Origin of the sequence: Roseateles subflavus (assembly GCF_030285365.1) — a bacterium.
Taxonomy (GTDB): domain Bacteria; phylum Pseudomonadota; class Gammaproteobacteria; order Burkholderiales; family Burkholderiaceae_C; genus Roseateles_B; species Roseateles_B subflavus.
In genome coordinates, this window is the sequence record NZ_JASVDS010000003.1 from 108,030 (window position 1) to 559,515 (window position 451,486).

Annotated in this window: 402 protein-coding genes and 2 tRNA genes (2 of these 404 only partly in view); 242 read left to right on the forward strand and 162 right to left on the reverse strand. The window is 69.4% G+C overall.

The window, feature by feature from the left end; genetic code table 11:
* The 6 genes from QRD43_RS11495 to QRD43_RS11520 all read right to left on the reverse strand — a co-directional run.
* Positions 1–1,322: the 5' portion of a glutamine synthetase family protein gene (locus QRD43_RS11495; protein ID WP_285982625.1), read on the reverse strand. The gene continues 43 nt to the left of window position 1, outside the view; the window shows 1,322 of its 1,365 coding nt (coding positions 1–1,322); the start codon lies at positions 1,320–1,322; the stop codon falls past the left edge of the window.
* Positions 1,323–1,437: 115 nt separating this feature from the next.
* On the reverse strand, positions 1,438–1,644 hold the full coding sequence (locus QRD43_RS11500) for a hypothetical protein (protein ID WP_285982626.1): 207 nt from the start codon (positions 1,642–1,644) through the stop codon (positions 1,438–1,440).
* 64 nt (positions 1,645–1,708) lie between these two features.
* Complete coding sequence (locus QRD43_RS11505; protein ID WP_285982627.1) at positions 1,709–3,190, reverse strand: aldehyde dehydrogenase family protein; 1,482 nt, start codon at positions 3,188–3,190, stop codon at positions 1,709–1,711.
* Between the two features lie 12 nt (positions 3,191–3,202).
* The gene (locus tag QRD43_RS11510) at positions 3,203–3,556 is read right to left on the reverse strand and encodes a cupin domain-containing protein (protein WP_285982628.1); all 354 of its coding nucleotides are present in this window, start codon (positions 3,554–3,556) and stop codon (positions 3,203–3,205) included.
* Between the two features lie 43 nt (positions 3,557–3,599).
* Positions 3,600–5,000 (reverse strand): NAD(P)/FAD-dependent oxidoreductase, encoded by a 1,401-nt coding sequence (locus QRD43_RS11515; protein WP_285982629.1) that lies wholly within the window; start codon positions 4,998–5,000, stop codon positions 3,600–3,602.
* Between the two features lie 403 nt (positions 5,001–5,403).
* Positions 5,404–6,330, reverse strand: a complete 927-nt coding sequence (locus QRD43_RS11520; RefSeq protein ID WP_269631907.1) for a LysR family transcriptional regulator — start codon at positions 6,328–6,330, stop codon at positions 5,404–5,406.
* A gap of 112 nt (positions 6,331–6,442) precedes the next feature.
* Here QRD43_RS11520 and aptA point away from each other — a divergent pair, with 112 nt between their 5' ends.
* The 5 genes from aptA (at position 6,443) to QRD43_RS11545 (ending at position 13,512) form a co-directional block, all read left to right on the forward strand.
* Complete coding sequence (aptA, locus tag QRD43_RS11525; protein WP_285982630.1) at positions 6,443–7,792, forward strand: omega-aminotransferase AptA; 1,350 nt, start codon at positions 6,443–6,445, stop codon at positions 7,790–7,792.
* Between the two features lie 19 nt (positions 7,793–7,811).
* A complete protein-coding gene (locus QRD43_RS11530) occupies positions 7,812–9,317 on the forward strand; it encodes a CoA-acylating methylmalonate-semialdehyde dehydrogenase (protein ID WP_285982631.1) in 1,506 nt (501 codons plus the stop codon).
* Positions 9,318–9,333: 16 nt separating this feature from the next.
* Positions 9,334–10,635 (forward strand): D-amino acid dehydrogenase, encoded by a 1,302-nt coding sequence (locus QRD43_RS11535; protein WP_434063867.1) that lies wholly within the window; start codon positions 9,334–9,336, stop codon positions 10,633–10,635.
* Complete coding sequence (gene alr, locus QRD43_RS11540) at positions 10,632–11,699, forward strand: alanine racemase (RefSeq protein ID WP_285982633.1); 1,068 nt, start codon at positions 10,632–10,634, stop codon at positions 11,697–11,699. Before QRD43_RS11535 ends, alr begins: the two co-directional genes overlap by 4 nt.
* A gap of 451 nt (positions 11,700–12,150) precedes the next feature.
* A complete protein-coding gene (locus QRD43_RS11545; RefSeq protein WP_285983170.1) occupies positions 12,151–13,512 on the forward strand; it encodes a flavin monoamine oxidase family protein in 1,362 nt (453 codons plus the stop codon).
* A 56-nt stretch (positions 13,513–13,568) separates the two neighbouring features.
* Here the strand turns inward: QRD43_RS11545 and QRD43_RS11550 are convergent, their stop codons facing one another.
* Complete coding sequence (locus QRD43_RS11550) at positions 13,569–14,270, reverse strand: helix-turn-helix transcriptional regulator (protein WP_285982634.1); 702 nt, start codon at positions 14,268–14,270, stop codon at positions 13,569–13,571.
* A 671-nt stretch (positions 14,271–14,941) separates the two neighbouring features.
* Here QRD43_RS11550 and QRD43_RS11555 point away from each other — a divergent pair.
* Positions 14,942–16,399: a flavin monoamine oxidase family protein gene (locus tag QRD43_RS11555; protein ID WP_285982635.1), complete on the forward strand. Its 1,458-nt coding sequence runs from the start codon at positions 14,942–14,944 to the stop codon at positions 16,397–16,399.
* A 21-nt stretch (positions 16,400–16,420) separates the two neighbouring features.
* On the opposite strand, the gene QRD43_RS11560 is transcribed toward QRD43_RS11555, so the two are convergent.
* Positions 16,421–17,758, reverse strand: a complete 1,338-nt coding sequence (locus QRD43_RS11560; protein WP_285982636.1) for a DUF3422 family protein — start codon at positions 17,756–17,758, stop codon at positions 16,421–16,423.
* 399 nt (positions 17,759–18,157) lie between these two features.
* On the opposite strand from QRD43_RS11560, the gene QRD43_RS11565 reads away from it, so the two are divergent.
* Positions 18,158–19,045 carry a restriction endonuclease gene (locus tag QRD43_RS11565; protein ID WP_285982637.1) on the forward strand — a complete coding sequence of 296 codons (888 nt, stop codon included), beginning with the start codon at positions 18,158–18,160 and terminating at the stop codon, positions 19,043–19,045.
* A 776-nt stretch (positions 19,046–19,821) separates the two neighbouring features.
* Positions 19,822–20,052 (forward strand): hypothetical protein, encoded by a 231-nt coding sequence (locus QRD43_RS11570; RefSeq protein ID WP_285983205.1) that lies wholly within the window; start codon positions 19,822–19,824, stop codon positions 20,050–20,052.
* Positions 20,053–20,346: 294 nt separating this feature from the next.
* On the opposite strand, the gene arsA is transcribed toward QRD43_RS11570, so the two are convergent.
* Together arsA and arsD are read right to left on the reverse strand one after the other, a co-directional pair.
* Positions 20,347–22,110: an arsenical pump-driving ATPase gene (gene arsA, locus QRD43_RS11575; protein ID WP_285982638.1), complete on the reverse strand. Its 1,764-nt coding sequence runs from the start codon at positions 22,108–22,110 to the stop codon at positions 20,347–20,349.
* Between the two features lie 13 nt (positions 22,111–22,123).
* Entirely contained in the window at positions 22,124–22,483 is a 360-nt protein-coding gene (gene arsD, locus QRD43_RS11580; protein WP_285982639.1) for an arsenite efflux transporter metallochaperone ArsD, read from the reverse strand.
* Between the two features lie 108 nt (positions 22,484–22,591).
* Here arsD and QRD43_RS11585 point away from each other — a divergent pair, with 108 nt between their 5' ends.
* From QRD43_RS11585 to udk, 7 genes are all read left to right on the forward strand, one after another.
* Entirely contained in the window at positions 22,592–22,915 is a 324-nt protein-coding gene (locus tag QRD43_RS11585; protein WP_285982640.1) for an ArsR/SmtB family transcription factor, read from the forward strand.
* Between the two features lie 47 nt (positions 22,916–22,962).
* On the forward strand, positions 22,963–23,466 hold the full coding sequence (locus tag QRD43_RS11590; protein ID WP_285982641.1) for an arsenate reductase ArsC: 504 nt from the start codon (positions 22,963–22,965) through the stop codon (positions 23,464–23,466).
* A gap of 8 nt (positions 23,467–23,474) precedes the next feature.
* The gene (locus QRD43_RS11595; RefSeq protein WP_285982642.1) at positions 23,475–24,176 is read left to right on the forward strand and encodes an aquaporin; all 702 of its coding nucleotides are present in this window, start codon (positions 23,475–23,477) and stop codon (positions 24,174–24,176) included.
* A 118-nt stretch (positions 24,177–24,294) separates the two neighbouring features.
* Positions 24,295–24,810 (forward strand): MarR family winged helix-turn-helix transcriptional regulator, encoded by a 516-nt coding sequence (locus tag QRD43_RS11600; protein ID WP_285982643.1) that lies wholly within the window; start codon positions 24,295–24,297, stop codon positions 24,808–24,810.
* The gene (gene arsN2, locus QRD43_RS11610; protein WP_342399035.1) at positions 24,801–26,693 is read left to right on the forward strand and encodes an arsenic resistance N-acetyltransferase ArsN2; all 1,893 of its coding nucleotides are present in this window, start codon (positions 24,801–24,803) and stop codon (positions 26,691–26,693) included. Before QRD43_RS11600 ends, arsN2 begins: the two co-directional genes overlap by 10 nt.
* A gap of 2 nt (positions 26,694–26,695) precedes the next feature.
* Positions 26,696–27,910: an MFS transporter gene (locus QRD43_RS11615; protein ID WP_285982644.1), complete on the forward strand. Its 1,215-nt coding sequence runs from the start codon at positions 26,696–26,698 to the stop codon at positions 27,908–27,910.
* 246 nt (positions 27,911–28,156) lie between these two features.
* On the forward strand, positions 28,157–28,798 hold the full coding sequence (gene udk / locus QRD43_RS11620; RefSeq protein ID WP_285982645.1) for a uridine kinase: 642 nt from the start codon (positions 28,157–28,159) through the stop codon (positions 28,796–28,798).
* 62 nt (positions 28,799–28,860) lie between these two features.
* Here udk and truD read toward each other — a convergent pair whose 3' ends face one another.
* Positions 28,861–29,874 (reverse strand): tRNA pseudouridine(13) synthase TruD, encoded by a 1,014-nt coding sequence (truD, locus tag QRD43_RS11625; RefSeq protein WP_285982646.1) that lies wholly within the window; start codon positions 29,872–29,874, stop codon positions 28,861–28,863.
* A 783-nt stretch (positions 29,875–30,657) separates the two neighbouring features.
* Here truD and QRD43_RS11630 point away from each other — a divergent pair.
* The 5 genes from QRD43_RS11630 (at position 30,658) to katG (ending at position 39,377) form a co-directional block, all read left to right on the forward strand.
* The gene (locus QRD43_RS11630) at positions 30,658–31,002 is read left to right on the forward strand and encodes a cobalt-zinc-cadmium resistance protein (protein WP_285982647.1); all 345 of its coding nucleotides are present in this window, start codon (positions 30,658–30,660) and stop codon (positions 31,000–31,002) included.
* 69 nt (positions 31,003–31,071) lie between these two features.
* On the forward strand, positions 31,072–32,370 hold the full coding sequence (locus QRD43_RS11635; protein ID WP_285982648.1) for a TolC family protein: 1,299 nt from the start codon (positions 31,072–31,074) through the stop codon (positions 32,368–32,370).
* Positions 32,371–32,381: 11 nt separating this feature from the next.
* The gene (locus QRD43_RS11640; RefSeq protein ID WP_285982649.1) at positions 32,382–33,617 is read left to right on the forward strand and encodes an efflux RND transporter periplasmic adaptor subunit; all 1,236 of its coding nucleotides are present in this window, start codon (positions 32,382–32,384) and stop codon (positions 33,615–33,617) included.
* Positions 33,618–33,629: 12 nt separating this feature from the next.
* Positions 33,630–36,848: a CusA/CzcA family heavy metal efflux RND transporter gene (locus QRD43_RS11645; protein WP_285982650.1), complete on the forward strand. Its 3,219-nt coding sequence runs from the start codon at positions 33,630–33,632 to the stop codon at positions 36,846–36,848.
* A 327-nt stretch (positions 36,849–37,175) separates the two neighbouring features.
* Complete coding sequence (gene katG / locus QRD43_RS11650) at positions 37,176–39,377, forward strand: catalase/peroxidase HPI (protein ID WP_285982651.1); 2,202 nt, start codon at positions 37,176–37,178, stop codon at positions 39,375–39,377.
* Between the two features lie 27 nt (positions 39,378–39,404).
* Here katG and QRD43_RS11655 read toward each other — a convergent pair whose 3' ends face one another.
* Positions 39,405–40,106, reverse strand: coding sequence for a hypothetical protein (locus QRD43_RS11655; protein WP_285982652.1), 702 nt, complete (start codon positions 40,104–40,106; stop codon positions 39,405–39,407).
* Positions 40,107–40,300: 194 nt separating this feature from the next.
* Here QRD43_RS11655 and QRD43_RS11660 point away from each other — a divergent pair, with 194 nt between their 5' ends.
* A complete protein-coding gene (locus QRD43_RS11660; protein ID WP_285982653.1) occupies positions 40,301–40,576 on the forward strand; it encodes an HU family DNA-binding protein in 276 nt (91 codons plus the stop codon).
* 69 nt (positions 40,577–40,645) lie between these two features.
* On the opposite strand, the gene QRD43_RS11665 is transcribed toward QRD43_RS11660, so the two are convergent.
* Together QRD43_RS11665 and QRD43_RS11670 are read right to left on the reverse strand one after the other, a co-directional pair.
* Complete coding sequence (locus tag QRD43_RS11665; RefSeq protein WP_285982654.1) at positions 40,646–42,697, reverse strand: DEAD/DEAH box helicase; 2,052 nt, start codon at positions 42,695–42,697, stop codon at positions 40,646–40,648.
* Positions 42,694–43,356: a TetR/AcrR family transcriptional regulator gene (locus tag QRD43_RS11670; RefSeq protein ID WP_285982655.1), complete on the reverse strand. Its 663-nt coding sequence runs from the start codon at positions 43,354–43,356 to the stop codon at positions 42,694–42,696. Before QRD43_RS11670 ends, QRD43_RS11665 begins: the two co-directional genes overlap by 4 nt.
* A 139-nt stretch (positions 43,357–43,495) precedes the next feature.
* Here QRD43_RS11670 and QRD43_RS11675 point away from each other — a divergent pair, with 139 nt between their 5' ends.
* The 8 genes from QRD43_RS11675 (at position 43,496) to QRD43_RS11710 (ending at position 50,776) form a co-directional block, all read left to right on the forward strand.
* Positions 43,496–44,815, forward strand: coding sequence for an NAD(P)/FAD-dependent oxidoreductase (locus tag QRD43_RS11675; protein WP_285982656.1), 1,320 nt, complete (start codon positions 43,496–43,498; stop codon positions 44,813–44,815).
* The gene (locus tag QRD43_RS11680; RefSeq protein ID WP_285982657.1) at positions 44,812–45,606 is read left to right on the forward strand and encodes a DUF1365 domain-containing protein; all 795 of its coding nucleotides are present in this window, start codon (positions 44,812–44,814) and stop codon (positions 45,604–45,606) included. The genes QRD43_RS11675 and QRD43_RS11680 overlap by 4 nt, the downstream gene beginning before the upstream one ends.
* A gap of 2 nt (positions 45,607–45,608) precedes the next feature.
* Positions 45,609–46,883 carry an SAM-dependent methyltransferase gene (locus tag QRD43_RS11685; protein WP_285982658.1) on the forward strand — a complete coding sequence of 425 codons (1,275 nt, stop codon included), beginning with the start codon at positions 45,609–45,611 and terminating at the stop codon, positions 46,881–46,883.
* Between the two features lie 65 nt (positions 46,884–46,948).
* Positions 46,949–47,464 (forward strand): chalcone isomerase family protein, encoded by a 516-nt coding sequence (locus QRD43_RS11690; protein WP_285983172.1) that lies wholly within the window; start codon positions 46,949–46,951, stop codon positions 47,462–47,464.
* 19 nt (positions 47,465–47,483) lie between these two features.
* Entirely contained in the window at positions 47,484–48,839 is a 1,356-nt protein-coding gene (locus QRD43_RS11695) for an MFS transporter (RefSeq protein ID WP_285982659.1), read from the forward strand.
* A complete protein-coding gene (locus tag QRD43_RS11700; RefSeq protein WP_285982660.1) occupies positions 48,836–49,441 on the forward strand; it encodes a DUF3833 domain-containing protein in 606 nt (201 codons plus the stop codon). Before QRD43_RS11695 ends, QRD43_RS11700 begins: the two co-directional genes overlap by 4 nt.
* Positions 49,432–50,220 (forward strand): SDR family NAD(P)-dependent oxidoreductase, encoded by a 789-nt coding sequence (locus tag QRD43_RS11705; RefSeq protein WP_285982661.1) that lies wholly within the window; start codon positions 49,432–49,434, stop codon positions 50,218–50,220. Before QRD43_RS11700 ends, QRD43_RS11705 begins: the two co-directional genes overlap by 10 nt.
* Before the next feature lie 100 nt (positions 50,221–50,320).
* Entirely contained in the window at positions 50,321–50,776 is a 456-nt protein-coding gene (locus QRD43_RS11710) for a nuclear transport factor 2 family protein (RefSeq protein ID WP_285982662.1), read from the forward strand.
* 6 nt (positions 50,777–50,782) lie between these two features.
* On the opposite strand, the gene QRD43_RS11715 is transcribed toward QRD43_RS11710, so the two are convergent.
* Together QRD43_RS11715 and QRD43_RS11720 are read right to left on the reverse strand one after the other, a co-directional pair.
* Positions 50,783–51,286 (reverse strand): c-type cytochrome, encoded by a 504-nt coding sequence (locus tag QRD43_RS11715; RefSeq protein ID WP_285982663.1) that lies wholly within the window; start codon positions 51,284–51,286, stop codon positions 50,783–50,785.
* Positions 51,287–51,382: 96 nt separating this feature from the next.
* The gene (locus tag QRD43_RS11720; RefSeq protein ID WP_285982664.1) at positions 51,383–51,967 is read right to left on the reverse strand and encodes a lysozyme; all 585 of its coding nucleotides are present in this window, start codon (positions 51,965–51,967) and stop codon (positions 51,383–51,385) included.
* A gap of 167 nt (positions 51,968–52,134) precedes the next feature.
* Between QRD43_RS11720 and QRD43_RS11725 the strand changes: the two genes are divergently transcribed.
* Both QRD43_RS11725 and QRD43_RS11730 read left to right on the forward strand, forming a co-directional pair.
* On the forward strand, positions 52,135–52,383 hold the full coding sequence (locus QRD43_RS11725) for a DUF3297 family protein (RefSeq protein ID WP_285982665.1): 249 nt from the start codon (positions 52,135–52,137) through the stop codon (positions 52,381–52,383).
* A gap of 212 nt (positions 52,384–52,595) precedes the next feature.
* Positions 52,596–54,284, forward strand: a complete 1,689-nt coding sequence (locus tag QRD43_RS11730) for a hypothetical protein (protein ID WP_285982666.1) — start codon at positions 52,596–52,598, stop codon at positions 54,282–54,284.
* Between the two features lie 19 nt (positions 54,285–54,303).
* Here the strand turns inward: QRD43_RS11730 and QRD43_RS11735 are convergent, their stop codons facing one another.
* Positions 54,304–54,738: a PaaI family thioesterase gene (locus QRD43_RS11735; protein WP_285982667.1), complete on the reverse strand. Its 435-nt coding sequence runs from the start codon at positions 54,736–54,738 to the stop codon at positions 54,304–54,306.
* 209 nt (positions 54,739–54,947) lie between these two features.
* Complete coding sequence (locus QRD43_RS11740) at positions 54,948–55,148, reverse strand: DUF3079 domain-containing protein (protein WP_285982668.1); 201 nt, start codon at positions 55,146–55,148, stop codon at positions 54,948–54,950.
* Between the two features lie 181 nt (positions 55,149–55,329).
* Here QRD43_RS11740 and QRD43_RS11745 point away from each other — a divergent pair, with 181 nt between their 5' ends.
* The 8 genes from QRD43_RS11745 (at position 55,330) to QRD43_RS11780 (ending at position 61,583) form a co-directional block, all read left to right on the forward strand.
* A complete protein-coding gene (locus QRD43_RS11745; RefSeq protein ID WP_285982669.1) occupies positions 55,330–56,484 on the forward strand; it encodes a tetratricopeptide repeat protein in 1,155 nt (384 codons plus the stop codon).
* 30 nt (positions 56,485–56,514) lie between these two features.
* Entirely contained in the window at positions 56,515–56,826 is a 312-nt protein-coding gene (locus QRD43_RS11750; RefSeq protein ID WP_285982670.1) for a hypothetical protein, read from the forward strand.
* Positions 56,827–56,974: 148 nt separating this feature from the next.
* Positions 56,975–57,550, forward strand: a complete 576-nt coding sequence (locus QRD43_RS11755; protein WP_285982671.1) for a hypothetical protein — start codon at positions 56,975–56,977, stop codon at positions 57,548–57,550.
* A 39-nt stretch (positions 57,551–57,589) separates the two neighbouring features.
* Positions 57,590–58,651 (forward strand): serine hydrolase domain-containing protein, encoded by a 1,062-nt coding sequence (locus tag QRD43_RS11760; RefSeq protein ID WP_285982672.1) that lies wholly within the window; start codon positions 57,590–57,592, stop codon positions 58,649–58,651.
* A gap of 239 nt (positions 58,652–58,890) precedes the next feature.
* Positions 58,891–59,406: a hypothetical protein gene (locus QRD43_RS11765; protein ID WP_285982673.1), complete on the forward strand. Its 516-nt coding sequence runs from the start codon at positions 58,891–58,893 to the stop codon at positions 59,404–59,406.
* 214 nt (positions 59,407–59,620) lie between these two features.
* Positions 59,621–60,442, forward strand: coding sequence for a hypothetical protein (locus QRD43_RS11770; RefSeq protein WP_285982674.1), 822 nt, complete (start codon positions 59,621–59,623; stop codon positions 60,440–60,442).
* Positions 60,443–60,627: 185 nt separating this feature from the next.
* Complete coding sequence (locus QRD43_RS11775) at positions 60,628–61,062, forward strand: hypothetical protein (RefSeq protein WP_285982675.1); 435 nt, start codon at positions 60,628–60,630, stop codon at positions 61,060–61,062.
* Positions 61,063–61,163: 101 nt separating this feature from the next.
* Positions 61,164–61,583, forward strand: coding sequence for a hypothetical protein (locus tag QRD43_RS11780; RefSeq protein WP_285982676.1), 420 nt, complete (start codon positions 61,164–61,166; stop codon positions 61,581–61,583).
* 99 nt (positions 61,584–61,682) lie between these two features.
* Here QRD43_RS11780 and cphA read toward each other — a convergent pair whose 3' ends face one another.
* Both cphA and QRD43_RS11790 read right to left on the reverse strand, forming a co-directional pair.
* Entirely contained in the window at positions 61,683–64,244 is a 2,562-nt protein-coding gene (gene cphA, locus QRD43_RS11785) for a cyanophycin synthetase (RefSeq protein ID WP_285982677.1), read from the reverse strand.
* 50 nt (positions 64,245–64,294) lie between these two features.
* The gene (locus QRD43_RS11790; protein ID WP_285982678.1) at positions 64,295–66,472 is read right to left on the reverse strand and encodes a cyanophycin synthetase; all 2,178 of its coding nucleotides are present in this window, start codon (positions 66,470–66,472) and stop codon (positions 64,295–64,297) included.
* A 221-nt stretch (positions 66,473–66,693) separates the two neighbouring features.
* Between QRD43_RS11790 and QRD43_RS11795 the strand changes: the two genes are divergently transcribed.
* The 3 genes from QRD43_RS11795 (at position 66,694) to QRD43_RS11805 (ending at position 70,181) form a co-directional block, all read left to right on the forward strand.
* Positions 66,694–68,973, forward strand: a complete 2,280-nt coding sequence (locus QRD43_RS11795; protein ID WP_285982679.1) for a cyanophycin metabolism-associated ABC transporter — start codon at positions 66,694–66,696, stop codon at positions 68,971–68,973.
* A 16-nt stretch (positions 68,974–68,989) separates the two neighbouring features.
* Positions 68,990–69,460: a cyanophycin metabolism-associated DUF1854 family protein gene (locus QRD43_RS11800; protein WP_285982680.1), complete on the forward strand. Its 471-nt coding sequence runs from the start codon at positions 68,990–68,992 to the stop codon at positions 69,458–69,460.
* 61 nt (positions 69,461–69,521) lie between these two features.
* Positions 69,522–70,181, forward strand: coding sequence for a DUF6438 domain-containing protein (locus tag QRD43_RS11805; RefSeq protein ID WP_285982681.1), 660 nt, complete (start codon positions 69,522–69,524; stop codon positions 70,179–70,181).
* Between the two features lie 49 nt (positions 70,182–70,230).
* Here QRD43_RS11805 and QRD43_RS11810 read toward each other — a convergent pair whose 3' ends face one another.
* Both QRD43_RS11810 and QRD43_RS11815 read right to left on the reverse strand, forming a co-directional pair.
* A complete protein-coding gene (locus QRD43_RS11810) occupies positions 70,231–71,775 on the reverse strand; it encodes a methyl-accepting chemotaxis protein (protein WP_285982682.1) in 1,545 nt (514 codons plus the stop codon).
* 184 nt (positions 71,776–71,959) lie between these two features.
* Complete coding sequence (locus QRD43_RS11815; protein WP_285982683.1) at positions 71,960–73,525, reverse strand: methyl-accepting chemotaxis protein; 1,566 nt, start codon at positions 73,523–73,525, stop codon at positions 71,960–71,962.
* Positions 73,526–73,788: 263 nt separating this feature from the next.
* Between QRD43_RS11815 and QRD43_RS11820 the strand changes: the two genes are divergently transcribed.
* From QRD43_RS11820 to QRD43_RS11855, 8 genes are all read left to right on the forward strand, one after another.
* On the forward strand, positions 73,789–74,967 hold the full coding sequence (locus QRD43_RS11820; protein WP_285982684.1) for an isovaleryl-CoA dehydrogenase: 1,179 nt from the start codon (positions 73,789–73,791) through the stop codon (positions 74,965–74,967).
* Between the two features lie 90 nt (positions 74,968–75,057).
* On the forward strand, positions 75,058–75,729 hold the full coding sequence (gene can, locus QRD43_RS11825; protein WP_285982685.1) for a carbonate dehydratase: 672 nt from the start codon (positions 75,058–75,060) through the stop codon (positions 75,727–75,729).
* Positions 75,730–75,760: 31 nt separating this feature from the next.
* Positions 75,761–77,572, forward strand: coding sequence for a bifunctional isocitrate dehydrogenase kinase/phosphatase (gene aceK, locus QRD43_RS11830; protein ID WP_285982686.1), 1,812 nt, complete (start codon positions 75,761–75,763; stop codon positions 77,570–77,572).
* A 29-nt stretch (positions 77,573–77,601) separates the two neighbouring features.
* Positions 77,602–78,780, forward strand: coding sequence for an acetyl-CoA C-acyltransferase (locus tag QRD43_RS11835; RefSeq protein ID WP_285982687.1), 1,179 nt, complete (start codon positions 77,602–77,604; stop codon positions 78,778–78,780).
* A 96-nt stretch (positions 78,781–78,876) separates the two neighbouring features.
* On the forward strand, positions 78,877–79,545 hold the full coding sequence (locus QRD43_RS11840) for an SDR family oxidoreductase (protein WP_285982688.1): 669 nt from the start codon (positions 78,877–78,879) through the stop codon (positions 79,543–79,545).
* 81 nt (positions 79,546–79,626) lie between these two features.
* The gene (locus QRD43_RS11845) at positions 79,627–80,757 is read left to right on the forward strand and encodes an acyl-CoA dehydrogenase family protein (RefSeq protein WP_285982689.1); all 1,131 of its coding nucleotides are present in this window, start codon (positions 79,627–79,629) and stop codon (positions 80,755–80,757) included.
* Between the two features lie 164 nt (positions 80,758–80,921).
* Positions 80,922–81,986, forward strand: coding sequence for a methyl-accepting chemotaxis protein (locus QRD43_RS11850; RefSeq protein ID WP_285982690.1), 1,065 nt, complete (start codon positions 80,922–80,924; stop codon positions 81,984–81,986).
* 98 nt (positions 81,987–82,084) lie between these two features.
* Positions 82,085–82,738, forward strand: coding sequence for a 2-hydroxychromene-2-carboxylate isomerase (locus QRD43_RS11855; protein ID WP_285982691.1), 654 nt, complete (start codon positions 82,085–82,087; stop codon positions 82,736–82,738).
* Positions 82,739–82,822: 84 nt separating this feature from the next.
* Here QRD43_RS11855 and QRD43_RS11860 read toward each other — a convergent pair whose 3' ends face one another.
* From QRD43_RS11860 to QRD43_RS11875, 4 genes are all read right to left on the reverse strand, one after another.
* Positions 82,823–83,608, reverse strand: coding sequence for a hypothetical protein (locus QRD43_RS11860; RefSeq protein WP_285982692.1), 786 nt, complete (start codon positions 83,606–83,608; stop codon positions 82,823–82,825).
* 11 nt (positions 83,609–83,619) lie between these two features.
* Positions 83,620–84,186 (reverse strand): neutral zinc metallopeptidase, encoded by a 567-nt coding sequence (locus QRD43_RS11865; protein ID WP_285982693.1) that lies wholly within the window; start codon positions 84,184–84,186, stop codon positions 83,620–83,622.
* Between the two features lie 240 nt (positions 84,187–84,426).
* A complete protein-coding gene (locus tag QRD43_RS11870) occupies positions 84,427–85,398 on the reverse strand; it encodes a hypothetical protein (RefSeq protein WP_285982694.1) in 972 nt (323 codons plus the stop codon).
* Between the two features lie 108 nt (positions 85,399–85,506).
* A complete protein-coding gene (locus QRD43_RS11875) occupies positions 85,507–89,106 on the reverse strand; it encodes an indolepyruvate ferredoxin oxidoreductase family protein (RefSeq protein WP_285982695.1) in 3,600 nt (1,199 codons plus the stop codon).
* Positions 89,107–89,236: 130 nt separating this feature from the next.
* Here QRD43_RS11875 and QRD43_RS11880 point away from each other — a divergent pair, with 130 nt between their 5' ends.
* Complete coding sequence (locus QRD43_RS11880) at positions 89,237–89,707, forward strand: Lrp/AsnC family transcriptional regulator (protein WP_285982696.1); 471 nt, start codon at positions 89,237–89,239, stop codon at positions 89,705–89,707.
* Between the two features lie 7 nt (positions 89,708–89,714).
* Here the strand turns inward: QRD43_RS11880 and QRD43_RS11885 are convergent, their stop codons facing one another.
* Positions 89,715–90,518 carry a DUF4399 domain-containing protein gene (locus tag QRD43_RS11885; protein ID WP_434063868.1) on the reverse strand — a complete coding sequence of 268 codons (804 nt, stop codon included), beginning with the start codon at positions 90,516–90,518 and terminating at the stop codon, positions 89,715–89,717.
* Between the two features lie 194 nt (positions 90,519–90,712).
* Between QRD43_RS11885 and QRD43_RS11890 the strand changes: the two genes are divergently transcribed.
* A complete protein-coding gene (locus tag QRD43_RS11890; RefSeq protein WP_285982697.1) occupies positions 90,713–91,390 on the forward strand; it encodes a CBS domain-containing protein in 678 nt (225 codons plus the stop codon).
* 21 nt (positions 91,391–91,411) lie between these two features.
* Here QRD43_RS11890 and QRD43_RS11895 read toward each other — a convergent pair whose 3' ends face one another.
* Positions 91,412–93,124 carry a putative bifunctional diguanylate cyclase/phosphodiesterase gene (locus QRD43_RS11895; RefSeq protein ID WP_285982698.1) on the reverse strand — a complete coding sequence of 571 codons (1,713 nt, stop codon included), beginning with the start codon at positions 93,122–93,124 and terminating at the stop codon, positions 91,412–91,414.
* A 187-nt stretch (positions 93,125–93,311) separates the two neighbouring features.
* Here QRD43_RS11895 and QRD43_RS11900 point away from each other — a divergent pair, with 187 nt between their 5' ends.
* Positions 93,312–93,914 (forward strand): protein phosphatase CheZ, encoded by a 603-nt coding sequence (locus QRD43_RS11900; protein ID WP_285982699.1) that lies wholly within the window; start codon positions 93,312–93,314, stop codon positions 93,912–93,914.
* Between the two features lie 9 nt (positions 93,915–93,923).
* On the opposite strand, the gene QRD43_RS11905 is transcribed toward QRD43_RS11900, so the two are convergent.
* Complete coding sequence (locus QRD43_RS11905; RefSeq protein WP_285982700.1) at positions 93,924–94,760, reverse strand: M90 family metallopeptidase; 837 nt, start codon at positions 94,758–94,760, stop codon at positions 93,924–93,926.
* A gap of 673 nt (positions 94,761–95,433) precedes the next feature.
* Between QRD43_RS11905 and QRD43_RS11910 the strand changes: the two genes are divergently transcribed.
* The gene (locus QRD43_RS11910) at positions 95,434–98,769 is read left to right on the forward strand and encodes a TonB-dependent receptor (protein WP_285982701.1); all 3,336 of its coding nucleotides are present in this window, start codon (positions 95,434–95,436) and stop codon (positions 98,767–98,769) included.
* Between the two features lie 318 nt (positions 98,770–99,087).
* On the opposite strand, the gene QRD43_RS11915 is transcribed toward QRD43_RS11910, so the two are convergent.
* The 3 genes from QRD43_RS11915 to QRD43_RS11925 are packed head-to-tail and all read right to left on the reverse strand — an operon-like array spanning position 99,088 to position 103,655.
* Entirely contained in the window at positions 99,088–99,858 is a 771-nt protein-coding gene (locus QRD43_RS11915; RefSeq protein ID WP_285982702.1) for a substrate-binding periplasmic protein, read from the reverse strand.
* Entirely contained in the window at positions 99,855–100,874 is a 1,020-nt protein-coding gene (ylqF, locus tag QRD43_RS11920) for a ribosome biogenesis GTPase YlqF (RefSeq protein ID WP_285982703.1), read from the reverse strand. Before ylqF ends, QRD43_RS11915 begins: the two co-directional genes overlap by 4 nt.
* A gap of 36 nt (positions 100,875–100,910) precedes the next feature.
* On the reverse strand, positions 100,911–103,655 hold the full coding sequence (locus QRD43_RS11925; RefSeq protein ID WP_285982704.1) for an ATP-binding protein: 2,745 nt from the start codon (positions 103,653–103,655) through the stop codon (positions 100,911–100,913).
* Between the two features lie 596 nt (positions 103,656–104,251).
* On the opposite strand from QRD43_RS11925, the gene QRD43_RS11930 reads away from it, so the two are divergent.
* Positions 104,252–106,081, forward strand: a complete 1,830-nt coding sequence (locus QRD43_RS11930) for a M4 family metallopeptidase (RefSeq protein WP_285982705.1) — start codon at positions 104,252–104,254, stop codon at positions 106,079–106,081.
* A 153-nt stretch (positions 106,082–106,234) separates the two neighbouring features.
* Here the strand turns inward: QRD43_RS11930 and QRD43_RS11935 are convergent, their stop codons facing one another.
* The 5 genes from QRD43_RS11935 to QRD43_RS11955 all read right to left on the reverse strand — a co-directional run bounded on the left by QRD43_RS11935 (position 106,235) and on the right by QRD43_RS11955 (position 111,277).
* Positions 106,235–106,567 (reverse strand): energy transducer TonB, encoded by a 333-nt coding sequence (locus tag QRD43_RS11935; protein ID WP_285982706.1) that lies wholly within the window; start codon positions 106,565–106,567, stop codon positions 106,235–106,237.
* Positions 106,568–106,631: 64 nt separating this feature from the next.
* Positions 106,632–108,176, reverse strand: coding sequence for a methyl-accepting chemotaxis protein (locus tag QRD43_RS11940; protein ID WP_285982707.1), 1,545 nt, complete (start codon positions 108,174–108,176; stop codon positions 106,632–106,634).
* Between the two features lie 327 nt (positions 108,177–108,503).
* A complete protein-coding gene (locus QRD43_RS11945; protein WP_285982708.1) occupies positions 108,504–109,853 on the reverse strand; it encodes a c-type cytochrome in 1,350 nt (449 codons plus the stop codon).
* The gene (locus QRD43_RS11950) at positions 109,850–110,578 is read right to left on the reverse strand and encodes a c-type cytochrome (protein ID WP_285982709.1); all 729 of its coding nucleotides are present in this window, start codon (positions 110,576–110,578) and stop codon (positions 109,850–109,852) included. Before QRD43_RS11950 ends, QRD43_RS11945 begins: the two co-directional genes overlap by 4 nt.
* Complete coding sequence (locus QRD43_RS11955; protein ID WP_285982710.1) at positions 110,579–111,277, reverse strand: YggS family pyridoxal phosphate-dependent enzyme; 699 nt, start codon at positions 111,275–111,277, stop codon at positions 110,579–110,581. It lies immediately after the preceding gene.
* A 26-nt stretch (positions 111,278–111,303) separates the two neighbouring features.
* Between QRD43_RS11955 and QRD43_RS11960 the strand changes: the two genes are divergently transcribed.
* The 3 genes from QRD43_RS11960 to QRD43_RS11970 all read left to right on the forward strand — a co-directional run bounded on the left by QRD43_RS11960 (position 111,304) and on the right by QRD43_RS11970 (position 114,554).
* Positions 111,304–112,347 (forward strand): type IV pilus twitching motility protein PilT, encoded by a 1,044-nt coding sequence (locus QRD43_RS11960; protein WP_285982711.1) that lies wholly within the window; start codon positions 111,304–111,306, stop codon positions 112,345–112,347.
* 124 nt (positions 112,348–112,471) lie between these two features.
* The gene (locus QRD43_RS11965) at positions 112,472–113,608 is read left to right on the forward strand and encodes a PilT/PilU family type 4a pilus ATPase (RefSeq protein WP_285982712.1); all 1,137 of its coding nucleotides are present in this window, start codon (positions 112,472–112,474) and stop codon (positions 113,606–113,608) included.
* A 37-nt stretch (positions 113,609–113,645) separates the two neighbouring features.
* Positions 113,646–114,554, forward strand: a complete 909-nt coding sequence (locus QRD43_RS11970; RefSeq protein ID WP_285982713.1) for an NAD(P)-dependent oxidoreductase — start codon at positions 113,646–113,648, stop codon at positions 114,552–114,554.
* Positions 114,555–114,828: 274 nt separating this feature from the next.
* Here QRD43_RS11970 and QRD43_RS11975 read toward each other — a convergent pair whose 3' ends face one another.
* The 3 genes from QRD43_RS11975 to QRD43_RS11985 all read right to left on the reverse strand — a co-directional run bounded on the left by QRD43_RS11975 (position 114,829) and on the right by QRD43_RS11985 (position 116,691).
* The gene (locus tag QRD43_RS11975) at positions 114,829–115,479 is read right to left on the reverse strand and encodes a BON domain-containing protein (RefSeq protein WP_285982714.1); all 651 of its coding nucleotides are present in this window, start codon (positions 115,477–115,479) and stop codon (positions 114,829–114,831) included.
* Between the two features lie 108 nt (positions 115,480–115,587).
* Positions 115,588–116,172, reverse strand: coding sequence for an SIS domain-containing protein (locus tag QRD43_RS11980; RefSeq protein WP_285982715.1), 585 nt, complete (start codon positions 116,170–116,172; stop codon positions 115,588–115,590).
* A gap of 87 nt (positions 116,173–116,259) precedes the next feature.
* Positions 116,260–116,691, reverse strand: coding sequence for a YraN family protein (locus QRD43_RS11985; RefSeq protein ID WP_285982716.1), 432 nt, complete (start codon positions 116,689–116,691; stop codon positions 116,260–116,262).
* On the opposite strand from QRD43_RS11985, the gene rsmI reads away from it, so the two are divergent.
* Positions 116,684–117,598 carry a 16S rRNA (cytidine(1402)-2'-O)-methyltransferase gene (gene rsmI / locus QRD43_RS11990; RefSeq protein ID WP_434063869.1) on the forward strand — a complete coding sequence of 305 codons (915 nt, stop codon included), beginning with the start codon at positions 116,684–116,686 and terminating at the stop codon, positions 117,596–117,598. The two genes, QRD43_RS11985 and rsmI, sit on opposite strands and share 8 nt — an antisense overlap.
* Before the next feature lie 67 nt (positions 117,599–117,665).
* Here rsmI and QRD43_RS11995 read toward each other — a convergent pair whose 3' ends face one another.
* Positions 117,666–118,025 carry a hypothetical protein gene (locus tag QRD43_RS11995; protein ID WP_285982717.1) on the reverse strand — a complete coding sequence of 120 codons (360 nt, stop codon included), beginning with the start codon at positions 118,023–118,025 and terminating at the stop codon, positions 117,666–117,668.
* Between the two features lie 341 nt (positions 118,026–118,366).
* Between QRD43_RS11995 and tldD the strand changes: the two genes are divergently transcribed.
* The 3 genes from tldD (at position 118,367) to QRD43_RS12010 (ending at position 121,616) form a co-directional block, all read left to right on the forward strand.
* Positions 118,367–119,830, forward strand: a complete 1,464-nt coding sequence (gene tldD / locus QRD43_RS12000) for a metalloprotease TldD (protein WP_285982718.1) — start codon at positions 118,367–118,369, stop codon at positions 119,828–119,830.
* A gap of 294 nt (positions 119,831–120,124) precedes the next feature.
* The gene (locus QRD43_RS12005; RefSeq protein WP_285982719.1) at positions 120,125–121,264 is read left to right on the forward strand and encodes a 3-deoxy-7-phosphoheptulonate synthase; all 1,140 of its coding nucleotides are present in this window, start codon (positions 120,125–120,127) and stop codon (positions 121,262–121,264) included.
* A 40-nt stretch (positions 121,265–121,304) separates the two neighbouring features.
* The gene (locus tag QRD43_RS12010) at positions 121,305–121,616 is read left to right on the forward strand and encodes a hypothetical protein (protein WP_285982720.1); all 312 of its coding nucleotides are present in this window, start codon (positions 121,305–121,307) and stop codon (positions 121,614–121,616) included.
* 15 nt (positions 121,617–121,631) lie between these two features.
* Here QRD43_RS12010 and QRD43_RS12015 read toward each other — a convergent pair whose 3' ends face one another.
* A complete protein-coding gene (locus QRD43_RS12015) occupies positions 121,632–122,237 on the reverse strand; it encodes a trimeric intracellular cation channel family protein (RefSeq protein ID WP_285982721.1) in 606 nt (201 codons plus the stop codon).
* A 152-nt stretch (positions 122,238–122,389) separates the two neighbouring features.
* Between QRD43_RS12015 and htpG the strand changes: the two genes are divergently transcribed.
* A complete protein-coding gene (gene htpG / locus QRD43_RS12020; RefSeq protein WP_285982722.1) occupies positions 122,390–124,270 on the forward strand; it encodes a molecular chaperone HtpG in 1,881 nt (626 codons plus the stop codon).
* A gap of 38 nt (positions 124,271–124,308) precedes the next feature.
* On the opposite strand, the gene QRD43_RS12025 is transcribed toward htpG, so the two are convergent.
* From QRD43_RS12025 to QRD43_RS12035, 3 genes are all read right to left on the reverse strand, one after another.
* Entirely contained in the window at positions 124,309–125,409 is a 1,101-nt protein-coding gene (locus QRD43_RS12025; RefSeq protein WP_285982723.1) for a serine/threonine protein kinase, read from the reverse strand.
* Positions 125,410–125,468: 59 nt separating this feature from the next.
* Positions 125,469–126,293, reverse strand: coding sequence for a DUF2726 domain-containing protein (locus tag QRD43_RS12030; RefSeq protein ID WP_285982724.1), 825 nt, complete (start codon positions 126,291–126,293; stop codon positions 125,469–125,471).
* A 113-nt stretch (positions 126,294–126,406) separates the two neighbouring features.
* Positions 126,407–127,144 carry a GNAT family N-acetyltransferase gene (locus QRD43_RS12035; RefSeq protein ID WP_285982725.1) on the reverse strand — a complete coding sequence of 246 codons (738 nt, stop codon included), beginning with the start codon at positions 127,142–127,144 and terminating at the stop codon, positions 126,407–126,409.
* 335 nt (positions 127,145–127,479) lie between these two features.
* Here QRD43_RS12035 and rplM point away from each other — a divergent pair, with 335 nt between their 5' ends.
* The 3 genes from rplM (at position 127,480) to erpA (ending at position 128,917) form a co-directional block, all read left to right on the forward strand.
* Entirely contained in the window at positions 127,480–127,908 is a 429-nt protein-coding gene (gene rplM, locus QRD43_RS12040) for a 50S ribosomal protein L13 (RefSeq protein ID WP_183103683.1), read from the forward strand.
* Between the two features lie 9 nt (positions 127,909–127,917).
* Positions 127,918–128,310: a 30S ribosomal protein S9 gene (gene rpsI, locus QRD43_RS12045; RefSeq protein WP_269631806.1), complete on the forward strand. Its 393-nt coding sequence runs from the start codon at positions 127,918–127,920 to the stop codon at positions 128,308–128,310.
* Positions 128,311–128,542: 232 nt separating this feature from the next.
* The gene (gene erpA, locus QRD43_RS12050; protein ID WP_269631805.1) at positions 128,543–128,917 is read left to right on the forward strand and encodes an iron-sulfur cluster insertion protein ErpA; all 375 of its coding nucleotides are present in this window, start codon (positions 128,543–128,545) and stop codon (positions 128,915–128,917) included.
* 117 nt (positions 128,918–129,034) lie between these two features.
* On the opposite strand, the gene QRD43_RS12055 is transcribed toward erpA, so the two are convergent.
* Positions 129,035–130,195 carry an anhydro-N-acetylmuramic acid kinase gene (locus QRD43_RS12055; protein ID WP_285982726.1) on the reverse strand — a complete coding sequence of 387 codons (1,161 nt, stop codon included), beginning with the start codon at positions 130,193–130,195 and terminating at the stop codon, positions 129,035–129,037.
* A gap of 22 nt (positions 130,196–130,217) precedes the next feature.
* The gene (locus QRD43_RS12060) at positions 130,218–131,600 is read right to left on the reverse strand and encodes a M23 family metallopeptidase (protein WP_285982727.1); all 1,383 of its coding nucleotides are present in this window, start codon (positions 131,598–131,600) and stop codon (positions 130,218–130,220) included.
* Between the two features lie 237 nt (positions 131,601–131,837).
* On the opposite strand from QRD43_RS12060, the gene tyrS reads away from it, so the two are divergent.
* The gene (tyrS, locus tag QRD43_RS12065) at positions 131,838–133,085 is read left to right on the forward strand and encodes a tyrosine--tRNA ligase (RefSeq protein WP_285982728.1); all 1,248 of its coding nucleotides are present in this window, start codon (positions 131,838–131,840) and stop codon (positions 133,083–133,085) included.
* Between the two features lie 191 nt (positions 133,086–133,276).
* On the opposite strand, the gene QRD43_RS12070 is transcribed toward tyrS, so the two are convergent.
* From QRD43_RS12070 to gspG (QRD43_RS12135), 14 genes are all read right to left on the reverse strand, one after another.
* Entirely contained in the window at positions 133,277–136,642 is a 3,366-nt protein-coding gene (locus tag QRD43_RS12070; RefSeq protein ID WP_285982729.1) for a S41 family peptidase, read from the reverse strand.
* A 128-nt stretch (positions 136,643–136,770) separates the two neighbouring features.
* Complete coding sequence (locus QRD43_RS12075) at positions 136,771–137,667, reverse strand: 5'-nucleotidase (protein WP_285982730.1); 897 nt, start codon at positions 137,665–137,667, stop codon at positions 136,771–136,773.
* A gap of 60 nt (positions 137,668–137,727) precedes the next feature.
* The gene (locus QRD43_RS12080) at positions 137,728–138,717 is read right to left on the reverse strand and encodes an AAA family ATPase (RefSeq protein WP_285982731.1); all 990 of its coding nucleotides are present in this window, start codon (positions 138,715–138,717) and stop codon (positions 137,728–137,730) included.
* A gap of 135 nt (positions 138,718–138,852) precedes the next feature.
* Positions 138,853–140,067 carry a type II secretion system inner membrane protein GspF gene (gene gspF, locus QRD43_RS12085; protein WP_285982732.1) on the reverse strand — a complete coding sequence of 405 codons (1,215 nt, stop codon included), beginning with the start codon at positions 140,065–140,067 and terminating at the stop codon, positions 138,853–138,855.
* 6 nt (positions 140,068–140,073) lie between these two features.
* Positions 140,074–141,513 carry a type II secretion system ATPase GspE gene (gspE, locus tag QRD43_RS12090; protein ID WP_285982733.1) on the reverse strand — a complete coding sequence of 480 codons (1,440 nt, stop codon included), beginning with the start codon at positions 141,511–141,513 and terminating at the stop codon, positions 140,074–140,076.
* A 4-nt stretch (positions 141,514–141,517) separates the two neighbouring features.
* Positions 141,518–143,728, reverse strand: coding sequence for a type II secretion system secretin GspD (gene gspD, locus QRD43_RS12095; RefSeq protein ID WP_285982734.1), 2,211 nt, complete (start codon positions 143,726–143,728; stop codon positions 141,518–141,520).
* 2 nt (positions 143,729–143,730) lie between these two features.
* Entirely contained in the window at positions 143,731–144,567 is an 837-nt protein-coding gene (gene gspN / locus QRD43_RS12100; protein WP_285982735.1) for a type II secretion system protein N, read from the reverse strand.
* Positions 144,564–145,073: a type II secretion system protein GspM gene (gspM, locus tag QRD43_RS12105; protein WP_285982736.1), complete on the reverse strand. Its 510-nt coding sequence runs from the start codon at positions 145,071–145,073 to the stop codon at positions 144,564–144,566. Before gspM ends, gspN begins: the two co-directional genes overlap by 4 nt.
* Before the next feature lie 15 nt (positions 145,074–145,088).
* Positions 145,089–146,357, reverse strand: a complete 1,269-nt coding sequence (gspL, locus tag QRD43_RS12110) for a type II secretion system protein GspL (RefSeq protein WP_285982737.1) — start codon at positions 146,355–146,357, stop codon at positions 145,089–145,091.
* A 135-nt stretch (positions 146,358–146,492) separates the two neighbouring features.
* Positions 146,493–147,461, reverse strand: coding sequence for a type II secretion system minor pseudopilin GspK (gspK, locus tag QRD43_RS12115; RefSeq protein ID WP_285982738.1), 969 nt, complete (start codon positions 147,459–147,461; stop codon positions 146,493–146,495).
* Entirely contained in the window at positions 147,458–148,249 is a 792-nt protein-coding gene (locus tag QRD43_RS12120) for a prepilin-type N-terminal cleavage/methylation domain-containing protein (RefSeq protein WP_285982739.1), read from the reverse strand. Before QRD43_RS12120 ends, gspK begins: the two co-directional genes overlap by 4 nt.
* On the reverse strand, positions 148,249–148,638 hold the full coding sequence (gene gspI / locus QRD43_RS12125) for a type II secretion system minor pseudopilin GspI (protein ID WP_285982740.1): 390 nt from the start codon (positions 148,636–148,638) through the stop codon (positions 148,249–148,251). The genes QRD43_RS12120 and gspI overlap by 1 nt, the downstream gene beginning before the upstream one ends.
* Positions 148,635–149,087, reverse strand: coding sequence for a GspH/FimT family pseudopilin (locus QRD43_RS12130; RefSeq protein ID WP_285982741.1), 453 nt, complete (start codon positions 149,085–149,087; stop codon positions 148,635–148,637). The genes gspI and QRD43_RS12130 overlap by 4 nt, the downstream gene beginning before the upstream one ends.
* Positions 149,088–149,105: 18 nt before the next feature.
* The gene (gene gspG / locus QRD43_RS12135; protein WP_285982742.1) at positions 149,106–149,549 is read right to left on the reverse strand and encodes a type II secretion system major pseudopilin GspG; all 444 of its coding nucleotides are present in this window, start codon (positions 149,547–149,549) and stop codon (positions 149,106–149,108) included.
* Positions 149,550–149,642: 93 nt separating this feature from the next.
* On the opposite strand from gspG (QRD43_RS12135), the gene QRD43_RS12140 reads away from it, so the two are divergent.
* Positions 149,643–150,314, forward strand: coding sequence for a hypothetical protein (locus QRD43_RS12140; RefSeq protein WP_285982743.1), 672 nt, complete (start codon positions 149,643–149,645; stop codon positions 150,312–150,314).
* A gap of 105 nt (positions 150,315–150,419) precedes the next feature.
* On the opposite strand, the gene QRD43_RS12145 is transcribed toward QRD43_RS12140, so the two are convergent.
* A complete protein-coding gene (locus QRD43_RS12145) occupies positions 150,420–151,547 on the reverse strand; it encodes a nicotinate-nucleotide--dimethylbenzimidazole phosphoribosyltransferase (protein ID WP_285982744.1) in 1,128 nt (375 codons plus the stop codon).
* Between the two features lie 131 nt (positions 151,548–151,678).
* A complete protein-coding gene (gene ilvA / locus QRD43_RS12150; protein WP_285982745.1) occupies positions 151,679–153,256 on the reverse strand; it encodes a threonine ammonia-lyase, biosynthetic in 1,578 nt (525 codons plus the stop codon).
* A gap of 477 nt (positions 153,257–153,733) precedes the next feature.
* Between ilvA and QRD43_RS12155 the strand changes: the two genes are divergently transcribed.
* The gene (locus tag QRD43_RS12155; RefSeq protein ID WP_285982746.1) at positions 153,734–154,156 is read left to right on the forward strand and encodes an OsmC family protein; all 423 of its coding nucleotides are present in this window, start codon (positions 153,734–153,736) and stop codon (positions 154,154–154,156) included.
* A 64-nt stretch (positions 154,157–154,220) separates the two neighbouring features.
* Here the strand turns inward: QRD43_RS12155 and coq7 are convergent, their stop codons facing one another.
* The gene (gene coq7, locus QRD43_RS12160) at positions 154,221–154,856 is read right to left on the reverse strand and encodes a 2-polyprenyl-3-methyl-6-methoxy-1,4-benzoquinone monooxygenase (RefSeq protein ID WP_285982747.1); all 636 of its coding nucleotides are present in this window, start codon (positions 154,854–154,856) and stop codon (positions 154,221–154,223) included.
* Between the two features lie 323 nt (positions 154,857–155,179).
* On the opposite strand from coq7, the gene QRD43_RS12165 reads away from it, so the two are divergent.
* The 3 genes from QRD43_RS12165 (at position 155,180) to QRD43_RS12175 (ending at position 158,494) form a co-directional block, all read left to right on the forward strand.
* Positions 155,180–156,196 (forward strand): porin, encoded by a 1,017-nt coding sequence (locus tag QRD43_RS12165; RefSeq protein ID WP_285982748.1) that lies wholly within the window; start codon positions 155,180–155,182, stop codon positions 156,194–156,196.
* Positions 156,197–156,458: 262 nt separating this feature from the next.
* The gene (locus QRD43_RS12170; protein WP_285982749.1) at positions 156,459–157,592 is read left to right on the forward strand and encodes a porin; all 1,134 of its coding nucleotides are present in this window, start codon (positions 156,459–156,461) and stop codon (positions 157,590–157,592) included.
* A gap of 134 nt (positions 157,593–157,726) precedes the next feature.
* Positions 157,727–158,494, forward strand: a complete 768-nt coding sequence (locus QRD43_RS12175) for a DUF3047 domain-containing protein (protein WP_285982750.1) — start codon at positions 157,727–157,729, stop codon at positions 158,492–158,494.
* 52 nt (positions 158,495–158,546) lie between these two features.
* Here QRD43_RS12175 and lptM read toward each other — a convergent pair whose 3' ends face one another.
* Entirely contained in the window at positions 158,547–158,834 is a 288-nt protein-coding gene (lptM, locus tag QRD43_RS12180) for an LPS translocon maturation chaperone LptM (RefSeq protein ID WP_342399036.1), read from the reverse strand.
* Between lptM and cyaY the strand changes: the two genes are divergently transcribed.
* The gene (gene cyaY, locus QRD43_RS12185) at positions 158,833–159,192 is read left to right on the forward strand and encodes an iron donor protein CyaY (RefSeq protein WP_285982751.1); all 360 of its coding nucleotides are present in this window, start codon (positions 158,833–158,835) and stop codon (positions 159,190–159,192) included. The two genes, lptM and cyaY, sit on opposite strands and share 2 nt — an antisense overlap.
* Positions 159,193–159,414: 222 nt before the next feature.
* Here cyaY and QRD43_RS12190 read toward each other — a convergent pair whose 3' ends face one another.
* Entirely contained in the window at positions 159,415–161,691 is a 2,277-nt protein-coding gene (locus QRD43_RS12190; protein WP_285982752.1) for a penicillin-binding protein 1A, read from the reverse strand.
* 377 nt (positions 161,692–162,068) lie between these two features.
* Here QRD43_RS12190 and QRD43_RS12195 point away from each other — a divergent pair, with 377 nt between their 5' ends.
* The 25 genes from QRD43_RS12195 (at position 162,069) to QRD43_RS12315 (ending at position 193,345) form a co-directional block, all read left to right on the forward strand.
* Entirely contained in the window at positions 162,069–163,148 is a 1,080-nt protein-coding gene (locus QRD43_RS12195; RefSeq protein ID WP_285982753.1) for a pilus assembly protein PilM, read from the forward strand.
* Entirely contained in the window at positions 163,145–163,744 is a 600-nt protein-coding gene (locus tag QRD43_RS12200; RefSeq protein WP_285982754.1) for a PilN domain-containing protein, read from the forward strand. Before QRD43_RS12195 ends, QRD43_RS12200 begins: the two co-directional genes overlap by 4 nt.
* A gap of 4 nt (positions 163,745–163,748) precedes the next feature.
* Entirely contained in the window at positions 163,749–164,447 is a 699-nt protein-coding gene (locus tag QRD43_RS12205) for a type IV pilus inner membrane component PilO (RefSeq protein ID WP_285982755.1), read from the forward strand.
* The gene (locus tag QRD43_RS12210; RefSeq protein WP_285982756.1) at positions 164,444–164,974 is read left to right on the forward strand and encodes a pilus assembly protein PilP; all 531 of its coding nucleotides are present in this window, start codon (positions 164,444–164,446) and stop codon (positions 164,972–164,974) included. Before QRD43_RS12205 ends, QRD43_RS12210 begins: the two co-directional genes overlap by 4 nt.
* A gap of 14 nt (positions 164,975–164,988) precedes the next feature.
* Positions 164,989–167,130 carry a type IV pilus secretin PilQ gene (locus tag QRD43_RS12215; protein WP_434063870.1) on the forward strand — a complete coding sequence of 714 codons (2,142 nt, stop codon included), beginning with the start codon at positions 164,989–164,991 and terminating at the stop codon, positions 167,128–167,130.
* Positions 167,131–167,224: 94 nt separating this feature from the next.
* Positions 167,225–170,353 carry a beta strand repeat-containing protein gene (locus QRD43_RS12220; RefSeq protein WP_285982757.1) on the forward strand — a complete coding sequence of 1,043 codons (3,129 nt, stop codon included), beginning with the start codon at positions 167,225–167,227 and terminating at the stop codon, positions 170,351–170,353.
* Positions 170,354–170,384: 31 nt separating this feature from the next.
* Positions 170,385–170,939, forward strand: a complete 555-nt coding sequence (locus QRD43_RS12225) for a shikimate kinase (protein ID WP_434063883.1) — start codon at positions 170,385–170,387, stop codon at positions 170,937–170,939.
* Positions 170,940–170,991: 52 nt separating this feature from the next.
* A complete protein-coding gene (gene aroB, locus QRD43_RS12230; RefSeq protein WP_285982759.1) occupies positions 170,992–172,134 on the forward strand; it encodes a 3-dehydroquinate synthase in 1,143 nt (380 codons plus the stop codon).
* Between the two features lie 28 nt (positions 172,135–172,162).
* Complete coding sequence (locus QRD43_RS12235) at positions 172,163–173,293, forward strand: deoxyguanosinetriphosphate triphosphohydrolase (protein ID WP_285982760.1); 1,131 nt, start codon at positions 172,163–172,165, stop codon at positions 173,291–173,293.
* A 63-nt stretch (positions 173,294–173,356) separates the two neighbouring features.
* Positions 173,357–174,052 (forward strand): REP-associated tyrosine transposase, encoded by a 696-nt coding sequence (locus QRD43_RS12240; RefSeq protein WP_285982761.1) that lies wholly within the window; start codon positions 173,357–173,359, stop codon positions 174,050–174,052.
* Between the two features lie 170 nt (positions 174,053–174,222).
* Positions 174,223–179,001, forward strand: coding sequence for a glutamate synthase-related protein (locus QRD43_RS12245; RefSeq protein ID WP_285982762.1), 4,779 nt, complete (start codon positions 174,223–174,225; stop codon positions 178,999–179,001).
* A gap of 17 nt (positions 179,002–179,018) precedes the next feature.
* Positions 179,019–180,494: a glutamate synthase subunit beta gene (locus QRD43_RS12250; protein ID WP_285982763.1), complete on the forward strand. Its 1,476-nt coding sequence runs from the start codon at positions 179,019–179,021 to the stop codon at positions 180,492–180,494.
* A gap of 276 nt (positions 180,495–180,770) precedes the next feature.
* A complete protein-coding gene (locus QRD43_RS12255) occupies positions 180,771–181,238 on the forward strand; it encodes a type IV pilin protein (protein WP_285982764.1) in 468 nt (155 codons plus the stop codon).
* The gene (locus QRD43_RS12260) at positions 181,232–181,849 is read left to right on the forward strand and encodes a GspH/FimT family pseudopilin (protein ID WP_285982765.1); all 618 of its coding nucleotides are present in this window, start codon (positions 181,232–181,234) and stop codon (positions 181,847–181,849) included. The genes QRD43_RS12255 and QRD43_RS12260 overlap by 7 nt, the downstream gene beginning before the upstream one ends.
* Positions 181,850–181,867: 18 nt before the next feature.
* Entirely contained in the window at positions 181,868–182,302 is a 435-nt protein-coding gene (locus QRD43_RS12265) for a type IV pilus modification PilV family protein (protein WP_285982766.1), read from the forward strand.
* The gene (locus QRD43_RS12270; protein WP_285982767.1) at positions 182,299–183,501 is read left to right on the forward strand and encodes a PilW family protein; all 1,203 of its coding nucleotides are present in this window, start codon (positions 182,299–182,301) and stop codon (positions 183,499–183,501) included. The genes QRD43_RS12265 and QRD43_RS12270 overlap by 4 nt, the downstream gene beginning before the upstream one ends.
* 14 nt (positions 183,502–183,515) lie before the next feature.
* On the forward strand, positions 183,516–184,184 hold the full coding sequence (locus tag QRD43_RS12275) for a pilus assembly PilX family protein (protein WP_285982768.1): 669 nt from the start codon (positions 183,516–183,518) through the stop codon (positions 184,182–184,184).
* A gap of 37 nt (positions 184,185–184,221) precedes the next feature.
* Entirely contained in the window at positions 184,222–188,628 is a 4,407-nt protein-coding gene (locus tag QRD43_RS12280; protein ID WP_285982769.1) for a PilC/PilY family type IV pilus protein, read from the forward strand.
* A gap of 22 nt (positions 188,629–188,650) precedes the next feature.
* A complete protein-coding gene (locus QRD43_RS12285; protein WP_285982770.1) occupies positions 188,651–189,343 on the forward strand; it encodes a hypothetical protein in 693 nt (230 codons plus the stop codon).
* Positions 189,344–189,449: 106 nt separating this feature from the next.
* The gene (locus tag QRD43_RS12290; RefSeq protein ID WP_285982771.1) at positions 189,450–190,289 is read left to right on the forward strand and encodes an ABC transporter ATP-binding protein; all 840 of its coding nucleotides are present in this window, start codon (positions 189,450–189,452) and stop codon (positions 190,287–190,289) included.
* Positions 190,286–191,065, forward strand: coding sequence for a lipid asymmetry maintenance ABC transporter permease subunit MlaE (gene mlaE / locus QRD43_RS12295; RefSeq protein ID WP_285982772.1), 780 nt, complete (start codon positions 190,286–190,288; stop codon positions 191,063–191,065). Before QRD43_RS12290 ends, mlaE begins: the two co-directional genes overlap by 4 nt.
* 12 nt (positions 191,066–191,077) lie before the next feature.
* A complete protein-coding gene (mlaD, locus tag QRD43_RS12300; protein ID WP_285982773.1) occupies positions 191,078–191,554 on the forward strand; it encodes an outer membrane lipid asymmetry maintenance protein MlaD in 477 nt (158 codons plus the stop codon).
* The gene (locus QRD43_RS12305) at positions 191,551–192,288 is read left to right on the forward strand and encodes an MlaA family lipoprotein (RefSeq protein ID WP_285982774.1); all 738 of its coding nucleotides are present in this window, start codon (positions 191,551–191,553) and stop codon (positions 192,286–192,288) included. The genes mlaD and QRD43_RS12305 overlap by 4 nt, the downstream gene beginning before the upstream one ends.
* An 84-nt stretch (positions 192,289–192,372) precedes the next feature.
* Positions 192,373–193,023 (forward strand): MlaC/ttg2D family ABC transporter substrate-binding protein, encoded by a 651-nt coding sequence (locus QRD43_RS12310; RefSeq protein WP_285982775.1) that lies wholly within the window; start codon positions 192,373–192,375, stop codon positions 193,021–193,023.
* Positions 193,024–193,039: 16 nt separating this feature from the next.
* Positions 193,040–193,345 carry an STAS domain-containing protein gene (locus tag QRD43_RS12315; protein WP_285982776.1) on the forward strand — a complete coding sequence of 102 codons (306 nt, stop codon included), beginning with the start codon at positions 193,040–193,042 and terminating at the stop codon, positions 193,343–193,345.
* Positions 193,346–193,414: 69 nt separating this feature from the next.
* On the opposite strand, the gene QRD43_RS12320 is transcribed toward QRD43_RS12315, so the two are convergent.
* Complete coding sequence (locus QRD43_RS12320; protein ID WP_285983177.1) at positions 193,415–194,275, reverse strand: MurR/RpiR family transcriptional regulator; 861 nt, start codon at positions 194,273–194,275, stop codon at positions 193,415–193,417.
* Between the two features lie 8 nt (positions 194,276–194,283).
* Positions 194,284–195,729, reverse strand: a complete 1,446-nt coding sequence (gene zwf / locus QRD43_RS12325) for a glucose-6-phosphate dehydrogenase (RefSeq protein WP_285982777.1) — start codon at positions 195,727–195,729, stop codon at positions 194,284–194,286.
* Between the two features lie 235 nt (positions 195,730–195,964).
* Between zwf and tal the strand changes: the two genes are divergently transcribed.
* The 3 genes from tal to QRD43_RS12340 are packed head-to-tail and all read left to right on the forward strand — an operon-like array spanning position 195,965 to position 199,154.
* Positions 195,965–196,915 (forward strand): transaldolase, encoded by a 951-nt coding sequence (gene tal / locus QRD43_RS12330; RefSeq protein ID WP_285982778.1) that lies wholly within the window; start codon positions 195,965–195,967, stop codon positions 196,913–196,915.
* Positions 196,915–198,537: a glucose-6-phosphate isomerase gene (pgi, locus tag QRD43_RS12335; protein ID WP_285982779.1), complete on the forward strand. Its 1,623-nt coding sequence runs from the start codon at positions 196,915–196,917 to the stop codon at positions 198,535–198,537. Before tal ends, pgi begins: the two co-directional genes overlap by 1 nt.
* Positions 198,537–199,154 (forward strand): HAD family hydrolase, encoded by a 618-nt coding sequence (locus tag QRD43_RS12340; protein ID WP_285982780.1) that lies wholly within the window; start codon positions 198,537–198,539, stop codon positions 199,152–199,154. Before pgi ends, QRD43_RS12340 begins: the two co-directional genes overlap by 1 nt.
* 21 nt (positions 199,155–199,175) lie before the next feature.
* Here the strand turns inward: QRD43_RS12340 and QRD43_RS12345 are convergent, their stop codons facing one another.
* The 8 genes from QRD43_RS12345 to QRD43_RS12380 form a co-directional block, all read right to left on the reverse strand.
* Positions 199,176–199,382, reverse strand: a complete 207-nt coding sequence (locus tag QRD43_RS12345) for a DNA gyrase inhibitor YacG (protein WP_285982781.1) — start codon at positions 199,380–199,382, stop codon at positions 199,176–199,178.
* A gap of 4 nt (positions 199,383–199,386) precedes the next feature.
* Positions 199,387–200,142, reverse strand: coding sequence for a cell division protein ZapD (gene zapD / locus QRD43_RS12350; protein WP_285983178.1), 756 nt, complete (start codon positions 200,140–200,142; stop codon positions 199,387–199,389).
* Between the two features lie 202 nt (positions 200,143–200,344).
* Positions 200,345–200,944 (reverse strand): dephospho-CoA kinase, encoded by a 600-nt coding sequence (coaE, locus tag QRD43_RS12355; RefSeq protein WP_285982782.1) that lies wholly within the window; start codon positions 200,942–200,944, stop codon positions 200,345–200,347.
* Positions 200,945–200,966: 22 nt separating this feature from the next.
* The gene (locus tag QRD43_RS12360; RefSeq protein WP_285982783.1) at positions 200,967–201,911 is read right to left on the reverse strand and encodes a prepilin peptidase; all 945 of its coding nucleotides are present in this window, start codon (positions 201,909–201,911) and stop codon (positions 200,967–200,969) included.
* 3 nt (positions 201,912–201,914) lie between these two features.
* Positions 201,915–203,141, reverse strand: coding sequence for a type II secretion system F family protein (locus QRD43_RS12365; RefSeq protein ID WP_285982784.1), 1,227 nt, complete (start codon positions 203,139–203,141; stop codon positions 201,915–201,917).
* Between the two features lie 83 nt (positions 203,142–203,224).
* A complete protein-coding gene (gene pilB, locus QRD43_RS12370; protein WP_285982785.1) occupies positions 203,225–204,949 on the reverse strand; it encodes a type IV-A pilus assembly ATPase PilB in 1,725 nt (574 codons plus the stop codon).
* 568 nt (positions 204,950–205,517) lie between these two features.
* On the reverse strand, positions 205,518–205,895 hold the full coding sequence (locus tag QRD43_RS12375) for a hypothetical protein (protein WP_285982786.1): 378 nt from the start codon (positions 205,893–205,895) through the stop codon (positions 205,518–205,520).
* Entirely contained in the window at positions 205,892–207,079 is a 1,188-nt protein-coding gene (locus tag QRD43_RS12380; RefSeq protein WP_285982787.1) for a hypothetical protein, read from the reverse strand. Before QRD43_RS12380 ends, QRD43_RS12375 begins: the two co-directional genes overlap by 4 nt.
* 151 nt (positions 207,080–207,230) lie before the next feature.
* Here QRD43_RS12380 and QRD43_RS12385 point away from each other — a divergent pair, with 151 nt between their 5' ends.
* Positions 207,231–207,569 (forward strand): helix-turn-helix transcriptional regulator, encoded by a 339-nt coding sequence (locus QRD43_RS12385; RefSeq protein WP_285982788.1) that lies wholly within the window; start codon positions 207,231–207,233, stop codon positions 207,567–207,569.
* Positions 207,570–207,667: 98 nt separating this feature from the next.
* Here the strand turns inward: QRD43_RS12385 and QRD43_RS12390 are convergent, their stop codons facing one another.
* Positions 207,668–208,213 (reverse strand): hypothetical protein, encoded by a 546-nt coding sequence (locus QRD43_RS12390; protein WP_285982789.1) that lies wholly within the window; start codon positions 208,211–208,213, stop codon positions 207,668–207,670.
* Positions 208,214–208,376: 163 nt separating this feature from the next.
* Positions 208,377–210,200: a nucleoside triphosphate hydrolase gene (locus QRD43_RS12395; RefSeq protein ID WP_285982790.1), complete on the reverse strand. Its 1,824-nt coding sequence runs from the start codon at positions 210,198–210,200 to the stop codon at positions 208,377–208,379.
* Between the two features lie 871 nt (positions 210,201–211,071).
* Here QRD43_RS12395 and QRD43_RS12400 point away from each other — a divergent pair.
* Together QRD43_RS12400 and QRD43_RS12405 are read left to right on the forward strand one after the other, a co-directional pair.
* Positions 211,072–214,665, forward strand: a complete 3,594-nt coding sequence (locus QRD43_RS12400; protein ID WP_285982791.1) for a class I SAM-dependent DNA methyltransferase — start codon at positions 211,072–211,074, stop codon at positions 214,663–214,665.
* Between the two features lie 380 nt (positions 214,666–215,045).
* Entirely contained in the window at positions 215,046–215,495 is a 450-nt protein-coding gene (locus QRD43_RS12405; RefSeq protein WP_285982792.1) for a hypothetical protein, read from the forward strand.
* On the opposite strand, the gene QRD43_RS12410 is transcribed toward QRD43_RS12405, so the two are convergent.
* Together QRD43_RS12410 and QRD43_RS12415 are read right to left on the reverse strand one after the other, a co-directional pair.
* Positions 215,429–215,926: a helix-turn-helix domain-containing protein gene (locus QRD43_RS12410; protein ID WP_285982793.1), complete on the reverse strand. Its 498-nt coding sequence runs from the start codon at positions 215,924–215,926 to the stop codon at positions 215,429–215,431. The genes QRD43_RS12405 and QRD43_RS12410 overlap by 67 nt on opposite strands.
* Complete coding sequence (locus QRD43_RS12415) at positions 215,923–216,114, reverse strand: helix-turn-helix transcriptional regulator (protein WP_285982794.1); 192 nt, start codon at positions 216,112–216,114, stop codon at positions 215,923–215,925. Before QRD43_RS12415 ends, QRD43_RS12410 begins: the two co-directional genes overlap by 4 nt.
* Before the next feature lie 171 nt (positions 216,115–216,285).
* Here QRD43_RS12415 and QRD43_RS12420 point away from each other — a divergent pair, with 171 nt between their 5' ends.
* Positions 216,286–217,179: a hypothetical protein gene (locus QRD43_RS12420; protein ID WP_285982795.1), complete on the forward strand. Its 894-nt coding sequence runs from the start codon at positions 216,286–216,288 to the stop codon at positions 217,177–217,179.
* 183 nt (positions 217,180–217,362) lie between these two features.
* Here the strand turns inward: QRD43_RS12420 and QRD43_RS12425 are convergent, their stop codons facing one another.
* From QRD43_RS12425 to QRD43_RS12435, 3 genes are read right to left on the reverse strand one after another with little or no spacing between them, the layout of a single operon-like run.
* Positions 217,363–218,244 (reverse strand): reverse transcriptase family protein, encoded by an 882-nt coding sequence (locus tag QRD43_RS12425; RefSeq protein ID WP_285982796.1) that lies wholly within the window; start codon positions 218,242–218,244, stop codon positions 217,363–217,365.
* Positions 218,222–218,530 carry a helix-turn-helix transcriptional regulator gene (locus tag QRD43_RS12430; RefSeq protein WP_014427843.1) on the reverse strand — a complete coding sequence of 103 codons (309 nt, stop codon included), beginning with the start codon at positions 218,528–218,530 and terminating at the stop codon, positions 218,222–218,224. The genes QRD43_RS12425 and QRD43_RS12430 overlap by 23 nt, the downstream gene beginning before the upstream one ends.
* A gap of 37 nt (positions 218,531–218,567) precedes the next feature.
* Positions 218,568–218,720, reverse strand: a complete 153-nt coding sequence (locus QRD43_RS12435) for a hypothetical protein (protein ID WP_285982797.1) — start codon at positions 218,718–218,720, stop codon at positions 218,568–218,570.
* A 537-nt stretch (positions 218,721–219,257) separates the two neighbouring features.
* On the opposite strand from QRD43_RS12435, the gene QRD43_RS12440 reads away from it, so the two are divergent.
* Positions 219,258–220,163: an ArdC family protein gene (locus QRD43_RS12440; RefSeq protein ID WP_285982798.1), complete on the forward strand. Its 906-nt coding sequence runs from the start codon at positions 219,258–219,260 to the stop codon at positions 220,161–220,163.
* A gap of 44 nt (positions 220,164–220,207) precedes the next feature.
* On the opposite strand, the gene QRD43_RS12445 is transcribed toward QRD43_RS12440, so the two are convergent.
* From QRD43_RS12445 to ispB, 5 genes are all read right to left on the reverse strand, one after another.
* Positions 220,208–220,969 (reverse strand): reverse transcriptase domain-containing protein, encoded by a 762-nt coding sequence (locus QRD43_RS12445; RefSeq protein WP_285982799.1) that lies wholly within the window; start codon positions 220,967–220,969, stop codon positions 220,208–220,210.
* Complete coding sequence (locus QRD43_RS12450; RefSeq protein WP_285982800.1) at positions 220,941–221,084, reverse strand: hypothetical protein; 144 nt, start codon at positions 221,082–221,084, stop codon at positions 220,941–220,943. The genes QRD43_RS12445 and QRD43_RS12450 overlap by 29 nt, the downstream gene beginning before the upstream one ends.
* A gap of 263 nt (positions 221,085–221,347) precedes the next feature.
* Complete coding sequence (locus QRD43_RS12455) at positions 221,348–222,943, reverse strand: site-specific integrase (RefSeq protein WP_285982801.1); 1,596 nt, start codon at positions 222,941–222,943, stop codon at positions 221,348–221,350.
* 173 nt (positions 222,944–223,116) lie between these two features.
* A tRNA-Pro gene (locus QRD43_RS12460) sits at positions 223,117–223,193 on the reverse strand.
* Between the two features lie 51 nt (positions 223,194–223,244).
* Positions 223,245–224,174 (reverse strand): octaprenyl diphosphate synthase, encoded by a 930-nt coding sequence (gene ispB, locus QRD43_RS12465; protein ID WP_285983179.1) that lies wholly within the window; start codon positions 224,172–224,174, stop codon positions 223,245–223,247.
* 334 nt (positions 224,175–224,508) lie between these two features.
* Between ispB and rplU the strand changes: the two genes are divergently transcribed.
* The 4 genes from rplU (at position 224,509) to proB (ending at position 227,470) form a co-directional block, all read left to right on the forward strand.
* Complete coding sequence (rplU, locus tag QRD43_RS12470; RefSeq protein WP_183103740.1) at positions 224,509–224,820, forward strand: 50S ribosomal protein L21; 312 nt, start codon at positions 224,509–224,511, stop codon at positions 224,818–224,820.
* Between the two features lie 33 nt (positions 224,821–224,853).
* Positions 224,854–225,111, forward strand: coding sequence for a 50S ribosomal protein L27 (gene rpmA, locus QRD43_RS12475; protein WP_269631747.1), 258 nt, complete (start codon positions 224,854–224,856; stop codon positions 225,109–225,111).
* A gap of 164 nt (positions 225,112–225,275) precedes the next feature.
* On the forward strand, positions 225,276–226,355 hold the full coding sequence (gene cgtA, locus QRD43_RS12480) for an Obg family GTPase CgtA (RefSeq protein ID WP_285982802.1): 1,080 nt from the start codon (positions 225,276–225,278) through the stop codon (positions 226,353–226,355).
* Complete coding sequence (gene proB, locus QRD43_RS12485; RefSeq protein ID WP_285982803.1) at positions 226,352–227,470, forward strand: glutamate 5-kinase; 1,119 nt, start codon at positions 226,352–226,354, stop codon at positions 227,468–227,470. The genes cgtA and proB overlap by 4 nt, the downstream gene beginning before the upstream one ends.
* Positions 227,471–227,553: 83 nt before the next feature.
* Here proB and QRD43_RS12490 read toward each other — a convergent pair whose 3' ends face one another.
* Entirely contained in the window at positions 227,554–228,171 is a 618-nt protein-coding gene (locus QRD43_RS12490) for an RNA pyrophosphohydrolase (protein ID WP_285982804.1), read from the reverse strand.
* A gap of 157 nt (positions 228,172–228,328) precedes the next feature.
* On the opposite strand from QRD43_RS12490, the gene QRD43_RS12495 reads away from it, so the two are divergent.
* Together QRD43_RS12495 and QRD43_RS12500 are read left to right on the forward strand one after the other, a co-directional pair.
* Positions 228,329–230,074, forward strand: coding sequence for a proline--tRNA ligase (locus QRD43_RS12495; protein ID WP_285982805.1), 1,746 nt, complete (start codon positions 228,329–228,331; stop codon positions 230,072–230,074).
* A gap of 55 nt (positions 230,075–230,129) precedes the next feature.
* Positions 230,130–230,708, forward strand: coding sequence for a lytic transglycosylase domain-containing protein (locus tag QRD43_RS12500; RefSeq protein WP_342399037.1), 579 nt, complete (start codon positions 230,130–230,132; stop codon positions 230,706–230,708).
* A 9-nt stretch (positions 230,709–230,717) separates the two neighbouring features.
* On the opposite strand, the gene QRD43_RS12505 is transcribed toward QRD43_RS12500, so the two are convergent.
* The 6 genes from QRD43_RS12505 to hemA all read right to left on the reverse strand — a co-directional run bounded on the left by QRD43_RS12505 (position 230,718) and on the right by hemA (position 235,921).
* On the reverse strand, positions 230,718–231,317 hold the full coding sequence (locus QRD43_RS12505; RefSeq protein ID WP_285982806.1) for a UbiX family flavin prenyltransferase: 600 nt from the start codon (positions 231,315–231,317) through the stop codon (positions 230,718–230,720).
* On the reverse strand, positions 231,314–231,628 hold the full coding sequence (grxD, locus tag QRD43_RS12510; RefSeq protein WP_285982807.1) for a Grx4 family monothiol glutaredoxin: 315 nt from the start codon (positions 231,626–231,628) through the stop codon (positions 231,314–231,316). The genes QRD43_RS12505 and grxD overlap by 4 nt, the downstream gene beginning before the upstream one ends.
* A gap of 241 nt (positions 231,629–231,869) precedes the next feature.
* A complete protein-coding gene (locus QRD43_RS12515) occupies positions 231,870–232,508 on the reverse strand; it encodes a hypothetical protein (RefSeq protein ID WP_285982808.1) in 639 nt (212 codons plus the stop codon).
* Between the two features lie 115 nt (positions 232,509–232,623).
* Positions 232,624–233,460, reverse strand: a complete 837-nt coding sequence (gene prmC, locus QRD43_RS12520; RefSeq protein ID WP_285982809.1) for a peptide chain release factor N(5)-glutamine methyltransferase — start codon at positions 233,458–233,460, stop codon at positions 232,624–232,626.
* The gene (prfA, locus tag QRD43_RS12525; protein ID WP_285982810.1) at positions 233,457–234,539 is read right to left on the reverse strand and encodes a peptide chain release factor 1; all 1,083 of its coding nucleotides are present in this window, start codon (positions 234,537–234,539) and stop codon (positions 233,457–233,459) included. Before prfA ends, prmC begins: the two co-directional genes overlap by 4 nt.
* A 92-nt stretch (positions 234,540–234,631) precedes the next feature.
* Positions 234,632–235,921, reverse strand: a complete 1,290-nt coding sequence (hemA, locus tag QRD43_RS12530) for a glutamyl-tRNA reductase (RefSeq protein ID WP_285982811.1) — start codon at positions 235,919–235,921, stop codon at positions 234,632–234,634.
* A gap of 145 nt (positions 235,922–236,066) precedes the next feature.
* On the opposite strand from hemA, the gene QRD43_RS12535 reads away from it, so the two are divergent.
* Entirely contained in the window at positions 236,067–236,339 is a 273-nt protein-coding gene (locus QRD43_RS12535; RefSeq protein WP_285982812.1) for a hypothetical protein, read from the forward strand.
* A gap of 7 nt (positions 236,340–236,346) precedes the next feature.
* On the opposite strand, the gene miaB is transcribed toward QRD43_RS12535, so the two are convergent.
* The 3 genes from miaB to QRD43_RS12550 form a co-directional block, all read right to left on the reverse strand.
* Positions 236,347–237,687 (reverse strand): tRNA (N6-isopentenyl adenosine(37)-C2)-methylthiotransferase MiaB, encoded by a 1,341-nt coding sequence (miaB, locus tag QRD43_RS12540; protein ID WP_285982813.1) that lies wholly within the window; start codon positions 237,685–237,687, stop codon positions 236,347–236,349.
* Positions 237,688–237,774: 87 nt separating this feature from the next.
* The gene (locus tag QRD43_RS12545) at positions 237,775–238,185 is read right to left on the reverse strand and encodes a hypothetical protein (protein WP_285982814.1); all 411 of its coding nucleotides are present in this window, start codon (positions 238,183–238,185) and stop codon (positions 237,775–237,777) included.
* A gap of 459 nt (positions 238,186–238,644) precedes the next feature.
* Positions 238,645–238,721: transfer RNA gene (locus QRD43_RS12550), tRNA-Met, on the reverse strand.
* Positions 238,722–238,995: 274 nt separating this feature from the next.
* Between QRD43_RS12550 and QRD43_RS12555 the strand changes: the two genes are divergently transcribed.
* On the forward strand, positions 238,996–239,187 hold the full coding sequence (locus QRD43_RS12555) for a hypothetical protein (protein WP_285983206.1): 192 nt from the start codon (positions 238,996–238,998) through the stop codon (positions 239,185–239,187).
* Positions 239,130–240,149, forward strand: a complete 1,020-nt coding sequence (gene ftsY, locus QRD43_RS12560; protein WP_285983181.1) for a signal recognition particle-docking protein FtsY — start codon at positions 239,130–239,132, stop codon at positions 240,147–240,149. Before QRD43_RS12555 ends, ftsY begins: the two co-directional genes overlap by 58 nt.
* A 78-nt stretch (positions 240,150–240,227) precedes the next feature.
* Here ftsY and ffh read toward each other — a convergent pair whose 3' ends face one another.
* Positions 240,228–241,607: a signal recognition particle protein gene (gene ffh / locus QRD43_RS12565; RefSeq protein WP_285982815.1), complete on the reverse strand. Its 1,380-nt coding sequence runs from the start codon at positions 241,605–241,607 to the stop codon at positions 240,228–240,230.
* Positions 241,608–241,669: 62 nt separating this feature from the next.
* Between ffh and QRD43_RS12570 the strand changes: the two genes are divergently transcribed.
* The 8 genes from QRD43_RS12570 to QRD43_RS12605 all read left to right on the forward strand — a co-directional run bounded on the left by QRD43_RS12570 (position 241,670) and on the right by QRD43_RS12605 (position 252,730).
* On the forward strand, positions 241,670–242,485 hold the full coding sequence (locus QRD43_RS12570; RefSeq protein WP_342399038.1) for a cytochrome C assembly family protein: 816 nt from the start codon (positions 241,670–241,672) through the stop codon (positions 242,483–242,485).
* Positions 242,486–242,761 (forward strand): PP0621 family protein, encoded by a 276-nt coding sequence (locus QRD43_RS12575; protein WP_285982817.1) that lies wholly within the window; start codon positions 242,486–242,488, stop codon positions 242,759–242,761.
* Entirely contained in the window at positions 242,754–244,571 is a 1,818-nt protein-coding gene (locus QRD43_RS12580) for a sensor histidine kinase (RefSeq protein ID WP_285982818.1), read from the forward strand. Before QRD43_RS12575 ends, QRD43_RS12580 begins: the two co-directional genes overlap by 8 nt.
* Positions 244,568–246,112 (forward strand): sigma-54-dependent transcriptional regulator, encoded by a 1,545-nt coding sequence (locus QRD43_RS12585; protein WP_285982819.1) that lies wholly within the window; start codon positions 244,568–244,570, stop codon positions 246,110–246,112. Before QRD43_RS12580 ends, QRD43_RS12585 begins: the two co-directional genes overlap by 4 nt.
* Positions 246,099–246,689: a 1,6-anhydro-N-acetylmuramyl-L-alanine amidase AmpD gene (gene ampD, locus QRD43_RS12590; RefSeq protein WP_285982820.1), complete on the forward strand. Its 591-nt coding sequence runs from the start codon at positions 246,099–246,101 to the stop codon at positions 246,687–246,689. Before QRD43_RS12585 ends, ampD begins: the two co-directional genes overlap by 14 nt.
* A gap of 695 nt (positions 246,690–247,384) precedes the next feature.
* Entirely contained in the window at positions 247,385–250,312 is a 2,928-nt protein-coding gene (locus QRD43_RS12595; protein ID WP_285982821.1) for a ribonucleoside-diphosphate reductase subunit alpha, read from the forward strand.
* A gap of 319 nt (positions 250,313–250,631) precedes the next feature.
* Complete coding sequence (locus QRD43_RS12600; protein WP_285982822.1) at positions 250,632–251,792, forward strand: ribonucleotide-diphosphate reductase subunit beta; 1,161 nt, start codon at positions 250,632–250,634, stop codon at positions 251,790–251,792.
* Positions 251,793–252,019: 227 nt separating this feature from the next.
* Positions 252,020–252,730: a histone H1 gene (locus QRD43_RS12605; RefSeq protein ID WP_285982823.1), complete on the forward strand. Its 711-nt coding sequence runs from the start codon at positions 252,020–252,022 to the stop codon at positions 252,728–252,730.
* A 173-nt stretch (positions 252,731–252,903) separates the two neighbouring features.
* On the opposite strand, the gene QRD43_RS12610 is transcribed toward QRD43_RS12605, so the two are convergent.
* The 15 genes from QRD43_RS12610 to QRD43_RS12680 all read right to left on the reverse strand — a co-directional run bounded on the left by QRD43_RS12610 (position 252,904) and on the right by QRD43_RS12680 (position 266,594).
* Complete coding sequence (locus QRD43_RS12610; protein WP_285982824.1) at positions 252,904–254,169, reverse strand: zinc-ribbon and DUF3426 domain-containing protein; 1,266 nt, start codon at positions 254,167–254,169, stop codon at positions 252,904–252,906.
* A 136-nt stretch (positions 254,170–254,305) separates the two neighbouring features.
* Positions 254,306–255,202: a 50S ribosomal protein L11 methyltransferase gene (prmA, locus tag QRD43_RS12615; protein ID WP_285983182.1), complete on the reverse strand. Its 897-nt coding sequence runs from the start codon at positions 255,200–255,202 to the stop codon at positions 254,306–254,308.
* A gap of 166 nt (positions 255,203–255,368) precedes the next feature.
* Entirely contained in the window at positions 255,369–256,718 is a 1,350-nt protein-coding gene (gene accC / locus QRD43_RS12620) for an acetyl-CoA carboxylase biotin carboxylase subunit (protein ID WP_285982825.1), read from the reverse strand.
* A gap of 132 nt (positions 256,719–256,850) precedes the next feature.
* Positions 256,851–257,315 carry an acetyl-CoA carboxylase biotin carboxyl carrier protein gene (gene accB / locus QRD43_RS12625; RefSeq protein WP_285982826.1) on the reverse strand — a complete coding sequence of 155 codons (465 nt, stop codon included), beginning with the start codon at positions 257,313–257,315 and terminating at the stop codon, positions 256,851–256,853.
* Positions 257,316–257,387: 72 nt separating this feature from the next.
* Positions 257,388–257,834, reverse strand: coding sequence for a type II 3-dehydroquinate dehydratase (aroQ, locus tag QRD43_RS12630; RefSeq protein WP_434063872.1), 447 nt, complete (start codon positions 257,832–257,834; stop codon positions 257,388–257,390).
* A gap of 210 nt (positions 257,835–258,044) precedes the next feature.
* Positions 258,045–258,623: a TlpA family protein disulfide reductase gene (locus QRD43_RS12635; protein WP_285982827.1), complete on the reverse strand. Its 579-nt coding sequence runs from the start codon at positions 258,621–258,623 to the stop codon at positions 258,045–258,047.
* The gene (locus QRD43_RS12640; RefSeq protein ID WP_285982828.1) at positions 258,620–259,243 is read right to left on the reverse strand and encodes a hypothetical protein; all 624 of its coding nucleotides are present in this window, start codon (positions 259,241–259,243) and stop codon (positions 258,620–258,622) included. The genes QRD43_RS12635 and QRD43_RS12640 overlap by 4 nt, the downstream gene beginning before the upstream one ends.
* Before the next feature lie 32 nt (positions 259,244–259,275).
* Entirely contained in the window at positions 259,276–260,043 is a 768-nt protein-coding gene (locus QRD43_RS12645) for a transglycosylase domain-containing protein (protein WP_434063884.1), read from the reverse strand.
* A gap of 6 nt (positions 260,044–260,049) precedes the next feature.
* Positions 260,050–260,892: a shikimate dehydrogenase gene (gene aroE / locus QRD43_RS12650; RefSeq protein WP_285982830.1), complete on the reverse strand. Its 843-nt coding sequence runs from the start codon at positions 260,890–260,892 to the stop codon at positions 260,050–260,052.
* The gene (locus tag QRD43_RS12655) at positions 260,892–261,752 is read right to left on the reverse strand and encodes an energy transducer TonB (RefSeq protein ID WP_285982831.1); all 861 of its coding nucleotides are present in this window, start codon (positions 261,750–261,752) and stop codon (positions 260,892–260,894) included. Before QRD43_RS12655 ends, aroE begins: the two co-directional genes overlap by 1 nt.
* 22 nt (positions 261,753–261,774) lie before the next feature.
* On the reverse strand, positions 261,775–263,817 hold the full coding sequence (locus tag QRD43_RS12660; RefSeq protein WP_285982832.1) for a ribonuclease catalytic domain-containing protein: 2,043 nt from the start codon (positions 263,815–263,817) through the stop codon (positions 261,775–261,777).
* A 211-nt stretch (positions 263,818–264,028) separates the two neighbouring features.
* Positions 264,029–264,586 (reverse strand): cytochrome b, encoded by a 558-nt coding sequence (locus QRD43_RS12665; RefSeq protein WP_285982833.1) that lies wholly within the window; start codon positions 264,584–264,586, stop codon positions 264,029–264,031.
* Positions 264,587–264,702: 116 nt separating this feature from the next.
* Positions 264,703–265,218: a 2-thiouracil desulfurase family protein gene (locus QRD43_RS12670; RefSeq protein WP_285982834.1), complete on the reverse strand. Its 516-nt coding sequence runs from the start codon at positions 265,216–265,218 to the stop codon at positions 264,703–264,705.
* A gap of 6 nt (positions 265,219–265,224) precedes the next feature.
* Entirely contained in the window at positions 265,225–265,977 is a 753-nt protein-coding gene (fabG, locus tag QRD43_RS12675) for a 3-oxoacyl-ACP reductase FabG (RefSeq protein WP_285982835.1), read from the reverse strand.
* Entirely contained in the window at positions 265,974–266,594 is a 621-nt protein-coding gene (locus QRD43_RS12680; protein ID WP_285982836.1) for a YqiA/YcfP family alpha/beta fold hydrolase, read from the reverse strand. Before QRD43_RS12680 ends, fabG (QRD43_RS12675) begins: the two co-directional genes overlap by 4 nt.
* Positions 266,595–266,819: 225 nt before the next feature.
* On the opposite strand from QRD43_RS12680, the gene QRD43_RS12685 reads away from it, so the two are divergent.
* Both QRD43_RS12685 and nadB read left to right on the forward strand, forming a co-directional pair.
* Complete coding sequence (locus QRD43_RS12685) at positions 266,820–269,492, forward strand: zinc-dependent metalloprotease (RefSeq protein WP_285982837.1); 2,673 nt, start codon at positions 266,820–266,822, stop codon at positions 269,490–269,492.
* 234 nt (positions 269,493–269,726) lie between these two features.
* Positions 269,727–271,328, forward strand: coding sequence for an L-aspartate oxidase (gene nadB / locus QRD43_RS12690; protein WP_285982838.1), 1,602 nt, complete (start codon positions 269,727–269,729; stop codon positions 271,326–271,328).
* Positions 271,329–271,349: 21 nt separating this feature from the next.
* On the opposite strand, the gene QRD43_RS12695 is transcribed toward nadB, so the two are convergent.
* The 4 genes from QRD43_RS12695 to QRD43_RS12710 all read right to left on the reverse strand — a co-directional run bounded on the left by QRD43_RS12695 (position 271,350) and on the right by QRD43_RS12710 (position 275,413).
* Positions 271,350–271,652, reverse strand: a complete 303-nt coding sequence (locus tag QRD43_RS12695) for a late competence development ComFB family protein (protein WP_285982839.1) — start codon at positions 271,650–271,652, stop codon at positions 271,350–271,352.
* 179 nt (positions 271,653–271,831) lie between these two features.
* The gene (locus QRD43_RS12700; protein ID WP_285982840.1) at positions 271,832–272,824 is read right to left on the reverse strand and encodes a hypothetical protein; all 993 of its coding nucleotides are present in this window, start codon (positions 272,822–272,824) and stop codon (positions 271,832–271,834) included.
* Positions 272,825–272,923: 99 nt separating this feature from the next.
* Positions 272,924–274,027 (reverse strand): quinolinate synthase NadA, encoded by a 1,104-nt coding sequence (nadA, locus tag QRD43_RS12705; protein WP_285982841.1) that lies wholly within the window; start codon positions 274,025–274,027, stop codon positions 272,924–272,926.
* 516 nt (positions 274,028–274,543) lie between these two features.
* On the reverse strand, positions 274,544–275,413 hold the full coding sequence (locus QRD43_RS12710; RefSeq protein WP_285982842.1) for an AraC family transcriptional regulator: 870 nt from the start codon (positions 275,411–275,413) through the stop codon (positions 274,544–274,546).
* Between the two features lie 69 nt (positions 275,414–275,482).
* Here QRD43_RS12710 and QRD43_RS12715 point away from each other — a divergent pair, with 69 nt between their 5' ends.
* The 4 genes from QRD43_RS12715 to rraA all read left to right on the forward strand — a co-directional run bounded on the left by QRD43_RS12715 (position 275,483) and on the right by rraA (position 279,315).
* Positions 275,483–276,739 carry an MFS transporter gene (locus QRD43_RS12715; protein WP_285982843.1) on the forward strand — a complete coding sequence of 419 codons (1,257 nt, stop codon included), beginning with the start codon at positions 275,483–275,485 and terminating at the stop codon, positions 276,737–276,739.
* Positions 276,740–276,821: 82 nt separating this feature from the next.
* On the forward strand, positions 276,822–278,546 hold the full coding sequence (locus tag QRD43_RS12720; RefSeq protein ID WP_285982844.1) for a thiamine pyrophosphate-binding protein: 1,725 nt from the start codon (positions 276,822–276,824) through the stop codon (positions 278,544–278,546).
* A gap of 34 nt (positions 278,547–278,580) precedes the next feature.
* Complete coding sequence (locus QRD43_RS12725; protein ID WP_285982845.1) at positions 278,581–278,796, forward strand: RNA-binding S4 domain-containing protein; 216 nt, start codon at positions 278,581–278,583, stop codon at positions 278,794–278,796.
* Between the two features lie 24 nt (positions 278,797–278,820).
* Entirely contained in the window at positions 278,821–279,315 is a 495-nt protein-coding gene (rraA, locus tag QRD43_RS12730) for a ribonuclease E activity regulator RraA (protein ID WP_285982846.1), read from the forward strand.
* Positions 279,316–279,382: 67 nt separating this feature from the next.
* Here the strand turns inward: rraA and QRD43_RS12735 are convergent, their stop codons facing one another.
* The 5 genes from QRD43_RS12735 to mfd form a co-directional block, all read right to left on the reverse strand.
* Entirely contained in the window at positions 279,383–281,560 is a 2,178-nt protein-coding gene (locus QRD43_RS12735) for a putative bifunctional diguanylate cyclase/phosphodiesterase (RefSeq protein ID WP_285982847.1), read from the reverse strand.
* A 276-nt stretch (positions 281,561–281,836) separates the two neighbouring features.
* Positions 281,837–282,400, reverse strand: coding sequence for a flavin reductase family protein (locus tag QRD43_RS12740; protein ID WP_285982848.1), 564 nt, complete (start codon positions 282,398–282,400; stop codon positions 281,837–281,839).
* A gap of 236 nt (positions 282,401–282,636) precedes the next feature.
* On the reverse strand, positions 282,637–283,932 hold the full coding sequence (locus QRD43_RS12745) for a hypothetical protein (RefSeq protein WP_285982849.1): 1,296 nt from the start codon (positions 283,930–283,932) through the stop codon (positions 282,637–282,639).
* Between the two features lie 112 nt (positions 283,933–284,044).
* Entirely contained in the window at positions 284,045–284,737 is a 693-nt protein-coding gene (serB, locus tag QRD43_RS12750; protein ID WP_285982850.1) for a phosphoserine phosphatase SerB, read from the reverse strand.
* Between the two features lie 27 nt (positions 284,738–284,764).
* Positions 284,765–288,250: a transcription-repair coupling factor gene (gene mfd / locus QRD43_RS12755; protein ID WP_285982851.1), complete on the reverse strand. Its 3,486-nt coding sequence runs from the start codon at positions 288,248–288,250 to the stop codon at positions 284,765–284,767.
* Between the two features lie 277 nt (positions 288,251–288,527).
* Here mfd and QRD43_RS12760 point away from each other — a divergent pair, with 277 nt between their 5' ends.
* The 3 genes from QRD43_RS12760 (at position 288,528) to QRD43_RS12770 (ending at position 291,599) form a co-directional block, all read left to right on the forward strand.
* Positions 288,528–288,695: a hypothetical protein gene (locus tag QRD43_RS12760; RefSeq protein WP_285982852.1), complete on the forward strand. Its 168-nt coding sequence runs from the start codon at positions 288,528–288,530 to the stop codon at positions 288,693–288,695.
* Positions 288,696–288,867: 172 nt separating this feature from the next.
* A complete protein-coding gene (locus tag QRD43_RS12765; protein ID WP_285982853.1) occupies positions 288,868–290,535 on the forward strand; it encodes an NAD(P)/FAD-dependent oxidoreductase in 1,668 nt (555 codons plus the stop codon).
* A gap of 110 nt (positions 290,536–290,645) precedes the next feature.
* On the forward strand, positions 290,646–291,599 hold the full coding sequence (locus QRD43_RS12770) for a polysaccharide deacetylase family protein (RefSeq protein ID WP_285982854.1): 954 nt from the start codon (positions 290,646–290,648) through the stop codon (positions 291,597–291,599).
* Positions 291,600–291,626: 27 nt separating this feature from the next.
* Here the strand turns inward: QRD43_RS12770 and mpl are convergent, their stop codons facing one another.
* The 4 genes from mpl to thiD are packed head-to-tail and all read right to left on the reverse strand — an operon-like array spanning position 291,627 to position 295,982.
* Positions 291,627–293,003 (reverse strand): UDP-N-acetylmuramate:L-alanyl-gamma-D-glutamyl-meso-diaminopimelate ligase, encoded by a 1,377-nt coding sequence (gene mpl, locus QRD43_RS12775; protein ID WP_285982855.1) that lies wholly within the window; start codon positions 293,001–293,003, stop codon positions 291,627–291,629.
* A 15-nt stretch (positions 293,004–293,018) separates the two neighbouring features.
* Positions 293,019–293,693, reverse strand: coding sequence for an HAD family hydrolase (locus tag QRD43_RS12780; protein WP_285982856.1), 675 nt, complete (start codon positions 293,691–293,693; stop codon positions 293,019–293,021).
* 31 nt (positions 293,694–293,724) lie between these two features.
* Positions 293,725–295,011, reverse strand: coding sequence for a glutamate-1-semialdehyde 2,1-aminomutase (hemL, locus tag QRD43_RS12785; protein ID WP_285982857.1), 1,287 nt, complete (start codon positions 295,009–295,011; stop codon positions 293,725–293,727).
* Between the two features lie 20 nt (positions 295,012–295,031).
* Positions 295,032–295,982: a bifunctional hydroxymethylpyrimidine kinase/phosphomethylpyrimidine kinase gene (thiD, locus tag QRD43_RS12790; protein WP_285982858.1), complete on the reverse strand. Its 951-nt coding sequence runs from the start codon at positions 295,980–295,982 to the stop codon at positions 295,032–295,034.
* Between the two features lie 237 nt (positions 295,983–296,219).
* On the opposite strand from thiD, the gene QRD43_RS12795 reads away from it, so the two are divergent.
* The 12 genes from QRD43_RS12795 to QRD43_RS12850 all read left to right on the forward strand — a co-directional run bounded on the left by QRD43_RS12795 (position 296,220) and on the right by QRD43_RS12850 (position 316,077).
* Positions 296,220–296,372, forward strand: a complete 153-nt coding sequence (locus tag QRD43_RS12795) for a rubredoxin (protein ID WP_183105391.1) — start codon at positions 296,220–296,222, stop codon at positions 296,370–296,372.
* A 75-nt stretch (positions 296,373–296,447) separates the two neighbouring features.
* Positions 296,448–296,849, forward strand: a complete 402-nt coding sequence (locus tag QRD43_RS12800) for a response regulator (RefSeq protein ID WP_285982859.1) — start codon at positions 296,448–296,450, stop codon at positions 296,847–296,849.
* 74 nt (positions 296,850–296,923) lie between these two features.
* Positions 296,924–297,301 carry a response regulator gene (locus QRD43_RS12805; protein ID WP_285982860.1) on the forward strand — a complete coding sequence of 126 codons (378 nt, stop codon included), beginning with the start codon at positions 296,924–296,926 and terminating at the stop codon, positions 297,299–297,301.
* A gap of 6 nt (positions 297,302–297,307) precedes the next feature.
* Positions 297,308–297,838, forward strand: coding sequence for a chemotaxis protein CheW (locus tag QRD43_RS12810; RefSeq protein ID WP_285982861.1), 531 nt, complete (start codon positions 297,308–297,310; stop codon positions 297,836–297,838).
* 72 nt (positions 297,839–297,910) lie between these two features.
* Entirely contained in the window at positions 297,911–300,250 is a 2,340-nt protein-coding gene (locus QRD43_RS12815; RefSeq protein ID WP_285982862.1) for a methyl-accepting chemotaxis protein, read from the forward strand.
* A 50-nt stretch (positions 300,251–300,300) separates the two neighbouring features.
* Entirely contained in the window at positions 300,301–307,275 is a 6,975-nt protein-coding gene (locus QRD43_RS12820) for an Hpt domain-containing protein (protein ID WP_285982863.1), read from the forward strand.
* A 131-nt stretch (positions 307,276–307,406) separates the two neighbouring features.
* Positions 307,407–308,387, forward strand: a complete 981-nt coding sequence (locus QRD43_RS12825; protein WP_285982864.1) for a GGDEF domain-containing protein — start codon at positions 307,407–307,409, stop codon at positions 308,385–308,387.
* Positions 308,388–308,558: 171 nt separating this feature from the next.
* The gene (locus QRD43_RS12830) at positions 308,559–309,257 is read left to right on the forward strand and encodes a TetR/AcrR family transcriptional regulator (RefSeq protein ID WP_285982865.1); all 699 of its coding nucleotides are present in this window, start codon (positions 308,559–308,561) and stop codon (positions 309,255–309,257) included.
* Positions 309,258–309,322: 65 nt separating this feature from the next.
* Positions 309,323–310,759: a TolC family protein gene (locus QRD43_RS12835; protein WP_285982866.1), complete on the forward strand. Its 1,437-nt coding sequence runs from the start codon at positions 309,323–309,325 to the stop codon at positions 310,757–310,759.
* A gap of 20 nt (positions 310,760–310,779) precedes the next feature.
* The gene (locus QRD43_RS12840) at positions 310,780–311,910 is read left to right on the forward strand and encodes an efflux RND transporter periplasmic adaptor subunit (RefSeq protein WP_285982867.1); all 1,131 of its coding nucleotides are present in this window, start codon (positions 310,780–310,782) and stop codon (positions 311,908–311,910) included.
* A gap of 10 nt (positions 311,911–311,920) precedes the next feature.
* Positions 311,921–315,010 (forward strand): efflux RND transporter permease subunit, encoded by a 3,090-nt coding sequence (locus QRD43_RS12845; RefSeq protein WP_285982868.1) that lies wholly within the window; start codon positions 311,921–311,923, stop codon positions 315,008–315,010.
* Positions 315,007–316,077, forward strand: coding sequence for an alpha/beta hydrolase family protein (locus QRD43_RS12850; protein WP_285982869.1), 1,071 nt, complete (start codon positions 315,007–315,009; stop codon positions 316,075–316,077). Before QRD43_RS12845 ends, QRD43_RS12850 begins: the two co-directional genes overlap by 4 nt.
* A 21-nt stretch (positions 316,078–316,098) precedes the next feature.
* On the opposite strand, the gene QRD43_RS12855 is transcribed toward QRD43_RS12850, so the two are convergent.
* Positions 316,099–317,556 (reverse strand): cryptochrome/photolyase family protein, encoded by a 1,458-nt coding sequence (locus tag QRD43_RS12855; protein ID WP_285982870.1) that lies wholly within the window; start codon positions 317,554–317,556, stop codon positions 316,099–316,101.
* Positions 317,557–317,614: 58 nt separating this feature from the next.
* Between QRD43_RS12855 and QRD43_RS12860 the strand changes: the two genes are divergently transcribed.
* Genes QRD43_RS12860 through QRD43_RS12895 form a run of 8 tightly spaced genes read left to right on the forward strand, consistent with a single transcriptional unit; the run spans position 317,615 to position 324,693 of the window.
* Complete coding sequence (locus tag QRD43_RS12860) at positions 317,615–318,193, forward strand: YqgE/AlgH family protein (RefSeq protein ID WP_285982871.1); 579 nt, start codon at positions 317,615–317,617, stop codon at positions 318,191–318,193.
* Entirely contained in the window at positions 318,190–318,651 is a 462-nt protein-coding gene (ruvX, locus tag QRD43_RS12865) for a Holliday junction resolvase RuvX (protein ID WP_285982872.1), read from the forward strand. Before QRD43_RS12860 ends, ruvX begins: the two co-directional genes overlap by 4 nt.
* A complete protein-coding gene (gene pyrR, locus QRD43_RS12870) occupies positions 318,648–319,157 on the forward strand; it encodes a bifunctional pyr operon transcriptional regulator/uracil phosphoribosyltransferase PyrR (protein WP_285982873.1) in 510 nt (169 codons plus the stop codon). Before ruvX ends, pyrR begins: the two co-directional genes overlap by 4 nt.
* A gap of 5 nt (positions 319,158–319,162) precedes the next feature.
* Entirely contained in the window at positions 319,163–320,119 is a 957-nt protein-coding gene (locus tag QRD43_RS12875; RefSeq protein ID WP_285982874.1) for an aspartate carbamoyltransferase catalytic subunit, read from the forward strand.
* Between the two features lie 14 nt (positions 320,120–320,133).
* Positions 320,134–321,441: a dihydroorotase gene (locus QRD43_RS12880; RefSeq protein WP_285982875.1), complete on the forward strand. Its 1,308-nt coding sequence runs from the start codon at positions 320,134–320,136 to the stop codon at positions 321,439–321,441.
* A 4-nt stretch (positions 321,442–321,445) separates the two neighbouring features.
* Positions 321,446–322,177, forward strand: coding sequence for a lysophospholipid acyltransferase family protein (locus tag QRD43_RS12885; protein ID WP_285982876.1), 732 nt, complete (start codon positions 321,446–321,448; stop codon positions 322,175–322,177).
* Between the two features lie 25 nt (positions 322,178–322,202).
* Positions 322,203–323,771: a thymidine phosphorylase family protein gene (locus QRD43_RS12890; RefSeq protein WP_285982877.1), complete on the forward strand. Its 1,569-nt coding sequence runs from the start codon at positions 322,203–322,205 to the stop codon at positions 323,769–323,771.
* Positions 323,772–323,802: 31 nt separating this feature from the next.
* Positions 323,803–324,693: a ribose-phosphate diphosphokinase gene (locus QRD43_RS12895; protein ID WP_285982878.1), complete on the forward strand. Its 891-nt coding sequence runs from the start codon at positions 323,803–323,805 to the stop codon at positions 324,691–324,693.
* Positions 324,694–324,718: 25 nt separating this feature from the next.
* Here the strand turns inward: QRD43_RS12895 and QRD43_RS12900 are convergent, their stop codons facing one another.
* Positions 324,719–325,507 (reverse strand): hydroxypyruvate isomerase family protein, encoded by a 789-nt coding sequence (locus tag QRD43_RS12900; protein WP_285982879.1) that lies wholly within the window; start codon positions 325,505–325,507, stop codon positions 324,719–324,721.
* A gap of 126 nt (positions 325,508–325,633) precedes the next feature.
* Complete coding sequence (gpmA, locus tag QRD43_RS12905; RefSeq protein WP_285982880.1) at positions 325,634–326,377, reverse strand: 2,3-diphosphoglycerate-dependent phosphoglycerate mutase; 744 nt, start codon at positions 326,375–326,377, stop codon at positions 325,634–325,636.
* Between the two features lie 217 nt (positions 326,378–326,594).
* On the opposite strand from gpmA, the gene QRD43_RS12910 reads away from it, so the two are divergent.
* The 8 genes from QRD43_RS12910 (at position 326,595) to QRD43_RS12945 (ending at position 333,596) form a co-directional block, all read left to right on the forward strand.
* Complete coding sequence (locus QRD43_RS12910) at positions 326,595–327,824, forward strand: porin (protein WP_285982881.1); 1,230 nt, start codon at positions 326,595–326,597, stop codon at positions 327,822–327,824.
* A 10-nt stretch (positions 327,825–327,834) separates the two neighbouring features.
* Entirely contained in the window at positions 327,835–328,269 is a 435-nt protein-coding gene (locus QRD43_RS12915; RefSeq protein ID WP_342399039.1) for a type 2 periplasmic-binding domain-containing protein, read from the forward strand.
* Between the two features lie 63 nt (positions 328,270–328,332).
* On the forward strand, positions 328,333–329,847 hold the full coding sequence (locus QRD43_RS12920) for a methyl-accepting chemotaxis protein (RefSeq protein ID WP_285982882.1): 1,515 nt from the start codon (positions 328,333–328,335) through the stop codon (positions 329,845–329,847).
* A 147-nt stretch (positions 329,848–329,994) separates the two neighbouring features.
* Positions 329,995–330,399, forward strand: a complete 405-nt coding sequence (locus QRD43_RS12925) for a rhodanese-like domain-containing protein (protein ID WP_285982883.1) — start codon at positions 329,995–329,997, stop codon at positions 330,397–330,399.
* A 46-nt stretch (positions 330,400–330,445) separates the two neighbouring features.
* The gene (gene grxC, locus QRD43_RS12930; RefSeq protein WP_285982884.1) at positions 330,446–330,709 is read left to right on the forward strand and encodes a glutaredoxin 3; all 264 of its coding nucleotides are present in this window, start codon (positions 330,446–330,448) and stop codon (positions 330,707–330,709) included.
* Between the two features lie 201 nt (positions 330,710–330,910).
* Positions 330,911–331,375, forward strand: coding sequence for a protein-export chaperone SecB (gene secB / locus QRD43_RS12935; RefSeq protein ID WP_285982885.1), 465 nt, complete (start codon positions 330,911–330,913; stop codon positions 331,373–331,375).
* A gap of 191 nt (positions 331,376–331,566) precedes the next feature.
* Positions 331,567–332,583, forward strand: a complete 1,017-nt coding sequence (locus QRD43_RS12940; protein WP_285982886.1) for an NAD(P)H-dependent glycerol-3-phosphate dehydrogenase — start codon at positions 331,567–331,569, stop codon at positions 332,581–332,583.
* 23 nt (positions 332,584–332,606) lie between these two features.
* Positions 332,607–333,596 (forward strand): Bug family tripartite tricarboxylate transporter substrate binding protein, encoded by a 990-nt coding sequence (locus QRD43_RS12945; RefSeq protein WP_285982887.1) that lies wholly within the window; start codon positions 332,607–332,609, stop codon positions 333,594–333,596.
* Between the two features lie 48 nt (positions 333,597–333,644).
* On the opposite strand, the gene trmL is transcribed toward QRD43_RS12945, so the two are convergent.
* Positions 333,645–334,115 (reverse strand): tRNA (uridine(34)/cytosine(34)/5-carboxymethylaminomethyluridine(34)-2'-O)-methyltransferase TrmL, encoded by a 471-nt coding sequence (trmL, locus tag QRD43_RS12950; RefSeq protein WP_285982888.1) that lies wholly within the window; start codon positions 334,113–334,115, stop codon positions 333,645–333,647.
* Positions 334,116–334,153: 38 nt separating this feature from the next.
* On the reverse strand, positions 334,154–334,894 hold the full coding sequence (locus tag QRD43_RS12955; RefSeq protein WP_285982889.1) for a ComF family protein: 741 nt from the start codon (positions 334,892–334,894) through the stop codon (positions 334,154–334,156).
* A 20-nt stretch (positions 334,895–334,914) separates the two neighbouring features.
* Between QRD43_RS12955 and QRD43_RS12960 the strand changes: the two genes are divergently transcribed.
* The 7 genes from QRD43_RS12960 (at position 334,915) to QRD43_RS12990 (ending at position 341,071) form a co-directional block, all read left to right on the forward strand.
* Entirely contained in the window at positions 334,915–335,808 is an 894-nt protein-coding gene (locus QRD43_RS12960; protein WP_285982890.1) for a class I SAM-dependent methyltransferase, read from the forward strand.
* Between the two features lie 473 nt (positions 335,809–336,281).
* The gene (gene coxB / locus QRD43_RS12965) at positions 336,282–337,475 is read left to right on the forward strand and encodes a cytochrome c oxidase subunit II (RefSeq protein ID WP_434063873.1); all 1,194 of its coding nucleotides are present in this window, start codon (positions 336,282–336,284) and stop codon (positions 337,473–337,475) included.
* A gap of 32 nt (positions 337,476–337,507) precedes the next feature.
* The gene (gene ctaD, locus QRD43_RS12970; RefSeq protein WP_285982891.1) at positions 337,508–339,145 is read left to right on the forward strand and encodes a cytochrome c oxidase subunit I; all 1,638 of its coding nucleotides are present in this window, start codon (positions 337,508–337,510) and stop codon (positions 339,143–339,145) included.
* Between the two features lie 11 nt (positions 339,146–339,156).
* The gene (locus tag QRD43_RS12975) at positions 339,157–339,273 is read left to right on the forward strand and encodes a cytochrome oxidase small assembly protein (RefSeq protein ID WP_285982892.1); all 117 of its coding nucleotides are present in this window, start codon (positions 339,157–339,159) and stop codon (positions 339,271–339,273) included.
* Between the two features lie 7 nt (positions 339,274–339,280).
* Positions 339,281–339,904, forward strand: coding sequence for a cytochrome c oxidase assembly protein (locus QRD43_RS12980; RefSeq protein ID WP_285982893.1), 624 nt, complete (start codon positions 339,281–339,283; stop codon positions 339,902–339,904).
* Between the two features lie 59 nt (positions 339,905–339,963).
* Entirely contained in the window at positions 339,964–340,143 is a 180-nt protein-coding gene (locus tag QRD43_RS12985; RefSeq protein ID WP_285983186.1) for a DUF2970 domain-containing protein, read from the forward strand.
* Between the two features lie 43 nt (positions 340,144–340,186).
* On the forward strand, positions 340,187–341,071 hold the full coding sequence (locus tag QRD43_RS12990) for a cytochrome c oxidase subunit 3 (protein ID WP_285982894.1): 885 nt from the start codon (positions 340,187–340,189) through the stop codon (positions 341,069–341,071).
* Positions 341,072–341,180: 109 nt separating this feature from the next.
* Here QRD43_RS12990 and QRD43_RS12995 read toward each other — a convergent pair whose 3' ends face one another.
* Entirely contained in the window at positions 341,181–341,402 is a 222-nt protein-coding gene (locus QRD43_RS12995) for a DUF2909 domain-containing protein (RefSeq protein ID WP_285982895.1), read from the reverse strand.
* Between the two features lie 53 nt (positions 341,403–341,455).
* Here QRD43_RS12995 and QRD43_RS13000 point away from each other — a divergent pair, with 53 nt between their 5' ends.
* From QRD43_RS13000 to QRD43_RS13025, 6 genes are all read left to right on the forward strand, one after another.
* Positions 341,456–342,184 carry an SURF1 family protein gene (locus tag QRD43_RS13000; RefSeq protein ID WP_285982896.1) on the forward strand — a complete coding sequence of 243 codons (729 nt, stop codon included), beginning with the start codon at positions 341,456–341,458 and terminating at the stop codon, positions 342,182–342,184.
* Complete coding sequence (locus QRD43_RS13005) at positions 342,144–342,875, forward strand: SCO family protein (RefSeq protein ID WP_285982897.1); 732 nt, start codon at positions 342,144–342,146, stop codon at positions 342,873–342,875. Before QRD43_RS13000 ends, QRD43_RS13005 begins: the two co-directional genes overlap by 41 nt.
* A gap of 45 nt (positions 342,876–342,920) precedes the next feature.
* Positions 342,921–343,979, forward strand: a complete 1,059-nt coding sequence (locus QRD43_RS13010) for a COX15/CtaA family protein (RefSeq protein ID WP_285983187.1) — start codon at positions 342,921–342,923, stop codon at positions 343,977–343,979.
* A 1-nt stretch (position 343,980) separates the two neighbouring features.
* Positions 343,981–344,892: a heme o synthase gene (gene cyoE, locus QRD43_RS13015; RefSeq protein ID WP_285982898.1), complete on the forward strand. Its 912-nt coding sequence runs from the start codon at positions 343,981–343,983 to the stop codon at positions 344,890–344,892.
* Between the two features lie 4 nt (positions 344,893–344,896).
* Positions 344,897–345,511 (forward strand): SCO family protein, encoded by a 615-nt coding sequence (locus QRD43_RS13020; RefSeq protein ID WP_285982899.1) that lies wholly within the window; start codon positions 344,897–344,899, stop codon positions 345,509–345,511.
* Between the two features lie 275 nt (positions 345,512–345,786).
* Entirely contained in the window at positions 345,787–346,371 is a 585-nt protein-coding gene (locus QRD43_RS13025; RefSeq protein WP_285982900.1) for a DUF1877 family protein, read from the forward strand.
* Between the two features lie 314 nt (positions 346,372–346,685).
* Here the strand turns inward: QRD43_RS13025 and rpoH are convergent, their stop codons facing one another.
* From rpoH to ychF, 4 genes are all read right to left on the reverse strand, one after another.
* A complete protein-coding gene (gene rpoH / locus QRD43_RS13030; protein ID WP_285982901.1) occupies positions 346,686–347,600 on the reverse strand; it encodes an RNA polymerase sigma factor RpoH in 915 nt (304 codons plus the stop codon).
* Between the two features lie 121 nt (positions 347,601–347,721).
* On the reverse strand, positions 347,722–348,222 hold the full coding sequence (locus QRD43_RS13035; RefSeq protein WP_285982902.1) for a chemotaxis protein CheW: 501 nt from the start codon (positions 348,220–348,222) through the stop codon (positions 347,722–347,724).
* A gap of 115 nt (positions 348,223–348,337) precedes the next feature.
* The gene (locus QRD43_RS13040) at positions 348,338–351,523 is read right to left on the reverse strand and encodes an ATP-binding protein (protein WP_285982903.1); all 3,186 of its coding nucleotides are present in this window, start codon (positions 351,521–351,523) and stop codon (positions 348,338–348,340) included.
* Positions 351,524–351,761: 238 nt separating this feature from the next.
* Positions 351,762–352,853 carry a redox-regulated ATPase YchF gene (ychF, locus tag QRD43_RS13045; protein WP_285982904.1) on the reverse strand — a complete coding sequence of 364 codons (1,092 nt, stop codon included), beginning with the start codon at positions 352,851–352,853 and terminating at the stop codon, positions 351,762–351,764.
* 109 nt (positions 352,854–352,962) lie between these two features.
* Between ychF and QRD43_RS13050 the strand changes: the two genes are divergently transcribed.
* The 7 genes from QRD43_RS13050 to QRD43_RS13080 all read left to right on the forward strand — a co-directional run bounded on the left by QRD43_RS13050 (position 352,963) and on the right by QRD43_RS13080 (position 359,768).
* Complete coding sequence (locus tag QRD43_RS13050) at positions 352,963–354,075, forward strand: FAD-dependent monooxygenase (protein WP_285982905.1); 1,113 nt, start codon at positions 352,963–352,965, stop codon at positions 354,073–354,075.
* A gap of 53 nt (positions 354,076–354,128) precedes the next feature.
* Positions 354,129–354,848, forward strand: coding sequence for a DsbC family protein (locus QRD43_RS13055; RefSeq protein WP_285982906.1), 720 nt, complete (start codon positions 354,129–354,131; stop codon positions 354,846–354,848).
* Between the two features lie 81 nt (positions 354,849–354,929).
* Positions 354,930–355,376 carry a DUF3429 domain-containing protein gene (locus QRD43_RS13060; RefSeq protein ID WP_285982907.1) on the forward strand — a complete coding sequence of 149 codons (447 nt, stop codon included), beginning with the start codon at positions 354,930–354,932 and terminating at the stop codon, positions 355,374–355,376.
* Positions 355,377–355,408: 32 nt separating this feature from the next.
* Positions 355,409–357,199, forward strand: a complete 1,791-nt coding sequence (locus tag QRD43_RS13065) for a M61 family metallopeptidase (protein WP_285982908.1) — start codon at positions 355,409–355,411, stop codon at positions 357,197–357,199.
* Entirely contained in the window at positions 357,181–358,308 is a 1,128-nt protein-coding gene (locus QRD43_RS13070; protein ID WP_285982909.1) for a DUF3108 domain-containing protein, read from the forward strand. Before QRD43_RS13065 ends, QRD43_RS13070 begins: the two co-directional genes overlap by 19 nt.
* Before the next feature lie 54 nt (positions 358,309–358,362).
* Positions 358,363–359,154, forward strand: coding sequence for an enoyl-CoA hydratase (locus QRD43_RS13075; protein ID WP_285982910.1), 792 nt, complete (start codon positions 358,363–358,365; stop codon positions 359,152–359,154).
* A gap of 176 nt (positions 359,155–359,330) precedes the next feature.
* Positions 359,331–359,768, forward strand: coding sequence for a DUF4148 domain-containing protein (locus QRD43_RS13080; RefSeq protein ID WP_285982911.1), 438 nt, complete (start codon positions 359,331–359,333; stop codon positions 359,766–359,768).
* 102 nt (positions 359,769–359,870) lie between these two features.
* Here the strand turns inward: QRD43_RS13080 and lysS are convergent, their stop codons facing one another.
* Positions 359,871–361,394, reverse strand: coding sequence for a lysine--tRNA ligase (gene lysS / locus QRD43_RS13085; RefSeq protein ID WP_285982912.1), 1,524 nt, complete (start codon positions 361,392–361,394; stop codon positions 359,871–359,873).
* An 87-nt stretch (positions 361,395–361,481) separates the two neighbouring features.
* Here lysS and QRD43_RS13090 point away from each other — a divergent pair, with 87 nt between their 5' ends.
* Genes QRD43_RS13090 through QRD43_RS13135 form a run of 10 tightly spaced genes read left to right on the forward strand, consistent with a single transcriptional unit; the run spans position 361,482 to position 371,557 of the window.
* Positions 361,482–362,552 (forward strand): Gfo/Idh/MocA family protein, encoded by a 1,071-nt coding sequence (locus QRD43_RS13090; protein ID WP_285982913.1) that lies wholly within the window; start codon positions 361,482–361,484, stop codon positions 362,550–362,552.
* 10 nt (positions 362,553–362,562) lie between these two features.
* On the forward strand, positions 362,563–363,150 hold the full coding sequence (locus QRD43_RS13095; protein WP_285982914.1) for an acyltransferase: 588 nt from the start codon (positions 362,563–362,565) through the stop codon (positions 363,148–363,150).
* Between the two features lie 17 nt (positions 363,151–363,167).
* Positions 363,168–364,265: a DegT/DnrJ/EryC1/StrS family aminotransferase gene (locus QRD43_RS13100; protein ID WP_285983188.1), complete on the forward strand. Its 1,098-nt coding sequence runs from the start codon at positions 363,168–363,170 to the stop codon at positions 364,263–364,265.
* A gap of 9 nt (positions 364,266–364,274) precedes the next feature.
* On the forward strand, positions 364,275–364,820 hold the full coding sequence (locus QRD43_RS13105; protein ID WP_285982915.1) for an acyltransferase: 546 nt from the start codon (positions 364,275–364,277) through the stop codon (positions 364,818–364,820).
* Positions 364,817–366,058: a DegT/DnrJ/EryC1/StrS family aminotransferase gene (locus QRD43_RS13110; protein ID WP_285982916.1), complete on the forward strand. Its 1,242-nt coding sequence runs from the start codon at positions 364,817–364,819 to the stop codon at positions 366,056–366,058. The genes QRD43_RS13105 and QRD43_RS13110 overlap by 4 nt, the downstream gene beginning before the upstream one ends.
* Complete coding sequence (locus QRD43_RS13115) at positions 366,055–367,362, forward strand: lipopolysaccharide biosynthesis protein (RefSeq protein WP_285982917.1); 1,308 nt, start codon at positions 366,055–366,057, stop codon at positions 367,360–367,362. Before QRD43_RS13110 ends, QRD43_RS13115 begins: the two co-directional genes overlap by 4 nt.
* A gap of 4 nt (positions 367,363–367,366) precedes the next feature.
* Positions 367,367–368,458: a glycosyltransferase gene (locus QRD43_RS13120; RefSeq protein WP_285982918.1), complete on the forward strand. Its 1,092-nt coding sequence runs from the start codon at positions 367,367–367,369 to the stop codon at positions 368,456–368,458.
* A gap of 20 nt (positions 368,459–368,478) precedes the next feature.
* Complete coding sequence (locus QRD43_RS13125) at positions 368,479–369,711, forward strand: glycosyltransferase family 4 protein (protein WP_285982919.1); 1,233 nt, start codon at positions 368,479–368,481, stop codon at positions 369,709–369,711.
* 54 nt (positions 369,712–369,765) lie between these two features.
* Positions 369,766–370,944, forward strand: a complete 1,179-nt coding sequence (locus QRD43_RS13130; RefSeq protein ID WP_285982920.1) for a DegT/DnrJ/EryC1/StrS family aminotransferase — start codon at positions 369,766–369,768, stop codon at positions 370,942–370,944.
* Between the two features lie 16 nt (positions 370,945–370,960).
* Complete coding sequence (locus QRD43_RS13135) at positions 370,961–371,557, forward strand: sugar transferase (RefSeq protein ID WP_285982921.1); 597 nt, start codon at positions 370,961–370,963, stop codon at positions 371,555–371,557.
* A 13-nt stretch (positions 371,558–371,570) separates the two neighbouring features.
* On the opposite strand, the gene QRD43_RS13140 is transcribed toward QRD43_RS13135, so the two are convergent.
* Complete coding sequence (locus tag QRD43_RS13140; RefSeq protein WP_285982922.1) at positions 371,571–372,158, reverse strand: GNAT family N-acetyltransferase; 588 nt, start codon at positions 372,156–372,158, stop codon at positions 371,571–371,573.
* A 186-nt stretch (positions 372,159–372,344) separates the two neighbouring features.
* Here QRD43_RS13140 and cysD point away from each other — a divergent pair, with 186 nt between their 5' ends.
* The 3 genes from cysD to cysC all read left to right on the forward strand — a co-directional run bounded on the left by cysD (position 372,345) and on the right by cysC (position 375,486).
* Complete coding sequence (gene cysD, locus QRD43_RS13145; RefSeq protein ID WP_285982923.1) at positions 372,345–373,268, forward strand: sulfate adenylyltransferase subunit CysD; 924 nt, start codon at positions 372,345–372,347, stop codon at positions 373,266–373,268.
* A gap of 112 nt (positions 373,269–373,380) precedes the next feature.
* Entirely contained in the window at positions 373,381–374,688 is a 1,308-nt protein-coding gene (locus QRD43_RS13150; RefSeq protein WP_285982924.1) for a sulfate adenylyltransferase subunit 1, read from the forward strand.
* 228 nt (positions 374,689–374,916) lie between these two features.
* A complete protein-coding gene (gene cysC, locus QRD43_RS13155; RefSeq protein ID WP_285982925.1) occupies positions 374,917–375,486 on the forward strand; it encodes an adenylyl-sulfate kinase in 570 nt (189 codons plus the stop codon).
* Between the two features lie 27 nt (positions 375,487–375,513).
* Here cysC and QRD43_RS13160 read toward each other — a convergent pair whose 3' ends face one another.
* Genes QRD43_RS13160 through QRD43_RS13205 form a run of 10 tightly spaced genes read right to left on the reverse strand, consistent with a single transcriptional unit; the run spans position 375,514 to position 385,554 of the window.
* A complete protein-coding gene (locus tag QRD43_RS13160) occupies positions 375,514–376,311 on the reverse strand; it encodes a class I SAM-dependent methyltransferase (protein ID WP_285982926.1) in 798 nt (265 codons plus the stop codon).
* A gap of 24 nt (positions 376,312–376,335) precedes the next feature.
* Complete coding sequence (locus tag QRD43_RS13165) at positions 376,336–377,709, reverse strand: FAD/NAD(P)-binding protein (RefSeq protein ID WP_285982927.1); 1,374 nt, start codon at positions 377,707–377,709, stop codon at positions 376,336–376,338.
* 13 nt (positions 377,710–377,722) lie between these two features.
* Complete coding sequence (locus tag QRD43_RS13170) at positions 377,723–378,484, reverse strand: class I SAM-dependent methyltransferase (RefSeq protein WP_285982928.1); 762 nt, start codon at positions 378,482–378,484, stop codon at positions 377,723–377,725.
* A gap of 5 nt (positions 378,485–378,489) precedes the next feature.
* The gene (locus tag QRD43_RS13175; protein ID WP_285982929.1) at positions 378,490–379,053 is read right to left on the reverse strand and encodes a GNAT family N-acetyltransferase; all 564 of its coding nucleotides are present in this window, start codon (positions 379,051–379,053) and stop codon (positions 378,490–378,492) included.
* Positions 379,054–380,016 carry a glycoside hydrolase family protein gene (locus QRD43_RS13180; RefSeq protein ID WP_285982930.1) on the reverse strand — a complete coding sequence of 321 codons (963 nt, stop codon included), beginning with the start codon at positions 380,014–380,016 and terminating at the stop codon, positions 379,054–379,056.
* A gap of 31 nt (positions 380,017–380,047) precedes the next feature.
* Positions 380,048–381,010: a glycoside hydrolase family protein gene (locus QRD43_RS13185; protein ID WP_285982931.1), complete on the reverse strand. Its 963-nt coding sequence runs from the start codon at positions 381,008–381,010 to the stop codon at positions 380,048–380,050.
* Positions 381,011–381,016: 6 nt separating this feature from the next.
* Positions 381,017–381,736, reverse strand: a complete 720-nt coding sequence (locus tag QRD43_RS13190; RefSeq protein WP_285982932.1) for a class I SAM-dependent methyltransferase — start codon at positions 381,734–381,736, stop codon at positions 381,017–381,019.
* Between the two features lie 50 nt (positions 381,737–381,786).
* Positions 381,787–382,485, reverse strand: a complete 699-nt coding sequence (locus tag QRD43_RS13195; RefSeq protein ID WP_285982933.1) for a WbqC family protein — start codon at positions 382,483–382,485, stop codon at positions 381,787–381,789.
* A gap of 16 nt (positions 382,486–382,501) precedes the next feature.
* Entirely contained in the window at positions 382,502–383,611 is a 1,110-nt protein-coding gene (locus QRD43_RS13200) for a DegT/DnrJ/EryC1/StrS family aminotransferase (RefSeq protein ID WP_285982934.1), read from the reverse strand.
* A gap of 50 nt (positions 383,612–383,661) precedes the next feature.
* On the reverse strand, positions 383,662–385,554 hold the full coding sequence (locus QRD43_RS13205) for a hypothetical protein (protein WP_285982935.1): 1,893 nt from the start codon (positions 385,552–385,554) through the stop codon (positions 383,662–383,664).
* 513 nt (positions 385,555–386,067) lie between these two features.
* On the opposite strand from QRD43_RS13205, the gene QRD43_RS13210 reads away from it, so the two are divergent.
* From QRD43_RS13210 to QRD43_RS13265, 12 genes are all read left to right on the forward strand, one after another.
* On the forward strand, positions 386,068–387,465 hold the full coding sequence (locus QRD43_RS13210) for a hypothetical protein (protein WP_285982936.1): 1,398 nt from the start codon (positions 386,068–386,070) through the stop codon (positions 387,463–387,465).
* A 537-nt stretch (positions 387,466–388,002) separates the two neighbouring features.
* On the forward strand, positions 388,003–388,464 hold the full coding sequence (gene gspG, locus QRD43_RS13215; RefSeq protein ID WP_285982937.1) for a type II secretion system major pseudopilin GspG: 462 nt from the start codon (positions 388,003–388,005) through the stop codon (positions 388,462–388,464).
* A 12-nt stretch (positions 388,465–388,476) separates the two neighbouring features.
* On the forward strand, positions 388,477–388,866 hold the full coding sequence (locus tag QRD43_RS13220) for a prepilin-type N-terminal cleavage/methylation domain-containing protein (RefSeq protein WP_285982938.1): 390 nt from the start codon (positions 388,477–388,479) through the stop codon (positions 388,864–388,866).
* A 10-nt stretch (positions 388,867–388,876) separates the two neighbouring features.
* Entirely contained in the window at positions 388,877–389,326 is a 450-nt protein-coding gene (locus QRD43_RS13225; RefSeq protein ID WP_285982939.1) for a type II secretion system protein, read from the forward strand.
* Positions 389,326–389,982 carry a type II secretion system protein gene (locus tag QRD43_RS13230; protein WP_285982940.1) on the forward strand — a complete coding sequence of 219 codons (657 nt, stop codon included), beginning with the start codon at positions 389,326–389,328 and terminating at the stop codon, positions 389,980–389,982. The genes QRD43_RS13225 and QRD43_RS13230 overlap by 1 nt, the downstream gene beginning before the upstream one ends.
* Positions 389,979–390,953, forward strand: a complete 975-nt coding sequence (locus QRD43_RS13235) for a type II secretion system minor pseudopilin (protein ID WP_285982941.1) — start codon at positions 389,979–389,981, stop codon at positions 390,951–390,953. Before QRD43_RS13230 ends, QRD43_RS13235 begins: the two co-directional genes overlap by 4 nt.
* Positions 390,910–392,310: a hypothetical protein gene (locus tag QRD43_RS13240; protein ID WP_285982942.1), complete on the forward strand. Its 1,401-nt coding sequence runs from the start codon at positions 390,910–390,912 to the stop codon at positions 392,308–392,310. Before QRD43_RS13235 ends, QRD43_RS13240 begins: the two co-directional genes overlap by 44 nt.
* Positions 392,307–392,921 (forward strand): hypothetical protein, encoded by a 615-nt coding sequence (locus QRD43_RS13245; protein ID WP_285982943.1) that lies wholly within the window; start codon positions 392,307–392,309, stop codon positions 392,919–392,921. The genes QRD43_RS13240 and QRD43_RS13245 overlap by 4 nt, the downstream gene beginning before the upstream one ends.
* Entirely contained in the window at positions 392,918–393,361 is a 444-nt protein-coding gene (locus QRD43_RS13250) for a hypothetical protein (protein WP_285982944.1), read from the forward strand. Before QRD43_RS13245 ends, QRD43_RS13250 begins: the two co-directional genes overlap by 4 nt.
* Entirely contained in the window at positions 393,354–395,525 is a 2,172-nt protein-coding gene (locus QRD43_RS13255; RefSeq protein WP_285982945.1) for a secretin GspD/PilQ domain-containing protein, read from the forward strand. The genes QRD43_RS13250 and QRD43_RS13255 overlap by 8 nt, the downstream gene beginning before the upstream one ends.
* Before the next feature lie 2 nt (positions 395,526–395,527).
* On the forward strand, positions 395,528–397,255 hold the full coding sequence (locus QRD43_RS13260) for a GspE/PulE family protein (RefSeq protein ID WP_285982946.1): 1,728 nt from the start codon (positions 395,528–395,530) through the stop codon (positions 397,253–397,255).
* Entirely contained in the window at positions 397,255–398,451 is a 1,197-nt protein-coding gene (locus tag QRD43_RS13265; RefSeq protein WP_285982947.1) for a type II secretion system F family protein, read from the forward strand. The genes QRD43_RS13260 and QRD43_RS13265 overlap by 1 nt, the downstream gene beginning before the upstream one ends.
* Before the next feature lie 29 nt (positions 398,452–398,480).
* Here the strand turns inward: QRD43_RS13265 and QRD43_RS13270 are convergent, their stop codons facing one another.
* The 3 genes from QRD43_RS13270 to QRD43_RS13280 are packed head-to-tail and all read right to left on the reverse strand — an operon-like array spanning position 398,481 to position 401,825.
* Positions 398,481–399,554 (reverse strand): sulfotransferase family protein, encoded by a 1,074-nt coding sequence (locus tag QRD43_RS13270; protein ID WP_285982948.1) that lies wholly within the window; start codon positions 399,552–399,554, stop codon positions 398,481–398,483.
* A gap of 37 nt (positions 399,555–399,591) precedes the next feature.
* On the reverse strand, positions 399,592–401,568 hold the full coding sequence (locus QRD43_RS13275) for a sulfatase (protein WP_285982949.1): 1,977 nt from the start codon (positions 401,566–401,568) through the stop codon (positions 399,592–399,594).
* Positions 401,565–401,825 (reverse strand): hypothetical protein, encoded by a 261-nt coding sequence (locus QRD43_RS13280; RefSeq protein ID WP_285982950.1) that lies wholly within the window; start codon positions 401,823–401,825, stop codon positions 401,565–401,567. Before QRD43_RS13280 ends, QRD43_RS13275 begins: the two co-directional genes overlap by 4 nt.
* Before the next feature lie 90 nt (positions 401,826–401,915).
* Between QRD43_RS13280 and QRD43_RS13285 the strand changes: the two genes are divergently transcribed.
* Entirely contained in the window at positions 401,916–403,202 is a 1,287-nt protein-coding gene (locus tag QRD43_RS13285) for a flippase (RefSeq protein WP_285982951.1), read from the forward strand.
* Between the two features lie 48 nt (positions 403,203–403,250).
* On the opposite strand, the gene QRD43_RS13290 is transcribed toward QRD43_RS13285, so the two are convergent.
* Positions 403,251–404,198: a class I SAM-dependent methyltransferase gene (locus tag QRD43_RS13290; RefSeq protein ID WP_285982952.1), complete on the reverse strand. Its 948-nt coding sequence runs from the start codon at positions 404,196–404,198 to the stop codon at positions 403,251–403,253.
* A 77-nt stretch (positions 404,199–404,275) separates the two neighbouring features.
* Between QRD43_RS13290 and QRD43_RS13295 the strand changes: the two genes are divergently transcribed.
* The 12 genes from QRD43_RS13295 to QRD43_RS13350 all read left to right on the forward strand — a co-directional run bounded on the left by QRD43_RS13295 (position 404,276) and on the right by QRD43_RS13350 (position 418,742).
* The gene (locus QRD43_RS13295; RefSeq protein ID WP_491572014.1) at positions 404,276–405,235 is read left to right on the forward strand and encodes a glycosyltransferase family 2 protein; all 960 of its coding nucleotides are present in this window, start codon (positions 404,276–404,278) and stop codon (positions 405,233–405,235) included.
* A gap of 3 nt (positions 405,236–405,238) precedes the next feature.
* Complete coding sequence (locus QRD43_RS13300; protein WP_285982954.1) at positions 405,239–406,618, forward strand: hypothetical protein; 1,380 nt, start codon at positions 405,239–405,241, stop codon at positions 406,616–406,618.
* A 44-nt stretch (positions 406,619–406,662) separates the two neighbouring features.
* Positions 406,663–407,508 carry a 2OG-Fe(II) oxygenase gene (locus tag QRD43_RS13305; protein WP_285982955.1) on the forward strand — a complete coding sequence of 282 codons (846 nt, stop codon included), beginning with the start codon at positions 406,663–406,665 and terminating at the stop codon, positions 407,506–407,508.
* Positions 407,505–408,569 (forward strand): glycosyltransferase, encoded by a 1,065-nt coding sequence (locus QRD43_RS13310; protein WP_285982956.1) that lies wholly within the window; start codon positions 407,505–407,507, stop codon positions 408,567–408,569. The genes QRD43_RS13305 and QRD43_RS13310 overlap by 4 nt, the downstream gene beginning before the upstream one ends.
* Positions 408,566–409,798 carry a glycosyltransferase family 4 protein gene (locus tag QRD43_RS13315; RefSeq protein WP_285982957.1) on the forward strand — a complete coding sequence of 411 codons (1,233 nt, stop codon included), beginning with the start codon at positions 408,566–408,568 and terminating at the stop codon, positions 409,796–409,798. The genes QRD43_RS13310 and QRD43_RS13315 overlap by 4 nt, the downstream gene beginning before the upstream one ends.
* 5 nt (positions 409,799–409,803) lie before the next feature.
* Positions 409,804–410,688, forward strand: coding sequence for a dTDP-4-dehydrorhamnose reductase family protein (locus QRD43_RS13320; protein WP_285982958.1), 885 nt, complete (start codon positions 409,804–409,806; stop codon positions 410,686–410,688).
* A gap of 25 nt (positions 410,689–410,713) precedes the next feature.
* A complete protein-coding gene (locus QRD43_RS13325) occupies positions 410,714–411,724 on the forward strand; it encodes a polysaccharide biosynthesis protein (RefSeq protein ID WP_285982959.1) in 1,011 nt (336 codons plus the stop codon).
* Positions 411,725–411,728: 4 nt separating this feature from the next.
* Entirely contained in the window at positions 411,729–412,850 is a 1,122-nt protein-coding gene (gene wecB / locus QRD43_RS13330) for a non-hydrolyzing UDP-N-acetylglucosamine 2-epimerase (protein ID WP_285983189.1), read from the forward strand.
* A 79-nt stretch (positions 412,851–412,929) separates the two neighbouring features.
* On the forward strand, positions 412,930–414,870 hold the full coding sequence (locus QRD43_RS13335; protein ID WP_285982960.1) for an SLBB domain-containing protein: 1,941 nt from the start codon (positions 412,930–412,932) through the stop codon (positions 414,868–414,870).
* Positions 414,871–414,878: 8 nt separating this feature from the next.
* Positions 414,879–416,054, forward strand: a complete 1,176-nt coding sequence (locus QRD43_RS13340) for a Wzz/FepE/Etk N-terminal domain-containing protein (protein ID WP_285982961.1) — start codon at positions 414,879–414,881, stop codon at positions 416,052–416,054.
* Between the two features lie 7 nt (positions 416,055–416,061).
* Entirely contained in the window at positions 416,062–417,156 is a 1,095-nt protein-coding gene (locus QRD43_RS13345; protein WP_285982962.1) for an MraY family glycosyltransferase, read from the forward strand.
* Positions 417,157–417,281: 125 nt separating this feature from the next.
* Positions 417,282–418,742, forward strand: coding sequence for a DEAD/DEAH box helicase (locus QRD43_RS13350; protein WP_285982963.1), 1,461 nt, complete (start codon positions 417,282–417,284; stop codon positions 418,740–418,742).
* Between the two features lie 85 nt (positions 418,743–418,827).
* Here QRD43_RS13350 and QRD43_RS13355 read toward each other — a convergent pair whose 3' ends face one another.
* Both QRD43_RS13355 and QRD43_RS13360 read right to left on the reverse strand, forming a co-directional pair.
* A complete protein-coding gene (locus tag QRD43_RS13355; protein WP_285982964.1) occupies positions 418,828–419,607 on the reverse strand; it encodes an SAM-dependent methyltransferase in 780 nt (259 codons plus the stop codon).
* Positions 419,604–420,242: a Maf family nucleotide pyrophosphatase gene (locus QRD43_RS13360; protein WP_285982965.1), complete on the reverse strand. Its 639-nt coding sequence runs from the start codon at positions 420,240–420,242 to the stop codon at positions 419,604–419,606. The genes QRD43_RS13355 and QRD43_RS13360 overlap by 4 nt, the downstream gene beginning before the upstream one ends.
* Before the next feature lie 69 nt (positions 420,243–420,311).
* Here QRD43_RS13360 and QRD43_RS13365 point away from each other — a divergent pair, with 69 nt between their 5' ends.
* The 20 genes from QRD43_RS13365 to nagZ all read left to right on the forward strand — a co-directional run bounded on the left by QRD43_RS13365 (position 420,312) and on the right by nagZ (position 438,598).
* Positions 420,312–420,872 (forward strand): YceD family protein, encoded by a 561-nt coding sequence (locus QRD43_RS13365; protein WP_285982966.1) that lies wholly within the window; start codon positions 420,312–420,314, stop codon positions 420,870–420,872.
* A 322-nt stretch (positions 420,873–421,194) separates the two neighbouring features.
* Positions 421,195–421,377, forward strand: coding sequence for a 50S ribosomal protein L32 (rpmF, locus tag QRD43_RS13370; protein ID WP_183103007.1), 183 nt, complete (start codon positions 421,195–421,197; stop codon positions 421,375–421,377).
* 228 nt (positions 421,378–421,605) lie between these two features.
* A complete protein-coding gene (plsX, locus tag QRD43_RS13375) occupies positions 421,606–422,751 on the forward strand; it encodes a phosphate acyltransferase PlsX (protein WP_285982967.1) in 1,146 nt (381 codons plus the stop codon).
* Positions 422,748–423,749: a beta-ketoacyl-ACP synthase III gene (locus QRD43_RS13380; RefSeq protein ID WP_285982968.1), complete on the forward strand. Its 1,002-nt coding sequence runs from the start codon at positions 422,748–422,750 to the stop codon at positions 423,747–423,749. The genes plsX and QRD43_RS13380 overlap by 4 nt, the downstream gene beginning before the upstream one ends.
* A gap of 35 nt (positions 423,750–423,784) precedes the next feature.
* Positions 423,785–424,726, forward strand: a complete 942-nt coding sequence (gene fabD, locus QRD43_RS13385; RefSeq protein ID WP_285982969.1) for an ACP S-malonyltransferase — start codon at positions 423,785–423,787, stop codon at positions 424,724–424,726.
* 29 nt (positions 424,727–424,755) lie between these two features.
* On the forward strand, positions 424,756–425,499 hold the full coding sequence (gene fabG, locus QRD43_RS13390; protein WP_285982970.1) for a 3-oxoacyl-ACP reductase FabG: 744 nt from the start codon (positions 424,756–424,758) through the stop codon (positions 425,497–425,499).
* 196 nt (positions 425,500–425,695) lie between these two features.
* On the forward strand, positions 425,696–425,935 hold the full coding sequence (gene acpP / locus QRD43_RS13395; protein WP_183103012.1) for an acyl carrier protein: 240 nt from the start codon (positions 425,696–425,698) through the stop codon (positions 425,933–425,935).
* A gap of 95 nt (positions 425,936–426,030) precedes the next feature.
* On the forward strand, positions 426,031–427,275 hold the full coding sequence (gene fabF / locus QRD43_RS13400) for a beta-ketoacyl-ACP synthase II (RefSeq protein WP_285982971.1): 1,245 nt from the start codon (positions 426,031–426,033) through the stop codon (positions 427,273–427,275).
* A gap of 26 nt (positions 427,276–427,301) precedes the next feature.
* The gene (locus QRD43_RS13405; protein ID WP_285982972.1) at positions 427,302–427,823 is read left to right on the forward strand and encodes a hypothetical protein; all 522 of its coding nucleotides are present in this window, start codon (positions 427,302–427,304) and stop codon (positions 427,821–427,823) included.
* A gap of 184 nt (positions 427,824–428,007) precedes the next feature.
* On the forward strand, positions 428,008–429,465 hold the full coding sequence (locus QRD43_RS13410) for a DegQ family serine endoprotease (RefSeq protein ID WP_285982973.1): 1,458 nt from the start codon (positions 428,008–428,010) through the stop codon (positions 429,463–429,465).
* A 597-nt stretch (positions 429,466–430,062) separates the two neighbouring features.
* Complete coding sequence (lepA, locus tag QRD43_RS13415) at positions 430,063–431,871, forward strand: translation elongation factor 4 (protein ID WP_285982974.1); 1,809 nt, start codon at positions 430,063–430,065, stop codon at positions 431,869–431,871.
* A gap of 11 nt (positions 431,872–431,882) precedes the next feature.
* Positions 431,883–432,857, forward strand: a complete 975-nt coding sequence (gene lepB, locus QRD43_RS13420) for a signal peptidase I (protein ID WP_285982975.1) — start codon at positions 431,883–431,885, stop codon at positions 432,855–432,857.
* Positions 432,858–432,903: 46 nt separating this feature from the next.
* Positions 432,904–433,263 carry a DUF4845 domain-containing protein gene (locus QRD43_RS13425; RefSeq protein WP_285982976.1) on the forward strand — a complete coding sequence of 120 codons (360 nt, stop codon included), beginning with the start codon at positions 432,904–432,906 and terminating at the stop codon, positions 433,261–433,263.
* A 28-nt stretch (positions 433,264–433,291) separates the two neighbouring features.
* Entirely contained in the window at positions 433,292–433,996 is a 705-nt protein-coding gene (rnc, locus tag QRD43_RS13430) for a ribonuclease III (RefSeq protein ID WP_285982977.1), read from the forward strand.
* A gap of 64 nt (positions 433,997–434,060) precedes the next feature.
* Entirely contained in the window at positions 434,061–434,969 is a 909-nt protein-coding gene (era, locus tag QRD43_RS13435; RefSeq protein WP_285982978.1) for a GTPase Era, read from the forward strand.
* Between the two features lie 19 nt (positions 434,970–434,988).
* Positions 434,989–435,768, forward strand: coding sequence for a DNA repair protein RecO (gene recO, locus QRD43_RS13440; RefSeq protein WP_285982979.1), 780 nt, complete (start codon positions 434,989–434,991; stop codon positions 435,766–435,768).
* Positions 435,769–435,772: 4 nt separating this feature from the next.
* Positions 435,773–436,555: a pyridoxine 5'-phosphate synthase gene (locus QRD43_RS13445; protein WP_285982980.1), complete on the forward strand. Its 783-nt coding sequence runs from the start codon at positions 435,773–435,775 to the stop codon at positions 436,553–436,555.
* Positions 436,556–436,588: 33 nt separating this feature from the next.
* Complete coding sequence (gene acpS / locus QRD43_RS13450) at positions 436,589–436,996, forward strand: holo-ACP synthase (RefSeq protein WP_285982981.1); 408 nt, start codon at positions 436,589–436,591, stop codon at positions 436,994–436,996.
* Entirely contained in the window at positions 436,993–437,517 is a 525-nt protein-coding gene (locus QRD43_RS13455) for a GrpB family protein (protein WP_285982982.1), read from the forward strand. The genes acpS and QRD43_RS13455 overlap by 4 nt, the downstream gene beginning before the upstream one ends.
* A 16-nt stretch (positions 437,518–437,533) precedes the next feature.
* Complete coding sequence (gene nagZ / locus QRD43_RS13460; RefSeq protein WP_285983190.1) at positions 437,534–438,598, forward strand: beta-N-acetylhexosaminidase; 1,065 nt, start codon at positions 437,534–437,536, stop codon at positions 438,596–438,598.
* A gap of 84 nt (positions 438,599–438,682) precedes the next feature.
* Here the strand turns inward: nagZ and QRD43_RS13465 are convergent, their stop codons facing one another.
* From QRD43_RS13465 to QRD43_RS13480, 4 genes are all read right to left on the reverse strand, one after another.
* Positions 438,683–439,756 carry a hypothetical protein gene (locus tag QRD43_RS13465; RefSeq protein WP_285982983.1) on the reverse strand — a complete coding sequence of 358 codons (1,074 nt, stop codon included), beginning with the start codon at positions 439,754–439,756 and terminating at the stop codon, positions 438,683–438,685.
* Between the two features lie 36 nt (positions 439,757–439,792).
* On the reverse strand, positions 439,793–440,086 hold the full coding sequence (locus tag QRD43_RS13470) for a hypothetical protein (RefSeq protein WP_285982984.1): 294 nt from the start codon (positions 440,084–440,086) through the stop codon (positions 439,793–439,795).
* A gap of 253 nt (positions 440,087–440,339) precedes the next feature.
* A complete protein-coding gene (locus QRD43_RS13475; RefSeq protein WP_285983191.1) occupies positions 440,340–441,842 on the reverse strand; it encodes a POT-type proton-dependent oligopeptide transporter in 1,503 nt (500 codons plus the stop codon).
* Between the two features lie 238 nt (positions 441,843–442,080).
* Positions 442,081–445,113: an Rne/Rng family ribonuclease gene (locus QRD43_RS13480; protein ID WP_285982985.1), complete on the reverse strand. Its 3,033-nt coding sequence runs from the start codon at positions 445,111–445,113 to the stop codon at positions 442,081–442,083.
* Between the two features lie 917 nt (positions 445,114–446,030).
* Between QRD43_RS13480 and QRD43_RS13485 the strand changes: the two genes are divergently transcribed.
* Genes QRD43_RS13485 through QRD43_RS13500 form a run of 4 tightly spaced genes read left to right on the forward strand, consistent with a single transcriptional unit; the run spans position 446,031 to position 449,191 of the window.
* Positions 446,031–446,999: an RluA family pseudouridine synthase gene (locus tag QRD43_RS13485; RefSeq protein ID WP_342399041.1), complete on the forward strand. Its 969-nt coding sequence runs from the start codon at positions 446,031–446,033 to the stop codon at positions 446,997–446,999.
* The gene (locus tag QRD43_RS13490; RefSeq protein ID WP_285982987.1) at positions 446,996–447,664 is read left to right on the forward strand and encodes an HAD family hydrolase; all 669 of its coding nucleotides are present in this window, start codon (positions 446,996–446,998) and stop codon (positions 447,662–447,664) included. Before QRD43_RS13485 ends, QRD43_RS13490 begins: the two co-directional genes overlap by 4 nt.
* A 19-nt stretch (positions 447,665–447,683) precedes the next feature.
* Positions 447,684–448,079 carry a Rieske (2Fe-2S) protein gene (locus tag QRD43_RS13495; protein ID WP_285982988.1) on the forward strand — a complete coding sequence of 132 codons (396 nt, stop codon included), beginning with the start codon at positions 447,684–447,686 and terminating at the stop codon, positions 448,077–448,079.
* Between the two features lie 59 nt (positions 448,080–448,138).
* On the forward strand, positions 448,139–449,191 hold the full coding sequence (locus tag QRD43_RS13500) for a S49 family peptidase (RefSeq protein WP_434063874.1): 1,053 nt from the start codon (positions 448,139–448,141) through the stop codon (positions 449,189–449,191).
* A gap of 96 nt (positions 449,192–449,287) precedes the next feature.
* On the opposite strand, the gene QRD43_RS13505 is transcribed toward QRD43_RS13500, so the two are convergent.
* From QRD43_RS13505 to QRD43_RS13515, 3 genes are all read right to left on the reverse strand, one after another.
* The gene (locus tag QRD43_RS13505) at positions 449,288–450,343 is read right to left on the reverse strand and encodes a choice-of-anchor A family protein (protein ID WP_285982989.1); all 1,056 of its coding nucleotides are present in this window, start codon (positions 450,341–450,343) and stop codon (positions 449,288–449,290) included.
* A 126-nt stretch (positions 450,344–450,469) separates the two neighbouring features.
* Positions 450,470–451,255 carry a hypothetical protein gene (locus QRD43_RS13510; protein WP_285982990.1) on the reverse strand — a complete coding sequence of 262 codons (786 nt, stop codon included), beginning with the start codon at positions 451,253–451,255 and terminating at the stop codon, positions 450,470–450,472.
* Between the two features lie 64 nt (positions 451,256–451,319).
* Positions 451,320–451,486: the 3' portion of an aldehyde dehydrogenase family protein gene (locus tag QRD43_RS13515; protein WP_434063875.1), read on the reverse strand. Its footprint extends 1,276 nt past the window's final position; the window shows 167 of its 1,443 coding nt (coding positions 1,277–1,443); its start codon lies beyond the right edge, outside the window — the gene reads right to left on this strand; the stop codon is at positions 451,320–451,322.

Sequence of the window (451,486 nt, forward strand, 5' to 3'; positions counted from 1 at the left end):
TCGCTCATGTACTGGCGGTACTCTTCCCGCTTGATGGCCAGGTAGACGCGCATGAAGTCCTCGCCGAAGCGCTCGCGGGCCCACGCGGAGTCGTCCAGCGCATCGAGTGCGCTCAGCCAGTCGGTCGGCAACAAGCGATGAGTCTGTGCATAGCCATTGCCTTCTACGGCGGGGCCCGGGTCCATGCGCTGCAGAATGCCGTCGTGGGCAGCGGCAATGATCGCCGCTGCCGCCAGGTAGGGGTTGGCATCAGCGCCACAGACGCGATGCTCGACGTGACGGCTCTCCTGCGGGCCTCCGGGAACCCGCAGACTCACCGTCCGGTTGTCCACACCCCAAGAGGGCGTGAGCGGCGCATAGCTGTGGGCCTGAAAGCGGCGGAAAGAGTTGGCGTTCGGGCAGAACATCAGGAGCGAGTCGAGCAGGAAGTGCTTCATGCCGCCGACCGCCTGGCGCAGCAAGGGCGAGCCCGCCTTGTCCTCGGCTGCAAAGAGGTTGCGACCGCTGCGGTCCGCCACGCTGATGTGCATGTGCATGCCCGATCCCGCCAGGTCGGCAAAGGGCTTGGCCATGAAGCAGGCTCGCATGCCGTGGGCATGGGCGACACCCTTGACGAGGCGCTTGTACCGCACGGCCTGGTCCATCGCCTCCAGCGCCGGTCCGTGTTCGAGCGTGATCTCAACCTGCCCGGGCGCGTACTCCGAGATGGCGGTGCGAGCGGGCAGTCCCTGCGCCCGGCAAGCCCCATACAGCGACGCCAGGAAGGGCTCGATCTGCTCCAGCTCTCGCAGCCCGTAGACCTGGGTTTGGCGAGGGCGACCTCCATCTGAATCGAGGGCAGGACGAGGGCGACCTTGGGCGTCGTCGCACGCATCGAGCAGGTAGAACTCAAGCTCGCAGGCCATCACCGGGTAGAAGCCATCCGCGTGTGCCGCCGTGACCACCCGCTGCAGCGCATGCCGAGGGTCCGCCGCGACGGCGGGCAGGCCCTCGGTGGGATGCATCTGTACCTGCACGGCGCCGGTCGGCATTTGCCGCCAGGGCAGGCGCACCAGGCTGCCGGGGAGGGGGTAGGCACGGCAGTCGATATCGCCGACGTCCCACACGAGTCCGCTGCCCTCGGTGTCCTCGCCCTTGAGCGAGAGGTTCATGATGGCGCTGGGCAGCGGGCGCCCGGTGCGGTAGACGGCGAGCAGCTCGTCTCGGTGGAGCAGCTTGCCGCGCGGTACGCCGGCGGCGTCCAGGATGAAGAGCTCGAAGAGGTGGATGTCGGGATTCTGGTCCAGGAAGTCGAGCGCTTCCTGCTCGATGGCGAAGGTCATGGGGATCTCTCCAATGCGGCGGAGCGCGCACCAGCGCACTGCACGCCCGCGGACGGGATGGCAGTCCGGGCTCGGGTACGAGACCGGGCAGAGAGCCGGCGGCTTGGGTGCCGGCCTACACGCCGAGCGCGGCATGCGGAGGGCGCGCATGCCGGCAGTGGTAGAGGGACCAGAAGTCCAGGTCGACGCCGACCCGCAGCCCGGGGCGAGCCGCCTGCCGTGTGGGTGATGCCATCGACACGCGGGCTCGCACGCGCTGTGGCACTGGCGGCGTCGCACGCGAGCGCAGGCCGCGGCGGTTGTCCGAGAGGGCGAGCGTCATGTCGATGGCGTCAATGGCAGCTGCGGCAGGTGCCGGTGCGGGTACAGGGGATGGGACAGGAGCTTCAGCGCGCGTACCAGCCGACGACGCCCGGGCGCAGATTGATGTTCACCTGCTTGACCTGCTGATACTCCTGAAGGCCGTAGATGCCGAGGTCACGGCCGTAGCCGCTCATCTTGTAGCCGCCCCAAGGGGCCTCGTTGAAGGTCGGGTTGTAGCAGTTGATCCAGGTGATGCCGGCCCGCAGCTCCTTCATCACGCGCAAGGCACGTGCGCCGTCCGCGGTGAACACGCCGCCGGCCAGGCCGTAGATCGTGTCGTTGGCCATGGCAATGGCCGCGGCTTCGGAGTCGAAGGTCTGCACGGTCACGACAGGGCCGAACACTTCCTCTCGGACGATGTCCATGTCGGGTCGGCACTGGTCGAAGATCGTCGGGCGCACAAAGAAGCCCTTCGCGCAGTCGCCGTCCGTGTAGCGGCTGCCCCCGCAGACCAACCGTGCCCCTTGGGCCTTGGCGGTCTCGATGTAGCCCAGCACCTTGTCAAGCTGGGCCTGAGACACGAGGGCACCCAGGTCCGGGTTCTCCAGCCCTGGCCCGATGGTCATGGCGTTGGCCCGCTCTGCCAGTCGTGCGACAAAGCGATCGGCGATGCGGCGCTCCACCAGCAGCCGTGAGCCGGCCGAGCAGACCTGCCCCTGGTTGAAGAAGACGCCGATCATGGCCCATTCGACGGCACCTTCGAGGTCCGCGTCGGCGAAGACGATGTTGGGGGACTTGCCGCCCAGCTCCAGCCCCACCTTCTTCAGATTGCCAACCGCTGCCGTGGCGATGGTCTGGCCCGTGCGGGTGCTGCCCGTGAAGGTGATCATGTCGACATCGTGGCTTTGCGCCAGCTCCTGGCCGGCCGCCGGCCCGGTGCCCAGCACGAGATTGGCCGTGCCGGGCGGCAGGCCCACCTGCTCGAAGATCTCGAACAGGGCGATGGCGGACAGCGGTGTCAGCTCGCTGGGCTTGAAGACCACGCTGTTGCCGGCTGCCAGCGCGGGAGCGAGCTTGCCGGCCGCCATCAGCAGCGGGTAGTTCCACGGCGTGATGAGGCCGCACACGCCGATGGGCTCGTGCAACGAATAGGCATGCATGGGGCCGAAGCCGTCCCCCACTTCGTAGATGCCGCCCTGGGGCTTGCCGATCAGGCCGGCGTAGTAGCGGAAGCAGGCGGCCGCATCGTCGACGTCCGAGCGGGCCTCTCGCAGCGGCTTGCCGTTGTCGAGGCAGTCGATCCGGGCGAGTTCGTCCGCCCTTGCCTTGATGGCGTCCGCCACGGCGAACAGCAGCTCGGCTCGCCGCGGCCCGCTCATGCGCCGCCAGGTGCCGTGGCCGTAGAAGGCCTCGCGCGCTGCGGCAATGGCCAGCTTCGTGTCCTCGACCTGGCTGTCCGCGACTCGCGCGAGGACCTGGCTGTTGGCGGGATTGATCACCTCCCGCGTGCCCCCCGCCAAGGCTGGTTGCCAGGCGCCGTTGATGTAGTTCTGGTGAGTCTGCATGAAGCGCTCCGTTCAGGCGATGTAGACCTTGCGCAGGGTCTCGGTCACGATCCAGCGCGTTGCGGTGCCGGCTTCGAGCCGGCCCAGTACACCGGGCTTGAGTTCCAGCGGCGGACGGCCGTCCGCAAACGCCACCGTGGCGCGACCGGACAGCACGATGAAGAACTCGTCCACCTCGATGTCCGTGCTGATGCTCGGTGTGAGCTCCCACACGCCGATCGTGCGGCTGCCCATTTGCCCGAGCCGGGCGGACCCCACGCGGGGTGTGCCGGCCAGCGTCTGCTCGGGCGGCAGGGTGCGGTAGCTCAGGGGCAGCTCCGCTGCTTCGATGCAACAGTTGGCCAGCAGTTCAAGTTCGCTGCGCATGCTCAGTGACTCCTGTGTTTGGGATGAGGGGGATGGGGCTGAATCAGGAATCGAAGCCGAGCCCCAAGGCGTCCAGCGTGCGCAGCAACAGGTTGCGTTTGCCATCGCGGTGGTCCGCTCGGTTGAGAGACCAGCGAACAGCCTGAATCGTCGGGTAGGCGATAGGCTCTGGCGGGAAGGGCAGCGGGACTTCACGGACCATGCGAAGTCGGGTGCGCTCCGTGTCGCGGCCCTCTACCTTGTCCAGCAGCACATTGGCAGCGAAGCGCGTGGCGCCAACGCCCAGCCCCGTGAAGCCGGCGGCATAGGCCACCTTGCCGCCGAATGCCAGCGTGTAGAACGCGCAGAAGCGCGTCGAGGTGTCGATTGCGCCGCCCCAGCGGTGCGTGAAGCGCAGTCCCTGCAACTGGGGGAAGGTGGTGAAGAAGTGACTCGCCAGCTTCTCGAAGGAGGCTGGACGGTTGTCGTATTTGGGGTCCACCGTGCCGCAGAAGTAGTAGACCGCGTCATAGCCCCCGAACAGGATCCGGTTGCTGCGGGTGATCCGGTAGTAGTGGAACTGGTTGGCCATGTCGCCGATACCCTGGCGGTTCTTCCAGCCGATCGACGCCAGCTGCGCCGGGCTCAGCGGCTCGGACATCAGCACATAGTCATACACCGGGATGGTGTGCAGCCGGTAGCGCATCAGCAGCGAGGGGAAGGCGTTGGTTGCCAGGACCACGCGTCCTGCTGTGACGCTGCCTTCGGCGGTGCTCACGCGCATGCCCTTGCCGACTTCCTGCAGGCCCTTGGCCGGCGAACTCTCAAACAGTCGCACACCCAGCTGGCCCGCCACGCGGGCCAGCCCGACCACCAGCTTGCCGGGATGCACCATGGCGGTGGTGTTGCGGCGCCAGTGGCCGGACAGGAAAGTCGGCGAATCGACCTCTGCGCGGATGCGCGCGGCGCTCAGGTAGTCAGGGCCCCGCAGCGCCTCGTCCTGGTAGGGCTCTACGGCGACGGTCAGCACGCCCGTGCGCTCGAAGTCGCAGTCGATGCCATAGCGCTTGAGCGTCGCCTCGAACTCGTCGAGGTTCTGGTGACCCAAGGCTTCCAGCTGGTCGAACTCCTCGGGCCAGCGGGTGCGCCCGTTTTCCTCGCCGTGCGTGATGCTGTGATCGCAGAAGCCGCCGTTGCGGCCGGAGGCCGACCATCCGAGGGAATGCCCCTCGAGCAGGATCACGCTGCGCTGGGGCTCCCGCTCCTTGGCGAGGATGGCCGTCCACAGCCCGAGGAAGCCGCCGCCCACGATGACCAGATCAGCCTGCTCATCGCCTTGCAGGGTGGGGTAGCTCGGCCGCTCGCCGACGTCGTCGAGCCAGAAGGGGCGGTTGACGCTGCCCTCTAGCGAGGCCTTGATGACGGAGTCAGGCGGAGCAAGTCGTTCGAAGACGGTGGGTTTCATGAATGTGCAAAGGTTCAAAAGGGGGCGCCGGATGGCTGCGTCAGGATCGACCGCGAGACTGGTGTCAGGCCGCGAAGCCCGAGTTGAGGGCTGTCCTCGACCCAGGCCTGCCGCTCAGCGCCACGGCAGCTGCCAGACGTGTGCAACCACCGCGCGGCGGCGAGGCAGGAGAGGATGGGCGCGGGAGTCCATAGGCAGGGAGAGTCGGTGCCGGTTCACAGGCGTCGCGGGAGGTCGGCCCAGCGCAAGGGGGCGCGGGAGGCGGTGCCGATACGGTAGATGCGGGGCTTGCGCGTGTCTGTCCGCTGGCGGGATGACAGACAGGCCCGCTGTGCGGGTCGAAGTGACCGATCTGCTGCGCCGAGCGGGGCAGTCGGGGAGTCACTGAGCGCTGGACTGGGCCTTAGCGCTGGTGCGCCTCGATGAGGACGTCGCGGAAGATCTGTGCGGCCCGGGAGAGGGCGGGGGCGCGGCGGTGCACACACGAGAATCGGCAGCTGTAGTTCAGCGTTCGCGGGGCCACGGCCCTCATCTGGCCTCTTTGCACGAAGGTGTCGGCATAGTGGTCCGGCAGGAAGCCGACGAAGCCTCCCGACAGCACCAGGGTGGCGACGCCCTCCTGGTCTGAGGCTGTTGCCTCGCGAGTGAGGCGGTGCTCATGCGCCAGCATCATGTTCGGCGAGTGATAGCCCAGGCCGGCCAGCGCCTGGGTGCCCAGGTCCTTCCAGCCAGGCGTTTGACGCCCCGGCGCAAACCAGGGGTGACCGGGAGCGGCGTATAGCTTCATGACCTCGTCGAAGAGCTCGTCGTAGGCCAGGCTCTCGGAGCGCCGGTGCTCGGGAATGATGCCCAGCAGGAACTGCCCCCCCATGACGCCTTGCTCGATCATGGTGATGGAGCCGACATGCAGGTGCAGCTCGACCTCCGGCGCCACGTCCCGGAAGCGTGCGATGGCCTGCGGGATGCGAGCCGCCGGATTGGTGGCCGTCTTCTCGAACAGTGCCACGTGCAGCTCGCCCCCCAACCCCCGATGAATGTCGTGCAGGCTGCTGCGGAAGGACTCGGTGGCCGACAGCAGGTGCTCCGCGGCGGCATAGACGCGCTCGCCCTCGGGGCTCAGGGCGAACCCTGCACGGCCCCGGCGGCATAGCACGAGGCCGAGGCGTTCTTCCAGGTCCTTGATGTGCCGGCTGATGGTCGACATCGCGATGTTCAGCTCCAGCTCGGCCGCGGCCATGCCGCCGCAGTCCGCCACCGCCTTGAAGACGCGCAGCAGCCGCAGATCGATGTCGCTGACGCGCCCCAGCAGGGCTTTGGACTTCGGTTGCATAAAGCGTCAAGTGAAGTGGTGTATCGAGTCATTCTATTGAATAACAAGTTCCATGAGGATCACGCCCATCGTTGCCTGTCAACCCTTTGACCGACCCCCTGGAGATCCCGCCATGAGCACCGACGTCCTATGGACCCCACCCCGCCCTCAGCGGGACCCCGCCCACCTCGCCACGCATTGGATGGCCTTCACCGGCAATCGCGAGTTCAAGGCGAACGCCCGACTCATCACGTCCGCGCAGGGCAACTACTACAAGTCGGATGATGGCCGGGACATCTTTGACGGCCTGTCGGGGCTCTGGTGCACGGGCCTGGGGCATGCCCGCCGGGAGATCGTCGAGGCCGTCGCCCAGCAGGTGGGCACCCTGGACTACTCGCCCGCGTTTCAGTTCGCGCATCCCCTGTCGTTTGAGCTGGCCAATCGCATCGTTGAGCGAATGCCCGCCGGGCTCAATCGCGTGTTCTTCACCGGATCGGGCTCCGAGTCGGCGGATACCTCGCTGAAGATGGCCCGCGCCTACTGGCGACTCAAGGGGCAGCCGGGCAAGACGCGGCTCATCGGACGCAGTAAGGGCTATCACGGTGTCAACTTCGGTGGCATCTCGGTCGGGGGCATCGCCGCCAACCGCAAGCTCTACGGGCAAGGTGTTGAGGCCGACCACCTCCCCCACACCCAGCCGCCCGCAGGCAGCTTCTTCCGGGGCATGCCGACCGAAGGCGCGCATCTGGCTGACGACCTCCTGAACCTGATCCAGCTGCACGATGCCTCCAACATCGCTGCCGTCATCGTCGAACCCTTCTCTGGATCGGCCGGTGTGGTGGTGCCACCGGTGGGCTACCTGCAGCGCCTGCGGGAGCTCTGCACGGCACACAACATCCTGCTGATCTTTGACGAGGTCATCACCGGCTTCGGTCGCACCGGACATTGGACGGGGGCCGAGGCCTTCGGGGTGACGCCGGACATCATCAACGTCGCCAAGCAAATCACCAACGGCGTGCAGCCGCTGGGAGCCGTCATCGCCCGGCAGGAGATCTACGACACCTTCATGGCTGCAGGCGGGCCGGACTACCTCCTCGAGTTCCCGCATGGCTACACCTACTCGGCGCACCCGGTGGCGTGCGCCGCAGCACTGGCGACGCTCGACCTGCTCGAGAAGGACGACGCCCTGGCCCGCGTTCGCGAACTGTCCCCCCGCCTCGAATCGGCCGTGCATGGGCTGAAGGGTGTCCGGCATGTGGCGGACGTCCGCAATTTCGGTCTGGCGGCCGGCATCACCGTCGAGAGCGCGCCCGGCGAGCCGGCGCGCCGGCCCTACGAGGTGGCGATGGCGATGTACGAGAAGGGCTTCTACGTGCGCTATGGCGGCGACACCCTGCAGCTTGCCCCCCCCTTCACCAGTACCCCCGAGGAAATCGACCGCCTGGTGGACGCCCTCGGCCAGACCCTGCACGAAACCCGCTGATCCCCCACGAGTCCCCACCATGACTGAAGCACGAACTGTCCAGCACCTCATCGATGGCCGCCTGCAGGCGGGCGGCCAGCGCCACGCCGATGTATTCGATCCCTCCACGGGGCATCCTGTCGCCAGGGTGGCGCTCGCGGATGCGCCGACCGTGGAGGCCGCCATCGCCGCTGCGCAGCGGGCGCTGCCTGCCTGGAAGGCCACGCCTCCGCTCAAGCGCGCCCGTGTCATGTCCCGCCTGAAGCAGCTGCTGGAGGACAACGCCGCCCGCATTTGCGAGCTGATCACGCTGGAGCACGGCAAGGTCCTGGCCGACAGCATGGGCGAACTGCAGCGCGGTATCGAGAACGTGGAGTACGCGAGCTATGCGCCCGAGCTGCTGAAGGGTGAGCACAGCCGGCAGGTCGGCCCCGGCATCGACGCCTGGAGCGAGCATCAGGCGATTGGTGTGGCTGCTGGCATCACGCCATTCAACTTCCCTGTCATGGTGCCGCTGTGGATGTGGCCCATGGCCGTCGCCTGCGGCAACACCTTTGTGCTCAAGCCCTCCGAACGCGCGCCCTCTAGCGCCTTGCTCGTCGCTGAACTGGCCCTTGAAGCGGGACTGCCGCCCGGCGTGCTGAATGTCGTCCAGGGCGACAAGGAGGCGGTGGACATCCTGTTGACGGACCCCCGCGTCAAGGCGGTCAGCTTTGTGGGGTCGACGCCGGTCGCCGAAGCCATCTATGCAACCGGGACGGCCCACGGCAAGCGCGTGCAGGCGCTGGGTGGCGCGAAGAACCATGCGGTGGTGATGCCGGATGCCGATCTGCCCAACACCATCAGCGCGTTGATGGGGGCGGCGTATGGCTCTTGCGGCGAGCGCTGCATGGCGGTGCCGCTGATTGTTGCTGTCGGTCCGGTGACGGGGGATGCCATCGTCCGGGGGCTGGTCGCGGAGATTGCAAAGATGAAGGTTGGCCCCGGTCGCCACCCGGAGAACGACATGGGCCCCCTCGTGACGCAGACCCATCTGGCCAAGGTGCGAAGCTATGTCGACCAAGGCGTGGCCGAAGGTGCCACGCTGGTTGTCGACGGCCGTGGCATTGAGGTGCCCGGCCATGCGGAGGGCTACTTCCTCGGCCCCTGCCTCTTCGACCACGTCAAGCCGGGCATGCGCATCTACCAGGAGGAGATTTTCGGGCCAGTGCTCGGCGTGGTGCGCGTGGACTCCCTGGAGCAGGCCATGGCACTGATCGATGCTCATGAGTACGGCAATGGCACCTGCATCTTCACGCGAGACGGCGAGGCCGCGCGCCACTTCACGGACCACATCGAGGTGGGCATGGTGGGTGTCAACGTGCCGCTGCCGGTGCCCGTGGCGTACCACTCCTTCGGCGGCTGGAAGCGCTCACTCTTCGGCGACCTGCATGCCTACGGTCCCGACGCCGTGCGCTTCTACACGCGGCGCAAGGCCATCACGCAGCGCTGGCCGAGCGCCGGTGTGCGCGAAGGCGCGGTCTTCAGCTTCCCGTCCAGTCGCTGAGCCGGGGATCGACGCCATGAAAGTTCTAGTGCTCGGAGCCGGCGTCGTCGGCACCACCACGGCGTACTACCTGGCACGAGGCGGGGCCGAGGTCACGCTGGTGGATCGGCAGCCGACCCCGGGAATGGAAACCAGCTTCGCCAACGCGGGGCAGGTGTCGCCGGGGTACTCCACCCCCTGGGCAGCGCCGGGCATCCCCATGAAGGCGATGAAATGGCTGTTCTCACGGCATGCCCCCCTGGCGATCCGCCCGGACGGCACGCTTTTCCAACTGCAGTGGATGGCCGCCATGCTGCGCAACTGCACGTCCGAGCGCTATGCCGTCAACAAGGAACGCATGATGCGGGTGGCGGAGTACAGCCGGGACTGCCTGCGTGCCTTGCGCCAGGAGATGAACCTTGGCTACGAGCACCGCACCGGCGGGACGCTCCAGCTGTTCCGTTCGCAGGCACAGCTTGACGCCGCGCAGCGCGACATCGCCGTATTGCGCGAATGCGGCGTGCCGTTCGAGCTGCTGGACCGCGGCGGCCTGTCGAGGGTCGAGCCGGCGCTGGCTCATGTCCAGAGCCCGCTTGCGGGTGGCTTGCGGCTGCCCAACGACGAGACCGGCGACTGCCATCTGTTCACACGGGCGCTGGCCCGCACCTTGCCTGGCTTGGGGGTGGAGGGGCGCTTTGACAGTCGTGTCGTGGCGATCGAGGTGGAGGGCGGCCGCGTACGCGGCGTCAGCCTGGCAAGCGGCGAGCTGTTGCGCGCCGACCGTTACGTCCTGGCCTTCGGCAGCTACACGCGTGATCTGCTGCTGCCGCTGGGCCTGAATATCCCGGTCTATCCGCTCAAAGGCTATTCGCTCACGGTGCCTCTGACCGATGAACAGCGCGCGCCGGTGTCCACCGTCCTCGACGAGACCTACAAGATCGCACTGACTCGATTTGACCAGCGCATCCGGGTCGGCGGGATGGCGGAGATCGCCGGCTTTGACCTGCGGCTGAACCCACGCCGACGCGAGACGCTGGAGATGGTGGTCCAAGACCTCTTCCCCGGCGGTGATGTGCCGCGTGCCACCTTCTGGACGGGACTGCGCCCGATGACCCCCGACGGGACGCCTATCGTCGGGGCGACGCGCTATCCCGAGCTGTTCCTGAATACCGGTCATGGCACCCTCGGCTGGACCATGGCCTGCGGCTCGGGTCAGTTGCTGGCCGACCAGATCAATGGCCGGCGCCCGGCGATCAGCACGGAGGGCTTGTCAATGGCCCGCTACCTCGACCAGCCGCGCGGCCGCAGCGCCGAGGTCTCCGTCGGGGCCACGTCATGACGCGGCCCAGTGCTGCGCTCATTGATCTGCGTGCCTTGCGCCATAACGCACGGGTGATGCGCTCCATGCATGGCGGAAGGCAGATTGCGGTGCTCAAGTCCAATGCCTACGGGCATGGCGCGGTGGCTTGTGCCCGGGCACTGGGCGGCACCAGCGACGGCTTCGGCGTGGCCTTTCTGGAGGAGGCGCGCCAACTGCGTGCCGCGGGCATCGAAGGCCCGCTGTTGGTGCTGGAAGGCGCTTTCGATGCGCGGGAGCTCGTGGAAGCCGTGGCCGGCGGCATTGCCTTGGTGGTCCACCATGAGGACCAACTGCGCATGATCGAGCGAACGCCACTGCCTCGCGTGCCCGCCTCCTTCTGGCTGAAGATCGACAGTGGCATGCACCGCGCGGGCTTTGCGCCGGACGCCGCCGCCGCGGCGTATCGCCGATTGCAGGCAACAGGGCAGGCGCATTCGATCACCTTGATGACTCACTTTGCTCGTGCGGACGAGCCCGACTGCCCCGCCACACGCGAGCAGCTGGCAGTCTTCGAGGCGGCCACACAAGGCCTGACGGGGCCCCGCAGCCTGTGCAACTCCGCCGGCATCCTCGCCTGGCCAGCGGCCCGGCGGGACTGGGGTCGGCCCGGCATCGCCTTGTATGGTGCCGACCCGCTCGGCAGCAGTGCCTCGCCGCTGGCGCCGGTCATGACGCTTCGCAGCCACGTGTTTTCTCAGCGCTTGCTGCAGCCCGGGGAGGCGCTCGGCTACGGCGGTGCCTTCCGCGCGACAGAGCCCACGCGCGTGGGCCTGGTGGCGCTGGGCTACGCGGACGGCTACCCCCGCGCGGCGGCCACGGGCACGCCGGTGGCGGTCGACGGGCAACGGACGCGGCTGATCGGACGCGTGTCCATGGACATGTTGACCGTCGACCTCACGCCCCTGCCGCACGCGGGCATCGGCAGCCCCGTGGAGCTGTGGGGTCCCACGATTCCCGTGAACGAGGTGGCCTCCCGTGCGGGCACGATTGCGTACGAGTTGCTGTGCAACGTCAAGCGTGTGCCCTTGCAGTACCTGGACTGACAGGCGGCGCTGCACGCGCGGCGCCGGCCTCGCATCCATCGCCGACGCGGGAGCGTCGGTGCCATCCCCAAGCTGATCGGCGCCGGCCTAGCAGCGTTTGAAGAATCGCCTGTCCTCCAATCGGCCGGCATACAGCGCCGGTCTCCCTTCGCTACCGTGTGCCTGTCGTTCTCCTGTCGTATCGCGGGAGAGCGCCCGGGGTTCCGGTCCGCCGGGTGACGCTACTCGTCACGCCGCCACCTGGCCATCGCAGGGGCTCGGGCGCACAGATCCAAGACAAGAAGAAGCAAGGCTGGCCTGGCGCTCTGACGCCTGGTTCGCGGTGATTGCGACAGGTACTGAGGGAATCCGCAGTTTCGGTTGATGAGCTTGTCCCCGTTCGGGCGCCTCCACGGAGGGCCCTCCACTCTTCCAGGAGATTGTCGAGATGAAGCGTCGTGAACTCTTGCAGATGGCCGGCACAGGTGCCTTGGCCGCTGCCTCCGCTACGGTCCCTCAGGTCGCCCACGCGATCGGCCGGCAAAACGTGTTGATCATCGGGGCTGGGCTCGCCGGGCTTCGTGCGGGTCAGATCCTCAAGGCGAAGGGCCATCTGGTGACGATCCTGGAAGGCCGCAACCGCTTCGGCGGGCGCTGCTACACCAGCCACAAGTGGGCCGATCTGCCGATGGACCTGGGGGCGACCTGGATCCATGAGTCCGGCAAGGGCAATCCCATGACACCGATCGCCAAGGCGCTGGGCCTGCGCCTCGCGGCCGACTCCTATGACAAGACCACCGCGTATGAGGCGGGTGACGGGCCGCTGACTGGCGCGGACCTGACCTACTTCAACACCATGGGCGACAAGGTCCGCAAGGCCATGGAAAGCAGTGGCGACTCCGACACCGAGATGTCGCTGATGCAATACACCAAGAACAAGATCGGCTATGCGTCGATGGACGCCTATGACAAGCGCCTGGCGGACTATTGGATGCGGGAGATCGGTGGCTACGAGTATGCGGGCGACACCGCGGAACTGTCCGCCTGGTACTGGGACAACGCCAAGGAATTCCCCGGCCCCGAGGTCTATCTGCCCGACACTGGCTACGAGCCCATCGTGAATGCGCTCGCCCAGGGGCAGGACATCCGCCTGAACCAGATCGTGAGCAAGATCGCCTACACCGGCACGGGCGTGACCGTCACCACCAACGTGGGCACCTACACGGCCGACCGGGTCATCGTCACGGTGCCGCTGGGCGTATTGAAGAAGAACAAGATCAGCTTCAGCCCGGCGCTGCCCAGCGCCTACTCGACGGCCATCTCGAAGCTGGGTATGGGCACCGGGGTGCTGAACAAGGTGGTGCTGCGCTTCCCGTCGGTGTTCTGGCCGGCGAAGGACTGGCTCGCCTATGTGCCGACGTCTGCCGAGCTGGGCAAGTTCCACGATTGGTTCAATCCCTCTCCGGCGCTCAACGGCAAGGCCGTGCTCATTGGTTTCACAGCCGGCTTCTACGGTCAGCAGCAAGAAGCACTGGCCGACTGGCAGATCGTCGACAAGGCCATGGATGTGCTGCGTGACATGTTCGGTGATGGCATTCCTAACCCGACCGACTACCAGGTCACCCGCTGGGACCAGGACCCCTTCAGCTATGGGTCCTACTCCTTCTTTGCCACGGGTTCCACGCCGGCCATGGTCAAGACGCTCACGACCGCGGTATCGAACCGCGTGTTCTTCGCCGGTGAGCACACGCACCCGGACTATCCGCAAACCACGCACGGCGCCTACCTGAGCGGCGAGCGGGCTGCCAACCAGATCCTGGCACTGAAGGCCTGATCGAGAGAGCGGGCCCTCCGGGCCTGCTCTCGACCCGCAAGTGGTTCTCGAAGAACTCAGGGCGTGGGTGACGAGAAGCACCAACTGAACAGATCGCTCTTGCTGCGAACGCCCAGCTTGTCGAGTGCCCGCGTGGTGTAGGTCTTGACTGACGACGGTTGCAGGCCCATGTCATCGGCCATCTGCGCCAGCGGCTTGCCAGACAGCACCGCCAGGCAGACCTCGAACTCACGGTGCGACAGCTCGAGTCCTTGCAGTTCGAGCTGCCGGGCGAGGTGCTTTCGCAGGGTCGGGTTGTGATCGAGGATGCTCAGCTTGGCAGGGAGGATCTCCGCGTGGTTGCGCAGCAGCGGCAGCGCAAAGCCGGCCATGCGATGCAGCTCGGCCCGTTCGCCGTCGCTGAAGGGGGCCTGCTCCGAAGTCCGCATGCAGTACAACACGTAGATGAAGTCACCGAAGGCCTCACAGATGGCGTAGTGCTCCGGCACCAACCCGCCATCAAACCACTCCTCGCGGGCATCGGCGGTGCTGATCTGGTCTGGCGTGATCTGGAAGCCGCCCGATCCTTCGAGCTGAAGGATGCGTGGCATCAGCGGGTCGAGGTGCCAATGGCGCTTGAGGTAGGTCTTGGCTTCCTGTTCGAGGTCGTTGTCGGGATAGCCCGCTCCCGAGGCGGCACCCAGCCATTCGATGTTCACCATGCGTGAACGGGCGGGGTCACGCGTGTGGCAGCACAGCTCCAGGCAGGCGATGGGCACGCGCGCGTTCACGAAGGCCCACAGCATCCGAGGAAAGGAAGGGTGCCCCAGGGATCGGGCCAGAGAGCCGATTTCTTCGAACGCGGGGCCCAGGCTTCTGGCGGCATGCGGCGGTGATCCGTCCCAGTCAAGGTGACGGACCACTGAGCCAGGAAGCACGGCAGCCGGCGACGCGGCCTGGCCCATCAGTTGAAACGGTGGCATGCGAGGGACTCTAGGTGTGATTGGACAGATCAATGTCAGGCATCCGGTGCGCGCGGGCGACGGCCTGTGAACGGCGCCCGCCCGTCGCCGGGGTGGTGGCAGGACCGGTAGGGTCGCCGCGGTGGCGAAGGCGCGATGCGGATCGATCGCTGCGGGCGCCTAGGCCACCGTTCAGAGTTCGGTGGGGTGCTGAAAAATGTACTGGAGCTGGTCGCCGCAAGGGCTCCATGATTCCCCGTACTCGGACAGCAAACCACACTTTATGGGCGACTTTCGAATGCGGCAGGACGGCCGGAAGGGCCGATGGATTCTGGGTGTATCGTTGATCAGGGTCAATTGAGTCGCAAGCGGGCGGGATCTCCACGCAACATCCATCCAGGCTCCATGCAATCTCCATCTGGCGACGCAACACTGACCTGCGAAGGGCACGTGTGCAGGCCCTCTTCCCGCAGTCAGGAGCGTCAGAGATGAACAGGAGAGAACTACTCGCGGTGGCCGCCAAGGCGCTGGCAGTGGCCAGCTGCGGTGCGGCTGGCCGGGCCATGGCGGCAGTGGGCGAGCAGCCGAAGTCTGTCGTGGTGATTGGTGCGGGCATCGCCGGACTGACCTGCGCCTACGCTTTGCGAGATCAGGACCTGCTCGTCCTGGAGCCTGGCGGCTCAGCCGGTGGCCGCACGCTGTCCGGTCATCACGCCGGCTATACCTATGCCAAGGGCACCGAGTACCTGGGCAAGCTGGACGGAGCGCTGGAGACCCTGGCTGATGATCTCGGGCTGGAGCCCTGTGAGATTCCATCACCGATGGACGCGCAGTTCGATGGCCAGCGTTTTCACTACGGCCAGAGCGGGCTGCGACGCTACCTGGTCCAGAACAGCGACGCCGCGACGTACCGGCGATTCAAGCAGCTGGTGCGGCAGGCCTTCCAGCATTACGACGAAATTCCTTCGCTCGAGTACAACGCCATGAACCGCCGGCTGGACGGCATCACCGCCCTGCAGTGGTTGCGGGAGAACGGCATTCCCGAGGTGTTCCTTCGCAAGTACAACGTGAGCGCCAAGGGCCTGTTCGGCGCAACGCTGAACGAGATCTCGGCCCTGAGCTTTCTGCCGGAGGCGGCCTTCGACTACGGCGACGCCGAAGGAGATGCCGATGACACCGAAGATGCGGATGAGCCCGAACGCTCGGGTGCCTATTCCTTCAAGACGGGCATCACCGAGCTCACGGACGCGCTCGCGCGCGCCCTGGGCGAGCGGCTGCGTCTTGGGTGCACCGTCACCCGCGTCCGACCGGTCGGCGAGTTGTTCGAGGTGACGTACCAGGATGCACGAGCGGGTGAGGTCACGGTGATGACGCGCAAGGTCGTGCTGGCGACGCCCGCGCCCGTCACGCTGGCGATTGCCGAGCAGGCGCTGACTGAGGAGCGACGACGGCTGCTTCAGTCGGTGCGCTATGCCGCCTACGCTACGGTAGCGCTCTTCACGGACGAACCGATCTTTGACAGAGCCTTCGACCTGGCGGTGCCGGACGGCTACGTCTTCACCGATGTCTACGATGCCACCTGGGTCGAGCGGCTTCACGATCGCGCTCGTCGTTTGCCGCGCACGGGCATCGCCTCGGTGTACGTGGCGCCGGCCAGTGGACAGGATCGATCGCTGCTTGAATGGAGCGACGAAGTGTTGCTCCGCAAGCTCTATGTCGATCTGGAGAAGGTCTTGCCGGGCGCCGCTCAGCGGGTGGTCGGCCACGACATCCAGCGCTTCTCCCACGCCTACCCGATCATGTCGCTCGGTGCTTACGGCCGGCTTCTCCAGCTGGATCGTTTGAACGAAGGGCCGCTCGTCCTGGCGGGGGACTACACGATCTACCCGACCTTCGAGGCGGCTGCGCAGAGCGGGTTCATCGCGGCCGAGCGCATCCGCGCCTAGTTTGAAATGACGGGCAATGGCTTACAAGCCCTGTTCGCGATGCAGGCGGTCGTGCACGCGGCGTGTCGCCCGCCACACGCCCCACAGGACGAGTGGGATCAGCGCACCCGCAGTCATTTCTGGCTGAATGGCCAGGCCCGCCCCTTTGAGCGCCTTGGCGCCATACAGCAGCAGGCTCACCACGTAATAGGAGATGGCGGCGATTGACAGCCCCTCCACGGTGGTCTGCAGGTTCAGTTGCAGCTGCTGCCCTCGCGTGAGGCGGGCGAGCAGCTCCTGGTTCTGGGCCTCCGTGGCGATGTCGACACGGGTGCGCAGCAGGGCGCTTGTGCGCTCGATTCGCTGGGACAGCGAGGCCAGGCGCTGAGCCGTCGAAGCCACGGTCGCCATGGCTGGTGAGAGCCGTCGCTGGATGAAGTCCCCCGGCGTCTGCGTACCCGGGATGGCTTGCTCTCGCAGGTCGTTGATGCGTTGGCGCACGAGCTCGGCGTAGGCCTGCGATGCAGAGAACCGGTACATGTGCTCCGCGGTGGCGCGCTCGACGCGCGCGGCCAGGTGAATCAGCGTGTCCAGCAGCGCCTGCTCGGTGTCAGCGCGCGTTTCCAACTGGCCGATGATCTCCGCCAGGCCAGACTCCGCACGCAGCAACATCGGCGATAGGGATTTGGTGACGGGGAGTCCCCGCAGCGCCATCAGGCGATAGACCTCGAGTTCCAGCAGCCGTTGCGATACCCGACCTACACGCGCCGGCGTGATGCCCTCGGGGGCGAGTACCAGCATGCGTTCGAAGCCGTCCTTGCGAAGGCGGAAATCGCTCATCACCATCGTCCGAGCCTGACCCAAGAGCGCCGCCAGCGCATCCTGCCCTCCCAGCCAGCGCTGACCCAGGGCCAGTGCCGCCGGCGGGTCATCGAGCGGGTGCTCCAGCATCGCAAGCTGAATGGCCGACACCGTGCTGCCAGGGATGGCCGCGAGCCAGGCGGGGTCGATGCCCATGGCTGATCCAAGGTCCGGGTTGCTGGCCGTGAGGCCGAGACTCTCCGGCAAGGGAGACACCACGGAGTAGCGGGTGAACTCGGTGTGCCGCTCCCACTTCAAGGTGTAGCCGCCCAGATGCAGTCGAAGAAAGTTGGCCTGAACATCGGAGGCGCTGAGAGCCTGCTGGCCTGGAAGCATCCGAAGATGGGCGAGTTCGAGCTCGCGTGGCACATCGCGGTTCAGCACCGCGACGAAAGTCACCAGTGCCGGTGTGCGGATCCGCGCAGGTGGACGAGCATGCACCTCGTTATGCAGCTCGGTCCGCAATGCATCGTCGGGCGGAAGCAGGCGCTGCAGGGGCGTGATCGGATCGGCGGACATGGCGATGAAGCGGGCTGACCGGGGGCTTCGAGTATGCGGCGCGCTGCGTCGCAATGCCTCGCTGAATCGGAGAACACTGCTTCCGCGTTTGGCGAACCCGTAGCAGTCGCCTGTGCTCGCCAATCAGGACTGCCTCCGCCTGCGACGAGGCATGGGCAGACAGCTTCTGATCTCTGCCGGGGCGGGGCTGCCTGGGGCCGCCTGTTGCCCGCGTCTGCAATCGGTGGATTCAGCTCAGGCATAGATCGTTGCGCCCGAGCGCATTGGCACCGATGGCTCGCATTTCATTGATTGCTATGGACTCTGAAACCGCCATGGCACTGCTAGTAATGATCCCCACCCGAAGGGGAGGCCCCAGTGGCAAAACGATCAAAGTCAGCAGCGTGCCAGACGCGCAAATTGGAAGCGGCCGGCGTCAATGTCCTCGGCATGGGTTTGTTGGTGACGGTGTTGCCGTTTGCCTTGAAGGCGACGCCGATGGCGGCAGTGTCTTGGATGCTATGGCCCCTGGGACTGCTCTTGTTGGTTGGCGGTGCCGGCCTCCTTTTTGTTGCCCGCAAGAAGCGAGCCCTTAGCGTGCCGATTTCGGCGCTCGATGGTGAATCGGACGTGATCCGCCAGGATCAAACACCGGCGAAGCGTTCGCCAAAGGGAACTTCTTCAGCAGTAGCGGCATCGACGCCTGCGCGACCCGCCGAAGTCCCGGCTGCAGCCGAGCCCGAGGGGCGGCCGGATCGGTGGAGCCCGGCCGTGTTCGACATGATCGAATGGCGACGCTTTGAGGCAGTCGTCGAAGCGCTCTTCAAACAAGCAGGATTTGAGACCAAGTCCCAGTCGCACGGTGCTGATGGCGGCGTCGACATCTGGCTGTACTCCCGGAACCAGCCCGGGGCCCCGGTTAGCCTGGTGCAGTGCAAGCACTGGCAAGGCAAGAAGGTCGGCGTTGACAAGATTCGCGAGTTGCGCGGTGTGATGGCGGCGCAGAACGTGAAGCGAGGCCAGTTCGCGACGACGTCGACATTCACGGCCGACGCCATGGCCTTCGCCTCGGAAAACGGCGTGAACTTGCTGAGCGTCGACAAGCTGCTTCAGCTCATCGCGTCACGGACTCCAGAGCAGCAGGCCGAGCTGCTCACCGTCGCGCTGGAGGGCGAGTACTGGCGGCCTACCTGCGTCAATTGCGGTGTCAAGATGGTGGATCGAGTGCCCCGCAATGGCGGCGCTCCCTTCTGGGGATGCCCGTCCTTCCCGAAGTGCAAGACGACCCTGCCGATGCGCTCTGCTTAGGCTTCGCTGTTGGCTTGGGCACGTGTTTACGACTTTGGCTCGATGAGGAGCAAGTTCTGCATCCGGCCGACTGGCAAGGAACCTAGGCCTGTGTTTACGACTTTAATTGCCAAGAACAACTGACCGGCAGGAATGAAGTCCGTCGCTGAGGAGCAAGGTCCGTCGGACGTGACGGAAGAAGGGGCCGGGAGGCCCCTTCTCCTTTTGAGCTCACGTGTGCCGGTGGTGATTGGGATGAGGAAGGGCAGCCATGCAGCGATGTCGGTCGATGTCAGGCAGGGTTCTTCCGGTGATGTGCTGCTGACGTCAGGCGCAAGACTGGCGCAGCCCAGCGTGATCGGTCTCCGGGCGGGGCCTGCCATCGGGAGCGCCCGGCGTCGACCCGTCGTCACCGGCTGACATGCCCGATGGCGCGACGCGCGGGGCCGATGGGGGCGCCGCGTCGACGTTGATGCGTTGCCCTCCCGGTGGCGCCGTGCTGTTCCTCCGGGAAGGCCGGGATCGCGCCTAGGCGTGACGGCAGCGCCCGGTGACCCGCCTCGTCGGGAAAGCCGCGGCGGCGGGTCGTACTCGGCGGCGACCAGATCACCCCGGGCCAGGTCTGGGTGATGCTGCTTCCCGCCGGCCCGCATGAAGTTGCCAGTGCAGGCATGCCGGGTGCCGCCGCGCAGGGGGTGTCCTGTTGGCGTGCAGGCGGTGAGTCAAAACGCCCAATGTCCGCCGCGCGGGCTTGCTGTCAAGATGGACGATGTCGTGCAACAACCAGGAATGCTCGGGTGGATTGGGTTCTCGTCGTCTTCGTGCTGTTCAAGGGTCTGGTCTTCGTCACAGGCATGGTCTTCGCCATCAAGTGGCATTACGACCGCGAGAAGATGACGGTGGACCGGCGCGCGCTGCTCGGCATGGGCGCCAAGTACCTGGCCGTGTTCATGCTGTTGCTCCTCGTCGTGCTGTTCCTGACCTTCGGACTGGCCAGGACGCTCGGCATGGACCTGAGCCTTCCTTGAGGGCCGAGGAACTCGCGCGCTTGCGGCGGGTGATGTCGGACGGGGAGCCCGCCGGCCGGGCCGCCAGCGCTCAAGGACGGCGCCCGGCCAGGCGGCTCTTCAGGCCTGATGACGCGGGCGGCCACGCTTCGTCTGAAGCTCCGGCCCGCTGTTGAAGGGACGCTCTGCCGCGCGTGTCGTCAGTCGCCCTGCGGAGCTGCATGCCCGCTGCCCGGTACGACGCAGGCGTCGACCCTGCGGGCCACCGCTGTCGTTCATGACCGGCTGCCCGGGCTTTCACCTCGCGTCCCGCACTCAGGCGGAACGACTCACCAACGCCCGGAGCCTGTCGACCCCCACCGGTTCCTCCGCCATGAGGGGAACCACGGCGTAGCGCCTCGCGTGCTGCTGCGCCACGGCCTCGATGAAGGGCCGCTCCCGGGCCGCCCGAGCACGCAGCAAGGGTGACTGCGTCCGCGTGACCGCCACGCTGTTGTTGACCACCCAGGCCCAGGGCTCGACGCCGGCCCGGCGCAGATCGTCCTGCAGCGCGGCGGCCTCCTGCACGGGCGTGTTCTCGGCGAGCGTCGTGATCAGCACCCGGGTGCGGGCCTCGTCCTGCAACTGCATCATGGGTGTCGTGAAGTGCACGCCCGAACCCGACATCTGCCGCGCAATCTCGCGGTGATAGGCCCCGGTGGCATCCAGCAGCAGCAGGGTATGCCCGGTCGGGGCGGTGTCCATCACGACGAACTTGCGGCCGGCCTCGCGGATGATGCGCGAGAAGGCCTGGAAGACGGCGATCTCCTCGGTGCAGGGCGAGCGCAGGTCTTCCTCCAGCAAGGCGCGGCCCTGGGCGTCCAGGTTCTTGCCCTTGGTCGCCAAGACCTGCTCGCGGTAGCGCTGGGTCTCCACGTGCGGGTCGATGCGGCTGACGGTCAGGTGCTCCATCTGGCTCGCCAGCGTCTCCGCCAGGTGTGCGGCTGGATCGGACGTCGTGAGATGCACCGGCATGCCTCGTCGCGCCAGGTCGACGGCGACGGCCGCTGCCAGCGTCGTCTTGCCCACGCCGCCCTTGCCCATCACCATGATGAGCCCGTGCCCCGGCGCCGCCAGGTCATCCACCAGCTGGGCCAGCGTGGGTGCCGAAAGAGGCGCGTCGGGAGCGGCGCTGGCGGCCTCCCCCAGCGGGGCCGCAGCATCCAGGAACTGACGCAGCGCCGCGAGACCGACCAGGTCGAAGGCCTTCAGCGGAACCTGGTCCATCGGCAACTCGCCAAGAACCTCGGGCATGGCGGCGAGGGCGGCTTGCTCGCGCTGCACCACGGCGGCGGCCAGGGGATCGTCCGCGCCTTCGGCGGCAGGCATGACACCGTTGATGACCAGGTGCTGCCGTGTCAGGCCGATGCGGGCCAACTCCTCATGGGTGCGTGCCACCTCGCGCAAGGTCGAGGCCTGGGCGCGGGCCACGAGGATCAGGCGTGTGCGAGCCGGATCGGCCAGGGCCTCCACGGCCGCCTTGTACTGCGCGCGCTGCTTCTCCAGGCCGGCCAGGGGGCCGAGGCAGGAGGCATCGCCCTTGCCGGCCTCCAGGAAGCTGTTCCAGGCGCCAGGCAGCTGGAGCAGGCGGATGGTGTGCCCCGTCGGCGCCGTGTCGAAGATGACATGGTCGAAGCGCTGGACCAGCGACGCGTCGGTGAGCAGGCCCGTGAACTCGTCGAAGGCGGCAATCTCCGTGGTGCAGGCCCCGGAGAGTTGCTCCTCGATGCCCTGGACGACATCGGCCGGCAGCACGCCTCGCACCGGCCCGACGATGCGGTCCCGGTAGCCCTGGGCGGCGGCCTGCGGGTCGATCTCCATGGCCCAGAGCTTGGGCACCTCAGGCACCGCGGTGATCTGGTTGCCGATGCGGATGCCAAAGACCTGGCCCACGTTGGAGGCCGGGTCGGTGCTGACCAGCAACACACGCCGGCCGGCCTCCGCCAGCTTGACGGCCGTCGCGCAGGCGAGGGACGTCTTGCCGACGCCCCCTTTGCCGGTGAAGAACGCGAAGCGGGGCAAGTCGTCAATGAACTTCATGGAGCCTCCCGGTTCAGCAGCACTTGCTGCCGCTGCAGCAGCTGCCGGCATTCACGCTGTCGCCGGCGGCCGTCAGGCCCGTCCATTGCGCCAGCTGCTGACGGCTCGGATTGCGCCCCGCGAGCACGACTTGACCGTCCAGCAAGGTGATCGGCAAGGCGTCCTGCCCGGACCGCTCCAGGAAGCCGCGCACGGCCTCGTGCTGGGCAAATGCCAGGGGCTGCTGGGCCAGGTTGAAGCGCTCAATGGACGCCCCCTGACTCTTGGCCCAGTCGACATCGGCCGCCGCCTGGACCAGTTGGGCGTCGACATCCTGGCCGCAGACACCGCTGCTGCAGCACAGGGCGGGATCGAAGATCTGGAGGGTGGGCATGGTGAGCTCCTGAGGTTGTGGCCGTCGAACCGACACAAGGTTCGCGCAAAGTCCGGGATTGCGACTTGCCTTGCATCAATATTTCCAATTCTATAGAATTATCAACCTATGGAAGAACAACAAGTCGTCCGTTCCCTCGCGGCCCTGGCGCAAGCCCATCGGCTCAAGGTGTTCCGTCTGCTGGTCGTCGCGGGCCCACAAGGTCTCACGCCAGGTGCCATCGCAGAAGCGCTGGAGGTGCCGGCTGCAACCCTGTCCTTCCATCTGAAGGAACTGAGCCACGCGGGTCTGGTGACGCAGGAGCGAATCAGCCGCAATGTGGTGTACCGCGCCGCCTTCGAGCAGATGAACGAACTGCTGGCCTTCCTGACCGAGAACTGTTGCCTGGGCGAGAGCTGCCTGCAGACCCAGACATCCCCCTGCCGCTGCTGACCCCTCATTCGAGCCACCGCTGAGCCCAACGCCGCCTCCGACCGACCATGACCACCAACGTCCTCATTCTCTGCACTCACAACTCCGCGCGTAGCGTGCTCTCTGAAGGCATGCTCAGCCACTTGGCTGCCAAGCTGGGCAAGGACGTCAAGGCCTTCAGCGCCGGCAGTGCACCCAGCGGCCGCCTCAACCCCTTCGCGCTCGAAGCGCTGACCCAGGCGGGTGTCGATGTCAGCGGCTACCGCAGCAAGAGCTGGGACGAGTTCACCACGCCCGAGGCTCCGCCCCTGTCCATCGTGATCACCGTCTGCGACAGCGCGGCCGCGGAGCAGTGTCCGGTCTTCTTCGGCGGACACGGCCAGCCGGTGAAGGTGCACTGGGGCTACCCCGACCCCTCCAATGCCGAAGGTGGCGACGAGGGCAAGCGCCGCGCCTTCGAGCTGACGCGCCAGGCCATCGGCTACCGCATGCTGCAGCTGCTGGCACTGCCGCTGGAGACCCTGAGCAAGGCCGAGCTGCTGGCGGCGCTCCAGGCCATCGCCAAAAGCTGAGGCAGACCATGACTGCACGCACCTCCCAGAAGCTGCTGGCCGAAGGTCTGGGCACTGCGCTGCTGCTGGCCGTGGTGATCGGCTCCGGGATCATGGCTGAGCACCTGTCGGGCGGCAACGTGGCCCTCGCGCTGCTGGCCAATGCGGCGGCCACCGTGGGCGGCCTCTATGTGCTGATCGAGGTGTTCGGCCCGCTCAGCGGCGCGCACTTCAATCCGGCGGTCTCGCTGGTGATGGCCGCCCGTGGCGAGCTGCCCATGGGCCTTCTCGCGCCTTACGTGCTGGTCCAGCTGCTCGGCGCCATGATGGGCGCCTGGCTGGCGCATGCCATGTTCGACCTGAGCATCCTGCAGTGGTCGGGCAAGCTGAGGGGCGGCGCGGGGCAGTGGATCGCCGAAGCCGTGGCCACCTTCGGGCTGTTGCTGGTGATCCTGCGCGCGCCGGCCGGCCGGGCCTCGTCCCTCGTCGCCGCCTACATCGGGGCGGCCTACTGGTTCACGGCCTCCACGTCATTTGCCAATCCCGCCGCGGTGTTCGGCCGCATGTTCAGCGACAGCTTCGCCGGCATCGCTCCCGCCAGCGCACCCGGCTTTGTGCTGGCGCAACTGGTGGGCGCGGGGCTTGCCGTCGGCGTGGCGCGCCTGCTCTCGCCCAGGGGCGCATCGGCTCGGGACTCGGATGAAGAACCGAGGCAGGCGCACAAGACCTGACCCCCTGATCCCCTGACGCACGGGGCCGCGGCCCCGTTCTCTTGACCCAGATAGTTGCTATTGACAACCTATGGGGAGCTTCCTATCGTGCGCTCAAGTCGTTGCTATACACACCCACATGCCTCAAGCATCCGCTCCCTCTCCGTCCAGCCCTGGCAGCCTGCTGCGCGAGGTGGCTCGCCTCTACACGCGGGCCCAGCGCGTGGTCGCGGACTGCTGCAGCACCACCAGCACCCAGTGCCACCTGTTGACCGAGCTGGCGCGCTCCGGGCCCTTGTCGCTGTCGGAGCTGGGCACGCGGGTCAGCCTGGAGAAGAGCTGGGTGTCGCGCGCGGTGGAGGCCATGGCAGCGCGTGGCTGGGTGACCAAGGAGCCGAACCCGTCCGACGCAAGGAGCTGGCTCGTCACGCTCACCGCCGACGGCGTGCGCACCGTCCATGCGCTGAACCACACGCTCGACGCCCACGCGGACCAGTTGCTGGACCGCCTGGGTGAGCGCCAGCGCGCTGCCGTCGAGCAATCCCTGTTGCTGCTGCTTCAGGCCCTGCGGGAGGACCAGGCCGCCATGTGCTGCCTCCCGCCGCCCGAGGCCCAGGACGTCACGAACGTCAAGGACACACCCTCATGTTGTTGAACCCACTCTCCCTGCGCCAGGCTGGCGCCTCCGACTGGCCCGCCATCGAAGCCCTGCTGCTGGCCAACAAGCTCCCCGTCGAAGGGGCACGCGAGCACCTCGCGACCTATGTGCTGGCCATTTCAAACGGCGACGTCGTCGGCTGTGCCGGCGCCGAGGTCTATGGCGCCGTGGCGCTGCTGCGCTCGGTGGCCGTGGCCCCGGGGCTGCACAAGAAGGGCATCGGCCGGCTGATGCTGCAGACGCTGCTGCAGCAGGCGCGCGCCCGGGACATCGCCTCGCTGCACCTGCTGACCGTCACCGCGCCGGAGTACTTCGCGCAGTTCGGCTTCAAGCGCGGCAGCCGGGAAGACGCGCCGGCGGCCCTCAAGGCCTCGGCCGAGTTCCAGGGCGCCTGCCCGGCCTGCGCCGCCTTCATGAGCCTGACCCTGCGTGAGCTGCCGAAGCGGGACGGCGATCTGCCGGTCGCGGTGCTCGGTGCGGGCCCGGTGGGACTGGCCGCGGCCGCCCAGCTGATCGAGCGCGGCCTGCCCTTCGTGGTGCTGGAAGCCGGTCGTGAGGTGGGCACCCATCTCCTGGACTACGGCCATGTGCGCCTGTTCTCCCCCTGGCGGTACAACGTCGACGCCAGCATGGCCCGGCTGCTGGCGCCGACCGGCTGGATGGCTCCGCCTGACGCCGAACTGCCGTTTGCGGCCGAGGTCGTCGAGCGCGTCCTGAAACCCTTCGCCGCACTGCCGGCGGTGGCCGGCGCCTTGCAGCTCGGGGCGCGTGTGACCGCCCTCAGCCGCGAGGGCTACGACAAGGTCAAGAGCACCGGGCGGGAGCAGGCCGCGTTTGTCGTGCGCTATGTGCAGGACGGGCGCGAGCGCAGCGTGCGTGCTCGTGCCGTCATCGATGCCACCGGCACCTGGCGCACGCCCAATCCCCTGGGCGCCCATGGCCTGCCAGCGCTCGGTGAAGCGGCGGCGGCGTCTCAGATCTTCTACGGCATCCCCGATGTGCTCGGCGCGCAGCGCCTGCGCTACACGGGCAGGCGGACCCTGGTGGTGGGCGCCGGGCACTCGGCCGCCAACGCCCTGCTATCCCTGGCCGAGCTGGCCCGGGAGGCCCCGGGCACCCGGCTGGCGTGGGCGGTGCGCTCGCCCTCGCTGCAACGCGTCTTCGGCGGTGGCAGTGCGGATGCGCTGCCTGCGCGCGGCGAGCTCGGCAGCGCGCTGCAGCGCCTGCGCGAGAACGCGGAGCTGGAGTTCTTCAGCGGCCTGCACATCACCGAGATCCGCCGGGAGGCGTCGGGCCAGCTGACCGTCCTGGGCACGGATGCGCAGCAGCGGCCCATCGAAGTGCCCGGCATCGACGAGATCATCTGCGCCACCGGCCAGCGCCCCGACCTGCGCATCGGCAGCGAGCTGCGCCTCAAGCTCGATCCCTGGCTGGAGTCCACCGAGGCCCTGGGCCCGCTGATCGACCCGAACCTGCACAGCTGCGGCACCGTACGGCCCCATGGCCATCGGGAGCTGTCGCATCCGGAGCCGGGCTTTTACACCGTGGGCGTGAAGAGCTATGGCCGTGCGCCGACCTTCCTGATGGCCACGGGCTTCGAGCAGGCGCGCTCCGTCGTCGCTGCGCTGGCGGGTGACCTGGAGGCCGCCGACCGGGTCGAGCTGGACCTGCCGGAGACGGGCGTGTGCTCCCTCGGCGCCGACCATGCGGATGCCGGCAGCAGCGCCTGCTGCGGCGCCCCAGGCGAGACGAGGCCTGCCGCGGAGGCGCCTGCCGAGGTGGCCTCACCGCTCGCGATCACGGCCCCGGCCAGCGCGTCCTGCTGCGGCCCCCAGCCCGCACGGGACGCGGCAGCCCCTGCCTCCCGGTGCTGCGGCTGAGCATGCGCCAGCGTCGCGCCACGACCGTCATGGCCCTGGGCCTGGCCCAGACCCTGGCCTGGGCCTCGTCCTACTACCTCCCGGCGATGCTGGCCCAGCCCATGGCCCGCTCGCTGGGGCTGGATGCGCCGGACGTCTTCGCGGCCTTCTCGGTGGCCCTGGTGGTGTCCGCGCTGGTCGGTCCGCGTGCCGGACGCATGATCGACCAGCAAGGCGGCCGGCGCGTGCTCGCGGGCACGAGCCTCCTCTTCGCGAGCGGCCTGGCCCTGATGGCGACGAGCACGGGCTTCACCAGCCTGCTGCTGGCCTGGGGGGTCATGGGCCTCGCGATGGGCAGCGGGCTGTACGAGGCCGCCTTCGCGACGCTGGTCCGGCTGCATCGGCTGGAGTCCCGCCAGATGATCACCGGCATCACCCTCATCGCCGGCTTCGCCAGCACGGTGGGCTGGCCGCTGAGTGCCTGGCTGAGCGCGCAGTGGGGCTGGCGGGAGGCCTGCTGGACCTGGGCGGCGCTGCATGTGCTGGTGGGGCTGCCGCTGAACCTGAGCCTGCCGCGGGCCGAACCGGCACACGATGCGGCCGGACCAGGCCCAGGCTCGCGTCCGGGCGATTCGGGCGATTCGGGCGAGCCGGCGACCGCCACCGAGCCGGGCCTGGGCGCCGTGCTCGCGCTGTCCTTCGTGTTCGCCTCGACCTGGTTCACCAGCACCGCCATGGCCGCGCACTTCCCGCGCTTGCTCCAGGGCTTCGGGATCGGCGTGGCGGGTGCCGTGGGCATTGCTGCACTGATCGGCCCCTCGCAGGTGGCCGCGCGCCTGTTCGAGTTCGGCTTCCTGCGCCGCGTGCATCCGCTGCTGTCGGCCCGCCTGGCCACGTTGGCGCATCCGCTCGGCGCCCTCGGGCTTCTGATCCTCGGCGGCCCGGCGGGGGCGGCCTTCGGCCTCCTGCATGGGGCAGGCAATGGCGTGCTGACCATCGCCAAGGGCACCCTGCCGCTGGTGATCTTTGGCGCGCAGGGCTACGGCCATCGGCAGGGTCTGTTGATGCTGCCGGCGCGCGTCGCCCAGGCCTTTGCGCCGTGGCTGTTCGGTCTCGCGCTGGACCGCTGGCAGGGGCAGGCCCTCTGGCTCACCGCCGCGCTGGGCCTGCTTGCCTTCGGGACGCTGATGCGGCTGGGGCGCCTGCAGACGACGCCGCCCGCGACCTCGGGTCCTTGAGGCCCAGGGACGCCGCCCTGCCGTCCCCGCGGGGTGAGAGGCCCGTGCTGATGGCGGCCCCGCCGGCTCGCTGCATCGCGAAGGCCCCCGCTCCGGCGGAGGGCCCCTCTGCGGGGCGTGGGCCCACAAGGCGGGCCCCACGGCGAGATCGCGCGGCGTGCCGCCAGGCCCAGGGGCCCCGCCGCCGCATAAAATCCCCGCGCTCCTCGTCTATTTGCGGGCCTCTCCCACGCCCGCCCCCACGTCATGCCCAAAACTCCACACAAGCCTTTCGTCATCGGTGTCGCGGGGGGCAGCGGCAGCGGCAAGTCGACGGTGACACGCCAGGTGCTGGCCGCCATCGGGTCGGAGAACGTGGCGGTGGTGATGCAGGATGACTACTACCGGGACCAGTCCCACATGCCGCCGGAGGACCGGCGCAAGCAGAACTACGATCATCCCGATGCCTTCGACTGGCCGCTGATGGCGCAGCATCTGGCCGCGCTGCGCAAGGGCGAGGCGATCGAGATGCCGGTGTATGACTTCGCGGCCGACAACCGCTCCAGCGAAACCATCACCGTGAAGCCCGCACCGGTGATCGTGGTCGAGGGCCTCTTCGCGCTGTACGACACCAAGCTGCGCAACATGATGTCGCTGAAGATCTATGTGGACACGGCCTCGGACGTGCGCTTCATCCGGCGCCTGCAGCGCGACATCTCGGAGCGTGGCCGCAGCACCGAGTCGGTGGTGAACCAGTATCTGGACACCGTGCGCCCCATGCACAAGCAGTTCATCGAGCCGACCAAGCGCAACGCCGACGTGATCCTGCCGCATGGCGCCAACGGCCCGGCGGTGGACATCATCACCACCAAGGTGAAGAGCCTGCTGCTCGACGATGCGCGCGGCTGAGCGCGGGGCATCCCGATTCGCTGAACGGCTCCCCGCTCACGCCTGACCGTTCGCGACCCGCCTCACTCGGCCGCCGGCGGCTCGCCTTCCGTGTGCCGGTCCGGCTCCGTGGTGCGGAGGATCTCGTTCAGCACGGAGGTGGCGTAGTTGCCGGCGGGCAGCGAGAAGGTCAGCACCAGCTGCTGGGCTTGCGGCCATTCCCACGTCATGTCCGCCGGGCTTGCCACGAGGGCGCGGCGCTCCTGGTCCAGGCCGGCGTGCTCCATGCCGTCGCACAAGGTGGCGTGTCGCGCCGCCACGCCCATTTCCAGCGCCTGGGCCTCCTCGGTGGTGCTCACGCGGCCCCGGCCCCAGAGTGGACCGGTCGGCCGGCCGGCCTCGTCCATCACGTCGCCGGGCAAGGTCTGACCCCAGCGCCCCTGCTGGATGCGCAGCGCCAGCACCTCATTGAAGACGAAGGAGCGCACCGCGGACAGGTAGATGCCCTTCTTCTTCGGATTGCGCACGCGGATCTCGCGCGCCAGCATGGCCCGGCCCTGTTCGACATTGCCGCCGTCGTGGCCGAAGCGCTGGGCGCCGAAGTAGTTGGGCACGCCTTGCGCCGCGATGGCCTGGAGATTGGCCTCGATGGCCTCGCGGTCCCCGGCCACGTCACGCAGCACGATGCGGAAGCGGTTGCCCTGCAGGTCACCGGGGCGCAGCTTCTTCACGTGGCGGCTCTGGCTCAGCACCTTGAACTCCGGGTGCTGCAGCTGGGTCAGGTCGGGCGTCTCGCCCTTGGGCAGATAGAGGCTGAACCACTGGCGGGTGATGGCGTAGCGGTCCTTGAGGCCGGCATAGCCGACATCCCACGGCTGCACGCCCGCGGCCGCGGCCAGCTGCTCGGCCACGAAGGCGGTATTGGCGCCGTTCTTCTCGACGTCCAGCCAGACGTGCTCGCCCGCGCCGGAGGGAAGCTGCAGCGGCAGCTCTGTGACGATGAAGTCCTCGTTGAGGAGCTTCAGGGTGGCGCTGGCGCCGCTGGCCGGGTAGGCATTGGGCCAGTGCGGCAAGGTCGTGTAGTGAGAATCGGTCATGAGTGGGCTGACGGCGCCAGCTGGAGATGGGGACAGGCTGTCCATCCGACCAGGGGCCGGCCAGGCGGTGATTCTCGCCGACCCGCATCGCCACACGCAGAGCGCGACGGCCCTCCGACGCGGGGCGACGGCTTTGGCATGCCGACGCGGCTCAGGCGCGGGTCGCCATGCCCCGCCACGAGGCGGGCACGACCGTACCTCGTGGGCCCCCGGTGCGTCCTTGGCGGACGAGGGGCCCCTGGCGGTGAGTCGGTGCCTCGACGGCCCCCCCGGTACAGGGCCGTGCCGATCGCCCATGCGGCCAGCAACACGAAGAGGAGGGCCCGGTGGAGGAGGCGCTTCGATCGGCGGCGACCGTCGTGGCCGAGGCCCGTGCGGGGCTGCAGTGTCTGGAAGAGCCATTCACCGGCCATGGCAACGCCGCCGAGGGTCAGCGGCGCCAGGAGCCCTTGCCACCAGGCCAGACCAGGCGGCGCCTTGCGCGACAGCCGCTGGACGGCCCTCGACAGGCCGCCAATGAGCAGCCCGTCGACGTAGGCAAGGCCTGCCAGGCAGATCGCAGCTTTCAGGGGAGGGCGCCGTGACAGGGGGGCGGCCCGTCTGAATGCGGGATGTTGGGGGCGAGTGTCGATCGGTGATTCGCCCTGCCGAGCCGAGGCGCGCGGGGGCGGGCGTTCACACGCGATGTTCAGGTGCCCGGGCTGGGTTCGCCAAGCCGGGGTCCTGAGGGGCGGCATGTTGCCATCCGGCGGCCACCGCGGCTCCGGTGATAATCTCGCCGACATGAAGCGCCTGCTCGCCCTCCTCATTGCCGTGCTGCTGCCACTCCAGCTCTCCTGGGCCGTGGCCGCGACGTACTGCGAGCATGAGACGACGGCGCAGGGCGCGCAGCACTTCGGACATCACGCGCATGTCCATGCGGATGCCAAGCCGGCCGGGCTCGGCAAGCTGGCCGCGGACCTGGACTGCAGCTTCTGCCATGCAGGCTCGGTGGCTTCCTTGCCCGGGCTGGAGGCGCCGCCGCTGGCAGCGCTTCGTGCCGACGTGCCCCGATCCCTCGGGGACGCCAAACGTCCCTCAGCGCCACAGCGCACGCCCGATCGCCCTCAGTGGCCGCGTCTCGCCTAGCCGGCGAGACGTCTGAAACTCCCGTCATGCCGTCTCGCCGAATCCCGAGGTTTCAACCGATGAGATTCGATGAGCAGACTCCTATGGCCGCTCGGGCTGGCGGCCGCCATGCACAGCCCTGTCCCGGCGTGGGCACAAACGCCCGCGCCCCTTTCCACTTCCACTTCCACTTCCACTTCCACTTCAACCACCACGCCGGCTGACGCTGCCCCCGCGGCGCCTGCGACCTCACCCCTGACGCTCGAGCAGGCGCTCTCGCAGGCCCTCGCGCGAAGTCCGGCCCTGGCCGCGGCCTCGCGCCAGGTCGAGGCGGCCCGGGCCGCGGCGCAGCAGGCCGGCGCGTGGCGCAATCCGGAGCTCAGCGTCACCGTCGAGGACGCCCGCAGCGAGGCGCGGACGACCACGGTGATGGTCGGCGTGCCGCTGGAGCTCGGCGGCAAACGTCAAGCGCGGCTCACGGCGGCAGCGCGGGCCGTCGGCTTGGCCGAGGCCGAGCTGCGGCGCGCGCGTGCCGAGCTGCGCGCCGGCGTCGCCCAGGCCTTCTTCGCGGCGCTGGTGGCGCAGGAGCGCCTGACGCTGGCCGACGGCGCGGTCGGCATCGCGGCGCGGGCGGCCGAAGCGGCAGGCCGGCGCGTGGCCGCCGGCAAGGTGTCGCCCGTCGAGGCCACGCGGGCCCGGGTGGATCTTGCGCAGGCCCGGCTGGAGCGGGCCGAGGCCCAGGGCGAGCTGCGAATGGCGCACCACGCGCTGGCCGCGCTCCTGGGCGATGTGGCGCCCGCCTTTGGGCGCGTCCAGGGCGAGGCCCGGGCGTGGCCCGAGCGGCCGGGATTCGAGGCGCTGTCCGCGCAGATCGACGAGGCGCCCGCCCTGATGGCGGCCCAGGCCGAGGTCGATCGGCGCGTGGCGCTCGTGGCGGTCGAGCGCAGCAAGGCAAGCCCGGACGTGATGCTCAGCCTCGGCAGCAAGCGTGACGCCTCCACGGGGCGCTCGCAGGCCGTGCTCGGCCTGGCCTTGCCGCTGCCACTGTTCGATCGCAACCAGGGCAGCGTCGTCGAGGCCTCCCGCCTGGCCGATCAGGCCCGGGACGAGCAGCAGCTCGCGCGGCTGAAGCTGCTGGCCGAGCTGCAGGAGGCCTCGACCCGGCTGACCGGCGCCCAGGCCGCGCTGCAGGCGCTGCAGGACACGGTGCTGCCCGCCGCGCAGGAAGCCCATGACGCCGCCAGCCGAGGCTTCGAGGCGGGCAAGTTCGGCTTCCTCGAGGTCCTCGACGCCCAGCGCACGCTGCTCCAGGCACGTGCGCGCTACCTGAACACCCTGGCCGCCGCGCATCAGGCCGCGGCCACCCTGGACCGGATCACCGGCCGTTGAAGGGAACACCCATGAACATCACGAAGAAGCAACAGACCTGGATGGCCGCCGTGGTCGCGGCTGGGCTGCTCGGCAGCGGGGCCGTCCTGTGGACCGGCCGCACCGCGGCGCCGACGCCGGGCGAGCATGCCCACCGGGAGGGCGACTCCCACGCTGACAAGGAGGCCGACAAGAGCGCCGACAAGACCGCAGACTCGGCCGCGGCGCACACCGACGAGGCGGCGCTGATCCGCCTCACCGCCGCGCAGCAGCAGGCGGCCGGTCTCACGGTGCAGGCGGCGGGGCCGGGCACCTTGCGGGCCGTCAGCGATTTCTCCGGCGAGATCCGCTTCAACGAGGACCGCACGGCCCACGTCGTGCCGCGCCTGGCCGGCGTGGCGGACTCGGTGAGCGCCCAGCTGGGCCAGCAGGTCCGCAGCGGGCAGGTGCTGGCGGTCATCGCCAGCCCCGCGCTGTCGGAGCTGCGCAGCGAGCTGCTGACGGCGCAGCGCCGGCAGGAGGCGGCCCTCGCGACGCACGCGCGCGAGAAGCAGCTCTGGCAGGACCGCATCTCCGCCGAGCAGGACTACCTCCAGGCCCAGACCGCCCTGCGCGAGGCGGGCATCGCCGTGGACAACGCCCGGCAGAAGCTCGCCGCCCTGGGGGCCACCGGCGCCGCGGGCAGCCTGAACCGCTTCGAGCTTCGCGCGCCCTTCGCCGGCACCGTGGTCGAGAAGCACCTCTCGCGGGGCGAATCGGTCCGCGAGGACGCCAGCGTCTTCACGCTCTCCGACCTTGGCACGGTCTGGGCGGAGTTCGCCGTGGCGCCGCAGGACCTGGCCGTCGTGCGCGTGGGGCAGCAGGTCGTCGTCACGTCGTCGGCCTTCGAGGAGCAGGTGGCGGGCACGGTGTCCTATGTGGGCGCGCTCCTGGGCGAGCAGACGCGCACGGCACGCGCCCGCGTCACGCTGGCCAATCCACGCGGGGCGTGGCGCCCGGGGCTCTTCGTCACGGTGCGTGTGCTGGGGGCCGAGCAGTCCGTGCCCGTCGCCGTGGCCGCCGACGCGCTTCAGACCCTGGGGCAGCAGACCGTGGCGTTCAAGGTCGTGCCGGGCGGCTTCCAGGCCGTGCCGGTGCGGACCGGCCGCAGCGACGGCCGGACGGTGGAGGTGCTGGAGGGCCTGGTGGCGGGCGACCGCATCGCCGTGGCGAACGCCTTCGTCCTGAAGTCGGAGCTGGGCAAGGCCGGCGCCGCCCACGAGCACTGAAGGGAGACGGACATGTTTGAACGCATCATCCGCTTCTGCGTCGAGCAGCGCTGGCTCGTCATGCTCGCCGTGCTCGGCATGGCGGGCCTGGGCGCCTTCAGCTACACGCGGCTGCCCGTCGACGCCGTGGCCGACATCTCCAACGTGCAGGTCGTCGTCAACACCCAGGCGCCCGGCTACTCGCCCCTGGAGACCGAGCAGCGCGTGACCTTCCCGATCGAGGCGGTCATGGCCGGCCTCCCCGGGCTGGAGCAGACGCGCTCGCTGTCGCGCTACGGCCTCTCGCAGGTGACGGCCATCTTCAAGGACGGCACCGACCTCCACTTCGCGCGGCAACTGGTCAACCAGCGCATGCAGGAGGCGCGCGATCGCCTGCCGGCCGGCGTCACGCCGACCCTGGGGCCCATCTCCACGGGCCTGGGGGAGATCTACCTCTGGACCGTGGAGGCCGAGCCCGGGGCGCGCAAGCCGGACGGCACGCCCTACACCCCGACGGACCTGCGCGAGATCCAGGACTGGGTCATCAAGCCGCAGCTGCGCAACGTCCCGGGCGTCACGGAGATCAACACCATCGGCGGCTTCGAGAAGCAGTACGTGGTCGCGCCCAGCCTGGAGCGACTCGCGGCCTTCGGCCTGGGCCTGGCCGATGTGGTGAACGCGCTGGAGAAGAACAACGCCAGCCAGGGCGCCGGCTACATCGAACGCCAGGGCGAGCAGTACCTGGTGCGCGCGCCGGGGCAGGTCGCCTCGATGGACGACATCCGCGACATCATCGTCGGCACGGCGCAGACACAGGCCATCCGGATCCGCGACATCGGCGACGTCGGCCTCGGCCGCGAGCTGCGCACCGGCGCCGCCACGGAGAACGGGCAGGAGGTCGTGCTCGGCACCGTGTTCATGCTGATGGGCGAGAACAGCCGCCAGGTGTCGCGGGCCGTGGACCGGCAGATGGCGGCCATCAACCGGACGCTGCCGTCCGGCGTGAAGGCCGTGACGGTGTACGACCGCACCACGCTGGTCGACAAGGCCGTGCGCACCGTGCAGAAGAACCTCGTCGAGGGCGCCGCGCTGGTGGTGGCGGTGCTGTGTCTGTTCCTGGGCCATCTGCGGGCCGCGCTCATCACGGCGATGGTGATTCCGCTGTCCATGCTGTTCACGTTCACTGGCATGGTCCAGGCGGGCATCAGCGCCAACCTGATGAGCCTCGGGGCGCTGGACTTCGGGATCATCGTCGACGGGGCCGTGGTGATCGTGGAGCGCTGTGTGCGGCGTCTCGCCCATGCGCAGGCGCAGGCGGGGCGCGAGCTCACGCGCGACGAGCGCTTCCACGAGGTCTTCGCCGCGGCCCGCGAAGCCCGGCGCCCGCTGCTGTTCGGCCAGCTGATCATCATGGTCGTCTACCTCCCCATCCTCGCGCTGACGGGTGTCGAGGGCCGGATGTTCCATCCCATGGCCTACACCGTGCTGCTGGCGCTGCTGGGGGCGATGCTGCTCTCGGTGACCTTCGTGCCCGCCGCCGTGGCGCTGTTCATGGGCCGGCGCGTGGCGGAGCACGACAACCGCCTGATGCAGTGGGCGGCGTCGCGCTACCAGCCGCTGCTGTCGCGCTCGCTCGCGAATGCGCCGGTGGTCCTGACGATCGCCGCCGTGCTGGTGACCTTCTGCGCCGCCGTGGCCACCCGGCTCGGGTCCGAGTTCGTGCCGCATCTGAACGAGGGGGACTTCGCGATCCAGGCGCTGCGCACGCCGGGCACGAGCCTGAGCCAGTCGGTCGCGATGCAGCGGCAGCTGGAGTCGCACCTCCTGGCCCGCTTCCCGGAGATCGAGCGCGTCTTTGCGCGCACCGGCACGGCGGAAATCGCGGCCGACCCGATGCCGCCGAACATCTCCGACGGCTACGTCATGCTCAAGCCCATGGACCAGTGGCCCGAGCCCCGCCGCACGCGGGACGCCCTGCTGGCAGCCATCCGCGAGGCGGCCGACGAGGTGCCGGGGAGCAGCTACGAGTTCTCCCAGCCCATCCAGCTGCGCTTCAACGAGCTCATCTCGGGCGTGCGCTCCGATGTGGCCGTCAAGGTCTTCGGCGACGACAGCGAGGTCCTTGCGGCCACCGCCGGGCGCATCGCGCGCGTCCTGCAGGCCGTGCCGGGCGCAACGGAGGTCAAGGTCGAGCAGTCCACCGGCCTGCCCATGCTGACGGTCCACATCGACCGGGCCCGCGCGGCGCGCTACGGGCTGAACCTGACCGACGTCCAGGACACCGTGGCCACGGCGATCGGCGGGCGCGAGGCGGGCACGGTCTTCCAGGGCGATCGGCGCTTCAGCCTGCTGGTGCGCCTGCCCGACGCGCAGCGGGAGGATCTCGCGGCCCTGCGCCGGCTGCCGGTGCCCCTGCCCCGCGGGCGGGGAGACGGCGCCGGCGGCACCGGCGAGGGGCGAGGGGAGGGCCGCGTGAGCCAGGTGCCGCTGTCGGAGCTGGCGACGCTGGAGCTGGCGCCGGGGCCGAACCAGGTCTCGCGCGAGAACGGCAAACGCCGGCTCGTCGTCAGCGCGAACGTGACGGGGCGCGACCTCGGCTCCTTCGTGGCCGAGGCCCAGGCGGCGATCGAGCGGCAGGTCCAGGTGCCCACCGGCTACTGGACGGCCTGGGGCGGCACCTTCGAGCAGCTGCAGTCGGCCACGCGACGCCTGCAGATCGTGGTGCCGCTGTCGCTGTCGCTCGTGTTCGTGCTGCTCTTCGCCATGTTCGGCAATGTGCGGGACGGCCTGCTCGTCTTCACGGGCATTCCCTTCGCGCTGACGGGCGGCGTGCTGGCGCTGTGGATGCGGGGGATCCCGCTGTCCATCTCGGCCGCCGTGGGCTTCATCGCACTGTCCGGCGTCGCCGTGCTCAACGGCCTGGTGATGCTCTCGTGCATCCGCGGCCTGCGTGAAGAGGGGCGCGACGTGGACGAGGCCGTGCGCGAGGGCGCCCTGACGCGGCTGCGGCCCGTGCTGATGACCGCGCTGGTGGCCTCGCTCGGCTTCGTGCCGATGGCCCTGGCCAGCGGCACGGGCGCGGAGGTGCAGCGGCCCCTGGCCACGGTGGTCATCGGCGGCATCCTGTCGTCGACGGCCCTGACGCTGTTCGTCCTGCCCATTCTTTACCGATGGGCCCATCGCAGGGACGATCCGCGGCAGGACGCCGCCGGCCACCCGGCCGTCGATGGGGAACGCCTGGCCATGCCCTGAGGGCGACGCGGGGCGCGTCGGTGACGGCCCGCCGGTCGTGGTGCGCCTGGCGCGCGTCGCGGTGGCGTCCGAGGCCGGCCCGAACCGGTTGCCGGCGCGCCTGCGGACCTTCGGCGATGAGCCCCGGGAGGCCGGGCGGGACGGCGGGGTCGAGTTGCCGGCAGAGGCCTGCCGGGCGTACGCTTTCTGAATGTCGGCGGCCCGGCGGCCCCACGGGCGCCATCCGATGAGATTGTGTCAATCGAGCGGATAGTCATCCGCAATTGGACCGTCGTTGGCGATTGCAAAAACAATATCACTCATCGCAGCCCCAAGGAGACCGAGACCATGACACAAGACGCCAAGTGCCCCTTCCACCAGGCCGCTGCCCGCAGCACGACGGGCACGCAGTCCAACGCCCAGTGGTGGCCCAATGCCCTGAACCTGGCGATCCTGCACCAGCACCAGCCCGTCTCCAGCCCCATGGATCCGGGCTTCGACTACGCCGAGGCCTTCAAGTCCCTGGACTACCCGGCGCTCAAGGCCGACCTGGCCGCGCTGATGACGGACTCCCAGGACTGGTGGCCCGCCGACTGGGGCCACTACGGCGGCCTCTTCATCCGCATGGCCTGGCATGCCGCCGGCACCTACCGCACCGCGGACGGCCGTGGGGGCGCCAACACCGGCAACCAGCGCTTCGCACCGCTGAACAGCTGGCCGGACAACGGCAACCTCGACAAGGCCCGCCGCCTGCTGTGGCCGATCAAGCAGAAGTACGGCAACGCCATCTCGTGGGCGGACCTCTACATCCTGGCCGGCAACGTGGCCATGGAGACCATGGGCTTCAAGACCTTCGGCTTCGGCGGGGGGCGTGCGGACGTCTACGCCCCGGAGGAAGACGTCTACTGGGGCGCCGAGACCGAGTGGCTCGCCACCAGCGACAAGCCCCACAGCCGTTACCGCGGCGACCGCGAACTGCAGCGCCCGCTGGCTGCCGTGCAGATGGGCCTCATCTACGTCAATCCGCAGGGCCCGGACGGCCGGCCCGACCCGGTGGCTTCCGGCCGCGACGTGCGCGAGACCTTCGCCCGCATGGCCATGAACGACGAGGAGACCGTCGCCCTGGTGGCCGGCGGCCACACCTTCGGCAAGATGCACGGCGCCGGCGACCCGGCCCTGGTCGGTCCCGAACCCGAGGCCGCACCCATCGAGGAGATGGGCTTCGGCTGGGCCAACCGCCTGGGCAGCGGCAAGGGCGTGCACACCACCACCAGCGGCTTCGAGGGCGCCTGGAAGCCCAACCCCACGACCTGGGACATGGGCTACCTCACGACGCTGTTCAAGTACGAGTGGGAGCAGGTGCAGAGCCCGGCCGGCGCGATCCAGTGGCAGGCCAAGAACGTGGCGCCCGAGGACATGATTCCCGACGCCCACGACCCGAGCCGCCGGCACGCACCGCAGATGACCACGGCGGACCTGTCGCTGCGCTTCGATCCGGCCTACGAGAAGATCGCCCGCCGCTTCCTGGCGAACCCGGACGAGTTCGCGGACGCCTACGCCCGCGCCTGGTTCAAGCTCACCCACCGCGACATGGGCCCGAAGGTGCGCTACCTCGGCCCCGAGGTGCCGGCCGAGACGCTGATCTGGCAGGACCCCGTGCCCGCCGTGGACCACCCGCTGGTCGCAGCGCAGGACGTGGTGTTGCTGAAGGATCGCGTGCGGGCCAGCGGCCTGACGGTGGCCGAGCTCGTGGGCACGGCCTGGGCCTCGGCCTCGACGTTCCGTGGCAGTGACATGCGAGGCGGCGCCAATGGGGCCCGCTTGCGCCTGGCGCCGCAGAAGGACTGGGACGTCAACCAGCCGGCGCAGCTCGCCAAGGTGCTGGCGGTGCTGGAAGGCATCCAGGGCCGCTTCAACGCCGAAGCCCCGGGCGGCAAGCGGATCTCGCTGGCCGACCTGATCGTGCTGGCTGGCGCGGCGGGCGTGGAGGCGGCCGCGCAGGCGGCGGGGCAGTCGATCACGGTGCCCTTCACGCCGGGCCGCACGGATGCCGGCCAGGACCAGACCGACGTCGAGTCCTTCGCCGTGCTGGAACCGCAGGCCGACGGCTTCCGCAACTGGCGCCAGGCCTCCTTCGACGTGGCACCGGAGGAGATGCTGCTGGACCGCGCGCAGCTGCTGACGCTCTCGGCGCCGGAGATGACGGTGCTGGTGGGGGGCCTGCGCGTGCTGGGCGCCAACGCCGGCGGCAGCCATGCCGGCGTGCTCACCCAGCGGGTCGGGCAGCTCAGCAACGACTTCTTCGTGAACCTGCTGGACATGTCCACGCAATGGCGCCCGGTGCGCGACAACCTCTACGAGGGCCGCGACCGCAAGACGGGCCAGCCGCGCTGGACGGCCACCCGCGTGGACCTCGCCTTCGGGTCGAACTCGCAGCTGCGCGCGCTGTGCGAGGTCTATGCCCAGCAGGACGGGCAGGCGAAGTTCGTGCGGGACTTCGTCCGCGCGTGGACCAAGGTGATGAACCTCGATCGCTTCGACCTGAAGTGACGGCGGTTGCCGCCGCGCGGGAAGGCTTCAGTTCGGCAGCGCGTGGCAGTTCTCGTCCGCGGTGGCAGCGGTCACCCGGAAGCCCTGGCCCTGCTCGTACAGGGCCAGGCGCCTGCTGAACTGGACGATGGCCTGCGGATCGGCGTCCTCGCCCTTGTAGAGCTCCGGCATCTTCGCCATGGCCCGGCGCTGCAGCCTCGCGGCCTGCGCGAAGTCCCCGGTGCGGGCGACGACGGCGGCCAGGGTGTCCGTGGCGAAGGGATGGCCCTGGCTGATGCGGTAGGCCTCCATCGCGTAGTGCTTGGCCATGTCCAGGTCCGGCTGGAAGCCCGGCTGCTCGCAGGTGGCATGGATCCAGGCCACCTCGTTGGCGGCGGCCTGCGCCACCTCCTCGTTGACGGGCAGGCCGTTCTTCGATGCCAGCGACTCGGCGAACAGGGCGGCCGCCCTCGCGCAGCTGAACTCCACGATGCGGCCACAGAGGTGGTACGTCGCGAGCACATAGGTCGCGTGCTGGTTCTTGCGGGCGGACAGCCGCTGGATCTCCGGCAGCGCCGCGGCGTACTGCCGCTGCTCGATCAGCTGGAAGAGCGGCAGGGGCAGCTCATTGCTCGGCGCCTCGTCCGTGGCGGGGGCCGGGACCTGCGCCGGCGGCTGGGGGGGCGTTTGGGCGACGGTGGCGGCAGGCCCGGCCAGCAGCCAGAGCAGCAGGGCGGACTTCTGGATCATGGGCATCTCCCGGGGCTGAGAAGCGGCCGGGCCGCGAGGGGCGCCGGGCGCTGGGGGCGCGTGGCGGCGGTGCTGTCCCGGGCATCGTACGGGATGGCGCCGCGCCGTGCATCCGCCGGCGTCGGAGCAGACAAGGCCTTTGCCCTGATAATGCGGCCCCTGCGCCCCCGTCGGGCGTCTATGGAAGCATCTGAATGAACAAGAGTGAACTGATCGAAAGCATCGCCAGCAAGGCTGGCATCAGCCGCGCTGCGGCCGGTACCGCCCTGGAAGCGACCCTGGCCAGCATCAGCGAGGCCCTGGTGGCCGGCGACGCCATCGCCCTCGTGGGCTTCGGCACCTTCAAGGTGAGCGAGCGCGCTGCCCGCACCGGCAAGAACCCCGCCACCGGCGCCACCCTGGAAATCGCCGCCTCCAAGTCGGCCAAGTTCACGCCGGGCAAGTCCCTCAAGGACGCGCTGAACGCCTGAGCGCTGCGTCGCTGACGGCTCAAGGGCCGGCCCGCCTCGTGCGGTGCCGGCTCTTTTCATGTCCGGGGTTCACGCCGGCCTCGCGGCGCGGGCCTGCCAGAACGCGACATCCAGCGGCAGGGCCGCGCCGCTGCGCTCGTTGACGAGCCACAGCTGCCGGCCGTCCGCGCTCAGGCGCTGGACTTCGCCCGTGACGCGGCCGGCGCTCACCCGCAAGCCGAGCGCATTGCGCGGGAACTCCGGCGCCGCCGCCAGCGTCTGCAGGGGCACGACGGGGCGGGTGTCCCCCGCGAGGCGCAGGCGCTGCACCAGCGGGGCCATCAGCGGGCTGGCGGCGTCGGCCTCCGAGAGATACAGCAGCACCTTGGCCTGGGCCCGGCTGAGGGCGACGTTGAGCAGGCGGCGGGCGTCCTCCGTCTGCAGGAAGGGCAGGGTGGCGTCGACGGGATCGAAGCACACGGCCGGCGCCTCGCTGCCCTGGGCCCGGTGCACGGTACTCACGCGCACGCCCTGCGCCTCATCGACCCCCCGGGCCTGCAGGGCGCGGCGGATCAGGGCGCGCTGGGCGCGGAACGGCGTCAGCACGACGAGCTCCCGGCCCTGCCACTCGCCGCTGGCCAGGGCCTCGGCCACGGCCTCCGCGATGGCCTCGGCGGACGCCGGGCGCTGCGGGCCTCGGTCATGGGGTGACCAGCGCGGCGGGCCGCTCACCGGCAGGATCTCCACGTGCCGGGCCGCCTCGACGCCGGCCAGCGCGCGCTGCCGCGAGGCAAGCCAGTCCGGACGCTCCCGGGCATCGGCCGCCACCTTCAGGGCGCCGTCGTAGAACACCTCGCTCACCAGCAGGCCGATCGGCGGCGCCATGCGGGACTGCTCGTCCAGCAGCACCACGGACGGCCCCTGTCGCGGCATGTCGGCGAAGGCGGATCGGCCCAGCCAGCGCTGCGCGGCGGGCTCGCGGCTGCGCAGCACGGGCGCGAGCTGCTGCGGGTCGCCCGCGAAGAGGCGCGCCTCGCTCAGCGGCATCAGCAGCAGGGTCTGGGCGCGGCTCAGCTGGCTGGCCTCGTCGAAGACCAGCAGGTCAAAGGGCGGCTCGCCGGCCGGCCCTCCCGCTGGCTCGCCGGCCGCCTGGCCGAGGGACCGCAGCAGGGCGAGGCTGCTGGTGGCGCGGCTGGCCGTCATGGCCGCCAGCCGGCATTCGCGCAGCGCGCGGCGGGTGTCGCCCCGCAGCTGCTCGCGCAGCGCCGCCACGCGATCGCTCCAGGCCTTCAGCGCCTGCGCGTCCTGGCCGGCGGGGCGGGCGGCCTCGGCGCGGCTCAGCGCGGCCAGCAGGCCGGGCTCCGTGGCCGGCAGGAGGTGCTCCCGGCCCTCGAAGGCCGCCGGGTCGAACCGCGTGCCCAGGCGCTGCAGCGTGCCGCGCAGCGTGCCGCGCCGCCCTTTCTCCAGCGCCTTGTCCACGGCGAGCAGGGCCTGGTCCACCGCCTGGTTGGTGCTGGAGATGAGCAGCACGCGCGCCGCCGGCCGGCTCTCCAGGTACTCGGCCAGCAGCACGCCCAGCGTCGTCGTCTTGCCAGTGCCGGGCGGACCCCAGAGGTAGGCGCTGCGCTGCTGCACCAGGGTCTGCAGCGCCCGGTGCTGGGCCTCGCGCAGCCAGCGGAAGGGCGCGCCCGTGAGCGCCGGCCCGGCCGGGGCCGGCAGCGCCTGCGACAGCTCGGATCGCAGCGCGAGCGCCGCCTCGGCCCAGGGCGTGTCCCAGGCCGCATCGACCAGGGACTTCAGGAAGCGCGGCGGATACAGCCGGATCAGCTGCTCCGGCCCGGGCGGCGCGCTGCTGGCGTTCTGCAGCAGCAGCTGGTCTTCCTCCACGCGCAGGGACAGCACGCTGGCGCTGCCCTTGGCGGGCGAGCCCCACCACGCGGAGGCCCCGTCGAGGCTGTCGTCGAGCAGGCTCAGCGCGGCGGCCTGCCCGGGGCGCTGGCCCTCGGCATAGACGTAGCCGGGCTCGAGCGTCACGCGCCACAGCGCGCCTTCGCGCTCGCTGCGCAGGACCTTGAAGTCGTAGTACTCGGGCGTGGCGGCCAGCTCGGCGTCCAGCGCCGCGCGCAGGTCGGCCAGACTCATCGGGCGGTGGCGGCTCCCAGGCCCTGGAAGGTGCTGGCCATGACCCAGTCGATGATCTGGGCGTGCGTGTACTGCCCGGAATCCTTCAGCAGCGCCACGACGGGGTCGCAGGCGCGGGCGAAGAGGGTGTAGAGCACCATCTCCGGCGGGAACGCGGCCTGGAGCTGCCCGCGCGTCTGGGCCTCGGTGATCCAGATGCTGAGGCGGTTGCTCAGCGACAGCAGGCGGTCCATGTAGTCGTCATTGGACTGCAGCGAGGCGCTGAGACTGGAGTTGTGCGCCGGCAGCGAGGGCATCTCGCCCTCCAGCTGCGTCTGCATCGCCCAGCGGGTGACCGCCTCCAGCTGCGCGCGGGCGCTCACCGGGGTGCCCGCCGCCGCGGCCGTCTCGGCGCGCGCCCTCAGCGCGTCCACGAAGGCCAGCGCGCGGTCCAGCACCGCCACCATCGCGGCCCCCGCCAGCTCTTCCTTCGAGGCGAAGAGCTTGTACAGGCTCGCCTTGGCCATGCCGGACTCGGCGGCGACCTCGTCCACCGTCATGGCGTCGTAGCCCTTGGTCGCCAGCAGCCGGTTGACGGCCGTGACGATGGCCTCCTCCCGCATGCGCTGCACCTGCTCGCGGATGGAGGGTCTCGTCGGTCGTGAAGGTCGGGCTCCCATGCCCGCATTCTAGACCGAAGAGACTGTGGCAAATACCCCATAGTGCAAAACGGAGACTATGCGGTTATATTTGTGAACTGATGAGTTCAATTTCTGGTCGCCAAGGTTCAATGGCGACCTGGCACAAGGGGGAAGGCTCATGCGACGCATCGCGGTCATCGGTTCTGGAGTCTCGGGTCTCGCAGCGGCGTGGCGGCTCAGTGCGCCCGGCTCGCCCCATCGCGTCACGCTGTTCGAGGCCGGCAGCCACTTCGGCGGCCATGCCCACACGGTGGACCTGTGCCTCGACGGCGTCAGCCATGGCGTGGACACCGGCTTCCTGGTCTTCAACCACCGCACCTATCCGCTGCTGACGGAGCTGTTCCGCACGCTCGGCGTCGAGACGGCGCCCTCGGACATGTCCTTCTCGGTGCAGGTGCCGCGGGCCGACGGGCGCGAGGGCCTGGAGTGGAGCGGCAGCTCGCTCGACACCGTCTTCGCCCAGCGCCGCAACCTGCTCAGGCCGAGCTTCTGGCGCCTGCTGTCGGAGATCCTGCGCTTCAACCGCCTGTGCACGGGGCTGGCCGTCCGCGGCGAGGATGCGGCCCTCGATGCCACCATCGAGGCTTTCCTGGCCGAGCACGGCTTCGGCCGCGAGTTCCAGGACCACTACCTGCTGCCGATGGTCGGCTGCATCTGGAGCTGCCCGACGGACCAGATGCTGCGCTTTCCCATCCGCACGCTGATCCGCTTCTGCCACAACCACGGCCTGATCCAGGTGAACGACCGTCCCCAGTGGCACACCGTGCGCGGGGGCTCGCGACAGTATGTGCGCCAGATGCTGCAGCGCCTGCCTGACGCCCGGCTTCACACGCCGGTGCTGGGCGTGCAGCGCCAGGCGCAGGGGGCGCGGGTGTTGACCGGGCAGGGCGCGGAGCACTTCGATGCCGTCGTCCTGGCCTGCCACAGCGATCAGGCCCTGGCGCTGCTCGGGGACGATGCCACGCCCGACGAGCGCGCCGTGCTCGGCGCCATCCGCTACCAGCCCAACGAAGCCGTGCTGCACACCGACGCCTCGGTGCTGCCGCGCCGCCAGCGGGCCTGGGCGGCCTGGAACTACGAGCGGGCCCTGGGCAGCGAACGCGAGGGGGCGCAGGTCTGTCTGCACTACCTGATCAACCGCCTGCAGCCGCTGCCGTGGCAGCGGCCGGTGGTGGTGTCGCTCAATCCGGTGCGGCCCTTCGACGAGCGCCTCGTGCACCGCCGCATCAGCTATGCCCACCCGGTGTTCGACCGCGCCGCCATGCAGGCGCAGGCCCGGCTGCCGCAGCTGCAGGGGCAGCGTCACACCTGGTTCTGCGGCGCCTGGGGCGGCTATGGCTTCCACGAGGACGGCCTGCGCTCGGGCTTCGAGGCGGCCGATGGCGTCGATGCGGCCCTGCTGGCGCAGGACGCCCACCTGGCGCAGGGGGCGGCGTGAGCCCCGGGAACCTGCACAACTCTCAGGCCCGGGCCCAGCTCGGCCTGGGCTCGGTGTGGCACCGGCGCCAGCGGCCGGCGGCTAATGCCTTCCACTACGCGGGCTACTTCCTGCACCTGCCGCTGCGCCAGCTGCGCTCGCAGCCCTGCGAGGCGTTGCGCCGCAACCGCTGGGGCGCGCTGAGCTTCCATGACCGCGACCATGGGGATGGCGGCGACGACGCCCTGGCCTGGTTCGACCGCCTCCTGGCCCGCGAGGGCCTCACCGACGCCACCGGCGAGGTCTGGCTGCAGACCTACCCGCGCGTGCTGGGCTATGCCTTCAAGCCGGTGAGCTTCTGGTACGCCCACCGGCCGGACGGCAGCCTGGCGGCCGTCGTTGCGGAGGTCAACAACACATTCGGTGAGCGTCATGTCTACCTGCTGGCGGGCCCGGACCTGGCCTTCGGGCGCCGGCAGACGGCGCGCAAGGTCTTCCATGTGTCGCCCTTCTGCCGCGTCGAGGGTGAGTACGCCTTCCGCTTCGAGCGTCGCGACGACGCGCAGGGCCAGCCGGCCTATCTGCGGGCTGCCGTCGACCTGAGCGACGCCCAGGGCCTGCTGCTGCAGACCGCGCAGGCGGGGCTGCTGCAGCCGCTCACGCCGGCCGCCGCGCGCCGCGCCTTCTGGGGCCACCCGCTGATGACGCTGGCGGTGGTGGTCCGCATCCACTGGCAGGCGCTGCGACTGTGGCGCAAGCGCGTGCCCTTCTTCTCCAAGCCCACCGCCCCGTCTGAACTGGTGAGTCGATGACCATGAATCAAGACACCCTTCTTCATCCCACGTCCTCGTCCGAGGCGGCCATTCCCGCGGCGGCCCCGGCCGCCGCACGCCGCGTCCTGCGCCTGCTGCAGCGCCTGCCGCAGGGCCAGCTGACGCTGTACCTGCCCGGTGGCGACACCCAGGTGGTCGGCCGCGCCACCGAAGGCGCCGAGCGGGCGCAGCTGTGGGTGCACGACTGGCGCGTCTTCGAGCGCACGCTCAAGGCCGGCGACATCGGCCTCGCCGAGGCCTACATCGACGGCCAGTGGGACACGCCGGACCTCGCCGCGCTGCTGCGCCTGTGCATCGTCAACCGCGAGCACATCGAGCAGCTCGTCTACGGACGCTGGTGGGGTCGGCTGCTGTACCGGCTCCGGCATCTGCGCCAGCGCAACTCGCGCGCTGGCAGCGAGAAGAACATCCACGCCCACTACGATCTGGGCAACGCGTTCTACCGGCTCTGGCTGGACCCCGGCATGAGCTACAGCGCGGCCTGGTTCGAGGGCCGCGAAGGCCAGGCGGCGCGCGACGTGCCGCTGATCGAGGCGCAGGAGGCCAAGCTGCGGCGCACCCTGCGCGAGGCCCGCGTGGCGCCGGGGCAGCGCGTGCTCGAGGTGGGCTGCGGCTGGGGCGGCCTGGCCGAGCTGGCCGCGCGCGAGTTCGGCGCCGAGGTCACGGGGGTGACGCTGTCCCGCGAGCAGCTGCAATGGGGCCGCGACCGCATCCGCGCCGCCGGCCTGGAGCACCGCGTCGACCTGCGCTACCAGGACTACCGCGACCTGCCCGCCGCCCATGCCGCCGCGCCCTTCGACGCCATCGTCTCGATCGAGATGTTCGAGGCCGTCGGCCACGAGTACTGGCGGGGCTACTTCCAGATGCTGTGGGATTGCCTGAAGCCGGGCGGCCACGCCTGCATCCAGAGCATCACGATCCGGGACGATCTCTTCCCGCGCTACCTGCGCTCGACGGACTTCATCCAGCAGTACATCTTCCCGGGCGGCCTGCTGCCGAGCCCGTCCGCGTTCGAGGCCGAGGCGCGCCGCGCCGGCTTCGTCGTGGAAAACCGCCTGGCCTTCGGGCGGGACTACGCCGAGACGCTGCGCCGCTGGCATGCCGACTTCCTGCGCACGCTGCCCGAGGCCCGGGCGCTGGGCTTCGACCGCCGCTTCGAGAAGATCTGGACCTTCTACCTCGCCTACTGCGAAGCCGCCTTCGACACCGGCAACACCGATGTGATGCAGTTCACCCTGCGCAAGCCGGCCCCATGAAACGCCCGCCCGCACCCCGCCGCCGCGCGCTGTGCGCGGCCCTGATCTCCCTGCCCTGGACCCTCATGGCCCCCACCACCGCTCCTTCCGCCCCCGCTGCCGTGCCGACCGTGCCCGACGAGCTGCGCGAGCTGCTCCCCGACGCCCGCCTGCAGGGCAGCGGCGTGCTGCGCTTCTTCGGCCTGCGCGTCTACGAGGCGCGGCTCTGGACGGCCCCCGCCTTCGTGCCGGACGACTACGCGAGCCATCGTCTCGGCCTCGTCCTGAGCTATGACCGCCGGCTGGAGGGCGCGGCCATCGCCGAGCGCTCGATCGCCGAGATGCGCCGCGTGGGCAGCTTCAGCGAGGCGCAGGCACAGCAATGGCTCACGCTGATGAAGCAGGCCTTCCCCGACGTGAAGCCGGGAGATCGTCTGCTGGGCTGGCACGACGGCCAGGGCCTGGTGCGCTTCTTCCACAACGGCCGCCAGACGGTCGAGACCCGCGACGCGCTGTACGCCCGTCTGTTCTTCGGCATCTGGCTCGCGCCCCAGAGCTCGGCGCCGGCGCTGCGCCAGTCGCTGCTGAGCCTGCCGGGCTGATCGATCCTGCGGAGCGCGCATGCCCGGCACCGTCCCGATCACGCTGAAGCCGCCGCTCACGTGCGGCGCCGCACCGGCGTGCGTGCTGCCCTGGCAGCAGGGCCTCGCGTATGGGGCGCTGGCGCTGCCGCTGGCCTTCGTCTCCCTGCCGCTGTACGTCAGCCTCCCGCATCACTACGCCACGCAGACGGGCATGCCGCTGGCGGTGCTGGGCGCCACGCTGCTCGGCCTGCGGGGCCTGGATGCGCTCATCGACCCCTGGCTGGGCCGCCGTGCCGATCGGCTGCTGAGCGAGGGCGCGCCGGCGGCCTGGCGGGCGGCGCTGGGCTTGGCGGTGTCGCTGGCCTTGACCTTCGCGGCGCTCTGGCAGCCCCCGCTGCCCGACGCCCCCGGCCAGTGGCAGGGCGCCTGGGCCTGGCTGGTGCTGAGCCTGGCCGCCTGCACGCTGGCCTTCAGCGCACTGAGCCTGCTGCACCAGGGCTGGGGCACGCGCTGGGGCGGCCCGGCCGCCTGGCGCACGCGGGTGTCGGCCTGGCGGGAAGGGGCCACGCTGCTGGGCGTGCTGATGGCGAGCGCCCTGCCGGTGTGGCTCGGTACGGGGGGGACGAGCGCGGCACTCGCGCTGGCGCTGGGCCTCGGCCTGTGGGGGCTGCATCGCCTCGTGCGCCGGGCGCCGCCGGTGCCGGTCGAGCCCGTGCCCACGACGGCGCCGCCCACCCGGCTCCCCGCCGCCGCCTCGCCCTGGCGCGCGCCGGCCTTCCGCGACCTGTTGCTCGTGTTCCTGCTCAACGGCACGGCCAGCGCCATCCCGGCGACGCTGCTGCCCTTCTTCGTCAGTGACCGGCTGATGGCGGCACCCTGGCAACCGGCGCTGCTGCTGGCCTATTTCGGCGCCGGTGCGCTGGGCCTGCCCGCCTGGGCGGCACTCGCGGCGCGCCGTGGTCTGGCCCCGGCCTGGCGCTGGGGCATGGGGCTGAGCGTGCTGAGCTTCGCGTGCGTGCCCTGGCTGGGCGCGGGGGAGGCGCCCGCCTTCCTGCTCGTGTGCCTGGCCAGCGGCCTGGCCCTCGGGGCGGACCTCGCGCTGCCCGCGGCGCTGCTCACCGGCGTCATCCACCGCCTCGACGGCGGGCCGGGCCGCGAGGGTCTGTTCCTGGGCTGGTGGACCTGCGCCAGCAAGCTCAATCTCGCGCTGGCCGCCGGCCTCGCGCTGCCATTGCTGGCCGTGCTGGGCTACGCGCCAGGCAGCCGCGACGCCCTCGCGCTCGACACCCTCGCCTGGGCCTATGCCGGCCTGCCCTGTCTGCTCAAGCTCGCTGCCGCGGGCCTGCTGCGGCGCTGCGAGCGCCGCCATCCGTCCTGGAGTTCCGCCTCATGAATCCGCGCCTTTTCTCCTCGCTCCGTCCACCGCGCCGCGCCGGGCACTCGCTGTCACGCCTCGGCCTGGTCGGGCTCCTCGGACTGGCCGGCCTGAGCGGCTGCGCCGGCCCGCAGGTGCAGGACTACGCGGCGGAGCAGCCCACGCTCGACCTGCGTCGCTACCTCGACGGCTGCCTGCAGGCCCAGGGGCTCTTCACGGACCGTGCGGGCCGCGTGGTCAAGCGTTTCCACGTTCGCATGGAAGGCCGCTGGCAAGGCGAGGAGGGCACGCTCGACGAGCACTTCACCTACAGCGACGGCAGCACCCAGCGCCGGCTCTGGCGCCTGCGCCACCTGGGCGAGGGGCGCTACCGCGGGCAGGCGGACGACGTCGTCGGCGAGGCCTCGGGGGCGCAGGCCGGCAATGCCTTCCGCTGGGCCTACACGCTCGCGCTGCCGGTGGATGGCCGCGTCTGGCACGTGTCGCTCGACGACTGGATGTTCCTGATGGACGAGCGCACCGTGCTCAACCGCTCCGCCATGAGCAAGTGGGGCATGCACCTGGGCGATGTGACGCTGGTGTTCACCAAGGACGCCCCCGGGAGCACGGCATGCCGCTGATGGCGCCCCTGAACCCGCCGCTGCGCGAGTGGGCCGGGCGCTGGGTCTGGCTCGTCGGGGCGTCCTCGGGCATTGGCCGCGCGCTCGCGGAGGCCCTGCATCGCGAAGGCGCGCGGGTGGTGGTGTCCGCGCGCAGCGAGAAGGCGCTGCGGGACTTCGAGGCCACGCACCCCGGCAGCCGTGCGCTGCCACTGAACGTCACCGATGCCGCGTCCATCCGCCACGCGGCGACGCAGGTCCTGGCGTGGGCGGGCGGCCCGCCCGCGCTTGTCGTGTACTGCGCCGGGCACTACCGGCCGCAGCGCGCCACCGAGCTCGACGCGGAGGAGCTGCAGCGCCACCTCGATGTCAACTACCGCGGCGCCCTGCATGTGCTGGCCGCCGTGCTGCCGCCGATGCTGGCCGCCGGCGCCGGGCATCTGAGCCTCGTCGGCAGCGTGGCCGGCTATCGCGGCCTGCCCAAGGCCCTGGCCTACGGGCCGACCAAGGCGGCGCTGCACAACCTGGCCGAGGTGCTGCACCTGGACCTGCGTCCGCAGGGCATCGGGGTGTCCATCGTCAACCCGGGTTTCGTGGCCACGCCCTTGACGCGGCAGAATGACTTCGAGATGCCGGCACTCATCAGCGCGGACGAGGCGGCGCAGGAGATGCTGCGCGGCTGGGCCCGCGGGCACTTCGAGATCCACTTCCCGCGCCGCTTCACGCGCTGGATGCGCGGCCTGCGTCTGCTGCCCGACCGCTGGTACTTCGCCGCCGTGCGGCGCGCCACCGGCGCCTGACGCGCCCTCGACCCGACGCCCGTCCCGCCTGCGCGCCCCCTCGTCAGCCCAACGCCTGCCCGACGCCTGCACATAGCCTGCACATAGCCTGCCCATCGATATGTCCGCACTGTCCCTCGACCCGCGCACGGCGCGCCTCGTCCAGGCCTTCGAAGGCCTGCGGCCCGAGTCGCTGCCGGCCTTGATGGCGCTGTACGCCGCCGACGCCCGCTTCAAGGATCCGTTCAACGACGTCCGGGGCGCGGCCGCCATCGAGCGCATCTTCAGCCACATGTTCGAGGTGCTCATTGCGCCTCGCTTCACGGTGACGGAGACCGTGACCGAGGGCGCCCAGGCCGTGATCGTCTGGGACTTCGAGTTCCTGCGCGAAGCCGGTGGCACGCCCCGGCGCATCCATGGCAGCAGCCTCCTTCGCTTCGACACCGAGGGCCGCGTGAGCCTGCACCGGGACTATTGGGACGCAGCGGAGGAGCTGTACGAGAAGCTGCCGGTGATCGGTGCGCTGATGCGCTGGCTGCGGCGCCGGCTCCAGACGCCGCCTCTCGGAAGCGCCTGAGTCCGTTCAGGGCTGCGGTCGTCCGGCGCCCTGCGAGCCGTCGGCCCGGGCGGCGAGGTAGGCGTAGAGGTCGCTGATGTGGGCCGTCACGACGGGCTCACCCTGCCAGGCGGGCATGCGCAGGGCGCCCTGCTGGCGCTGCAGCACGGCCTCGACCTGCGCGTCCCGGCTGCCGGCGTCCGCGCCCGCGGGCAGGGCCCAGTCGTAGCGGCTCAGCACCAGGGTCATGAAGCGGCGCTCACCCATGTCCCGCACCCGAAGCGTGAGGTCGGGCGCCTGCGCGCTGCCCGTGGCGTCGGTGCCGTGGCAGCGGGCGCACTTGTCCTGGAAGACGCGCCAGCCGGTGTAGACCGTCCCCGCCGGCTGGCTCTGCCGCGCCAGGGCTTCGGCCGGCAGCCGGTTCTGGACGGTGACGCCGCAGCCGGCCAGCAGGAGGGCCGCCGCGAGGGCAGGGCCGCCGAAGCGGGTGAGGCGTGCAGCGGGCGTGCGCGTGAGGGTCAGGTCTGGCATGCGAGGCTCCGGGTGGTGGCGGGCAGTCGGTGCGATCCAGCATGCCACGCGAGGCGGCGGCGGTCTTGATCTGCGTCAGGCCGGGCCGCGGGCCGCTCAGAAGGCCGGCCAGTCCTGGAGGTCGTCGATCTCCCGCCAGGCCCGCACGCAGGCCTGCGTCGGATCCATGCCGAGGAAGATGGCGGCCTCGGCCCAGCGCCGCCGCAGCAGGCCCAGCACCGGGCGGCCCTCGTGCATGACCCACTTGCGCATCTCGGCGGGCACCTCCGCCTTGCGGCCGGCGTTGAGCCGCAGCAGCAGCGTGGACTTGGCCAGATTGCCCACCCCGAGGTTGTAGACCCAGGAGATGAGCGCCGCCGCCTCGCAGGTCCGCAGCGGCACGTGCACGCGCTGCTGCACGTCGCGGGCGGCGCCGCCCATGTCCCGGCGCAGCAGCAGCTCGGCCTGCGCCTCGGTGATGGCCGGCGTCTGCGGCGTGACGCGGTGGCCCGCGGCATCCACGATGCTGCCGTAGCCGATCGTCCAGGTACCGCCGGGCTGTTCGCCGTTGTCGTCGTAGGGTTGCGCGAAGAAGCCCTCGAGCCGCTTGACCACGGCCGTGGCCGCGGGCGGCACGCCGCCGTCCCAGGAGTCGGCACCGACGGTGTCGGGCGAAGCAGGCGAGGGCGTCACGGTGGCCATGGGCGGCTCCTGGCAGGCGATGGCGCAACGGTAGCGGCAAGCGGCCGGGCGCGCCACCCTGGCCTAGGGATCGACAGCGGGGGCGGGTGAGTCCAGGGCGCCCGGCGCCGGCCGGGGGCTCAAAGGTTGGACAATAGCCCCTTTGACCACTCCGAGACCTTCGCACCATGAGCGCAGCCGAGAACGCCCCCGCCCTGCCCGACCACCTGTCCGTCGACCCCGCCAGCCCGCACTTCGTGGCCGCCGTGTTCGAGCACGACATCGGCATCAAGTTCAACGGCAAGGAGCGCTTCGACGTCGAGGAATACTGCATCAGCGAAGGCTGGGTGAAGGTGCCCGCCGGCAAGACGGTGGACCGCCGCGGCCGCCCGCTGCTGATCAAGCTGAAGGGCCAGGTCGAGGCCTTCTACCGCTGAGCCGACGCCGCCCGCCACTGGCGCCGGGTGCCCGTGACACGCCGATGAAACGGCCGTGACGAGCGCCATCCGCCCATCGCCCTGGGGTTTGCTCGGGGCCTGATGGACGCGGCGGACGCCGGGCGGCACACTGCGCAGCAGGCCGGACCCGCCGGCCTGCCAGGTCCTCTTCCACGCCCGTGTCCGTCTCCCTTTCCGTTCCCGTTCCGCAGATGCCGACCCGGGCCGCGCGCCAGCGCCCGCGGCTCAAGGACGAGCCGCTCAAGCGCAGCCTCTTCCTGGCGGGGCTGCTGCACGTGTGGCTGGCGGTGCTGGTCGGCACGGCGCCGGGCGACGCTCCCCAGGGCGAGGCCGCCGGAGGCGGCAAGCTGACCGTGCGCCTGCAGGGCACCCCGTCCGCCACCTCCGGCGGCGAGCCGGGCACCCAGGCGGACCGCGGCCCGGTGGGGGACGCCCCCAGCCGGCGCTTCGGCGGTACCGTCCGCCGCGAGGACGAGCCGCCCCCGCCCGAGCAGCCCGGTGCGGCCCGCGAGGGCGAATGGGCGCCCCAGCCCAGCACCGTCCGGCAGCTGGAGGACAGCCGCAGCGCCCAGGGCAGCCGCGCCGAACCGATCACCCCGCTGACGCAGACGCAGACCGAGACGCTGCGCAGCGAGCTCCCCGCCCCACCGGCCGAGGTGGATCCGCGCGTCACCCGCCAGCTGGAGACACCGCCGGCCGTGCAGGCCCCGGTCCAGACCTCGCGCCTGGACCCGCTGGCGCGCCCGGCACCGAGCGTGCAGCCCGTGCCCAAGCTGGAGCTGCCCGCCCAGTCGGCGGAGCGGCTCAATACCGAGGTCAGCGCCACGCGAATTGAAGCGCCGAAGGCCCTGGAGCGCCTGGCCGTGCCGCGCCCGGCCGAGCTGAGCACGCTGCCGCCCCTGGAAGCGCCCGCGCCGCGCGTGGCGACGCTGCCGTCGCCCAGCCAGGCCAGCCCGCTCAGCCAGGCCATCCGGCCCCAGGCCCTGAGCGGGCTCAATGCGCCGTCGCCCGCGTTGAGTCCGGCGCCCACGCTGAGCCTGCCGGAACGTGCCACCTCGCGCCTGAACGCCGACAGCATCCGCCCGGCCGAGCGCGTGCAGGTGCCGTCGCTGGCACCGCTCGCCGCCGCCCAGGGGGAGCGCGCCCGGGACCTGGCGGCCAATCCGACGCTGAGCCCCTCGGAGCACGCCGTGGCGCAGCTGCCGGCCGAGGCGGCCAGCAGCGCCGCACGCATCAGCGCGCCGAGCCCCCTGAGCCGCCTGGCGCCCAGTGCCACGGCCCAGGCCACGCTGCAGGGCCTGCAACCAATGACGGCGCCGGCGGAGGGCCGCTCGGTCAGTGAGCCGGGGGCGTCGTCCTCGTCTTCGTCTTCGTCCTCGTCCTCGTCCTCTTCCTCATCGCCGGCAGCCCCTGCCGCCTCGCCGGGCTCCTCGATGTCCACGCAGCCAGCGCCCGCCGGCACGGCGTCCGCCAGCGGCAGCCCGGCGACGCCGCTCGCCGCCCGGCCGGCGCCGGTGCAGGGCAAGGTCAGCCTCAGCGGGGCCGATGCAGGCCAGGGGCCGTCGCCCCTGCCGCAACCTGGCTCGCCGGATGCCGGGGCGCAGCGCGGCCGTGACGTCGCCACGGCGCCCTCGGCGCCGGCCAGTGCGCCGCGCCTGAACCTGGACCTGCCCACGTCCCAGCGCGGCCCCGTGGCCAGCAGCCGCTCGCGTGCACTGCTGGAGATCGCGCCCAACCCGCCGGAGCTCAAGACCAAGCTCCAGAAGGAAATGGAAAAGGCGCTGCGCGAGGACTGCCGCAAGGCCTATGCCGAGAACGGCCTGCTCGCCCTGGGCGCCATCGCACTCGACGCGCTGCGGGCCAAGGGCTGCAAGTTCTGATCGCGCGGGGTGCGCGGGCTCAGCCGCGCGGGTACAGCACCATCTGCGTGCAGCGGAACAGCGCCAGCGTCTTGCCGGTCTCGGCATGCATCACCTTCGCGTCCCACAGCTGCGTGCTGCGACCGCCGTGCACCATGGTCGCCACGCAGCGCAGCCGGCCCTCGCGGGCGGTGGCGAGGTGGTTGGACTTGATCTCCAGCGTCGTGAAGCTCTGCGCGCCCTCGGGCAGGTTGGCCATGCACCCGTAGCCCGCGGCGGTGTCGGCCAGGGTCAGGATGCTGCCGGCGTGCAGGAAGCCATTGGGTGCCATCAGGTGGGGGGCGATGGGCAGCTCCGCCTCGATCTCGCCCGGGCGCTGGGCGGTGATGACGATGCCCAGGTGGCCGGGCAGGGTGCCCTCGCTGCGGGCGTTGATCACGTCGAGGGAGCGGGTGTCGGGGGAAGCGTCGGACATGGCGGCGAGAGGCACTCGGGCCTCGAGGGTGTGGCGGCGGGTGGGGCAGGCCGGCCGAGAGGTCGGTCAGCCTGCCGCGGGGCGGCCCAGCATAAGCGGCTTTGCGCCGGCGTGCCGGCGGCGCGCGGCAATCCCGAGTTCAAGCGACCTGGCTCCCGTGCCCGGATTCCAGTGCCCGGCCGCCAGGGCCCAAGTTCCCGTGTCCGGGATCAAGTGCCGGCGGTGGGCGGGTCTGTCGACCCGGGCGTCGTCGGCAACTCCCGCTCCCAGTCCTCGCCGAAGAGCTCGCTGGGATGCGGCGTGCGCACTGAGCCGTTGCCGCAGCGCATGCTGTCGCTCGGGCAGTAGAGGTCGCAGCCCCAGCAGACGCGTTGCGGCTGGGCGGGCAGGAGGGGGAACTTCTTCGCCATGCCCGCACTGTGGCGCCCTGCGCACGGCAGGGTTTTGCGGCAGCGCAAGGCCCAGGGGGCGGGGCGCGGATGCGGCCGGTGCGGGTGGCCTCCGGCAGGGGTCGGGACTCACGCTAGGATCGGGGCCGCCACCCCCCGTGCAGCATCCGCTGCGCCGGGTGGCCTTGCTGGAGGAAAGACCATGAAGACTGCATCCCGACGCCACGCCTGGGTGCTGGCCGCCGCCCTGCTGCTGTCCGCCGGATCGGTGCTGGCCGGGGCCAAGGAAGACATCGCCGCCGACATGCGCGCCGGTCGCTGGACGCAGGCCGAGCAGAAGCTGGACGGCGTGCTGCGCAAGCATCCCGAGAACGCGCTGGCCCATTTCTGGCTGGCCGAGGTGAAGTTCGAGCAGGGCCAGATCGACGCCGCGAAGGCGGAGCTGGCCAAGGCGCGCGCGCTCGATCCGAGCGAGGGCTTCGCCAGCAAGAAGGCGATGATCCAGCGCATCGACCAGGCGCCGGCCGGTCCGATCCGCCTGGAGGCACCGGCAGCGCCGCAGGCCCTGCCGCAGCCCGCCCCCGTGCCGTCGACGCAGGCCCTCGAGACGCTGCGGCGCGAGCACCGCGAGGAACGCCGCGCGTCCTCCGGCGGCATCTCCTGGTTCTGGCTGCTGGCCCTGGGCGGTCTCGGCTTCTTCCTGTGGCGCAAGCTGAAGCAGAGCGTGGCGGGCGGCTCGCCGGCCGATGTCGAGCGCTGGCGCGGTGCGCTGATGGAGGCGCACAAGGACCTGGGCGACGCCGTGGCCGCGGCCGACGCCAATCCGGCCTTCAGCCCGGAGCAGAAGCTCGCCACCTATGACCGGGTGCGCAAGGCGCAGGCGGACATTTCCGCGCACATCAGCACCCTGGCCAAGCGCCGCGACTTCGCCGAGACGGAGAGCCTGATCCTGCGCTCCCGCGACATCGCCGCCGAGATCCGCGGCGAGGAAAAGCCCAGCGACAAGGCGATGCGCATGCAGGAGGCCCGCATGCAGGCCGAGGCGCAGGCCCGTGCGCAGGGCCCGGCCTACGGCTACGGTCAGCCCGGCTACGGCCAGGGCGGCGGCCTGGGCGGTGCCCTGGGCACCGCGGCGGCCGTGGGCGTCGGCGTGGCGATCGGCTCGATGATGAGCGGCAGCGCCGAGGCCTCCGAGCGCCATCGCCGCCATTCGGACGATGGCAGCGGCGGGGGCGGCTACATCCCCTTCGACAACAGCCCCTCGAACGACCTCGACCTCGGCGGCAGCGACGGTGGCTCGAGCTGGGACAGCGGCGGCGGCGACATCGATGTCGGCGGCGGCGGCAGCTTCGACTGATCGCCCTTTTCACTTCTCGACAGGACACCCATGGGACAAGCCAGACTCCGCGGCACGCCCGAGCAGCGCAAGCAGGCCGCCATCGAGCGCCAGCTGGCGCTGCGGCCGAAATACATCAAGTGCAACAACTGCCAGGCCGAGCTGTCGGACATGACGCCCCTGGACATCGCCGACATCAAGGGCATCGAGGCCGCGTTCGCCGCGCACTGCCCGCATTGCGGCCATGACACCTATGCCATCAAGGGCGAGCGCGAGGCCGTCGCCCAGATGCACATGGCCATCGAGGACGCCGCCGGTGCCCAGGCCCAGCCGGGCGTGGTGCCCGCGGCCAACCGACGCTGAGCGGCGTCCGGCCCCCGGATGGGCCGGGTAGGGTGGGGGGCTGGCGCGAACCTGCCATGGGGCTGTCGGCCATCCCGGGCACAATCCGCCACTGTGCTTGACGTGTTAGCGGCCTCGATACCCGGGGCGCCCCGACCCCCGAGGCCTCATGAACATCACCGTCCGCCGGTTCTCCCCGCTCCTGGCTGCCTGGCTGGCCCTGGCGGCCGCCGGCGCCGAGGCGCAGTCCGCGCCCGACCGCGATTGCGTGCTCAAGGGCCTGGTGGCCTACGGCACGGCGCGCGAGGCCATCGTCCGCAATGTGTCGATGCAGCATTGGCGCGTCCAGGCCGACACCTCCGAATACCAATACAGCTTCCTCGACGAGCTCTACCGTCGCAAGGCCGAAGGGCAGCGCGACTTCCACCTGTTCGGCGCGGAAAAGCTGCTGGCCTGCATGAGCGCCGGGGCTGCCGCCAGCCCGGCGCTGCCGCCGCCCGAGAAGCTGGTGGGCTGCTTCGCCGAGATGGATGTGGTCCTGCATGCCCGCCAGTACAAGGCCGGGGGCGGCGGCCTGGCGGGAACCCGGCGCTTTGCCCGCAACTACGTGAAGGACCCGGTCCGCTACCCGCAGGAGATGCTGGATCGCATCCTGCCGCGGGCTTTCGCGCTGGATGACCCGGAGCGGCTGGCGGACTACCGCGAGCAGCTGATGGGCCGCTGCCTGGACGCCCGGCTGCGCTGAGGCGCCGATCTTGTCCGGCCCTTGCCCCATGGTCTGAGTATGCCGGCGGCCCTTCATCCCCTGAGCCTGGGTCTCCCCGGGCGCCGACACGCCCTGCTGCGCTCGCTGGCAGTGCTGGCTGCGGGACCGAGCCTCGGCGTCCTGGCACGGGCGGGCCCGGACGAATGCGGCCTGGCGCTGGCCCGGCTCCAGGGCGGGCGGCTGGTGGAGGGCGCCTCGCCCGCCTGCCGCGCGCCGGACGGGGGAGATGCGGTGTTCCAGGCGGCCTCGCTGGCCAAGCCCGTGGTGGCCACCCTGGCCTTGAAACGCGTCCAGCGCGGCGAGCTCGATCTGGATCGTCCGCTCAGCGAGATGCTGCCCCAGGGCTACCCGCATCGGCAGAACCTCTTCGCCCTGCGTCAGGCGCCGGTGGTGGACCACGTGCCGGTCGAGGTGCTCCGGACGATGAGCGTCCGCCACCTGCTGTCCCATACCGCCGGCCTGCCCCACTGGGCCGACCGCGGCCCCCTGCGGCTGGAAGGCCGGCCGGGCGAGCGCTGGCGCTACTCCGGCGAGGGCTATGTGCTGCTCCAGCACCTGCTGCAGACGCTGAGCGGCCTGCCCTTGCAGGCGCTGGCCGCCCGGGAGCTGTTCGAGCCGCTGGGTCTGCGGCGCGCCGCCTTCAGGCTCACCGACGCCCTGGCGCCCGCCCTGGTGAGCGGGCATGCGGCCCAGGGCCAGGTCCGGCAGCTGCGCTTTCCCTATGAGATCGCCGCGAGCTCGCTGTACGTCTCGGCGCCGGACTACGCGCGCTTCATGGCGTCCCTCCTGGCGGACCGAGCGCTGCTGGCGCTCATCACCAGCGCCTCCGTGCCGGTGCCTCAGGTGCCCGACCTCCGCTGGGGGCTGGGCTGGGCCCTCGAACGGACGGCGGGGCGGGAGGCGATCTGGCATTGGGGCAGCAATCCCGGCTTCCGCGCCCTGGCCATGGCGGACCTGGGCTCGAGGGACGCCGCCGTCGTCCTCACGGCCTCGGAGGATGGGATGCCGCAGGCCAAGGCGCTGGTCCGCGAGCACGTGCCGGGCCGGCACCCCGCGCTGGATTTCAGTCTGGTGCAGTGATGGTATGGCGGGGCCGCTGCCCCTCCCATCCGGCCGTCGGGGCACGGCGGACCTGTGCCGCTCCGCGGCAGCTCTTTGAGTCCGGAACCCCGCCCATGCCTGCGCGGGGCAGGCCCCGATGACGCCGGCGCTGCGCGTCGCTTCGGCACGAGGACGGGAATCCCCGGCCCCGCGGGGCGCGGAGTTGCTCCGCTAATCTCTCGCGTGGCCACTCCGGTCAGCCTGATGCCCGCTCCACCATGCCCTGGGTCCCTGACGACTTCCCCGTGCCCCGCAGCCTGCGCACCGAGGCCTTCCAGCTGGCGGTCCTGTCTGCTAGTCATGCCGATCCTGACTTCGAGGCCGTGCGCGCCAGCGCCGATCGCATCCGCCATGTGTTCGGCCCGCACAACGGCTGGCCGGCGCCCGATCTCACGCCCGAGGAGAACCTCGCGGACCTGACCCGCCATGCGGCGGAGTTCGAGCGTCGCGAGGCCTTCGCCTACGCCATGCTGGATCCCGCCGGCCTGCAGTACCTGGGCTGCCTGTACCTCAAGCCGGTCAAGTCCAGGCTTGCCGTGGACCTGCGCCGCGAGCGCTTCCAGGCGCAGGCCTTCTTCTGGCTGTCCGAGGCCGGGCTGGCCCTCGATGCGGACGCCGTGCTGGCCCGGCTCGCCCGTTGGCTGAACGAGGCCTGGCCCTTTGCCGCCGTGGCATTTCCCGGACGTGTGCCGGGCTGGGCCGACTGGGAGGCCATGGCCGTCCCGGCGGCCTGAGCCCTGGAACCGGCCCGCGGGCGAAGGGGCGCCGCAGGACGGGGCGATGCCTCGATCCAGGTCGCACGCGGTGAGCAAGGGCGCGGGCAAGGTGCGGCACAATCCGGCGCCCGATTCAGGGAGCATGTGTCAGCGCTCTCGGTGAGGGGGCGCATGAACGCCGGCTCCACTGGCTGTTCAGCGGAAGAAACAAGCCACCAGGAGGACCTGATCCATGCATTCCCTTCGTTTGACCTTTTCGGCGCTTGCGCTGGCGGCACTGGTCGGCTGCGGCACGATGCCGTCGCTGCAGGCGGCACGGCCGGCATCGGCGCAAGCACTGCACTATGGGCTTGCCCGCTCCGAGGTCGTCGCGAAGACTGACCACATGACCCAGCACCTCGATGAAGGCAAGTCGGTCGTCTATTTCCAGAATCAGGGCGGCGGCGGTGTGGCGCTGGGCCTGCTGGGGCCGCTGGGCGTGGCGGCCAACGTCAAGATGATCGAGGGCGTCACCGCCGGGGACGTCGAGAAGCTCAAGGGCCGGATCCAGCTGGACCCGCAGATGGCCCTGCAGCAGGCCGCGATGGATCAGAACTTTGTCGTCCAGGCGGCGGCCGTCGCCGGTGACGTCCAGGTCTCTCCTTTCGTGCTGGTCTCGAAGACCAATGAGACGACGGTGCATGTGTCCTCCGTGCTGCTCTTTGAGGGCATGGACGGGCAGAGCAAGTGGACGCGCCGATACCAGTACCAGCTGCCTGGCGCCTACACGCTGGACGAGCTGTCGACCCTGTCGCAAGCCCAGTTGTCGGGCCTGCAGACGGCCAGCGTGAATGCCTATGCGTCCCTGCTGAGGCACGTTGCCGGGGAGCGGGACGAGGCCATCGCCCAGGAGCGGAAGATCACGTTCAAGTCGGCCTACATGACACCGCGCTTCGAGTTCGAGATGGCGGGCTCCCTGGTCGGCGTGAAGGAGGGGCGGGTCTGGGTCCGCACGGTCGGCGGTGTGACGGCCGTGGATCCGGCCAGCGTCCAGTACCAGACGAGCACGAACTGAGCTTGATGGGCAGGCCGGGGCCGGAGGCGACGCAGGATCCTGCCGCTCTGCTGCCGGGTGATCGTTCGGCCCTTCTCATGGCGGCGGTGTGGTTGGCGCTGCCGCCCGCACCGACGCTCCGCGGCGTCTGATGACATCGGCGAAGATGCGTCTTGTCGCATGCCCAACACGCCAGTTCCCCGCACATGCCCGCCACCCTCGTTGCCACCGTGCTCGCCGGCTTGACGGCGGCCGCGGCCGCCCTGCTGCTCGTCGTGCTGTGCTGGCAAGCCCGGGCCCGCGCGGGCTCCTGGCATGCAGGGATGCTGGATCTGGTCAGGCGTACCCGGCGGCCGCTGCGCGGGCTGATGACGGTGGCACTGCTGCTGGCCGGGGCCGAGCTGCTGCTGCCGGCGGAGCGCATCGACACGCAGGTCTACTTCCTGCAGCGCCTGGAGAGCGGCCGGGTCGAGCTGACCTATGAACTGTGCTGCAGCGGCGGCGGGATGGACGCCTGCGTGCTGCCGGAGGATACGGGCCTGAAGCCCGGCCAGGCTGTCACGCTGCACAGGACACGGCTTCTGGGGCGGTGCCGCGCGCACGCTCGTGAAGAACCGCCTGCACCCTGCAGATGCGCCTGAACGCCGGCCTCGTCGGCCGCCATCGAGCGCGGGCTGCTATCGTTCGCCCCATGACACGTTGCCTACCCGCCATCGCATGGGGCGCTCCGCTCTGCAGCGCTTTGCTCTGGATCCTGCCCGCCGCCCGGGTTGGCGCCACGGAGCCCTTGCTGGTAACGATCGACGCCCGCATCGGCACCGAGGCCCGCGGCCGCGAGCGCGGAGCGCAGGCGGCCCGGGCGGATATCGCGGCAGGTCGGCTGAAGCTCTATGAGTCGGCGGGCCCCGGGACCGTGAGGGACGCGCCGCGTCAGGCCCTCAGGGAGCGCTTGTTGCGGGCGAAGGGCATCCGGCTGGAGCTCGGCGCCGGCTGCACGGACCCTGGCGAGCCGCGTGGCTTCCACGAGGCCTACAACAAGGCCATGGCCGCCGAGGCGCAACGCCGGTTCGGCCCGGATTTCTGGTCGCGCCTGGACCAGGCCGTGGACCGGCAGCTGCCGGCGACCCAGCCCCGGGGCGTTGCTGCCAGCACGACACCGTGAGCGGACACCCCACCGAGCACTGAACCGCCCCCGGTGCGATGTGAAAAAGCCCCGGCCGCTTCCGCGCGCCAGGGCTTGCAGCAAAGGGGCAGGTCTTGCTCAGCCCTGGCTGATCCGCTGCGCCAGATGCGCCAGCGCCTCTTCCACCTGGTCCACCAGCACCAGGCACAGGTCGCCCGGCTGCAGGCGTTCCAGGGCGCGGTCGATGGCGACGAACTCGCCGCGGATCTCCTCGATGTGCGAGGTGCGCGTGGCACCTTCGAGGCCCTGACGCAGGAGCTTCAGCACCTCGCCGTCCTCGCGGCCGCGCTGGCAGGCGTCCTGGAAGAGCAGGGCGTCGTCGAAGGCGGCGCCGAGGATCTGCGTCTGGATGCGGATGTCCTCGTCGCGGCGGTCGCCGGCACCGGAGATGACCACCGAGCGGCGCTTGGCCGGCAGGGCTTCCACAGCCGCCACGAGGGCGCGCATGGCATCGCCGTTGTGGCCGTAGTCGGCGATCACGGTGGCGCCGCGGTAGTCCATCACATTGAAGCGGCCGGGGACGTTGTCGCTGTCGCTGTTGAAGCTGGCGAGGCCGCGACGGATGGTGTCCCAGTCGAGGCCGACACCCCAGGCGGCGGCCACGGAGGCCATGGCGTTCTCGACCTGGAAGGGAATCATGCCGCCGCGCGTGAAGGGGATGTCCCGCAGAGGAATGCTCTCGCGCCAGGCGCCTTGCGCGGCCACGAGCTGGTCGCCGTCGATGAAGACGCAGCGCTTGCCCTGGGCACGGTGCGCCGCCATCAGCGCATGGTGGCGGTCGGCGGTGAAGAAGATCACCTGGCCGGGGCACACGCCGGCCATGTTGGCCACGACGGGGTCGGAGGCGTTCAGCACGGCGTAGCCGCTCGGGGCCACGTTCTGCACGATCACGCGCTTGACCAGGGCCAGCTCCTCGACAGTGTTGAGGAAGTTCATGCCCAGGTGGTCGCCCTCGCCGAGGTTGGTCACCACGGCAACCTGGCAGCGGTCGAAGCCCAGGCCCTCGCGCAGCACCCCGCCGCGGGCGGTCTCGAACACGGCGGCCTCGACGTCCGGGTGCATCAGCACATTGCGGGCGCTCTTGGGACCGGAGCAGTCGCCGCTGTCGATCTGGCGGCCGTCGACGTAGACGCCGTCGGTGTTGGTCATGCCCACGCGCAGCCCGCAGGTCGCGAACATGTGCGCGATCAGGCGGGTCGTGGTGGTCTTGCCATTGGTGCCGGTCACGGCGACCACGGGGATGCGGCCATCCTCGCTCTTGTGGCCGTGGCCGTAGAGGTGGTTGACGATGGCCTCGCCCACATTGCGGCCCTTGCCGAAGCTCGGGGAGAGGTGCATGCGCAGGCCCGGCGCGGCATTGACCTCGACGATGCCGCCGCTGATCTCCTCCAGCGGGCGCAGCACGCTTTCGGCCACCACGTCCACGCCGCAGACGTGCAGGCCCACGACCTGCGCGGCCGCGATGGCGCGGGCGGCGACGTCGGGGTGGACGTCATCCGTCACGTCGGTGGCGGTGCCGCCGGTGCTGAGGTTGGCGTTGTTGCGCAGGATCACGCGCTGGCCCTTGGCCGGCACGGACTCGGGGGTCAGGTCTTGCTGCGTGAGGCGCGCGACGGCGATGTCGTCGAAGCGGATCTTGGTGAGCGAGGTGGCATGGCCGTCGCCGCGGCGCGGGTCGGCGTTGACCTTGTCCACGAGCTGCTTGACGGTCAGGACGCCGTCGCCGATCACGTGGGGCGGGTCGCGGCGGGCGGCAGCCACGAGCTTGTCGCCCACCACCAGCAGGCGGTAGTCGGAGCCGGGCAGGAACTTCTCGACCATCACGTGGCCGATCTCGTCCGCGGCCTTGTAGGCGGCCTCCAGCTGCTCGCGGGTGGTGACGTTGACGGTCACGCCCTTGCCCTGGTTGCCGTCCTGCGGCTTGACCACGACGGGCAGCCCGATCTCCAGGGCGACTTCCCAGGCGTCATCGACGGACTCGACCGGGCGGCCGATGGGCACGGGCACGCCGGCGGACTGCAGCAGCTGCTTGCACAGGTCCTTGTCCTGGGCGATGGACTCGCTCACGGCGCTGGTGGCGTCGACCTCGGCGGCCCAGATGCGGCGCTGCTTGGCGCCCCAGCCGAACTGCACGAGGCTGCCCTGCGTGAGGCGGCGGAAGGGAATGCCGCGCTTCACGGCGGCGTCCACGATGGAGCCGGTGGAGGGGCCGAGGCGCACGTCCTCGTCCGTCTCGCGCAGGCGCTTCTGGCATTCGTCGATGTCGAAGCTGCCTTCGCCCATGGCGGCGAGGATCAGGCGGGTGGCGTCATCCATGGCCATGCGGCCGACGTCTTCCTCGCTGTACTCGACGACCACCTGGCAGGTGCCGGGCTCGTTCGTGACGTGGGTGTGGCTGAAGGTGACCGGGCAGCCGGCCTGGGCCTGAAGCGCCAGCGCGGCCTGCTCCAGGACCTGGGCCAGGCTCATCTCGGCACGCAGCGCGCCGATGCCGGGGAAGAGGGCGCGCAGGCGGGCTTCGAAGCCGGCCAGGCTGCTGATCGAGCGTTCGGCGTCCGTGCAGTGCACCACCGCTTCCATGGCGGTGTGGCGGCTCCACATGTTGGGACCTCGGAGGGCGCGGATGCGAGAGACTTCCATGTTCGCGTCGTCTTTCGGGAAATACGGTTGAGCGTGCGGGGCTGGCGGGCTTACTGCGCCAGTTCGGGCACGAAGGTGTCGAGGCCGGCGGAGATCAGTTCCGGCGAGATGTTCATGGCCCACGCGGTGGCGACGGCGGCCAGCAGCGTGGCCTCGTCGCTGGCCTGGCCGGCCTTGGCGAAGCGCTGCGCGAGCTGGGCGATGTTGGCCCCCACGGTCTCGCTCGCGCCCTGCGCCAGCACGGCCGTGCCGCCCTGCAGGAAGACCGCGCGGCCGCCCTTGGCGCGATGCGCCTGCAGCGCCTCGCTGGCCTCGGCGCGGGCATACAGCACCACCTCACCATCGCTCAGCTCCGCCATCTCCACGAGGCGCGGCTCGTCGGCGTTCAGCACCGCGGCGCCTTCGCCCAGCACCACGTCGATCTGCGTGCGCAGCACCTTGAAGCGCTGGTCCTCGGTGAGGGTGTCGAAGTGGCTGAGATCCACGCCGGCGGCCATGTCGGTCACGACGCCCACCTGGCAGCGGTCATAGGCCAGGCCGTCCTTGAGGATGGAGGTGGCGTCGTTCTGCACGACGACGGCATCCACCACGCGGTTCATCAGCAGGCGGTGGGCAGCGTCCCAGCGGGTGCTGGACCGCTTCTCCACGCGGCGCGTGCCGAGGAAGAGACCGTCGCTGCAGGCCAGGCCGACGTGGCGGCCGTTCAGGTGCAGCAGCCAGGCCACGAGGCGGGTGATGTGGTTGCCGCCCTGCGAGGCCAGCACGCCCACCACGGGGATGCGGCCGGTCTCGCCTTCGTCGAAGAGGTGGTCGATGATGGCCTGGCCCACGGGCTGGGGCATGCCCTCGGCGGGCTTCAGGTGCATCAGCAGGCCGGGGCCGGCATTGACCTCGACGATGGCGCCACCGGTCTCGGACAGCGGCTTGCTGATGTCGGTGCAGACCAGGTCGACGCCGGCGATGTCCAGCCCGATGGTGCGGGCCGCCAGCGAGACGGCGTGCGCCACGTCGGGGTGCACCTGGGCCGTGCAGTCGATGGCGACGTTGCCGTTGCGCTGGATCAGCACGCGCTGGCCGGCCGCGGGCACGGCCTCGGGCGTCACGCCCTGGCGCTGCAGGTCCAGCAGCACGACGGCGTCCTCGCCGAGGGTGATGCGGTTGAGCGGGAAGTCTTCGGTGAGGCCGCGGCGCGGGTCGGTATTGATCTGCAGGTCGACCAGCTGCACCACGGTGTGCTGGCCGTCGCCGGTGATCCAGGCCTCGTCGCCGCGGGCGGCGGCGACCACCTGACCGCCCACCACCAGCAGGCGGTGCTCGTTGCCGGGGATGTAGCTCTCGACCAGGACCTCGGAGCCTTCCTTGTCGGCCAGCTCGAAGGCGGCGGCGACGTCGGCCTCCTGGCGCAGGTCCAGGGTCACGCCCCGGCCGTGGTTGCCGTCGGAGGGCTTGACCACCACCGGCAGGCCGATGTCCTGCGCAGCTTCCCAGGCCTCGGCGGCCGTCTTGACGGCGGAGCCATAGGGCACGGGCACGCCCACGCTCTTGAGCAGGCTCTTGGTGAGGTCCTTGTCCCGGGCGATGCCTTCGGCGATCGCGCTGGTCATGTCGGTTTCGGCAGTCCAGATGCGGCGCTGGCGGGCGCCGTGGCCCAGCTGCACCAGGTTGCCATCGTTCAGGCGGATATGGGGGATGCGGCGGTCCGTCGCGGCGGCCACGATGGCGGCGGTGGACGGGCCGAGGTAGCAGTCGTCGACCTTGTCGCGGATGCGGTCCACGGCGGCCTTCACGTCGAAGGCGTCGGCGTTGATCATGGCCATGAGCAGGGCATGGCCCTCGGCCAGGGCGGCGCGGGCGACCTGCTCGTCACGGGCCCGGAAGACCATGCGGTACACGCCGGTCTTGGACGTGGAGCGGGTCTGGCCGAAGCCGGTGGGCATGCCGGAGAGGTTGAGCAGCTCGATGACCACATGCTCCAGCACGTGCCCCATCCAGGTGCCTTCGGTCAGGCGCTGCAGGAAGCCGCCGCGCTCGCCGACGCCGCAGTGGTGCTCGACCAGGGCGGGGAGGGCGGCCGTCAGCCGGTCATTGAAGCCCTCGATCTTGTTCGAGGGGAACTCCTCCAGCCGGCCCAGGTCCAGCCAGACCTCCAGGACGGGGCGGTAGGTCCACATATTGGGACCACGCAGGTAGTTGACGCGCAAAAGCTGGATGTCGTCGTGTCGGCTCATGGGACGGGGCGTGGACGGGTCGGGGGAGGAAGGCCGGCCGGATGCCGGGGGGCGTCTGGCGGCCAAGGCGCCATTTTGCTCTCAGTTTGGGGCGTGTTTGTCCGTCAGGTGAGTGAGGACGTGCTCGCTTGTCATCGATAGAGCGCCGGGAACGTTGCAGGATGCGCGAAAATCGCGCGGTTGCCGGCGTCAGCGCCCGGGCCGTTCAGAACGAAAGAACAATGCAGCATCACCATCCTGTGGACGACGCGTCCGCCAAGCATCCCGAATGGGCGACTCTGACTTCGCGTCTCTTGAAGGACGAGAACGTGCTGGCCAGCCTGGAGGTTGACCTCGACGGCCAACTGCACTTCGGACAAGGCCTGCTGGCCCTCACCCGTCAGCGCCTGCTCGCCTTTGACGCCGGCACCCGCCAGTGGTCCGAATGGCCCCTGCGCCCGGGCCTGGAGCTGCGCCTGAGCGACCACGCCGGCGTCGGCTGCCTGGAGCTGGTGGAGGGCAGCACCCGGCTGGCCCTCTGGCGCTTCACCCTGGCGATCAACCTGCAGGCCCAGCGTTTCCAGGAGGCCTTCGAGCGCCGGGACGACGGCCCCCGCGCCGAGGCCGAGGACGTGGGCTTCTGCCCCAGCTGCAAGGCCCCGCTGCCCCCGGAAAGCGAGGAGTGCCCCACCTGCGAGCGCGAGCTGCACACGCCGCCGTCCACCTGGGTGCTGCTGCGCCTGGCCCGCTTCGCCCGGCCCTACCAGGGCCAGCTGCTGCTCGGCTTCCTCCTGATGCTGGGCGCCACCGCCGCCACGCTGGTGGGCCCCTATCTCTACCGCCCGCTGATGGACGAGGTGCTGATCCCCTTCCAGCAGGGCCAGAAGATCGACCCCTGGCTGGTGGCCTACTACCTGGGCGGCCTGCTCGGCGCCGGCGTCGTGTCCTGGCTGCTGGGCTGGGCCAAGACCTACATCCTGGCCCTCGTGTCCGAGCGCATCGCCGCCGACATGCGCACCGCCACCTTCGAGCATCTGCTGTCGCTGTCGCTCGAGTACTTCGGCAACAAGCGCACGGGTGACCTGATGTCCCGCATCGGCTCCGAGACCGACCGCATCAGCGTCTTCCTCTCCCTGCACGCGCTGGACTTCATCACCGACGTCCTGATGCTCACCATGATCACCGTGATGATGGTGTCCATCAGCCCCTGGCTGGCCCTCGCCACGCTGCTGCCGCTGCCCTTCATCGCCTGGATGATCCACCTGGTGCGGGACCGCCTGCGCACGGGCTTCGAGAAGATCGACCGCGTCTGGGGCGAAGTCACCAGCGTGCTGGCGGACACCATCCCCGGCATCCGCGTGGTGAAGGCCTTCGCCCAGGAGCGCCGCGAGGCCCGACGCTTCAAGGAGGCCAATGACAACAACCTCAAGGTCAACGACCGCCTGAACAAGACCTGGAGCCTGTTCACGCCCACGGTCTCGCTGCTGACGGAAATCGGCCTGCTGGTCGTCTGGGCCTTCGGCATCTACCTCGTCTCGGATGGCGACATCACCGTCGGGGTGCTCACGTCCTTCCTGGCCTACATCGGCCGCTTCTACGGCCGCATGGACTCCATGAGCCGCATCGTCTCCGTCACCCAGAAGGCGGCGGCCGGCGCCAAGCGCATCTTCGACATCCTCGACCACCAGTCCAACGTCCCGGACCCCGCCAACCCCGTGAAGCTGGATGGCGTGACCGGCGGCCTGCAGATCCAGGACATCGGCTTCCGCTACGGCAACCGCGCCGTGATCCGCGGCCTCTCGCTGGACATCCAGCCCGGCGAGATGATCGGCCTCGTGGGCCACTCGGGCTCGGGCAAGAGCACGCTGGTCAACCTGATCTGCCGCTTCTACGACGTCACGGAGGGCTCGATCCGCGTCGACGGCACCGACCTGCGCCGCGTCACCGTGGCCGACTACCGCCGCCACATCGGCCTGGTGCTGCAGGAGCCCTTCCTCTTCTTCGGCACCATTGCCGAGAACATCGCCTACGGCAAGCCGGACGCCACGCGCGAGGAGATCGTCGCCGCGGCCCGAGCCGCCCACGCGCACGAGTTCATCCTGCGCCTGCCCCACGGCTACGACAGCCTCGTGGGCGAGCGCGGCCAGGGCCTGTCCGGTGGCGAGCGCCAGCGCATTTCCATCGCCCGCGCCCTGCTGATCAACCCGCGCCTGCTGATCCTCGACGAAGCCACCTCGGCCGTCGACACCGAGACCGAGAAGGAAATCCAGAAGGCGCTGGACAACCTCGTGAAGGGCCGCACCACCATCGCCATCGCCCACCGCCTGTCCACGCTGCGCAAGGCCGACCGCCTCGTGGTGATGGACCGCGGCCAGATCGTCGAGGTCGGCCCGCACGACGAGCTGATGGAGAAGAAGGGCGCCTATTGGCGGCTCTACGAGGCGCAGGCGCGCCGGGTCGATGCCGAGGAGGCCGAGCCCATGACCCTGCCCAACCCGAACGCCCACACGGTGAACGCCTGACCCGCCGGAGAGCCCCATGACGACCCCTTACCAGCGCCTCTCCCGCAACGCCCTCGGCCGCCTCGACCTCATCGATGCCGACGGCCAGTTCCACGGCGCCGTGACGCCCGTGCGCGCCCACCCCATCTCCGCGCCCGACGAAGGCGTGTCCCTCGTGGGCCAGGACGGCCACGAGCTGGCCTGGATCCCGCGCCTGTCGGCGCTGCCGGCCGCCGACCGCGAGCTGCTCGATGCGGAGTTCGCCGTGCGCGAGTTCATGCCGACCGTGCAGGCGCTGCTCGCCGTGAGCACCTTTTCCACGCCCAGCCAGTGGACGGTCCGCACCGAGCGGGGGGACGCGCAGTTCATCCTCAAGACCGAGGAAGACATCCGCCGTCTGGGTGAAGGCAAGCTGATGATCACCAGCAGCCACGGCCTGCAGTTCCTCATCCCGGATCGCTTCGCACTGGACCGCCATTCGCGCAAGCTGCTCGAGCGATTCCTGTAAGCGAGCCTGCGAGGCCATGCCCCCGGCACCCCACGCGGACGGTCTGGGCCCTGAGGGCGCGATGGACTCGCGGGGAGATGACCGGGGCTTCCTCCTGCGTCCGCCGCTGACGGGCTCGCTCATTGCGACGCTGGGGCTGATGCTCTGTGTGGCGCTGGTGTCCGCGGAGGGCTTGTGGCCCACCCGGGACGAGGCCCGGTTCCAGCAGCATCTGCGGGGCGAGGGGCCTGGGGCCGAGCCGGTGGCCGACACGGATTTCGTCGAGATGGACCGGGTGGGCTGCTTTGGCGCCTGTCCCACCTACACCGTGCGGGTGCACGCCACGGGCGAGGTGCGCTTCCTCGGGCATGCCTTTGTCTGCCGCAAGGGCGAAGCTGTGCAGCAGATCGGCGCTCTGCAGGCCCGTCGTCTGCTGGCCGCGCTGCGGTCGATCGACTGGTCGGCTGCCTCGCCTGTCGACCTGATACCGGATGCGGAGGTGGTGGCGCTGCGCCTGCGGCTCGGCACGCGGTCGGTGGCACTCGACCTTCAGCCGGCGATGCACGGCCACCTGCGTGGGATCCCTGCGGCCATCGAGCGCGTGGCGGAGGTGGGCCGCTGGTTGCCGACCTGGTCGCTCGTCCCGCCGGGCGGTCCGCTCTGTGCGGGCGCACCGGGCGAGGCGCCTCGCGCACCGTCGTGGTGGCGCGAGGGGCAGGTGCTCTTCGGCGAGGAGCGATAGGGCGCCGCGCCCGGACCGCCGCTGCCCGGTCAGCGCCCGCCCATGGGCTTCAGCAGAACACCCGGGCCGCCGCACTCAGCCGCTCGGTACGCTCCTTCAGCTGACCGGACGCGCTCACCGACTGCGCCACGAGCGCGGCGTTCTGCCCCGTCATCTGGTCCAGCTGGGCCACGGCCTGGCTGATCTGACCCAGCCCCTGCGCCTGCTCCTGGGTGGACAGGCTGATCCCGGCGATGAGCCCGGCCAGGTCCCGCACCTCCTCGACGATGCCCTGCATGGTGCGGCCGGTGGCATCGGCCACCTCGGTGCCGGAGGCCACCTGCTCGGCGCTGCGCGCGATCATGCCGCGGATCTCCCGCGCTGCCTCGCCGGCCCGTTGGGCCAGCACGCGCACCTCGCCTGCCACGACCGCGAAGCCACGGCCCTGCTCGCCGGCCCGCGCGGCCTCGACCGCGGCATTGAGGGCGAGGATGTTGGTCTGGAACGCGATGCTGTCGATGAGCCCGATGATGGGCGCGATGCGGCGGCTGGACTCGCTGATGCCGGCCATCGTCGCGACCATGGCCTCGACCTGCTCGCCGCCGCGGCGCGCGTTTTCACGGGCCTCGGCGATGAGCTGGGCGGCGCGCGCGGCCGACGCGGCATTGGCGCTCACCGCGGCGCTGAGCTGGTCCATCGAGGCGGCCGTCTGCTGGAGATGGGAGGCGGCCTGCTCGGTCCGGGCATGCAGGTCCTCGTGTCCCAGGCGCATGTCCTGGCTGGCGGCATCCATGCCGCGCGTCTGGTGCTGGACGTCACCGCTCAGGGCCCGCAGGTTCAGCCCGACCTGGTTGAGCGCGCGCAGGGCCTGGCCCATGGCGTCGCTGCGGGCGGGCTGCCGGGCCTCGTCGGTGCGTCCGGCGGCCAGGGCCTGGACGCGGTACTGCAGCGTGTGCATCGGCCGCACCAGCTGCCAGTCCTGCCAGGCGAGCGCCGCGAGGAGCAGCGCGCCCGTGCCGAGGGCCGTCAGCAGAAGGGCCGAACCGGCCACCCCGCCCAGCGCCGTGCCGGCCAGTCCGCCCAGCCAGAGCAGCAGCGGCGGCAGCGCGCAGCGGGCGCGCCAGGGCAGGGTGTGCGCCAGTGCCACCGGGCTCCAGCGCCAGCGGGGCAGTACCCAGCCGCGATGCAGGCGCGGCGCGGTGCTGCCGCCCTCGCGGAAGATGGCGTACAGCTGCTCGGCGGCCTGCACTTCGCCGGCCTCGGGCCGGGTGCGGACCGAGACATAGCCCAGCAGGCGGCCGTCCCGGTGGAGCGGCGTGACGTTGGCCTTGACCCAGTAGTGGTCGCCGTTCTTGCGTCGGTTCTTCACGAGCCCGGTCCAGGCGTGGCCCGCCTTCAGACTGGTCCAGAGATCGCTGAAGGCCGCCGCCGGCATGTCCGGGTGCCGGACCAGGTTGTGGGGCTGCCCCAGCAGCTCCTCGATGGAGAAGCCGCTGGCCTCGCTGAAGGCGGCATTGGCGTAGGTGATGCGCCCCTGCGGGTCCGTCACGGACATCAGGGTGGCCTCGGCGGGCACTTCGTAGGCGCGCTGGGTGACGGGGAGGTTCTGGCGCATGGGCATGGGTCCTTCAGGAAGGCGCCATGCTAGGCAGCGGTTTGCCGCCGATCCATGATCTGGGGCAAGTTTGAGGAGCCTCGCGGCGTCCCCCGGGCCGCGCGTGACGCACCGCACGCGGCGGTGCTGGCGCGTCGAGGAAGGGCGCCGGCGCGCCCGGCCGGGTGGGGCCGGGCGGGGCGCCTCAGCCCAGGCGGAAGGCGGCGATGGCCTCCGAGAGCTGATGCGCCTGATCGCGCATGGACTGCGCGGCGGCGGCGGACTCCTCGACCAGGGCCGCGTTCTGCTGCGTCATCTGGTCCAGCTGGGCGACCGCCTGGTTGACCTGCTGGATGCCGTCACGCTGCTCGGCGGAGGCGGCGGCGATCTCGCCGATCAGGTCCGCGACCCGGCTGACGCTGCTGGTGATGTCCTGCATGGCCTGGCCCGTGCTCTGCACCAGGCTGGCCCCCTGTTCCACGTTGGCGACCGACGTGCCGATCAGCGTCTTGATCTCGCGCGCCGCCTCGGCGCTGCGCTGGGCCAGCGAGCGCACCTCGCCCGCCACCACAGCGAAGCCGCGGCCCTGCTCGCCCGCGCGGGCGGCTTCCACGGCGGCGTTCAGCGCCAGGATGTTGGTCTGGAAGGCGATGCCGTCGATCACGCCGATGATGTCGCCGATCTTGCGCGAGCTCTCGGTGATGCTGGCCATGCTCTGCGTGACTTGCCCCACCACCTGGCCGCCGCGCTGGGCCGCCTCGGCGGCCGACACGGCGAGCTGGTTGGCCTGGCGCGCGGTGTCCGCCGACTGGCTCACCGCCCCGTTCATCTCCTCCATGGAGCTGGCGGTCTCTTCAAGATTGGACGCGGTCTGCTCGGTGCGGGCCGACAGGTCGTGGTTGCCCTGGGCGATCTCGCCGGCCGCGGTGCTGATGGAGTCTCCGGCGGCCCGCAGCTGGCTCATCGTGCCGTTCAAGGCCTGCACCATGTGCTGCAGCTGCCCCAGCAGGCTGTGCTCGTCGGCCTTGCGGCCGCTGCTGCGCAGGTCTCCGGCCGCCACCGCGCGCATGGCGTCCATGGCCTCGGCCGGCTCGCCGCCCAGCTGCTGCAGGACGCTGCGGGTGATGACCCAGCCGATGAAGCCTACGCCCGCGAACACCGCGAGCCCGAGGCCCAGGCGGGTGAGGGCGGCAGACCAGACGAGCGCCTTGACGTCATCCATGTAGAGGCCGGAACCCACCATCCAGTTCCATTCGGGCACTGCCATCACGAACTGCAGCTTGGGGACGGGCTCGGTCTTGCCGGGCCGGGGGAACTGGGTGTCGACGAAGGCCCGGCCGTCGCGGCTGGCCCGCAGGCCGTCGATCATGTCGCGGATGGTGAAGCGGCCGTCGGCATCCTTGAGCTTGTCCACCATGTTCTGACCGGCCCATTCCGGCTTGATGGGGTGCATCACGCTGACGCCGTCCTGGGTCCAGGCGTAGAGGTACTCCGTCTTGCCGTCGGCGCCGCCGTAGCGCGCCTGGCGGATGGCCTCCTTGGCGGCGGCCTGGGCGGCCTCCGGGCTGAGCTTGCCGCTGGCGGCCTGCTGGCGGTAGCCGTCCACCACATGGAAGACCGACTGCACGGCGGTCTGCAGCATCTCCCGTCGGCTGCCCATGATCTCGACATAGGTCTGGTAGGTGGTCAGCAGCAGCAAGACCATCACCCCCAACATGGCGCTGATTGTCAGCAGCGCGATGCGACGCTTGAAGGACCATTGGTTCAGCATGTCTATCTCCTCTGCGGTCGGCACCGCGAGGGGGCCGCCGTCATTGTTCGTGGTGCGTCCAGCCAGTGTCCGGCACTTTCGTATTTGCTTGAAATGTTGAGAACGGTTGCATCGAATGTCCTGCGACCTTTGGCACACCTGGCTAGAATTGACGTTTACGTAAACGTAAAGTTGCGCCCGGCACGGAAGATGCGGGGCGCCGGCCTGGATGCGCCCCGAAAGCCGGGTGCGCCGGCCCTGGACAACCTGCCTCGGAGACTGAGATGAACCTGCCCGGCCTGAATTTCCAACTTGGTGAAGACATCGACGCGCTGCGCGACGCCGTGCGCGACTTTGCGCAGGCCGAGATCGCCCCGCGTGCCGCCGAGATCGACCGCAACGACCAGTTCCCGATGGACCTGTGGCGCAAGATGGGCGAGCTGGGCGTGCTGGGCATCACCGTGCCGGAGCAGTACGGCGGCGCCAACATGGGCTACCTCGCCCACATGGTGGCGATGGAGGAGATCAGCCGCGCCAGCGCCTCGGTGGGCCTGTCCTACGGCGCGCACAGCAATCTGTGCGTGAACCAGATCAACCGCAACGGCAACGAGGCGCAAAAGGCCAAGTACCTGCCCAAGCTGATCAGCGGTGAGCACGTGGGGGCGCTGGCCATGAGCGAGCCGGGCGCCGGCTCGGACGTCATCAGCATGAAGCTCAAGGCCGAGGACAAGGGCGGCTACTACGTCCTGAACGGCAACAAGATGTGGATCACCAACGGCCCCGACGCCGACACCCTGGTGGTCTACGCCAAGACCGAGCCCGAGCTGGGCGCGCGCGGCGTCACGGCCTTCCTGATCGAGAAGGGCATGAAGGGCTTCTCGATCGCGCAGAAGCTGGACAAGCTGGGCATGCGCGGCAGCCACACCGGCGAGCTGGTGTTCGAGAACGTGGAAGTGCCGGCCGAGAACGTGCTGGGGGCCGTCAACAGCGGCGCCAAGGTGCTGATGTCGGGCCTGGACTACGAGCGCGCCGTGCTGACCGGCGGCCCGCTGGGCATCATGCAGTCGGTGATGGACAACGTGATCCCCTACATCCACGACCGCAAGCAGTTCGGCCAGAGCATCGGCGAGTTCCAGCTGATCCAGGGCAAGGTCGCCGACATGTACACCGTGCTGCAGGCCGCCCGCTCCTTCGCCTACACCGTGGCCAAGAACCTCGACATGCTGGGCACCGACCATGTGCGCCAGGTGCGCAAGGACTGCGCCTCCGTCATCCTGTGGACCGCCGAGAAGGCGACCTGGATGGCCGGCGAGGGCGTGCAGATCTTCGGCGGCAACGGCTACATCAACGAATACCCGCTGGGCCGCCTGTGGCGCGATGCCAAGCTGTACGAGATCGGTGCCGGCACCTCGGAGATCCGCCGCATGCTGATCGGCCGCGAACTCTTCGCCGAGACGATGTGATGCCTCGCCGGGGGCCGGCAAGCCCCCGGAACGAAGTCAGCCTTGCCCAATGGGCAGGGCTGGACCGCCCCACGATTCGACAATGCGGCCATGAGCACCGAACTGCAAGAACTGCTGGAAAGCAACAAGCGCTGGGCGTCCGAGACCGAGACGCGCGAGCCCGGCTTCTTCTCGCGCCTGCTGAAGCAGCAGACGCCGGAGTACCTCTGGATCGGTTGCGCCGACAGCCGCGTGCCGGCCAACGAGCTGGTCAACCTGCTGCCGGGCGAGCTCTTCGTGCACCGCAATGTCGCGAACGTGGTGGTGCACTCGGACCTCAACTGCCTCTCGGTGATGCAGTTCGCCGTGGACTCGCTGAAGGTCAAGCACATCATCGTGGTCGGCCACTCCAACTGCGGCGGCGTGAAGGCCGCGCTGCTGGACCAGCGCGTGGGCCTCGTCGACAACTGGCTGCGCCACGTGCAGGACGTGCGCAACCACCACCTCGAGTGGCTGGACACCCTGGACGAGCGCCAGCGCGTCAACGCCCTGTGCGAGCTCAACGTGCTGGAGCAGGCCCGCAACGCCTGCCAGACCACGGTCGTGCAGGACGCCTGGGCCCGCGGGCAGGAAGTCGTGGTGCACGGCTGGGTCTACGGCCTGCACAACGGCCTGCTGGAGGACCTGCGGATCACCGTCGGCGCGCCCGAGCAACTGGCCTCGGCGTTCCAGAAGGCCTTGACCGCCGTCAAGCAGCGCTACGAAGCGGCCCGCGTAAGCTGAGCGCCTCGCCGCAGCCCGAAGGCCGACCGTCATGTTTCCGCAGCAGCTCACCGACTCTCGCGCCCACCTGATCGCGCAAGCCCTGCTGGGCGGCTTCAACAAGCACTACCGGCTCTTTCGCGCGACCACGGCCGAGGCCAAGAAGCGCTTCGAGCGGGCGGACTGGCACGGGCAGCAGAAGGCGCAGGCGCAGCGGATCGAGTTCTATGACAAGCGGGTGGACGAGGCCGTCGAGATGCTCGAGGCCGAGTTCCAGGTCAGCCGGCTGCCCATGACCGTGTGGCAGCAGGTGAAGCTGCACTACATCGGCCTGCTGACCAACCACCTGCAGCCCGAGCTGGCCGAGACCTTCTTCAACTCGGCCTGCACGCGCATCCTGCACCACGGCTACTTCCACAACGACTTCATCTTCGTGCGGCCGGCCGTCTCGACGGAATACATCGAGAACGAGGAGCCCGCCGCCACGCCGACGTTCCGCTGCTACTACCCCACGCGGGAGACGCTGCGGGACACGATGATCCGCATCGTCCACAACTTCCAGCTGGCCCGCGACTTCGAGGACCTCGGCCGTGACGTCGACAGCGTGCTCGGCGCCGTGCAGCGCGAACTCGGGCTGTTCCGCTGGCGCACCAACTTCCAGATCCAGGTGCTCTCCAGCCTGTTCTACCGGAACAAGGGCGCCTACCTCGTCGGCAAGATCATCAACGGCTTCACCGAGACGCCCTTCGCGCTGCCCATCCTGCACAACGACAAGGGCTTCCTCTACATCGACGCCGCCCTCTTCGGCGAGGACGACCTGCTGATGCTCTTCAGCTTCGCGCGGGCCTACTTCATGGTCGATGCCGAGGTGCCGAGCGCCTACGTGCAGTTCCTGCGCTCGCTGATGCCGCGCAAGCCGCGCGCCGAGCTCTACAGCGCCATCGGCCTGCAGAAGCACGGCAAGAACCTGTTCTACCGCGACTTCCTCAACCACCTGCGCCACTCCTCGGACAAGTTCCGCATCGCCCCCGGCATCAAGGGCATGGTGATGCTGGTGTTCGACCTGCCGAGCTATCCCTTCGTCTTCAAGCTCATCAAGGACTACTTCCCGCCGCAGAAGGAGACGACGCGCGAGCTCATCCAGAGCAAGTACCTGCTCGTGAAGCAGCACGACCGGGTGGGCCGCATGGCGGACACGCTGGAGTACAGCAACGTCGCCTTCCCGCGCTACCGCTTCGAGGAGGAGCTCATCAAGGAGCTCAAGACCTTCTGCCCGAGCCTGGTCGAGGAGAAGGGCGAGGACCTGATCCTGAAGCACGTGTACATCGAGCGCCGCATGGTGCCGCTCAACATCTACATCCAGGAAGCCACGCCGCAGCAGCTGGAGCATGCCGTCGTCGAGTACGGCAACGCCATCAAGGACCTGGTGGCCGCCAACATCTTCCCCGGCGACATGCTCTGGAAGAACTTCGGCGTGACCCGCCACGGCAAGGTCGTGTTCTACGACTACGACGAGATCGAATACCTCACCGACTGCAACTTCCGCAAGGTGCCGACGCCGCGCACCGAAGAGGAGGAGCTCTCGGGCGAGGTCTGGTACGCCGTCGGCCCGCGCGACGTGTTCCCCGAGACCTTCGGCCCCTTCCTGCTGGGCCATCCGGGCGTGCGCGAGCTCTTCATGCGCCACCACGCCGACCTGCTCGACGCCGGCTTCTGGCAGGGGCACAAGGAGCGCATCCTGGCCGGCCACGTGCACGACGTCTTTCCCTACGATGCGCACAAGCGCTTCCAAGCCCAGCACGCGGGCGCAGCGATCCCGGCGCGGCCGGCCGAGCCGCTGGACCGCGAGCTGCCCATCCAATAACCCCTTGAGTCCATTCCAGGAGAGCCTCCATGTCCGACTCCATCGTCATCGTCTCCGCTGCCCGCACGCCCATCGGTGGCCTGCTGGGTGACTTCTCCAACCTTGCCGCCTGGGAGCTGGGCGCCGTGGCCATCAAGGCCGCCGTCGAGCGCGCCGGCGTGCCCGCCGATGCCATCCAGGAAGCCTTCATCGGCAACTGCCTGATGGCCGGCCAGGGCCAGGCCCCCGCCCGCCAGGCCGTGCTCAAGGCCGGCCTGCCGCAGTCCGTCGGTGCCGTGACCCTGTCCAAGATGTGCGGCGCCGGCATGCGCGCCGTCATGTTCGCGCATGACACCCTGAAGGCCGAGAGCGCCGACATCCTCATCGCCGGCGGCATGGAATCCATGACCAATGCCCCGCACCTGATGTTCGCGCGCAAGGGCGTGAAGTACGGGGCCGCGCAGATGTACGACCACATGGCCCTGGACGGCCTGGAAGACGCCTACGAGCGCGGCAAGGCCATGGGCGTGTTCGCCGAGCAGTGCGTCAGCAAGTACGCCTTCACCCGAGAGGCTCAGGACCAGTTCGCCATCGCCTCGACCGAGCGTTCCAAGAAGGCCAACGAGGACGGCAGCTTCGCCTGGGAGATGGCGCCCGTCACGCTGGCGGGCAAGGCCGGTGACGTCGTGATCGGCCGTGACGAGCAGCCCTTCAAGGCCAAGCTGGACAAGATCCCCGGCCTGAAGCCCGCCTTCAAGAAGGACGGCACCATCACCGCCGCCACCTCGTCCAGCATCTCCGACGGCGCCGCCGCCCTGGTGCTGATGCGCGAGAGCACCGCCGCCAAGATGGGTCTGACGCCCGTGGCCCGCATCGTGGGCACGGCCGTGCACGCCAACGCGCCCGAGTGGTTCACCACCGCCCCGGTCGGCGCCATCCAGAAGCTGCTGGCCAAGAACGGCTGGGAGGCCAAGAGCGTGGACCTGTGGGAAGTCAACGAGGCCTTCGCCGCCGTGACCATGGCCGCCATGGCCGAGTTCAAGCTGCCGCACGAGATCGTCAACGTCAACGGCGGCGCCGTGGCGCTGGGCCACCCGATCGGCGCCTCCGGTGCCCGCATCCTGGTGACCCTGCTGGGCGCGCTGAAGCATCGTGGCCTGAAGCGCGGCGTGGCCTCGCTGTGCATCGGTGGTGGCGAAGCCACGGCCGTGGGCGTCGAACTCATCTGAAGCTGAGGGTCGGGTCTTGCCCCGGCCCCACGAGGCGCGGCCACCGGCTGAGGTCCGGACCGCGCCTTCCTTTTTGACGCCCCCGAGGCGACACCCATGAAGCATGTCCTGATCATCGGCGCCTCCCGCGGCCTGGGCCTGGAGTTCGTGCGCCAGTACCGCGAGGCGGGCGACCGCGTCGTGGCCACGGCCCGCAGTGACGAGGGCCTGGCCGCGCTCCAGGCCCTGGGCGCCAAGGCGCTGCGGCTGGACGTGGCCAGCGTGGCCAGCTGCGCCGGCCTGGCCTGGCAGATCGACGGCGAGGCCTTTGACGAGGTGGTGCTCAATGCCGGCGTCTTCGGTGCGCGCACCGACGGCCTGGTCACCCCGTCGGAGGCTGTCTTCGACGAGGTCATGCACACCAATGTGCTGGGCCCCATGCGCCTGCTGCCGCAGCTGATGGACAGCCTGGCGCCGCAGGCGCGCGTGGCGATGATCTCGTCCATCATGGGCTCACTGGCATTGAGGGAGAACAGCCATGGCTGGCTCTACCGTGCCTCCAAGGCCGCGCTGAACTCGGTGATGCGGGACGCCGCCCTGGAGCTCGCCGGCCGCGCCATCTGCGTGAGCCTGCATCCCGGCTGGGTGCGCACCGACATGGGCGGCGCCGGCGCCGACATCGACCCTGCCACCAGCATCGGCGGCATGCGCGCCTTGCTGGCCCGGCTGCAGCCGTCCGACAATGGCGGCTTCTTCAATTTCGACGGCCAGCCCCTGGCCTGGTGAGGCGCTCACGAGGCGCCTCGTCCTCGTTTCCCGACGATCCACGGATCCCCCGATTTCCCCGTCCCCCGGAGTACCCCTCTCATGCTGCTCAGTGAAGACCATCGTGCCGTGCAGGACGCCGTGCGCGCCTTTGTGCAAGACCAGATCGCGCCCAAGGCGGCCGAGTGGGACAAGAGCCACCACTTCCCCGCCGAGGAGCTGAAGGGCCTGGCCTCGCTGGGCTGCTACGGCGTGGCCGTGCCCACCGAGTACGACGGTGCGGGCCTCGACTACCTTGCCCTGGCCATCATCCTCGAGGAGATCGGGGCTGGCGACGGCGCCACCTCGACCGTGGTGAGCGTCAACAACTGCCCGGTGTGCTCGATCCTGATGGCCTTTGCCAACGAGGAGCAGAAGCAGGAGTTCCTCAAGCCCCTGGCCCGCGGCGACATGCTCGGCGCCTTCTGTCTCACCGAGCCGCATGTGGGCTCCGAGGCCGGCGGGCTCAAGACCACCGCGGTCCGCGAGGGCGATGAGTACGTGCTCAATGGCGTCAAGCAGTTCATCACCAGCGGCAAGAACGGCGACGTCGCCATCGTGATGGCCGTGACCGACAAGGCCGCCGGCAAGAAGGGCATCAGCGCCTTCCTCGTGCCCACCCGGACGCCCGGCTACACCGTCGCGCGCATTGAGGACAAGATGGGCCAGCACGCCAGCGACACCGCCCAGATCCTGTTCGAGAACTGCCGCATCCCCGCGCGTTACCGACTGGGCGAGGAAGGCCAGGGCCTGAAGATCGCGCTGTCCGGCCTGGAGGGGGGGCGCATCGGCATCGCCAGCCAGAGCGTGGGCATGGCGCGCGCGGCCTTCGAGGCGGCACTGAAGTACAGCAAGGAGCGCGTTGCCTTCGGCGTGCCCATCTTCGAGCACCAGGCCATGCAGCACAAGCTGGCCGACATGGCCACGCAGATCGAGGCCGCGCGCCAGCTGATCTGGCATGCCGCCAGCCTGAAGGACGCCGGCCAGCCCTGCCTGAAGGAAGCGGCCATGGCGAAGCTCTTTGCCTCCGAGATGGCCGAGAAGGTCTGCTCGGCGGCCATCCAGATCCACGGCGGCTATGGCTATGTGAGCGACTTCCCCGTCGAGCGCATCTACCGCGATGTGCGCGTGACCCAGATCTACGAGGGCACGTCCGAAGTGCAGAAGATCCTGATCGGCCGCGCGCTGGTCTGAGGCACGCCCCGCCCCTCCCCTCGAAGGCGGGCTCAGTCCCGCCTTTTTTCACGCTTGCGCCGGATCAGCGCCTCGCCCGGGCCGCGTGTCGCCCGTCGGCTGGATAGGCTCCAGGCCTTGAGTCGAATTCTTTGGAGGTGGCGATGCTGTGGGCTGGATTGACGATGAAGCAGCGGGTGCTGCTGAACGTGGCCCTGAACGTGGGGCTTCAGGCGTGGGTGGTGGGCGGCCTGCTGGGCGGCCTCGGACGCGGCACGCTGATCACCGGCAGCCTGCTGCTCGGTGCTCTGGTGGTGTGGCTGTACCTGGACAGCGCCAGCGGCACTGCGGACTTCATGAAGCACCTGATGTCCGGCGTGCAGCGCGTGAGCGCGGGCGACCTGAGCGAGGACATCCGCATCGAGGGTGCCGCCTCGGCCAAGGAGGGCCTGCGCGTGATGCAGGGGCTGCAGGAGAACCTGCGCCAGGTCATGGGCACGCTGCACGATGGCGCCGAGCAGGTGAACACCGCCGCCAGCGAGATCGCGGCCGGCAACCAGGACCTCAGCCAGCGCACCGAGCAGGGCAGCGCCGACCTCCAGGCCGCGGCCAGCTCCATGCGCAACATGACGGAGGCGGCCCGCCACAGCAGCGAGGCCATGGACGAGGCCAGCCAGCTGGCTCAGCAGACGAGCCAGCAGGCGCGGCAGAGCGGCGATGTCGTCGGCCGGGCCGTGTCCGCGATGAGCGGCGTGAGCCACTCCAGCCGCAAGATCGCCGACATCATCGGGGTCATTGACGGCATCGCGTTCCAGACCAACATCCTGGCGCTGAACGCCGCGGTGGAGGCCGCCCGAGCGGGCGAGCAGGGCCGTGGCTTCGCCGTGGTCGCGGGTGAGGTGCGCTCGCTGGCCCAGCGCAGTGCCGAGGCCGCCAAGGAGATCAAGAGCCTGATCACCAGCTCCGTGGAGCAGGTCGATGCGGGCTCCGGCCTGGTCAACGATGCCGGGCAACGCATGCAGGAGGTCGTGGGCAGCATCGAGCGCGTGGCCGCGCTGATCGCGGACGCCACGCAGCTGGCGCGCACCCAGAGCAGCGGCCTGCGCGAGGTCGCCGACTCCGTCGACCGGCTTGACCAGTCCATGCAGCAGAACGCGGCGCTGGTCGAGGAGGGCGCCGCGGCGGCCGAGAGCCTCAAGAGCCAGGCCCACCGACTGAACGAGCTGGTGCGCGGCTTCCGGCTGCGCTGAGCGCGCCCGTCGGCGCGCGTGCAGCCTCGGTGCGGCACGCGCGCCAAACCGGTGAAAGCCCGGCTGCGGGCGTCACGCAGATCGCCTAAGGTCGCGAGATGCATGAATCTCCCTTTGCCGCCCGCTCGGGCAGTCCCGCGCGGCCCCCGATCCAGTTCTACTTCGACTTCTCGTCGCCCTATGCCTACATCGCGTCGGAGTGGATCGACGCCGTCGCGGCTCGCCACGGGCGCACGGTGCAATGGCAGGCCATCCTGCTGGGCGTGACCTTCCAGGCCGCCGAGTTGAAGCCGCCGGTGGCGCACCCGATCAAGCGGGATTACGCGCTGCGCGACTTCGAGCGCTCCGCTCACTTCGCCGGCTTGCCGTACCGCCAGCCCGAGACCTTCCCCATCCCCACGCAGAACGCCGCCCGGGTGTTCTGGTGGCTGCATGACACCCAGGGCGCGTCGCAGGCCGTGGGCTTTGCGCGGGCCGGTCTGCGGGCCTACTTCACGCGTGGCGTGGTGCTCAGCGACCCCGCGCAGCTGCGGGCGCTCCTGGCCGAGCTGGGCCTGGACGCCGATGCGGCCGAGCAGGCCTGGCAGGACCAGACCTGGAAGCAGCGCCTGCGGGGTGTCAACGAGGCGGCCGTGGCGGCCGGTGTGTTCGGGGCGCCCTTCTTCATGATCGACGGCGAACCCTTCTGGGGCAACGACCGCCAGCCACAGATCGAGCGCTGGCTGGCGCGCGGGCCCTTCACGCGGCTCTGAACGCCCCCGTCTGAACGCGCACCGTCGGGCCGCCATGAAAAACGGCAGCCGCGGGGGCTGCCGTCGAGGGGGGAAGGTCGCGACTCAACCCTTGTTCTGGCGTCGCGCTTCCAGTTCCGCCCACAGGCTGTCGGCCATGCGCGTGGCCTCGCTGCGCTGGGCGTCGTTCAGCTGCTGGTAGTCCTTGGTCTTCAGCAGCCAGTCGGCGCTGAGCGTGTCCCCCGACCGACGGGCGACCAGGTTCCAGGCGGCGGCATCCAGCGGCCGCTTCTCCAGCAGATAGGACTCCGAGATGATGGACGCCGCATGCAGGTTGCCGCGCACATAGGCCTGGCGCAGGGCCTCGCGGGCCGCTTCGCGGTAGGGGTAGCCCGCCTCGAAGTCGGGGTCCTGCGGCTTGCCGTCCAGGGCGAAGAGATAGCGCTCGGCCAGATGCGTCAGCGCCTGGCGGTCACCGGCCTCGGCGGCCTGCCGCAGCGTCGCCAGCGTCATCTGGTAGTAGCGCTGGTCGATGTGGTAGCCCAGCTGGCGCAGGGCCTCGGCCTCGGCCCGCTGCTGCGGGGTCTCCGGCTGGATGTCGGGGGGCGGCATGCCCGGCACGCTGCCGGTCGTGCCGCCCTGGCCCGCGGCCATCCAGACCTGCTGACCGGAGGCGTCAGCCCCCGGCGCCTGCGCGGCACTGGCCGGCAGCGGGCGGAACAGGTCCGCCAGACCGGTGTTGAGCCCCGCGTTGCGCTGGGCCGCCTCGGCTTTGGCGCGGGCCTGGGCCTCCTCGGCACGCGCGGCCTCACGTTCATCCAGCCAGTGCCAGCTGACGAACGTGAGCCCCGTGACGACCAGGGCGGCCAGCCCGAGATGCTTGGGGCTCATGGTCCCGCCCCTTACAGGCTCAGGCAGCGGCCGAGGCCGTTGGCGTAGCCGTAGCGCGCGTAGTAGTCGCGCTGCGCCGGAGAGCCGTGCGTGGAGTAGTCCGCGGCGGCGCGGGCCGAACGGACGGCGGACTCGATGAAGGCCGGGTAGCCCAGCGAGGTCTGCGCGTACTTGGCGAAGGTGCCGGCCACGCAGTCGGCCTGCAGCTCCTGCATCGGCGCCTGCTTGTAGATGCCGCGCGTGAACTGGATGCTGTGGCCCCACTCATGGGCGATGATGAACTTGGCCACGTAGTTGCCGTAGCTGTTCTCCTGGCCCTGCAGGAAGCGCACGCCCACGCTGATGGTGTAGGGGCCGCAGGCCACGGCATTGCCGGGGACGCCCTCGCCGCAGGCGTTGCGGTCCACGTACACCGTCGGGCGTGCGTAGCCGCCCAGCTGGCCGCGGATCTCGGTGGCCGAGTTCTGGATGTAGGTGTTGTTGACGGTGGCCGCCTGGGCGCCCAGGGCGCTCAGGGCCAGCGCGGTCACGACGCCCAGGGTGCGGGCGATGGGGGACTTCAGAAGTTTCGTGTGCATATCTGCCTCGTACAGATGGATGGATGATTCGGGCCTTGCGACCCGGCTGTTATGGAGCGCATGCCGCACAACTTCTGCATGCGCAAGCGGGAGTGTGGTGGCCGAGCGGGCCCAAGGGCTCGGGGTTTGCCAGCAGAGATCGGGCGCAACCCTATTGGCAGTTCTTCCAGGGTGGGCGGCCGGATGCCGCGGGCCTTCACGGGCCTCCACGGGGTCGAGCGGCGCGGGACGGCGGGGGCGTCAGCCGCGGGCGGGCAGGGGCTGCCGGGCCTTCGGCGGTGCCAGCGGCGCCAGCAGTTTCTGCCAGACCAGCGGGTGCCACAGGCCACGCTCGTGCAGCGGCATGCCATCCGGCAGGTCGGGATTGGGCAGGCGGAACCAGAGCCGCTTCTCCAGCTGCGCGCGCTGGACCTGCCGCCCGAGATGCGTCTCGAACAGCGCCGCGAAGCTGCCGTCGGCCAGGCACTGCGTCCAGCCGGCCCGCAGGCGATCGGCCAGCGCCGGCAGGCGGGTGTTGACGAAGAAGCCGTAGATCGAGGGATAGGCGATGCACCAGCCGTCGAGCACGGCGAGCTCCGGGTGGGCATCGACGATGGCATGGGCCTCGTCGGCGGCCAGCAGGAAGATGTCGAAGCGGCGCAGCTTCAGCATCGCGGGGAAGGCTTCGAGCGTCTGGACGGCTTCCAGCTTGAAGCCGTTGCCGGCGAGCACGCGGGCATCCGGCCAGTGGCTCACCTGGCCGAAGCGGTAGGTGCGCAGCGCCAGCGCGTGGCGCAGACCCTCGAACTCCTGGCGACGCTCCGCCAGCACCACCGGCAGCCGCACGCCATTCACACCGCGCCGCAGGCAGATCGGCAGGCTGATGCCGGCGTCCTGGCGGCTGCGCGAGCACATGCTGGCCCAGACGTCGATATCCCCGGCCCGCAGCTGCGCGAGGGCGCGGCTCTGGGTGGTGGAGCTCAGGTCCGTGCGGAGCTCGTAGCCACCGTGGCTGCTGCGGGTGCGGTCGAGCAGCAGGCGAAGCACCTGCAGGCGGTAGGGGTCCGGCTCATCGGTATCCGACATGTTGTGCCGGATCACCGACGTCGTCGCGGCGGGCGGCTGGGCCCGCGGCCGTGGCGGCGCCAAGGCCAGTCCCGTCGCGAGCCCTGCACGGCAGGCCGTCGCCAGCAACTGGCGGCGCAGGGGGCAGGCGAGGTCGTGCAGTGGCATGGCGGAAGGGGCGCTGCCGGCAGGATAGCGCCGGAGCCGGCCGAAGTGACCGCGGGGCGGTCCTTCGGTGCGGACTTGTACCGCTGGCCGGACGGCGCGAACCCGGCCTTACAGCTCGGCCACGCCCTTGATCCGGATCGGTGCCGCGCTGGCCACCGGGCTGGCGTCCTGCACCTTGCCCTGCAGTCGATCCAGCAAGTCCTTCCATTGCGCGCGGGCCGTCACCACATTGGCCAGCTTGACGTGGCCGTAGCCACGGATCTTCTCGGGCAGGCGGGCCAGGGCCAGCATCAGCTCGTAGCGCGGCTTCTCGAGGCCGGGCTGCAGCAGCGGCAGGATCTCGCGGCGCAGCAGCTGCTCGTAGTCGGCCAGCAGCTGGCGCTCCATGCGGCGTTCCTCGGTCTTGCCGAAGACGTCCAGCCAGCTGCCGCGCAGGCCCTTGAGACCGGCCAGCACCTTCAAGGCCGAGAAGGTCCAGCTGCCCAGCTCGATCTTCTTCGCGCGACCATCGGCGCCGGGCTTGGAGACCAGGGGCGGGGCCATGTGGAAGGACAGGCGGTCGAAGGACTGGAACTGCTCCTTCAGCGCCTGCTCGAAGCGGCCGTCGGTGTAGAGGCGGGCGACCTCGTACTCGTCCTTGATGGCCATGAGCTTGGCGAGGTAGCGCGCCACGGCCTTGGACAGGCGCTCGCCCTGGCCCAGCTCGCCCAGGCGGCCCTCGGCCAGGCGGATCTCCTGCACGAGGGCGAGGTAGCGCTGGGCGTAGGCGGCGTCCTGGTAGTCGGTCAGGAAGCGCAGGCGGCGGCTGATGAGGCCGTCTTCGCCATCGAGCTTGTCCTGGCCCAGCAGCAGCTGCACCGGCGTTGCCTCGGGCTGGCCGGCCAGGCGGCGCAGGGCCTCGGGCGCGGCAATGGCCAGGCGGCCCAGCGCGAAGGCCGTCTTGTTGCCGTCCACGGCCACGCCGTTGAGCTCGATGGCACGCATGAGCGCCGCAAAGCTCACCGGGATCAGGCCGCGCTGCCAGCAGGCTCCCAGCATGATGATGTTGCTGGGCATGGTGTCGCCCATCAGCGTCTGGGCGATGGACTGGGCGTCGATCGTGTCGAGCAGCTCGTCCGAACCGCCGACGGCATGCTGCATCTTCGCGAGCAGGCCCAGGCCCTGCAGGCTGGCGTCCGGGTTGCGCACGAAGGCGGCGGTGGGCAGCTCGTGGGTGTTGGCCAGGATCACGGTGCGGCCGGGCTTGACGGTGCCCAGGGCATCGGGCGAGGCGCCCACCACCATGTCGCAGGCCAGCAGCACGTCGGCCTGCTGGGTGTCGATGCGGACCTGGTTGAGCAGGTCCTGCGTCGGCGCCACGCGCACGAAGGACAGCACCGAGCCGCCCTTTTGCGCAAAGCCCATGAAGTCGAGCACGGAGGCCTGCTTGCCTTCCAGATGGGCCGCCATCGAAACGAGCGCGCCCACGGTCACCACGCCGGTGCCGCCCACGCCGGTCACCAGCATGTCGAAGGGGCCCGTCCACTGCCAGGCGGCGGGCGGCTGGATGGCGTCGATCTCGCGCGCCAGATCGGCGGCGGTGAAGCCCGAGCCGACCTTCTTCTTCAGCTGGGCGCCGTGCACCGAGACGAAGCTCGGGCAGAAGCCGTTGACGCAGCTGAAGTCCTTGTTGCAGCTGCTCTGCTCGATCGCACGCTTGCGGCCCCAGTCGGTCTCGACCGGCACGACCGACAGGCAGTTGCTGGCCTGTCCGCAGTCCCCGCAGCCCTCGCAGACGGCCTCGTTGATGAAGACGCGCTTGGGCGGGTCGTAGAACTCGCCCTTCTTGCGGCGGCGGCGCTTCTCGGCGGCGCAGGTCTGGTCGTAGATCAGCACCGTCACGCCCTCGATCTCGCGCAGCTCGCGCTGCACGGCGTCGAGGTCGGCCCGCGGATGGAAGGTGGTCTTGGGCGGGAAGAGGCCCTCGTGGCCCACGTACTTCTCGGGCTCGTCGGACACCACGGCGAGGCGCTTCACGCCCTCGGCTTCCACCTGGCGCGCGATCTGGGGCACGCTGGTCGTGCCGTCCACCGGCTGGCCGCCGGTCATGGCCACGGCGTCGTTGTAGAGGATCTTGTAGGTGATGTTCGCCCGCGCCGCGATGGCCTGGCGGATGGCCAGGTAGCCGGAGTGGTAGTAGGTGCCGTCACCCAGGTTCTGGAAGACGTGCTTCTCCGTGGTGAAGCGGCTGTGCGCCGCCCAGTCCACGCCCTCGGCGCCCATCTGGATCAGGCCGGAGGTGCCGCGCTCCATCCAGCTGGCCATGAAGTGGCAGCCGATGCCGGCCAGCGCACGCGAGCCCTCGGGCAGCTTGGTCGAGGTGTTGTGCGGGCAGCCCGAGCAGAAGTAGGGCTGACGGCGCACGCCATCGGCCTCGTTGGAGAGCAGGCAGGGCGTGAGGAAGTCCACCACCAGATGGCGGCGGTCCAGGGCCGGGTTGAGGCGGGCCAGCCAGTCCGCCACCGTGGCCATGATGCGTGAGGGGCGCAGCTCGCCGAGCGCGGAAAGCACCGCGGCCCCGTGCTCATCGGTCTTGCCGACCACGCGCGGGCGCTGGGCATCGGGCAGGTGGTACAGCAGCTCCTTGATCTGGCGCTCGACCACCGGAGCCTTCTCCTCGATCACCAGCATGTCGGTGAGGCCCTGCGCGAACTCGCGCATCCGCGTGGGCTCCAGCGGGAAGACGAGGCCGACCTTGTAGACGCGCACGCCGGCCGCGGCCAGGGCGTTGGGGTCCAGATCGAGGCGGCGCAGCACCTCCATGAAGTCGTAGTGCGCCTTGCCCACGGTCACGATGCCCAGCGTGGCGCGCGGGCTGGTGACGATGTGCTTGTCGATGGAATTCAGCTTGGCGAAGGCCAGCACGGCGTCCAGCTTGTGGGCCAGGCGCGACTCGAGGTCCAGCGAAGGCAGGTCGACCTGGCGGATGTGCAGATTCGTCGGTGCGACGTAGTCGACGGGCAGCTCGAAGTCCAGCGGTACGCGGTCCAGGTCCACCGTCATGCCGGACTCCACCACCTCGGAGATGGCCTTGAAGCCGACCCAGGCGCCCGAGAAGCGCGACAGCGCCCAGCCGTACAGACCGAACTCGAGGTACTCCGCCACATTGCCCGGATGGACGATGGGCATGCTCCAGGCCTGCAGCGCGAGGTCGCTCTGGTGCGGGGTGGAGGAGGAGACGCAGCCGTGGTCGTCCCCGCACACCACCAGCACGCCGCCCTGCGTGGACGTGCCGTAGACGTTGCCGTGCTTGAGCGCGTCACCGGAGCGGTCCACGCCGGGGCCCTTGCCGTACCACATGGCGAAGACGCCATCGACCGTGCGCTTGGGGTCGAGCGCCACGCGCTGCACGCCCAGGCAGGCGGTGGCGGCCAGGTCTTCGTTGATGGCGGGCAGGAAGTTCACCTGGGCCGCGTCGAGGAATTTCTTGGCCTTCCACAGCTGCTGATCGACCATGCCCAGCGGCGAGCCGCGGTAGCCGGAGACGAAGCCCGCGGTCTTCAGGCCGTTGCGCTCGTCGAGCGCCTTCTGGGCCAGCAGCAGGCGCACCAGGGCCTGCGTGCCGGTGAGGAAGACCTGGCCAGTGGCGGCGCTGAGGTTGTCCGACAGCTTGTAGGGGCGCAGCGCCGGCACATCGGGGCGCGGGGCGGGCGTGAGGGCATCGGACATGGGGGTCTCCTGGCGCGGGTTCTTGTAGGGAAAACTGCGCGAGATTTTTGGCGAGCCCTGGCAGTGTTTGTTTCTTCAATTCCCCCTGTCAAGCGGGTGAATGAGAGAATTCATCTCAAGGAGGCTTGATATGGAGTCGGAACGTTTCGATCGGGCGACGCGCCAGATCCTGGAGGCGCTGCAGGCGGACGCCCGCCTGTCCACGCAGGCGCTGGCCGAGCGGGTGGGGCTGTCGGCCACGCCGGTATGGCGTCGCGTGAAGGAGCTGGAGGACAGCGGGGTGATCCGCCGCCACGTGGCCCTGGTGGACCGCGAGAAGCTGGGGCTGTCGATCTGCGTGCTGGCCAACGTCAGCCTCGTGAGGCACAGCGAGGGGGCGGTCGAGCAGTTCGAGCAGCTCGTGCTGACGAGCCGCGAGATCATCGAGTGCCACGGCATCACGGGCGAGGCGGACTACGTGATCAAGGTCGTCGTGCCGGACATGAAGGCCTACGACCAGTTCCTGCAGAGCAAGGTCTTCAAGGTGCCGGGCGTGGCCAGCGTGCGCAGCAACGTGGTGCTGCGCGAGGTGAAGTACGAGACGGCGCTGCCGGTCGGCTGAGGCCCGTTCAGAGCGCGCCGACGCGCAGCGCGGCCGGCTCGCTGGTGTGCAGCACCTTGCCGGGCTCCAGGTTGTCGACGAACTCCAGCTTCAGCGTGTAGCGGCCCTTGGGCGGACGCAGCCAGGCCTCCGTCTCGCCCCCCGCGAAGTCCATCAGCTCGGCGGCGCGGCCCTCGGGCTGGACCTGCAGTCGGAAGTGCCCCGTGCCCTTTTCCTTGAGCGCCTGGTGCGACACGTTCAGCGCCGAGGCATGGAAGAGCACCTGCACGGGCGTGTTCTCGCCCACCTCCGCCTGCACCGGCCGCACGGAGATGCCCGGCTTCTGCAGGGACGCCGGGTCGATGTCCTTGCGCTGCGCCGTCACCGTCACCTTGATGGGCTTGCTGTAGACGAAGTTCGGCACGTGCCGGTGGTCGGCCAGCACGAGGCGCAGCGTGTAGACCCCCGGCTGCAGGTTCAGCGCCGTTTCCATCTGGCCCTTGCCGAAGTGGATGTACTGCTCGGTGAAGGGCAGGGGCTTGGAGAAGTCCAGCGGCAGGTCGCGGTTGATCAGCAGGTGGTGGTGGCCGGTGTGGGCCTGCGCCTTGGTGATCGGGGCGATGCCGAAGCCCGTGAGACCGAAGCGCACGAGGTAGGGCGTCTCGATGCGGGCGCCGTCCTCGAGGTTCGTGAAGTGGGCCGACTTCTCCATGCGCGGCGCCTGCGTGAGCCAGGGGTGGCTCGTGGCGGCCCCGGCGGGCAGGGCCGATGCCAGCAGTAAGGCGGTCAGGGCGGCGGAACAGAAGGCGGCAAGGGCGGGGCGGCGCGGCATGGAGGCTCCAGGGCGCGCATGCGCCGGAAAATGACCGCGAAGTGTAGTGGGCCGCCGTGACGCCCGCGTGGGCGCACCTCCAATCATGGGGTCAGGTTTTGCCTCTTGCGATCCCAGCCTTTTCCTGGGGGCAAGGCTGGCATGGACAATGCGGTCTGACCCTGCCGTTCCTGCGGCAGGCTGCGGAGGTGTCCATGTTCACGGTCTATGGTCTTGCGGGGCGCGTCGTCAGTGGTGACATCGAGCAGCTGGCACGGTCCGATGCCGTGCAGGCGCTGGCCCGGGTGCGTGCGGCGGCGGCGGTCGGGCGCGGCGCGGAGGTGGCCGGCGCGGCGCTGCAGCCGGTGCAGGCCGGCCTGACGTCCCAGTCCGAGGCGCGGCCGGTGGTGGTGCGTCAGGCCCTGGCGCAGTACGAGGGCGCGCCGGACCGCGAGCATCCGCTGTCCCGGGTCCGCGCGGTGATGAGCAGCCCCGCCTTCTGCCTGTCCGGCGGCATGAGCATCGACGAGGCCTGGCAGGCGCTGCAGCGCCGGGGCCTGGGCCAGGCGCCCGTGCTGTCGGCGGATGGCCGCCTCATCGGCCTGCTGCTGCGCGGCGAGCTGCTGCCGCCGTCGTTGATGGGGTCGGCCGACCTGCCCAATCCCTGGCACTGGCAGCACCTGCTCACCGAGACGGTCGAGCAGCACATGCTCTCGCCCGTGCCGGGCGCCAGCCCGCAGACCTCGCTGCGGCAGCTCGCGCGGCTGTTGCTGGACCTGCGCCTGCCGGGGCTGCCCGTGGTGGACGAGGCCGGCGGCGTGACGGGCTTTGTCTCGCGCAGCGACCTGCTCAAGGCGCTGGCCCACGAGCCGCCGCTCGATCTCTGGGGCTGAGGCGCCTCGGCCGCGGGTGGCTCAGCGCCGCTGGCGCGACTGCAGCCAGGCGGGGTACTCCGCCGAAGGCATGGCGGCCGCGTAGAGCCAGCCCTGGGCGGACTGCACGCCGATGTCCCGCAGGAAGGCCTCCTGCGAGATGGTCTCCACGCCCTCGGCCACGATGCTCAGGTTGAGCTCCTTGGCCACGCTCACCACCGACTTCATCAGCGCCTCGCTGCGCTCCTGCTCGGGGCCGGACTTGAGGAAGGAACGGTCCAGCTTGATGACGTCGATGGGCAGCCGGGCCAGCATGGCCAGCGAGGAGAAGCCCGTCCCGAAGTCATCGAGATAGACCTTGTAGCCGAGGCCCCGGCACTCCTGCATGAAGGCGGCCGTGCGTGCCTGGTCGCCAATGACGCTGCTCTCGGTGAGCTCCACGTCCAGCAGGCCGTGCGCCGCGCGCTGGCATTCGGACAGCCAGCGCAGCAGGTCGGCGTCCTGGAACTGCCGTGCGCTGATGTTGACGGCGATGCGGGTGGGCAGACCCAGGGCGCGCCACTGCGCGGCCTGGGAGGCCGCACTGACGATGACCCAGCGGCCGATGGCGGAGATCTGGCCGTTGTCCTCGGCGCGGGCGATGAAGAGGTCCGGGCGGATGAGGCCGCGTTTCGGGTGCCGCCAGCGCAGCAGGGCCTCGACGCCGAGGCAGTGCCCGGTGCGCAGGTCGAGCTTGGGCTGGTAGTGCAGTTCCAGCTGCTGGAGCTCCAGCGCCTTGCGCAGGTGATGGTCCAGCCACAGCCGCTCGCGGGCGCGCTGCTGCATGCGGGGGTCGTAGACGCGCTGCGTGCGGCCGCCGTCCTCCTGGGCGCTGTGCAGCGCGGTGTCGGCATTGCGCAGCAGTTCTTCCAGCTCGGCGCCGTGCAGCGGGTGGCAGGCGATGCCGATGCTCACGGGCACCACGAGCTCGGTCCGCTTGAGGCTCAGGGGCTGCGTGAAGCGCTGCAGCACCATGCGGCCCAGACGCTGCATTTCCTCGATGCCGCCCGGGCCGGGCATCAGGACGGTGAACTCGACGCCCAGCGAGCGCGCCACGACAGCGGGCGCGGGCAGCAGGGTCTTGAGCGCGCTGGCCACGGCCACGAGCACCTCGTCGGCGCCGTCCGGGCCGAAGTTGTCACGCAGCAGGCTGAAGTCGCGCGGCTTGATGGCGAGCAGGCCGAACTCCTCGCGCCGCTCGATCAGGCTCAGCAGGCGCTCGCGCAAGGCGTAGCGGCTGATGAGGCCGGTGAGCTCGTCCTCGTAGACCAGCGTGTGCAGGACTTCGTTCTGCAGCTCCTGGCTCTCGCTGCCCGTGCCAACACCGGCATCCGGGCCGAGGTCCGTGCCGCACAGCACGAGCTGGCGCCGCGCCGGCCCGGCGCTGTGCAGACGCTGGATCTGCCAAAGATAGAGGTGGTCCCCCTCGGGGGTCGGACAGCGCAGCTCGTCCTGCCACAGCGGGTCGGGCTGCCCGGCAGCCTTGGCGAGCTGGGACAGCAGGGGCGCCGGCAGGGAATGCAGGGTGCTCACGGCGCAGCCTCGCAGCTGGCTCGGGCGCAGCCCGGTCAGCGCACCGAAGCCGGCATTGGCCTGGCTGATGCGGCCCTGCTCGTCCACGAGGGCGAGGGCCAGCCCCTGCAGCTCGCTCAGGGCGTGATCCAGTGGCCCGGCGTCGCGCGGGAGGCGCTCGGAGGCGATCGGGGAGGGACTCATGACAGCTAGGTGCCCGTGCTGGCCAGTTTGGGCGCAGTATCGCCCGCGATCCAAAAGCGAAGTGTGTGATTTGTCGTGCAAATGGCGGCTTTCGTGGGCGCGGGGCTGGCGTGCCGGGGGACTACGATGCCGGGGTGCGGCAGGCGATGGGCCTGATCGCCACCCAGGGAACAGCACGATCACCGCCATGTCAGACGACCCGATTCGCCCGGAGCCGGCCCGTGACCAGGCCCTGCACAGCGAGCTGAGCGCGGAGGCGCTGCGGGTGCTGCACAAGGTCGTCGAGGAACTGCCGGACGCCTGCGAGCGCCTGCGCTATGTGCAGGAGATGACCGAGCAGGCGGCGAACAAGGTGCTGAACCTGGTCGAGAAGGCCCAGAGCGATGCCGGCGAGGTGGCCAGGAAGGGCCAGGATCTGGCCGAGGCCCTGGAGCGCCTGGCATCCTCCGACGACATGAGCGTGGATCGCGCCCGGGCGATGATGCGGCTGTGCGCGGCCTACGCCCGCCAGGCGAGCGGCTTCGGCGAGCGCGAGCAGGGCCTGCACACCGAGCTGATGCTGGCCCAGGGATTCCAGGATCTGTCGGGGCAGGTGATCAACAAGGTCATCGGCATGCTGGATCGGGTGGAGAGCCCGCTGCAGCAGCTGCTGGCAAGCTCCGAGCCGCCCGCGGCGGCAGAGGAAGCCAGCGTTGCCGGTTCCAGCGCGGCGCTGGAAGGCGTGCAGACGCCCGACAAGGCGCTCAAGCAGGACGACGTGGACGACCTCCTGGCCTCGCTGGGCTTCTGAACGCCCGCGCTAGCTGAGCAGCCCGCTCTGCCAGTGGCGGGTCTGCAGCCCGTAGTAGCTGGCCAGCAGCGCATACAGACGCGGGTGCACGCGGGCCAGGTCCTCGCCCTGCTCGAAGAAGCTCTCGCTGGCCACGGCGAAGAACTCGGCCTCGTCCGTCGCGGCGTAGGGGTCGAGCAGCGTCGGCGCCCCCATGGCCAGCGCCTGTCTCAGCGCCTGGAACTCCCGCTGCATCACGTCGGCCCAGTGCGCATGCGCCTCGCGGCTGCCCAGCGGGGGCGCGCCGTTGGCCCGGCCATTGGCCTGGTCGAGCTGGTGGGCGAATTCGTGGATCACCACATTGCGCCCGTCGTGCGGCGCCCGCGCGCCGGCCAGCACGTCCTGCCAGGACAGGATCACCTGCCCCTGCTGCCAGGACTCGCCGCTGAGCCAGTCACGCCGCTCCATCTGCACGCCCGCCCCGAGGTCATGCACGCGCTGCACCGCGAAGGCCGCCGGGTAGACCACCACCTGGCTGAGCTGCGGATAGACGCCGCGGGCATGGCCCAGCAGCGGCAGGCAGGCCTGGGCGGCGATCAGCACCTTCATGGCCGTGCTGACGTTGAACCCGGCGCTGCCGATGACCGGCTTCTCGGCCACGAAGACCTGGATCAGCTGCTGGAGCCGGCGTTGCTGGGGCGGACTCAGGCGGCGGTACAGCGGCCACTCACGCCGCAGCAGGCTGCGCCAGGCGGCCGGGAACGGGGCCGCCATCCAGCGCTGGCGCCGGCGCCGGCGCTGCCAGGGGGGCAGCAGGAGCAGGGCCAGGGCGAGCAGACCCAGGAGGCTGAGGAGCAAGAGCGGCATGGCGGCGTCGAATTTCGCGTGAAGCGACGCAGGTGGGGCCGGCGATGTCCACTGCAAGGGGCGGCGCGCCGCTTCGGCGGAGGGGCGGGCGACGGCGGGGGGGGGGGCGCTGCCCCGTTCCGGTGCGTCGCGGTGCAGGGATGCCCCCGTCTGGCCCGGATCGCACCCCGGGCGGTCGCCTGCACGCAGACCACTTGAATCCAGCCCGGCGCGGGTGAGGCGTCGTCGCCACACTTTGCAACACTCGCGACCTTTTGGGGGCTTCCACTAGCTGGCCGGCGGGGCCCTGCTGCCAGAATTCGGCCCAGGCTCATCCGTGCATTGGCTGGCCGCCCGTCGTCCGCACTGTCATCTGTCTTGCACATGGCCGCGGCACACTGGGCGCCGGCCCGTCGATGACGCCAGGCGGCGTCGTGGCCGACAGGCTCCGGTGGTGCCGCTTCTGTCCATGCGGTCCGGCGGGCGTCTGCCCGGCACGGGCCGGTACCGGAGTGACTCCCGCATGCGTTTTTTTGTGCTGAGTCCGGTGAGCGAAAACGTTTGGCTTTTTGAGAAACCGAGAAGTAAAACGTTTGCGCTTGATCTGGTTTCTGTTGTGTGCACTTGACCCGCCGGGCTGGATGAGCTTGGGCGGGTTGTCGGTTTTTTCATTCTTCCTAGAGGAGTTGTCGGCATGAACGACTTGCATTGGTCTCGTTTTTCCCGCACGGCGCTGAGCGTCGCGGTGGCCATCGTGGCCGCCGCCCCGGCCCTGGCCCAGAACACCACCGCCGCCGTGGGTGGCCGCGTGACCTCGCCTGAGGGCAAGCCCGTGGCCGGCGCGACCGTCGTGCTCGTGCACACCGAGTCCGGCTCGACCAACACCCTCGTGACCGACGCCGAAGGCCGCTACTCGGCCCGCGGCCTGCGCGTGGGGGGCCCCTACGTCATCACCGTGACCAAGGGTGGCGACAGCAACCAGCGTCAGGGCGTCTTCCTGGCCCTGGCCGAGACCACGGCCATCGACCTGGTCGTCGGCCAGGCCCAGAACCAGCTGGCGCAGGTGACGATCTCCGGCTCGAGCAGCAAGATCAACTCCGCCACCATGGGCTCGGGCACGAACCTGACCGGTGCCGACCTGGCCCAGCAGTTCTCCATGCAGCGCAATCTGCAGGACTACGCCCGTCTGGACCCCCGCATCGCCCAGACCAACAAGGAGAACGGTGAGATCTCGGCCGCCGGCCAGAACAACCGCTTCAACTCCATCACGGTGGACGGCGTGTCGATCAGCGACACCTTCGGCCTGGAAGCCAACAACCTGCCGACGATGAAGCAGCCGGTCTCGATGGACGCCATCGATTCCGTGCAGATCAATCTGTCCAACTACGACGTGACCCAGAAGGGCTACACCGGCGCCAACGTGAACGCCGTGACCAAGTCGGGCACGAACACGTTCAAGGGCACCGCCACCTACGCGTACCGCGACCAGGACATGGCCGGCCGCCGCTGGAACCGTCCGCCGACCGACACCTTCACCCGCCTGACCCCCTTCAAGGAAAAGCTGTACGGCTTCACCCTGGGCGGCCCGATCATCAAGGACAAGCTGTTCTTCTTCACCGCGTACGAAGAGCAGCACAACACGATCTCTTCGCCCGCCTTCGGCCCGGCCGGCTCGACGAACGCCACCGCGGTGAACATCACCCAGGCCCAGATCGCCGAAGCCCAGAAGATCATGCAGGACGTCTACAAGGTGGACGCCGGCAGCCTGGACAACGTCAGCGGTATCGAGCTGAGCGTCAAGGACGTGCTGGTGAAGCTGGACTGGAACATCAGCGAGAAGCACCGCGCCAACGTCCGTTACACCAAGACCGAGCAGAACGAGCCGACGCTGCCGGGCTTCAGCAGCAACCAGCTGTCCCTGAGCTCCTACTGGTACCGTGAGCGCAAGACCATCGAGACGGTCATGGCGCAGCTGTTCAGCGACTGGACGGAAGACTTCTCGACCGAGCTGAAGATCTCGAACCGCGACTACGAGAAGGCCACGCTGAGCGACACCAACCTGCCGGCGATGTCCCTGGTCTGGACCAATGGCGGCAGCCGCACCCTGAACCTGGGTACCGAGCGCAGCCGTCACCTGAACAACCTGAAGACCAAGACGCTGGACGGCTACTTCGCCGGCAACCTGTTCGTGGGCGACCACGAGATCAAGGGCGGCGCCGACCTCTCCCGCAACGAGATCTACAACGTCTTCCTGCAGGACACCCGCGGCAACTACACCTTCTCCGGCAACGGCGCTCCGGGCACGGCCAACGACCCGCTGACGATGCTGCGCAACGGCATCCCGTCGTCCTACTCGGTGCAGCTGCCCTTCCCGGGCAAGTCGCTCGATGACTCGATCGCCAACTGGACGCTGACCAACGTCGGCTTCTTCCTCCAGGACACCTGGAAGATCAACAAGAAGCTGAACATCACCGCCGGCATCCGCGTCGACGAAGTCAAGACGGATGACCGCCCGGTGGCCAACGCCGCCGCTGCGCTGCCCGTCATCCCGGGCAACCCGACCACCAACGTGCGCCAGACCGGCGGCTTCGGCCTGGACAACACGGCCAACGTCGACGGCCAGCGGCTGGTGCAGCCCCGCCTGGGCTTCAACTACCAGCTGGACACCGTGGATCAGCGCAAGTCGCAGATCCGGGGTGGTGTGGGCCTGTTCCAGGGCGCTGCCGCCAACGTGTGGCTGACCAACCCGTACCAGAACGTGGGCGCCACCGCCGTCTACAACTGCGGTACCGGCACCACGCCCTGCCCGACGGGCCTGCGCTTCAGCGCCGACGGCTCGAACCAGCCGTCGCTGACCGGCACGCCCCAGGCCAACGTCGACTTCGTCGAGAAGGGCCTGTCGCAGCCGTCCGTGTGGAAGCTCAACCTGGCCTGGGACGGCCAGCTGCCCTGGTACGGCCTCGAGGCCGGCGTGGAATGGCTGCACACCAAGGTCAAGCAGGGCCTGTACTACCAGCACCTGAACCTGGGCACGGTGACCGCCTACGCTCCGGACGGTCGCGAGATGTACTGGAACGCCGCGGGCCGCAGCGAAGCCTGCTGGACCGCCGGCACGGAAGCCGTGAACTCGGCTTGCGGTTCGCGCTTCAAGGCTCTGGCCAACTCCGCGTACAACAACGTGCTGCTGGCGTCGTCGACCAACAAGGGTGACGGCGACACGCTGACGCTGCAACTCTCGCAGCGCGTGAACGCCAACCTGCGCTGGCAGCTGGCCTACACCCGCACGGCCGCCACCGAAGTCAGCCCGCTGGCCTCGTCGGTGTCGAGCTCGAGCTGGAACAACCGCGCCAACTTCAATCCCAACGAAGACGTCGCCGCCAACTCGCAGTACCTGATCCGCGACCGCATCAGCGCCGCCGTGAACTTCAGCAAGGCCTTTGTCGACAACTACAAGACCACGCTGGGCGTGTTCTATGAAGGTCGTGCCGGCAAGCCCTACAGCTGGGTCTACCGCAATGACATGAACGGTGACGGCCGCTCGCGCAACGACCTGATGTACATCCCGACCGCCCCGGGCTCCGGCGAAGTGCTGTTCCGCCTGCCGGGTCAGACCGTGGCCGCCTCGGGCGCCGCAGCCGAAGCCGCGTTCTGGGACATCGTCAACGGCGACAAGGCCCTGCGCAACGCCAAGGGCGGTGTCGTGGGTCGCAACTCCGCCTTCGCTCCCTGGGTCAACAACTTCGATCTGCGCCTGTCGCAGGAAGTGCGCGGCTTCACCCGCGGTGGCAAGGGCGTGATCACGCTGGACATCATGAACGTCGGCAACCTGCTGAACCGTCGCTGGGGCCAGATCTCCGAAGCTGGGTTCCCCTCGACCCGCAGCTTCGTGAACTTCGCCGGCATCACGCCGGACGGCAAGATGGTCTACGCCGTCTCGACGCCGGATCCGCTGGTCACCCCGACCGACGCCGCCGGCCGCACCCGCCTGGCACAGTGGGGCATGAACCTCACCGCCAAGTACGAGTTCTGATCCTGCAGGGGCCGGCGCCCGCCGGCCTCGCCCGCATCAGCAGGGCCGCACCTCGCGAGGGGGCGGCCCTTTTTCATGGGTGCTCGTCTCAGGGCGCGGGGAACTTGGGCATGCCGAGCGAACGGATGGCGGCGTCCAGGGCCTGCGTCGTCGCGTCGGGCGTCTTCCTGCTGCACAGCAGTGGCGCTGACCCTGGGGCATGAGCCTCGGCGCCAAGGACGAGTTCTGATCCTGCAGGGACCGGCGCCAGCCGGCCTCGCCTGCATCAGCAGGGCCGCACCTCGCGAGGGAGGCGGCCCTTTCTCATGGGCGCTCGTCTCAGGGCGCGGGGGACTTGGGCATGCCGAGCGAACGGATGGCGGCGTCCAGGGCCTGCATCGTCGCGTCGGACGTCTTCTTGCTGCACATCATGTGGCGCTGCAGCCCGGCGGGCATGTCGGGGAAGCTCAGCGAGCTGAGCTGCCGGCTGACCTCGCCATGCCGCGCGAGCCAGAGGTAGTCCTCGCGGTCCATGAACATGTAGTCCGCGCGGCCGGCCCCCAGCATGCGCGTGAGCTGCACCGGCGTGACCGTCGCGCGCAGCGGGGCGGGCGTCTGCCGGCGGATGAGCCCGTCGAGCTCCCCGCCGTAGGAAATGCCGTCCACGACGGCCATGCGCAGGCTCGCGTCGGCCAGGAGGCTGGCGAGGCTGCGATGGGCACGCACGGCGGCGGCCGACCGCGGCCCGACCAGCACGACATGCGGCACGTCCTGGGACATCGGCAGACTGAAGCGTGCATACAGCTCGCGTTCGGGCAGACGGTACCAGCCCGGGGAGCACAGCGGCCGCTCATTGGCCTGCAGCTCCAGCTGGATGCGCTTGAGCGGGGCCTCCTCCATCTGCACGGCGAGACCCGCGGCGGTCAGCACGGCCCGGGACTGCTCGATCAGCAGGCCCTTGGGCTGTCGATCCTCGGTGTAGGAGTAGGGCGGCTTGTCACGGTAGAGCAGCAGCAGCGGGCGATCCTCCTGCGCCTGGGCGCCGCCGGGCAAGCCGCCAGCCAGGGCCAGGCACAGGCTGGCTGCAGCGAGGCGACGTGAGGCGTTCATGCGTCCTCCGCGTCCTCGTCGACATCGTCGACGTCAGCGTCCCCGTCGGCCGCCTCGGCATGGCGGTCCGCATCCCAGCTGTCGCGGCTGGACCGGCCCTTGCGCTGCGCCTTCTTCTCCTTGAGCAGGCGCTCGCGCTCGGCGTCCGCCACGGCGGCCGCGGCGGACCAGGCCTGGAACTCGTCCGGCGTCTCCAGGCTGATGCGGCCCAGCACGCCCTGGCGGAAGTCGTACATCAGGATCTCGGCGGCCTTCTGCATGTTCACGCGCCCGCCGCTCAGCACGGCCCCGCGCTTGCGGCCGATGGCCTCGAGCAGCCGATCGTCCTTGAGCGTCTCGAAGGCGCCCTCGAGCTTGTAGCGGGCCTGCAGCAGGGGCGCGTAGTTCACCCGCAGGTAGTCCAGCAGCTCGAGCGCGACCTCCTCCTCATCCAGGGCGTTGCGGCCCACGGCGCCACTGGCGGCGAGGTTGTAGCCACTCTCGGGGATGTGGATGCGCGGCCAGAGCATGCCCGGGGTGTCGAAGAGGTAGGCGTCCTGCGCCAGCACGATCTTCTGCTCGACCTTCGTGATGCCCGGCTCGTCACCCGTCTTGGCGGACTTCTTGCCCACCAGCGTGTTGATCAGCGTGGACTTGCCCACATTGGGGATGCCGCAGATGAGGATGCGCAGCGGCTTGCTCATCCCGCCGCGCAGCGGCGCGAGCTCGCGACAGGCGGTCACGAGGGCCTTGGCGGGCGCCTTGTTGCCGGCGTCCAGCGGCAGGGCGCGAGTGCCGGGCAGGGCGTTGTAGTGGTCCAGCCATCGCTGCGTGCGGTCGGGATCGGCCAGGTCCTGCTTGTTGAGCAGCTTGAGGCTGGGCTTGCCGTCGGTCAGCGAGGCCAGCAGCGGGTTGGCGCTGGAGCCCGGCAGACGGGCATCGAGGAGCTCGATGACCACATCGATGCCCTGCTTCATGCGCTCCTTGATTGCCTTGCGGGTCGCATGCATGTGACCCGGGAACCATTGGATGGCCATGCTCTGGATTCTTTCGTGTGTCGCGGTACTGGGCCGCTATTGTCCCGTAGCCGGACCCTCGGCGGCGCGGTGCAGGGGCGCCTCGCCTTCCTGCTCGCGCTGCGGGGCCCGCCGGGGCAGGTCCAGGGTGAAGCAGGTGCCGCGGCCCGGGCTGCTGTGCACGCGCAGGCGACCACCGAAGAGCTGCTCGACGATGTTGTAGCTGATGGACAGCCCCAGGCCCGTGCCCCCGCGCCCGAGCTTGGTCGTGAAGAAGGGCTCGAAGACGCGGTGCAGCAGCTCCGGGGGGATGCCCGCGCCGTCGTCGGCGAACTCCAGCTCGAGCCAGCCGGGATCCGTGGCGCGCGCGCGGACGGTCATCAGCCCCTCGCGCGAGCTGCCCTCGAAGGCATGGAGCAGCGCGTTGTTGATGAAGTTGCTGAGCACCTGGCCCAGCGGCCCGGGGTAGCCGTCGATCTCGAGGCCGGACGGGATGTCGATCTCCACGCGGTGGCCGGCCTTGCGCACCACGCCCATCATCGTGGCCACGATGTCGGTGACGGTCTGGGCCAGGTCGAACACGCGGCGCTGCTCGCTGGTGCGGTCCACCGCCACCTGCTTGAAGCTCGCGACGAGGCCGGCGGCCGTCTGCAGGCCGCGATGGATCAGCTGCGCCGCCTGGCGGGCTTCGTCGAGGTAGCGGACGAGGCTGCTGCGGCGCAATGCATTGGCCGCCATGGACGACTCGATCTCGTCGGTCTTGTTCAGCAGCGTGCCGGCCATCAACAGCGAGTTGCCGATGGGCGTGTTGAGCTCGTGCGCGACGCCGGCCACGAGCGCGCCCAGCGCGGCGAGCTTTTCCTGGGCGGCGAGCTGCTTCTGCGCGTCGCCCAGGTCGCTGTAGGCGCGGGCGTTGTCCAGCGCGATGGCGGTGTAGGCGCTCAGGGTGCGAAAGACCAGGCGCTCCATCTCGCCATAGGCATTCTGCTGAGGCGACTGGATGGTCATCACGCCGAGCACGCGCTCGCCGACGGTCAGCGGGGCGAAGAGGGCGCTGAGGGTGCGCATCGTGCCGGGCACCTGGCTCGGGTCGGAGCCGTCCGGGGCCAGCGACACCAGCAGCTCCCGCCGCTCCCGCAGCGCGCGGGCGGCGTTGCTCTCCTCGGCGTCGAGGCGGATGCGGTGCGGCGGCAGGTGCTCGCCATGCTCGACGTCGAACACCGAGCTCATCGTGAGGCCGTCCGCGTCGATCAGGTAGACGGCGAAGCTGCGCGCGTCCAGCAGCGCGTGCACATGGCGCTCCAGCACGGCGAACACCGAGGGCGCGTCGAGCTTGGTCGTGATCTCCTGGCCGATGGCCCCCAGGCGGGCGAGCGTGCTGCTCGTCTGCTGTGCCAGCTCCGCCCGACGCGCCTCGGCGCCCGCCAGCGCGCGGTGGTGCGCGGACTCGGCCCGCTCGCTCTCGGTCATGTGGCGCAGCTGCATGGCCAGCATGCGGCCGGTGACGTCCTGGCCATGCATGCGCTGGCGCAGCGTGCTGGCCTCCACGGCGGCCTGGTAGGCGAGCTCGAAGCGACCGAGGTCGGCGTTGGTCCGCGCCTGCAGCTGCAGCAGCTCGATGGGCGGAGCGTAGTGCTGGATGGCCGAGGCGGCCGACAGGGCCCGCTCCAGGTGCCGGGCGGCCAGCGCGAGGTGCTCCTCGCCGGGCTGCTGGCGATGGCGCTTGCGGGCGATCCGGGCCAGCAGGAGGTGAGCCAGGACTTGCTGGTCGCCCACCTGCTGCTGGCAGGCGTCGTCCAGGCAGGACTGCGCGACCTGCTGGGCCTCGTCGAGCCGGTCCAGCCGCATGAGGGCCAGCGCGCGGCTGCGGCGCAGGTCCATGGCGAGGTCCCGGGCCTGCGCGGCTTCCGCGCGCGCCTGAAGGGCATCGAGCCGTTCGAGGGCCTCGGCATACTGCTGCTGGTCCACGGCCAGCTCGGCCCGGTAGCGCAGGGCGATGGCGTAGTAGCGCGAGGCCTGCAGCGGGCGCAGCGTCTGTTCGGCCTCCTCCAGGCGCTGCTGCGCGAGGTCCAGGCGCCCGAGGTGGCGCAGGGCCTCGCCGACCTGGCTCTGGCAGCTGCCGACGGCGCTGGGCCAGCCCGTGGGCAGCGCAAGGTCCAGCGCGCGCTGCACCCACTCGAGCGCGGCGTCGTGGTCGTTGAGGCTGGTGAAGGCGTTGCCGATGTTGCCGGCCGCGATGATGGCCAGGTGCAGCTGCCCGCTGGCCAGCGCCAGCTGGTGGCAACGTACATAGGCTTCGATTGCCTGGGCATAGTCGCCCTGGCGGAAGGCCCGCGTGGCCCGCAGCTGCTGCAGCGCGGACTGGACGTAGAGCGGCCAGTGGGCCCCCTCGGGGCCCTCGCCGCCGACATCGTCCTCGGGCGCCTGACCGCGCAGCACCTGCAGGCGGGCCAGGACGGCGCGGTAGAAGGTCTCGCGCGCCGGCTCGGCCGCCAGGGCCGCACACTGGGCGGCCTGGCGCAGGCACTCGTCACGTTCCGCGAAGTTGCCGGCGCCGGTGGCGATGGCGGCCCGCACGCCGTGAAGATCCGCGGCCAGCACCGGGCTCGGCGCGGCCTCGGGCGCCAGCCCGGCGATGAGCGCAGACGCCTCCGCCAGGTGGGCCTGCAGGCGCATCAGGTCAGCCTGGGTCAGCAGGGACAGCCAGCGCGCCTGGGGGCTCAGGGCTTTCCCGCTCCTCTCGCTTTCCCGCGTGGCGATGGCAAGACATTCGGCGGCATGGCGGCTGTCTCGCTCCCGCAACTGCCATGCAAGCTGGACGCAAGTGGACGTTTCTGTCGGCAACAGATGCAAGACGCCGTGCGCGTACCAGGCCTGCAAGGCGTCGTCTGTGTCGTACAGCGGTTGGACGTCACCGGACATTGCAAGCGAAACCGGGGAGCTGCGAAGACCCGCATCTTGCCTCACTCTGCCCTCGCAAGAGCGCGTCAGCGCCGGGCTTTTGCAACGCCTCGCCCCGGGGCGGTGATCTTTGGCGAATCGAGGTTGCCGTGGCCGCCACTCGCCCGTTTGTGCGATTCGCGTTTCGAAGCCTCTGCGGCAAGCGGGGGAAATATGGATGTCAGAACTGACAGGTAGGCGACCAAATAGCGGTGGCTAGCATCCGTTCCCACCTGCTAGGCACGGCTGTTGGAGGTATTGCGGTCGCGTGGAGCCAGGGCGCCGACAGGCGCATGGATGCGAGCCTTTCCGATGGAGGGCACGTGGTCCGGGACTTGTCGGCAGGGCTGGGCGTCGCCACCCGGACGCTCACGTCGACGAGGACCGGTCGCCGGCCCCACCGGGCCAGACCGGACGAAATGGGGAAAACCCCAAACAACAAGCAAAGAGAGAGCAAGATGAGCAAGCAAATGAAGACCGCGCTGAAGAGCGCCTTTGCCCTGGCTGCCGTCACGATGGCCGTGCAGGCCCTGGCCGCCAACCGCGAAGAGCTGGACCTGCAGGTCAGCAACGGCGCCCAGAATGCGCTGAAGGCCTCCAGCAATGGCCAATCCAACGCCGCCGCCGCCCTCGGCCTGGCTTCCGACGAGCTGAAGACCGTCACCAGCAAGACCTACGCCAGCGGCCGCGTGGTGACCCGTCACCAGCAGATGTTCCAGGGCGTGCCCGTCTGGGGCGAGGCGATCGTCGAGCACAACGACGGCCCCACCAGCAGCTTCTCCGGTGCCCGCATCCGCGGCATCACCGATGACCTGGCCCACAGCCGCCCGAACCTGAGCCAGAGCTCGGCCCTGACCCTGGTCAAGGCCAAGGAAGGCGCCTTCCGCACCGAGAACGACAGCGCCAAGCTGTACGTCAAGCTCGACGACAGCGGCAAGGCCCGTCTGGTCTACCACGTCAGCTTCCTGACCGGCCACTCGATCGGCAAGCCCGAGCGTCCCAACTACCTGGTCGACGCCAACACCGGTGAAGTGCTGCAGCAGTGGGAAGGCATCCACCACGCCAACGGCACGGGCCCTGGCGGCAATGCCAAGACCGGCCAGTACGAGTACGGCACCACCGCCGGCAAGGGCTACCTGAACGTGACCCAGAGCGGCTCCACCTGCGCGCTGGACAGCACCAACGTGGCCACCATCAACCTGAACGGCGGCACCTCGGGCTCCACCCCGCACAGCTTCACCTGCCCCCGCAACACGGTGAAGGCCATCAACGGCGCCTACTCGCCGATGAACGACGCCCACTACTTCGGCAACGTCATCTTCAACATGTACCAGGACTGGCTGGGCGTTCGCCCCATCAGCCAGAAGCTGCTGATGAAGGTGCACTACAGCAGCAGCTACGAGAACGCCTTCTGGGACGGCTCCGCCATGCACTTCGGTGACGGCGCCTCGACCTTCTACCCGCTGGTCTCCCTGGACGTCGCCTCGCACGAAATCAGCCACGGCTTCACCGAGCAGAACTCGGGCCTGGTGTACTCCGGCATGTCCGGTGGCATGAACGAAGCCTTCTCCGACATGGCCGGTGAAGCGGCCGAGTACTACATGAAGGGCTCGAACGACTGGCTGGTCGGCTACGAAATCTTCAAGGGATCCGGCGCCCTGCGTTACATGGACAACCCGACCAAGGACGGCCGTTCCATCGACAACGCCAGCAAGTACACCAGCAGCCTGGACGTGCATTACAGCTCGGGCGTGTACAACAAGGCCTTCTACAACCTGGCCACCAAGGCTGGCTGGAACACCCGCAAGGCCTTCGAAGTCTTCGCTGACGCCAACCGCCTGTACTGGACGGCCAACAGCACCTTCAACGCCGGCGCCTGCGGTGTCGAGAAGGCTGCCACCAGCCGCGGCTACACCACGGCCGACGTCACCGCCGCCTTCTCGGCTGTGGGCGTGAGCTGCTCCGGCACCGGCACCACCGCCACCCCGCTGACCAACGGCGTGACCGTGAGCGGCATCAGCCTGGCCACCGGCGCCTCGAAGCTGTACAGCATCGTGGTGCCGTCGGGCAAGGCCAGCCTGACGATCAAGCTGTCGGGCGGCACGGGTGATGGCGACATCTACGCCCGCATGACCACCGCTCCCACGACGACCTCGTACACCAAGAAGTCGGACGGCAGCACCAACACCGAGACGATCACCTTCACGTCGCCGGCCGCGGGCACCTACTACATCCTGGTCAACGCCTACTCCACCGTGAGCAGCACCAGCCTGAAGGCCACGTACTGATCGACCCTCGATCCCTACGCGGAATGAAGACGCCGGGCGAAAGCCCGGCGTTTTTTCTTGTGGGCGCCGCCCATGGGCCCATGGAAAAGGCCCTCGATCACTCGAGGGCCTGTGGCCGTTCAGGGGTGCCGGAGGGCGACCCGCGGCACAAACTCAGTCGTCGTTCTTGAACACCAGCTTGACTTCGTGGGTCTGCTTCTCGGTGCCGGCTTCGAAGCGCCAGTCCATCAGGGCGGTCGTCACGGCGCGGTCGAACACGCGGCGCGGCTCGGACTCGACGATGTCCACGCCGGACACCTTGCCATCGGCCTCGATGCTCAGCTTGGCCTTCACGGTGCCGGCGCTGATGCCCTTCTGTGCGGCCTCGCGCGGGAACTCCGGCGCCACCTTCTTGATGAGCTTGGGCGTGGCTTGGGCGCCGAAGGCCAGCAGCAGGGCGGCGGCGGCGGGCAGGAACTTGGCGGCAAGGAGGGAAGTCTTCTTCATGGGAGTCTCTGGAGGGCTACTGCTGGGAAAGAGGGAGGGGATGCGTGGATCGGGCGCCGGGACGTCAGGCCCGGAAGAAGCCCACCGCGTCGAGCAGACGGCTCGAGCTGTCGCGCAGGGCTTCGGTCGAGCGGCTGAGCTCGTCGACCAGCGTGGTGTTCTGCTGGGTGGCACGGTCCAGCTCGTTCATGGCCCCGTTGACCACGCCGACGCCGGCCGCCTGCTCCTGGGCCGAATGCGAGATTTCCTCGATCAGCTGGCCCATGTTGTTGACCTCGTCCACGACGCTGCGGATGGTGGCGCCCGCGTTGTTGACCAGGGCGGTGCCGTTCTCGACCTTCACGGACGATTCCTGGATCAGCACCTTGATCTCCTTGGCCGCCTGCGCGCTGCGCGAGGCCAGGGCGCGGACCTCCGAGGCCACGACGGCGAAGCCCTTGCCGTGGTCCCCGGCGCGGGCCGCTTCCACGGCGGCGTTCAGGGCGAGGATGTTGGTCTGGAAGGCGATGCCGTCGATCACGCCGATGATGTCGCCGATCTTGCGCGAGCTCGTGCTGATCTCTTCCATCGTCGAGACCACCTGGGCCACGACCTGGCCGCCGGCCGAGGCCGACTGGCGGGCCTTGCCGGCGATGCCGGCCGCCTTGCGGGTCAGCTCGCTGGCGCCGGTGAGGTTGGCGGCGATCTGCTCGACCGAGGCCGCCGTGTTCTGCAGGCTGGCCGCCGAGCGCGCCGTGCGGTCCGACAGATTGCTGTTGCTGTTGGCGATGGCGCCGGAGTTGTGCGCCACTTCGCCCGCCGCCTGCGACACGCTGTTCACCACGCCCGACAGCGCATCCTGCATGTCCTTCATCGCGTGAAGCATCTGGCCCAGCTCATCCTGGCCGCTGGCCTGGATGCGATGCGACAGGTCGCCCGAGCTGATGGCCAGCGCGGCGTCCTTGGCCTGGCGGGCCGGCACGATGATGGAGCGTGAGATGGCCACGCCACCGCCGCCGCCGATCAGCACGGCCACGACCACCAGACCCATCGTGATGGCGACCGAGCGGCTGGCCAGCGTCGAGCCGGACTCGGCCAGCTCGCGGGCGCTCTCGAACTTCGACTCGACCAGGCGCTTGAGGCTTTCCTGGTAGGCCTGCTGCGCCGGGCGCACATCGGTGATCAGGCTTTCGCGGGCTTCGTCCGGGCTGCCGTCAGCCTGGATCTTGAGGAACTTGCTCACCGAGGCCATGAACTTGCCCTGGCGCTCCTGCACCTGGCCCACGATGTCCTTTTCCTTGTCGTCATCGACCAGGCCCTGCAGCTCGCCCAGGTGCTTGTCCAGCTCCTGCATGGCGCCATCGATGGCGGCCTTCTGCTTCTTGATCTGCCGCGCCTCGTCCAGCAGCAGCAGGTCGCGCGAGGCGCGGGCGATGACGTTGACGTCGCCTTCCAGCGCGTTGGCGGTGGCGATCTTGACCAGGCTGGAATTCGCGGTGCGGTCCAGATCCTTGGCCAGGTGGTTGGCATTGGCGGCGCCGTAGGCACCGATGGCCATCAGCAGCAGGATCAGCAGGGCATAGCTCACGGCCAGACGCTGACCGATGCGCATGTGAGACAGGAATTGCATCAGGGAACCTCAGGAAACTTCGATCCGGACCCAGCTCTGCACGTGCGCTCTCGGGCGGCGCGACGCGCGGCTCCGAACGAATTCGGAGCGTGGCGCGGCCGCCGTGTCGGGATTGCCCCGCTGGAGTCAACCGCGCGGTGTGACAGAAGTCTCGGTCGCCGCGCCCCGGCCCCTCAGGTGCAGGGTGGACGGGAAACGGCAGCGCGAAGTGTCTTCGCTGAGCCGCGCTTTGGCACACGTCAAGCGGGCGGCGGCGTGAACGAATCCGCGGCAAACCAGTGCAATGCCAGCTTGGCGTCAGGGAGCCCGGGCCGGCGAGTCAGCCTGCTAGGGGTTTATGCCCGTGTCGTTCGTCAGGGACTGGACCTGGCGGGCGCTCAGGGCGCCGCCTGGCTGCCCCCAGCTGGTGCGCACATGGCTCAGCAGGGCGGCGAGTTGCTCGGCATTGAAGGTCCCGGCGAAGGGCGGCATGCCGAAGGGGCGGGGGTGCTGCGGCGTGGCCGGCGCGAAGCCGCCCTGCTGCACGATGCGCACGAGGTTGATCGCCGAGGGCTGCAACACCACGCGGCTGCCCTTGAGCGGCGGGTACACGCCCGGCCGCCCTTCGCCGCCGGCACCGTGGCAGGCTTGGCAGTGCGTCTCGTACAGCCGGGCACCGAGGAGCGCCTGCCCGGGCGCGGTGTCCGGGGGGCGTGCCGGCGACAGGGGCGATGCCTTGGCCGGTGTCTCGTGGGGCGCGCCCTCGGTCGGCAGCGCGCGGAGGTAGCGGGCCATGGCCTCGGCGTCGGCCTCGCTCAGGTGCCGCGTGCTGCCGACGATCACCTCGGCCATCGGCCCCTGGGCCACGCCCCGCTCTGACACCCCCTGGCGCAGCCAGGCCGCGGCCTCGGCCATCGTCCAGTCCTGCATGCCGGCCTCGGCGGGCCGGTGCAGCGAAGGCGCTTCCCAGCCCAGCCCGCGCAGCAGGCTGCCGTCGAAGCGGTCGCGGGCCTGCGGGCCGCCCAGCGCGTTGCGGCTGCTGTGACAGGCATTGCAGTGCGCCACACCCTGGGTGAGGTAGGCGCCACGGTTCCAGGCGGCGTCCTGCCGGGGATCCGGCTCGAAGCTGGCGGGTCGGAAGAAGAGCGCGCGCCAGGCGGCCAGGGCCCAGGCGCTGCCGTAGGGCCAGGGCAGCGTCTGGGGGCGCGGGGGCTGATGGACGGCCGGCTGCGACTGCAGATGGCTGAAGAGCGCATCGCTGTCCGCGCGGCTCAGCAGCGTGTAGCTGGTGTATGGGAAGGCCGGGCTCAGCAGGCGACCATCGCGGCTGCGGCCTTCGTGCAGCGCGCGCCAGAAGTCGTCCGCCGTCCAGCGGCCCAGGCCGGTGGCTGCATCGGGCGTCAGGTTGCCGCTGTAGACCGCGCCGAACGGGGTCGGGATCGCGCGTCCGCCGGCGAGAGGCGCACCGCCGGGCGCGGTGTGGCAGCCGGCGCAGTTGCCCACACGGGCCAGGTAGGCGCCCCGCGCCTGCAGCTCGGCCGTCGGGCGCGCCGGCGGTGCGGGCGGCAGGGGCCCCGGGCGGTTGACCCACAGGACCCACCCAGCAAGACCTGACCCTGCCAGCGCCACGCCCAACACCAGGCGCAACACCAGGCCGGGCGCGAGGCTTCGCAGGCGCTTCGCCGCGCGGCCCGTCACGGCAGCACCCCGCAGCGCATCGGCAGGCGTTCGGGCGAGGCCGGCTCCGGCCGGGCGCCCGCGGGTACGGGCTGCGAGGCGAGCCAGTCCGCCATCACGCGAATGTCCTGCGGGTCCAGCTTGCGGGCGACGTCGGCCATGCAGTCCGGCGCGACCGAGCGACGTTCGCCCTGGCGCCAGGCGGCCAGTTGCGCCAGCAGGTAGTCGCGCGGCAGGCCGAGGAGACCGGGCACGCCGGGCTGACGGCCGAGCAGCGTCGCGCCATGGCATTGCTGGCAGGCCGGCAGCCCGCGGGCGGGATCGCCCTGGCGCACGAGCCCCTGCGCGCGGTTCAGTTCCGCAGGCGGGAGGGCCACCGCCTGCGGCGGCGGATGCGGCAGGTCGAGGCTCGCGAAATGCCGGGCGATGTCCTGCAGGTAGTCGTCGCTGAGCGGCGCCAGCAGCGTGTTCATCGGCCCGTACTGCCGCCGCCCGTCGCGGAAGCTCAGCAGCTGCTGGTAGAGATAGCCCGCCGGCTTGCCGGCCAGGCGCGGGTAGTAGCCGTCGCGCGCGGCGCGGCCCTGCGCCCCGTGGCAACCGGTGCAGGCGAGGACGCGCTGGGCCATGGTGTCTTCAAAGGGCGGTGGCGCCACGTCCGCGGCCCGGCTGCCAAGGGCGAAGGCTCCCAGCGCGATGGCGGCCAGCAGGGGCCGCCAGCCGACACGGCGCAGCGGGCGCGTCTGCATTCAGGCCTTGGCCGGCCGCGAGCCGAAGATGGCCGAGCCGACGCGCACCAGGGTCGCGCCCTCCAGCACGGCCGCCTCCAGGTCGGCGCTCATGCCCATGCTGAGGGTGTCGAGCGCGAGGCCTTGATCGCGCAGACCTTGCAGCAGCTGTGCGAGCTGCCGGTGGGGCAGGCGCTGGGCCTCCAGGTCCTGCGCGGGTTCCGGGATGGCCATCAGCCCGCGCAGGCGCAGGCGCGGCAGGGCGGCGACCTGCGTGGCGAGCGCCGGCACATCCGCCGGCGCCACGCCGCTCTTGCTGGCTTCGCCGCTGATGTTGACCTGCAGGCAGACCTGCAGGGGCGCGAGCCTCTCGGGACGCTGCTCGGACAGGCGTTGGGCGATCTTCAGGCGGTCCACCGTGTGCACCCAGTCGAAGGCCTCGGCCACCACGCGGGTCTTGTTGCTCTGCAGGGGCCCGATCAGGTGCCACTCGATGCCGGCGCGCAGGTCGGCCAGCGCGGCGATCTTGTCGAGGGCCTCCTGCACGTAGTTCTCGCCGAAGGCGCGTTCGCCGGCCGCATGGGCCTCGCGCACGGCCGCCGCCTCGAAGGTCTTGCTCACCACCAGCAGGCGGGCCGACGCCGGCTCGCGGCCGGCCTTCGTGCAAGCGTTAACAAGCCGCCGGTGCACTTCTTGAATGTTCTCTTTGATCGTCGCCATAATGGCCTACGCTATTCGCCCACACCATGGACATCACACAACTGCTGGCATTCTCGGTCAAGAACAAGGCCTCCGACCTTCACCTCTCCGCCGGGCTGCCGCCCATGATCCGGGTGCACGGGGATGTGCGACGGATCAACGTCGAGGCGCTGGAGCACCGCCAGGTGCACGACATGGTGTACGACATCATGAACGACGCCCAGCGCAAGAACTACGAAGAGACGCTGGAGTGCGACTTCTCCTTCGAGATCCAGGGCCTGGCCCGCTTCCGGGTCAATGCGTTCAACCAGAACCGCGGCGCCGGCGCCGTGTTCCGGACCATTCCGTCCAAGATCCTGACGCTCGAGCAGCTCAACGCGCCCAAGGTCTTCGCCGACCTGGCCCTGAAGCCGCGCGGCCTGGTGCTGGTGACGGGCCCGACGGGCTCGGGCAAGTCGACCACGCTGGCCGGCATGGTCAACCACCTCAACGAGAACGAGTACGGCCACATCCTGACCATCGAGGACCCGATCGAATTCGTGCACGAGTCCAAGAAGTGCCTGGTCAACCAGCGTGAGGTCGGCCCGCACACCATGAGCTTCTCCAACGCCCTGCGCTCGGCGCTGCGGGAGGATCCGGATGCCGTGCTGGTGGGCGAAATGCGGGACCTGGAAACCATCCGCCTGGCGCTGACCGCAGCCGAGACGGGCCACCTGGTCTTCGGCACGCTGCACACGAGCTCGGCCGCCAAGACCATCGACCGTATCGTCGACGTCTTCCCCGCGGCCGAAAAGGAAATGGTGCGGGCCATGGTCTCGGAGTCGCTCGTCGCGGTGATCTCCCAGACGCTGTGCAAGCTCAAGGACGGCAGCGGCCGCGTGGCGGCGCACGAGATCATGCTGGGCACCTCCGCCGTGCGCAACCTGATCCGGGAGAACAAGGTCGCGCAGATGTACTCCGCCATCCAGACCGGCAATTCCCAGGGCATGCAGACGCTGGACCAGAACCTCACCGAGCTGGTGCGCCGCAATGTCATCTCGCCGGCCGAGGCTCGGGCCAAGGCCAAGTTCCCCGAGAACTTCCCCGGCTGACCGGGCACTCCCGCGCGGGGTGGCGTGTCGCCGGCACGAGACATTCCGTCACCCCTGCGACGCGCTTCCTGTTGCATGATGCGCGCCGTTTTGGCCCCCGGTGGGCATGGAAGGACTTCCAAGCATGGAACGCGATCAGGCCTCGAAATTCATCAATGATCTGCTGCGGCTGATGGTCTCCCGCAAGGGCTCGGATCTGTTCCTCACGGCCGAGTTCCCGCCCGCCATCAAGGTGGACGGCAAGGTGACCAAGGTGTCGCCCCAGCCCCTGACCGGCCAGCACACCCTGCAGCTGGCGCGTTCGATCATGAACGACAAGCAGGCGGCCGACTTCGAGAAGCACAAGGAGTGCAACTTCGCGATTTCGCCGCAGGGCATCGGGCGCTTCCGGGTGAACGCCTACCTGCAGCAGGGCCAGGTGGCCCTCGTGCTGCGGACGATTCCCCAGAACCTGCCGAGCATCGAGTCCCTGGACCTGCCGCCCATCCTCAAGGACGTGGTGCTGACCAAGCGCGGCCTGGTGATCGTGGTGGGCGCCACGGGCTCGGGCAAGAGCACCTCGCTGGCGGCCATGATCGACCACCGCAACGAGACCACCTACGGCCACATCATCACCATCGAGGACCCGGTGGAGTTCGTGCATCCGCACAAGAACTGCATCGTCAGCCAGCGCGAGCTGGGCCTGGACACCGACAGCTGGGAGATGGCGCTGAAGAACACGCTGCGCCAGGCGCCGGACGTCATCCTGATGGGCGAAATCCGGGACCGCGAGACCATGGAGCACGCGGTGGCCTTCGCCGAGACCGGTCACCTGTGCATGGCCACGCTGCACGCCAACAGTGCCAACCAGGCGCTGGACCGCATCATCAACTTCTTCCCCGAGGAGCGTCGTGCCCAGCTGCTGATGGACCTCTCGCTGAACCTGCGCTCCATCGTCTCGCAGCGCCTGCTGCCGCGCCGGGAGGGCAAGGGCCGGATCGCCGCCGTGGAGATCCTCCTGAACACGCCGCTGATCTCCGACATGATCTTCAAGGGCGAGGTGGGCGAGATCAAGGAAGTCATGAAGCGCTCGCGCGAGCAGGGCATGCAGACCTTCGACCAGGCGCTGTTCGACCTCTTCGAGTTCGGCCGCATCAACTACGAGGACGCCCTGCGCAACGCCGACTCCGTCAACGATCTGCGCTTGCAGATCAAGCTCAACAGCGAGCGTGCCCGCAGCGGCGAGCTGAGCCAGGGCACCGAGCACCTCACCATTCTCTGACCCGATTCCCCAGCCCGGACCCGATCCCGTACACGCCATGGCAGACAGCATCAACACGACGCGCACCTACGAACCGACGGCCCCCCGCCGCGTGGCCTTCATCGGCCTGGGCGTGATGGGCCTGCCCATGGCCGGGCACCTGGCCCGGGCCGGGCACGCGGTGACCGTCTACAACCGCAGCGCCGCCAAGGCCGCCGCCTGGGTGGCGGAATTCGCGGGCGCCTCGGCCCCGACGCCCGCCGAGGCGGCGCGCGAGGCCGACGTGGTCTTCACGTGCGTCGGCAACGATGACGATCTGCGCTCGGTGCTGCTGGGTGAGACCGGGGCCTTTGCGGGCATGAAGCCGGGCGCGATCCTGGTCGATCACACCACGGCCTCCGCCGAGGTGGCGCGCGAGATGCAGGCCGCGGCCAAGGCCCGCGGCCTGCATTTCGTGGATGCGCCGGTGTCGGGCGGGCAGGCAGGCGCCGTCAACGGCCAGCTCACCGTCATGTGCGGTGGCGACGCCGCTCCCTTCGAGGCCATGAAGCCGGTCGCCCTGGCCTTCTCCCGTGCCGTGACCCTGGTCGGCGAGCCGGGGGCGGGCCAGCTGGCCAAGATGGTCAACCAGATCTGCATTGCGGGCCTGGTGCAGGGGCTGGCCGAGGCCGTGGCCTTCGGCGATCGTGCGGGCCTGGACATGAAGCAGGTCCTGGACGTCATCGGCAAGGGCGCCGCGCAAAGCTGGCAGATGGACAACCGTGGCAAGACCATGGTCGACGACCAGTTCAACTTCGGCTTCGCCGTGGACTGGATGCGCAAGGATCTCGGCTTGGTGCTGGATGAAGCCCGGCGCAATGGCGCGAAGCTGCCGGTGACCGCCCTGGTCGACCAGTTCTATGCCGACGTGCAGGGCCTGGGTGGCGGCCGCTGGGACACCTCCAGCCTGATCAAGCGCCTGCGCTGAGCAGGCCGGCCTCAGCGGTCTTCAGCGCCAGGGGCCGGGCCAGCATCGTCGTGTACAAGCACGAGGCGAAGCCATCAGCCGAAGCGCGGGTGGCGCGACCGCAAGGGATCGTGCCAGTGCGGGGCTGTTTAAGGCCGAGTGCCGGGCCGAGTGCCGGGCAGAGCGCCGGGCCGCTCCCAAGCCGGCCCACAGGGTCATGAGTGCCGGTCCAACAAGCAGGCATGACCGTCCCCCCGGGGGACCGGCGAAGTACCCCTTCGCCGAGGGGCTCACCTCACCGTGATTCGCTCGGCTTCGGCGGCTTCGGGGCGGTGCGCGCGAGTTCCTCTTCGGAAATGATCTCGAACAGGCGGACGACCTTCTTCACGCCGGACACCCCTCGGGCGATCTCGGTGGCCCGGTGCGCCTCGCGCTCGGTCACGCGGCCCAGCATGAAGACCTCGCCGCGCTCCACGACCACGTAGAAGGCATTGGAGATCAGGTCGCGGGCATCCACGAGGCTGGCCTTGATCTTGCCCGCCACGAGCACGTCGTTGGACCGCGAGCTCAGGGAGCTGATGAAGCCGACCTGGACCTCGTTCACCACGCGGCCCACGTTCTCCACCTCCGCCACGATCCGCTCGGCTTCGGCCTTGTCTTCCTCGGTGCGCGTCTCGCCCGTGAGCAGCACCTGGCGGTTGTAGCTGTTCACGCTGATGTGGACGCGATCGCCCAGCTTGTCGGCCAGGCGCTTGCCGGCCTTCAGCTCGATGCCCTGGTCTTCGACCTGCGTACCGGAGGTGCGGCGGTCCGTGGCCACCATGGCCGTGCCGACCATGCCGCCCACCATCAGGGGCGCGCAGGCGCTGAGCAGTCCGCCACCCAGCGTGGCGAGCAGGGGGATCAGGGCGAGTTGCCGCAGGCGGCGCGTGCGATTCACTTGCATGGGTTCAGGCATCCAGTCGATGAGGGGCGAAAGCTGGCGAAGGCGTCAGCGGCGTTGGCGAAGCGGCATGGGCGACGTGGCAAGTGCGGTGCCTGTGGCGACCCGCATTCACTCCTCGATGCCCAGCAGCTGGGCGTCGATGGCATCGCAGAGGCAATGGCTCAGCAGGCGATAGCCCTCGGCCACCCGTGCAAAGCGGCTGTGAGGCAGGCGCAGCGGAATGTCGGTGTCCAGCAGGGCGCTGCGCAGGGCCTCGTCCTGGCTGCCGCTGAGCAGCACCACGCTCATGTCCTGCGCGTGGGCCGCCTCCAGCAGCGGCACGAGGCTTGCGCCGCTGCCGCTGGGGTTGTCGATCAGCAGGAGCAGGTCGCCTGGATGGCCGAGCGTCTGGATCTGGCGCGCCAGGCCCGCTGCTTCGTCCAGCACGCCGGGGCCCTGGTGCAGCAGCGCGTTGATGGCAATCGCCGCGAGGCCGGGGCGCTCCTGCTCGAAGCGACCCGTGAGCAGCGCCGCGGCATAGGCGGCATCCTGCGCGGCCAGGCCGGCGCCGGCGCAGAGCAGCCGACCGCCGCCGGTGATGCCGTCGACCAGCATCTGCGCGGCCAGGGCCATGGGGCGGGACAGCGGCTCGGCGACCTGGTAGAGCAGGTCCGCGCTTTCGAAGAACTGTTGTTGGATGCGTTGTTCAAGCATTGCCGCGCATGATAAGCCAGGGCATGGAGGGCTGCGGGTTTACCCCGCGTGAAATGGGGCGGCGGCGGGCCTGGCCTCGTGCCGCCGCTAGCCCGCGTTCGTGGCCTGCGCATCGAAGGCGCCGGGCAGCCAGTGCAGCTCGTCGCCGTCGATGGCGATGACGTCGAAGCGGCAGGGCGGCGGCTGGCGAAAGCGCAGCAGGTAGTGCTGCGCGGCCAGCAGGACCCGCCGCTGCTTGCGCTGGCCGATCGAGGCTGCCGCGCCGCCATGGGCGGACGAGCGGCGCGCGCGGACCTCCACGAAGATCACGCAGCCGTCGGTGGCCTGCACGATCAGGTCGATCTCGCCGCCCTGCGCATGCGGCCCCCGGGCCACCCGATAATTGCGCTCCAGCAGCCGCATGCCCTGCGCCTGCAGATGCCGCAGCGCCTGCTGTTCGGCCTCTGCCCCGCGGGCCTGCCGGCTTTCGCCGACCCCGCTGCGGGGCGGCCCTGACTTGAAGGCGCTCCACTTGAACATCGATGCCTCTTTGCTGATGCAGGCTGCCCGCGCGGCGGCCGGTGGTCAGCAGTATCCGGCCGGTACGCTCTATCTCGTGCCCACGCCCATCGGCAATCTGGCGGATGTCAGCCTGCGCTGCCTGCATGTGCTGGCGCTCGTCGATGCCGTCGCCTGCGAAGACACCCGGGTCAGCGGCCAGCTGCTGCATCACCTGGGGCTGCACAAGCCGCTGGTGAGCCTGCACCAGCACAACGAGCAGTCGGCCTCGGCCGCGCTCGTGGCCCGCTTGCAAGCGGGCGAGCGCATTGCGTATGTGTCGGATGCGGGCACGCCCGCGGTGTCGGATCCGGGCGCCCTGCTGGTGGCCGCCGTTCAGCAGGCCGGCCTGCGGGTGCTGCCGCTGCCGGGCCCCTCGGCGGTCGTGACCGCCCTCAGCGCCGCAGGGGATGCCCGCGCGCAGGGCTTTGCATTCGCCGGCTTTCTGCCACCCAAGGGCCAGGAGCGCCGCACAAGACTGCAGGCACTGCTGGGGTCGGCACAGAGCCAGGTGCTGTTCGAGGCGCCGCATCGCATTGCCAACCTGCTGGCGCTGATCGCGGAACTCGCGCCCGCACAGACGCTGAGCGTCTGCCGCGAGCTGACGAAGCAGTTCGAGACCGTCCATACGGACCTGGCCGCGTCCATGCCGGCCTGGCTGGCGGCGGACCCGCAGCGGGAGCGGGGCGAGTTCGTGCTGGTGCTGCATGCCGAGCCGCCACAGGCCGCCAGCGAAGAGCTGCCGGCCGAGGTCAGCCGCATGCTGGCCCGCCTGCTGCAGGAACTGCCGCTGAAGCAGGCCGTGCAGATTGCCACGGACCTCAGCGGTCTTCCGCGCAATGGCCTCTACGACGCGGCCCTGCAGATGAAGAAGGCCGCCGAGGCCTGAGGCATCAGCGGCCATGAGGGCCGTCATCGGGTGAGCGGGGCGTCACGGATGCGCCGGCGCAGGGCGCTCAGTTGCCGGGGGAGCTGGCGCTCTTGTCGTTGTGCTTGGCGTGGTGGATGTCCTTGCTGGCGGCGTCCTGCATGTGGTGCAGGCGGCGGCGCTCGTGCTTGGTCACCGTGCCATCGGACTTGGCGTTGGTTTCAGCCTGGTTGATGCGGTTCTGCTCGCGTTCCAGGCGGCGGGTCTCGCGGGCCGTCAGCGTGCCGGAGGCTGCACCCTGGGCGATGCGTGCCTGCTGCTTGGCTTCGCGCTGGTCGGCGCGCGGGGTGGCCGGCGTGGAGGCGTCCTGGGCCTGGGCACTCAGGGCGGCGGCGCTGCCCACGGCAAGCACGGCGATCAGGCGGGTCATCGAGGTCGAGAAGCTCATGAAGGCACTCCTTGGAGTTGGTATCGGGTGTATGGTTTCGGGGCGGAGCCGACACCGCGTCGGCTGTGAGGGGACAACGTCGCAGCAGGCGCCTGCGGCGACAGGCGGCGTGTAAAGAACGGTGAAACGCGACCGGTGAAAGGCGACCGGTGAAACGCGAACGGAGAGCGCTGTCGGTGAAGCGCGTCGGGACCACCACGGCATGGGGCGCGCTGGAACTCTCCAGGACTGCAAGGGACTGCCGAGGCGCAGGATGCCGGCATCCGGCGAAAGAAGCATCGGCAGAATGGGTGAAAGACCGCATGAGTGCAGCGGGGGTCGGCGCTCCTACAATGGCCCGCATGATTTCGCGCGAACCCACCATCGCCCGTCTGGCGACCGCCCGCAGCCAGCTGCTGGAACCCTTCGGCCTCACCGAGGCGACACTCGCCAAGGCCTTGCGGCTGATCACCGAGCATCGCGTCGACGACGCCGACCTCTACTTCCAGACCACGCGCGCCGAGGGCTGGAGTCTCGAGGAAGGCATCGTCAAGAGCGGCAGCTTCTCCATCGACCAGGGCGTGGGGGTGCGCGCGGTGGCCGGCGAGAAGACGGCCTTCGCCTACTCCGACGACATCTCCGAGAACGCCCTGCTCGATGCCGCCCGCACGGTGCGCAGCATCGCCGCGGCCGGCCAGAGCCGCCGCGTGAAGGTGCCGGGCGAGCCCGTGATTGCCGCCAGCCGTTCGCTGTACGGCGACGCCGACCCCATCGCCAGCCTGGACAGTACCGAGAAGGTGGCCCTGCTCGAGCGCGCCGAGCGCATGGCCCGCGCCAAGGACCCGCGCATCGTGCAGGTCATGGCCGGCCTCGCCGCCGAGCATGACGTGGTGCTGATCGCCCGTGCCGACGGCACCCTGGCGGCGGACGTCCGCCCGCTGGTGCGCCTGTCCATCACCGTGATCGCCGAGCAGGGGGATCGCCGCGAGGTGGGCACGGGCGGCGGTGGCGGCCGCTTCGGGCTGGCCTACTTCACGGACGAGATGATCGCCTCCTACGCCGACGACGCCGTCAAGGCCGCCCTGACCAACCTCGAATCCCGCCCGGCCCCTGCCGGCGAGATGACGGTGGTCCTCGGCCCGGGCTGGCCCGGCGTGCTGCTGCACGAGGCCGTGGGCCATGGCCTGGAGGGGGACTTCAACCGCAAGGGTTCCAGCGCCTTCGCAGGCCGCATGGGCCAACGGGTGGCGGCCAAGGGGGTCACCGTGCTGGACGACGGCACGCTGGCCGACCGCCGCGGCTCGCTCAATGTGGACGACGAGGGCCATCCCTCGCAGGCCAATGTGCTGATCGAGGATGGCATCCTCAAGGGCTACATCCAGGACGCCATGAACGCGCGGCTGATGAAGGTCGCGCCCACCGGCAACGGCCGTCGCGAGAGCTACGCCCACCTGCCCATGCCCCGCATGACCAACACCTACATGCTGGGCGGCGACAAGGACCCGGCCGAGATCATCGCCAGCATCGACAAGGGTCTCTACGCCACCAACTTCGGCGGCGGGCAGGTCGACATCACGAGCGGCAAGTTCGTTTTCTCGGCAAGCGAGGCTTTCTGGGTCGAGAAGGGCCAGATCCAGTACCCGGTGAAGGGCGCCACCATCATCGGCAACGGTCCGGATGCGCTGACCCGCGTCAGCATGATCGGCAACGACATGGCCCTCGACACGGGCGTGGGCGTCTGCGGCAAGGAAGGCCAGAGCGTGCCGGTGGGGGTGGGGCAACCGACCCTGCGGATCGACGGCCTGACCGTCGGCGGCACGGCCTGATGACGGGGACGCTGCCGGGCTTGACCGGCCGCAAGATGCGGCGCTGAGACAACAAACGACTCCCCCGCCCGGGCTTGACGCCCTTGCGCCGCAGCAGGCAGTATTCGCCACCATGCACTCGCCGAAGTTTTACTTTGCCTTCTTTTGGTTCTCGCACCGCACCGGCGGAGGAGAGGCGAACGCGTAACCCCAGACACGCAACGAATCTCTGAAGACCGCCGGGCTCCCCCGGCGGTCTTTTTTTTCGCCCTTGCGTCGTCGACCCCCACCTCAGAACCAGCAGAAAGTCTGACCATGAATGCCAAGACCCCCAGCGCGTCCTCGTCTGCCGCTCACCAGGCCGAGCGCTGGTACTCGCCGCAGGACAAGACCAGCCAGACGGACGACGAGCGCATCCGCGACATCACCCCGCTGCCGCCGCCCGAGCACCTGATCCGCTTCTTCCCCATCGGCGGCACGCCCATGGAGCGCCTGGTGGTGGGCACGCGCCAGACCATCCGCCGCATCATGCAGCGCAAGGACGACCGTCTGCTGGTCATCATCGGTCCGTGCTCGATCCATGATCCGGCCGCCGCCCTCGAGTACGCGCGCCGCCTGGTGGTGGAGCGCCAGAAGTACGCCGACACGCTGGAGGTCGTGATGCGCGTCTACTTCGAGAAGCCGCGCACCACGGTGGGCTGGAAGGGCCTGATCAACGACCCCTACCTCGACGAGAGCTACCGCATCGACGAGGGTCTGCGCATCGCCCGACAGCTGCTGCTGGAGATCAACCGCCTCGGCCTGCCGGCCGCCGTGGAGTTCCTCGACGTCATCTCGCCGCAGTACATCGGCGACCTCATCTCCTGGGGCGCCATCGGCGCGCGCACGACGGAAAGCCAGGTGCACCGGGAGCTGGCCTCCGGCCTGTCGGCGCCCATCGGCTTCAAGAACGGCACCGACGGCAACATCAAGATCGCGACGGACGCCATCCAGGCGGCGGCGCGCCCCCATCACTTCCTGTCCGTCCACAAGAACGGGCAGGTGGCCATCGTCGAGACCAAGGGCAACAAGGATTGCCACGTGATCCTGCGCGGCGGCAAGGCGCCCAACTACGACGCCGAGAGCGTCGGTGCTGCCTGCAAGGACCTCGCGGCCTCCAAGCTGGACACCACGCTCATGGTCGACTGCTCGCATGCCAACAGCTCCAAGCAGCACCTGCGCCAGATCGAGGTGGCAAGGGACATCGCGGCCCAGGTGGCGGGCGGCAGCAACCAGATCTTCGGCGTGATGGTGGAGAGCCACCTGCACGACGGGGCCCAGAAGTTCACCCCGGGCAAGGACGACCCCGCCAAGCTCGAGTACGGCAAGAGCATCACCGACGCCTGCCTGGGCTGGGACGACTCGCTCGCGGTGCTCGAGGTGTTGTCCGAAGCCGTCAGGGCGTCCCGGGGCTGAGGGCCCTGGGCTAGGATGGGGTTCACAGGAGGCTCAAGCCATGCGCAGTGAAGTCCAGGTCGTGTTCGGCCCCGGCGAGGAAGTCCATCTGGCGGTCGATGCGGCCGAAGTGCTCAGCTTCGATGTCGCGCGGCAGTGGCTGGACGAGCAGTTCGTCAAGCACGGCTGCGAGCCCATGCGTGGCTCGGGCAAGGTGCTGATCGCCGACAAGATCCTGGGCGTGGCCGCGGCCGTGGGGCCCGCGGCCCTGCGGGATCCGGCCTTCGGGCTGGACTTCGCGCGGGCCGCCTCCGGGGCGCTCAGCAAGGCGCTCGTCAAGGTGGACGTGGGCCGGCTGAGCGTGTCCTTCTGAGCGGTTCCCTCTGAATCAGCTGCCCAGCTGCGGCACCGGCAGCTGCCAGCCGTAGTGCAGGGAGGCCAAGCGCAGGCTCGCCACGCTGGCCATGCCGAGAACGAAGGCCAGGTCCCGCTTCATGCCTGCGCGGTGCAGCAGCTGGTACAGCGCAATGCCGGCCAGCGCGGCCGTGGCATAGATGTCCTGGCGCAGCAGCAGTGGCACCTGGCCGCTCAGGAGGTCCCGCACCACGCCGCCGCCCGTGGCCGTGAGGGTGCCCATCAGCAGCACCGGCACCGGCGGCAGATGGCAGTCCTCGGCGATCTCGGCGCCGCACAGCGCGAACACGGCCAGCCCGACGGCGTCGGCGATCTTCAGGGCCTGCAGCGCGCCGGGCGGCAGCGGGCCCGTGAAGAGCGTGGCCAGGGCCGCGACGACGATGACGGTGAGGTAGCGGCTGTCCTTCATCCAGAACACCGGATGCCGGTTCAGCAGAAGGTCGCGCAGCGTGCCGCCGCCCACGGCCGTGATGGCGGCCAGCACCAGCAGGCCGAAGAGATCGAGCCCCGCGCGCAGCGCGGCCAGGGCGCCCGAGATGGCAAAGACGGCGACGCCGGCCAGATCAAACCAGTAGAGCATCGTGGCAGTGTAATGAGCCGGCCGCCGCTGGGGGCCGTGCCCTCTTGAATCCTGTCGGATCGTCCTCAACTGGGCTGACGCATGGCGGCAGACGGTGAGGATGCCGCCACGATCACCTGTCACACTCCATCCCGTTTTCAAGCATTCACGCCATGGACAAGCACACCCATTCCTTCCAGGCCGAAGTCAAGCAGATCCTGCACCTCGTCACCCACTCCCTGTACTCCAACAAGGAGATCTTCCTGCGCGAGCTGGTGTCCAACGCCTCCGATGCCTGCGACAAGCTGCGCTTCGAGGCCCTGGACAACGCGGCCCTCTACGAAGAGGCCCCGAACCTGGAGGTGCGCGTCAGCTTCGACCCCGAGGCCCGCACCGTCACCATCAGCGACAACGGCATCGGCATGAGCGCCGAGGAAGCTGTCGCCCACCTGGGCACCATCGCCAAGAGCGGCACACGCGAGTTCATGTCGCGCCTCGAGGGGGACCAGAAGAAGGACGCCAACCTCATCGGGCAGTTCGGCGTGGGCTTCTACTCGGGCTTCATCGTGGCCGACCGCATCACCGTGGAAAGCCGCCGTGCCGGCTTGAAGGCGGAGGAGGGCGTGCGCTGGAGTTCCGAGGGCACCGGCGAGTTCGAGGTCGAGACGATCACCAAGGCCGGCCGTGGCACCGACGTCATCCTGCACCTGCGTGAGGGCGAGGAGGAGTTCCTCAAGACCTGGCGCCTGAAGTCCATCATCGGCAAGTACTCCGACCACATCTCCCTGCCCATCCTCATGCGCAAGGAGGAGTGGGACGCCGAGAAGGGCGAGCAGCAGCTCACGGAGCAATGGGAGAGCGTGAACAAGGCCTCGGCCCTCTGGACCCGCAGCAAGAGCGACGTCACGCCGGAGCAGTACGAGGACTTCTACAAGCAGATCTCCTACGACACCGAGGCCCCGCTCGCCTACACCCACAACCGTGTGGAAGGCCGCAGCGAGTACACCCAGCTGCTCTACATCCCGAAGAAGGCGCCCTTCGACCTCTGGAACCGCGACAAGCGCGGCGGCGTGAAGCTCTACGTCAAGCGCGTCTTCATCATGGACGATGCCGAGGCGCTGATGCCCGTCTACCTGCGCTTCGTGAAGGGCGTGATCGACTCCGCCGACCTGCCGCTGAACGTCAGTCGCGAGCTGCTGCAGGAGAGCCGCGACGTGAAGGCCATCCGTGAGGGTTCGACCAAGCGCGTGCTGTCGATGCTCGAATCCCTGGCCAACAGCGAGGACGCGGCCGAGCGCGAGAAGTACGCCGCCTTCTGGCAGGACTTCGGTCAGGTGCTCAAGGAAGGCCTGGGCGAGGACCACCAGAACCAGGAGCGCCTGGCCAAGCTGCTGCGCTTCGCGTCCACCCATGCCGACGAGGGCGTGAGCCTGGCGGACTACGTCTCCCGCATGAAGGAAGGGCAGGACGAGATCTACTACATCACGGCCGACAGCCTGTCCGCCGCCAAGAACAGCCCGCAGCTGGAAGTCTTCCGCAAGAAGGGCATCGAGGTGCTGCTGCTGGTCGACCGCGTCGACGAGTGGATGCTCTCGCACCTCTATGAATTCGAGGGCAAGTCCCTGCAGTCGGTGGCCAAGGGGGCCATCGACCTCGGCAAGCTCCAGGACGAAGAGGAAAAGAAGAAGGCCGAGGAAGCCGCCGAAGCCTTCAAGCCGCTGCTGGAGAAGCTCAAGACCGCGCTGGAAGGTCGGGCCAAGGATGTGCGCGTGAGCACTCGCCTGGTCGACTCCCCCGCCTGCATCGTGGTGGAAGAGGGCGACATGTCCGGCCACCTGGCCCGTCTGCTCAAGCAGGCCGGGCAGGCCGCGCCGACCTCGCTGCCCACCCTGGAAATCAACGCCGAGCATGCGCTGGTCAGGAAGCTGGAGGGCAGCGAGCGCTTCGACGACCTTGCGCAGATCCTCTTCGACCAGGCGGTCCTGGCCGAGGGCGGGCACCTCGAGGATCCGGCGGCCTATGTGAAGCGCGTGAATGCGCTGCTGATGGGCTGAAGAGGCAAGACCTGGCCCTCGGGGCAGGTCTTGCGGGATCAGGCGAAGCTGTCGCCGTCCAGATGGAAGTCCTCGTCGTCGTCCTTGTAGGAGGGCGGCGGGGGCGTCTCGGAGGCGGACTGCATCGCCTCCCGCTGTTCCCCCAGCTTCGCCACCTGGTCGTTCCAGTAGTTCGGCGTGCCGAACCAGGGGAAGGCCAGCGGGAAGGCGGGGTCACCCCAGCGGCGGGCGAGCCAGGCGCTGTGGTGAATCATGCGCAGCGTGCGCAGCGGTTCGATCAGCCGGCGCTCGCGCCAGTCGAAGGCACGGATGGATTCATAGCCGTCCATCAGCGCGTCCCATTGCCAGCGCGCGGTGGCGTCGTCACCGCTGAGCAGCATCCACAGGTCCTGCACGGCCGGGCCGGTGACGGCGTCGTCCAGGTCGACGAAGTGCGGGCCGTGGTCGGGCGTCCAGAGGATGTTGCCCGGGTGGCAGTCGCCGTGCAGGCGCAGCTGCGGTGCGTCGGCCAGGGCCTCGAAGGCCTGCGTGATGAGCGCCAGGCAGTCCCGCACCACGCGATCCCAGCGCGGGGCGATCTCGGGCGGCAGCACCTCGTGGTCCATCAGCCAGGCGCGGGCGGTCTCGCCCGGTTCGGCGCCCCACCAGCGCACGCGATGCTCGAAGGGCTGGCGTGCGCCGACCTGATGCAGGCGCGCCAGCAGGCGCCCGATCCAGCGCAGGACCTCGGGATCCTCCAGCTCCGGGGCGCGGCCACCCTGGCGGCTGGCCACGGCAAAGCGTTGCGTGCCGATGCGCCCCAGCGTCGATGGCGAACCCAGCAGTTCCAGGGCGCCGAGCGGGCTTTCGAAGCAGTCGCTGCGGTCCAGGGTCCAGGGGCGGGCGACGGGCACTTCGGCATCGGCCAGTTCGGCCGCAAAGGCGTGCTCCTCCAGGATCTGCGCCTCGCTCCAGCGGCCGGGGCGGTAGAACTTGGCCACGGCCACACGGCCATCCTCCAGGTGCACCTGCAGCACGCGGTTCTCGTAGGAGTTGAGCTGCAGCATGCGGCCGTCGCCGCGCAGGCCGGCGGCCTCCAGGGCATCCAGCATGAATTCGGGTGTCAGTTCGCCAAAGGCGCGGTCGGTGTCGGGGAGCATGCTGGGCAGGTGGCGCGTCGAAAGGGGCCCGGCAGTCCGGGCGGTACGGCGAGGGGCGCTCAGCGGCCGCCGGGGAAGCGGGGGCTGTCGACGACGACGCCGACGATGTCCCGTGAGGCGTCCGGGCCGGCGATCGGCTGGTCCAGGCTGATGTCCAGGCTGCCTTCGTCCAGGGTCTCGTCGCCCATCGGCGCGGAGCGTCCACCGGTGCCGCTGTCAAAACGCGGATCCGGCGCGAAGAAGGAATCCTGGAACACCGAGGAGTCCTGCCACAGGCTGGCGCCGACGGTGTTGAGCGGCCGTCCGGCGCTGGCTCCTGCGGCGGGGCTCAACGGCGTCGGTGCGGCGGCGGGCGCCCGGGGCGGCTTGGTGCCCGCCTGCGGGCCGCGGACATGGTTGTTGTTGTAGGGCACCAGCAGCTGCAGCTCGGCCGCCGTGGGCAGATGGTCCAGGGGGCAGCGCAGGTAGCGCACCCGGCAGGCATTGAGCACGGACTGCTTGATCTGCAGGCCCCGGCCCTGCTGCTGTCGCTCGGTGTCGAGGTCGATGGCGGCCAGCACGCGGCCGTTGCTGCTGCAGATGGCAAAGCCCACGTTCAGGGCACCCAGCAGCTCGAACCAGTAGCGGGTCTCGCTGGCTTCGCTCGGCTGGCAGAAGCGCACCAGCGGCAGCTTGCACAGGATGACGTGATGCGGCAGGGCCTCGCGCAGCAGGCGGTAGACGCGGCGTTCGTCGGTGCTGAAGACCGGGCGCGGCGAGAGCGGCCAGTCGGTGGGGAGCTTGTGACGGGTGCCCCGCGGGCGTTTCCAGAGCCAGGCGGCGCCCAGGGCGGCAAGCCCGAGGCTTGAGGCCAGGGCAATGATCCACGGAATGAGGGTCGGCATGGGCCTTGGTGACGACAGGAGGGACCGTTCGACGCGACCGGGGCGAACCCGGCCGGTCGGGCTGTCGTCAAAGTGTAACCAGGGCGGAACCGCCGGACGCGCGGCGTCGCCGACTATTGCTTGGCGGCCTTGCCAGCGTCGCGGTATTGCGACTTCACCTCGGCCACGCCGTCGATGAAGTCCCCGAAGGCCCGGACGTGCCGCTTGAACTGGAAGTCCAGCTCGGCCATGTGGCGTTCGATGGCCTCGCCGACGTGGGAGGAGACCGAGTCCGGCGGCAGCCGCAGCCAGGCCTCGGATTCGCTGCCGTCCCGTTCCACCGTGGCGCCGGCATTGCGGGCGATCCGGAGCATGGGGGCGTTCTCGCTCAGGGCGTGGATGAACAGGGTCTCGATGCCGCGGTTGCGGGCATGCAGGGCGGCGTGCTCGAACAGGCGGGCGCCGAAGCCGCGACCCCGGGCGCTCGCCAGCACCGAGACGCCGAACTCGGCCATGGCCGGCTTGCCCTGGCGCTGCGGTGCCGGCTCGTAGGCCAGGTGCGCCATGGCCACGAGCTGCAGGCGGCGGTTGAAGATGCCCAGGACTTCATCGCGGGCGAAGTCCAGGTTCATGGCGTACTTGGTGATCTGTTCGTCACTGGCCGGGTAGCCGAATCGCAGGTAGCGGTCCCGCTCACTGAGGCTCAGCAGGTGCGTGAGGATGCGGCGGCGGTGACGGCGGGCGAGCGAACGGATGGGCACCCAGCTGGCGAAGCGCTGCAGGCCCAGCTTCTGGGGCAGCCAGCCCAGGGCGCTCGGTTCGGGTTCGGTGTGACCGGGATCGGCCAGGGACGAGGGTTCGTGGGCAGTCATGGGCGGCCTCCACACAGCCGGGAGGGCTGGGGCATGTGCGCATATTAGCGGGGTGGTCGCCAGCGGACCTTGATCTGGTCGGCATTGCGGTTTGCGCGTCGCTTGCCGCCGGGGCCGGGTTTGGGTACACTCGCGGGCTTTTCCCGTATTTGGCTGCGGGGAAGGATGCGCCTTGGCGCCACGACGTGAGAGGTCGCGAGCAGGCTGGAGCCCTTCGAAAGAGGGGGGCTGGCAGGCAAAGAAGCGGCACCGAACGGGGGCCCAGACGCAGGAATTTCAGCCAGCGACTGCTGCAGCAGGTGTTTTTTGCCTTCTGCAGCCAACGAAAGCAACTCATGAAGACCTTCAGCGCCAAGCCGGCCGAGGTGACGCACGAGTGGTTTGTGATTGACGCCACCGACAAGGTGCTCGGACGTGTTGCCAGCGAAGTGGCACTCCGTTTGCGCGGCAAGCACAAGGCCATTTACACGCCTCACGTGGACACCGGTGACTTCATCGTCGTGATCAACGCAGACAAGCTGCGCGTGACCGGCAACAAGGCCACCGACAAGGTGTACTACCGCCACAGCGGCTTCCCCGGCGGCATCTACGCCACCAAGTTCAAGGACATGCAAGCCAAGCATCCGGGCCGCGCCCTGGAGAAGGCTGTCAAGGGCATGCTGCCCAAGGGTCCCCTGGGCTACGCCATGGTGAAGAAGCTGAAGGTTTACGCGGGTGGTACCCACCCGCACACCGCCCAGCAGCCCAAGGCTCTGGAAATCTAAGGAGCGGCAATGATCGGAAACTGGAATTACGGTACCGGCCGCCGCAAGTCGTCGGTCGCTCGCGTCTTCATCAAGAAGGGCACGGGCCAGATCATCGTCAACGGCAAGCCGCTGGATCAATACTTCGGCCGTCAGACGTCCATCATGGTCACCCGCCAGCCCCTGGTGCTGACCAACAATGGCGAAGCCTTTGACATCAAGGTGAACGTTCACGGTGGCGGCGAGTCCGGCCAGGCCGGTGCTGTCCGTCTGGGCATCACCCGTGCACTGATCGACTACGACGCAGCCCTGAAGCCCGAACTGAGCCGCGCCGGCTTCGTCACGCGTGATGCGCGTGAAGTCGAGCGTAAGAAGGTCGGTCTGCACGGCGCTCGTCGTCGGAAGCAGTTCAGCAAGCGCTGATCTTCCTGGCCGGTTCATGCCGGCCCCGCTTGGCAACGCCCTTCGGGGTCTTGCCGGCATCCCGAAAGGCCGCTTCTGCGGCCTTTTGTCATTTCTGCGGTGGCGTGCGTGGCAGCCTCGGGCGGATCAAAGCCCTTCTTGGCGCCGGGTCATGCCCTCCATGGATGAAAACCTGAGTCGAGCGCTGGGAGATAATCCAGCCATCTGACCTCCCTCCAGCAGGACACAAGCGATGAGCGCAGTTCTCGAATCCACCACCGCCGGCCCCAGCGACATCCCGGCGCCCATCATCTTCACCGACAGCGCGGCCGAAAAGGTGCGTGATCTCGTCGCCGAAGAAGGCAATCCGGAGCTGAAGCTGCGCGTCTTCGTGCAGGGCGGCGGCTGCTCGGGCTTCCAGTACGGCTTCACCTTCGACGAGGTGGCCAACGAGGATGACACCCAGATGATGAAGAACGGCGTCACGCTGCTGATCGACGCCATGAGCCTGCAGTACCTGATGGGTGCCGAGATCGACTACAAGGAAGACCTCCAGGGCGCACAGTTCGTGATCAAGAACCCCAACGCCTCCACGACCTGCGGCTGCGGTTCCAGCTTCTCGGTCTGAGCATTGCACCGAAGCCCGGCGAGGGCTTCCCCCGATGACGCCGCACGGCCCTGGCCGCTGCGGCGTTTCGCATTTCGGCCGGCGTGGCGAGTGGTGTGATGAGGCCGGCCGGCGGGCTCAGGCGGGATGCCAGGCGCCCAGAATGCGCGGCCCTGACGCCCCGGTGACGGCGGGGAGGTTGCCGGCCAGGCGCTCGACGTGGCGCATCGCGAGCCAGGCAAAGGCGGCGGCCTCCACCTGCATGGCGGGCAGGCCGAGGGCATCGCTGGCCTGGATTGACCAGGCCGGCAGGGCCTGGCCCAAGGCCCGCATCAGGCGGCCATTCAGGGCGCCTCCGCCGCACACCGCCAGCCGACCGCCTGGGCCGCCATGGCGGAGGAGGGCTTCGGCGATGGAGAGGGCAGTCAATTCCAGCAGCGTGGCCTGCACGTCCACGGGGCGCGCCGGCGAGCCCAGGGTGTTCAGGTGCGCCTGCAGCCACACGGGATTGAAGAGGTCCCGCCCTGTGCTGCGTGGCGGCGGCAGGCGGAAGAAGGGGTCGCCCAGCATCGAGGCGAGCAGCGCAGGCAAGACCTGCCCCTGGCCGGCCCAGGCGCCGTCAGCGTCGTAGGGCAGGCCGTGATGGCGGTGGATCCAGTGGTCCAGCAGACAGTTGCCCGGGCCGCAGTCGAAGCCGCGCGGTGTGGCCCCGGGCTCGACGCTCAGCAGGCTCACATTGCTGATGCCGCCGACGTTGAGCACCGCCTCGCAGCGCCCTGCGAACACCGCCTGATGGAAGGCGGGCACCAGCGGCGCCCCCTGGCCTCCGGCAGCCACGTCGCGGCTGCGCAGGTCGGACACGACGCCGATGCCGCTCAGCTCGGCCAGCAGGGCGGCGTTGAGCAGCTGCCAGGTGTAGCCGCTGCCGTCGAACTCGCCGGGCCGGTGGCGGACGGTCTGGCCGTGGGCGCCGATCGCGCGGATCGACAGCTGGGGGTGCCGCTGCTGCAGCGTTCTGGCCAGCTCGGCATAGGCCCGGGCGACGCCGTTGGCCGCCAGTGCCGCACGGTGGAGCTCGTTGTCTCCCGGAGTGTTCAGGGCGAGGAGCTCATTGCGCAAGGCGGGCTCGAAGGGCGCAAAGGCGTGATCGATCACCTGCATCCCGCCCTGGGGATGGAGGGCTGCCAGGACGGCATCCACGCCGTCGAGCGAGGTGCCGGACATCAGCCCGAGGTAGTGCTCGGTGCCTGAGCTCGCGTCCCGGGAGCGGGTGGGTGAGGTCACCGGCGGTGCGCTCATGGCGCCGTCTTGGCGAGGGGGATCAGTCGGCGTCGCTGACGCCCTGGCCGAGCGAGCGGGCGACGTCGATCTGCGTGCGGGCGGCAAGCGCTGCCTGCTGGAACTGGCCCTTGGCGTAGCCGGGCAGCGTCAGCGATTCTGAGGCGCGGGCAATGACGCGCGGATCCTGGTGTGCACCCTTCACGCGGAACTCGAAATGCAGGTGCGGGCCGGTGGCCCAGCCGGTCGCGCCGACGGCGCCGATCTTCTGGCCCTGCTCCACGCGCTGGCCCTTCTTGACGTCGATGCGGCTCAGATGGGCATAGACCGTCACGCGGTCATTGCTGTGGCGCACATGGACGACGTTGCCGAAGCCGTTCTGCCAGCCGGCGGACTCCACGACGCCATCGCCGACCGTTTGCACGGCGGTGCCGGTGGGGGCGCCGTAGTCCACGCCCAGGTGGGCGCGCCAGGTCTGCAGGATCGGATGCATGCGCATCGAGAAGCCCGAGGTCACGCGGGAGAAGGGCAGCGGGCTGGCCAGGAAGGCGCGGCGCTTGCTCTGCCCGTCCATCGTGTAGAAGTTGCCCTTGCCGGTGACGCTGTCGCGGAACCAGACGGCGCTGTAGCTGCGACCGTTGTTGACGAACTCGCCCGCGAGCACCTTGCCGGCGCCGCCGTCCCAGGTGATGGGCTCGCCGTCGGCCGTCAGGCCTTCATAGACGACTGAGAAGCGGTCGCCCTTGCGCAGCTCGCGGTGGAAGTCGATGTCGCCCGAGAACATCTCGGCGATCTGGGAGGCGATGGCGTCCGGGATGCGGGCGTCGTCCGTGGCGGCCCACAGCGAGCTGCGGATCGTGCCGCTGGCCAGGCGCACCTGCGATTGAAGCGGCGCGGTTTCCAGGATGGCGGCGATCCGGCTGCCGCTGCGCTCGATGCGCAGGCGGCTGAAGTGCGTGGATTGCAGTTCCGGACGGTCGGCCGGGAAGCGGGCGATCAGGGACTCCACGCGGCCCGAGGGCAGGGCGTTGACCTGGATAAGCTTGCCGGCGCGACCCTGGAGGACGCGGCGCGCATGGGGATCGGTGCGCAGGAAGGCGGCGAACTCGGGGTCGAAGGCGCCCATGCGCTTGAGCAGGCTGTCGGCCGTGTCGCTGCTGCGGGTGAGGTCATTGCGCGAAAGGGCCACCTCGTGCTCGGCCAGGTCAGCCAGCTGGGCCGAGAGGTCGTGCGAGCGCACGGCCTCGGCGATGGTGGTCTGGGGCAGGTCCTGGGCGTCGGGTGCGAGCGGCGCGACGCCGAAGGCCGTCACGGCAAAACAGCTCAGCAGGCCCACGAGGCTGCCGGTCAAGGCGCGCGGATGGCGAGCCGCGAAGGCCTCGGCATGTCCCAGCACCTGTTTCAGTTCCTTGGTCCAGTCAGTCACGCTTGCGGGTCCCGGTCTTCTTTGCACTTGCTTCGGACCGCGCCGTCGCGGGTGGCCTGGATGCGACGCGGCCCACAAGGGACCGTCCACTAGAATCCAGCACTTTTGCGGCCGTCCAAAGATGGCCGCTCAGGCCAAAACTGGCGCCGAGTATACCCAGGGACCCCCTAGATCAAGGGCTGGGAAACCCGTCATACGGCCAATTTCCGCTGCGCATCGCCCTCACGAGAGCTCTTCATGTCCGAATCGCGAACCGACACCCCCGCCAAGCCGGCCTACCCCGTCACCGACCGTGTGCAGGAGGCCCTGCGTGTCAGCCTGCGGGGCTGCGAAGAGCTGCTGCCGCAGTCGGACTGGGTGCAGAAGCTGGCGCGCGCGGAGGCCACCGGCACGCCGCTGCGCATCAAGCTGGGCCTGGACCCGACGGCGCCGGACATCCACATCGGCCACACCGTGGTGCTGAACAAGATGCGCCAGCTCCAGGACCTCGGGCATCAGGTGATCTTCCTGATCGGCGACTTCACGTCCATGATCGGCGACCCGTCCGGCCGCAACAGCACGCGCCCGCCGCTGACCAAGGAGCAGATCAAGGCCAACGCCGAGACCTACTACAAGCAGGCCAGCCTGGTGCTGGATCCGGCACGCACCGAGATCCGCTACAACAGCGAGTGGAGCGAGCCCCTGGGCGCCAGCGGCATGATCCAGCTGGCCGCCAAGTACACCGTGGCCCGCATGATGGAGCGCGACGACTTCGCCAAGCGCTTCGCCAGCCAGACGCCGATCTCGGTGCACGAGTTCCTCTACCCGCTGATGCAGGGCTATGACTCCGTCGCGCTGAAGTCGGACCTGGAGCTGGGCGGCACCGACCAGAAGTTCAATCTGCTCATGGGCCGGCACCTGCAGGCGGAGTACGGCCAGGAGCCGCAGTGCATCCTGACCATGCCCCTGCTGGAGGGCCTGGACGGCGTGGACAAGATGTCCAAGTCCAAGAACAACTACGTGGGCATCACCGAACCGGCGAATTCGATGTTCGCCAAGATCCTGTCGATCAGCGACGAGCTGATGTGGAAGTGGTTCAACCTGCTGTCCTTCATGAGCCTGGACGAGATCGCGGCGCTGAAGCAGGAGGTCGAGGGCGGCCGCAATCCGAAGGACGCCAAGGTCCTGCTGGCCAAGGAGATCACGGCCCGCTTCCACAGCGCCGCGGCGGCCGACGCTGCCGAGGCCGACTTCAACAACCGTGCCAAGGGGGGCATCCCCGACGACATCCCCGAGGTGAGCCTCAGCGGGGCGCCCCTCGGGATTGCGGCCGTGCTGAAGTCCGCGGGCCTGGTGGCCTCCAACAGCGAAGGCATGCGCATGATCGAGCAGAACGGCGTGCGCATCGACGGCACCGTCATCAGCGACAAGGGCCTGAAGCTCGAGGCCGGCACGGTGGTCGTGCAGGTCGGCAAGCGCAAGTTCGCCAAGGTCACGATCGCCTGAGATCGTCCGCAGGAAAGAAAAACGGGAGGCCATCGAGCCTCCCGTTTTGTTTTGCGGTCCCCTCGTTACCGAGGTGCCGTTCGCATCAGCCCTTGCGGACCGCCATCCATCGCGCGGAGCCCGGGGATCCGGCTAAGCCGGGCCCTCGGGCTCGCCCCCTTGAGGGGGCCGGCGAAGCCGGTACGGGGTGGTCAAGGCTTCACGGGGCGCGGGTAGGGGCCGGGCTTGGGTTGCACCACGGGCTGCTCCGCGATGCGCTTCTTCAGCTCGGCGATGGCGCGATCCAGCTGCGCATCCTGGCCCTTGAACGTGGCGCGCGGCAGGTTGTCCACCTCGATGTCCGGCGTCACGCCCTTGCCCTCGATGAGGAACTTGCCGTTGATGTCCATCTGGCCGGTCTCGGCGGCTCGCATGATGCCGTTGTCCACCAGGCGGTTGCGGTCGGACAGCCACACGCCCGCGCCGGAGCTCGTCTTGCCGATCACCGGGCCGATGTTCAGGCGCTTGAAGCCTTCCGAGAAGGTCTCGCCGTCGGAGTAGGTCTCCTCGTTCATCAGCACCACGGCGTGGCCACGGAAGACGTGCTGCATGTTCGGGTAGGGCTTGGCGCCTTCCGGCGAACGGCGCTGCCAGAAGGCCCAGGCGCGGCGCAGCAGCTTCTCGAGCACCCAGCTGTCGATGTTGCCGCCATTGTTGTAGCGCACATCGATGATGAGGCCGTCGCGGTCGCTGGCGGCGTAGAACTCGCGGGCGAAGTCGGCGATGTCATTCGGGCCCATGGCGCGCAGGTGCACGTAGCCGATGCGGCCTTCGCCGGCCTGCTCGACGATCCTGGCGCGGCTCACGCGCCAGTCGTTGTAGCGCAGCTCGTTGTCGCGGCGGGCCGCCACCGGCATGACGATCTTCTGCACGGCCTTGCCGTCGGCGGTCTTGAGGTCCAGCAGGACCTGCTTGCCCGCCTGCCCGCGCAGCAGCTCGACGATGTGCGGGGCGTCGGCGGCCTTGCGGCCGTTGACCGCCGTGATCACGTCCCCGGCCTTGATGCCGAGCCCCGGCGCGGCCAGCGGGCCGGCCTCGTTCGGCAGCTCGGGATCGGCGGCATAGAGGTGGTCGATGCGCCAGCCCTCGGCCACCTTGCTCATGCGCGCGCCGAGGCCGGCGATGCCGGGTTCCTCGGGCCCCTGGCGCGTGTCGCCCGGGTTGACCTGGCTGTGCAGGGCGCTGATTTCGCCCACCATCTGCGCCATCAGCTCGCCCAGTTCGTGGCGGTCGGTCAGGCGCTCGAGCAGCGGCTCGTACTTGGCGCGCACGGCCTTCCAGTCGACGCCGTGCATGGCCTTGTCGTAGAAGTGGTCGCGGTGCATGCGCCAGGCGTCATTGAACATCTGCTTCCACTCGGCGCGGGGCTGCGTGGCGATCTGCCAGTCGTTCCAGCGCACCTGGAACTTGCCCGTCTCGGGCGGCAGCTTCGGCGCGGCGTCGACGATCAGCAGCTCCGGCCCGCTGGCGCTGCCTCGCATCAGCATGAGCTTCTTGCCGTCGGCGCTCAGCTCGTAGCTGCGCACGTCGCCGGACAGCAGCTCGGCGGGCATGCCCTGGTTGTCGATGGCGATGCTCTTGAGGCTGGTCTTGCGTTCGAGGTCCTGGTCGAGGAACCACAGGCGCTTGCCGTCGGTGCGCAGCGCGCGGATGTTGCCGGCCGGCAGCGGCACCTCGTACAGGCGCTGAGCCAGGCCCTCGGTCACCAGCGCGGGCTTGGCCTTGGGGTCAGGTTTTGCCTCGGCCTTCGTCTCGGGCTTGCCATCGGTCTTGGCATCTGCCTTGACGTCGGCCTTTGCCTCCGGCTTGGTGTCGGCCTTCGCGTCAGGCTTGGCCTCGACCTCCAGCTCGTCCTTCGGCGCGAACGGCGAGCGCAGGCCCGGCTGCAGCGCCAGGGCGTAGACCTTGCCGCGCTTGTCGAAGAAGGCGCCCATGTTGCGGTCGCCCCAGGGGCTGCCGTTGCCGGTGACCTGGAAGTTGCGGTCGGACACGAAGTAGAGCCACTTGCCGTCGGGGCTGAAGGCGGGGGACTGGCTGTCGTAGCGATCGCTCGTGAGGCGGTGGGTCTTGCCGTCGGCCAGCGTGTAGAGCATCAGCACGTTGCGGTCGGGGTTGCCCTGCGGCATGACGTAGGCCAGCGCCTTGCCATCGCTGCTCCAGGTCAGGTCGGCCGGGTTGGCCTCCAGCTTGTCCTGTCCGATCACCTGCGTGCTGGGCTGCGGCTGGGCCTTGAGGTCGGTCAGGTAGAGACGACCTTCCTTGTCGGTGTGGGCGAGGTAGCGGCCGTCCGGCGACGGCGCCAGGGCCGTGCGCAGCGTGGTGGCGCCGCGGGTGATCTGCTCCGGCTTGCCCAGGCCGTTGGCCGGGAAGCGCCAGATTTCCTGCTCGTCGCTGAAGTCGCAGATGGCGAAGACCTGCTTGCTGTCGCTGCTGAATTCGGTCTTCTTGCAGGCGCCGTCGGCCGGCACGGGCAGTTCGGCACGGCGCAGCGGGCCGACGCCCTGCGTGGCCAGGTGGCCGCGGGAGGCGAGGACCACGCGCTCGCCGTTCGGCGCGAACGAGGCCTCGGTCAGGAAGTCTTGCGGGCGCTTGATCCAGCGGGCGCGCTGCTGGTCGAAGTCGCCGCCGAGGGCGATGTCCAGCTTGCGTGCCGGCGTGCCCTGGGCGAGGTCCGCGAGATAGAGGTCGGCGCCGAGCGCATAGACCACCCGGCCGTTGTCGATCGAGGCATGGCGGATGTCCCAGCCCTTGTGCTGCGTGTGCTGGCGCAGGTCGCCACCGCGGGCGTTGACGGACCACAGGTTGACGGTGCCGTCGCGGTCCGAGAGGAAGGCCACGCGCTCTTCGTTGCCGGCGCGATAGGGCATGGGCCGGCGGTCGTTGCTGCCTTCGGCAATGAAGGGGCGGGCCTCGGCCTCGCTCGTGAGGTCCAGCGTCCACAGGCGCGCCAGCGCGCCGCCGCGGTACTGGCGGGCGTTGTCGCCGCGCAGGCCGTTGCGGGTGAAGAAGAGCGTCTTGCCATCGGCGCTCAGGGCGGCATCGCTCGCCTGGGCCACGGGCAGGGCGCGGCGCTGCAGGGTCTTGGGGTTGATGGCGAAGAGCTGGCTGCCGGGACGGCTGTCCAGGCCGGTGTAGATCACCTCGCCGCTGGCACTGAAGCCCCAGACGCGCATGCCGCCGCCTTCCCAGGTGAGGCGCTGGGGCACGCCGCCGGTGGCCGGCATGATGTAGATCTCGGTGCCGCTGTCGTACTGGGCGGTGAAGGCCAGCCACTGGCCGTCGGGCGAGACGGCGGGCTGGGTCTCCAGGCCGGGGTGCGAGGTGATGCGCTGGGCTTCGCCGCCTTGCGCGGCCACGCGCCAGAGGTCACCCTCGCCGACGAAGTAGACGGTGTTCCCTTGCAGGGCGGGCTGGCGGTAGAAGCCATTCTGGCCGGCCAGGGCGCTGGTGGCGCCGACGGTGAGCAGGGCGCAGGCCAGGGCCAGCGGGGCGGGACGGAAGCGGGACGTTGTTTTCATGGGTCTCCTCGGTGGGCCTTGTGGTCCGGTGTCGTGCTGTGCCGCGCCTGGCCGTCGTGCGGCCCTTGCGCCGTGTGCGGGCGCGGGGCGGGTGTGCAGCGCGCCGGATTGTGGCGCAGGCCAGGGAGTCAGCGGTTCGTCACACCGGCACTGACGTGACCGGACGGTACGTGCGGCACGGCGCTCTGCACGTGCCCGACCTGGTCGTCGAAGAAGAAGTCCGGCTCGAACTCCCGCAGGAAGGCGCCCTTGGGCAGCCCGCCAAGGAACATGGCTTCGTCGACTTCGATCTCCCAGTCCATGAGCGTGCGGATGGCGCGCTCGTGGGCGGGGGCGCTGCGGGCCGTCACCAGGGCGGTGCGGACGCGCATCTCGGTCTGCGGATGGCGCTGGAGCTCGTGCAGTGCCCGCAGCACCGGCTTGAAGGGGCCGTCCGGCAGCGGGCGCAGCACGTGCTGCTGCTCGTGGGCCTGGAAGGCGTCGAGGCCCTGGCGCTGGTAGACCAGCTCGGCTTCATCAGAGAAGAGCACGGCGTCGCCGTCGAACGCGATGCGCAGCTCCTGCGGGTGATCCGCCGAGGCGCGGGCCGATTGCGGGAAGACCCGCGCCGCCGCCACGCCGGCCCCGAGGGCCTGGCGCACGTCGTCCTCGTTGGTCGAGAGAAAGAGCTGGGCGTTCAGCGGCCGCAGATAGCGCCAGGGTGACTGCCCGCGGGTGAACACGCCGCGCAGGATGGGCAGGCCCAGGTGGTGCGCCGAGCGGAACACGCGCATGCCGGAGATGGGGTCGTTGCGCGAGAGCACGACCACCTCCACGCGCTGCAGCTCGGGCGTGTTGAAACCCAGTAGCTTGCGCACGAGGGAGAAGGCGACGCCCGGGGTGGCCGGGGTGTCCAGGCGCTGCTGCTGCAGGGCCATGTAGGCACGGTCGTCACCGGCCTCGAAGACCTCGTTCTCCGCCTCGAAATCGAAGAGGGCACGGGAGGAGATGGCGATGACGAGCTTGTCGTCGAGGGTGGGGGGCATGGCCGGGATGATAGCGAGCCGATGCCGCCCTGCGTCGGGCATCGGCCAGGGCCCATCCGTTCAGTGCACGAAGCCGATCGGCTGCCGTTTCGGATTCGCCGCCGGCAGGTCCTCGCACAGCACCGTCCCGCGTCCGGCCAGCTTGGCATTGCCGAAGGCCGTCATCCAGGCGCGGCGCATCTCGCGCGGGGCGACCTCGGCCATGCGGTCCAGGACCGCGGCGCTGGGCGTCTCGTCGAAGCGACGCCCCCACTCGTGCTGGCCGCGGATCCCCTCGTACAGCCGCGAGGCGATGCGACGCGCCGCCTCGAAATCCGGCGCCTGCACCTCGTACACATTGACGCGGTTGAGGATGGGGTCGGGAATGCTGCGGGCGTCATTGGCCGTGGCGACCCAGATCACCTGGCTGGCATCCACGGCGACCTCGGCGAACTCGTCGACGAAGCTGCCCGCGGTGTCGTGCTCCAGCAGGCTGTAGAGCGCGCCCAGCGGGTCGTAGGTGGCCTCGGCGCCGGCCTTGTCGATCTCGTCGACCACCATCACGGGATTGGCGTAGTCCCCGTCCACCAGCGCCTCGAAGACCTTGCCCGGCCGTGCGCCCTTCCACTGGCTGGAGGCGCCCGAGAGCACCCAGCCGGCCGTGAGCGAGCTCATCGAGATGAAGCCCATGCCCGTGTTCAGCAACGCCGCCATCTGGCGTGCGAAATGGGTCTTGCCGACGCCCGGCGGGCCGAGCAGCAGCAGGGGCGTGATCTCCAGCGCGTCGCCGCTGTCGGCGCACAGGGCGATCTGGCGCCGGACGTCGTCCAGCACCTCATGGAAGTTGGGCAGCTCGTCGTAGAGCCGGTCGAGGCTGAGGAGGCCCGAGGGCTTGACCTGGAAGCGGTCCGGCCCCTTCTCCAGCATGCGCTCGTAAGTGCTGCGCAGGGGCTCGTGCTCCTGCGGCGGGAGCTTGGCGAGCTTGCGCTCGACGTCCTGGACCTCGAAGACCCGCCGCATCTGCGCGATGGGGATGCGGGGCGGCATACAGGCGATGGCGTGGCTGCTCATGATGGACTCCCAGCGACTGGCTGTGTCCATTCAAGCAAAAAGCCACCCCGGCGGTGCACTCGAGAAAGCCCGGATTTGCCGGGCAGTGTTCAAAACCTCACAAGCGCCGCGAGCCCGCCGTTCGCCTGGCGGGGCTCAGTGCACCATCGCGTTCATCTGGATGATGGGCTGCAGCACGGCCAGCACGATCAGCATCACCACACCGCCCATCGCCACGATCAGCAGGGGCTCCAGCAGCGTGGCCATGGCCATGGCGCGGCGCTGCACCTCGGCACTGAGCTGGGTGGCGGCGCGCTGGAGCATGTCGGGCAGCTGACCGGTCTGCTCGCCCAGGCGGGCGAACATGGCCAGCAGGCCGGGGAACCGCTTCTTGCCGGCCAGGGCCGGACCCAGCGGCGCGCCCTCGCGCACGAGCACCAGCGCATCCATCGCGTCCTCGCGCATGGCGGCGTTGGAGAGTGTCTCGGCGGCGGCCTGCAGGGCCTTGAGGATGGGCACGCCGCTGCCGGCCAGCATGGCCAGCGTGCCAGCGAAGCGCGCGGCGTTGTAGCCGCGGGCCAAGCGTCCCACCAGCGGCAGGCCCAGCAGGCCCGCGTCGAAGCGGATGCGGAACGCCGCCTGCTGCAGCGCCTGGCGCAGCGCCAGCAGGCCGCCCACGAGCACGAGGGCGATCAGCCAGCCCCAGTGCCGCACGAGGTCCGAGATGGCCAGCACGAAGACGGTCAGCGGCGGCAGGGCCTGCTTGTTGCTGACGAACACGGCCGCGACCTTGGGCACCACATTCGTCAGCAGGAAGGTCACGATCAGCACGGCAATCACGCAGACTACGAGCGGGTAGGCCATGGCCCCCACGACCTTCGCGCGCAGCGCCTGGCGGTCCTCGAGGTCGTCGGCCAGCTTCTCCAGCACGCGGCCGAGCGCGCCGCTTTGCTCGCCGGCCGCGACGACGGCGCGGTAGACCGGATCGAACTCGCGCGGCGCGGTGGCCAGGGCGCGCGCGAAGGCGGCGCCGCCGTTCACCTCGGCCCGCAGCTGGGCGACCAGCTCACGCTGGCGCTCGTCCTCGCATTCCTCGGTGAGGGAGGTCAGCGCACGCTCGATCGGCAGGCCGGCCGCGACCAGGCCCGCGAGCTGGCGCGTCCAGACCGTCAGCGAGGTCTGGTTGAAGACGCGGCGCGCGAAGAGCGAGGGCTTGGCCTCGGCGCTCTGCTGCGCCACGGCCTCCACGGCCACCGGCACCAGCTTCTGCGCACGCAGCGCCGCGCGGGCGGCACGCGGGGTGTCCGCCTCGATCAGGCCTTTGCTGCTGCGGCCGTCCTCGGCCAGGGCTTCGTACTTGTAGGCGGGCATGCGGCCTCACTCGCGCGTGACGCGCAGCACTTCCTCTTGCGAGGTGACGCCCAGCGCGACGAGGCGCTCGCCGTCCTCGCGCATGGTGCGCAGACCGACGGCTTGCGCGGCCGCGAGCAGCTCGCTCTCGGCGGCGCGGTTGTGGATCAGGTGCTGCACCTGGTCGTTCGCCGTCATGAGCTCGTAGACGCCCGTGCGGCCCTTGTAGCCGCTGTGGCCGCATTCCGGGCAGCCGACCGGGTGGTAGCGGACCCTGCCGCTGCCATCGGCACTCGGCTCGGGACGCTTGCAGTGCGGGCACAGCTTGCGCACGAGGCGCTGCGCCAGCACGCCCAGCAGCGAGGAGCTCAGCAGGAAGGGCTCGACGCCCATGTCGATCAGGCGGGTGACGGCGCTCGGCGCGTCGTTGGTGTGCAGCGTGGCCAGCACCAGGTGGCCCGTGAGCGACGCCTGGATGGCGATCTGCGCGGTCTCGAAGTCGCGGATCTCGCCGATCATGATCACGTCCGGATCCTGGCGCAGGATGGCGCGCAGGGCCTTGGCGAAGGTGAGGTCGATCTTGGCGTTGACCTGCGTCTGGCCGACGCCGGCCAGCTCGTACTCCACCGGGTCCTCGACGGTCAGCACATTGGTCGTGCTGGTGTCCAGCGTCTGCAGGCCGGCGTAGAGCGTGGTGGTCTTGCCCGAACCCGTCGGGCCGGTGACCAGCACGATGCCGTGCGGCTGCTGCAGCTGGCGCTTGAACTCGGTGAGCAGCGCGCCGTCCATGCCCAGGCCCTCGAGGCTGAACTTGGACTCCGACTTGTCCAGCAGGCGCAGCACCGCGCGCTCGCCGTGGGCCGAGGGCAGCGTCGAGACGCGCACGTCCACGGCACGCCCGCCGATGCGCAGCGAGATGCGGCCGTCCTGCGGCAGGCGCTTCTCGGCGATGTCCAGCTCAGCCATGATCTTCAGGCGCGAGATCAGCGCCGCGTGCAGCGCGCGATTGGGCTGCACCACCTCGCGCAGCGTGCCGTCCACACGGAAGCGCACGGAGCTGGCGCGCTCGTAGGGCTCGATGTGGATGTCGCTGGCGCCGTCCTTCGCGGCCTGCGTGAGCAGGGCATTGAGCATGCGGATGATGGGCGCGTCGTTCGCGGCCTCGAGCAGGTCCTCCACGGCGGGCAGGTCCTGCATCATGCGCGAGAGGTCCACGGCGCTCTCGACCTCGCCCACCACGGTGGCGGCACTGCTCTCCGCGCCGGCGTAGGCATTGCTGATGCGCTCGGCAAGCAGCGCCTGAGGCTGCGATTCCAGACGGTCCACGGCGTAGAGGCGCTGGACCTCGGACAGCGTGGCGAGGCTCACCTCGGGCGCGGCCCACAGCGTGAGCTGCTGGCCGTCGTCCTCCAGCAGCACGGTGTGGCTGCGGGCGAAGGCGTAGGGCAGGGGGTGACGGCTGGCCATGGGGTCAGTTCTTGCTGGCGCCCAGGGGCAGGCCGGGCTTCTTCTCGTCGGTGCTGGGCAGCACCGGCGCACCGGTGTCGGGCAGCGCGAACTTGGGCTGCGGCTGGCCCGACTGCTGCAGGGCGCGGATGTACTCGTAGCGGTCCAGGGTCAGGTCGTCGGCGGACTTCTGGTCGCGCATGATGACGGGGCGCAGGAAGACCATCAGGTTGGTCTTCACGCGGCTGCGGCCGGTGTTCTTGAACAGGTTGCCCAGGAGCGGAATGTTGCCCAGGCCGGGCACGCGGCCCTCGCTGTCGGCGAACTCGTCCTTCAGCAGGCCTCCCAGCACGAGGACGCCGCCGTCGTCCACGGAGACGGTGGTCTCGATGGAGCTCTTCTCGGTGGCGGGGCCGCTGGTGTCGGCCTTGGTTGTCGGGTCGATGGAGGAGTTCTCCTGGTAGACCGTCATGCGCACCGTGCCGCCCTCGCCGATCTGGCTGCGGATGCGCAGCGTGATGCCGACGTCCTTGCGGTCGTAGGTCTGGAAGGGGTTGACCGAGCTGGAGCTGCTGCCGGTGTTGGTGAAGGAACCGGTCACGAAAGGCACGTTGCGGCCCACGACGATCTTGGCTTCCTCGTTGTCCAGGGCGACGAGGTTGGGCGTGGACAGCACGTTCGCGCCGGCCTCGGTCTCGAGGAAGTTGGCGACGGCGCCGAGCGTGTACTTGTCGCCGAACTTCTTCAGCAGGCCGATGTTCAGGCCGGTCGGGGCGTCCTTGATGACGCTGGTGATGCCGGCAATGCCGCCGTACAGCGCGGCGGAGCCGGTGATGATGTTGCCCGCGCCGGAGCCGAAGTTCGTGCCCGCGCCGGGGATGGTGCCGTCGCCCTTGCTGCCGAACAGGTTCTGCCACTGCACGCCGAAGGCCCCGGTCTTGGAGGCGTCGACCTTCACGATCAGCGTCTCGACGTAGACCTGCGCACGGCGGCCGTCGAGCTGGTCGATGACGTTGCGGATCTGGCGGTACAGCGGATCGGGCGCGGTGATGATCAGCGCATTGGTGGACGGGTCCGCCTGCACGAAGCCGCCGGTCGAGGGGCTGGGCGAGGCCGACACCGGCTGCGTCGAGGCGGCCGACATGCCGGAGTTGTTGCTGTTGTTGCCACCCAGGCTGTTGCCGGACTGCGTGGGGTTGATGCCGCCACTGCTGTTGCCGAAGTTGCCTGCGCCGGTGCTGCTGCCGGGCGTGGTGCCGCCGCCGCTGCTGCTGCCGCCGGCCGAGCCACCGGCCCCGAAGGCCGCCCGCAGCACGGTCGCCAGCTTGGTGGCGTCGGCGTTCTTCAGGTACACGACGCGGATGTTGCCGGTGCTGTCGCTGCCCGGCACGTCCAGCTTGGCGACGATGCTGCGCACCGTGGCCAGCTTGGCGGCATTGGGCGCCCGCACGATCAGCGAGTTGCTGCGCGGGTCGGCGATCACGCTGGCGCTGCCGCCGCTGGAGAGCGCGGGCTGCCCCGGGATCGCCGCGGCCGCGCCGCCATCGGCCAGGCGGGCCACGAGGGCGGCCATGTCGGAGGCCACGCTGTGCTTGAGCGGGATGATCTCGAGGTCCGTCGAGGCCGGCGTGTCCATGGCCGCGATGATCTTGGCGATGCGCTGCAGGTTGTCCGCGTAGTCCGTCACCACCAGCGTGTTGTTGCCGGGATTGGCCTGCACCGTGTTGTTCGGGCTGATCAACGGGCGCAGCACGGGCACCAGGTTGTTGGCCTGCTCGTAGTTGAGGCGGTAGACCTGCGTCAGCACCTGGTCACCGCGCGGGGCGCCGCTGTCCAGCACGACGGCACTGCTCTGCAGCTTGGCGTCCGCCTCGGGCAGCACCTTCAGCAGACCGCCGCTCTCGACCACCGTGAAGCCCAGGCCTCGCAGGCCGGCCAGGTAGTTCAGGTAGGCCTCATGGACGGTCAGCGGCTGCTCGCTGTAGAGCGTGATCGTGCCCTTGACGCGCGGGTCGATGACGAACTGCTTGTCCATCATCACGCCGATGGCGCGGGTCACGGCCTCGATGTCGGCGTTGACGAAGTTGAGGGTCACCGGGGTCTGGGCCTTGACGGCGGCACCGGGCTTCTTGGCCTTCTTGGCAGGCGCCTGCGGCTGCGCCAGGGACGGCAGGGGCTGGGAGGCCAGGGCAGCCAGGGCGAGGGTCAGGACGCTGAGGCGGGGACGCGTGTTCATGCTCATCCGATCGTGATGACGGAGCGCGCGCCTTGGCGCCGCCCGATGATGTTCAGGAGATTGTTGAGGGCCGTCTCGCGGCCGGGGGCGGCGGAGGCCTCGCCCTGGAACTGCAGGCGCTGCGCATCGCCGACACTGCCCTGGCCCTGCAGCTGCAGAGCGCCGTCCAGCGTCAGCAGCTGGATGCGGGTCAGGCCGGCCAGTTGCGGGTCGCCCACCAGGCTGAGCCGGTAGCTGCCCAGCGGCGCCAGCGTGGACACGCGCGAGCCGATGTTGACGAGGTCGAAGTCCAGCTGGCCCTGCTGCTGCCAGTGGCCGCGCTGGTACTGCAGGCTCAGCTGGCGCGCGCTCAGGCGCAGCGAGCCCGAGAGCTGCAGCGTGTTCCAGGGGGTGCCCAGGCCGCCGAGCCAGGCCGCCGGGACCCGCGCCAGCCACTGGTCCTGGGCCGGGAGGTCGAGGCGCAGGCGCCCCCAGCCGGGCTGCAGGCGCAAGGTGAGGGTGCCATTGATGCAGCAGTCCTGGCGCAGACGCAGCACCGGCTGCAGGCCGTCGAGTCCGATCTGCCAGGCCAGGCGGCCGGGCAGGCTGGCGGCGTCACGGCTGCCGGGGCCGCCCTGCAGCACCAGCACGCCGGAGCCATTCCACACGCTGCCCTGGGCGTCGGCCAGCAGCAGGTGCTCCTGGCTGGACTGCGACAGGCCCTGGGCCAGCCAGCGGGCCGGGGCGAAGCACAGCAGGCCGGCGAGGGCGCCCAGCGCCGCGCCTCCGACGGCCCAGCGGCGGGGCAGTCGAGGCAGGCGGGGCTCCGCGGCCGGCTTGCGCGCAAGGCGTCGGGTCATGGGGCGGCTCCGCCGTCCAGCGTCAGCACGATCACGCCGTTGTAGCCGGTGGGCGAGCGCTGCATCTGGGCCTCGATCGTGCGGGCACGCGCGGCGCTGCGGGCCTCGGCCAGCCAGGCCTGCAGCTGCTCGGGGCTGATGTTGCGCATCTGCAGCGTGGCGCGGTCACCGCTGACCTGCAGCTGCGCGGCGCTGCCCAGGCGTTCCGTCGAGGCCTTCAACGCGGCGGCGGCCTGCGCGGCCGGCACGGGCGGGAGGTCCTTGAGGGCCTTGCTGTCCTGGGCGAGGCGGCGCATCTGCTGCAGCTGCTCCTCGGCCTGGGCGAGGCGGGGCGGGGTGTCCTTCAGGCTGCGAAGGGCGGGCCGCAGGGCGACGAGCCAGACCAGCAGCACGGCCAGCGCGACGGCGGCGAGCTGCAGTGCGGCGCGTTCGCGCGGCTGCAGGCCCTGCCACTGCTGCTGCAGGGCCTGGAGTTGGGGCGGGAGGGGGCGGCTCTGGGCGTCCATGGGGTCTCTTCGTGCTCAAACGCCCGAGGGCTTGCCGCGCTGACGGCTGATCTGCAGCTGGCCGTTCTGGTTGTCCAGGGCCCAGCCTTCGCTGGCCAGCTGGCGCTTGAAGGCCTCGATCTGGGCGGGGCTCCAGCTGGCGGACGGGAAGGCCAGCTTGCCCTCCTCGTAGCGCAGGGCCTCGGCGGGCGGCATTTCGGTGGGCCAGGCGGTGGCGGCGGCGCTCAGCAGGGCCTCGAAGTCCTGCTCGCCGATCTGGCCAGCTCGGGCGCGCAGGGCATCGGCGGCACGTTGCATCTGCAGCGGGGCGTCGTGCACCACGCGGGTGGCGGGGAAGCTGCTCATCAGCAGGCTGCTCATCTCGCCCTGGGCCTGCGTGAGCTGGCGCTTCTGTTGCCAGGCCAGCACATTGAGCCCCAGCACCTGCACCAGCAGCAGACCGACGAGACCCAGCCGGGCCGGACGCCAGGCGGGGCTCATCAGCAGGCGACCCCACTGGCGGAGCGCCTGCAGGCCGCGGGTGCGGGGCTGCAGATCGAACTGGCGCAGGTTCCAGGGGCCCTGCAGGGCCTGCAGCGCCCGCTGCGAGGCCGACAGCACGCTCACCGGGTGACCCAGCCAGCGCTCGGCCGTCTGCACGGTGTCGGGGGAGGCCGTCCAGGCGAGCTCACTGAGGGCGGTGCCCAGAAGCTGGCGGGCCAGCGGGCCGTCCGTCGGCAGCAGGCTGACGCCGCGGGCATCGCTGAGCACGAGGCTCAGCGCGTGATCCTCGGCGTCGGCATCGCCCTGGAGATCCAGCACATGGGCGCGGGCGGCCTCGCCGGGCCAGCTCAGGGGCAGCACGCGCTCGACCAGGCGGCCGGCCTGCTCCAGGGCCTGCAAGGGCGCCAGCAGCCAGGCCTTGTGGCAGGCGCAGACCCAGCTGCGACCGTCCGCGTCCACGGCCTCGCCGACCGCGAAGTGCAGTTGCTCCGGTTCTTCCAGCAGCTGCTCCTCCAGCAGGCCGGCGAGCGCGGCCTGCAGCTTGCCGCGCCCCGCCTTGGGCAGCTTCAGGGCGTGCCAGCTCAGCTCGGTGTCGGGGACGACGGCCACGCAGGCCGACGCGGCGGGCAGGTCGGCCGCGCGCGCGCGCCCCTGGCTGCTCACGCTCTGGCCGTCGCTGCTCAGCAGAAACTCGAATTCCATAGGCTCGGCGCCCTGCCCGGCTCGCGGGGGCGCGTCGCTGTGCGCGGCGCGGCCCAGGCGGGGGCGCGGCGGCAGAAGGATCAGCAGGGTCGAACTCATGGTCTCTCTTGAAAGGCGGCCATTCTAGGAGTGCGGCAGCCCGGGGACTTGTAGGGCGGGCGCGGCCCGCACGCGGGCGGCCGTGTCGCTCCTGTAGTCCTCCGGCACGGCGCTCGCACGCGCATTCTGGCGAAGCTAGGGCGCTTGCAACATCAGGTTTACACGCTCCCTTGCAACAACACGCATCTCCAGGCCATTGCGCCAGACCAGCGAGCGCTCCTGGAGCACCCGTTCGTCCAGCCGCAGCGTGCCGGTGATGAAGAAGTAGGCGGAGGCCACGGCCGCACGGCTGTCGTCCGGGGCGACGCCCTGCGGCAGGTAGCGCTTGATGTCGTCCTGCGACTTGAGCGGCTGGTTGACGCGGTCCCGGACGATGCGCTCGGCGCTGCCCAGGTCCATGCCCTCGAACAGTGCGGCGATGACCTCGCGCGGCGCGGTGTTCACGTTGACGGCGGTGCGCTGCGGCAGCAGGGTCACGAAGGGCTTGAGGCGCTTGACCACGTCCGGGGTGAGGCCCAGCCAGACGAGCTCGTCCACCGTCTGCGGCATCAGCGGTGCCTGGCGCTTGTCTTCGACGAGACCGGCGGCCGCGCGCAGCTGCTTCGCCAGCGTCTGCGCGGTGTTGGACGGCACGCCGGCGCTGTCGCACAGGCGCTGCAGCGTGCGCAGCTCGGCCAGCGGCAGCTGATCGCCCACCGTCAGGTTGCGCAGGTTGTAGAGGGCCTGGGCGTCGCTCAGCTGGCCGGAGAGGAAGGCCTCCGGGCCGCCGGCGTCCTCATCACCCGTACCCGGCTTGCCCTCGGGGCCGGCCGCGAGGAAGGTCGACAGGCGCGCCTCGGCCAGCGGCACGGCCCAGACCTCGCCGAGATGGTCCACCGGCTCGCGCTGGTTGGCGCGGGCGTCTTCGCGCAGGATCAGGCGGGCCCAGTCGAGCGCCCCCTGGAGGATCCATGCCGACTGCGCACGGGCGCGGTCGGCCGACTCGATCTGCACGGCACGGTACTGCCGCCAGATCATCGCCGCGGCGAGGCTGGTCACCAGCGTCACGAGGAGCAGGGCGGTCAGCAGGGCGGCGCCGCGATGGCGCAGGGCGCGGCGGCTCATGACTGCGGCCCCAGCATGATCTGGCGCACCAGCGGGCCGGCGTAGCCCTGGCCGTCCTGGAACTGCAGCAGCATGCGCACGCCGGTGGGGAGCTTCTTGCGAGCCGGGGTGTTGGGGTTCTTGTCCTGGCCTTGACCCTGACCATCGCCGTTGCCGTTGCCGTTGCCGCCCGAGCCGCCGCTGCCACCACTGCCTCCGGGCGGTTTGCCGCCCACGCCGCCATTGCCGGAACCGTTCCCGGGCTTGTCCGGGGACTGTGTGCTGGAGGCCTGCGGGTCCTTCTCGACATCATCCGCCGACAGCGCATTGCTCCAGCTGTTGCCGCGGTAGAAGTACATCTGCCAGCCCTGCACGCCCTCGAGCGCCTTGAGCCGCTTGTCGTCGAGCACCAGGGCCTGCTGGCTCTGCGCCCAGGCCGTCTGCAGCTCGCCACGGGTGCGGGCGGGGCGCGATTCCCAGCGGTAGAGCGCGCCGTCGCGCACGCCCCAGGCCACGAGCTGCAGGCCCTCGGGGCGATGGCGGGTGATGCGCAGCGTGGAGCCGTCGAAGCTGAGCGGATCGACGCCGCTGTCCCGGCCATCCTCCATCTGGAGCAGGTCCTGCTCCCATTGCGCGAGCACGGTCTGCAGACGGGCGGTGGCCTCGAGGTTGGCCTGCGCGATCTCGCGGGTGCGCAGCATGGCTTCGATGCCGCGCCAGCCCATCAGCGTCATCACGGCGAGCACGACGAGCGCGACCATCACCTCGATGAGCGTGAAGCCGCGGCTATAGGGGCGACGGCCGTGCATCAGTTGCGCCCCATGATGGTGGTGATGGTCAGCAGGCCCTGGCCCCGCTCGTCCTGCATCTGCGTGTCCACGCGGCGGAAGTTGGGGTTGGGCGTGCCGCGCACATGGATGTGGCCGGTGTAGCTGAGGCCCAGCTGCTGGCATTGGAAGGCGGTGTCGCCGATGTCCGGGAACTGGCCGGAGAGGCGCATCTCGGCGAGCTGGTTCTCGGCACACCACTGGGCGGCCGTCATCTGGGCGAGGCGGGCGGCGTGGTTGCTGAGCGCACCGGCCGCCTTCAATCCCGCGGCCAGCGTGATGGCGACGATGGCCAGCGCGACGAGGGCCTCGATCAGCGTGAAGCCGCGCGCGGGAAGGGGGCGCGGCGGCGGGCGCAATCCAGCGTTCATCCCGGCTCCTGCGTCGCGGGCTGCACCGTGAAGGGGGCAAGTCCGTCGCTGCTGATGCGTACGCTGTAGACCCCCAGGCGCAGACGCAGGGCCTGGGCAGGGATCAGCGGCTCGGGGCCCAGCAGGAGGCTGGGCGCGCCTTCGATCTCGACCTGGACCTCGTCGCCGAGCCAGCGCTGCGGCAGCTGGATCTTCTCGGGGAGGCCTTCGAAACGGAAGCCATGGCCGCTGGCATCGCTGACCGGGCGCCAGCGCACGGGCACGCCGGAGACGCGGGCCTCGGCACGCGCGGACTCCAGCAGCGCGGCCAGGCGCTCGGCCTCGCGCTCCAGCTGCGTCTGGTGGCTGTCACGCAGGGCCAGCGTGACCGAGACCGCGGCGATGGCCACGATGACCATCACCACCAGGACCTCGATCATGGTGAAGCCGCGCGGGCGGCTGATGCGCATCGGGTGGCCTGCCGGCACTTATTGCCAGGAGCCGACGTCGGCGTCGTCGCCTTCGCCGCCGGGCTTCAGGTCGGCGCCGTAGCTGAAGACGTCGATCTCACCCTTCACGCCGGGATTCGCGTACTGGTAGTCACCGCCCCAGGGATCCTTGGGCAGCTTCTCGAGATAGGTCTTCCAGTTGGCGGGCGCGGGGCCGGCGGTCGGCTTCTGCACCAGGGCCTGCAGGCCCTGCTCGGCGGTCGGGTAGCGGCCGTTGTCGAGCTTGTAGAGCTTCAGGGCCTGCATGATGGCGCTGATGTCCGAGCGAGCGGCGGTGGTCCGGGCCTCGCCCACACGGCCGAGGACGGCGGGACCGATCATGGCGGCCAGCACACCGATGATCACCAGCACCACCATGATTTCGATCAGGGTGAAGCCGCGGGCCGCGCGGGCGCGGGGAGAACGGGCGCGAAGAGATTGCATGACGTCGGGAGCCACAAGAGTTGGGTAGGAGCCCCTAGGCATGGTTTACCCGGGGGACATGGCGGCACTACAGCGGTGAATCATAATCGCCGCATGATTGCTCGACTGAGTGCGTTTCTTGTCTGGGCCCTGTTGGGTCTGGCCATCGTCTATTGGGGTATGACGCTCGGTCTGCGCTCGCCCGCAGCGCCCGCGCAGACCCTGGCCGTGGCCGATGCCGCCGCGCCCCGTTCCGATCTCGGCCGCCTGCTGGGCGTCACACCCGCGCAGGCCGAGGCCGCCCCGTCGCCCGACGAGAGCCGCTTCAAGCTGCTGGGCCTGGTGGCGCCGAAGCGCGTGGATGGCCATGAGCAGGAAGGCGTGGCATTGATCTCCGTCGACGGCGGCCCGCCACGCACGGTGCGCGTCGGCGCGCTGGTGGACGGCGACCGCCAGCTGCTGGCCATCACGACCAGCGGCGTGAGGATCGGCCGTGAGGGCGGCCCCTCGATCACGCTGAGCCTGGCGCCGCTGCTGCCCGCGCAAGGCGTGGCCCTGCCGTCGCAGCCGCCGGCGACCTACGCGCTGTCCGCCCCCATGGCGCAGCCGGCGCCCCCGCTCCAAGGCGTGGCACCGCCCATGGGCGCCCAGCCGGACCCCGGCGCGGTACCGGGCATGATGCCGCCCGCCACGCTGCCGCCGCCTCGGCCGCAGGCCGCGCAGGCCGGGCAGCCGAGCCAGGTGCCGCCGCCCGCGCCCGGGCCCAACAGCCTGCCGCTGCGCTGAGCCGCCGCGGGCCGTGGTGCCCGCTGAAGCGCACAAGAAGAGGGCCGCGTGACGCGGCCCTTTTTTCTTCCATGGAGCGCGGGCGCTGGCCGTCGCTGTGGGGGATCAGGACTCCGTGTCGCCTGCCGTTCCGGGCATGCCCAGCAATCCGGGCCGACTGCTGAGCCGCCCGGGTCCGGAGACGCGCACGGCGGGTGGCGGGGGAGGCGGCATCAGCGTGTCAGCCGAATCGTGCAAATCCGTCAGCATGGCGGCCGCGGCGCGCAGCATGGGCCAGGCGAGCAGGGCGCCGCAGCCATCCGCCGCGTCCAGACCCAGCTCCAGCAGCGCTGCGGCGTGGAACTGCGCCAGCGCCTGGTCGATGCCGTGGTGGGTGTGGCTGCGGCAGAAGACGGCGTAGTCGGTGACGGGCGCCGCGATCATCGAGGCCGCCTTGAGCGCCGCGCAGGCCGGCAGCCCGTCGACGACGATGAGGTGGCGCTTGCTCGCGGCCACCAGCATGGCGCCAACCATCACGGCCGTCTCGAAGCCACCGAAGGCCGCGAGCACATCCATTGGATCGACCGCCTCCCGGTGGCGGGCCTGGCAGGCCAGCAGCAGCCCGAGCAGCGGGTCGAGCTGGTCCTGCCGCATGTCGGGGCCGGACACGATGAAGTCCTTCACCGGCAGGTCGCACAGGCGGGACATCACGAGTGCGCCGGCCTCGAAGGCGCCCTGGCCCAGCCCGGCGCAGACGAGGACATTGCCGGTGAACTTGTCGGCGATTTCCATGCCCACGCGCACGGCGGCGTGGGCATGTTCCAGGCTCATCGCGGGGCCGAGACGGCTGTTGCGGGTGCCATGGGCGATCTTGCGCGACTGCAGGCGCGGGTTGGGCGGCATTTCCTCCGCGATGCCACAGTCGATCAGCGAGAGCTGCAGCCCCTGCGTGCGGGCGAGCACGCTGCAGGGCAGGCGGTTGTGCAGGAGGAGGTCGGCGTGCTGCTTGGTCGTGCGGCCCCACATCAGGGGCAGGCCGTCGACGGCCAGCCCGTGGTCGGCCACGAAGAGGGCCACGGTCGGGTCGCGGAACCGAGGTGTCAGGCTGTCCTGGATCAGGCCCAGCCGGATGGCCAGGGGCTCGAGCTCCCCCAGCCCGCCCGCGAGCGCCGCGCGCCGCTGCAGCCGCTCGCTCAGGGCGCGGCGCAGTTCGGGGTTGGCGGTGGGGGAGATCAGGGACTGGTGGATGGACATGGACGCTGTCAGGCCGGCGACGGTTGCCGCTGGCCGGATTGTGCGTCATGCGGACTGCGTCGCCGCCACGATCTTTCCTGCAGCGTGGCTTTGCGCCGGCCTTGCGCCCGCCTAACGCAATCGCGCGGAGGTCAGCGCAGGAAGAGGCGGTAGACGGGGTTGTCCGTTTCTTCCACGAAGGGGTAGTTCAGCGAGTCCAGGAAGCGCTTGAACGCGGCGTTGTCCCGGCGCGGCACCTGGATGCCGACCAGGATGCGGCCGTAGTCGGCGCCCTGGTTGCGGTAGTGGAAGAGACTGATGTTCCAGTCCGGATGCATGCTGGAGAGGAACTTCATCAGCGCGCCCGGACGCTCGGGGAAGATGAAGCGGAAAAGCCGCTCGTTCTCGGCCAGCTCGCTGCGGCCGCCCACCATGTGCCGCACGTGCTGCTTGGCGAGCTCGTCGTCGGTGAGATCGACGGTCTCGTAGCCTTGACGGTTCAGCAGCCGGATCACCTTGTGCGCTTCCTCGCGCTTCTGCGTGGACACACCGACGAAGACATGGGCCTGGCGGCTGTCCGAGATGCGGTAGTTGAACTCCGTCACGTTGCGGGGGCCCAGCAGCTCGCAGAAGCGCTTGAAGCTGCCGCGCTCCTCGGGGATCGTGACGGCGAAGACGGCCTCGCGCTGCTCACCCACCTCCGCCCGCTCGGCGACGAAGCGCAGGCGGTCGAAGTTCATGTTGGCGCCGCAGGTGATGGCGACGAAGGTCTGGCCCTTCACGCCATGCTCGGCGCAGTACTGCTTGACCGCGGCCACGCCCAGCGCCCCGGCCGGCTCGAGGATGCTGCGGGTGTCCTCGAAGACATCCTTGATGGCGGCGCAGACGGCGTCGGTGTCGACGATGACGAAGTCGTCGACGAGCTCGCGCGTGATCCGGAAGGTTTCCTCGCCGACGAGCTTCACGGCCGTGCCATCCGAGAAGAGCCCGACATCGGACAGCTGCACCCGCTTGCCGGCGCGCACGGAGCGCACCATGGCGTCGGAGTCGCGCGTCTGGACGCCGATGACCTTGATCTCGGGGCGCACGGCCTTGATGTAGGCCGCCACGCCGGAGATCAGGCCGCCGCCGCCGATGGCCACGAAGATGGCGTCGATGCGGCCCTCATGCTGGCGCAGGATCTCCATGGCGATGGTGCCCTGGCCGGCAATGACGTCCGGATCGTCGAAGGGGTGGACGAAGCCCAGCCCCTGGGCCTTCTCGAGCTCCAGCGCGTGCTGGTAGGCGTCGGTGAAGCTCTCGCCATGCAGCACGACCTCGCCGCCCAGGGCCTGGACGGCGTTGATCTTGACGGAGGGCGTGGTGACGGGCATCACGATCACCGCCCGGCAGCCGAGCTTGCGGGCCGACAGCGCCACGCCCTGGGCATGATTGCCCGCCGAGGCGCAGATGACGCCGCGCTGGAGCTGCTCCGGCGTCAGCTGCGCCATCTTGTTGTAGGCCCCGCGCAGCTTGAAGCTGAAGACGGGCTGCTGGTCCTCGCGCTTGAGGTAGACCTTGTTGCCGAGACGGCGGGAGAGGTTGCGCGCCGGGTCCAGCGTGCTCTCGACGGCGACGTCGTAGACCTTGGCGTTCAGAATTCGCTGCAGATAGCTGTTGCCGGCCGGAATCAGTGCGGGTGATTGCGCCGGGGTGGAGGGGGAGCGGCGCTTGCGAACCTGGCCAGCCATCTGCGATCTCCAAAGCGAGTGTTGCGGCACTGCATCATAAGGTGGGGGTCTGGAGCCGCGCGACGGCCGGGCGGCGCGAGGTGTCGCCCTTGGTCAAGGGCCCTGAGACGGTGCACGAACGCTGTCCACCAGGGTGCGCTTCGTCCGCCACCCGGGCGGTCCAGGCGAAAAAAAACCCGAAGCCTTGCAGCTTCGGGTTGAATCCACCATGGAGGCGGTGGAGGAGACAAACGGTCGGGACCAAAATGGTGCAAAAATCATGCACAAAGCGGGTGCGCATACGTTTGCGCGTTCGCTATTCCCAATGAAATCCATTCTATGTTGCGTGATGCTGCGCTGCAATATCAAAAGGGTTGCGGCATTGGAGCGACGGCTCTAGTCCGCACGAAGGCGTGACATCCTCCAGTCATCCAGCGGGTGGGCGGCCCGGTGACCGGCGCCCCGCCGGGCTTTTGATTTGGGCTCACAATGCGCGCCATGGAATGCACGATCAATTGGATGGGCACGGACGGCATGAGCTTCGTCGCCCAGACCGGCAGCGGCCACATGCTGGCCATGGACGGCGCCCCGGAGGGCGGCGGGCACAACCTGGCGCCTCGCCCGATGGAGACGGTGCTGGCCGGCACTGGCGGCTGCACGGCCTATGACGTCGTCCTGATCCTCAAGCGCGGCCGACATGACGTGCGCGGCTGCCAGGTGCAGCTCAAGGCCGAGCGGGCCGCGACCGACCCGAAGGTCTTCACGGGCATCCACATGCATTTCGTGGTGACGGGCAAGGCGCTGGACCGCGCGGCCGTGGAGCGCGCCGTCGCGCTCTCGCACGAAAAGTACTGTTCCGCCAGCATCATGCTGGCCAAGACCGCCGCCATCACGACATCGGTGGAGCTCGTCGAGGGCTGATCGCCGCAAGTCGAGCCTGATGGCGCCCGATGGCGCCTGATGCGTCATCAGCGGCCGGCGGGCCTCAGAGGCGGTGGGCCACCGTGGTCATCACCCGGGCTGCCAGGCGCATGAGGTCCGGGATCGGCGCCGGCAGGCTGCGGCCACCCGCGTCCAGCGCATGCTGCGCATGGGCGGCCTCGTCCTGCTTCATCTGATCCACGATCTCCCATGACCGCCGGTCCTCGGCCGGCAGGCGATCCAGGTGCGAGGCCAGATGCTGTTCCACCTGCCGCTCCGTCTCGATCAGGAATCCCAGGCTGACCTTGTCTCCCAGCAGCCCGGCCAGGCCGCCGAGTGCGAAGGCCCCGCCGTACCACAGCGGGTTCAGCAGACTCGGGCGGTCCTGGAGTTCATCGAGGCGTTCGCGTGTCCAGGCCAGATGGTCGATTTCCTCCGCGGCGGCCTGGTGCAGCTGCTTGCGCAGGCCCTCGTCGCGCGAAAGCAGTGCCTGGGACTGGTACAGCGCCTGGGCGCAGACCTCTCCGACGTGGTTGACGCGCATCAGGGCGCCCGCATGGGCGCGTTCGGTGTCCGTCAGCGCGGCTGGCGCGCTGTGTGCCGGATTGGCACGGCCGGCCGCCGGGCGGCCCCAGACGGTCAGCAGCCCGTGGCCGACCGCGCTGAGCAATCGATCCTTGAAGTCATGGGAGCGGGGCATGTCAGGCCTTGATCGAGGCCCCTGGCGGGCCGGTTGGCAGAGACCCACCAGTGTAAAAGGAGCCGCGCGGATGGTCTCGCCGGGGCGCAGTGCCCCAAATCCCCTCGGCCGTCCATGGCTTGGTTCGTGACGGTCATATGAACATAGCCAAATGTTTGATCGTCGTTGCCGAACGACAACGGATGACAAACTGTCATGATTTCCAGGTGGCGAATCAGGGAAAACCTTTGGTTCAATCACGCCAACTTCCATGCAAACCCTCGGCGCCAGCCGGCCGGGTTGCCTTGGTTGCCTGACCCCTGATGACTCTTTCGGAGCTACGAATGAATAAGACGATCCTGGTTGGCGCCGTGCTGGCTGCCTTCGCTGGTGCCGCTGCGGCCCAGTCTTCCGTGACCCTGTTCGGCGTGATCGACGCCAACGTGCGCTCTGCCAAGACCGGCAGCGCCACCATCAAGCAAGTGGGCACCGACGGCCTGAACGCCAGCCGCCTGGGCGTGCGTGGCACCGAAGACCTCGGTGGCGGCCTGAAGGCCGGCTTCTGGCTGGAAGCCGCCCTGAATCCGGACACCGGCACCGCTGATACCTCCCGCTTCTGGGGCCGCCGCGCCACCGTGAGCCTGAGCTCCACCGAGATGGGTGAACTGCGCATCGGCCGCCACAAGGTGGCTGCCCGTCTGGCCATCGACGGCTTCACCCCCTTCGAGACCACCGGCATCGGCGAGATCACCAAGGCCTACTCGACCCTGGGCAGCGGCGCTGACACCCTGAACCGTTCGGACAACCAAGTGGCCTACAGCCTGCCGGACAACCTGGGCGGCGTGTACGGCACGTTCGAGCTGGGCGCTGGCGAAGGCACCGACGGCAAGAAGTACAGCTCCGGCCGTCTGGGCTACAAGGACAAGGAACTGAACGTCGCTGCTGCCTATGCACAGACCGACGCCAAGGGCGACAAGTACAAGGTGACCGTGCTGGGCGCTTCGTACGACTTCGGCGTGGCCACCGTCATGGGTACCGTGTCCAACACCAAGTTCGGCGCCTACAAGCAGTCCATCTTCACGATCGGCGCCAAGGTGCCCGTCACGAAGGAAGGCTCGGTCCGCGTGCACTACGCCCGTTCGAACGCCAACGACGCCGTCGCTACCGCCAAGGTGGCTGACGACCTGAACATCCTGTCGTTCGGCTACGTGCACGACATTTCCAAGCGCACCGGCCTGTACGCCACGTACTCGCAAATCGACAACAAGGGCAACTCCAAGGTCGCCATCGCCGGCGCCCCTGCCGCTGCTGCCGGCCAGAAGTCCTCGGCCTACGAAGTGGGCGTGCGCCACAGCTTCTGATGTCTGCCGGCCCCAGCCCTTCGGGGCTGCCACGCCGAGCCGCACAAGCCGCCCTCCGGGGCGGCTTTTTTCATGCCCTCGCCAGCCGCGGCGGGGTTCGTTCTGCACCGTTCTTGTGCATCTGTCAGCCTGCTTTCAGCCTTGTCGCCATAGCGACAGGGTTAGTGCTTGTGGGTGGCCTGCAACGTCGCGTCTAGGCCTCCGGGACCATCTGTCACAGAATCCATTGCGACGCTTCATTCATAAAGCAGGAGACAGATACATGAAGAAGGCTACTCTGGTTCTGGGTTTGCTGGCTGCCAGCGTGAGCGCTGCCTACGCCCAGTCGAGCGTGACGCTCTACGGCATCGTGGACGGCGGCGTTCGCATCACGGATAACGAAGGTTCCGCCCCGAGCGGCCAAGGCTCGGTGACCCGCGTGGTCGGCGGCGGCTTCTCTCAAAGCCGCCTGGGCGTGAACGTCACGGAAGACCTCGGTGGTGGCATGAAGGTGCTGGCCAACCTGGAACACCGCCTGAATCTGGACACCGGTTCCGCCAACCCCGCGCCGCTGCCCTTCTGGATGCAGTCGTGGGTCGGCCTGCAAAGCAGCGACTTCGGCCGCGTGACCATCGGCCGCCAGTACAACGTGCTGTTCGATCTGGTGACCAGCACCTACGTGTCCTATCCCTATTCCCCGTACTTCGACGTCTACAAGCCTGAAGTGGGCCTGGCGCTGAGCGCTCGTGCCGACAACATGGTCAAGTACCTGTTCGAGCAAGGCCCGATCCGCGGCGAGCTGCAGGTGAGTGCCGGCGAGGGCGGCGGTGGCCGCACCGTCGGTGGCGTGGTGCGCTACTCGGCGGACGGCATCTCCGTCGGCGCCGGCATGCAGGACTACATGCTGCCGTCCAGCGCCAAGATCAAGGCCACGACCTTCGGTGGTTCGTACAAGGTCGGCGACTGGTACGTCAATGCGGGCTGGGGCGAGAACAAGGTGGAAGGCACGCCGACGGCGGCAGATGCCACCACCATCGCCAGCACGCTGCTGTGGGCCTCGTTCAACAACGGCGGCACGGGCTACGACGCCGCACTGGGTGGCGCCGCCGGCCTGCTGGGCCTGAAGAAGCGCACGATGTGGACCCTGGGCCTGGGCTATCAGATGACGCCTCAGCTGAACCTGGGCACCCACTTCTACAGCGCCAAGCAGACCGGTGCCCTGGCTGCCCTGGAGCTGAAGGCCAAGTTCTGGTCGGCCGTGGCCGACTACGCGCTGTCCAAGCGCACCGACCTGTACGCCGAGATCGACCGTACCTCGCTGACGGGTGACCACGCCAGCCTGAACAGCGCTGCCGGGGCCCCGAACGGTGCCAAGACCCGCCTGGGCTACACCGTCGGCATCCGTCATCGCTTCTGATCTGCGCACTTGTTCGCGCAATCGAGGGCCCTTCGGGGCCCTTTTTCATGTCCTGTTAAGTTCTTGTGCATAGCATCACGGCGCCAGTCTGCCGGGCAGCTAGTCTCTGCTGCATCGGGCCTGGAGTCGAGATCATGAGTGCCTTCAAGAAACTGTTGACGTTGGGATGGGTGGTGGGCCTGGTGGCCTGTGCCCATCATCCGGTGACTGCGCCCGAGTCGCCCACCGTGGAGCCGGCACGGACGGAGGCGGCGGTTCTGCCGCAGGACTGGACGGACCGCGAGCTGCCCGGCAAGGCCCGCACACGCTACAGCATGGACGAGCGGGCCAGTCGGCCCTGTGTCCAGGCCAAGGCACAGGGGTCGGCCAGCCTGCTGCGGCGCCGGCTGCAGTTGCCGGTCGACCAGTTGCAGGAGGTCCGCTTCGAGTGGTGGATCGACCGCTTCGAGTCGAGTCGCGAGGTGGAGGATCCAGACATCGACGACGCGCCCGCCAGCCTGGTGCTGGCCTTCGATGGCGACGTCGGTCTCCTGCCTCTGCGAACCCGCATGCTCTACGAGCTGGCGCACACCATCATGGGCGAGGCGCCGCCGTATGCCACGCTGATGTATGTGTGGGACGCGAAGGCGCCGGTGGGGACGGTGAAGGTCAGTCCCCGCAGTGACCGCATCCGCAAGATCGTCATCGGCTCCGGGCAGGACCGGCGCGGGGGCTGGATGCGCTTCAGCCGCAACGTGGTCGACGACTACCGCCTGGCCTTTGGCGAGGCGGCAGGGCCGTTGATCGGGGCGGCGTTGATGACGGATGCGGACAACGGCCGCGGGCGCGCCGAGGCCTGCTACGGCCCCGTGCAGTTCCTGGATGCCGCTTATCGCGAGCTGCCGGGCAGCCTGCGGTTCTGACCTGGCAGGGGTGAGCCCGCCAACGTCGGCGCAGCAGCAGCCGAGGACTCTCTCAACGGTGCGTGCTGGACGCCGCTGACGCCGGTGCCGGCACCGGGGTGCTTGCGGGCGCCATGGCGGCAGGCTTGGCCGGCGGCAGGGTCAAGGGGCCCTTCTGTCCGCAGGCCGAGAGCGCGGCCAGGCTGCACAGGGCGAGGGCGCCCAGCCTGGCGGCAGCCCCAAGTCGGCCGCGCGACCGCATCGATGGCATGGCCTTGCGGGCTGTTCGCATGGAATCGGCCCCGTGGGGGACTAAACTGCCGCCTGGATTGATCTTCATACCTGCCAGTTTATCGGTCATGAGCGCTCTCACTGCCACCCCCCTCCAGGACGCGGACTACCAGGCCCGCACCCAGGCCATCCTGCTGGGAATCGAGACCCGCATTGATGCGTGGCTGGACGAGGACCGGATTGACATCGACACCCACCGCACCGGGGGGCTGCTCGAGCTGACCTTCCCCAATCGCAGCAAGATCATCATCAACACCCAGCCGCCGCTGCAGGAGTTGTGGCTGGCGGCCAAGGCGGGCGGCTTCCACTTCCGCTTTGTCGAGGGGCGCTGGGTTGAGCGCAGCGGGCGGGAGTTCCATGCCTTGCTGTCCGAGGAGGCGTCGGCGCAGGCCGGACAGGCGCTGCGTTTCGAACCGGTCGAGCGCTGAGGCCTGGTGGGCGGCGCCATGCAGTCGCCGCCAATGCTGAATTGAATGGCAAGAGGCCGCCCCACGGGCGGCCTCTTTCTTGATGGGCTGCCGCCCTATGGGCGGCCCCTCTTGATGGGCTGCCGCCCTATGGGCGGCCCTTCTTGATGGGCTGCCGCTCCACGGACGGCCCCTCTTGATGGGCTGCCCCTCTTGAGGGGCTGGTGCCTCGAGGGAGACGACTCAGCGCCGGAAGAGATCCAGGATGCTCTTCTTTTCCTCGTCGCTGGCGGGCGGCGGGATGTTGGCGTCGTTGCTCAGGGCGCGCACGCCGGAGTTGCCCGAGAACTCGTCGTAGAACCACTCGCCGTTGACCTGAACGACGCCTTCTGGCGGCGAAATCTCGGCAACGGGCGTGTTCTTGAGCGCAAAGCCCATGAACTCGATCCAGACTGGCAGCGAGAGGCCGCCGCCAGTCTCGCGATCGCCCAGCTTGCGCGGCTGGTCGTACCCGATCCACACCACGGCCACCAGGCTCTGCTGATAGCCGGCGAACCAGGCGTCCATGGAGTCGTTGGTGGTGCCGGTCTTGCCGTAGATGTCCGGGCGCTTGAGTTGGGCCTGCGCCTTGGCTGCCGTGCCGCTGCGTGTCACCTCCTGCAGCAGGCTGCTCATCAGGAAGGCGTTGCGTGGCTCGATGGCGCGTGAGTCCTCGCCGAGCGTCCGCGGCGGGGCCTCGAAGAGCACGCGCCCCTTGTTGTCCGTCAGCTTGGCCACCAGCTGGGGCGAGACGCGATGGCCACCGTTCGCGAAGACGGCATAGCCCTGCGCCATTTGCATGGGGGTGACCGAGCCTGCGCCCAGTGCCATGGTGAGGTAGGCCGGGTGCTTGTCGGCCTCGAAGCCGAAGTGCGTGATCCAGTCCTGGGCGTAGTGGACGCCGATGGACTGCAGCACCCGGATGGACACCATGTTCTTGGACTTGGCCAGCGCCTTGCGCAGGGGCAGGGGGCCATCGAACGTGCCGTCGTAGTTCTTGGGCTCCCAGGGCTGGCTGCCCGTGGTGGTGGCATCGAAGAACAGCGGCGCGTCATTGACGACGGTCGCCGGCGTGAAGCCTTTTTCCAGGGCCGCCGAATAGATGAAGGGCTTGAAGCTCGAGCCCGGCTGTCGCCAGGCCTGCGTCACGTGGTTGAACTTGTTCTTGTTGTAGTCGAAGCCACCCACCATCGCGCGAATGCGTCCATCGCGCGGGTCCATGGCCACGAAGGCGCCTTCCACCTCGGGCAGCTGCGTGATGCTCCAGTCGCCCTTGGGCAGCTTGAGGACGCGGATGATGGCGCCGCGGCGGATGCGTGTCTTGGGATTGCCGCGCTCCGACAGCCCCGACGTCGCGGGCTTCAGGCCTTCGCCCGTGATGGTGAGGCTCTCACCGCTTTGCAGCACGGCGACCACCTTCTTCGGGTCCGCCTCCAGCACGGCCGCCGCCAGCAGCTCGTCGTTGGCCGGGTGGTCCGCCAGCGCCTCGGCGATGCGCACGTCCATGTCCTTGGGGTCGGCGGGCAGGTCGATATAGGCCTCCGGGCCGCGGTAGACCTGGCGGCGCTCGTAGTCCATGATCCCGCGGCGCAGGGCCCGGTAGGCGGTCATCTGCTCGTCGTGGCGCAGCGTCAGGTAGACGTCCAGGCCGCGGCTGTAGGTCTCGTCGCCGTACTGGTTGAAGATCAGCTGGCGCGCCGCCTCGGCCACGTACTCCGCATGGCTGCTGGTGTCTGCCACGGTGCGATAGCGCAGCACCTGGGCCTTCGCCTGCGCGTGCTGCTCCTCGGTGATGTAGCCGTTCTCCAGCATGCGGTCGATGATGTACTGCTGGCGGATGCGTGCGCGGCGCGGGTTGTTGATCGGGTTGTAGGCTGAGGGCGCCTTGGGGAGGCCGGCCAGCATCGCGGCCTCCGCCACGGTGATGTCCTTCAGCGGTTTGCCGAAATACACCTCGCTGGCCGCCGCGAAGCCGTAGGCCCGGTGGCCCAGGAAGATCTGGTTCATGTAGATCTCGAGGATCTGCTCCTTGCTCAGCGCCGACTCGATCTTGAGCGCCAGCAGGATCTCGTAGATCTTGCGCGTCATCGTCTTCTCGGTCGACAGATAGAAGTTGCGGGCGACCTGCATGGTGATGGTGGACGCCCCCTGGCTCCTGGCCTCGCCCACATTGGCCAGGCCGGCGCGGATCACGCCGAGATAGTCCACGCCACCGTGCTGGTAGAAGCGCGCATCCTCGATCGCGAGAATGGCGTCCTGCATCACCTTGGGAATCTCCTTGATGGGCTGGTAGCTGCGGCGCTCCTCACCGAATTCGGCCAGCACGACGCCATCCGACGACAGCACGCGCAGCGGCAGCTTGGGCCGGTAGTCGGTGAGTCCGGAGATGTCCGGCAGGTTGGGGTAGGCCATCGCCAGGCCGAGGGCCAGCAGGAGCGCCACGGCCAGCGTGCCTCCAAGGGCCAGTCCGCCGAGCCACATCAAGGGGCGCCAGACGAAACGGCGCGCGGCAGTGTGGTGGCGATGCGACGCCTTGGGGCCATCCGCCACGTCCTTATCCGGCGAAGTAGGCACGTTCGATGATTTGGATTTGCTCATGGGGCTCCAGTGAGGGCAAATCATTATAGAAACGGCACTCTGCTCCGCTTTGAATCGGCGGGCCTTGCCAGGCCGTGTCGAATCCGCCCCGAAAGGGCTTCTTTTCGGGGACAGATGGGCGTAGAAAGCCGTGTATGTTTCGCAACGTGGTGTTACGTGCTCGCAGCCGTTTTTCGAACGGTGTCATAGGCTTTACTGCTAGCATTCAAGTAACTTATTAACAATCCGACGCCTGCAAAGCGTGTTGGGGGAACCGCGTCATGGGAATTCTTGACGTACTGCTGGGTCGCAAGCATCCGCCCATGATTGGCTTGGACATCAGCTCTTCCAGCGTCAAGCTGGTCGAACTCAGTCAAAACAAGAACGGTGAGATGGTGCTCGAGCGCTTCGCGATGGAGTCGTTCGAGAAGGGCTGGATCGCCGACGGCCAGATTGAAAAATTCGATGAGGTGGCGGACGCCGTGCGTCGCGTGGTGGCCCGCAGTGGCACGAAGACGCGTGACGCCGTGCTGGCCATGCCGCAGTCGGCTGTGATCACCAAAAAGATCATGCTGCCGGCGGGCCTGCGCGAAGAGGAGCTGGAGATCCAGGTCGAGGCCGAGGCCAACCAGTACATCCCCTTCTCGCTCGACGAGGTCAGTCTCGATTTCTGCGTGCTCGGCCCGAGCCCGACGTCCGTCGGTGACGTCGAAGTCCTGATTGCCGCGTCCCGCAAGGACAAGGTGCAGGATCGTCAGGGCCTCGCCGAGGCCGCCGGTCTGCGGCCCGTCGTGCTGGACATCGAGTCGCATGCCTCTCGCCTGGCGATGGGCCGGCTCGTGGCCGCCCTTCCGGGGGAGGGCAAGGACGCCCTCGTCGCCCTGTTCGAGATCGGCGCCGACACCACCAGCCTCAAGGTTCTGCGTGACGACGAGATGCTCTACGACCGCGACCAGGCGTTCGGCGGCTCGCAGCTGACGCAGCTGATCTCCCGGCAGTACGGCTTCTCGTTCGAGGAGGCCGAGCAGAAGAAGCTGGCCAACGAGCTGCCGGAAGACTACGACACCGTGGTGCTCCAGCCGTTCGTGGACAGCCTCTCCCAGGAAATCGGCCGTGCGCTGCAGTACTTCTTCACCAGCACGCCGCACCACAAGGTGCACTACGTGATGCTGGCGGGCGGCACGGCCACGCTGCCGGGCCTGAAGGATCGCGTGACCGAGCTGACGGGCTTCGCCTGCATGGTGGTCAATCCCTTCGAGAGCATGGAGCTGGGTTCCGCGGTGCGTGAGTCGAAGCTGCGCCGCGAGGCGCCTGCCTACCTGACCGCCTGCGGGCTTGCCATGCGGAGGTTCTTCCAGTGATTTTGATCAACCTCCTTCCTCACCGCGCCGAGAAACGCAAGCGTCGCAAGACCGCCTTCTTCGTCGGGCTGGCGCTTTCCGTGGTCGTCGGTGGCCTCCTCGTGGGCGCCGGCATGCTGCTGCTGCAGCAGATGACGGATCAGCAGATCGCCCGCAACGAATATCTCCGCCGCGAGAACGCGCTGCTTGATGAGCAGATCAAGGACATCGCCAACCTGAAGGCCGAGATCGAGGGTCTGAAGTCGCGCCAGCAGGCGGTGGAAGATCTGCAGACGGGCCGCAACGTCCCCGTCCATCTGCTCACGGAACTGGTGCGTCAGGTGCCTGAAGGCATCTTCCTCACGCGCATCCAGCAGACCGACAAGCTGGTCACGGTCAGCGGGCTGGCCCAGACGCAGGACCGTGTCTCGGAGTTCATCCGCAATACGTCCCGGTCGTCCGAGTGGCTCTACAACCCGGACCTGAACGAAATCAGGCTGGGCGGCATGGCGAGCACCAAGGACCAGAAGCGTCTGTTCGAGTTCACCATGCGCGTCTCCATCAAGGCTCCGCAGACCGAGGCGTCTGCCAAGGGTCAGCCTTCGAGGAAGCCCTGACACTATGGCCAAGAATTCTTCCGCCAATTTTGATCTGAACGCCTGGTTCGAAGAGGTCCAGGACCAGTTCAGGGGGCTCAATCCGCAAGAGCCTGGGCAGTGGCCCCTGGCGCCCCGTCTGCTGACCTTTGCTGCAGCCATCGTGCTGGCGGTCGTGGGGGGCTGGTTCCTGGTCCTGGCCGATGCCCAGGCCGCACTGGATGCCGAGGCAGCCAAAGAGCCCAACCTCCGTCAGGACTACAAGACCAAGCTGGTGCAAGCGGTCAACCTGCCCGAACTGCGCAAGCAGAAGAGCCAGGTCGAGGAGTACGTCAACCAGCTGGAGAAGCAGCTGCCGGGGCGTGCCGAGATGGACGCACTGCTCTCAGACATCAACAGCGCGGCCGTCGGTCGTGGGCTGCAGTTCGAGTTCTTCGGTCCCTCTCCGGAAGTGGTGAAGGACTATTACGCCGAGAAGCCCATTTCCATCCGCGTGTCGGGCCGTTATCACGACATCGGCGCCTTCGTGGCCGATATCGCCAACCTGTCCCGCATCGTGACCCTGAGCGACCTGAACGTGAGCGTGCTGGCCACCCGGGACGCTGCGTTGTCGGGCACGCTGAACATGGAAGCCAAGGCGCGGACCTACCGCTACCTGGATTCGGCTGAGGTCGCGGAACAGCGCAAATCCAAGGCCGCTGCCAAGCAGGGAGCCAAGAAATGAAGCGCCTCACGGTCATGACCGTCACGCTGGCCGCCATGGGCCTGAGTGCGTGCGGCAACGAGTTGTCCGAATTGCAGGACTGGACAGCGCAGCAGCGGCGTGAAACCCGCGCGTCGGTCCAGCCCCTGTCTCCACCCAAGAAGTTCACACCGCAGCCCTACGACACCGCCCTGAGCATTGATCCGTTCAGTGCCCAGAAGCTGAGCGTGGCGGTCAAGCAGGAGGCCAGTCAGCCGAACTCCCTGCTGACGGCGGAGATGAACCGCCGCAAGGAGCCTCTGGAAGCCTACCCGCTGGACTCGATGTCGATGGTGGGCAGCCTGATCCGCCAGGGGCGACCCTTCGCGCTCCTGAAGGTGGACGCACTTTTGTACCAGGTCAAGCAAGGTGATCACCTGGGTCTGAACTTTGGGCGCATCACCCAGATTTCGGAAACCGAGATCACTCTGCGCGAAGTCGTCCAGGACGCGGCTGGCGAATGGATAGAACGCACAAGCACCCTCCAGTTGCAGGAGAAGGGACGATGAAGAATTTGTCGAAGATGAGTGGTATGACTCAATGGCGTCGTTGGGCCGTTGGCGTGGTGGCGGTGGCCCTGTTGCCGTTGCAGGCCTGGGCGCAGAACGCCATCAAGTCCATCAGCACGCTGCAGCAGGCGGGTGTTGAGGTCGTGCGAATCGAGCTCAGCGAAAGCCTCAAGGACATCCCGGCTGGCTTCGTCGTGCAGGCGCCTCCGCGCATCGCACTGGACCTGCCCGGCATTTCCAACGGCATGGGCCGCAGCACGGTCGAGATCAACGCGGGCAATCTGCGGTCGGCCAGCGTGGCCCAGGCGGGGGACCGCACGCGCGTCGTGCTGAACCTGCGCCAGGCTTCCGGCTACCGTGCGCAGATCGAAGACAAGGCGCTGCTCGTCATCCTCGAGAACAGCCCGTCGACCGCGTCGGCCACCCCCACGGCCGCGCCGGCCAAGGCGGAACCGCTGCACTTCGCGCCGAGCCTGAACGCCGCCAGCCAGACGCTGCGTGACATCGACTTCCGCCGCGGTGCCGATGGTGCCGGTCGCGTGGTGATCAGCCTCCCGAGCAACCAGGTGGGCGTCGACATCCAGCAGCAGGGGCAGAACCTGGTGCTGGAGTTCCCCAAGACCAGCCTGCCGCCTGAGCTGCGCCGCCGCCTTGACGTCGCGGACTTCGGCAGCCCCGTGCAGTTCGTGAACGCCAGCCAGGTCGGTGACAAGGTGCGCGTGGTCGTCGAGCCCAAGGGCAACTGGGAACACAGTGCCTACCAGAGCGACAACCAGTTCGTGCTGGAAGTGCGCCCCCAGAAGGTCGATCCGAACAAGCTGGTCCAGGGGCCCGGCTTCGCCGGTGACAAGCTCTCCCTGAATTTCCAGAGCATCGAGGTCCGTGCCCTCCTGCAGGTCATCGCCGACTTCACCAACTTCAACGTGGTGACCAGTGACACCGTGACCGGCAACGTCACCCTGCGTCTCAAGGACGTTCCCTGGGATCAGGCGCTGGACATCATCATGCAGGCGCGCGGGCTGGGTCTGCGCAAGTCCGGCAATGTGCTGTGGATCGCTCCCAAGGAGGAGCTGGCCATCAAGGAACGCCAGGACCTGGAGGCGAAGGCCCAGATGGCCCAGCTCGAGCCGCTGCGCACGCAGTCGATCCAGCTGAACTACGTCAAGGCCGAAGACATCGTGAAGGGCCTGACGGGCAGTGGGATCAGCGGCAACAACGCTCGCATCCTGTCCTCGCGCGGCAGCGTCATCTCGGAGAGCCGGACCAACCAGCTCTTCATCAACGACATCGCCAGCAAGCTGGACGAGATCCAGGCCCTGATCGCCAAGATTGACGTCCCTGTGCGTCAGGTGCTGATCGAGGCCCGGATCGTCGAGGCCGACGACAGCTTCGGTCGCTCGCTGGGTGTGAAGCTCGGTGTGAATGACATCCGCGCGCAGCAGGGGGGCATCCCCGGCTACAACGTCGGCGGCAACAACTACGTGGCCATCGGCGGCAACTACAACGCTGCAGGGTCGACGACCAAGCAGCCGGGTGCCGCGCAGTCCTTCAACGACACGCAGCTGATCAATCTGCCGGCGCCGAGCGTCCTGAGCGGCACGCCGCAGACCTTCGCGCTGACCCTGTTCAATGCGACGGCCAATCGCTTCCTGAACCTAGAGCTCTCGGCTCTGGAAGCGGATGGCAAGGGCAAGATCGTCTCGAGCCCCCGTGTGGTGACGGCCGACCAGGCCAAGGCGCTGATCGAGCAGGGCGAGGAAATTCCTTACCAGCAGGCGACGTCGGCCGGTGCAACGTCCGTGACGTTCAAGAAGGCCGTGCTCAAGCTGGAAGTGACGCCCCAGATCACGCCTGAAGGCAACGTGATCCTTGACGTGGATGTGAACAAGGACAGCCGCGGCGTCCTCACGCCCCAGGGCTATGCCATCAACAACAAGCACGTGAAGACGCAGGTGCTGGTTGAGAATGGCGGTACGGTGGTCCTCGGCGGCATCTTCACGCAGGAAGAGCGAGAGGACGTCAAGAAGGTGCCGTTGCTGGGCGATGTTCCTGTGGTGGGCAACCTCTTCAAGAACAAGGCCAAGACATCGAGCAAGACCGAGTTGCTGATCTTCATCACTCCCAAGGTGGTGACGGATCGGGTGACGGGTCGCTGAAACTGAGAGATCGGCCGGCTTCACGCCGGCCTGCTGGATTGATGATCAAAGCTGTGCGGGTCAACTTGCATCTGCTGCGCTGGAGTTTGATGACATGAGGAATTACCTTCAACAACACCTGGGCCGTTGGCTCATGGCGCTGCTGGCCATGACGATGAGTCTTGGCCTGGTGGCCTGTGGCGGCGGTGGCGGTAGCTCGGGCGGCTCGCTCTACCCGGGGGCCAACAGCGCGACGCTCAGCATGAGCCTGTCCGGCACGACGGTCTCCAACGCCTCCAAGGTGACGGCGACGGCGACGCTGCGTGACGCCAACGGCGCGGCCATTCCCAACCAGGTCGTCAACTTCACCTTCTCCAAGGGTGGTCTGGCGGACCTGAGTGTGGCCAGCGCACTGACGGACGCCAATGGCAGGGCCGTGGTCATCCTGTCGCCCGCCGCGGCCGGGGAGTCGGGTGCTGATACCGTGGTGGCGACCGTCGCCTACGGTGGCGCGACCCTCAGCTCCTCCGGCAGCTTCTCCGTGATCGGTGCAGCCTCGGGCGCAGCCGCGCTGTCGGTGACGCTGTCCTCCCCGAACATCACGGGCAGCAAGAGCGCTTCCGTGACGGCCACGCTGAAGGATGCCCAGGGCAATCCGGTGGCCGGCCAGGTCGTCAACTTCAGCTTCGGCAGCGGCGTGGGTGCCCTCGCTCAGCTGAGCTCCAACACGGCACTGACGGACGGCAACGGCACGGCCAGCGTGCTGCTGACGGCCGCCAGCACGGACATCACGGGTGCTGATACCGTGATCGCGACGGTCACGTACGGCGGCAAGTCGCTGTCTGACAACAAGGGCTTCCAGGTCACGGCCACGTCGACCTCCACCGCCGCACTGACGGTGGCCCTGTCCTCCAACAGCTTGACCTCCAAGTCGTCGATCACTGCGACGGCCACGCTGAAGGACGCCAGCGGCGTCGGCATCGCCAACCAGGTGATCGCCTTCAGCCTGGGCGCGACGGTGGCTCAGCTGAGCCAGGTGCAGGCCCTGACGGACGCCAACGGCAATGCCGTGGTCGTTCTGACGACGTCGGGCACCCAGCCGGGCGCCGACACGCTCAAGGCCTCGATCAGCTACAACAATCGCGTGCTGTCCAGCCAGGTCAACTTCGCGGTGGTGGGCACCTCCACCACGTCCGCTTCGCTGGCGCTGAGTCTGTCCAGCGCGATCGTCACGGCTGGCTCGCCGGCCACGGTCACGGCCGTCCTGAAGGATGGCAGCGGTGCGCCGATTCCCGGCCAGGTGGTCAGTTTCAGCACCCAGCGCGGCTTCGGCCTGCTGAGTGCCGTGACGGCGCTGACGGACGCCACGGGCACGGCCGCCGTGACCCTGGCTCCGGCCAATGCGACGTCGGCCGCCGCTGACAGCGTGAGCGCGTCCACCACGGTGGGCAGCCAGACCGTGACGTCCAACATCGTCGGCTTCCAGCTGACCGCGACGGTCGTGGGCATCGAGTCCTTCACGTCTGACGTTCCGGCTGGCAGCAAGCTGGCGGCCAACGGGTCCTCGATCATCACCGTCAAGCTCTCCGGCACGGCCGGAACGGTGCCGGTGCAGCTGACGCTGGCTTCCCAGTGCGCGGCACAGAACCCGATCAAGGCCACGTTGACGCCGACTACCGCGACGACCACCAATGGCGTCGCCACCTTCACCTACCAGGATCTGGGTTGCGGCGCCAAGCAGGCCAGTGACACGCTGAGCCTGCAGGTGGTGGGCAGCACGGTGAGCGGCTCGCTGACCATTCCGATCGCTGCGCCCTCCGTGGCGGGCATCACCTTCGTGTCGGCCTCGCCGTCGCTGCTGTACCTGTCGACGGCCGGCTATCCCCCGACCAACTCGACGGTCATCTTCCAGGTCAACGACGGCAATGGCGCCGGCCTGGCGGGCAAGCTCGTGAAGCTCACCCCGACCACGACGGTGGGCGGGCTGACGGTGGACGGTCGGACCGCGGTCGGTGGTGTGCTGCCCGTGATCGACAAGACGACGGACAGCAATGGCCAGGTCCGCGTACTGGTCAATTCCGGCACCGTGCCGACCCCTGTGGCGATCCGTGCGACCTACACCTCGGATGACGGCACGCAGAGCTTCTCCTCCGTGTCGGCCAATCTGTCGATCGCCGTGGGTCTCCCGACGCAGTCGCGGTTCTCGCTGTCCCAGAAGTTCCTGAACATCGAAGGCTATGACCTCGACGGCACGACCAACACCTACTCCGCGGTGGTGGCCGACCGTCTGGGCAACCCGGTGCCTCCGACGACCGTCGTCAACTTCGTCAACACGCTGGGCCAGGTGCTGACGTCGCCCTCGACCGGCTCGTCGACGGCGCTGTCGACCGTGTCGGCGAACTCGATCTCGGGCGGTCAGCGTCCTCCCCTCTGGGATGGCCGTGTGACGACGCTCGCCTACGCCATCGGCGAGGAGAGCTTCCTGGATCTGAACGGGGACAACCAGTTCAACGTGGGCGAGGACTACGAAGACCTGGGTGATCCCTACCTGGACAACAAGTTCCGCGGCTTCTACGCCCCCGACCTGCAGACCATCCCCTACGGTGGCGGCACGTCGGCCTGCTTCAACGCCGCGACGGCCCCGTTCCAACGCTATGACGGCACCAACGGTTCCGTCGGCACACCGCGTCCCATCGTGCCCTCGAAGCCGCTGACCTGCTCGGCCAACTGGGGCAAGGCGTTCGTGCGTGCTGCGGTGCAGACGGTGTGGTCGACCTCCAAGGCTCGTCTGACCTGGGGTACCGCGCTGCCGAGCGGCGTCTTCCGTCCGGCTGCCGGCACCTGCCCGGTGCCCCGCACCGTGCCTTATGGCTACACCGCGACGACGGCCGGTACCGTGCTGAACAAGTCGGTCTACGACCTGAATGGCACGACCGTTTACAACGCCGGTGTGACGGGCTCCCTGTTGTTTGAAGTGGCGGATGCCAATCCCAACTTCTACAACCCGATGGCGGCGGGCACGGTGGTGTCGACGACCACCACCGCAGGCATGTCTGCGACGGTGGTGGGTGGCACGGTGCCGAACTCGTTGCAACCGACGGGCACGGTGGTGAACTACACCTTCACCACGGCCAGCAGCGGCACGATCACGATCACCGTGCAGTCGCCTAGCGGTCTGCAGACCCTGTTCACGGTGAATGTGGACCTTGGCGCCCCTCCGGGTGGCTACGTCGCCTGCCCTTGATCAGCGTCCCTTGATCATTTCTCTCGTCGGCATGCCCGGCGGTGGCAAGTCCACCGTCGGGCGTAGTCTTTCCCGACAGGCCGGGATGCGATTCGTCGACTCGGACACCGAGATCGAAAAGCAACTCGGCGAGAGCATCCGCAGCTTCTTTGATCGTGAAGGCGAGGCGAAGTTCCGGGACATCGAGCAGGCCGTGATCGCCGATCTGCTCCAGCGTTCCGGCGACATCGTGCTGGCCACGGGCGGCGGGGCGGTGCTGCGGGAGCCCAACCGGCTGGCCTTGCGGCAGAGTTCCACGGTGCTGTACCTGCGCTCGACGCCGGAAGAGCTTTTCCGGCGCCTGCGGCACGACACGCAGCGCCCGCTGCTCCAGGTCCGGGACCCCCTGCAGAAGTTGCGCGAGCTCTACGCGCAGCGCGATCCCTTGTACCGCGCGACGGCGCACTACACCATCGAAGTGGGGCGGCCTTCCGTGGCCACCCTGGTGAACATGGTGCTGATGCAGCTCGAGCTGGCGGGTCTCATCTCGGCCGAACGCGTGGCGGCCACCGTGGGCGCCACCCGTCTGGACGAGGCGCAAGACTGAGCTTGGCATGCGCGAAGGCGGGCCTTGTGGGCCGGCCGTACACTTGGGACGCATGACTGCCCCTTCCACACTCTCGAACGCCGTCGCGCCTGCGTCGGCCGACGCCGCGCGGGTCCGGCGCGTCCCCATCGCCCTTGAAGACCGGAGCTACGACATCCACATCGGCAATGGCCTGCTGGAGGACGCGGCGAGCTGGAGCGGGCTGCCCAAGGCGCGCTGTGCCCTCATCGTCAGCAATGACACCGTGGCGCCGCTGTACCTGGAGACCGTCGCGGCGCGGCTGCGCCCGCACTATGCCCAGGTCCTGTCCGTCGTGCTGCCGGACGGCGAGGCGTACAAGGGCTGGGATGCCATCGAGCGCATTGCCTCCACGCTGCTGGAGGCCGCGGCCGACCGCAAGACGGTGCTGTTCGCACTGGGCGGCGGCGTGATCGGCGACATGACGGGCTTTGCTGCGGCCATCTACATGCGCGGCGTGCCGTTTGTGCAGATCCCGACCACGCTGCTGGCCCAGGTCGATTCGTCCGTCGGGGGCAAGACCGCCATCAATCATGCGCTGGGCAAGAACATGCTCGGCGCCTTCTACCAGCCGCTGCGGGTGCTGGCCGACCTGGACACGCTCAAGACGCTGCCCGACCGCGAGCTCTCGGCCGGTCTGGCCGAGGTGATCAAGTACGGGCCCATTGCGGACGCCGCCTTCCTGGATTGGCTCGAGGCCCACATGGACGCACTCCGCGCCCGGGATCCGGCGGCGCTGGCCCATGCCGTTCAGCGCAGCTGCGAGATCAAGGCCTGGGTCGTCGGGCAGGATGAACGGGAGTCGGGGCTGCGTGCCATCCTGAACTTCGGGCATACCTTCGGACATGCCATCGAGACTGGCCTCGGCTATGGCGAGTGGTTGCATGGCGAAGCCGTCGGCTGCGGCATGGTCATGGCCAGCGACCTGTCGGTGCGGCTCGGGCTGATGCCGGCGGCCTTCCTGGATCGCATGCGCACCCTCATCGAGCGCGCTGGCCTGCCCGTGACCGCTCCCGCCGGCATCGGCGTCGAACGCTTCATGGCGCTGATGCGGGTGGACAAGAAGGCCGAGGACGGCGAGATCCGCTTCGTGCTGATCGAGAGCCTGGGCCGCGCCGTGATGCGCAGTGCGCCGGACGCCCTGGTGGCCGAGGTCATCCGGCAGCACAGCGCCTGACCCCCGGCTTGATGAAGGAACGTTGCGCATGCCCCTGAAGCCCTACGCCTGCCATGCCAACGCCTCCCGCGGCCGCCGCTTCGCGGAGCCTGCCGCGCCGACCCGCAGCGAGTTCCAGCGGGACCGCGACCGCATCGTCCACAGCTCGGCCTTTCGGCGCCTGGTCTACAAGACGCAGGTCTTTCTCAATCACGAGGGGGACCTCTTCCGGACACGCCTCACGCACTCGCTGGAAGTGGCGCAGCTCGGCCGCTCCATCGGGCGCAGCCTGGGGCTCGATGAAGACCTGATCGAGACCATCGCCCTGGCACACGACCTGGGGCACACGCCTTTCGGCCATGCCGGGCAGGACGTGCTCGACGACTGCATGAAGGCCCACGGCGGCTTCGAGCACAACCTCCAGAGTCTGCGCGTCGTCGACCACCTGGAGCAGCGCTATCCGGCCTTCGATGGCCTGAACCTGACCTTCGAAAGCCGCGAGGGCATTCTCAAGCACTGCGCGAAGCGCAACGCCGAGCTCATCGAGGCCCGGGAGCCGGGCGGGATCGCGCGGCGCTTTCTGGACGGCGGCCAGCCCAGTCTCGAGGCCCAGCTCTGCAATCTGGCCGACGAGGTGGCCTACAACGCCCATGACATCGACGATGGCGTGCGCTCCGGCCTGCTGACCCTGGAGCAGCTGGAGTCCGTGCCGCTCGTCCAGCACTACCTGCGCGAGACGCTGGGCGTCTATCCGGCGCTCCAGGGCAAGCGCCTGCTGTTCGAGACCATCCGCCGGATGCTGTCTCAGCAGGTCTACGACATCATCGAGGCCAGCGAGGCGGCGCTCGCCGAGCACGCCCCGGCGGACGTCGACGCCGTGCGCCGGGCGCCACCGCTGATCCGCTTCAGCCCGGCCATGCGCCAGGCCAGCACCGAGCTCAAGCGCTTCCTTTTTGCCAATCTGTACCGGCACGCCCAGGTCCGCGAGACCCGCCACCGGGCCGAGATCGTGCTGCGCGACCTCTTCGCCGCCTATCTGCAGGACCGCCAGCAACTGCCGGCCGACGTCGCCGAACAGGCCGACCATCCCCGCGCCTGCGCCGACTACATCGCCGGCATGACGGACCGCTTCGCCCTGAAGGAGCACGAACGCCTGACCGGCCAGCGGCTCTTCACCTAGCGCGCCGATCTGCTGAATAATTGGGGACAGATCGAAGCGGCCGCGCGGCCGCAGGAGCACCCCATGGCCCGACTGTCCCGACTCGCCCTTCCCGGCGAGGTGCATCACCTCATCCAGCGCGGGCACGACCAGCAGCCCATCGTCCGGGACGACGAGGATCGCCGCGCCTTCATGGAGGCGTTGCGCGAGTGTGCGGCGCTGCACAAGGTGGTGGTCCACGCCTATGTGCTGATGGACAACCACCTGCACCTGCTGGCCACCCCGCCCGCGCCGGAGAGCCTCAGCCGGATGATGCAGTCGCTGGGGCGCCGCTATGTCACCCGTTTCAACCGGCGGCACGGACGCAGCGGCGGGCTATGGGAAGGGCGCTTCCGGGCATCGCCCCTGGAAGCGGCCTGGCTGCTGTCGTGCATGCGCTACATCGAGCTCAACCCAGTGCGGGCGGGTCTGGCCGAGCGGCCGGAAGCCTACGCCTGGTCCAGCGCTGCGCATCACCTGGGCGCCCTGCGCGATCCGCTGGTGCACGACCACGCCGGCTTCTGGGCCATGGGGAATACGCCCTTCGAGCGTGATGCCAACTACCGCCGCTTCCTCGAGGAAGGGAGCAGCCCGGAAGAGGTCGAGGCGATGCTGGCCGCCGCGCTGCGGGGTTGGCCGCTGGGCTCCGACGCCTACCGCGCCCAGCTGGCCAAACTGACGGACCGCCCGCTGGCGCCGCGTCCTCGGGGCCGTCCGCCCCGCAAGACTGTCCCCAATTAAATTGGAGTGTGGACTCTGGATTTGCATATAAAGAGTCTGACCCCATTTAATCGTTCTTGTCCTGTAACGCCTCGACGACTAATCTGCACGGCAATCCTCCCGCGCTGCAGCAATTCCTGCAGCGCAGGCCCCCCGGGCCGGAGCCTCAGCCTTTTGCATGCGGAGTCGCCATGGCAGTCCAGATGAGCCACCCCCAGGAACCCTCTCGCCAGGGCCCTGACCACGCCGAGATCCAGTCCCTGGCCCAGCAGGGCCTCTACCGCACCCAGAACGAGAAGGACGCCTGCGGCCTCGGCTTCGTCGCCCACATCAAGGGCCAGAAGGCGCATGCCATCGTCCAGCAAGGGCTGAAGATCCTGGAGAACCTGGACCACCGCGGTGCCGTGGGGGCCGATGCGCTCATGGGCGACGGCGCCGGCATCCTGATCCAGATCCCGGACCAGCTCTACCGCGAGGAAATGGCCAAGCAGGGGGTGACGCTGCCGCCGCCTGGTGAATATGGTGTGGGCCTGATCTTCCTGCCCAAGGAGCACGCCTCCCGCCTGGCCTGCGAGCAGGAGCTCGTGCGCGCCATCAAGGCCGAGGGTCAGGTCTTGCTGGGTTGGCGTGATGTGCCGGTGGATGCCGAGCTGCCGATGTCGCCCACGGTGCGGGAGAAGGAGCCCATCATCCGCCAGGTCTTCATCGGACGCGGCCCGGACATCATCGTGCCCGATGCGCTGGAGCGTAAGCTCTACGTGATCCGCAAGACGGCCTCCAGCGCCATCCAGGCTCTGAAGCTCACGCACAGCCGCGAGTACTACGTGCCCAGCATGAGCTGCCGCACCGTCATCTACAAGGGCCTGCTGCTGGCCGACCAGGTCGGCAAGTACTACAAGGACCTGTCGGACCCGCGCACGGTCTCGGCCATCGCGCTGGTGCATCAGCGCTTCTCGACCAACACCTTCCCCGAGTGGCCGCTGGCCCACCCCTACCGCATGGTCGCCCACAACGGCGAGATCAACACGGTCAAGGGCAACTTCAACTGGATGCGCGCGCGCGAGGGCGTGATGAAGTCGCCGGTGCTGGGCGACGACCTGAAGAAGCTCTATCCGATCAGCTTCGAGCACCAGTCCGACACGGCCACCTTCGACAACGCCATCGAGCTGCTGACCATGGCGGGCTACCCGCTGGCCCACGCCGCGATGATGATGATCCCTGAAGCCTGGGAGCAGCACGAGCAGATGGACGAGCGCCGCCGGGCCTTCTACGAGTACCACGCCGCCATGATGGAACCCTGGGACGGCCCCGCCGCCATGGTGTTCACCGACGGCCGCCAGGTCTGCGCCGCACTGGACCGCAACGGCCTGCGTCCCGCCCGCTACTGCGTGACCGATGACGACATGGTCGTGCTGGCCTCGGAAAGCGGCGTGCTGCCCATCCCCGAGAGCAAGATCGTCAAGAAGTGGCGCCTGCAGCCGGGCAAGATGTTCCTGATCGATCTGGAGCAGGGCCGCATCGTCGATGACGAGGAGCTCAAGACCCAGTTCGCCAATGCGCGCCCCTACCGCCAGTGGATCGAGAACGTCCGCGTCAAGCTGGACGCCATCCCCGTGGCCGACCCAGCGCCCGCCAGCTTCGAGTCCACGCTGCTGGACCGCCAGCAGGCCTTCGGCTTCACGCAGGAGGACATCAAGTTCCTGCTGGCGCCGATGGCGGCCAATGGCGAGGAGGGCATCGGGTCCATGGGCAATGACTCGCCCCTGGCGGTGCTGTCCGACAAGAACAAGCCGCTCTACAACTACTTCAAGCAGCTGTTCGCCCAGGTCACCAACCCGCCGATCGACCCGATCCGCGAGAACATCGTGATGTCCCTCAACAGCTTCGTGGGCCCCAAGCCCAATCTGCTGGACATCAACGCCATCAACCCGCCGATGCGCCTGGAGGTGAGCCAGCCCGTGCTGGACTTCAAGGACATGGCGCGCCTGCGGGCCATCGAGCAGCACACCAACGGCAAGTTCAAGCCCTACGAGCTCGACATCACCTACCCGCGCGAGTGGGGCCGTGAAGGCGTCGAGGCCCAGCTGGCCTCGCTGTGCGCCGAGACGGTGGACGCCATCAAGAGCGGCCACAACATCCTCATCATCAGCGATCGCCACCTGAGCGCCGGTCGCGTGGCCATCCCGGCGCTGCTGGCGCTGTCCGCCGTGCACCACCACCTCGTCCGCGAGGGCCTGCGCACCACGGCCGGCCTGGTCGTGGAGACGGGCACGGCGCGTGAGGTGCACCACTTCGCCGTGCTGGCCGGCTTCGGCGCCGAGGCCGTCCACCCCTACCTGGCCCTCGAGACGCTGACCCAGATGACGGCTGAGCTGCCCGGCACGCTGTCGGCCGAGAAGGCGATCTACAACTACATCAAGGCCGTGGGCAAGGGCCTGTCGAAGATCATGTCCAAGATGGGCATCTCGACCTACATGTCCTACTGCGGCGCGCAGATCTTCGAGGCCATCGGCCTCAAGGCGGACTTCGTCGAGAAGTACTTCCGCGGCACCCCCACGCAGGTGGGCGGCATCGGCGTGTTCGAGGTGGCCGAGGAGGCCATCCGCCTGCACGAGGCGGCCTTCGGCGGCGACCCGGTGCTGGCCACCATGCTGGACGCCGGCGGCGAGTACGCCTGGCGCGCCCGCGGCGAAGAGCACATGTGGACGCCCGACAGCATCGCCAAGCTGCAGCACGCCACGCGCTCGGGCAAGTTCGACACCTACAAGGAATACGCCCAGCTCATCAACGACCAGAGCAAGCGTCACATGACGCTGCGCGGCCTGTTCGAGTTCAAGTTCGACCCGTCCAAGGCGATCCCGCTGGAGGAGGTCGAGTCGGCGGCCGACATCGTCAAGCGCTTTGCCACCGGCGCCATGTCCCTGGGTTCCATCTCCACCGAGGCGCACGCCACGCTGGCCGTGGCCATGAACCGCATCGGCGGCAAGAGCAACACGGGCGAGGGCGGTGAGGACCCGGCGCGCTATCGCAACGAGCTCAAGGGCATCAAGATCGTCAAGGGCACGAAGGTGTCCGATGTCGTCGGCAGCAAGGTCATCGAGGCCGACTACGAGCTCCAGGACGGCGACTCCCTGCGCTCACGGATCAAGCAGGTGGCCTCGGGCCGCTTCGGCGTGACGACGGAGTACCTGGTCAGCGCCGACCAGATCCAGATCAAGATGGCGCAAGGCGCGAAGCCGGGCGAGGGCGGCCAGCTGCCGGGCGGCAAGGTGTCCGAGTACATCGGCATGCTGCGCTACTCGGTGCCGGGCGTGGGCCTGATCTCCCCGCCGCCGCACCATGACATCTACTCCATCGAGGACCTGGCCCAGCTGATCCACGACCTGAAGAACGTCAACGGCAAGGCGGACATCTCGGTGAAGCTGGTGTCGGAAGTCGGCGTGGGCACCATCGCTGCCGGCGTGGCCAAGGCCAAGGCTGACCACATCGTCATCGCCGGCCACGACGGCGGCACGGGCGCCTCGCCCTGGTCGTCCATCAAGCACTGCGGCACGCCCTGGGAGCTGGGCCTGGCCGAGGCGCAGCAGACGCTCGTGCTGAACCGCCTGCGCGGCCGCGTACGCATCCAGGCGGACGGCCAGATGAAGACCGGCCGCGACGTCGTCATTGGCGCCCTGCTGGGGGCGGACGAATTCGGCTTCGCCACCGCCCCGCTGGTGGTCGAGGGCTGCATCATGATGCGCAAGTGCCACCTGAACACCTGCCCGGTGGGCGTGGCCACGCAGGACCCGGTGCTGCGCGCCAAGTTCTCGGGCAAGCCTGAGCACGTGGTGAACTACTTCTTCTTCGTCGCCGAGGAAGCGCGCCAGATCATGGCCCAGCTGGGCATCCGCAAGTTCGACGAGCTGATCGGCCGTGCGGACCTGCTGGACACCCGCAAGGGCATCAGCCACTGGAAGGCCAAGGGCCTGGACTTCGCCCGGATCTTCCACCGCCCGGAACTGGCCGCCGACGTGCCCCGCCTGCACAACGCCACGCAGGACCATGGCCTGGAGCGCGCGCTGGACGTCAAGCTGATCGAGAAGTGCCTGCCCGCCTTCGAGAAGGGCGAGAAGGTGCAGTTCATGCAGGAGGTCAGCAATGTGCGCCGCACCGTGGGCGCCATGCTCTCCGGCGAGCTCGTGCGCCGTCACCCCGAGGGGCTGCCTGACCACACCATCTTCATCCAGATGGAAGGCACGGGCGGCCAGAGCTTCGGGGCCTTCCTGGCGCCCGGCATCACGCTGTACCTGATCGGCGACGCCAACGACTACACCGGCAAGGGCCTCTCCGGCGGCCGCGTGGTGGTGCGTCCGTCCATCGACTTCCGCGGCGACGCGACCAAGAACATCATCGTGGGCAACACCGTGCTGTACGGCGCGACCCGGGGCGAGGCCTTCTTCCGCGGTGTGGCCGGCGAGCGATTCGCCGTGCGCCTCTCCGGCGCCTCGGCGGTCGTCGAGGGCACGGGTGACCACGGCTGCGAGTACATGACCGGCGGCACCGTGGTGGTGCTGGGCAAGACCGGCCGCAACTTCGCTGCCGGCATGAGCGGTGGCCTGGCCTATGTCTTCGACGAGGACGGCAGCTTCGCCAAGCGCTGCAACACCAGCATGGTCAGCCTGGACAAGGTCCTGCCGTCCCACGAGCAGGAAGCCGGCCTCGACAAGGCCGTCTGGCACCGCCTGACCCCGGGCGGCGAGGCGCAGACCGACGAGGCCATCCTCAAGAAGATGATCGAGGACCACCACCGCTGGACCGGCAGCCAGCGCGCCCGGGACATCCTCGACCACTGGGCCGACTCGCGCGCCAAGTTCGTCAAGGTCTTCCCGAACGAATACCGCCGCGCCCTGGGCGAGCTGAATGCCGCCCGCGAAGCCGCCGCGACCATCGCTCACGCCAAGGCGCCTGCTGCCTCGGTGAAGGCTTGAGAGATTAGGAGTACACAATGGGAAAAGTCACCGGCTTCATGGAGTACGAGCGCCTGGACGAGGGCTACGAGCCCGTCCCGGCCCGCCTGAAGAACTACAAGGAATTCGTCATTGCGCTGAACGCCGACCAGGCGAAGCAGCAGGGCGCCCGCTGCATGGACTGCGGCACGCCCTTCTGCAACAACGGCTGCCCGGTCAACAACGTCATCCCGGACTTCAACGACCTCGTCTACCGCGGTCAGCCGCAGGACTGGCAGAACGCCATCACCGTCCTGCACAGCACCAACAACTTCCCCGAGTTCACCGGCCGCATCTGCCCCGCCCCCTGCGAGGCGGCCTGCACGCTGAACGTGAATGACGATGCGGTGGGCATCAAGTCCATCGAGCACGCCATCATCGACCGCGCCTGGGCCGAGGGCTGGGTGAAGCCGCAGGCTGCGGCCGTGAAGTCGGGCAAGCGTGTTGCGGTCGTCGGCTCGGGCCCGGCCGGCCTGGCCGCCGCCCAGCAGCTGGCGCGGGTGGGGCATGAGGTCACGGTCTTCGAGAAGAACGACCGCGTCGGCGGCCTGCTGCGCTACGGCATCCCCGACTTCAAGATGGAGAAGTCCCACATCGACCGGCGCGTGCAGCAGATGGAGGCCGAGGGCGTGATCTTCCGCACCGGTGTGCTCGTCGCCAGCCTGGGCGAGGACAGCAAGGTCACCAACTGGGCCAAGGAGACGGTCAGCGCCGAGGACCTCAAGGCCCAGTTCGACGCCGTGCTGCTGTGCGGCGGCGCCGAGCAGTCCCGCGACCTGCCGGTGCCGGGGCGTGATCTGGCCGGGGTGCATTTCGCGATGGAGTTCCTGCCCCAGCAGAACAAGGTCAACGCGGGCGACAAGCTCAAGGGCCAGCTGCGGGCCGACGGCAAGCACGTGATCGTGATCGGCGGCGGCGACACCGGGAGCGACTGCGTCGGCACCAGCAACCGCCACGGCGCCAAGAGCGTCACGCAGTTCGAGCTGATGCCCCGCCCGCCCGAGGAAGAGGACCGTCCGCTGACCTGGCCGTACTGGCCCTACAAGCTGCGCACCTCGTCCAGTCACGAGGAAGGCTGCGAGCGCGAGTTCGCCATCGCCACCAAGGAGTTCATCGGCGAGAAGGGCAAGGTCACCGGCGTGAAGACGGTGCGCGTGGAGTGGCAGGGCGGCAAGATGGTCGAGGTTCCGGGTTCCGAGCAGGTGCTCAAGGCCGACCTGGTGCTGCTGGCCATGGGCTTCGTGTCGCCGGTGTCGCCGGTGCTGGAGGCCTTCGGCGTGAGCCGGGACGCCCGCGGCAATGCCAAGGCCGGCACCGAGGCGCTGGGGGGCTACGCCACCAACGTCGACAAGGTGTTCGCGGCCGGCGACATGCGCCGGGGCCAGTCCCTGGTGGTCTGGGCCATCCGCGAGGGCCGACAGGCCGCGCGTGCCGTGGACGAATACCTCACCGGCGCCAGCGTCCTGCCGCGCTGAGTCGCACCGGGCCCCCGCCCGGTCCGCCTGCCAGCCGCCCCGCGTGATGCGAGGGCGGCTTTTTCTTGCCCGGCCGGCGCAGTTCAGGCGCACTTGTTAGCGGCCTGTTACACCGATTTGCCATTCGTCCGGGATCGGCGGCCGCTGGTCGGCCACTGTGGCATCGATGTGGAAAACGCCCCTGGGCTTTGCCTATGCTTCGCCCGACACTAGGCTCAGGTCCATGCTGCCGGCACTGCCGGGTGCGCATGGTGTCCGGATCAACCGCCTCGAACCATGACCCACGCTCGCCCCTTCTTCCGCCGCCAGTCGGGCTTCACCATCATGGAGCTGATGATCGCCGTCGCCATCATGGGCGTCCTGTTTGGCATCGCGCTGCCTTCGTACAAGGACTATGTCCGCCGCGGCACGCTGCCCGAAGGCCTGTCCGCGCTGTCCGACTACAAGATCAAGATGGAGCAGTACTACCAGGACAACCGGAACTACGGTTCCTCGGACGCCTGCGCCAATGCCGCGCCCGCCCCGGACTGGGCCAGCTTCGCGCCGGCCAACAAGAAGTTCTTCAGCTACGAGTGCGCGCTGTCGGATGGCGGCCAGGGCTATGCCATCACCGCCACGGGCGCGTCGGGCTCGGCCGCCGCCGGGCATGTCTACGTCCAGACCCACAAGGGCCAGCGGACCACGCAGTTCAAGGGTGAATCCGTGACGCGCGAATGCTGGCTCATGAAGGGGGACGAATGCTGAAGCCGCCTCGTCATCCGGGCCGCGGCCGCCTGCGCGGCTTCAACATGCTGGAGCTGGCCATCGCGCTGGTGGTCCTCGGCCTGACGCTTGCCGTGGGCCTGCCCAATGTGGCCGACTGGCTGCGGGACCTGCGCCTGCGTGGCGTGGCGGAGTCGCTGAAGACGGGGCTGGACAAGGCCCGGATGGAGGCGCTCAAGGGCAATCGCACGATGTCTTACTGGCTGGTGACGGACAGCAAGTCCAAGGTGCCCGGTGCCGACTGCGCGCTGTCCGCGACGGGGCTGTCCTGGGTGGTCAGCGTCAACGATCCGAGCGGCGCCTGCCAGAAGGACCCGTCCACCACGGACGACCCGATGCTGGCGTTCCGGTCCGAGGCCGCGCTGGAGGCGGGCATGGTGAACGTCGCCGCGACCGCCTCCGACGGCAATGCCGCGGCACAGGTCACCTTCAATGCGCTCGGCCAGGTGCAGGGCGCCGGCATGATCCGCCAGATCGTCGTGTCGCGGGCGGACGGCAAGGGGCGGACCCTGCGCATCATGATCGAGCCAGGTGGCAGTGTGCGCACCTGTGATCCCAAGGTCAGCGCGGCCGATCCGCGTGCCTGCCCCTGAGTCGGGGCCGGAGTGAACATGAACAAGCAACCCTCCCAGCCAGGATCTGCGCGACGCCTACGCGGCATCGCCCTGATCGAGGCCCTGATCGGCATCCTGATCTTCGCCTTCGGCGTGCTCGGCCTGATGGGGCTGCAGGCGGCGATGACGAAGGCGCAGACGTCCGCCAAGGTGCGTGCCGATGCCGCCAACCTGGCCTCGGACCTCTTCGGCCTGATCCAGACCGACATCCCCGGCAATCTGTCGAACTACGCCAACAAGGGCAGCACCAAACCCTGCGCGAGCTACGTCCGGTGCAGCGACTGGCTGGCCAAGGTCAGCACGACGCTGCCGGCGGGGACCGCCGACATCACGGTGGACACCGGCACGGGCAAGGTCGATATCGAGATGAAGTGGCGGCAGGGGGCGGAATCCCCCGGCTCTTACAAATCCAGCATGGTGTGGCAGCAATGAGGTCCAATCTTCCTCGCCGCTCCCCGCGGCAACGTGGCTTCTCGCTGGTCGAGCTGATGGTCGGCATCGGTGTCGGCCTGCTCTCGACGGTGGTCATCGCCACCATCCTGTCCAATTCGGAACGGCAGAAGCGCGCGAGCAGCTCGGGCAATGACGCCCAGATCGCCGGCTCGCTGGCGCTCAACGAGCTCGACCGGTCCATCAAGGATGCCGGCTACGGCCTCACCACGGACATGGGCGCCATGGGCTGCACGCTGCAGGCCCGCTACGACGCCGGCACGGCCCTGGCCTCCGCGCCTGCCAACCTGCGCCCCGTGCTGATCACGCCGGACAAGGACGGCAAGCCCAGCATCATCACGCTGATGCGCAGCACCGCGCCGGGCTTCTCCCTGCCGGCCAAGGTCAAGTCGCCGCTGTTCGATCCGGGCGTCGCCTCCGGATCGCCCAAGACCACGCTGGTGCTCTCGTCGACGCTCGGCATCGCCCAGAACGATCTGCTGGCCGTCGTGACCCCGCCCGATGATCCGACCACCAAGGTGGGCGCCTGCACCGTGTTCCAGGCGTCCTCGCTGGGCGCCAATCTGCGGGACGTCCAGCGCGTCGCGGACACCCCCTGGAACGGCACGGGCGACCTGGCGGCCGCGACGTCCGACCAGTACGTCATCAACCTCGGTGCGCTGGAGGTCCAGACCTACACCGTGGAGCCGCAGCTCAATTCCAAGGGCGTCGCCACCTCGCAATACCAGCTGACCCTCACCCGCTACATCATGCGGGACCGGGCCTCGACCACCCAGGTGATCCAGACGGGGGTGGTGGACCTCAAGGCCTTCTACGGCCGCGACACCGATGGCGACGGCATCGTGGACCTCTACGACACCACCACGCCCACGACGGCCCAGGGCTGGTCCCAGGTCCGCTCGGTCCGGCTGGCTGTGCTGGCCCGCAGCGAGCAGTTCGAGAAGGACGAGGTCACCGCCAGCGAGCCCCTGTGGAACGTGGGCTCGGCCGTCAAGGTGGCCGGCAGCATCGACTGCGGCAGCAGCAAGTGCATCAAGATGAACCCCAAGGCCGGCGACGACAGTTGGAAGCACTACCGCTACAAGCTGTTCGACCTGATCTCACCGCTGCGCAACCAGCTGTGGCGTTCGGACATGGTCGTGCCTGAGCCGGCCTCGGCCCCTGCAAGCGCAGCCCCCTGAAGAGACGTCTGACCATGAACACTCGTCCCCTCTCGCGCGGCACCCGGCCGCACCCCTCCGCCCGCCCGCAGCGTGGCGCCTCCATGCTCTTCGCGCTGATCGCGCTCGTCGTGCTGACCCTCGGCGGCGTGGCCCTGGTCCGCTCGATCGACACCGGCCTGCTGACGCTGGGCAACCTCGGCTTCCGGCGGGATGCCCTGTCCATGACGTCCGTCGCCACGGAGGACGCGATCACCTGGCTGATGGCCCGTGCCCCGGCGGAGCTGCGCTCGGACAGCGAGGACAACGGCTACTACGCGACCGCCGTCGCCAACCTTGCGCCCATGGACACCACCACGAGCGATGCCCACCCGGTGTCCCTCGTGAACTGGAAGGATGACGAATGCGGGAAGGCCAGCGTCTCCGCGACGCGGCTGTGCCTGACGCCGGTCACCAAGAAGGTGGGAGATGCCACGGTGTCCTATGTGGTCACGCGCCTTTGCAACGTGACCGGCGCCGGCGGCAGCAGCCGCCCCTGCGTGGTGCCGCTGAGGGCCAGCTCGGCCCTGTCCATGGACCGGGGCGTCTATGGATCCCTCGGCAAGATCGATGTCCCGACCGCCGCCACCTTCTACCGCGTGATCGCCCGTGTCGAGGGCACCCGGGGTTCCGTGGCCTATACCGAAACACTGGTGCATTTCTGAGTCTCGTCGCTTCCGACGTCTCTGAATGGAGTCTCCTATGAACGCTCGTTCCTCTCGTCAGCCGGTCCTTGTGGGCGGCCTTGCGCTGTCGATCCTGCTGGCCCCCACCGCCATGGCAGCCAGCACCGATCTGGCCTCCGTGCCGCTGTGGGCCAATCTGCAGTCGACGGTGAAGCCGAACATCCTCTTCACGCTGGACGACTCCGGCAGCATGGCCGACGACGTGCTGCCCGACGACGCCAACTTCGTGATGCGGTCGGTGTATTCCTCGCGCACCGACACGATCACCTATGCGCAGTTCGGTGGCCTGACCTCGCAGTGCAACGGCATTGCCTACAACCCCGCCACGACCTACCAGCGGCGCCTGGACTACAAGGGCGACGAGATCGACGCCGGCAAGCCGACGGCCTCCGACATCCTCAGCCTGCTCGAGACCACGGACGCCTCGCAGCTGACGACCTGGCCGCAATGGCTCAAGGCCATCGACACCGCCTCCGTGGCCGCCTCGGGCACCTTGACGGTGGTGGTGAACTCCTCGGCGGTCGGCCCGTCGACCTACTCCGAGAACATGCCCGTGACGATCTTCGACTGGAACCGCAAGGGGCGGTACATGGTCGGGATCGTCAAGACCTGGGACTCGGCGACCCTCAAGCTGACCGTCGAGCTCAAGCATGCGCGTGACATCGGCGCCTACGGGGCGCCGGTGGTCGCGATCGGCACGCCGACGGAACAGCTGTACTACACGTACAACGCCAAGGGGCCCCTCACGCCCGACTGGGCGCCGGAGATGAGCTACTCCTATCCCACGGCGGGGGTGGACAAGACGCAGCCCTTCTACAAGCAGTGTGCCTCCTCGATCCTGTCGGGTTCGGTGGGCTTCAACTACTTCACGCCGCAGATCATGACGCCGTCGAACCCCCAGGCGGCGAACTACTGGCTGTGGAAGAAGCTGTACGGCACCCGCATGAAGGCCATGCAGACGATGATGAGCCGTGCCTTCCGGGTGCTGGACACGCGGCATCGCGTGGGCTTCACCACCATCTCCAACAAGGGGGTGGCGGACGCGGACGACATGCTGCAGGTCCGGGACTTCAATGACAAGCAGAAGGAAGCCTTCTACACGGCGCTCTTCGCGGCCTCCCCGGGCGGCAACACCCCGCTGCGTGGCGCACTGCAGAAGGCGGGGCGGTACTTCGCCAAGAAGATGCCGGATCAGGAATACGACCCGATGCAGTACTCCTGCCAGAAGAACTTCCTGATCCTGTCGACCGACGGCTACTGGAACACCTACGACGAGGCCGCCGACTACGGCCCCTACACCATCGATGGCAAGGCTAACGTCGGCAACCAGGATGGGCTGGGGACCATGCGCCCGATGTTCGAGGGCGGATCCAAGGTCGATACCTTCAGGTACACCTGGACCTCCACCAAGACCTGGCAGCGCAACACGACCGGGCCCATCACGGCCAAGGACGTCTGGGCAGCCACCGGGCCCGCCAAGAAGGAGTCGTATGTCTTCGGAACCGATTCGAAGGTCTGCACGACGAAGCCCTACACCTACCTGATCACGAAGACCAGCACCGGCACCGGGAACTATTCGCTGACGCGGACCTACACCAGCAAGACGGTCTATGAGAACGTCAAGCAGGTGACCAGCTACGACCGCACGGACACCCTGACCACGTCGGGAGCGGATGTCGCCGATCCCAAGAACGCCGTCAAGGGAACGGTGAACAATCTGGGAACTGGCGCGGTGACGGTCGTGGGCACGGCCTCCCCGGACACCTACGTCTACAGCGACTCGACCGGCGCGGTCACCGCGACCGGGACCTGGACGGTGCCCGTGTCCAGCCCCGCTGTCTGCACCTCGCTGAAGGCGGCGCCCGCCGATGTCCTGTCGGTGAACGGCCCGCCCACCTCGGTCACGGGACCGTCGTCGTCCGGCTCGAAGAACCTGGGTTCCGGCACGACCTCCGTCGCGGTGGCTGGGACGGAGTCCACGACGCTGTCGGCCGAGACGCTGGCGAGCAAGAGCTCCAACATCACGGGCGCCACGAGCGACACCCTGGCCGACCTGGCCATGTACTACTACAAGACCGATCTGCGGACGACGGATCTCGACAACTGCACCGGCGCGCTGGACAAGGACGTCTGCGAGAACAATGTGCCGGTCAAGGCCGGGGACAAGTACGACAACGCGACCCATCAGCACCTGATCACCTACACCATCGGTCTGGGCAACCCGGGCACGCTGCGCTACAACCCGAACTACAAGTCCACGACCCCTTCCGCGCCGGACGATTACTTCCGCATCGGCGATGACTTCCAGGGGCGCCTGCGCAACGGTCGCGACTGGTCGAACCCGTCCGGTGGCGGCGCGACCCGCATCGATGACATGTGGCACGCGGCGGTCAACGGCCGAGGCAACTACTACAGCGCGAGCAACGTCCGCACGCTGGAAGAGGGCCTGAACAGCGCGCTGCTGTCCATCGACGCAGACACCGGCACCTCGGCCGCGGCGGCGACCAGTACGCTGCAGCCGGTGGAAGGCGATGACGGCATCTACATCTCGCAGTTCACCTCGCCCTACTGGACGGGCGACCTGCGCAAGTACCGCTTCAACGAGGACGGCACCGTGACGACGAAGTCCGTGCCTGCCGGCGGCTCGGAGGCGGTGGACAACGCCGTCTGGAGCGCCGCTGCCAAGCTGACCGGTACCACGGCGCGCAAGATCTACTTCTTCCGTCCGACGACCGACGCCAAGGGCACGCTGGTGGAGTTCGACGCCAGCCAGATGGATGGCACGAGCGAACTGCCCCTGTTCTCCAAGGTGTGCGACAAGCCGTCCGCCGACCGCCTCTTCCAGTGCCGGGATGCCGACGCCACCACGCTGGCCTCGCTGAATTCGGGCAGCACCATGGTCAGCTACCTGCGAGGCCAGGAGAAGCCGGGCTACCGCTCCCGCTCCGTCGTGCTGGGTGACCTGGTGAACTCGGCCCCGGTCTTCGTGGGCCCGCCGAAGTTCAAGTACACCGAGAACGGCTATGCCGCGTGGGCGTCCAACACCCTGCGCACCAGCCGCCCGCGCCTGCTGCTGGTGGGGGGCAATGACGGCATGCTGCATGCCTTCAAGGACAACGACCCGGCCGACAAGACCGACACCAGTGGCGGCACCGAGCTGTGGGCCTACGTGCCCCGCCTGGTCATGGACAAGATGTACAAGCTGGCGGACACGCAATACAACAGCAAGCATCAGTTCTACGTCGACGGCTCGCCGGTGGTGGCGGACATCTATGACGCCAGTGGCGCCGGGACGTGGCGCACCATCGTGGTGGGCGGCCTCAATGCCGGCGGCCGTGGCTTCTACGCCCTGGATGTGACGAATCCGGCCAGCCCGGTGGCCCTGTGGGAATTCGGCCCGAACAACCTGCCGGCCGGGCAGGAAGGACGCATGGGTTACAGCTACGGCACGCCGGTCGTGACCAAGGCCAAGGACGGCACCTGGATCGTGGCCCTGACCTCGGGCTACAACAACCCGGACGGTGGTGGCTATGTGTTCATCGTCAACGCGTTGACGGGCCAGCTGATCAAGACCCTGAGCACCAACGTGGGTGACAGCAGCAACCCGTCCGGCCTGGCCAAGCTCAATGCCTGGATCGAGTCGGTCGAGGAGAACCGTGCCCTTCGCTTCTACGGCGGCGACCTCACCGGGCGTCTGTACCGCTTCGACTTCGACAGCCGCCTGGGTCTCAGCACGGATGTGGTGGAGCTTGCCCGCTTCCAGGTGGGCTCGGTGGACCAGTCCATCACCACGGCGCCGATGCTGGCCGAGTTCACGGCCAACGGGGCCAAGCGCCGGGTCGTGTATGTGGGCACCGGGCGCTTCCTCGGGACGTCCGACGTCTCGACCACGACCGTGCAGTCGATCTACGGCATCCTGGACGAGCTGAAGGTCGATGGCCTCGGCAAGGTCCGGACGGCCGATGTGCTGGTGCAGCAGCCGGTGGATACCACCAGCACGCCGCGTGGGGTGGGCAGCAAGGAGACCGCGGTGGACTGGTCCAAGAAGAAGGGCTGGTACGCCGACCTGCCGACGGAGCGCGAGCGCGTGAACGTGGATCCGATGCTGGTCGCCAACACGCTGGTGGTCGTGGGCAACGTGCCGTCGAGCTCGCTGTCGTCCGACTGCCAGAAGCCGGGTGACAACCAGTCGTGGCTGTACTCCTTCAACATCATGACCGGCAACGGGAATGCCGTGGGCCTGGGCAGCATGGTGGCCGGTCTGGGGGCCATCCAGACGCCGGTCAAGAAGGACGGCTCCGGCGGTGGCGACATCGTGGGCGTGGTGACCGACACGAAGGGTCGCGTGATCAGCCCGGCCATCACGCCGCTGACCAGCTCTGGCGAACCGGCCCGCCGCTCGACGTGGCGAGAGCTTCGCTGAAGCCGGACCGGAGCAGGGGGGCATGAGTCCCCGGCCCGCGCGCCCCCCCCTGTACGCAGTGGTGGGGGCGCTGCTGCTTCATGGCGGCCTCGTCGTGGGCTCGCTGGCCGCCGGCACGGGGGCACCGCCCTCGGCCGCACGCCGGCCGCCGGCCGTTCTCATCGTGCCGCAGCGGCTGCCGCCCGACAGCCCGCGGGCCCTCACGGCCGTCGAGACCGACGCGCCGGCGCCCGACGTCCAGCCGGATCGCCCGCCGTTGTCGCCGGCCGTCCGGGTGCTCGCGCCACCCGAGGAGGAGATCAGCCCCGAACAGCAGGCGTTGGAGGCCCAGCTGGCGCGGGACGCCGCCGCCACGAACGCCAGCCTGGAGGCGGTGAGCCGCATGTGGGCGGAGTACCTGCCCGCCAGCGAGCTCACCGTCCGCCCCCAGATCCGGGAGCTCTTCCAGCTGCCGTGGCCCGAGGGGTCGGAGTTGCTGGTGGGCCAGGTCTTCCGGGGGCGCTTCAAGATCTATGTCGACGAGCTCGGGCAGGTCCGGCGGGTGGTGCCCGAGCGGGGCACCCTGCTCGAGGGCATGGAGCAGGTGGTGACGCAGACCTTCCTGCGCGCCCATTACGCCGCGGGCTGGCTCGGGGACCGCCAGGTCAAGGCCTGGGTCGAGATCGAAGTCGAATATGACGCCCGGGGGATGCTGACCACCCGTGTCCTGAACTGAGCACCCGGTTCGCGCGAGGCCATGGGGTGACCTCCGGAGGCAATTCCGTGTTTCCCCTATGATGTGGCCTCTTTTGTCTGGGCCGGTGCCCAGCCGCCCTTGGCCCATGCCTGCCCAAAGACTACAGACCCCAGATCAAGAAACGCCCCTGATCGAGCTGCGCGACGTGAGCTGCGGCTACGCCGGGCGCGCCATCCTGCAGGGTGTGAACCTGCAGCTCCGGCGCGGCTCGGTCCTGGCCTTGATCGGCACCTCCGGCGGCGGCAAGACAACGCTGCTGCGGGCCCTCAGCCGCCAGATCACGCCCATGGCCGGCCAGGCCCTGTTCGACGGCCAGGACATGGCCGGCCTGGACCAGGCGGGCCTGTTCGCCGTGCGTCGGCGCATGGGCATGCTGTTCCAGTTCGGCGCCCTGTTCACCGACCTCAACGTCTTCGAGAACGTGGCCTTCCCCCTGCGCGAGCACACGAAGCTCCCCGAGTCGATGATCCGGGACCTCGTGCTGATGAAGCTCAACGCGGTCGGCCTGCGCGGCGCCCGCGACCTCATGCCCAGCGAGATCTCCGGCGGCATGGCGCGTCGCGTCGCCCTGGCGCGGGCGATCGCGCTGGACCCGGACCTGGTGCTGTACGACGAGCCCTTCGCGGGCCTGGACCCCATTTCGCTCGGCGTGACGGCACGCCTGATCCGTGACCTCAACGACGCCCTCGGGCTGACCAGCGTGATCGTCTCGCACGACCTGCATGAAACCTTTGCCATCGCCGACCATGTCGCGATGGTCGCCAACGGCCGCGTCGTGGCGCAGGGCACCCCCGAGGAGCTGCGGCACAGCCAGGATCCGCTGGTGCAGCAGTTCGTCGGCGCGCAGCCGGACGGCCCCGTGCGCTTCCACCAGCCGGCCGTGCCGGTGCTGGAGGACTTCGGCGTGAGCGGGAGGTCCGCATGACCCGACTGCCCGTGCACATCGGCCTTGCGCTGCGCAGCAAGCTGGCCCAGATCGGCCAGGCCGCCCGTCTGTTCCTGCAACTGCTGCGCGCCAGCCCGCGGGCGCTGCTGCGCTTCTCGCTGATCCGCGAGCAGGTCTACTACCTGGGCAACCGCTCGCTGTCCATCATCGGGGTCTCCGGCCTGTTCGTGGGCTTCGTGCTGGCGCTGCAGGGCTACTACACGCTGCAGCGCTACGGTTCCGCCGAGGCCGTGGGCCTGCTTGTTGCCCTGAGTCTGGTGCGCGAGCTGGGACCCGTCGTGAGCGCGCTGCTGTTCGCCGGGCGTGCCGGCACGTCCCTCACCGCCGAGATCGGCCTGATGAAGGCCGGCGAGCAGCTGACGGCCATGGAGATGATGGCCGTCGACCCGGTCACGCGTGTCCTGGCACCCCGCTTCTGGGCGGGCTGCATCGCCATGCCCCTGCTGGCGGCGGTGTTCTCGGCCGTGGGCGTCATCGGCGGCTGGCTGGTGGGCGTGGTGCTCATCGGCATCGACGCCGGCGCCTTCTGGTCCCAGATGCAGGGCGGGGTCGACGTCTTTGCCGATGTGGGCAATGGCGTCATCAAGAGTCTGGTCTTCGGCCTGACGGTGAGCTTCGTGGCCCTGCTCCAGGGCTACGGCTGCAAGCCGACGCCCGAAGGCGTTTCTTACGCCACGACCCGCACGGTCGTGGTTTCATCGCTGGCTGTCCTCGCACTGGATTTCGTGCTGACGGCCATGATGTTCTCGATTTGATGGGAGAAGAGGATGCAAGCCTCTCGACATGATGTGTGGGTCGGTTCCTTCGTGCTGCTGGGTGCGGCGGCGCTGCTGTTCCTGGCGCTGAAGGCCGGCAATCTGCTGAGCCTGAACTTCGATGACACCTATACGGTGGTGGCCAAGTTCGACAACATCGGCGGCCTCAAGGCGCGCGCAGCGGTGAAGAGCGCCGGGGTGGTGATCGGCCGCGTGGAGTCGATCAGCTTCGACGACAAGAGCTTCCAGGCTCGCGTGGTGCTCAAGCTCAACCAGGGCGTGGCCTTCCCCAAGGACAGCTCGGCCAAGATCCTGACGGCCGGCCTGCTGGGCGAGCAGTACATCGGCCTCGAGCCGGGCGCCGACGAAAAGAACCTGGTCGCGGGCGACGTCATCAAGCAGACGCAGTCCGCCGTGGTGCTGGAGAACCTCATCGGGCAGTTCCTCTACAACAAGGCTGCCGACACCGGCACGGGGGAGAAGAAGTGAGCTGGATTCAACGCAGCGCCGTGCTGGCGCTGAGCCTGAGCCTCGTCGCGTGCGCGTCTCTGCGCGGGCCGGGCTCCAAGGGCCAGAAGCTGGACCCATGGGAGAACTGGAACCGCAAGGTCTTCGCCTTCAACGAGGACCTCGATGCCCACGTGCTCAAGCCCGTGGCCACGGCCTACAGCGAGGTCGTGCCCAGCCCGGCGCGCACGGCCGTCGACAACTTCTTCAGCAATGTGGGCGACGCCTGGTCGGCGATCAACCTGACCCTGCAGGGGCGCTTCAAGCTGGCGGCCCAGCAGGCCTTCCGCTTTGCCGTGAACTCCACGCTGGGCCTGGGCGGCCTGATCGACCTGGCCGGGGAGGCCGGCATCGACCGCAACAGCCAGGACCTCGGGCAGACCTTCGGCCGCTGGGGCTTCGGCACCGGCGCCTATGTCGTGTGGCCCCTGTTCGGCCCGTCCTCGGTGCGGGACTCGCTCGCGCTGCCCTGGGACCGCACGGCCAGCCCGGCGCTGTATTTCCAGGACGGCAAGAGCAAGGTGTCGATCTACCTGCTGCAGACGGTGAACGCGCGCTCCAATTTCCTGCGAGCCGGCGAGATGCTGGATGGCATCGCCCTGGACAAGTACACCTTCATCCGCGATGCCTATCTGCAGCGTCGTGGGCACTTCGAGGCCGCCGACGACGATTTCGAGGTGCTGACCCCGCCGCCTGCCGGCGAGAGCAAGCCCTGACCCCGCTGTGAACCGACGGAACCCCTGCTGCGTTGAGGGTTCCATGGCGACGGTTGCCGTCGCACGTGACTGAAAGGAAACCGAATGAATCTGTCGATCAAGCCGAGCAAGCGCTCCGCCCTGAAGGCCCTGCTGGCCGCCGCCTCCCTCGCCCTGCTGCCCCTGGTGAGCCAGGCGGCCGATCCCAGCACGCCGGACGGCCTGATCCGCCAGCTCTCCATCGAGACGCTGGAGGCCGTGAAGGCCGACAAGGCCATCCAGGCGGGCGACACCGCCAAGATCGTGACGCTGGTGGACACCAAGGTCATGCCGCACGTGAACTTCCAGCGCATGACGTCGTCGGCTGTCGGCCGCTTCTGGCGCCAGGCCACGCCCGAGCAGCAGAAGCGTCTGCAGGACGAGTTCAAGACGCTGCTGGTGCGCACCTATGCCGGCGCGCTGTCGCAGGTGAAGGACCAGACCATCGCGCTGAAGCCGCTGCGCGCGAGCGCCGAGGACACCGAGGTGGTCGTCAAGACCGAGGTGCGCGGCAAGGGCGATCCCATCCAGCTGGACTACCGCCTGGAGAAGGCGGGTGCCGTCTGGAAGATCTATGACGTCAACGTGCTGGGCATCTGGCTGGCGGACCAGTACCGCAACAGCTTCGCGCAGGAGATCGGTGCGAACGGCATCGACGGCCTGATCAAGGCCCTGGCCGACAAGAACCAGAAGGCCGCCACGGGCGCCAAGAGCTGATCGGGTGAGTACGTCCATGCTCAAGCTGCCCGCCAGCGTCCGCCTGCCCGAGCTGCCGCTGGTGTGGGGCGAGCTCGAGGGCGCCCTGCGAGCCGAGGCGGCGCAGGTCAACGCGGCAGCCGGCAACACGCTGCGCCTGAACGCGGTGGACCTGCACGAATTCGATTCCGGCGTGCTGACCCTGCTGCTGAGCGCCGTTCGCCTCAGCGAGCAACTGGGGCTGCAGCTGCAGATCCATGAGGTGCCGGCCAAGCTGCAGGAGCTCGCGCGTGTCTACGGCGTGGACGCCGCCCTGTGGCCGGAGCTGGCGCCCCAGCTCTGAGCCTCGACACGCCAGCAGCAACGGCACCCGCGGGTGCCGTTGTCGTTTCTGGTCGGTGCGAGGCGTGGATCAGGCCGCGTAGCGCTTGCTGCGCAGGTTGCGCTTGATCTCCTGCAGCATGGGCCGCAGCTGCTGGCCCAGGCGGAGGGCGACGCCGGTGGTGAGGATGTCCACCGCCATGAGGTGCAGCAGGCGCGAGACCATGGGGCTGTAGCGGTCGTAGTCCTCCGGGTGGTCGACGGCGAGCAGCACCTGCCCGGGGGCCTGGCCCAGCTGCGCGAGCGGCGATCCGCTGGCCGTGATGATGATGGTCGTCGCGCCCTTCTTGCGCGCGATCTCGGCGGCATCCAGCAGGTCGCGGCTGCGCCCGGAGTTGGAGATGACCACGGCGCAATCGCCGGCCGACAGCATGGTGGCGCTCATCAGCTGCACGTGGCCGTCGCTGCAGGCGATGGTGTGCACGCCCAGGCGGAAGAACTTGTGCTGGGCATCCTGCGCCACGATGCCGGAGTTGCCGACGCCGTAGAACTCGATGCGCTTGCCCTGCTGCGCCGCCTCGGTCAGCGCCGTGATGGCACGCTCGAAGGCATGGCTGGCGGCGTCGTTGCGGTAGTGGAGGAGGGCGGCGACGGCGTTGTCCACGACCTTGACGATCAGATCGCCGGGCTTGTCGTCCTCGTCGACGGCGCGGTGCACGAAGGGCACGCCCTCGTTGACGCTGCCGGCCAGCTTCAGCTTGAAGTCCGCCAGCCCGTCATAGCCCACGCTGCGGCAGAAGCGCACCACGGTGGGCTTGCTGACATGCGAGCGGTCCGCCAGCTCGCTGACAGGCAGGTTGGCGAAGGAGCGGGGGTCGCTGAGCAGCAGCTTGGCAACCCGCTGCTCGGCCGGGGGCAGTGCCGGCAGCGCCGCCTTCACGCGTTCGAGAATGCTCATGGTCATTGCTCCTCGGCCCAGGCGAAGCCGTCGCGCGCCACAAGCGCACTGGCGGCGGCCGGTCCCCAGCTGCCGGCGTTGTAGCCGCGGGGGCCGTTGCTGTCGGCCGCCCAGGCGTCGAGGATGGGCTCGACCCATCGCCAGGCCTGCTCCTGCTCGTCGCTGCGCACGAAGAGGTTGAGCTTGCCGGCGATGGCGTCCAGCAGCAGGCGCTCGTAGGCACCCACGCGGGCGCTGCCAAAGGCCTTGTCGAAGTCCAGATCCAGCGACACCGGGGCCAGCGCCTCGCCATGCGAGTTGCCCTTGGCCGCCAGCAGCTGCAGCTCCAGGCCGTCCTCGGGCTGCAGCTTGATGACGAGGCGATTGGGCTGGTTGGCGCCCGGGAAGATGGGGTGCGGGACCGGGCGGAAGTTCACGACGATCTGCGCGTCGCGTGCGGCCAGGCGTTTGCCGGTGCGCAGGTAGAAGGGCACGCCGGCCCAGCGCCAGTTCTGCACCTCCGTGCGCAGCGCGACGAAGGTCTCGCAGGGGCTGTTCTCCGGGATCTTGGACTCGTCCAGATAGCCCACCACGGCCTTGCCGTCCACACTGCCGGCACGGTACTGGCCACGCACCACGTCGCGGGACACGGACTCCGCCGTGAAGGGCTTGAGCGAGCGCAGGACCTTGAGCTTCTCGTCGCGGATGGCGTCGGCGTCGTTGGTGGACGGCGGCTCCATGGCGATCATCGTCAGCAGCTGCAGGGCGTGGTTCTGGATCATGTCGCGCAGGGCGCCCGTGCCGTCGTAGAAGGGGCCGCGCGTGCCCACGCCCAGCGATTCCGCCAGCGTGATCTGGATGTTGGCGATGGCCTCGCGGTTCCACAGCGGCTCGAACAGGGCGTTGCCGAAGCGCAGCGCCATGAGGTTCTGGACCGAGGGCTTGCCGAGGTAGTGGTCGATGCGGAAGGCCTGCGACTCCGTGAACACCGAGCGCACGACGCGGTTGATCTGCTGCGCGCTGGCGAGGTCGTGGCCCAGCGGCTTCTCCAGCACCACGCGCACCCGCGGGCCGTTGAGGCCGGCGGCGCCGAGCTGCTCGCAGATCTGCGTGAACAGGTGGGGGCTGGTGGCGAGGTAGAAGACCACCGTGTCGGCATCGCGCTCGCCGAGCCAGTCCTTGAGGCGCTCGTAGTGCTCGGGCTGGGACAGGTCCATGCGGCGGTAGTGCACCAGCGCCGCGAAACGTTCGAACTCCTCGTCGCTCGGGCGCTTCGGGCCTTCGACTTCCTGGAAGCGCTCGCGCAGCCAGTCACGGTAGCGCTCGTCGGGCATGTCGTCGCGCGCCACGGCCAGGATGCGGCCGCCTTCGGGCAGCTTGCCGTGGCGGAAGGCCTGGAACAACGCGGGCATCAGCTTGCGCCAGGTGAGATCGCCAGTGCCACCGAAGAAGACGAGATCGAATGCCATGCCAGGGTTCCGGTTGGGGCCCAGGCGATTCGATTGGCCTGAGCTCTTGATGTAACAAAGTTTCTGGATTTATGATGCACGAGTTTCGTAACTCGGTCAATCCGGAGCACATCCCGATCCCCTTCCCCTCTGGGAAAGGCGTGGTTTCGATGTACCCGGCTTGTAACCCTGTTCAGGCCAGCAAGGGCTGCAGAGCGGTTCTAATAACGGCCTGCACGAACTTCGGGGTTTCCCTATGCATCAGCTCGAACAACTCAAGGCCTTCACCACCGTGGTCGCCGACACCGGCAACTTCCTGCAACTGGCGCAGTTCACGCCGCGGGATGCCACGACCAATCCGTCGCTGATCCTGAAGGCCGTGCAGTCGCCCGACTATGCGCCGCTGCTGAGCGAGACCGTGGCCGCCCACAAGGGCAAGCCGCTGGACGAGATCGTGGACCAGGTGCTGGTGCGCTTCGGTCTGGAGATCCTGAAGGTGGTGCCGGGCCGAGTGTCGACCGAGGTCGATGCCCGCCTGAGCTTTGACACCGCCGCGACCATCGCCCGCGCCAAGCGCCTGATGGCGCTGTACGAGGCCGCCGGCATCGGCCGCGATCGCGTCCTGATCAAGATCGCCTCCACCTGGGAGGGCATCCAGGCGGCGCGCGCGCTGGAGCAGGAAGGCATCCGCTGCAACCTGACGCTGCTGTTCTCCTTCTGCCAGGCCGTGGCCTGCGGCGAGGCCGGCGTGCAGCTCATCTCGCCCTTCGTCGGTCGCATCTACGACTGGTACAAGAAGTCCGCGGGCGCGGCCTGGGACGAGGCGCAGCAGTCGGGCGCCAACGACCCGGGCGTGAAGTCGGTCAGCCAGATCTACACCTACTACAAGAAGCACGGCATCAAGACCGAGGTCATGGGCGCCAGCTTCCGCAACATCGGCCAGATCCAGGCGCTGGCGGGCTGTGACCTGCTGACCATCAGCCCCGACCTGCTCGCCCAGCTGCAGGCGACCGACGCGCCGCTGAACCGTGCGCTCGACGCGGCCGCCGCTGCCAAGGCCGACGTGCCCCAGGTCACCTACCACGAGGCGGCCTTCCGCTTCGCCCTCAACCAGGATGCCATGGCCACCGAGAAGCTGGCCGAAGGGATCCGCCTGTTTGCCGTCGATGCCGGCAAGCTGGACCAGATCATCGAAAGCCAACTCTGATGCAGCACCCGCGTTGCGACCAAAGCCCGACCTGGGCTCTCTTGCAAGCACAGTACCAGGCCAGCGGCGCCGCCTTCGACGTGCGCCAGGCCTTTGCCACGGACGCCACGCGCTTCGAGCGCTGGTCCTTCGAGGCGCCTGAGCTGTTCGTGGACCTGTCCAAGAACCGCATCGACGCGCCGACCCTGGCCCTGCTGCTGCAACTGGCTCGCGACTGCGGGCTGGCGTCGCAACGCGCCTCGCTCTTCAAGGGCGACCCCATCAACCTCACGGAGGGCCGCGCCGTGCTGCACACGGCGCTGCGCGCGCCGGCAGGGAGCGCGCCCTTCAGCGACGAGGTCCAGGCCTCCCTGGCGCGCATGCTGGCCTTTGCCGAGAGCGTGCGGGCCGATGACGGCATCACCGACGTCGTGCACATCGGCATCGGCGGCTCGGACCTCGGCCCGGCCATGGTCGTGCAGGCGCTGCAGGCCTTCACCGACGCCGGGCGCCGGCGCCTGCACTTCGTCTCCAACGTCGATGGGCATGACCTGGCCCCGGTGCTGCAGGGCCTGAACGCGAACCGGACGCTGTTCGTGATCGCCTCCAAGACCTTCACCACGCAGGAGACGCTGGCCAATGCCGAGGCCGCCAAGGCCTGGTTCCTGGCGCAGGGCGGCACCGACGTCGGCCGTCACTTCGTCGCCACCAGCAGCAACACCGCCGCTGCGCAGGCCTTCGGCATCCACACCAGCTTCGGTTTCTGGGACTGGGTGGGCGGTCGCTACTCGCTGTGGTCGGTGATCGGCCTGCCGATCGCCATCGCCATCGGTGCGGACGCCTTCCGCGAGTTGCTCGCCGGGGCCCATGACATGGACGAGCACTTCGCGCAGGCGCCGCTGGAGCGCAATGTGCCGGTGCTGCTGGGCCTGCTCGACGTCTGGTATCGCAACTTCCATGGCTTCACCAGCCGCAGCGTCGCACCCTACCACCAGGGCCTGCGCCGTCTGCCGGCCTATCTCCAGCAGCTGGAAATGGAGAGCAATGGCAAGGGCGTGGACCGCGAGGGTCAGGTCTTGCCCTATGGCACGAGCCCTGTGGTGTGGGGCGAAGCCGGCACCAACGGCCAGCACGCCTATTTCCAGATGCTGCACCAGGGCACGGACGTCATCCCCGTCGAGTTCATCGCCGTGAAGACGCCGCATCATGGCCCGCACGTGCAGGGCGCGCTCGCTGAGCGCCTGCAGGACCAGCACCGCAAGCTGCTGGCCAACTGCCTGGCGCAGTCGCAGGCGCTGATGCAGGGCAAGACCGTGGAGGAGGCCCTGAACGAGAAGGCGCCCACGGCCTCGGCCTCGCTGGGGCGCCTGACGGTGGCCCGTCACCGCAGCTTCCCGGGCAACCGCCCCAGCACGACGATCCTCCTGGCGCAGCTGACCCCGCGCAGCCTGGGGGCGCTCATCGCGCTCTACGAGCACCGTGTCTTCGTGAGTGGTGCGCTGTGGGGCATCAACAGCTTCGACCAGTGGGGGGTGGAGCTGGGCAAGGCCCTGTGCAGCAGCCTGCTGCCGCGCCTGTCCAGCGGCGACGTCCAGGGGCTGGACGGCTCGACGGCGGGCCTGCTGAAGCGGGTGCTCGGCTGATGCGGGTTGTCTTCGACTTCGGCGGAGTGCTGTTCCGCTGGCATCCGCCCAGCTTCCTGGCACGTGTCTGGCCGCAGCGTTGCCCCGACGAGGCGGCCGGCGCGGTGGCGGCTCGCGAGTTCTTCACGCAGTACGCCGGCGACTGGGGTGCCTTCGACCAGGGCCTGATCGGACCCGAGGAAGTGATCCACCGCATTGCCGCCCGCACCGGCTGGCCCGAGGCGGACGTGCGGGCCGTCGTCGATGCCGTCCCCAGCGAGCTGCAGGCTGTCGCCGGCACCGTGGCCTTGATCGAGGCCGCGCAGGCCGCGGGGCATCGCACGCATTACCTCTCGAACATGCCGGGCATCTACGCCGATCACCTCGAGCGCCAGTACCCGCTGGATCGCTGGTTCGAGAGCGGGATCTTCTCCAGCCGCGTCAAGCACTCCAAGCCTGGGGCCGAGATCTTCTCGCTGATGGAGGCGCAGCTGGCCGTACCGCCCGAGGACATCGTGTTCCTGGACGACCACCCGGACAACATCGAGGCGGCCGCGGCGCGCGGCTGGCAGGCGATCCTCTTCACGACACCCGAAGCCGCATCGGCCACCTTGCGGGAGCGCGGCCTCATCCGCTGAGCGGCGCCGTGCCGCAACGTCTCAGTGCGGCAGCGGGTCGTTCTCGTCCGTCGGCGGCGCTGCGGCAACGCGGAAGGATTCGCTGGCCCAGGCGCCGAGGTCCATCTCGCGGCAGCGCTGCGAGCAGAAGGGGCGGTAGGCGTTGCTGGGCGCGAAGACGGCGTCCCCCTGGCAATGCGGGCAGGGCACCAGGCGTTCGCCCTGGGCGTTCTTCTTGGACATGGTCATGGTCTCAGGTGCACAGCGTCAGCTCGAAGCTGGCGTCCTGCAGGGCCAGCTTGAGGCGGCCTTCCTCGTCCTGGCGCATCAGGCGGATCGCCACCATCAGGCGATGGCCGCTGATCTCGGGGATCAGGCCCAGGCTTGGGTCGATGCGCATGCGCAGCAGCTGGTAGCTGCGGCCCTGCGGCAGGCTCTGCTGGTACTGGCCGCCCTGGGCCGCCACCTTGTGCGGAGCACCGGAGTCGCGCAGCAGGCCCATGAGCACCTGCAGGGCCTCGGCCAGCGGCATCAGGGACTGCGTCCACTGCACCAGGTCATTGCGACGGCGCACAGGCAGGAACTGCTGCCAGGTGTAGTAGGCCGGCAGGTCGAACTCGCAGGTGCCGCCTGGGATGCTGATGCGGCTGCGGATGCTCATCAGCCATTCGTTGGCCGTGAGGGCATGGCCGGCCTTGCCGGACAGCGCATTGAGCTTGGCATAGGCCGTGTCGATGCGCTGGATGACGTTGTCCAGGGCCGCCTCGGAGATGGCGGGATTGCCGCGGTAGCTGTTGAACTGGGCCTTGTGGCGCTCGAGTTCCTTGAGCAGGTCGGACTTGAGGTCGGCCCGCGACGCCACGTCCATGATCTCGAAGAGCGTGACGAGGGCGAAGTGGTGATCGAGGGCCGTCTCACGGGCGATCAGCTGGCCCAGGCGATCGAACAGGTGCTCCAGCCGCAGCATCGTTCGGATGCTTTCGTTGAACGGGTACTCGTACAAGACCAAGGCGGACATCCCAGGGCAATTGGCGGGGTAGGCACGCAGCACGACCAGGCGGCGGCTGCGGGCGGACCCCCGGATTGTTTCACAGCCGGCACGGCTCCATGACTGCCTGACTCGCTGAAATGGAGGTGGCCCCCTCGGATGCCCGTGGCGCCAGGGGCGTTGGCGTACCGGGGCACGGCGAGCGGCGGGGCGTGCGGTGGCGTCAGGAGGCCGTGGGGCGCCAGTGCGCGGCCACCTGGCGGACCTCATGCGCCAGTGCGTCGAGGGCCAGTCCCTCGTTGACGATCACGGCATCCGCGGCGGCCCGGCGCTGCGCGCGCGTGGCCTGCTGGGCCAGGACGGCCAGGACGGCGTCACGCGTCCAGCCGTTGCGGGCCATCACGCGCTGGACCTGGGTCTCGGGATCGCAGTCGACGACCAGCACCCGGTCCACGCGCTGGCGCCAGCGTCCGGACTCCACCAGCAAGGGCACATCGAAGACGATCCAGGGGCGGCCCGCCGCCAGCGCCTCGAGCCGGCGCGTCTCGTCGCCGATCATGGGATGCAGGATGCTCTCCAGGCGTTTGCGGGCCTCGGGGTCGCGGAACGCCAGCTCCCGCATGAAGGCGCGGTCCAGTGCGCCGTCGGGCGCCTGTGCCGGGGCACCGAAGGCGGCGACGATGGCCGGCATGGCCGCGCCCCCGGCGGCGGTGAGGGCGCGGGAGATGGCGTCGGTGTCGATGTGGGCAGCGCCCAGTTCGACGAGGCAGCGCGCGACGGTGCTCTTGCCGCTGCCGATCCCGCCGGTCAGGCCGATGCGCATGGGAGACGCGGGCGAAGCGGGCTCAATGGCCGCCGAGCCACCAGCCCAGCAGGCGTCCGGGCCCGATGAGCAGCACGGCCAGGCCACCGCCCGCGAGGAAGGGGCCGAAGGGCACGTAACGGCCCTCGCGCAGGCTGCTCGTCAGCTTCATGGCGATGCCGACGATGGCACCGATGACCGACGCGCCGAGCACGATGGGCAGCACCATCTGCCAGCCCAGCCAGGCGCCCAGGGCGGCCAGCAGCTTGAAGTCGCCGTAGCCCATGCCCTCCTTGCCGGTGACGAGCTTGAACAGCCAGTACACCGACCAGAGGCTCAGATAGCCCACCAGAGCGCCGATCAACGCCTGGTCGAGGGGGAGGGTCCAGCCGAGCAGCGCGGCCCACAGGCCGGCCCACAGCAGCGGCTGGTTGAGGCTGTCGGGCAGCAGCGTGGTGTCCCAGTCGATGGCCGCCAGGGCCAGCAGCATGCCGGTGAACGCACACCACAGCAGGGCGTGCCAGGTCGGGCCGAACTGCCAGGCCACGGCAGCGAACAGGGCGCCGGTGAGCGCTTCGAGGAGGGGATAGCGCGCCGAGATGGGGGATTGGCATGCCGCACAGCGGCCGCGAAGTCGCAGCCAGCCCACGAGCGGCAGGTTCTCATGCCAGGCCAGCTGGTGGCCGCACGCCGGGCAGCGCGAGCGCGGCGTCACGAGCGTCAGCGGCGGCTGCTGCTCCAGGAGCGGGCCCAGCTTCTCGATCTGCTGCGCGAGCGGGCGGGCCTGGTCCGGCGCCAGGCCGGTGGTGCGTTCCAGCACGGCGGCGTCACCCAGGTGTGCCGCGGCGTCCTGCGTCCACTCCCGCTCCATCATGCGCGGCAGCCGGTGCACCACCACGTTCAGGAAGCTGCCGATGCACAGGCCCAGCAGGCCGAGGGCCCAGGGGCTGAGCAGGTACTGCCATTCAGGCGCGATCGGTCCCAGCATGCTTCAGACCACCTGACCCAGCTTGAAGATCGGCAGGTACATGGCCACCACGATGCCGCCGATGAGGGTGCCCAGGATCACGATCACGAACGGCTCCATCAGGCTGGAAAGCGACTTCACCGCTTCATCCACTTCCTCTTCGTAGAACTCCGCTGCCTTGCCCAGCATGTGGTCCAGGGAGCCCGACTCCTCGCCGATGCCCGCCATCTGGAGGACCATCACCGGGAAGATGCCCGTGGACTGCATGGAGGCCGTCAGAGCGGTACCGGTGGAGACGTCGCGCTGGATCTTCTCCGTGGCTTCGGCGAACACGATGTTGCCGGCCGCGCCGCCCACGGAGTCCAGGGCCTCCACCAGCGGCACGCCGGCCGCGAACATGGTGGCGAGCGTCCGGGTCCAGCGGGCCATCGCGGACTTGTACATGAGGTCCCCGAACACCGGGACCTTGAGCAGCAGCCGGTCCATCGTCCGCTGCATGCTCTCGGAGCGCTTCCAGCTCTGGAAGAAGAAGTAGGTGCCGCCGCCGATCACCCCGAAGATCAGGTACCAGTAGCTGACGAAGAACTCGGACAGCGCGATCACGAACATCGTCGGGGCCGGCAGTTCGGCGCCGAAGGAGGTGAACACGTCCTTGAAGGCAGGCACGACGAAGATCATGATCACGGCCAGCACGGCGAAGGCCACGACCAGCACGGCGATCGGGTAGGTCAGTGCGCCCTTGATCTTCTGCTTGATGGCCACCGTCTTTTCCTGGTAGATCGCCAGGCGGTCCAGCAGCTGCTCCAGGATACCGCCCGACTCGCCGGCCTCGACCAGATTGCAGTAGAGCGCATCGAAGTACAGCGGATGCTTGCGGAAGGAGGCGGAGAGGCTCGTGCCGGTCTCGACGTCCTGGCGGATGTCGTTGAGCAGCTTGGTGAGGCGCGGGTTGGTGGCGCCGCGCCCGACGATGTCGAAGGACTGCAGCATCGGCACGCCCGCGCGCATCATCGTCGCGAGCTGCCGGGTGAACACGGCGATGTCCTTCTGCTTGATGGCCCGGCCACCGCTCGAGCGGCGCTTCTTGACCCGGCTCACCAGGATGCCCTGGCGGCGCAGGGACGCGCTCACCATGGCCTCACCGCCGGCGCGCATCTCGCCGCGCACGACCTTGCCGTTGCGGTCCTTGCCTTCCCATTCGAAGACCTGCTCGTTCACACCTTTTGTGGTGGTGCTCGCGCTTGTCGCCATATTCACTCCCGGGCGTCGAAGGCCCTGTTGTCATTGCCGCCGCTGCGGGCAGCGGTACTGCTGTCTGATCGAGGGACTGGAGCCTACTCGTTCGTGGCCGCCAGGACTTCCTCCAGCGTGGTGACGCCGGCGCGGACCTTCACGAGTCCGGACTGGCGCAGGTCGCGCACGCCTTCCTTGCGGGCCTGGTCGGCGATGTCGAGGGCCGTGCCCTGCGAGAGGATGATGCGCTGGATGGCCTCCGTGATGGGCATCACCTGGTACAGGCCCACGCGCCCCTTGTAGCCGTTGTTGCACATGGAGCAGCCCACGGCGCGGTAGGGCCGCCAGGAGCCGTCCAGCTCCTCGTCGCGGTAGCCGGCGCGCAGCAGCGCCTCGCGGGGGTAGTCCGCGGGGGCCTTGCAGTTCTCGCACAGCCGACGAGCCAGACGCTGGGCGGTGATCAGCAGCACGCTGGACGCGATGTTGAAGGGCACCACGCCCATGTTCATGAGGCGGGTCAGCGTCGTCGGGGCGTCATTCGTGTGCAGCGTGGACATCACCATGTGGCCGGTCTGGGCGGCCTTGATGGCGATGTCGGCGGTCTCCAGGTCGCGGATCTCACCGACCATGATGACGTCGGGATCCTGGCGAAGGAAGGACTTCAGCGCGGCCGAGAAGGTCAGCCCGGCCTTGTCGTTCACATTGACCTGGTTGATGCCCGGCAGGTTGATTTCGGCCGGGTCCTCGACGGTCGAGATGTTGACGCCCGGCTGGTTCAGGATGTTCAGGCAGGTGTACAGCGACACCGTCTTGCCCGAGCCGGTCGGGCCGGTCACAAGAATCATGCCGTAGGGCCGCTGGATGCAGGCCATCAGGCGGTCCTTCTCCTGCTTCTCGTAGCCGAGGGCGTCGATGCCCAGCTTGGCCGAGGACGGGTCCAGGATACGGATCACGATCTTCTCGCCGAACAGCGTCGGCAGCGTCGAGACCCGGAAGTCGATGGACTTGGAGCCGAACTTGAGCTTCATGCGGCCGTCCTGCGGCACGCGGCGCTCGGCGATGTCCAGCCGGGAGATCACCTTGATGCGGGAGGAGAGCTTGTCCTTGATGGCGACGGGCGGCTGGGTGATCTCGCGCAGCTCGCCGTCCACCCGGAAGCGGACGCGGTAGTGGTACTCGTAGGGCTCGAAGTGAAGGTCGGAGGCCCGCATGTTGATGGCGTCCACCAGCATCTTCTGCAGGAAGCGCACCACGGGCGCATCCTCGACATCCGCCATTTCCGGCGTCTCTTCCTGCGGGGAGGCGTCCTCCTCGGCGATGTCGAAGTCGAAGTCGCCGCCGGCGATGGACTCCAGCGCCTCGGTCGTGTTGGACGTCGAGCCTTGCAGCAGCTTCTGCAACTTGTCGTGCTCGACGATCACCCATTCCGGCGAGAGCTGCGTGGCGAACTTGATCCGCTCCACGACCTCGGGCTCGGTCGGGTCGGCGCCGCCGATGAAGAGGCGGTTGCCGCGCCGACCCAGGGCGATGACCTGGTACTGCAGCGCGAGCTTGGTGTCGATGATGTTGTGCGGCAGCCGCTGCGGGTCCAGGGCGTTCAGGTCCAGGAGCGGCACGGCCAGGGCGCTGGACAGCGTGTGCGCCAGCTCGCTGGGGGCGATGAGGTTGGCACCGATCAGCGCATTGACGAAGCTGATCTTCTTCTCGCGCGACTGGCGCACGAGGTCCTCGGCCTGCTTGGCGGGGAGCTTGCCGGCATGCACGAGCACGCGCGCCACCCCGGACAGCATGGATGATGGGTCGACCAGCGTTGAATCGGCTTGCATGACGAGCGGTGTGATTCCCAACGAATATCAGCGGAGTGTCTGCATGCACCGGCGCGCGGCACTGCCGGCGTGTGGTTCGCGACCCCCAACTGGCACTGTAAACCGAGCCTGGACCCTCTGCGGCACTGGAAAGCCCGGGAATTCCTTGCAATCACACCACATTGGCCGCAGATTTGCGACCAGTTGTGTCTTGCGCGTCCAAACGAAAACGGCGCCCGAAGGCGCCGTTGGTCTTATCTGGTACTGTCGAACCTTTTCGGAGGCCTTGTCGGCCCTCCGGTTCGGCTTGATCGGATCGCTGCAGGGAGCGATGCACGCTTGGATGCATCCACGGCCACGATCCGGCAAGACTTGAATTCCTGGTCGGGGTGAGAGGATTCGAACCTCCGGCCTCTACGTCCCGAACGCGCCCTGAGCCAGCCTAGACCCGCTCCTGTTGCGGGTGCCCGCATTGTAAATCAAGCACTTGCGCCCGCCTTCGCGCCGATGCGCGCAGCTTCGCACGGTGGCAAGTGGTGGCGGCCTGCCACTAATTTGCCACTACGGGCCGGCGGACCACGCCGCCCTTTCAGGGTTGCTCGAAGGTCCAGCCGCGCGCCCTGGCGCGCTCTGCCAGGGCCTGCGCCTTGGCCTTCACCCTGCCGGCTGAGCCGAGGGTCGTGAAGTCGATGACCGCGTGCTCGGGGAACGGCTCCGGGTCCGGTCGCCAGCTCAGCCCCACGGCACCCACCTCGCCCTCGCTGACCGAAACGGTGCCCACTGCCTTGAGACCCTGGGTGCCCGTGTAGTGGAAGAAGCTTGCTTCCGCCGTCATCAGGGCGCCGTCGTACACCGACAGCAGGCCGGAATCCTTCGGCGTCGGGTTGAAGGCCTGGCTGCTGACTCGGCCCTCTTGCACCCACGACGGGTTCACTTGTCGGTGCAGCAGGTGTTGTTCGTCCGTCATGCTGTGCCGTTTTGGGCTTCGGTGTACCGCTGGACCAGGCCGGCCAGCGCCTCCCACTGTTCCGCCTTGTCGAGTTCCAATCGGGCCTCTTCGAGAACCTCCCCATCGGCCGTGCGCGACACCAGCACCTCGGCCACACGGGTGTTCAGGTCGAGCTCGGCGGACAACGATGCTTCAGCAGTGCTCCACTCGAACTGCACCCCGCCTTCCGGGGTCGGGTACGCGTAGGGCAGCGCAGCTTCGTCTGGCCACGCGTCAGTCCAAGCCTTGGACAGCCAGGCCAGACCGGACGGAGAAGGGCGCAGCCCCTGGCCATCCATCCAGCCATCACGCAGCAGCGCCAGGCTTTCGAGCCGCGCAGGAACGTCGAGGGCGTCCAGCGGTTCGATGCGGGTGACCTGCTCGATGCGCTTGCGGCTGTCCGACTGGTCGCGGACGACCGCGCCTTCGACCATCACCAGAGACTCGCCGTAAGCGCCCAGTGCGCTGTGTGCCGCATCCCGCAGCTCTTCGCTGAAGTAGCCTGTCACCTTCTCGCCGCTGATGAGCTTCAGGGTGAAGGTCTTGTTCTCCATGTTCAGTTCGGACATGGACCCGCGAACGGACTCTTCCGTCCGGTAGACGGTGGCGGACTTCAGGACCAGGGTCTTGCGCACCCGGTTGTCGTAGACGACGACATCGTTCGCCGCCGTCGCCCGCGTGAACTCGACCCGTTCGTCTTCCCGCAGGAAGCGGCCGAACTGGTCGAAGTAGGCCAGGAGCGGCTTCGGCAGCAGGTCATCGACCGACTGGCCTTTGGAGGCGGCGTCGATGGTGTCCAGCACCCGGTCTCTGGCCTTGTCGAACCACTCGGAAAAGGCGTCATGGACCAGGCTGCCCTGCGGCAGGGGGCGCTCCAGCACAGGCACTGCGCTGCCGGACTCCACCTGAGTCAGGTGGATGGAGAAGTTCTGTGTGAACCCTCTCGGGGTCCGCTTACGACGCGGGAACTGCTCCAGATACAGCCACCGTGCGACTTCCACGATGAGGCCCTCGAACGCCGCCCAGTCCTTCAGGACCTCCACGGGTATCGAGTGCGCGTCGAATCGTTTGCCGACGAGGCGAGGTTTCAGAAATTCAGTGTTCACGCGACTTGCAGAGGGCGGTTTGCGCCAGCAGCCATGCTGCGAGGCGACGAATGCCACCCAGCTAATCATGGTAGCACCGGCCTTCGGACGGTCGCCGAAGCTGGCCAGCGATGGCGGAGCACTTCGCGCCGGCGGACGAATCGCGCCACCAGCTTTGGGCGGCTAAAACCCAAAACTATACGTCGGACCTTCATTTCCGAGTCCGACCGTGAACTTCGCTGCTGCCTTCAAGCCCCTGACCAAGGACGACATCGCTGACGTGCTCGGCGTCTCCGGTCGCACCATCGAGAACTGGGTGAACGACGGCACGCTGCCCGCGCCGAAGCGACTGGGCAACCGCGTGTACTGGCACCCCGGCGTCTTCTTCGGATGGCTCGAACAGCGCCTGGTTGACGATAGCGCTAGCGTCGAGGCTCAGTCAGTCGCCCCGGAGCCTGTGCCGGCCACGCGGCGTACAGCCAGCCCGCGGGGCGGGAAGCCGGCGAAGACCGAGGTCGAGCGGCTGCGAGCTCGCGACCATGCCAAGCTGAGCGCGCTGATGGGCTGAATGGGCGAGCCCACGAAGCAAAGCGGCACCAGGCCTGATGGCTTGGTGCCGTTTGGTCCTTGGGGCTGTCGCCCCCGGGTCTTGGCTGCTTCGCGCTGTCAGCGCAGCGGGTTCTCCAGCCCGCGCCACACCCGTTCGCACGCGTCCACCAGCGTGGCGTTCTCCAGCGGCGACAGGCCTTCCAGTTTGACAAGCAGGGCTCGCAGCTCGCTGTCGGGGTGTAGCTCATCGAGCGCCTCGATGCCCAGGTCGTCGGCCACCATCGTCGAGACCGTGGTCAACCGGTGCCAATGCCACGCTGGGGAGGGCTCGCAGCTCAGCAGGACTTCCCACTCGCGCTCCGTGAATCGACCGCGCAGCCCGTCTGTCGCGTGCTTCACCAGCTCGAAGAAGCGCTGTGCGGCTTGTTCGACGATGAGGCGGGAGGAGCATGCATTGCCTTCCCCTTGCCTGGCGGCTACGCCCCGCAGCACGGTGGCGCGGCGGGCGGTCTGATGCTCGTCGTAGAACGGTTCGCCGTCTGCGACAGCAGTGGGCTCGAAGCCGCAGTGAAGGCAGGTGGCTCGGATGCGGGGCAAGACCGCGGCCTTGATGCCGGGAAAGGATTTCCAGGCGGTGGCCAGGGGCAGTTGAGTCTCGTTCATGTTGAGGTTCCTACGAGGTTGAGGGTGCGGCGGCGTTCTGGCCGCCTGCGTGTTCCAGCGCCGCGATGTCCGCAGCTGCTGGGCAGGTCCACCATCGAGAACGGGGTCGAACGGATGTTCCGGGGAGCGAAGTCGTCGCCGACCCCGCTCCCCTGCGCCTAAGTCAAACCAGGCACTCAGCCCGCGCCGCGCTTCGCTCGCTCGACGGCCGCAGCGGAGGCGTGCCGTCGTCCTCAGCGTCGGCCGGCGGGTTGCCGATGCCGGCCGGCACCAGCACCGCCTTCACGCTGACGCCTGCGAAGCGCTGCTGTCCGCGCGTCGCGCCAGGCAGCGTCAACAGTGCGGCCTTCCAGGTGCCTCGTGCCCACGCCGTGCCCTGGAACAACTGCCGGGCGCCGACGTGGTGCTCGGACGACGCCACCGCCAGGGTCCAGGTCTCGCGCTGGCGGTCGAACAGGGCCCGCACGCCCAGCATGGCCAAGTGCTTTTCCAGCGCCGCCAGGGTGTTGCGGTCGGCGTCGCCAGACACCAACGTCTGCAGCGCCTCGCGCACCCGGGTGTAGAGCTTGGCGGTCTTGCCGTCCGCTTCGACCCGAACCACCACCTTGCGGTCCAGCATCGCGGCGAGGCACGCTTCGCCGTGCGACTCGTGCTCGTCCTGCGGCACCACGTTCAGCCCCCACTGCGCAATCAGCGCAGCCAGGTCACGCAGCGCCGGCACCGTGTCGTGCTTCAGGGCGATGTAGCCGGCTAGCAGCGGGCTCCACGTGTCGGCTCGCCGGTCAGGGTGCCCGATGTCTTGCAGCATGCGGTGCACCGCTGCGCGGGCGTCGCGCATCACCTGCCAGCGCGCCACCAGCAGCCGCCGCAGCCTCGCGCCCAGCTCGCCGGGCTGCACACCGCTGGCCGGGTCGAGCAGCGGGCTCTTCGTCATCCCCGCGCGCTGCTTCGGCACCATCGACAGCCGCACCGAGCGACTTTCCAGCGCCGGTTCGAGCTCGGGCAGGTGGATGCCGCAGAGCACCACACCGGCCGGCGCGTTGAAGTACTGCACCTTGCCACCGATGATGCGCGAGAACTTGCCCTTGCCTGGCGTCTTGGTGAAGCCGCTGTTGAACACCTCAGCCAGCTTCAGCATCTCGCCCTTGCTGACCTTCAGCGGCTCGAACTCGTCGCAAATCATCGCCAGCGACGCGTCCTTCACCGCGTGCAGCACCTGCGCCACCGTCGGAACACCGTCACGCCGTACCGCCTGCCTGCCGAGCAACGCGGTCTGCAGGTCGACCCAGGTGGTCTTGCCCGAGCCGCGTTCCGCCGTGACGATGAGCGAAGGGCTGTGCGGCAGCACCGCACCCATCGCCGCGCTGGCCAGCCAGCCCAGCGACACCGCCGCCCCGTGCTGCTGCTCGAAGCCGAACGACTCGAACGTGCTCTCGACCAAGTGCACATCGGCTGCCGATGCCGAGGGCGTCGAAGCGTCAAAGCCGAGACTCTCGCCGGCCACGTACACCCGCTGCCTGGTGGGCGTCGTGTCCACCGCTGCACCGGCTTCGTCGTACACCGACTTGCCGTAGTTGATGACCAGCTTGCCGTCGTCGACATACAGCCCTGGGCCGCGAACGGTGTCGGCCTGCGCCGGACCGAACGCATCGCAGCCCAGCCGGATTTCATCGGCAAGCGCATCAGACGAGAAGACGCGCTTCCGGGTCTTCGGGTCCATCGCGCTGTAGTTGTCGTAGCAGTACGCGGCGCCCAGCTTCGTCAGCAGCGATGCGTCGTCCAACTTGCCTGGTAGCGTGACGAGCTGGCCGGTTTTGCGTGACAAGACGCGGTAGCTGCCGTTCAGGTCGTAGCCGGCGACATCGAATCCGCCGCCGGGGTGAATCAGCTCAGCAGGGGACGGCGAGGGGGGCACCACCTTCAGTGCCGGGGCTGCCGCAGCCTTGTGGCTGCCGAACAGGGCGCTCAGGATTTTGTTGTTGCTCATGTTGAAGTCTCCAAAGACGAAAGTCCTGCCGGCGACGCCGCCGGCAAGACTTGATGTGTGAAGGGGAGCGCCGCCGAAGATTCAGGCAGCGCAAGTCTGCAGCTCAAGGCCAGAACGGCTGGCGCATGCGGGGCACGAGGTGCCCAACGCCGAGCCCGTCGAACGAGTGGCGTCTACTGGCGCACCACGGAGCTGTGGGGCCAGGCCTTGGAAGTTGGGAGTTGGCTTGTCGGCGCCGACCCCAGGGCGCGAAGGCTAGTTAGTCTGTTCTAAGCGCGGGTCTGGGGTATGCCGACAGGCAAGGATTTTTAAAGAACACGACCCCGATGCCACCAGCTTGGGTGGGGGGAGCGTGTTCTTGCGCGGGAGGTGCGCTGATGAAGTAAGCCGAACTGTATCGTCGCCGCGCAGCCTGGCAAGGCAATAGTTCACGGCCGGCCATGGTGGCTGGCCGTCACCAGCGACCGTCTTGCAGACCGTCGCCAAGACCGAGACGGTAGAAGCAGACGCTTCCACCGTGGGGGAACGGGGCACCCCGGCTCACGGTCGCTAGGGCGACACGCCGTGTCTCGGGCTGGACGCCCTCGTCCCCTTGCCAATACCGCGCCCCATCCCGCTGACTCTGCACGGCAGAGCCAACGGGCGGGCAACCCGCCCGCTGCTTGCCTTTGGTGTCGCTGTTCGCGCCACCGGCAGGCGCCTCCTGGACGTCGGCCATCGCCCGGGTTGCCCGCCCGCCTTCAGCGGGTGGGGCGGGGCTTCGCCCCCACTGCGTCACCGGCCCGTGGGCGGGCCTGATTTCGCTGGGGCGAAACCTGACTTGTGGCGCCCCCTGCCGCGCGTTGACCGTGTTGGCACGGTGCAGCGCGCGGTGCTGCGGCTGGACGCCTTGCCCCACGTCCTGTGGCGTGGCACCCCCGAGATGCGCCGAACCAATCCCTATCATGGGCGCATGGATACAAAAGCAACATCGGCTCAAGCGTTCATCGAGCGCTGGCAGGGAGTTACCGCGAGCGAGCTGGCCACCGCTCAGACCTTCGTCATGGACTTGTGCGAGCTTCTGGGCGTGCCCAAGCCGCACCCGACGCCCGCGCAGGACTACATGTTCGAGCGCCCCGTCACCTTCAGCCATGGCGACGGCTCCAGCAGCGCCGGCCGCATCGACTGCTACAAGCGTGGCCACTTCGTGTTGGAGGCCAAGAAGCTCAAGGCCGGCTCGCACACCAAGGGCTTCGATGACGGCTTGTTGCGTGCCCGCAGTCAGGGCGAAAGCTACGCCCGCGCGCTCCCGGCCGATGAAGGCCGCCCGCCGTTCGTCATGGTGGTGGACGTGGGCACCGTCATTGAGGTCTACGCGGAGTTCAGCCGCAGCGGCGGCACCTACACACCTTTCCCTGACCCGCGCAGCCATCGCATCCTGCTGGCTGACTTGGCAAAGCCCGAAACGCTGGAGCGACTGCGCAAGATTTGGACCCAACCGGACGACCTGAACCCGGCACTCATCGCGGCCAAGGTCACCCGTGATGTGTCCAACAAGCTGGCATTGCTGGCGCGGTCGCTGGAACAGGCTGGCCATGCGCCACAGGTCGTGGCCGCCTACCTCTCGCGCTGCCTTTTCAGCATGTTCGCGGAGGACGTCGAGCTGCTACCCAAGGGCTCCTTCCAGGCGCTGCTGCTGCAGCACCGCGAGAACCCCGCCACCCTGCAACTGATGCTGCGCAGCCTGTGGGCCGACATGGACCGGGGCGGCTTCTCGGTGGCGCTGGTGCAGTCGGTGCTGAAGTTCAACGGCAAGCTGTTCAAGGGCGACAGCGCCGATGGCTACAGTCTGCTTCTCACGCCCGAGCAAATCGACCTGCTGGTGCAGGCCGCTCGTGCCAACTGGCGCGAGGTCGAGCCCGCCATCTTCGGCACCCTGCTGGAACGCGCGCTGGACCCCAACGAACGCCACGCGCTGGGCGCCCACTACACCCCGCGTGCTTACGTTGAACGGCTGGTGCTGCCCACCGTCATCGAGCCCTTACGTGCCGAATGGGCCAACACCCAGGCCGCTGCGCTGCTGCTGGCCCACGAGGCCGCCGAGCTGGAGGCCAACCCGCCCGCGGTGAAGACCAAGAAGGACTTCGCCGCGCTCGACCGGCACAACGCCGCAGTGCGCGCCAAATGGGCTGAGGCCCGCCGGCAGGTGAAGGACTTCCTGCACCGACTGTGCACCCTGCGCGTGCTGGACCCGGCCTGCGGCAGTGCCAACTTCCTGTACGTGACACTGGAGCACCTGAAGCGCCTGGAGGGTGAGGTGCTGAACCAGCTCAGCGCCCTGGGCGACAAGCAGGACGCGCTGGACCTGGCCGGCGAGACCGTCACGCTGCAGCAACTGCGCGGCGTGGAGCTGAACGAGCGCGCCGCCGCCCTCGCCGAGCTGGTGCTGTGGATTGGCTTCCTGCAGTGGCACATCCGAACTCAAGGGCGTGCCAACGTGGCCGAGCCCGTGGTGCACGACTACGGCAACATCGAGCACCGGGACGCCGTGCTGGCCTACGACCGCCAGGAGCCGATGACCGACGCCACCGGCAAGGTGCTGACTCGTTGGGACGGCGAGACCGTCAAGCCGCACCCCGTGACGGGCCAACCCGTGCCTGACGAGGCCGCCCAGGTGGTGCAGTGGCGCTACGTGAACCCCCGGCAGGCCGAGTGGCCCAAGGCCGACTTCATCGTAGGGAACCCGCCCTTCATCGGCAACAAGCGCATGCGGGTGGCCCTGGGCGACGGCTACGCCGACGCCCTGCGCGCCGCCTGGCCCGAGGTGCCCGAGAGCGCCGACTTCGTCATGTACTGGTGGCACAAGGCCGCCGAGGCGGTCCGCCAGGGCCAGGCCGAGCGCTTCGGCCTCATCACCACCAACAGCCTGACTATGATTTTCAACCGGCGGGTGATTGAGGCGCACCAGACCGCCATCCCGCCGCTGAGCCTAGCCTACGCCGTGCCCGACCACCCGTGGGTGGACAGCGCCGACGGCGCGGCGGTGCGCATATCCATGTCAGTGGGCGTGCGCGGTACCGGCGAAGGCAAGCTGCAGACCGTCAGTCAGGAGACGGAAGCGGAAAACGGCGAGGTCGCGGTAGAAATGATGACCCGCCAAGGTGTCATTCACGCCGACCTGAAGGTGGGGGCGAATGTCGCCGGGGCTATCCGTCTGCAGGCCAATGCCGGGCTTTCCAGCCGAGGGGTCATACCGCATGGGGCCGGATTTCTCGTTACCCCTGCGGAGGCGCAGAACCTGGGCTTGGGCACGGTCGCCGGTTTGGAGAAGTACATCCGTCCGTACCGGAATGGGCGGGACCTAACGGGGACGCCGCGTGGGGTCATGGTGATTGACCTTTTCGGGCTCCAAGCCGACGAAGTCCGGTGCCGCTTTCCGGCTGTTTATCAGTGGCTGTTGGAGCGGGTCAAGCCCGAGCGCGACGCGAATCGCGACCGGCAGTTTCGGGAGAAGTGGTGGCTCCACGGCAGGTCACGGGGAGAGATTCGTCCCGCCTTGTCTGGACTACCTCGCTACATCGTGACCGGCCAGGTGGCCAAACACCGGGTGTTTCAGTGGCTGGACGCCTCCATCCTGCCGGACGACAAGCTCATCCTCGTGGCCAGCGGCGATGCCTTGCACCTGGGTGTGCTGTCTAGCTCTGTGCACGTGGGCTGGGCTTTGGCCGCTGGCGGTTTGCTGGAGGACCGCCCGGTTTACAGCAAGTCCACCTGCTTCGAGGCGTTCCCCTTCCCCGACCTGGACCCGGCCGGGGCGCTGGCCGAGCGCATCCGCTCGTTGGCCGAGCAAATCGACGCCCACCGCAAGGCCCAGCTCGCGGCCCACCCGGACGCCACGCTCACGGCCACGTACAACGTGCTGGAGAAGCTGCGCAGCGGCGAGGCGCTGACCGCCAAAGAGAAGGTGGTCCACGAACACGGCCTGGTGGGCGTGCTCAAGAGCCTGCACGACGAGCTGGACGCTGCCGTGCTGCAGGCCTACGGCTGGGCCGACCTGACCCTGCCGGCCGACACCGACACGCTGCTGCTGCGGCTGGTGGAGCTGAACGCCAAGCGCGCGGCCGAGGAAGCGGCCGGCACGGTGCGGTGGCTGCGCCCGGAGTTCCAGCAGGCGGGGCAAGGCGAGCAGGCGGCCCTGGAGACCGGGGCGGAAGGCGCCGACGAGGGCGAGGATGAGAACGCCGAGGCGAAGCCGACCAAGGCCGCAGTGGTGCAGCGCCCGTGGCCCACGGGGCTGACCGAGCAAATCAAGGCGGTTGCCGAGGTGCTCGCCAGCGCCGGGCGCAGCCTAGACCTCGAAGGGCTGGCCGGGCACTTCAACGGCCGGGGTCGCTGGCGCGACCGCCTGCCTACGCTGCTGGACACGCTGGTTGCCTTGGGCCGAGCTCGCGCGGTCGACGGCCAATGGGTCGGCGTAGGCCTTTAGCCGCAGGCCGCGAGTCGAAACACCGTCACGCTGTAACGTTACCGGGTGACCACCACCCGGTGAGCGTTACCGCGTGACCACCACCCACGAATAACCAAAGTCCTTCAGACCAGAAGCGGCTGCAGAAAACGTGTTCTGAGAACCGAAGAAGAAGCCGCCCTGCGGGCGGCTGTCGCCCGGTGAAGAGCACCCGCAAGGCAGGAGGGCCTGGGCTGCGGGCGACGCAAGGGCGGGCCAGGCCCGCCCCGTGTCAGGCAGGCTGAAGCCTGCAGAAGTGCGCGAGTGTGGCGAGCGCCTGGCCCGTCGCCGGGCTCAAGTTCCTGCCCGTCGGGCCGATACCTGCGTGACGGAAGGCATCGGCCCAACAGTCAGAAACTCTCATGTCCCAGCGCTACTTCACCTGGCAGGTGCTCTCCTTCTCGGGCGGCTTGCTGTTCTTCGTCGGACTGTTCTTCTTGCCGAGTGACAAGCTGTTGGGCCTGCGCGTGGACGTGCTGGCCATCCGCTTGGGCTTCGTCTTCGTCGTAGTGGGCGTCCTTTGGGGCTTCGTACGGGGGGTGAAGCGCCTCCGCGGACCCGGCAGCCTGAGCGAGCGCCTCGGCTGGTCCGCTCAAGCAGGCCACGGCTTCGATGACGACGATGGTCATCGCCGACGGAGCAGCAGCGATGGCCACCGGGGGCCGGCGTTCAACGTCGACGGTACGCCCATGGCCAACGCCCATGTCGACGTGAACGGGAATGCCTATGGCTTCTCCGACCACCGTCACGACGCTGGCGGCTTCTCCAGCGGCGGTTCGTTCGGCGGCGGATTCAGCAACTCGCGCTGGTGACCGCCATCCGTCGCTGATGGCGCTGCCTTCTGAGCCAGCGCGCGGCGCTGCTGCCGCGCCAGCTTGCGTGACGTGATTTCGGCTGCACCGTCCTTGATGCGCTGGCGGTCGGGGCACAGGAACAGCACCTTGAAGCCCTGGCCAAGCGGCTCTCGGCGGATGAGGCCCAGCGTTTCCAGGTCAGCCAGATGGCCGCGGACAGCCCGCTCGTCCTTGCCCGTGAGCTTGGCGATGTGCGGCCCGGCGTAGGTCGTGTTGCCCTCGTAGTGGCAGGAGGCGAGAGCGAGGTACACATACATGGCCGCGTTGTCGATGCAGTCGACCACGTTGAACAGCATCGCCCGCGGCAGGCAGAAGTACCCGCCTTTGCCGTAGCGCTCGAACCAGCGGTCGTTCTCGGTGCTGGCGATGCGGTTGCGAGGGCGCTTCATGCCTTGCCCCCTTCGGTGAGCTCGCGTTCCAGCCAGGCTTCAACCTCGGCCACGTCGAAGAACGACAGCCGGCTGCCGGCCAGGTGGCGCGGGGCCGGGAAGGCGCGCTGCGCAATCCAGTTTTCCAGGGTGCGGGTCGAGACGCCGAGGGCTTCGACCAGCGCGGACTTGGGGATGAACTTGTCCATCGAGATGCTCCAGATGACGGGTGCGCCCGTCGGGCGAAGCGCGGCGAAACTGCCGGCTCGATGGAGTGAAGCCCCCCGCTTTTAGCCTTCGCGCGATGACGCGCAGGCACTCGGCACGGCGGTGGCCGGTGAGACGGTGGCTAGACAGTGGACATACCACCGGAAGCCACCATGAAAGTCTCGACCACCGACCTGCTGGGCGTGTTGGGCGCCGCGCCCGCCGCCGCGTCACCATCACGTGCACCTCGGCAGACCACCAGCCGCAGCGGGCGCGAGCAAGCCCGCGCCAACGAGCTGAAGTGCATGCGTGTCGTCGCCCATCACGGGCACGTCCGCGTCGCCGAGTTGGCCCGCGCCGTCTGGCCCAAGGCGCGGTACGCCGAGCAGGTCTGTCGGCGCGTTGCCAGCCGGCTGGTTACTGAGGGCCTGCTGCTGGAACGCCGTAACGCGCTGGGCTCGCGCAGCCTCTGCCTGACCCGTGTCGGCGCCACCTGGCTGGAGGCCCGTGGCATCGAGGCGCAGCACACGTTGGACCTGTCGAGTGTTTCGGGCAGCACCTTCTTCCACCGGACGCTGGCCACGCGTTACCTCGTCGAGCGCCAGGTCGAGGGTTTCCAGACGGCCGGGGAGTACCTGCTGCTGCGGCGCAAGGCGCCGTTCCCGGTGGACCGGATGGTGAAGATGCTGCGCAAGATGCCCGACGGTGCCGTCTGGCAGCGCCGGGCCGACGGGCCGGCGACGGTGGAGGTGTGCGAGGTCGAGGCCGCCCGCAAGGCGCTGCCGCACCTCGCGGCGTGCCTGCGGTGGGCAGAACTCGTCGGCCAGCCGCTCGACCAGGCCGGCGCCTACCGGCTCGGGGGCTTGGTCTTCGTCTACGACCGCGAGCTGAACCATGCCCGCCGCATCCTGCTGGCCGCCACTTCGCTGTGGGGGCATCGCCCCCTGCAGGAACGCGTAACGCTGGAACGCCGGGTCAAGCTTGTCGCGGTCGAGCTGCGCGACCCGCTGTTGTGGGTCGGTTCCAGCGTGACGACGTTACACCACCTGAGGCAGCGCGCCGTTTAAAACCTGGGCGCTACCCTAGGTAGACCCTCAGACGATGACCCGCAGGCAATCGGGACAAGCTGATTAGGCGCGTTCCCGCGCGCCCGTTCGTGGCCTCGGCCCCGTCCGGAAAATGCACTGTACGGCCCCGCAAGGGGGGAGAGGCGCCTTCGGGCGCCTCTCTTGTGTACGACCGTTGCCGGGTCAGGTCGTCCGCGCCACGGGTCGAAGAATCTGCGCGGCTTCTTGCTGGCGTCCACGCAGCTGGCGGCCGAGCTTCGCGCGCTCATCGCCTTCTGCGGCGACGTATGCGGAACGGGTCTCATGCAGCTTTCGATGGCGCTCGTTTGGCAGCCGCAGTTCTTCACCGACGATGACCGCGCCGGTGACACTCTTAGGCGCGCCAGCAGCGAAGGTGGCCGACTTCTTGCCCTTGGACTTCAAGCCATGGCGAGCAATGAGCATGCGTACTTCACCCAGTAGGCGCTTTGTGGCGTTCGGACCTGAGAGCGCGATGTCGTCGACGTAGATGGTCAGCTTGCAGCCTGAGGCAACTGCGAGCTTGGCGATGTCCTCGAACAGCCCCCTCGCGGCGAAGAATGCCACCCGGCCGCTCAGCGGACTTCCGGTAGGCAGATGCAGTTGCCTGTAGCAACAGATGTCGGCCAGCCGGTCCGCGACATCGGCGGCGCACTCGAAGTCGCGCACGAACATCCGGAACACCATGGCCCGGGTCACGCTCGGATAGAACTTGTTGATGTCGGTCTTGATGACCGGGTGGTTACCGAGGTGCTGCCGCGCGTTGTCCGCATACGAACGGCCCTTCTGCGAGAACACGTAATCTGGGACCTCAATGCGTGCGAGGAGGTCGGCGATGACCTTGTGCACTGCCGCCATCCAATGGATGGGCGCCTGGATTTCCCGGTCCTTCGGCCCCTTCCAGACCCGGAAAGATTCGGCAGCCAGAAGGTCCGTCACCGACTCCCACTTGACGCCGATGACGTCCTCAAACCGCCCCTTGCCGCGCAAGCGGAAGAGCGGCGACTGATTCAGCGCGTAGGCCTTACGCGGCGCGCTCGACGGCATCGCGTTCCTGAAGCCACTCAAGCAGCCTCAGTATCTTGTCCGCCGCCGCCACCCGCAGCTTCGCCCCGGGCTTTCGGTCCTCATTGATAGACTCCGAGAACAAGAGGATGGAGGACACGGGCATCTTGAAGACCTCGGAATACCGCTCCAGCAGGTCCAGCCCGGGCGTCTTGTCGCCTTTCTCCAGCTCGCTCAGGTACGAGTTGGAAATCCCAAGGCGCTTGGCCAGCTCCACTTGGGTGTACTGGTGGTAGGTCCGAAGCAGCTTCAGGGCGCGATTCAACATGGCATGCCTCTCGAATTTGAAATAAAGGGGTGACGAATCACCGAAGCAGGAAGTCAATCAGCTTGGCGACCATCGAGACCAACCGGACCACCGAGGTGGCCAGCCGGAACGTCTCAGGACGCACCCACCAGGACTTCTTGCGTTGCTTCTTCGTCGCCCGCCGCTGAGGAGGCTTTAGAACGTCAGTCATGACGGTTCCTTTCGGCTGCACCAAACAACGCACACGGAATGTGTGCGCCGTGGCTGTCGCCCGCAACCGAACAGAGCAAAGCGGCGAGTTGACCCCCTTCACTTCCAGATGCCTGCCCGGGGTCGCCCGGGCAGGCTCGCACCGGCCCCAACCGTACCGCGCACCGGAGGACCGGCACCGTGCGGCGTGGGCTTGCGAGTAGTTAGAGCCTTTCGGCTCCACAGGGCGCTGTAGCACCCCAACAGTCGACAGTTATCTCTGTCAGCCTCGGGGCGGAGTGTAGCCGAAGAACTTCGCCCAGCGCAAGCTGTGTTTCGCTGCCAGCGAAATGCTGATATGACCCCGCTAAGGGGTCTCCCCTCGCGCCGCGCAACCGTTCGCACGCTGCAGCGTGCCCTCCCGCCTGGCATCCCCAGCTTCCTGTCGTGCAGCCGGGGTGTGCCCCTTCCAGGCCTGCGGCGGTTGCGCTCTTCTACCCCCGGTCTCGCCGACGGGCACGGGGTGCCACACGCACCCCCAGCCCTAAAGGAGCAAGACATGGAAGGCAAGAAGCAGCAGCGCGACCTCTACGCCGAGGTCACCCGTCGAATCGTTGAGGCCCTGGACCGGGGCGTCCGCCCCTGGTCGTGCCCGTGGTCCCGTAGCGCCGCAAGCGGCGGCATGCTGCCCCGCCGGCACGGCGGCGAGCCGTATCGCGGCGTGAATGTCCTGCTGCTGTGGAGCGCAGCGATGGAGCGCGGCTTCGCGTCGCGTACCTGGTTGACCTACCGCCAGGCCGAGGCGCTGGGCGGGCAGGTTCGCAAGGGCGAGCGCGGCACGATGGTGGTCTATGCCGGTCAGTTCAGCCCCAGCAAGGAGGGCACCGAGGCGGCCGAAGGCGAAGCCCCGGCACGGCGGGCGGTGGCTTTCCTGCGCAGCTACACGGTCTTCAACACCGAGCAGGTGGATGGGCTGGCCGCGCCAGCTGCACCCGAAGCGCCCGAGGCCGTCCAGCCCGACGCCGACGCGCTGGCCCTCGTGGCGCGGTCAGGCGCGACGATTCGCCACGGCGGCGACCGGGCGTTCTACGCACCGGGGCCCGACCTCGTGCAGATGCCCGAGGCTTCGCGCTTCCGCGACGCCGCCGCGTACTTCGGCACCCTGGCGCATGAGCTCGTGCACTGGACCGGCCACCCGGACCGCCTGGCGCGCCAGTTCGGCCAGCGTTTCGGTGACCAGGCCTATGCGATGGAAGAGCTTGTCGCCGAGCTCGGCGCCGCCTTCGTGTGCGCCGGCAGCCAGCTCAGCCCGGAACCGCGCGAGGACCATGCCGCGTACCTGGCCGAGTGGCTGGCCGTGCTGAAGCACGACAAGCGCGCCATTTTCACCGCCGCAGCCCAGGCGCAGCGCGCGGCCGACCTGCTGTGCGGCGTCGAGCCGGTGCAGGTCGAGGCAGCCCCGTAACGCGAAAGGCGCCCGGTGGGCGCCTTTCGCGGGTGACTGCAATTTCAGGTCAACGTGTCAGCCTGCACCGGATTCACGCTGCGCACGTAGCCCTGAATGCCCGCGCGCTGCAGCTCACTGGTTGAGGCTTGGAAGGCATCACGAAACTCTGCGAGCTTCGGCGGTAGGACCGAGAGCGCGGAGCCGGCCGCAAGCTCGATGTTGAATGCTGAAATGGACCCGGCCGGTCCCTGTTCCTTCTCGTCGCTGAAGGGGAGCCGTGACCGTTGCGCTTTGGCCTTCAGCGTCGTCAAGACACTGCCAAGTTCGGCAGCGTCAGTGCCCGATACGATGATGTCGTCCACGTAGACGGTGACAACGAACCGACGGTCGCGACGCAGTTCGTCGAGCCGCTTGCCCAGGGCACTCTTGTGCAGCACCAGCGAAGCCAGCAGCGGCGACTGGACGAATCCATAGGGCAGGATTTGCCTTGCAGGGTCCTCAGGATGTTGGACTGTGCTGGCCGTCGCCATCCGTCGAGCTTCGGTGTGGCTGAAAAACTCCTTGAGCACCCGGGAAACGCGAGAGCGGCTGACGGAACCGAAAAAGTCGGCGATGTCGACCTTGATGAAGCAACTGTTTCGCTGGTGGCGATGCAGCGCGGCAACGTGTCCGCCCTGTCGCAGGTGAAAGTAGTAGCTTGGCGCCTTCCAGCGGGACTCGACGAGCTCCTTGACCTCGATGCCTTCTGCCCGCGCTTCCGGCGAGGGCTCGAAGACCCACCTGCCGGGCTTTCGCTCAAACTTGTGCAGCCACTTGGCGGGCATTGGTCAGCTGATAGTTGAAGACCGCGTTCACGATGGCCGTGATGAGCAGCACGAGTGCCGTACCCATCTCAATCCATGCGAGAACCAGGCGGTCGTTGCGACGATTCTTTTTCATCTCAACGATTCCTTTCACAACCCTGGCGCGCCTAGCGCGCAAGCGCGCGGATGTTCAGCTAACCAATATGGCGTCGCCAACAGGGTTACACCAAGTTGACCAGGACGCCCACAGGAGGTCACAGAGTGACAGTGAAAGGGGACTGCAGGTAGCCGCGGGGCCGCCTACCGCCAGGGCGTTTCCATACTAGCACGGGTCGCTGCCTTTGCCTGCTATTCGGGAGTCACCTCGCGGTTACCGTCCGCCTCAATTGGCCGTGTGCATCAGGCCACCCGGCGCGGGCGGAACTGGACGACATTGCTCGGCTGTTCGTGCGGTTGCTGCGCTGCAGCGTCCGACAAAGGTCGGAGGTTCGCATTGGTCAGGTCGGCCATCGACATGCCAGAGCCCTTGGCCAGTCGGCGGCGACCGCGATGCACCGCTGGGGCGCTGGCACTGGCGAACGCCTGGTCCAGCCGCTTGGCGAGGCTAGGCATGCAGAGGTGGGTGTACCGGAGCAGCATTCGGGTGTCCCGGTGTCCGCTGAACGCTTGCAGGTCCACCAGCGAGAAGCCGCCAGCCAAGCGGCCGCCGCTGTCCGCGACACGGGAGATGGCCTCGTGGCGCAAGTCATGGATGTGCAGCTCGTCGGCCTCAACCAAGCCTGCGACTTGGCAGATGCGTGCCCATGCCTTGCGCAGCGCGTCCACGCTCATCGAGAAGACTCGTTCTTCAGTCCGGGGCAACTGCCGTAGGTGCCCGATGAGCTCGCTGCGCAGTGCCAGCTTGCGAGGGCGCCCGTTCTTCGACTCGGGGATGAACGCGGTCTGGGCCTCGAAGTCCACGTTCTCCCAGGTCAGCGCTAGAGTCTCGCTGCGACGTGCGCCGGTCATCAGCTGGAACTGGATGAAGGTCTCCATCCACGGCACGTGCACATAGCTTGCCTCTGCGCGAGCCAGGTACTCCGACCGCGCGGCCTTGATGAGTGCTTTCCGGCGATACGTCGTTGAGGCAGCCTCAGACTGGGCGCGTTCGGCGGCCATGAGTTCTTCCAGGCGTACTTCGATGGAACGCTGGGCGTCTTCGTTGAAGGCCGCCGTCAGAAGACGCATTTCCTCGTCGCCCTTCAGGCGCCGGTCACGCTCGTTGAAGTACCGAGGCCGGCGGATGCCGTCCATCGGGTTCTTGGCGACCGGGATGCGCCACGTGTCGATGGCCATGCGGCAGACCGCGGAGAACAGGTCGATTTCGCGGTCCACCGTCGGCGCCTCGACTGACTGGCACCGGTCGTCGATGTAGTCGTTGAAGTCCTCCGGGACGACATCGGCGAACGGCTTGCGCACGAAGCACGTGGCCGGGGAAGGCTTGCGAACGCTCTTGCCCGTCGCCCGCCGGAAGGCCTTGCCCGTCAGGCTTGGGTGCGGGTTCTTGTGGGCGGCGAGGATGTCCGCCAGGTCGAGGCGCGCCAAGCCAGCATCGGCCAGGATGGCATTGATGATGTAGCCTTCAACCTCGAACCCCTTGTGACGCGGCGAGACTTCGCGGAGGTACCGGGCCAGCAGGTCGGCTAGCGTAACGCTGCGACCCTTGGCGTAGTCCACGAAGAGGCCGTTACGCCGTTCCAGCTCCACGCGCTGCTTGATGTCGACGGCATCCCCTTCGCTGGACGCGTAAAGGCACTGGCTGCGCTGGCCGGCGCCCCGAACGCGGACGGCATAGCTGTCGTTGGTGCGAGCCAGTCGCGGCTTGTAGCCGCTGGCCTTCAGTTCTGCCACGTAGGCAGCAAGCTCCTTCTCGCGGTTGTACGAGAAGGTGCGGGTCAGGTTCTCGCAGTTCTGGACCGTGACAACGAACCGCGAGCGGTTCTCGATGGACGCCATGACGATGCTCCGATGGTTGTGGAGCAGGGTCTAGGCAGGCTGTTTATCGCGCACCTGCGCGCGGGGCGGCCGAAAAGGCGGCGTGTGCCACTAATCTGCCACTAACGGCGTCCAGAAACGCCGAAGCCCCAGCGTGCTGGGGCTTCGAAGTCCTTGATTTGCAAGGTAATTCCTGGTCGGGGTGAGAGGATTCGAACCTCCGGCCTCTACGTCCCGAACGTAGCGCTCTACCAGGCTAAGCTACACCCCGATTTGTCTTTGCTGCTTTCCTCGGTGCTTCGATCGTTCTGAAAATTTCTCTTCAAGAAGATCTGTTCACCGACAGAAAGGCGAATTCTAGCAGAGCTTCCTGCCACTTGTTAAGAGGTAGCAGAGAAAGTTTTTCGCGAGCATGTTCTGCCTCGCGGCGGGCGGCCTCGCGCGTGGCCTCCAGGGCGCCGGTGGCGCGCACGATCTCGATGATGTCCGGCAGGCGCTCGACCTCGCCGTGCTGGATGGCGTTGCGGATCAGCTCCCGCTGTTCCGCGGTGCCGCGCTCCATGGCGACCAGCAGGGGCAGCGTGGGCTTGCCTTCGCGCAGGTCGTCGCCCACGTTCTTGCCCAGGGCCTGGGTGTCGCCTTCGTAGTCGAGCACGTCATCGATCAGCTGGAAGGCTGTTCCCAGGGCGCGGCCGTACGCGGCGCAGGCATCCTCGACCTCGGCGCTGGCGTCCGCCAGCACGGCGCCCAGGCGGGCGCTGGCTTCGAAGAGCTTGGCGGTCTTGTAGCGGATGACGCGCAGGTAGTCCTCAACGGAGATGTCGGGGTCGTGCATGTTCATCAGCTGCAGGACCTCGCCCTCGGCGATGATGTTGGTGGCCTCGGCCAGCACGTCCAGCACGCGCATCCGGTTGGTCGAGACCATCATCTGGAAGGCGCGCGAATAGAGGAAGTCGCCCACCAGAACGCTTGCGGCATTGCCGAAGAGGGCGTTGGCCGTCTGCTTGCCGCGGCGCAGGGAGGACTCGTCGACGACGTCGTCGTGCAGCAGCGTGGCGGTGTGGATGAACTCCACGACCGCTGCCAGCTCGAAACGCTCGGGTCCCTGGAAGCCCAGTGCATTGGCAAACAGCAGGACCAGCTTGGGGCGCATGCGCTTGCCGCCGGCGTGGACGATGTAGCCGGCAATCTGGTTGACGAGGGCGACATCGGAGGTCAGGCGACGGCCGATGACGGCATCCACCTCGCGCATGTCCGCGTCGAGCGCGGCAAGAACCTCTTGAAGGGGGGACGAGGCAGACAGGGCGTGCACTCTGGGCTCACTATTGGGCGAAGCTGGGATTATAGGAAGCCTGGAGGGGCTCGTCGGGCTTGCATCCTTGCGAGCGCCAGTGCGTCGGCGGCTGCCCACGTCGGCGGCAGGGGTCTTGAATCAGGGAAAGCGATCATGTTATAGTCGCCGGCTCTGCGCGCATTGCGTGCGGGATTTGTGCCTGTGCATTCCCAGGCGCATCGGGGTGGCTGCTTGGCGGCGGCCCCGGGGCGTGATGGTCGAGGTGCCGGGCGGTTTCATTGAAAGGGCTGATATGTACGCGGTCATAAAAACCGGTGGCAAGCAATACAAAGTTGCTGCTGGCGAAAAGATCAAGGTAGAACAGATTGCTGCGGAAGTTGGCCAAGAGATCGTGATCGATCAAGTTCTCGCCGTGGGTAACGGCGCCGAACTGAAGATCGGCACTCCCTTGGTTGCTGGCGCGAGCGTCAAGGCCACTGTCGTGGCCCAGGGCAAGCACGACAAGGTGCGCATCTTCAAGCTGCGTCGTCGCAAGCACTACAAGAAGAGCCAAGGCCATCGCCAGACCTACACCGAGCTGGAAATCAGCGCGGTCAACGGCTGATCCACGCTCTAGCAACAGTTCAAGGAGTAATCCATGGCACAGAAAAAGGGCGGCGGCTCGACCCGAAACGGCCGCGATTCCAAACCGAAGATGCTGGGCGTGAAGGTGTACGGCGGCCAGGCCATCTCGGCCGGCTCCATCATCGTGCGTCAGCGCGGTACCAAGTTCCACGCCGGCACCAATGTCGGCATGGGCAAGGACCACACCCTGTTCGCTCTGGTGGACGGCACCGTGTCCTTCACCACCAAGGGCGAAGCCAACCGCTCGACCGTGGTTGTGACGCCGGTCTGAGTCTTCTGACCTGACCGAAGCGGTGCGGTGGCAGCAGCCGGCCACACCGTTCAGACAGAGCCCCGGCATGCCCGGGGCTTTGTTTTTTCGGCTGCAACCCAGGTGAGGGTCCGGCAGCGGGCCTGCCTTACCATGGCTCCTTCCGCGAGCCCGAGAAGCAAGACATGAAGTTCGTAGACGAAGCCACCATCGATATCGTGGCCGGCAATGGTGGTGCCGGCTGTGCAAGCTTTCGCCGCGAAAAGTTCATTCCCTTCGGTGGGCCGGACGGTGGCGACGGTGGTCGTGGTGGCAGCGTGTATGCCGTGGGCGACCTGAACCTCAACACCCTCATCGATTACCGCTACGCGCGCCGCCATGAGGCGCGCAACGGCGAGGCCGGTCGCGGCTCCGACCAGTACGGTGCGGCCGCCGACGACATCGTGCTGCGCATGCCGGTGGGCACCATCATCACGGACGTCGAGACCGGCGCCGTGATCGCCGAGCTCCTGGAGCCGGGCGAGAAGATCATGATCGCCAAGGGCGGTGACGGCGGCTTCGGCAACCTGCACTTCAAGAGCAGCACCAACCGCGCACCGCGCCAGAAGACGCCGGGCTGGCCCGGCGAGGCCAAGAAGCTGAAGCTGGAGCTGCGCGTGCTGGCCGACGTCGGCCTGCTGGGGCAGCCCAACGCGGGCAAGTCCACGCTGATCACGGCGGTGTCGAACGCCCGCCCGAAGATTGCCGACTATCCCTTCACGACGCTGCATCCCAACCTCGGCGTGGTCCGCGTGGCCCCCGAGAAGAGCTTCGTCGTGGCCGACATCCCGGGCCTGATCGAAGGGGCCGCGGAAGGGGCAGGCCTGGGCCACCTCTTCCTGCGCCACCTGCAGCGCACCCGCCTGCTCCTGCATGTCGTGGACCTGGCCCCCTTCGACCCGGAAGTGGATCCCGTGGCGGAGGCCAAGGCCATCGTGGCCGAGCTGAAGAAGTACGATCCCGCGCTGTACGACAAGCCTCGCTGGCTGGTCCTCAACAAGCTGGACATGGTGCCCGAGGAAGAGCGCGCCAAGCGCGTGAAGGACTTCGTCAAGCGCTACAAGTGGAAGGGCCCGGTCTTCGAGATCTCCGCCCTGACGCGCGAGGGCTGCCAGCCGCTGATCCATGCGATCTACGACCACGTGGCCGCCGAGCAGAAGCACCATGTGGAGCCGGATGTGCGCTTCACGGCGGAGGGTGAGGGCGGCGAGGCCAGCGCCTCATGAATGCCGTGCTCCGCGACGCGCGACGCATCGTCGTCAAGGTGGGCTCCAGCCTCGTGACCAACGAGGGGCGGGGCGTGGACGCCGAGGCCATCGGCAACTGGTGCCGCCAGCTGGCCGCGCTGACCCAGCAAGGCCGTGAGGTCGTGATGGTGTCCAGCGGCGCCATCGCGGAAGGCATGAAGCGCCTGGGCTGGGCCTCCCGTCCCAAGGAGGTCCATGAGCTGCAGGCCGCGGCGGCCGTCGGCCAGATGGGCCTGGCGCAGATGTACGAGAGCAAGCTGCGCGAGCAGGGCCTGGGCAGCGCGCAGGTGCTGCTGACGCATGCCGACCTGGCCGACCGCGAGCGCTACCTGAACGCGCGTTCCACGCTGCTCACGCTGCTGCAGCACCGCGTGCTGCCCGTGATCAACGAGAACGACACCGTCGTCAACGACGAGATCAAGTTCGGCGACAACGACACGCTCGGCGCGCTCGTGGCCAATCTGGTCGAGGCGGATGCCCTCGTCATCCTGACGGACCAGAAGGGCCTGTACTCGGCCGATCCGCGCAAGGACCCGTCCGCACGCTTCATCGACGAGGCCATCGCCGGCACGCCCGAGCTCGAGGCCATGGCCGGTGGCGCCGGCTCCAGCATCGGCCGTGGCGGCATGATCACCAAGATCCTGGCTGCGAAGCGGGCCGCCGGCAGCGGGGCCAGCACGGTCATCGCCTGGGGCCGCGAACCCGATGTCCTGCTGCGCCTGGCGGCCGGCGAGGCCATCGGCACGGCGCTGCTGGCCAGCACCGCGAAGCAGGCCGCGCGCAAGCAGTGGATGCTGGACCACCTCCAGATGCGCGGTGCCGTCATCGTGGACGCCGGCGCGGCCCTGAAGCTGCGCGAGGAGGGCAAGAGCCTCCTGCCCATCGGCGTGCGCGAGGTGCAGGGCGAGTTCCATCGCGGGGACGTGATTGCCGTGCGAGACCCGGCGGGTGCCGAGCTGGGCCGCGGGCTCTCCAACTACTCCAGCGCCGAGGCGCGCCTGATCGCCCGCAAGCCGTCCTTCGAGATCGAGGGCGTGCTGGGCTATGCCGCGGAGCCGGAGCTGATCCACCGCGACAACCTGGTCCTGCGCTGACCTGCCGGGCCACCGAGCCCACATGACAAAGGCCCGTCCGGCGACTGACGGGCCTTTGTTTTTTTCGGAGCCGCGCGACGGGATCAGTGTTCCGCGGCGTCCTTGGGGCCGAGGGGCGGCTCGGTCGCGTGCTCGTCATTCGCGGACGAAGGACCGCGGCCGGGGCCATGCTCCTGCCGATGCTGCTGCGGGCGCATGCCGGCGCGCAGGTAGCGGTTGTGGTGGCTGGTGCGCGGCAGGAAGCGAGCGAGCTCCGTCAGCGCCATCTGGTAGACGCCGCGCTTGAACTCGATCACGGCGTCGAGCGGCACCCAGTAGTCGTTCCAGCGCCAGGCATCGAACTCGGGATGGTCTGTTGCGCGCAGGTTCATGTCGCTGTCGCGGCCGGTGAGCTGCAGCAGGAACCAGATCTGCTTCTGCCCGCGGTAGTGTCCGCGGGCATCGCGGCGGATGTAGTGCTCGGGCACTTCATACCGCAGCCAGTCGCGCGTGCGCGCAATGATGCGCACATGCTCGAACCTCAAGCCCACTTCTTCGTGGAGCTCTCTGAACATCGCCTGCTCGGGCGTTTCGCCATGCTTGATGCCCCCTTGCGGGAACTGCCATGAATGCGTGCGAATGCGCTTGCCCCAGAACACTTCGTTCCGGTGGTTGAGCAGGATGATGCCGACGTTGGGCCTGAAGCCTTCACGGTCGAGCATAATCAACCTCAAATCTTTAGTTGGATTGATTATTGCATCGGGCCTCGCCCCTTGCATGATCCTCGCTAACCCCAAGCCCAGGCGCGCCAGCCGGGCGCCCGCTGTCAGGTGGGTGCCAGGAAGGCGCGCTGCCGGTTCTTACCCCGCAGTCTCCGCGATGAAAGCCACTCAGTTCTTCGTCTCCACGCTCAAGGAAGCACCTGCCGACGCTGAAGTCGTCAGCCACAAGCTCATGATGCGAGCCGGCATGATCAAACGCCTGGGCGCCGGCATCTACAACTACATGCCCATGGGGCTGCGCGTGATCCGCAAGGTGGAAGGCATCATTCGCGAGGAGATGAACCGGGCCGGCGCCGTCGAGCTGCTGATGCCCGTGGTGCAGCCGGCCGAGCTGTGGCAGGAGACGGGGCGCTTCGACAAGATGGGCCCCGAGCTGCTGCGCGTGAAGGACCGCCATGGCCGCGACTTCATCATCCAGCCCACCAGTGAAGAGGTGGTGACGGACATCGCGCGCCTGGAGCTGCGCTCCTACAAGCAGCTGCCCAAGAACTTCTATCACATCCAGACCAAGTTCCGAGACGAGCGCCGCCCCCGCTTCGGCGTGATGCGGGGTCGCGAGTTCACGATGAAGGACGCCTACTCCTTCGACCGTGACGTCGAATCCGCGGGCCGCAGCTACGAGAACATGTTCCAGGCCTATTGCCAGATCTTCGATCGCCTGGGCCTCGAGTACCGCGCCGTCGCGGCCGACACCGGCGCCATCGGCGGCGACCGCTCGCACGAGTTCCAGGTGATCGCCGAGACGGGCGAGGACGCGATCGTCTACTGCCCCGACAGCGACTACGCCGCCAACATCGAGCTGGCCGAAGCCCTGCCGCTGCTGGCGAGCCGTGCGGCCGCCGGCCAGGCGCTGGCCAAGACCCCCACGCCGGGCAAGAGCACCTGCGAGGACGTCGCCGCCCTGCTGGGCCTGCCGCTGTCGCAGACGGTCAAGTCGCTCGTGCTGGCCACCGACGAACTCAACGAGCACGGCGAGGTCGTCAAGACGCAGGTCTGGCTGCTGCTGGTGCGTGGCGATCACGAGCTCAACGAGGTCAAGGCCGGCAAGATCGAGGGGCTCAAGGGCGGTTTCCGTTTCGCGACCGTCGGCGAGATCGACGCGCACTTCGGCTGCAAGCCTGGCTACCTGGGCCCCATCGGCCTGAAGCAGCCGGTGAAGATCGTGGCGGATCGCACGGTCGCGCAGATGGCCGATTTCGTCTGCGGCGCCAACGAGGCCGACTTCCACTTCACGGGCGCCAACTGGGGCCGTGACCTGCCCGAGCCCGATCTCGTGGCGGACATCCGCAACGTCGTGGCTGGCGACCCCTCGCCCGACGGCAAGGGCCAGCTCGCCATCCAGCGCGGCATCGAGGTGGGCCATGTGTTCTACCTGGGCACCAAGTACTCGGCCGCGATGAACGCGACCTTCCTGGACGAGACCGGCAAGCCCAAGCCCTTCGAGATGGGCTGCTACGGCATCGGTGTGACCCGCATCCTGGGTGCCGCCATCGAGCAGAACCACGACGAGCGAGGCATCATCTGGCCGGATGCCATCGCCCCCTTCACGGTGGCGATCTGCCCCATCGGCATGGACCGCAGCGACGAGGTCAAGGCGGCCGCGCAGCAGCTCTATGAGCAGCTCCAGGCGCTGGGCGTCGACGTGCTGCTGGACGACCGTGGCGAGCGCCCGGGCGCCATGTTCGCGGACTGGGAGCTGATCGGCGTGCCCCATCGCGTGGTGCTGTCGGACCGCGGCCTCAAGGAAGGTCAGGTCGAGTACCAGGGCCGCCGCGATGCCGAAGCCACCAAGCTGGCGCTGGCCGACGTGGTTGCGCATCTGCAGGCCCGCCTGAAGGCCTGAGGTGCCGGTGCAGCCAGCATCCCGCGCCCGGCGCGGCCTTCTTGCTGCATCGCTGTTGAGTCTGCTGCCCGTGGGGCGCGCCTGGGCGGGCGCCCAGGTCGAGGAGCCGCTGGCAGACTCGGTGCGCTCGGCGCTGTCCGCCGCGATCCGCAACGGTGCGCCGCCGCGCCCCCGCTTCGAGAAGATCGACGACCGGCTGGCCTATCTGCGATGGCTCGGCACGATGAGCGATCGCCTGCGCCCGCGCAAGACCGAGGCGCAGACGCGCATCGAGTTCCTGGAGACGCTCTGGTATGAGGCGACGCGCGCCGGCCTGGAGCCCAGCCTGGTGCTGGGACTCGTCGAGGTGGAGAGCGGCTTTCGCAAGTACGCCATCAGCGTCGTCGGGGCGCGCGGCTACATGCAGGTGATGCCCTTCTGGGCACGCCTCATCGGTGACGGGCAGGAGTCGAGGCTCTTCCACATGCAGACGAACCTGCGTTTCGGCTGCGTGATCATGCGCCACTACCTGGACCGCGAGAAGGGCGATCTCTTCATGGCGCTCGGCCGCTACAACGGCAGCCGCGGCCGGCCGGAGTATCCCAATGCGGTGCTGGGCGCCCGCCGCAAGTGGCTGATGCCGGGCGAGCGCTGAGCCGCCGGGTCAGCGGGCGTCCCGCAGGCCCGGCCAGCGCTGGGGCTGTGCGCCCGTGATGCCGCAGAGGTCCAGCACGCGCTCGACGCTTTCCGCGACCAGCTGCTCCACGCTCTGCGGCTTCAGGTAGAAGGCCGGCAGCGGCGGGAAGATGATGCCGCCCATCTCGGTCACGGCGGTCATGTTGCGCAGGTGGGCCAGGTTGAACGGCGTCTCGCGCACCATCAGCAGCAGGCGCCGGCGCTCCTTGAGCGTGACGTCCGCGGCGCGAGTGAGGAGGTTGTCCCCGAAGCCATGGGCGATGGCGGCGAGCGTCTTCATGGAACAGGGCGTCACCACCATGGCCGCGGCGTCGAAGCTGCCGCTGGCCACGCAGGCCCCGATATCCCCCGGCGCATGCGCCTCGCTCGCCTCCGCCTCCAGGGCGTCGCGGCTCAGGCCCAGTTCGTGGTGGACGTTGAGCAGGCCGGCTGGCGTCGCGATGAGGTGCGTGTGAACGCCCAGCTCGCGGCAGCGGCGCAGCAGCTGCAGCCCGTAGGCGGCCCCGCTGGCGCCGCTGATGCCGACGATCAGGCGCTGCACGGCGCGCTGCTCCGTGACCTGGTTCACTGGCCGCCCAGGACCTGCTGCAGCTCGCCGCTCTCGTACATCTCCATCATGATGTCCGAGCCGCCGATGAACTCGCCGCCGACATAGAGCTGCGGAATGGTCGGCCAGCTGGCGTATTCCTTGATGCCCTGGCGCACTTCCTCGTCTTCCAGCACGTTGAAGGTCTTGAGGTCGTTCACGCCGCAGGCCTTGAGGATCTGCACGGCGCGGCCGGAGAAGCCGCACATCGGGAACTGCGCACTGCCCTTCATGAAGAGCACCACGCGGTTGTTCTTCACCAGGTCGTCGATGCGTTGCTGAACGTCGCTCATGTCTTGATTCCTTGAAATGAATGGGTTGGCCGACCGCGCGTTGCGCGAGCGCCTTGTCTGGGTGGCGTGAATGCCGCCTGCCGCCCGGCGTGGGCCGGCAGGCGGCGCGTGGCCTTGGTGCGATTATCGGGCAGCGCGCATGACCGGAGTGCCCGCAGGGGCGACTGACGCGCAAGCAGCCTGCTGGACGAGCGGGCCGGACCGCAGGGGCGGCGCCCCACATACGGGCTTCAGCGGCGGCTCAGTAGCTGTAGCTGAGGCCGAACTGCACGACGGGCATCAGGCGGTTGTCCCGCAGGGCCTCGTCGACCGAGCCCAGGCTGTTGCCCAGGCGCAGGGAATTGCGGTTGATCAGGCCGAGGTCCGCGCTGAAGCCCCAGCCCCCGCGAGAGGAAATGCCGCTGTAGCCGATGCCGATGTAGGGCAGGGTGGCGCTGGGGTCGGCACGGTCCGCCAGAGCACCCACGGTGCGCAGCCCGACCGCCAGCGAATGCCCGAGGCTCATGGATTGCGGGCTCAGCGTGAGGCCGGAGCCGCTCTGGGTGATGCTCAGGGGGCCCATCATCAGGCCGCCGGTGGCGCGCAGGCCGCCGCGCACGCTGTCCCCGAGGCCGGAGCTCGTCAGGTAGTAGTCCCCCAGCAGGGCGGCACTGAGGGAGCGCGAACTGCGGCCGCTGTTGCTGTCCAGGCTGTCGACCTGGCTCAGCTGCACGCGGGCCTGCCAGCGCAGGCCCGGCGACGACGGCGCGCTGCCGTGGCTCAGCGCCGAGCCGACCGCATTCTGGGCGTGAGCGGGGGCCGAAAATGCCAAGACGCCCGCTGCCAGCCAGCCCAGGGCCGGCGGCCAGCAGGATCCAGAAGGGGTGAGCGGGCTGCGCATGAAAGTCTCCTTGCAGCCGAGCGACTCGCAGGAAACGACGCCCGGGAAGTCATGCTACGCCCCCGGCGATATTTTGTGCAGGATCAATTACCGGGTTTTACAGACGCTGACTGACCTATGCCACGGCTTCGGGGAGCAGGGCCCCGCTGCAGCGGGGCTGGCCGCCCAGGTCGCGCTCGCAGCCCTGGTAGTCCAGGCCGGCCTGACGTAGCAGATCCGCCACGGCCGATTCCTGGTCATACCCATGCTCCAGCAGCAGCAGGCCGCCCGGCTGCAGGTGGGCCGGCGCCCCCGCGATGATCTGGCGCAGGTCGGCCAGGCCCTGCTCCGGTGCCGCCAGCGCGCTCAGGGGCTCATGCCGCAGGGCGGCCAGGTGGGCGTCCTGCGGGTCGATGTAGGGCGGGTTGCTCAGGATCACGTCAAAGACGGAGGCCCCGACCGCGTCCCACCAGGCGCCCTGCAGGAAACGCACGTCCAGCCCGAGCCGCTCGGCGTTGCCGCGGGCGACCGCCAGGGCGGCCGGGCTGAAGTCGGTGGCGGTCACCTGCGCCTGCGGATGGCTGTGCTTGATGGCCAGGGCGATGGCGCCGCTGCCGGTGCCCAGGTCCAGCACGCAAGGCGCCGCCCGCCCGCAGGCCGCCAGCCAGCGCAGGGCGCGCTCGACCAGCACCTCGGTGTCCGGGCGCGGCACCAGCGTAGCCTCGCTCACCTGCAGCGACAGCCCGTGGAACTCCTTGTGGCCGGTGAGGTAGGCCAGCGGCACGTCGTCCAGGCGCTGCCGCAGCCAGGACTCGAATCGCTCGCCCGTGCCATCCGGCAGCGTGTCCTCGTCGTGCGCGATCAGCCAGGTGCGATCGCACGCCAGCAGGGCGCAGAGCATCAGCTGCACTTCCAGGCGCGGCAGGCCCGACTGGGCGCCGCGCAGTTGCAGGGCGCGCACGGTGGTGCTCATCCGCGGCCTTCCAGGGCGGCCAGCTGCTCGGCGGCCTGTGCCTGTTGCAGCCCGGCAATGACGTCTCCGAGGTCGCCGTCCATGATCGCGCCGAGCTTGTACAGCGTCAGGTTGATGCGATGGTCCGTCAGCCGGCCCTGCGGGAAGTTGTAGGTGCGGATGCGGTCGCTGCGGTCGCCGGTGCCGATCAGGCTCTTGCGCGTGGCGGCCTCCTTGGCGGCGCGCTCGCTGCGTTCCTTGTCCCGCAGGCGGGCGGCGAGCACCGCCAGGGCCTTGGCCTTGTTGCGGTGCTGGCTGCGGTCGTCCTGGCATTCGGCCACGAGGCCCGTCGGCAGGTGAGTGATGCGGATGGCGGAGTCCGTCTTGTTGACGTGCTGGCCGCCGGCGCCGCTGGCTCGGAAGGTGTCGATGCGCAGGTCTGCCGGGTTGAGCTGGATCTCCTCGGCCTCGTCGGGCTCCGGCATCACGGCCACCGTGCAGGCGCTGGTGTGGATGCGGCCTTGCGATTCGGTCGCCGGCACGCGCTGGACGCGGTGGCCGCCGGACTCGAACTTCAGGCGGCCGTAGACCTGTTCGCCCTCGATGCGCAGCACGAGCTCCTTGTAGCCGCCCAGGTCCGATTCGTTGGCCGACAGCGTCTCGCAGCGCCAGCCCTGGGTCTCGGCGAAGCGCAGGTACATGCGGGCGAGGTCGGCCGCGAACAGCGCGGATTCATCGCCGCCTGCGCCCGCCCGGATCTCAAGGAACGCGGGGCGGACGTCGTCCGGGTCCTTGGGCAGCAGGGCGAGCTGGAGTTCCTCGTGCAGCCGCGCCATGTCGGCCTCGGCGCCGGTGATCTCCTCCTTGGCCATGTCGGCCATCTCGGGATCGTCCAGCAGCTCGCGGGCGGCGGCGAGGTCCTGTTCGCGCTGCAGGTAGCGCTGGTAGCGGGAGACGAGCTCGGACACCTCGGCCTGCTCGCGCGTGAGGGCGCGGTAGCGCTTCATGTCCGCGGCGATGCTGCCGTCGGCGAGCGTGGTGTCGAGCTCGTTCAGGCGATGGCCCAGGCGTTCGAACTGCTGGCGCAGGCTGTCTTTCATGAGGGGGGGATTCGCAAGGAGTGAAGGCCATGCGGCCGGAGCCGGGCACGGGCGGTCGAGCCCCACGACGGGGCGGCGCGCGGCGGGCGCCGCTAGGACTCGGCCGGGTCCTTGGCGCTCTTGCGAAGGAAAATGCGCGACACGGTGTGCGCCAGCGCCACGCGCTGCTCGCCATCCGCCGCGTGCAGCTCGGCCAACGCGCCGTGCAGCATCTTCTGGGTCAGCCCCTTGGACAGCGCCTCGAGCACTGCCTCGACGTCCTCACCCCGCGCCAGCAGCTTGCGGGCGCGCTGCAGTTCGGCGCTGCGCCAGTCGTCCGCCTGGGCGTGCAGCGCCTGGATCAGCGGCACCGTGTGGCGCTGGCCCAGCCAGTGCACGAAGCTCTGCACGCCGGTCTCGATGATGGCCTCGGCCTGCTGCACGGCGGCCTGGCGCTTCGCGCCGGCCGACTGCACCAGCTGGGCGAGATCGTCCACGGTGTAGAGGTAGACGTCGTCCAGCTGGGCGACTTCCTGCTCGATGTCCCGCGGCACGGCCAGGTCGACCATGAACATGGGCTTGCGGCGGCGCTTCTTGAGCGCGCTCTCCACGGCACCCAGGCCGATCAGCGGCAGGCTGGAGGCCGTGCAGGAGATCACGGCGTCGAATTCATGCAGGCGCTGCGGCAGGTCGCTCAGGCGGATGGCCTCGGCGCCCAGGTGCGACGCCAGCTTTTCGCCGCGCTCCAACGTGCGGTTCGCCACGGCCATGCCCTGCGGCGTGCGGGCCGCGAAATGGGTGGCGACCAGCTCGATCATCTCGCCCGCGCCGACGAAGAGAACCTTGATCCGGGCCAGGTCCTCGAACAGCTGGCCGGCCAGGCGCACGGCCGCGGCGGCCATGCTGATGGAATGGGCGCCGATCTCGGTGGAGCTGCGCACTTCCTTGGCGACGGAAAAGCTGCGCTGGAACAGCTGGTGCAGCGTCGTGCCGAGCGTGCCGGCTTCGTCGGCCTCACGCACGGCCTGCTTCATCTGACCCAGGATCTGGGGCTCGCCCAGCACCATGGAGTCGAGTCCGCTGGCGACACGGAAGGCGTGGCGTGCGGCGGCGCTGCCTTCCTTCACGTAGGCGTGGCTGAGCAGGGCCGGAGCGGCCACGCCGCCGACCTGCGCCAGCCACTCGACCGTCGGCTGCACGAGCTCCCGCCCGCCGGCCACGTAGAGCTCGGTGCGGTTGCAGGTGGACAGCATGGCGGTCTCGGCGCCGATGCGCGTGCGCTGCTTCAGCTGCTCGCGCAGGCCCAGCAGGGCCGGGGCCAGCTGTTCGGCTGAAAGGGCGAACCGTCCGCGCAGATCCAGAGGCGCGGATTCATGGTTCAGGCCGAGAGCGAAGACCGACATGTTGCGATTATAAAATTCCGGCGCCTGCAGGCTGTGTGGCTTGCTGCATCGCCGGCATAGAAATACTTGATAAGCATCAATCCGTACCGCATTTCCGGCCGGATCCCCGCGCGGTCGCCCCGCGTGGCTTCACGACAGGCACCCTGTGAGCCCTCTCGACGCCCTTTGGCACTTCAGCAACTTCCTCCTGCCGGCCTGGTTCGTGGCGGCCGTCGTCGCCGCCTTCATGAAGCTGCTGTGGCGCGCCGAGCTGAAGTCCCGTTCCTGGCGCCAGCTCTGGCTGTGGGGCGCCGCCGGCGGCAGCCTCGGCCTCGTCGCGGCGCTGGCGCTCCTGGGCCACGACGGCAAGATGCTGGGCTACGGCCTCATGCTGATGGCCGTCGCGCTGCCGCAGGCCTGGCTGAGCCTGCGTCGCTGAGCCTTCCTCAGACCTCCGCCGTCTCGCTCGTCAGGACCTCACCCCGCAGCGAGTGCGGGAAGACCTGGGTGATGCGCACGTCGATCAGCTGGTGCATCAGGCGGGGGTTGCCCTTGAAGTTGACGATGCGGTTGCATTCGGTGCGGCCCATCAGCTCGCTCGGATCCTTCTTGGCGTTGCCGCACACGAGGATGCGCTGCGTGCTGCCCAGCATCGTCTCGCTGATGCGGATGGCGTGGGCCTCGATGGCGGCCTGCAGCTCACGCAGTCGCGCCACCTTGGTCTCATGGGGTGTCGTGTCTTCCAGGTTGGCGGCCGGCGTGCCGGGGCGGGGGCTGTAGATGAAGCTGAACGAGGCGTCGAAGCCGACGTCGTCCACGAGCTTCATCAGCTTGGCGTGGTCGTCCTCGGTCTCCCCGGGGAAGCCGACGATGAAGTCGCTGGCGATGCGGATGTCCGGCCGGATGGCGCGCAGCTTGCGGATGATGCTCTTGAACTCCAGCGCCGTGTAGCCGCGCTTCATGGCCATCAGGATGCGGTCGCTGCCGTGCTGCACGGGCAGGTGCAGGTGGTTCACGAGCTGGGGCACCTTGCCGTAGGCCTCGATCAGGCGCGGGCTGAACTCGTTCGGGTGGCTGGTGGTGAAGCGCAGGCGCTCGATGCCCGGGATCTCGGCGCAGTACTCGAGCAGCAGGGCCAGGTCGGCAAACTCGTCCGTGTCACCCATCTTCCCGCGGTAGGCGTTGACGTTCTGGCCCAGCAGGTTGATCTCCTTGACGCCCTGGTCGGCCAGGCCGGCGATCTCGGTCAGCACGTCCTCGAAGGGGCGGCTCATCTCGGCGCCGCGGGTGTAGGGCACCACGCAATAGGAGCAGTACTTGGAGCAGCCCTCCATGATGGACACGAAGGCGCTGCCGCCCTCCACCCGGGCCGGCGGCAGGTTGTCGAACTTCTCGATCTCCGGGAAGCTGATGTCCACCTGGGGCTTCGCGGCGTCGCGGCGCGCGGCGAGCATCTGCGGCAGGCGGTGCAGGGTCTGCGGGCCGAAGACGACGTCGACGTAAGGCGCGCGCTCGATGATGGCCGCGCCCTCCTGGCTCGCCACGCAGCCGCCGACGCCGATCATCACGCCCTTCGCCTTGAGGTGCTTGATGCGGCCGAGGTCGGAGAACACCTTCTCCTGCGCCTTCTCGCGCACGGAGCAGGTGTTGAAGAGCACGAGGTCCGCCTCGTCGACGTCGGTGGTGGGCTCGTAGCCTTCGGCGGCGCGCAGCACGTCGGCCATCTTGTCCGAGTCGTACTCGTTCATCTGGCAGCCGAAGGTCTTGATGAATACTTTCTTGCTCATGGCGGGCTCCGGCGCCCCACGGGCGGGGCGCGGCAGGTCATTGACGGGAGATCGGGGCGGCGGGGCGCGGGCGGGGCCGCGCGTCGCTCAGGGCTTGGTCCAGACCTGCGAGGCGAGGTCGAAGGCCCAGGCGGAGGCCTGCTCGGTCGTGCGGGGCCAGGTCTTGTTCGCGAGCTCGGCCTCGTTGAGGATCCAGATGTCGCGCACGAGGCCCGCAAAGTCCCGCGTGTAGTGCACGGTCAGCTTCTGGCCGGTGAGTGCGGAGGCGAAGACCAGCAGGTTGTCGGCGCCGCGGATGCGCGTGGCAGGCGCGAGGCGGGCGGCCTGCCCGTCGAGCTGCAGATCGGGGGGCGTGCTGATGAGCATCTCCGCGCGAAGAGCGTCGGCGGGAAACTGGCGGTGCGTCTGGGCCTGGGCGGCCAGAGTGCTCAGACCGGCGAGACCGGCGAGTGCGAATCGCAGGGCCAGGCGGCGGGACAGGAAGGCACAGCGGAACATGGTATCAATCCAGTGGCTGCGAGGCAGGGCGTGAGCCCGGCCCGGGTTGAATGAGGCCCGCATCATCGCATGGGATGGGCGCGGGCGGTGTCAGCGTCGGTGACCGGATCGGCACCGGCCGCAAAGGTCCGCAAGGGTCCGCCAAGGTCCGGCGTGGCGGGCTCGACGAGTGCCTGCGGCGCCCTCTTGCGTTCGCCACACGAGCCTTCGCCACAAGAGCCTTCGCTGCAGGGGCCATCGCTGCACGGCCCCACCCACGGGATCCCGCACGAGGCGTTCCGCCAGGCGGGCTCACTCAAACGTCTACATGCGGACGTCGCCCCGACGAACGTTCCACACCAACGCGGCCATGTCAACGGGCCCGGGCCAACGTCCCCATGCCAACGCTCCCCTGCCAACGTCCCGATGGAGCGGGCAAGAAAAAACCCAGCAAACTTGCGCTTGCTGGGTTTTCTTGTCTGGTGGCGCTTCAGGGATTCGAACCCCGGACCTGCGGATTATGATTCCGTCGCTCTAACCGGCTGAGCTAAAGCGCCTTGCGAAGACCGCTATTCTAGACAGGTTTTGGGAGACAATGCAAGCGTTGCTCGAAAAAAGTTTTGGCGCCCCCGGCCGGGGCCGTGTCAGATCGATTCATGCGAGCGGTCGCCGGGCGTCGTCGCGGCCCGACCAACACATCTGCCATGTTCAGTTTTTTCAAGAAGAAGTTCGGGGGCGGCGCAGCCAGTCCGGCGCCCGCGCCGGCCGTCGTGGAGGCGCCCGCCGCGGCCCCCGCGCCCGAGGCTGTCGCGCCGGCCCCCGCTGCCGTCCATGAGCCCGCCCAGGCGTTCGCCTCTGCGCCTGCGGCCGTGGTCGCCCCTGCGCCTGCAGCCGTGGTCGCCCCTGCGCCTGCAGCCGTGGTCGCCCCTGCGCCTGCAGCCGTGGTCGCCCCTGCGCCTGCAGCCGTGGTCGCACCCGCACCTGAGCCTGCCCCTGCGCCCGTCAGCCCGCCGCCCGCGATGACCGCCGCGCCGGCCGTCATGCCGGCCCCTGCGCCCGTCGAGGTGCCGGCGCCCGTGCCCGCACCGCGCAAGGGCTGGTTGGACAAGCTCCGCCAGGGCCTGCGCAAGACGGGCAGCAGCATCGCCCAGGTCTTCACCGGCACGCGCATCGACGATGAGCTGTACGAGGAGCTGGAAGCCGCGCTGCTGATGGCCGACACCGGCGTCAAGGCCACGCAGTTCCTGCTGGAGGACCTCAAGCGTCGGGTCAAGGAGGCCAAGGTCACCGATCCGCAGGCGGTGCGCGGCCTGCTGGTCGCCGCCCTGGCCGAGCTGCTGAAGCCGCTGGAGAAGAGCCTGCAGGTCGGCGAGCACACGCCGACGGTGATGATGGTGGTGGGCGTCAACGGCGCCGGCAAGACCACCAGCATCGGCAAGCTCACCCGCCATCTCGCCGAGGCTGACCAGCGCGTGCTGCTGGCCGCGGCCGACACCTTCCGCGCGGCGGCGCGCGAGCAGCTGGCCGTGTGGGCGGACCGCACGCAGGTGGAGATCGTCAGCCAGGAAGGCGGCGACCCGTCCGCCGTCACCTTCGATGCCGTCGTGGCCGGGCGCGCGCGTGGCTGCGACGTGGTCCTCGCTGACACCGCCGGCCGCCTGCCCACGCAGCTGCACCTGATGGAGGAGCTCAAGAAGATCCGCCGCGTGATCGGCAAGGCCCAGGAGGGCGCGCCGCACGAGGTGCTGCTGGTGGTGGACGGCAACACTGGCCAGAACGCGCTGAACCAGGTCAAGGCCTTCGACGATGCGCTGGGCCTCACGGGCCTCGTCGTGACCAAGCTGGACGGCACGGCCAAGGGCGGCGTGCTGGCAGCCATCGCGCGCGAGCGGCCCATCCCGGTGTACTTCATCGGCGTGGGCGAGAAGCTGGAGGATCTGCAGACCTTCAGCGCGCAGGAGTTCGCGCAGGCGCTGCTGGAGTGAGCGCGGGATCCGTCGGGAGATGAAGAAAGGGCCGCTGATCAGCGGCCCTTTTGCTTGCGGTCGAGCGTCAGCGGTGCCTCAGAGGCCCATGCCCTTCATGCCCTTCATGCCGCCCATGCGCTTCATCATCTTGAAGAGGCCGCCGCCCTTCATCTTCTTCATCATGCCCTGCATCTGGTCGTACTGGTTCAGGACGCGGTTGACGTCCTGGATCTGCACGCCGGCACCCGAGGCGATGCGGCGCTTGCGGCTCGCCTTGCTCTTGTCGTCCAGCAGCAGGCGCGGGTGGGCGCGCTCCTTGGCGCTCATGGCGTTGAGGATGCCTTCCATGCGGCGCATGTCCCGCTCGGCGCGGTCCATGTCGCCCTGGCCGGCCTTGCTGGCGATCTGCGTGGGCAGCTTGTCCATCAGGCTGGAGAGGCCCCCCATCTTCTTCATCTGGGAGATCTGCGCCAGGAAGTCGTTGAGGTCGAAGCCGTCCCCGGACTTGAGCTTCTCGGCCAGCTTCTGGGCCGCGGCCATGTCCACGCCCTTGGTGACTTCCTCCACCAGGGCCACGATGTCGCCCATGCCCAGCACGCGGCCGGCATGGCGCTCGGCGTCGAAGACCTCCAGGCCGTCGATCTTCTCGGAGACGCCGGCGAACTTGATCGGCGCACCGGTGACCTGGCGCACCGACAGCGCCGCGCCGCCGCGCGAGTCGCCGTCGAGCTTGGTCAGGATCACGCCGGTGAGCGGCAGCGCCTCCTTGAAGGCGCGGGCCGTGTTGATCGCATCCTGACCCTGCATGGCGTCGACCACGAACAGCGTCTCGACCGGGTTCAGCGTGGCGTGCAGCTCGCGGATCTCGGCCATCAGCGCTTCGTCGATGGCCAGGCGGCCGGCCGTGTCGACCAGCAGCACGTCAAAGTAGTGACGCTTGGCGTAGTCGAGCGCGGCCAGCGCGATGTCGCGCGGCTTCTGGTCGGGGCTGGAGGCGAACCACTCGCCGCCGGCCTGACCGGTGACGGTCTTGAGCTGCTCGATGGCCGCTGGACGGTAGACGTCGGCCGAGACCGTCAGCACCTTCTTCTTGCGCTTCTCGATCAGGTGCTTGGTCAGCTTGCCGGTGGTGGTGGTCTTGCCCGCGCCCTGCAGGCCGGCCATCAGGATGACGGCGGGCGGCTGGGCGGCGAGGTTGATGTCCGCCACGCCCTCGCCCATGGTGGCGGCGAGCTCCTTGTGCACCACGGAGACCAGCACCTGCCCCGGGTTCAGCGATCCCACGACCTCCTGTCCCAGGGCCTTGTCCTTGACCCGGGCAATGAAGTCGCGCACCACCGGAAGCGCCACGTCGGCCTCCAGCAGGGCCATGCGCACTTCGCGCAGCATGTCCTGCACATTGCTTTCGGTGATGCGGGCCTGGCCCCGCATCGTTTTCACGAGCTGGCTCAGGCGGTCGGTGAGGGTGGATGCCATATGGACGGCCTCACCGCGGAGGTGAGCGCGCAAATTACACTGTGGAGATGATTTTATCGTCCGTGTCTGCTGCGACTGCGAGCGGGGCCCTGGCGGCCACTTCGGCGGTCGCCCTGCTGAGCTATGCCGTCGTGGCACTTCGCGCCCCCTCCGACGCGAACAAACGGCATCCGCTCCTGCCCCTGGGCTTCGGCGCCCACCTGCTGGCGCTGCTGATCGACATCGCCGGGCTCGGGCTGGAGCAGCCCGGCGCGCGCTTCGGCTTCGCGCCGGCACTGTCGATGACGGCCTGGCTCATCCTCGCGGTCTACCTCGTGGAGAGCCGCCTGCTGCCGCTGCCCCCGCTGCGCCGCGGGCTGTCGATGCTGGCGGCCGGCGCCGTGGCGCTGGCGTGGGTCTTTCCGGGCGAGAGCCGTCCGGCGGCGGCCTCGCCCTGGGCTCCGGTGCACTGGGTGCTGGGCCTCGCGTCCTACGGTCTGTTCGGGGTGGCCGTCCTGCACGCCGCCCTGCTGAACCGGGCGGAGCGCCAGATGCGCCAGATGGGACAGCACAAGGGGCAAGGCCTGACCCTCGGCATGCCGCTGCTGCGCCTCGAGCGCCTGACCTTCCAGTTCGTCGGGGCGGGCGTGGCGGTGCTGTCCCTGGCCATCCTGCTGGGCTGGATCTTCACGCCGCAATGGCGCTGGGACCACAAGACGCTGCTGTCCGTGATGGGCTGGCTGGTGCTCGTCGGCCTGCTGACCGGCCGCCGCGTGCTGGGATGGCGCGGGCGCCGGGCCACGCGCTGGCTCTACCTGGGCGCGGCACTGCTCCTGCTGTCATATGCCGGCACACGCTTCGTGCTGGAGGTCGTGCTGCAGCGGCCGGCAGGGGGCTGAATGAAGTACCTGCTGCTCCTGCTGGTCCTGATGGCCATCGTGTTCATCAGCGGCGTGCGCAAGGGCCGCGCCGGCGGCGCCACGCGCGACCGCCGCGACGACACCGCAGCCGCGGGCGCCCCGGGCCGGACGGCGGCTCCGCCCTCTTCGCTGATGGTGGCCTGCGCCGAATGCGGCACCCATCTGCCCCAGGGCGAGGCGCTGCCCGGCCGGGGCGGCCATTTCTGCTGTGCCGAGCATCGCGCGCGGCACGAGGCACGCCAGGGCCATGGCTGAGCGACGCTCACAGGCGCCCGACACCATCTCCTGGTTCGGTCCGCACCAGGACAGCGGCTGGGACGCCACCGAGGTGGCCGGCTCCAGCGGCGACCCCCACTTCTTCGACCGCCGCGCCGCTGCCGGCAGCAGCACCTTCCAGCGCATGCTGCGGGCCTTCCTGGCCGCGCGCACGGCCCTCGGGCTGGCGCTGGTGGCGGCGCTGCTGCTGGGGCACGTGCTGGGATCGGACGTGTCGATGTCCCTGCTGCGCCTGTGCGCGGTCTATGCGCTGGCGGCCGTCGTCACCTGGTGGCTGATCGGCTGGCGGGCGCAGCCGCTGCCGCGCCAGCTGGCCAGCCCGGTGCATCTGCTGTGGTGGAGCAGCGTGGGCCTGGACCTCATCAGCTTCGGCGCGCTCAACATGCTGGACGGCGGCGCCGGTGTCGGCTTCAGTGCGCTGTTCATCATGCCGGTGCTGATGGCGGGCGTGCTCTCGCCCCGGCGCATGGCGCTGGCCACGGCGGCGGCGGCCTCGCTGCTGCTGCTGGGGCATGGCGGATGGAGGCTCTGGGAGGGACAGGACAACGGCATCCGCTTCAGCCAGCTGGGTCTGGTGAGCTGCGGCCTCTTCGTCATCGGCATCCTCGCCTCCGAACTCGCCGGGCGCCTGGCGCGGGAGGAGCGCACGGCGCGCGGCAGCCTTGAGTTCGCACGCCAGCAGGCCGAGCTGAACCGGCTGGTCATCGACGAGATGCAGGAAGGCGTGCTCGTGGTGGACCGCCGCGGCCGCGTGCGGGCGGCCAATCCCGCCGCGCAGGCCCTGCTGGCGCACGGCCAGCACTCGCCGGCCGCGCCTTTCCAGCTGCGCAGCGTGCCGGCCTGGTCGGGCCTGGTCGCGGCGGTGGAGGAGGCCTTCACACGCGGCGGCTGGCCGGAAGGCGGGCAGGACGTGACGCTGACCTTCGACGGCGGCGGCCCCCGCAGCCTGCGCGTGCGCATGCGCTTCACGCGGCGCCGCGAGTCCAGCACCGAGGAGGATCTCTGCGTGCTGCTGATCGAGGACAACCGCAAGGTGCTGGCGCGCAACCGCCAGGAGAAGCTCGCGGCCATGGGGCGCGTCTCGGCCGGCATCGCCCATGAGATCCGCAATCCGCTGGCGGCCATCGATCAGGCCAATGCACTGCTGTCCGAGGACCTGCCGGATCCGCGCGCCCAGCAGCTGACGCGCATGGTGGCGTCCAATGTGCAGCGTCTCAAGCGCATCGTGGACGACGTGATGGAGGTCGCCCCGGGCGTTGCGCCCTCGCCGGTGGCCTTCGACGCCGCGAGCGTGGTGCGCGGCTGCTGCGAGGACTGGGCCAGCACCAACCACCTGCCCATCGGTGGCAGCAGCCCGCTGAAGCTGGACCTGCCGAGCCAGCCGGTGCTCGTGCTCTTCGAGCCTGAGCACCTGCGTCGCGTGCTGGTGAACCTCCTGGACAACGGCCTGCGTCATGCGCCCGCCGGTGCCGACACGGTGCGCGTGCGCCTGGACGCGCATCCCGGCGATGGCGACCGCCCGGTGCTGCTGAGTGTGTTCAGCCTGGGCGAGCCGATCCCCGCCGACATCGAGCGCCACCTCTTCGAGCCTTTCTTCTCGACCCGCAGCCGTGGCTCGGGCCTGGGCCTGTACATCTGCCGCGAGCTGTGCGAGCGCTACGGCGCCCGCATCGACTACCGCAGCCACCGCGGTGGCGAGCGGGGAGGCAACGAGTTCCGCGTCCAGCTCCGCCGGCCCAGCGCCAATGACGGCCTGATTCCCTCTGACCTTTTCTCCCTGCCCGCATGAGTGCATCCACGCCCTACAGCCTGCTGGTCATCGATGACGAGCCGGATCTGCGCACCCTGTACGAGCTGACCCTGGTCCGCGAAGGCTACGAGCTGGAGACCGCGGGGTCGGTCGAGGAGGCCCTGCAGCGCCTGCAACTGCGGCGCTACAGCGCGGTGATCACCGACATGCGCCTGCCCGACGGCAGCGGGCTCGACGTGCTCGCCTGGCTGGAGGAGCAGGGGCGGCGCGAGAAGGCCATCGTGATCACCGCCTTCGGCTCATCCGAGAACGCCGTCGAGGCGCTCAAGGCCGGGGCCTTCGACTACCTGACCAAGCCGGTGGACCTGCGGCAGTTCCGCATGGTCGTGGCGTCCGCGCTGGGCCGCGTGCCGCAGCAGCCGCCGTCCGTCGTGCCGTCCCGGCTGCCGTCCGAGCGCGCCGAAGGCGGCGCCGGGATGCCCGCGGTGGCGATGCCACGCCCCGTGGCCGGCGCGCGGACCGCGCCCGAGGCCGTCACCCCGCGACGGGTGGCCGAGCGCCTGGCCGGCGACTCCGTCGCCATGCAGCAGGTGCGCGACCTCATCGAGAAGGTCGCGCGCAGCATGGCGCCCGTCCTGCTGCAGGGCGAGTCGGGCACCGGCAAGGAGCTGGTCGCGCGCTCGATCCACGAGGCGGGCTCCCGCTCGGGCGAGAAGTTCATCGCCGTGAACTGCGGGGCCATCCCCGAGCAGCTGCTGGAGGCCGAGTTCTTCGGCTACCGCAAGGGCGCTTTCACGGGCGCCAACGAGGACCGCGAAGGCTTCTTCCAGGCGGCCCATGGCGGCACGCTGTTCCTCGACGAGATCGGGGACCTGCCGCTGGCGATGCAGTCCAAGCTGCTGCGGGCCATCCAGGAGCGTTCCGTCCGACCGGTTGGCGCGGTGAGCGAGCTGCCGGTCAATGTCCGCATCCTGAGCGCCACGCACAAGGACCTCGCGAGCGAGGTCGGCGCCGGCCGGTTCCGGCAGGATCTGTTCTACCGCCTCAACGTCATCCAGATCCGCGTGCCGCCGCTGCGTGAACGCATCGAGGACCTGGGGGCCATCGCCACGCGCGTGCTGCAGCGCATCGCGCAGGACGCGGGCGTGAGCCCGGCGCCGCAACTGGACGCGCAGGCCATGCACAAGCTGCGCCGCTACGCGTTTCCCGGCAATGTGCGCGAACTGGAGAACATGCTGCACCGCGCGGTGGCGCTGTCCGGCGGAGAGTGGATCCATGCCGACGAGCTGGACCTGCCCGACCACGAGCTGGACGCCGCGGCGGGCGACGAGGCCGAGGGGGAGGCTGCACCTGAACCGCGGGGCGGCGTCGAGGCGGCCCCCGTGCCCGACGTGCCGCTGCCGGCCGACCTCGCCGCCTACCTCGATGCCGTCGAGCGGGACATCCTCGTGCGGGCCCTCGAGCAGCACCGCAACAACCGCACGGCCGCGGGCGCCAGCCTGGGGCTGTCCCTGCGCCAGATGCGCTACCGGATGGCGCGGCTGCAGATCAGCGTGGGTGAGGGCGGTGACTGCGCCTGACGGGTCGGCGGTGAGTGCGGCCTGGTCCGGCGGCTGGCTGCGGGCGGCCCGCGCGGTGCCGTCGCCCAACTTCGGGCCGCGCCCGGGCGCCGAGCGGCCCTCGCTGGTGGTGCTGCATTCGATCAGCCTGCCAGCGGGCGTTTACGGCGGCCCGGAGATCGAGGCGCTCTTCACCAACTGCCTGGATTGCAGCGCCCACCCCGGCTTCGAGGCCTTGCGCGGGCTCGAGGTCTCGGCGCATTTCCTCATCCGCCGCGACGGCGAGCTGGTGCAGTTCGTGAGCACCGATGAGCGCGCCTGGCACGCCGGGCAGTCCCGCTTCCGTGGGCGCGATCGCTGCAACGACTTCTCCATCGGCATCGAGCTCGAGGGCCTGGAGGGGGGAGTCTTCGAGGACGCCCAGTACGGGGTGCTGCGGGGTCTGATGCAGGCGCTCGGCGAACGCTATGCGCTGGACGCCGTCGTGGGGCACGAGCACATCGCGCCCGGGCGAAAGGCGGATCCGGGGCCAGGCTTTGACTGGCCACGGTTGCGACGGCAACTGGGCTGGGAAGCCCGCTTGTTTCCGTTTGTGTAGGCCCTGTCCCATGCACGGGGGATAGCTGTTCGGAGGTCGCCCCACGGCGGCTGGCGGCGAGGGCGCAAGGTCCGGCAACGCCTGACCCCGGCGGTCGCCGCGACTGGCGCCCGGACCCCGATCTCATGCGGTTCCGCAGCCCGAATCCGCCGCCAAGCCGCGTCGTTGCTGGCGCCCGGGTGGCAGGGCCCGTATCCATCGGGGTTCTGCGCCATCGCAGGCTTGGCGCAGGGTGGCCCGGGCACACGTTCCTGCGGCATTCCTAGTCATTTGCGAGGGCTGGGTCAATGGGGTTTGGACGCTATCCGTAGTGCTTGAAGGTGGCTGGCACCCTAGATATAGTGTTCTTTCATGCTATCCTGCTGACTTGGCAATCCACTGAAATGCCTCGCGTTCGCGCCCTGCCAAACCCCGTTGCGCTTTCCCTGATGGGAAGCTGTCGGGATTCCATTCCAGGGCCTGCAGGATGCCGCCGGAGCTCGCTCCGCGTGGCATCGGCCGGAACGGAAGGCGCAGTGGAGTCCAGTCGCCAGTGGTGGCAGGACGGGCATCCCGGCAGCATGAGCCGGCCCGTCATGGCACCGCTGACGCCCTCTGGGCGCAAGCCATCCAACTCCAAAAGATTCTTGGGAACGCGCCAGCGGGCCCGGGCTTTTTGTTCTCTGCAGTAACGACTTCCAAGACAAGGAACCTTCATGCAAACCGTTGTCGCCAGCACGCTCGCCGAAGGCGCCGTGGCTCACGCCGCCACCGCTGAAACGCCTCGCCAGTCGGCCTACCAGGCCTACCAGATCATCCGCCGCAATGGCGCTGTGGTGTCCTTTGAGCCCAGCAAGATCGCCATCGCGCTGATGAAGGCCTTCCTGGCCGTGCATGGCACCAGCGGTGCGGCCTCGGCCAGCGTGCGCGAGACGGTCGATGCCCTGACCGAGGCCGTGGTGCGCGCGCTGCTGCGCTCGCGTCCGAGCGGCGGCACCTTCCACATCGAGGATGTGCAGGACCACGTCGAGCTGGGCCTGATGCGCGGTGGCCATCATGAAGTGGCCCGTGCCTATGTGCTGTACCGCGAGCGCCGCACCCAGGAGCGCCTGCGCCAGGGCGAGGTCGCCCACGCTGCCGTGCCCGAGGCCACCCTGACGGTGCTGGACGGCGGCCATCGCGTGCCCCTGGACCTGCAGAAGCTCGCCGGCCTGATCAGCTCCAGCTGCGAAGGTCTGGGCGCCGACGTCAAGCCCGACCCCATCCTCGCCGAGACCAAGCGCAACCTGTACGACGGCGTGCCCATCGACGAGGTCTACAAGGCCGCCATCCTGGCCTCCCGCACCCTGATCGAGAAGGACCCGGGCTACAGCCAGGCCACCGCACGCCTGCTGATGCACACCATCCGCAAGGAGATCCTGGGCGAGGAGGTGACGCAGGCCGAGATGCACACGCGCTATGCCGAGTACTTCCCCCAGTTCATCAAGAAGGGCATCCAGGTCGAGCTGCTGGACGAGAAGCTGGGCCAGTACGACCTGGCCAAGCTGGGCGCGGCGCTGAAGGCCGAGCGCGACTTCCAGTTCGACTACCTGGGCCTGCAGACCCTGTTCGACCGCTACTTCCTGCACACCGAGGGCAAGCGCATCGAGATGCCCCAGGCCTTCTTCATGCGCGTGGCCATGGGCCTGGCGCTGAACGAGATCGACCGCGAGACGCGCGCCATCGAGTTCTACGAAGTGCTGTCCAGCTTCGACTTCATGAGCTCCACGCCCACGCTGTTCAATGCCGGGACCCGTCGCTCGCAGCTCTCCAGCTGCTACCTCACGACGGTGGCCGACGACCTCGACGGCATCTATGAGGCCCTCAAGGAGAACGCGCTGCTGTCCAAGTTCGCCGGCGGCCTGGGCAATGACTGGACCCCCGTGCGTGCGCTGGGCTCGCACATCAAGGGCACCAACGGCAAGAGCCAGGGCGTCGTGCCCTTCCTGAAGGTGGTCAACGACACGGCCGTGGCCGTGAACCAGGGCGGCAAGCGCAAGGGCGCTGTCTGCGCCTACCTGGAGTCCTGGCACCTGGACATCGAGGAGTTCCTCGAGCTGCGCAAGAACACCGGCGACGACCGCCGCCGCACCCACGACATGAACACGGCGAACTGGATTCCCGACCTGTTCATGAAGCGCGTGACCGAGGGCGGTGACTGGACGCTGTTCAGCCCCTCGACCTGCCCGGACCTGCACGACCTCTTCGGCCAGGCCTTCGAGAAGGCCTACGTCGAGTACGAGGCCAAGGCCGACCGCGGCGAGATCAAGCTCTTCAAGCGCATGCCCGCCAAGGACCTGTGGCGCAAGATGCTCTCGATGCTGTTCGAGACCGGCCACCCCTGGATCACGTTCAAGGATGCCTGCAATGTGCGCTCGCCGCAGCAGCACGTGGGCGTGGTGCACTCGTCCAACCTCTGCACCGAGATCACGCTGAACACCAATGACAGCGAGATCGCCGTGTGCAACCTCGGCTCGGTCAACCTGGTCCAGCACCTGAAGGATGGTGCCGATGGCAAGAAGGTCATCGACCACGACAAGCTGAGGAAGACCGTCCGCACGGCCATGCGCATGCTGGACAACGTCATCGACATCAACTACTACGCCGTCAAGAAGGCGCGCGACTCCAACCTGCGCCACCGCCCCGTGGGCCTGGGCCTGATGGGCTTCCAGGACTCGCTGTATGCGCTGCGCACGCCCTACGCCTCCGCCGAGGCCGTGGAGTTCGCCGACCGCTCGATGGAAGCGATCTGCTACTACGCCTACTGGGCCTCGACCGAGCTGGCGGAAGAGCGCGGCCGCTACAGCAGCTACCGCGGCTCGCTGTGGGACCGCGGCATCCTGCCGATCGACTCGCTCGACCTGCTGCTGCAGGAACGCGGCGGCTACGTCGATGTGGACCGCTCGTCCTCGATGGACTGGGACGCCCTGCGCCAGCGCATCGCCACGCACGGCATGCGCAACAGCAACTGCGTGGCCATCGCCCCGACGGCCACCATCTCCAACATCATCGGCGTGGATGCCTCGATCGAGCCCTGCTTCGGCAACCTCTCGGTCAAGTCCAACCTGTCGGGCGAGTTCACGGTGATCAACGAGTCCCTGGTCCGCGACCTGAAGAAGCTGGGCCTGTGGGACGACGTCATGGTCATGGACCTCAAGCACTTCGACGGTTCGCTGCGCCGCATCGACCGCGTGCCCGAGGAGCTCAAGGCCCTGTACGCCACCGCCTTCGAGGTGGAGCCGCAGTGGCTGGTCGAGGCTGCGTCGCGTCGCCAGAAGTGGATCGACCAGGCGCAGAGCCTGAACATCTACATGGCCGGCGCCTCGGGCAAGAAGCTGGACGAAACCTACAAGCTGGCCTGGGCCCGCGGTCTGAAGACGACGTACTACCTGCGCACCATCGGTGCCACGCATGCCGAGAAGAGCACGGTCAGCAAGACCGGCCAGCTCAACGCGGTGCCCGGTGGTGCGTCCGGCCTGAGCGCCGCGCCCGTCGCGGCGGCTCCGGCCGTGCAGGCAGCGCCGGCGGTCGAGGTGGACAACACCCCGGCCACGGACATCAAGTTCTGCTCGATCGACAACCCCGACTGCGAGGCTTGCCAGTAAGGCGCCCGTCGCGGCGGCAGCAAGCCATTCACGAGCTCGCTGCCGCCCGCGCCTCTGAGCGAGTGTTCATCGCTGCCCGCGACTGGCGGGCATCCATGAATGCTTAGGCCACACGCCCGACCCTGCTTCCTGTCGCTGACGACAGCGCAGGGCGCGTCGATTGCCTCAGCCTGACTTGCGCCTGTTCCGGGCCGTTTTTGCCACGCACATTTACGACGTTAGCGATGCGGTCCAGCAACAGCGCATTTGTGTCGCTGTCAAGAAGTCCTTGGTGTTTTAGACACAACACTCCGATAATCCGCAAGATAGGAAGTCCACCATGTTGGTTTGGGAAGAAGACCGTAAGCCCGCGATCAGCGCCTTGAATAGCGCCACGAATCATGGCCTGAGCGCCACCCCGCACAGCGGCCTGCAAGCAGCCGCGGCGGCATCGACGCCGCCGGCTTCCTCTTCCGCCGCCGAGCGCCGCGTCAACATCGCCGACAAGCGCATCATCAACGGCCAGACGGACGTCAATCAGCTGGTGCCGTTCAAGTACAAGTGGGCCTGGGACAAGTACCTCGCCACCTGCGCCAACCACTGGATGCCGCAGGAAGTGAACATGTCCCGCGACATCGCCCTGTGGAAGGACCCGAACGGCCTGACCGAGGACGAGCGTCGCATCATCAAGCGCAACCTCGGCTTCTTCGTGACCGCCGACTCGCTGGCCGCGAACAACATCGTGCTGGGCACCTACCGCCACATCACCGCGCCCGAGTGCCGCCAGTTCCTGCTGCGCCAGGCCTTCGAGGAAGCGATCCACACGCACGCCTACCAGTACATCGTCGAGTCCCTGGGCCTCGATGAGAGCGAGATCTTCAACGCCTATCACGAGGTGGCCTCCATCCGTGACAAGGACGAGTTCCTGATCCCCTTCATCGACGCGATCATGGACCCGAACTTCAAGACGGGCACGCTGGCCGCGGACCAGACCCTGCTGAAGTCGCTGATCGTCTTCGCGTGCCTGATGGAAGGCCTGTTCTTCTACGTGGGCTTCACGCAGATCCTCGCCATGGGCCGCCAGAACAAGATGACCGGGGCCGCCGAGCAGTACCAGTACATCCTGCGCGACGAGTCCATGCACTGCAACTTCGGCATCGACCTGATCAACCAGATCAAGCTCGAGAACCCGCAGCTGTGGACGGCCGAGTTCAAGGCCGAGATCAAGGCCCTGTTCCAGAAGGCCGTGGAGCTCGAGTACCGCTACGCCGAGGACACCATGCCGCGTGGCGTGCTGGGCCTCAATGCCGCGATGTTCAAGGGCTACCTGCGCTACATCGCCAACCGCCGTGCCACCCAGATCGGCCTGGAGGAGCTCTTCCCGAACGAAGAGAACCCCTTCCCCTGGATGAGCGAAATGATCGACCTGAAGAAGGAACGCAACTTCTTCGAAACCCGCGTCATCGAATACCAGTCCGGTGGCGCCCTGTCCTGGGATTGAGCGGGCTGCCTGGTCAGCGGCCTGTGTCCCTTTGAGTGCTCGTCAATGAGATCAAGACAAGCGATGCCATTGAACCGTCAGACGCGAAAAAGCGCGGCGGTGCATCGCGACCCCATTCACCGTACCGTGGCGCTGCTCCAAAGCGACTCTCGGGCGGTGGATAGCTGCGCTGAGGTGGACCGGTCCGCCGCAGGCAGTGCTTTTTTCACTTGATCAAGGAGAAAACCATGGCAACTGCAAAGAAGGCACCGGCCAAGAAGGCCGCTCCCGCCAAGAAGGCCGCCGCCCCGGCCAAGAAGGCCGCTGCTCCGGCAAAGAAGGCCGCTCCGGCCAAGAAGGCTGCTGCTCCGGCAAAGAAGGCCGCTCCGGCCAAGAAGGCTGCTGCTCCGGCGAAGAAGGCCGCTCCGGCCAAGAAGGCTGCTGCTCCGGCGAAGAAGGCCGCTCCGGCCAAGAAGGCTGCTGCTCCGGCGAAGAAGGCCGCTCCGGCCAAGAAGGCTGCTGCTCCGGCAAAGAAGGCCGCTCCGGCCAAGAAGGCTGCTGCGCCCGCCAAGAAGGCCGCTTCGACCAAGAAGCCGCCGATCAAGGCTGCACCGAAGGCCGCCAAGCCTGCTGCCAAGGCTGCGAAGCCCGCTGCCAAGGCTGCTTCGACCAAGAAGCCGCCCATCAAGGCTGCACCGAAGGCCGCTGCCAAGCCCGCCGCCAAGCCTGCTGCCAAGCCGGCCGCCAAGGCTGCTTCGACCAAGAAGCCGCCCATCAAGGCTGCTCCCAAGGCCGCTGCCAAGCCCGCCGCGAAGCCCGCTGCCAAGCCGGCTGCCAAGCCTGCTGCGAAGAAGCCTGCTGCGGCGCCCGCTGCTGCCAAGCCTGCCGCTGCCCCGGCTGCCAAGACGGCCCTGAGCCCGCAAGCGGCCTGGCCCTTCCCGACTGGCAACAAGCCCTGAGCCTGGCCGGCGTGATCCCTCTCGGGGGATCCCCCGCCCAAGCTGAAAACCCGGCCTCGGCCGGGTTTTTTTATGCCTGCACGCCGGAGGCGACTGGGCTGCGGCCGACCGATCACCGGCCCGCCGAGCGAGCACGAGGCAAGGCGCGCGTGCGGCCCCTCAGGGCCCGACGCTCAGGGGTAGAAGATCTCGACGGTGTAGCCGTTGACCCGCTGGCGCCCTGTGCTGAACACCAGCTGCAGCGCCTGCTCGCTGTTGGCGGCGGTGCTGGGCTGCGCATTCGCGAAGTCCTCGGGGCGCAGGGCGCGCTTCATCAGCACCTTGCCGTTGCCGTCGTTGAGGCTCAACTCCACCCAGGGCGTCGCCAGCTCCCACGGGCTCTTGTTGCGCAGGCTGAGACTGAACTTGTAGTGGTTGCCGCTGGCGGCCTCCGACAGGCCGCTGCTCTCGACGCTGAATGCGTCCAGGCGCTGCCAGGGATGCAGCTCGCAAGCGAGGCGGGCGCAGGCCGCCGTCAGCCATTCGCGGGCTGTCGGGGACTGTGTGGAGAGGGCGTCGCGGTAATGCCAGGTCAGTTGCGCAGCCGCTCCGCACAGGAGCAGCACGCAGCCCAGGCCAAGCGCCAGGCGCACGCCAGGCCGCTGCCAGCGGGCCTCGCCCTCGGCGCGGCGCAGGAAGCCGGGCTTGCGCGCGGGCTTGCCGTCGGGCGCCTGTGCGGCCGGCTCGGGCAGGGCGGCCTGCGCTGACTGCAGGCTCGGAGACAGCACGACGTCGGGGCCCAGATCCGGCGCGGTCGGGGCCGCCGCGGGCGGGGGCGGTGCGACCGCCGGCGGAGCCGGCTCGGGCTCGAAGCGCATCCCCTTGGGCTCCGGCATGTCGGCACGGACATCCACCGGGGGGGCCGTCAGGGCGGGGGCGGGGGGCGGCTCCCAGAAGGGTTCGCGACGCTCGCCCGGGCGATCATGCGCGCCCGACCGCGAGGCGTGCAGGTCGGGTTCGTCCGGGGGCTCGAACGCATCGGGCGTCGGCGTGAAGGCGGTCGCCGGCTGCACGGGCTCATAGGCCGGCGCCGGGCTGGGCGGGTACGCGGGCGGCATGGCCGGCGGCGGCGCGGCGCGGCGCTCGGCGGCGACGTCGATCGGGCGTCGCACGGCCTGGTGTGCCGCCGGTGCCGGGGGCATCACCGCCGGGGCGACGGGGCTCGGGGCGGGCTGCTCGCGCACGAAAGCGGGCTCGCTGTGCGAGGGCTCGAACTCGCTCTCCGGGCTCGGGGCGGGCCAGGGCGGCGGCGCCTCCCGGTCCAGGTCGAAGAGCTGTTCACGGGCATCGAAGACCTCGGCGCAGCGGCCGCAGCGCACCCAGCCCTCGGACACGCGCAACTGGTCCTGCACCACGCGGAAGATGGTGCCGCAGGCGGTGCAGCGGGTAGCAAGACTCATGGGGGCAGATCATGCCATGAAGGCCTGTCGCCGCCGAGCGCGCTCACCCCTAGAAACATCGATCCTGCCGATGCGGCCGGGGCCTGCTGCGCGGCCGGGGTCAGGCCTTGCCTGGCGCGCCGGGAGGCCGCGACGCTCAGGCGCCGCGGCGCGCCGTCATCAGGATCCAGCCGTCCTCGCTGTCGCTCACGTCCAGGGCCAGCCAGGGCGCGTAGGCGTCCTTCAGCTCCTGGGCCTGGCGCTCGAGGATGCCTGCCAGCACGAGATGGCCGCCCGCGCGCACATGGGCGCACAGCAGCGGGGCCAGCAGCTTCAGCGGCGTGGCGAGGATGTTGGCCAGCACCAGCGGGTACTCGCCCGACGCGGCATCGGGCAGCGCGGCGTTCAGCGTCACGCGGTTGGCCTCGGCATTGGCCTGGGAGGAGATGATGGCGGCCGGGTCGATGTCCACGGCATCGATGTGCTGCGCGCCATGCAGCGCGGCGCCGATGGCCAGGATGCCGGAGCCGCAGCCATAGTCCAGCACGCGATCCCAGCCGGCGGCCTCGGCGCCGTGCCGGGCGATCCAGCGCAGGCACATGCGCGTCGTCGGGTGGGTGCCGGTGCCGAAGGCCAGGCCGGGGTCGAGGCGCATGATGCGCGTCGCCTGCGCGGGCGCCTCGTGCCAGGAGGGCACGATCCAGAACTCGGGCGTGATCTCGACCGGCGCGAACTGCGACTGCGTCAGGCGCACCCAGTCCTGCTCCTGCACGGCCTGGATGGTCTGCACATGCACGTCCCGCGCCCAATCCTGGGCCAGCAGCAGCGTGGCGGCCTCGGTGGCCTCGGCCTCGCTGGCGAACAGGGCCTTCACGACCGAGCGCTCCCAGCCCGGCTTGGGTGCGGGCATGCCGGGCTCGCCGAACAGGGCCTTCTCGGCGTCGGTGTCGGCATCGGCATCTTCGACGGACACGGCCAGCGACTCGACCTCCATCAGCGCATCGCTGACGGTCTCGACGTCGTCCTCGCGGCAGATGAGCACGAGCTCGTGCAGGTCAGGGGTGCTGGGGGTGTTGCTCATGGGGAAACCTTCTAGTGCGCGCCAAAAAGCGCAAGCCCCGGGCGGCATGGCCGCGCCAGGGCTGTGGCGGGTGCGGATGCGTCAGCCGCGAATCATAGGCCGTGGCCGGCCCGGAGTCGCCTGCTGACGCTGCCGGCGGTCAGCGCTTGTGCTGATTCATCCAGCCTTCGAGATAGTGGATCGACGTGCCGCCTTCGATGAACTTCGCGTCGGCCATCAGCTCGCGGTGCAGCGGGATGTTGGTCTGGATGCCTTCCACCACCGTCTCCGACAGGGCGATGCGCATGCGGGCCAGGGCCTGCTCGCGGGTGTCGCCGTGCACGATGATCTTGCCGATCATGGAGTCGTAGTTGGGCGGCACGAAGTAGTTCGTGTAGGCGTGGGAGTCCACGCGCACGCCGGGGCCGCCGGGCGGGTGCCACATGGTGATGCGGCCGGGCGAGGGCACGAATTTCACCGGGTCCTCGGCGTTGATGCGGCACTCGATGGCGTGGCCGCGCATCTCGATGTTGCGCTGGGTGAAGGGCAGCTTCTCGCCGGCGGCGATGCGGATCTGCATCGCGACGATGTCCACGCCCGTCACCATCTCCGTCACCGGGTGCTCCACCTGCACGCGGGTGTTCATCTCGATGAAGTAGAACTCGCCGTTCTCGAAGAGGAACTCGAAGGTGCCGGCACCCCGGTAGCCCATCTTCTTGCAGGCGGTGGCGCAGCGGTCGCCGATCTTCTCGATCGTGCGGCGGGGAATGCCGGGCGCCGGCGCTTCCTCGATGATCTTCTGGTGGCGGCGCTGCATCGAGCAGTCGCGCTCGCCGAGCCAGACGGCGTTCTTGTGGCCGTCGGCCAGCACCTGGATCTCCACGTGGCGCGGGTTCTCCAGGAACTTCTCCATGTAGACCTCGGGATTGCCGAATGCAGCCCCGGCTTCCGCCTTGGTCATCTGCACGGCATTCACCAGTGCGGCTTCGGTGTGCACCACGCGCATGCCGCGGCCACCGCCGCCGCCGGCGGCCTTGATGATGACCGGATAGCCCACGGCGCGGGCGATGCGGATGATCTCCTTGGGATCGTCGGGCAGGGCGCCTTCCGAGCCGGGCACGCAGGGCACGCCCGCAGCACGCATGGCCTGCTTGGCGGAGACCTTGTCGCCCATCGTGCGGATGTTGTCCGGGGTCGGGCCGATGAAGGTGAAGCCGCTGCGCTCCACGCGCTCAGCGAAGTCAGCGTTCTCCGACAGGAAGCCGTAGCCCGGGTGGATGGCCTCGGCATCGGTCACCTCGGCGGTGGCGATGATGGCCGGCATGCTCAGGTAGCTCTGGGCGGAGGCGGCCGGGCCGATGCACACGGCCTCGTCCGCCAGCTTGACGTACTTGGCGTCGCGGTCGGCCTCGGAATACACGACCACGGACTTCACGCCCAGCTCGCGGCAGGCGCGCTGGATGCGAAGGGCGATCTCGCCACGGTTGGCAATGAGAATTTTCTTAAACATGGCAGTTGCTCAGCGCGCGGGGCGCAATGCGGCCAGAGGCCCATCCGGCGGCGGTCGCGGAGCCGGCTTTGCCGGACCACCGACCGCGCCCCCTCGAGGGGGCCGTCGCCGCCGGTAGGGGGTGGGACGTGTTCACTCGATGATGAACAGCGGCTGGCCGAATTCCACCGGCTGGCCGTTCTCCACCAGGATCTTGGTCACGGTGCCGGACTTGTCGGCATCGATCTCGTTCATGATCTTCATGGCTTCGATGATGCAGATGGCCTGGCCTTCCTTGACCTGCTGCCCCACCTCGACGAAGGCCTTGGCATTGGGGCCGGAGGCACGGTAGAAGGTGCCCACCATGGGCGACTTCACCACATGGCCGGTCTCGACGGGGGCGGCGGCGGGCGCGGCGGCGGCGGCGGGGGCCGCGGCAGCCACCGGCGCGGCGGCGACCGGTGCGGCCATCATCGGCATGGCCTGGGCCAGGGGCACGGCCACCGTGCCGTCGGACTTGACGATGCGCACCTTGCCATCGGCTTCGGTGATTTCAAGTTCAGAAATGTTCGACTCGGACACGAGGTCGATCAGGGTCTTGAGCTTGCGCAGATCCATGAGGCTTCTCCAACGGAAAGATTTTGTAGTGCTTGCCAATGCCGCGGTCGCCGGGGCGACCGCGCCCTTGCTTCAGCCGCCGGCAGCCCGGACGTGGTCCAGGGCGTGCATCAGGGCGTAGCGGTAACCCAGGGGACCCAGGCCGCAGATCACGCCCACCGCGAGTTCCGACACATAGCTGTGGTGGCGGAAGGTCTCGCGCTTGTGGATATTGGACAGGTGGACCTCGACAAAGGGCAGGGCCACCGCCGCCAGGGCATCCCGGATGGCCACGCTGGTGTGCGTATAGGCCGCCGGATTGATGATGATGAAGCGTGTGCCGTCACGGCCAGCCGCCTGGATGCGATCGACCAGGGCACCTTCGTGGTTGCTCTGGAAGCTTTCGAGCGTGGCTCCTGCATTGGCAGCGAATTGCTGCAGATCTGCATCGATCTGCGCCAAAGTCGTTGCGCCATACACCCCGGGCTCCCTGGTACCAAGGAGGTTGAGGTTGGGGCCATGAATCACAAGAATCTGCATCAGCGACGTGCCGCGGCGGTTTAGAGCGTAGACACTAGAAGCGCGAAAGGCTGAACTTTAGCTTTTTTAGACCCAGATCCCGGCAGGTAGCCAAAAATAAATGGCTTGACCTTCCACGTTTCTTGAGCTTGCCCAAGAAAGCCCGGGATTCGGGTCTTGACGAGCGTTCAGCCCGGCGAGAGCGCGATTCTGAGGCCGGCGGCCGCCGGATCAGGCCCCGGTTTTCCCTGCCTCGGGGGCCGGCTGCCCGGTGGCCAGGGCGTGGGCGACGGCCTCGAGCTCGCCCGCCTGGAGGGCGCCCAGGCGGCGCCAGAAGACCTGGCCGCGGGCATCGAAGACGACGCTGAAGGGCAGACCGCCCTGCGTGTTTCCGAGCTGGCGGCCCAGCTCCAGGCCCTGAACGCCGCCCAGCGCCAGCGGCATCTGCAGCGGCAGCTTGGTGAGGAAGTCCTGCACGGCCTCCTTGCGGTCGATGGCCAAGGCCAGGCCTTGCCAGCCCGGCTGGGCCGCCAGGAACTGCTGGATCTCGGGCAGCTCGCGCACGCAGGGGGCGCACCAGGTGGCCCAGAAATTCAGCAGCAACGGCTGGCCTCGCAGCTCGCGGGCGGCGAGCTCGCTCCCGTCCACGCGCTCGAAGCGGGCCATCCAGAAGGCGTCGGCCGCGGAAGCCGGGCGAGGGGGCAGCGCGGGCAGGGGGGCCTCGACCGGCTGGCCGCGCCGGGCCAGCCAGGCGCCGAAGCCGGCGGCGGCCAGGCCGACGGTGCCGAAAAGGGCGTGGCGGCGGTTCATGGGGCAGCTCCTTCGCGGGTGTCGGGCGGGGTCTCGTCCAGCAGCCGGCGCAGGGCCGCGAGGTCCCCGCGCTCGGTGCGGCCGCGGCTGTCGGGCTTGAGCGCGCCGCGCAAGTCGTCCTTGTCGAGGATGCTCAGCGCGATGGTCACCCATTCATTGAGAGGCCGGCAGCGGTCGGCGACGGTCAGCAGGTCCACCGGGCCGCGAGGGCCCTGGGTCTCGCCCACTTCGTAGTCCACCCCCGCATTGATCAGCGCGATCTCGGCGGACTTGCTGTCGTCGCAGTAGAGCTGCAGGTGGATGTTGGACAGGCGCGTGGCCGTGCCGCGCCAGACGGCGCCGCACAGGTGGGGGCGGAACTCTGCCAGCCGTTCCATCCAGACGGCGGCCTGCTCGCGCAGGGCGCGCAGCTCGCCGGGCTGGGTGTCGGCGCAGAAGAGGGCGAGGTAGTCCCGCACCTCGTCTTCCAGCTCCTCGTTGCTGGGGAGCGGCGCGTTGCGGGGCAGACCCAGCTGCTTGTGGGCCCGGCGCTTGGCGGCGCCGTACTCGAGGCCTTCCTCCACGACCAGACGGGCGGCGGTGGCGGCGATCTCGGCGGTGAGCGGGTGGTCGGAAGCCATGGCGGGCGGTGTCGGGAGGCGGTGGATCGGGATCAGGGCAGCGCGACGGCGCCCATGCGGGCCTCGATGGTCGACGCGCGGCCGACCACATAGGCCGAGCCGGGGCGCTTCTCGAAGCGCTTGGGCGCCGGCAGCATCACGGCGAGACGCGCCGCCTGCCAGGGCGCGAGCTGGGCGGCGTCGACGCGGAAGTAGTGCCGGGCCGCGGCCTGGGCGCCGAAGACGCCTTCCCCCCACTCGACGTGGTTCAGGTAGATCTCCAGGATGCGCTGCTTGGACAGGAGCGCCTCCAGCATGAAGGTCAGCACGAACTCCTGGCCCTTGCGCAGCAGGTGGCGCTCGCCGCTGAGGAACAGATTCTTGGCCAGCTGCTGGGTGATGGTCGAGCCCCCGACGATCTTGGCCTGGGGCTTGGGCGTCGTGGGGCGGTCGCTGTCCCGCGCGGGGGCCCGCGAGGCGGCCTTGGCGCGCTTGTCGGCCTTGGCCTGCTCGCGCTGGTTCTTCTCCCAGGCCTTCTCGAGGGCGTCCCATTCCACGCCGCCGTGTTCGGAGAAGCCGGCGTCCTCGCTGGCGATCACGGCCCGCTTGAGGGCGGCCGACAGCCGCGCGTCCGGCACCCAGTCCTGGCTCCAGGCCACCTCGTGCTTCTCGGTTGCGAGGCGCCAGATCTCGGAGCGCTGGAAGCTGGTCGACTGCGGGTCCAGCACGTTCATCAGCGCGATGCGCGCCAGGAAGTACAGCTGCAGGGCCACCAGCCCGAGGGCGAGCAGGGCGAGCAGGCGCAGGGGCAGCTGGCGCAGCACGGTTCAGTCCTTGTGCTGCAGATGCTGGCGCAGGCCGGCCAGCACCGGGACGGTGTCCGGGCGCACGCCGCGCCAGAGCTGGAAGGCCTCGGCCGCCTGCTCGACCAGCATCCCGAGGCCGTCCCGCGGGCGGGCGCCCTGCGCCTGCACCCAGTCGAGGAAGCCCTGGGCGGCCGGGCCGTACATCATGTCGACACCCAGGCCGCCGGGGCGCAGCACCGGGCCCCGCACGGGCACGCCGGCGCCCGCGAGGCTGGCGCTGGTGCCGTTGACCAGCACGTCGAAGCGTGCCTCGGGCAGGTCGTGGAGCGTGCTGGCCTGCAGGCGCACGCCGTGCTCCTGGGCCCAGCGCGCATGGCTGCCAACCAGGGCGACGGCCTTGTCGAGGCTGCGGTTGGCCAGCGTCAGCTCGGCCGGGCGGGCCGCGATCAGGCTGCCCATCACGCCGGCGGAGGCGCCGCCAGCGCCGAGCAGCAGCACGCGCAGGCCGAGCAGGGGCTGGCCGGCGTTGGACTGGATGTCCCGCACGAGGCCGAGGCCGTCAGTGTTGTCGCCCCACCAGCCGTGCTCGTCGAAGCGCAGGGTGTTGACGGCCCCGGCGAGCTCGGCGCGCGGGCTGCGACGCCGGGCGGCCGCGAAGGCCTCGAACTTGAAGGGCACCGTCACGTTGCAGCCCTTGGCGCCCGCGGCGGCGAAGGCCTGCACCGTGGGCAGGAAGGCGTCGAGCGGGCACAGCAGGCGCTCGTAGACCAGGTCCTGGCCCGTCTGCGCCGCGAACTGTGCATGGATGGTCGGGGACTGGCTGTGGGCCACGGGGTTGCCGGCGACGGCGTAGCGGTCCGGCATCACAGCTGCTCCGTCACGGTGGCCTCGAGCCCATCCTCGCGGGTGAACTTGAAGCGCGTGGTGATGACCAGCACCTCGGCGCCGCGGCGCATCTCGGTGTTGAAGTCGCCGAAGGGCTGGCAGGCGCGCACGATGGCGATGGCGCGCTTGTCGAGCTGGTTGTTGCCCGAGCTCTGGATGATCTCGGTGTCCACGAGCCGGCCCTTGAAGTCCACGTGGATGTTCATGATCAGCTCGCCGTAGAGCTTGCGGCCGCGGTAGGTGGGGAAGTCGCGGGTGCCGCGCTCCTCGATGCGGCGACGCAGGGTGTCGTAGTACTGGGCGTAGACGACCTCGCGCGTGGCGGGGCTCACGTAGCGCTTGCGGGGGCGGGCGTTCTCGTCGTTGACGCGCTTCTCGATCTCGGCCAGCAGCTGCACCAGCTGGCGGCGCTTCTCGGCCTGCTCGCGGGCCTCGGGCGAGCTGCGCTCGCGCTTGGGGTCCGGGGGCGGGAGCAGCGCCAGCTCGCGGCGCACCTGGGCCAGCAGCTGCTGCTGCACTTCCTGGAGCTTGGCGATCTGGTTGCGCTGCGTCTCGGTGCTGTCGCCCAGCTCCATGCGGGGCGACGGCGCCAGCGGCGAGGTGGCGCGCTTCTGCCGGGCCGACTCGCCGCCGCCCGCCAGGTTCGCCTGCGCCAGGGCCTTGGCCTCGGCGGGGGCGTCCTTGCTGCGCGCGTTGACCAGCACCACCTCCAGCGGCGTGTCCTGGAACAGGCGCTGGAATCGTTCGGGATCGGCGATCCGCAGCGCCAGCAGCATCAGGTGCAGGCCCAGCGAGACGATCAGGGCGAGGTGGAGCGGCTGGATCTTGCGCGGCTGCATGGCGGTCGTGCGGCGAGGTCGCTCAGGCGGCCGGGGCCGCGGGGGGCGCGTCCGTGGCGCCTTCCGCGTCGTTCAGGTCGATAGCCAGCGTGAGCGGCCCGCTGCCGGCGGCGTCCTCATCCTCGTCCGAGGCGGGTTCGTCGTCCGGGGCCTGCGCCTCGTCCAGTCGCTCGATCAGCGACGCATGGACGTCCAGCGTCATCTCGTCGATGCCGGTGATGCGCACCCGCACGTGGCTGCCGCGCGCCAGGCCTTCGCAGCCCAGGGCCTTGAAGACGAGGGGCAGGGCGTCCGCACGCACCAGGCCGTCCTTCATGACGGAAGCCGTGAGCTCGTGGATGGCGTTCTGCTGCAGGTAGCGCAGCGTCCAGTAGCGCTCGATGCCCGACTGGAAGCCGTTGTAGGCCGAGTAGGCGGCGTCGAAGCCCGAGATGATCGAGAAGAGCTGGGCGTCCTTGGGCTTGAACGGCGCCACCAGGGCGGCCGTGCGGCCGTGGCGGGCGCAGGCGATGATCTGCCACTGGTTGACCAGGTCGGTGTAGCGGCGCAGCGGCGAGGTGGCCCAGGTGTACTGCGCCACGCCCATGCCGGCGTGCGGCAGCGCCTTCGTGCCCATGCGCACCTTGACGCCCGGCGCCAGGCTGGCCTGGCTGCGGTAGATGCCGGGCAGGCCCAGCTCGTTCAGCCAGCCGCCCCAGCTGCTGTTGGCGAGGATCATGGCCTCGGCCACGATCAGGTCCAGCGGGGCGCCGCGCTGGCGGGTGCCGATGCTGACGGTCTCGTGGCCCTCGGGTTCGCGCTCGCCGTTGCTGTCCAGGCGGAAGGTGTAGTCGGGGCGGTTGAAGGTCTCGGGCTTGCCGCGCACGATCTCGCGCTGGGCCTTCAGGTGCTTCGCGAGGCGGAAGCAGAAGCGCAGCTCGGTGCCGAAGGCGTAGTCGGCCGGCGCCTCGCCGGTCAGCGAGGCCTCGGTGACGGTGCTGTCCAGCTTGTCATGGCGCAGGTTGGCGGCGATGGGCACGCGCTCGAGCTTCGTCTCGCGGCTGCGGATCTCGAGCGTGGCCTCGTCCATCGTCACGTACAGCGACACGGCCGGGCATTCGCGTCCCTCGGCCAGCGTGTAGTGCTGGACCACCTCGTCCGGCAGCATGGTCAGCTTCCAGCCGGGCATGTAGACGGTCGAGAGGCGCTCGCGGGCGACCTTGTCCACGGGCGAGTCCGGCTGGATGGCCAGGCCCGGCGCCGCGATGTGCACGCCGAAGACGATGGTGCCGGTGCCCAGGCCCTGCACGGAGAGGGCGTCGTCGATTTCCGTGGTGGCGGAGTCGTCGATCGAGAAGGCCTGCACCGGGGCCACGGGCAGCTCGTCGGTGATCTGCGGCGCCGTGAGCGCGGGGAAGCCCGTGCCCTTGGGGAAGTTCTCGAACAGGAAGCGCTTCCAGTGGAACTGGTAGGGGCTGCTGATCGCGCCGGCGCCCTTGAGCAGCTCCAGCGGGGCCTGCTGCGAGCGCCTGGCGGCCTCGACCACGGCCTTGTACTCGGGACCGTTCTTGTCGGGCTTGAAGAGGATCTTGTAGATCTGCTCGCGGATGCCGGCCGGGCACTCGCCTGCGATCAGCTCGCCCGTCCAGGCCTCGATCTGCAGCGCCTGCTGGCGCTTGCGCTCGATGCCCAGCAGCGCGGCCTTGACCTGCTCCTCGGGCGCCTTCTTGAACAGGCCCTTGCCCATGCGGCGGAAATAGTGCGGCGCCTCGTACAGGCGGAAGAGCGCGGCGGCCTGCTGCTCGACGCCGGCCTTGGCGTCGAAGTAGTCGCGCGCCAGGTCGGCAAAGCCGAACTCCCCGTCGGTGGCGAACTCCCAGGCGAGGTCGAGGTCGATCTCCTGCGCCAGCGCCTGGCCCTGGGCCATCAGCTCCGCCGGGGAGGGCTTGTCGAATTTCAGCAGCACATTGGCCGCCTTCACTTTGACGCGCTTGCCCGAGTCCAGCTCGATTTGCATCGAGCTTTCCGCTTCGGACATCACACGGCCGGCGAGGAATTTTCCGGCGTCATCGAACAGGGCAAACATAGGGTGCGCATTGTCGCCGAAGTACGGCAGCCTCAAGCCGGGCCGGCCAGGGTGGGGCCGCCTGCACGGAATTTGCCCCGGCGCCCGCTGCTTCCGCGCCCCGCCGGGGCAGGGCGGGCCGGGGCCCGGGGCGCCGACAGCAAAGTCTTACGCTTGTTGCAGGTGCAGCGGCTTGGCCAGGAATGGTGACACCAGCCCGGTGCCGCGGCACTCAAGGCGCCTTGCGGCCCAGCATGCGCAGCAGGGTGCGATCGCGGTCCACGACATGGTGCTTCAGCGCGGCCAGCACGTGGACGGTCACCAGGGCCAGCAGCAGGTAGCCGCCCCAGTGGTGCGCCTGCTGGCCCAGCTCGGCCAGGCCGGCGTGGTACGGCAGGACCTCGCCCGGCCTGGACGGGTCGTCCTGGTGCGGCACCAGAGGCAGGCCGAAGACGCCGAAGCCGTGGCCGCTGGCGCCGGAGAACAGCATGCCGCTCAGGGGCATCAGCAGGGTCAGGCCGAGCAGGACGCCATGCGCCCAGCGCGCCGCGCGCTGCAGGGCCGGCGAGGTGGGCTGCACCGGCGCCGGCAGACCCAGGCGCAGACGCTGGACCGCGCGGACCGCGATGACCAGCAGGGCGAGCACGCCCAGCGACTTGTGCCAGGGGTAGAGCGCCCAGGTCTCGGTGCGGCTCATGTAGAGGCCCACGCCGGCCAGCCCGAGCATCAGGGCGGCCACGAGCCAGTGCAGCCGGCGGCTGGAAGGAGGGAGCGGGTCGCGGTCGGGCATGGGGCGCAGGGTGTGGAGCGGACCCGCGAGTCTAGCGAGGCCACGCCATGCCCGCCCACGGCCCCTCGACGGCTGTGCGGCCCTTGCACACCGGGCAGGCCCGGCCGCGCAGACCCTCAGCGACGGGCCAATGCCAGGCGCGCGGCTTCCGCCGCCTCCAGCCCGTGCTCACTGAACACCTGGACGCCGTGATGGCGCAGCAAGGCGGCGGTCAGGCCCTCGCCGGCCCGCTTGGTGCCGTCGAAATGGCCGGAGGCGATGCGCTGGCTGCCGCAGGAGGGGCTGCCTTCCTTCAGCACCGCGATCTGCAGACCGTGGCGCCGCACCAGGGCCAGGGCGGCCTCGGCGCCGGCGCGGAAGGCCGCCGTCGGATCGCCGCCCTCGGCGTCGCGCAGGCGGGCCTGGCCCAGCCAGACCTGCCAGCCCTGCGCACCGGCCTCGATCTCCGCGGGCGGGCGAGGCACCGGCAGGCCGCCGGCCAGCTCGGGGCACAGCGGCACGACCAGGCCAGCCGCCTGCCAGCGGTCCAGCAGGGGGGCGCGGAGGTCCTGTGCCCGGCCGTCGTAGCGCACCGGCGCCCCCAGCAGGCAGGCGCTGACGAGGATCTGCGGGCCGCCCTGGCCGTCAGCCATGCCGCCTCAGACCGTCAGCCCGCCGGAAACTTCCAGCACGGCGCCGTTGACGTAGCTGGCCTCGTCGCTGGCCAGGAAGGCATAGACATTGGCCACCTCGGCCGGGCTGCCCAGACGGCGCAGCGGCACTTCCTCCTGCATCTGGCCAAGGACCTTGTCGGGGATGGTGGCGAGGATGGGCGTCTCGATGAAGCCTGGCGCCACGGCATTCACGCGCACGCCCTTGGGGCCGAGCTCCCGGCTCCAGGTCTTGGTGAAGCCGATCACGCCGAACTTGGCGGCGGCGTAGTTGGTCTGGCCGAAGTTGCCGTAGATGCCCACGACCGAGGAGGCGTTGAGGATCACCCCGCGGCCCTGCGCCACCATGGTGTCGACCACGGCCTGCGCGCAGTGGAAGACGCCGCGCAGGTTGACGTCGATGACGGCGTCGAACTGCTCGAGGCTCATCTTCTGCAGGCGGGCGTCCTGCGTGATGCCGGCGTTGTTGACCAGTACGTCGATGCGACCGAAGCGCGCCTTCACGGCGGCGGCCATGGCGTCCACCTGCGCGCGGTCCGTCACGGAGAAGGCGAAGCCCAGGGCCTCGGCGCCGGCGGCCCGGCACTGCGCCACGGCGGCATCGACGGCCTCCTGGCGCAGGTCGCACACGACGACGATGGCGCCTTCCTGCGCGAACTTGAGGGCGGTGGCCAGGCCGATGCCCTGGGCGGCGCCCGTGATGATGGAAACCTGGCCTTCGAGGCGGCGTGCGGGGTTCATAGCTGCAGAAACTCCGTCAGTTCAGAGAGGTAGTCGTCGAAATCCGAGAGGCCGTGGTCGCTGCCGTCGAGCAGCTTGATGCGGCTGCCCTCGTAGCGGGCGTGCATCTCGTGCCAGTCCAGCACCTCGTCGCCCTTGGCGATCACGGCCAGCAGGCGCTCCGGCCGCGCGATGGCGCCCGGGGGCAGGGCCTGGTGAAGGGCCCGCAGTTCGTCGACGAACTCGGGCCGGAAGAAGAAGCGCTCCTGCGGGTCCTGCCAGCAGCTGTGCTCGCCGATGTAGCGGGCGAGGTCGCGGGCCGGGTCCACGGCGGGGTTCAGCAGCACGGCGCGGCCACCCGTGTGCTGCTGCACCCAGGTCGCATAGAAGCCGCCCAGCGAGCTGCCCATCACCGCGAGGGACTCGCGCGGCCAGTCGGCGATCAGCGTGCGGATCAGGGCGATGGCCTCGGCGGGCGAAGGGGGCAGCTGTGGCGCCAGGAAGACGAGGTCCGGGCGCTGTTCGCCCACCCATCGCGCCATGCGCTGGGCCTTGGCCGAGCGTGGCGACGAGCGGAAGCCGTGCAGGTACAGCAGATGGGTGGTGCGGCGGGAGGCGGCGTGCGGAGCGGCGGGCATGGCGGCGCAGTCTAGCGGCCCCGGCGCCGGCGCGCTGTCGGCTGGGCGTCAGTGCGCCGGGGGGGCTCGATGCGGCGTGCGATGAAGCACGGTTTGGCAGGGGCGAGTGGGGTGCGCCAGCATTGACGCCTGCGGGCGCCGCAACACAATGGGCGGCTTGTCATCAGCCCGGGGGGCTGCCGGGCCCGACCCGGCAGACCGGATCCTCACCAGAAAGTCAATCGAATGACCCAGACTTCCTCGCGCCTGCCGGCTCAGCCGCTGAGCCTCCTGACCGCGGCCGTCGTGGCCGCCCTTGCCCTGGCCAGCCAGGCCGCCGTCGCGCAGGGCAATGGCGCCACGCCGCCGGCCGCCGCCGCCAGCGGTGCCGCCGCCCCGGCCGCCGCCGCGAAGCCGCCGGTCGACCCGACGGCGCCCAAGCCCTTCAACGACATCATCAAGGACGCCAAGAGCCAGGACGGCCTGTTCCCGATCTGGCGCAAGGACGAGAAGGTCTGGCTCGAGATTCCCAAGGCCCAGCTGAACAAGCCCTTCCTCTTCTCCGTCAACGTCGCCAATGGCGTGGGCGAGCGCGGCCTCTACGCCAGCCAGATGGGCCGTGTGCACCTGGCCGAATGGCGTCGCGTGGGCAACCAGCTGCAGCTGGTGGCCCTGAACACCAAGTTCCGCGCCGAGGGCGGCAACCGCCTGGCCTCCGAGCAGGCCTTCTCGCCCAGCCTGCTGGCGGCCTCGCCCGTGGCCAGCGCCGAGCACGCCGAGCGCAAGTCCTTCCTGGTGGACGCCAGCCTGCTGCTGACGGACATCCCCGGCCTGTCGACGCGCCTGGAGATGGCCTACCGCCTGCCCTTCGCCCCGGACCGCGCCAACAGCTTCGTCGAGGCCACGCGCGCCGAGGCCGGCCTGAGCACGCTGACCGCCCGCATGCACTTCGCGACGCCGCGCATCCCGGCGCCGCCCCTCACACCCATGCCGGTGCCGATGCCCAGCGCCCCGCAGGCCACGCCGGATCCGCGCAGCCTGTTCATGAGCTTCGTCTACAGCTTCAAGGCGCTGCCCGAGCAGGCCATGAAGGCCCGCCTGGCCGACCCGCGCCTGGGCCATTTCGCCGAGTCCTACACCGACCTCAGCGAGGACTTCAAGCCCAACACCCGCGTCCACGCCATCAAGCGCTGGCGCCTGGAGAAGGCCGACCCGCAGGCGGCGCTGTCCGAGCCGGTCAAGCCCATCACCTACTGGCTGGACAAGAACATCCCGCCCAAGTACCGCAAGGCGGTCGAGGAGGGCATCCTCGAGTGGAACAAGGCCTTCGAGAAGATCGGCTACAAGAATGCCGTCGTCGCCAAGCAGCAGCCGGATGACGCCGACTGGGACAACATGGACGCCGGCCATGCCTCGATCCGCTGGTTCGTGGGCGCCGACGTCGGCTTCGCCATCGGCCCGAGCCATGCCGATCCCCGCACCGGTGAGATCCTGGATGCGGACATCGGCATGAGCGATGTCTTCGCCCGTGGCTCGCGCCGCTTCCTGATCGAGGACGTGAACCGCCCGCTGGCCCACGCGGCCCATGCCGGCCACGACGCCGGCGAGGACTGCCGCTACGCCCAGGAGGCCGCCAGCGAGATGGACTTCGCGCTCGACGTCCTGGAGGCTCGCGGCGAGATCGCCCCGGACAGCCCCGAGGCCGAAGCCTTCGTGCATGCCGTGATCCGCGACGTGATCATGCATGAGGTGGGCCACACGCTGGGCCTGAAGCACAACTTCAAGGCCTCCACCACCGTGACGCAGGCGCAGCTGCTGGACAAGGCCTGGACCGATGCGCACGGCATCTCCGGCTCCGTGATGGACTACAACGCCTACAACCTCTCGCTCAAGGGCGAGTCGCACGGCGCGCTGACCAACACCACGCTGGGCGCCTACGACTACTGGGCCATCGAGTACGCCTACAAGCCGATGGCCGCCGAGATGGAGGCCCAGGAGCTGGCGAAGATCGCGGCGCGCAGCACCGAGCCGGCGCTGGCCTATGCCGACGATGCCGATGCCGATCTCTTCGGCGGCATCGACCCGCTGGCCAACCGCTTCGACCTCGGCGCCGACCCGCTGGCCTACTACAAGCGCCGCCTGAAGCTCTCGCAGGAGCTGTGGACCCGCGTGCAGGACCGCAAGCCGCAGGTCGGTGACGATCCCCTGCGTCAGCGCCGCGTGCTGATGGGCGGCTTTGCGCAGCTGGGCCGTGCGGCCGAGCTGGTCGGCAAGTACGTCGGTGGCATGTACATGCAGCGCGAGCTGCCCGGCGCCGGCGCGCAGCCGGCCTTCAAGCCGGTCGAGCCCGCCCGCCAGCGCGAGGCCCTGGACTTCCTGGCCAAGGGCCTGTTCAGCGCCGACAGCTTCCGCTTCAAGCCGGAGTTCCTGAGCACGCTGACGGTGGACTACAACGAGTGGGAGCGCGCCGGCCCGGTGGACATCCCCGGTGCCGTGGCCCGCATCCAGAACATCGCCCTGGACCGCCTCTACAGTGCCGGCACCGCCCAGCGCCTGATGGACCTGCCGGGCTTCGTGCCGGAGAAGGACCGCAAGGGCCTGATCACCCTGAACGAGGTCTTCGCGAGCACGCAGAACGCCGTGTGGAGCGAGCTCAAGACCGGGGGCGAGATCGACCGCCTGCGCCGCAATCTGCAGCGTGAGCATCTGCGTCGCCTGCAGGCCGTGCTGACCCGCGGCAGCGGCCCTGGCGTGATGGCCGATGCCTACGCGCTGGTGCGTCTGCATGCCAATCAGCTGCAGTCCGATCTGCGCACGGCCGTGGCCCGTGGCGGCCAGTCCGTCGAGACCCGCGCCCACCTGGCCGAGTCGCTCGACATGCTGTCCAGCCTCCTCAAGGCGACCATGCAGCGCAGCTGAACACGGCTTTGCTCCCGCCGAAGGCCGGCCCGCGCGACAAGCCCGGGCCGGCTTTTTCTTTGCGGCGCGTCATGGGTGCCAGAGCCAGGCCTCCCTTGCGCCCTGGCGAGTGCGCGGTCGGCCGTCACGATCCCACCCTTTGTCCATCGCGCAGGCGGGCGCATTGCCCGGCTCCTAGAATCAGGCACCTTTTGCGATGACGCCCCCGTGACCGGACGGCGTGCCGAACGATTCATGAGCGCTGCTGATTCCCAACTTCCCGTGGTCATCGTGGGCGCCGGCCTGGCCGGTCTGACCGTGGCTCTGCATCTGGCGGACCAGGTCCCCGTGATCGTGCTGGCCAAGCGCGAGCTCGGTGAGGCGGCGACGGCCTGGGCGCAGGGCGGCATCGTCGGCGTGCTCGGCAGCGATGACAGCATCGACAGCCATGTGCGCGACACCCAGGACGCCGGCGCCGGTCTCGTCGATGAAGCCACCGCGCGCTTCATCGCGGAGCGCAGTGCGGAGGCCGTCGAGTGGCTGGTGCGCCAGGGCGTTCCCTTCACGCCCGAGGCCGGCGGACCATTGGGCCTGCACCTCACGCGCGAGGGCGGCCACGCCGTGCGCCGCATCGCCCATGCCGCCGATGCCACGGGCAAGGCCATCCACGAGCAGCTGCTGGCTGCCGCGCAGGCGCACCCCAACATCCAGCTGCGCGAGCGCTGGATGGCGCTGGATCTCATCACCTCGCGCCACGTGCAGCGCGACGAGGAACCCCGCTGCTACGGCCTCTACGCCCTGGACATCGACCGCCAGCGCGTCGAGACCCTGCCCGCGCGCGCCGTTGTGATGGCCACCGGCGGCGCCGGCAAGGTCTACCGCTACACCACCAATCCGGACACCTCCACGGGCGACGGCATCGCCATGGCCTGGCGCGCGGGCTGCCGGGTCGCGAACATGGAGTTCATCCAGTTCCACCCCACCTGCCTCTACCACCCCGAGGAGCGCAGCTTCCTCATCACCGAGGCCCTGCGCGGCGAGGGCGGCTACCTCACCCTGCCCGACGGCACGCGCTTCATGGCCGCGCATGACGAGCGCATGGAGCTGGCCCCGCGGGACATCGTCGCGCGGGCCATCGACTTCGAGATGAAGAAGCACGGCCTCGACCACGTCTGGCTCGACGCCCGGCATCTGGGCGAGGACTTCCTCAAGAGCCATTTCCCGACCATCCACGCCCGCTGCCTGAAGCTGGGCATCGACATCGCCCGGCAGCCGATTCCCGTGGTGCCGGCCGTGCACTTCACCTGCGGCGGCGTGGTCTCCGACCTGCACGGTCGCAGCGACCTCCCGGGCCTCTACGCCGTCGGCGAGACCGCCTACACGGGCCTGCACGGCGCCAACCGCCTGGCCAGCAACTCGCTGCTGGAGTGCGTGGTGCTCGGCCGCACCTGCGCCGAGGACATCCAGGCCCTGACCGAGCCGCTGCCCGCGCCGCTGCCGGCCTGGGACGAGAGCCAGGTCGAGGACGCCGACGAGCAGGTCGTCATCGCCCACAACTGGGACGAGCTGCGCCTGCTGATGTGGAACTACGTGGGCATCGTGCGCACGACCAAGCGCCTGGAGCGCGCGCTGCACCGCATCGCGCTGCTGCGCAGCGAGATCGACGACTACTACGCCAACTTCCGCGTCACGCGGGACCTGCTGGAGCTGCGCAATCTCGTCGACTGCGCGGAGCTGATCGTGCGTTCGGCCCTGCTGCGCCACGAGAGCCGTGGCCTGCACTTCAGCCGCGACTACCCGCGCACGCTGCCGGTGAGCTTCCCCACGGTGCTGATTGCCGAGCGCAGCCGGCGCTGAGCGTGGCGCGCCGGCCGGGCCTCAGCCGGCCGCCTGCTTGGCGCGCAGCGCGAGCCGGGCCTGGACGAAGTTGAAGGCGTAGGACACCGCCTCCGCGATGGCGGCATCGGTCTCGAGCCGCTCGGCTTCCGTCAGGTAGAAGCTGAAGTCCACCGCATGGCGGATGTAGCGCGGGGGCAGGCGGTTGAGCGCCACGCAGGCGACGTCGCAGAGCAGCTCGTCGTCGCGGGCCAGCGCCGGGTACCGGGGGGCGCTCGCGACGACGGCGGCGAACACTTCGCGCTCATGGTGGTTGTACAGCGAGGTGAAGTCGACGGAGGACATGCGGGGACCTTTTGCGCAGGTGGTGATCCCGGACGCAGCGCCGGGGCCGGATGCCTGCTTTATAGCGTCTGGGCCTTCGGCAGGCCAGGGGCTCGTCCCCAGAAAACCCGCCGAAAACGGGCTGAACTTGCGCCGGAGCGGCCCGTCCCTGCGCCCGGTCAAGCCGGGCGCGCCGCGCCTCAGGGCTGCTGGGGTGCCGGCGCCTGGGGGGCGCGGACCGGACCCACTTCCACCTGGCCCTGGCCGCGCACCGACTTGAACGCCGCGCGCTCCACGAGCCCCACCAGGCGCTCCGCCAGCACGCTCGGGCTCACCTGCTTGGCAGGGTCGACGGCCGTGGATTCGGGGTCGGCGTACTTGGTGTGCTCGAACATGCGCTGGCGCTTGAGGATGTTCAGGGTCTGCGCATCCAGCGTGAGGCGCTCGAAGTAGAAGTAGGGCGCGATGTAGGTGGCGCTGGCGCGCTTGGTGCCGTCGTTCGGATTGACGGTGGTGCGCGTGCCGGCATCGCTGTCCGGGGCTTCCTCGATGTCGCCCTCGGCGGTGAGCTGCACGCGCTCGTTCTTCAAGGGCTGGATGTAGATGCCGACGCCGGAGAGGCGGTTGCCCAGGCCGTTGAGCTGCAGGCCCGAGAAGTAGGGCACGACCAGCTCGATGCGGGTCCACTTGGCGCGCTCCGGCATGCCCTTCAGGAAGGCCAGCACCTCGGCCAGCATCAGCTTCTCGCGGTCGCTGCCCGGAGCCTTGTCCAGGCGCTGTGCGAGCTCCTCCGGCGGGTTCCACGCCATCAGCACGTGCTCGGCGTCCGGCTCCTCCAGCTCCAGGGCCTCGTCCAGCCCCTTGAGCACCGCCATGTTGAGGCTGCCGCCCGGCACCTGCATCGAGTGGCGCGAGTAGGGCGCGAGGTTGCTGCCCACGCTCTTGCGCTGGCGAACCAGGCCGATGCGGTCACCCACGGCGGCCACCACGGCCACGACGGGCTTGGCGGCGGCGTCCGCGGCGGGCGGGGTGGGGGCCGATGGGGCGGGCGACGTGGCGGGCGGCGTGGCTGGTGAGGGGGCAGGTGCGGGCGCAGCCATCCCGCTGGCCGGGCTCTGCGCCCCGGCCGGCATCTGGCTGGTGGTGATCAGGACGGCGGCAAGGGCCGTCAGTGCGGCATGGCGGTGTTTCATGAGGAGCTCCCCTTCCCGTTGTTGCTTGAGGGGCGCAACGATAACCGCTACGGGCGCTGGTTCCAGAGGTCAGGGGCCCGCTGAATCGGCGGGCCTGCCTCAGGCCGCGCCGATGCCGGGCACCAGGCCCGAGGCCTGCCGCGCCTTGAGCTGCGCGGTGAAGTCGAGCATGCGCGTGATGCAGCCCTGCGCCTTCAGACGCGTGGCTTCCTCGACGCCGATCTCGCCGCTGCCCTGCTCCAGGCAGTCGATCACGCCCTGCAGGCCGTTCATGGCCATCCAGGGGCAGTGGGCGCAGCTCTTGCACGTGGCGCTGTTGCCGGCCGTGGGGGCCTCGATCAGCGTCTTGCCGGGCGCCAGCTGGCGCATGCGGTGCAGGATGCCGTTGTCGGTGGCGACGATGTACTCCTTCGCCGTGCCCTCGACCACCGCCTTGATGAGGGCCGAGGTGGAGCCCACCACATGCGCCTTCTCGACCACGCTCTTGGGCGACTCGGGGTGGACCAGGATCATGGCGTCGGGGTGCTGCTCGCGCAGCAGGTCGAGCTCCAGACCCTTGAACTCGTCGTGCACGATGCAGGCACCGTTCCACATGAGCATGTCGGCACCCGTCTGTTCCTGGATGTAGCGGCCGAGGTGGCGGTCCGGCGCCCAGAGGATCTTCTCGCCGCGGGCCTTGAGCTCGCTGACGATCTCGAGTGCGCAGGAGCTGGTGACCATCCAGTCGGCGCGGGCCTTCACGGCGGCGCTGGTGTTGGCGTAGACCACGACGGTGCGGTCCGGGTGGGCATCGCAGAAGGCGCTGAACTCGTCGGCCGGGCAGCCCAGGTCGAGCGAGCAGGTGGCGTCGAGGTCGGGCATCAGCACGCGCTTCTCGGGGCTGAGGATCTTGGCACTTTCGCCCATGAAGCGCACGCCGGCCACGATGAGGGTCTGCGCCGCGTGGTCGCGCCCGAAGCGGGCCATCTCCAGCGAGTCCGCCACGCAGCCGCCCGTCTCCAGTGCGAGGTCCTGCAGGTCGCCGTCCACGTAGTAGTGGGCCACCAGCACGGCGCCGCGGGCCTTCAGCAGCTCCGCCGCACGGGCCTTGAGCGCGGTGCGCTGGGTGCTCGTCAGGGGGGCCGGCACCTTGGCCCAGGCGTGGGCCGTGCAGCTTGCGCCGGCGGCGTCCTGGCGCGTGTAGTCAAACAGCTGTTGTTCCATGCCGGGATTCTAGGTGGCGCTCCGCCCCCCTGCCGCGGCATGGCCTCTCCAGGGCAAGCCATGCCCAGAGGGCCCGGCAGCCGGCGTGGCCCCTTGAGAGGGCGTGCCTGCACTCGCCGCACGGACCCGACAAAGCGTGCTCGGCGCAGCCGGCACTCGCCCCGCGCGAACACCGCTGATCCGGCTCTGCCGGGCAGCCGGTGTTGCCTCCTTGAGAGGTGGTGCGCAGCGCCAGGGCGTGCCTTCAGTCGCCCCACGGACCCGACAAAGAGTGCTCGGCGAAGCCGGCACTCGCCCCGCACGAACGCCGCTGATCCGGCTTGGTCGGGCAGCCGGTGTTGCCCCCTTGAGAGGTGGTGCGCAGCGCCAGGGCGTGCCATCAGTCGCCCCACGGACCCGACAAAAGAGTGCTCGGCGCAGCCGGCACTCGCCCCGCGCGAACACCGCTGATCCGGCTCTGCCGGGCAGCCGGTGTTGCCCCCTTGAGGGGGCGCGCGACAGCGCGTAGGGGGTGGTTCAAGCCTCTGCGAAGAAGCGGCTCGGCGGCATGCCCACGGCCCGCGTGACCATCGCGGAGAAGGCGCTGGCGCTGGAGTAGCCCAGCTCGGCGGCGATCAGGTTCATGGGCTTCTTCTGCGCGGCCAGCTGCAGGGCATGGGCCAGCTGCAGCTGCTGGCGCCACTGGCTGAAGCTGGTGCCCAGCTCCTCGCGGAACAGGCGCGAGAGCGTGCGCGCGCTGGCACCGCATTCAGTGGCCCAGCCGTCGATGTCCGGGTGGCGGGCGGGCTCGGCCATCATGGTCTCGCAGAGGTGCCGCAGGCGCTTGTCGTGCGGCAGGCTCAGGCCCAGATGGAGGCTGCGGGCGCGGCGGAGCTCGTCGATCAGCAGCTGGCACAGGGCCTGCTCGCGGGCCTGGTCCAGTGGATGTTGCGACGGATGGCCCGGGCCGCTGTCGGGCTCGGTGGCCAGGGCCTGCAGCAGCTCGCGCATCAGCGGCGTCACCTCCAGCACCCGGCACTGCGCCCAGGCCTGCGGTCCGCCGGCCAGGCCCAGCTGGGTCACGGCGGACTCGTGCACGTACAGCGCGCGCATGTCGGCCCGCTCGACCGCGCTCACGGCGTGCACGGTGTGCGGCGGAATCCACACGGCTCGCGAGGGCGGGACCAGGTAGCTGTGGCTGCGCTGCGGGCCCTCGGTCTGCACCCGCACCGCGCCGACCATGGAAAAGGCCAGCTGCGCCCACTCGTGCTGGTGGGGCTGGATGTCCATCTGGTGCTCCATCCAGCGTGCCTTGGCCCGCAGCGGGCGCTCCGGGCTGGGCTTGAAGCGCTGCGGGTCCATCGGCGGCACGCTGCGGCGCTTGCTGGGGGACTTGAGCACGGTCATGGCTGAAATTCGAAAGAATCTGTCAGCCTATCGTAACTGCGCCGCCCCGGCCCTGCCTACATTGGGGCCATGAATTCCGCAGTCCTCCCCAAGCACCCCGCCGACAGCGCGCGGGGCGACCTCGGCACCATCAGCCTGATCGGCCTGGCGCATGGCACCAGCCACTTCTTCCACATGCTGCTGCCGCCGCTGTTCCCGGTCTTCATCCGGGAGTTCGGGCTGAGCTACTCGGAGCTGGGCCTGCTCGTGACCACCTTCTTCGTGATCTCCGGCATCGGTCAGGCGCTGGCGGGCTTCCTCGTGGACCGCACCGGCGCGCGCCCCGTGCTGTTTGCGGCCCTGAGCTGCTTCGTGCTGGCGTCCATCGCGGCGGGCACGGCCCATGGCTTTGCCGGCCTGATGCTGGCCGCGGCGCTCGCCGGCCTGGGCAACTCGCCCTTCCATCCGGTGGACTTCACCATCCTCAACAAGCGTGTCTCGCCGCCGCGCCTGGGCCATGCCTTCTCGGTGCACGGCATCTCGGGCAACCTCGGCTGGGCGGGCGCGCCGGTCTTCCTGATCGGCCTGTCGGAGCTCACCGGCCAGTGGCGCCTGGCCTATGTCGGGACGGCGCTGCTGGCGCTTGCCGTGATGGCGCTGCTGCTGTGGCAGCGCGAGGCCATCGACGACCGCCAGGGAAGCTGGTCCCATGAGAAGCCCGGCCACGCGGCCGCGGCGGTCAAGGAAGAGCATCCGCTGGCCTTCCTGCGCCTGCCCTCGGTGTGGCTGTGCTTCTCGTTCTTCTTCTTCACGACCGCTGCGCTCACGGCGATCCAGAGTTTCGCGAGCCCGGCGCTGGCGGCCATGTACGGCATCACCGTGCGCTCCACGGCCTTCGTCGTGACGGGCTACATGCTGGCCGGCGCGGTGGGCATGGTCGTCGGCGGCTTCGTCGTGGCACGGGGCGGACGCCTGGAGCGCACCATCGCCTTTGCCATGGCCGGCGCCGCCGCGGCCCTGTGCCTCACGGCCACGGGCTGGCTGCCGGTGGGCCCGGCGCTGGTCGTGGCCTCGCTGGCCGGCTTCGGCACCGGCCTGGCGGGCCCCTCGCGGGACATGCTCATCAAGCGCGCCGCGCCCCCGGGCGCCACCGGTCGCGTCTACGGCATGGTCTATTCGGGCCTGGACATCGGCTTCGCGCTGGCGGCGCCCGTCTTCGGCGCGCTGATGGACCACGGGCAGACCCACGGCATCTTCTACGGCGCGGCGCTCGCCCTGCTGATGGGCATCGGCGCGGCCACGCTGGTTGGGCAGGCGCGCGGGCGGGCGGCCGCGGTCGCGGCCTGAACGGCCATCGCTAGGGAAAGCCCCGAAGCAGCCCTTGCAACAGCGCAAGGCTGCCTTCGCGGGGCGGCGCTACAGTCGCCCAATGACGAACCCCGCATCTCCTCAAGCTGTATCGCGCCTTGCCGGCCACGCGCTGGTCGAGGCCCTGGTCGAACAAGGCGTCACCGATGCCTTCGGCGTTCCCGGCGAGAGCTACCTCGCCGTGCTGGATGGCTTCCACGAGCACCGCGAGCGCATCCGCTTCGTGGCCTGCCGGCAGGAGGGCGGGGCCGCCTTCATGGCCGAGGCGCAGGGCAAGCTGAGCGGCCGGCCGGGCATCTGCTTCGTGACCCGGGGCCCCGGCGCCACCAATGCCAGCATCGGCCTGCACACGGCCTTCCAGGACTCGACGCCGATGATCCTCTTCATCGGCCAGGTCGCCAGCGACCAGCGTGACCGCGAGGCCTTCCAGGAGGTGGACTACCGCCAGATGTTCGGCCCGGGCACGCTGGGCATGGCCAAGTGGGTGGGCGAGGTGCAGGACGCCGAGCGCCTGCCGGAGTACGTCGCGCGCGCCTTCCACACCGCGATGCAGGGCCGTCCCGGGCCCGTCGTGCTCGTGCTGCCCGAGGACATGCTGACGCAGAAGATCGGCGCCCCGATCCTCCCGCGCGTGCGTGTGGCCGAGGCCGCGCCCAGCCCCGCGGCGCTGGCCGAGCTGCGCGAGCGCCTGGCGGCGGCGAAGCGCCCCTTCGTGATCGCCGGTGGGGGCGGCTGGACGCCCGAGAGCACCGCCGCGCTGCAGCAGTTCGCTGAAGGCTGGCAGCTGCCCGTGGGCTGCGCCTTCCGCTTCCAGGATCTCTTTGACAACCACCATCCGCTCTATGCCGGCGACGTCGGCATCGGCATCAATCCGAAGCTGGCGCAGCGCGTGCGCGAGGCGGACCTGATCGTCGCCATCGGCCCGCGCCTGGGCGAGATGACCACCGGCGGCTACACGCTGCTGCAGGCGCCGCTGCCGGACCAGGACCTCATCCACATCCATGCCGGCGCCGAGGAGCTGGGGCGCGTCTACGCCGCCGAGCTCATGATCAACGCCAGCATGCGCTGCGCCGCACCGGCCCTGGCCGCCCTGACACCGCCGGCCTCCTGCGCCTGGACCGAATGGGCGCAGGCCGCGCATGCCGACTACGAGGCCAATCTCGTCGCTCAGCCGGTCGTGCCGCTGGACATGGCGGCGGTGGTGAAGACCCTCTCGCGGCAGCTGCCCGAGGGCACCGTCTTCACGAACGGCGCCGGCAACTACAGCGGCTGGCTGCACCGGTTCCACCGCTACACCGGCCTGCACCGGCACGGTCGCACGCAGCTCGCACCGACCAGCGGGGCCATGGGCTACGGCCTGCCGGCGGCGGTGGCGGCCGCGCTGCTGCAGTCGCGCTGGGTGGTCAACATCGCGGGCGATGGCGACTTCCTCATGAACGGCCAGGAGCTGGCCACGGCCACCGGCTATGGGGCCCGCAAGCTGCTGTGCGTGGTGGTGGACAACGGCACCTACGGCACGATCCGCATGCACCAGGAGCGCGAGTACCCCGGGCGTGTCTCGGGCAGCGACCTCTACAACCCCGACTTCGCCGCGCTGGCCCAGGCCTATGGCTGGGCCGCTCACCGCGTCGAGACGACCGAGGACTTCGAGCCCGCGCTGCGCGCCGCCCTCGTCGAGGAGCGCCCCACGCTCCTGCACCTGCGCCTCTCCAGCGACGTGTCGACGAGCCGCAGCACGCTCACCGCGATCCGCGAGGCGGCCCGGCAGCGCCTGGGCGAGGGCTGACGAGGCGCTCGCCGCACTCTGGGACAATGCCGACATGAACGACATCGAATTCCAACTGCGCGGCGAGTACATCGAGCTGGACAAGCTGCTCAAGGCCACCGGCATCGCCGGCAGCGGCGGCCAGGCCCGCGTGATGATCACGGACGGCCTCGTCACCGTGGACGGCCAGCCCGAGCATCGCAAGACAGCCAAGATCCGGGCGGGCCAGCGCGTGAGCGCGCAGGGTCAGGATGTCCGCGTCGTGGCCTGAACCCCTTCGCCCACCGGAGCCGCCATGGACTTCAGCACCTGTGACATCTGCGACCGCTTCAAGGGCGACAGCAGCGGCGCGCTGCGCGTCCTGCCTGGCGGGCGCTACCTGAGCTATGGCGGCCGCCAGCGCTTCGCCGGCCCGATCAGCACCGTGCGCTGCCTGGACGACAACAGCGCGGTCAAGGCGGCCGTCGAGTCCCCGGGCCAGGGGCGGGTGCTGGTGGTGGACGGCGGCGCATCCACGCAGCGTGCGCTGCTGGGCGGCAACCTGGCCGCCGCCGCCGCGCGCAACGGCTGGGCCGGCCTCGTGATCCATGGCTGCGTGCGCGACCGCGCCGAGCTGCGCGCTGCCGGGGTCGGCATCCTGGCACTGGGCCATGTGCCGCTGCCCACGGATCGCCAGGGCCAGGGCTCGACCGACGTGACGCTGCAGCTGCATGGCCTGGTGCTGCGCCCCGGCGAGTGGCTCTACGCCGACGAGGACGGCTGCGTGGTCCTGCCCCAGCGCCTGGACTGAACCCCCCCCCCCGGCGCGGGTGCGGGTGCAGGTGCTGGCGCGGGTGCTGGCGCGGGTGCGTGCCGGCTCAGGCCTGGCGTGCGGTGGTGGCGCCCTGCTGCTGCCACAGCCAGGCGCTCATCGCCGCCGGATCCATGGGCCGACCGAACAGCCAGCCCTGGCCGATCTGGCAGCCCAGGCGCAGCAGCGTCTCGCGCTGGGCCTCGGTCTCCACGCCTTCCGCCACCACACTCAGGTCCAGCGCCTGGCCGATGCTGATGACGGCGCTCGCGAGGGCGCGGTCGTCGGGGTCGGTGTCGAGGTCGTGCACGAAGCTCTTGTCCAGCTTGACCTCCGACACCGGCAGCCGCTTGAGATAGCTGAGGCTTGAGTAGCCCGTGCCGAAGTCATCCACCGACAGCCGCACGCCCATCGCATCCAGCGCCTGCAGCTGCTCGCGCGGGCGGCCGCTTTCGTCCAGCATCAGGCGCTCGGTGACCTCCAGCGTCAGCTGCGAGGCCTGCAGGCCGTTGCGCTGCAACTGCTGCTGGACGTGGGCCGCGACGTCATCCTGCACGAAGCGCAGCGCCGAGACGTTGACGGACACGTTCAGGCCCTGCAGGCCCTCGGCCTGCCAGTCACGCAGCTGGCGGCAGGCGGCCTCGAGGACCCAGGCATCCAGGGCGTTGATCAGCCCGCACTCCTCGGCGACGGGAATGAAGCGGTCCGGCGGCACCCAGCCTCGCGTCGGATGTGGCCAGCGCAGCAACGCCTCCATGCCCAGCATGCGCCGATCGGCCAGTGCCAACTTGGGCTGGAAGTGCAGCTCCAGCCGGCCCGTGTTCAGGGCCTGGCGCAGCTCGGACTCCAGCGTCAGCCGCTCGTCCAGCGACTGGTTCATCGAGGCCAGGAAGTAGCGGCTGCAGTTGCGGCCCGCCTGCTTGGCCTCGTACATGGCGATGTCGGCGTTCTTGAGCAGCGGCTCGAAGCTCTGGCCGTCGTCGGGGCAGGTGCTGATGCCGATGCTCGCGCTGAGGTTGAGGTGCACGCCGCTGGCCAGCTGCACCGGCGCGGCCAGCGCTGCGTGGAGCTTCTGCGCGACGTGCATCGCGTCCAGCGCGTGGCAGCCGGGCAGCATCAGCACGAACTCGTCGCCGCCCAGGCGGGCGAGGGTGTCGGTGTCGCGCAGCGCGCTGCCCAGGCGGCGGGCGGCCTCGCGCAGCACCTCGTCGCCGGCGGCGTGGCCCAGGGAATCGTTGACGGTCTTGAAGCGGTCGAGGTCCAGCAACAGCAGGGACGAAGGCTGCTCCAGGCGCAGCGACATCTGCAGCGCCTGCTGGGCCCGGTCCGTGAAGAGCGTGCGGTTGGGCAGGCCGGTGACGCTGTCGTAGTAGGCCAGGCGCTCGATCTCGCGCTGGCTCTCCTCGTGTTGCAGCGCGAGCTGGCACAGCTGCGCGCAGGCCTCGACCGTGCGCCGATGGAAGGGCGCGACGCAGCGGACCTCGCGGTAGTAGAGCGCGAAGGTCGCGCCCACATGGCCGTCGGGCAGGAAGATGGGCGTGGACCAGCAGGCCGCCAGGCCGAAGGCCGTCGCCAGGGGGCGGAACGGCTCCCACAGCCAGTCGCTGGCGATGTCCCGCACCTCCACGGGCTCGCGCCGCCAGGCGGCCGTCCCGCAGCTGCCGGCCTGCGGGCCGATGGGGACACCGTCGATCGCGGCGCTGAAGGCCGCGGGCAGGCTGGGCGCGGCCAGCGGATGGACGCGCCCTTCGCGGTCCACGGCCAGCACGCTGCAGATCACGCTGGGATCGAGCGCCTCCACGCGCCGGCACAGCAGGTCCATCACCACCTGCAGCGGCCGGCCCGAGGCCACGGCTTCGAGCACTTCGCGCTGGAGGATGTCGATGGCATGGCGCTCGCGCCGTTCGTCCAGCGGCGTGAGGACCAGCGCCAGCAGCCCGTTGCGGCCGTCACCGTCCAGCGCACGCAGCTGGCCCTCGACCTGCAGGCTGGTGCCGTCGCTGCGCCGCAGGGTCAGCGGGCGCAGGGCCGGCAGGTCATTGAACCAGTCGTGCCACTGGGCGGCGTCGAGGCCATGCACGCAGTCGAGCAGCGAGCGGGCGCTGCCGACCCAATGCTCAAAGGCGGTGCTGCGGCGTTCGATGCGGGCTTGCGCATCCACCCAGGCGACCCCGATGCCGGCGGCCTCCAAGGTCTGCTCCAGCAGATGCCCGGACGGCGGCACGGGCTGCACGGTAGCTGTCATGGCGTTTCTCCCTGGCCAATTCCGTCGATTGTGCAAGGGGGGCGCCTGAGCATGGCGTGATGTGTATCAAGAGACCCACGGCCGCGATTCCCCTTGCCGGCGACGGCATCGGCCGGACCGTGATCCACCGCACGCTCGGGCGCGCCGGGGCCTCATGGAGGACGTGGCGCCGGCGGGCGGCAGTCGGGCGCGGGGGTGGAGGGAGTGGGAGGGAGCGGGGGAGGGGCTAGGGGCAAGCGCATCGCTCGCCGATCCGCGGCCGTGCAGCTCGGCGGCTCAGGCCGCCTGCGTCACCAGCAGGCCGCCGCTCGTGAAGAACTGGCCGGCGCCCAGGTGGTGCAGGGCGCGCCGCTGCACCTCGGGCTGGTCCACCCAGCGGCCGTCGACGAAGGCCCAGTCCTCGGCCCAGGCGTGCACGACCTCGGCCAGGAAGAGGTCGTAGCGGTGCTCGACATAGGGCTCGGGATAGACCACGCACTCCAGCCAGGCGAGGCAGCCCTCGATCAGCGGGGCATCCACCTTCTGCCCCGGGCGAGCCTGGATGCCGTAGCGGGCGAACTTGTCGAGGTCCCGGCCGCTCACATGGCCGACGTCGGCCGTCAGCTGGGCCTGGCCGGCGCAGGGCACGGCCAGCACGAACTCCCCGGAGGCGTCGACGAGCTCACGCGTGTACGTGGCCTTGTCGATCACCACAGCCACCTTGGGCGGGCTGAAGTCCAGGGGCATGTTCCAGGCCGCGGCCATGACATCACGATGACCCTCATGCTGGCTGGCGACCAGCACGGTGGGACCGTGGTTGAGGAGACGACTGACTTGGCGGAGATCGACAGGAACGCGCATGGGAAGAGGGGAACAGGCGGTACAGCTCAAGGCCTGCGTCAGGCCAAGCAGCGATTGTCCGCAGCCCTTCTTCTGCCGTCAGGATCGAAAGGCAAGAGGATGTAGCAAGGTGTTGCAAAAGGGATCGGGATTTGCCCGGGGTCAAGCCCCTGCTTGGGGGTTGGGGCGGTTTCGTTGCAGATTGGTATCAGTGATGGGCGCAGATCGCCCGCGGACAGATACCACTGCCTGACCGATCATGGCGTGCGGGCAGACCGCTCGGGGCCGAGCACGGCGGCCCATTCCCCGCCCTGGGCGATGGCCTTGAGCATGCCCCGCTGGCGGGGCTGGGCGTTGCAGGGTTGTTCGTCCCAACGGCTGCGGAAGCGCGTCTCCATGAAGCGCTGCTGTTCGGCCGCGTCCAAGGCGCGGACGAAGCTCAGGCGAGCCGGCCAGGCGGCTTGCTCGGCGGCGCCGTTGGCGTCGGCCACCTGGAGACTGGTGATGCGGTCGTCCAGGGTGGGGCGCGGCGATGTCCACAGCAACTCGGCGGCCCGGCGGCAGTCGTCCTGCCGTTCCGTGTCGCGGGCCGGTCCGGCGCGCGTGCAAGCTTTGTGGAGGGCGTGGTTGGCGCGGATCGTCGGCCAGATCCGGATCTGGTCCTCGAGCAGACCCAGTCCCTCCTGCAGCGCGAGGCCGGGGGCCTCTCCTTCCACCAGTGGCAGGAGCAGACCCATGAAATCCTCCTGGTAGCTGCGGGCGTAGCGCGCAGCGCGGATGCCGGCCCAGCGGGCCTCGGGAATGTCGATCGCTTCCCGGAACTCCGGCAGCCAGGCCAGCAGGTTCTCGGGCTCGATCTCGCGCCAGGGCTTCAGCGTGGCCGGGCCGCAGTAGGGCTCGTCGAAGCAAAAGTGGCGGGCGACGCGCCAGAGTTGCCAGACCAGGGGGTCGCGGCCGCCTTCGGCCAGCGCACGCAGTGCCGGCATGTGGATGGCGCCCTCGCGTCCGTGGTGGACGCTGATGCCGATGAAGGCGGCCGCCGCCCGGCTGCGGATGTCCCCGCGGGCCTGGAGCTGCACGATCCAGCGCTGCATCAATCGCTGTCGGACCGCCGAGCGGGTCTGATATCCCGCCTCCCGGATGCTCGCGTCGGCCCGGGCCGTCATGGCGGCGTGGTCCAGTGGGGCGTCCGCGCTGTGGTCCACAGGATGGGCGCGGTCCAGGGCGGCCATGGCCTGCAGATGCGCCGCCTGGCCGTGGCTGCACCATTGCTTCTCGATCTCAGCGATCTGCTCGGGAGGCAGTTCCCAGGAGCGCCGGCCCGCCACGGCGCGCGCGGAGGCCGACACGGCCGGCGGGGCGGAGGCGGGGGAGGCCGCAGACGCCACTGGCCCCGCTGCAGACCCTGCCGCGGACGTGGTGTCGGCGGCCGAGGTGGAGGTCAACGGTCTCCCGGCGCCGCCGGTGACGCCGGCAGCGCCGTCGCGCCCCATCGCCAGCCAGCCGCCCGCGCCCGCCACCAGCAAGGCGCCCAGCACCAGTCCCTGACGCACGCGTCGGCCGCGGCGTCCTCCCTCATCAGTCCTTGTTGTCATGGGCGGCATGCTAACGCGCCATCCGTGCGTCCCGGCCTCGCCCGCGGGCCAGCGCCCTGGGGTGTGACGTCTAGCGCAGCACCTGCAGCAGCTGCTCCAGCCCGCCCTCGTTGATGGCGACCATGGCCTGCTCGCGCACACGCGGCTTGGCGTGGTAGGCGACCGAGAGGCCGGCCACGCCCATCATCGGGAGGTCGTTGGCGCCGTCGCCCACGGCCAGGCACTGGGCCGGCGTGGCGCCGATCTCGGCGGCGCACTGCAGCAGCATGCGGCGCTTTTCCTCGCCGTCGCAGATCTCGCCCCAGGCCTGCATCACGAGGCCGCCGGTGAGCGCGCCGTCGACGATCTCCAGCTCGTTGCTGCGCACGAAGTCCATGCCCAGCTCGGCGGCCACGTGGCGCGTGAAATAGGTGAAGCCGCCCGAGACGAGCAGCAGCTTCAGCCCGGCCGCCTTGAGCGCCGCGCACAGCTCGCGGGCGCCCGGGTTGAACTGCAGTCGCTCGCTGAGCACCTGGTCCAGCGCGCTCGTCGGCACGCCCTTGAGCAGCGCGAGGCGGCGGCGCAGGCTGTCCTTGAAGTCGGTGATCTCGCCGCGCATGGCGGCCTCGGTGATGGCGGCGACCTCGGCCTTCTTGCCCGCGGCGGCGGCAATCTCGTCGATGCACTCGATGTTGATCAGCGTCGAGTCCATGTCGAAGGCGGCCAGCCGGAAATCGGCCAGTCGCAGGGGCGGCGTGAAGCCTTGGGTGACGAGAGCGCTCATGAGGGGAGGGAAGTCGTTGAAATGGAATCAGTCCTGCTTCAGCGGCGCGCCCAGCAGGCGCAGCACCTCGCGGATGGCCTGGGCGCGGTCCTTGGGATCGCTCAGGGCCTTCTCGATGCGGAGCTTGTCGTTGCCGACGAGCTTGATGTTGCGGTTCTTCTGCACCAGCTCGATCACGCGCATCGCGTCGATGGGCGGGTTGGGGCGGAAGTTGATGTTCATGACCGACGGCGCGGCGTCGATCTTCATCACGCCATAGGGCTTGGCCAGCACGCGCAGGCGGTGGGTGTCGAAGAGCGTCTGGCCCTGCGCCGGCAGCTTGCCGAAGCGGTCGGTGATCTCCTCCAGCATGGCGTCGATCTGCTCGGCCTTGTCCGCCGTGGCGAGGCGCTTGTAGAGCGAGAGCCGCACGTGGACGTCCCCGCAGTAGGCGTCGGGCAGCAGGGCGGGGGCGTGCAGATTGATCTCGGTGTTGGCGCCGAACACGCCGCCCAGCGGCGAGAGCAGGTCGGGTTCGCGCCCGGCCTTCAGCGAGCGCACGGCTTCCGAGAGCATGTCGTTGTAGAGCTGGAAGCCCACTTCCATCATGTTGCCGCTCTGGTTCTCGCCCAGCACCTCGCCGCAGCCGCGGATCTCGAGGTCGTGCATGGCGAGGTAGAAGCCCGAGCCCAGCTCCTCCATCTGCTGGATGGCCTCCAGGCGCTGCGCGGCCTGCTTGGTCAGGCCTTCCACGTCCGGCACCATGAGATAGGCGTACGCCTGGTGGTGCGAGCGCCCGACGCGGCCGCGCAGCTGGTGCAGCTGCGCCAGGCCGAACTTGTCGGCGCGGCTGATGACGATGGTGTTGGCGCTCGGCACGTCGATGCCCGTCTCGATGATGGTCGAGCACAGCAGCACGTTGTGCTTGCCCGTCACGAACTCGCGCATCACCCGCTCCAGCTCGCGCTCGGGCATCTGGCCGTGGGCCACGACGATGCGGGCCTCCGGCAGCAGTTCCTCGAGCTTCTGGCGCCGGTTCTCGATGGTCTCGACCTCGTTGTGCAGGAAGTAGACCTGACCGCCGCGTTTGAGCTCGCGCAGCACGGCCTCGCGGATGGTGCCGCTGTTCTCGCTGCGGACGAAGGTCTTGATGGCCAGGCGGCGCTGTGGCGCGGTGGCGATGACGCTGAGGTCGCGCAGGCCCTCCAGCGCCATGCCCAGCGTGCGCGGGATCGGCGTGGCGGTGAGCGTGAGCACGTCCACCTCGGCGCGCATGGCCTTCATCGCCTCCTTGTGGCGCACGCCGAAGCGGTGCTCCTCGTCGATGATGAGCAGGCCCAGGCGCTTGAACTGCACGTCCGGCGAGAGCAGCTTGTGCGTGCCGATGACGATGTCGATGCTGCCGTCGGCCAGGCCTTCCATCGCGGCCTTGATCTCCTTGGCCGAGCGGAAGCGGCTCATCTCGGCCACCTTGACGGGCCACTTGCCGAAGCGGTCCGCGATGTTCTGGTAGTGCTGCTCGGCCAGCAGCGTGGTCGGCGCCAGCAGGGCGACCTGCTTGCCGCCCATGACGGCCACGAAGGCGGCACGCAGCGCCACCTCGGTCTTGCCGAAGCCCACGTCCCCGCACACGAGGCGGTCCATGGGCTTGGGGCTGATCATGTCCTGGATGACCGCGTGGATGGCCGCGCGCTGGTCGGGCGTCTCCTCGAAGCCGAAGGAGGCCGCGAAGGCTTCGTAGTCGTGGCCGGAGTAGCGGAAGGCATGACCTTCGCGCGCCGCGCGGCGGGCGTAGAGGTTCAGCAGCTCGGCGGCGGTGTCGCGCACCTGCTCGGCGGCCTTGCGCTTGGCCTTCTCCCATTGCGCCGAGCCCAGCTTGTGCAGCGGCGCCTCTTCGGCCGACACGCCCGTGTAGCGGCTGATCAGGTGCAGCTGGGCCACGGGCACGTAGAGCGTGGCCTTGTCGGCGTACTCGAGGTGCAGGAATTCCGAGGGGCCGTCGCCCAGATCGATGTTGATCAGCCCCTGGTAGCGCCCGATGCCGTGGTTCATGTGCACCACCGGGTCGCCGACCTTCAGCTCGGAGAGGTCCTTGATGAGCGCGTTGACGTCGCTCACCAGCTCCTGCTTGCGACGGCGCCGCGTGGTGGGCGTGGTGGCGAAGAGCTCGGTCTCGGTCAGGAACTGGATCGCGATGCCCGCGGGGGCGGCGTCCGGCTCGTGCCAGAAGAAGCCGGCCGCCAGCGGCGCCGCGGTGATCGCGAACTTCTCGTCCGAGGTCAGGAACTCGGCCAGGCCGGCGCAGGACGGCGGATCGATCTTGTTGTCCCGCAGCAACTCCAGCAGGCTCTCGCGGCGGCCCTCGCTCTCGGCCACGATCAGCACGCGGTGCGGCGTGGTCTTGAGGTGCGAGGCGAGGCGGGCCAGCGGTTCCTGGGCGCCACGCTCGACACTGATGTCCGGCAGCGGGCGGGCGTAGTCCACCGCCTCGGCGCCGCGCACGCTGAACACGGCCCGCGAGCGCGTGGCGCCGAAGAAGTCCTCGACCCGCAGGAAGAGCTCCTCGGGCGGCAGGATCGGCCGTTCCGGGTCGTGCTGCAGGAAGCGGTGGCGCTCGCGGGTGTCCGTCCAGAAGCGGCTGAGGGCCTCGTCGACCTCGCCATGCAGCACCAGGGCGCCATCCTCGGGCACGAAGTCGAAGAAGCTGGCCGTCTGCTCGAAGAACAGGGGCAGGTAGTACTCGATGCCCGCGGTGGCGAGGCCCGTGCCCATGTCCTTGTACAGGCGGGACTTGCTCGGGTCGCCGTCCATCTTCTCGCGCCAGCGGGCGCGGAAGGCCTGGCGGGCGGCCTCGTCCATGGGGAACTCGCGGCCGGGCAGCAGGCGCACCTCGGGCACGGGGTAGAGGCTGCGCTGGCTGTCGGGGTCGAAGGTGCGGATCGAGTCCACCTCGTCGCCGAACAGGTCGACGCGGTAGGGCACCGGCGAGCCCATGGGGAAGAGGTCGATCAGGCCGCCGCGCACGGCGAACTCGCCGGGTGACACCACCTGCGAGACGTGCGCATAGCCGCCCAGCACGAGCTGGGCCTTCAGTGCCGACTCGTCGAGACGCTGCTTCTGCTTGAACTGAAAGGTGGTGGCGGCGAGGAAGGACGGCGGCGCCAGGCGGGTGAGCGCGGTGCTCGCGGGCAGCAGGACGACGTCGACGTCGCGCTGGTCCTGCGGCTTGTCCTTGGCCTGCAGCAGGCGCCACAGCGTGGCCAGGCGCTCGGAGATGAGGTCCTGGTGCGGGCTGAAGGTGTCGTAGGGCAGCGTTTCCCAGTCGGGGAAGACGGCCACGCGCAGCTCGGGCGCGAAGAACTTGAGCTCGTCCTCCAGGCGCTGCGTGTCTCCCGGCTCGGCGGTGACGAGGGTGCACAGCCGGCCGGCCTCCAGCTGCTGGCGGCAGAAGCGGGCCAGGAGCAGGGCGTCGGCCGAGCCCGGCGGGCGGGGCAGCGAGAACTTCTTTCCGGGGGCGATCAGGGGCAGTTGCATGGGGCGCTACAAACAGGAACGGCCCCTCGCGGGGGCTGGCGGGATTGTAGGGAGGCGAGGGGCGAAAGCTGTCAGCAGCGGTGAAGGCTGGGTTCGTTCCGGGGGCACCGCACGCCGCGGCACGCCCGGCGCCCGCACGGGCGCGGCGCCCGGTCGGAGGCGCCCGATGGACGGGGCTGGCGGCCGGGGCCCGCATTCGGGCTAAAATAGCGAGTTGATCCGCGTGAAGCTGCCCAAACAGCTGCCGTCATCAATTTACAACCCTATTGGAGCCACCATGGGCAACAAGATCATCACCGAGGCCGCCAAGCGCGCCGCCCCCCGTCCCGTCCCCGCCAACGGCGTGAGCTTCACGCACGGCCGCGGCAACTGCACGAGCCTCGAGCGCGGCACCCACACCCGCAGCAAGAAGAACCCCGGCAAGCGCACCCACAAGGGCGGCTGATCGACCGGCGGTCTTCCCGACTGCATGACGGCGCCTGCGAGGGCGCCGTTTCCTTTTCTGAGCCTCATTCTTGAGTCTCATTCCTGAGCCCCACTCCTGAGGTCGGCTTGCCATCCAGGCCGGACTCGTTTCTCATCCCCACTGGGTTATCGCCACGCCCCTGAGGACCTCCATGATCCGCATCACCGAACTCCGCCTGCCGCTGAACCACGCCGAGGACGAGCTCCGGCCGGCCATCGTCCAGCGCCTGGGCCTGAAGTCCAGCCAGCTCAAGAGCTTCCAGATCTTCAAGCGCAGCCATGACGCGCGCAAGAAGACGGCCATGCTGCTGATCTACACGGTGGACTGCGAGGTGGAGGACGAGGCCGCCGTGCTGGCGCGTTTCGAGGGCGACACCCACGTCAAGCCCACGCCCGACACGAGCTACCACTTCGTCGGCCACGCGCCGGTGGACTTCTACAACCGGGGCGACAAGCTGCGCCCCGTGGTGATCGGCTTCGGCCCCTGCGGCATCCTGGCGGCGCTGATCCTCGCGCAGATGGGCCTGCGCCCGATCGTGCTGGAGCGCGGCAAGCAGGTGCGCGAGCGCACCAAGGACACCTGGGACCTCTGGCGCAAGCAGAACCTGCACCCGGAGTCGAACGTGCAGTTCGGCGAGGGCGGCGCCGGTACCTTCTCGGACGGCAAGCTCTACAGCCAGATCTCCGACCCCCGCTTCCTCACGCGCAAGGTGCTGACCGAGTTCGTGAAGGCCGGCGCGCCGGAGGAGATCCTGTACGTCTCCAAGCCCCACATCGGCACCTTCCGCCTGGTGAGCATGGTCATCAAGATCCGCGCCGAGATCGAGGCGCTGGGCGGCGAGATCCGCTTCCAGCAGAAGGTCAACGACCTGCTGATCGAGCCCGGCCAGGACGGGCAGCAGCATGTGCGCGGCGTGGTGCTGGAGAGCGGCGAGCAGATCCGCGCCGACCAGGTCATCGTCGCCCTCGGCCACAGTGCGCGCGACACCTTCCAGATGCTGCACGCGCGCGGCGTCTACATGGAGGCCAAGCCCTTCTCGATCGGCTACCGCATCGAGCACCCGCAAAGCCTTATCGACAAGGCCCGCTTCGGCCCGAATGCCGGCAATGCGCTGCTGGGGGCGGCGGACTACAAGCTCGTGCACCACGCGAAGAACGGCCGTTCGGTCTACAGCTTCTGCATGTGCCCTGGCGGCACGGTGGTGGCGGCGACCTCCGAGCCGAACCGCGTCGTCACCAATGGCATGAGCCAGTATTCGCGCAACGAGCGCAATGCCAACGCGGGCATCGTGGTGGGCATCAGCCCGCAGGACTACCGGCAGGACGGCAAGACCGAGGGCCCGGTCAGCCCGCTCGACGGCATGGCCTTCCAGCGCATCTGGGAGTCGCGTGCCTACGAGCTGGGCGGCGGCGGCTACATCGCGCCGGGCAGCCTGGTCGGCGACTTCATCAAGCGCCAGGTCAGCTCGGAGTTCGGCAGCGTGGTGCCCTCCTACAAGCCGGGCGTGCACCTGACCAATCTGCAGGAGAAGGGCCGCGGCAGCCTGCCCGACTACTGCCTGGACGCCATCCGCGAGGCCCTGCCGGCCTTCGGGCGGCAGATCCGCGGCTTCGACATGCACGACGCCGTGCTGACGGGCGTCGAGACCCGCACCTCCAGCCCGCTGCGCATCACCCGCGGCCGGGACTACCAGAGCCTCAATGTGCGCGGCCTCTACCCGGCCGGCGAGGGCGCGGGCTACGCGGGCGGCATCATGTCCGCCGGCGTGGACGGCATCGAGGTGGCCGAGGCCCTGGCCCGGGAACTGCTGGGCGCCTGAGGCCGCGGGAGTCGCCGGGCGCCGGGCGGGGCCAGGTCTTGCCGTGCGCGCCCCGCACGGCAAGACCTGGCCCTGACCGCGGACGCGGCGGCGCTGGCGACAATCCCGCCATGAACCCACTTTGCACCCTGGCCCTCGCGGCCGCACGGGCCACACTGGTCGCGGCCTGTCTGAGCGGCAGTGCCCAGGCCGCACCGCGCATCGCCCTGACGATGGACGATGGCCCCCATCTGCGCGCCACGCCGCGCCTCAGCCCGCTGGCCCGCAACGAAGCGCTGCTGGCGGCCCTGCGCAAGCACCAGGTCCAAGCCACCCTGTTCGTGACCTGCGGCAACGGGGCCGACCGGCCTGACGGGCTCGCCCTCGTGAAGGCCTGGTCCGACGCGGGGCACCTGCTGGGCAATCACACGATGACGCACCCGGACCTCAACAGTCCGCAGGTGAGCCTCGAGCAGTACCAGGACGAGATCGAGCGCTGTCAGCAGATCCTCGCCGGCCAGCCGGGCCTGCAGCGCTGGTTCCGCTTCACCTTCCTGCGCGAAGGCAAGCCCGAGGCCAGGCGCGACGGCATGCGGGCGTGGATGAAGGCGCGCGGCTGGCGCAATGCCTACGTGAGCCTGGACACGAGCGACTGGCGTCTGGATGCCTACCTGGAGGAGCGGCTGGCGCGCGATCCGGCGGCGGATGTCGGGGACATCCGCCGGGCCTATCTGGACCACCTGTGGCAGCGGGCGCAGGCCTATCAGCAGCTCGCGATGCGCCTGCAGGGCCGCGAGATCCCGCAGGTGCTGCTGATGCACCACAACCTGCTCAATGCGCTGTTCCTGGACGATGCCATCGCCATGTTCAAGGCGCGGGGCTGGGGGTTCGTCTCGGCGGCCGAGGCCTACGAGGACCCGGTCTACCAGCTGCAGCCGATCAGTCCCGTGGCGGGGCAGAGCCTGCTGCTGTCGATGGCCCGCTCGCTCGGGCTCGGGCGCTTCGAGGGCTGGTCGCGCCTCGTGGATGACGGGGACTTCGAGATCGAGCAGCTCGAGAAGGGCCCGGCCCCCGCGCCGCGCTGAAGGCGCGCCCCGCGAGGGGGCGACGCCTCAGCGCTGCAGCGCGGCGAGCAGCTTCTCGTGGATGCCGCCGAAGCCGCCGTTGCTCATGCACAGGATGTGATCGCCGGGGCGGGCGACCTTCACCAGCGCGGCCACCAGCGCCTCGACGCCCTCGCACACCTGCGCCTGCGCGCCCATGGGCAGCAGCGCCTCGGCCGCGTCCCAGCCCAGGCCGGCCTGGTTGCAGAAGGCCAGGTCCACTTCCTCCAGCGCCCAGGGCAGCTGCGCCTTCATCGTGCCCAGCTTCATGGTGTTGGAACGCGGCTCGAAGACGGCGAGGATGCGCTCCGAGGGCGCCACGCGGCGGCGCAGGCCGTTGACCGTGGTGCGGATGGCGGTGGGGTGGTGGGCGAAGTCGTCGTAGACCTTCACGCCGCCCGCCTCGCCTCGCAGCTCCAGGCGGCGGCGCACGTTCCTGAACACGGCCAGCGCCGCGGCGGACTGCTCCGGCGTCACGCCCAGGTGCTCGGCGGCAGCCATGGCGGCCAGCGCGTTGAGCTGGTTGTGCTCGCCGGCCAGGTCCCATTCCACGCGGGCGACCTTGAGCGAGCCGCGCAGGACGTCGAATGCCGACGGTTCGCCGCGTGCGCGCAGGGTGCCGGGCTCCTCCTTGCGGGCGCCGAAGCGCTGCACCTCGCTCCAGCAGCCGCGCTGCAGCACGCGCTGCAGGGCGTCCTCGCGGGCGTTGACCACCAGGCGGCCGCTCGGCGGCACGGTGCGCACGAGGTGGTGGAACTGGGTCTCGATGGCGGCCAGGTCCGGGAAGATGTCCGCGTGGTCGTACTCGAGGTTGTTGAGCACGGCGGTGCGCGGGCGGTAGTGGACGAACTTGCTGCGCTTGTCGAAGAAGGCGGTGTCGTACTCGTCCGCCTCGATGACGAAAGGCCCCCCGGGCGTCACCGCGCCCAGGCGCGCCGAGACATTGAAGTTCTGCGGCACGCCCCCGACCAGGAAGCCCGGGTTCAGGCCGGCGTGCTCGAGGATCCAGGCCAGCATCGAGGTGGTGGTGGTCTTGCCGTGCGTGCCCGCCACGGCCAGGACGTGGCGGCCCTGCAGCACGTGTTCGGCGAGCCACTGCGGGCCGCTCGTGTAGGGCAGGCCGGCGTCGAGCAGGGCTTCCATCAGCGGGAAGCGGCCCTCGCTGGAGCGCGTCACGACGTTGCCGATCACGAAGAGGTCCGGCTTCAGGTCCAGCTGCTCGGCGCCGAAGCCCTCGATCAGTTCGATGCCCAGGGCCTCCAGCTGCGTGGACATGGGCGGATAGACGTTGGCATCGCAACCGGTGACGCGATGCCCGGCCTCGCGGGCCAGGGCTGCCAGGCCGCCCATGAAGGTGCCGCAGATGCCGAGGATGTGGATGTGCATGGTGTGCAGGAAACGTCAGTCGCCGAACCAGGCCGGCAGGTGCGCCAGGGCCTGTTCCAGGCTGGAGAGAACCACACATCGCGGGGCGATGTCGGGGTCGGGGTCTTTCAGGTCGGGCACGAGCACGACGCCCATGCCGGCGCTCAGGGCGCCCTGGGCGCCGTAGCTGGAGTCCTCGAAGACGAGGCAGTCGCGGGCGGGCACGCCGAGGCTGCGCGCGGCCAGCTCGAAGAGGTCGGGGTGGGGCTTGCCCCGGGCGACCTGGTCGCCGCCATGGACGGGGTCGAAATGCAGGGCGATGCCGGCGGCGCCCAGCCGGTCCAGCACCTTGGCATGGCGCGTGGAGGAGGCCACGGCGCAGGGCACGCCGCGCTCGCGCAGGGCCTGCAGCAGCGGTGTCACGCCGGGCTTGAGCGCGAAGCCGCGGCCCTCGAGGCGGCGGGCGACGTCGGCGTCCACCGCCTCGTACATGCGCTCGGCGGCCTCGACGGAGCCGAACCAGCCGGCCAGCAGCGCGAGGCAGTCGGGGCGGCTGCGGCCGACCGTCAGGCGGTAGTCGGCGGCCGTCAGTGGGCGCCCGGCCTCGGCGGAAAGCCGCAGCCAGGCGTCCTGGATGGGCCGCTCGGAGTCGAGCAGCAGGCCGTCCATGTCGAAGACCGCCGCGCGGTAGCGGCGGGAGGCGGTGCTCATGGCGTCAGCGTGTCGGCAGGCGGGCCGGCGTTCAGCGCAGGGCGCGGCGCGCGGCGTCCAGCGTGGCGGCGATGTCGTCGTCCGTGTGCGCGGCCGAGACGAAGCCGGCCTCGTACAGCGCCGGGGCGAGGTAGACGCCACGGTCCAGCATGCCGTGGAAGAAGGCGTTGAAGCGTGTGCAGTCGGTCGTCATGACGGTCTTGTAGTTCTGCGGCAGCTCGGGCAGCAGGAAGAAGCCGAACATGCCGCCCTGGCAATCGGCGCTGAAGGGCACGCCGTTCTCGGCGGCCACGGTCTTCAGGCCCTCGACCAGCTGGCGGGTCTTCGCGCCGAGGCTGTCGAAGAAGCCGGGTTTCTGGATCTCGCGCAGCGTGGCCAGGCCGCAGGCGGTGGCCACCGGGTTGCCCGACAGCGTGCCGGCCTGGTAGACGCCGCCCAGCGGGGCGAGGTGCTTCATGATCTCGCGGCTGGCGCCAAAGGCCGCCAGGGGCATGCCGCCGCCGATGACCTTGCCGAAGGTGCTGATGTCCGGCTTGAAGCCTGGCAGCAGCTGGGCGTAGTGCCCCTGGGCGCTGTGCAGGCCGACGCGGAAGCCCGTCATGACCTCGTCGAAGACCAGCAGGGCGCCGTACTGCGTGCAGAGCTCGCGCAGGCGCTTCACGAAGGGCAGGGCGGCGCGCACGAAGTTCATGTTGCCCGCGATGGGCTCGATGATCACGCAGGCCAGCTCGTGGCCGTACAGCGAGAAGGCTTCCTCCAGCTGGGCGACGTTGTTGTATTCCAGGACCACGGTGTGCTGCGCGACCTCGGCGGGCACGCCGGCGCTGGTCGGGTTGCCGAAGGTGGCCAGGCCGGAGCCCGCCTTGACCAGCAGGCTGTCCGTGTGGCCGTGGTAGCAGCCCTCGAACTTGATGAACTTGCTGCGGCCGGTGGCGCCGCGTGCCAGGCGGATGGCGCTCATGGTGGCCTCGGTGCCGGAGCTGACCAGGCGCACCTGCTCCATCGACGGCACCAGCTTGAGGATCTCCTCGGCCAGCTCGATCTCGCGCTCGGTGGGTGCGCCGAAGGAGAAGCCCTCCAGCGCGGCCTTCTGCACGGCCTCCAGCACACCCGGGTGGCCGTGACCCAGGATCATCGGACCCCAGGAGCCGATGTAATCGATGTAACGTTTTGCATCAGCATCGAAGATGTAGGCGCCGCTGCCGCGGGTGATGAAGCGGGGGGTGCCGCCGACGGCGCGGAAGGCGCGAACGGGCGAGTTCACGCCCCCCGGGATCACGCGCTGGGCGCGCTCGAACAGGGTCTGGTTCTGGCTCATGGGATCGGGTCTGAGGGGGATCAGTGGATGCGGCGCGGGCCCTTGGCGGGCTCGTCCATCATCAGGTCGTGGCCGTGCTCGTGCTCGGCGGCGGCACCGGGCTCGCCTTCCTCGCCAGGCGGAAGGGCCCAGAAGAAGCGGTCCGGCACCACGTTGCCCATGCCGGGGCGGAAGCCGGCGTCCAGGCTCTGGTCCAGGAAGGCCAGGGCCTCGCCGACGGCGGCGTGGATCTCCGCGCCCACCGACAGCAGGGCGGCCAGCGAGGCCGACAGCGTCTCGCCGGCCCCGATGAAGCTGACCTCGAAACGCTCGAACTTCTCGCCGGTGATGGGGCCCTGCGGATTGGCCAGCACGTTGTCCACGAACTGGTTGGGCAGGGCGATGCCGGTCACCAGCACGTGCTGGGCGCCGTGCTCGGCGGCGGCCACGGCCAGCTCGCGCGGGGAGGCCGGGCGGCCGGCGTCCCAGTCGGGCAGAAGGAAGTCGGTGAGGGTCTTGTGATTGCCCACGAGCACCTGGGTCTGGGGCAGGATCAGCTCGCGGAAGCTGTCGCAGTAGCTCTGCTGCTGCTCCTCGTCCAGCCAGCTGATCGAGGGCATGTAGGCCACGAGGGGCACGTCGGGGTAGTCCGACAGCACCTCGGCCACGGCGCTGACGCCCTCGGCGCTGCCCAGGAAGCCGACTTTCCAGGCGGCCACTGGCACATCTTCCAGTACCGAGCGGGCCTGCTCGACCAGCAGGTCGCTGTCGAGGGTCTGGTGCTCGAAGATCTCGGCGGTGTCCCGCAGCACGATGGCCGTGACCACCGGCAGCGCATGGGCGCCCATGGCGGCGATGGTGGCGATGTCGCTCGCGATGCCCGTCGCCCCGGTGGGCTCGCTGGCATTGAAGCTCATCACGCAGGCCGGCGCCTGCGCTTCTTCGTCAGCCGCTGCGGCGTCCGGGGGGAGGGGGGTGTCAGGGCTGTTCATGGTGGAGCGAGAGGGCCGGCGGGGCCTGATGATGACCGGGCAACGTTGCGATCGGACGGGTGCTGCGGCAATAGTGCGCGGAATTCTCGGCTCGTCCGCCCTTGTGCGGATAAGCCCCGAGTCTCCTGTTGCATCTGTGCCTATATGCTCCGCGGGAACGTCCGAGGGGCGTGGCTACAATCTTTCGTCGCATTGTAGTGAGCAAAGAACTGTATCGTGAGCGAAGCAAGTACCTGGATGTGCCTGATCTGCGGCTGGATGTATGACGAAGCCGCAGGGGATCCCGAGCATGGCATTGCCCCTGGCACCGCCTGGGCCGACGTGGACATGAACTGGACCTGTCCCGAATGCGGTGCTCGCAAGGAAGACTTCGAGATGGTCCGCATCTGACGGGCAGGCCCGTCGGACTGACAAGACAATACGCACGCGGCAAGCGTGTTCCCCACCGCTGAAGGAGTAGCTGGGTTGGACGGGAAAGCGCAAGAAGGCAAGACGGCCGCGACCAAGGTGCTGGTCATCGATGACAGCAACACCATTCGTCGCAGCGCCGAGATCTTTCTCAAGCAGGGCGGTCACGAGGTCGTGCTGGCGGAGGACGGCTTCGATGCCCTCTCCAAGCTGAGCGACTACCAGCCGGACCTGGTGTTCTGTGACATCCTGATGCCGCGGCTGGACGGCTACCAGACTTGCGCCATCATCAAGCGCAATCCGCAGTTCGCGCATGTGCCGGTGATCATGCTGTCCTCGAAGGACGGCCTGTTCGACAAGGCGCGCGGCCGCATGGTCGGGTCGCAGGACTACCTCACCAAACCATTCACCAAGGATCAACTGCTGCAGGCGGTGCAACAGCACCGCTCGCAGTCCTGAGCCGCCGGGTCGACACCGGGCGCTGCTGACATCGGACGCGGCCCCCTCCACCCCCTGCCCAGCAAGGAGCTTGCATGACTATCGAAAAAATTCTGCTGGTCGACGATTCCAAGACCGAACTGCATCACCTGAGCGAGATGCTGACCAAGCGCGGCTACGCCGTGCGCACCGCCGAGAACGGCGAGGAGGCCATGAAGCGCCTCGAGGAAGAGGTGCCGCACCTGATCCTCATGGACGTCGTGATGCCTGGCCAGAATGGCTTCCAGCTCACCCGCGCCATCACCCGCGACCCGCGCTTCCAGCACGTGCCGGTGATCATGTGCACCAGCAAGAACCAGGAAACCGACAAGGTCTGGGGCATGCGCCAGGGTGCCTCCGACTACGTGGTCAAGCCCGTCAAGTCCGACGAGCTGATCGCCAAGATCAAGGCGCTCGAAAGCGCCAAGGGCTGACGAAACATGGCCAACAAGCAAGCCCTGCGGGAACTGCAGCAGCGCCTGGCGCAGCGGATGCAGGCGGCGCGGGAACAGACCAACAGCGCCAGCTGGCTGGCCGTCGAGGTGGCGGGGCACGCCATGCTGTTCTCCTTGAAGCAGGCCGCCGAGATCTTCTCGCCCGTGCCGCTCAAGACCGTGCCCTACGCCCAGCCCTGGATGCTGGGCGTGGCCAATCTGCGCGGGGGCTTGCACACGGTCGTCGACCTGGCGGCCTTCCTCGGCGCCCGTGAGCCCGGGACCCGCCTGGATGCCAACCAGTCGCGTTTCGTGGCCATCAATTCCGATCTGAACATCAACTGCGCCCTGCTGGTCGACCGCCTGCTGGGTCTGCGTTCGGACGAGCAGCTGAGTCCCGATCCCGATGCAGGCGAGGTGGGCGCGCAGCCCCGTTTCGCCGGGGCGCGCCTCAAGGACGAGCACGGCCGCAGCTGGCAGGTGCTCGACCTCGAGGCCCTGTCCAAGCACGAACAATTCCTGCGCATCGTCGCCTAAACCTGCAAGCGACGGCCGAACGCGAGACGGCCGCGCGTCATTCACGCTATCTAACAGACGTCAGAGGGTCAGATGAGCTTCCTGGACAAGATCAAGAGCATGGGCAAGCAAGAGGGTGAGCACGCACCCGAAGGGCTCCACGACGCCGCGCCGGAGGCCCAGGCCTCCATCATCGAAGGGGCTGAAACGGTCCAGGTCGAGGCGCATCCGGCCGATGTGTCCATCATTTCGGAGGCCACGCCGACCGCCGAGCAGGCCGCACCCGCCAGCGAATACACCGAGGGCGCGAGCAGCACCACCTTCGGTCAGACCACGACCTTTGGCAACACGCAGGCCGCCGACCCCGCCGCCGCACTGACGGCCGTGGCCGCCGCCGCCGCCGCGGATCGCGTCAGGCGCCAGCGCACCCTGACCGCCCTGGTGGCGGTGGGCCTGGTCGGCACCGCCGCCACGGTGGGCCTGAACGTCTGGAACAGTGCCCGGACGGCCGCGCAGGTGCGGGCCTCCGGTCAGGCCATGATGCAGTCGCAGCGTCTCGCCAAGGCCGTGTCGACCGCCACGATGGGCAACACCCAGGCCTTCGCCGAACTGCGCGAGAGCTCCTCGGTGCTGAGCGGCATCGCCAACAACCTGCGCACCGGCGAAGGTGAGCTGGCCAAGGCCTCGGGCGATGCCCTGCAGACCCTGGAGAACCTGGCCCCGAAGATCGCCCTGGCCGAGAAGAACGCCAAGCTGGTGCTGGGCCAGGAAAAGATCCTGACGCAGGTGGGCGCCGCCTTGCGCACCATCAATCGACAGTCGTCCGACCTGCTGGAAAGCGCCGAGGCCGTGTCCTCGCTGGCCCTGCAGCAGAACAGCTCCTCCGTCGAGATCGCGGCCGTGGGCCAGATGGTGATGCTGACCCAGCGCATCGGCAAGAGCGCCAACGAATTCCTGACGCAGGAAGGCGTGAACGCCGAGGCCGTGTTCCTGCTGGGCAAGGACCTGAACACCTTCCGCGAAATCAACGAGGCCCTGCTCAAGGGCAACTCGGAGCTGGGCCTGAAGGCCGTGGGCAATCCCCAGATGCGCGAGCGTCTGGCCTCGCTGCTGAAGCAGTTCGAGGAGACCCGCAACCAGGCCTCCGCGATTCTGAGCAACATGCCCGGTCTGGCCTCCGCCCGCGAGGCGCAGGCCGCGATCCTGGCCGACAGCGAACCGCTGCGAAAGGGCCTGGACCAGGCCGGTCAGCAGCTGGAGGCCTCCGGCGGCACGAGCCCCCTGATGCTGCTGCTGATGGCGGGCTCCCTCGTGGCGCTGGTGGTCGGCGCGGTCGGCTTCCTGCGGCTGTATGTGGCTGAACAGGCCCACCGTACCTCGATGGCTGAAGAGCAGCGCAAGCTGGCCGAGCAGCAGGAGCAGGAGGCCAAGCGCGTCAACGACGCCAACCAGGCCGCCATTCTGCGACTGATGAATGAACTGCAGTCGGTCGCTGAAGGTGACTTGACGCAACAGGCCACGGTGACGGAAGACATCACGGGCGCCATCGCCGACTCGGTGAACTACACGGTGGAAGAGCTGCGCAATCTGGTGACCCAGGTGCAGTCCACGGCAGCCCGGGTGACGGAAACGACCGGCCAGGTCGACCAGACCTCGACCGAGCTGCTGGCGGCCTCGACCGAACAGCTGCATGAGATCCGGGCCACCGGCGAGGCCGTGCTCCAGATGGCCGAGCGCATCAACCAGGTGTCCTCGCAAGCCCAGCAGACCGCTGAGGTGGCCCGCCAGTCGCGTGAAGCGGCCGAGCAGGGCAAGCAGGCGATGGAGAACAACATCGGCGGTATGAACCAGATCCGCGAGCACATCCAGGAAACCTCCAAGCGCATCAAGCGTCTGGGTGAGTCCTCGCAGGAGATTGGCGAGATTACCGAGCTGATCTCGGACATTACCGAGCAGACGAACGTGCTGGCACTGAATGCCGCCATCCAGGCGGCGTCGGCCGGTGAAGCCGGTCGCGGCTTCTCGGTGGTGGCGGAAGAAGTGCAGCGCCTGGCCGAACGCTCGGGCGATGCAACCCGCCGGATTGCCGCCCTGGTGAAGACCATTCAGACCGACACCCAGGATGCCGTGGCCGCCATGGAGCGCTCCACGCTGGGGGTGGTGCAGGGTACCAAGCTGTCCGATGCCGCCGGCCACGCGCTGGAGGAGATCAACGAGGTGTCCCGCCGCCTGGATGAGCTGATCGCCCGCATTTCCGAGTCCGCCGTGAACGAAGCCCGTTCCGCGAACGACGTCGCGTCCAACATCCAGCACATCTTTGCCGTGACCGAGCAGACGGGTGAGGGCACGCGCTCCACCGCCCAGATGGTGCACGAGCTGTCGCGTTCCGCCGAAGCACTGAAGCAGTCGGTGTCGCGATTCAAGGTCGAGTGATCGCCCTTCAGCCCACAGCAACAAAACAGATCTAGAAGGCAAGACCCGGCATGGATTTCCCGCGCGATTCCGAGTTCCCCGCGGACCTCAGCCCCCTGGCCTGGGTGCAGGAGGAATTGCGCCGCTCCCTGGAGTCAGTGCACAAGACCTTGCGCCGTGTGCTGCGTGACAACGAGAGCCGCAGCACCCTGATGCTCGGCGGCGAGCCCCAGGGCCCGCACCAGCTGATGGAGGCCGCTGCCGCGCAGCTGCACCAGCTCGTGGGCGTGGTGTCCGTGGTGGGTCTCCCGGCCGGCGCCAAGCTGCTGGGCGCCAGTGAGCGTGCGCTGCGTCATCTGGCGACCGCCCCCCACAACCTGGACCTGCATGCCGTCGAGGCCGTCGAGCGCGCGCATTTCGCGCTGCTGGCCCTGATCACCCGCATGCTGGCGGGCAATGCCGTCTCCACGCTGGCCCTGTTCCCGTCCTACCGCGACCTCTCCGAGCTGGCGCAGGCCGAGCGCGTGCATCCTGCCGATCTGTGGCACCACGAGTGGACCTGGCGTGAAGTGCCGGGCTTCCCGCCGGTGTCGGGGCTGCGCCCGGATGCGGTGCGCAACGTCTTCGAGTCCGCCCTCCTCAAGCAGATGCGGGCGCCGGCGCCCAGCCACGCCCGCCTCCTGAGCGAGCTGTGCGCGGGCCTGGGTGCGTCCGCTGCCGACCAGCAGTCCCGCACGCTGTGGCAGCTGGCCTCGGCCCAGTTCGAGGCCCAGGCCCAGGGCCTGCTCCAGACGGACAACTACGCCAAGCGCCTGGGCTCGCGCCTGCTGTCGCAGCTGCGCGCCGGCAGCTCGGGCGAGGTGAGCGTCTCCGACCGCCTCGGCCAGGATCTGCTGTTCTTCTGCGCCCAGGCCCGCCTGCCGGCGCAAGCCAGCCAGGCGCCGCGCCTGAACGCCGTGCGTGCCGCCTACCACCTGGAATCGGCCGCCACCGGCAACTACGAGGACCAGAGCCTCGGCCGCATCGACCCGAACTGGGTGGCGCAGGCCAAGCGTCGCGTGCATGCCGCCAAGGAGGGCTGGTCCGCCGCCGCCGAGGGTGAATCGCATCGCCTGGCGAGCCTCAGCGAGCAGTTCGCCGCGCTGTCCGAGTCCCTCGGCCAGCTCTTCCCCGAAGGTGCCGTCCTGGGCGAGGTGCTGCAGCGTGCCGTCGTCGCGACGCTGCGCTCCAACCAGCCGCCCGTGCCGCATCTGGCCATGGAAGTGGCCACGGCCATCCTGTACATCGAGGCCGCGCTGGATGACGCCGCCTTCGACCAGCCCGAGCAGGCCGAGCGCGTGCGCTCCCTGGCCCGACGCGTGTCGTCCGTGGCCCGCGGCGAGGCGCCCGAGGAACTCGAAACCTGGATGGAGGATCTGTACCGCCGGGTCTCCGACCGCCAGACCCTCGGCAGCGTCGTGCACGAGCTGCGCGCCAGCCTCACCGAGATCGAGCGCCAGATCGACGAGTACTTCCGCGACCCCGCCAAGCGCGAGGTCCTGATCCCCGTGCCGGGCCAGCTGCAGAGCATGCGTGGCGTGCTGAGCGTGCTGGGCATGGACCAGGCCGCGCTGGCCTGCGTGCGCATGCGCGACGAGATCGATGCGCTCGCCAGCACCGAGGTCGACCCGAGCCTGGCCGGTCCCAAGGAAATCTTCGATCGCCTGGCCAACAACCTGGGCGCCCTGGGCTTCCTCATCGACATGCTCAGCGTGCAGCCGCAGCTCGCCAAGCGCATGTTCCATTTCGATGAAGTGTCCGGCAGCCTGAATTCCGAAGTGCGGCGCCAGAAGAGCGCGCCGGTCGCGGTGCCCAACTCGTCCGACCTCCTCAGCCAGGTGCAGGCCGCGGCCGCGGCCGTGGCGTCCGGCGAGCTGCCGGCCGAGGACCTGGCCCGCAGCCTCGAACTCATCGCCCTGCAGGCCCGTGCCGCCGACGAAACGTCCGTGGCCGAGGCCGCGCAGTCGGCCAAGCAGATGCTGGATGCGGCCCGCCCCGAGACCGTCGAGGGCGCCACCGCTCCGGCCGGTGCCGACGAGGCCCGCGCCCAGGCGGCCCAGTCCCTCAACGACCTGGTCGCCGCCCGCACGCCGGTGATGCCGGAGCTGCCGCCCGTCAGCGCGCCCATCCCCGAGGATCCCGCCGCCCTGGACCAGGAAATGCTGGAGATCTTCCTGGCCGAGGCCGAGGAAGTCTGCCAGACGGCTCGCGAGGCCCTGCAGGCCCTGGGCGAGCAGAGCCAGAACCTGGAGCACATGACCACCGTGCGCCGGGCCTTCCACACGCTCAAGGGCAGCTCGCGCATGGTCGGGCTGAACGAGTTCGGCGAAGCCGGCTGGGCCTGCGAGCAGCTGTACAACGCCCGCCTGTCCGAGCAGAAGGGCGCCGACAAGGCGCTGCTGGACTTCACGCACCAGGCCCTCGACTACTTCGACACCTGGGTGGCTGACATCGGCGCCCAGCGCTTCGGCCGCCACAGCGCCGCACCGCTGCGCCAGAGCGCCGACGCCCTGCGCCTGCATGGCCAGTACCTGCCGCTCGTGGCCGTCGCTGCGCCCGAACCCGTGCAGGCAGCCGGGGTCGAGCCCGTGGCCGCGCCGTCCGCCCCCGAACCGATGGCGGACGTGCCGGCCGAGCTGCCGCCGGCCTTTGCCGTCACCGAGATCAACGGTGCGCTGTCGGACGACGACACCGCCGCGCTGCCCGAGCTGAGCCTGGATCTGACCGAGCTTGCCGAGCCCGCGGCCGAGATCACCCCGGTGGTCGAGGCGCCCGCGCAGCCGCCGGAAGTGCCGGCCGAACTGCCGATCGAACTGCCGACCGAATTGCCGACCGAATTGCCGGAGCTGGGCGAGACGCTCTCGCTGGACGAGCTGCCCGAGCTGGGCGAAGTCATCGAAATGCCGGTGCTGTCGGACGATGTCGACGAGGTGCCGGTGGTGGCGGCGCAGGCCGACGACCTGTCGCTGGACCTGTCGCTGGACGCCCTGGCTGCGACGCCGGCCGATCCGGAGCCCCTCGCCACCGAGCCGATGCCGCTCGAGATGGCCCCGGAAGCCGCCGCCGTGCCAGTCCTGGAACCCCTGAGCCTGGACCTGCCGGACGAGCCGGCCGATGCCGTGGACAGCACGCTGCGTCTGGCGGCCCAGGACCTGCCGTCCGCCGATGCCCTGGGCGAGCTGCTGCACCTCGACCTCGAGGTGCCGCTGGAAGCCCCGCAGGTGGCCGAGGCCGCCGAGCCGTCGCTCGACCTGTCGCTGCTGGAAGACCTGGGCGAAGTCCAGGCCGCCATGCCCGAACTGCAGGTCCTCAGCCCTGACGACACCCCGACGATGGCGCTGCCCATCGCCAACGCACAAGCCGACGTGCAAGCCCTCGGCGACGACGCGCTGCCGGCCTTCGAGCTGCCCCTGGTCGAGCCGGCCGATGCCGTGCCGGACGTCGCCGACGCGCTGGCCGTCGAGTCCCTGGACACCGACGCCCTGGACCTGCCCGCCGTGCTGGAAGTGGCCGACGTTGTCGAGCTGGCCGATGTGACCGATGCCGTCACCCCCGTGGTGGACGAGGCCGTGCGCACGGCGCCTCAGCTCACGCTGGTGAGCGACCAGGGCCATGCCGTGGGCGCCGACGACGCCTCCGCGCTGGCCTCGGACGCACCGGTCGAGGAAGGCGAGGACGACGAAAGCGTCAAGGTCATCGGCCCGCTGCGCATCAGCATCAGCCTCTTCAACATCTTCCTGAACGAAGCCGACGAACTCTCGCGCCGCCTGAGCACCGAGCTGTCCGAGTGGTCGCTGCAGCTTAACGACACCGTGCCGGCCGCCTGCGAGGCCCTCGCGCACAAGCTCGCGGGCAATGCCGCGACGGTGGGCTACGAGGACCTGTCCGACCTGGCCCGGGCGCTGGAGCACGCCCTGGAGCGCGCCGCCCTGGCCGGCCGCTACACCGAGAAGGACGCCGAGACCTTTGTCCGGGCCGCGGAAGACATCCGCCGGCTGCTGCACCAGTTCGCCGCCGGCTTCCTCAAGCCGGTCGAGCCCGGCCTGGTCGAGGCGCTGCAAGCCTACGAGGCCCTGGACCGCCGCGATCCGCTGGATGACAGCACGGACAGCGACTACGACCAGCTCGCCGCCCTGGTGGCGACCGAGGACCTGGAGTCGGATGCCGCACCGCTGCCTGCCATTGCCGAGACCGTCGAGGCGCACGAGGCCGAGCTGCCGGTCGTGGCCGAGGTGATCGAGGTCGCCGAAGTGGCTGACATTGCCGACGTGCCCGACGTCGCTGAAGAGGCTCAGGCCGCACCGGTGCAGACCGTGGCCGTCGAGGACTTCCCCAGCGGCGAGGCCGATCACATCGACGACGAGCTCTTCCCGATCTTCGAGGAAGAGGCCGACGACCTGCTCCAGAGCCTGCATGCCGCGATGCGCGAATGGCAGGCGGCACCGGCCGATGCGAGCCGCGCCGCGGCCTGCATGCGTCATCTGCACACCTTCAAGGGCGGCGCACGCCTGGCCGGCGCCATGCAGCTGGGCGAGCTGGCGCACGAGCTGGAAAGCTCCATCGAACGCCTGCTGGGCGGCGGTGCCGTCGACGCCATGGGCGTGATGGCGCTGCAGGACGATGCCGATGCCCTGGAAGCCGCCTTCGAACGCCTGCGTGAACGCCTCAAGGGTGGCGGCGCGCCGGCACCCGTGGCACCCGTGGTGGCCCCGAAGCCGGCACCCGAAGCGCCCGCGCCGGTGCTCAGCGCCGACGCCGCCCATGAGATGGAAGCCGCGCTGGCCCTGGCCGCCGAGGCCGCCGCCGCACCGGCTGAAGCGCCGGCGGACGAGCTGGCCGTGGAAGCCGTGGAGGCCGTGGCGCCGAGCGCCGACGTCGTGTCCGCCGAGGCGGTGGACGGGGCTGTGGAAGTCGCTCCCGAGACCGAAGCCGTCGCCGGGGACGCTCCTGTCGAGCCGCTGGCCGAGACCGTTCCGGCCGAGGCCCTGCTGCCGGTGTCCGACGTCGTGTCGGAGGCCGTGCCCGACGAGCTGCTGTCCGCCTTTGGCGAGCTGCCGCCGGTCCAGATCGCGACGCCTGCGCCCGTGGCCGCCAGGCCCATCGACTGGGCGCAGTTCGCCAGCGGCAAGGAACTGGAATCCGACAGCGCGATGCTGTCGCAGGCCCAGTCCGTGGTGCGTGTGCGTGGCCCGGTGCTGGAGCGCATGGCCACGCAGGCCGGCGAAGTCTCGATCCGCCGTGCCCGTCTGGAAGGCGAGCTGGGCGCCATGAAGACCGCGCTGGTCGACCTGGAGGACAACCTGGAACGTCTGCGCGCCCAGCTCCGCGAGCTGGAAGTGCAGGCCGAAGCCCAGATGGGCTCCAGCCGCGAGGTGGCCAAGCAGCTGGGTCGCGACTTCGACCCGCTCGAGTTCGACCGCTACACCCGCTTCCAGGAACTGACCCGCATGATGGCCGAGTCGGTGAACGACGTGGCCACCGTGCAGCGCAGCCTGCTGCGCAACGTGCAGCTGGGTGAAGATGAGCTGGCGGGCCAGTCCCGTCTGACGCGCGAGCTGCAGGATGACCTGCTGCGCACGCGGATGGTGGAGTTCGAATCGCTGGCCGAGCGGATGCACCGCGTCGTGCGTCAGGCCTCCCGCGAGGTCGGCAAGCAGGTCCAGCTGGAGATCACCGGCGGCCACGTCGAACTGGACCGCTCGGTGCTGGAGCGTCTGATTGGCTCCTTCGAGCATCTGCTGCGCAACAGCGTGATCCACGGCATCGAGTCGCCCCAGAAGCGCGAGGCCGCGGGCAAGGCCGCGGTCGGCCACATCCACGTGCAGCTGGCCCAGGAAGGCAACGAGGTCGTGCTGCGCTTCACCGATGACGGCGCCGGCCTGAACCTGCCCCGCATCCGCGAGCGCGGCATCGCCCAGGGCCTGATCAAACCCGACACACAGCTGACCGACGAGCAGCTGATGGCGCTGATCTTCGCGCCCGGCTTCTCGACCGCCCACGAGGTGACCGAGCTGGCTGGCCGCGGCGTGGGCATGGACGTCGTCCGCTCCGAGGTCAACACGCTGGGCGGCTACGTCGAGACCCAGAGCCGCGAAGGCATGGGCACCAGCTTCGCACTGCGCGTGCCGCTGACCACCGCGCTGACGCAGGTCGTGCAGCTGCGCTGCGGCGACCTGGTCGTCGCCGTGCCCGCCAACCTGATCGACTCCGTGCTGCGCCTGCCGCCGGCCCAGGTCGAGAAGGGCTACGAGTCCGGCGCCCTGCAGCTGGGTGAGATGAACGTGCCGATGTACTGGCTGGGCGGCCTGCTGCAGGCCGGCGAGCGTGGCCACATCCACGGCCGCACGGCGTCCGTGGTGCTGGTGCGCAGCGCCCACCAGCGCGTGGCCCTGCACGTCGACGAAGTGGTCGGCAACCAGGAAGTCGTGATCAAGAACCTCGGCCCGCAGCTGATCCACGTGCCGGGTCTGGCCGGCATCAGCCTGCTGGCTTCGGGCGACGTGGCCCTGATCTACAACCCGGTGGCCCTGGCCAACGTCTACGGCGAGCATGCGCAGGCCCTGGTCCGCGCCGATGCCGAGGCGCTCGCCGCCCAGGCCTCGGTCGTGGTCGAGGAGAAGCTGCCGCCGCTGGTCCTGGTGGTGGACGATTCCCTCACGGTGCGCCGCGTCACGCAGCGTCTGCTGGAGCGCGAAGGTTACCGGGTCAAGCTGGCCAAGGACGGCCTGGACGCGATGGAGCAGCTGGCCGCGGACGAACTGCCGGGCGTGGTTCTCTCGGACATCGAGATGCCTCGCATGGACGGCTTCGACCTGGTCCGCAACCTGCGCGCCGACCCGCGTCTCAAGGCACTGCCGGTGATCATGATCACCTCGCGGATCGCGCAGAAGCACCGCGACTATGCGCACGAGTTGGGCGTTGACGACTATCTGGGCAAGCCCTATGACGAGGATCTGCTGCTGAGCCTCATTGCTCGCTACACTGCCGAGGTGCCAGTGGCTGCCTGATCCCCAGGGGGGCTGCAGCCCCCCTTCCTCGTTTTTCGAAGGCCCGCGGGGCCGGAGCGTCCTCACAGGCCGTCATGTCCGAAGTCGTTGAGCATCTGGCAGAGTTGACCGGGTTCCGGGATCGGGACGTCATGGACGTCACCCTGGTTTCGGCCCTGCGTGATCTGCTGGAGCCGCTCTCCGTGGCCATCTTCCGCTGCGTGGGTGAGCCGGGCCAGCAGCGCTGGCTGACGCGGGCGCGCCTGGCGGCGGACGACGCCGTTGCCTCGGCCGACTCCCTCTGGACGGAGCCCGGCCGCCTGCCGCTGCTGAGCGCCTTCCCGCAACGCCAGGCCTGCCTGGACAGCCGCACCATCCTGCACAGCGAGGTGGACGGCGCCCATGAGACGCTCTTTCCGCTCCAGACCGACCGCGAGGTCATCGGCGTGCTTGAGGTGCGCTCGCTGGAGCTGCTGACCCCCTCCGAGCAGCGCACGGTGGGCAGCATCCTGCGGATCTATCACAACTTCCAGGGCCTGCTCGACTACAGCGAGCGGGACACCCTCACCGGGCTGCTGAACCGCAAGACCTTCGACGAGAGCTTCCTCAAGGCTGTCAGCGAGCTGCCTCACCATCCCGTCACGGCATCGGCGGAGGACGGCCGGCGCCACGAGCCGGCGTCCACGCACTGGTGGCTGGGTGTCATCGACATCGACCACTTCAAGCAGGTGAACGACCGCTTCGGCCACCTCATCGGCGACGAAGTCCTGCTGCTGCTCTCGCGCCTCATGCGCAACAGCTTCCGCTTCAACGACCTGCTCTACCGCTTCGGCGGCGAGGAGTTCGTGGTGCTGATGCGCTGTGCCGATGAGCCCGATGCGGCCCACGCCTTCGAGCGCCTGCGCCACAACACCGAGTCCTACGCCTTCCCGCAGGTGGGGCGCATCACGGTGAGCGTGGGCTTCACCGAAGTCCGGAGCGGGGACACCCCTGCGAGCGCCTTCGAGCGGGCGGACAAGGCCGTCTATCACGCCAAGTCCCACGGCCGCAACCAGGTCCACAGCCACGCCGAGCTGGTCCGCTCCGGCGAGATGACCGAACACGAACAGCACAGCGACATCGAGCTGTTCTGACGCCGCCGGCCCACGGCGTTCCGTCCTTCCCTGACGTCTGAGCCGCGGAGTCTCCACCCGTTGGGGGCGGCGCTGCGCACCATCTTGGGGCCGCCGTGCGGCGGGCGTCGATGCCAGGCCAGGTTCTGGGGTTAATCAATCGATTGATTAATTTCGCTAGAATCCGCCGCCATGTCCTCCCCAGCCTCTTCCGGTGTCGAAATGCCCGACGCCATGCCCCTCACGCCCGAGACCGGCACCCGTGAGCGCCTGCTCCGCGAAGCCCTTCGCATCTTCGGTGCCAAGGGCTTCGACAAGGCCAGCACCCGCGAGATCTGCCAGGCGGCCGGTGCCAACATCGGCATGATCAAGTACTACTTCGGCGACAAGCAGGGCCTGTACAGCGAGGCCCTGATGCGGCCCATGGAGGCCATCATCCAGGGCATCCCCTGGCAGGCGGGGCAGGCGCTGGACCTGACGTCGTGGCTGCAGCAGCTGTACGGCGCCTTCGTGGCGCCCCTGCGCCGGCCCGACTCCGGCCTGGTCGATCTCATGCGGGTCTGGGGCCGCGAGCTCTCGGACCCCACGCCCGTGGGCGAGCAGGTCTGCATGGCCTTCATGCAGCCCTTCCATGACCAGCTGATCGCCTCCCTGGGGCAGCGCCTGGGCGTGGTGGCGCCGGATCCGGGCGTGCACCGGCTCGGCTTCGCCCTCATGGCCCTGGTGCAGGACTACTGGACTTCCGCCGACTACATGGAGGCGCTGGCGCCAGGCAGCGTGCACGCCGAGGGCGCGCTCGACGAGGTGCTGGAGACGCTGGTCTGCTACGGCGAGGCCCTCATCCAGGCCGAGACCGCCCGTCGGCACCGCCGGCGGCCCAGCGGTCCATGACCTCTGTCCGGCCCCCCGCTTGCCCTCGAACCTTCCGCCCAGATTCCAAGAGACCAAGGACGCTGATGCGAACGCCTACTCTGATAACCCCTGCCGGCCACCCGCCGGTGACCCGGCATCGCCCCCCGCGGCCGCTGGCGGCCGTGGCCCTCGCGGTGCTGATGAGCGCCTGCGCGGTGCAGGCGCCGCCGCTGGGCGAGCGGCCCACGCCGGCCACGCTGCCGGCGGCCTGGCAGGCCCCCGCACCGGAGGCCGGCCGCACGCCCGTGCCGGATTGGCTGATGTCAGCCGATCCGGTGCTTGGCGGCCTGCTGGAGGCCGTGCAGGCCCGCTCGCCCGGGCTGCAGCAGGCCGTCGCCCGGCGTGACGAGGTGCGGGCCCTGGCCGGGCTGAGCCCCGGCGGCCCGCGCGTGCAGGGCCTGGCCCAGGTCCAGCGAACCCGGTCGGTGCAGCCCGCCGGCAGCCCGGCGCTGACGCAAGCACTGGCCCAGGTCGACGCCAGTTGGGAAGTGGACCTCTTCGCCCGTGTGCGCCAGCAGTCGCAGGCCCTGGCCCAGCGCGCCGACGGGGCGCAATGGGAGCTGGCGGCCGCGCGCCTGAGTCTCCTGGTCGAGGTCACGCAGCTCTACCTCGCGCTGCGCAGTGGCGAGCAGCTCCAGGCGCTGTCGATCGAGGAGGAGCAGATCACCGAGCGCCTGGCCGCCCAGGCCGCCCAGCGCCAGCGCGCCGGCTTCGAGACGCCGGCGCAGCAGGCGCTGCTGGCCGGTGCCGCCGCCGAGGCCCGGCAGCGCCGCCTGGCCCAGCAGCTGGAGCTGGACGTGATGGTCAAGGGGCTGGTTGCCGCGACCGGGCTGGACGAAGGCGCGCTGCGCCAGCGTCTCGCCACCGGCCAGGGACGCCTGCCAGCCTGGCCCGCGCTGGCCGTGCCCGCGGTGCCGGCCGATGCGCTGCAGCAGCGGCCGGACCTGGTCGCCGCCCGGGCGCAGGCAGCGGCCGCCTGGTATGAGTCGGGGGCTGCGCAGGCGGCACGTTATCCGCAGCTGCAGTTGCTGGGCAGTGTCAGCGTGCTGGGCGTGAAGCTGGGCGGCGAGCGTGACGAGAGCCGTGGCTGGAGCTTCGGCCCCTCGCTGAGCGTGCCGCTCCTGGACGGCGGTGCGCGCCGGGCCGATGCCGAGGCCGCCCTGGCCCGCTGGCGGCAGGCCGAGGCCGCCTGGCGGCTCGCGGCCACGCAGGCCGTGCGCGAGGTGGAGGAGGCGCTGCTGCGCGTGGCGGCGCAGTCCGCCCGCCTGGAGGCCGCGCAGGCCAGCCTCGCCAGCTACGACAAGGCCCTCAAGGGCACGGAGCAGCGCTGGCGCCACGGGCTGGCCAGCGCTTCGGAACTCGATGAACAGCGCCGCCTGACCCTGGCCGCGCGCAGCCAGCTGCTGCAGCTGCAGCGCGAGGGCCTGGGCGCCTGGCTGTCTCTCTACAAGGCCGTCGGTGGCGGCTTCACGCCGGCCTGACGCCGATGCAAAGGTATTCCATGAGCATTCGATCCCTGATCTCCCGCCGTCCGGCGCTGCTGCTGGCCCTCGCCGGCCTGGTGGGGGCCGCGCCGGCCCTCGCCGCGGACAAGGACAAGCCGGCCGCGACGGCCGCCAAGCCCGCACTCAGCGTGCAGCTCACGACGCCGCAGAATGGCAGCTGGACCCGCCGCACGCCCGCCGTGGGCGCCGTGGCGCCCTGGGCCGAGCAGCACGTCAGCGCCGAGACCGGCGGGCTGGTGATCGTCGAGGTGCGTGCCCAGGTGGGCGATGTGGTGAAGCGCGGCCAGCTGCTGGCCCGTCTGCAGGATCTCGGCGTGCAGGCCGACCTGGCCCAGGCCCGCGCCGCGCTCGCCGAGGCCGAGGCGGCCCATGAGCTGGCTCAGGCGGATGCCCAGCGCGCCCGCCAGATCGAGGCGGAGGGCGGCGAAGGCCTCTCCCGCCAGGCGCTGCAGCAGTACCAGGCCCAGGCCCGCAGTGCCGCGGCACGGCTGCAGTCGGCTCAGGCCCGTGTGAAGTCCGAGGAGCTGCGCCTGAGCCAGACCCGCATCGTGGCCAGTGACGACGGCGTGGTCAGCGCCAAGGCCGCCGTGGAAGGCGCCGTGGCCCAGCCGGGCCAGGAGCTGTTCCGCCTGATCCGACAGCAGCGGCTCGAGTGGCGGGCCGAGCTGCCCGCCGAGCTGCTGGCTCAGCTCAAGCCCGGTGCGCGTGCGCAGGTCCAGCTGCCCGGGCGCGCCGAACCGCTCGACGCCCGCCTGCGCACCATCGCCCCGACGGTGGACCCGCAGACGCGCATGGGCATCGCCTACGTGGACCTGCCCGCAGGCACCGGCCTGCGGGCCGGCAGCTTCCTGCAGGGCAGCTTCGAGCAGGGGGCGGGCGAGGCGCTGCATGTGCCGCAGAGCGCCGTGCAGCTGCGCGAGGGCTTTGCCTACGTCTTCAAGGTCAGCACCGACGGCCGCGTGCAGCAGACCAAGGTGAGCCTGGGCCGTCGCCAGGGCGACCGTGTGGAAGTGCTGCAGGGCCTGGAGCCGGCGGCGCGCATCGTCGCGGCGGGTGTCGGCTTCCTGGCGGACGGCGACCGCGTGCAGGTCGTGACCGCCGCCCCGGCTGCTGCCGCCTCGCGCTGAGGGAGTCCGCATGAACATCTCAGCCTGGTGCATCCGCAACCCCATTCCGGCGGTGCTGCTCTTCATCATGCTCAGCCTGGGCGGCCTGGCCGGCTTCCGGGCGATGAAGATCCAGAACTTCCCCGACATCGACCTGCCCACCATCACCGTGACGGCCTCGCTGCCGGGCGCCGCCCCGGGCCAGCTGGAATCGCAGGTGGCGCGCAAGCTGGAGAACCAGATCGCGACGCTGCAGGGCGTCAAGCACATCTACACCAGCCTCAATGATGGCGTGGCCACGGTCACGGCGGAATTCCGCCTGGAGAAGCGCACGCAGGAGGCGCTGGACGACGTGCGCGAGGCCGTCTCGCGCGTGCGCTCGGACCTGCCGGCGGACATGCGCGACCCGATCATCTCCAAGCTGGACCTGAGCGGCTCGCCCATCCTCACCTACACCGTCGCCTCGGACCGCAAGGACGAGGAGGCGCTGTCGTGGTTCGTGGACCACGAGGTCGCCAAGCGCATGCTGGCCGTGCGCGGCGTGGGCGCGGTGGCGCGCGTGGGCGGCGTGACGCGCGAGGTGCGCGTGGCGCTGGACCCGCTGCGGCTGATGGCGCTGAACACGAGCGCGGCGGACGTCTCCCGCCAGCTGCGTCAGATCCAGCAGGAAGCCGCGGGCGGCCGCATGGACCTGGGCGGCGCCGAGCAGTCGGTGCGCACGCTCGCCACGGTGCAGAGTGCCGAGGAGCTGGCGGCAATGGAGATCAGCCTGCCGGACGGCCGCCGCCTGCGCCTGGACCAGGTGGCGACGGTCAGCGACACCGTCTCCGAGCCGCGCTCGGCCGCCTTCCTCGACGGCAAGCCCGTCGTGGGCTTCGAGATCACCCGCACCAAGGGGGCGGGCGAGGTCGAGGTGGCGCAGGGGGTGCGGGCCGCGGTCGAGGAACTCCGTGCGGCGCACCCCGAGGTCCGCTTCGACGAGTCCTTCAACTTCGTCGATCCGGTCGAGGAGAACTACAGCGGCTCCATGTACCTGCTGTGGGAGGGCGCGCTGCTGGCGGTGGTCGTGGTGTGGTTCTTCCTGCGCGACTGGCGCGCCACGCTCGTGGCGGCCACCGCGCTGCCGCTGTCGGTGCTGCCGACCTTCGGCCTGATGTACCTGATGGGCTTCACGCTCAATGTGGTGACGCTGCTGTCGCTGTCCCTCGTGGTGGGCGTGCTGGTGGACGATGCGATCGTCGAGATCGAGAACATCATGCGCCACCTGGCCCAGGGCAAGACGCCCTTCGATGCGGCCATGGAGGCGGCGGACGAGATCGGCCTGGCCGTGATCGCCACCACCTTCACGCTGATCGCCGTGTTCCTGCCGACGGCCTTCATGAGTGGCGTGCCGGGCAAGTTCTTCGTGCAGTTCGGCTGGACGGCGGCCATCGCGGTGTTCTTCTCGCTGGTGGTGGCGCGCATGCTCACGCCCATGATGGCGGCCTACGTGCTGCGCCCGCCGAAGCAGGACCACACCGATCCCGCCTGGCTGAAGCGCTACCTGGGCTGGGCCCGCTGGGCGCTGAAGCATCGCATCGCCACGCTGGCCCTGACGACGGTCTTCACGGTGGGCTCCATGGGCCTGGCAGGGCTGCTGCCCACCGGCTTCCTGCCGCCGGACGACCTGTCGCAGACGCAGGTCACGCTGACGCTGCCGCCGGGCAGCACGCTCAAGGAGACGCTGGCGCTGACGAAGCAGGCGGAAGCGCTCGTGAAGGCGCATCCGCAGGTGAAGCTGATCTACACGGCCGTGGGCGGCGGCAGCGCCGGCTCCGATCCCTTCATGGGCAGCGGGGCCGCCAGCGTCACCAAGGCCACGCTGACGCTGAACCTCACGCCGCGCAAGGACCGGCCGGGCATCAGCAAGCAGCGCATCGAATCCGAACTGCGCGACCGCCTGGCGCAGGTGCCCGGCGCCCGCGTCAAGGTGGGCTTCGGCGGCTCGGCCGAGAAGTACATCCTCGTGCTGGCCGGCGAGGACGGCGAGGCGCTCGCGGCCCATGCCGCCAAGGTGGAGCGCGAGCTGCGCGGCCTGCCGGGCATCGGCGCCGTCACCTCGAGCGCCAGCCTCGTGCGGCCTGAGCTGCAGCTGCGGCCGGACTTCGCCCGCGCGGCGGACCTGGGGGTGAGCGCCGCCGCCATCGCGGACACGCTGCGCGTCGCGACGATCGGCGACTACGAGCAGTCGCTCGCCAAGCTGAACCTCGCGCAGCGCCAGGTGCCCATCGTCGTGCGCCTGCCCGATGCCGCGCGCACGGACCTCGACCTGCTCGCGCGCCTGCCGGTGCCGGGCGCGAAGGGGCCGGTGCCGCTGGGTCAGGTCGCCGAGCTGAGCTACGCGAGCGGCCCCTCGCAGATCGACCGCTACGACCGCCAGCGCAACGTCAACTTCGAGATCGAGCTCAACGGTCAGCCGCTGGGCGACGTCGAGCGCCAGGCCCAGGCGCTGCCGAGCCTCAAGCAGCTGCCGCCGGGGATCAGCCAGGCCGCCATTGGCGATGCCGAGGCCATGGGCGAGCTCTTCGCGAGCTTCGGCCTGGCCATGCTGACCGGCGTGCTGTGCATCTACGTCGTGCTCGTGCTGCTGTTCAAGGACTTCGTGCAGCCGGTGACCATCCTGGCGGCGCTGGTGCTGTCGGTGCCGGGGGCCTTCCTCGCGCTCTTCGTCACGCACACGGCGCTGTCCATGCCTTCGATGATCGGGTTGATCATGCTCATGGGCATCGCCACGAAGAACTCGATCCTGCTGGTGGACTACGTGGTCCTGGCGCGTCGCGACCACGGCCTGAGCCGTTACGAGGCCATCCTCGACGCCTGCCGCAAGCGCGCGCGCCCGATCGTGATGACGACCATCGCCATGGGCGCCGGCATGATGCCCATCGCCCTGGGCCTGGGCGTGGATCCGAGCTTCCGCGCGCCCATGGCCATCGTGGTGATCGGCGGCCTGATCACGTCCACCTTCCTGAGCCTGCTGGTGATCCCCATCGTGTTCAGCTACGTGGATGACCTGATCGGCCTGATCAGCCCGGCCCGCCGGCGCGAGCGCCGCGCGGCCCGGCTGCAGGAGGCGCAGGCATGAAGCGCTGTGAGCGGCTGAGCCCCGTGCATCGCTGGCTGCGCGGGGCGGGGATGGCGCTGACCGTCCTGCTGGTGGCGGGCGGCGTGCTGGGCTGGCAGTCGCAGGCGCGGTCGGCGCAGGCGACGGAGTCGGCGGTGGCCGCGTCGTCGGTGGCGTCGGCAGCGACGGCCCCCGCCGCGGCCGCCTCCGCCCCGGCGGCCGAGGTGCTCGACCTGGACTGGCAGGACGACAGCCGTCAGCGCCCGGTGCCGGTGCGTCTGTACTGGCCGGCGCAGGCGCAGGCGGGGCAGCCGGTGCCGCTGGTGCTGTTCTCGCATGGCATCGGCGGATCGCGCCGCGGCTACAGCTACCTGGGCGCCTACTGGGCGTCCCAGGGGGTGGCCGCACTCCATGTGCAGCATGTCGGCTCCGACCGCGGCCTGTGGTCCGGCAACCTGCTGCAGCTGGTGGGCCGCCTGCAGGGCGCCGCGAAGGAGGACGAGGCACTGAACCGCGTGCAGGACGTGCGCTTCGCCCTCGACCAGCTGCTCGCGAGCCCCTACGGCCCGCAGATCCGCCGTGACGCCATCCTGGCGGCCGGCCATTCCTACGGGGCCAACACGACGCTCCTGCTGGCCGGCGCGCGGGTCGAGCGCGAGGGCCGGGTGCTGGCGCTGGCCGAGCCGCGGCTGCGGGCGGCCATCGTGATCTCGGCGCCGCCGTTCTATGGTGAGGCCGAGCCGCAGCGCATCCTCGCCGGCGTGCGCGTGCCCACGCTGCACATCACCGCGACCGACGACGTGATCCGCATTCCCGGCTACTACTCGCCGGCCAGCGACCGCCTCCAGGTCTTCGAGGCGACGGGCGGCCCGGCCAAGGCGCTCGCCGTGTTCCAGGGCGGCTCCCACAGCATCTTCACGGACCGCAGCGGCACCGGCGGCGTCGCCCTGAATCCGCAGGTGAAGGCCGCGACGCGCGAGCTGACGATGGCCTTCGTGCGGGAGGTGCTGGACGGCGACCGCCGCGAGCTGGAGGCGTGGCCCCAGCGGCATGCGGCCTTGCTGAACCGCTTCCAGCCCGCGCCGTGAGCGGCCGGCCCGGGCGGGCGCTCAGGCCTCGGGCAGGGCGCGCGACTTGACCACGGCATAGCGCGCCAGCGTCGTGGCGCGGGCCTCGTCGTGGCGCACGACGGGAGGCGGGTAGTCGCGCCCCAGCACCACGCCGGCGGCCTGCAGTGCCAGCGGCGGCGCCTCCCAGGGCGCATGGCGCAGCCGGGGCGGCAGCGCGGCCAGCTCGGGCACGTAGCGCTCGATGAAGCGGGCCTCGGGGTCGAACTTCTCGCTCTGGCTCACCGGATTGAAGATGCGGAAGTAGGGCTGGGCGTCGCAGCCGCTGGACGCCGCCCACTGCCAGCCGCCGTTGTTGGCCGCGAGGTCGAAGTCCAGCAGCAGCCGTGCGAACCAGGCCTCGCCGCGCCGCCAGTCGAGGCCCAGGTCCTTCACCAGGAAGCTCGCCGTGACCATGCGCAGGCGGTTGTGCATGTAGCCGGTCTGGGCCAGCTGGCGCATCGCGGCGTCGACCAGCGGGTAGCCCGTCCGGCCCTCGCACCAGGCGGCGAAATGGGCGTCGGCCTCGGGGCCTGTCGCCCATTCGATGCGGTCGTACTCGGGGCGGAAGGCCTGCGTCACGACGTGCGGGTGGTGGTGCATCACCTGGTGGTAGAAGTCCCGCCAGATCAGCTCCGAGAGCCACACGGCCGCGCCGGCTTCCCCGGCCTGCGCGCGGCTCCAGGCCTCGCGCGCCAGACGTCGGATGGAGATGGTGCCGAAGCGCAGGTGCACGCTCAGGTAGCTCGGGCCCTTGATGGCGGGGAAGTCGCGCTGCTCGTCGTAGCGCGCCATGCGGCCGAGGAAGTCCTGGAAGAGGGCCTCGGCGCGGGCCGAGCCGCCGCTCAGCAGGGCCGGCAGCGCCAGCGGCTCGAAGCCGATGCTGGCGAGGCTGGGCACGCCGCGGGCGGGGCAGGGCGCCAGCGCCGCGGCATGGCGCGCGATGGGATAGCTGGACAGGAAGAAGGGCGTGAGCTGCTTCAGCCAGGCGTTCTTGTAGGGCGTGAACACGCCGTAGGGCTTGCCCTGGCCGGTCAGCACCTCGCTGCGCTCGAAGATCACGTGGTCCTTGAAGCTCAGGAAGGCGCGCCGCTGCCGGGCCAGGGCCTGGCTGACCTGCGCGTCGCGGGCGAGGGCGGCGGGCTCGTCGTCATGGTTGCAGTAGACGGCGTCCACGCCGAGCTCGGCCGCCAGGCGGGGGATCTCGTCCCGGGCGACGCCATGGCGCACGAGCAGCCCGGCGCCCGGCTGCAGCGCGGCCAGGGCCTCGTCCAGCGATTCGAGCGACTGCAGGATGAAGGCCACCCGCCGGTCGGCCCGGGGGAGGGCGTCCAGGATCTCGGTGTCCAGCACGAAGGCGCAGGTCACCTGGCGGCTGTTCTTGAGGGCGTGATGGAGGGCGGCGTGGTCCTCGGCGCGCAGGTCGCGGCGGAACCAGACCAGAGATTTGTCATGGCGCATGGGCCCGCAGTGTCCGCGAAGCAGGGGCGCCCGAACAGCCAGCCCCTAAAATGCCCCCATGTCCAAGGACCGCATCGACCTGACCAACCAGTTCCTCATCGCCATGCCCGGCATGGCCGACGACGCTTTCGCCGGCTCGGTGGTCTACATGTGCGAGCACAACGAGAAGGGCGCCCTGGGCCTCGTGATCAACAAGCCCATCTCCCTGACGGTGGGCAACCTCTTCGAGAAGGTCGAGCTGAACCTCCCCGACGAGACCCTGGCGGCCCGCCCCGTCTTCTATGGGGGCCCGGTCCAGACGGAGCGTGGCTTCGTGCTGCACGAGCGCCTGGACGAGCAGGGCGGCCACTACAACGCCACGCTGGCCATCCCGGGCGGCCTGGAGATGACGACGAGCCGCGACGTCCTCGAGGCCTTGAGCCACGGCGCCGGCCCGCGCAAGCTGCTCGTGACGCTGGGCTACAGCGGCTGGGCCGCGGGCCAGCTCGAGGAGGAGATCGGCCGCAATGGCTGGCTCACCGTCGACGCCGCGCCCGAGATCATCTTCGAGACTCCCGTCGAGCAGCGCTACGAGCGCGCCCTCGCGCTGCTGGGCATCGACCCGCGCATGCTGAGCACGGAGGCGGGGCACGCATGAGCGCAGACCGCTCCCCCGCCACTCCAGCCGCCCCTGCGTCCAGCGCCCCCGTTTCCGCTTCGCCCGAGCTGCCGCCTCCGGCCTCGCTGCTGGCGTTCGACTTCGGCACCCGCCGCATCGGCGTCGCCAAGGGGCACGTGATGCTCAAGCAGGCCGAGCCCCTGCGCGCAATCACGGTCAGCGGCGACGCCCGCTTCGACGCCATCGCGCGGCTCATCAAGGACTGGCAGCCGGACGCCTTCGTGATCGGCGTGCCCCGCCACCCCGACGGCGCCGAGCACGACATGACCGCCGCCGCGCGCAAGTTCGGCCGCCAGCTCAGGAGCCGCTTCCGCCTGCGCGTGTACGAGGTGGACGAGCGCTACACCAGCGTCGAGGCCGAGAGCCTGGGCGCCCGCGACGTCGACTCCACGTCGGCCGCCCTCATTCTTGAACAGTACTTCCGAGAGCATTCATGAGCACCTTACTCCTCGATGCCGAGGCCTTGTACGCCGACCTGCGCCAGGGTGTGCAGCGGCTGCTGGCCACACGCCCGCAAGGCGGGATCGCCCTCGTGGGCATCTGGTCCGGCGGCGCCTGGCTGGTCGAGCGTCTGGCCGCGGACCTGCCGCTGGACGCGCACGGCGTGATCTCCAGCTCCCTGCACCGCGACGACTTCGGCTCCAAGGGCATGACCGTGGGCAGCGACCACACGCGCCTGCCCTTCGAGGTCGACGGCCGCCACATCGTGCTGGTCGATGACGTGCTCTACACCGGCCGCACCGTGCGTGCCGTGATCAACGAGCTCTTCGACTTCGGCCGCCCCGCCAGCGTGCAGCTGGCCGTGCTGGTGGACCGCGGCGGCCGCGAGCTGCCCATCGAGCCGGTCTTCTCGGCCGCCCGCGTCAACCTCGCCCCCGCCCAGCGCCTGCGCCTGGCCAAGGACGAGGCCGGCAGCTTCAGCTTTGATGTCAAAGGAGCCTGAGCCCCATGCTGTCCAAGCGCAACCCCCAGCTGAACACGCACGGCGAGCTGGTGCACCTGCTCTCCATCGAGGGCCTGCCCCAGGCCGTCATCCACCAGATCCTGGACACCGCCGGCACCTTCCTGTCGGTCAATGACCGCGAGGTCAAGAAGGTCCCGCTGCTGCGCGGCAAGTCGGTGTTCAACCTCTTCTTCGAGAACAGCACCCGCACGCGCACCACCTTCGAGATCGCCGCCAAGCGGCTCTCGGCGGACGTGATCAACCTCGACATCGCCCGCAGCTCCACCGCCAAGGGCGAGACCCTGCTGGACACGGTCGCGAACCTCTCGGCCATGCACGCCGACATGTTCGTGGTGCGCCACAGCGAGAGCGGCGCGCCCTACCTGATCGCCCAGCACTGCGCACCGCACGTGCACGTGGTGAACGCCGGTGACGGCCGGCATGCCCACCCGACGCAGGGCCTGCTGGACATGTACACGATCCGTCACTACAAGAAGGACTTCCGCAACCTGACGGTGGCGATCGTCGGGGACATCGTGCACTCGCGCGTGGCCCGCTCCGACATCCATGCGCTGAACATCCTCGGCGTGCCCGAGATCCGCGCCGTCGGCCCCAAGACCCTGGTGCCGGGGGACCTGCGCGAGATGGGCGTGCGCGTGTGCCACGACCTCGAGTCGGGCATCAAGGACGCCGACGTCATCATCATGCTGCGCCTGCAGAACGAGCGCATGAACGGCGCCATGCTGCCGAGCACGGGCGAGTTCTTCAAGAGCTTCGGCCTGACGCCCGAGAAGCTGCAGCTGGCCAAGCCCGACTGCATCGTGATGCACCCCGGTCCCATCAACCGCGGCGTGGAGATCGCCTCCGAGGTGGCCGACGGCCAGCAGAGCGTGATCCTGCCCCAGGTGACCTTCGGCATCGCGGTGCGCATGGCCGTGATGAGCATCCTGGCCGGCAACTGAGCGGAGAACAGCAAGTGAAGATCCTGATCAAGAACGGCCGCCTGGTGGATGCGGCTTCCGGGCTGGACCGCGTGGGGGACCTCGCCATCGCCGCCGGCCGCATCGTGGCCCTGGGCGATGTGCCGGCGGACTTCGACGCCCAGCGCGTGATCGACGCCACCGGGCTCGTGGTGGCACCGGGCCTCGTGGACCTGTGCGCCCGGCTGCGCGAGCCGGGCCATGAGCACGAAGGCATGCTGGAGACCGAGCTCGCCGCGGCCGCCGCGGGCGGCATCACCAGCCTCGTCTGCCCGCCCGACACCGACCCGACGCTGGACGAGCCCGGCCTCGTCGAGATGCTCAAGTTCCGCGCCCGCAAGCTCAGCATGTGCCGGCTCTTCCCGCTGGGCGCGCTGACCCGCGGCCTCAAGGGCGAGCAGCTGACCGAGATGGCCGAGCTGACGGAGGCCGGCTGCGTCGGCTTCTCGCAGGCCGAGGTGCCCATCCGCAACACGCAGTTCCTGCAGCGCGCGCTGCAGTACGCGGCCACCTACGACTACACGGTGTGGCTGCATCCGATGGACCCGTGGCTCTCCGGCGGCGTGGCCGCGAGCGGCGCCGTGGCCACGCGCCTGGGCCTCTCCGGCCTGCCCGTGACGGCCGAGACCATCGCCCTGCACACCATCTTCGAGCTGATGCGGGCCACCGGCGCGCGCGTGCACCTGTGCCGGCTCTCGAGCGCGGCGGGCGTGGCGCTGCTGCGCGCCGCGAAGCAGGAGGGGCTGCCGGTGACGGCGGACGTGTCCATCAACTCCCTGTGCCTGACCGACGTCGACATCGGCTACTTCAACACCGCCATGCGCCTGACGCCGCCGCTGCGCCAGGGCCGCGACCGCGACGCGCTGCGCGCCGCGCTGGCCGACGGCACGATCGACGCGCTGGTCTCCGACCACATGCCGGTCAGCGCCGACGAGAAGAACGTGCCCTTCGCCGAGGCCACGCCCGGTGCCACGGGCCTGGAGCTGCTGCTGAGCGTCGCCCTCAAGTGGGCCGAGGATGCCCAGCTGCCGCTCGCGCGCGCACTGGCCGTGGTCAGCAGCGAGCCGGTGCGGGTGCTGGGCAATGCGCTCGGTTCGCTCTCGGCCAGCGCCGGCCGCCTGGTGGAGGGCGGCGTGGCCGACCTGTGCCTGTTCGACGCCGGCGCCCGCTGGGCCGTCAAGCCGGATCAGCTGCTGAGCCAGGGCACGCACACGCCCTTCGCCTTCGAGGTCAGCGGCTTCGAGCTGCCCGGCCGCGTGAAGACGACGATCGTGGCCGGCACGCTGGCCTACGAGGCGCACTGAGCCCATGCGCGGGCTGGTCGGGCTCTGGCGTCTGCTGCGGCTGACGCTGCACGTGATCCACGGGCTGCTGATCGTGCAGCTGCGCTTCGGCACCTACACGCCGGCGCAGCGGCAGGGGCGGGTGGCCTGGTGGTCCGGCAAGATGCTGCGCCTGCTGGGCATCACGTGGGCCAGCCAGGGGCAGCCGCGCCCCGGCGCCAAGCTGCTGGTGGCCAACCATGTCTCCTGGCTCGACATCGCGGCGGTCCATGCGCTCATGCCGGAGGCACGCTTCGTCTCCAAGTCGGACGTCAAGGCCTGGCCGCTCGTCGGCACGCTGGTGACGGCGGTGGGCACGCTCTACATCGAGCGTGCCTCCAAGCGCGATGCGCTGCGCGTGGTGCACCAGTGCGCCGAGGCGCTGCGGGCCGGCGACACCATCGCCTTCTTCCCCGAGGGCACGACCGGCCCCGGCCCCGAGCTCCTGCCCTTCCACGGCAATCTGCTGCAGGCGGCCATCGCCACCGAACTGCCGGTGCAGCCCGTGGTGCTGCGCTGGCACGAGCCCGGACAGCGCTACAGCCACAGCGCCCGCTTCATCGGGGACACGACCCTGGTGCAGAGCCTCTGGCGCGTCGTGACGGCCCGGGGCCTGGCCATCGAGCTGCAGGTGCTGCCGGCCCACGCCACGGCCCATGCCGACCGCCGTCTGCTCGCCGATCATCTGCGCGACTTGATCGCCGCCAAGCTTGGCTGAGCACGCGCGGGACTACCATCCGGGCATGAGCGCCCAAGCCTCCCATCTCCAGATCCGCCGCGTCGGCATCGACACCTGGCGCGAGAACGTCGCCTACCTGCACCGGGACTGCCCCGTGGTCCGCGCGGCGGGCTTCCAGGCGCTGTCCAAGGTCGAGATCCACGCCAACGGCTGCACCATCCAGGCGGTGCTGAACGTGGTGGATGACGAACGCATCGTCAGCATCTGCGAGCTGGGCGTGAGCGAGGAGGCCTTCGCGCGGCTGGGCGTCGCCGAGGGCCACGTCGCGAGCATCGCCCATGCCGAGCCGCCGCACTCCATCGCGGCCCTGCACCGCAAGATCAATGGCGAGCGCCTGGGCCGCGAGGACCTGATGGCCATCATCAAGGACATCGCCGAGGCCCGCTATTCCAAGATCGAGCTGGCGGCCTTCGTGGTCGCGACCAACCAGGTCGAGCTGGACCGCGAGGAGGTGCTGCACCTCACCGAAGCCATGATCGCGGTCGGCCGTCGCCTGGACTGGCGCGCACAGGTGGGCTCGGGGCCGGTCGTGGACAAGCACTGCATCGGCGGCATCCCGGGCAACCGCACGTCCATGCTCGTGGTGCCCATCGTCGCGGCGCACGGCATGCTGTGCCCCAAGACCAGCTCGCGCGCCATCACCTCGCCCGCCGGCACGGCCGACACCATGGAGGTGCTGGCCAACGTCGAGCTGCCCTTCGACCGCATGGTGAGCATCGTGCGCGACCACCATGCCTGCCTCGCCTGGGGCGGTACGGCGGACCTCTCGCCGGCGGACGACATCCTCATCAGCGTCGAGCGGCCTCTGTCCATCGACTCCCCGGGGCAGATGGTGGCGTCCATCCTGTCCAAGAAGATCGCCGCCGGTTCCACGCACCTCGTGCTCGACATCCCGGTGGGCGAGAGCGCCAAGGTGCGCTCGATGGCCGAGGCGCACCGGCTCAAGAAGCTCTTCGAGTTCGTGGCGGAGCACCTGCGCCTGCAGCTGGACGTGGTCATCAGCGACGGCCGCCAGCCCATCGGCCGCGGCATCGGTCCGGTGCTGGAGGCGCGCGACGTGATGCAGGTGCTGCGCGGGGACCCCGCGGGACCGCACGACCTGCGCCAGAAGTCGCTGCGCCTCGCCGGCCGCATGATCGAGTTCGACCCCGATGTGCGGGGCGGGCAGGGCTACCAGATCGCCCGGGACATCCTGGAATCCGGCCGTGCGCTGGCGCAGATGGAGGCCATCATCGACGCCCAGGGCCGCCGCGCCGAGCCGCCTTCGCTGGGGGCGCTGAGCACCGAGATCCTCGCGCCGCAGGACGGCGTGGTGCTGGCTCTGGACAACCTGCGCATCGCCCGCATCGCCCGCCTGGCCGGCGCGCCGCAGGTGCCCGGCGCGGGCCTGGACCTGCTGCGCAAGCTGGGCGACCCGGTGAAGGCCGGCGAGCCGCTCTACCGCATCCATGCCCAGTACCCGACGGACCTGCAGTTCGCCCGCGAGCTGGCGGCCCGGGACAGCGGCTGCCGCCTGGGCAGCGCCGCCGACTGGGCCGAGGCCTCGCACGCCGCGGGCTTCTTCTCGATCTGATCACCTCCTGAACCCGACCCTGAACTGCGCCATGGCTCAAGACCTGACCCTGCTGCTCGCCTTCGAGGACGAAGCGCCCCTGGCCCGCGAACTGGCGGAGGCCCTCGGCCTGCGCCTGGACTTCATCCGCCGCCACCGCTTCCCCGATGGCGAGCTGCGCCTCGTGCTGCCCAAGCCGCTGCCCGAGCGCGTGATCCTCTTGCGCGGCCTGCAGCAGCCCAACGAGAAGATGGTGGAGCTGCTCATCGCCGCGCCCGCCGCGCGGGAGCTCGGGGCGCAACGCCTGACCCTCGTCACGCCCTACCTCGCCTACATGCGCCAGGACATCGAGTTCACCCCCGGCGAGGCTGTCAGCCAGCGGCATGTGGCGCGCTGGCTGGCCCAGCTCTTCGACCGCGTGATCACGCTGGACCCGCACCTGCACCGCATCAGCAGCCTGGACGAGGTCATGCCGCCCGGTGTCGGCGTGGCGCTGTCCGTCGCCCCGGTGCTGGGCGCCTGGATCGCCCGCCACGTGCCGGGCGCACTGCTGATCGGGCCGGACGAGGAGTCGGGCCAGTGGGTCAAGGAAGCCGCCCAGGCCGGCGGCCTGGATCACGCCGTGGGTCGCAAGCTGCGCGAGGGCGACCACCAGGTCCGCCTGGCCCTGCCCGACGTCGAGGTGAAGGGCAGGGCGGTCGTGCTGCTGGACGACATGGCCTCCACCGGCCGCACCCTGATCGGCGCGGCCGAGCAGTTGCTGGCGCGCGGGGCGGCCTCGGTGGACGTGGCGGTCACGCATGCCCTTTTCAACGGCGATGCCTTGCCTTTGCTGAAGGCGGCAGGCGTGCGCCATGTCTGGAGCAGCAACGCGGTGCCGCACGAGAGCAACGCCGTCAGCGTCGTGCCCCTCATCGCCGCGGCCATCGACGCGCGCGGCTGAGCGCAGGCCAGCCGGACCTGCTGGCTCAGTCCCTGAGCCAGGGGCGGGCCCAGCCCAGCCCTTCACGGGTGCCCGAGGCAGGCCGGTACTCGCAACCCACGTGGCCGGTGTAGCCCCAGTCGTCCAGCGCCTGCAGCAGCGCTTCCACGCGCAGCTCCCCGCGATCCGGCTCGTGCCGGTCCGGCGCGCCGGCCACCTGCACATGGCCCAGCCGGCCGCGCTCGAAGGCGTCGCGCAGCTTGTGGAGCACCTCGCCCTCGCTGCGCTGGCAGTGGTAGGCATCGAACTGCAGCAGCACGCGCGGGTCGTTCAGCTGATCCAGCAGCGCGTGCGCCTGCGCCTGGCTGTGCAGGAAGTAGCCGGGCATGTCGAGGCGGTTGATGGGCTCGATGCACAGGCGCAGGTCGCCGTCACCGACCTGCTCGGCGGCCCAGCGCAGCTGGGCGAGGTAGCCGTCCTGAGCCGCCTCCGGCGAGACCGAGGTCTCCGGCACGCCGGCCATCACATGCAGGCGCAGCGTGCCCATGATGCCGGCGTAGTCCAGCGCGCGCAGCAGGCCCTCCCGGAAATCCTCGTGCCGATGCGGCAGGCAGGCGAGGCCGCGATCGCCCGCGGCCCAGTCGCCGGCCGGCGCATTGAACAGGGCCAGGCGCAGGTCCAGCGCCTGCAGCTGTGCGGCGAGGCGCGCCGCCGGCTCGGCGTAGGGGAAGAGGATCTCGCAGGCCGCGAAGCCGTCCGACCGCGCCGCGGCCCAGCGTTCGGCGGCCGGCAGCTCCTGGTACAGGAAGGAGAGGTTGGCAGCGAGTGCGGGCATGGTCGACGATACCGTTGAATAGTTCACGGGGCCCTGCGGCAGCGCCGATGGCCACGGACAAGAAAAAAGGCGAGCAGTTCACTCGCCTTTGCTTGTCAGAGCGGCCTCGCAAGGCGCATGGGAGGGTCAGGCCTTGCCTTGGCTGGCCACGGCCGCTGCGGCCTTGGCTGCGGCCTCGGCGTCACCAAGGTAATAGCTCTTGATGGGCTTGAGATCGGCGTCCAGTTCGTACACGAGCGGAATGCCGTTGGGGATGTTCACGCCCACGATGGCGTCGTCGGCGATGCCGTCGAGGTACTTCACGAGGGCGCGGATGCTGTTGCCGTGTGCCGCAATCACCACACGCTTGCCGGCCTTGATGGCGGGTGCGATGCTGTCATTCCAGACGGGCAGCACCCGTGCGACCGTGTCCTTCAGGCATTCGGTGAGGGGAACGTCCTCGGGCTTGAGCCGGGCGTAGCGCACGTCACCGCGCTCGCTGCGGGGGTCCTGGGCCTCCAGCGGCGGCGGCGGGGTGTCGTAGCTGCGGCGCCAGACCAGGACCTGCTCGTCCCCATACTGCTTGGCCATGTCGGCCTTGTTGAGACCCTGCAGGGCGCCGTAGTGGCGCTCGTTGAGACGCCAACTGTGGACTACAGGCAACCAAGTTCGATCCATCTGATCCAGACAATGCCAAAGCGTCCAAACTGCACGCTTGAGCATGGACGTGTAAGCCACATCGAAGTCCAGCCCGGCATCCTTGATGAGTCGACCGGCCTGCTTGGCCTGCTCCACACCCGTGGCGGTCAGGTCAACGTCGGTCCAACCGGTGAAGCGGTTTTCCAGATTCCAGGTGGATTCACCATGGCGGATGAGAACGAGCTTGTACATGGGCGATTCGGTTCCTTGAGAGGGCGGCAGGCAGGATGCCTGCCGGCGCGAGGCCTGCGCAGCGAGCTGCGGCGTGGCCCGGATTCTATCGAGCGTGGTCTGGATCGGGACTTTCCTAAAGAACGCGGCAGCCTTGCCGAAAGCAACGGACATGCATGATGCGGCCCGTTCTTTGCTGGACGGGCCGCCTTTTTATTTCAAACCAAAGGAGACCTAGATGATGGTTCTGAAATCACTTCGGCTGGCGCCGTTGGCGCTGGGCGTGCTGGCCCTGTCGGCGCAGGCGCAGTCGGACACCGCTTCCATGTTCACCTTCTCCGGCTTCGGCACGGTGGGCATGGTCAAGACGAGTACCGACGAGGCGGATTTCGTGATCTCCGGCCAGCCGAGCGGCGCCACCAAGAAGTGGAGCGGCGACGTGGACACCAAGCTCGGCGTCCAGGTGGGGGCCAAGTTCAATGACATGTTCTCGGCCACCGTGCAGGTGCTGAGCAAGCACAACGGCGACGGCAACTACAAGCCGGGCATCGAGTGGGCCTTCGCCAAGGCGCAGTTCAGCCCCTCGCTGAGCATGCGCGTCGGCCGCATGGGCGGCCCGTTCTTCGCCGTGTCCGACTTCCGTGATGTGGGCTATGCCAACACCTGGCTGCGCCCGCCCCAGGACGTGTACGGCCAGGTGCCGGTGAGCCAGATGGACGGCGCCGACATCAGCTACCAGGGCGCGCTGGGGGGCAGCACGGTCAACCTGCAGTTCTACGCGGGCAAGTCCGACGCCGTCTTCGAAGGCGTGGACGTGCACATGAAGAGCATGGCCGGCTTCAACGCCACGGCCGAGCTCGACGGCGGCTTCACGCTGCGCCTGGGGCATGTCCAGGGCAAGCTCACCGTGGACAGCGTCTCGCTGGCCGGCCTCGTGACGCTGCTGCATGCCACGCCCTTCGGCGCGGTGGGCGACCAGCTCTCGGCCGTCGACAAGAAGGCCACCTTCACCGGCATCGGGGTGAGCTGGGACCAGGGCGACTGGCTGGCCAACGCCGAGTACACGATGCGTCGCACGGAAAGCTACGTGCCGGACACCGACGGCTGGTACGCCACGCTGGGTCACCGCTTCGGCAAGTTCACGCCCTACGTGACGGTCTCCGAGCTCAAGCAGAAGGACAGCAACGTCAACAACGTGATCCCTGCCGGCGTCAAGATCCCGTCGCCGCCGGCCCCGTTCCCCATCGCCGACCTGAAGGCCGTCGTCGACAAGACGCTGTACGACCAGAGCAACCAGCAGAAGTCGGTGGCCCTGGGTCTGCGCTGGGACGCCTACCGCAACGTCGCGGTGAAGGCCCAGTACGAGCGCATCACGCCCACCGGCCCGGGCCTGTTCACGAACCCGCAGGCGAGCTTCGGGTCCAGCAAGGTCAACGTCTACAGCGTGTCTGTGGACTTCGTTTTCTGAGGAGGCCCACATGCGTCTGATGCATCGTTTCGTCTCTCGTGCGCTGTGCCTGGCTGCCCTGCTGATGGCGGGTGCCGCCCAGGCGCAGGTCGCCGTGGTCGTGAACCCCAAAAGCGCCGCCGCCAACATGACGGCCGAACAGGTGGCCAACATCTTCCTGGGCAAGAGCAATGCACTGCCCAGCGGTGCGGCCGCCGCCCCCGTGGACCAGCCGGAAAGCGCGGCCATCCGCGAGACCTTCTACACCAAGGTCACCGGCAAGAACAGCGCACAGGTCAAGGCGGCCTGGTCGCGTCTGGTCTTCTCCGGCAAGGCCACGCCGCCCAAGGAAGTGGGCAGTTCTGCCGAGGTGAAGAAGTTCGTGGCGGGCAACCCCGACGCCATCGGATACATCGAGAAGTCTGCCGTTGACGGCAGCGTCAAGGTCGTCCTGACCGTCGATTGAGTCGGTGAAGAAGAAAGCCGGGCGGGGCGAGACCCGCCGTGCCCGGCGACCAAGGAGTTGGACATGAATGTCAAAACCCGGATCTGGCTGCTGCCAGTGCTGGCGGCTGTGATCTTCGCGATCGGGATCGCCGTCGTGCTGGCCTTCTCGGCGCGAACATCCGGCGCCATCAAGGCCATCGGCAGCGTGCATGCGCCGTACCTCGATGCCACCAACCAGTTCGCCTCGCAGCTCGAGGCCCTGGGCGCGACCATCCAGAGCGCGGTGGCCGAGGGCGAGAAGAAGCGCCTGGACGAGGCCAACGAGCGCGCGGGCGCGATGCGCAAGACGCTGGCCACCATCAAGGCCATCGAAGGCCGTTCGGAGACGGCCGGCAAGCTGTCGTCCAGCTTCGAGAACTACTACACCGCGGCGTCCGACACGGCGCAGCTCTTCCTGGGCATGAAGCAGGGCGACCAGGCCGGCGCCATTCCCAAGATGCAGGCCGCGCTGAAGGACCTGGAAGGCGTGCTGGCCAAGGCGCGCACGGAGGCCCGGCAGAGCTTCGACAGCGGGCTGGATGCCGCGAGCTCCGGCGTGTCGTCGAGCCTCACCGCCATCATGGTGAGCGGGCTCGTCGTGGTGCTGTGCCTGGGCGCCGGCTCGTTCTTCGTGATCGGCAGCGTCTGGCGCCAGCTGGGCGGTGAGCCCGAGTACGCGCGTGACGTCATGCGCCAGATGGCCGAGGGCGACCTGTCCCAGGACATCGTCGTGAGCCCGGGCGCGGACGCGAGCCTGCTGGCCGCGGTGCGCGACATGTCCAGCGGCCTGGCGTCGATCGTGGCCAATGTGCGCACGGGCACGGACTCCATGACCGTGGCCTCCCGCGAGATCGCCGTGGGCAACCACGACCTCTCGGTGCGGACGGAGAAGCAGGCGACGTCGCTCGAGCAGACCTCCTCCAACATGCAGACGCTCACCGAGACGGTGCGCCAGAGCGCCGATGCGGCCGCGCAGGCGAACCAGCTCGCGGGCTCGGCGGCGGCCGTGGCCCAGAAGGGCGGCGAGGTGGTCAACCAGGTGGTCACCACCATGGACGAGATCAACGCCAGCTCCAAGAAGATCAACGACATCATCGGGGTGATCGACGGCATCGCCTTCCAGACCAACATCCTGGCGCTGAACGCGGCCGTCGAGGCGGCGCGTGCGGGCGAGCAGGGGCGTGGGTTCGCGGTGGTGGCGGGCGAGGTGCGCTCGCTGGCCCAGCGCAGTGCCGAGGCCGCCAAGGAGATCAAGGCGCTGATCGGCGCGAGCGTCGACAAGGTGGAGTCCGGCAGCCGCCTGGTGCAGGATGCGGGCGCGACCATGAGCGAGATCGTGGCCAGCGTGCAGCGCGTCTCGGACATCATCGGCGAGATCACCGCGGCGTCCAGCGAGCAGAGCCAGGGCATCACGCAGGTGAACCAGTCCGTCACGCAGCTGGATCAGATGACGCAGCAGAACGCCGCGCTCGTCGAGCAGGCCGCGGCTGCGGCCAGCAGCCTCGAGCAGCAGGCGCGATCGCTGCAGACGGCCGTGTCGACGTTCAAGCTCGGCTGAGCCCCGCGCTCGACGTGCCCCCCACGGCGCCTTCGGGCGCCGTTTTTCATGGACTCGTCCGTCCTGCGCAGGGTGTGCGGCGCTGTCGGCGCCGAGGCCCCGGGCGCCTTTCTATAATCCGCCACCCCTTCCCATTGAGGCCCCGAATTGAAATTCCTGATCGACAACTGGTATCTGGTCCTGGCGGCCCTGGTCTCTGGCGGCCTGCTCCTGCGCGGCGCCCTGCAGGGCGGCGGCGCCGGCCAAGTCAACACGAACGAGGCGGTGCGCCTGGTCAATCGCGAGAAGGGCCTGCTGATCGACGTCTGCGAGCCCGCCGAGTACGCCGCGGGCCATGCCAGCGGTGCGCGCAACATCCCGCTTGGCACACTCGAGGCGAGCAAGGACCTGCCGTCCAACAAGACCCTGCCTCTCGTGCTGGTGTGCCAGAGCGGCGCACGTGCCAGCCGCGCCGCTGGCATCCTTCGCAAGGCGGGGCATGCCAATGTGCAGGTGCTCGCCGGTGGGATGAAGGCCTGGCGCGAGGCCAATCTGCCCATCGAGAAGGCCTGAGGGCCGTCCCGTCGGTCGCGCGTAGAGAGTGAATGAGAGTCCGGCCATGAGCCTTGTGAAGATGTACACCACCCAGGTCTGCCCCTACTGCGTGCGGGCCAAGACCCTGCTGAAGCAGCGCGGCGTCGAGCAGATCGAGGAGATCCGCGTGGACCTCGATCCCGCGCAGCGCGAGGCCATGATGACCCTCACGGGTCGCCGCACGGTGCCCCAGATCTTCATCGGCGACACCCACGTCGGTGGTTGCGACGACCTCATGGCCCTCGACCAGCGCGGCGGCCTGATGCCGCTGCTGCAGCAAAGCGCCTGACACCGCTCCGGCCCGTGACGGGCCGCAGGCGCGGTGCCTCCAGGCCGGCGGCCGCCTGCCGCTCTGGCGTGGGGTCATCTTGCGCCAATTCAAGGGCGGGCAAGTCCGCTCCCGGACGCCGCCGCGGGGTGGGTGATAATCCGCCCCGTCTGCTTGGCGGCGGTATGTTTGCCGGGCATCTACCCACACCACGAGATCACCATGTCCGACGAGCAACTGACCCCTGTGTTCAACATCCAGCGCATGTACCTGAAGGACCTGTCGCTGGAGCAGCCGAATTCCCCGCTGATCCTGACCGAGCAGGGTCAGCCGCAGGTCGACATCAACCTGACCCTGGCTGCCGATCCGGTCGCCGAAGGCATGTTCGAAGTCGCCGTGACCGCGACCGTGACCACCAAGCTGGCCGCGGACCGCACCCTGTTCCTGATCGAGGCCAAGCAGGCCGGCATCTTCGAGATCCGCAACCTGCCGCCGGAGCAGATGGAAGGCATCCTGGGCATCGTGTGCCCGCAGATGATCTACCCCTACCTGCGCGCCGTCGTGTCCGACATCTGCACCCGCGCCGGCTTCCCGCCCGTGCTGCTGACGGAAGTGAACTTCCAGGCCATGTTCGAGGCTCGCCAACAGGCCCAGGCCGAACAGCCGGCCGCCGAAGCCCTGAACTGAGCGACCCTGGCATGATCGGGCCTGCGGGTCCGGGCCGCGCTCCGACAAGGGGCGGGCCGCATGCCTGAAGCGCATCCGGGGGCTGCGCCCCGAGCACGCCACCGCGAGGTGGCGTCGTCGTTTCAGGCGCTCCCTCTTGTGTCGAACGAAACCAGAACCCGGGGCCTCGCGTCCCCGAATCCGGCAACGCCATGAAGATCAGCATTTTGGGAGCCGGTGCCTGGGGCACCGCACTGGCCATCCAGGCCGCCGCGCGGCATGACGCGCTGCTGTGGGCCCGTGACGAGGCCCAGGTGCAGGACATGCGGGCCAGCCGCAGCAACGAGCGCTACCTGCCCGGTGCGCCCCTGCCCGCGGCACTGCAGCTCGACAGCCGGCTGGACGTGGCGCTCTCGCATGCCCGCGACGGGCTCCTCATCATCGCTACGCCGATGGCGGCGCTGCGCGGCATGCTGCAGCAGATGCCCCGGGGCGCCCGCGTCATGTGGCTGTGCAAGGGCTTCGAGGCGGGGACCGGACTGCTGGGCCACGAGATCGCCCGCGAGGTGCGGCCCGATCTGCAGGTCGGCATTCTCTCGGGTCCGAGCTTCGCGCAGGAGGTGGCGGCCGGTCAGCCGACGGCCCTGGTGTCCGCCAGCGAGGATGACGCCCTGGCGCAGCTGGGTGTGCAGGCCTTCCATGGGGAGCGTCTGCGCGTCTACAGCGCGAATGATCCCGTGGGGGTCGAGGTCGGCGGTGCCGTCAAGAACGTCATGGCGATCGCGGTGGGCATCGCCGATGGCCTGCGCCAGCAGGCGGAAGCCGCCGGACGGCCGGAGCAGGCGCCGGGTCTGAATGCCCGCGCCGCCCTGATCACGCGCGGCCTGGCCGAGATGCTGCGCCTGGGACTGGCCCTGGGCGCCCGCACCGAGACCTTCATGGGGCTGTCCGGCATGGGCGATCTGGTGCTGACGGCCACGGGGGATCTCTCCCGCAATCGCCGCGTGGGCCTGCTGCTCGCGCAGGACCTGGCCCTCGACGACATCCTGCACCGCCTGGGGCACGTGGCGGAGGGCGTCTACAGCGCCCCGACGGTGCTGGCCCGCGCCCGCGCCAAGGGCGTGGACATGCCCATCACCGAGGCTGTCGTCGCCGTGCTCGAGGGCCGGCTGAGCCCGCGCGCTGGCGTGGACCTGCTCATGGGCCGCCAGGCGCGGGCCGAGCACTGACGCACGCGCAGAGGGAGCCCGCCATGCCGGATCGTCGCGACGCGTTGTGGCAGCTCGCGGGGCAGCTCGCGGGGCTGCTCGCGGTCCCGCTGCCAGGCCTGGCGGCGACGCCAGCGTGGCCTCAGCGCCCGCTCAAGCTCATCGTGCCGTTCCCGCCGGGCAGCTCGCCGGACCTGATCGGGCGTGCGCTGGCCGACGGGCTGCGGCCCCAGCTCGGGCAGGCGGTGGTGGTCGAGAACAAGCCGGGCGCCGGCGGCCTCATCGGCACGGGCCTTGCCGCCCATGCGGCACCCGACGGCTACACCTGGCTGCTGACCATCCAGGGCCCTCTGACGACCGCCGACCTGCTCAGCCGCAAGCCCGGCTACGACGCCAGGAAAGACCTGACCCCCGTCAGCCTGATCGCTTCGTCGCCCAACGTGCTGCTGGTGTCACCCAGCCTCGGCGTCAGCACCCTGCCGGCCTTTCTCGAGTGGCTGCGCGCGCAGCGCGTGGGCCCGAACTATGGCTCGGTCGGCCCGGGCAGTGCCTCGCACCTCGCGATGGAGGACTTGGCCGCGCGCGCCGGGGTGTCGCTGAACCATGTGCCCTATGCCGGCTTTCCGCAGGTGCTGCAGGCGCTGCTGGCCGGCGAGATCCAGGCGGCGTTCATGGTGCCGGGCATGGCTCTGGGCGCATGGAAGGCGGGGCGGGTGCGCGCGCTGGGCCTCAGCGGCAGCGTGCGCAACACCAGCTGGCCCGAGCTGCCGACCTTGGCGGAGCAGGGGCTGAAGGACTTCGAGGCCCTGTCCTGGCAGGGCCTGCTCGCGCCGGCCGGCACGCCGGCACCCCTGGTGGACCGCATGGCGGCGCTCGTGAGTGCGCTGGTACGTGGCCCGGCCTTCCGCGAGCGCCTGCTGGCCCAGCATTTCAATGCCATCGGCTCCGCGCCCGAGGGGCTGCGCCGCCAGATGCAGGAAGACCGCGAGCGCTGGGGCCGGGTGATCCAGCGGCTGCGGCTCAAGCCGGAATAGCGCAGGGGGCGGCCCGGCGCGGCGGGCCCGCCGGGTGACGCCGGCGAATCAGGCGCCGCCGTCGTAGCCGTGCTGACGCCAGGCGTCGAAGACGGCCACCGCCACCGCATTGCTGAGATTCAGGCTGCGCTGGGCCGGCCGCATGGGCAGGCGCACGCGCTGCGCCGCAGGAAAGCTGTCCCGCAGCTCGGGCGGGAGGCCCGCGGTCTCCGAGCCGAAGACCAGCCAGTCCCCCGGCTGCCAGCGCTGCTCGGCCAGCGTGTGGCTGCCGCGTGTCGTGAAGGCAAACAGCCGGTCGGCGGCAGGCTGCTCGGCGGCGAGAAAGGCGGCCCAGTCGGCGTGCCTCTTGAGGCGCGTGTACTCGTGGTAGTCCAGCCCGGCGCGCTGCAGCAGGCGGTCCTCCATCGAGAAGCCCAGGGGCTCGATCAGATGCAGCTCGCAGCCGGTATTGGCGGCCAGGCGGATCACGTTGCCCGTGTTGGGCGGGATTTCGGGGTGGACCAGGACGATGCGGAACATGTGCGCAGTCTAGGGCCTGCGTGGCCGGCGGCGCGCCGTCAGGTGGCCCGCATCAGCACCCAGGCCCGGACCTCGCGCGCGCCGGCCCGCTTGAGCGTGCGCGCCACCTCGTCGAGGGTGGCGCCGGTGGTCATGACGTCGTCGACCACCGTGATGCAGGCGCCGCGTGCCCGTGCCGCCTGGCCGGGCGACAGCAGAAAGGCGCCCTGCACCTCGCGCCGGCGCTGCGCGGCGTCGAGGCGGGACTGCACCGGTCCCGGCAGGCGCCGCAACAGGCGCGGCGCGTAGGGGAGGCCCAGCGGGCCGGCGAGGCGCCGGGCGAGCTCGTGGCTCTGGTTGTAGCCGCGTTCGGCCATGCGTTCCCGGGAGAGTGGCACGCAGCACAGCAGGTCGGGGCGCGTGGCGGGGGACGACAGGTCCAGCATCAGCTCGGCAAGCGGACGCGCCAGCTGCGGGCGGGCGTTGAACTTGAAGTCGAGGAGCAGACGGTCCCAGGGGTGGGCATAGTCGAGCGCGGCCAGGCAGTGGTCGAGGGCGGGCGGCTGGCGCCGGCAGCGCGCGCAGCGCAGGCTGGCAGCCGCCCGCAGGGGCAGGGCGCAGGTCTCGCAGCGGGCCGCCCGGTCGCGATCTGCCGCCTGACGGGCGGTGCCGATGCAGGCCTCGCACAGCCGCGTCCGGCTCCCCTGGCGGCACAGCAGACACTGGCCGCCGAGCGCGCCCAGGAGCGCCAGGGACGCGGCCATCAGGCCTTTGCTGCGGGTCCGGGCGGGGGTGGGCATGGCTCAATATACTGACGCCGATGAACGATTCCGCGCGCTCCGTCCCCCATCAGGTTGATGCCCTGGCCTTGCAGCACCAGCTCAGCCGTCTGGCCCGGCGGGATGCAGCGCCCTGGCTCCATGCCGAGGTGGCGCGCCGCATGGCGGAGCGCCTGGACTTCATCAAGCTCAAGCCGTCGGACTACCTGGACTGGGCGCCCGGCCTCGGGGACAGCCAGGCGGCGCTGGCGGCGGCCTACCCCGAGGCGCGTGCCTGGTGGCTGGAGCCCACGCCGGCCCTGCGTGAGCGCGCGGCCGCCCGGCTGCACCAGCCCTGGTGGAAGAAGATGCTCGGCGGCGCCCGGCCGCAGTTGGCGCAGGGGGGGGAGCCGGTGCAGATGCTGTGGGCCAACATGGCCCTGCATGCCGCGCCGGACAAGCCCGACCTGCTCAAGACCTGGCACCAGCTGCTGGCGGTGGACGGCTTCCTGATGTTCTCCTGCCTGGGGCCGGACAGCTTCGTGGAGCTGGTGCGCCTGTATGAGGCCGAGGGCTGGGGCCGCCCGCTGCCGGCCTGGGTCGACATGCACGACCTGGGCGACATGATGGTGGAGGCCGGCTTCGCGGATCCGGTGATGGACCAGGAGCGCCTGCGCCTCACCTGGGCGGACCCGGCCAAGCTGCTGGCCGACCTCCATGCCCTGGGCGGCAATGTGGCGCCGGGGCGCTTCGCGGGGCTGCGGACGCCCCGCTGGCGGGATCGCCTGCTGGTCGCGCTGGACGGGATGCGGGGGCCGGATGGCCTGATTGCCCTCAGCGTGGAGCTGGTCTACGGCCACGCCTTCAAGCCCGTGCCGCGACCGCGGATGAGCGGCGAGACCCGCGTCAGCCTGGACGACATGCGCAGCATGGTGCGCCGCCCGGGCAAGGACTGACCCCGCGCCCGCCGCCTGAGCGGCTCAAAGACGGCCCTGTCTACAGGGTAAACAGGCAGGTGTATGCGACGTACAAAGACCACATGGCCTCAGGGTGCCTGGGCTAAAATCCCGCGGTTTTCTGAGGCCAAATCCCTTTCATCCTAGGGTATTTACGGTGCCTTGGCTTTGCGTCAGGTCAACAGGTGAGGCTATTTGAATCAGGTGCTGGCGGCTGCGGCTGCGACACCTGCGTCAGGCTGGTGCAGTGGCAGTCTTTTGCACCCGCCAATGCCTGATGAGCTGAGGCCGGGTGCGGGGTCAGGACTTGCCAGGGGCGGGGTCTCGGAAGCTGTAGGTTTGTCGAGCCGGCTCTGCCGTGTCGCGCTGCATGGCATGACATGGGGGCTGGCGGGAAGGACGCAAGGGCGGATGTGCGGACCTCAGGGGCGCGCGTCGGCTTGTCGGATCGATTGGAGACAGAAGTGACGACCATGAAGATGATGAACGCAGCTGTGCGTCAGCTGGGGCGGGCCTGCAGCCGCTACAGCCTGGCGCTGGGCGCGACGCTGGCCACCCATGCCGCACTGGCGAACCCCGTCAAGGACCTGCCGGGCGGCCCTGCCGTCAACCAGCTGAACCTGCACCCGCCGGTCACCAAGATCGCCAGCGAGCAGATGTGGCTTCACAACATGATGCTGGTGCTGTGCCTGGCCATCTTCGTGGCGGTCTTCGGGGTGATGTTCTATTCCATCATCAAGCACCGCAAGTCCAAGGGCGCCGTGCCCGCGAACTTCCATGAGAGCGTCAAGGTCGAGATCGCCTGGACCGTCGTGCCCTTCATCATCGTGATCCTGATGGCCCTGCCGGCCACCAAGGTCGTCGTCGCGATGAAGGACACCACCAACGCCGACCTGACCGTCAAGGCCACCGGCTATCAGTGGAAGTGGGGCTACGACTACATCAAGGGCGAGGGCGAGGGCATCGGCTTCCTGTCCACCCTGGACGTGAACCAGCGCAACGCCTCCGACTCCGGCAAGCCCGAAGCCGTCGACGACTACCTGCTGCGCGTGGACAACCCGCTGGTGGTGCCCGTCGGCAAGAAGGTGCGCATCATCACCACCGCCAACGACGTCATCCACGCCTGGATGGTGCCGGCCTTCGGCGTCAAGCAGGATGCCATTCCCGGCTTCGTGCGGGACACCTGGTTCAAGGCCGAGAAGACCGGCGACTTCTACGGCCAGTGCGCCGAGCTGTGCGGCAAGGAACACGCCTACATGCCCATCCACGTGAAGGTGCTGTCCGCCGAGGACTACTCCAAGTGGGTCGACGGCAAGAAGAAGGAAATGGCCGCCAAGGCGGACGATCCCGCCAAGGTCTGGAAGCAGGAAGAGCTGATCGCCCGCGGCGAGAAGGTCTACAACGCCAACTGCGCCGCCTGCCACAAGGCCGACGGCAAGGGCGCCGGCCCCATCAAGGCCCTGGACGGCTCGCCCGTGGTGCTCTCCGACAAGCATGAAGACCAGGTGCAGGTGCTGCTCAACGGCCGCCTGGACAAGGGCATGCCCGCCTGGAAGCAGCTGAGCGACACCGAGATCGCCGCCGTCATCACCTACACCAAGAACAGCTGGTCCAACAAGACCGGCCAGCTCGTGCAGCCGGCCGAGATCGTGGCCGCGCGCAAGTGATGGTTTGAACGTCAAGGAACAGAGGAATCAACATGAGTGCAGTGCTTGACCCCCACGGTCATGACGTTCATGCCCACGGGCACGATCACCACGACGACCACCATGCGCCCACCGGCTGGCGCCGCTGGGTGTTTGCCACCAACCACAAGGACATCGGGACGCTGTACCTGCTGTTCGCCTTCACGATGCTGATGATCGGCGGCGTGCTGGCCCTGTGCATCCGCGCCGAGCTGTTCCAGCCCGGCCTGCAGTTCTTCAATCCCGAGCTGTTCAACCAGTTCACGACCATGCACGGTCTGATCATGGTGTTCGGCGCGATCATGCCGGCCTTCGTGGGCTTCGCGAACTGGATGATCCCGCTGCAGATCGGCGCCTCGGACATGGCCTTCGCGCGGATGAACAACTTCAGCTTCTGGCTGATGATCCCCGCCGCGCTCATGCTGGTCGCGTCCTTCTTCATGCCCGGCGGCGCCCCCGCGGCCGGCTGGACGCTGTACGCGCCGCTGACGCTGCAGATGGGCCCCTCCATGGATGCCGGCATCTTCGCGATGCACATCCTGGGCGCCTCGTCCATCATGGGCTCGATCAACATCATCGTGACCATCCTGAACATGCGCGCGCCCGGCATGACGCTGATGAAGATGCCCATGTTCGCCTGGACCTGGCTCATCACGGCCTACCTGCTGATCGCCGTGATGCCCGTGCTGGCCGGCGCCATCACCATGACGCTGACGGACCGCCACTTCGGCACCAGCTTCTTCAGCGCCGCTGGTGGTGGTGACCCCATCATGTACCAGCACATCTTCTGGTTCTTCGGTCACCCCGAGGTCTACATCATGATCCTGCCGGCCTTCGGCATCGTGAGCCAGATCGTGCCGGCCTTCGCCCGCAAGCGCCTGTTCGGCTACGCCTCCATGGTGTACGCCACGGCCTCCATCGCCATCCTGTCCTTCATCGTGTGGGCCCACCACATGTTCGCGACGGGCATGCCGGTGACGGGCCAGCTGTTCTTCATGTACGCCACGATGCTGATCGCCGTGCCGACGGGCGTGAAGATCTTCAACTGGCTGGCCACCATGTGGCGTGGCTCGATGACCTTCGAGACCCCGATGCTGTGGGCCGTGGGCTTCATCTTCGTGTTCACGATGGGCGGCTTCACCGGCCTGATCTGCGCCATGGCGCCGATCGACATCCAGATCCAGGACACCTACTACGTCGTCGCCCACTTCCACTACGTGCTGGTGGCCGGCTCGCTGTACGCCCTGTTCGCCGGCGTGTACTACTGGGGCCCGAAGTGGTCCGGCGTGATGATCTCGGAGACGCGCGGCAAGATCCACTTCTGGGGCTCGCTGATCTTCTTCAACATCACCTTCTTCCCGATGCACTTCCTGGGTCTGGCCGGCATGCCCCGTCGCTACGCCGACTACCCGATGCAGTTCGCCGACTTCAACATGGTCGCGTCCATCGGTGCCTTCGGCTTCGGTCTGATGCAGGTCTACTTCTTCTTCGCCGTCGCCGTCCCCATGATGCGCGGCAAGGGCGAGAAGGCCCCGCAGAAGCCCTGGGAAGCCGCTGAAGGCCTGGAGTGGGAAGTGCCGTCGCCGGCCCCGTTCCACACCTTCGAGACGCCGCCCAAGCTGGACGCCACCGCCACCAAGGTGATCGGCTGAAGGACCCCGTGATGAGCACGTCGCCTGAACAACGCAAGGCCAATCGCCGCCTGGGCCTGATCCTGGCCTCGGTCGCGATCGCCTTCATGGTCGGCTTCATGGTCAAGATGACCTGGCTGGGGCACTGAGGCCGTCATGAGCGACAAGCGCTGGCAACTCGCCGCCCTCCTGCGCCGGGACAACCGGCTCATGATGGGCAAGCTGCTGGTCGTCGTGGCGCTCATGTCCGGCTTCGGCTATGCGCTGGTGCCGGTCTACCGCGCAGTCTGCACGGCGCTGGGCATCAATGTGCTCACGCTCGCGGAGGGCGCGCATGTGGCCCGGGCCGAGGACGTCAAGAACACCCAGGTGGACTACAGCCGCAGCATCGAGATCGAGTTCGATGCCAACGCCCGCGGCCCCTGGGACTTCAAGCCGGCCACGAACCACCTCAAGGTGCACCCGGGCGAGCTCACGACCGTCATGTACGAGTTCCGCAATGTGCAGGACCGGACGATGTCGGCCCAGGCCATCCCGAGCTATGCCCCCAAGCAGGCGACGGCCCACTTCAAGAAGCTCGAGTGCTTCTGCTTCAACGAATACACCCTCGCCCCGGGCGAGGTGAAGCAGTGGCCGGTGGTGTTCTACGTGGACCCGAAGCTGCCCAGGGACGTCAAGACCATCACGCTGTCGTACACCTTCTTCGAGGTGAGCGGCAAGGGCGTCGGCAAGACGGCGGCGCCGCAGGCCGCGGCTCCCTCGCAGGAGCGTGCGCTGTGAGCAAGGCCGGACAGGATTTGAAGGAAGCGGCGGCCCGCAAGGGCAGCTTCCTCGGAACGATGAAGGCGGTGGCCTGGTCGTTCATCGGCATCCGCAAGGGGGCCGGGTATGAAAAGGATGTGGCGCAATTGAACCCGGTGCATGTGATCATCGCCGGCGTCATCGCGGCCGCAGTATTCGTGGTCAGCCTCGTGCTGCTGGTCCAGTGGGTGATCGGCAGCGGCGTGGCGGGCTCCTAGTGTTGAATTGAATTGAGTCGTTAGAAGATCGAGGAGATCATCAATGTCGGCAGCGACCTCTCAGGGAAGCACTCCCTACTACTTCGTGCCGGGCCCGTCGCGGCATCCGGTGATGGCCGCCTTCGGCCTGTTCTTCGTCATCCTCGGGGCCGGCCAGTGGGTCAACGGCCATGAGTGGGGCGCCTACTCGCTGGCCTTCGGCCTGCTGTGGTGGGCCGTCGTGCTCAAGCAGTGGTTCGGCGATGCCATCCGCGAGAGCGAGGGCGGCCTCTACAGCGACCGCATCGACGTCTCCTTCCGCTGGAGCATGAGCTGGTTCATCTTCTCGGAGGTGATGTTCTTCGCGGCGTTCTTCGGTGCGCTGTACTGGGCCCGCGTCTACTCGGTGCCGGCCCTGGGCAGCCTCGAGAGCCAGCTGCTGTGGCCGGACTTCAAGGGTCTGTGGCCCAGCGTTGCCGCCGGTGCCACCGCCTCGCCGGCCGCCACGGTGGAAGCCTTCACGACCATGGGCCCGCTGCCGCTGCCCACGATCAACACCGCGCTGCTGCTGACCTCCGGCGTCACGCTGACGATCGCGCACCACGCGCTGATCGCCGGCAACCGCGCCCGCACCATCGCCTTCATGTGGCTGACGGTGCTGCTGGGCATCACCTTCCTGTGCGTGCAGGGCTACGAGTACGCGCATGCCTACCATGAGCTGAACCTCAAGCTCAGCTCCGGCATCTACGGTTCGACCTTCTTCATGCTGACCGGCTTCCACGGCTTCCACGTCTTCGTGGGCATGCTGATGCTGCTGTTCATCACCCTGCGCCTGCAGAAGGGCCACTTCACCAAGGACCGCCACTTCGGCTTCGAAGGCGCCGCCTGGTACTGGCACTTCGTGGACGTGGTGTGGCTGGGCCTGTACGCCGTCGTCTACTGGATGTGACCGTCCCGCGCGACGCTGCGGCGTCGCGCGTCCTGGCCCGCTGCGAGCGGCCCTGAAAAAAGCGCCGCATGCCGCGGCGCTTTGTCTTTGGGCTGGGGTTCGCAGGCGTTCAACGTCCCATGGGGATGCCGGTGGGCTGGATCCAGCCCATCTGGTGGCTCAACAGGATGAAGAGGAAGAGGGCGACGGACACGCCCACGCGCACGGCCAGCGCCCGGGCCATCTGCGGCCCCTGCTTCTTGCGGTCGCCGCCGCGGCGGAGCATGAACAGTCCGGCCGCTGCGAGGGCGCCGAGAATGGCCACGAAGCCAAGCATGATGAGAGTCTTCATGGCTGTCGATTATTCCACCCGCTCCGGCGCCTGCCCTCGTGAATCCCCCTGACATGAACCCGCCCGCCGCCCCCGCCGACCGCAAGCGCCGCTGGCTGCTGCCGCTGACCCTGGCGGGCGTGGCGCTCACCGCCAGCCTCTGCGCCTGGCAGCTGGACCGCGCCGGCCAGAAGCGGGCGCTCGAAGCCGCCATCACCCAGCGTGCCTCGGCCGCCGCCCTGGACAACGCCGGCCTGGCCGCCGAGGGCGCGCAGGCCCTGCACCGCCGTGTGCGCCTGCAGGGGCACTGGCTGGCCGAGCGCAGCGTGTGGCTCGAGAACCGGCCCATGGACGGCCGCGTGGGTTTCTTCCTGGTGACGCCGCTGCAGCTCCGGGGCCGGGCGGAGGCCGTGCTGGTGCAGCGCGGCTGGGCGCCCCGCGATCCCGCGGACCGCAGCCGTCTGCCGGCGCTGGCGGACGAGGCGGGCGAGATCGTGATCGAAGGCCGGATGGCCGCATCGCCCTCACGGCTGTACCAGCTCGGCGAGGCGGGCCGCGGGCGCATCCGGCAGAATCTGGACCCGGCCGCCTATGCCCGCGAGACGGGGCTGACCCTGCTGCCCCTGACGGTGCTGCAGGCGTCCCACGAAGGGGCCACGCCGGGTCTTCAGCGCGACTGGCCGGCGCCGGCCGTCGATCTCCACAAGCACTACGGCTATGCCGCGCAATGGGCCGCGCTTTCGGTCCTCCAACTGGGTTTGTATGTCTGGTTCCAAGTCCTCCGCCCCCGACGCGCACGCTGACATCCCCAGCGGCGCCGCGGGCGACCGTCCGCTGTCCTTCACCATCCACAGCCAGCCGCAGCCGGCCGAGCTGGCCAGCCAGGCCGACCTGCAGCGCACCCGCGCCGGCCGTCTGCGCATGCTGGGCGTCGTGGCGGTCTGTGCCGCGCCCGTGGTCGCCTCCTATTTCAGCTTCTACGTGCTGAAGCTGCAGGGACGCGCCTACTCCGACCTCATCACGCCCACGGTGGAGCTTCCCGCCACGCTCACGCTGCAGGACCTCGACGGCAAGGCCGTGAGCCCCGAGTCGCTCAAGGGTCAGTGGCTGCTGACGGTGGTCCAGCCGAGCCGCTGCGACGCGCAATGCGACCGCCTGATGTTCGCCCAGCGCCAGCTGCGCGAGATGCAGGGCAAGGAGCGCGACAAGTTCGACAAGCTCTGGCTCATCCCCGACCAGGAGCCGGTGTCGGCCGAGCTGCGCGCGCTGATCGCGCAGGGCACGCCCGTGACCGCGTTGCGCGTGCCGGCGGAGCAGCTGCAGGCCTGGCTCAAGCCCGCGGCCGGGCACCAGCTGAACGAGCATCTCTTCCTGATCGACCCGGTCGGGCGCTGGATGATGCGCTCGCCGGCGGATCTCGACCCGGGCAAGTTCAAGAAGGACCTGGACCGTCTGGTCAAGGCCAATGCCGGTTGGGACCGGCCCGGGCGCTGAGGGGCGGGCACCGTGATCGGATTCGACTTCAGCCCGCTGCTGCAGATGCTCGCCATGGCCGTCGTGCTGGGCGGGCTGCCGCTGGCCTGGGTGTGGCGCCAGGGCCGTGGCGCCCCGCACCGGGAGCGCCTGCGCCTGCTGACGGTGCTGGCCATGACGCTCACCTTCGAGCTCATCCTCTTCGGCGCCTTCACCCGCCTGACCGACTCCGGCCTGGGCTGCCCCGACTGGCCCGGCTGCTACGGCCATGCCTCGCCCCTGGGCGCGCACGGCGACATCCAGCTGGCCCAGACGGCCATGCCCACCGGCCCGGTCACCCACGGCAAGGCCTGGGTGGAGATGCTGCACCGCTACTTCGCCAGCGCCGTCGGCTTCCTCATCCTCACGACGGCCGTGCTGCACACGCGCTGGCGCCGGGAGGCCGGCATGCCGTCGCCCGCCTGGTCCTGGCTGAGCCTGGCCTGGGTGCTGGTGCAGGGCCTGTTCGGGGCGCTGACGGTGACGATGAAGCTCTTCCCCGCCATCGTCACGCTGCACCTGCTACTGGCCCTGGGCCTGCTGATGCTGCTGGGCTGGCAGGCCCAGCGCCTGGGTGCGCGGCGCGAGCCGATGACGCCCGGTCTGCGCACGGGCCTCGTGGCCGTGCTGGCGGTCGTGCTGATGCAGGTGGCGCTGGGGGGCTGGGTCAGCACGAACTACGCCGTGCTGGCCTGTGACGACTTCCCCACCTGCCAGGGCGGCTGGTGGCCGGCCATGGACTTCGCGCGCGGCTTCACGCTGTGGCGCGAGCTGGGTCTGCATCACGACGGCAGCGTGCTGCCCTTCGAGGCACTCGTGGCCATCCATTGGACGCACCGCCTCTTTGCCGTGGTCGCCACCGCCGCCGTGCTGCTGCTGGCCTGGCGCCTGCACCGTGCCGGCCTCGCGACGTGGTCGCGGCGCCTGCTTCTCATCCTGCTGTGGCAGCTCCTGAGCGGCCTCAGCAACGTCGTGCTGGACTGGCCGCTTGCGGCCGCTCTGGCCCACACCGGCGGCGCTGCGGCGCTGCTGCTCTGCCTGACCCTGCTGCGCGCCCGCGCGCAGCGCCTGACTCCCGAAGCCTGACATGGCCGCTACGACCGCTCCCGCTGCATCGCTCTCGCGCTGGCAGCAGTTCTACCAGCTCACCAAGCCCCGCGTGGTGCAGCTCATCGTCTTCTGCGCCGTGATCGGCATGGCCCTGGCCATCCCGGGCTGGCCGAGCCCGGCGCAATGGGGCGCCATCGCGGCCGGCACGCTGGGCATCTGGCTCGTGGCCGGCGCGGCGGCGGCCTTCAACTGCCTGATCGAGCAGCACATCGATGCCAAGATGAAGCGCACCGCCTGGCGCCCGACGGCCAAGGGCGAGCTGAGCCGGCCGCAGACACTGCTGTTCTCGGCGGTGCTGTGCGGCCTGGGCATGGCGCTGCTCGCCTACGGTGCCAACGTCGTGACGATGTGGCTGACCTTCGCCACCTTCGTGGGCTACGCCATCATCTACACGGTGATCCTCAAGCCGATGACGCCGCAGAACATCGTCATCGGCGGCGCCTCGGGCGCCATGCCGCCGGTGCTGGGCTGGGCCGCCGTCACGGGGGACGTGGGGCCGGAGTCGCTGGTGCTGTGCCTCATCATCTTCCTGTGGACGCCGCCGCATTTCTGGGCGCTGGCGCTGTACCGCGCCGAGGATTACGCCCGCGCCGGCCTCCCGATGCTGCCGGTCACCCATGGCAACGAGTTCACGCGGCTGCAGATCGTGCTCTACACCTGGATCCTCTTCGCCGCGACGCTGCTGCCCTTCCTCATCGGCATGAGCGGCTGGCTCTACCTGGCGAGTGCGCTGATCCTGGGCTTCTTGTTCTGCCTCCATGGCTGGCAGCTGTGGCGCGAGTATTCTGAGGCCCTGGCACGCAAGACGTTCCGCTTCTCCATCCTGCATCTGTCGCTGCTCTTTGCCGCCCTGCTGCTGGACCATTACCTGCTGCCCCTGATGGCCTGACACCATGATCAAGAAACGATCCCTGCTCCTTGGCGCCGCCACTGCGGCGCTCGGCCTGGCCCTGTCGGGGTGCGACCTCGCCTCCTCGAGCAAGAGCAGCTTCAAGGGCGTGGACCTGACCGGGGCCAAGTACGCCCGCGAGCTGCAGCTGCCCGACATCGACGGCCGCAGCCGCAGCCTCGCCGACTTCAAGGGCAAGGTGGTGGTCGTCTTCTTCGGCTTCACGCAGTGCCCGGACGTCTGCCCCACCACGATGGCCGAGCTGGCCCAGGTCAAGAAGACCCTCGGCGCCGACGGCGACAAGGTGCAGGGCGTGTTCGTGACCGTGGACCCGGACCGGGACACGCCCGAACTGCTCAAGGCCTACCTCGGCAGCTTCGACCCGAGCTTCGTCGCGCTGCGCGGCACGGCCGACCAGCTCAAGGCGGCGGCGCAGGAGTTCAAGGTCTATTACGCCAAGGTGCCCGGCAAGACGCCCGAGACCTACACCATGGACCACACCGCGGCCAGCTTCATCTTCGACACCGAGGGCCGCATCCGCATCTTCTCCCGCTACGGCAGCGGGGCCGAGGCCCTGAGCCAGGACATCCAGACGCTGCTGGCGGAAGCGAAGCGCTGAGAGGCGCCTTGGGTCCGGTCATGGCCGGGCGCAGAAGGTCACCCGTGAGCGCTGGGTCGTGGCATCCGCCAGGTGGATATGATGCGTCGCGTCAGTGCTTACCCACGCCGCCTTCATTGATCGGTTGTGTACCCTCGGTGCGAGGGGCGTCGGGGGAAATCATCGATGCAGCAAGTGCTCGATCGCGCATGCTGCGGTGCAGTTGTACGGACAGCGCCGATGCCCTGTGGCAGCGTTTGTCTCTCCATTTCACCTGAGGCCTCGCAATCACCACCATGGGTATCTGCTTCGTCGCTTACTCGATTAGCCCACACAACTTGGCGACCGTCCGGGCTGACCCGGCACTGGTCTGGCGTGTGCTCGAGTCCGAAGACGACGCGGCCTACCTGAAGCAGCTGGCCGAGGACAACAAGACGTCGCTGCTGCAGCGGCTCTTTGGAAAGAAGAAGGCGCCGGCAGTCCCGAAGTCGCTCAGCTTCTCCGAAGCGGAGATGAGCGTCCTGGACCTGGACAAGTCCTGGGACGGCCTCAGGCACTGCATCCAGTTATGCGCACCGGATGCGCCGGACTTCTTCGAGGGAGAGGGCCAGATTGGCGCCATCGACGTTGGTTACGGTCCCGCGCTGTTCATCGAAAGCCACACCGTCGCTCGCTACGCCCAGGCCTTGGAAGGCATCTCCGAGGACACCCTGCTTGAAAAGCTGCGGACCTCGGACTTCGAGGGCGTTTACCTTGACGGGCTCTGGAAGAGGCAGGACGAGGAAGCAAGGGCGTACCTGCTGGAGAACTTTCGTGACCTGCGCGCATTCACCGCACACTGCGCGTCGCAGGGTCAAGCGGCCATACTCCATTTCACGTAAGGCGAGGCCTGAGCCCTCGCTCCACCGGACCGGCAACGGCATGCCACGGCGGGCCGTCTTTTCGTCCTCGGCCAGCCGCGTCCTGCCCTCGCGGTCCGGTTGGCCTCAATGTTGAACGAGCGCGCTTGGGCCGCGGACCCGCCAATTCGCCAGACCGCTCGGGGTCCAGCGCGGCCACACGCCCCACGCCACCCGGACAGCTCCCCCGCTTGAATCGGCCACCGCTGTCAGACCCTTCAAGACCACCGCACCCCACACCCGCATGAAAAAGGCCCCTCGCAAGGGGCCTTGTCGTGGGCGAGGGGCGGCTGGAATCAGGCCGCTTCCGTCAGCGCCTTCTTCATCTTCTTCATGGCCGCCACCTCGATCTGGCGGATGCGCTCGGCGCTGACACCGTACTCGGCGGCCAGCTCATGCAGGGTCATGCCGCCCGAGGCGTCGTCGTTGACCTTCAGCCAGCGCTCCTCGACGATGCGGCGGCTGCGGTCGTCCAGCACGGACAGGGCGCGGGTGATGCCGTCGCCGGCCAGCGCGTCGCGGCCGCGGGCTTCCAGCACGCGCGTGGGCTCCTGGGTGTCATCCGCCAGGTAGGCGATGGGCGCGAAGCTCTCGCCATCGTCGTCGGTCTGAGGCTCCAGGGCGATGTCCCCCCCGGCCAGGCGCGTCTCCATCTCGAGGACTTCCTCGCGCTTCACGTTCAGCTCACGGGCGACGTGCTCGATCTCGGCCTCGCTCAGGCTGGCGCGCTGCACCTGGCCGTCCGCGGCGTCGCTCTTCAGGCTGTGCTTCATCGAGCGCAGGTTGAAGAAGAGCTTGCGCTGGGCCTTGGTGGTGGCCACCTTGACCATGCGCCAGTTGCGCAGGATGTACTCGTGGATCTCGGCCTTGATCCAGTGCATGGCATAGGACACCAGGCGCACGCCCTGCTCGGGGTCGTAGCGCTTGACGGCCTTCATCAGGCCCACATTGCCTTCCTGGATCAGGTCGCCCTGCGGCAGACCGTAGCCCAGGTACTGGCGGGAGATGGACACCACCAGGCGCAGGTGCGACAGCACCAGGCGGCCGGCAGCCTCGAGGTCGCCCTGCTCGCGCAGGCGGCGGGCGAAGCCCTGCTCTTCCTCGGGGGTGAGCATGGGCATGCGGTTGACGGCAGAGATATACGCGTCCAGATTGCCCAGCGACGGGAGCAGGGCCCAGGGATCGCGAACAGTCAGTGCTTGGTTGGACATGGATGGTTCTCGCTTTCGGTGAAGCCATTGCCGGCTTCGACCTAACAATATTAGCACTCAAACGGGATGAGTGCTAATCGTCGAGAAAAATCCCCAAGTGATTGATTTATATGGGTTTTGCTCAGTCCATCAGGCCGAAGTCCGGGCTGGCGATCATGGCTTCGATGTCCAGCAGGATCAGCAGGCGGTCGTTGACATTGCCCAGGCCGGTCACGAACCGGGTGTCGATGGACGAGCTGACCTCCGGGGCCGGGCGGATCGCCGAGCGGGCCATCTCGAGCACGTCCGACACGGAATCCACCACCATGCCCACCACGCGGCCGACCACGTTCAGGACGATCACCACGGTGAAGGCATTGATCTCGGCGTCGCAGCCCAGGCGGATGCGCATGTCCACGATGGGCACGATGACGCCGCGCAGGTTCACGACGCCCTTCACGAAGTGCGGGGAATGGGCGATGCGGGTCGGGGCCTCGTAGGAGCGGATCTCCTGGACCTTGAGGATGTCGATCCCGTATTCCTCCGCGCCGATGCGGAAGGTCAGGAACTGCAGGGCAGCGGGCGGTGCTTCAACTTCCACCAGGGCGGTACCGGGGGCGTGGGCAAGTTCGGTCGATGTCATGGACGATGTGCTTGGGGCAGTGCAGGCGCCTGGCGCCGTTCAACAGCTATTGTGCACAGGCGCCGAAAGCCCCTCGTGACGAATTCCCTCGCGGTGAGACGCAATGCGCGCTCGCTCAGGGAACTTCTGCCTCGCCGCCGGTCTCGCCGGGGGGCGGCGCCGGGGCGCCGAACAGCGCGTCGAGCTGCGCCAGCAGCGCCTGCAGGTCCAGCGGCTTGGTCAGATAGCCCCGCACGCCCAGGCCCAGCGCCGCCGTCTGCTGCTCGGGCAGGGCATTGGCGGAGACGATGAGCACCGGCAGGTCCGCCAGGGCCGGGTCCTTGCGCAGCGCGCGCAGGACCTCCAACCCGTCCATGTCCGGCAGCTGCATGTCGAGCAGCAGCAGGTCGGGGCGACGCTCGTGCAGGGCGGCCAGGCCGCTGCGGCCGTCCTCCCGGATCTCGCACTGCAGGGACGGACGCTGCGCCAGCATGGCCAGCATCAGCTCGGCGTTGACCGGGTTGTCCTCGATGTAGAGCACGTCGTGCGTGAGGCCGTAGTGGCGCTGCGCGATGCCGGGCCGGGCCTGCGCGGACGGCGGTGGCGGCTCGGCGGCGGCCAGGCGCAGGACGAAGCAGGCGCCGTCGCCCTCGTGCGGCTCGAAGTCCAGGCTGCCGCCCATCAGCTCGGCCAGGCGGCGGGAGATCACCAGGCCGATGCCGGTCCCGTCGATCGTGCCGTTCTCCTGGCCCAGGCGGTTGAAGGGCTGGAAGAGCTGGGACTGCTGCGCCGGCGTGAGGCCCGGGCCCTGGTCCAGCACGCGGATCTCCGTGAAGCCCTCGGCCGTCCGCCGGCTGCTGATGCGGACCTCGCCGCCGGGGCGGTTGTACTTGATGGCATTGCTCAGGAGATTGCTGAGCACCTGCTTGAGCCGGGTGACGTCGGCCTGGACCCACTGCGCCGCGGGGTCGAGTTCCACGACGATCCGGCCCGCCTGCTGCCGCAGCTGGCCCTGCAACAGCGCGGCCACCTCCTGCACCAGCGCCGGCACGTCCTGGCGGTCCAGCGTGAGGCGCATGTCCCCGGACTCGATGCGGGAGAGGTCCAGGGTGTCGTTGATCATCTCCAGCAGGTGCCAGCCGGCCTGCTGGATCTGGCGCGTCCATTCCTGCTGGCGCGGCGAGAGCCCACCCGGCTGGCCCTCCAGCCCCAGCAGCTGGGCGAAGCCGAGCATGGCGTTGAGCGGCGTGCGCAGCTCGTGGCTCATGCGGGAGAGGAACTCGTTCTTCGCGGCGCTGGCGGCCTCGGCGGCCTCGCGGGCGCGCTCCAGGTCCTGCAGACGGCGCTGGTCGCCGATGTCCTCCACCACGCCGAGCAGGCTGTAGGGCTGGCCGTCCTCGTCGCGCAGCACGCTCACCAAGGCGCGCACATCGACAACGGAGCCGTCCTCGTGCAGATAGCGCTTGGTGCGCTGGTAGCTGCTGATGTCTCCCCGCAGCAGGGCCTGGCCGAGCCGCTTGTCCTGGGCGCGGTCTTCGGGGTGCGTCATGTCCAGGGTGCGGCGGCCGAGCAGGCCCTGCAAGGAGTAGCCGAGCATCTCGCAGAAGCGGGGATTCGCCTCGCGGACGGCGCCATCAAGCTCCGTGAACACGATGCCGATGGGGGCGTTCTCGAAGATGTTGCTGAAGCGCCGCTCACGGTCCTTCAGGGCGGCCGTGGCGCGTTCACGCTCGGCGATCTCGTGGCGCAGGGCGGCGGTGCGGTCCCGCACCAGGGCCTGGACGGTGCTGGTGCGGCCGGTCACGCTCAGCAGCAGGGCTCCCAGCAGCGCCGTGCTGAACATCGCCACGACGACGAAGGGCAGGCTGCTGGCGCTGGCCAGCGTGCCGAGGTCGTTGCGGGGCATGTAGGCCGCGAGCGTCCAGCGCCGGCCAGCGAAGTCGAGCTGGATCTCACGCTCGGGCAGCTCGGCGCGGCGGTTGGCGCAGTCCGGCGCCCCGGCGATCTGCCGTCCGGCACCCTCGGAGCGGTCCATCAGGCACAGCAGCAGGCCCTTGGGCGAATGGGGGACCTGGCTCAGCAGCAGGTCGGGGCGCAGGGTCGTGAAGACGACGCCCACGGGCTCCCGGCCGGCGGGGGCCTGGACCGGCCGCACGGCGCGGTAGACGACGACACCGAGCGTCGGGCGGGTGTACTGGCTCAGCATGAAGGCCGCGCTCGCCACCGGCTGGCGTCCCTCCAGCGCCGCCAGCACGGCCTGGCGGGCCTCCGGGATGCTCAGCACATTGGTGCCCAGGGCGCCCTGGTTGCTGCGCTGGGGCTCGATGTGCCGGATCACCATCATGGCCTCGGTGGGCGGGGGGCGAAGGTCGCCGGTGCGCTGGCGGTCCCGGCTGCGGAAGTCGGGAAGTCCATCCCGCACGGCAGTTTCGTCGAGCCGATGCGCCTCGTGGCGCTCCACGCGGGCGGCATAGCCCAGGGCGTTCGCGCTGGGGGTCAGCCAGGGGCTGGCCACCTGGCGGAAGGTCTGTTGCCCCATGCCCGGTGCCTGTTCCAGCTGCAGGGCCAGCGCCTGCACCGGCACCAGCGGCTGCAGCAGGGCCTGCCTGCCCGTCGCGAGCAGGGCATCCGCCTCGCGCTCGAAGGCGTTGCGCGCGGCCTCGTAGTTCCAGGACTGCACCACCTGCGTGCCGTAGGACATCAGCACCGTGGCCAGCAGCAGGGGCAGGGCGACGTTGAGCCGGCGCGGGGCCCAGACGGCGTGCGGGCGGCCGATCAGGCACAGCAGGATGGGGGCCCCGATCAGCACCCCGAGGGCGTCGCCCATCCACCAGGACAGCCAGCTGTCCAGAGCCTGGTCGGGCGCCAGCGCCCCGGCGTTGCTGAGCGTCAGCGTCGCGACGGAGGCGCTGATGACGCCCGCGACCCCGGCACCGAGCAGGTTGAAGCGCAGCAGGTCGCGCGGGTCGACCAGCACCAGCGTGCCTGGCAGCCAGCGGCGGATCAGCAGCACCCCGACCAGGGCCTGCGCCATGGCGCCCAGGCCGATGACGCCGGAGTTCAGCCAGGACATCTGCCCGCGCTCCTCCCCCAGCACCAGATTGAGCAGCAGCGAGCCGAGCAGCACGCCCGGACTGGCGCGCAGCCCCCAGCACAGCAGCGCGGCCAGCGCGAGCCCGGCCGAGGGGAAGAGGGGGATGGCGTAGTTCGGCGCCATCGCCAGCTTGAGGCTGAGCAGGCCGACACCCGCATAGCCCAGGGTGAGGGCGATGATCCGACCGGCGGTCTGCTGCAGGTCCTTGAGGGAGAAGGTCGGTTTCATGCGCGCGACGGTCCGGCGTCGCACGCGCGAGGGGCAATCCTGCTCACTGGCCTGCTTGGCATTGACAATTCCGGCAATGGGGCTCGGTGCGAATTTAGCGCATTGTCCCGCGCTGAAAGCGGCGGAAAACCGACGAATGCGGTCGCAATCAGCCTGCCAGGCGGCGATGGGCCTGCCTGACCACGCCCGAAAACGACACTGGGCCCGAATGGGCCCAGTGTGCAGGGGAGCAGGGGGATCAGACGTTGAACAGGAAGTTCAGCACATCCCCATCCTTCACCACGTACTCCTTGCCTTCGGCGCGCATCTTGCCCGCGTCCTTGGCACCGGCCTCGCCCTTGAACTGGATGAAGTCCTCGAAGGCGATGGTCTGGGCGCGGATGAAGCCGCGCTCGAAGTCGGTGTGGATCACGCCGGCGGCCTGCGGGGCGGTGTCGCCCTTGTGGATGGTCCAGGCGCGCACTTCCTTCACGCCGGCGGTGAAGTAGGTCTGCAGGCCCAGCAGGCTGAAACCGGCGCGGATCAGGCGGTTGAGGCCGGGCTCGTCCTGGCCCATCTCGGCCAGGAACATCGCGCGGTCCTCGTCGCTCATCTCGGACAGCTCCGCCTCCGTCTTGGCGCAGATGGCCACCACCGGGCCCTTCTGGGCGGCGGCGTATTCCTTCAGGCGCTCGAGGAAGGGGTTGTTCTCGAAGCCGTCCTCAGCCACGTTGCCCACGAACATGGCCGGCTTGGCCGTGATCAGGCACAGCGGCTTGAGGATGACCAGCTCTTCCTTGCTGAAGTCGATGGAACGCACCGGCTTGGCCTGGTCCAGGGCGGCCTGGCACTTCTCCAGCACCTTCACCAGGGCAATCGCCTCCTTGTCACCGGCGCGCGCCACCTTGTTGTAGCGGTGCAGGCTCTTTTCCACGGTGCCCAGGTCGGCCAGGCACAGTTCGGTCTGGATGACCTCGATGTCGGAGATGGGGTCCACCTTGCCGTTCACGTGGATCACGTTCGGATCCTCGAAGCAGCGCACCACGTTGACGATGGCATCCGTCTCGCGGATGTGCGAGAGGAACTGGTTGCCCAGGCCTTCGCCCTTGGACGCCCCCGCCACCAGGCCGGCGATGTCCACGAATTCCACGATGGCGGGCACGACGCGCTCGGGCTTCACCACCTCGGCCAGCTGGGCCAGGCGCGGGTCGGGCAGTTCGACCACGCCCACGTTGGGCTCGATGGTGCAGAAGGGGTAGTTCTCGGCGGCGATGCCGGCCTTGGTCAGCGCATTGAAGAGGGTGGACTTGCCGACGTTGGGCAGGCCCACGATGCCGCATTTGAGGCTCATGGAGGGCTTTCTGAATGGCGCCAGGGCTGGCGTGGACGCAAAAGCACGATTTTAAGGGGTCTTGCACGGCCGCCGGCCGGCGCCCCCGCGCCTGCCTACAATCGCGGCCATGGATCCGTATGACATCCTCATCCGCGGCAGCGGCATCGTCGGGCGCAGCCTGGCGCTGCGGCTGGGCAGCCATGGCCTGCGCGTGGCGCTGCTTGGCGAGCGCGAGGCGCGGCCGCAGCAGCTGCAGGATGTCCGCGCCTATGCGCTGAACGCGGCGTCCGTCGGGCTGCTGCGCGAGCTGAAGGTCTGGGACGCCCTGCCCGAGGATGCCCGCAGCCCGGTCTACGACATGCGCATCCGCGGCGACGCCGCCGGGGCGCAGCTGGGCTTCTCGGCCTGGCAGCAGGGCGTGCCGGAGCTGGCCTTCATCGTGGATGCGGGCGAGCTCGAGCGCCAGCTGGCCCTGGCCCTGCGCTACGCCCCGCACGTCGACGTCGTCAGCGAGGCCGTGCCGGCCGCGCTGGAAGCCCTGTGCGAGGGCAGGGAATCCCGCCGCCGCAGCGAGCTGGGTGTGGCGTTCGAGCCTCAGGCCTACGGCCACCGCGCGATTGCCGCCCGCCTGACGACGGACCAGCCCCACCAGGGCGTGGCTCACCAGTGGTTCCGCTCGCCGGACGTGCTCGCCCTGCTGCCCTTCGAGCGGCCGCAGCCGGCGGCCTCCTTCGGCCTCGTGTGGTCCTTGCCCGAGGCCGAGGCCCAGGCGCTGCTGGCCTTGCCCGCCGAGGCCTTCGAGCAGGCGCTGTCGGACGCCACCGGCGGGTCGGCCGGCGCCCTGCGCCTGGCAGGCGAACGCCAGAGCTGGCCGCTGGCGCTGGCCCGTGCCGGCGCCGTCTCCGGCCCGGGCTGGGTGCTGCTGGGCGACGCCGCCCACCTGGTGCATCCGCTGGCCGGGCAAGGCCTGAACCTCGGCCTGGCGGACGTCCTGGCCCTGGCACAGGTCATCACCGAAAAGGAAGACTGGCGCAGCCTGGGCGATCCCCGCCTGCTGCGCCGCTACGAGCGAGCCCGGGCCCTGCCGACCCTGGCCATGGGAGAGCTGACCGATGGTCTGCTCAAGCTCTTCGCCAGCGAGGCTGCCCCGGTGCGCCGGCTGCGCAACGAGGGCCTGCAATGGCTGGACCGGGCTGCGCCGCTGAAGCGCTGGCTCACCGCCCGGGCCCTGGGGCAATGATTCCAAGCGGGCCCGTGGCGGCCCGCATCCACAAGAGGACGACGATGCACGCGATGAACTTTGCACGCCTGGCTGCCGCAGCGGTACTGGCCCTGGGCACGACGAGCGGCTGGGCCAACGAGGCCGTGATCAAGAAGGCCATCGCCGAGCGGCTCCCCGGCTTCAAGGTGGACGAGGCGCGCCCCACGGCCATGCCCGGCCTGTGGGAGATCCGCACCGGCACCGAAGTGCGCTACACCGACGCCGCCGGCAACTTCCTCATCGAGGGGGAGCTGATGGACCTGCGCACCAAGAAGAACCTCACCGAGGAGCGCGTCACCAAGCTGACGGCCATCGACTTCGCCAACCTGCCGCTGAAGGACGCCGTCGTCTGGAAGACCGGCAACGGCAAGCGCCGGATCGCCGTGTTCGCCGACCCGAACTGCGGCTACTGCAAGCGCTTCGAGCGCTCGCTGCAGGACGTCAAGGACGTGACGGTCTACACCTTCGTCATTCCCATCCTCGGCCCGGACTCCACCGAGAAGGCCCGTGCCATCGTGTGTGCCAAGGACCAGACCACCGCCTGGCGCTCGTGGATGCTCGACGGCGCGGTGCCGCCCAAGCCGGAAGGCAAGTGCGACGACAGCGCCACCGAGCGCAACCTGGCCTTCAGCCGCCGCCACCACATCAACGGCACGCCGGCCATCCTGTTCGAGGACGGCACCCGCGTGCCCGGCGCCATCAGCGCGGAGCAGGTCGAGCGCAAGCTGCAGACCCTGTCGGGCAAGTCCTGACCCCCACCGACGGGCAGCCTCCCGCGCCTCGCGGCGCGACCGCTGCCCGCCGCCCCCACTTCCTCTCACTGTCACGCCGCCATGTCTGATCCGGCCCTGCGTCCGCTGTCCCTGAATCCCGTCGCCCTGCGCCTGTGCCACCTGAGCGTGCTGCCCTTCGTGCTGGGCGCGCTGCTGGTCTGGCTCGTGCGGGCCGACGTGCACCAGTACGTGGTGGAAGGGCTCACGATCTATGCCGGGCTGACCATCTCGATGCTCGGAGGCATCCACTGGGGCCTGGGCATGCGTCAGACCGTGCCGTCGCCTGCCCCCTTCATCTGGGGCGCGGTGACCGTGCTGGTGGGCTGGATCGGCGCGATCATGCCGGCCTATGCCGGCTTCGTGGTGCATGGCGCGATGTTCATCGCCTGCTACCTCTGGGACCGGCGCCATTACCCGGCACTGGGGGCCGGCGCCTGGCTGACGCTGCGTTTCCGGCTCAGCGCGGTCGCCGCCCTGTGCTGCTTCCTGGGTGCCGCCGGCACCTGACCTGACGTGATCGCCACCGCTGCACTGCCACGATGATCCACTACCGCATCTCGACTGCCGCGCTGAACGCCCATCTCTTCGATGTCCAGCTGACCGTGCCGGCACCGGATGCCTGCCAGCGCTTCTCGCTGCCGGTCTGGATCCCGGGGAGCTACATGGTGCGGGAGTTCTCGCGCCATCTCGGGGCCATCACGGCCCGCCAGGGTCGGCGCGAGCTGCCCGTGCGGCAGCTCAGCAAGAACGAGTGGGAGGTCGAGGGCCTGGGCCGTGGCGCGCTGACGCTCAGCTACCAGGTCTATGCCTTCGACACCTCGGTGCGCTGCGCCTACCTCGACGCCCAGCGCGGCTTCTTCAATGCCGGCAGCCTGTGCCTGAAGGTGCATGGCCAGGAGGCCATGCCGCATCAGATCCAGCTGACGGACCTGCCCCGGACCTGGCAGGTGGCCACCGCGATGCCACCGGCCGCCGGCACGGGGCCGCGGCACCGCTATGAGTCGGCAGACTACGACGAGCTGCTCGACCACCCCTTCGAGCTGGGGCTCTTCTGGCGCGGCGAGTTCCAGGCCCGCGGCGTGCCGCACGAGTTCGTGGTGGCCGGCGCGCTGCCCATCTTTGACGGCGAACGCCTGCTGCGCGATGCCCAGCGCATCTGCGAGGAGCAGATCGACTTCTGGCACCTGCAGGGGCGCCGCCGCGAGGCGCCGCCCTTCGGCCGCTACGTCTTCCTGCTCAACGCCACCGAGGACGGCTACGGCGGTCTGGAGCACCGCGCGAGCACGGCGCTCATCGCCACCCGCCGCGACCTGCCGCGCCTCGGCCAGACCGAGACGAGCGATGGCTACGTGCGCCTGCTCGGCCTGATCAGCCACGAGTACTTCCACACCTGGAACGTCAAGCGCCTGCGCCCGCGCGACTTCGCGAAGTTCGACTACGGCCAGGAGAACTACACCGAGCTGCTGTGGTTCTTCGAGGGCTTCACCTCCTACTACGACGACCTGTTCCTGGTGCGCGCCGGGCTGATCGACGAAGCCCGCTATCTCAAGCTGCTGACCGGCAACGTCAACACCGTGCTGGCCGGGCCCGGCCGGCGCCGGCAGTCCGTCGCGCAGAGCAGCTTCGAGGCCTGGACCAAGTACTACCGCCAGGACGAGAACAGCCCCAACAGCATCGTCAGCTACTACGTGAAGGGCTCGCTGGTGGCGCTGTGCCTGGACCTGAGCCTGCGCGCCGCGGGCGCGGCCGGCGGCGGTCGCACCGAGCCCGCCAAGGGCGCCAGCCTGGATGCGCTGATGCGCCTGCTGTGGCGCGAGACGCCCGATCGCCTGCTGGACGAGGCGCAGGTGCTGGCCGCCGTCGAGCGTCTCGGGTCCCCAGCGCTGGCGGCCCAGCTGCGCGAGTGGGTCCACGGCTGCGATGACCTCCCGCTGGCACCGCTCCTCGAGAAGTTCGGCGTGCAATGGGCCGCCGACAAGCTCGGGCTCTCGCAGCGCCTGGGCCTGCGGGTGAGCGAAAGCGCCTCGACCGTCACGGTCAAGCAGGTGTTCAGCGGCGGCGCGGCCGAGGCGGCGGGCCTGCAGGCGGGTGACGAGCTCATCGCCTGCAATGGCTGGCGCCTGCGCAAGCTCGAGGAGGCGCTGCTGAGCCTCAGTCCCAAGACGCCGCAGCGGATGGAGCTGCTCGTCGGACGTGAGCAGCGCGTGCTGCCCCTGCCGCTGCACCTGCCCCTGGCACGCCCCGCCGGCGCGCCTGTGCAGCTCAGTCTCGCGGACAAGGCCTCGGCCCGGCTGCAGAGCCTGCGGCGGGCATGGCTGCAGGGCGGCTGAGCCGCCGCACGTCCGCTGCGCTGGCCGGCCTTGCGCTGGCCGTGCTGACGCTGCACGGCCTGGTGCTGGACGAGATGGCCGCGCAGCGGGCCGCCTGGCAGGAGGTGCGCCCGATGCCTCCCCGTCTCGCGGCCGCCTTCGTGCGCACGCTGAAGCCTTCAGCGCCGCCGCCGCCGCGACCGGCCGGTACCGTGGACACACCCGCCCATGCCCGCCCCCAGGGGCCAGGGCCCGACGCCGCACAGGGCGCAGCCCCGTCGGCATCGGCACCGGAGCCGGCGGCCTCGGCCGTGGCGGCCGCCCCGCCGGCCCCTGCCGCCTCGGTGGCACCCGTGACTCCCACTGCGGCTACCGAGCCGGCGGCCGCGGCCTCGCAGCCGCGGGTGGCCGCCGCATCGGCGGCATCGGCCGCTTCGGCCCCCGGAGACTTCCAGCCCGGCCCCGAATGGCCGGCCTCCACGCGCCTGGATTACAAGCTGCGCGGCAACTACCGTGGCGCGGTGACGGGCCGGGCGCGCGTCGAGTGGCTGCGGGAGGGGCATCGCTACCAGGTGCACCTCGAGGTGGCCGTGGGGCCAGGTTTTGCCCCCCTGATCGCCAGGACGATGAGCAGCGAAGGCGTGCTCACGCCCCAGGGCATCCAGCCGGAGCGCTTCGACGAGGACACCCGCGTGCTCCTGGCCGCGCGGCGACGCCTGACGCTGCAGTTCCTGGGGCAGGAGCTGGTCTTTCCGAATGGCCGTCGCGAAGGGGCACCCGCCGGTGTGCAGGACGCCGCCAGCCAGTTCGTGCAGCTGACCTGGCTCTTCCTGACCGGGCGCGAAACCCTGGCGGCTGGCCGGGAGGTCCGCCTGCCGCTGGCCTTACCGCGCAAGCTCTACGCCTGGCGCTATGTCATCGAGGGCGAGGAAACGCTGGACACGCCCATGGGCCCGCTCGCGGCCTGGCACCTGCGCCCGCTGGTGGAGAACACCGGCAGCGACCTGCGCGCCGAGGTCTGGCTCGCGCCCTCCCTGCAGTACCTGCCCGTGCGCCTGATGATCCGCCAGGACGAGCAGACCTGGATCGACCTCATGCTGCAGTCGGCCCCGCTGCAGGCCGCCCCCTGAGCGGGGACGCGCGGCCGGCCTCGTATAGTTGCGCAACTTCCAAGGAGTCACCCCATGAGCCAGTACGAATGCATCCTGACCGAGGTGCGCGGCGACGGTCCCCGCAAGACCGGCCTGATCACCCTGAACCGCCCCAAGCAGCTCAACGCGCTCAACGACCAGCTGATGGACGAGCTGGGCCAGGCCCTGCTGGCCTTCGATGCGGATGACGGCATCGGCTGCATCGTGCTGACGGGCTCCGAGCGGGCCTTCGCCGCGGGCGCGGACATCCCCACGATGGCGCCGCACAACTTCATGAGCGCCTTCAAGAGCGGCCTCATCTCCAAGAACTGGGAGACGATCCTCCAGGTGCGCAAGCCCGTGATCGGCGCCGTGGCCGGCTTCGCGCTCGGCGGGGGCTGCGAGCTGGCGATGATGTGCGATTTCATCATCGCGGCCGACACCGCCAAGTTCGGCCAGCCCGAGATCAAGCTGGGCATCATTCCCGGCGCCGGCGGCACGCAGCGCCTGCCCCGCGCCGTGGGCAAGAGCAAGGCCATGGACCTGCTGCTGACCGCCCGCATGATGGACGCGGCCGAGGCTGAGCGCGGCGGCCTGGTCTCCCGCGTGGTGCCGGCCGACAAGCTGCTGGACGAGGCCCTGGCCGCCGCCCAGACCATCAACGGCTTCAGCGCGCCCTCGACCCTGCTCATCAAGGAGCTGGTCAACCGCAGCTTCGAAGGCCCGCTGCTGGACAGCGTGGCCGTGGAGCGCCGCTATTTCCACGCGCTCTTCGGGACCGAGGACCAGCGCGAGGGCATGGACGCCTTCCTGAACAAGCGCGCCCCGAACTTCCAGCATCGCTGACGCTACGCAAACAATCCGCTGTGCGAACGGTGGATTGTTTGTAAAAGTGGAATAGAGCCTTGCCGGCGCCCTGGTGTTTCTACCAGGGTGCGATCCCTACAGTCACGGTCATGGACAGACACCTTGCGGTCGCAAGGCGCCTCAAGCCCAGAACCCCACTGCCAAAGGATCGCCTCATGAACACCCTGTCTCGCACCGTCGCCCTGGCCCTCGTCGCTGCCCTGGGCCTGCCCGCCCTGGCCCAGACCAGCGCATCGCCCACCCGCGCCGAAGTCATCGCCGAACTGCAGCGTGCCCGCGCCAGTGGCGAGCTGGCCCGCATGAACAGCGAAGACACCGTCCTGTTCGGCCAGCCCGTCGTCCCGCCGGCCCGCAGCACGCTGGCCACCAAGGACGCGGCCAAGCCGGCCGTCAATGCCGAGCCGGCCCAGCCTGCGACCCCGGCCGCCTCGGCCTCCCGCGATGCCGTGAAGGCCGAGCTGCTGCGTGCCCGCCAGGCCGGCGAGATGGACTTCGCCCAGGCCGAACTCGGCCCGCGCCTGAACGGCGGTGCCGCCAGCAAGCTGCCGGCCGACCCGGTGCTGGCCGGCCAGCCGGTGCAGGCCGCCAAGTAAGGACGCACGCCGAGACGCAGCCTCAGGGCAGGCGTCTCGCCGGCAAGAAAAAAAGCGGCCCGCGGGCCGCTTTTTGCATGGGGCTGCGGCCCCGTCCGGTGGTCAGCCCTCGCGGCGCAGCGCCGGGAAGAGGATGACGTCGCGGATGCTCGGCGAGTCGGTGATCAGCATCATCAGGCGGTCGATGCCGATGCCGCAGCCGCCGGTCGGGGGCATGCCGTACTCGAGGGCGCGGATGAAGTCGGCGTCGTAGAACATCGCCTCGTCATCGCCGGCCTCCTTGTTGGCCACCTGGGCCTGGAAGCGCGCGGCCTGGTCCTCGGCATCGTTCAGCTCGGAGAAGCCGTTGGCGTACTCGCGGCCGGTGATGAAGAGCTCGAAGCGCTCGGTGATCTTGGGGTTGGTGTCCGAGGCGCGGGCCAGCGGCGAGACCTCGACGGGGTAGTCGATGATGAAGGTCGGCTGCCACAGCTTCTCTTCCACGACGGCCTCGAACATGCCGAACTGCAGCTCGGGCAGCGTCCAGTGCTTGGGCGCTTCCTCGCCCAGGTCCTTGAGCTTGGCGCGCAGGACCTCGGCGTTGTCGGCCTCGCTCTCGCTCAGGCCGGCATGGGCCACGAGGGAGTCGCGCACCGAGAGCCGGGCAAAGGGCTCGTCCAGGTGCACTTCCTTGCCGGCGTACGTGACGCGGGCATTGCCGGTGGCGGCGCGCGCGGCGTGGCGCAGCACCTCCTCGGTGAAGTCCATCAGATCATGGTGCGTCCAGTAGGCCGCATAGAACTCCATCATCGTGAACTCGGGGTTGTGGCGAACCGAGATGCCCTCGTTGCGGAAGTTGCGGTTGATCTCGAACACGCGTTCGAAGCCGCCCACGACCAGGCGCTTGAGGTACAGCTCGGGCGCGATGCGCAGGAACATCTCCTGGTCCAGCGCGTTGTGGTGCGTCACGAACGGCTTGGCATTGGCACCGCCGGGGATGGGGTGCAGCATGGGCGTCTCGACTTCCAGGAAGCTGTGCTCGACCATGAAGCTGCGGATCGAGGACACGGCCTTGGAGCGGGCCACGAAGCGGGCGCGGGCATGCTCGTCGGTGATGAGGTCGACATAGCGCTGGCGGTACTTCTGCTCCTGGTCGCTCATGCCATGGAACTTGTCCGGCAGCGGGCGCAGGCTCTTGGTCAGCAGGCGCAGCACGCTCACGCGCACCGACAGCTCGCCCGTCTTGGTGCGGAACAGCGTGCCCTCGGCGCCGACGATGTCGCCCAGGTCCAGGTGCTTGAAGCTCTCGTAGACCTCCTCGCCCACGCCGTCCTTGGTGACGAAGAGCTGGATGCGGCCCGTCGAGTCCTGCAGCGTGCCGAAGGAGGCCTTGCCCATGATGCGCTTGAGCATCAGGCGGCCCGCCACGCTGACCTGCACGGCCTGCGGCTCCAGCTCCTCGTTGGCGATGTCGCCGTAGCGCTGGGCCAGGGGCAGGGCGCGGTGCTGGGGCTTGAAATCGTTGGGGAAGGGGACGGCCGTCTTGGCGCGCAGGGCGGCCAGCTTCTCGCGGCGCTCCGTGATGAGCTGGTTCTCGTCCTGGGCGGGGGCGGCGTGGTGCGGCTGGGCGGGGGTGTGCTGGGTCATGCTCAACTCATTGAATTTGCTGCGATTTTAGGCGCTTCCGGAAAGCCGCCCTCGTAGAATCGGACCCTTCGCCCTTGACGGTCGTCCATGAATCCCGAAATCCGCTCCCCTTTGCCTTCGCCAGATCGCAAGATCCGGTTCGCCCTGGTCGGCTGCGGCCGCATCTCGAAGAACCACATCGACGCCCTGGCGCGGCATGCGGACCGGGCCGAGATCGTGGCCGTCTGCGACACCCGCCCCGAGGCGCTGCAGGCCGCCACCGCCCTGACGGGGGCGCCCGGCTTTGCCTCGCTGGACGCGCTGCTGGCAGGTTCCGACCCCGACGTCGTCGTGCTGGCCACGCCCTCCGGGCTGCACCCGCAGCAGGCCATCCAGGTCGCGCGCGCCGGGCGCCACGTGCTGTCGGAAAAGCCGATGGCGACGAAGTTCGAGGAAGGCATGGCCATGGTGCGCGCCTGCCGCGACGCGGGCGTGAAGCTCTTCGTCGTCAAGCAGAACCGCCTCAACGCGACGGTGCAGCTCGTGAAGCGCGCCATCGAGCAGGGCCGCTTCGGGCGCATCTACCTGAGCACGGTCAACGTCTTCTGGACGCGCCCGCAGAGCTACTACGACGCGGCCAAGTGGCGCGGCCGCTGGGACCTCGACGGCGGCGCCTTCATGAACCAGGCCAGCCATTACGTGGACCTGCTGGACTGGCTCGTCGGCCCGGTGGACAACGTCCATGCCTACACGGCCACGCTGGCCCGCGACATCGAGGCCGAGGACACCGGCGTGATGAGCCTGCGCCTGCGCCACGGGGGCCTCGCCAGCATCAACGTCACCATGCTGACGTGGCCGCAGAACCTGGAAGGCTCCATCACCATCCTCGGCGAGAAGGGCACCGTGCGCATCGGCGGCACGGCGGTCAACAAGATCGAGCATTGGCAGTTCGCGGAACCGCACGAGGACGACGCGCAGGTCGCGGCCAGCTCCTACGAGACGGGCAGCGTCTACGGCTTCGGGCATCCGCTCTACTACGACAACGTCATCCGCACGCTGCGCGGCGAGGCGCATGCCGAGGTCGATGGCTACGAGGGACTGCGCTCGCTGGAGATCCTCATCGCCGCCTACCGCAGCGCCCGCGACGGCCAGCGCGTCGGCCTGCCCCTCGTCTTCTGACCCCGCCGCCATGAGCTACTGGAAACACGACAGCGCCATCGTCGACGACGGCGCGCAGCTCGGTGAGGGCACCAAGGTCTGGCACTTCGCGCACGTGAGCCCGGGGGCCCGCATTGGCGCGCGCTGCGCGCTGGGGCAGGGCGTCTACGTCGGCAACGACGTGCAGATCGGCGACGGGGTCCGCATCCAGAACAACGTTTCGGTCTATGACGCCGTGACGCTGGAGGACGAGGTCTTCTGCGGCCCCAGCATGGTCTTCACCAACGTCTACAACCCCCGCGCCGCGGTGGCCCGCAAGAACGAGTACCGCCGCACGCTCGTGCGCCGCGGGGCCACGCTGGGCGCCAACTGCACGATCGTCTGCGGCGTGACCATCGGGGCGCATGCCTTCGTGGGCGCCGGGGCCGTCGTGCAGAAGGACGTGCCTGATTTCGCCCTCGTGGTGGGCGTGCCGGCCCGGCGCATCGGCTGGATGAGCCGCTTCGGCGAGCGCCTGGCCTTCGGTGCCGACGGCCGTGCCACCTGCCCGCAGACGGGCGATGTCTACGAACTGCAGGACCAGCGCTGCGTGCTGGTCGAGGAAGGAAATCTCCCGTGAGCACTCCCGGCAACGCCTTGCCCTTCATCGACCTCAAGGCCCAGTACGCGGCTCTCAAGGACCGCATCCACGAGCGCATGCAGGCGGTGCTGGACCACGGCCAGTACATCATGGGCCCGGAGGTCAAGGAGCTCGAGACGCAGCTCGCGGCGCATGTGGGCGTGAAGCACTGCATCACCGTCGCCAGCGGCACCGAGGCGCTGCTCATCGCGCTGATGGCCCTCGACCTGCAGCCGGGCGACGAGGTCATCACCACGCCCTTCACCTTCGCGGCCACGGCCGAGGTCATCGTGCTGCTGGGCGGCGTGCCCGTGTTCGTGGACATCGAGCCCGACAGCTGCAACCTCGACGCCCGGCTGATCGAGGCCGCCATCACGCCGCGCACCCGCGCCATCATGCCGGTGAGCCTGTACGGCCAGGTGGCGGACATGGACGAGATCCAGGCCATCGCCGCACGCCATGGCGGCCTCGCGGTGATCGAGGATGCGGCGCAGAGCTTCGGCGCCAGCTACCGCGGCAGGAAGTCCTGCGGCCTCTCGACCTGGGGTGCGACGAGCTTCTTCCCGAGCAAGCCGCTGGGCTGCTACGGCGACGGCGGCGCGCTCTTCACCGACGACGACGCCCTGGCGCAGGCCGCCCGCGAGATCCGCGTGCATGGCCAGAGCCAGCGCTACACGCACACCCGCCTCGGCGTGGGCGGCCGCATGGACACGCTGCAGTGCGCCGTCGTGCTGGCCAAGCTGGAGCGCTTTGACTGGGAGATCGCCCAACGCCTGGCGATCGGCGAGCGCTACCAGGCGCTGCTGGCCGGGCTGCCCGTGCAGCGCCTGGCCGTGCGCGAGGACCGCGACTGCGTCTGGGCGCAGTTCACGCTGCAGGTGGACGACCGCGAGGCCGTGATCGCCCGCCTCAACGCCGCCGGCGTGCCGACGGCCATCCACTACCCGAAGCCGCTGCACCTGCAGCCTGCCTATGCGCAGCGTTGCCGCGTGCCGGCGCCGCTGCCCCATGCCGAGGCGGCCGCGCGGCGCGTGCTGAGCCTGCCGATGAGCGCCGACCTGCAGCCGGCGCAGCAGGACCAGGTTGTCGCGGCCCTGCGAGCCGCGCTGGCCTGAGCTGCCGCCATGCTGCTGGGCTATCGCCTCGATGCCTTGCGAGCCCGCCTGCGGGCCGCCTGCCTGCGCCTGCTCGGTCTGGCCGTCGGCACCGGCGCGCAGGTCCACCCGGGGGCGCGCCTGCGCCACGGGCCGGGCTGTGCGCTGGGGGACCGCAGCATCGTCTACCGCGACGTGCAGATCCTGGCCACGGCCGGCGGCCGCTTCCGCATCGGCCGCGACAGCCATCTGGCGCCGCTCGCCTATGTGCTCGTGGGCGCGCAGCAGCTGCACATCGGGGATGACGTCGCCATCGGGCCGGGCCTGATGCTCTTCTGCGAGTCGAACGACGTGCAGGGCGAGGGCCTCTTCCGCCAGCAATACCGCCGGGCGGATGTGCGCATCGGCAGCAATGTATTCATCGGCGCGCGGGTCACCGTGCTGCCGGGCGCGGTGATCGAGGACCACGTGGCCGTGGCCGCGCATGCGGTCGTCACGGGGCGGCTGGCCTCGGGCTGGCTGTACGGCGGTGTGCCCGCACGGCCCCTGCGCCCGCTCGAGAGGGCCGGCGCATGAAGGGCCACGTCACCGGCGCGTTGCGCTGGTGGGACTTCCTCGGCGCGACGGTCCGGGCACCGCTCGAAGGCGAGGCCGCGCTCGTGAAGTTCCGGGCCGCCTTCGCCGCCAGCCTGGGCCTGGACCCGTCGCGCGTGACCCTGTTCGGCAGCGGCCGTGCCGCGCTGCATGCCCTCGTGGCGGGGCTGGAGCTGCCGGCCGGCGCCGAGGTGCTGCTGCCGGGCTACACCTGCGTCGTCGTCCCCAATGTCTTTCTGCATCTCGGTCTGCCGGTCCGTTACGTGGACATCGCATCGGGCCGCTGGAACCCGGATGCCGAGGCCATCGCCGAGGCCATCACGCCGCGCACGGCGCTGGTGGTGCTGCCGCACAACTTCGGCCTGTGCCTGGACGGCATCGAGCGGCTGCGGGCGCGCTTCCCGGGCGTGGTGTTCGTCGAGGACGCCGCGCACGCCTGGGGCAGCCGCGATGCCGCCGGGCGCATGGCCGGCACGCGCGCGCAGGCGGCCTTCTTCAGCTTCGAGTACTCCAAGCCGCTCACCACGGGCATCGGCGGCGCGCTGGTGCTGAACGACGTCCCGCTGCGTGCCCGCATGGCCACCCGCATGCCGGTGCTGCGCGCGCCGTCGCGGGGCCAGGTCTTGCGGCAAGTCCTGACCCTGGCCTGGCACCGGCTCGGCCAGGCGGCGCCCGGCGCCGTCGTGCGCGGCCTGACGGCCCTGCTGCGCCTGCCGGCACGCGCCCTGGGCGTGGTCGCCCGCACGCCGGACAGCGAGATCAGCGGCGAGGCCCGCCCCGACTACACCGTCGGCCTGCGACCCTGGTCCGCCGCGCTGGGCCTGGCGCAGGTGCAGCGCGCCGGGGCGGTGTGGGCCGCGCGCCAGCGACAGGCCCGGGCCTATGACGCCCTGCTGGCCGGCGCTCCCGGCTGGGTCCTGCCGGCCCATGGCGAGGGCGAGGTGCTGCTGCGCTACCCGGTGCGCATCGACGACCCCGCGCGGCGCGCCGCCGTGATGCGCGGCCTCGAGGCGCTGGACATCGTGCCCGGGGTCTGGTTCGACGACGTCGTCCATCCGGCCGGCAGCCTGCGCTACGGCTACGACGCCGGTGCCTGCCCGCAGGGCGAGGCCGCGGCACGCGCCGTGCTGAATCTCCCGCTCGGTCTGCACGCCGATCTCTCCGAGCGCCAGCGCCAGGGCCTGCGCGCGCTGGCCTTCGCGCCGGGGCCGGCGGCATGAGCCTGCGCCAACGCTTCACGCAGCTGGCCTCGGCCGCGGCGCTCAGCCAGGCCATCCCGTTGCTGATGGCGCCGCTGCTCACCCGCCACTTCGGCCCGGCGGTCGTGGGGCAGTGGGCGCTCTTTGCCGCGCTGGCGGCCAACCTCGCGACCGTCGCCAATCTGCGCTACGAATACGCCGTGCTGCTGCCGCGCCGGACCGGCGAGGCTGCGCTGCTGCTGGAGCTCGCGCTCTGGCTGGCGGGGCTGATGGGGCTGCTCTCGATGGCCGCCGGCCTCGGGCTCATCCTGCTGCCCCGCTTCGTGCCGCTCGGCGGGCGCTGGACCGCGCTGGCGGCGCTGGACCCCGCGCTGCTGGCCCTGGGGCCGGTGGTGCTGCTGGCCGGTGTGCAGCAGGCGCTGACGCTGTGGGCGAACCGCCTGGGTCGCTTCGCCTGGATCGGGCAGGCCCGGGTGCTGCAGCAGGGCGGCCTGGCCGCCGCGCAGGCCGTGGCCATGCTCGCCGGCTGGACGACCGCCGGCGCCCTGGTGCTGGCGCAGCTCCTGAGCAGCGTGTTCGCGCCGCTGTGGTTGCAGTGCCGCGGGCTGCGACTGCGCTGGCGGCGCTCCCGCACGCGCATCGCCGGGCGGCGTCACCTCCGGCACCTGCGCCGTGTGGCGCATCAGCAGCGTCAGTTCCCGCTGATCAACAGCCCGCATGCCTTCGTCAATGCGCTGCAGGAGACGGTGGTGCTCGCCGTCATCGCCGCCTGGGCCGGGGCGGCGGCGGCGGGCTACTACGCCATGATGGTGCGCCTCGTGAAGGCGCCGGCCAGCCTGGTCGGCGGGGCCTTGTCGGAGGTGCTGCTGTCCACGCTGGCGGCCGACTGGCGGGCCGGCCAGAGTCTGCGCCCACGGCTCGCCCGCAGCCTGTGGGCCCTGGCGGGGCTCGCGCTGCCGGGCATGCTGCTGCTCATGCTGATCGGCCCGCCGCTGTTCGCGTGGCTGCTGGGCGACGACTGGCGCGTGTCCGGTGAGCTGGCGCGCTGGTTCGCGCCCTATGTGGCGGCGCACTTCATCGCGGCGCCCCTCACCGTCGCGCCCATGGTGACGGGCCGCCAGGCGGGTGCGCTGGGCTTCAGCCTGTTCGGCAACGTGCTGTACATCGCGGCGCTGGGCCTGGGACTCGCGCTCGGCGGCTCGCTGGCCTGGGCGCTGGGCGCGGTCTCGCTGCTGCTGCCGCTGTACTTTGCGGGCCTGCTGGCCTGGATCTGGCGGGGCGCCGTGCCGCACGCGGCCGGGCGCTCCCGGGACACGAAGGAGTGAGGGCGTGAAGCTGGTCCTGATTGGCGATGGCGAAAGCCCGCATCTGCTCAAGTGGGCGAGGGCCCTGGCGGCGGTGCCTGGCCTGACGCTGTTCGCGGCCTCCTCGCGCGGCTTCACCGCGGACTTCGAGGCCCTCGTGCCGCCCGAGCGCCGCCTGGTGCTGGGCACGGACCCGCGCCATGGCGGCGGCAACATCGCCGTGCTCAGGACGCTGCCGCGGCTCGGGCGCTGGCTGGCCGAGGTCGATGCCGACTGGCTGCATCCGCACTACCTCACCTCGCACGGCACGCTCGCCTGGGCGGCGCGCCGCGGCTGGCGGCTGCGCGCGAAGATCGTCGGTTCGGCCTGGGGCAGCGACATCCTCGTGACGCCGGAGCGCGGCTGGGCCTACCGCTGGCTGACCACCCAGGTCCTGGCGTCCTGCACGCTGTGCACCTCGGACTCCCGGCACATGAGCGATCGCATGCGCGCGCTGGGCGCCCGCGAGGTCATGACCTTCCCCTTCGGCCTGGAGTCCCTGCCGAAGCAGAACGTGCGCAAGCAGCCGTGGCTCTTCTACAGCAACCGCGGCCTGGAGCCGATCTACCGCCCCGAGCGCGTGCTGGCGACCTTCGCGGCGGTGGCGGCATTGAAGCCCGAGGCACGGCTGGTCGTCGCGAACGACGGCAGCCTGCGCCCGGCGCTGGAGGCCCAGGCAAGATCGCTGGGACTGGCCGGGCGCATCGAGTTCGTCGGCCGGCTGGACGCCAAGGCGCAGGGCGCGCTGTATGCCCGCGCCCGCTGGTTCCTGAGCCTGCCGGCGAGCGACTCGGTGTCGGTCTCGGTGCTGGAGGCCCTGGCGCACGAGTGCCTGCCGCTGCTGTCCGAGCTGCCCGCCAATCACGAGCTGCTGGCCGAGGGCCAGCGAGGCCTCGTCCTGGCCGACGGTGAAGAGGCGAAGGCCCCGGCGCTGCTGGCGCGGCTCGAGGCGCTGCTCGCCGAGGGCGAGGCCGTGGGCGCCGTCAACCGCGACTGGGTGGCCCGCCACGCGCTCTTCCCGCCGGCCGTGCGCCGTTTCGTCGATCGTCTGCAGGCGCTGGATGCGCCGCGCCCCTGAGTCGTCCTGATCCTGCTCCCATGCGCATTCTCCTGATCAACCACTACGCCGGCTCGCCCGAGCACGGCATGGAATACCGTCCCTTCTACCTGGCCCGCGAATGGGTGCGGGCCGGGCACCAGGTGCTCATCCTCGCGGCCTCGCACTCGCATGTGCGCAGCACGCAGCCGCGCGTGGGGCCGCAGCACATCGAGGGCGTCTCGTACTGCTGGTACCCGACGCCGGCCTACGAGGGCAACGGCCTCGGCCGCGTGCGCAACATCGCGTCCTTCTGCCGGCAGGTCTGGCGGGATGCCGACATCCTCGCCCGCGACTTCCAGCCGGACGCCGTGATCGCCTCCAGCACCTACCCGATGGACGTGTGGGTGGCCCGCCGCGTGGCGCGCGCCGCGAAGGCGAAGCTGGTCTACGAGGTGCACGACCTCTGGCCGCTGTCGCCCATCGAGCTCTCCGGCATGTCGCCGCGCCATCCCTTCGCCCTGCTGTGCCAGAAGGCCGAGAACGACGCCTACCGCGACGCCGACCTCGTGGTGTCCATGCTGCCCAAGGTGCAGCAGCACATGGCCGCGCACGGGCTGGACCTCGCGAAGCTGCACATCGTGCCCAACGGCATCACGCTGGACGAGTGGGACGAATCGCGCCAGGAACCCGTGGACGCCGCCATCGCCGCGCACATCGCCACCGAGCGCGCCGCGGGCCGCCAGGTGCTCGGCTACGCCGGCTCCATGGGGCTGCCCAATGCGCTGGACGTGCTGCTGGACGCCGCCGCGCAGCTGCAGTCCGCGCCGGTGTCCGTGGTCCTGGTGGGCGATGGCCACGAGCGTGCGCGCCTGCAGGCGCGCGCCGACGCCGCCGGGCTGCGCCATGTGCGCTTCTTCCCGCCCATCCCGAAGCGGCAGATTCCCGCGCTGCTGGCGCTGTTCGACATCGCCTACATCGGCTGGCAGCGCACGCCCATCTACCGCTTCGGCATCGCGCCGAACAAGCTGATGGACTACCTGATGGCCCGGCGCGTGGTGCTGCATTCGGTGGAGGCGGGCAATGACCCCGTCGCGGAGGCCGGCGCCGGGCTCACCGTGCCGCCCGAAGACCCGGCCGCCGTGGCCGAGGGGGTCCGCCGCCTGCTGGCGCTGCGCCCCGAGGAGCGTGCTGCCATGGGCGAGCGCGGCCGTGCCTTCGTGCTGGCGCAGCACACCTACCCGGTGCTCGCACAGCGCTTCATCGACGCCTTGCGCTCGGTGGGTGCACCCTGAGCCCGCTCGCCGACAATCCCGTTCGATCCCGTTTCCGATAGAAAGCCCGTCACCATGTCCGCTCCCCAGGGTTCCGACCTGCCCTTCCTGCCCTTCGCCCTGCCCGAGATCGGCGAGGAGGAGATCGCCGAGGTCGTGGACACGCTGCGCTCCGGCTGGGTGACGACCGGGCCCAAGGCGCGCAAGTTCGAGCAGGCCTTCACCGAGTTCCTGGGTGAGCCCGAGATCGAGTGCATCGCCGTCAACTCGGCCACGGCCGGCCTGCACCTGGCGCTGGAGGCCATCGGCGTCGGCCCGGGGGACGAGGTCATCACCACGACCCACACCTTCACCGCGACGGCGGAGGTGGTCCGCTACCTCGGTGCCGACGTGGTGCTGGTGGACATCGATCCGGCCACCCTCAACATCGACCCCGCGCTGATCGAGGCGGCCATCACGCCCCGCACCAAGGCCATCGTGCCGGTGCACTACGCGGGCCTCGCGGCCGACATGCTCACCATCCTCGACATCGCCCGCCGGCACGGCCTGCGCGTGGTCGAGGACGCGGCGCATGCCCTGCCCACCACGCTCGAGAAGGAGCTGATCGGCACCATGGGCAGCGACGCGACGGTGTTCAGCTTCTACGCCAACAAGACCATGACGACGGGCGAGGGCGGCATGCTCGTCACCCGCAACCCCAAGATCGCGGCGCGCGCCAAGGTGATGCGCCTGCACGGCATCAACCGCGACGCCTTCGACCGCTTCACCGCCAAGGTGCCGAGCTGGTATTACGAGATCGTGGCGCCGGGCTTCAAGTACAACCTGACGGACATCGCCGCCGCGCTCGGGCTGCACCAGCTCAAGCGCCTGAAGGGCTTCCAGGCCCGCCGCGAGCAGATCGCCCAGGCCTACCACGAGGCCTTCGCCGACCTGCCCCTGATCCTGCCGCCGCAGCCGGTGGAGGGCGACACGCACTCCTGGCATCTCTACGTGCTGCGCCTGGCCGATGAATGCGCCGTCGAGCGCGATGCCTTCATCGAGCAGATGTTCGCCCGCGGCATCGGCTGCAGCGTGCACTACATCCCCCTGCATCTCCAGCCCTACTGGCGCGAGCGCTACCAGCTCACGCCCGAGCAGTTCCCGCATTCGCAGAAGGCCTACGAGCGCACGTTCAGCATCCCGCTGTACACGGCCATGACGGATGCCGACGTGCAGCGCGTGATCGCCGCCGTGCGCGAGATCGCGTTGCGCTGAGGGCAGGGCGCCGGGAATGGCCAAACGCCTGTTCGACATCCTGGCTTCCGGGCTGGGCTTGCTGCTGCTCTCGCCGCTGCTGCTGCTGGTGGCGCTGTGGATCCAATGGGACTCGCCGGGACCGGTGATGTTCCGCCAGGAGCGGGTGGGGCGCTTCGGCAGGACCTTCTTCATCCACAAGTTCCGCAGCATGCGCGTGGATGCGCCGGCGCTCGGGCCGCAGATCACCATCGGCGAGGACCCGCGCATCACGCGCTCGGGTCGTTTCATCCGCCGCAGCAAGGTCGACGAGCTGCCCCAGCTGTGGGACGTCCTGCGCGGCGCGATGAGCCTCGTGGGGCCGCGCCCCGAGGTGCCGCGCTATGTGGCGCTGTACCCGGCGGACCTGCGGGACATCGTGCTGTCCGTGCGCCCGGGCATCACAGACCCGGCGTCGGTCGCCTTCCGGGACGAGAGCGAGCGCCTGGCCGCCGCGGCTGACCCGGAGCGGGCGTATGTGGAGGAGATCCTGCCGCAGAAACTGCGGCTGTCGGCGGCCTACATCCAGACGCGCACGATGCGGTCGGATCTCGCGCTCATCCTGCGGACCGTCGGCCTGCTGGGCCGCGCCTAGGCGCCGACGGCCCTCATTGCGGCCGCTGTGGCGCCAGGACGCTTCCGCGGCCGGTGCTGCGGCACGGCGGCTGCGAGCGGGCGCTCGAGGGACGCCGCAGCGGGCGTTCCATCCAGTGGACGGTCGCTCCCTGGCCGCGGCCCTCAGGGCCTTCGGCCTCCAGGGCGATGCGGGTGAGCTGGAAGCCCTGCGCCCGCCAGAAGGCCTGGGCCCGGGTGTGACAGTCCAGCACCATCAGCTGCCATCGGTTGATCCCGGTCCAGCGGCGGGCCTTCACGCTGAGATGCTCGAGCGCCTCGCTGCCCAGCCCCTGGCCGGTGGCGTCGGCCTGGATCATCAGCAGGTCCAGCAGTGCCGTTCGCGCGTCAGGCACATGCAACAGGACTTTGGCGACCCCACACACCTTGCCACGCTTCACCACCGCAAACACCTGCAGCTGCTCCGGGGTACAGGGCATCGAGGCGCTGCGCATGAAGAGCGCTGCGTCGGTGGGGTGGTACAGCGACCGACGCCCGAAGGTCGGGTGGCTGCGCAGCACGGCATCGACGATGGCCAGGTCGCCAGGCCGATCACCGCTGAGGTGTCGAAGCTGCAGGGGCATGGAAGGCTCCGGAGAGTCGGGAGAGGCAGGGTTCTCACTATCCAACCGAAACGTTGCTCGAATGTAGCGCTGAAGGTATCGGAATGAAACAGGGGACCGGGCCTGCCGCGTCCGCGGGCGAGCCGGCCGATCGCCCGGCAGTGGCCCGTGGGGCGGTGGGGGCGTGCCTGTCAAAATGCGGGCGCCATGATCAGTCACTCCCATCTCAATCACCTCGAGGAAGAGGCCATCTTCATCCTGCGCGAGGTCGCCGCCGCCTTCGAGCGCCCGGGCCTGCTGTTCTCCAGCGGCAAGGACTCCTGCGTGGTCCTGCGCCTCGCCGAGAAGGCCTTCAAGCAGCGCGTCTCGGGCAACGAGTTCAAGGGCAAGCTGCCCTTCCCCCTCGTGCACGTGGACACCGGCCACAACTTCCCCGAGGTGATCGAGTTCCGCGACCGCCGCGTGGCCGAGATGGGCGAGCGCCTGGTGGTCGGGCACCTGGAGGACTCCATCAAGAAGGGCACGATCCGCCTGGCGCATCCGCTGGAGTCGCGCAACGGCCACCAGACCGTGACGCTGCTGGAGACCATCGAGGAGCACCGCTTCGACGTGCTGATCGGCGGGGCCCGCCGCGACGAGGAGAAGGCGCGCGCCAAGGAGCGCATCTTCAGCCACCGCGACAGCTTCGGCCAATGGCAGCCCAAGGAGCAGCGCCCCGAGCTGTGGAACCTGTTCAACACCCGCATCCGCCCGGGCGAGCACTTCCGCGCCTTCCCCATCAGCAACTGGACCGAGCTCGATGTGTGGCTCTACATCCAGCGCGAGAACATCCCGCTGCCGCAGCTCTACTACGCCCATGAGCGCCAGGTGATCCGCCGCAAGGGCCTGCTGGTGCCGCTGACCGAGGTGACCCCGCCCGAGGCCGGCGAGACGGTCGAGACCGCCACCGTGCGCTTCCGCACCGTGGGCGACATGACCTGCACCTGCCCGGTGGAGAGCGATGCGGCCAGCGCCGCCGACATCGTGGCCGAGACCCTCACGGTGACGGTGAGCGAACGTGGCGCCACGCGCATGGACGATCGCACGTCCGACGCTTCGATGGAGCGCCGCAAGAAAGAGGGCTACTTCTAAGCCCACCCCCTACGCGCTTCGCGCGCCCCCTCAAGGGGGCAAGCCCGATGGCCCGGCAAAGCCGGATCCACGGGCTTCACTCGGTGAATACAGACAGCAGATTGAGCAAGCCATGAGTGCAGTTCCCCACTTCGAGACGGTCCACCAGCAGGACGTGGACACCCAGCACCGCGCCCTGCGCTTCCTGACCGCGGGCAGCGTGGACGACGGCAAGAGCACCCTGATCGGCCGCCTGCTGTTTGACAGCCGCGCCATCCTGGCCGACCAGCTGGACACCCTGGAGCGCCGCGCCGCCGGCCAGCCCATCGACCTCTCCCTGCTGACCGACGGCCTGGAGGCCGAGCGCGAGCAGGGCATCACCATCGACGTGGCCTACCGCTACTTCGCCACCAAGGCGCGCAAGTTCATCATTGCCGACGCCCCGGGCCACGAGCAGTACACCCGCAACATGGTCACCGCCGCCGCGGGCAGCGATGCCGCCGTGGTGCTGGTGGACATCACCAAGCTGGACCTCACGCAGGCCGAGGTGCCGCTGCTGCCGCAGACCCGCCGCCACAGCCTGCTGGCCCACCTGCTGCGCGTGCCCAGCATCGTGTTCGCCGTCAACAAGATCGACGCCCTGGCCCCCGAGGCCGCGGGCGAGGGCTTCGCCAAGGTCAGCGCCGCGCTGCGCCGCTTTGCCGAGGAAGCCGGCATCACCGTGACGGCCATCGTGCCCGTCTCGGCCCTGAACGGCGACAACGTCACCCAGCCCCTGGACGCCCCCTGGTACCACGGCCCCTCCCTGCTGCAGGTGCTGGAAAGCCTGCCCACGGCGCAGGAGACGGTCGAGGGTCCGCTGCAGCAGCCGGTGCAGTACGTGAGCAAGGAAGGCGAAGGCACGGGCTACCAGCCGCGCACCTTCTGGGGCCGCATCGCGCAGGGCCAGGTGAAGGCCGGCGGTGAGGTCGAGGTGCTGCCCAGCGGCGTCAAGGCGATCATTGCCGAGGTCCGCCGCGCCGGCGAGACGGTGGCGCATGCCGTGGCCGGCGAGTCCGCGGGCCTGGTCTTCGACCGCCAGGTGGACGTGAGCCGCGGCGACTGGATCGTCGCCCCCGGCAGCGCCGCGCCGCGCCAGCAGTTCGAAGCCACGCTGGCCTGGCTGGATACCGAGGCCGCCCAGATCGGCCGCAAGTACTGGGTGCGCCACGGCAACCGCTGGGTGCAGGCGCGCATCAGCGCCATCGAGCACCGCCTGGACATCCACACCCTGGCCGAGACCGAGGCCCACGAGCTGGCCGTGAACGAGATCGGCCACGTCGTGGTCGAGCTGCAGGCCCCGCTGCCCCTGGCCGCGTACACCGAGAACCGCGTCGCCGGCGCGCTGATCGTCGTCGACCCCACGAGCAACCGCACCTCGGGTGCGCTGCTGGTGCGCTGAGCGGGCGAGCCGGCGCTCGCGTCCGGTGATGGCACCCGGCGTTGGCGCGCGGCGTTTGGGCCCGGCGCTTGCGACGGCATCCGCCAGGGGCCGCTCACGGAGCGACACCTCGCACGCGCACGGCCGGCACGTGCATCGCAGCGTTTACGATGCGGGGTCGCCGAGGGTCCACCGCGTGCTCGCAAGCCGGGGTGGCGAGCCCGGCCCCTCTTTCCTGACACGCGCACCATGACCGATCAAGCCTTCCCGGACGGCCGCCCGGGCCTGCCCTCGCCGCTGCCCCAGACGATCTGGCTGACCGGCCTCTCCGGTGCCGGCAAGTCCACGCTGTCCCGCCGGCTGGACGAAGCCCTGCGTCAGCGGGGCGTGCCCTGCAGCGTGCTCGACGGCGATGTGCTGCGCACGGGCCTGTGCCGCGACCTCGGCTTCAGCGAGGACGACCGCCGGGAGAACATCCGCCGCGTGGCGGAAGTCGCGCGGCTGATGAATGCGGCCGGCGTCACGGTCATCGGGGCCCTGATCTCGCCGCTCGTGCGCGATCGCGCCATGGCCCGCGAGATCGTCGGGCCGGCGCGCTTTCTGGAGGTGCATGTTGCGACGCCGCTGGCCGTCTGCGAAGCCCGCGATCCGAAGGGCCTGTACCGCAAGGCCCGCGCCGGCGAGTTGAGGGGCTTCACCGGCATCGATGCCCGCTATGAGGCGCCCGAGGCGCCCGACCTGCGCCTGGACACCGGCGTGCTGGACGAGGAGACCTGTCTGCAGCAGCTGCTGAGCCTGCTGGACGCGCGGGGCCGCTGACGGCACCGGCGCGCGGGCAGTTACCGCTCAGCGAGCGAGGTTCTGCCAGGCCTGCTGCAGCTCCGGCGGCAGCCGGTTGTCGTAGTAGCCCTGGCGCGGCACCTTGAAGGCCTGCGCGTCGGTGGGCGTGCGGTAGACGCAGAAGATGCCGGAGTAGGCCGACAGCTGGTGGGAGACGGCCAGGCGCACGTAGTCGGCCTGGCTGCCCAGCTGCTTGAGCTGGTGCGGGTGCTTGCTGCAGTCGGCGTAGACCAGGGCGACGATCTCGTAGCGGTTGGCCTCGGCCAGGTCGTAGAAGAAGGTCGGGTGGTAGTTGAAGAAGCCGTGATCGAAGCAGCCCTGGTTGGGCAGCGAATGCATGATCACCCCCCCGGGCTTCGTCAGCTCGTGCAGGGACTTGAAGGCCTGGTACTGGTTGAAGACGTGCTCGGTCGTCCCGATGTTGGTCACCACATCCCAGCTGTGCGGCGGCAGGCCCAGCGGCTCGTTCAGGTCCAGGCTGAGCGCCTGGGGCGTGCCATGGAGGTCGACGGCCGTGTAGTCCTCGTAGTTGAAGACCAGCTTGTAGAACACCTTGCAGATGTCGAAAGGCTCGGTCGGGGGCTTGGTGTCGAGGATCTGCTGCAGCTCGGCCTTGAGGGCCTGGCGCCGCTCGGCCGGCACGTCCTGGAACTCGTCGATGAGGATGAGCAGCTCGGCCGGCACCACGTCGTAGAACCAGTTCTGCTCACCGAACTCCAGCATGCGGATGGGTTCACCCGCACCGATGAACTTCTGGCGTCGCAGCGAGATCAGGAGCTGGATCAGGGAATGGGAGAGGGCCATGGGGGAGTGTCCGCAGGGTGAGGTTCAGTCGGCAGGCGCGTGGCCCCGGGCCAGGGCACGTGCCAGGTGGAGCGCATGCTGGCGCAGCTCGGGGACGGCCGTGGCCTCCCAATGCTGGGCACGCAGCAGCGGCCCGACGTAGCGCAGGCCGCGCTGGGGGCGGCCTTGTGCGTCGAGCAAATGATAGTCGGCGTCGGTCAGCAGGCCGAGACCGAGCGGGCAGGGCAGCAGGCGGCCGTCGGCGGCCAGGGCCGGGAAGAGCCCGCTCCGGTCCTGGGACAGGCGGCTGCTGGGCCCCGTGCAGTTGAAGATCCGCCGGACGGCGAGCGTCTGCAGGGCGTCCTGGCCGCGCGGCTTCCACTGCAGCGCCAGCTCGGCACCCGCATCCTGCACGCCCTGGAGCCGGCCGGCCTGGAGGCGCAGCCGGCCCTCGGCCTGCAGGCGCTGCACGGTGGCCATGGCGCTCGGCGCGGCGCGGTGACGGTGCACGTCCCAGTAGACCTGCAGGTGCCGCAGGAAGCGGCGCCGCTCCGGCAGGGGCAGGCGCTGCCACAGAGCCGGCGTGCGGGCGCGCATCGCCACCCAGAGATCACGCCAGTCCTGCGGCGCCTGGAGCTGACGGGCTGCGTCGCGCAGCGCTCGCACCCAGGCGCGCACGTCGGACCCGGACAGCCAGTCGTCCGGCGTGTCGTAGGCCGGGGGCTGGAGTTCGTTGTCCCGGTGCGGCAGGGGCGCGATGCCCCGGCGAGACAGGCACAGCACCGGCCCGCGATGCCCGGCGTGGTCCAGGCTGACGAGCAGGTCCAGCATGGTCAATCCCGCCCCGATGATGGCCACGGGCGCGTCCCGGTCGAGGCCGGCGCACGCGTCGGGTTCCCAGGGATCGCGGACATAGCGGGGCGAGGCCAGGGCCGCCAGATCCGGGTGCGGATCCGCGGGGGCGAAGTGCCCGAGGGCCAGGACCACGTCCTGCGACTCGGCGCGCGCGCCCTGCGCGTCGAACAGCGTCCAGCCGCCCGCGTGCGGCGCCAGGCGCGTGATGCGGGCGACCTGGTGCTCCCAGGCCACGTCCGGGCGGCGCCGCACGGCCTCCTGCAGGCGGGCGCCCAGGTACTCGCCATACCAGGAGCGGGGGACGAAGGACTTCTCGGCGGCCGGGCGCCCCTGGGCCCGGAGCCAGTCGACGAAGTCCGTCGGACGCTCGGGATGCCAGGCCATGCGGGCCGCGGGCACATTGAGCAGGTGCAGCGGGGACTGCGTGCCGTAGGCCAGGCCACGGGCCAGCGGCGCGCCCGCATTGAGCAGCCGCAGGCGGGCACCGCCCGGCAGCTGCTCGAGCAGATGGGCGGCGAGGGCGGTCCCCGAGAAGCCGCCACCGATGATGGTGACGTCTCGCATCAGTGCGCGGTCTTCAACGGCTGGATTCGCAGACGAGATAGATCGTCGAGCACAGGTCGGGGTACTGCTGGCCGAGGGCGTAGCAGCCGTCCAGGTAGGCGGGGCTGATGATGTCGGTCTTCAGCAGGCGGTCCCACTGGAAGTTCGCCAGGGCCTTGAAGAAGATGCCGGAGCGATGCACCACCCGCAGGCCGGCGGCCGTGGCGTCGCGCTCGAGCGTGTCCAGCGCGTAGGTGCAGCGGTGGCCGTGCTCGGCCTCGGCGGGCGTGACCGCGCTGTTGTGCGAGATCAGGCCCATCTTGACGGCGATCTGGCGCGACGGGGCATTGGCGTTCGGGCAGGCCAGGAAGAAGCGGCCGCCCGGCGCGAGCCATTCCTCGTTCACGCGGCGCAGGACGCGGACGGGATCGTCCAGATGCTCCAGCACATGCGTCATGACGATGTTGTCGTAGCGGCGAGGCAGCTGGACGTCCTCGAACAGGCCGGGCACCAGCGTCACGTCGGCGCCCAGACGCTCCCGCGCGACGGCCAGGGCATCATCGGCGGCCTCGACACAGGTGACGTCGTCGAAATGGGGGCGCAGCCGGCGGGTGAGATCGCCCTTGGCGCAACCCAGCTCGAGCAGGCTGCCCTTGCGGAAGAAGGGTTCGAACGAGCGCACCATGTAGGGGTGCATGACGTCGTAGTCGAAGCCGTAGGAGTAGCGCGAATTCTCCGGAAGATGGGAATCCGCCATTTCCGCGTTGTAGTCGCGGCGATTGTCTTGTTGGGCCATCGGGCTCATGCCTCCCAGTAGTGGGTCTGTTCCAGCACCTGCTGGTAGTCGGACTGCGTCACGCCCACCACGATCTGGTCCCAGTAGCGGCCCTTGCGGAAGAAGTAGTTCCGCTTGCGACCTTCCTCTTTCCACCCCAGCTTGCGCCCGCAGTACATGGCGATCGAGGCCGCGTTGTACTCGATCATGCCGCCATCCAGGCGCATGAGGTTGAGCTCCTCGAAGGCGTAGCGCATGGTCGCCATCACGGCGTCGACGCCATAGCCCTTGCCACGGTGCGAGCCGTCGCCGATGACCAGGCCGTGCCAGGCGTGGCGGTTGCGCCAGTCGATCTGGACGATGCTCGAGATGCCGATGGGGATGCCTTCGGGGGTGCACACCATGAAGCGCTGGTTCAGCTTGTCGGACTTGAGGTTCTCGAACCAGGCCCGGTGGAAGTTCATGGAGCTGGGGAAGTGCAGCTCACCGATGGCGTCCTGCGTCACCGGGTCGTTGGCCCATTGGTGCAGGAAGGGGAGGTCCGCCTCCTCGATGGCCCGCAGCGTCAGGAATTTGCCCTGAATGTTCATTCACGTCTCCAGGCGGGCCACGCCGAATCCGTCGCGCCCGAATTTGTTGCCGTTGTAGAGCAGGTAGATCTGGTCGCCGACCCGGCACAGGTGGGGGTAGCAGATCATCTCGGAATCCCAGCCGTCCTCCGAGCGATCCAGCGCCCACTGTGAATCGTCCCGGGTCCAGTTGACGAGGTCAGTCGACCAGGCATGGCCCAGTCGATAGGCCCGGGCGGGATTGCTGCGGAAATCGGTGGCCTCGCGATAGCAGAAGACCATGTGGTAGCGGCCTTCGTGCTCGATGACGGTCGGCAGCGCCTGGCATTCGTCGTCGCCCAGGCGGTCGGCGATGATCTGCCGCCCGTCGCGCTTCCAGCTCATGCCGTCGTCGGTGGAGGTGGCCTGCGCGATCTTGTAGACGCGCTCCGCCTCCTGCCGGTCGGGGTTGTCCATCCACCGGGTGCCATGGATGTACCACATCTTCAGCACGCCGCCGGCGCGCAGCACGAAGGCGTCGCCCACCAGGAAGGGCTCGTGCAGCCCCGGGGCGAGCACCGGCCCGGCCCCGCACTTCTGGAAGGTGAGGCCGTCGTCGGTGCTGACCGCCCGGCCGATGGCGGCGTCCGTCGGCACGGACTTGCGGCGGTTCCAGCCCGTCGTGAACGCCAGGACGCGGTCGCCGTCCCGCAGGACGTTGAACGGGAAGATCCCGTGTTCATCGAAGGTGCCCAGCCCGCCCAGCTCGATGGCCGGCGCCTGGGACACGCCCAGCAGCCTGCTGAAGTCGAGGCTGAAATCGGCATAGCCGACGTGACTCACGAACTTGCCCAGGTCGTCCTGGGCACGCGCGGAGAAGTAGACCCGGACGCGGTCCTGCAGGACCAGGGCCTGCGGGGACTGGGCGAAGCCGACCGGTGCGAAGGGCAAGGGATGGCGGTGGGGATCGTAGATCTTCCCGAGCTTTTTCCAGCGAGCGCTCATGAGCAGGACCAGTGATTGACGGGGAGTGAGTTCATGGGCTTGGGCTGCGCGCGGTGGCCAGGCCGAATCCGTGCCGCCCGAACTGGTTGCCGATGTAGAGCATGTGGAGTTGGCCGTCCAGCTCGAAGACATGCGGATAACCGGCAGACTCGCTGTCCCAGCCTTCCTCGGAGAAATTCAAGCCGGCCATCGAGTCGTCGCGGTGCCAGTGCACCAGGTCCTCGGACCAGGCATAGCCGATGCGGTAGCCGCGCGCGTTGTCCCGGAAGTTCACGCTGTGCTTGAAGCAGAAGAACATGTGATAGCGGCCGCCCCACTCGATGACGTCGGGGCTGGCCTGGCACTCGTCGGCCTCGAGCACATCGGGCAGCAGGTCCCGGTGGTCCCGCTGCCACGCCAGCCCGTCGTCCGACACCGCATGCCGGATCTTGTAGACGGCCTCGACGCGCCCGTCGATGCGGTGCCACTTGGTGCCGGCGACGTACCAGAGATGCCACTGGCCGTTGAAGTGCCGGATCTTGGGCCCGCTGATGACGAAGGGCTCGTGGACGTCGCTGGTGATCAGGGGGCCGGGGCCCAGGCGCTCGAAGGTGACGCCGCCATCCAGGCTCTGCGCGATGCCGACGGACACCGTGAAGGGAATGGACTCGCAGCGCGTCCAGCCGCCGTAGTAGGCGTACAGGCGGTCCTCCCGGGCGATGACGGAGACCGGGTAGACGCCGAACTCGTCAAAGGTGCCGCGGGTGCCCAGCGGCAGGATGGGCTCGTCGGCGAGGCGGACGATCTTGCGCAGGTCGTGGCGATCGAGGTCGACGAAGGCCGTGTGGCTGACGTAGCTCCCCTGGGGGTCCGGCGCCGGGCGGCAGGAGAAGTAGACCCGCACCACGTCCGGGAGAATCAGTGTGGCGGGCGCCTGCGCGAACTCATGCAGCCACCAGCGACCCGGGTAGTCACGCGGGTCGAAGATCTTTCCATGCTTGATCCACTCGAACATGGGCGCTCAGTAGTATTTCTTGGTGGCAATGGCGAGCAGGCTGGCGCAGTACTGCGGCGTGTCCTCGCCCAGCTGATGGAAGGCTCGCACGGCGGCATCGCCCAGCTCGATCATCTGCCGCTCGGACAGCGGCTTGAGATACAGGCCCTTCATCTCCAGCACCTTCAGGCCGGCCTGCTCGCAGTGGTCGCGCATCATGTCGACGGTGTACAGGCGGCGGTGGCCCACCTCGATGTCCTTCGGGGCCATCTGCTCGTAGGTGGGCAGCAGGCCCATCTGGAAACCCGCACGGCGGTTCAGCGACATGCAGTTCGGGGCGGTGATGAAGATGAGGCCTTCATCGCGCAGCAGGCGGCTCAGCTGGACCAGCGAGGCCACCGGATCCTCGACGTGCTCGATGACGTTCAGGAACAGGATGCGGTCATAGCGCTTCTCGGTCTGGAAGTCCTCCAGCAGCGCGTTGTGCACGGGAAGGCCGGGGAGACGGCGGTGCAGCAGCTCGATGTTCTTGGTCGAGGGCTCCACCACCTCCATCGTCGGGAAGATCGGCAGCAGCCGTTCGGTGGAATAGCCGTCGCCACAGCCGACTTCCAGTGCGCTGGCATTGGGCTTCGCGTACCGGGCAATGATCTCCATCTCGCGCTCGATCATGAGGCGATCCATGTAGTCCCCCTTTTCGTAGAAGGCATTGATGGACTCGAGGTGGGCGATCTCTTTCTTGTTCATGGTCATGGCGAGTGCGGGTGTCGTTGACGATGCGCTGGCGGCGAGGTGCATTAGTGGAACACAAAGCCCCGGTTCAGCATGTCCTGGATCGTCGGGAGGTCATTGAAGGCGAGGACGTCAATGATCGAGAGCGCGGGCACGTGAGGGTGCGGGCCTTGCGGGTAGGTCGGCAGCGTGGACTTGAGAAACTTCAGCTCGATGCCCTGCGCGGCGAACGCCGCGGGCTCGTACAGCTCGACTCCGCCGGTGGGATTGATGTAGGTCGTGGCGCCGAGGGCCTTGCAGATGGCGAGGACGCGCTCCTGGCCGCGCAGTTCGTGGTCCGCATCGACGGACGATGACACCCGCAGCTCGCAGGACAGTGCCAGCCGCGAGTGGACCTGGCGCAGCGAGTGCAGGAGGTAGTCGAACAGCCGGTTCTCGTCGAAGAGGACCAGCTCCTCCAGCCAGGCCTTGAGGGCGGGAAACTGGGGCGCGAGCCGGTAGGCCTCCGTCAGCTGCGCCAGCAGCTTGCGCCGGTTGAAGTCCTGGGCGAGGTGGCGATCCCGGATGTCCAGCGCGTCCGAGCCGGCGGCCAGCGGAAGGGAGAAGGTCACCGGCTCGCCGTTGCGGAGCAGGCGGTTGCGGTTGATCCAGCCCTTCTTCGTGTACTTGATGTTGTCGTACACGACGAAGCAGTCCACCTGTCCCATCAGCTGGAAGTAGCCGATGTAGGGCAGGAAGTAGGGCTGCATGATGGCGACTCTCATGGGCGTGCGGCGCTCCTCAGTCGGCCAGCATGATGGCCACGATGCGGTCGATCACGGCAGGATCGAGGTCGGGGTAGATGGGCAGGCACAGGACCTGGTCCGCGGCGGCCGTGGCCACCGGGAGGTGGTCCCGGTGCGCCGAGGGCAGGCCGCGGTACATCGGGAAGCTCGACACCAGCGGATAGAAGTAGCGCCGCGGATGGATGCCGTGGGCCTTCAGCTTGTCGTAGACCGCATCGCGGCTGCAGCGGTGCTCGGGGCGCACGAGGATCGGGAAGTAGGAGAAGTTCGTCTGCGCGTCCGGATCGTGCGCCAGGCAGTGGATGCCGGGCACGGCGGCGAGCTTCTCGCGGTAGAGCTGGTCGAGCTGCCGGCGCTTGGCAATGGCGGCGTCCACATGCTCCAGCTGCAGCAGGCCCAGCGCGGCGTTGAACTCGCTCATCTTGCCGTTGATGCCCGGGGCGATGACGACGGTCTCGTCCACGAAGCCGAAGTTCTTCAGGTGGTCGATGCGCTTCTTGGTCTTGGCGTCCGGGCAGATGATGGCGCCGCCCTCGAAGGTGTTGAACACCTTGGTGGCGTGGAAGCTGAGCACGGAGAGGTCGCCGTGGTTGAGCACGCTCTGGCCGTGGTGGCGCACGCCGAAGGCATGGGCGGCGTCGTAGATGACGCGCAGGTTGTAGGTGTCGGCGATGCGCTGGATCTCCGCCACATTGCAGGGCCGGCCGTAGCAGTGGATCGGCATGATGGCCGTGGTCTGCGGCGTGATGGCGGCCTCGATCTGCGCGGGGTCCAGGTTCAGGCTGTCGGGCTCCACATCGACGAACACCGGCTTGATGCCGTTCCACAGCAGCGAATGCGCCGTCGCGACGAAGGTGTAGGGCGTGGTGATGACCTCGCCCGTCACCCGCAGCGCCTGCAGCGCCGACACCAGCGCGATGGTCGCGTTGGTGAACAGCGAGATGTAGGGCACGCCGAGGTACTCGCACAGGGCCGCTTCCAGCCGCTGGTGGAAGGGGCCGCAGTTCGTGAGCGTCTTGCTGTCCCAGACTTGCTTGAGGAGCGGAAGGAACTCTTCCAGCGGCGGCAGGAAGGGCTGGGTGACGTAGATCGGCTTGTTGCTCATGGCAGGGGACTCGGGCGGTGCGGTGGGCGGTCGGTCGGTCGCGGAGGAGATCAGGACGGGATCGGCTCGCCGATCTTCAGGAGGTGGGCGCTGCTGCGCTGCAGGGCCTCGTGGTTCTCGTACATCCACCAGACGGCGTCGCCGAACTCGGTCTTGTCTTCTTCGCGGGGCAGGGCGAAGACGCGCCCGGAGACGTCCGTGGCGCGCAGCTGCTCGGCGAGGCCTTCGCGGGTGCTGTCCTCGTCGATCAGGCGCATCGCCACCTGGAAGTAGTCCTCGTCGGTGGTGCTGACCAGCCAGTCCGGCATGCCCACCATGCGCAGGACGTCGCGGTCGCCGATGCTCAGCACTTCGTTGGCCACATAGGCCACCGTGGGGATGCCCAGCAGGCAGGTGTCCACGGTGCTGTTGGTGTTGCCGAAGGGGAAGGCGGCCAGCGCGAGGTCGCACTGGGCCAGGTGTTCGAGGAACTGGCCGTAGGGGCGCGGCGGATGCAGCGTCATGTGGCGGAAGCGCGGGACCAGCAGTGCCTCGACCTGGTCGTAGGAAATGCCGCTGGCACTGGCGAAGAAGTGGAAGTGCAGCGGGCGGCGGCTCTCGCGCTCCAGGCGCTCGCACAGCGCGAGGAAGCGGGGAGAGAGCTTCATCTGCGAGCTGTTGATGGCGATGTGCACCTTGCCGTCGTCCGCGTGGCCGCGCACGATCTTGCTGACGTCCAGCTCTTCATGGGGCGTGAAGGTGCCGGCCGCCGTGCGCTCCAGGACCTTCATGCCGAACTCGTGGGCGGCCTCGCCATGGCCGGCCTGCACCAGGCTGTAGTCGATGGTGTCCATCATCGCGGGCGCCGGATGGCCCAGCGTCATGAACTGGATGGGCGCGAAGCGCTGGGCCGCCATCACGGGCGTCCACTCCGACATGCCGAGGCTCGGGTAATAGATGACGTCCGGCTGCAGGCGCACGAGTTGCGCCGCCATCGCGGACAGGGCGGTGATGCCCCGCAGCACGACGACCTCATCGAACAGGACCGAGGTGTCCTCCGTGTAGTAGTCCTCGTGCACCAGGCAGATGACCTTGAAGCGAGCGCGCAGCTGCTCGATGCTGGAGGCGTAGCTGCGATGCATGGCGTGACCGCAGCGCATGCGCTCCGCGACGACGACGAGCACCGGCTTGTCGGTCTTGCGATAGGCCCGGCTGCGGCTGCGCACGCCGTTCACCTCGCCGATGCGCCGCCAGATCGTGTTCAGCGAGGCCTTCAGGGCATGCTTGTCGGGGCTGTCGGCATAGCTGCAGTGCATCCAGGCCGACGACAGTCCGAGCAGCGCCGTTGAGTTGGGGGACATCGTGGCCTGGCGCAGGCGCTCGTGGGCAGCGAACAGGAGGCGCCGGTTGGCCTCGCCAGTGGCGGAGTGCACGAACGGCGACGTCAGCCAGCCCATGGTCAGCATCAGCTGCCAGTCCGGCGGCAGCTGGACGACCGCGTGGGTCAGCTCCGGCGGCAGCTGGTCCAGTGAATAGAAGAGCGACAGGAAGAAGGCCTGCTGCCCCGTCATGGTCAGCGAGCCGTCGGGCGCCGTCTTGGCATGGAAGCGCATCAGATGGGCCGGGCCTGCGAAGCCGCTCAGCTCGAAGATGGCCTCGAGCGTGGCCTTGCGACCGCACAGGGCTGCGAACTGGGACTCGGTCAGCAGGAAGTGCGGCGAGTTGACCAGGCAGGTGACGGCCGCCGCGATGCGCGTATAGAAGCCGCGGCGGGCCTCCGGCGTCGGGCGCGGGCTCAGGACACCGATGCGGCCCCGGATGGCGGCGAGGAAATCAATGAGCTGGACCAGCAGCTCGGCGCCCTGAGACCATTGCTGCGTATAGGCCGCTCGCTCCAATTGTGAGACGAGCACCAGTCCGTTGGTCTGGGCGGGAGGGGCGTCCGGTACAGGCTGCGAAGACATGGCTGACGATGGATGTTCGGCTGGAGGTGAGGCCGCGACGGGAAGCCCGGCCGCGGCGAAGGATGGGAGTGTGCCAGACTGAAGGGGGCCAAGTTCCCCCTCCGATCAAGCGCCGGGGACTCGTCTGGCGGAGCATCGGGGGCGCCGACTTTCGTGGTTCAGGGTAAGTCCGCACCTGCCGGCGCGAGGCCGCATGCCTATTAGGAGCCTCGTTGTTTTTGAGCGTCAGGTTGGACGAAAAGTGTACGGAGCGCTTGCCGTGGTCTCCGAATTGGCGCAAGGCCTCTGCTATGCTGAGCGCAACCTATCGAGTCTTGTCGCAATGACGACCAGCGCGGACAAGGTGGGGGACGCGATCACCAGCATCGTGGGGGAAGCTTGAGGTTTGGCAACTGATCCGGGCTTTCACTTCGTTGACGCACCCTTGTGTTTCGGCATAATGGCGCGGCGCTGATCTGCGCTAGTTCGCGAATCTAAGTTCGTGTTGCAATATTCTTCGGAGAAATGATCAATATGAAAAGCTTCACCATCAAGGCGCTGGCTGTTGCTGCTGCTTCGGTGTGCGGGTCGGCTGCTATCGCTGGTACCGCTTCCGTGCCCGCTGGCGTGACCACTTACGCCGTTGAGGCCCTGACCAGCACCACCGCTGTCACCCTGCCCGTCCTGTCGTACAAGATGGGCGTGGCTCGTACGAGCGCCCAAGACTTCACCGTGGTGATCAAGCCCGTTGGCACCAGCACCTTTGATGGCACCGTCTGCAACAGCGCCAAGCCCGCTACCGTGGCTGCCAACGCTGTCAACGACATCACCGTCAGCCTGAAGCGTGCTTCTTCGAGCGAGTGCGCTTATGAAGTGGACATCACCAACGCTGCTGGTTCGGACACCAACCTGACCCTGAACTTCACCGGCCTGAAGCTGGCGTCGCACGGTCTGGCTGCTGGTGGTGCCGAGAAGGTCACCGTCGGTCTGTGGGACCTGGGCGAAACCGCTCGCATCGACAACAGCGCTGACCTGACCGTCACCGTTGCCAACTCGGCTCAAGCCGTGAGCATCCTGGCTGGCACCGACACCGGCACCACCGCTGACGTGGACAACACCAACGGCCCGCTGTTCGGCTTCTTCGCTCAGAACAACGACACCGCCACCACCGCCAAGGCTGCCTTCGTGGTGTCGAACAACCCGAACGGCTACAAGATCGCTGACGGTTCCACCCCCTACGATCTGGCCAACGTCAACCACGCCACCAAGGTGTCGGTGACGATCTCCGGTGACTTCGACGGCGCTACGCTGACCAACGGTGCCGTGACCGGCGTGTCCGTGGCTCCCCTGACGGGCACCCCGACCGTGACCATGACCGGCACGACCGCTGCCAAGTTCGACCTGCTGCCTGCCAACTTCAACGCTGGCGTGGCTAACCAAGTCGTGAACGTGACCTTCGTGGCTTCGGGCACCAAGTCCCTGGGCACCGCTCGTTCCTTCGGCGTGTCCGCCCTGGTGGACAGCGTGGTCGGCGCTGACGAAACCGTCGCCAACACGAACTTCTGGACGTGGGATGCCAACGCAATCGAACTGCGTGCCGCATTCTTCAACAACGACATGAGCGGTGGCAACTTCACCCGCTTCTTCTTCCAGAACGTGGGCGCAGACGCTGGCTACAGCGCTACCTGCCAGTCCGACGCTACTGCGAACGTCGTGTCCTACGGCACCGCCAAGACCGGCACCCTGCGCGCTGGCCAAACCGCCATCAACGCTGCTGACGTCTGCACCTTCTCGGGTGGCAAGCGTGGTTCGATCACCTTCGTGGTGAACGCACCTGCCAAGAACGTGAAGGGCGTGTACCAGCAAGCCGTGAACGGTCTGGCCGCTGGCTACCTGCCGCTGGAGCGTCCGTACGCTGGCAAGACCTACTAATCTCAGGTCTTCAGACTTACGTCTGGCAAAAGGGCACCTTCGGGTGCCCTTTTTTTGTTTGGCGGGTGCTACGGATGTATCCAGCTGAACAGCGTCGGGGGCTGGTTTCATCCGTGCCGGCCGGGGCTGCTGGGATTCATGCGGGCCCGTGAGGGCCTCGGCGCATGAGGGGTGCGCGGCAGGATGCCAGGGCTGCGCTGCTGATCTGGCGGACGCCCGGGCTGATCCCGTCGACACCCGCCGGGAGGCTTGCGGTGAGAAGGCGGAGCTGCGTCGGCAGTGACGCACCGGGCCGCTTGCAGGTGCTCGCGTGGATGCCCGCGCAGGTGCCCCGCAGGTGGCCCCGCAGCGCGACCCAGGCGTCAGGCGGTGGCCGGCCTTCTGGCTGACATCCTGCGTGACGTCGTGGGGGGGCGTCATGGGTGACGTCATCCGTGGTGCCATGGTGGTTGCTGACGGGCCGGTCTCGGCGCATGCCTTCCGAGGGTATGCGATGCCGATGTCATAATGCGCCCGTTTCCGGACCCTGAGCGCCCTATGCAAACCTCCGTCGCTACCTCTGCCCCCCGTCGATCCACGCGCGGCTTCACGCTGCTTGAAATGCTGGTGGTGCTGGTGATCGTCGGCATGCTGCTGGGGCTCGTGGGCCCGCGGGTCTACAAGATGCTGGACCGTGGCAGCGCCACGACCGCCAATGCCCAGATCCGCCTCCTGCGTGGCCAGGTGGAGAATCTCCGCATGGACATCGGCCGCTACCCGACGGCGGAAGAGGGCCTGGGCACCCTTCTGAAGGCGCCGGCCGATCCGGCCACGGCGGCCCGCTGGCGCGGTCCCTACCTGGACGATGTGAGTCTGCCTCTGGACCCCTGGGGCACGCCCTATCAGTACAGCGTCCCCGGACGCGATGGCCAGCCCTATGCGCTCTACTCCTTCGGCGCCGACCGCAAGGCCGGTGGCACCGGCGACGATGCGGACCTGGGGCTGCTGCCGCCGCAATAAGCGATTGCTTCCATGAGCCGGTCACGGCGCGGCTTCACGCTGCTCGAAGTGCTGGTGGTGCTGGCCCTCCTGGGCCTGGCGGCAGGCGTGGCCGCGCCGCGGGCCATGCAGGCGATGGCAGGCGCCCAGGAGCGCGGGTGGCGTAACGACGTGATGGCGCGCATCGAGTCCCTCCCGGCGCGCGCCTTTCTTTCCGGGCAGCCCATCAGCATGACGGCCGAGGCCCTGCTTCGCGAACTGCCGCCGCCCCGTGACGGCATCACCCTCGAGCTGCGTCAGCCGCTGCGCTACACGGCGCTCGGGCTGGCCGTGGGCGGGGAGCTGCGCCTGGCCTTCGATGCCCGCCCTGCCGAGCGCTGGCGTGTGGAGCCGGCGACGGGCCGCATCACGGTGACTCCCTGAGCGGCCGCCCATGAGACGAGTCCCGTCCCTGCCGGCGCGTGGTGCGCGAGGCTTCAGCCTGCTGGAAGCCATCGTGGCGCTGACCATTCTCGGCACCAGCACCGTGGCGTTGATGGCATGGCTGCAGCAGAGTCGCGACACCCTCCTGCGCGTGGAGCGCGCGCGCGACGAAGCACAGCTGCAACTGGACGCCCAGGCCTGGTTGCTGACCCTGAATCCCTCCCTCCGCCGCGAAGGCGAGGTGGACCTCGGCGGCCTGCAGCTGCGCTGGACCAGCGAGCTCGTCGGTCCCGAGCGGGACGAGAACGACTATGGCGGCAACCTCCAGCCGCTGTGGCGGCTCGGGCTCTACCGCATCCACGCACAGGCCCGCCGGGGTGAGGTGACGGCCAGCTGGGTGCAGACGCAGGCGGGCTGGCGGCAGCGCGACCAGGTCGGCCTGTCATCGGGAGGGCCGTGATGGCTGCGCGGCATCTTCAGGCGCGTCGACACCACCCTCCGCGTGCGTCCCGGGGGCTCACCCTCCTGGAGCTGATGGTGACGCTCATGATCGTCTCGATGGCGGTGGGCCTGCTCGGGCAGCTGATGCACCAGATGAGCCAGGTGGAGCGTCGCCTGGAGGAGGAGGGCGCTTCGCCTTCCGTGCACTGGGCCTCCCGGCTGGCGCTGCGCGGGATGGTCGAGTCCGCGCTGCCCGAGTTTGTCAGCCGCCCCAATTTCTTCACCGGCGATGCCCGCCAGGTCCGCCTGGCCAGTGCGGAAGCGCTGGAGTTGCCGGGCAGTGCCCAGGGGCGGCTGCAGCTGCGCTTCGAGGGCTCGAGTCTGCCGGGGGGTGAGCAGCGCCTGGTTCTTGAACTGGAGGGAGCGGGCGGCATCGATGCACCGGCACCGCGCCCGACCGTGCTGCTGAGCTGGCGAGGGGAACCGGGCCGCATCGACTACCTGGACGAGCAGGGCCGCTGGCAGGTCCAGTGGCCCTACGACCTCGAGGTGCTGCGGCGGCCGCCGCGCGTGATGCGCCTGCACCTGCCGGCGTCGCAAGGGGGGGATCTCTGGCTGAGCATCGCCACCACCCAGGGGCCTCGGCCGAGCCTGGCCGACTGGATGCTGCAATGAAGCGCCGCGCGTCTCAGCAAGGCTATGTGCTGCTGCTCGTGATGGGCATGCTGGCGGTGGCGTCCTTCGTGGCCCTGCGCTTCGCCGAGCGCATGGACCTGCGGCGCCAGGAGGCGCTGGGGCTGCGCCAGTACGTGGAGGCGCGGACGCTGGCCCAGGGCGCGCAGGCCACGGCGCTGTTCTGGATGTCCACGCATGCGCTCGCCCCCGCTGGCCATGGGCGGGATGGGGAGGGGCTCCTGCGGGAGGACGGCACCTGGTACGCGATGCCGGACGGCGCACTGCTGCAGGTGCAGGACCATCGGGGGCTGCTGTCAGTGAATGCGCTGAACCGGCCCGCCATGACGCAGCTGCTGCGGGGCACCGGGATGAGCCTGCAGCAGGCAGACGCGGCGCTGGATGTGCTGGAAGACTATGTGGACGTCGACAACCTGAAGCGCCTCAACGGTGCCGAGGCCGACGACTACCGGCGCCTCGGGCTGCCGCCGCCGCGCAACGACTGGCTGATGAGCCTCGGAGAGCTCGGCAACCTGCCGCACTGGGGCGGCGAGCCGGCCCGCCTGCAGACCCTGCGAGAGCTGTTGCACACCGACGTCGACAACCAGTTCAACCCGAACACCGCGCCCATGGCGGTCCTGCGGGCGCGCTTCCCGCAGGCAGACGAGGCGCAGCTCGCCCGGCTGGAGGGACTGCGGCGCCAGCAGGGGCTGCCCAACGGCCGCATGGCGATGGCCGCGATCGGCCTGCCACTGGACCAGGACGACTACATCTACGCGCCTGGATTCAGCTCCCGCCTCCGGGTCTGGGCACCCGGTCTGCCCAGAGCCCTTGAGTACAATGTCCGGCTTGTTCCGGCCGGGGCCGCGCCCTGGATGATCCTCGATCAGCAGACCGTTTCTGCCCCCCTTCACACACCTGATGAGCGCCGTGCCATCCCGAACTTTCCTGCCTCGCTGGCGCAGCGCCCCTGAGGGGAACGTCCCCGTCGTGCTGGCACTGGAGGGCCTTCGCGGGCTGCCTCAGCGCCGGGTCGGGCGGCTGGCCGTCGTCATCGCCCGCAGCCGGTGCCGCCTGCGCTGGTTCCGGCTGTCCACCCTGCCGGCGCACGAACGCCTGGCTGCCCTGCGCATGCAGGCCATGGCCTGGCAGCCCTTCGAGGACAGTGGCTGCGCACTGGCGCTGTTGGGCGACCAGGGCCTGGCCGTCTGCTGGGACCGCCGTGCGGCCCGGCAGGCGCTGGACGAGGCGGGGCTGGACGAGAACCGCGTGCAGTGGCAGCCGGAGCCCCTTTTCACGACGCCCGGCGAGGACGGCGTCCGCCTGCTCGAAGGTGCCGACGGTGTCGAGGCGCAGCATTGGCAATCGGGGCAGCTGCGCAGCAGCCAGTGGTGGGCGACGCCCCCCGATGCCCGGGCCTGGTCTCACTTCCTGCATGCCGCTTCGCTGAGCGGCGTCGATCTCCCCACGCCGGTGAAGGCGCCCCTGCGCGCGCGCCCCTGGACGCCCGTGGTGGATCCGCTGGGCAGCACGGGCAATCGCCAGACCGAGCGCCGTGTGGTGCTCGCCTGCAGCATGGCCCTGGCCCTGTGCTTCGGGCTGGCCGGGCGACAGTGGTTCGGCCTGCACATGGCCGATCGCCAGCTGGACGAACGATTCGCCGGGCTCAGCCAGCGTGCCGAGCAGCAGGCGCAGTCCCGCCGCGAGGCGCTGGACGTGGCACAGCAGCTGCGGCTCTACGACCGGTGGCTGGCCAGCCCGCTGCCCGTCGAGGTGGCGGAGCACCTGCGCGACACCCTGGCGGGCACCGGCGCCGTGGTGAAGACGCTCGACCTGCACGAACAGCAGCTGCGCGTGGGCCTGCAGGCTGGCCCGTCGGTGCAGCGGGCCACGCTGATCCGCGCCCTCAGTGCGGGCGCCTGGTTCCGCGATGTCACCGAGGCCCGCGCCGACGACGGCGCCGGCCTCGTGGTGCTGGACATCCGCCTCGACGGCCGACGCGCGCCCGCGGCGGCCAGCTTCGCCGACGCCGCCGGCACGCCAGGCACGGCCGGTGTGCCGACGGCGGCACCGACCGCCGCGGCCACGGTGCCACCGCCGGCTGCCTTCCCGGCGAACGCACAACCGGCAGGCACCGGCAATCCCTTCGCGACGCCGGCCCCGGCGGCCGCTCCCGGGCAGGCAGGCGCGCCGCTGGCGGCCGCGCCGCGGCCTGCGGCGGTTGCGCCGGCCGCGCCGTCCAAGCCCGCGCCGGGCCCGAAGCAGCCGCCGGCCACGGTGCCTGACTTCCCGCCGGCCTCCGTCTTTGACGCCATCCCCACGCAGAAATGAGCGCGCTCTCTTCCTCCTTGCTCACCCAGTGGGCACAAGCTCGCGCGGAATGGGAATCGTCCGCCCGTCTGCGGATCGGCCTGTGGTCCATGCTGGGCATCGCCCTGCTGTGGCTGCTGCTCGTCCTGCTGGATGCCGGCGATGCCAGCGCCCAGCGCATCCTCACCCGCGAGGCCGAGCTGCAGCGCCTCACCAAGGCTGCCAAGGGCGACCTGTGGGGCCAGCGTCTGGCGCAGGGCAAGGAGCAGCTGGCGGCCCTCGAGAGCATGGTCTGGTCCGAGCCGGAGCTGGGCCTCAGCGAGGCCGCCTTCCAGGACTGGCTGCGGGAGGTGAGCACCCGCCTGGGTCTCAAGACCCGCGAGCTGCAGGTCTCGCGCGTCGAGCCGGCCAAGCTGGATCAGAAGGACCCGCTGCCGCCGGGGACCACCCTGTTGCGCGCCCGCCTGGTGGTGGACCTGCAGCGCGCCGCCCTGTTCAGCTTCCTGGCTGAAGTGGCGCGCAACGAGCGCAGCATCGTCGTCGAGCGTCTCATCATCCGCGGGCAGTCGCAGCCGGCGGTCGCCGAGATCGAACTGCGCGCGCTGGCGCGCCGCCCGGGAGTCAAGCCTTGAAGCTGCAACAACTGACGCCCTGGCTGCTCATCCTCGGGGCGGGTGCCGTGGGCGCCCTCCTGTCGCCCGGCTACCAGCCGGAACAGGCCCTCGTGGGCGGACGCCAGGATGTCTGGGAGCTGCCCGACCTGCCGCGCCACCCCGATGCCGTCGGGCAGGCGCTGGCCGTGAGCACCGCGCCGATCTTCGACCCCGAGAAGCCCGTGAATGCCGTGGCCACGCCCGTGGAAGACCCGGGCTGGCGCATCGCCGCCTTCTTCCGGCGCGGCAAGGCCAGCACGGTGCTCATCCAGTTCAACGCGCCGGGCAAAGCCGCAGTGCAGCTGAAGGTGGGCGACAAGCTGCCCAATGGCGAACGCATCGCCGCCATCGAGGACAGCGAAGTGCTGGTCCGCAAGGGCAAGCAGACAACGAGATATGGAGTGGAACGCCGTGAATGAACGCCCGATCAACTGGCCCCTGGGCTGGAGCACCGCTGCCGGCCTAGCGGCAGCAGCGTGGCTTGGCGGCTGTGCGCCGATCAACCCGGTCCTGCCGTCGACCATGCAGGCGGACACCTCCGTGAAGTCCCAGGCTGCGCAGCAGTCCGGCGAGTCGCGCAGCCCGGGCCTCAGCGTGAGCGAGGCCCCGCGTCCGCCGGAGACGGCCGCCAGCGCGGTCGCCGGCCCGGTGGTGGAGACGCCGCGCTTGCATGACCCGGTGCTGGCCGCGGCCAACATCCAGCAGCTGCCGCTGCCGACCTTTGTGCAGCTGATCTATTCGGAGGTGCTGAAGAAGTCGATCACGGTGCATCCCGCCGTGCTGCAGCGCCAGGACCTGGTCACGTTCCGCACGGGCGAGGGCCAGACGGCCTCGCAGATCGAGCAGGCGGTGCGCGTGCTGCTCAAGAACTACGGCCTGTCGGTGCTGGACGTCGGCGGCCTGGTGCGCGTGGTGCCGGACAACGCCTCGCTGGGCGACCTCCCGGTGATCCAGTACGGTGCCGCCACGCCCGACGTCCCGCAGCCGCTGCGCCCGGTCTTCCATCTGGTGACGCTCCAGGCCGTGCGCCAGGTGGACGTCATCAGCTGGCTGCGCACCATGTTCGGCGACCGGGTCACGGTGTCCGATGACGCCGGCCGCAACGCCGTGCTCATCAAGGGCAATCCGGACAACGTCAAGGCCGCCCTGGAGGCGGTCGCCGCGCTGGACCAGCCGGCCATGAAGGGGCGGGCCAGCCTGGCGCTGAACCCCTCCTACTGGTCGGCCGAGGAGCTGGCACGGCGCCTCTCCGACGTGCTGGGAGCCGAGGGCTACGCCGTCCATCCGGTCGGCACGGCCGTGACGCCCGGCGCCGTGCGCTATCCCATCATCCTGCTGCCCATCTCCGCGCTGAACGTCGTCTATGTCTTCGGCAATTCCGACGCCGTGACGGCCCACGTGGCCGAATGGGCACGCACGCTGGACCGCCCGAACGAACGGGGCATCGGCAAGTCCTTCTTCACCTATGCGGTGAAGCACAAGGACGCCGAGCTGCTGGCCCAGACGGTCGACCGCATCCTGTCGGGCGGCAACCGCCCGGTCAGCGCCGGCGCGGCCGCCCCGGCCACCGGCGCCTCGACCGCGTCGTCGGGCGACAGCAGCCGCCTGAGCTCGGTCGTGGTCGACAAGTCGACCAATGTGCTGATCTTCCAGGCACGGCCGGAGGAATACGGCCAGATCTCCTCCCTGCTGCAGACGCTGGACCGCCCCACCAAGGCCGCCCTGATCGAGGTGACGGTGGCGGAGCTCTCGACCGATGACTCCAAGGACCTGGGCTTCGACTGGCTGTCCCAGTCCATCAGCATCGGTGGCGGGGCCAAGGCCGTGCTGAGCAACAACTCGTCCGCGGTGACGCCGGGCGGGGGCCTGGGGGGCGGTGGCAACCTGCGGATCTTCAACGGCGCCGGCGCCATGCGCCTGGCCGTGACGGCGCTGGCCTCCACCAACCGCGCGACCATCCTGTCGAGCCCGCGCCTGATGGCCCGCAACGGCGAGACGGCCACCATCCAGGTGGGCCAGGACGTGCCCATCCTCACCTCCCAGCAGACGACGGCCGTCGGCGGCACCACGGCGCCCGGCCTGCTCCAGACCGTCCAGTACCGCAACACGGGCGTGATCCTCAAGATCAAGCCGGTCATCCATTCCGGCGATCAGGTGGACCTCGACGTCACCCAGGAAGTCAGCGAGCTGGGCACGACGGACGTCGGCATCACGACCTCCCCGACCTTCAAGACCCGCAAGATCGACACCAAGCTCACGCTGCGCAACGGCTCCACGGTGCTGCTGGGCGGGCTGATCTCCGAGAACGGCTCGCAGACCTCGAGCGGCATTCCCTTCCTCAAGGACGTGCCGGTGCTGGGCAGCCTCTTCGGCAAGCAGGGCCGCAAGGGGGATCGGCGCGAGCTGATCGTCCTCATCACGCCCTACATCGCCAACGACGCGCACGACGCCGAGCTCATCACGGACGCCTTCCGCAAGTCGCTCGGCAACTGGGCGACGCAGACCAAGCCGCTGGCCCCACTGCCGCCGGGCGAGGCGAGCCCGGTGGTCCTGCCGGCCTCGGCTCCGACCTCCGGGAAGTGACGATGGACCAGGATTCCCGTCAGCCGCCGCCGTTTCAGCAGCGCCTGGGCGAGCTGCTCCTGCAGGCCGAGGCGCTGCGCGAGCCGGAACTGCAGGCGGCGCTGGCCTTCCAGGCGGCCCATGGCGGCCGGCTGGGCGCCGTGCTGCTGCGCATGGGCGCCCTGACGTCCGACAGCCTCATGCCCGTGCTGGCCGCCCAGCTGGGCCTGCCCTGGCTGCGCGGGGCCTCGCTGGCCGAGTCCCTGCTGCGGGCGGGGCTGGCGGAGCTCGGGCCCCAGGGCATGCGCCTGCTGGGCGCCGGCCTGCTGGCGTGGCGGGATGCCGATGGCGCCTGGCAGCTGGCCAGTGCCGATCCCCTGCGGGCGGACCTGGCCGAGGAGGTGGCGCAGACCGCCGCCCTGGCCGACGCGACCTGGCACCTGATGTCCGACGGCGAGTTCGAGCAGTGGGCCCAGCGCCTGCGCATGAACGCACTGAGTCTGCACGCCCAGGACGAGCGCACGCTGCGGGAGCTGGCGGAGGACGCGCCGGTCATCGCCTTCGTGAACAACCTGGTCGCCCAGGCGGTGGAGGCCCGCGCCTCGGACATCCACCTGGAGCCCGGCGAGCGCGAGTTCGAGGTGCGCCTGCGCATCGACGGCGTCCTGCACCGTCGCCAGCAAGTGGACATGGCACGCTATCCGGCCGTGGTGTCCCGCATCAAGCTGGTCGGCGGGCTGGACATCGCCGAACGGCGCCTGCCGCAGGACGGCCGCATCTCGACCCGCGCGGCGGGCGTGGAGATCGACATCCGTGTCTCCACCATCCCGGCGGTGCATGGCGAGTCCGTCGTCATGCGCCTGCTGCCCAAGCAGGTGGCGGACCTCTCGCTGGAGCGGCTGGGCCTGCGTCCCACGCAGCTGCAGCTCTTCCGCCGCTGGCTGAACATCCCGAACGGGCTGGTGCTGGTCACCGGTCCGACCGGCTCCGGCAAGAGCACCACGCTGTATTCCGCGCTGGCCGCCACCAATGACTTCACGCGCAAGATCGTGACGGTCGAGGACCCGGTCGAGTTCCGCCTGCCGCACGTGATCCAGGTGCAGGCGCAGCCCGAGATCGGCTACACCTTCGCCCGCGCCCTGCGCGCCTTCCTGCGCCACGACCCGGACGTGATCATGGTCGGCGAGATCCGTGACCGCGAGACGGCAGAGATCGCCATCCAGTCCGCGCTCACCGGCCACCTGGTGCTCGCGACGCTGCACACCAACGACGCACCGTCGGCCATCACCCGGCTGATCGACATGGGCGTCGAGCCCTTCCTCGTCGGGGCCGCACTGCGCGCGGTCATGGCGCAGCGCCTGGTGCGCCGCCTGTGCGCCCAGTGTGCGCAGGACGCCGAACGCCCGGCCCTGCTGAGCGACGCCGACTGGGCCCATGCCCAGGCGGACGCCGCGGCCGATGCCGCGCTCGCGGGCGCTGGCAGCCCGTCGGCGCGCTGGCGCCGGCCCATGGGTTGCCCCGCCTGCGGCCACACCGGCTTCTCCGGGCGCATCGGGCTGTACGAGATGATGGACGTCGGTCCGGCCATGCAGCACGGCATTGCGCAGGGCCTGGGCGTCGGCGAGCTGGAACGCATGGCCAACGAGGCCGGGCGCCGCAGCCTGGCCCAGGAGGGCGCACTCAAGGTCCTGCAGGGTCTCAGCACCATGGATGAGGTCTACCGGGCGACCGGCACAGGAGCGGCTCCCTGATGCGATTCGACTACCGGGCCCGCGATGCCGAGGGACGCGAGACGCGCGGCCGGCTGGAGGCCGCGAGCGAGGCCGCGGCCGTGCGGGCGCTGTCGGACCAGGGGCTCACGGTCGTGCAGCTCCAGGCGGAAGCCGGCGCCAAGGCCGCGCCGCGCCGCCGTGGCGCCATCACCCGGGCCGACCAGATCATGCTGCTCCAGGAGCTGGCGACGCTGCTCAAGGCCGGGGTGTCGCTTGGCGACACGCTGCCGAGCCTGACGGAGGCCTACGCCCAGCATCCGCTGGGCCCTGCGCTGGCCGACATGCATGCCCAGGTGCGGGCCGGCGGGCGGCTGTCGGCGGCGCTGGAACTGCCGGCGCTGAAGCTGCCGGGCTACGTCCATGCCCTGACGCAGGCCGGCGAGGCCAGCGGCCAGCTGGCCCGGGCGCTGTCGGACGCCGCGACCCAGATGGAGCTGGACCGCAAGTCGGGCGAGGCGCTGCGCAGCGCCCTGATCTACCCCAGCCTGCTGGTGTTCGTGGGCATCGTGGCCGTGTTCTACATCTTCATCGGCGTGGTGCCCAAGTTCGCGCCCATGCTGCGCAATGCGCGCGCCGAGGTGCCCGACATCTCGCGCTGGCTGATCTCCTCGGGCGTCTTCGTCAAGGCCAACCTCGGCGTCGTGCTGGGGGTGGGCGGGGCGCTGCTCGTGCTGCTGGCCGTGCTCCTGGCGCAGGCGCCGGTGCGCCACTGGCTCTTCCAGCGGATCTCGCGCTGGCCGGGCATCGGCCCGTGGCTGTACCAGATGGAGATCGGCCGCTGGGCGACGGTCCTCGGGACCCTGCTGGACAACCGCGTGGCCATCGTGCCCGCCATGCACCTGGCCGTCGGGGCGCTGCGCCTGGATGCGATGCGGGCCGGCCTGGAGCGGGCGGCGCGCTCGCTGCAGCAGGGCGAATCGCTCGCGCAGGCGCTGTCGGCGCAGACCTGGTTCCCGCCGACGCGCATCAACCTCGTGCGGGTCGGCGAGCGCTCGGGCGAGCTGCCCCGCATGCTGATGGCGCTCGGCGAGGCGCAGACCGAGAGCGCGCGCACGACGCAGGCCCGCCTGCTGTCCCTCATCGAACCGGCGGCCATTCTCATCATCGGCGGCCTCATCGGCTTCATCATGACGGCCGTGATGATGACCATCACCAGCCTGAACGCTTCGATCTGAGCCCGCGGCCCGTGCCGCGGCCGGGGTCGTCAGGGCGGCGAGGCGTGTCGCCGGGCGGCGGCGTCGAGGGCCTCGGCTTGTGCCGCCGCCAGCGCGTCGATGGCCGCCCGTGCCGCCACCGGCAGCTCGCCGGCGTAGCGCTCGATGCGCCCGGCCCCGGTACGGGTGAGCGCCTGGGCCAGGGCCGCGTCGTCGACGGGCTGCCCCGGCGCCAGCCGTTCGAGCTGTTGTCGGAGCGCGCCGCGCGGGTCCTGTTGCAGGTCTTCCTGGGCGCACAGGCTCCAGTTCACCGTGGGCTGCCGCACGAGCCAGCGCAGCTGGCCGGCGCACTGCTGCAGGGCCCGGGCGAGGAAGTCGTCCAGCGCCGCGTCCGGCAGGGCGGTCTGGCCGTCCAGGCGATGCGTCTGGATCATCTGCCGCCACATCTTGCGGTTGGAGTGGAACACCGCGGTCGGGTCGCGGAGCATCCAGACGATGGGCGCCCCGGGCCAGCGGCGCAGCAGCGACTGCAGCCGGAAGGTGTGGTTCGGCGACTTCAGCAGCATGGGCCGCGTCGCACCCTCCTGCGCCAGGCGGCACAGGGCGAGGAAGGTCTCCAGGGAGGCCAGCCAGCGGTCCTCGGCGAGCCAGTGGGCGCCGTCCAGCGTGTGGGCCAGTTCACCCAGGCGTTCGGGCTGCAGGAAGGCCCGATAGGCCGAATCGACGCCCATGGACAGCAGGGCGAACTCATCTTCCTGCGGGGACCGCGGGCCCACCTGCAGGCCATCCATCGGCCGCGCGATGGCCACGTTGCGGGGCGGCGCTCCGAGCAGGGCGAAGCTGCAGGCGCTCATGCACTGCCAGGTCTCCGGCGTGGGCAGGCCGGTGGCGGCCGCCAGCAGCTCGTGCATCACGGTGGTGCCGCTGCGCCAGGCGCCGAGGATCAGCCATGGTGCGGGCTCCGGCGGACGCTCGGCCGGCAGCCGGCCCTGGCTCAGGCGCAGGTTCCAGGTGTTCCAGTGGCTGTTCCAGCGCAGGCCGGCGCGGGTCGACAGCGGCAGGCGCGACCAGGCGGCGGGCGGCTGCTGCAGCCAGGTGAGCAGGGGCTGACTGATGGGAAGCATGGGCGTGGAGTCTGCGAAAGCCGCCGGGGCGGCGGGGTCAGCGGGGGAAGAGGCGCTGGCGCGCGGCGTCCGCCTCGCTGAGCTGCGCCTCCAGCAGCTGGCGCAGGCGGTGGCTGTCCTGCGGCCGCTCGGCGCTGAGGTCGCGCCGCTCGCCGGCATCGAGGGCGAGGTCGAACAGCTGCTGGGCGCCGGTGGCGCGGTCGAGGACGAGCTTGAGCGTGCCGTCGATCACCGCGTACCGCCCCCGCTGCAGCGGCGCGAAGCGGCTCTGGCGCTCCATCGCCATGGCGTAGACCGGGCGGGCGGGCAGCGGAGCGCCTTCCAGCGCCGGGCGCAGGCTGCGGCCGTCCGTCCGGGGCAGAGGTGGGGCGCCGCCGAAGTCGGTGATCGTGGGGGCGACGTCCGCCAGGCTCACGGGCGTGTCCACCTGGCGGCCGAGGCGCTGGCCGGGCAGCTTGACGATCAGCGGGACGCGCAGCACGTCGTCGGTGAGGATGTCGCCGGCGTGGCCCAGGTAGCCGTGCTCAAACGATTCGCCATGGTCCGACGTCACGATCACCAGGGCGTCGTCGAGGCGGCCCGCCTCCTGCAGCTGGGCGAGGAAGCGGCCGAGCGCCTCGTCCGCTCCCATGATGCTTTCCTGGTAGCGCAGGCGGTGCTTCTGCACGAGCGCCTGCTGGCCGCCGGAGAACGCGGTCATGCCCAGCTGCTGGGACCAGCGCGAGAGGTCCTCGCCCGGCAGTAGCTTGCCGCGGGTGCTGGCCGGCGGCAGGAAGGGGTCGTGCGGCGGCAGCGTGTGGATCCAGGCGAAGGCCGCCTCCCGCGCACGGATGGCCGCGAGCGCCGGCTCGTAGGTGAGCTCCGGCGGGTAGGGGTGCGTGCTGCCGTGCAGGTAGACGTCCAGCGTGTCCAGGAAGGGCACGAGGCTGGACAGCCAGAACGGCAGCGTGCTGTCGGGGAATCGGGTCAGCAGGATGCGAGGCTGGCTGCCGAGCGAGGTGGTCGGGGAGATGCGCTGGTCGTCGTAGCCGGTGTCCGTGCCGTGGTGGCGCGGGCTGGCAAGGATGTTGGCGCTGAAGGAGATCGTGCGGTAGCCGGCGTCCCGCAGCCGGTGCGCCAGCGACGGATCCTGCAGCGGCCGGGCTGCCTTCGCGACGATCTGCACACCCCAGTGGTGCCAGGGCAGGGCGCCGGTCTCCAGGGTGATCGTGCTGGGCGTCGTGAAGTTGGACGTGCTGTAGGCCCGCGAGAAGCAGGTCGCCTGCGTGGCGAAGCGGCGCAGCTCCGGCATCAGCGTGGGGCCGGTCCCGCAGACCCGGGCGTCGCCTTCGGCCAGGGTGTCGATGGTGATGAGGAAGATGTCCCTGACGGGCGGGGGCGCCGAGGGAGGGAGGGTGTCCTTCACCGGGCGTGTATCCGCGGTCGCTGTCGTGGCCAGCAGGCGAGGCGGCTGCCAGGCAACGGTCACCACAGCCACCGCGAGCAGCGCCAGTGCGAGCGACCGCAGCGACTGCATCAGCTGCAGCGCCACGCGGGCCATGCGGCCCGCCTTGCCTTGCCACAGCAGCCCGCCCAGCACGACCACGAGGGCGAAGGTGGCGGCCATTCGCCCATGCGGACTGAGGCTGATGTCCGTGCCGGTGCTGAGTTTCAGCCAAGCCCAGCCCGTGCCGCCCAGCTGCCACAGGCACACCCACAGGCAGGGGACAAGCACCGTGGCCCAGGCGGCGACGTCGGCGGTGGCGCTGCGCACTCCGGCGAGACGCATGACAAGACCCAGGCCCACGCCCACCAGAGCCAGTGCGAGGCACACCGCACCGATGAGTACGGCTGCCAGCGCCAAGTCGGCACCGAGCTCGGCCGGCGTGCGGAAGGCAACATAGGCGTCGATCTGCCGCAACAGTGCGAAGGGCAGCCAGAGCACCATCAGCGCGCTCTGGGCATGCCCGAAGAGCCGCCAGAGCGACGGCCGGGGCAGGTCATCACCCCGTTCGAAGGGAGCGCCGCGCCTCATTGAGGATCTTGCGGGTTCTTGCGGCGCAGCAGACGCTTGACGGCGTCGACGAGCCAGCGTCGCGCCACCATCCAGGCGCCCACGACAGCCGCGATCACCGGCGCCAGCAGCTGGAACAGCATGCCGCCAGCGTTCGGGTCGATATAGGCGAAGGCACCCGGGCTCGCAAGAAGGCAGGCCAGCCCGACGAGCAGGGATCGGCAGACGGAGGGCGGCACCTTGGGCATGGGCAGTCGGGTCAGATGAAAGTCGGCCATTTTAGCGGTGAGCTATAGAATCCCGGGCCGTTCACCGGCGCCCCCGTCCGCCGTGCCGCGGTCCGCTTGTGACCCATTGTTTCCATCTCTGTGAAACTCGCCCGCAACTCCCTTCTCAACCTGTTCGGCCTTGGCGCGCCGATGCTGGTCGCGTTCGCATTGACGCCCAGCCTGCTGCATGGGCTCGGACCCGAGCGCTTCGGCCTGCTGACGCTCGTCTGGGCGGTCGTCGGCTATTTCGGTCTGTTCGATCTGGGCCTCTCCCGCGCCCTCACGCAGCGCATGGCGCTGCTGCTCGAGCAGCGGCAGCTGGAGGCCGTCGGTCCGCTGGCCACCACGGCGCTGGTGCTGATGGGCGTGATGGGCGTGGTGGGCGGGGCGCTCATGGCGCTGGCCGCCCCCTCGGCCTCGCATTGGCTGCGGGCGCTGACCCTGCTTGACGAGGCCGTGGCGGCGACCATCGTGATGGCGGCGGCGCTGCCCTTCATCGTGCTCACGGCGGGGCTGCGCGGGCTGCTCGAGGCCTGCCAGGCCTTTCGTGCCTTGAACGCGATCCGGATCGTCATGGGCCTGTGGACCTACGTCGGTCCCTGGCTGGTGCTGGTGCTGCATGGCCCGGACCTGGTCGGCGTGACGCTGGCGCTCGCGCTGGGCCGGGTGGTCGGCTGTGCGGTGCATGCCGTCAGCGCCTGGGCGCTGCTGCCCGCGTGGCATGGGCGGGTCCGGTGGTCGCGCGAGTGGGTGAGGCCGATGCTGGCGTCCGGCGGCTGGCTCACGCTGACCAACGTCGTCGGACCCATTGCCGGCTATGTGGACCGCTTCATCATCGGGGCCACCATCTCGACCGCGGCACTGACGTACTACGGCACGCCGCTGGAGATCGTGAACCGGCTGGCCGTCATTCCGGGAGCGTTGATCGGCGTGCTCTTCCCGGCCTTTGCCGCGATGGACGGGCTGGCCGGCCGCGCGCTGTACCGCAAGTCGCTGTGGATCCTCACGGCCGTTATGCTGCCCATCTGCCTGGCGCTGGGCCTGCTGGCACGGCCATTCCTGACGCACTGGCTGTCGCCGGAGATGGCCGAGCAGTGCACGCTGCTGCTGCAGATCTTCGCCCTGGGCGCCTTCTTCAACAGCCTCGCCAACGTGCCGCTGACGTGGCTGCAGGGGCGCGGGGACTTCCGCTCGCCCGCGCTGATGTACTGCGTCGAGCTGCCGCTGTTCCTGGGCGTCTTCTGGCTGCTCTCCACGCACTGGGGGCTGCTGGGCGCGGCCCTGGCGTGGCTGATCCGCATCGTGGGCGACACCGCCGTCCTCTTCTACCTCTGCCATCGAGACCAGCGGCGGCTGCCGGCTCCCGCCGTTGCACAGGCGCAATGATTCGCAACAGTGGCAAGCGTTGGTGACGGCGGGGGGGCCGCTCCCGCTTCAGCGCCGGATCTCCGCCAGCAGGTAAGGGTTCAGGGCGGTGCCCCGCAGCCAGGCCGGCAGGTGCTCCACATAGGCCTGGATGAGGGCCCGCAGCGCCTTCAGCGCGCCGCGATGGCAGGCCTCGAAGCCGAAGTAGCCCCGCAGCGGCAGTGGCCGGAAGCCGGCGGCCAGGCCGGTGCCGAGGAACAGTGCCCGGCATTCTCCGTAGGACAGCAGATGGCTTCGGCCCCAGGGCGCGTGCAGGTTGATGCGGGTCCGGGCGTAGACGCGTTCGCGGAGCCGCACAGACCAGGTGCGGGGCGTCAGCGCGTCGCTCGGGCCGTGCTGGATGTCCATCGGGAAGCGCTTGTTCGGGCACGCGACGATGACACGGCCCCCCGGGCGCGTGACCCGCAGCAGCTCGTTCGCGAAGCGCTGACGCTGTGCCTCATAGTCCGGCGCCAGGGTGCAGTGCCCGTTGAGCGTGCCGATGTGCTCGATCACGCCCAGCGCATACACGACGTCGAAGCTGGCGTCTGCAAAGGGCAGGCGCGTGGCATCGCAGCCGGCGAACCGGCGCGGGTCCCGCTGCAGGCGCCGCCAGTGTCGTGCGAGGTCGGGCAGGTCGACGCCGACACCGTCCCCGCCCGCATCCAGGTGGCACTGCAGGGCTTGGCCGACGCCACAGCCCACTTCCAGCACCTGCCGGGCCCGGGTCTGCCGGAAATAGGGTGAGAGGAACGCCGCATACACCCGCGCGCCACAGGCCTCCTGCCCCAGGGCATAGTCCTCGCTGGTGGTGGCCATGGCGCAGCGGGTGAAGTTCAGGTAGCCCTCCGGGCCCTGATGGAAGGTCTGTCCGCAGTCCGCACATTGGTAGGCGCTGCGGCCGCGCGCCGTCAGCAGCGTTCGGCAGTCAGGACATTGGAGGGGCAGGGGGGCGGGCAGCGGATGGGACAGGCGCATTCGGGACTCGCAGGGCAGGGCGATGGCCCCGCAAGGGCAAGCCGGGCACCCGCCCCGGGCGCTTGCGGCGGCCCGAGATGGACTGTCTACAATGCCGCCGCTACCTGCCAACCCCTATGCCCAGTCCGCGCGTCACTCTCGTCACCCCTGTCTACAACCAGGCGGAATACCTCGCTGCCACGATCGAGAGCGTGCTGGCCCAGGACTATGCGGCGCTCGAGTATCTGGTCATCGACGACGGCTCGAGCGATGACTCGCTGGCCGTCGCGCGGCGCTACGAACAGTCGCACCCCGGGCGGCTGCGCGTCATCGCCCAAGCCAACATCGGGCAGGCCGCGACGCTGAACAAGGGATGGGCGATGGCCACGGGCGAGATCCTGGCCTACCTGAGCTCGGACGACTGTCTGCTGCCCGGCGCCATCGGCCGCATGGTCGAGGCCCTGCAGTCCCATCCGCGCGCGGCCGTGGCCTATTGCGACTTCTGGCTGATCGACGCTCAGGGCGGCCGCCTGCGCGAGGTGCGCACCGAGGACTTCGATGCCGACCGCCTGCGCGTGGACCTGGTCTGCCAGCCTGGCCCGGGGGCCTTCTTCCGGCGCGAGGTGTTCACACGCCAGGGGGGCTGGCGGGCGGAGTTGCGCCAGGTGCCGGACTTCGAGTTCTGGCTGCGCGCCTCCCGCGAGGGCGATTTCATCCGCGTGCCGCAGGCGCTGGCCGAATACCGCATCCATGAGGGTTCGGCGTCGTTCCGGGCCATGCCGCCCGCGCGTGCCGAGGAGATCGTCGGCGTCGTGCAGGCCTGCTGGGCCGCGGAGCCGGAGACCGGCCGTGCGCGCCTGGCCTTGGCCAAGGCCCTCGGGATCGCCGCCAAGAATCATGGGCAGTCGGGGCGCCTCGTGGACGCCCTGCGCACGTTCGCACGGGCGCTGCGCCTGAAGCCGTCGATGGCCGCCGACCTCGGCATCTGGCGCCAGCTCATCGTGGGCATCGTGCGCCGCCGCTGGTACCAGTGGCGCGCCGCCACCGGAGGGGCCTGAGCCATGCGCGGGCGACTCTTCTGGTTCGGGCTGCTGCCGGTCATGCTGCTGCTGGCCCTGGCGGCGCAATCCAGCGCGGGCCATGGCTGGCGGCTGTGGGCGCTGACCGGCGTCAGCATGGCGCTGCTCGTGCTCATGCGCACGACGGTCGTCTCCTGGTTCTACAGCTTCATGGCCGTGTTCTACGTGCTGGGCTGCTGGTTCAAGGTCATGGCCCACAGCGCCTCCGACCTTCCCTACGTCGAGCCGGCGGGCAACTTCTCCGGCTCGCCGGCGGAGTGGGGCGAGTACTACGAATTCGCCATCGTCATCGGCCTCGCCCTGTTCATCGGGCGGGTGCTCAGCCTCATGGTCTGGGACCGTCGCAAGCCACATGAGCGGCAGTGGGAGTTCCGCGCCGGCGGGGTCACCGGCGGGCAGTGGGGCGTGCTCGTGGGCGTGGCGGCGCTCTTCTACCTCGTGAACAACCTGGCGGCCTTCTTCGTCACTGGCGTGAATGCCCGCGTGACCCTGCCCTTCGCTTTGAACGCCCCGCTGGCCTTCATGGCGCTGATCGGCTTCGCGATGGTGCTGGCCACCTATGTGGCACGCGACGTCGCCGTGCGGCAGCGCATGACACCGACGACGGCCTTCGCGATCCTCATGGTCGCCTCGATTGCGTCCGTCTCCATGGCCAGCCGCGCGGCGGTCGTGATGCAGGCCATCCCCATCCTGCTGGCCGCGCACTACCTGCAGTCCCGCTGGGGCAAGCACCAGTTCGGCAAGCTGCCGGTGCTGATGCTGGGCGGCTTCGTGGCGCTGGTGCTGGTGGCGGTGTCAATCTACCGGGTGAAGGTCTTTTCGGGCGTTGCCGGCGCGGACGGCGAGATGCTGGGCTTCTTCCTGCTGGAGAGCGGGCTGCTCGTGGTGGACCGCTGGGTCGGCGCCGAGGCCATCATGGTCGCCGTGGCCGAGCCCGTGCGCTCGATGGACCTGTTCTGGCGCCTCATGGCCGAGGATCCGGCCATCGGCGTCGATTCGATCTACCAGCAGCTCTCGGGCGGCAAGTATGAGCTGCTCAAGGGGCTCACGTTCCTGACGCTGCCCGGCTACTTCGGCGTCATCAGCCTGTGCGGCGAGCTGTTCTGGGTGTTCGTGCTGGTGCTGGCCATGACGCTCCTCGGCCTGGCTTTCGAGGCCCTCGTGCGGCGGCTGTTGTGCCACCAGATGATTCCGGTGGCCCTCATCTGCGGCGCCGTCGCCAATGCCCTGACGCAGCTCAGCTTCCCGCGCCTCCTGGGACCTTTCCTGCTGCAGATGCTGCTGCTGGCGGGCCTGCTGGGGCTGCTGCTGCGCGGGCCCTTCGGTCTCGTCGAGCGCCGGCCTGCGCCGGACGCCGCCTGAGCGATCCCGAAACGCCCTTCACAACGTTCAGCCCCTCCTTCGCCATGACATCACATGACCCCCAAGCACCCAGCCGCGAGCAGCTGGTGCAGGCCATCCTCGCCCGGCTGGCGGCCGAGCACGACCGCGCCAAGGCCGCCTTCACGGCCTCGGCCAGCGAGGTCGGCGTCCGCTACTGCGCGATCGACGACCTGCTGCCCGAGGCCTGGGCCCGCCAGGTGAGCGAGGCCTTCCCGGAGCCTTCGGCCATGCGCCTGATGGACAGCTTCCGGGAGAAGAAATACACGTCCAAGGATTTCGACCGTTTCAGTCCGCTGATGGCGGACATCACCTTCGCCGTGCAGGACCCGCGGGTCGTCGCCGTCGTGGAGCGCATCACTGGCATTGCGGACCAGCAGCCGGATGCGCAGCTCTACGCAGGCGGGCTCAGCGCCATGGTGCAAGGCCATTTCCTCGGTCCGCACATCGACAACTCCCACGAGGCCAGCCGCCAGCGCTACCGCACCCTGAACCTGCTGTACTACGTGTCGCCCGACTGGGCCCTGGAGAACGGCGGCAACCTCGAGCTGTGGGACCGTGACGTGCGCCAGCGCACCACCATCGTCAGCCGCTTCAACCGCCTCGCGCTGATGGAGACGACGCCCACCTCGTGGCACTCGGTCAGCCCGGTCGTCGCGGCCGGCACGCGCCGCTGCGTCTCGAACTACTACTTCTCGCCGACGTCACCCACCGGCCAGCCCTACTTCAACGTGACCTCGTTTAGCGCCTGGCCGGACCAGCCCTTCAGGCGCCTGTGGGCCCGTCTCGACGGGCATCTGCGCCAGGGCGTTCGCAAGCTGGTGCCGCAGGGGCTGGGCCGCAAGGATGTCTACGAGGGGCCGCGCAAGTGAAGTCCGACGACGGGCGCCTGATGCTGTTCGCGCCCAATGTGCACACCGGCGGCGGACTGGTGCTGCTGAAGTCCCTGCTCGCGGCCTGGCCCGCGGGCCGTCCGCTGAGGGCGTGGCTCGACGCGCGCGCCAGGCACGACCTGACCCTGCCCGGCGGCGCCGAGGTGACGTGGGTGGAGGCATCCCCGCTGTCGCGCGCCCGGGCGCAGTGGGACTCGGCCCGCTCGGCCCGCGCCCAGGACCGCCTGCTGTGCTTCCACGGCCTGCCGCCGGTCTGGGACTCGCCGGCGCGCGTCGAGGTCTTCCTGCAGAACCGCAACTACCTGGGCGAGGTGGACCTGTCCACCTTCAGCCCCCGCACGCGCCTGCGCCTGCGCCTGGAGCAGTGGATGCTGCGCCGGGGTCGGGAGCGCGTGCACGGCTACTGGGTGCAGACGCCCTCGATGGCCGCCGCGCTGCGTCGCTGGTGGGGCCCGGTGCAAGGGCGCGCGCCCGCCGTGAAGGTGCTGCCCTTCCTGCCCCTTCAGCCTGAGGCACCGGCTGACGGCGCGGCCGGGACAGCGCCGCCGGTGCTGGACTACCTCTACGTCGCCGACGGCGAGGCCCACAAGAACCACCGCCGCCTGATCGAGGCCTGGCGCCTGCTGGCGGCCGAGGGGCTGCGGCCCTCGCTGGGCCTCACGCTCGGCGCGAAGGACCAGGCGCTGCGCGACTGGATCGACGCCGAGGCGCAGGCGCACGGCCTGCAGATCCGCCAGTTGGGCGTGCTGCCGCATGCGGAGCTGCTGGGCTGGTATGGCCGCTGCCGCGCGCTGGTGTTTCCGTCGCTGAGCGAGTCCTTCGGCCTGCCGCTGATCGAGGCGCGCCAGGCCGGCTGCCCGGTGCTGGCCGGCGAGCTCGACTTCGTGCGGGATGTCTGCGAGCCCGCCCAGACCTTCGATCCGCTCTCCGCCGTGTCCATCGCGCGGGCCGTGCGCCGCTTCGAGGGCTGCGCGCAGGCGCCGCTGGAGCCGGCCGGTGCGGCCGCGTTCCTGGCTGCCCTCATGGCGGAGCCGCAGTGAGGGTGCTGCTGCTGAGCCAGCACTTCTGGCCCGAGTCCTTCCGCATCAACGAGGTCGCGCAGTCGCTCGTGGAGCAGGGCTGCGAGGTCACCGTGCTGACCGGCAAGCCGAACTACCCGGAAGGGGCGATCTACCCGGGCTACCGCGTGGGCGGTGTGCAGACCGAGCGCCATGAAGGCTACGAGATCGTGCGGGTGCCGCTGTGCCCGCGCGGCGCCGGCGGGGCGCGCCGCCTGGTGCTGAACTACCTGTCCTTCATCTTCAGCACGGTGCTGATGGGGCCGTGGGCGCTGCGCGGCAGGCGCTTCGACGTGATCTTCGTCTACGGCACCTCGCCGATCCTGCAGGCCATCGGGGCCATCGTGCTCAAGTGGATCAAGCGGGCCGCGCTCGTGACCTGGGTGCAGGACCAGTGGCCGCAGAGCCTCGAGGTCACCGGCTTCGTGCGCAACCGGCGTGCCCTGGCCGCGGTGGCGGTGGTGGTGCGCTGGATCTACCGCCGCTGCGACCTGCTGCTCGTGCAGTCCCAGGCCTTCCTGGCGCCCGTGCGGGCCATGGCCGGGCACACCCCTGTTGCCGTGCACCTCAACCCCGGCGACCGCGAGCAGCCGGCCGCAGCGCCGCTGCCGGCGGCCCTGGCCGAGCTCCCGTGGGGCGAGGGCTTCCACATCGTCTTCGCCGGCAACCTGGGCACCGCGCAGGCGCTGGACTGCGTGCTCGAGGCCGCCGAGCGGCTCGGTGCGGACGCGGGCGTGCGCTGGGTGCTGGTGGGCAGCGGGGCGCGAAGCAGCTGGCTGCAGGCACAGGTGCGCGAGCGCAGGCTCGACCACGTGCTGCTGCCCGGGCGCTTCGACCCGGCCTGCATGCCGGCGCTGTTCGAACGCGCCGATGCCCTGCTGGTGAGCCTGAACCGGGGCGAGGCGCTGGCCCAGACGGTTCCGAGCAAAATACAGGCCTATCTGGCCGCCGGGCGGCCAGTGGTGGCCAGCCTGGACGGCGAGGGCGCACGGGTGCTGGCCGAGGCCGGCGCCGGCGTCAGCGCCCCCGCCGAGGATGCCGCGGCGCTGGCCGAGGCCGTGCGGGCCCTGCAGCAGCGCAGCCCGGCCGAGCGCGCGGCCATGGGCGAGGCCGGCCGCCGCTACTACCGCGCCCATTTCGATCCGGCGCAGCTGGCGCAGGATCTGGTGGGACATTTCGAGCACGCGTGTGCGCTGCGTCGAGGAAAGTGAAAGAGATGACATTGCAAGACACCGCCGGCCGCTGCCGGGTGCTGGTCCTCGGGGCCAGCGGCATGCTGGGCAACGCCGTGCTGCGCTGGTTCGCGCAGGACCCGGCCTACGAGGTCATCGGCTCCGTGCGCGGCGCGGCCGCCGCCCAGCGCCTGCAGGCCCTGGCGCCCGCGGCGACGCTGCGGGTGGGCGTGGACGTCGAGAACCTCGATGCCCTGACCCGCCTCTTCGCCGAGACCCGCCCGCAGGTGGTTATCAACTGCGTCGGCGTCATCAAGCAGCTGGCCGAGGCGGACGACCCGCTGACGGCCATTCCGCTGAACGCGCTGCTGCCGCACCGCCTGGCGCGCCTCGCGCAGGTGGCGGGCGCCCGCCTGGTGCACGTCAGCACCGACTGCGTCTTCGATGGCCGCCGCGGCGGCTACAAGGAATCCGACGCGCCGGACGCGACCGACCTCTACGGCCGCAGCAAGCTGCTGGGTGAGGTGGATTACCCCAACGCCGTGACGCTGCGAACCTCCATCATCGGCACCGAGCTGAACAGCCACCACGGCCTCGTGGGCTGGTTCCTCGCGCAGTCCGGTGCCGTGCGGGGCTTCACCCGGGCCGTGTTCTCGGGCCTGCCGACCGTCGAGCTGGCGCGCGTCATCCAGGCGTTCGTGCTGCCCCGCCCGGAACTGCATGGGACCTACCATGTGTCCGCCGCGCCCATCGACAAGCACGCGCTGCTGAGCCTCGTGGCCGAGGTCTACGGCCGCGACACCCGCATCGACCCGGACGACCGCCTCGTCATCGACCGCTCGCTCGACTCCACCCGCTTCCGCGAGCTCACCGGCTACGCGCCGCCGGACTGGCCGGAGCTCGTGCGCCGCATGCACGCCTTCGCCTGACCGCCCTCGAATCCAGAGATCCGCCATGTTCAAAGACAAAGTCCTCCTCATCACCGGTGGCACGGGCAGCTTCGGCAACGCCGTGCTCTCCCGCTTCCTCAAGTCCGACTTCGCCGAGATCCGCATCTTCAGCCGCGACGAGAAGAAGCAGGAAGACATGCGCATCGCGCTCAAGAGCGACAAGGTCAAGTTCCACATCGGCGACGTGCGCGACTACGACAGCGTGCACGACGCCCTCAACGGCGTGGACTACGTCTTCCATGCCGCGGCGCTCAAGCAGGTGCCGTCCTGCGAGTTCTATCCGATGGAGGCCGTCAAGACCAACGTCATCGGCGCCGAGAACGTCATGCGCGCGGCCATCGCCCAGGGCGTGAGCCGCGTGGTGGTGCTCTCGACCGACAAGGCCGTCTATCCCATCAACGCCATGGGCATGTCCAAGGCCATGATGGAGAAGGTGATGGTCGCCAAGAGCCGCCTGTGCGACCCCAGCAAGACCGTGCTCTCGGCCACCCGCTACGGCAACGTGATGGCCTCGCGCGGCTCGGTGATCCCGCTGTTCCTGCAGCAGCTGCAGGACGGCAAGCCCCTGACCATCACCGACCCCACGATGACGCGCTTCCTGATGTCGCTCGAGGAGTCGGTCGATCTCGTGCTCTACGCCTTCGAGCACGCGCGCCCTGGCGACATCTTCGTGCAGAAGGCCCCGGCCTCGACGGTGGGCGACCTGGCCGAGGCCATGCGCCAGCTGCTGAAGAAGGACAACGAGATCAAGATCATCGGTACCCGCCACGGCGAGAAGCTGTACGAGTCCCTGGTCTCGCGCGAGGAGATGGCCCGCTCGGAGGACCTGGGGGGCTACTACCGCATCCCGGCGGACTCCCGCGACCTGAACTACGCCAAGTACTTCGTCGAAGGCCAGACCGCCATCTCGGAGATCGACGACTACACGTCGCACAACACGCAGCGCCTGAGCGTGGACGAGGTCAAGCAGGTGCTGATGCAGCTGGAACTGATCCAGGAGGCCGTCCGTGCTTAAGGTCATGACCGTGGTCGGGACCCGACCGGAGATCATCCGTCTCTCGCGCGTGATGGCGCAGCTGGACCGCCACTGCCGCCACGTGATCGTGCACACGGGCCAGAACTACGACTACGAGCTCAACGAGGTCTTCTTCAGCGACCTCGGCATCCGCAAGCCGGACCACTTCCTGGAAGCGGCCGGCAGCACCGCCGCCGAGACCATCGCGCAGGTGATCGCCAACGTCGACAAGGTGCTCGAGCAGGAGCAGCCCGACGCGCTGCTGATCCTCGGCGACACCAACAGCTGCCTCGCCGCCATCGCGGCCAAGCGCCGCAAGGTGCCGATCTTCCACATGGAGGCCGGCAACCGCTGCTTCGACTTCCGCGTGCCCGAGGAGATCAACCGCCGCATCGTCGACCACACCTCGGACATCAACCTGACCTACAGCCAGATCGCCCGCGACTACCTGCTGCGAGAGAACCTGCCGCCGGACCAGGTCATCTGCACGGGCAGCCCGATGCGCGAGGTGATCGAGCATTACCAGCCCGGCATCGACGCCTCCGACGTGCTCACGCGCCAGGGGCTGACCGCCGGGCGCTACTTCGTCGTGTCCTCGCACCGCGAGGAGAACGTCGACTCGCCCGAGAACCTGCGCAAGCTGCTGGGCATCCTGAATGCCCTGGCGAAGGAGTACGGCGAGCCGGTGATCGTCTCGACGCACCCACGCACCCGCAAGCGCCTCGAGACGCTGCTGGCCGAGCAGGCCATGGACCCGCTCGTGCAGTTCATGAAGCCCTTCGGCTTCCTGGACTACATCCAGCTGCAGCGCCACGCCCGCGCGGTGCTCTCGGACAGCGGCACCATCACCGAGGAGTCCTCCATCCTTAACTTCCCCGCCCTGAACCTGCGCGAGGTGCATGAGCGGCCGGAGGGCGTGGAGGAGGGCGCGGTGATGATGGTGGGCCTGGACCTGGACCGCGTGCGGGACGGCCTGGCCATCCTCGCCTCGCAGCCGCGCGGCGACGATCGCCTGCTGCGCCTGGTGCAGGACTACGCCCCGGCCAACGTCTCGGACAAGGTCCTGCGCATCATCATCAGTTACACCGGGTTCGTGAATCGCAAGGTCTGGCGCAAGTCGGGCTGAGCGCGCCGCTAGAATCCCGCCGCATTCCGGTCGTCCGGCACGATGCCGCCCGACCCACCCTACCTACTGGCCGCCGCCCATGAATCGACTCGCAGCCTTCCGCCATCTCTGCTCCGCCGCCCTGGTGCTGATGGCCTCCCTGAGCGCCGGCTCCGCCTGGGCTCAAGCCACCACAGGCAGTGGCGAGAACGTGCAGTCCGTCGGCGGCCCCGTGCGGCTGAACCTCCCGACCAACGCCAAGGACGAGCGCGAACGCGAGCGCGAGCAGCTCATGCGCCTGAAGCAGGCACAGCAGGGCGTCGACAACGCCGATCTGTTCATCTCGCCGCGCATGGCCTACAAGCCCAGCGACTTCGAGCTCTTCGTCCGCCAGCAGGCCGGCATCACGCGTGCGCAGGGCGACCGCGCCGACGCGGACTGGCTGGACACGCTGCGCCGCTTCGGCGCGGACCTCATGGTGCCGCAGGCCCGCACCCCCGAGGGCCTGAGCCTGGATCTGCCGACCTCGGTGCCGGACGACTACCAGCTCTCAGCCGGCGATGAAGTGCTGGTGAACCTGTGGGGCAGCGTCGAAGGCAATCTGCGCCTGGTGGTGGACCGGGGCGGTCAGCTGGCGATCCCGCGCGTGGGCACCCTCTCCGTCAATGGCGTGCGCTTCGGCGACCTGCGCGGCGTCATCCTGCGCCGGGCCTCGCAGCAGTTCAAGAACTTCGACGTGGCCGTGTCGATGGGCCGTGTGCGCTCGATCCGTGTCTACATGACGGGCTTCGTCAACTCGCCGGGCGCGCAGTCCCTCAGCGGCCTGTCCACCGTGCTGCAGGCGCTGGTCGCGGCCGGCGGCCCGAGCGGTGTCGGCAGCTTCCGCAACATCCAGCTGCGTCGCCAGGGCCAGGCGCCGATGCAGCTCGACCTCTACGATCTGCTGCTCAAGGGCGATCGCGGCGGCGACCGCACGCTGCGCAACGAGGACGTCATCCACGTGGCGCCCATCGGCACGCAGGTGGGCGTGATCGGCAGCGTCAACCGCCCGGCCGTCTATGAGCTCAAGGGCGGCGAAACCCTGGCCGACGTGCTGGCCATGGCCGGCGGCCCCGCGGCCCTGGCCAACCGCCAGCAGGCCGTGATCCACCGCATCGATGCCCAGGGTCAGACCCAGCTGCGCACGGTGGACCTCAGCAAGGAGGCCGGCCAGCCGGCCCAGAACGGTGACGTGCTGCGGCTGCAGGGCTTCGGCGACGTCGCCCAGCCGAGCGCTCGCCAGATGAAGCGGGTGCGGGTGGACGGCGAGGTCCAGCGTCCCGGCGACTACATCCTGCCGGCCGGCAGCACCCTGCGCGACGCCCTGCGCGCCGCCGGGGGCACCACGGCCGAGGCCTTCCTCTTCGGTGCGGAGCTGACGCGCGAGTCCGTGCGCCTGTCGCAGGCCGAGAACTACGAGCGGGCCATGCGCGACCTGGAGGTCGAGCTCACCCGCGGCCTGGTCAAGGGCAAGGAAAGGACGATCCCGCCGAACGACGAGGTCTATGCCCGCAACACGGCCCTGACCCGCTACGTCGAGCGTCTTCGCAACGTGCGACCGACCGGCCGTGTGGTGCTGGGCCTGGCCCTCGACGCCCGCGAGCTCCCCGACATGACCATCGAGGACGGCGACCGCCTGACGCTGCCCATCAAGCCCTCCTCCGTGAGCGTGTACGGCAGCGTGATGAACAGCGGCAGCTACGTCTTCGCCAACGGCCGTTCGCTGTCCCAGTACGTGGCCATGGCCGGCGGCGCCGCGCGCAGCGGTGACACCGGCAGCCTGTTCGTGGTCCGCGCGGATGGCAGCGTCGTCAGCAACCGCAGCAGCAGCGGCTGGTTTGTCGGTGGCGGCGCCGTGGAGGGCCTGCAGGCCCAGCCGGGCGACACGGTCTTCGTGCCCGAGAACCTGTTCCACCTCGGCAACTCGGCGGAGCTGAAGGACTGGTCGACCATCCTGTACCAGTTCGGCCTGGGCGCCCTGGCGCTGAAGAACCTGAAATGAGCGAGCCCATGAGCATGAGCGCAATGCCCGAGGGGCAGGATTCCGTCGACACGCTGCTGGCTGTGGCGCGGCAGGGGCGTCGCATTGTCGGCGTGTCGCTGCTGTGCGGCGTGCTGGCACTTGGCGGCAGCTACCTGGTGGCCCCGACGTTCACGGCGGCGACGGTGGTGCTACCGCCGCAGCAGCAGCAGTCGCTGGCCGCCAGCGCGCTGTCCTCGCTGGGCGGCCTGGCGGGGCTCGCCGGGGCCGCGGCCGGGGGCGTCAAGAGCCCGCTGGACCAGCATGTCGCCCTGCTGCAGAGCACGACGGTGGCCGACCGCATGATCGACCGCTTCAAGCTGGCCGAGGTCTATGACAAGGAACTGCGTTCCGACGTCCGCAAGAAGTTCTGGACCAACCTGCGCGTGGCCGCCGGCCGCCGCGACGGCCTGCTCACCATCGAGGTCGACGACCGCGAGCCCCAGCGCGCCGCCGAGATGGCCAATGCCATGGTGGACGAGTTCCGGCGCATCACCTCGGAGATCGCGATCACCGAGGCGCAGCAGCGCAAGGTCTTCTTCGAGAAGCACCTGATGGAGACCAAGGACCGCCTGACCCGCGCCCAGCTCGCGCTGCAGCAGACGGGGCTGTCCAGCGGGGCCATCAAGGCTGAGCCCAAGGCAGCTGCCGAGGCCTATGCCAAGCTGCGCGCCGAATACACGGCGGCCGAGGTGCGCCTCCAGGCCATGTCCACGAACCTGACGCCCTCCGCACCCGAGGTGATGCAGCAGCGCGGCCTGGTGTCCGGCCTCAAGGCCCAGCTCGACCGCGTCGAGCGTGACATCAACCAGGCCGCCGATGGCAAGGACGGCAAGGATGGCGAGGCCGGTGCCAACTACATCAGCCGCTACCGCGACTACAAGTACCAGGAAACGCTGTTCGAGCTGTTCGCCAAGCAGTTCGAAATGGCCAAGGTCGACGAGGGCCGTGAAGGCGGTCTGATCCAGGTGGTCGACGTCGCCCAGGTGCCGGACCGCAAGAGCAAGCCCAAGCGTGCCTTCATTGCGGCGGGGGTCTCCGTGGCCGTCGGTCTGATGATGCTGATCCTCGCCTGGCTGCGAGCCAGTGCGCCGCAGGACGCCGCGAGCGTGGAGCGCCGCCGCAAGCTCAAGCGCCTGCTGCCGGCCCTGCTGGGACGCGGCTGATCGCACCATGCTGTCGACACTGGCCCTGAGCTTCGGGCTGTCCCTGATCGTCACCCTGGTGCTGGTGCGCGGCCTGCGCGCCAGTGGAGGTGCCGCGGCGGACCACGACTTCAGCGGCCCGCAGAAGTTCCATGCCCGCGCGGTGCCCCGCATCGGCGGGCTCGGCATCTTCGCCGGTGTCTGCGTGGCGCTGGCGGTGGGGGCCTGGCGCTTCCCCGTGGCACATGACCAGTCCCTGCTGCTGCTGGCCGTGTCCCTGCCGGCCTTCGGTGCCGGCCTGGTGGAGGACGTCACCAAGCGCGTCTCCCCTTCGTGGCGCATGCTGGCGCTGGCGATCTCGGGGGTGCTCGGCGCGGAACTGCTGGGGGCCCGCATCGGTCACACGGCCATCCCCGGCCTCGACGAGCTTGCGCAGCTGCCGGTGGGCAGCCTGATGCTGGCGGTGTTCGTCGTGGCGGGCGTCGGCAACTCCGTCAACATCATCGATGGCTTCAACGGCCTCGCGTCCATGTGCAGCGTCATCATGCTGACGGGCGTGGCGGCCGTCGCCTTCACCGTGGGCGACCCGTGGATCGGGACGATCGCCCTCACCGTGGTGGCGGCGGTGATCGGCTTCTTCATCTGGAACTACCCGATGGGGCTGATCTTCCTGGGGGACGGCGGCGCCTATTTCCTCGGTTTCATGCTGGCCGAGCTGTGCATCCTGCTGATGGCGCGCAACCCGGACGTCTCCCCCCTGTTCCCGCTGCTGCTGTGCGCCTATCCGGTGGTGGAGACGGTGTTCTCGATGTACCGGCGCAAGGTCGTGCGGGGGCGCCCGGTGGGCATGCCCGACGGCGTGCACCTGCACAGCCTGATCTACCGCCGCCTGATGCGCTGGGCCATCGGCAGCCGCGACGCCCAGGTCCTGACGCGGCGCAACTCCATGACGGCGCCCTATCTGTGGGTCGTCTGCTCGCTCTCGGCCATCCCGGCCGTCGTGTGGTGGGACGACACCCGCATGCTGGCGGTGTGCCTGGCGGTCTTCGCGGCGGGCTACGTGAGCATGTACTGGCGCATCGTGAAATTCCGCACGCCGCGCTGGCTCGTCCTGCGGCGCTGAACGCCACCGGAGCGTGGCGGGAAGGGCGCGAAAGCGCCGGGATCCGGTGTTCTGTGGGGGTTCGAGTCTGCTCTCTTTTGAGGCTGAGGCGGGCTCAGGAGGCATTCCGGCGATAATGGCGGGCTATGACCGACACCACCGTGACTGCTGAAGCTGAAGCCGCACCGGCGCGCTTCGATACGCTGCCCCTTGACGCCAAGCTGCTGCGTGCCGTGGCCGACCAAGGCTACGCGACGATGACGCCCATCCAGGCCAAGGCCATTCCGGTCGTGCTGTCCGGGCGCGATGTGATGGGCGCCGCCCAGACGGGCACCGGCAAGACCGCTGCCTTCTCCATCCCGCTGCTGCATCGCATGATGCGCCACGAGAACGCCAGCGCCTCGCCGGCCCGCCACCCGGTGCGCGCCCTGGTGCTGGCACCCACCCGCGAGCTGGCTGACCAGGTCGCCAACAACGTCAAGGCCTACGCCAAGCACAGCCAGCTGCGCGTGGCCTGCGTCTTCGGCGGCATCGACATCAAGCCGCAGATGGAAGAGCTGCGCCGCGGCGTCGAGGTGCTGATTGCCACGCCGGGCCGCCTGCTGGACCACATCGAAGCCAAGACGGCGGTGCTGAACCAGGTCGAGTACGTCGTGCTGGACGAGGCCGACCGCATGCTGGACATCGGCTTCCTGCCCGACCTGCAGCGCATCCTGAGCTACCTGCCCAAGGCGCGCCAGACCCTGCTGTTCTCGGCCACGTTCTCGCCCGAGATCAAGCGCCTGGCCCAGAGCTATCTGCAGAACCCCGAGCTTGTCGAGGTCGCCCGGCCCAATGCCACGGCTTCCACGGTGGAGCAGCGCTTCTACAGCGTCGAGGACGACGACAAGCGCCGCCTGGTCTGCCAGATCCTGCGCCAGCGTGCGATCACGCAGGCCATCGTGTTCGTGAACTCCAAGCTCGGTGCTGCGCGTCTGGCCCGGTCCTTCGAGCGTGACGGCCTGCGCACGGCCGCGCTGCATGGCGACAAGTCCCAGGACGAGCGTCTGAAGTCCCTGGCCGCCTTCAAGCGCGGTGAAGTGGATCTGCTGGTGGCGACGGACGTCGCCGCCCGCGGCCTGGACATCGCCGACCTGCCGGCGGTCTTCAACTTCGACGTGCCCTTCAACGCGGAGGACTACGTGCACCGCATCGGTCGCACGGGCCGCGCCGGCGCCTCCGGCATCGCCATCACGCTGGTCGCGAAGTCCGATGCGCGCCTGGTGGCGGACATCGAGAAGCTCATCAAGCGCAAGCTCGACCTCGAGCCGTGCGAGCTGGAAGACGACCGCCCGCGCCGCCCGCGCCGGGACCGCGACGAGCGCCCGGAAGCCAGCATGGCCTCCGCGCCCGTCGCGCCGCGGCCGGCCTACCGGCCGCCGGCGCCTCCCCGCGACGCCTTCTTCGAGAAGCCCTACGAGGCCCAGGCCACCGCCGAACCGGCCGCCTGGGAGCGGGGGGCGGCCGCCACGCCCGCCAAGGGCCTGAGCAGCTACATCAAGCCCAAGAAGAAGGTGGCAGCGCTGTTCGGCGCCAAGCCGGTGGCCGCGCCGGGCGAATCGTCCTGATCGCCAGCGCGAATCGGCCAAGCCGGTCCGCCAGAGAAAAGGCGCCCCGCGAGGGCGCCTTTGTCATGGGGCGATGGAAGCGCCGTCAGGCCAGCAGCCCGAAGACGGCCGGCACCTTGTCCGGCAGCGCCGGGCGCTTCTTGCGCCACTGGGCCACGGTCCCGCTGCAGCTGAAGCCCCGGGCGAGCGTGAGGCCGCAGCTGAGCGTGAGCCGCGTCTCCGGGCGCAACGCCGCCAGCAGCGCGTCCAGCAGGGCGTCGTTGCGGTAGGGGGTCTCGATCATGAGCTGGGTCTGCTGGAAGCGCTGCGAGAGCTGCTCCAGCTCCTTGAGGCGGGCCGCTCGCGCGCCGCTGTCCACCGGCAGGTAGCCCACGAAGGCGAAGCTCTGGCCGTTGAGGCCGCTGGCCGCCAGGGCCATCAGCAGGGACGACGGTCCGCTCAGCGGCAGCACCTCGATGCCGGCCTGGTGGGCCAGTGCGACGAGCCGTGCGCCGGGATCGGCCACGGCGGGCAGTCCGGCTTCGGAGATCAGGCCCACATCGTGACCGGCCAGCGCCGGCGCCAGCAAGGCCTGCCAGGCGGCGTCGTCGCCGGCCGCGGGCTTGCCGCCCTTGGGGGGGCGCGGCAGTTCCTGGATCTGCAGCTCCTGCAGCGGCCGGCTCAGCGGGTGCAGGGCATCGACCCGCTTGAGGAAGGCGCGCGTGGTCTTGGCGTTCTCGGCGGCCCAGTGCTGCAGGCCCGCGGCGCAGCGCAAGACCTCGTCGGGGATCACGTGGCGCAGGTCCACGGCCTCGCCCTCGAGGCCGAAGTCCAGCGTGTTGGGCATCAGGACCAGGCGTCCCCGGGCGGTGGCGGCGGCGCTCATGCGGCCCCCGCCGCGCTCAGCGCATTGAGGCCACCCTCGCGCAGCATGCGGGCGACGCGGATCAGCGGCAGACCGATCAGGGCCGTGGGGTCGTCGGAGTCGATGGCGTCGAGCAGGGCGATGCCCAAGCCTTCCGACTTCGCACTGCCGGCGCAGTCATATGGTTGCTCGGTGCGCAGGTAATGCTCGATCTCGGCGTCGCTCAGGCTGCGGAAGCGCACGGACACGGGGGCCAGGTCTTGCGCCTCGTAGCCGCTGGACTGGCAGACCACGGCCAGCGCGGTCTGGAACACCACGGTGCGGCCGCGCATGGCGCTCAGCTGGGCCACGGCCTTCTCGTGCGTGCCGGGCTTGCCGATGGGCTGACCGTCGAGGTCCGCGACCTGGTCGGAGCCGATCACCAGTGCCTGCGGGAAGCGGGCCGCCACCGCGCGGGCCTTGGCCAGGGCGAGCCGGCGGGCGAGGGCGGCCGGGGGCTCGCCGGGCATCGGGGTCTCGTCCACCTCGGGGGCGCAGACGGCGAAGGGCAGGTGCAGCCGCTGCAGCAGCTCGCGGCGGTAGCGGGAGGTCGAGCCGAGGATCAGGCGGGCCTGCTCGGGCGGGACGGGATTCAGGAGATCGGGCGTCGTGCTCATCCGCCGGATTGTCCCATCGCGCCTGCGCCTCCCGGCGGCGTGCGCGCCCGCGCTCGTACACTTGCGGGCATGAAACAGCGTCAATTCGATCCCCTGAAGCTCGACGTCGAGGCCTTCGCGCGCGACGGCGGGCAGCTCGACGGGGAATGGTCCATGGTCGATCTGCCCCGTCTGGCGGAAGCGGCCCCGCCCGAGTCTCCCGCCGCCACCTGGCCGCCGCTGCGCTGGTCCGTCCGCGGTGAGCGCGTCACGCCACGCGCCGCCGAGGCCCAGACCTGGCTGCATCTCGAGGCCGAGGCCACGGTGTCGCTGGTCTGCCAGCGCTGCCTGCAGGCCTATGCGCAGCCGCTGGCCTTCGCGCGTGGCCTGCGCTTCGTGCGTGACGAGGACCTCGCCGCGCAGCTGGATGCCGACAGCGATGACGACGTGCTGGCCATGACCCGCGCGCTGGACCTGCGCGAGCTCATCGAGGACGAGCTGCTGCTGGAGCTGCCCCTGGTGCCCCGCCACGAGGAATGCCCGGAGCCGCTGGTGCACGTCGATGACGAGCTGCCGGAGCCGGCGCAGGACGACAAGCCCAACCCGTTTGCCGCGCTCGCGGCGCTCAAGGGGAAGGGCTCCAAGCAGTAGCGCAGGCGCCGGCGGTGCCTGGCGCGGGCGATGGCGGGCATTTCTTCGGTCCGCATTTCCAATGCCCGGCAAGCCGTGCTAGAATCTCAGGCTTTCCCCGCTTTGCCATCAAAGGTGGCTGGCTCAGCGGATGCCCTTGGGCATCCGGCAGGCTTGCAATCATGGCGGCAAAGGACGGGATGCCGAGGCGTCGGTAGCGGGTACGCGCACGATTCACGCGATGGCAGGGCCTTGTTTTCAAGGGGCTGCCACGATTCGTGCTGGTGAGTGCCTGGACCCGCCGAGCAAGCCTCAAATCACCGAAGCCCCAGGAGAATTCACCATGGCCGTTCAGCAAAACAAGAAGTCGCCTTCCAAGCGTGGTATGCACCGTTCGCACAATGCCCTGACCAATCCGGGCACCGCTGTCGAGCCGACCACCGGCGAAGTGCATCTGCGTCACCACATCAGCCCCAACGGCTTCTATCGTGGTCGCAAGGTCCTGAAGACCAAGGCAGACGCCTGATTGATCTGCCGGGCGCCGTCAGGTGCCTCAGTCAATGACATGTCTGTGAAAAGCCCGGCTCGCTGCTTGATGCGTCGCCGGGCTTTTGTGCTTGAGCTCTCGCAATGAGGGGCTCGTTACAGGGTGTGTCCGCTTGCTCCTGTCACGGGGCTCGCGTAAGGTGCGCGGCTTGCGCAAGCAATGCCGACCGTGCGGTCGGCGATGCGCCCAGTTCCGGTCGGAAACCTGATGTCCTCTCCTGAATCGAATGCGCCTGTGCCCGCTTCCGGTCTGATCCGCCTGGCGGTCGACTGCATGGGCGGCGACCACGGCCCCAGCATCACGCTGCCGGCCTGCCGTGCCTTCCTGGCGGCCCACCCACAGGCCGCACTGCTGCTCGTGGGGCAGCCCGAGGCGCTGAAGGAGGCGCAGTCCTGGCCTCGCTGCGAGATCGTGGCGGCCAGCGAGGTCGTCACGATGGACGACCCCGTCGAGGTGGCGCTGCGACGCAAGAAGGATTCGTCCATGCGCGTCGCCATCCAGCAGCTGAAGGCGGTGGACGGCGCGTCGCCCCGCGCCCAGGCCTGCGTGTCCGCCGGCAACACCGGCGCGCTGATGGCGGTCTCGCGCTACCTGCTCAAGACGCTCGACGGCATCGACCGTCCGGCCATCGCCAGCGTCATGCCCAACCAGACCGGCGGCTTCACCACCATGCTGGACCTCGGGGCCAACGTGGACTGCAGCGCCGAGCATCTCCTGCAGTTCGCCGTGATGGGCAGCGCCCTGGTCAGCGCCGTGGAGGGCAAGCCCGAGCCGCGCGTGGGCCTGCTGAACATCGGCGAGGAGATGATCAAGGGCAACGAGACCATCAAGCGCGCCGGCGAGCTGCTGCGCGCTGCCGATGCCGCCGGCCAGATCCGCTTCTACGGCAACGTCGAGGGCAACGACATCTTCAAGGCGACGGTGGACGTGGTCGTCTGCGACGGCTTCGTGGGCAATGTGGCCCTCAAGACCGCGGAGGGCCTGGCCTCGATGATCTCCACCTTCATCCGCATGGAGTTCAGCCGCAATGTGCTGACGAAGCTGGTGGCGCTGGCGGCGCTGCCCATCCTGCAGCGGTTCAAGAGCCGCGTGGACCACCGGCGCCTCAACGGCGCGGCGCTGCTGGGGCTGCGGGGCCTGGTCTTCAAGAGCCATGGTTCGGCGGATGCTGTCGCCTTCGAGACAGCGCTGAACAGGGCGTATGATGCCGCCCGCAACCGGCTGCTCGACCGGGTACACGACCGCATCATCGCCACGCTGGGCCTTGACTCCAAGGCCATGCCCGCCACCGCGGACGCCGGCCAGGCGGCTGATGCAGGAGACAAGGCGGCTGCGGCCGCCCACGCTGCATGACTACAAGTTCCTCTCAGACCGCCCCGCGCTACTCCCGCATCCTCGGGACCGGCAGCTACCTCCCCGAACAGCGACTGACCAACGCCGACCTGGCCGCCCAGCTGGCGCGTGACGGCGTCGAGACGTCCGACGAGTGGATCGTCGAGCGCACCGGCATCCGCGCCCGCCATTTCGCGGCGCCAGACCAGACCTCCAGCGACCTCGCCCTGCCGGCGGCCCGCGCGGCCCTGGAGGCGGCCGGCGTCGCGGCGGAGGAGATCGACCTCATCATCGTCGCCACGTCCACGCCGGACATGGTCTTCCCCTCGACGGCCTGCCTGCTTCAGCAGAAGCTGGGCATCGCCGGCTGTGCCGCCTTCGACGTCCAGGCCGTGTGCTCCGGCTTCGTCTATGGCCTGACCGTGGCGGACGCCATGATCAAGAGCGGCGCGGCGAGCAAGGCGCTGGTGATCGGCGCCGAGACCTTCTCGCGCATCCTCGATTTCAAGGACCGCACGACCTGCGTGCTGTTCGGTGACGGCGCCGGCGCCGTGGTGCTGGGCGCCAGCGAGACGCCCGGCCTCCTCGCCAGCCAGTTGCACGCCGATGGCCGCCACGTGGACATCCTCTGCACCCCCGGCACCGTCTCCGGCGGCCAGGTGCTCGGCCATCCGCTGCTGAAGATGGACGGCCAGGCCGTGTTCAAGCTGGCCGTGGGCGTGCTGGAGAAGGTCGCCCGCGCCGTGCTCGAGAAGGCCGGCAAGACCGATGCCGACATCGACTGGCTGATTCCCCACCAGGCCAATATCCGCATCATGCAGGGGACTGCCAAGAAACTGAAACTGCCGCTTGAGAAACTGGTGGTGACGGTGGATCAGCATGGCAACACCTCGGCCGCGTCGATCCCGCTGGCCCTGGATGCCGCCGTCCGTTCGGGCCAGATCAAGAAGGGCGACACCGTCATGCTGGAAGGCGTGGGCGGTGGCTTCACCTGGGGCGCGGTCCTGCTGGACCTCTGAATCCCCGCTCCACTGCACAAGAAAGAGACGAGACGATGAGCGCGAGCTTTGCATTCGTGTTTCCCGGCCAGGGGTCGCAGACCGTGGGCATGCTGGATGCCTGGGGCGATCACCCTGAAGTGCGCCGCACCCTCGAGGAGGCGTCCTCGGCCCTGGGCGAGGACGTCGCCGGCCTGATTAAGAACGGTCCCAAGGAACAGCTGGACCTGACCACGAACACCCAGCCCGTGATGCTGACCGCCGGCATCGCCTGCTACCGCGCCTGGCTGGCCGAGACCGGCCTGAAGCCTGCTGTCGTGGCGGGCCATTCGCTGGGGGAGTACAGCGCCCTGGTCGCCGCCGAGGCCCTGAGCCTGGCCGATGCCCTGCCGCTGGTGCGCTTCCGCGCGCAGGCCATGCAGGACGCCGTGCCGGTGGGTGTCGGCGCCATGGCGGCCATCCTGGGCCTGGACGCCGCCGCCGTGCGCGAGGGCTGTGCCGCTGCGGCTGCGGCCGTGGGTGAGCCCGTCGAGGCCGTGAACTTCAACGACCCCAAGCAGACCGTCATCGCCGGCACCAAGGCCGGCGTGGACAAGGCCTGCGAGGTGCTCAAGGCGGCCGGTGCCAAGCGCGCGCTGCCGCTGGCCGTCTCGGCCCCGTTCCATTCCAGCCTGATGAAGCCGGCCGCCGACCGTCTGCGCGAGCGCCTGGCCGCCGTGGACTTCAAGCCCATGGCCATTCCCGTCATCAACAACATCGACGTGGGCATCAGTGCAGATGCTGACGCGCTGCGCGATGCCCTGTACCGTCAGGCCTTCGGCCCGGTGCGCTGGGTGGAGATCGTGCAGGCCATCAAGGCGCGCGGCATCGGCCATGTGATCGAGTGCGGTCCGGGCAAGGTGCTGGCGGGCCTCGCCAAGCGCGTCGATGCCGAGATCCAGAGCGCCACGGTGCTCGACCCCGCCAGCCTGGCCGAAGCCCGCACCCTGCTGGGCTGAGCCCCACAAGTCAGACGAGATCCATCACCATGAGCGACACCATCAAGGGCCAGGTGGCCCTGGTCACCGGCGCCAGCCGCGGCATCGGCCGCGCCATCGCCCTGGCCCTGGCCGAGAAGGGCTACACCGTCATCGGCACGGCCACCAGCGAGTCCGGCGCTGCCGGCATCTCCGAGGCCCTGGCGCCCCTGGGCGGCCGCGGCATCGTCCTGAACGTCAATGACGCCGCCGCCTGCGACGCCGCCGTCGACGGCATCGTCAAGACGAATGGCGGCCTGCACGTCCTGGTCAACAACGCCGGCATCACCCGCGATACCCTCGCCATGCGCATGAAGGACGAGGACTGGGACGCGGTGATGGACACCAACCTCAAGGCCGTGTTCCGCATGAGCCGCGCCGTGATGCGCACGATGATGAAGGCGCGTTTCGGCCGCATCATCAGCATCACCTCGGTGGTGGGCGCCTCCGGCAATCCCGGTCAGGCCAACTATGCTGCCGCCAAGGCGGGCGTGGCCGGCATGACCCGTTCCCTGGCGCGCGAGCTGGGCAGCCGCGGCATCACCGTGAACTGCGTCGCCCCCGGCTTCATCGCCACCGACATGACCGAAGTCCTGCCCGAGGCCCAGAAGGCCGCGCTGCTGGGCCAGATTCCTGCCGGTCGCCTGGGTGAACCCCGGGAGATCGCCCATGCCGTCGCCTTCCTGGCGTCGCCCGAGGCCGCGTACATCACCGGCACCGAGCTGCACGTCAACGGCGGCATGTTCATGAACTGAGCGAGGCGGCCCTGGCCGCCTGGTATTGACCCTTTTGTGGCTGCGGACCTGCGGGTCGGCGGCCCACCGGATTCCCCCGGCCGGTGAAGGATCTTCTGAGTGCCCGGACACGCTCGTTCGGGGCCCCGCTAGGGGTGTCACTCTAGAAGCCTTAGAATCCCGGGTTGTTCCTTTGCAAACCCCTCTTGGAGGAGTCATGAGCGATATCGAAGCACGTGTCAAGAAAATCATCGCCGAGCAACTCGGCGTGCCCGAAGCCGATGTGAGCAACGAGAAGGCGTTCGTCGCCGATCTGGGCGCTGATTCTCTGGATACCGTGGAACTGGTGATGGCACTCGAAGACGAGTTCGGCATCGAGATCCCCGACGAAGAAGCCGAGAAGATCACCACCGTTCAGCTGGCGATCGACTACGCTGTCAAGAACCAGAAGGCCTAAGGGCTTCGGGGGCCAGCCGGCCCTCGGGTCTTCAGTCTTCCTGGCCGCAGGGCCTTCGGGCCCTGCGGTGTTTCCTCAAAGAATCTGCTGATCGCATGAGCCGTCGTCGCGTTGTCGTCACCGGTCTCGGCCTCATCAGCCCCGTGGGTAACACGGTGGCTGGAGGCTGGGCCAACATCCTGGCCGGTCAATCCGGCATTGATCGCATCACCCGTTTCGATGCCAGCAACTTCGCCTGCCAGTTCGCCGGTGAGGTCAAGGGCTTCGAAGTTGGCGACTACATGTCGACCAAGGAAGCGCGGACGATGGATCGCTTCATCCACTTCGGTCTGGCTGCATCCATCCAGGCCGTGCAGGATGCGGGCCTCCCGACCAACGATCAGCTGACCGAGGAGCAGGCCGAGCGCATCGGCGTGCTTGTCGGCTCGGGCATCGGCGGCCTGCCGATGATCGAGGAAACCCATGCCGAGCTGACGGCGCGCGGACCGCGCCGCATCTCGCCTTTCTTCGTGCCGGCCTCGATCATCAACATGATCTCCGGGCACGTCTCCATCAAGTACGGTTTCCAGGGTCCGAACCTGGGGATCGTCACGGCCTGCACCACGGGCCTGCACAGCATCGGTGAAGCCGGCCGTCTGATCGAGTACGGCGACGCCGACGTCATGATCGCCGGCGGTGCCGAGTCCACCGTGTCCCCGCTGGGCGTGGGTGGCTTTGCCGCCGCCCGTGCGCTCTCCACCCGCAACGACGATCCCAAGACGGCCTCGCGCCCCTGGGACAAGGACCGCGACGGCTTCGTGCTGGGCGAGGGTGCGGGCGTGCTGGTGCTCGAAGAGTACGAACACGCCAAGAAGCGCGGCGCGAAGATCTACTGCGAGCTGGCCGGCTTCGGCATGGGCGCGGACGCCTATCACATGACCGCCCCGAACGTGGACGGCCCGAAGCGCTCCATGCGCGCGGCGCTGCGCAATGCCGGCATCAATCCGGACCAGGTGCAGTACATGAACGCGCACGGCACCTCGACGCCGCTGGGTGACGTCAACGAGACCAACGCCACCAAGCTGGCCTTCGGCGACCACGCCAAGCAGCTGGTGATCTCCTCGACCAAGTCCATGACCGGCCACCTGCTGGGCGGCGCGGGCGGCATCGAGTCCGTGTTCACCGTGCTGGCCGTGCACCACCAGATCGCCCCGCCGACGATCAACCTCTTCAACCAGGATCCCGAGTGCGACCTGGACTACTGCGCCAATACGGCGCGTGAGATGAAGATCGAGTACGCCGCCAAGAACAACTTCGGTTTCGGCGGCACCAACGGCACGCTGATCTTCAAGCGCGCCTGACCGCGCGGCGGCACGTCGAGGCCGCCATGACCGCATCCCGACGCCGAGCGCCCGCCTTCCAGCTGGAAGTGCGGGCGCCTTTTCTTTGGCGCGCCCTGCATGGGGTCGTCTGGACGCTGGCGCTGGCCGCCGGTACGGCCGCCTTGGCCCTGCAGGTCGAGGCGATGGACGGGCGCGGTGCGGCCGTCGTCTGCGCGGGCGTGGCGGGGCTGCTGTGGCCGCTCCTGGCCGGGTGGGCCTGGCGGCATGCGGCGGGGTGCGCCTCCCAGCTGCTGTGGGACGGCGAGGGCTGGTCCCTGCGAGACGGTCCTGCCCGGCATGCCGCCCAAGAGGATGCCGACCGCCAGGCGGTGGAGGTGACCGTCTCCCTGGACCTGGGCGGCTTCCTGCTCCTGTGCTGCCGGCCCTTGGCGACCGAGGCAGGCGGCTCCCTCGTGACGGGAGCGGCTCGCTTCCTGCCCCTCTCGAGGCGCCATCATCCCGGCGCCTGGCTGCCGCTGCGCTGGGCCCTGTTCGCGGCCCGTCGCCCGCCGCCCGGCCTGGTCTGAGACCGCGTGGAGATGGCGCGGCATGACCTTCAGTCGCGCTGCCCGGCCATGGTCCCATACGCCTCTGCCGCGCAAGGATAGTTGATCCTCACCCATGGGCGCGCGAGGTCTTGCGAGGGCGTTGCACAATGGCGCCGAGCCTTGCGGCCTCACCCTTCATCCGCGGACCAGAGCCGAACTTCCTATGAACCAAGATTCCCTGCATCGCGGCGCCCGTCGCCGGCCTCTCCCTCAGTTGCTGGCCACGGCGACCTTGTGCCTGGGCCTGGGGCTCGCCCTGGCGCCCCTGCCCAGCGTGGCGCAGGCGCGCGAGCTGCCGGACTTCACTGAACTCGTCGAACGGGTGGGCCCGTCGGTGGTCAACATCAAGACGTCCGAGAAGGCCCGGCCCGCCGAGAACCCGGCCATGGACGAGCAGATGCAGGAGTTCCTGCGACGCTTCGGCATTCCCGTGCCGCGCCGGGGTGCGCCGCGCGGTGGGGACGACGAGGCCCCCACGCGTCGCGGCCTCGGCTCCGGCTTCATCCTGAGCGCGGATGGCTTCGTGATGACCAATGCCCATGTCGTGGACGGCGCCGACGAAGTGCTGGTCACGCTCACCGACAAGCGGGAGTTCAAGGCTCGGGTCATCGGCCTGGACAAGCGCACGGACGTGGCCGTGGTGAAGATCGAGGCGACGGGCCTGCCGCAGGTGCGCGTGGGCGACAGCAGCCGGCTCAAGGTGGGCGAGTGGGTGATGGCCATCGGCTCGCCGTTCGGCTTCGACAACAGCGTGACAGCCGGCATCGTCAGTGCCAAGCAGCGTGACACGGGCGACTTCCTCACCTTCATCCAGACCGACGTCGCCATCAACCCGGGCAATTCCGGCGGTCCGCTGCTGAACATGCGCGGTGAGGTCGTGGGCATCAATTCCCAGATCTACAGCCAGTCCGGTGGCTTCATGGGCATCTCGTTTGCCATCCCCATCGACGAGGCCATGCGTGTCTCCGAGCAGCTCCGCTCGGGCGGCCGGGTGCAGCGGGGCCGCATTGGCGTGGCCATCGCGGACCTGTCCAAGGACGTGGCCGAGGCCATCGGCCTGGGCAAGACCGCGGGCGCCCTGGTGCAGCGCATCGAGGCCGGCTCGCCGGCGGAGAAGGCCGGCATCGAGGGGGGCGACGTCATCACCAAGGTGGATGGCAAGGCGATCCAGAGCGCAGCCGAGTTGCGGCGCGCCATTGCGGCCATCAAGCCGGGCAGCAAGGCGACGGTGCAGGTGTTCCGGCGTGGCAGCACCAAGGACCTGACGGTGACGGTGGCCGAGCTGGAGGCGGACAAGCCCGCCAAGGCGGCTGAGCCCGAGACCAAGCCGGCGCCCGGTGCGGCGGCGGCGCTTGGCCTGAGCCTGTCTGAAATCAGCGAGGCCCAGCGCAAGGAGCTCAAGCTGCGGGGCGGGGTGCTGGTGGACGGCGTGGAGGGTGCTGCGGCCCGCGCGGGCCTGCGCGAAGGCGACATCATCCTGTCGGTGGACAACGTCGAGGTGTCCAGCATCAAGCAGCTGCAGACGCAGCTGGCCAAGCTGGAAAAGGCCAAGCTCATCAACCTGCTGGTGCGCCGTGGCGATGCCGTGAGCTTCGTGCTGGTGAAGCCGGCGGCCCGCTGACGAGGTCGGGCGGGCGCGCCGCCTGGGCCGCCCGAGCTCCGCGCCCGCGCCCGCGCCCGACCCGGGGTGGGCGCCGAGGGGGTCGAGCGTCAGGCGCGAGCGCGGCGGACTTCCCGGACAGCCCGGCGGGTCTTTTCATCTGGTGAAATATCCCCACGCCGATGGATGCCCGGTATCGAGGTTTGCGCTCGCTTACTTGGGCGGTGCCGGCGGGGATTGCCGTGCTTGTAGGATAGAATCCGACCGATCAAACGTTTGTTTGAGCGTGCTGTCCGCATGAGTGGCAAGGGCGCGCAAGCTGTCCCCAGGATGCCCACAGGAGCCTGTTGATAACTTGTGCATAGAAATCCTTGTTGGCGGGTCGCAACGGCCGGAAAGCCAATGACGGTGCGGTTTCCAGGCGGACGCTCGGCTACAATGGAAGCCCAACAAGCAGTTGCCATACGTTTTTGTTGGAAGGCGCGTCACCGTTTCGACGTGCCTTTTTTTTAGCCCCAGCACGGCGCTTGCGCGCCTCTTCCGTCGCCCCCGCGATCAGCGCTTGCGCAGCAGCGACACGGTCGCTGTGTCCACGGATCTGGCGCAGCAAAGAAAAGCATGAATCACATCCGCAATTTCTCCATCATCGCCCACATCGACCACGGCAAGAGCACGCTGGCGGACCGGATCATCCAGCGCTGCGGCGGCCTGTCGGACCGCGAGATGGAAGCGCAGGTCCTGGACTCGATGGACATCGAGCGCGAGCGTGGCATCACCATCAAGGCACAGACGGCCGCGCTGAAGTACAAGGCCCGTGACGGCCAGGTCTACAACCTCAACCTGATCGACACCCCGGGGCACGTGGACTTCTCCTACGAGGTGAGCCGCTCGCTGTCCGCCTGCGAAGGTGCGCTGCTGGTGGTGGATGCGTCGCAGGGCGTGGAAGCCCAGACCGTGGCCAATTGCTACACCGCGCTGGAGCTCGGCGTGGAAGTCGTGCCCGTCCTGAACAAGATGGACCTGCCGCAGGCCGACCCGGACCGCGCCAAGGCCGAGATCGAGGACGTGATCGGCATCGACGCCACCGACGGCATTCCCTGCTCTGCCAAGACCGGCATGGGCATCGACGACATCCTCGAGGCCGTGATCACCCGCATGCCGCCGCCCCAGGGCCTCGTGGAAGCGCCGCTGCGCGCCATGATCATCGACTCGTGGTTCGACAACTACGTGGGCGTGGTGATGCTGGTCCGCGTGGTGGACGGCACGCTGAAGAAGGGCGAGCGCATCCGCATGATGGCGACCAACGCCGTCTATCCGGCCGACCAGCTGGGCGTGTTCACGCCCAAGAGCGAGTCGCGTGACCAACTCAATGCGGGCGAGGTGGGCTTCATCATCGCTGGCATCAAGGAGCTGGCCGCCGCCAAGGTGGGTGACACCATCACGCTGGAGAAGAAGCTCCCGAACAACCTTGGCCCCGCCGAGTCGGCCCTGCCGGGCTTCAAGGAAATCCAGCCGCAGGTGTTCGCCGGTCTGTACCCGACGGAAGCCAGCGAGTACGACCAGCTGCGCGACGCCCTCGAGAAGCTCAAGCTCAACGACGCGTCGCTGCGCTTCGAGCCCGAAGTCTCTCAGGCCCTGGGCTTCGGCTTCCGCTGCGGCTTCCTCGGCCTGCTGCACATGGAAATCGTGCAGGAACGCCTGGAGCGCGAGTTCGACCAGGACCTGATCACCACGGCCCCGAGCGTGGTCTACGAGGTGCAGCTGGGCGACGGCGAGGTCATCGAGGTCGAGAACCCCTCCAAGATGCCTGAGATCGGCAAGATCCAGGAGATCCGCGAGCCGATCGTGACGGTGCACCTGTACATGCCGCAGGAATACGTGGGCCCGGTGATGACGCTCGCCAACGTGAAGCGCGGCGTGCAGATCAACATGGCCTACCACGGCCGCCAGGTCATGCTGACCTACGAGATCCCGCTGGCCGAGATCGTGCTGGACTTCTTCGACAAGCTGAAGTCCGTGTCGCGCGGCTATGCCTCCATGGACTACGAGTTCAAGGAGTACCGCGCCTCCGACGTCGTCAAGGTCGACATGCTGATCAACAGCGACCGCATCGATGCGCTCTCGCTGATCGTGCACCGCAGCCAGAGCCAGTACCGGGGCCGCCAGGTCTGCGCCAAGATGCGCGAGATCATCCCGCGCCAGATGTATGACGTCTCGCTGCAGGCCGCCATCGGCGCCAAGATCATCGCCCGCGAGGACATCAAGGCGCTGCGCAAGAACGTGCTGGCAAAATGCTACGGCGGCGACATCACCCGCAAGCGCAAGCTGCTGGAAAAGCAGAAGGCGGGCAAGAAGCGCATGAAGCAGATCGGCAGCGTGGAGGTGCCGCAAGAGGCCTTCCTGGCCATCCTCCAAGTCGAAGACTGAACCACATCCACATGAGTGCACTGACCGGGATTCTGTTCGCGGCCCTGATCGTCTATGGCGGCGGCTGGTATGCGGGGCAATGGACGGGGAACTTCTCCCTGCTGCTGCTGATCCTCACCGTGGTGACCGGCCTGTACTGGCTGGCCGAGCGTTTCCACTTCGCCCCGGCCCGCGAGAAGGCGGCCCAGGCGCTGGAAGTGGCCGACCTCAAGCGCCGCGAGTCGCTGGCCGCCCAGGGCATCGCCCGCGTCGACGGTGACATCATCGCCGCCAAGGAAGAGGTCCTGCGCCAGCCCTGGTGGATGGACTGGACGGCCGGCCTGTTCCCGGTGATCGTCATCGTGTTCGTGCTGCGGTCCTTCCTGTTCGAGCCCTTCAAGATCCCGTCCGGCTCCATGGTGCCGACGCTTCTCGTGGGCGACCTGATCCTGGTGAACAAGTTCCATTACGGCATCCGCCTGCCGGTGATCAACAAGAAGATCATCAGCAACCACGACGTGCAGCGGGGCGACGTCATGGTCTTCCGCTACCCGGAGGACCCGCGCATGGACTTCATCAAGCGCGTCGTCGGCCTGCCGGGCGACGAGGTGAGCTACCGCAATCAGCACCTGTACCTCAACGGCAAGCTGGTCGACGTCAAGGCCGTGGACGCCTACTACGACGAAGACAGCATGCAGATGCGCAGCCGCTACGAAGAGCAGCTGGGCGACAAGCCGCACAAGCTGCTGGTGGACATGAACCGCCAGCAGTTCTTCCGCCCCGATCGCAAGGACGGCCCCTTCCCCTTCCAGGACCAGTGCACCTACAACGGTGAGGGCTTGACTTGCAAGGTGCCCGCGGGACACTACTTCATGCTGGGAGACAACCGGGACAATTCCCGCGACTCCCGTTTCTGGGGTTTTGTGCCGGACGAGAACATCGTCGGCAAGGCCTTCATGGTCTGGATGAACTTCAGCAATCCCAAGCGTGTTGGATTCTTTGATTGAGCCGCCCATGGATACTGCGGCACTTTCTGTTCAGCGAGGAGAGGCAATGAGGCGTGCGCACCGTCGCCAGGCTGGCATCAGCTTGTTGGGTCTGCTGTTCTGGGCCGTGGTTCTGTCCTTCACGGGCCTCGTGGCGGCCCGCACCATCCCGACCGTGATGGAGTACTACACCATCCAGCACGCCGTGGACAAGATCGCGCGCGGCAACCCGGCCACCGTGCCGCTGGCACGGGCGGAGTTCGACCGCATCAAGCAGGTCGAGTACTCCATCACCAGCATCGGCCCGCAGGACCTCATCATCACCAAGGAAGACGAGCGCGTCCGCATCAGCTTCGCCTACGACAAGCAGGTGGACCTCTTCGGCCCGGTGTCGCTGGTGATCAAGTACGAGGGGCAGTCTCACTGAGACCCGTGCCGAGACAGGTGCCTGCGCCATGAGCCACCCCCTGGACGCCCTGCAGACGCGGCTGGGCTACCAATTCAAGAACAGCGGGCTGCTGCAGCGGGCCGTGACCCACCGCAGCTTCGGCGCGGACCACAACGAGCGCCTGGAGTTCCTCGGCGACGCCGTCCTGAGCCTGGCGGTGTCCAGCCTGCTGTACGAGCGCTACGCCGGGTCCGACGAGGGCGACCTCACCCGCATCCGCGCCCATCTCGTGCGCGAGGAAAGCCTGCACAAGCTGGCGCTGGGCCTGGGCCTGCCCCAGGTGCTGCGCATGAGCGAAGGCGAGGCCCGGGGCGGCGGCGCCCAGCGGGCGTCCATCCTGGCCGATGCCACCGAGGCGATCATCGGGGCGGCCTTCGAGGATGGCGGCTATCCGGCCTCCCGCGAGATCGTGCGCCGCCTGCTGGGCGAGCTGATCAACACCTCGGCCAGCGACACCTGGGCGAAGGACGCCAAGACGGCGCTGCAGGAATGGCTGCAGGCCCGCCGGCTGGCCGTCCCCAGCTACCGCATCACCGAGACCCGAGGCCAGGCCCACAACCAGACCTTCGAGGTCGAGTGTGCGGTGCCGGCCCTGGCCATGAGCAAGCGCGGCGAAGGCCGCTCCCGCCGTGTCGCCGAGCAAGATGCCGCCAAGCGTATGCTTGAGGATCTGCTGGCGCGCGACAAGCCCGGTTCCGCGCTCTCGTCCTGACGGGACGGGAGCCGCACCGGGCCATGCATTCGCGCCATCCACAGGCGCTCCAAAGGTCACTGACATGAACGACACCGCGCCCGAGTCCGGGCTGCCGCAACGCTGCGGCCTCATCGCCATCGTGGGCCGCCCCAATGTGGGCAAGTCCACGCTGCTGAACGCCCTCGTGGGCCAGAAGGTGAGCATCACCTCGGACAAGGCCCAGACCACGCGCCACCGCATCACCGGCGTGCGCACGATGGACGAGGCGCAGTTCGTGTTCGTCGACACCCCCGGTTTCCAGACCAAGCACAACGCGGCGCTGAACCGCAACCTGAACCGCACCGTGCACGGCGTGCTGGCGGACGTGGACCTGGTGCTGTTCGTGGTCGAGGCCGGCCGTTTCGGCCTGGACGACGCCAAGGTGCTGGCCCTGCTGCCCGAGAACAAGCCCGTGGTGCTGGTCGCCAACAAGCTCGACGCCGTGCACCGCCGCGCCGAACTGGCGCCGTGGCTCAAGGGCATGGCCGAGCGCCGCAATTTCGCCGAGTTCGTGCCGCTGTCGGCCCGCAAGGAGGCCGACGTCACCCGGCTCTTCAAGATCCTGAAGCCCTACCTGCCTGAGCAGGGCTGGTTCTATGACGAGGATGCGCTGACCGACCGCTCGGAGCGCTTCCTCGCCACCGAGATCATCCGCGAGAAGCTTTTCCGCCTCACCGGCGACGAGCTGCCCTACACGTCCACCGTCGTCATCGACAAGTGGGAAGACGAGGGCGAGCTGCGCCGCATCTCGGCCTCCATCGTGGTCGAGCGCGACGCGCACAAGGGCATGATCATCGGCCAGGGCGGCGAGCGCCTGAAGCGCATCGGGTCCGAGGCCCGGCAGGAGCTGGAGCACCTGATGGACGGCCGCGTGTTCCTGGAGCTGTGGGTCAAGGTCCGCTCCGGCTGGGCGGACAACGAAGAGCATCTGCGCACCTATGGCTACGAGTGAGTGGCCGCGGCGGCCCTGAATGGTCACCCGCGCCCCTCGGCTGCCCAGCACGCAGCCGGCCTTCGTGCTGCACCACTACGACTGGAGCGAGACCAGTCTCATCCTCGACCTCTTCACCCGCGAGCAGGGCCGGCTGGCCGTGGTCGCCAAAGGGGCGAAGCGGCCGTACTCCCAGCTGCGATCGGTGCTGCTGCCGTTCCAGCGCCTGCAGGTCGGCCTCAGCAAGCCCTCGCGTGACGAGCGCAGCGAGACCGAGGTCCAGACCCTGCGCACCGCCGAATGGGCTGGCGGCCACACGCTGCCGACCGGCGCGGCGCTCTTCGCCGGCTACTACCTCAATGAGCTGCTGCTGAAGCTGCTGGCGCGCCAGGATCCGCATCCCGGCATCTTCGACGCCTATGCGGCCACGCTGCCGCTGCTGCGCGAAGACGAAGACCAGCGCAGCCAGGCCGCGCTGCGCGCCTTCGAGCTGCGCCTGCTGGCCGATCTCGGCCTGCTCCCGGACCTGAGCGTGGTCACGCAGACGCAGCGGCCGCTGGATCCCGACCGTCTGTACATGCTGGGCCCCGAAACCGGCGTGAGCGTGCCGAGCCACGAGGCGCCGGCTTTCGGCGCCACGCAGCTGGTGCAGCTGCAGGCCGCGCTGCTGCATGGCTCGCAGGCCGCCCTGCAGCAGGCCTGTGCGGAGTGCCTGCCCGCGCTCAAGGGCTGCCTGCGCGGCCTGCTTCACTATCATCTGGGCCAGAAGCCGCTGCGCACGCGCGCCGTGATGCTGGATCTGCAAAAACTGCTGGACTGATGCCATGAATCCCCTCGTCGCTCCCGAAGCCCTGCGCCACGAAGGCCGCTGCGCGCTGTCTGTCAACGTCAACAAGGTGGCCCTGCTGCGCAACACCCGCCACCTGGGCATCCCCAGCGTGCGCCGCGCGGCGGAGCTCTGCCTGCAGGCCGGGGCCCAGGGCATCACCGTGCACCCGCGGCCGGACGCTCGGCACATCCGCACGGAGGACGTCCACGAGCTGGCTGCCCTGCTGAAGGACTGGCCGCAGGCCGAGTACAACATCGAGGGCAACCCGACGCAGAACCTCATGGACTTCGTGCGACAGGTCCGCCCGCACCAGGTCACCTTCGTGCCCGATGCCGAGGACCAGTTCACCTCCGACCACGGCTGGAATCTGCCCGCGGACGGCGAGCGCCTGCGCCCGCTGATCGAGGAATGCCAGGCGCTGGGGGTGCGTGTGAGCCTCTTCATGGACCCGATGCCGGCGGCCATGGCGCAGGTGGCGGCGCTGGGCGCCGACCGCATCGAGCTCTACACCGAGACCTTCGCGAGCGCCTTCGGCACGCCGCGCGAGGCCGAGGTGCTCGCCGGCTTCACCGCCACGGCCGAGGCCGCGCTGGCGCTGGGCCTGGGCATCAATGCCGGGCATGACCTGAATCGCCCCAATCTCACGGCCTTCCTCAAGGCGGTGCCGGGCGTGCTGGAGGTCTCCATCGGCCACGCCCTGATCGCCGATGCCCTGGAGCTGGGCTACGCCGAGACGGTGCGCGACTACCAGCGCAGCATCCAGCGCGCCTACGCCTGAGGCCGGCGGCGCGCCACGAAAGGACGCATCGACATGATCTACGGCATCGGCACGGACGTCTGCGACATCCGCCGCATCGCGGACACCCTCCAGCGGCGCGGGGAGCGCTTTGCCGAAAAGGTCCTCGGGCCGCATGAGATCGAGGTGTTCCGCGAGCGGCGCGCCCGCGTTGACGCGCGCGGCATCGCCTACCTGGCGACGCGCTTCTCGGCCAAGGAAGCCTTCTCCAAGGCCATCGGCCTGGGCCTGCGCATGCCCATGACGTGGCGGGACTGCGAGATCGTCAAGGCCGCCAGCGGCAAGCCGGAGATCCGCCTGCACGGCGAGTTGAAGGCATGGTTCGAGGCGAAGGGGCTGCAGGCCCATGTCAGCGTCAGCGACGAGACGGACTACGCCACCTCCTTCGTGGTCGTCGAGACCCGCGGAGCCGGCCCGGCATGAGCCCGGCGGTCCAGGTACTGTCCTACCAGGCCTCGTGGCCGGCGGCGTTCGAGGCCGAGGCCTCGCGCGTGACGCAGGCCCTGGGCGATGCCGGCGGCGCGCTGCACCACATCGGCAGCACCTCGGTGCCAGGTCTTGCCGCCAAGCCCATCATCGACATGCTGCTGGAGGTGCCCGACCTCGCGGCGCTGGACCGCCGCAGCGACGCGCTGCTCGCGCTGGGCTGGGAGGCCAAGGGCGAGTTCGGCCTGCCGGGGCGCCGCTACTTCCGCAAAACGGACGCCCGGGGGCAACGGACGCATCACCTGCACGCCTTCGAGGCGGGCAGCGCCGAGGCCCGGCGCCACCTGGCCTTTCGCGACTACCTGATCGCCCACCCGGACGTGAGGGCGGCCTATGGCACGCTCAAGCGCGCGCTCGCCGCCGCCCATCCCGAGGACATGGCCGCCTACATGGACGGCAAGGATCCCTTCATCAAGGACCACGAGGCCCGCGCGCTGCGCTGGGCCTCGCAACGATAGAAAGCGCCCCATGGACATGCTGCTCCACGCCCCCCTCATGCTGGACATCGCCGGCACCACGCTGCGCCCGCAGGAGCGCGAGCGCCTGAGCCATCCGCTCGTGGGCGGGCTGATCCTCTTCGCGCGGAACTTCGAGAGCCGCGCGCAGCTCACCGCGCTGTGCGGCGAGCTCAAGTCCCTGCGGCCCGATCTCGTCATCGCCGTGGACCAGGAAGGCGGCCGCGTGCAGCGCTTCCGCACGGACGGCTTCACGCCCTTGCCGGCCATGCGCCGCCTGGGCGAACTCTGGATGGCGGATGCCATGCGGGCCACGCAGGCGGCCACGGCGCTGGGCTATGTGATGGCGTCCGAGCTGCGGGCGTGCGGCGTGGACCTGAGCTTTGCCCCGGTGCTGGACCTGGACTATGGCGAGAGCTCGGTGATCGGCGACCGCAGCTTCCATCGGGATCCGCGCGTCGTGGGCCTGCTGGCCAAGAGCGTGGCGCAGGGGCAGCTGATTGCCGGCATGGGCGCCTGCGGCAAGCACTTCCCCGGCCACGGCTTCGTGAAGGCGGACTCGCATGTGGACGTGCCGGTGGACCGGCGCAGCCTCAAGGCCATCCTCGCCGAGGACGCCAAGCCCTTCGAGTGGCTGCACCTGAGCCTCGCCGCCGTGATGCCGGCGCACGTGATCTATCCGAAGGTCGATGTGCGCCCGGCGGGCTTCTCGCCGCGCTGGCTGCAGGAGATCCTGCGCGAGCGCCTGGGCTTTGCCGGCCTCGTCTTCAGCGACGACCTGGGCATGCGCGGCGCACGGGTGCTGGAGGGGCGTGAGATCGGCTTCGCCGAGGCGGCGATCACGGCTCTGCATGCCGGCTGCGACATCGCGCTGCTGTGCAACCAGTCGGTGGAAGAGGGCGGCCGCGTGCTGGACGAGGTCCTGCAGTCCCTGGAAGACGCGGCGCTGCAGGGCCGCTGGCAGCCCAGCATGGAAAGCGAGGGCCGCCGCCAGCGTCTGCTGTCGCAGCAGGCCCCGCTGAGCTGGGAGGAGCTGATGCACGAGCCGGGCTATCACCTGGCGCTGCAGCAGCTGAACTTCTAAGCCGCCGGCGCAGGGCGCCAGGGGCGGGCGGCGGTCGGGGCGGCGGTCGGGTGGTGCCCGGGCCGGCTCGCCCCGACGCCCGTCTTACTTCGCGGCCTTGGCCTTGTCGCCAGCGGACTTGGCGGTGGGCGATGCCGGAGTGGTCGCCGGCTTGCTGGCCGGCTTGCTGGTCGGCTTGGCCGGGCCAGCCGGGAGCGCCTTGCCCACGCCGGCCATGTCCATCTGCAGGTTCATCTGCATCGAGTGACCGTCGGGCATGGGCATGCGCATGTCCATGCGCAGGTCCAGGTCGGTGCGCTGCTGCAGGCGGTCCGCGAGGCGCAGTTGCAGGTGGCCCGTGCCGCTGCCCGTCATCACGAGCTGGAGCGAGGCGGGCGCCGGGGCGGCGTCGCCCGCCGCACTGGCGGCGCTGGCGGCGCTGGCGGCGGCTGCCGGCATCGGCAGGTCCAGTTTGAAGTCCATGGTGGCGCCGATGTCGAAGTAGGCCACGCCGGCCTCCACCTTCGTCAGCGTGTAGCGGGCGCTCATCTTGCCCGCGTTGCTGCCGCCGGGCAGGCTCGGCAGCGGCACGTTCATCTCCAGCGGCATCTCCACCGATTCACCGACGCGCAGCGGCGTGCCGTTCATCTGGGCAAGCGCGTCGAAGGTCTTGCGGAACACGCCCTCCATCATCTGCGGCGGCAGCTGCGCGGCGCCTTCGCCCGACAGCCGGATGTTCTCGTAACGGCCGTCGATGATGTCCGCGTTGAACTGCATGCTGGGCATGCGCTTGGCGGGCATGCCGGGCACCAGGTCGCCATCGCCCATGCGCATTTCCATCGTGCCGTACTCGATGCGGGCCGTCACCGGGATGTGGCCCTGGGCGTCCTTCTTGCCGGCCTGCAGACGCTGGCTCATCTGCAGCGTCATGGTCATGGGCATCTTGACCGCGCCCATCTTGGCGTTGATCTGCTGGATCTCCTCGTCGCTGGCCCCCTCGCGGGCCTTGAACTTCATGTCGGTGACCGCCTTGATGCGGAAGTCGTGCTGCTGCTGCGTACCGGGCAGCGGCATGAGGTTCATCGTGACGGGCGCATCGTCAGCGAGGGCGAGCGCGGGTGCCAGTGCGAGGGACAGGCAGGCGGCCGGCACGAGCCGGCGCAGGGGGGTGTGGGACATGGGGTCCTCCTCTGTGTTGTTAGGTGATGGGTGAGTTCAGGCGCCGTCGAGGCTGAGCGGGACGCTGGTGAGCGACACGCAGCGGTAGAAGAGCAGGAACAGCCAGGACGACATCATCACCAGGATGGCGGCGTCCAGGACCATGTTGTTCCCGGAGCGACCGATGGCCAGCAGACCCAGCACGCACGGCATCAGCGTCACGGCTTTGCCGGGGTGCTGGACACGGACGTGACCCTGGCAGTTCCCGCAGCTCAGCACCTGGCCTGGCTGCGCCAGAAGCACGTGCCAGATCCCGAGGGTCTTGGTGCGGCAGAGGGGGCAGGTGTACATGGGCTCTCCTTCGCGCCGCATCTTAGTGGCCCGATCTGTCAGCGGCCACGCCGATCGCATCCCCCTCAGGAGGTAGATGATCCTTATGCGTTCCTGTGGTGCGGCGACCTAGCGCGGGCGGCTGGCGGTGCGGCACAGGCATGAAAAAGCCGACCGGCGCACGGGACGCATCGGTCGGCTGATGTCGTACAGATGTGGTGGCCGACGTGGTGGCCGCCACACCCGGGCGCTCGGCCGTCAGGCCAAGGGCGCTTTACTTGCGGTAGTTGTCCAGCATGCGGTAGCCGCGCGCATACAGCCCGAACAGCAGGGCGGCGAGCAGCGCAAAGCCGGCGAAGAAGAACATCTGGAAGGCCGTGACGCTGGTGCCCGTGGCCTTGATGTAGGCCGTCACGCCTTCGCTCTTGACGCTGCTGTTGGCCAGCAGCACCCACAGGTTGCCGATGGTCACCGAGAGGTTCCAGAAGCTGGTGATCACGCCCTTCATCGGCAGCGGTGCCTGGCTGTAGGCGAACTCGAGGCCGGTGGCCGAGACGAGCACCTCGCCCAGCGTGAGGATGGCGTAGGGCAGGATCTGCCAGACGATGCTGACCGTGTGGCCGTCGTCCAGCCACAGCTGCAGGCCGCCCACGACGATCCAGGCCACGCCCGAGAGCGCGATGCCCGCGCCCATGCGGCGCAGTGCGGTGATGCGCAGGCCCATGCGCTCCAGCGTGGGGTAGAGCACCAGGTTGTTGAAGGGGATGAGGATCATCACCAGCGCCGGGTTCAGCGCCTGCATCATGGAGGACTGGAACCAGGCGGGCTTTGTCATCTGGTCGGCCTGCAGGATCCACGTCGAGGCCTTCTGGTCGAACAGGGACCAGAAGGGCGTGACCAGGGCGAAGAGCACCAGCAGGCGCAGCACGGCGCGCACGCCCTCGATGGCCTCGGGCGGGTGGGCGTCGGAGGCCTTGCCCAGCTGCAGTGCCGCGCCGGCACCGCCGAAGCCCATCAGCAGCACGAGGGCCAGGCAGAAGCTCGCCACGAAGCCGATCTGCTTCATCAGCACGAAGCTGCCCACCGCACCGACGACGCCGATCAGCGCGACGGCGAGGCCGGGGCCGCCGGTCTTCAGCGCGCTGATGACGACCTTCAGGAAGCTGTTCGGGTCATGGGCCACGGGCGGCGTGTGGATGTACTTCTTGCGGCCGCTCCAGAAGATCAGCGTGGCAATGCCCATCAGGATGCCCGGGATGCCGAAGGCGACGCTCGCGCCAAATTCCTTCAGGAAGATGGGCATCAGCAGCGAGGCGAAGAAGGAGCCGAAGTTGATGATCCAGTAGAAGGCGTCATAGACCTTCTGCGCGAGGCTGCGGTTGCTGCTGTCGAACTGGTCACCCACGAAGGAGCTCACGAGCGGCTTGATGCCGCCGGAGCCCAGGGAGATGAGGAAGAGGCCGGTGTAGAAGCCGGTGATGTTCTTCTCGAAGATGGCGAGGCAGGCGTGGCCGCAGCAATAGAGCAGGCTCAGCCAGAAGATGGTGTTGTACTTGCCGAAGAAGCGGTCGGCGATCCAGCCGCCGAGCAGCGGGAAGAAATAGACGCCGATCACGAAGGTGTGGAACACCTCCTTGGCCTCGGCCTTGCGCAGGTCTTCGGGGATGGCCATCAGCAGGCTGGTCATCAGGAAGACCGTCAGGATGTTGCGCATGCCGTAGAAGCTGAAGCGCTCGCATCCTTCGTTGCCGATGATGTAGGGAATCTGCGGCGGCATCTTGGGCGCCGCGGTGCTGGCAGTCTGGGTCACGGTGAGTCCTTGTGTCGGGCCGCGGGCGGGTCGCCCGCAGCTGGCGGCAGTGCTGGGTGCAGCAGGGCTGGAACTGTAGGCGAAAAGGCAGGGCCTGCCAGGGTGCCAACCCTAGCCCGCTCCTGCCATGGAATGAAAAACGCCGCCGGGCGTGAGCCACGGCGGCGTGTCTGCGGACCAACAGCCGGCGCGGGGCCGGCCGGGGTCAGCCCTGCTGCTCGAAGGGCAGCTTGACCTGGGCCAGATCCTTGCGGGTCTCGACCAGCACCAGCGGGCCTTCGTCCAGCACCATCACCGGCGGACGCTCGCGCGGCACGCGCACGGGCTGGGGCTCGGCAGCGATGGCGGCCTGGGCGGCGGCCACCTTGTCGGCGTCCGAGTTCACCCATTGCAGGCCGGCGGCTTCGGCGATGCCGTGCAGGTCGGTCATCGGCAGGCGATAGGCCGGCACGGCGGGGGCGACCGGGGCCTCGGCGACCACGGCGGGGGCCGGTGCCGCGGCCACGGGAGCCGGTGCCGGGGCCTCGGCCGATGCGGCCACCGGTGCCACTGCTGCGGCCTCGGCCGACTCGCTCACCAGTTCCAGCTGCTGCGGGGCTTGCTCGGCACCCTCGGCGCCTTCGTTGCCTTCGCCCGCCTGGCCATCGCGACGATCGCGGCGGTAGCGGTCACGGCTGCGGCGGCGACGGCCATCGCGGCCTTCCTCGCCGGCAGCGCCGTCGGCCGGCGCCTCGGCCGTCACTGCGTCCTGACCCTGGGCTTCAGCCGATGCCACGGGGGCGGCGTCGACCGGAGCGGCTTCGGCGGCGGGGGCCTGCTCGGTGTCCGAGCTGCTCACGCCTTCGGCGCCTGCGTCCGGACCGCGCTCGTCGCGGTCACGGCCACCACGACGGCGGCGGCGGCGGCCTTGGCGTTCCTCGCCGGCGGCCTCGGGGGCCAGGCCATCAGGGATGGTGTCCTGGAACGCGGTCGGGGACTCGGTGCCGGTCGTCTCGACCAGGGCCTGGACCTCGGCGGCCGGGCGCTCCTGGCGCTCGCCACGCTCGCCACGGTTGCGGCGGCCTTCGCCCCGCTCACCGCGCTCACCACGCTCACCACGCTCACCACGCTCACCACGTTCGGCGCGCTCGCCACGCTCCGCCCGCTCGGCACGCTCCGGACGGTTGCCGTCCTGCGCCGGGGCGTCCTGGCGCTCGGCACGGTCGCCGCCACGCTCGTTGCGGCGGCCGCGTTCACCACGTTCACCGCGCTCGCCACGCTCGCCACGCTCAGCGTTGCGTTCACCACGCTCGCCGCGTTCGGCGCGCTGGCCGTCCTTGCCTTCACCGCGCTCGCCACGGCCCTTGCCGTCCTTGCGCTCGCCCCGCTCACCGCGGTCGCCACGATCACGGCGGCGGCCGTCGCGGCCACCGTCGCGGCCGCCTTCGCGGCCTTCACGCTTGGCGCCGTCCTTGCGCTCGGTCTCGGCAGGCTTGGCTTCCTCGGCCGGCGCTTCGCCAGCGCCGAAGACCTTCTTGAGCCAGCCGAAGAAGCCGGAGCTCGTCGCGGCCGGTGCGGCGGCAGCAGGCGCTGCGGCGGCGGCCGGTGCCGCGGGGGCGGCGGCCGGCTTGGGCGGCACCACCGGGGCGGGCTGCTCGGGCAGGATGCCCTTGATCACGGGTTCCTGCTTGCTCTTGCCCTTGTCGTCGCCGCCGCGGCGGGTGATGCCCACCTCGTCCTGCGGCTCTTCGATCATGGTGTAGCTCGCCTGCAGGTTCTCCAGACGGGGGTCGTCGTGGCGCAGGCGCTCGAGCTTGTAGTTCGGGGTCTCGAGGTGCTTGTTGGGCACCAGCAGCACGGTGACGCGCTGCTTGAGCTCGATCTTGGTGATCTCGGTGCGCTTCTCGTTCAGCAGGAAGCTGGTCACCTCCACCGGCACCTGCACGTGCACGGCGGCGGTGTTGTCCTTCATGGACTCTTCCTGGACCATGCGCAGGATCTGCAGCGCGGAGCTCTCCGTGTCGCGGATGTGGCCGGTGCCGTTGCAGCGCGGGCAGGTGATGTGGCTGCCTTCGCTCAGGGCCGGGCGCAGGCGCTGGCGGCTGAGCTCGAGCAGACCGAACTTGCTGATGGAGCTGAACTGCACGCGGGCGCGGTCCTGGCGCAGGGCGTCACGCAGGCGCTGCTCGACCTCACGGCGGTTCTTGGACTCCTCCATGTCGATGAAGTCGACGACGATCAGGCCGCCCAGGTCGCGCAGACGCATCTGGCGGGCGATTTCGTCGGCCGCTTCCAGATTGGTGCGGGTCGCGGTCTCCTCGATGTCGCCGCCACGGGTGGCGCGGGCCGAGTTGACGTCCACCGAGACCAGCGCCTCGGTGTGGTCGATCACGATGGCGCCGCCGGAGGGCAGATTCACCGTGCGGCTGAAGGCCGTCTCGATCTGGTGCTCGATCTGGAAGCGGCTGAACAGCGGGGCGTCGTCACGGTAACGCTTCACGCGATGCGCGTTGTCCGGCATCACGTGGTTCATGAACTGGTGGGCCTGCTCGTAGATGTCGTCCGTGTCGATCAGGATCTCACCGATGTCGGCGGTGAAGTAATCGCGGATCGCGCGGATGACGAGCGAGCTTTCCTGGTAGATCAGGTAGGCGCCCTTGCCGCCGCCGGAGGCGTCGTCGATCGCCGTCCAGAGCTTGAGCATGTAGTTGAGGTCCCACTGCAGCTCGGCCGCGGTGCGGCCGATGCCGGCGGTGCGGGCGATCAGGGACATGCCCTTGGGGTACTCGAGCTGGTCGAGGTTCTCCTTGAGCTCCTCGCGGTCCTCGCCCTCGATGCGGCGCGAGACGCCACCGCCACGGGGGTTGTTCGGCATCAGCACGAGGTAGCGGCCGGCCAGCGAGATGAAGGTGGTCAGGGCGGCGCCCTTGTTGCCGCGCTCTTCCTTCTCGACCTGGACCAGCAGTTCCTGGCCTTCCTTGATGGCGTCCTGGATCTTGGCCGAGCGGACGTCCGCGCCTTCGCGGAAGTACTGGCGGGAGATTTCCTTGAAGGGCAGGAAGCCGTGGCGGTCTTCGCCGTAGTCCACGAAGCAGGCCTCGAGCGAGGGCTCGACCCGCGTCACGACGGCCTTGTAGATATTGCCCTTGCGCTGTTCGCGGCCTTCGATTTCGGTCTCGAAGTCGAGCAGCTTCTGGCCATCGACGATTGCGAGGCGCCGTTCTTCCGGCTGCGTCGCATTGATCAGCATGCGTTTCATCGTTTCTCCTTACACGCCGTTCAGACTGGCCGAAACCAGCCCGCGCGGCGCGCAGCACACGTCGCACGGGGCGTGAACCCGCGGGCGACCGACATCAGCACGAGAAACGCGGTGGAACCGAGGAAGGAATCGCCCTGGACTGCTGGAGATCGCGAGATTCGCGATCAGGCCGGCAGCGTTGGCGCGTGCGCTTCAACAGGGGGCGCGGAGCCTCCCTCCCGTGAACGCGCCACCATCGTTGGCGCGACCCGGCCGCGGCTGATGCAGGGCAGGCGGCCGGTCAGCGACCGGGGCTGCGCGCGCATGCGGCGGGGGGTGGGGGGATTGCTGGGATTCATCCGCGAGGAACTGCTGGGCGCTGGCATGAGGCCTCCGGCTCTTGACCGGGGGGCCTCACACGATGAAAAACCTTATTCGTGCCGACCGCGGGGTGATAGCCCCTCGGCCAGGCGTGGTCCGTTCTGCGTTGCTCTTCCGTGCCGACCCGCCGACCGCCGCTGTCGCTTGGGGACAGGGCCCGCCGGGCAGGCTGACACGTTGCTTCACCAAATTGTTGAGAGCCGGTCATCGGACGCCGGCTTGCGCCGCCGACCGCCTGTTCCAGGCCCTACCACTCCTGCGTTCTTTGTATCCCCGCGGCTCACCCACAGGTAAAATCAGAAAAATCAAATACTTAGAACGCAATCGTGGTACGGAAGATTATAGGGGCTAAAGGTCGCAGCCCGAGTTCGGGAAGCGACCAGGGCGCCAGGCGCGGGCCAGCCGCCCCCCAGCCCGGCCGCCGCCCGGCGCCGACCACGATGAAACCGGGCGAAACGCCGCGCGCCGCAAGCCGGGCCGCCGCCCGTCCGGCCGCGGCCGCCCCGGCGCCGTCCCCCGCGCAGGGGACAGCCGCAGCGCCCAAGGTGGCCCCCGCCGTGCAATTGCTCACCATCGACGAGGGCTCCGCCGGCCAGCGCCTGGACAACTTCCTGCTGAAGATCCTCAAGGGTGTGCCCAAGACGCATGTCTACCGCGTGATCCGGGCCGGAGAGGTGCGGGTGAACAAGGGGCGGGCGCAGGCGGACACCCGCGTCGAACTGGGGGACGTCGTGCGGGTGCCGCCCGTGCGGCTGCCGGAGCGCAGCACCGCGGCGCAGGCGCCGGTGCCGGCCCGCGAGTTCCCCGTGGTCTTCGAGGACGAGCACCTGATCGCCATCAACAAGCCGGCCGGCGTGGCCGTGCACGGAGGCTCCGGCGTGAGCTTCGGGGTGATCGAGCAGCTGCGTCAGGCGCGGCCGCAGGCGAAGTTCCTGGAGCTCGTCCACCGGCTCGACAAGGAAACCTCCGGCCTGCTGCTGATCGCCAAGAAGCGCAGCGCCCTCAACGCGCTGCAGGACCAGTTCCGCGAGCGCGAGACGGGCAAGACCTATGCTGCCCTCGTGTGGGGCGCCTGGCCCAAGGGGCAGACGGTGATCGACGTGCCGCTGCTGAAGTTCGTCGGCAGCGACGGCGAGCGCTGGGTGCGCGCGGTGACGTCCTCGCACGATCCGCAGGCCGAGCAGGCCAAGCGCTCGATCAGCCTCGTGAAGCTGGCGGAGGGCCTGGGCGGCTTCAGCCTGGTCGACGTCACGATCAAGACCGGCCGCACCCACCAGATCCGCGTGCACCTGGCCCAGGCCGGGCATGCCATCGCGGGAGACCCGAAGTACGGCGACTTCGAGGCCAACAAGGCCCTGGCCCGCGGCGTGACCGTGCCCGGCCTGCGCTTCGACCGCATGTTCCTGCACGCGCGCCTGCTGCGCTTCACCCACCCGGCCAGCGGCCAGGAGATCGAGCTGAAGGCCCCGCTGCCCGAGGACTGCGACGCCCTGGTCCGCCAGCTTCGCCAAGGCACCGCCCGATGAGCGTTCTTCGCCCGCAACGCTACGACCTGATCGTCTTCGACTGGGACGGCACGCTGTTCGACTCGACGGCCCTGATCGTCCAGGCCATCCAGGGCGCGGCGGCCGACCTCGGCCTGCCGGTGCCCCCGCGCGAGCGCGCCGCGCACGTGATCGGCCTGGGGCTGTACGAGGCCCTGGCCATCGCCACCCCCGAGCTGCCGCGCGAGCGCTATGCGGAGATGGGGCAGGCCTACCGCAAGCACTATTTCGCCCAGCACGAGGCGCTGTGCCTCTTCGGGGGCGTCGAGCCGCTGCTGCAGGCGCTCAAGGCCCGGCATCACTGGCTGGCCATCGCCACGGGCAAGAGCCGCAGCGGCCTGGACGAGGCGCTGCGCCATGTGGCGCTGCAGGGGGTTTTCGACGCCAGCCGCACCGCGGACGAGACCCAGAGCAAGCCACATCCCCTGATGCTGGAAGAGCTGATGCGCGAGTTCGCGGTCGAGCCGGAGCGGACGCTGATGATCGGCGACACCACGCACGACCTGCAGCTGGCGCGCAACGCCGGCTGCGATGCGCTGGGCGTCAGCTACGGCGCCCATGACCCCGAGCATTTCGGGGCATTCGAGCCGGTGCACATTGCCGACTCGGTGCCCGCGCTGCACGACTGGCTGCTGAAGCACGCCTGACCCCCTCCGGAACCTGTCCATGAATTCCAGCACCACTCCCCCCGCCGGCGACGGCCTGCTGCTGTGCGATGCCGCCGATCTGCCGGAGCGCGGCAAGGCGCACTGCTTCGAGGTGCTGCAGTACGGCCAGCCGGCGAGCGCCTTCGCGCTGCGCTACGAGGGCCAGGCCGTCGCCTACCTGAACCGCTGTGCCCATGTCCCGACGGAGATGGACTGGCAGGAAGGGGAGTTCCTGGACGGCGACAAGCAGTACATCATCTGCTCCATCCACGGCGCCGTGTACGACCCGCTCACCGGCCGCTGCGTGACCGGCATGTGCGGCCGCATCGGCCTGCACAAGATCGACGTGCAGGAGCGCGAGGGCAAGGTCTATTGGTATCCTAGCCGCGACACCAAGCCCGCCTTCGAGGACTGAGCCCGCCCCCATCCCACGCCGGGGCCGGCCACCGCGGGCCCCGCATCGAGCCATCACCCATGAACCCCAACGACGATCAGCCGCGCATCCTGCCGGACGCCACGGCCCGCCCCGAAGACATGCTGCAGGCCGCGCCCGCGGCGCCGGCCCCTGCGCCGGCTGCAGCGTCCGTGGCCGCACCCGCCGGGGCCGGCGGCTACGAGGCCCTGGTGGCCCAGTTCGCCCAGGACTACCTGCGCGACCGCCGCGCCGAGCGGCGCTGGCGCACCGGCTTCCGCCTGCTGTGGCTGGGTCTGGCGCTGTTCGTGGCCTGGGCGCTGTTCTACCAGCCGCACCACGTGACGGCCCCGAACACGCCGCACACCGCGCTGGTCGAGGTCCGCGGCGAGATCTCCGCGGACACGGAAGCCAGTGCCGAGCTCATGCTGGCGGCCCTGCGCAACGCCTTCGAGGACCAGGGCGCGCAGGCGGTCGTGCTGCGCATCAACTCCCCCGGCGGCAGCCCGGTGCAGGCCGGCATCGTCTACGACGAGATCCAGCGCCTCAAGGCCAAGCACGGCAAGAAGGTCTACGCCGTGGTCGAGGAGATCTGCGCGAGCGGCGCCTACTACATCGCCGCCGCGGCCGACGACATCTACGTGGACAAGGCCAGCATCGTGGGGTCCATCGGCGTGCTGATGGACGGCTTCGGCTTCACGGGGCTCATGGAGAAGCTGGGCATCGAGCGCCGCCTGCTCACGGCGGGTGAGAACAAGGGCATGCTCGACCCCTACACCAAGGAGAACCCGCGCCAGAAGGCCTTCGCGCAGGCCATGCTGGACCAGATCCACCGCCAGTTCATCGCCGTCGTGCGCGAGGGCCGGGGCGAGCGGCTCAAGGAGACGCCGGAGATGTTCTCGGGCCTCTTCTGGAATGGCGAGGAGGCCGTGAAGCTGGGCCTGGCCGACGGCCTGGGCAACCTCGATTTCGTCGCCCGTGAGGTGGTGAAGGCCGAGGAGGTGATCGACTACACCCCGCGTGACAACGTCGCCGAACGTCTGGCCAAGCGCTTCGGCGCCGCCATGGGCGAGGGCGCCGTGAAGGCGCTGCGCCAGATCCCGGCGATCCACTGAACGGTCCGTTGCGGCCTCCCTCCCGTGGGGGCTGCGCCATGCAAAAGGCCCTCCAGCGGAGGGCCTTTGCGTTCTTCCCGATGAAGCGCGCGAGCGTCAGGCCTGGCGGCGGCGCGAGGCCAGCCCGGCAGCCAGCAGGGCCAGGCCGGCGAGCCAGCCGATCTGCGGCTCCGGCACCTGGTTCTCGTTGCGGGGCGTGGGCGTGAAGGGCTCCCAGCCGATCTCGAAGGCCTGGGAGATCGAGGCGCCGATCACGGTGCCCTCGACATGGCCCTGGCCGTAGAGGTCGGCCTTGGGGGCGAGCACGCTGCCATCCACCCAGCCCAGCTTCACGCGGTTGGCGTTGGCCAGGTTGAACAGCACCTTGCCCTGCGCTTCCTGGATCGGCTTGAAGCCGGTGAAGGCGCCGGTCAGCTGCACGTCGCCCTCGTTGAGCACGTTGATCACCACCCAGGCGTCGGCCGCGACGTTCTTGAGGCTCAGGCTCGGCATGACCCAGCTGCTGCCCTGCTTGTTCTTGCTGCCCAGGAGGATGTCGAAGACCTCGACGGCGCCGGCCTTGCCGGTGCCCGTCAGGTTGATGTCGCTCCAGGGCTGGGCGACGGCGCCGGTGCTGGTCAGCGCGGCCAGCGAGCCGGAGAGCGCGGTGAGCTGCTGCTGGGCCGCCTTGAAGTCGACGAGGCTGCTGATCTTGGGCTCGGCGCGCAGGTCCAGGTAGCCGGACGAGCCCTTGTTGAGGCCGCCGAAGACGCCGAAGCTGTTGCCGTAGCGAGCGAGGGCCGGATCCCAGGGCACCAGATTGCCTTCGCCGGCGCTGCTGTCCTTCACGGTGTCCGGTGCCGTCGAGTAGATGCGGCCATTGGTGAAGCGCACGTCGCCGCCCACGACCAGGGCCGGACCGTTGCTGCCGGCGGGGGCGCGGTAGCCGACGCTCAGGCCGTTGGCCGTCAGCGAGCCGCCGACGGCCAGGCGGCCCTCGACGTCATTGGCCGCCTTCACGTCCCCGAAGATGAAGGCGCTGTACTGCGACGCCACTCCCAGGTCGATCACCGGTGCCGCGCTTGCGGCCTGTGCCAGTGTGAGACCAGTCAAGCCGGCCGCCCAGGCCAGACGGGCACGCAGCCCCACGGAGTTCCCTCGCTTCATTGGCATGATTTCCCTTCGACGCCCTTGGCCATTCGGCCTTTGTTGATGGGGGCGGATTCTAGGAATCAAGCTGTTACCAACCATCCCCGCACTCAGGGTGGTCTGCAATTGGTTTGTGCTGTTTGCACGATTTCAGGGCGAGGTGACAGGGTTGCCGCCCGGTGGTGCGGCCTGGGCGGGCGGGGAGGCGCTCAGGCGGGGCAGGACGAAGACATGGTCGCAGCCGTCGCGGCCCAGCGGGTGCAGGCCCGGGGCCTGATCCGCTGCGTAGGACGAAGGACGGAGGTCATGGGCGCCACAACGGCTTCCCATGCAGAACCAGGACGTCGAGGCCTGGCCGTAGGCCGCGAGCACATGCGCCATGCGCCGCTTGACGTGCGCGCCCGCGGGCACGAGGTTCCAGCCCATGCCCGGACGACCAGGGGGCGGGCGGCTGGCGTGGAAGTTGCCCGCCAGGACCAGCAGGAAATGCCCGGCCGGCACGGCATCCAGCCGGCGGGCCATGGCGACTTCGTAGTCCGCCTGATCCGGGTAGTCCTCCGGCGGCACGAAGCCGATCAGCTCGATCTGCTGGCGGGCCTGCTGTGCGGCCAGCGAGCGCAGCAGCGCCACCATGGCCTGCGAGGCGCGCCCGTCCTGCCCGCGCCAGAAGGGATGGGCGTCGTCGAGGGCATCCGGCGGCACTTCCAGCGCCACGGTGACGCGGCGCCGGCCCGCCAGCTCGGCGGAGAGGGTGCGCGCCAGGCAGTCGACCAGGGCCGGCACCTCGACGCTGCCATGCAGCTCGCCGAGGAAGATGCCGTCGGTCTGCAGCAGCGGCGCCAGGGCGGCTGGCGTGGGGCAGTCGTCGGCGCGGGCCAGGCTGGCCGCGAGGCAGAGCACGCCCAGGAGCAGCGAGCGGGAGAACGGTCGATACATGCGGTGCGCAAGGACAGGGTTAGGGTCGCTACCCTAGCACGACCCTGGCACCGCGATGCCGCGCTCAGGGCTGCACGTACGCCGTCTTGACGGTGGTGTAGAACTCCGCCGCGTAGCTGCCCTGCTCGCGCGGGCCCACGCTGGAGCCCTTGCGGCCGCCGAAAGGCACGTGGTAGTCCACCCCCGCGGTCGGCAGGTTGACCATCACCATGCCGGCCTGCGCGTGGCGCT

Excerpts from the sequence above, each read along its gene's own strand:
- QRD43_RS11640 (WP_285982649.1), top strand. The coding sequence starts at position 32,382 with ATGAACATCACGAAGAAGCAACAGACCTGGATGGCCGCCGTGGTCGCG.
- QRD43_RS12685 (WP_285982837.1), top strand. The coding sequence starts at position 266,820 with ATGACCCAGACTTCCTCGCGCCTGCCGGCTCAGCCGCTGAGCCTCCTG.
- QRD43_RS11655 (WP_285982652.1), bottom strand. The coding sequence starts at position 40,106 with ATGATCCAGAAGTCCGCCCTGCTGCTCTGGCTGCTGGCCGGGCCTGCC.
- gspM (WP_285982736.1), bottom strand. The coding sequence starts at position 145,073 with ATGGACGCCCAGAGCCGCCCCCTCCCGCCCCAACTCCAGGCCCTGCAG.
- gspD (WP_285982734.1), bottom strand. The coding sequence starts at position 143,728 with ATGAACACGCGTCCCCGCCTCAGCGTCCTGACCCTCGCCCTGGCTGCC.
- QRD43_RS13040 (WP_285982903.1), bottom strand. The coding sequence starts at position 351,523 with ATGAAACCGACCTTCTCCCTCAAGGACCTGCAGCAGACCGCCGGTCGG.
- QRD43_RS13025 (WP_285982900.1), top strand. The coding sequence starts at position 345,787 with ATGGGTATCTGCTTCGTCGCTTACTCGATTAGCCCACACAACTTGGCG.
- QRD43_RS11890 (WP_285982697.1), top strand. The coding sequence starts at position 90,713 with ATGTTCACGGTCTATGGTCTTGCGGGGCGCGTCGTCAGTGGTGACATC.
- QRD43_RS12435 (WP_285982797.1), bottom strand. The coding sequence starts at position 218,720 with ATGACTGACGTTCTAAAGCCTCCTCAGCGGCGGGCGACGAAGAAGCAA.
- QRD43_RS12815 (WP_285982862.1), top strand. The coding sequence starts at position 297,911 with ATGAGCTTCCTGGACAAGATCAAGAGCATGGGCAAGCAAGAGGGTGAG.
- rpmF (WP_183103007.1), top strand. The coding sequence starts at position 421,195 with ATGGCCGTTCAGCAAAACAAGAAGTCGCCTTCCAAGCGTGGTATGCAC.
- cysC (WP_285982925.1), top strand. The coding sequence starts at position 374,917 with ATGACCGATCAAGCCTTCCCGGACGGCCGCCCGGGCCTGCCCTCGCCG.
- QRD43_RS12405 (WP_285982792.1), top strand. The coding sequence starts at position 215,046 with ATGTCCCAGCGCTACTTCACCTGGCAGGTGCTCTCCTTCTCGGGCGGC.
- fabD (WP_285982969.1), top strand. The coding sequence starts at position 423,785 with ATGAGCGCGAGCTTTGCATTCGTGTTTCCCGGCCAGGGGTCGCAGACC.
- QRD43_RS11850 (WP_285982690.1), top strand. The coding sequence starts at position 80,922 with ATGAAGCAGCGGGTGCTGCTGAACGTGGCCCTGAACGTGGGGCTTCAG.
- QRD43_RS13060 (WP_285982907.1), top strand. The coding sequence starts at position 354,930 with ATGTCTGATCCGGCCCTGCGTCCGCTGTCCCTGAATCCCGTCGCCCTG.
- QRD43_RS13140 (WP_285982922.1), bottom strand. The coding sequence starts at position 372,158 with ATGCCCCTGCAGCTTCGACACCTCAGCGGTGATCGGCCTGGCGACCTG.
- coq7 (WP_285982747.1), bottom strand. The coding sequence starts at position 154,856 with ATGCCCCGCTCCCATGACTTCAAGGATCGATTGCTCAGCGCGGTCGGC.
- QRD43_RS12635 (WP_285982827.1), bottom strand. The coding sequence starts at position 258,623 with ATGAACCGCCGCCACGCCCTTTTCGGCACCGTCGGCCTGGCCGCCGCC.
- QRD43_RS12210 (WP_285982756.1), top strand. The coding sequence starts at position 164,444 with ATGAAGCGCCTCACGGTCATGACCGTCACGCTGGCCGCCATGGGCCTG.
- QRD43_RS12555 (WP_285983206.1), top strand. The coding sequence starts at position 238,996 with ATGAGCCCGCCCAGGCGTTCGCCTCTGCGCCTGCGGCCGTGGTCGCCC.
- prmC (WP_285982809.1), bottom strand. The coding sequence starts at position 233,460 with ATGAGCACCACCGTGCGCGCCCTGCAACTGCGCGGCGCCCAGTCGGGC.
- QRD43_RS12055 (WP_285982726.1), bottom strand. The coding sequence starts at position 130,195 with ATGAGCGCACCGCCGGTGACCTCACCCACCCGCTCCCGGGACGCGAGC.
- gspF (WP_285982732.1), bottom strand. The coding sequence starts at position 140,067 with ATGCCCGCCTACAAGTACGAAGCCCTGGCCGAGGACGGCCGCAGCAGC.
- QRD43_RS11755 (WP_285982671.1), top strand. The coding sequence starts at position 56,975 with ATGAACATCACCGTCCGCCGGTTCTCCCCGCTCCTGGCTGCCTGGCTG.
- QRD43_RS12985 (WP_285983186.1), top strand. The coding sequence starts at position 339,964 with ATGAAGGCGGTGGCCTGGTCGTTCATCGGCATCCGCAAGGGGGCCGGG.
- QRD43_RS12575 (WP_285982817.1), top strand. The coding sequence starts at position 242,486 with ATGAAGTACCTGCTGCTCCTGCTGGTCCTGATGGCCATCGTGTTCATC.
- QRD43_RS13230 (WP_285982940.1), top strand. The coding sequence starts at position 389,326 with ATGGCTGCGCGGCATCTTCAGGCGCGTCGACACCACCCTCCGCGTGCG.
- QRD43_RS12910 (WP_285982881.1), top strand. The coding sequence starts at position 326,595 with ATGATGGTTCTGAAATCACTTCGGCTGGCGCCGTTGGCGCTGGGCGTG.
- can (WP_285982685.1), top strand. The coding sequence starts at position 75,058 with ATGAGCACCGAACTGCAAGAACTGCTGGAAAGCAACAAGCGCTGGGCG.
- QRD43_RS11635 (WP_285982648.1), top strand. The coding sequence starts at position 31,072 with ATGAGCAGACTCCTATGGCCGCTCGGGCTGGCGGCCGCCATGCACAGC.
- QRD43_RS12875 (WP_285982874.1), top strand. The coding sequence starts at position 319,163 with ATGCTGTCCAAGCGCAACCCCCAGCTGAACACGCACGGCGAGCTGGTG.
- QRD43_RS12070 (WP_285982729.1), bottom strand. The coding sequence starts at position 136,642 with ATGAAAACAACGTCCCGCTTCCGTCCCGCCCCGCTGGCCCTGGCCTGC.
- QRD43_RS11800 (WP_285982680.1), top strand. The coding sequence starts at position 68,990 with ATGACGACCCCTTACCAGCGCCTCTCCCGCAACGCCCTCGGCCGCCTC.
- QRD43_RS12375 (WP_285982786.1), bottom strand. The coding sequence starts at position 205,895 with ATGACGGACGAACAACACCTGCTGCACCGACAAGTGAACCCGTCGTGG.
- QRD43_RS12285 (WP_285982770.1), top strand. The coding sequence starts at position 188,651 with ATGAGTCCCCGGCCCGCGCGCCCCCCCCTGTACGCAGTGGTGGGGGCG.
- QRD43_RS11910 (WP_285982701.1), top strand. The coding sequence starts at position 95,434 with ATGAACGACTTGCATTGGTCTCGTTTTTCCCGCACGGCGCTGAGCGTC.
- QRD43_RS12720 (WP_285982844.1), top strand. The coding sequence starts at position 276,822 with ATGACGAACCCCGCATCTCCTCAAGCTGTATCGCGCCTTGCCGGCCAC.
- QRD43_RS12840 (WP_285982867.1), top strand. The coding sequence starts at position 310,780 with ATGAGCATTCGATCCCTGATCTCCCGCCGTCCGGCGCTGCTGCTGGCC.
- truD (WP_285982646.1), bottom strand. The coding sequence starts at position 29,874 with ATGACCGATTCTCACTACACGACCTTGCCGCACTGGCCCAATGCCTAC.
- proB (WP_285982803.1), top strand. The coding sequence starts at position 226,352 with ATGAATGCCGTGCTCCGCGACGCGCGACGCATCGTCGTCAAGGTGGGC.
- QRD43_RS12940 (WP_285982886.1), top strand. The coding sequence starts at position 331,567 with ATGAAGATCAGCATTTTGGGAGCCGGTGCCTGGGGCACCGCACTGGCC.
- QRD43_RS12845 (WP_285982868.1), top strand. The coding sequence starts at position 311,921 with ATGAACATCTCAGCCTGGTGCATCCGCAACCCCATTCCGGCGGTGCTG.
- QRD43_RS12425 (WP_285982796.1), bottom strand. The coding sequence starts at position 218,244 with ATGCCGTCGAGCGCGCCGCGTAAGGCCTACGCGCTGAATCAGTCGCCG.
- QRD43_RS11870 (WP_285982694.1), bottom strand. The coding sequence starts at position 85,398 with ATGCCACTGCACGACCTCGCCTGCCCCCTGCGCCGCCAGTTGCTGGCG.
- QRD43_RS13245 (WP_285982943.1), top strand. The coding sequence starts at position 392,307 with ATGAGCGCGCTCTCTTCCTCCTTGCTCACCCAGTGGGCACAAGCTCGC.
- QRD43_RS11560 (WP_285982636.1), bottom strand. The coding sequence starts at position 17,758 with ATGTCCGCCGATCCGATCACGCCCCTGCAGCGCCTGCTTCCGCCCGAC.
- QRD43_RS13205 (WP_285982935.1), bottom strand. The coding sequence starts at position 385,554 with ATGTCTTCGCAGCCTGTACCGGACGCCCCTCCCGCCCAGACCAACGGA.
- QRD43_RS11520 (WP_269631907.1), bottom strand. The coding sequence starts at position 6,330 with ATGCAACCGAAGTCCAAAGCCCTGCTGGGGCGCGTCAGCGACATCGAT.
- QRD43_RS11905 (WP_285982700.1), bottom strand. The coding sequence starts at position 94,760 with ATGCCGCTCTTGCTCCTCAGCCTCCTGGGTCTGCTCGCCCTGGCCCTG.
- rpoH (WP_285982901.1), bottom strand. The coding sequence starts at position 347,600 with ATGTCCAACCAAGCACTGACTGTTCGCGATCCCTGGGCCCTGCTCCCG.
- QRD43_RS11975 (WP_285982714.1), bottom strand. The coding sequence starts at position 115,479 with ATGCAAGTGAATCGCACGCGCCGCCTGCGGCAACTCGCCCTGATCCCC.
- QRD43_RS12585 (WP_285982819.1), top strand. The coding sequence starts at position 244,568 with ATGAGTGCATCCACGCCCTACAGCCTGCTGGTCATCGATGACGAGCCG.
- QRD43_RS12825 (WP_285982864.1), top strand. The coding sequence starts at position 307,407 with ATGGACGTCACCCTGGTTTCGGCCCTGCGTGATCTGCTGGAGCCGCTC.
- cysD (WP_285982923.1), top strand. The coding sequence starts at position 372,345 with ATGATCAGTCACTCCCATCTCAATCACCTCGAGGAAGAGGCCATCTTC.
- grxC (WP_285982884.1), top strand. The coding sequence starts at position 330,446 with ATGAGCCTTGTGAAGATGTACACCACCCAGGTCTGCCCCTACTGCGTG.
- QRD43_RS12780 (WP_285982856.1), bottom strand. The coding sequence starts at position 293,693 with ATGAGCACCGCCTCCCGCCGCTACCGCGCGGCGGTCTTCGACATGGAC.
- QRD43_RS11690 (WP_285983172.1), top strand. The coding sequence starts at position 46,949 with ATGGCCCCCACCACCGCTCCTTCCGCCCCCGCTGCCGTGCCGACCGTG.
- QRD43_RS12805 (WP_285982860.1), top strand. The coding sequence starts at position 296,924 with ATGACTATCGAAAAAATTCTGCTGGTCGACGATTCCAAGACCGAACTG.
- prfA (WP_285982810.1), bottom strand. The coding sequence starts at position 234,539 with ATGAAAGACAGCCTGCGCCAGCAGTTCGAACGCCTGGGCCATCGCCTG.
- QRD43_RS12610 (WP_285982824.1), bottom strand. The coding sequence starts at position 254,169 with ATGAGTCTTGCTACCCGCTGCACCGCCTGCGGCACCATCTTCCGCGTG.
- QRD43_RS12315 (WP_285982776.1), top strand. The coding sequence starts at position 193,040 with ATGCTCAAGCTGCCCGCCAGCGTCCGCCTGCCCGAGCTGCCGCTGGTG.
- QRD43_RS12075 (WP_285982730.1), bottom strand. The coding sequence starts at position 137,667 with ATGCCCCCCACCCTCGACGACAAGCTCGTCATCGCCATCTCCTCCCGT.
- QRD43_RS12660 (WP_285982832.1), bottom strand. The coding sequence starts at position 263,817 with ATGTTTGCCCTGTTCGATGACGCCGGAAAATTCCTCGCCGGCCGTGTG.
- QRD43_RS12290 (WP_285982771.1), top strand. The coding sequence starts at position 189,450 with ATGCCTGCCCAAAGACTACAGACCCCAGATCAAGAAACGCCCCTGATC.
- QRD43_RS11745 (WP_285982669.1), top strand. The coding sequence starts at position 55,330 with ATGAAGACTGCATCCCGACGCCACGCCTGGGTGCTGGCCGCCGCCCTG.
- aptA (WP_285982630.1), top strand. The coding sequence starts at position 6,443 with ATGAGCACCGACGTCCTATGGACCCCACCCCGCCCTCAGCGGGACCCC.
- QRD43_RS13495 (WP_285982988.1), top strand. The coding sequence starts at position 447,684 with ATGAATTCCAGCACCACTCCCCCCGCCGGCGACGGCCTGCTGCTGTGC.
- rplM (WP_183103683.1), top strand. The coding sequence starts at position 127,480 with ATGAAGACCTTCAGCGCCAAGCCGGCCGAGGTGACGCACGAGTGGTTT.
- QRD43_RS11770 (WP_285982674.1), top strand. The coding sequence starts at position 59,621 with ATGCATTCCCTTCGTTTGACCTTTTCGGCGCTTGCGCTGGCGGCACTG.
- QRD43_RS12495 (WP_285982805.1), top strand. The coding sequence starts at position 228,329 with ATGAAAGCCACTCAGTTCTTCGTCTCCACGCTCAAGGAAGCACCTGCC.
- QRD43_RS13345 (WP_285982962.1), top strand. The coding sequence starts at position 416,062 with ATGCTGTCGACACTGGCCCTGAGCTTCGGGCTGTCCCTGATCGTCACC.
- QRD43_RS12340 (WP_285982780.1), top strand. The coding sequence starts at position 198,537 with ATGCGGGTTGTCTTCGACTTCGGCGGAGTGCTGTTCCGCTGGCATCCG.
- rnc (WP_285982977.1), top strand. The coding sequence starts at position 433,292 with ATGAGCCACCCCCTGGACGCCCTGCAGACGCGGCTGGGCTACCAATTC.
- QRD43_RS13405 (WP_285982972.1), top strand. The coding sequence starts at position 427,302 with ATGACCGCATCCCGACGCCGAGCGCCCGCCTTCCAGCTGGAAGTGCGG.
- erpA (WP_269631805.1), top strand. The coding sequence starts at position 128,543 with ATGAGCGCAGTTCTCGAATCCACCACCGCCGGCCCCAGCGACATCCCG.
- QRD43_RS11705 (WP_285982661.1), top strand. The coding sequence starts at position 49,432 with ATGCCGCTGATGGCGCCCCTGAACCCGCCGCTGCGCGAGTGGGCCGGG.
- QRD43_RS13160 (WP_285982926.1), bottom strand. The coding sequence starts at position 376,311 with ATGGCCCTCTCCCATTCCCTGATCCAGCTCCTGATCTCGCTGCGACGC.
- QRD43_RS11895 (WP_285982698.1), bottom strand. The coding sequence starts at position 93,124 with ATGAGTCCCTCCCCGATCGCCTCCGAGCGCCTCCCGCGCGACGCCGGG.
- QRD43_RS11555 (WP_285982635.1), top strand. The coding sequence starts at position 14,942 with ATGAACAGGAGAGAACTACTCGCGGTGGCCGCCAAGGCGCTGGCAGTG.
- accC (WP_285982825.1), bottom strand. The coding sequence starts at position 256,718 with ATGTTTAAGAAAATTCTCATTGCCAACCGTGGCGAGATCGCCCTTCGC.
- QRD43_RS12830 (WP_285982865.1), top strand. The coding sequence starts at position 308,559 with ATGTCCTCCCCAGCCTCTTCCGGTGTCGAAATGCCCGACGCCATGCCC.
- ruvX (WP_285982872.1), top strand. The coding sequence starts at position 318,190 with ATGAGCGCAGACCGCTCCCCCGCCACTCCAGCCGCCCCTGCGTCCAGC.
- QRD43_RS13130 (WP_285982920.1), top strand. The coding sequence starts at position 369,766 with ATGTCCGCTCCCCAGGGTTCCGACCTGCCCTTCCTGCCCTTCGCCCTG.
- QRD43_RS11775 (WP_285982675.1), top strand. The coding sequence starts at position 60,628 with ATGCCCGCCACCCTCGTTGCCACCGTGCTCGCCGGCTTGACGGCGGCC.
- QRD43_RS13355 (WP_285982964.1), bottom strand. The coding sequence starts at position 419,607 with ATGAGCGCCGCCGCCACCGCCCGGGGACGCCTGGTCCTGATGCCCAAC.
- QRD43_RS12265 (WP_285982766.1), top strand. The coding sequence starts at position 181,868 with ATGAACAAGCAACCCTCCCAGCCAGGATCTGCGCGACGCCTACGCGGC.
- QRD43_RS12205 (WP_285982755.1), top strand. The coding sequence starts at position 163,749 with ATGGCCAAGAATTCTTCCGCCAATTTTGATCTGAACGCCTGGTTCGAA.
- gspN (WP_285982735.1), bottom strand. The coding sequence starts at position 144,567 with ATGACCCGACGCCTTGCGCGCAAGCCGGCCGCGGAGCCCCGCCTGCCT.
- aroB (WP_285982759.1), top strand. The coding sequence starts at position 170,992 with ATGACTGCCCCTTCCACACTCTCGAACGCCGTCGCGCCTGCGTCGGCC.
- tyrS (WP_285982728.1), top strand. The coding sequence starts at position 131,838 with ATGTCCGAATCGCGAACCGACACCCCCGCCAAGCCGGCCTACCCCGTC.
- QRD43_RS11860 (WP_285982692.1), bottom strand. The coding sequence starts at position 83,608 with ATGAGCCCCAAGCATCTCGGGCTGGCCGCCCTGGTCGTCACGGGGCTC.
- QRD43_RS13365 (WP_285982966.1), top strand. The coding sequence starts at position 420,312 with ATGAAACAGCGTCAATTCGATCCCCTGAAGCTCGACGTCGAGGCCTTC.
- QRD43_RS13475 (WP_285983191.1), bottom strand. The coding sequence starts at position 441,842 with ATGCCGCCGCAGATTCCCTACATCATCGGCAACGAAGGATGCGAGCGC.
- QRD43_RS11670 (WP_285982655.1), bottom strand. The coding sequence starts at position 43,356 with ATGGGAGCCCGACCTTCACGACCGACGAGACCCTCCATCCGCGAGCAG.
- QRD43_RS11980 (WP_285982715.1), bottom strand. The coding sequence starts at position 116,172 with ATGCTTGAACAACGCATCCAACAACAGTTCTTCGAAAGCGCGGACCTG.
- udk (WP_285982645.1), top strand. The coding sequence starts at position 28,157 with ATGCCCAAAACTCCACACAAGCCTTTCGTCATCGGTGTCGCGGGGGGC.
- QRD43_RS12415 (WP_285982794.1), bottom strand. The coding sequence starts at position 216,114 with ATGGACAAGTTCATCCCCAAGTCCGCGCTGGTCGAAGCCCTCGGCGTC.
- QRD43_RS11500 (WP_285982626.1), bottom strand. The coding sequence starts at position 1,644 with ATGACGCTCGCCCTCTCGGACAACCGCCGCGGCCTGCGCTCGCGTGCG.
- plsX (WP_285982967.1), top strand. The coding sequence starts at position 421,606 with ATGTCCTCTCCTGAATCGAATGCGCCTGTGCCCGCTTCCGGTCTGATC.
- coaE (WP_285982782.1), bottom strand. The coding sequence starts at position 200,944 with ATGCGCATCGGCCTGACCGGCGGGATCGGCAGCGGCAAGAGCACCGTC.
- QRD43_RS11865 (WP_285982693.1), bottom strand. The coding sequence starts at position 84,186 with ATGCACACGAAACTTCTGAAGTCCCCCATCGCCCGCACCCTGGGCGTC.
- QRD43_RS12595 (WP_285982821.1), top strand. The coding sequence starts at position 247,385 with ATGCAAACCGTTGTCGCCAGCACGCTCGCCGAAGGCGCCGTGGCTCAC.
- QRD43_RS13465 (WP_285982983.1), bottom strand. The coding sequence starts at position 439,756 with ATGTCCCACACCCCCCTGCGCCGGCTCGTGCCGGCCGCCTGCCTGTCC.
- QRD43_RS11765 (WP_285982673.1), top strand. The coding sequence starts at position 58,891 with ATGCCCTGGGTCCCTGACGACTTCCCCGTGCCCCGCAGCCTGCGCACC.
- QRD43_RS11815 (WP_285982683.1), bottom strand. The coding sequence starts at position 73,525 with ATGCTGAACCAATGGTCCTTCAAGCGTCGCATCGCGCTGCTGACAATC.
- QRD43_RS12240 (WP_285982761.1), top strand. The coding sequence starts at position 173,357 with ATGGCCCGACTGTCCCGACTCGCCCTTCCCGGCGAGGTGCATCACCTC.
- cphA (WP_285982677.1), bottom strand. The coding sequence starts at position 64,244 with ATGGAAGTCTCTCGCATCCGCGCCCTCCGAGGTCCCAACATGTGGAGC.
- tldD (WP_285982718.1), top strand. The coding sequence starts at position 118,367 with ATGATTTCGCGCGAACCCACCATCGCCCGTCTGGCGACCGCCCGCAGC.
- cgtA (WP_285982802.1), top strand. The coding sequence starts at position 225,276 with ATGAAGTTCGTAGACGAAGCCACCATCGATATCGTGGCCGGCAATGGT.
- QRD43_RS12885 (WP_285982876.1), top strand. The coding sequence starts at position 321,446 with ATGCGCGGGCTGGTCGGGCTCTGGCGTCTGCTGCGGCTGACGCTGCAC.
- QRD43_RS12665 (WP_285982833.1), bottom strand. The coding sequence starts at position 264,586 with ATGCCCGACCGCGACCCGCTCCCTCCTTCCAGCCGCCGGCTGCACTGG.
- ispB (WP_285983179.1), bottom strand. The coding sequence starts at position 224,174 with ATGCGCGAGGTGGATGCCGTCATCGGCCGTCGCCTGACCTCCGATGTC.
- QRD43_RS11715 (WP_285982663.1), bottom strand. The coding sequence starts at position 51,286 with ATGCCAGACCTGACCCTCACGCGCACGCCCGCTGCACGCCTCACCCGC.
- QRD43_RS12420 (WP_285982795.1), top strand. The coding sequence starts at position 216,286 with ATGAAAGTCTCGACCACCGACCTGCTGGGCGTGTTGGGCGCCGCGCCC.
- QRD43_RS12710 (WP_285982842.1), bottom strand. The coding sequence starts at position 275,413 with ATGACCGTGCTCAAGTCCCCCAGCAAGCGCCGCAGCGTGCCGCCGATG.
- QRD43_RS12655 (WP_285982831.1), bottom strand. The coding sequence starts at position 261,752 with ATGCAGCCGCGCAAGATCCAGCCGCTCCACCTCGCCCTGATCGTCTCG.
- QRD43_RS12220 (WP_285982757.1), top strand. The coding sequence starts at position 167,225 with ATGAGGAATTACCTTCAACAACACCTGGGCCGTTGGCTCATGGCGCTG.
- arsN2 (WP_342399035.1), top strand. The coding sequence starts at position 24,801 with ATGTTGTTGAACCCACTCTCCCTGCGCCAGGCTGGCGCCTCCGACTGG.
- katG (WP_285982651.1), top strand. The coding sequence starts at position 37,176 with ATGACACAAGACGCCAAGTGCCCCTTCCACCAGGCCGCTGCCCGCAGC.
- QRD43_RS13380 (WP_285982968.1), top strand. The coding sequence starts at position 422,748 with ATGACTACAAGTTCCTCTCAGACCGCCCCGCGCTACTCCCGCATCCTC.
- QRD43_RS12025 (WP_285982723.1), bottom strand. The coding sequence starts at position 125,409 with ATGCTCCCCGACACCGACCGCGCCTTTGGCGAACTGACACCCGAATTC.
- QRD43_RS12680 (WP_285982836.1), bottom strand. The coding sequence starts at position 266,594 with ATGCCCGCCGCTCCGCACGCCGCCTCCCGCCGCACCACCCATCTGCTG.
- QRD43_RS11985 (WP_285982716.1), bottom strand. The coding sequence starts at position 116,691 with ATGTTCAAGTGGAGCGCCTTCAAGTCAGGGCCGCCCCGCAGCGGGGTC.
- pilB (WP_285982785.1), bottom strand. The coding sequence starts at position 204,949 with ATGCAAGCCGATTCAACGCTGGTCGACCCATCATCCATGCTGTCCGGG.
- cyoE (WP_285982898.1), top strand. The coding sequence starts at position 343,981 with ATGGCCGCTACGACCGCTCCCGCTGCATCGCTCTCGCGCTGGCAGCAG.
- QRD43_RS11530 (WP_285982631.1), top strand. The coding sequence starts at position 7,812 with ATGACTGAAGCACGAACTGTCCAGCACCTCATCGATGGCCGCCTGCAG.
- htpG (WP_285982722.1), top strand. The coding sequence starts at position 122,390 with ATGGACAAGCACACCCATTCCTTCCAGGCCGAAGTCAAGCAGATCCTG.
- QRD43_RS11950 (WP_285982709.1), bottom strand. The coding sequence starts at position 110,578 with ATGCAGACGCGCCCGCTGCGCCGTGTCGGCTGGCGGCCCCTGCTGGCC.
- QRD43_RS13350 (WP_285982963.1), top strand. The coding sequence starts at position 417,282 with ATGACCGACACCACCGTGACTGCTGAAGCTGAAGCCGCACCGGCGCGC.
- QRD43_RS12450 (WP_285982800.1), bottom strand. The coding sequence starts at position 221,084 with ATGAAAAAGAATCGTCGCAACGACCGCCTGGTTCTCGCATGGATTGAG.
- QRD43_RS13470 (WP_285982984.1), bottom strand. The coding sequence starts at position 440,086 with ATGTACACCTGCCCCCTCTGCCGCACCAAGACCCTCGGGATCTGGCAC.
- QRD43_RS13200 (WP_285982934.1), bottom strand. The coding sequence starts at position 383,611 with ATGAGCAACAAGCCGATCTACGTCACCCAGCCCTTCCTGCCGCCGCTG.
- secB (WP_285982885.1), top strand. The coding sequence starts at position 330,911 with ATGTCCGACGAGCAACTGACCCCTGTGTTCAACATCCAGCGCATGTAC.
- accB (WP_285982826.1), bottom strand. The coding sequence starts at position 257,315 with ATGGATCTGCGCAAGCTCAAGACCCTGATCGACCTCGTGTCCGAGTCG.
- QRD43_RS12080 (WP_285982731.1), bottom strand. The coding sequence starts at position 138,717 with ATGAGCAGCCACGCCATCGCCTGTATGCCGCCCCGCATCCCCATCGCG.
- QRD43_RS13280 (WP_285982950.1), bottom strand. The coding sequence starts at position 401,825 with ATGGCCGACTTTCATCTGACCCGACTGCCCATGCCCAAGGTGCCGCCC.
- QRD43_RS13425 (WP_285982976.1), top strand. The coding sequence starts at position 432,904 with ATGAGGCGTGCGCACCGTCGCCAGGCTGGCATCAGCTTGTTGGGTCTG.
- QRD43_RS13300 (WP_285982954.1), top strand. The coding sequence starts at position 405,239 with ATGCGCGGGCGACTCTTCTGGTTCGGGCTGCTGCCGGTCATGCTGCTG.
- QRD43_RS12345 (WP_285982781.1), bottom strand. The coding sequence starts at position 199,382 with ATGACCATGTCCAAGAAGAACGCCCAGGGCGAACGCCTGGTGCCCTGC.
- nadA (WP_285982841.1), bottom strand. The coding sequence starts at position 274,027 with ATGGAACAACAGCTGTTTGACTACACGCGCCAGGACGCCGCCGGCGCA.
- QRD43_RS13490 (WP_285982987.1), top strand. The coding sequence starts at position 446,996 with ATGAGCGTTCTTCGCCCGCAACGCTACGACCTGATCGTCTTCGACTGG.
- QRD43_RS11885 (WP_434063868.1), bottom strand. The coding sequence starts at position 90,518 with ATGCCGCGCCGCCCCGCCCTTGCCGCCTTCTGTTCCGCCGCCCTGACC.
- QRD43_RS12900 (WP_285982879.1), bottom strand. The coding sequence starts at position 325,507 with ATGCCCGCACTCGCTGCCAACCTCTCCTTCCTGTACCAGGAGCTGCCG.
- QRD43_RS13115 (WP_285982917.1), top strand. The coding sequence starts at position 366,055 with ATGAGCCTGCGCCAACGCTTCACGCAGCTGGCCTCGGCCGCGGCGCTC.
- zwf (WP_285982777.1), bottom strand. The coding sequence starts at position 195,729 with ATGGCATTCGATCTCGTCTTCTTCGGTGGCACTGGCGATCTCACCTGG.
- QRD43_RS11665 (WP_285982654.1), bottom strand. The coding sequence starts at position 42,697 with ATGAGTCTGGCCGACCTGCGCGCGGCGCTGGACGCCGAGCTGGCCGCC.
- QRD43_RS12440 (WP_285982798.1), top strand. The coding sequence starts at position 219,258 with ATGGAAGGCAAGAAGCAGCAGCGCGACCTCTACGCCGAGGTCACCCGT.
- QRD43_RS13305 (WP_285982955.1), top strand. The coding sequence starts at position 406,663 with ATGACATCACATGACCCCCAAGCACCCAGCCGCGAGCAGCTGGTGCAG.
- gpmA (WP_285982880.1), bottom strand. The coding sequence starts at position 326,377 with ATGTACAAGCTCGTTCTCATCCGCCATGGTGAATCCACCTGGAATCTG.
- QRD43_RS12890 (WP_285982877.1), top strand. The coding sequence starts at position 322,203 with ATGAGCGCCCAAGCCTCCCATCTCCAGATCCGCCGCGTCGGCATCGAC.
- QRD43_RS13125 (WP_285982919.1), top strand. The coding sequence starts at position 368,479 with ATGCGCATTCTCCTGATCAACCACTACGCCGGCTCGCCCGAGCACGGC.
- QRD43_RS11535 (WP_434063867.1), top strand. The coding sequence starts at position 9,334 with ATGAAAGTTCTAGTGCTCGGAGCCGGCGTCGTCGGCACCACCACGGCG.
- QRD43_RS13165 (WP_285982927.1), bottom strand. The coding sequence starts at position 377,709 with ATGCGAGACGTCACCATCATCGGTGGCGGCTTCTCGGGGACCGCCCTC.
- QRD43_RS13320 (WP_285982958.1), top strand. The coding sequence starts at position 409,804 with ATGACATTGCAAGACACCGCCGGCCGCTGCCGGGTGCTGGTCCTCGGG.
- QRD43_RS12445 (WP_285982799.1), bottom strand. The coding sequence starts at position 220,969 with ATGCCCGCCAAGTGGCTGCACAAGTTTGAGCGAAAGCCCGGCAGGTGG.
- QRD43_RS12410 (WP_285982793.1), bottom strand. The coding sequence starts at position 215,926 with ATGAAGCGCCCTCGCAACCGCATCGCCAGCACCGAGAACGACCGCTGG.
- QRD43_RS11875 (WP_285982695.1), bottom strand. The coding sequence starts at position 89,106 with ATGTCCGATGCCCTCACGCCCGCCCCGCGCCCCGATGTGCCGGCGCTG.
- QRD43_RS13335 (WP_285982960.1), top strand. The coding sequence starts at position 412,930 with ATGAATCGACTCGCAGCCTTCCGCCATCTCTGCTCCGCCGCCCTGGTG.
- QRD43_RS11510 (WP_285982628.1), bottom strand. The coding sequence starts at position 3,556 with ATGCGCAGCGAACTTGAACTGCTGGCCAACTGTTGCATCGAAGCAGCG.
- QRD43_RS11915 (WP_285982702.1), bottom strand. The coding sequence starts at position 99,858 with ATGAACGCCTCACGTCGCCTCGCTGCAGCCAGCCTGTGCCTGGCCCTG.
- QRD43_RS12980 (WP_285982893.1), top strand. The coding sequence starts at position 339,281 with ATGAGCGACAAGCGCTGGCAACTCGCCGCCCTCCTGCGCCGGGACAAC.
- rraA (WP_285982846.1), top strand. The coding sequence starts at position 278,821 with ATGGACTTCAGCACCTGTGACATCTGCGACCGCTTCAAGGGCGACAGC.
- QRD43_RS12170 (WP_285982749.1), top strand. The coding sequence starts at position 156,459 with ATGAAGAAGGCTACTCTGGTTCTGGGTTTGCTGGCTGCCAGCGTGAGC.
- QRD43_RS13275 (WP_285982949.1), bottom strand. The coding sequence starts at position 401,568 with ATGAGGCGCGGCGCTCCCTTCGAACGGGGTGATGACCTGCCCCGGCCG.
- QRD43_RS12490 (WP_285982804.1), bottom strand. The coding sequence starts at position 228,171 with ATGCTCGACCGTGAAGGCTTCAGGCCCAACGTCGGCATCATCCTGCTC.
- QRD43_RS12155 (WP_285982746.1), top strand. The coding sequence starts at position 153,734 with ATGGAATGCACGATCAATTGGATGGGCACGGACGGCATGAGCTTCGTC.
- QRD43_RS12580 (WP_285982818.1), top strand. The coding sequence starts at position 242,754 with ATGGCTGAGCGACGCTCACAGGCGCCCGACACCATCTCCTGGTTCGGT.
- QRD43_RS11880 (WP_285982696.1), top strand. The coding sequence starts at position 89,237 with ATGGAGTCGGAACGTTTCGATCGGGCGACGCGCCAGATCCTGGAGGCG.
- gspG (WP_285982937.1), top strand. The coding sequence starts at position 388,003 with ATGCAAACCTCCGTCGCTACCTCTGCCCCCCGTCGATCCACGCGCGGC.
- alr (WP_285982633.1), top strand. The coding sequence starts at position 10,632 with ATGACGCGGCCCAGTGCTGCGCTCATTGATCTGCGTGCCTTGCGCCAT.
- QRD43_RS12955 (WP_285982889.1), bottom strand. The coding sequence starts at position 334,894 with ATGCCCACCCCCGCCCGGACCCGCAGCAAAGGCCTGATGGCCGCGTCC.
- QRD43_RS11930 (WP_285982705.1), top strand. The coding sequence starts at position 104,252 with ATGAGCAAGCAAATGAAGACCGCGCTGAAGAGCGCCTTTGCCCTGGCT.
- QRD43_RS13105 (WP_285982915.1), top strand. The coding sequence starts at position 364,275 with ATGCTGCTGGGCTATCGCCTCGATGCCTTGCGAGCCCGCCTGCGGGCC.
- pgi (WP_285982779.1), top strand. The coding sequence starts at position 196,915 with ATGCAGCACCCGCGTTGCGACCAAAGCCCGACCTGGGCTCTCTTGCAA.
- QRD43_RS11835 (WP_285982687.1), top strand. The coding sequence starts at position 77,602 with ATGTCCGACTCCATCGTCATCGTCTCCGCTGCCCGCACGCCCATCGGT.
- ychF (WP_285982904.1), bottom strand. The coding sequence starts at position 352,853 with ATGAGCCTCAAATGCGGCATCGTGGGCCTGCCCAACGTCGGCAAGTCC.
- QRD43_RS12225 (WP_434063883.1), top strand. The coding sequence starts at position 170,385 with ATGCCCGGCGGTGGCAAGTCCACCGTCGGGCGTAGTCTTTCCCGACAG.
- QRD43_RS12640 (WP_285982828.1), bottom strand. The coding sequence starts at position 259,243 with ATGGCTTCCGACCACCCGCTCACCGCCGAGATCGCCGCCACCGCCGCC.
- QRD43_RS11940 (WP_285982707.1), bottom strand. The coding sequence starts at position 108,176 with ATGCAATTCCTGTCTCACATGCGCATCGGTCAGCGTCTGGCCGTGAGC.
- QRD43_RS11730 (WP_285982666.1), top strand. The coding sequence starts at position 52,596 with ATGCCGACCCGGGCCGCGCGCCAGCGCCCGCGGCTCAAGGACGAGCCG.
- QRD43_RS11965 (WP_285982712.1), top strand. The coding sequence starts at position 112,472 with ATGGAACGCGATCAGGCCTCGAAATTCATCAATGATCTGCTGCGGCTG.
- QRD43_RS12725 (WP_285982845.1), top strand. The coding sequence starts at position 278,581 with ATGAACGACATCGAATTCCAACTGCGCGGCGAGTACATCGAGCTGGAC.
- QRD43_RS13295 (WP_491572014.1), top strand. The coding sequence starts at position 404,276 with ATGGACTGTCTACAATGCCGCCGCTACCTGCCAACCCCTATGCCCAGT.
- QRD43_RS12820 (WP_285982863.1), top strand. The coding sequence starts at position 300,301 with ATGGATTTCCCGCGCGATTCCGAGTTCCCCGCGGACCTCAGCCCCCTG.
- QRD43_RS12975 (WP_285982892.1), top strand. The coding sequence starts at position 339,157 with ATGAGCACGTCGCCTGAACAACGCAAGGCCAATCGCCGCCTGGGCCTG.
- QRD43_RS13270 (WP_285982948.1), bottom strand. The coding sequence starts at position 399,554 with ATGCTTCCCATCAGTCAGCCCCTGCTCACCTGGCTGCAGCAGCCGCCC.
- QRD43_RS13090 (WP_285982913.1), top strand. The coding sequence starts at position 361,482 with ATGAATCCCGAAATCCGCTCCCCTTTGCCTTCGCCAGATCGCAAGATC.
- QRD43_RS13170 (WP_285982928.1), bottom strand. The coding sequence starts at position 378,484 with ATGGCCCAACAAGACAATCGCCGCGACTACAACGCGGAAATGGCGGAT.
- QRD43_RS13260 (WP_285982946.1), top strand. The coding sequence starts at position 395,528 with ATGGACCAGGATTCCCGTCAGCCGCCGCCGTTTCAGCAGCGCCTGGGC.
- fabG (WP_285982835.1), bottom strand. The coding sequence starts at position 265,977 with ATGAACCCCGCACGCCGCCTCGAAGGCCAGGTTTCCATCATCACGGGC.
- QRD43_RS11630 (WP_285982647.1), top strand. The coding sequence starts at position 30,658 with ATGAAGCGCCTGCTCGCCCTCCTCATTGCCGTGCTGCTGCCACTCCAG.
- trmL (WP_285982888.1), bottom strand. The coding sequence starts at position 334,115 with ATGTTCCGCATCGTCCTGGTCCACCCCGAAATCCCGCCCAACACGGGC.
- QRD43_RS12235 (WP_285982760.1), top strand. The coding sequence starts at position 172,163 with ATGCCCCTGAAGCCCTACGCCTGCCATGCCAACGCCTCCCGCGGCCGC.
- QRD43_RS11740 (WP_285982668.1), bottom strand. The coding sequence starts at position 55,148 with ATGGCGAAGAAGTTCCCCCTCCTGCCCGCCCAGCCGCAACGCGTCTGC.
- QRD43_RS13000 (WP_285982896.1), top strand. The coding sequence starts at position 341,456 with ATGAACCCGCCCGCCGCCCCCGCCGACCGCAAGCGCCGCTGGCTGCTG.
- QRD43_RS12365 (WP_285982784.1), bottom strand. The coding sequence starts at position 203,141 with ATGGCGACAAGCGCGAGCACCACCACAAAAGGTGTGAACGAGCAGGTC.
- QRD43_RS11700 (WP_285982660.1), top strand. The coding sequence starts at position 48,836 with ATGAATCCGCGCCTTTTCTCCTCGCTCCGTCCACCGCGCCGCGCCGGG.
- gspK (WP_285982738.1), bottom strand. The coding sequence starts at position 147,461 with ATGAGCCGCCGCGCCCTGCGCCATCGCGGCGCCGCCCTGCTGACCGCC.
- QRD43_RS13505 (WP_285982989.1), bottom strand. The coding sequence starts at position 450,343 with ATGCCAATGAAGCGAGGGAACTCCGTGGGGCTGCGTGCCCGTCTGGCC.
- QRD43_RS12995 (WP_285982895.1), bottom strand. The coding sequence starts at position 341,402 with ATGAAGACTCTCATCATGCTTGGCTTCGTGGCCATTCTCGGCGCCCTC.
- QRD43_RS12120 (WP_285982739.1), bottom strand. The coding sequence starts at position 148,249 with ATGCACGGCCGTCGCCCCTATAGCCGCGGCTTCACGCTCATCGAGGTG.
- QRD43_RS12760 (WP_285982852.1), top strand. The coding sequence starts at position 288,528 with ATGGGCAACAAGATCATCACCGAGGCCGCCAAGCGCGCCGCCCCCCGT.
- QRD43_RS13005 (WP_285982897.1), top strand. The coding sequence starts at position 342,144 with ATGTCTGGTTCCAAGTCCTCCGCCCCCGACGCGCACGCTGACATCCCC.
- QRD43_RS11645 (WP_285982650.1), top strand. The coding sequence starts at position 33,630 with ATGTTTGAACGCATCATCCGCTTCTGCGTCGAGCAGCGCTGGCTCGTC.
- pyrR (WP_285982873.1), top strand. The coding sequence starts at position 318,648 with ATGAGCACCTTACTCCTCGATGCCGAGGCCTTGTACGCCGACCTGCGC.
- coxB (WP_434063873.1), top strand. The coding sequence starts at position 336,282 with ATGAAGATGATGAACGCAGCTGTGCGTCAGCTGGGGCGGGCCTGCAGC.
- QRD43_RS12130 (WP_285982741.1), bottom strand. The coding sequence starts at position 149,087 with ATGCGCATCAGCCGCCCGCGCGGCTTCACCATGATCGAGGTCCTGGTG.
- QRD43_RS12920 (WP_285982882.1), top strand. The coding sequence starts at position 328,333 with ATGAATGTCAAAACCCGGATCTGGCTGCTGCCAGTGCTGGCGGCTGTG.
- QRD43_RS11820 (WP_285982684.1), top strand. The coding sequence starts at position 73,789 with ATGAACCTGCCCGGCCTGAATTTCCAACTTGGTGAAGACATCGACGCG.
- QRD43_RS11900 (WP_285982699.1), top strand. The coding sequence starts at position 93,312 with ATGTCAGACGACCCGATTCGCCCGGAGCCGGCCCGTGACCAGGCCCTG.
- QRD43_RS12360 (WP_285982783.1), bottom strand. The coding sequence starts at position 201,911 with ATGCTGGGACCGATCGCGCCTGAATGGCAGTACCTGCTCAGCCCCTGG.
- QRD43_RS12430 (WP_014427843.1), bottom strand. The coding sequence starts at position 218,530 with ATGTTGAATCGCGCCCTGAAGCTGCTTCGGACCTACCACCAGTACACC.
- acpS (WP_285982981.1), top strand. The coding sequence starts at position 436,589 with ATGATCTACGGCATCGGCACGGACGTCTGCGACATCCGCCGCATCGCG.
- QRD43_RS13035 (WP_285982902.1), bottom strand. The coding sequence starts at position 348,222 with ATGACATCGACCGAACTTGCCCACGCCCCCGGTACCGCCCTGGTGGAA.
- QRD43_RS13455 (WP_285982982.1), top strand. The coding sequence starts at position 436,993 with ATGAGCCCGGCGGTCCAGGTACTGTCCTACCAGGCCTCGTGGCCGGCG.
- QRD43_RS13290 (WP_285982952.1), bottom strand. The coding sequence starts at position 404,198 with ATGCGCCTGTCCCATCCGCTGCCCGCCCCCCTGCCCCTCCAATGTCCT.
- QRD43_RS12765 (WP_285982853.1), top strand. The coding sequence starts at position 288,868 with ATGATCCGCATCACCGAACTCCGCCTGCCGCTGAACCACGCCGAGGAC.
- aroE (WP_285982830.1), bottom strand. The coding sequence starts at position 260,892 with ATGCCGGACCGCTACGCCGTCGCCGGCAACCCCGTGGCCCACAGCCAG.
- QRD43_RS13220 (WP_285982938.1), top strand. The coding sequence starts at position 388,477 with ATGAGCCGGTCACGGCGCGGCTTCACGCTGCTCGAAGTGCTGGTGGTG.
- QRD43_RS13265 (WP_285982947.1), top strand. The coding sequence starts at position 397,255 with ATGCGATTCGACTACCGGGCCCGCGATGCCGAGGGACGCGAGACGCGC.
- QRD43_RS12010 (WP_285982720.1), top strand. The coding sequence starts at position 121,305 with ATGCGCAGTGAAGTCCAGGTCGTGTTCGGCCCCGGCGAGGAAGTCCAT.
- cyaY (WP_285982751.1), top strand. The coding sequence starts at position 158,833 with ATGAGCGCTCTCACTGCCACCCCCCTCCAGGACGCGGACTACCAGGCC.
- QRD43_RS11685 (WP_285982658.1), top strand. The coding sequence starts at position 45,609 with ATGAATCAAGACACCCTTCTTCATCCCACGTCCTCGTCCGAGGCGGCC.
- QRD43_RS12190 (WP_285982752.1), bottom strand. The coding sequence starts at position 161,691 with ATGTGGCTCGGCGGACTGGCCCTTGGAGGCACGCTGGCCGTGGCGCTC.
- wecB (WP_285983189.1), top strand. The coding sequence starts at position 411,729 with ATGACCGTGGTCGGGACCCGACCGGAGATCATCCGTCTCTCGCGCGTG.
- hemL (WP_285982857.1), bottom strand. The coding sequence starts at position 295,011 with ATGAGCCAGAACCAGACCCTGTTCGAGCGCGCCCAGCGCGTGATCCCG.
- hemA (WP_285982811.1), bottom strand. The coding sequence starts at position 235,921 with ATGTCGGTCTTCGCTCTCGGCCTGAACCATGAATCCGCGCCTCTGGAT.
- QRD43_RS12860 (WP_285982871.1), top strand. The coding sequence starts at position 317,615 with ATGTCCAAGGACCGCATCGACCTGACCAACCAGTTCCTCATCGCCATG.
- lysS (WP_285982912.1), bottom strand. The coding sequence starts at position 361,394 with ATGACCCAGCACACCCCCGCCCAGCCGCACCACGCCGCCCCCGCCCAG.
- QRD43_RS12795 (WP_183105391.1), top strand. The coding sequence starts at position 296,220 with ATGTGCCTGATCTGCGGCTGGATGTATGACGAAGCCGCAGGGGATCCC.
- QRD43_RS12455 (WP_285982801.1), bottom strand. The coding sequence starts at position 222,943 with ATGGCGTCCATCGAGAACCGCTCGCGGTTCGTTGTCACGGTCCAGAAC.
- QRD43_RS13510 (WP_285982990.1), bottom strand. The coding sequence starts at position 451,255 with ATGTATCGACCGTTCTCCCGCTCGCTGCTCCTGGGCGTGCTCTGCCTC.
- QRD43_RS12035 (WP_285982725.1), bottom strand. The coding sequence starts at position 127,144 with ATGACTGCCCACGAACCCTCGTCCCTGGCCGATCCCGGTCACACCGAA.
- gspI (WP_285982740.1), bottom strand. The coding sequence starts at position 148,638 with ATGAACGCTGGATTGCGCCCGCCGCCGCGCCCCCTTCCCGCGCGCGGC.
- mfd (WP_285982851.1), bottom strand. The coding sequence starts at position 288,250 with ATGCAACTGCCCCTGATCGCCCCCGGAAAGAAGTTCTCGCTGCCCCGC.
- QRD43_RS12515 (WP_285982808.1), bottom strand. The coding sequence starts at position 232,508 with ATGCGCAGCCCGCTCACCCCTTCTGGATCCTGCTGGCCGCCGGCCCTG.
- grxD (WP_285982807.1), bottom strand. The coding sequence starts at position 231,628 with ATGAGCGACGTTCAGCAACGCATCGACGACCTGGTGAAGAACAACCGC.
- QRD43_RS11955 (WP_285982710.1), bottom strand. The coding sequence starts at position 111,277 with ATGGCGACGATCAAAGAGAACATTCAAGAAGTGCACCGGCGGCTTGTT.
- QRD43_RS13080 (WP_285982911.1), top strand. The coding sequence starts at position 359,331 with ATGAACACCCTGTCTCGCACCGTCGCCCTGGCCCTCGTCGCTGCCCTG.
- QRD43_RS12945 (WP_285982887.1), top strand. The coding sequence starts at position 332,607 with ATGCCGGATCGTCGCGACGCGTTGTGGCAGCTCGCGGGGCAGCTCGCG.
- QRD43_RS12695 (WP_285982839.1), bottom strand. The coding sequence starts at position 271,652 with ATGTCCTCCGTCGACTTCACCTCGCTGTACAACCACCATGAGCGCGAA.
- QRD43_RS12255 (WP_285982764.1), top strand. The coding sequence starts at position 180,771 with ATGACCCACGCTCGCCCCTTCTTCCGCCGCCAGTCGGGCTTCACCATC.
- QRD43_RS11960 (WP_285982711.1), top strand. The coding sequence starts at position 111,304 with ATGGACATCACACAACTGCTGGCATTCTCGGTCAAGAACAAGGCCTCC.
- tal (WP_285982778.1), top strand. The coding sequence starts at position 195,965 with ATGCATCAGCTCGAACAACTCAAGGCCTTCACCACCGTGGTCGCCGAC.
- QRD43_RS11735 (WP_285982667.1), bottom strand. The coding sequence starts at position 54,738 with ATGTCCGACGCTTCCCCCGACACCCGCTCCCTCGACGTGATCAACGCC.
- fabF (WP_285982971.1), top strand. The coding sequence starts at position 426,031 with ATGAGCCGTCGTCGCGTTGTCGTCACCGGTCTCGGCCTCATCAGCCCC.
- QRD43_RS11760 (WP_285982672.1), top strand. The coding sequence starts at position 57,590 with ATGCCGGCGGCCCTTCATCCCCTGAGCCTGGGTCTCCCCGGGCGCCGA.
- QRD43_RS13095 (WP_285982914.1), top strand. The coding sequence starts at position 362,563 with ATGAGCTACTGGAAACACGACAGCGCCATCGTCGACGACGGCGCGCAG.
- QRD43_RS11585 (WP_285982640.1), top strand. The coding sequence starts at position 22,592 with ATGGAAGAACAACAAGTCGTCCGTTCCCTCGCGGCCCTGGCGCAAGCC.
- QRD43_RS12855 (WP_285982870.1), bottom strand. The coding sequence starts at position 317,556 with ATGCGCCATGACAAATCTCTGGTCTGGTTCCGCCGCGACCTGCGCGCC.
- QRD43_RS12740 (WP_285982848.1), bottom strand. The coding sequence starts at position 282,400 with ATGCGCGTTCCTGTCGATCTCCGCCAAGTCAGTCGTCTCCTCAACCAC.
- QRD43_RS13445 (WP_285982980.1), top strand. The coding sequence starts at position 435,773 with ATGAATCCCCTCGTCGCTCCCGAAGCCCTGCGCCACGAAGGCCGCTGC.
- QRD43_RS11855 (WP_285982691.1), top strand. The coding sequence starts at position 82,085 with ATGCATGAATCTCCCTTTGCCGCCCGCTCGGGCAGTCCCGCGCGGCCC.
- QRD43_RS11515 (WP_285982629.1), bottom strand. The coding sequence starts at position 5,000 with ATGAAACCCACCGTCTTCGAACGACTTGCTCCGCCTGACTCCGTCATC.
- QRD43_RS12990 (WP_285982894.1), top strand. The coding sequence starts at position 340,187 with ATGTCGGCAGCGACCTCTCAGGGAAGCACTCCCTACTACTTCGTGCCG.
- QRD43_RS13065 (WP_285982908.1), top strand. The coding sequence starts at position 355,409 with ATGATCCACTACCGCATCTCGACTGCCGCGCTGAACGCCCATCTCTTC.
- QRD43_RS13070 (WP_285982909.1), top strand. The coding sequence starts at position 357,181 with ATGGCTGCAGGGCGGCTGAGCCGCCGCACGTCCGCTGCGCTGGCCGGC.
- QRD43_RS11840 (WP_285982688.1), top strand. The coding sequence starts at position 78,877 with ATGAAGCATGTCCTGATCATCGGCGCCTCCCGCGGCCTGGGCCTGGAG.
- QRD43_RS11545 (WP_285983170.1), top strand. The coding sequence starts at position 12,151 with ATGGCCGGCACAGGTGCCTTGGCCGCTGCCTCCGCTACGGTCCCTCAG.
- QRD43_RS11970 (WP_285982713.1), top strand. The coding sequence starts at position 113,646 with ATGGCAGACAGCATCAACACGACGCGCACCTACGAACCGACGGCCCCC.
- QRD43_RS12770 (WP_285982854.1), top strand. The coding sequence starts at position 290,646 with ATGAACCCACTTTGCACCCTGGCCCTCGCGGCCGCACGGGCCACACTG.
- QRD43_RS11600 (WP_285982643.1), top strand. The coding sequence starts at position 24,295 with ATGCCTCAAGCATCCGCTCCCTCTCCGTCCAGCCCTGGCAGCCTGCTG.
- QRD43_RS12030 (WP_285982724.1), bottom strand. The coding sequence starts at position 126,293 with ATGCCGACCCTCATTCCGTGGATCATTGCCCTGGCCTCAAGCCTCGGG.
- QRD43_RS13325 (WP_285982959.1), top strand. The coding sequence starts at position 410,714 with ATGTTCAAAGACAAAGTCCTCCTCATCACCGGTGGCACGGGCAGCTTC.
- QRD43_RS12735 (WP_285982847.1), bottom strand. The coding sequence starts at position 281,560 with ATGACAGCTACCGTGCAGCCCGTGCCGCCGTCCGGGCATCTGCTGGAG.
- gspG (WP_285982742.1), bottom strand. The coding sequence starts at position 149,549 with ATGCAATCTCTTCGCGCCCGTTCTCCCCGCGCCCGCGCGGCCCGCGGC.
- arsA (WP_285982638.1), bottom strand. The coding sequence starts at position 22,110 with ATGAAGTTCATTGACGACTTGCCCCGCTTCGCGTTCTTCACCGGCAAA.
- QRD43_RS13225 (WP_285982939.1), top strand. The coding sequence starts at position 388,877 with ATGAGACGAGTCCCGTCCCTGCCGGCGCGTGGTGCGCGAGGCTTCAGC.
- mlaE (WP_285982772.1), top strand. The coding sequence starts at position 190,286 with ATGACCCGACTGCCCGTGCACATCGGCCTTGCGCTGCGCAGCAAGCTG.
- lptM (WP_342399036.1), bottom strand. The coding sequence starts at position 158,834 with ATGACCGATAAACTGGCAGGTATGAAGATCAATCCAGGCGGCAGTTTA.
- QRD43_RS11750 (WP_285982670.1), top strand. The coding sequence starts at position 56,515 with ATGGGACAAGCCAGACTCCGCGGCACGCCCGAGCAGCGCAAGCAGGCC.
- rplU (WP_183103740.1), top strand. The coding sequence starts at position 224,509 with ATGTACGCGGTCATAAAAACCGGTGGCAAGCAATACAAAGTTGCTGCT.
- QRD43_RS11590 (WP_285982641.1), top strand. The coding sequence starts at position 22,963 with ATGACCACCAACGTCCTCATTCTCTGCACTCACAACTCCGCGCGTAGC.
- QRD43_RS12145 (WP_285982744.1), bottom strand. The coding sequence starts at position 151,547 with ATGTCCATCCACCAGTCCCTGATCTCCCCCACCGCCAACCCCGAACTG.
- QRD43_RS12165 (WP_285982748.1), top strand. The coding sequence starts at position 155,180 with ATGAATAAGACGATCCTGGTTGGCGCCGTGCTGGCTGCCTTCGCTGGT.
- QRD43_RS13360 (WP_285982965.1), bottom strand. The coding sequence starts at position 420,242 with ATGAGCACGACGCCCGATCTCCTGAATCCCGTCCCGCCCGAGCAGGCC.
- QRD43_RS11725 (WP_285982665.1), top strand. The coding sequence starts at position 52,135 with ATGAGCGCAGCCGAGAACGCCCCCGCCCTGCCCGACCACCTGTCCGTC.
- thiD (WP_285982858.1), bottom strand. The coding sequence starts at position 295,982 with ATGAACAGCCCTGACACCCCCCTCCCCCCGGACGCCGCAGCGGCTGAC.
- era (WP_285982978.1), top strand. The coding sequence starts at position 434,061 with ATGAACGACACCGCGCCCGAGTCCGGGCTGCCGCAACGCTGCGGCCTC.
- QRD43_RS11505 (WP_285982627.1), bottom strand. The coding sequence starts at position 3,190 with ATGCAGACTCACCAGAACTACATCAACGGCGCCTGGCAACCAGCCTTG.
- fabG (WP_285982970.1), top strand. The coding sequence starts at position 424,756 with ATGAGCGACACCATCAAGGGCCAGGTGGCCCTGGTCACCGGCGCCAGC.
- QRD43_RS13075 (WP_285982910.1), top strand. The coding sequence starts at position 358,363 with ATGAGCCAGTACGAATGCATCCTGACCGAGGTGCGCGGCGACGGTCCC.
- QRD43_RS12390 (WP_285982789.1), bottom strand. The coding sequence starts at position 208,213 with ATGAACGAGACTCAACTGCCCCTGGCCACCGCCTGGAAATCCTTTCCC.
- QRD43_RS12275 (WP_285982768.1), top strand. The coding sequence starts at position 183,516 with ATGAACACTCGTCCCCTCTCGCGCGGCACCCGGCCGCACCCCTCCGCC.
- QRD43_RS12700 (WP_285982840.1), bottom strand. The coding sequence starts at position 272,824 with ATGAAACACCGCCATGCCGCACTGACGGCCCTTGCCGCCGTCCTGATC.
- arsD (WP_285982639.1), bottom strand. The coding sequence starts at position 22,483 with ATGCCCACCCTCCAGATCTTCGATCCCGCCCTGTGCTGCAGCAGCGGT.
- QRD43_RS11790 (WP_285982678.1), bottom strand. The coding sequence starts at position 66,472 with ATGAGCCGACACGACGACATCCAGCTTTTGCGCGTCAACTACCTGCGT.
- QRD43_RS12280 (WP_285982769.1), top strand. The coding sequence starts at position 184,222 with ATGAACGCTCGTTCCTCTCGTCAGCCGGTCCTTGTGGGCGGCCTTGCG.
- QRD43_RS13210 (WP_285982936.1), top strand. The coding sequence starts at position 386,068 with ATGAAAAGCTTCACCATCAAGGCGCTGGCTGTTGCTGCTGCTTCGGTG.
- QRD43_RS13050 (WP_285982905.1), top strand. The coding sequence starts at position 352,963 with ATGGATCCGTATGACATCCTCATCCGCGGCAGCGGCATCGTCGGGCGC.
- QRD43_RS13020 (WP_285982899.1), top strand. The coding sequence starts at position 344,897 with ATGATCAAGAAACGATCCCTGCTCCTTGGCGCCGCCACTGCGGCGCTC.
- QRD43_RS12835 (WP_285982866.1), top strand. The coding sequence starts at position 309,323 with ATGCGAACGCCTACTCTGATAACCCCTGCCGGCCACCCGCCGGTGACC.
- QRD43_RS13340 (WP_285982961.1), top strand. The coding sequence starts at position 414,879 with ATGAGCATGAGCGCAATGCCCGAGGGGCAGGATTCCGTCGACACGCTG.
- ilvA (WP_285982745.1), bottom strand. The coding sequence starts at position 153,256 with ATGGCTGGCCAGGTTCGCAAGCGCCGCTCCCCCTCCACCCCGGCGCAA.
- mpl (WP_285982855.1), bottom strand. The coding sequence starts at position 293,003 with ATGCACATCCACATCCTCGGCATCTGCGGCACCTTCATGGGCGGCCTG.
- QRD43_RS11595 (WP_285982642.1), top strand. The coding sequence starts at position 23,475 with ATGACTGCACGCACCTCCCAGAAGCTGCTGGCCGAAGGTCTGGGCACT.
- QRD43_RS12545 (WP_285982814.1), bottom strand. The coding sequence starts at position 238,185 with ATGTTCCGCTGTGCCTTCCTGTCCCGCCGCCTGGCCCTGCGATTCGCA.
- QRD43_RS12260 (WP_285982765.1), top strand. The coding sequence starts at position 181,232 with ATGCTGAAGCCGCCTCGTCATCCGGGCCGCGGCCGCCTGCGCGGCTTC.
- QRD43_RS11995 (WP_285982717.1), bottom strand. The coding sequence starts at position 118,025 with ATGAGCTTCTCGACCTCGATGACCCGCCTGATCGCCGTGCTTGCCGTG.
- aroQ (WP_434063872.1), bottom strand. The coding sequence starts at position 257,834 with ATGCAGATTCTTGTGATTCATGGCCCCAACCTCAACCTCCTTGGTACC.
- QRD43_RS13195 (WP_285982933.1), bottom strand. The coding sequence starts at position 382,485 with ATGAGAGTCGCCATCATGCAGCCCTACTTCCTGCCCTACATCGGCTAC.
- QRD43_RS12250 (WP_285982763.1), top strand. The coding sequence starts at position 179,019 with ATGGGAAAAGTCACCGGCTTCATGGAGTACGAGCGCCTGGACGAGGGC.
- QRD43_RS13135 (WP_285982921.1), top strand. The coding sequence starts at position 370,961 with ATGGCCAAACGCCTGTTCGACATCCTGGCTTCCGGGCTGGGCTTGCTG.
- QRD43_RS11675 (WP_285982656.1), top strand. The coding sequence starts at position 43,496 with ATGCGACGCATCGCGGTCATCGGTTCTGGAGTCTCGGGTCTCGCAGCG.
- QRD43_RS12715 (WP_285982843.1), top strand. The coding sequence starts at position 275,483 with ATGAATTCCGCAGTCCTCCCCAAGCACCCCGCCGACAGCGCGCGGGGC.
- QRD43_RS12895 (WP_285982878.1), top strand. The coding sequence starts at position 323,803 with ATGGCTCAAGACCTGACCCTGCTGCTCGCCTTCGAGGACGAAGCGCCC.
- QRD43_RS11805 (WP_285982681.1), top strand. The coding sequence starts at position 69,522 with ATGGACTCGCGGGGAGATGACCGGGGCTTCCTCCTGCGTCCGCCGCTG.
- QRD43_RS11695 (WP_285982659.1), top strand. The coding sequence starts at position 47,484 with ATGCCCGGCACCGTCCCGATCACGCTGAAGCCGCCGCTCACGTGCGGC.
- QRD43_RS12605 (WP_285982823.1), top strand. The coding sequence starts at position 252,020 with ATGGCAACTGCAAAGAAGGCACCGGCCAAGAAGGCCGCTCCCGCCAAG.
- QRD43_RS13410 (WP_285982973.1), top strand. The coding sequence starts at position 428,008 with ATGAACCAAGATTCCCTGCATCGCGGCGCCCGTCGCCGGCCTCTCCCT.
- ylqF (WP_285982703.1), bottom strand. The coding sequence starts at position 100,874 with ATGGCCATCCAATGGTTCCCGGGTCACATGCATGCGACCCGCAAGGCA.
- QRD43_RS13150 (WP_285982924.1), top strand. The coding sequence starts at position 373,381 with ATGAGTGCAGTTCCCCACTTCGAGACGGTCCACCAGCAGGACGTGGAC.
- QRD43_RS11720 (WP_285982664.1), bottom strand. The coding sequence starts at position 51,967 with ATGGCCACCGTGACGCCCTCGCCTGCTTCGCCCGACACCGTCGGTGCC.
- QRD43_RS12175 (WP_285982750.1), top strand. The coding sequence starts at position 157,727 with ATGAGTGCCTTCAAGAAACTGTTGACGTTGGGATGGGTGGTGGGCCTG.
- QRD43_RS13010 (WP_285983187.1), top strand. The coding sequence starts at position 342,921 with ATGCTCGCCATGGCCGTCGTGCTGGGCGGGCTGCCGCTGGCCTGGGTG.
- QRD43_RS11810 (WP_285982682.1), bottom strand. The coding sequence starts at position 71,775 with ATGCGCCAGAACCTCCCCGTCACCCAGCGCGCCTACGAAGTGCCCGCC.
- acpP (WP_183103012.1), top strand. The coding sequence starts at position 425,696 with ATGAGCGATATCGAAGCACGTGTCAAGAAAATCATCGCCGAGCAACTC.
- QRD43_RS12850 (WP_285982869.1), top strand. The coding sequence starts at position 315,007 with ATGAAGCGCTGTGAGCGGCTGAGCCCCGTGCATCGCTGGCTGCGCGGG.
- QRD43_RS13180 (WP_285982930.1), bottom strand. The coding sequence starts at position 380,016 with ATGAGCGCTCGCTGGAAAAAGCTCGGGAAGATCTACGATCCCCACCGC.
- QRD43_RS12245 (WP_285982762.1), top strand. The coding sequence starts at position 174,223 with ATGGCAGTCCAGATGAGCCACCCCCAGGAACCCTCTCGCCAGGGCCCT.
- lepA (WP_285982974.1), top strand. The coding sequence starts at position 430,063 with ATGAATCACATCCGCAATTTCTCCATCATCGCCCACATCGACCACGGC.
- QRD43_RS12960 (WP_285982890.1), top strand. The coding sequence starts at position 334,915 with ATGAACGATTCCGCGCGCTCCGTCCCCCATCAGGTTGATGCCCTGGCC.
- QRD43_RS12395 (WP_285982790.1), bottom strand. The coding sequence starts at position 210,200 with ATGAGCAACAACAAAATCCTGAGCGCCCTGTTCGGCAGCCACAAGGCT.
- QRD43_RS11710 (WP_285982662.1), top strand. The coding sequence starts at position 50,321 with ATGTCCGCACTGTCCCTCGACCCGCGCACGGCGCGCCTCGTCCAGGCC.
- QRD43_RS11615 (WP_285982644.1), top strand. The coding sequence starts at position 26,696 with ATGCGCCAGCGTCGCGCCACGACCGTCATGGCCCTGGGCCTGGCCCAG.
- QRD43_RS11795 (WP_285982679.1), top strand. The coding sequence starts at position 66,694 with ATGCAGCATCACCATCCTGTGGACGACGCGTCCGCCAAGCATCCCGAA.
- QRD43_RS12215 (WP_434063870.1), top strand. The coding sequence starts at position 164,989 with ATGAGTGGTATGACTCAATGGCGTCGTTGGGCCGTTGGCGTGGTGGCG.
- mlaD (WP_285982773.1), top strand. The coding sequence starts at position 191,078 with ATGCAAGCCTCTCGACATGATGTGTGGGTCGGTTCCTTCGTGCTGCTG.
- QRD43_RS13055 (WP_285982906.1), top strand. The coding sequence starts at position 354,129 with ATGAACTTTGCACGCCTGGCTGCCGCAGCGGTACTGGCCCTGGGCACG.
- gspE (WP_285982733.1), bottom strand. The coding sequence starts at position 141,513 with ATGGCCAGCCGTCACCCCCTGCCCTACGCCTTCGCCCGCAGCCACACC.
- QRD43_RS13175 (WP_285982929.1), bottom strand. The coding sequence starts at position 379,053 with ATGAACATTCAGGGCAAATTCCTGACGCTGCGGGCCATCGAGGAGGCG.
- QRD43_RS11845 (WP_285982689.1), top strand. The coding sequence starts at position 79,627 with ATGCTGCTCAGTGAAGACCATCGTGCCGTGCAGGACGCCGTGCGCGCC.
- nadB (WP_285982838.1), top strand. The coding sequence starts at position 269,727 with ATGAGCGCTGCTGATTCCCAACTTCCCGTGGTCATCGTGGGCGCCGGC.
- QRD43_RS13235 (WP_285982941.1), top strand. The coding sequence starts at position 389,979 with ATGAAGCGCCGCGCGTCTCAGCAAGGCTATGTGCTGCTGCTCGTGATG.
- QRD43_RS12015 (WP_285982721.1), bottom strand. The coding sequence starts at position 122,237 with ATGCTCTACTGGTTTGATCTGGCCGGCGTCGCCGTCTTTGCCATCTCG.
- QRD43_RS12670 (WP_285982834.1), bottom strand. The coding sequence starts at position 265,218 with ATGGCTGACGGCCAGGGCGGCCCGCAGATCCTCGTCAGCGCCTGCCTG.
- QRD43_RS13500 (WP_434063874.1), top strand. The coding sequence starts at position 448,139 with ATGAACCCCAACGACGATCAGCCGCGCATCCTGCCGGACGCCACGGCC.
- QRD43_RS12810 (WP_285982861.1), top strand. The coding sequence starts at position 297,308 with ATGGCCAACAAGCAAGCCCTGCGGGAACTGCAGCAGCGCCTGGCGCAG.
- serB (WP_285982850.1), bottom strand. The coding sequence starts at position 284,737 with ATGAGCGCTCTCGTCACCCAAGGCTTCACGCCGCCCCTGCGACTGGCC.
- QRD43_RS13110 (WP_285982916.1), top strand. The coding sequence starts at position 364,817 with ATGAAGGGCCACGTCACCGGCGCGTTGCGCTGGTGGGACTTCCTCGGC.
- recO (WP_285982979.1), top strand. The coding sequence starts at position 434,989 with ATGGTCACCCGCGCCCCTCGGCTGCCCAGCACGCAGCCGGCCTTCGTG.
- QRD43_RS12600 (WP_285982822.1), top strand. The coding sequence starts at position 250,632 with ATGTTGGTTTGGGAAGAAGACCGTAAGCCCGCGATCAGCGCCTTGAAT.
- QRD43_RS13480 (WP_285982985.1), bottom strand. The coding sequence starts at position 445,113 with ATGAAACGCATGCTGATCAATGCGACGCAGCCGGAAGAACGGCGCCTC.
- nagZ (WP_285983190.1), top strand. The coding sequence starts at position 437,534 with ATGCTGCTCCACGCCCCCCTCATGCTGGACATCGCCGGCACCACGCTG.
- aceK (WP_285982686.1), top strand. The coding sequence starts at position 75,761 with ATGTTTCCGCAGCAGCTCACCGACTCTCGCGCCCACCTGATCGCGCAA.
- miaB (WP_285982813.1), bottom strand. The coding sequence starts at position 237,687 with ATGAGCAAGAAAGTATTCATCAAGACCTTCGGCTGCCAGATGAACGAG.
- QRD43_RS12140 (WP_285982743.1), top strand. The coding sequence starts at position 149,643 with ATGATTGCTCGACTGAGTGCGTTTCTTGTCTGGGCCCTGTTGGGTCTG.
- QRD43_RS12195 (WP_285982753.1), top strand. The coding sequence starts at position 162,069 with ATGGGAATTCTTGACGTACTGCTGGGTCGCAAGCATCCGCCCATGATT.
- QRD43_RS12310 (WP_285982775.1), top strand. The coding sequence starts at position 192,373 with ATGAATCTGTCGATCAAGCCGAGCAAGCGCTCCGCCCTGAAGGCCCTG.
- QRD43_RS13185 (WP_285982931.1), bottom strand. The coding sequence starts at position 381,010 with ATGTTCGAGTGGATCAAGCATGGAAAGATCTTCGACCCGCGTGACTAC.
- gspL (WP_285982737.1), bottom strand. The coding sequence starts at position 146,357 with ATGAGTTCGACCCTGCTGATCCTTCTGCCGCCGCGCCCCCGCCTGGGC.
- QRD43_RS11660 (WP_285982653.1), top strand. The coding sequence starts at position 40,301 with ATGAACAAGAGTGAACTGATCGAAAGCATCGCCAGCAAGGCTGGCATC.
- rpmA (WP_269631747.1), top strand. The coding sequence starts at position 224,854 with ATGGCACAGAAAAAGGGCGGCGGCTCGACCCGAAACGGCCGCGATTCC.
- QRD43_RS11935 (WP_285982706.1), bottom strand. The coding sequence starts at position 106,567 with ATGAAGAAGACTTCCCTCCTTGCCGCCAAGTTCCTGCCCGCCGCCGCC.
- ctaD (WP_285982891.1), top strand. The coding sequence starts at position 337,508 with ATGAGTGCAGTGCTTGACCCCCACGGTCATGACGTTCATGCCCACGGG.
- QRD43_RS13190 (WP_285982932.1), bottom strand. The coding sequence starts at position 381,736 with ATGAACAAGAAAGAGATCGCCCACCTCGAGTCCATCAATGCCTTCTAC.
- QRD43_RS12270 (WP_285982767.1), top strand. The coding sequence starts at position 182,299 with ATGAGGTCCAATCTTCCTCGCCGCTCCCCGCGGCAACGTGGCTTCTCG.
- QRD43_RS12915 (WP_342399039.1), top strand. The coding sequence starts at position 327,835 with ATGCGTCTGATGCATCGTTTCGTCTCTCGTGCGCTGTGCCTGGCTGCC.
- rpsI (WP_269631806.1), top strand. The coding sequence starts at position 127,918 with ATGATCGGAAACTGGAATTACGGTACCGGCCGCCGCAAGTCGTCGGTC.
- lepB (WP_285982975.1), top strand. The coding sequence starts at position 431,883 with ATGAGTGCACTGACCGGGATTCTGTTCGCGGCCCTGATCGTCTATGGC.
- ffh (WP_285982815.1), bottom strand. The coding sequence starts at position 241,607 with ATGGCATCCACCCTCACCGACCGCCTGAGCCAGCTCGTGAAAACGATG.
- QRD43_RS12005 (WP_285982719.1), top strand. The coding sequence starts at position 120,125 with ATGAATGCCAAGACCCCCAGCGCGTCCTCGTCTGCCGCTCACCAGGCC.